This window comes from Woeseia sp. D3-10 (assembly GCF_055809415.1).
The window spans coordinates 2,968,812-3,430,184 of record NZ_JBVVTW010000007.1; the positions used below are offsets into that span (position 1 = coordinate 2,968,812).

Consider the following 461,373-nt stretch of genomic DNA (forward strand, 5'->3'; position numbering starts at 1 on the left):
CGTCGGCCCCCATCTGCCGGGGGTGCCGGTTGCCGTTAAAGGCGATGTAACGGCGTATCCATTTCAGATAGGATTCTTCAGTCCGGTAGCTATAGTGGTGGACCCGAAGCGTGTCTCGAACAGCATCCAGCAGCATCCGTGCCATCGCAATTTCTTCATCCCTTTTATATGCAACATATCAATCCGTACCTGTAAGCTAATCAGAAACTTGCACAGCCTCTCCACCCGACAAATTGAGTTTTTCATGCATTTACACAACGCATTTTTACTCACTACTTATAGTTAGGCCGCAGCAGAAGAATCGAAGGATCCGAAAGTCCGCTATGCACTCAGCAGCAGTCGTCGAAGGTTCTAGATTCAGACTGGTCACAGGTGTTCATGTAGATGATCGAAGATTCAAATCAACTCGGCACCTTCTTGGCGTCGAAAGCAACCGACTATGATATGCGGCTCGGCTTTGACACGCACTTTGACGCCAGTAATTGGGTATTGTCGTGGTGGCGTGGTGCGGTGCTGCATCGGCTAGATTTTCAACCGTTGGAAAACGACCAACTAACCGTCACCTATTACAAAGAAAATTACCCTTTTTTGCCGCGCTTCCTGCGATGGGCTCATGATTCAATTCCCTACTTTCCCTTTCTCGCCAGAATCGAAATGGAGTACCGTGGAATCTGCGGCATTCCCAATACCAGAGGCGCGGATCGAAGGCCTTGTTTCCGGCTGCAAAGTGGAAAAGAATGGGTAACCATTTTCTGTTCTTGGATAATAGGAGTCCGACACCATGCGGAAACTCTGTCATATGAACGGCCATATTGTGAGGACAGAAACGTTCGGCTCGCCGCACGGTGCGGCCTAACAATGCGCTGCACCCGTCACTTGACCCATCCCGCCTTGCGCTGCCGCTCCAGGCGGTCTGCGTCAAGCGCGGGTGAGCTTAGTCGTTAGGCCGCAGCATCAACCCTTGCGTAAGATCATGTCATACGCGTTCACAAGAATGGTTTCCGAATTATTCCTATGACTATCGTCAAAGCTAAACATGCCGCACGCTGTCCCAAGTGCGGCTCGTCTAGAGTGCTAAAGGCACGTCTTGGGTACGCCGTAGAACGTATTAGACCCCGGTGTGAATCTTGTGGCTTTACATTGCTTAGGACGGACGGGAAAATTGCTCTGGAGAGCTTGGGTACTTTTATGGTGCTAGTCTCGCTCGCCCTCATCGCGAGCAATGCGCTTCCGGAATACGTACTGTGGCTCGTCGGTGCTGCAGTGTCGGGCGGACTCCTGTTGTTGTATTCTTATAGTCTTCCGGACTCTAACAATATCGATGAGTCTGGTGTACACGCGGTCGGCTCGAAGTTCATCGGATATAGTCACTATCTATGTATCTTGTTTGTCCTGGTAATTCTGGTTTCCTAAACCGATGGCTCACGGTGCCAAGGGAGTAAACGTTGCGATATATCGCGCATAGCATTCGGTTTGCTTCTCTACACGGTGCAGCCTAACAATGCGCTGCACCCGTCACTTGACTCAGTCCGCCTTGCGCTGTCGCTCCAGGCGAACTGCGTCAAGTGCGGGTGAGCTTAGTCGTTAGGCCGCAGCAGAAGCAATATCGTTTCCGAGTATCAGCTATGTATCCGAAAGTACGTGTTCCCTAGAGCTAGGTTTGGTCGGTTGTTGCTGGCAACTTTCGGTAGTCTAAGCAGCTATTCCGCTCAACTCTAATGACAAATCAATTGAGCATTTCGGCGTTCAAATTACGAGGAAGGCTTCTTGTCGAGATTCCACCAGAGCGCTATCGTCTGTCTCGTGGAAAGAACACTCCGCCCTTGCCCGGAGACATAGTAGGACTAGATCAAGGCTTCACAGATACAGACGGTCAACCTATGACTTTAGTCTATGGATTCGATAGCGCTGGAAAGGGGGCATACGAGGCTGAGCTCTACGATTCGGAGTTCGAATCAACTGTCAGCGATTAGTTCAAGGGCAGTAGGTTTCTGTCCAAATTGAGGCGCATAGTTTGCTGAAAACCTTAATTATCAAACGGCCATTTTTCTTAAGCAGCTGTTCGGCTCATCGCACGGTGCGGCCTAACAATGCGCTGCACCCGTCACTTGACCCAGCCCGCCTTGCGCTGCCGCTCCAGGCGGTCTGCGTCAAGCGCCGGTGAGCTTAGTCGTTAGGCGGCACGAGACATGGCAGCGCATGAGTTCTGGGAAGTGGCTCGACGTCGCCGCAATCATTTCTTCTTGACATGGGTAGGCTGGCTCGTTGTAGGTTTCCCGCTTTGGGGCCTTTGGTCATTGATCCTGCCGTCAGAGAATCCGATGGTTGCCGGTACTGCTGCATTACTTACTTGGGGAGTCTTCTGGTGGTGGGTACAGTCGCGACTTACCAACTTGGCGTGCTACTCGTGTGGTCGGCGCGCGTTCAGTCACCCCTATTTCTTCATGCGGCATGCCAAATGCCAATATTGTGGAGTCTCTTTCAGCAAGGATCTGGAGTAGTCGTGACATTGCAGGCATTCTTCAGCAACCCGATGGAGGAGCGCTGTGCCGTCTAACATTGCGCTGCACCCGTCACTTGACTCAGCCCGCCTTGCGCTGTCGCTCCAGGCGACCTGCGTCAAGTGCGTGTGAGCTTAGTCGTTAGGCCGCAGCAGAAACTATGTCGCATCCGAGTGTCTGCTATGTACCCGAAAGTTAACGTTCGCTAGGATTAGTTTTGGTCTGCTGCTATTGACCCTTTTCAGCCGGTCGCAATTTCTCATCGGATACGAGATTCCGAGTCCGCGATCCACAGTAAACCTTAGTTAGGAATCGCATGGGGCCATCCTGTCCACAGTGCAAGAAGTCAAATTTTTCATACCGCGAATTGCTTTCGGTCCATCCGTATCCGGTTGAGTTCAGCCCGGCTCAAATTACTTGTCCTTCTTGTGGTGAGGCATTACGTGTCACCGCGAAGTCTCGACTGGTGGCTATAACTCTATTTCTGGTTTTCGCGATAGTCCCAGTCTTTCTGCTCGCTAGGGCGGGACTCGATCTTTCGAAGTGGCAGATTATTCCCTTCGTATTGGCTTTCTTGGCGATCTACAACTTAGCGGTCTGGCCGCACATTGTCCGCCTGAAGCCGTGGACTGAATGGCAATACTGGCTTCCAAAGAGTCGTTTGGTTGGATATGCACTGTATCTGTTGCTGCCGATTGCAACAATCGCATTGCTAATATACTTGGCAGCCCGATTTGGGCTGGGGATGTGAGCTGCTTTGACCGTCCAGTTTTGGCCGATAGAGGACCCACAGAATACTGAAAATCTTGTTTTCAAGCGACCGCTCTACGCGATGGCAGCCATTGGGCTCATCGCACGGTGCGGCCTAACAATGCGCTGCACCCGTCACTTGACTCAGCCCGCCTTGCGCTGCCGCTCCAGGCGGCCTGCGTCAAGTGCGTGTGAGCTTAGACGTTAGGCTGCAGTCAGCTTAATGCAAGTGTATAAACGTAGTCATGGCTCAATACGGATGGTTCTATTTAGTCGGTTTGGCTGCAATCGTACTGTTCTGGGTACTTTTCGTCGCTCCCGCCGAACGCGCGCATGCCAAGCGCCGCCTTAAGCTCGTTCAGAAGCGAATTCTGAAGAAAGAGGACGAGGCGAAGAAGCGAAAAGAAGTAGAAGAGAAAGTTGACAAGCAACGAGTAGCGCGTCGCACGTTTCGAAAACGGATGCATAAAACGAGGCCGCGATGATTGACCAGATCAGAAATCGGACAAGCTGCAGCCTAACATTGCGCTGCACCCGTCACTTGACTCAGCCCGCCTTGCGCTGCCGCTCCAGGCGGTCTGCGTCAAGCGCGGGTGAGCTTAGACGTTAGGCAGCACTTGAGTGAAGCCGCAAGATTATCCAATCACACATTTCGACTTCATGTCGCACCTACTAAACGCATTTGAAGAGATGCCCGCCCAGCTTCTTGAGCACAACTATCATTACGAGAACTTTGGCTCTTGGAGCTTTGACGTGCGGTATTCTGGAAACGTGATTAGAATCGACTACGATGGGAAAGAACAAAGTTTGGCTGCTCGCTATTCGAGAGACCGAAAGTTCCCTTATAAGTTCGGGCAGCCTGTAGTAGTTGAGTTGTCTGAAGAAGGTGGAGTCTTGACTGAAGCGACAATCAACACAATATGCACCTGCATTCGGAATCCAGCTCAGAGTTGGCCAGAAGGTGCAGCCTAACAAGCGACTGTGTTGTCCCGTCAAGTATTAATTCATGCCGGGCTCCAGTTTTTGTCATCCCGTAGCATGGCATTTAGCGCTGTAACGATTTTTCGGATGCAGGCGGTGAGTGCCACTTTCTTGTGTTTTCCGTTGGCCACGAGACGTTCGTAAAACGTCTTGATGTCCGGGTTAAATCGGATGGCGGACATGGCACTGAGAAACAGCACAGTGCGCGATGAACTTCTGCCACCGCGGATGCGGCGCCTGCCGCGCATTCGACCGCTGTCGTGGTTGTACGGTGCAACACCGGTCAATGCAGCGATCTGGCGTCGACTCAGGTTCCCCAGTTCAGGCATGTCGCCGAGCAACGTGTAGGCCACGGTCTTGCCGATACCCGGCATGCTCATGAGTCGGTCTCGTTTGTGGCGCCATTCAGTGTGTGCATCGACGGCCTGGTCGAGTTGTTGATCGAGCGACTTTAGCTGTTCATCGATTGCGTGAATGAGCTGATCGATACTGTCCTGCAGGACCGCTGGCATGATCTGCCGACGGTTCTTTTCCATTGTCCGCATCTCGATGAGTTGCCGGCGTCGTACCATCAGGTCCTTGATTATCAGTGTTTCTGCGTCAACCGGCGGGTTGATTGCGGGCTTTAAGTCGGCGCCGAAGCGGGCGATCAGTTGCGCATCAATGGCATCGGTCTTGGCCAGCTGGCCGATGGCGGCGGCGTAGCGCCGTACCCGCAGTGGCGAGACCACGACCACGGGCAAGTCTAGAGCCAGGGCCGCTCGAACAAACGGTTGTTCCAGGCGTCCTGTAGCCTCGACCACGATGCGCTGAACGTTGAAGCGCCTAAGCTTTGCGAGTAGCTGCTGAATGGCCAGCTCGTCGTTGCCACATTGAAATGCCCTTTGTCGTTCAAGCAGATACACATCAAGCTGTTGCTTGCCGACATCGATCCCTACGTTTACTGCCTTGTTTCGTTTGGTCATCGTTGCTCACCCTTGCTACATTCGGGCTCTTGAGGCCCATTCGACTGTCCGAGCTGGTTGATGAAACGATGTACCGCTGCACGCTTGTTAACGGTCTCAGTGCTAGCTGGATCCTGCGCTGCATCGAGCTGGTACACCGATAAGCCAAACAGGCTTATGGGTCTCAACTTATCCCGGTGAGTACCCGGAAGGGAACATACAATGCGCTGCACCCGTCACTTGACCCAGCCCGCCTTGCGCTGCCGCTTCAGGCGGTCTGCGTCAAGTGCGTGTGAGCTTAGACGTTAGGCCGCTCTAGATTCCGTCATGCCGCTGACACTTACGCGCTCACTGCTAGTAATTTTCTTTCCAGGCTGTATCGCTATTCTCCCGTGGCTAGTAATTGCAGTGACACAATGGCCATTGGTTTCATATATTTATAAGGACTTTACGGCGCCAATATCTGGCTTCGTCATCGGCGCAGCGATCGTCTTTGGCGTAGTCATTGAGTCTGTAAGCTCAAGAATCGAGGTCGCATGGGATAAGGCACATGAGAAGGATTTCGAGATTCTTGAGAACTGGTATCTGTACTTGTCAACGTGTTCGAATCCGGAGCCGGTCGGGTTTAGGTATATAAGCCGCCTAGTTACTAGTCTTTACTTTGAGCTATCTATGCACATTGCGTCAGTACCCTTTTTCATTGGCAGCGCACTGCTCGCTTATCTTTCGTCCGTTTCGCTCGCGTGGTTGTGGGTGCTGGGTCTAGTGTCTTTGGCGCTTCTTGTTCCAATTCTCTTCAGGCGCGATGCTAGATTGACCCATTCAGTTCTCTGCAAAACCAGGAGAGAGATAAATCAACGAATGCGCAAAGCAGCCTAACAATGCGCTGCACCCGTCACTTGACCCAGCCCGCCTTGCGCTGTCGCTCCAGACGACCTGCGTCAAGTGCGTGTGAGCTTAGTCGTTAGGCATCACTGAAATGTCGTACCAGTGCACAGTCTGCGGCAAGACTCATGAGGGCTTACCCGACATAGGGTACCAATGGCCCGACTCGTATTTCGGCATTCCCGAACCGGAGCGTGGCGAGAGAGTTGGCGGTACGACTGACGTGTGCTCAATCGACGACGAGGAGTTTTTTATCCGTGGCATTCTGCTGATACCCGTGCTTGGTCAGAGCGAGTCATTCGGGCTCGGTATCTGGATATCTCAAAGTCAAAAGAACTATGACACCTATCTAGCAAACTTCGATACAGGCGAGATCGGGCCATTTTCCGGTTGGTTTAGTAATAAATTGCCATTCTATGCGGAGAGTACGTGGGCATTGAAGACAATGGCGCATTTTCAAGGGAACGGGCAGAGGCCTCGCATAGAGTTGGAGCCGTGTGATCACCCGCTGTACCGTGACATTTGTGACGGAATCACCTTGGAGAGAGCGTGGCGTTTCGTGCACTGGAACGATGGAGCAGGTGATGCCTAACATTGCGCTGCACCCGCCACTTGACTCAGCCCGCCTTGCGCTGTCGCTCCAGGCGACCTGCGTCAAGTGCGTGTGAGCTTAGACGTTAGGCTGCTTTTTGGTCCTTGCGTAGACGTGTTGCTTTCAAGCCCCTCATCAAATAACAGCTGAGTCCTGTACTAGTGAATAAAGATGGGCATATTGACTACTCGCAGTATTCTCGTGCAGAGCTTCTAGATGTGCTGCAGAATATCGATTCGGTTGGTTTCCCGCAGAACCACAGAAATTTGTTAGCTGCGATTGAATCGTTGCCGCGGATCGAATCAGAAAATAGTATGTCGAACGACATTCCGCAGAAGCGAATTATTCCGGTAGGGAAGTACGGGTTAATCGAGATTCCGCTCGCCGCACGCGTTGTTCCGGTCGTCCGGCTAGCAATGTTGATGCTAGCTGGCTACTTCATATATTCCGTCTATGAGATGGCTTCCCTTGGTGAGGCTATTGATAAGGGAGATGTCCTAGTGAAAGAGCAAGACTTTGGCTACTACACGGATTTGGGCAGAGACTCTATATACGGTTTGTTCTTTCTCTGGATGGCCACGTTGGGCGTTCGAGCCAAAGAGTCTGGAGAAGGTGATGGTTCCAAATCTTGACAACAGTGCGCTGAAAAGAATGTTCGTTTTAGTATGTCAACGGCATGGTGATACGAGACGCAGCCTAACATTGCGCTGCACCCGTCACTTGACTCAGCCCGCCTTGCGCTGTCGCTCCAGGCGACCTGCATCAAGTGCGGGTGAGCTTAGACGTTAGGGCATCGAATGCATGGCTGATCGAGTTCCCTGCAACGCATGTGGTGCTCTTGTGCTGCAAAGTACATTCGACCGTACCGACGGCCTTTGCATGCCGTGCTCCAAGCTAGTTTCGAATCCTCCAAAGCTTCCACCTTCGCCGCTAGCTCATAGGCTGGCGGCTGCGTTACTCGCACTGAATGCAGTGACGACAGCCTTGCTGATTTTTCGCGCCGGCGAAATACAGAGCGGCGTCATTTCGGTAATCATCGACGCCGGCCTTGCGGTCCTGTTGCTACAATTGAATGACGGGGCTAGGCTTTTGACTCAAATTCGAGCGATGCTCGGTCTGGTGTTCGTGGTGGGTTCAAATCTTCTCTTGGCTGACCCGAAATCGGTCTGGTATCCGATCGCAGTACAATGCATATTTACAGTAGGTCTAATGATTCTCTTATACAGCGAGACAACTCGCTGGAAGCTAATTCTAGGTTCAGTCTGTCTCTCTATTATCGGCGTAATTTACAGTTTGACGATTTGGGTCGTTTGGGTTGGAGGAGTCAATGCCTAACAAGCGACTGTGTTGTCCCGTCAAGTATTAATTCATGCCGGGCTCCAGTTTTTGTCATCCCGTAGCATGGCATTTAGCGCTGTAACGATTTTTCGGATGCAGGCGGTGAGTGCCACTTTCTTGTGTTTTCCGTTGGCCACGAGACGTTCGTAAAACGTCTTGATGTCCGGGTTAAATCGGATGGCGGACATGGCACTGAGAAACAGCACAGTGCGCGATGAACTTCTGCCACCGCGGATGCGGCGCCTGCCGCGCATTCGACCGCTGTCGTGGTTGTACGGTGCAACACCGGTCAATGCAGCGATCTGGCGTCGACTCAGGTTCCCCAGTTCAGGCATGTCGCCGAGCAACGTGTAGGCCACGGTCTTGCCGATACCCGGCATGCTCATGAGTCGGTCTCGTTTGTGGCGCCATTCAGTGTGTGCATCGACGGCCTGGTCGAGTTGTTGATCGAGCAACTTTAGCTGTTCATCGATTGCGTGAATGAGCTGATCGATACTGTCCTGCAAGACCGCTGGCATGATCTGCCGACGGTTCTTTTCCATTGTCCGCATCTCGATGAGTTGCCGGCGTCGTACCATCAGGTCCTTGATTATCAGTGTTTCTGCGTCAACCGGCGGGTTGATTGCGGGCTTTAAGTCGGCGCCGAAGCGGGCGATCAGTTGCGCATCAATGGCATCGGTCTTGGCCAGCTGGCCGATGGCGGCGGCGTAGCGCCGTACCCGCAGTGGCGAGACCACGACCACGGGCAAGTCTAGAGCCAGGGCCGCTCGAACAAACGGTTGTTCCAGGCGTCCTGTAGCCTCGACCACGATGCGCTGAACGTTGAAGCGCCTAAGCTTTGCGAGTAGCTGCTGAATGGCCAGCTCGTCGTTGCCACATTGAAATGCCCTTTGTCGTTCAAGCAGATACACATCAAGCTGTTGCTTGCCGACATCGATCCCTACGTTTACTGCCTTGTTTCGTTTGGTCATCGTTGCTCACCCTTGCTACATTCGGGCTCTTGAGGCCCATTCGACTGTCCGAGCTGGTTGATGAAACGATGTACCGCTGCACGCTTGTTAACGGTCTCAGTGCTAGCTGGAACCTGCGCTGCATCGAGCTGGTACACCGATAAGCCCAACAGGCTTATGGGCCTCAACTTATCCCGTAGAGCACCCAGAACGAAACATACAATGCGCTGCACCCGTCACTTGAGATCGGCTGGTCGCTAATGATCCAAGTCGGAACGCACATGAGCTAGACAAGGCTTCTTGCCGGGCGGCGGACTTCACCCATTCGACGCAATGCAGTTATGTAGAATAACAAGCCACTTCAAACACTCGATTAGGGATGACAATGCAAGAAGCAAAAGAGATTCTGCAACTACTTATCTCCTGGCCGACTGCTGTAGTAATAGGCGTTTTGGCCTTGAAAGGTCCAATACGACAATTAGTGGCAAGGCTAATAAGGTCGGAATCTGGTAGAGCAAAAGTCGGTCCAATTGAGATTGAACTTGGAAAGCTTGCTGAAGAAGGTCAGCAGGCCATTCAAACATTGAACAAACTAAATTTGGTCATGGGTGAATCAAGACTGCTCGAACTGGAGATAACAGAGGCGAATTTTGGTGCGGTATTCTCGGACGAGCATCGAAAGCGAATGAACCAGCATATTGAAGAGCTAAAAGGATTGATAGGTGAAGCCGAAAGCGGAGCCAACTAGCTTGGACTTGGTTATTACATTCACCAGGGTTGCAACGGTTGCTTTGATTGCAAAACGTGCCGCTCGTATTTCAACGCGGTGCAGCCTAACATTGCGCTGGACCCGCCACTTGACCCATCCCGCCTTGCGCTGCTGCTCCGGGCGACCTGCGTCAAGTGCGATTGAGCTTAGTCGCTAGGCGACTCTGGAGTTCGCATGAAATGCCGACAGTATTTTTTCTTCGTACTGACATTTCTATCCGGAACGGCCGCGTATGGCGGTGCGTGGGGTGTTGGTTCATTTGAGAACGATGACGCTTTAGATTGGGTGTACGAACTCGAGGAATCATCTGGATTCTCCGCACTGTCGGCTGCTTTACGCCCGGTGGCAACTGACAAGGGCTACATCGATGCGCCAAGTGGCTCCTATGCAATTGCTGCTGCAGAAGCTTTGGCAACTCTGATTGGCGAAGCACCGGATGGCTTGCCCGAAGAAGTTCTGGACTGGGTAAAAAGGCAGGACCAAAGACCTAGCGGGGAGCTACTGGCCGAAGCACGAAAGGCCTTGAAGATGGTTTTGGACGAGAATAGATCGGAGCTGGCTCAGCTGTGGGGTGACGACAGTCATTACTATAAAATGTGGCGGACGTATCTAGAGTCGTTGTCGGAAAGATTGAAGTGAAGTCGCCTAACTATGCGCTGCACCCGTCACTTGATTCAGCCCGCCTTGCCTACCGGTTCAGGTAATAGACGTCGGTAGTGCAGAGCGTCACAGAGATCGTGGGCGGGCAGATTAGCGAGACCTGATCCATGCAGGTCGAAAGCGGATTGGGGGGACGACGAATGAGTGAGTTTGTCGAGTATTTGGCAGAGGTGTTTCAGGACTTCGGGGCCATTCGGTCACGTCGAATGTTCGGCGGGTATGGCATATACCACGACAATCTGATGTTCGGTCTCGTCGCTGACGATGTCCTTTACCTCAAGGTCGATGTGCAATCGGTAACGCAATTCGACGACATGGGCCTAAAGCCTTTCGAGTATATGAAAAATGGCAAGGCCATGAAGATGTCGTACTACATGGCACCGGAGGCCATATTCGATGACCCCGACGTAGCGAAAGAGTGGGCGCAGCTCGCGTTCGACGCTGCTTTGCGTTCCAGTAGGTCTGCCAAGCAGCCAAAGACATCAGCCTAGTGCTGCAGGGCAACCTGCAGAGCGATACAGTTGTGTGTTGTCGAGATGCCGCTCTACGCAAGCGCAGCGGTTAGCTTCGGCGCCGCCTGGCTGTGCATGGCGTCCGTGAACTAAACCAGGCCATCTCTCGCTGCTGATCCAGGCGATCCTCACCAGGTGCGTGTGAGTTTAGTCGTTTGGTCGCCGTTGAAACCCTGTAGCATCTGAGTGTCTGCTATCTACTTGAAAGCGGGCGCTCGCTTGGATTGGGTTTGGTTGGCTGCTATAGCTCCAGATCAGTTATTCGAGATTAACCAGGAAACAAGCAATTCGGTGACTGTTATGAAAGAAATAGTTTTGACAAGACAGCCGGTCGAGCTCTTCAAGATCCTCAAGTTCGAGGGAATGGTCAGTACCGGGGGCGAGGCGAAACTGCTAATTGCCGATGGCCAGGTAAAGGTCAACGGAACCAAAGAACTTCGTAAGCGAAAGCAGATAGTTGCCGATGACGTCATTGAGTTCGGCGGTGAGGAATTTGTCGTTCACCTGCACGCTAACGATTAAATGCGTCACCCCGGTAGTTGAACGACTACACAGAGCTTTCATGTTCGATTGCAGGGGGCTATCGGCCCGGTATTCTGCAAATTCGATTGGCCACTCTTACCGAATTGCATCTGTCGCGTGAAGCTGTCTGGAAAGACGCCTGCTGACCCTATGCGCAGCCAAGGTGTCAGGTCCATTTTCTGCAGTTCCCCATGCAGTGTCCGCGCTTCAGTGTTGCTACCGGATCCGGTCCCGGGCAGCAGGTCTTTGCCGGGCCACCGTCACGAAAGTGTCTGCTCCTGCTCCATGGCGGGTGGGATAATTCGAGCCGAACCGCGTCAGGTTTCTTTACATATTCTTCGTCTCTCTGGCTGGGCGCACGCACAGATACTTTGAATTAAGGGTAATACGAAGCAGGCATAAAAATTGCACTCGTTTGCATTCACATTTCGATTAACGCATCAGGCAAATTGTATGAGCCGTACAAGAAAAACAATGATCGCCGTAACCGCTGTGCTCTTGTCACCACTAGCCGCGAACGCACTACCAATTGTTGACCAGGAGAATTTCTCAACCGACGCTAGAGCTACGTTTATTGTCAGCAACAACACTAACTTTGGGCGGGCGCAGACTTTTACCGTAGGGTTGGCAGGCCTCTTCGACAGCATTGATGTACAACTAAGCGCTTTCAGTACTCTGACGGAGGCAAGGATTCTCGCGACATCGGGTGGCGTTCCCATCGGTGGCCCGGGTGGATCCACAGTGCTCGCCAGCAGTTCTCTGATCAGTAGTGTTGGTGACCTGTTTTCGGTCGACTTCAGCGCTTTCGGACTGGCTGTGAACGTGGGTGACGTTCTTGCAATCGAGTTGATAGGGGATGCCGCTTGGATTGGATCCGCGAGCAACCCGTATGCAGGAGGAGGAGATAACTACTTCAACGCCAATTTTGGCGCCCCCCAATTGGACTGCCAACGGAATCGCTGATACCAATTTCCGAACTTACGTCGATGTTCCTACGGGCGTGCCCGAACCCGGGACTCTGGCCCTGCTCGGCATTGGTCTTCTTGGTATGAGCGTTGCAAGGCGAAAGAAGAGTTCCACAATCTGAGAACTGCGTTTCAAAAAACCCCGCCTGGTGCGGGGTTTTTTTTTGCCCATTACCAGGTCCGCGTCTCTGCAGGTTCACGCAATGCTCCTGCTGGCTGGCTACTATAATAGTGACCGTTTTTGGTGTTCGCTGTCGCTATACTGCAGCCACAGCCACTTAGGGGACAGCGACTATGCGAATTCGCACTCTTTTGCTCATTGCAGGGCTAAACATCTTTGCGTTACCAGTGGCTGCCAGTGGTGAATCAGGGGACCGTGCGGCAATACTTGCTGTGATGGATAAAGTCTTTGCCGCGGTGCATTCCGGCAATGCCGGTGACTGGAGGGCCATTCAACTGGCGGAAGGCACAACGCTGTCGTTCCGGCCCGGCCCGGAAGATCGGCCTGACGAACTGGAGATGCGCATTTCCAATAATGAAAAGTTCATCGCAGATCTGGTGCCGGATGGTCTTGAGTACCTTGAGCGATGGACCGGTGAGCCGACGGTCCTGATTCGTGGGCCCGATTGCCGTGATCTGGGGGGAGTACGAATTCTGGGTTGATGGAGCGTTTTCCCATTGCGGCGTCGATTCGGTTGATCTGGTCAAGGTCGATGGCGAGTGGAAGGTTGCGAACTTCATGTGGACGGTGGAGACGGAAGGTTGCCCCACCGTACCAATTCGCTGAACTTGGGGTGCATTGGGACGCACTCGCCGAGTATTCACGAGCCAGAATCGAAGAATCGTCGATCCTTCACCACCGGTTACTACACTGTGTTATCCGGGTGTCTGCTGTGTATCGGCAAGCGGACGTTTGCGCAGATTGGGTTTTTCAGCAGCTAGTGTTTTTTGGCAGTCGGTTTCCTAAAGATTGGATTCAATATGAAAGAGCTACAACGTATCCCCTGGAAGCGCATTGGCGTTGAAGCGGCCGCAATTGTTGCAAGCATCCTGGTCGCCTTCGCTTTGGATGCATGGTGGGCGTATGAACAGCTTGCAGACGAAATAGCGGAAGACCTCGCCATTGTTGAGTACGAATTGACGGAAAACATTCGGCTGGTAGAGCTCGCTGTCGATACGATGCAACGGGTCGTGGCGGCCAACAACACTCTCGTGACAGCCTTGCAAGGGCACGAGCAGGCAACGAACATAGATATCCCCAGTACCACAGTGTTCTGGGCAATTTTTATCAACCCAACACTCGATCCTTCGCTTGGGGCTACTGATGCCTGGATTGCTGCCGGACGTCTCGGAAGTATCGAGAGTCCGATCCTGAGGCAGCGGCTGGCCAGTGTGCGTGGCAAGTTCGAGGATGTTATCGAGGAGCAGCGAACCGCCCGTGATATTGGCATTCTTCAGATTTACCCGCTTCTTCAGGATAGCGTTGGTGACATCAGTCCGATAAATCAGTTGTATGCCACCGGGTTTCATTCGCGGCAGGGCAAGACCGTCGCGGAGCTGCCGGACTCGGGAACTCTGCCGTTCCCCCAATTCAGATGCGCTCCGCTTCACGCTGCAGACCAGAATGATCTGGTACGACGCATCGATTCAGGAGTCCCTGGATTTTCTGGTCGAGCTGGGTGAAATTCAGACTCTGTTACGCACCGAGATTGAGGGAAAGGGCGGCGACATTGTTGAGGCGGACAGAGGATAGCCAACGCTGGAATCGCCGAGTCTTGTCGCCTCGAGGTTCAGAGCTTAGCCCGCACTTCCCTGATTGATGGCCTCTATTTTGGGTAGGTGATATCCAGGGCTATTGACAGTGCCCCCGTGAATGCTTTGCATCCAAAACCGTAATGGCGTGCATCTCTCAACAAACGCGACCAAATCTGGGGGGGATGATGAACAATAAGGTACGTCTAGGCCTGGTGATTTCGGGTATTGCTGTCTTGCTCCTTGGGAATACGCACCGCTTGTTGCCAGCTGAGTCCGACCCTTGCCCAGCAAGACATGACCCACGCTGGTCATGTCAGCGAATTGCCGATGTTTCACTGCATCGGCCACACCGAATACGAGTGGGAATCGGGCAAGGATGGTCTGGAAGCGGTTAGCGCATGGGATCACATTCACCCATGGATGGATTTCGATTGGCACATCGCTCAGGGCTTCAGCGCTGAACATGCCGCTCGCCTATTGAGCAAGCGAGATAGTCCGACCTCGGTAGAGTGACAATGCAGTGTTGAGACCTTTCGTCGGTTGTCTGGCCGACAAGAGATATTCGCGGGGCTGTTGTTTGCGACGCGCAAAACGAAGCCGGGGCGAGAGCATCCACCGCAATCGGTAAACAACTGAAAGCGCGTTGATGATCGTGCGTCAAATCAATGTAGAGACCCGCTGAAGGCCTCTTTGTGACCAGACGAGCGCGCACGTGGCTGAAACTCTTTTTGGCTTTGCAGCAGATTCTTGCGCATATTGAAGTAGGGCGCGTCGCAGCGGACGGCCGAACAATGCGCTGCAGCGGTTACTTGATGCATACTGCTCTGTCATTGCCGCCCAAAGCAGAATGCATCAAGTGCGTGATAGTCGAGGCCATACGTACAACTGTTGACAGTAATTCGGGCATCCACCCTCACGTTGAATGGTCAGAAACTGATGAAGTTGATAATTCGTAATCTTGCTCGTGGCACTACCGAAGAAGAGTTGAAGACTCTTTTTCAGGGATACGGTGTCGTGCAGTCCTGTAACCTGGTATTAGACAAAGCGTCGGGGGTGTCCAAGGGGTTTGCTTTTGTAGAGATGCCGAAAGTCGGGGATGCCAAAGCAGCAATGAAGAATCTGAATAACACGGCTGTTGACGGCAACAAGATTCGCGTCAAGAAGGCCGAGCCCAAAGCAGAATAGTATGCGCATTCCACACGGGCTACCTCACCCTCACTCTTGTGACCAGGAACACTCGTCGTAGTGTCAGTGCAGCGTAAGCCATGACCAGTGATCAGATAAACAATCCCTTGCATGGCCTGACCCTTGCGACGGTTGTAACCCAATTGGTAGAGCATTACGGGTGGGATGGTCTGGCGCAGAGAATAGACGTCAAGTGTTTCAAGAATTACCCATCACTCAAATCATCATTGAAGTTTCTGCGTAAGACGCAGTGGGCCAGAGACAAGGTCGAAGACTTGTATATTTCGACAATCGCGACACAGTCGTCCGGGAAAAACATCGGATAGCCAAAGCTTGGTAGTCGGTTCGCGCGTAATTTCGGGTATGCGAAACCCGCGATCGGGTTGTGCGCCAAATATTGAGTGACGGACGTTTATCGTCAGGCAATCAGTTGTACGAACGAGCCCGTAAGAAGCCGGAACGCTCTACTAAACGTAGACCGATGAACCGAGAAAGACTCGTGCTCAGTTTGCAATAATATGGTTTTCTCCGGACGCTTCGAGCTTGCGCGCACAGAGTACTGCAGCGAATGACGTCTTAATTAATGCTCATCCAGGCTTCGTCAGAATCGCCGCTACGTTCGAGTTGGTCCATTCCCGAAACAAGCGCAAACGAACGAGCCACCGGGGCAGCGGGCCAATTGGCGTCAGCGAGAACTGCGTGACGTTAAAACCCGAGTCTTCCACCAAGCGCACGAATTTCTTAACCGTCATCTGATTCAGGGCGACACCTTGCCATTTTTCCGGAGCATTGGGTCGATAGAGTTGCCTTACTCTAAGAATCGTTTTCTCGGAGAAAATGCAATGAGCCCACGGCATCCGAATCATGAACATATGATGGACGCCAAATGCATGCCACCAGCTTGGTCCAAACGTCACGAAGAACTGGCCGCCCGGTCGCAGAGCCCGGAACACGCTACGCAGAATTTCGTCAGGTTCATCGAAGTGCTCGAACGCATTCTGGCTTAGTGCGACATCAGCCCAGTTGTCGCCGTAGGCTGCTAACGGTTCGGTTGTGAAGCGAATGCCTTCGCTCAGATGCTTGTCGTTCGCGTGAGTTCTTGCGACCTGTACATATTGTTCCGTCCTGTCGAAGCCAACGGCGAGCTTGCTGCCGGCTTCCGCCGTGCCGATAACTTGCGCGCCAAATCCGCAGCCTATATCGAACATAATCTGGCCTTTAATTGCACGTTCGTATTCGTCAGCAAATACGCTCCGCAACAAGTTGAGCGGGTTCGGATCGGGAGGCGGTACGTCGGCTTCGTAGCGGTCTCTCGGCTCGAAAGGCATAGGGGGCGGGGGGTAGCAGCAAAGTTTCAAGAACAGCAGTTCTCGCCAGTTGAGCTCGGATGTTGAACGTGCGCAAGGTGGGTTGGAAACTGCCATAGCTACTCCCCTTATTCTTATTTTTATTTTTGCCCAATCAAAATAGTCTCAGTTGTAACGACATGTCAAGTGAATCGTTGCTGCCATCAGCGGAATGACAGCTGGCTCAGGCACGGGGCTACTATTGGCCTGTTGCCCGTTTCCACCGAATGTTGCCAGCAAGAACTATCGGAAATATCGGGTTCGCTACAGTGCTCTCCGATATGTGAGCAAAACAAGCTGTACCAATCCCGCTTAGCGAAGGAGGGCGGAAATCAGGTCGACGTCCTTATTCGATTTAGCGCTTTACATTCATGAGAGAAGTAGTAGGTTCCTAAGTTTGTCTTAGTGGCGGAGCGTGCTCCGTACGTGTTTCAGAGTGTTGTTCGGGGAGAGGATATAGTGAAGAGATTATTTGCACGTGTGCTATTCATCGTTTTGTTTGCACTGCCAGGCTTGGTGCTGGGGCAGAATACCGATGGTAGCGTTTCGGGCGTTGTCGTAGACCGCTCGAATTCTCCGCAGGCCAATGCCACGGTAACTATCGAGAACACGGCTAACGGCTATCGACGCAGTGTTGGCGCTTCCAGTGACGGTCGCTTTCGCATAACTCGGCTGCCGGTAGGTGACTACCGGTTGACGGCTGCCAAAGATGGATTCGGCGATGCCGTTATCGAAGAAATTTCAGTCGGCATTGCCAGTGCGACCACCGTCGATCTCGTCCTGACCGGCGGCACAATCGACAACATTGTCGTCACCGCCTCCATGGTTACAGGTCTCGATATGGCATCGACGGAATCGGCATTGAATATCGATTTCGCCGAACTGCAACGCATTCCGATCGGACGCACTGCAGGGTCAGTCGCATTGCTGGCGCCGGGTGTCACTACCGGCGTACCGTTCGGAGGTATCTCATTCGGTGGTTCGTCAGTCGGTGAGAACTCGGTATTCATTAACGGTCTGAACGTCAGCGACGTCGAAACTGGCGTCGGCTATTCCGACGTTCCGTTTTCCATGTTCAAGGAATTTCAGGTTAAGACCGGCGGTTACTCTGTGGAGTTCGGGCGTACGACCGGTGGTGTAATCAACGCTGTCCTGAAATCGGGTGGCAATGAGTTCCGCTACGGTGCTGATTTCTATATGACGCCCGACGCTTTTCGTGCGGACGGTAAAGACTTTTTCGATCGCGACGGCAATCGCCTGATCAATCGTACCGACGATGACTTGAGTTCCACAAGTGCAAGCTTTTATGCGAGTGGCCCGATCATCCGCGACAAACTCTTCTTTTATGCATTGTATGAACCGCGCCTTGTTGAATCGAAATCGGGCAATACTGCGGGCAATTCGATCAGCGATTCCAAAGACGATACAGCGACCTGGGGTGGCAAGCTCGACTGGCTCATCACCGACAATCACTCGCTGGAGTTCTTCGGCTTCTCCGATGACCGCGCAGACGTGGCTGATCGCTATGACGAAGGTTCACTGATCGAAACTCAGACTACCGATCTTGGTGGTACCAACTGGGCATTGACCTACACTGGCTTCTTCGGCGACAACCTCGTGTTGAAGGTGCTGTATGGCGAGAATGAGCGCAATTACGATGGCCGTACCAATACCTCCTCCGAATGCAATCGCGTCTACGACGATCGCGCCGGCGTGGATCAGCACATTGGTTGCACGACCCAGCTTCGAGACGACAAACGGGTGAATTCGCGCGATGCCATGCGAATCGATGCAGAGTACCAGTTCAGCGACAACCACCTGTTGCGGTTCGGTGTCGATCGCGAGTTGCGTACAACAAACATGCGACGCGCTTCTGTTGGTCCGCTGCAAGCAAACTTCACGCTCGACAATACGACGCCGGGCGATAGTTTGAATAACGTAACGGTACCTGCCGGGGTCACCGAGTATGTGCTGGAGCGTCGCGAGATTCGTGGCGGCATTTTCGAGGCCAGAACATCAGCGGCTTATCTGGAAGATATCTGGGACGTAACCGACGATGTAACGGCAACCATTGGCTTGCGTTGGGACCAGTTCGAAACGGATGACGCGGCTGGTGATTCGTTTATTAAAGTCGACGATATGATCTCACCGCGCTTTGGTGTGGCATGGGACATAGGTGGGCAGGGCACTTCCAAACTGTTTGCCAATGTCGGCCGATACTACTTCCCCATTGCAAACGGCCTGGCCGCGCGCGAGGGCGGTGGCACCATAGATACCCGTAACTACTACGCATTGAATGGTCTGGATACCAACACAACCTCCAACGGCCTGACCAACTACACACCTATCTACGGACAGCAGATCGGTACTGTGGTTGAGTTCGGCAGCGGTGAAGGATTGGGTTCCGAACAGCGTTTCAAAGTCGATCAGGACCTCGATGCCAGCCATCAGGACGAGATCATCATTGGCTATGAGCGCATGCTGACCGATACTTGGAGCCTTGGTGTTCGCGGCATCCACCGGCGTTTCAAGAATGCCATTGAGGATATGTACGTTAACGTTGATGTGCCGGGTTGCGGCACGATCGACCGCTGGGTCTTCGGCAATGTTGGCCAGCCGCTCACGGTGGACAACGAGTGCGACAACGGTTCGGTGGAAACCGTTACGGTTGACCTTGGACAGGCACAGCAGTTCGGCTATGACCTCGACGGTGATGGCAATCCTGATCCTATTGGCAGTGCTACGCCAACTCGTCGTTACAACGCGGTTGAGTTCGTGTTTAACCGGGAGTGGGACGGCGTTTATTCAACCCGTCTGTCGTATACCTGGGCGCACAGCTACGGCAACTACGAAGGTGGCGTGAACTCGGATACCGGCAACGACATTCCTGGCTGGACGGAATCGGGTGATGACGTGATGTTCATTAACTCGAACTGGGGCGATCTGCCGAATGATCAGCGGCACTCAATCAAGGCGTTTGGCGCTTTCGCATTGACGGACAAGCTGACTATCGGCACCAACCTGTCGTTGACGTCGGGTCGACCGATTAACGCTCGAGGCCACGGCAATCCATTCAATTCGCAAACCCGCAAGGAAATGAACTACGTTTGTGTCGAAAACTGTATCGATCCGAACGATGGTCTGTGGACCTCGCAGGACCGTGAGTTCGAGTACCTGCCAAAAGGTAAGTACGGGCGTACACCGTGGATATTCGATGTCGATGTCAGTGCGACCTACACAACGGATTTCAATGGTCACACAGCGCAGTTTGGCCTGGATGTTTTCAATCTGTTCGACAGTCAGGAGACGACACGAGTCTACGAGATCATCACCGATGGCGTTGTTGATCCCGATCCAACCTTCCTGGCGACACGCAATGCACAGTTGCCGCGCGCCATTCGCTTGCGAGCTTCGATCGACTTCTGATCGATCACTGGCTGGTAGTGCATACACAGGCCCCGGCATTTGCGTGTCGGGGCCTGTGTTCTTTCGGGAGGCGTGAAAGCTTGTCGCGTTGATTCAGGGTACGTACGTTGTTCCGCTGTGCCGCCGCTTCGTGCCTGCGTCAACATTGCGCACGGCCCCCGTCAGAAGAGCGAAAGTGTGTACGTTTGGCCGCAGTGGTGGTGATGGCAGACTGGACTTCTATGTACTCGAATAGGCACTTTCATTAGAATTTCATGGCGCTGGTTGTTGCATACGACCACCGACCGACCAGCAAACGTCCAACAGCGATCTTGTGCAACCCATTCCTGGCTACTCTCGCGAGAAAGGCGGGCCGAATGCAGCAAGAAGATAAACAACAGAACTACGCAGTGGCCGAAGCGCTGTTTGAAGAACAGAACTTCACCGCGGCAGTTATTGCAGGGGCCGTGGCAATGCTGCTTGCCGCCGCCGCTTATGGCATTGTCACTTCGAAATGGGGCTTTTCTTCCGGCTTCGCGGCGGCAGGCATCGGGATCGTGGTCGGTATTGCCATGCAGTACCTTGGCCGCGGCATTCATCTTAAGTTCGCTGTGGTTGCCTCGGCATACACGATTGCCGGCTGCGTACTTGGCAATGTGTTTCGGGCCATTCTTAGTTCGGGTGCCTCGCCGTTAAAGGTGCTCGCGGGCAATGGCTTGTCAACGTACGTTGAGCGGTCCTTCTCCTATTTCTCGTTGGTCGACCTGGTCTTCTGGTTTGTTGCGGTGTGGTTCGCGGTTTTTCTGGTCAAAAGGCCGCTGTCGCGCGCGGACCAATTAGCCATCGGGATGCACGAACAGAAAAGCTGAAGTTCGGCTCAGTCACCAATTAATTCGACGCTACGTTCGCCGATAACGATCACAACTGCCCCAACGCGTTGCTCTGACTCGACGCGCCGGTGCGCGTCGCTGGCTTGTTCCATGGGATAGACCCGGTCCACGATAGGCTTTATTCGTCCGTCTTCGATCATTTCCTTGAGGGCGAGCAAGCCTGCCTTTGTTTCCCCGGCAAATTGGAATCGGGCTGTCTTGTTCGTAAACCACGTTGTGACCATCGTGCGAAGCATGACCGACAAGCGTGGATTACCTGCCAGGTAACGTCCGTTCCGATTGAGTATCTTGATAATCGCGGCATAGGAGCTACCCGCTACCATGTCGAAAATCACGTCATACGTTCGCCCTAATGCCGTGAAGTCTTCTTTCGTATAGTCGATGAAATGGTCCGCACCCATACGTCTTACCAGGGGTTCTTTGTTCGGGCTGTCCACAGCGGTGACTTTTGCGCCCATAGACTTCGCAATTTGAATGGCGTGAGCTCCGATACTGCCGCCTGCGCCGTTAATCAACACCGTATCGCCCGGCTGAACTTCTGCGAGTCGCATGAAATGCAGTGCATTCAGGCCGCCCAGCGGAACCGCAGCGGCCTCCGTAAAACTCATGTTCCCGGGTTTGGCAACGATCGCGTAGCCGGCGGGAAGAGCGACGTATTCGCCATAGGCACCCAGGCGGAGAGCGGCTGTGCCGAAAACCTGTTCTCCTTTGGAGAACTGACTGACGTTCTTGCCGAGTGATTCGACTTCCCCTGAAAAATAGGCGCCCAGAATCTGTCGCTTTGGTTTTCTAATACCGAAGGCGATCCGCAGTGGTAACCAGAACCACTTCACGGCGAACTTAAAACTGCGCATCTCGACGTCGGCTTTAGTCGCTTCCGTGGCCTCTATCCGAATCAGAATTTCATCATCTTTCGGAACCGGTTTTGCCACCTCTTGCAGTTGCAGGACGTCGGCCGAACCGTATTCTGAGTAGGTAATGGCTCTCATGGGGTAGCTACCAATGTTATGAGTAAATTCAACGACTAAGCTTATCAGTTTGCGTGTTAACCGGCCGCCTTGAATCTCCGCTAAGGCCGGCGGCACGGACCTGCTAAAATGCTTGTCTTACGATCTGGTGTGGGCTCTTTGAGCGGTGTCTGCGAGGGGTTCGTAGCTCTATGCAACGAATAGTCGTGATTACTTCAGTTTTACTGCTTGCTGCGTCCGCGGCTTTCGCGCAAAGCGACGAGGAGGTAGTTGAAGCGCTTCGGACCTCGATAACAGAAGCTCTGCTTGAGCAGTTGCCTGATGTACTCCCGAAGTCCTTTCGGGACAGCGGGTTGTCTCCGACTGACAGAGAGCGAATCGTCCTGCAGTTGGTCAACGACAGCGCCGCTTGCTTTACGGAAACGCTGGTCGCCTATGCCGCCTTTCATGACAAGCCTCTTTCAGATTTCATTACCGACGTTGATGACGGAGCTATTCGCTTTGAGGGCGATTTGGCCAGCGATTATGAACAGATGCTGGGTGGGTGCCTGCTGGAGGCGAATCAGGCTGCAGGTATTATCAACGAACAGTGACCGCATCGTTCTCTGTCCTACACCCATGATCAGTGGTCTCTTGCCAGAATGTTGATGGAGAGATTATTCAGCTGGGAACGATGAACGTGGCCGCGACCGTATTCCTGAGTGTCGCGCATTTGGTTTAATTTGTCGGGGAGTTCTACCTCTGATGGACGTTACACCACTTTTGATTGGAATTGGTCTTGGCGGCGCAATAGCAATTTTCGCCCGGCAATCGCGCTTCGAGCAGGATCGAAGTTTTTACCCGACGGTGTTGATAGTAATCGCCAGTTACTACGTCCTGTTTGCTGTTATGTCTGGTGCGAACGTTGTTGTTGAGCTTATCGTCGCATTTGTTTTCGCATCGGTGGCAGTAGCGGCAGCAACGCGCTGGGCCGTAGTGGCGGGTTGGGGAATTTTTCTGCACGGCGTGTTTGATTTCACGCGCGGTGGCTTTCTCGGTGACGGCGGAGCACCGCTTTGGTGGCCGGAATTTTGTGGCGGCATCGATGTAGCTTTGGGTGTGTGGTTGCTGCTTTCGTCACGTTACAGCGGGCGTATCCGGCGGGAGTTATCGGGCGCTTAGCAGATCGTTGCGTTGCTCTGTCAGAGGCTGCCAGAGGTCACCGTATATCTGGCAGCAAGCAGTGCCGCGAAATTCGAGAGTGTCGTTTACGGTGTTGATGGAGTTCGCTGGTACTGCTGTCGATGCGAGTCTGATCAATGATTTCAGAGTTTACAAATTACATAAGAGGACAGGCAATGGTATATACCGCACTTGTATTCGGAGTACTAGGCGTCGTTGCGTTCGTCAGGTTGGAGCGACTGATAAAGACACTGAAAGCACAGGGCATTCTGCACCCGGACTACAAAGAAGAGTAGCGTTTTCAATCTGGCCTGACTTATGCTGCCGACCCGGGCGGTGCGCGACAGTTGGGTACCCGCTAAGGCGTTAGGTCTCTCTGGTTAACGTTCAGTGTTTGTATAGCGTCATTGAACGACGTACTCACGTTGAAGACCTGGAGAAAGCAATTACGGATGTGGATGCTCGCATATCCATGCTGACCGCGACTCGCGACAAACTTCTTGCTATCGAGAGCCGGGCCGCGGACGACGTTGACTCGTCAATTAAAGTCGCAGCCGAACTTAGTCGGGTTCAATCGGAGCTGGAGCGACTTCTTGGTCAGAGCGCGGCTGATCATCAGCGCGTAACGAAGCACATACTGACTGTCCGCTTGGTGACGGCGGAGAGCAGTTCCTTTTTTGCGCCGGCGATGGAGGCCATTTCGCAGTTCGGTAACAATTTGTCTGCAGGGATTGGGGACACTGTAACGGCGGTTGCCTACCTGCTCCTGTGGTCCTTGGTGTTGTTCTTGTTTATCGTTCGCCGAATTTGGTGTCGGGGCAAGAGCAAGTAGAGTCCGGGAACACTGCACCCGGTGCCCGTTCAGTTGCCATTGCAAAACCGGTCCTAGCAGGCGTCGCAGGCGGGCAACGATTCAGAGTCCTAACAAGCCACGAACAATGGATCAGGCGCTAGATAGGGCCTCTGCCCAGAACCCCGATTGGCGACGGAGCAATAACACTTACGCGTGCTTTGAGAGAAAGCTCGACACCCGACTGAGGCCTTCTCTCAGAATCTCCGGGTCGTTGGCAAAACCGATGCGAACATGGCCTTCCATATCAAAGGCTGAGCCGGGCGTGAACATGACCCCGGTTTCCCTGACCAGAGTGACGCAAAAATCTCTCGAGCTCATGGGCAAGTCGTATTTGACCAGGGCCGTTGTGCCGGATTGTGGCTTCACCCAGGACAGCAGTGGTTCGTTCTGCAGCCAATCCTCCAGCAGTGCGAGGTTGCCTCGGGTGATGGACTGGCTTCGTGCCAGTATTTTGTCGCGATGTTCAAGTGCCAGTGCGGCGAAATGGTCATCGATAATGCCCACCGAGATGGTGTCGTAATCGCGGTGTATCGACACGGCCTCGATCACTTCGCGCGGCGCGGCAATCCAGCCCAAGCGCAGGCCGGCAAGGGCGTAGGCTTTCGACATGCCTGCCGTGCTGATACCTTTTTCGTAGATGTCGGCGATGGCGGCAGTCATGCCCGAGCCTTGCTGGTCAGTACCGCGATAGACCTCGTCGCACAGAATCCAGGCGCCCGCGTCTCGCGCGATGGCCGCGATCTCGGTCAGCATCGACTGGTCCATCAGGGCGCCGGTCGGGTTGTTGGGATTGTTGATCGCAATCAACCGCGTGTCGGAGGTGACCAGCGCGCGCAACGCGTCAAGATCGGAGAGGAAGTTGTTTTCTTCGCGGAGTTTCAGTGTCTGCACTTCAGCGCCGATGCTGGCCGGTATCGAATAGTGCTGCTGATAAGTCGGTACGACGGCGACTACCTTGTCACCCGCAGCCACCAGTGCCTTGTGAACCAGCATGTTGGCCCCGATGGTGCCGTGGGTGACGACCACGTTCTCGGTTTTTTGACTGTCGTAAAGCGAGCAGATCGCTTTGCGCAAACGAGCAGATCCTTCGATGTCGCCGTAGCCCAACCTGATTGGCAGCAACTCGGAGAGATCAGCTTCACTCTTACCTGCCAGTTTCAGCAGTTCGCCCATGGTGAGACTGTCGACACAGGTTTCAGCAAGGTTCCAGTCGCACTTGGTTTCCCATTCGTTCATCCAGATTTCGACGGCAAAAGGTTCGATATGCATAACTCAGATACTCTTGTAGGTTTTGCTGCATGGCGGATGGCAATAACACTGTTGTCCAGCCTTGGGCCGACTAAGCGGAGCCACTTGCGTAATGCGACGCGCGCGCCTCCAACAGAGTCGGCCGGCTCGCTGCAGGGGTTCACTCATTCCGCCAGGTCGTCTGACGCCCAGTGTCGCACAGACCGTGCTGCTCACTCACTACCACTGTGCTACCCGTCGGATTTGAACTCACATCTCACCGAAGCAAACCTGCCACGCGATCATTGCAGGGGTGAAGCTGCGCTCGTGCAACCGTACAATGCTGTCAGCGGCGAAAGGACGGGTGAGCGGCAACGGGTCTCCGGTGATAGCGTTGGCGCATACAGGGAACGTACCCCGTGACGCTGACGCCCTAACAGGAATCGAGAATGAAAATTGCAGAAATCTGGCGGTACCCGGTTAAATCCATGCAAGGCGAACCGTTGGAGCAGGCCGAGGTCGGCCCCGGCGGAATTCAGGGCGACCGGCGGTGGGCCGTGGTTGATGCGGAGTCCGGTGTTTCGCTGAGCGCGAAGCGGTACCCGCTGCTGCTCACGTGCCGGGCATGGACCGGCGACGACGCTGTAGCGATCGTGCTTCCGGATGGTCGTGAATTCTTGGCCGGTTCAGACGAAGTTGCGACTGAACTCTCTGAGCTACTGGGACGGCAAGTCACTACGCGTTCAGCCGGCGCCAACGAAACAATACAACATGAATTTCCGACCTCTCCTACGGATGGTGAGGGCGAACCATTCCTGTACGAACCAGGACTGGGAGCATTCTTTGACAGTGTGCCGCTGCAATTGCTGACCACGGCGACGCTGAGCAAGTTGCAGGAACTGCTTCCTGATTCCAGAATTCACGCTGCGCGTTTCCGGCCCAATTTTCTGGTCGAAACCGATGAGATTGGCTTCATTGAAAATGAATGGGTGGAGAATGACGTGGCGCTCGATGGACTGGAGTGTCAGGTGTACGACGACACCCGGCGTTGCATTATGGTTGCCATGAGCCAATGCGACCTGCCGCGCGACATGAGCGTTGTACGGACGATTCTGAAGAACAACGAAGGCCGGGCCGGGGTCGCGCTGAGAACGAAAAATTTCGCAACGGTTCGCAGGGGAGCGGCTGTTGCCGTCCATGGATAGTTAGCAGCAGGTCGGCGCGCTGTTCAAGACGAGCGCAAGGAAAGGCGATGGCATCGCGAATTCAAGAAACCGGGGCAATGATTTTCGCCGATGGAGTTAGCAACGTGAATCGTTGCGCAAGTCGCGTCCTTGCCGGTGCGTGCCGGCTATTCTCTTTCGTTTTCTGTGCCGCCGTTCCGGCCAGCGCGTCAGCGTCTGATTTTGGTGATTTGCCCTCGGTGCTGCCGGTATTCTGGGTTGGTCTATGCGTATCGCTGGTCGTCGCCATCATCAAGGCGCAGGTACCCGCAACGGAGCAACGTGCGGCCAGGTTTAGCATTGGCCGGTTGCTGGGAGTATTCGTATTCGGCGCATTCGTCAGTTTCCTGATTTTGATTGTATTGTTCATGACAACCTTTCATTGACGTCGGGCACCCGGCTGATCAATGTTGCAGTTAAGCAGTTAAGCAGTTAAGCAGTTAAGCAGTTAAGCGGTTAAGCGGTTAAGCGGTTAAGCGGTTAAGCGGTTAAGCGGTTAAGCAGTTATAGCCTCTTGCCGCAGTGTGAATCGGCCGCACCTCAGAGTGCTGGCTATCTGTCGGAAGTGAGGACGACCTCACCGCTCCAGCCTTGATCGGGGACGACCCCATTGTTCGAAGAGGACGTGCTGTGGCTTGGGTAATTCTGGTTATTGCGGGAATGTTCGAGGTCGCCTGGGCGATCGGTTTGAAATACACGGAGGGTTTCAGCCGGCTGTGGCCGAGCGTTTGGACTGTACTGGCTATGGCCATCAGCCTCTGGATGCTCGGTATGGCCATGAAGTCTTTGCCGGTTGGCACCGCCTATAGTGTTTGGGTAGGTGTTGGTGCGATAGGTACGGTGTTGCTCGGTATCGTGTTGTTTGACGAGCCGACCAACGCAGCGCGGCTGGTCAGTGTTGGCCTGATTTTCGTGGGCATCGTCGGGCTCAAACTTGCTACGCCTGTCTGATGCGCTAATGTGCAGTGCGGTGTCCCGGCCGCAAACGGGTACCTGCAGGTAGCAATTACAACAACAAAAGAGTGGAAGAGGACTCCTATGAGTAACAATACTGATATCGCCAAGCGCGTTTACGCGGCGTTTGCAACAGGCGATATACCGACTGTTCTGGGCGTAATGGCCCAGGATATACACTGGGCGGAAGCGGCGGGCGGGCCCTACGGTGGTGTCTCCATCGGACCGGATGCTGTACTTGAAAATGTGTTTAAACGTCTCGGTACGGAATGGGCGGGTTTTTCAGCCGTACCTCGCGATTTCGTCGGCGACGGCGACACCGTCGTTGTGATCGGCGATTACAGCGCCACGTACAAGGCGACCGGCAAGAGCTTCAAGGCGCCTTATGCTCATGTCTGGAAGTTTGCAGATGGCAAGGCAGTGTCGTTCGAACAGTTCACCGACACCGCAGTGCATTTGCAGCCCATGCAGGCCTAGTCAGTTTGCCGTGGCGTCTGCAGGCACAAAGTCGTCTCGCACCGCCACTGCCGCGCGCAGTGTGAGGGGCTTGCCCGGACCGAAGTGGTGCCGGGCAATTTCCCCACGAACGCGACTCATCGTCTACTACGGCATCGCGATGGCGAGCGGCGCAATGCTGCTCGACTGGCTTGAAGTGCAGTTCCTGACCCGCCGCTACCCGGTCCAAATTTACGTGCTTATTCTGTGCCTGCTGTTCACCGCTATGGGCGTATGGCTCGGACATCGGCTGACCCGGGCCCGGCCGACCACGTCCAATGCCGTCAATACGGAAGCCCTGAACTACCTCGGCATCAGTCGTCGCGAGCAGGACGTGCTGGCCTTGCTGGCCGAAGGTCGCTCCAATCAGGAAATTGCCGATACCTTGTTCGTCTCCGTAAACACCGTGAAGACGCACTTGCAGAATCTTTATCAGAAGCTTGATGTCGCCCGGCGCGGGCAGGCAGTGGAAAAGGCTCGCTCGCTGAAGCTCGTCGGGTAAATAGCGCCTGAGGCGGTTTGCGGGCGTCATTTCGGGTGATTTATGCCAAATCACCCTTACGGGTGAGGGTCAGGTGGCCGATTTCGGGCAGGCTTCAGGCGTCGAATCAGGAGGAGGTGTGGTATGGCCAGACTGATCTGGATTTACGGGGCAATTGCGGGGCTGGTGGTCATCGTTATCAGCACGCTCAGTTACGAGCTCGGCGTAGCGTCCGCCTGGCTCGGGTACCTGGTCATGCTGATCGCCTTCAGCGTGATCTTCGTCGCAGTGAAGCAACACCGGGATCAGTCGCTCGGCGGGGTCATACGGCGTCGCACCGCGTTCTTCGTTGGTCTCGGTATTACCGCGGTAGCCAGCGTCGTGTACGTAGCGGTTTGGGAGGCCTATCTCGCATTCACCGACTACGTGTTCATCGATGACTACATCGCGGCAATACTGGATGCCAAGCGGGCGGCCGGGGCATCGTCAGCTGAACTCGCTGCGGCTGTCGCTGAAACCGATGCAATGCGTGCGCTGTATGCCGATCCCTGGCAGCGTCTGGCAATCACCTTTATCGAGATTTTTCCCGTTGGTGTGCTGATGAGCCTGATCGCTGCATTTGCAGTCAAAGACAACGCGGCGCTGCTGGCGAACTAGCCTGTGCGCTAACTCGTAAACTTTTTCTTCGGATCTACGGAGGTGATGCCATGCAACTGGGAAATTTTTGTATCTGTCTGAGTGTTAAAGACCTGCAGGCCTCAAAGGACTTCTACCTCAAGCTGGGATTCAGCGTACGCGGTGGTCATGAAGAGCAAGGCTGGTTGGTGTTGCGCAATGGGGACAGCACCATCGGGCTGTTTCAGGGCATGTTTGAGAAAAACATCCTTACCTTTAACCCTGGTTGGGACGCGAATGCCCAGCCTCTGGATGAATTCACCGACGTACGCACTTTGCAGAAATCGCTCAAAGCAAAGGGTGTCGAGCTTGCCAGTGAAGCGGACGAGAACGGTAGTGGGCCAGCGAGCTTCACCTTGCTCGATCCGGACGACAATCCGATCCTTATCGATCAACACATCTGATCCCGTGCAGCCGTTTCGTTGGCAGCGCGTTTCAGCGGGCTGCATGCAGCCCTTTGTACGCCCTGTTTTCTGGCGTCGTCAGTGTGATACGGGCCTCCTGCCATTGTTAGCAGTAGAATGTCAGCGGAGACTGACCAGGGGATAACAATGAAAGCAGACACACTCGCCGCGCTAATCTGGCGCTTTATCGGTATCGCTCTTATTGCAACAGCGCTGCCCGGCGTCCTTCTTCTGACCACCGGTGTGGTTGCGAGCATGGGCAGTGGTGGGCAATCGTCCGGCCTGTTCGCGCAAGGCGCAATGGCGATGTCGTTGCTTAACACTTTGTTGATCGTCGTAGGTTTGATCGTGATCAGTTCCAGCAAGAACCTCGGCATATTGACGGCGCGCGGGCTGTAATGCGTACCGGCGGCTGTCACTGCGGAGCGGTGCGATTCGAATTCGATACGACGCCACGCGACGTCGGCTATTGCCATTGTTCTCATTGCCGCCGGTTGACAGGTTCCGCGTTTGCGGCCTATTGCGAAGTGCCGGATGCCAATCTGAAAACTACGTCCGGCGTTGATAGCCTCGTGCGTTACCCGGCAACCGCCAAACTCGATAAACACTTTTGCGCGGCTTGCGGTGTTACGCTCTTCACCCGACATCGAAGTTTCGGCGGCAGCAGTTACGTCGCGCTCGGGGTACTGGATGACGATACCGGGATCACACCCGCTTATCATCAGTTCGTCGGATCGAAAGCGAAGTGGTATGAGATTGCCGATGCATTGCCACAGTTTGCCGAATGGGACGACGACCCCAGGAACCCGTCGTCACCGGCAGAGTGATACTCCCGCTCACGGTTCGTTGTCATCATTGCGGATCATACAATATTGGATAACCACACTATGAATGTCAGCCGAGCTCTCGATAACTCCGATAGCACACTCTTTCTGTCGGTGTTGCTGCTTACCAGCTTCTTGTTGTCAGCCTGTTCGAAACCGGTGTTCACGTTTCGTGGCTATGCGGCAGATGCAACGTGCAGCGACATCGTGCGAGCTGAGCAGCAGGCTGGTGCAGAGGTGGTTGGGCAGCGCGAGCAAGACATGGAGGCGTTGGGCATGCTCAATGTCACTGAGCTACGCGGTTCGGTGTTCGAGTTGCCCATGTTTATCGAGGTCGCATGCGATGAGAACGATGTGGCGCTGGGTGTTTGGTATCTCGCGGCCGTCAATAATCAAGACGAGCAGGCGTCTGCCTTCGAGCGACTTTCGACCAATCTGGAAGCGCAGTTCGGTGCGCCGGTACAAAGTGGTGCTGTTGGCTCACGCTCGAGTCGATTTCATTGCGATGAACACGGACTCGTAAGCCTCTACGAAGGCGAGGACGAGCACATGGAGGAAGGCGGTGAGGTATCGGTGTTTGTCGATCTGCGAGCTGATTTGTGTTGAGCGCGCTGCGGGCTGTTCGTTGGTTAAAAAATAATATTATTCAATATCTTACCTAGGACTCTGATTGCTCCGGAAGTTGTGGTCAGAGCGTTGATGCAACGGGGAAGCGCATGCCTCCAGGTACGACGACACTTTACCGACCGGTGGGTCCGCAGGAGCTCGCCAATTTCAACGCGCACATCATTAGCAAAATCACGATCGTCGACTCGTACGAATAGGCAGGCGTTAACAGGAGTATCATCGACATCATGGATATTGCCGAACTCAACGGATTGCTCGACTTTCTGCGTGGCACGGAGAAACTCAAGAACACGATACGGCATTGTTATACCTCGGAAGGGCGACTCGAGAGTGTCGCTGAGCACAGCTGGCGTTTGTGCATGATGGCGATGCTGGTTGAAGAACACTTTCCCGAGGTCAATTTTTCCCGGCTCGTTAAGATTTGCCTGATTCACGATCTGGGCGAAGCGATCAGCGGTGACATTCCAGCGCCGGAACAGGCTGGTCTACCCGACAAGTCTGCCGCTGAGCGACTTGATCTGTTGCAGCTGCTCGAACCGCTGCCAAGTCGTCTGCGAGAAGAAATCACCGGGTTGTGGGATGAGTACGAACGCGCTGAAACGGCCGAAGCGCGGCTGGCCAAGGGGCTCGACAAACTGGAGACAATACTCCAGCACATTCAGGGCAAGAACCCGGATGACTTCGATTACCGGTTCAATCTGCACTACGGCAAGTGCTACACAGAGGACAATCCACTTACAGCGGCGTTGCGCAGTATGCTCGATGTGGAGACGGAGCAGCGGGCGCTGGCGGCGGAAGCGCGATTGTCGAAATAGTTGCTGTAACTGGCGCTGTATCGAGTTGAACGCTGGTTAACCGGCTGATCACGTCCCCGGTAACCCCGGATTGGCCAGTCGCGGAATTCCGGTGACACTTACAGCGATTCTGCCGGACGACGCTACCGCGAGATTGCCCGTATCCCGGCACTGTCCTAGGATGCGCCGAGGTTACCGTTTTCACCTGAGTGCAATTGAATGATTCCGATGGAAGTACTTAGCGCGTTCTTCGTTGTCAGCGTGTTGCTGGCGCTCGCGCCCGGGCCGGACAACATATTTGTTCTTACTCAGTCGGCCCTTGGTGGGGCCCGTGCCGGTCTGATTGTAACGGCCGGCCTGTGTACCGGGTTGATCGTGCATACAACCGCAGTCGCGCTGGGTATTGCGGTGATTTTTCAAACATCTGCCGTTGCCTTCACGGCGTTGAAAGTAGCCGGTGCCCTGTACCTACTCTATCTTGCCTGGCAGGCGTTCAGAGCCGGCGCGAGTGCGCTAACGCTCAAAGAGCAGCCGGCACTTACGTTGCGACAGTTGTATGCGCGTGGGATTGTGATGAACGTGACGAATCCTAAAGTGTCGATTTTTTTCCTGGCTTTTTTGTCTGCAATTCGTCAACCCGGAGCGCGGTTCCGTGATTGCGCAGATTTTCACGCTGGGCGCTGTATTCGCTGTCGCTACGGTGCTCGTGTTCGGTGCCGTTGCTGTATTTGCGGGCTCCGTCGGCGAGGTGCTTCGTCGATCAGGCAGCGCGCAACGCATAATGAACCGGGTTGCCGGCACTGTGTTCGCGGGCCTGGCGATCAAGCTGTTGGTGACTGAGCAATGACCGGCGTTTCGGGCAGCTAGGCCGCGACATGGCAGGTTACTCCGCGACACCGCTGACTAAGAAACTGGGAATCCGCGAAGGATTTCGCGTTCGGCTGAAAAACGAGCCCGACAACTACCGGCAGCTCGTTGCGCCGCTACCAGACGGCGTGACGCTGTCGTCCCGTCTGCGTAGCAACGTTGATCTTTGCCATTTTTTTACTCGTGAGGCACGCGAGTTGCGTAGAGCGCTACCGGCATTGATTGCGGTTATCCGACAAGACGCCTGTATCTGGGTGTCGTGGCCGAAACGTGCATCGGGCGTTGCGACCGACATTACCGAGGATACGATCCGCGAAGTCGCGTTGCCGCTGGGCCTGGTCGATATTAAGGTTTGTGCGGTGGACGAAGTCTGGTCAGGTCTCAAGCTGGTCATCCGCAAGGAGTTGCGCACAGCGTCGTGATACTGACATGTGCGCAAACAGCACGGCGCAGTTCGGCTACACTGCGTGGCTCCTGTCCGGTGAGCCACTATCCCGGACGAAACAAGACAGGAAGACATGAACATAGAGATACGGGATGCGACGATTGAGGACAGTGATGCAATGCTCGCGCTACTGCCACGACTCGCCGCGTTTGACATACCCACGCACCGCCAGGCGGAACATCTGTGGGCTGGCGATGCCGCCTTATTGCGCAAATGGTTAGCCGGCGACGCACCGCAATGCCTGGTACAGGTTGCGGTCGCCACCGGTCGGGTTGTGGGAATGACTTTGACCACATTGCGGCCAGACATGCTGAGCCACGAGCCAAGCGCGCACCTTGAGGTTATCGTCGTTGCGGCCGATGCAGAGGGTAGCGGTACGGGTAAAGCTCTGCTGACGGAAGCCGAGCAGAACGCGCGGCTACACGGTGCGGCTGCGATGACGCTGCACGTGATAGAAAGTAACAGCCGCGCCCGTGCTGTTTACGAACATTGTGGCTACGCTCCGGAACTGCTCCGTTACATAAAGGCATTGTAAATGGACAACCAGCCGACAGATTCAAGGTCTGTGCAATGAGCGCTGAGTTCGCAGGACGAAAGATCCTGGTCACTGGTGCATCGCGTGGGATTGGCCGCGCAATTGCTCAGGCGGTTGCAGCGCGCGGCGCAACTGTCGCGCTGAATTACCGCGGCAACAAGGCAGCAGCCGAGGAAGCACTCGCGTCGCTCAATGGTAGTGGTCATTGCCTGATCAAGGCCGACGTGGCAACCACTGACGGTTCTCTCAGGGTTATCGAGCAGGCGATCAGTGGCTTGTCGGGCCTCGACACGGTCGTCAACAATGCCGGTATTTTTGAGGCGCACCCGCCGTTAAAGACGGCGCTGGTCGACTGGATGGCTGCATGGCAACGAACGCTGGCAACCAACCTCATCGGGCCCGCCAATGTGTGCTGGGCGGCTGCGCGGTATATGGCCGCCAATGGCGGCGGCCGTATTATCAACGTGTCGTCGCGCGGCGCGTTTCGGGGGGAACCTGATGCGCCGGCCTACGGCGCCAGCAAAGCCGCGTTGAACTCGCTCACACAATCGCTGGCGATCGCTTTGGCGCCGCAGAAAATTTACGTTTCTGCTGTTGCACCTGGCTTCGTTGAGACCGATATGGCGACGGCGTCGTTGCAAGGTGCATCAGGCGATGCCATTCGCGCGCAGAGCCCGCTGGGCCGGGTTGCGCAACCCAACGAGATTGCAGCTGCCGTGTTATTTTTGGCATCTGCCGGCGCGGAGTTTTCCACTGGCGCGATTATTGACGTCAACGGTGCTTCCTATTTACGGAGCTGAAGATGCAATGAACGAGGTTGTCGACAAATCCACGCCGATATTATTGCTGCCGTTCGTGCTGGTATGGCGATTGCTCGGATTCGTCATTACCGTGTGCACCCGCATTGTCGCGGCATTGCTTGGCCTGATCCTGATGGTGACGGGCGTGGCACTGACAATGAGCGTGATCGGTGCGGTCGTGGGCTTGCCATTAAGCGTGTTCGGTTTGCTGCTGTTGATACGCGCACTTTTTTAATCGATAGACAGGTCGGGGGGAACATGGATTGGACGTTGGTGTACGGTTTCCTGATTGCGATGGCGCTTTTTGTTGCCGTCTGGTTCGTGTTCGTCGTGCCGTCCGAACGGCGAGACCATGCACGCAAGTTGGAGATTTTGCAGAAACGAATCGCAGAGCGGGAACAGCGCAAACAAGCGGCAGATGAACAAACCTCGTCGAGCGGTACGTAATCACGAGCCGGAGGTTCATGGCCTCAGGTACTGCGGGCTCGTTGACGAGTCGCAAGTCGATGGTTAGCGAGTCCGCCCGGATTGTCGGCGAAACCGAACGACTCCTGTTGCGAGAAGTGAGCAATAGTGATGCCGGTCTCATCCGTTCTGTTTTAAACGACCCGGACTTCGTCCGCTATGTCGGCGATCGTGGTGTCCGTACCGCGGCGGATGCACAGTCCTACATTGCGAAGCGAATCGTGCCCGGGTACAGGGAATACGGCTACGGCATGTACCGCGTCGACCGCAAGCCTGACGGTACCGCGGTGGGTATTTGCGGTCTGGTTCGCCGCCCGGGACTGGATGCGCCCGATCTTGGCTTCGCTGTCCTGCCAGCGTTTCGGCGGCAGGGGATTGCGGCGGAAGCGGCGGCGCTGATCTTGGAGCAAGCGCGGCATCGCGCCGATATTGGTCGCGTTCTTGCGATCGCGAGCCCGGACAATGTGCCCTCAAATGCCTTGCTATTACGGCTTGGTCTGCAATTTGAACGGCTGGTGACCTTGGCAGACGACAGGGTGCCGCTGAATCTCTACGTCAGCACCTTCAAATAACACTACCTCGCGATCGGCTGGATTCCAAAAGGGCATTGGGTGTGACCTCTGAAGCTAGTAAGCTTCAGCGTCCAAACCGGGAACAAACCATGATAGAGACTGCGTTCGTCGCGTTTGCGACGTTTTTTGCGACCGTAGGGCCGCCCGATGTCATGGCCGTTTTCGCGGCCCTGACCGCTGACGCATCGCCGCGGATGCGCCGCCGCATCGCCCTGCGCGCAACTTTAATCGCGACCGGCATATTGGTGTTCTTCACGCTGGCGGGAGAGTTCCTGCTGTCCACGCTGGGCATTTCGCTGCCAGCATTGAGGATTGCCGGTGGCATTCTTCTGCTGTTGATCGGTATCGAAATGGTGTTCGCAATTTCTTCCGGCGCTACCTCCACGACGGCCGAAGAGAACGAGGAAGCGACTGTTCGCCAGGACATCACGGTATTCCCATTGGCCACACCGTTGATTGCAGGGCCAGGTGCGATGGGCGCCGCCATTCTGCTTATGTCCGATGCTCAAGGCGACCTGCTGTTGCAGGCGGCGGTTGTTGTTGCGCTGCTGGCAGTTTTACTGGTGACATTAATCGGCATGTTGCTGGCAACGCAGTTTCAGCGGTTTCTGGGCGTGACCGGCATGCAGGTTATTACCCGTATTTTGGGTGTGCTGCTTACGGCGCTGGCCGTGCAGTTTGTACTCGATGGCCTGGCGCAAAGCGGCTTGTTTTAGGAATTGCAAAACACCAAGAGACGGTAACGATGTCTGATCTGACCTGGAAAGAGTTTGAACGTGTGGAACTGCGTGCAGGCACTATCGTAGCGGCGGAAGTGTTTCCCGAGGCCCGCAAGCCCGCTTACAAGCTCACTGTGGATTTCGGGGAGGAGATTGGCGTCCGCCGCTCGTCGGCTCAGATCACCGATCACTATTCAGTTGACGAGCTGGTCGGTAAGCAGGTGATGGGCGTAGTGAACTTTCCCCGCAAACAGATAGGTCCGTTTATGTCGGAATGTCTGGTTACCGGGTTCATTCAGGCTGACGGTAGCGTAATACTCGCCGTTCCCGACCGACACTGCCCAAACGGGGTGCGGTTGGCCTGATAAGGGATTACATTCGTTATGGGGTCAGATATGCAAAACCTTTTTTCCAGTTTCGTGGTTGTCGATCCAAAGTTGTCGGCCACCGTGCTGCCGGTCAATGAAACATTCTGGCAGGATCTTGATAAACGCTACGGTACGTTCGCGGGCCACTCGCTGATTTCTGCGTACTGCTTTACCACGGACTGGCCAACCTGGGAGAGGCATCCGGAAGGTGATGAAATTGTCTGCCTGCTCTCTGGAAGCGCCGATTTGCTGTTGCATGAGACAGCCGGAGAGCGCTGTGTTTCGCTGGCAGAGGTGGGCGCATTCGTGGTGGTGCCGAAAGGAACCTGGCACACCGCAAAAGTGTCAGAACAAGCAACGATGTTGTTTGTCACGCCCGGCGAAGGTACTGAGAACCGGCAACTGCCGGGCGACTGAGTCAGTCATGAGGAGCAACGGCCATGCCGCGGTTTAATGCAACGGTACACTGGCGCCGCGGCGACCAGCCTTTTCTGGATAATCGTTACAGCCGCGCTCACGAATGGGCTTTCGATGGCGGGGCAGTAGTGCCGGCCTCGGCGTCTCCACATATCGTGCCGTTGCCGATGTCGGTCGCCGAGAACGTAGACCCGGAGGAAGCGTACGTGGCATCACTGGCAAGTTGTCACATGTTGTTTTTCCTCTCACTCGCCGTACAACGCGGCGTTGTTGTTGACAACTACAGTGATCGGGCGGTGGGAAAAATGAGCAAGAACGAGCAAGGCCGCATGATGGTCAGCGAAGTTGTTCTCTATCCGGAGGCGACATACAGCGGTGTAGCCCCTGCACCGGATTTGATTGCGACATTGCACGAGGAAGCGCACGAACAATGCTTTATTGCCAATTCAGTGCGTACGGAAGTACTTGTAGAGCCGGTGTCATAGTTGTGAATGACCGGGCGCGGGTAAGGTGGTGAACGGATTTGTTAAGAAGCAGTGTCATTTCATGAGCGAAGACATTACCGACTGGACTGCTCTACGCGAGTTTAAAGCGGTCGATCTGACGGCTTCATTTGTGTTGTCCTGGCAATTGGAGGGCGACGCGTTGTTGCTGGAAATCGATGTATGCCTGGCACCCGAACACCCGTTTTATGAATCGCCGCGTCCTTCCGAAGATTCTTGTATTCGACCGGGAGTACTCGAATTCCCGTATTGCGTACGCCTTGTTGCTGAGAACCGAACGGCCGAGAAGGGCGCAATCGGCGGTTTGGCGAGTTGCTTGGCGCACGGCCGAATTCAGGGGCTGCGGCGAATTGGCGACGGCATCTATGAATTGCAGGGACTGTTTGGCGACGTGACGATCCATGCCGAACGACCTATTCTGCGCCTCAAGTCTTTGGCGGCCTGATAACGAACTCAGGAAACAACCATGAACAGAGAAAATACAATCGATTACATCGAAATCCCTGCGCGCGACCCGGCTGTAGCCCGGGCATTTTTCGAAGAATTGTTTGGCTGGACATTCGAAGATTACGGGCCGGACTACTGTTCATTCAACGATGGCCGACTCGCAGGCGGTTTTTATCGCGCTGACAACCAGGCCGCCGTTGCGGCCGGCAGTGTTCTGGTCGTTTTTTACAACGACGATCTTGAGGCTGCCGTGCGACGCGTGACAGCGGCTGGTGGCCGCATCAGCAAAAAGATATTTTCTTTTCCCGGCGGTCGCCGGTTTCATTTTCAGGATCCGTGTGACAACGAGTATGCGCTCTGGTCTGAGCAATAACGGCTCGTCCTGATTGATTTTCGCGGCAGCGAGCTTGCCACGAATGTGGTGGTCGTGAGTTTGGCAGGCCTTTGCCGTCGTACTGTGGCAGTCATCGTTGACGCAGAGGCGTTACTACGGCATCTGGACAGCTGGTATATACTCGAAACTCACGATCCTGCCTGCACGGTGGGTCACCAAGAGAGCCTGCGAGAACGTGGGTTTATCTCCGACCAGACCAATACGTCGCCGCGCTATATCCTTTTTGAAGATCGGTGCCGACAAGGAGCCTCGACCAATGCACGAAGAAATTACCCATCCTTTCGTTCAGCACAAACTTGCGTTGATACGCGACAAAGATACCGGCCACAAAAAATTTCGCGAACTGGCTACCGAAATCACGATGTTCCTTTGCTATGAAGCGCTGAAGGAAATCAAAGTAAAAAGAGTCACCGTACAGACACCGATTGCGGAAGCTGCCTGTAAAGTAATTTCAGAGGACCTGGTAGTCGTTCCAATTCTGCGGGCCGGCGTGGGCATGCTGGAAGGCATTCTTGATTTGGCACCAACCGCGCGTATCGGTTTTCTTGGAATGTACCGCGACGAAGATACCAAGCAGCCGGTCGCGTATTACCAAAAACTGCCCGAGCAGACAAAAGACGGCTTGTGCATAGTCATTGACCCCATGCTGGCTACCGGCGGATCAACCGCGGCGGCGATAGATATTCTGAAAGAGGCGGGTGCCAGAAAGATCGTCGTGGTGTGTATCGTTACCTGTCCCGAGGGTTTGCAGACCGTGGAAGCTGCACACCCGGATGTGACAATTTACACGGCGAGCGTTGATGAGCGTCTGGATGATCACAAGTACATCGTGCCCGGGCTTGGTGACGCCGGTGATCGTTTGTTCGGAACGCGTTAGAGACGCATCGATTCTGTGTTGCTAGCGGACGGGGGCAGGTCGCTGATCCAGAAACCACGCGATCTGCACACAGCGTTGCTGAATTCCTGAATGCCATAGACGATTCGCAACGAAGGGCCGACTGCAAGGCGGTTGCGGCAATGATGCGCCGGGCAACTGGCGAAAAAACGGCAATGTGGGGAGCGAGTATCGTTGGCTTCGGTAGCTACGATTATCAATACGCGAGTTGTCGTGCCGGTCGTTGGTTCTTGTGTGGGTTCTCGCCACGAAAACACGCATTGACGATTTACATCATGCCGGGCTTCAAAACGTACGATGCTCGGTTGAAAAAACTGCGCATACACAAGATCGGTAAATAATGCCTTTACATTACATCGTTAGTGGATGTTGATTCAGCCTATCTGGAAGCGTTGATCGCCGAGTCCGTAAGGCACATGCAACACAAGTACGGCCACTAGACCCTTGCGTTGCGCGCTAATTTTGCTCGGCGGCGCCCCATAATTGCGCGTTATGGCATCATTCTTTTTTCGGTATTCGGGGTGTCGATGAGACCAGAGGAGGAGCGTCATGCGCAGCACAATAAACAAGACGATCGTACTGCCGGCACCGGCTGACGAGCTGTTTCGGATGTACCTTGATGCCGATACGCATGCCGCTTTCACCGGTGCACCGGCCAAGGTGAGCGACGTGGCGGGCGCACCGTTCGAAGCCTTTGGCGGCTTGTTGAAAGGGACAATGCTTAGCGTTCTCAAGCCACGTCTGATCGTACAATCGTGGCGTTCGGTAAACTTTGCCGAGGACGCGCCGGACTCAACATTGGTACTGGCATTTTCTGACGAGAATGGGGAAGGCCGCATAGACCTGGTGCATATCGACGTGCCGGAAAACGACTACCAGGGCGTTACCGGTGGATGGGATTCCCGCTATTTCGAACCGTGGTTGTCGTACTTACAGAACCGTTGAGACAGGTCGGTCTTCTCGCGGATCGCTGTAAGCACTGGAAAAGCCGGGTTAAAGCGCAAACGATGGCTTCGCAATTATTTGCACTATTCAGGTTCAGGCGTACCATAGCTCGAACTCATTTCTGTGCACTATCGTTGGCATTCCGGTTGGCGATTTTCGTATCGCAGATTTGTGAGTCCACCGCCGGTTAAGTCCGGTGTTCATCAAGCCAAGTTACTTGGCAGTTACAAGAGTTAAAGAACGATATGTCAGAGCAAGTTGAAGGAACCGTAAAGTGGTTCAACGATGAAAAGGGTTTTGGCTTTATTGAGCGTGAAGGTGGCAAAGATGTTTTTGTCCATTACAGCGCCATTGCTGGTGACGGCCGGAAGACCCTTCATGAAGGGCAGCGCGTGTCGATGCAAGTAACTCAAGGCCAGAAAGGCCCTCAGGCAGAGAACGTCACACCGCTATAGCACGCCGTACTCTCTGGTTGCAGAGAGTACGCCTCTCCGGCGGTTGTCCAAACGCTGACGATTGAATATCCGTACGAGTACTCGTGCGGGATTGTCAGCGCGCTGAAAAGCCTGAAGCACGGCAGCAGAGCCGCGCTTCGGGCTTTTTTTGTTTTGGATTTCGGCAAACGGTCAACCTGGCTGCTATGGTTAATGCGGTCGCAATACGCGAACTCAATAATCAAAACGAATTGTCGCAGTGGCACTGATCAGCTTAGCGACCGCAAACTCGCACAGGCTCACGGGAAGTCGCTGCAATAGCAACAGTGGATTAACCACGAGGGGGATTGGTATGAGCAGTGAACTCATGAGTCTGACTTGGGTGGCAACAATGACGGCAGTCTTGTGGATACCCTACATACTTAACATGATCGCCGTCCGCGGGCTGATCGATGCTGTGGGCTACCCTGTTGAACCCAAGCCATTGTCTGGCTGGGCACAAAAAATGAAAGCGGCACATGCCAATGCCGTCGAGAATCTGGTTGTATTCGCTGCATTGGTTCTGGTTGCGAATGCCGCAGGAGTCAGCAACGACACTACGGTTCTTGCTTGTCAGGTGTATTTCTATGCACGGCTGGTGCACGTGCTCGCTTACACGTTTTCTGTTCCTTGGGTACGCACGCTGGCATTTGCGGTTGGCTTTATTTGTCAGTTGGCGATCGCGTTGCAGTTACTGTAGGCGCTGCAAGGCGTTAGACGTTGCATGCCCTACGTCGTTTGCTAATTGCGACTAATTAAGTGTCTACGTCTTGCGGCCACGTGAGTCACGCCAGGCTTGCTGTTTTTCTTCGAGCTCCGACCAGCGTTCGATGAGTTGTTCCAGTGTTGCCTGACTTCCGGCGAGCTCGTCGAGTACCGGCTGTGCGGCATCGTGACCGGCAGCATAAAAATCCGCTGCGGCAATTTTTTGCTGCAACGCTTCAAGCTGTTTCTCAAGTTGCTCGATCTTCTCAGGCAATGCTTCCAGTTCACGTTGCTCGTGGTACTTCAGTTTCTCCACGTTCGTCGCGGCTTGCGCTTCACGTTTTTCGTCGCGGCGCTCCGCTGCCTTCTGAGCGGGGTTTTCCATTTCGGCCAGCGCCTGACCTTGCCGCAGCCAGTCGCTGTATCCGCCGACGTGTTCCCTGACGACGCCGTTCTTTTCGAAAACAATTGTGCTGGTAACGACATTGTCCAGAAACTGCCGGTCGTGACTGACTACCAGCAGCGTGCCGGAAAACTGAGTCAGCTTGTCTTCGAGAACTTCGAGCGTTTCCATGTCGAGGTCGTTGGTCGGCTCATCAAGAACCAGGAGATTTGCCGGACGCGTAAACAATTTGGCAAGTATTACGCGGTTGCGTTCGCCACCGGACAAAGCCTTGACCGGGGTAAGCGCGCGTTTCGGGCTGAACAGGAAGCCTTTCAAATAGCCAATGATGTGCCGGTCTTTGCCGCCCAGGTTTATGTACGTACGACCTTCGCCAACATTCTCTGCGACCGACTTTTCCTCTTCGAGTGATTCGCGTAGCTGGTCGAAGTAGCCGATGATCAGATTGGTGCCGTGTTTGATCGTGCCAGTCTGAGGTTCAAGCCTGCCCAGCAGCAAGCGCAGCAAGGTGGTCTTGCCGACGCCGTTGTTTCCCAGGATGCCGATTCGGTCGCCACGCATAATCTGCACGGAAAAATCTTCCAGTAGTACTTGCTCATCGTAGCGGTAGCTTAAGTTGCGGGCCCGAATGACCTTGCGACCGGAGCCGTCGGCTTCTTCGATGTGCATGCGCGCGTTGTCGTCCAAAGTCAGACGTTTCTCACGTTCATTGCGCATGGCGACCAATGCACGCGCACGTCCTTCGTTTCTGGTGCGGCGCGCCTTAATGCCTTGCCGAATCCAGATTTCTTCCTGCTGCAGTTTCTTGTCAAAACGCGCATTCTCGGTCGCCTCATCTTCCAGCGCTTTTTCTTTTCGACGCTGGAAGTTCGCAAAATCACCCGGCCAGCTGGTTAGCCGGGTGCGATCAATCTCGACGATTCGAGTGGCGAGTTTTTGCAAAAACGCACGGTCATGGGTGATGAACAAAACGGCACCCTGAAAGCCGAGAATGACATGCTCAAGCCATTCGATGGTGACAATGTCGAGGTGGTTGGTTGGCTCGTCGAGTAGCAGGAGGTCGGGTTTGCGGACCAGCGCGCGCGCCAGCGCAACGCGCCGACGCCAGCCGCCGGAAAGCTCGTTCATGCGTTTGTGAGCAGGCAGGTTGAGTTCGCTGATCGTACTTTCAACCCGCTGTTCGATTTGCCAGCCTCCCAAAGCATCGATCTGACGGTGCAGCGCCTCGAGCTCCTGCATTTCGGCATCGGTGCTGACGTTGGCAGCGCGCCGACTGTAATCGTCCAGTAACGTCTGTGCACCTCCTAACCCTGAGCGCACCATGTCGCTCACACTCATGTCGCCGGCTTCCGGCAGTGCCTGCGCCAGCTGGCTGATCACCAGGTTGTCGGTGTAGATGACGTCGCCGCGATCGGGCTCGATCTCCCCGCTGATCAGTTTGAGGGTGGTCGACTTGCCCGCGCCGTTGCGGCCTATCAAACAGACACGTTCGCCCGTTTCAATGGCGAAACTGGCGGCGTCCAGTATTCTCTGGTCACCAAAATCTAGGGAAACGTCTTCGAATCGAATGAGGGACATGCTTTTGCGGTTACTTACCCGTGTGGTGGCCGATGCACGGGTGGCAGCGGGATTGAACAATCGTGGCAGGCACCGTACTGTTTGTCAGCAGTCTGCCGGGCCAGGCTGTGCAAGAGGATACAGGTGAGAGCTATGGACGAACAACGCATAATCGAAATTGAGACCAAACTTGCCTATCAAGAGGTGATGTTGGGAGAGCTTAACCAGGTGCTAACCGATCAACAGTCACAATTGACCCGCCTCGAACGGCTGTCAGAACGACTGGTCGAACGGTTTCAGTCAATGGCAGCGAACGGTGAAGGTGGCGAAGACGCGGGTGACGAACGGCCACCGCATTACTGATATTCCTTAAGAGGCTATGTTATGGATCGTTCGCAGTTTCCTGACCTGATTCAGTCTTTGCCAGAGTTCGACGGCCCGTTCGACGCCTACAGACTTGCGGCGGATCATTGCGAGGTGCTGTTTGCGTCGTACCCGGCCGGTACGATCATTGCGGAGCATACTCATGCGTCCCGGAATGTCGGTGTAATTACAGCAGGCGAGTTGATCCTCACGCGAAACGGGCTGGAAGAACGTTACGGGACCGGCGAGTGGTATCAGCTGGAACCGGAAGAGCGGCATGCTGCGCGTTTCGAAGAACCGACGTCGGAAATAGAATTCTGGTTCGACGCGTGAGTTTTCTGACGCGGAGCCGCCCACAGGAGCAGGCTGTATGAACGACGTAAGCAACCCCCGGAGCAAGAGCACGTTGTTGTGGGCTGCAGTATTTATGGCGGTCCTGGCTTGGTCGGCTGTTAAACCGCACGATTATCCGACCTGGTTATTGGAAGTGATGCCGGCAGTCATCGGTGCGGCGGTCTTGCTCGTGACCCGCAAGCGGTTTCGGTTAACGCCGTTAACCTACGTCTTGATACTCGTGCACTGTGTCATCCTCATTGTTGGTGGTCACTACACTTACGCCGAGGTTCCGTTGTTCGACTGGATTCAGGAAGCGTTTGATCAATCTCGCAATAACTACGACAAACTTGGGCATTTTGCGCAGGGATTCGTGCCGGCCATGGTTGCGCGCGAAGTTGTTGTCGTGAAGGGTGTCTTCAATTCCGTTTCATGGCGTAATTTTTTCGTCGTATGCTTTTGTCTCGCCGTAAGTGCATTTTACGAACTGATTGAATGGTGGGTGGCACTAATGTCCGAAGAAGCCGCAGAGTCTTTTCTTGGGACACAGGGTTACATGTGGGATACACAATCGGATATGGCATTCGCATTGACTGGCGCTGTTCTGGCTCTGATCTTCCTGGGGCGTATACAGGACCGGCAGCTCAAGGCTTTATGAATGTCGCGCTGTATGTTGTGGTGGCTCTTGGCATGATCGGATCATCGACCAGCACGGCGGGTGCTGATAATGATCGGAGCAAAGAGTGCGTTGTGCTGTTGCACGGCATGGCCCGCACCGAGCGTTCGATGTTGCCAATGCAAGAGGCGCTGACAGGCGCTGGTTATGCTGTCGCCAATATCCGTTATCCCTCCCGCGAGCATCCCATTGCCGTACTGGCACCCATGGCTGTTGATGAAGGGATAGCGGAGTGTCGACGCTTGCAAAACCACGGGCCTATACATTTCGTAACGCACTCTTTGGGCGGCATACTTTTGCGCTACTACACGAACGGCCGGCACATTGATGATATCGGCAGAGTGGTTATGCTCGGTCCGCCAAACAACGGCAGTGCGGCGGCCGACAAGTGGCGCTCAGTACCTGGGTTCGATTTCATCAACGGACCAGCTGGCTCCGAGCTGGAAAAGGGCGACGAGAGCGTGCCACTCAAACTTGGCCAGCCGACATTTGAATTCGCTGTCATTGCCGGTGATCGCTCTATTGATCCGATTACCCATGCCATGCTCGACAAACCCAACGATGGCCGCGTCACCGTTGACGAAACGCGGTTGGCAGGGATGAGTGATTTTCGCCAGGTGCACGCCAGTCATGCGTTCATGATGCGTGACAGTGAAGTCATTGAGTTGACGATCGCGTTTCTCGCGAACGGACGTTTCCCGGTCAGCGATCCATGAGTGCGCGCTCGCCGCGCCGTTGCGCCTTTTTGACGATGGACGATACTGAAGGCTGGTCTATCGATGCCGATCTTGCGATTCCCCCATTGCAGGCGCGAGGCTGGCAAGTCGACGTATTGCCATGGCGCAGTCAGCGCGACGACTGGGCCGAGTTTGATGGCGTCTACGTTGGTACGCCGTGGGACTACCCGGAAGACCCACAAACGTTCCTTGATGCGCTGCAGCGCATCGAGGCATCCGGCACTGTTCTGGCTAACCCTCTATCCCTGTTGCGCTGGAATCTGGCCAAGACCTATTTGCGCGAACTCGAATCGCGCGGCGTCGCTATCGTCCCTACAGAGTGGTTGGATTCGCTGAATGGGCCGGTGCTGGCGGGCTTGCACGACAAGCTCGATAGCGAGCGGATCGTCATCAAGCCGGTTATCAGCACGAATGCGACTAACACGTTCTTGCTGGATCGCGTTATCAGTTCCGCCGTTCGCGCGACACTGCTGGCGACCTTTGCCGGGCTTCCGTGCATGGCACAGCCGTTTGTCGCCGCAATCCAATCGGAAGGCGAATACTCGTTGTTTTATATCGGCGGCGAGATGAGTCACGCGATCCGCAAAGTGCCGAAACCGGCGGATTTCCGCGTGCAGGAAGAGCATGGCGCGCAGATACTGGCAGTCGATGTCGAGCCTGCTTTGCAGCTTACGGCTGACAGACTTGTGCAGCTCATAGAGCCCATGCCCTTGTATGCTCGTGCCGATTTTGTTCGCGCGGCTGACGGCCGCTTTCTGTTGATGGAGCTCGAATTAATAGAGCCATCGTTATACCTTCGAATGGCGGATGCTGCACCAGAGCGGTTTGCCGTGGCGTTTGACCATTACGTGCAATCCAGGAGTGAAAAATGAAGACTGTCTGTCGATTTCTGCTCGGTGCTGTCGCCACAGCAATGTTGTTCATTGCCGCTGTCGCGAACGCGGCGGACGCTGGCATTGTTCGGGTTCTGATGCAAACCAGCGAAGGCGCTATTGAGATCGAACTGTACGCTGATCGCGCACCGCTGACCGTGGCCAATTTTCTAGCGTACGTTGATGGTGGCCACTACAACGGTGCGAGTTTTTACAGAACGGTGACGTTCGAGAATGACAAGGGTAAACCCTGGATTGAAGTCATACAGGGCGGCATCGGCGACGCGGTACCGGCGTTCGCACCGATCGCTCACGAGTCGACAGCGAAGACGGGTCTGACTCACGAGGATGGTACGTTGTCGATGGCGCGAGGCGATGTGGGTACGGCGGCCGCCGAGTTTTTCATTTGCTTAGGGGCGCAGCCGGGGCTGGATCACGGCGCCATGCGTAACCCTGACGGACAGGGATTTGCTGCGTTTGGCCGGGTCACCCGCGGCATGGACACGGTGCGTCGCATCCACAAGAGTGACGCTAGCGCGCCGTCCGAGTCCCCGTATACCGAAGGACAGTTGCTGTCGGCGCCGGTGCAGATTACCTCCGCCGTTCGGCTCAAAGACGACGACTGACCGTTAGCGGCGTTTTCCGGCGGGCTTTTTTTCCGTCACGCCGCTGAGTAAAGGGCGCAAATAATCACCGGTGAATGAAGCCTTGTTGGCGGCAACCTGTTCGGGTGTGCCAAACGCGATTATCTCGCCGCCGCCATCACCGCCTTCGGGGCCCAGATCGATGACCCAGTCGGCGGTCTTCACGACGTCGAGATTGTGTTCAATGACGACAATCGTGTTGCCGCGATCGCGCAATCGGTGCAGCACCGCCAACAGCTGTTCGATGTCATAGAAGTGCAGGCCGGTGGTCGGCTCGTCGAGAATATACAGCGTGCTGCCGGTATCACGTTTCGATAGTTCTTTGGCCAGCTTGATGCGCTGCGCTTCGCCGCCTGACAGGGTTGTCGCGTTCTGTCCGAGGCGAATGTAAGAGAGGCCAACATCCAGCAGGGTCTGTAGCTTCTTGGCCACGACCGGAACATTGCGGAAGAACTCCAGCGCATCTTCGACCGTCATGTCCAGTACTTCGTGAATGTTGCGGCCCTTGTAACGTATCTCCAGCGTCTCGCGGTTGTAACGCTGGCCCCGGCAAACGTCGCAGGCTACGTAGACATCCGGCAAGAAGTGCATTTCAACTTTGATAACGCCGTCGCCCTGACAGGCTTCGCAGCGCCCGCCCTTCACGTTAAAGCTGAAACGACCCGGCATATAGCCGCGAGAACGCGCTTCCTGGGTGCCGGCAAAGAGTTCACGTATCGGTGTGAACAGGCCGCTGTAGGTCGCCGGGTTCGAGCGCGGGGTGCGGCCTATTGGCGATTGCGAGATGTCGATGACGCGATCAATATTGTCGAGGCCGTGTACGGCGTCGTGCGCCGCCGGGTTCTTGTTGACCCGATTGAGGTCTCCGGCGACGGCTTTGTACAGCGTGTCGTTGATCAGTGTTGACTTGCCGGACCCTGAGACACCGGTGATGCAGGTCATCAAACCGATGGGAAAGGAAGCACTGACGTTCTTGAGGTTATTGCCGCGTGCGCCTTCGATTCGAATTTCGCGTTTCGGATCGGCCTTGTGCCGCTTCTCAGGCATTGCGATTACACGGCGACCCGACAGGTATTGACCGGTCAACGAGCGTTCGTTGTGTTTGACCTCATCAGGCGTGCCCATAGCCACAACCTGGCCACCGTGCACGCCGGCGCCGGGACCAAGATCGACAACGTAATCGGCGGCGAGTATGGCTTCTTCGTCATGCTCTACAACGATTACAGTATTGCCGATGTCACGCAGGTGTATCAGGGTGCCGAGCAACCGCTGATTGTCACGCTGGTGAAGACCAATGGAGGGCTCGTCGAGTATGTACATGACACCGACCAGGCCGGAACCGATCTGGCTCGCCAAGCGTATGCGTTGTGCTTCACCGCCCGATAAGGTGTCGGCACTGCGATTAAGCGACAGGTAGTCGAGGCCGACGTCGCTGAGAAAGCCCAGACGTGCGCCGATCTCTTTGACGACTTTATCGGCAATGGTTTGTCGCCACCCGTCGAGTTTGAGTTGCGCAAAGAATTCACGCGCGTGGCCAACTGACAAGTCGGAAATTTCCGGCAGCGAACGGTCTGTTATAAAGACGTTGCGCGCGGCCTGATTCAGGCGCGTGCCCTTGCACTCGGGGCAGGGCTGGCTGTTTAGGAAGCGACTCAATTCCTCGCGCACGGCGGATGATTCAGTTTCTTTGTAGCGGCGCTCAAGGTTTGGGATCACACCTTCAAAGCGGTGCTTCTGCCGTATCTGCATGCCACGGGTGTTCTCGTAATGGAACTCGATTTTCTCTTTGCCACTGCCCTGCAGAACAATAGCCTGCAGTTTGTCATCGAGTTCCGAAAACGGCGTTTCTATGTCGAACTTGTAGTGATCGGCGATGCTCTTGATCATCTGGAAGTAATACGTTGTCTTTCGGTCCCAGCCGCGAATCGCGCCGCCGGCGAGCGACAGATCAGAGTTGACGACGACCCGTTCAGGATCAAAGAACTGTTTGACGCCGAGTCCGTCACAGGTGGGGCAGGCGCCGTTGGGGTTGTTGAAGGAGAACAACCGTGGCTCAAGTTCGGTGAGGCTGTAGCCGCACACATTGCAGGCGAATCGATCTGAGAACACGAGTTCGTCGCGCTCAGGTTCCTGCATAAACACGATGCGTGCGGTGCCGTCTGCCAGTTTCAATGCGGTTTCAAACGATTCAGCCAATCGTTGTTTCAGGTCCGCCTTTACTTTGAAGCGATCAATGACAGCGTCGATGTTGTGCTTGCGACGCAGATCCAGCTTCGGCGGTTCGTCGAGCTCGTAGACTTCGCCGTTGATGCGCGCGCGGATGAAGCCCTGGGCCTGCAGATCGCGCATCAGTTGCAGATGTTCGCCCTTGCGATTCGCCACGACCGGTGCGAGCAGCATCAGGCGCGTGCCTTCCGGCAACGCAAGTACCTGGTCGACCATCTGGCTGACGGTCTGTGCTTCCAGCGTAACGCCGTGATCCGGGCAGCGCGGTGTGCCGGCCCGCGCGTACAAGAGGCGCAGGTAGTCGTAGATTTCCGTTACCGTGCCGACCGTTGAGCGCGGATTGTGTGAGGTCGATTTCTGCTCGATGGAAATGGCAGGTGACAAGCCGTCGATGTGATCGACATCGGGTTTTTCCATCATCGACAGGAATTGCCGGGCGTAGGCGGACAGCGATTCCACGTAACGCCGCTGACCCTCTGCATAGATCGTGTCAAAGGCGAGTGACGATTTGCCAGAGCCGGACAGGCCGGTGATGACGATCAGCTTGTCGCGCGGCAGGCTCAGGTCAAGATTCTTGAGGTTATGCGTACGAGCGCCGCGGATATTGATGGATTTCATTACTGGGTATTCAACTTGTGGCTGGCGTGCGGGTGAGACATCGCGAAACAACCTGCTAATATACGCCGCTGCCTGACGCAGGCGCAAAGCGACGGCCTAAACATGTACTGATCCTGGCGTACATTGTTTCGCTGACAACCGTGCACTGCAGTCATTCAACTTGTGCCTAATCAGCCGTTTACCGTCAAACCAGGTTCGCATGTCAGAAACACAATCAGGATTCTTCGGCGCGATGCTGCCCACCGAGCGCCGCGCGATCGGCGTGATCGCGTCCATCGCCATGTTGCGCATGTTCGGCCTGTTCGCCTTGTTGCCGGTGTTGGCCGTCTATGCGTCACAGCTAGAGGGCGCAACCCCGCTGCTGATCGGGCTTGCCGTTGGTGGTTACGGATTGACTCAGGCGTTGCTGCAGGTGCCGTTCGGCGCAGTGTCGGACCGGGTCGGCCGCATCCCCGTGATTGTTTTTGGCCTGCTGCTGTTTGCGGCAGGCAGCGTGCTTGCCGCTGAGAGCACGACGATCTGGGGCGTCATCACGGGTCGGCTGTTGCAGGGAGCTGGCGCGATTTCCGCCACCCTGACGGCATTGCTCGCGGACGCGAGCCGCGAACAAGTTCGGACCCGAACAATGGCGGTACTCGGTATCAGCATCGGCAGCTCATTCCTGCTGGCGCTGATATTCGGTCCGGTGATTGCCGCGGCCGGCGGCGTGCGTTCATTGTTCTGGATGGCGGCCCTGCTCGCTGTTCTGGCCGGACTGCTGTTAATCCTGCTGCCGCGGAATCTGGGCCGCACCCGACACCGCGGTCGCTTGCCGTTGACGGCGGCGATGCGTGCGCCACTGTTGCAACTCGACCTGTTTGTCTTTCTTCTGCACACGATGCTGACGGCCACGTTCGTCGCATTGCCGTTTGTGCTGAGCGATCGTCTCGGTATTGAGCTCGCCAGCCACTGGTACATCTACGTGGGCGCGTTGCTGTTATCGCTGGCCGGTACAGTCCCGTTGATTATCAGCGACGAACGTCGCGGCAAGCGCAGTACCTTGCTGATCGCGGTGAGCTTGCTGATAGCCGGTCAATTGTCATTGTTCCTGCCAGGTGGCAATCAATGGCTGGTGATGCTGGCGCTGGCGGTCTTTTTCGCCGGTTTTAATTTTCTCGAGGCGGCCTTGCCCGCAAGGCTGTCGATACTGGCGGACGGCGAGCTCCGAGGCGCATCCCTCGGGCTGTTTTCAAGCTGCCAGTTCAGCGGCGCATTCGCCGGTGGATTGCTGGGCGGCCTGCTGCTGAGCGGCGGCGATGTCGGTCGCGTCTTCCTGGCTTGTGCTGCGCTGGCCGGTCTGTGGTTGTTGGTGCTGGGTTTATCGGAACAGCGCACGAAAGCCGTCGAAACGACCTGAAATCGGACTGGCAATTGGAGTCCCAGGCTCTACAATAGGCAGCCCGCACAATACTCCAAGTGACTGCATCGGCGGTCGCTTCGATACCGTCAAAGACCAATAACAGGAACCGCTATGGCCCGTGGAATCAATAAAGTCATCATCGTTGGAAACGTCGGGCAGGATCCGGAAACCCGCTACATGCCGAGCGGCTCGGCGGTCACCAATCTGACGATTGCGACCAACGAATCGTGGAAAGACAAGCAGAGCGGCGAACAAAAAGAGCGCACCGAGTGGCACCGGGTAGCGATGTTTGGCCGCTTGGCTGAGATCGCCGCCGAATACCTGAAGAAGGGCTCGCAGGTCTACGTAGAAGGCAAATTGCGTACTCGCAAATGGCAGGACAAGTCGGGCAACGATCGCTACACGACCGAAGTGATTGCCGACGAAATGCAAATGCTCGGTGGCGGTCGTTCCGGTGGTGGCGCGCCCGCATCAGGCGGCTCTGCCCCGTCAGGTCCGGCACCCGGCCCATCAGTTGACGACTTCGACGACGATATCCCGTTCTAACAACGGCTGTTCCGTCGTCATAATCCCGCCACCCGGGACGGGGTCATGCGCCTTAGCGCCACCTGATGCTGTAGCGATACGCCGGCTGAGTCGGTACTGCACACGGAGCGCATCGTGCGCAGTACACGGGTGTCGCCCGGCGGCGGTTGGCTCGATGTACACGTCCAGACACCGCCTTGGATATGCGGGTCCCGGGATAGCAAGGGGCTGTATGCGAAGGCGCGGGCCGGTATCATCAGCGAATTCACCGGCATCAGCGACCCGTATGAGGTGCCCGAGACGCCCGAAGTGCGCATCGATACCAGCGAGATCACACCGGATCTGGCTGCGCACCGAATCCTCGTCAAGCTCGAGGGTCTCGGCTACATACGATAGGTTGCTGATCACTTAATATAATTAAATCAGTGACATAGGCATATCGTGAGCGCAAAGCTATACATCAAAACCTACGGCTGCCAGATGAACGAGTACGACTCGGAGAAGATGGCTGACGTGTTGCGTGCCTCGCACGGCTACGAGTTGACAGCAACGCCGGAAGAAGCGGACCTATTGCTCGTCAATACCTGCTCGATACGCGAAAAGGCGCAGGAGAAGGTGTTTTCCGAGCTTGGACGCTGGCGCTCACTGAAAGAAAAGCGGCCGGACATGCTGATCGGCGTGGCCGGCTGCGTGGCGAGCCAGGAAGGCGAGGGCATCACCCGGCGCGCGCCGTTTGTAGACATGGTGTTTGGACCACAGACCTTGCATCGGCTGCCGCAAATGGTCGACAAGGTGCGTGCCGCGGGTTTGCCGGTGGTCGATGTCAGTTTTCCCGAAATCGAAAAATTTGACCGCTTGCCGGAGCCGCGAGCGGAGGGTCCGACGGCGTTTGTCTCCGTCATGGAAGGCTGCAGCAAATATTGCACGTTCTGCGTCGTGCCGTACACGCGCGGCGAAGAAATCAGCCGGCCGCTGGACGATGTAATCGTCGAGATAGTCGCTCTGGCCGGACAAGGTGTGCGTGAGATCAACTTGCTGGGCCAGAATGTCAACGCATTCCAGGGACCGATGCACGACGGTCAGATCGCGGATCTGGCAACGCTGATCTACTATGTCGCTGCTGTTGACGGTATCGATCGTATTCGCTTTACCACCTCGCACCCGGTCGAATTCACGGACAGCCTGATACAGGCGTACGCCGAAGTGCCGGAACTGGCGAACTATTTGCACCTGCCGGTACAAAGTGGCGCGGATCGCGTTTTGATGCGCATGAAGCGCGGCCATACCGCCATCGAGTACAAACAGAAAATTCGCAAGTTGCGCGAGGTTCGTCCTGACATATCAATCTCATCGGATTTCATTGTCGGCTTTCCCGGTGAGACAGACGCGGATTTCGAACAGACCATGCAACTGATCACTGATATCGGTTTTGATCAGTCCTTTAGCTTTATCTACAGCGCGCGGCCTGGCACGCCTGCCGGGACATTTGCTGACGACACGCCAATGGCTGTCAAGAAGCAGCGCTTGAAAACATTGCAGTCGCAAATCATCGAGCAGGCACAAGTTATCAGTGCCGGCATGGTCGGAACAACACAGCGCGTACTGGTTGAAAAGCCATCCAAAAAGGATCCGCAGCAAATGTGCGGGCGCACTGAAAACATGCGCTGGGTGAACTTCGACGCGCCGGCGTCGACGATCGGCCAGTTTATCGATGTGATTATTACTGAAGCCATGCCGAATTCACTGCGTGGACGCGTGGCGCCGCGACAAGCGGCGGCCTGAAATTCGCGGGTTAATCAGGTATTCCATAGGGCGCATGATCGCGGTAGGCTAAACCTCAGGCATCCAACCGCTTTGAGGGCGAATTTCTAACCATTGAACGCTGTACCCATATCCCGGGATATCGTCCTGGAACCCGCCGACAACAGCCGTCTTGCAAATCTCTGCGGACAGTTCGACGAACACTTGCGGCAAATTGAGCGCCGCCTCAACGTTGATATTTCCAGCCGTGGCAATCTTTTCCGGGTGACCGGCAATGAAGATGCCGCGCAGATTGGCAGCAATGTCATCAAGTCTCTGTTCAAACTGACGGGTAGCGAACACCTCGACCCGGAACGCGTCCACATGTGCCTGCAGGAATCCGTTATGAATGAATCGAATGTCGCCGAGCTGGATTCGGAGACCGGAAGCAAAGAGGCGGCGCGCTACGAAATTCAAACGCGGCGCAAACTAATACGCGCGCGCGGCCTTAACCAGCGTGCTTACCTGAAGAACATTCACGACCACGATCTGGCTTTCGGTATCGGCCCTGCGGGTACCGGGAAGACGTACCTCGCCATTGCTGGAGCTATAGATGCGCTGGAGAACGAACTGGTCCGGCGCATCATTCTGGTCAGGCCGGCCGTTGAAGCCGGTGAGAGGCTGGGTTTCCTGCCGGGCGACATGTCGCAAAAAGTTGATCCGTACCTGCGCCCGATGTACGACGCACTCTATGACATGCTGGGGCCCGAGCAGGTTGCACGACTCATTGAACGCAACATTATTGAGGTCGCACCATTGGCCTTCATGCGCGGCCGCTCGCTGAACGAAGCTTTCGTTATTCTGGATGAGGCGCAAAACACCAGCGTCGCGCAGATGAAAATGTTTTTGACACGTATTGGCTTTGGATCGCGCGCGGTCGTGACGGGCGACGTCACACAGATAGATCTACCGTCGGGCCAGACATCGGGTCTGAAGAACGCAATCGAAATACTTGCGAACGTTAAAGGTATAGGTTTCACCTACTTTACGCCGGGCGACGTCGTGCGCCACGAGCTGGTACAGCGAATCGTTGAGGCTTATGAAGCCGTCGGTCATGGTCAGGAAGGTGGTTCCTGAGCGCGTCGCTACAGGTGTACTTGCAGATTGCCAGCGGCGGCGACGACCTGCCCGACGAAGTATTCGTACAGCGTTGGTTGCAGGCGACCCTTGATCATGTCGGTTACGCGGATGAACGAGGCTGTGAAATTGCCGTGCGACTTGTTGATGTTGATGAAGGCCGTGGTTTGAATCATCGCTATCGGCAGCGGGACTACGCCACCAATGTGCTGTCATTTGCCGGCAGCGACGATGCATTGCTGCCCGAGGACGAACCGGTCGCACTGGGAGATCTGGTGCTGTGCCCCCCGGTGGTGCTTCGGGAGGCGGCAGAGCAAAACAAGCGGCCTGCTGATCACTGGGCTCATCTGCTCGTGCACGGTGCATTGCATCTGCTCGGCTATGATCATGAAGCGGCCGATGACGCGACGGCGATGGAAAAAATCGAGATCGGCGTTCTGGCGAGCGCCGGCATTCAGGACCCCTATCACGAACAGGCCCGCGTCTGAGAGATCAGGTGCTACAATGTCCGGCCGCCAACGCGGCATAACTTCGCAGGAAAGACAGACCAGCTCAATGAGTGACAAACCTCCCAGTACCAGCGGCACAGGCAGCGCCGGCATAATTACGCGTGTAATGCGTGCCATCAAAGGTGAGCCCTGGAGCCGCGAAGAAATACAGGATCTCTTGCAGCAGGCGGAAAGCGTCTTCGATCCCGAGGAGCAGAACATGCTCGCCGGCGTATTGGAGGTGGCTGAAACCCAGGTGCGTGAAGTAATGATTCCGCGCTCGCAAATGGTGGTTATCGAGCGCGATCAAGGCGTCGATGAGATGCTGAAAACTATCATTAATTCCGGTCATTCCCGCTTTCCCGTGATTGGCGAAGACCGCGACGAAGTCATCGGCGTTTTGCTTGCAAAAGACTTGTTGCGCTACTTCGCCAAACCTAACGGCGAGTTGCGGATCGATGACTATTTGCGACCGCTGTCGGTTATCCCGGAATCGAAACGGCTCAATGCGTTGCTCAAAGAGTTTCGCGACAGTCACAACCACATGGCTATTGTGGTTGATGAATATGGCGGCGTATCCGGTCTGCTGACGATTGAAGACGTTCTTGAAGAAATCGTCGGCGAGATCGATGACGAACATGATCCCGAAGAAGCGGACCCTATTCTTGAAGATACCGAGCGGGACGGACGTCCTTGCTGGTCAGTACAGGCATTGACCCGCATCGAAGATTTCAATGACTTCTTCGGCTGCAATCTCGATGACGAACTGTACGACACGATAGGCGGTCTCGTGATGCACGAGCTCGGTCGTCTGCCGCGCCGCGGTGAGACGTTGCAGTTTGGCAATTTCGAGTTTCGGGTTGTCAAAGCGGACCGTCGACGAATTGATTCCGTTCAGGTGCAGCGGGCAGCGAACGACGACGCCTGATGGCTGTCACCGGCGGTGAACGGTTACAGCAGATTCTGGCGCGTAAGGTCGCATTGCGGCTGGCGTTATTCGTAAGCGGTGCTGCCCTGCCGCTGGCGTTCGCGCCGTTCGGCTATTGGTTTCTTGCGCCGCTGCTATTGCTGCCGATGTTACTGGTCGGCCTGCACATGCCGCCACGGATCGCGGCCCAGCTCGGCTTCTGTTTCGGCGCCGGTCTGTTCCTGACCGGTACCTACTGGATCTACATTTCGATACACGACTTCGGCAATGCGCCGTTGTGGCTGGCTGTCACGCTGATGCTCGGGGTTGTGGCCATCATGGCGGCCTGGTTCGCGTTGTGCGGCTGGCTGCTGGCCTGGCTGGTTGACGGGCGACCATGGCGGCTGCTGGTCGTGGGTCCGTCTGTGTGGGTGTTGGTGGAATGGCTGCGCGGTTGGGTTTTTTCCGGCTTTCCCTGGCTCACGTTGGGCTACAGCCAGATTGATTCGCCGCTAACGGCCTGGTTGCCGGTTGTCGGCGTGTATGGCGTGTCGATGCTGCTGGTTGCCAGCAGTTGCGGCCTGCTCCTGCTCCGTACGCCACAGGTGCGTTGGTGGGCGGGGGGCGTGATGTTGGCGCCGTGGCTGCTTGGCGGCGGCTTGTCCGCGTACAACTGGACCGAACCGGCTGCTGAGCCACTCACCGTCACCATGGTTCAGGGCGGTGTGGGGCAGGATCGCAAATGGCTGCCGGAACAATTTCAGCCAACCCTGCGGCTTTACCGGGATGCGCTGCTCGCGGCCAGCGAGAGCGATATTGTGATCTGGCCGGAAGTGGCGGTGCCATCGATCAACGACCGTGTGCAGCCCTACCTGGACCTGTTACAGAGTGACTTGCAGCCCGATCAAAGCCTGTTGTTCGGCATTCTGGAACGCGAACTGGACGGCGACGACGAGCACATCTACAACAGCGTGCTGTTGCTCGATGGCTCAACCGAGCAGGCGTACCGAAAACGCCACCTCGTGCCGTTTGGTGAGTACTTTCCGGTGCCGGCGTTTATCCGCGAATGGATGCGCATGATGAGCCTGCCGAACAGCGATCTCAGCGCTGGTGTAGCGGAGCAAGCCTTGCTGCGGACGGCGGGCGACCAATTGATCGCTGTGGCGATTTGCTACGAAGATGCCTACGGCGCTGAGCAGCTCTACGCGTTTCCGGATGCCAGCCTGATCGTCAATGTCAGCAACGATGCCTGGTTTGGCGATTCCATAGCGCCGCATCAGCATCTGCAGATTGCCCGGGTCCGGGGTGCGGAAGTCGGGCGCTATGTAATGCGCGCGACCAACAACGGCCTTACCGCACTGATCGCGCCGGATGGAGCAGTTGTCGATACGGCACCCCAGTTCGAGTTTGCCAGCATGACCGTGCCTGTCACGCCCATGCGGGGGATGACCCCGTATGCCCGAACCGGCAACTGGCCTGTAACCGGTCTGGCGGTACTGATCGTCGGCATTAGCGTGCGACAACGGCGGCTGCGCCGCCGTCACTGAGTACCATGAGCCCGTCACGGGCTGCGCACAGCCGCGATTCCAAGTAAGCTTGCCGATTCCCCGGATCAGGCAGTTCAGACTGCCTCCAGCACGATTGAGATCAATGAGTAACGACGCAAGATATACGCCCGATGAAGTAGAGCAGCGTGCCCGCGACTATTGGGACAGCGAACGCTGTTTCGAAGTGGACGAAGACCCGGACAAGCAAAAGTTCTACTGCCTGACGATGTTCCCGTACCCGAGTGGCCAGCTGCACATGGGCCATGTCCGGGTGTTCACGATCAGTGACGTCATTGCGCGGTATCAACGCATGCAGGGCAAACATGTCCTGCAGCCGATGGGCTGGGATGCGTTCGGCATGCCGGCGGAAAACGCGGCCATCAAGCGCGGTGTACCGCCGGCCGAATGGACCTACAAGAATATCGACTACATGCGCGGTCAGCTCAAACGTCTGGGTTACGGCTACGACTGGAGCCGCGAAGTAACCACCTGCCGGCCGGAATACTATCGCTGGGAGCAGTGGTTGTTCACACGCTTGTTCAAGAAAGGCCTGGTCTACCGCAAAAACTCAATCGTTAACTGGGACCCGGTTGACCAGACCGTGTTAGCGAACGAGCAAGTCATCGATGGCCGCGGCTGGCGTTCCGATGCGCTGGTAGAGCGCCGTGAAATTCCGCAATGGTTCATGAAGATCACGGCCTACGCGGACGAACTGCTCGACAACCTCGATTCAATGGACGGCTGGCCCGATTCCGTCAAGACGATGCAGCGCAACTGGATCGGTCGTTCGGAAGGCATGGAACTGTCTTTCGATGTCGATGGTGAAGACGAGCCACTGACTGTGTTCACGACCCGCCCGGATACGCTGATGGGCGTTACCTATATGGCGGTCGCTGCCGAACACCCGATTGCGCAAAAAGCAGCGGCCGGCAATGCCGACATCGCGCGCTTCATCGAAGAATGCAAAACCATGCAGGCCGCCGAGGCTGCGATGGAGACGATGGAGAAAAAGGGCATGCCATTGGGTGTGTTCGCTACGCACCCAATCAGTGGCGAAAAAGTGCCGCTCTGGGTCGCTAACTTCGTGCTGATGAGTTACGGCACCGGCGCGGTAATGGCAGTGCCGGGGCACGACGAACGCGACTGGGAGTTTGCCAGTAAGCACGGCTTGCCGATCGTGCAGGTCGTCAAGCCAGAAGATGGCAGTGACATCGATATTGGCGAGGCTGCCTGGACGGGGCGCGGCGAGCTCGTCAACTCAGGTGAGTTCGACGGCCTGAATTTTGACCAGGCGTTCGCAGCAATTGCGTCACGTTTCGAAGCTGAAGGTCGCGGCAAGCGAACGGTTAACTACCGGCTGCGCGACTGGGGTGTGTCGCGACAGCGTTACTGGGGTACACCAATCCCCATTATTTACTGCGATGACTGCGGTGCCGTGCCCGTGCCGGAGAAAGACCTGCCGGTTGTATTGCCCGAAGACGTCAAAGTCACTGGCGTGGGTTCACCGTTGCGCGATATGCCCGGGTTTGTGAACGTGGATTGCCCCGAGTGTGGCAAGGCGGCGCGGCGTGAAACCGACACGTTTGATACGTTTGTGGAATCCTCCTGGTATTTTTCCCGCTACGCCTCGCCGGATAGCAAAGATGCGATGCTCGACAAACGGGAAAGTTACTGGATGCCCGTAGACCAATACACGGGTGGCATAGAACACGCGATTCTGCATTTGTTGTATGCGCGCTTCTTCCAGAAGTTGATGCGTGATGAAGGCTTGTCGGCTGCCGACGAACCATTCACCAATCTCCTGACACAGGGCATGGTGCTGAAGGACGGCGCCAAAATGTCCAAGGCCAAGGGCAATACGGTTGATCCGCAGGAACTGATTGAACGCTACGGTGCTGACACGGTGCGGTTGTTCATGATGTCTACGGCACCGCCTGAACTGGCGCTGGAATGGTCGGACGACGGTGTGCAGGGCGCATACCGCTTTCTCAAGCGCTTCTGGCACGCGGTTCAAGCTCATAGCGACGGGGGCAGCATGCCTGCTCTCGACAAGTCGGGCCTCGATGGCCAGCAAAAAGAGCTGCGCCTGAAGACCCACCAGACCATCGCAAAGGTCAGTGACGATACGGGTCGACGTTACAAGTTCAATACAGCGGTGGCGGCTGTGATGGAATTGCTGAACGCAATCAATCGCTTCGACGATCAAAGCCCGGCCGGTCGCGCAGTGATTCAGGAAGCATTGGAATCCTGCGTGCTGCTGCTGGCACCAATCGTTCCGCATATTTGTCACGAACTGTGGAAGCAACTCGGGCACAACAGTGCTTTGGTTGATGAGTCATGGCCCGATGTGGATGAGTCGGCGTTGCAGCAGGACATGGTCGAAATTGTCGTGCAGGTAAACGGAAAATTACGCGGTCGAATTTCGGTTGCAGCCGATGCTGGGAAAGATGCGATTGCCGAACTCGCGCTTGCCGACGAAAACGTCAAACGCTTCGTTGCGGACAAGACGATACGCAAAACTATCGTCGTGCCGGGACGGTTGGTGAACGTTGTTGTTTAGAACCGCACTATTGGCGTGCTCGCTGCTTGCGCTGAGCGCCTGCGGTTTTCAGCTGCGCTCGTCGCCCACAGTGCCGGCACAGATGAGCAGTACCTATATCGAGACCGCTGATACCTACAGTCTGTTTTATCGCAAGTTACGTCGTGAACTGCAAAGCGTGGGCGTGCGGGTTGTTGACAACAAAGAAGACGCAAGTGCTGTATTTTCTATCCTGAGCGACGAAACGGATCAACGCGTTTTGTCAGTGTCTGCACGCAATGTGCCCCGTGAGTACGAAGTGTATTACTCGGTTTACTATGCGGTGCAGGCTGGCAACGCTGTCCTGATGGAGCCGCAGTTGCAGACCGCAACCCGGGACTACACCTACGACGAAACCCGCGTGCTGGGCAAGTCTCGCGAGGAAGATCTGTTACGCGATGCCATTGCCAATGATCTGGTGCGCATCGTGCTGATCCAGCTATCCGCCCTTTGAACTGACGCCTGGCCGTGAGTGACTCTGTTGAATGCGCGCACGCAGCAGACGGCAAATTGCCGATGTTGTGCATCGCTCACTTGCCGCACACGGCAGTGCCTGCACTGGCTGAGCGCTTCGGACTTCGCGTTGCATTTGTTGCCGATAATCAGCCGATTACCGGTAGTTTTTGGGGTGAGCCGGAGGCCGGTGTCGTAGGCACAACGCTGTATGTTCGTGGCGATACGCCGCTGCACTCGGCACTGCACGAGCTGAGTCATCTGGTTTGCATGAGTGCCTCGCGACGAGCCGTGCTGATCCGGGATGCGGGTGGTGACGACGACGAAGAATCGGCGGTTTGTTATCTGCAAATATTGCTGGCCGACGAGATTGATGGAGCAGGGCGTGAACGTTTGATGAAGGACATGAATAGCTGGGGCTACAGCTTCCGGCTGGGTAGCACGGAACTCTGGTTCCACGATGATGCGCACGACGCGGCGCGCTGGCTGCAAGCACACGGCGTGCTCGACAAAGACCACAATTTGCTGTGGCGTCTACGGAATGATTGAGGGCGCAATCGTGGTTAGCAACACTGGTAGAAACGGCGGCATCTGACTATAGTGAGCAGCCCCTCAAACGAACAGGTAGCGGTCATTATGGTGCTGTTGCGTTACCTCTCGTATTTCTTCGGCGTTGCGTTGTGCACCTGGCTGCTGACGCAACTCGAGATCATGTCGCCCGGCGGTCTTCGCCTGCAAACGTTCACGCACGTGGACGATGCCCTGGGTACCAGCGAGTATTCGCCGATTGAAATGTTGCAGCCGGGCATACTGGTAATCTGTGGATTGCTGTACGCGTGGGTAGCCCAATATTGTCCGTCAATACGGCCAGTCGCTCTGACCTTCGGCGGTATGGCCGCCGTCTTTTTCGTTCGCGAGTTGGATTTTTTCCTCGACCGAAATGTTGCTGATAACTTCTGGCAGGCAGTGGCTGCGGTCATCTCGGCTCTGATCATCGTCTATGCGTGGCGACATGCCCGGCGGTTTCGCGTCGCCTGGCTGCGAATGTGGCCGTCGCCGGGTTTGACGCTATTGTTTGCCGGCGCGCTGGTGCACTTCGCGTTTGCCCCGTTCGTGGGCCATGAACCGCTGTGGCAGGCAGTGCTGGGCACTGACTACCAGCGGATCGTCAAACTCGCAGCGGAAGAGTTCATTGAATTGATCGGTTATTTCTTGTGGCTGATCGGCACCGCGGAATTCTGGTTCCAGGCCCGCGCGATCGCTGTGCGCGAGCCGCAACCGGCGGCCGTGCGCCGCCGCGACGGCCGTCGCCACGATGGTGAAGGCCGCTACTGAGGTTCAGAGTATCGTTGGATTGGGCGCATCGCCGTAGACTTCTTCCGGGTCGAACACTTTTTCGGTATCGGTAAACTGCAGCGCGACATTGTCGTTGTCTGCGGCCACTTCGTCACCAACCGGCACGCGCCTGTAAAAGCACGAACGGTAGCCAACATGGCAGCTCGCGCCACCGGCTACGTTCACACGTAACCAGATACAGTCCTGATCGTCGTCAATCAGCAATTCAGCCACTTTCTGTGTCAGGCCACTGGTTGCACCCTTGTGCCACAAAACCTGACGACTGCGGCTGTAGTAATGCGCCTCGCCTGTGCGGATGGTCAGCATCAGCGCTTCAGCATTCATGTACCCCTGCATGAGCAATTCGCCGCTGTCGGCATCCGTGGTCACTGCCGTGATCAGGCCGCGATCGTCGAACTTCGGCGCGAGGTCGGTACCTTCCTCGACTTGTTCGATACTGCTGCGTCCCGCGAAGGCGATGGGTCGATAAGACATTGTTACTCCTGAATATGCGTCTGTCCGGGTGGCGCCGGGCGGGTGATTATACGGTATTCGCACCAATCCGCGACCCTGCGGCGGCGATGGCGAACCCGGTGCAGCCGCGGCCAGATGATGTTGTTATCATTGCCGTCCGCCAATGGCAGCGCACAGCATTGATTACAAAGGACCACCGACCCGCATGACCCTTCAATTGCACGATACCCTGCAGGGCAAGAAAGTTCCGTTCACGCCGCTCGAGCCGGGCAAGGTAACGATGTACCTGTGTGGGCCGACGGTCTACAACTACGCGCACATCGGTAACGCGCGGCCGGCCGTCGTGTTCGACCTGCTGGCACGCTTGCTGCGGCGGAGTTACGCGCTGACCTTCGCGCGCAACATTACCGACGTTGATGACAAAATCAATGCAGCCGCGAGTGAAGCTGGCAAGCCGATCAGTGCCATAACCGAACGCTACATCAAGGCCTACAACGACGACATGGGCGCGCTCGGCGTGCAAGCGCCGGATATAGAGCCGCGGGCGACGGAGCATATCGGCGAGATGGTGGCGATGATCGAAACACTGATTGCCGCCGGCAACGCCTATGTTGCGGACGGTCATGTCTTGTTCGACGTGGGAACCTGCGAGAACTACGGACAGCTGTCACGGCGTGATCTGCGTGAAATGATTGCGGGTGCCCGGGTCGAGGTAGCGCCGTACAAGCGTGCCGCCCACGACTTTGTATTGTGGAAACCGTCAACGGCGGATTTGCCCGGCTGGGATTCGCCGTGGGGCAAGGGTCGGCCGGGTTGGCACATCGAATGCTCGGCGATGTCGGAAAAACACCTTGGTCGCACGATCGATATCCACGGCGGCGGGCAGGATCTTGTCTTCCCGCACCACGAAAACGAATTGGCACAGAGCACCTGCGCACACAACGGCGAGCCGTTCGCGCGCTATTGGTTGCACAACGGGTTCCTGAGTCTCGACAGTACCAAGATGTCGAAATCGCTCGGCAACGTGCTGCTCGTGCACAACATGATCGAGACTATTCCTGGCGAGGTCATTCGGCTGGCATTGCTCAGTGCACACTACCGGCAGCCGCTGGACTGGTCAGACGACACAGTCGCCGGCGCGCGCCGTATGCTGGATCGCCTGTACGGCGCGTTGCGCGGTATCGAGGTGCCAGCCGAGCAACGCGCATCGGCCGAGCCTGCAGCCGAGGTTATAGCCGCGCTGGAGGACGACCTCAATACGCCTAAAGCGTTTGCCGAAATGTTTAACATCGCTCGCACCCTGAACAAAACAACTGGCAATGAAGACCGGACGGCGTTGGCCGCACAGTTGTACGCGTGCGGTGAGTTGACCGGGATAATCAATGCGGATCCGGAAGCATGGTTTGCTGGTGATGACGCCGGCGAATTGTCGGCGGCTGACATAGAAGGCTTGTTGCGGCAACGCGATGAGGCTCGGGCGGCGCGGGATTTCGCGGCGGCTGATGGTATCCGCGACAAATTGACGGCGGCCGGCATCAGTATAGAAGACGGTGCCGGCGCAACCCGCTGGCGCCGGAGTGATTGAAGCCAATGAATGAAGTTCAGACGGCACAGCAGGAAGTCATCGACGAGTTCGGCTTTTTCGACAACTGGATGGATCGTTATCAATACCTGATCGATCTCGGCAAGCGATTACCGGATCTTGCGGCGGAAGAAAAAACCGACGCGAACAAGATTCGTGGCTGTCAGTCGCAAGTGTGGTTTGTCGCAGAGGAGCATGCCGGGCGCATGCGCTTTCGTGCGATCAGCGATGCCGCCATCGTTTCCGGCCTGATCGCCTTGTTGTTACGCATATACAGCGATAAGCTGGCCACAGAAATTTTGCAATCGTCGGCTGACTTCGTGCAGGCGCTGGGACTTGAGCAACACCTGAGCCCTACCCGCAGCAATGGTCTTGCCGCTATGCTGACCGCCATTCGTCATTACGCGCAGGACGCCGTAGCGGCGACATGAGCGCGGGCCGCGTCAGCCGACTACTCAGTCTCCAGTTGCTGGGACTGGTGTGGTTGTACCGTGTTGTTGTATCACCCCTCCTCGGCGCCAATTGTCGCTATCAACCCACGTGTTCTGAATACGCCCGTGTTGCATTGCAACGTCACGGTGCGTTTCGGGGGAGCCTGCTGGTTCTGCGTCGCATAGGCCGTTGTCACCCGTGGGGTGGTTCGGGTTATGACCCCGTTCCCGACGACAGCCGCACCGATCGGGAGTCGCAATGAATCCCGCCCGACTGCTGCGCGCCTTGCTGGAGCCGGCCAGCTCGGTACCGTTGTTGCTGACGATGTTGTTGTTCTGGGCGCTGGGCTGTTTCGGCATCGCGTTAATTCAGCTTTTTGACTCCAGCGAGGCGGGTACGTTTCTGCTCGGCTTGCTCGGTGCGCTTTTTATCGCTGGCATCCTGCTGCCAGCGCTGTTGCGGTACCTGCTGGCGTTGATCGAGGAGCGCGCCCTGCATCGGTCTATACCAGTCGTTGCGACGGAACACTTTCTGCTGTTCAGCCAACCGCGCCGGCTGTTTGCTGCGCTGCTGATTATTGGCTGGCTGTCCCTGTTCCTGGCAGTAGACCGGATCTCGCCGCTGGCTGCCTGGTGGTTGGTGGTGCCGTTGGTGGCGGTATTGCTGCCACTGCAGTTTTCGCTGCTGGCGCTCACTGATTCTCCTGTGCAAAGCGTGAACCCCGTGGCACTCGTCAGGTTATTGCATCGTCTGCTACCGGATTGCTTGTGGCTGGCGCCGTTACTGCTGATCGCTGTGCTCAGTCTGCGTTCGTTTGTCGCCCTGGACGATGGCGGTTACTGGAACCTGTTGCTCGCGTTGTACTGGCTGCTGGTGGTGGCGAACGTTTGTGGTTTGTTGTTAGCACAGATCGACATTGCTGCTGAAACGGACATTGCGGTGCCATTGCCGACGACTCCGGCTCGTCAGGCGGCGCTTGATCAGAAGCAGCAGCAAAAAGTACTGGGCCATGCTTACGGGCTGCTTAGTCGCGGCAATCTCGACGGCGGCTTCGCACACTTGCAGGAGTTCGCGGACTCGTCTTATGAGCCGTTGTTGGTGGAGCTCGCGTTCTTCAACACGATGCTCGGTTGGAGTCTGCCGGATGTGCCGTTGCACTACGCACGGGAATTGTTGCCGCGCTTGCTGGACGCAGGGCAGCACGCTATCGCGCTGAAGGTAACGGTGCAGTGCCTGCACCGGAATGCCCGGTTTCGGCCGCGGCCGGAAGACTTGCCAAGGTTGCTGGCGGTAGCCGCACAAGCGGGGCACGAGGACGTGCAACGGGCACTACAGAGCTGACGGACTCAGTTCTTCGCCAGGGCGATGTCAATGCGGGTTGGCGTGCGGCGCAACAGCCGACTGTTTTGCCAATGAACCGTTGCCAGCAGCAAGGAACCGGTAACCGTGAACACGCGGTCGGCCATCGCGCCCCATTGGTCGTGCGCTACGGTGGCACCCACCAGCAGCAGAATCAGGCCAATGACGCCCGCGGCGACCAATGCACGGTTGCCGTGCCGGCGGTATCCGATGACAATGGCCGTCGTGCTGACCGGCAGTGCGATGGCGAGCATCGGCGTGTGCCAGTGGCTCTCGGCAAACTCAGCCACGAACGGCATCAACGCAATAAACAGCGGCAACGCCAGGCAGTGCAACAGGCACAGGCCGGACAGGACCACAGCGATGCGGTCGAGGTCGGCAGGTCGGCTTTGCGGTTGGGCGGGCTGCGGCATGGCTGCGGTGATCATTTGGCGCCGGCTTGTCGCCAGCTGGTCAAGTAAAATGGTATAACATAACAATATAGGCCGCAAGCGGCCGAAATGGACATTATGGACAAGAAACTGCTGTCAATCCTTTGCTGCCCGGTGACTCACCGTGAACTGGCGCTGGCCCGGGCGGACTTGCTGAAAGCGGTGAATACCCGCATTCAGGACGGTTCGCTCAAGAACCGGGACGGCGCGCTCGTTACAGGGCCGTTGAAGGAGGCCCTCGTCACTGACGACGGCAAAACCCTATACCCGATTCAGGACGGTATCCCCGTGCTGCTGGAAAACGAAGCCGTGGCCCTTGAGCAGTATGACCTTGCCTGAATGGCGTCGTGACTGGTTGGCGTGCTCATTGCCGGGTATCATCTGGCGTGAATTTTCCTTGCGCTGTCTTGTGTGAAAATACCGGCGAACCAGCTTAAGTCCCAGCTTCAAAAATCCCTGTTGCCCTGCTATCTGGTTACCGGTGACGAGCCTTTGCTCGTGCAGGAAGCATTGGACAACATACGCGCGAGCGCACGTGCCGCGGGCTACACGACCCGTGATCTGTACGTTGCAACGCCGGGCTTTGACTGGAAGGAACTGGGCGCGGCGGGCGGCAACCTGTCCCTGTTCTCGGAAAAGCGCATTGTCGAGCTGCGCCTGCCGACCGGAAAGCCCGGTCGCGAAGGGTCGCAGGTCATTGCCACTCTGACTGAGCAACTGGCCGATGATTTGTTGTTGATCGTCAGCGGGCCAAAGCTTGATCGCAATGCGACGTCTGCGAAGTGGGTCAAAGCGCTGATGGGCGCGGGCGGCCATGTGGCTGTCTGGCCAGTGGACCGCCGCGAATTGCCAGCATGGATCAGTGCACGAATGAAAACGGTTGGCCTGCAACCGGAGCGCGATGCGGTCCGGCTAATCGCTGACCGGGTAGAGGGCAACCTGCTTGCGGCGCAACAAGAAGTTGAGAAACTTCGCCTGTTGCTGGGTGAAGGCGCGGTCACTGCCGAACAGGTGCAGCGTGCTGTCGCTGACAGCAGTCGCTACGACGTGTACAAGCTGGTTGATGCTGCGGTCTCAGGTGATGTGCAACGTGCATTGCGCATACTCGGTGGCGTGCGCGCAGAGGGCGTCGAGGCGGTCATCGTTATGTGGGCGCTGACCCGCGAAGTGCGAGCACTCGCACGCATTGCGGACAGTGTCGCGGGTGGCACTGAACTGGGACAGGCCATGCAGAAAAGTGGTGTTTGGCAGAACCGCCAGGGACTGGTTCGTGCCTGCATCAGCCGGCACTCGCGGTCTGTGTTTTATCGGCTGATGCAGGCGTTACGCAACGCTGACGCGTCAGCCAAGGGTCAGCGCTCAGGGGATCCCTGGCAGCAGGCGATCGAAATTGTGTTGGTGCTTGCTGGCGATCGAGTGCGTGCGGCGTGATTAACATTTGTAACGACTGGCAGGGAGGGGCACGTTGAGCCCGATGGGAGTTTTTGGCGGGACCTTTGACCCGATACATTTCGGTCACTTGCGTACCGCGTTTGAGATGTTGCAGGCACTCCGCTTTGATGAGGTGCGCTTCATGCCGTGCGGCAATCCGCCACACCGCGGTCAGCCGTTCGCTGATGCTGAGCTGCGTCTTGCCATGGTGCGGGCCGCGACTGAAGGTCAGGCCGGTTTTGTGGTTGATGATCGAGAACTGTTGCGCGATGGCCCGTCCTATTCGGTGGACACGCTCTCGGCGTTGCGAGCGGAGTTTCCGTTGCGGCCGCTGGCCTTGATTATCGGTATGGATGCGTTTTTGAACCTGACCAAGTGGTATCAATGGCGGGAGATCCTGCAGTTGGCGCATATCGTTGTTGCGCACCGGCCGGGCTGGCGCGCGCCGGACATGGGCCCGCTGGGCTCGCTGCTGGCGGATCGCGGTACTCACAGAATCGGTGACCTGCACCAGGCGCGCTCGGGTCACATCTACATACACGATGTCACACAACTCGAAATATCTTCGACGGAAATTCGCGAGTTGATAGCGGCAGGCCGGGATCCTCGGTTTCTGATGCCAGACGCTGTGCGTGCAGTCATTGAACAAAGCGGTTGTTACCGCAAACCAGATACAGACGAAGTACAGTAATTGACGGGATGGAACACGATGGACTACGGCAAGTCAGATGAATAGCAAGAAACTCAGTGAACTCGTAATAGCCGCGCTTGAAGAGGTTAAGGCGAATGACATAGTCGTCCTCGATGTACGCAAGATGACATCGGTGACTGATTACATGGTGGTCGCGAGCGGTACCTCCAACCGGCACATCAAAGCGCTGGCTGACAACGTGGCTGATCGGTCGCGCGAAGCAGGCCATCGACCGATGGGAGTCGAAGGCGAAGAAGGTGGCGAGTGGGTCTTGCTGGACCTGAATGACATCCTTGTGCATGTCATGCTGCCGCGTGTCCGCGAATTCATTAACATCGAGAAGCTCTGGTCGCTGAGCCCCCGCTCCGATTCGGTAGCCAAAGACGCCTGAGTGTCCGTGCTACGGGGCGGCTTGCAGGCCGGTCAATCCACTCGGCAGCGTTGCCAGTTTCGTAAGCCCGGCGCGCCAAAGCGTTCAGGTGGCGGGCGTCTGCTGTACTCATCCTGTCAACCTGCGTTCGCCACTTGGCTGAGCGTTTGGCTCATGGAACCTGATGCATGCATATTCGACTGATCGCGGTAGGTGATCGCCAGCCGGCCTGGGTCGATACCGCGTTCAAAGATTATGCGGGCCGATTACCGCGTCATTGGAAATTTACGTTGCAGACGATAGCGACAAGTCGCCGTCGCAAACACGGCGACAGCGCGGGTGCACGCAGCGAAGAGTGTGAAAAAATCCTGGGAAAAATTGCCAGCGGCGAACGTGTCGTGATGCTGGATGAACGCGGTACACAACTTAGCAGCACTGAGCTGGCGTCCTCCATCAATGACTGGCAATCGGATGGTCGTGATGTCTGCTTCGTCATCGGCGGTCCCGATGGCCTAGACGAACACTGCATGGCGCGCGCCGACTTCAGCTGGTCGCTATCACGACTGACATTGCCGCACGGTCTTGCAAGAGTCGTGTGCGCCGAACAACTCTATCGGGCGTGCACTGTGTTGGATAACCATCCTTATCACCGCGCCTGACGCCGATATCACCATGACGACATTAGCACTGCATCTTGCGTCGGCGTCGCCACGACGCCGTGAAATACTTGCTTCGCTGGGTTTGCAGTTCACTTACTCGGGCGAAGATCTGGACGAGCAGGAACAACCGGGTGAACCAGCCGAAGAGCTGGTCGTGCGGTTGGCAGGCGACAAGGCGAGCGCCGCATTGCGATCGCGACCTGAGTCAGTTGTGCTGGGTGCAGACACTGTCGTCGTTCTGGATGGCACGGTGTTTGGCAAGCCGCGCGACAAAAGCGAAGCGGTAGCTATGCTGATGGCCTTATCCGGCCGCACACACGAGGTCATGACCGGTGTCGCCCTGTTATCGCGGCAGCATCGACAAATCGCTTTGAGTTGCAGCCAGGTTCGCTTTCGCGACATAGGCCGGACGGAAGCGGAAGCCTATTGGCGAACGGGCGAACCACGGGATAAGGCCGGTGGCTACGCCGTGCAGGGTTTAGCGGCGGTATTCATTGCTGAATTGCGCGGCAGTTACAGCGGTGTGATGGGATTGCCGGTATTTGAGACGGCAGCAATGTTACGCTCGACCGGCATGGAAGTACTTAACCAATAAACAGGGAGTTGGCGCTTTGACCGACGAGGCACCGAAGGAAGAAATTCTCATAAATGTGACGCCGCGCGAAGTGCGGGCCGCCTTGCTCGAGAACGGTATTCTGCAGGAGGTGTATATCGAGCGCGACACCCGGCGTGGCCTGATCAGCAATATCTACAAAGGCCGCGTGTCACGAGTATTGCCCGGTATGCAGGCGGCGTTCGTCGATATCGGGCTTGAGCGTACGGCCTTTCTGCATGCCTCCGATATTGCGAAAAAGGCATTGGCAGATGGCGAGCAAGCGGAGCAGTCGGCTCTGGATATTCGCGAACTGGTTCGGGAAGGCGCCGAAGTTCTGGTTCAGGTCGTAAAAGATCCACTGGGCAACAAAGGGGCGCGGTTATCGACGTTCATTACGTTGCCGTCACGATTTCTGGTGTTGCTGCCCGGCGGCAGCGGCGTTGGAATTTCGACCCGAATCGAAGATGACAACGAACGGTCCCGGCTACGCAGCCTGATCGAAAAGTTACAAGGCGACGATCCTAAAGTCGGGATCATTGCACGCACGGCGGCTGAAGGTGCCAGTGAGGAATCACTGAGCGCCGATCTCGATTTTCTGCAAAAACTCTGGACCAGCGTCCAGCAAAAGGGTCGTGAAAGCAAAGTGCGCAGCCTGGTGCACGAAGACCTGCAATTGCCTATGCGAGTTCTGCGCGATCTCGTCAGTACGGATGTAGAGAGAATTCTGATCGACTCCGAACCGGATTTTCTCGAGCTGCAGGAGTTCACACGCAGTTTTCTTCCGGAGGTCGAACCCCGCCTCGAACTGTACAAACGGCGTCGACCCATATTCGATCTGCACGGCACCGAAGATGAGATTCGCAAAGCACTGGATCGCAGTATTCCACTGAAATCGGGTGGCTACGTGATCTTCGATCAGACCGAAGCGATGACGACGGTTGACGTCAATACGGGTGGCTACGTGGGTCATCGCAATCTGGAAGAAACGATCTTCCGCACCAACCTGGAGGCAGCGGTGGCAATTGCCCGGCAACTGCGGCTACGTAACCTGGGCGGTATAATCATCATAGATTTCATAGACATGGAAGTGGCCGATCACCGCAACCGGGTGCTGGAAGCACTGGAAGAGGCAATGGCGAGCGATCACGCGCGTCACCAGATGACGCCGGTGTCGCCGCTCGGCCTGGTCGAGATGACCCGCAAACGAACGCGCGAGAGTTTGCAGCATATACTGTGCGAGGAGTGTCCAAGTTGCAGCGGTCGGGGATTCGTAAAAACGGCTGACACTGTGTGTTTCGACATTTTCCGGGAAATCATCCGCCAGCATCGACAATTCACGTTTGATGAAATTCTCGTGCTGGCACATCAGGACGTGATCGAATTATTGCTGGATGAAGAAGCGGGTGGCCTCGCGGAGATTGAACGTCAGACCGGCAAGTCTGTCCGACTTCAACCCGAATCGCTGTACCTGCAGGACCAGTTTGATGTTGTGCTTATCTAGGCGGATGCCGATCGTTCCATGAAGCAATTATTCAGTCGACTGCTGAAAGTTCTGGCGTACCTCGCCGCGGCGGTCGTCATTCTGCTGGCCGTGGCGGTTGGCCTGTTCAGGCTGTTTTTGCCACGGTTGCCGGAATACCAGGACGAAATAAAAAGCTGGGCGAACGCCGCTATCGGCATGCAGGTCGAGTTCAGCGGTATGAACGCGCGCTGGCGTTTCAGTGGGCCGGAACTGAATTTCTACAATGCTGAGTTGTTGTTGCCCGGAGAAGAGGGTGGCAGGTTCGCTGCTGACGAAGTCAGTATAGGCGTGGAGTTAATGCGGCTTGTACGTGACCGACGTCTTGTAGTCGACCGGGTGCTCGTGCGTGATTCGTCCGTGGACGTGCACAAAGACGAAGACGGCAAATGGCGCGTACAGAATATTGCGTTGGACACTCTGGCGTCGCGCTTTGCCAGCGAACGCAGCGACGGTAACGTCACCATAATCGCTGAAGATTTTGACGTCAGTTACACGCACCCGGGCAACGGGCAAACCGTCAATTTCATCGTCGGCAGTTTGCGCATGACGAGAATGCCGGAACGTATTGATATCGATACGGTGCTGGAATTGCCGGCCAATCTGGGAAATCGTTTGAGTGCCCGCATCAGCGGTTACACCAGCGTTGCTGATGCGCCCATGATCTGGAACTACAGCGTTGATACGCGGGGCCTCAATCTGGCTGGATGGTCGCCGTTTCTGCCCGTCACCGCGCCAACAGTAAGCAGTGGCACAGCCGACGTCAGTTTCTCTGTGGAGCAGGTGGACGATACGCCCCGCAATGCGGTTATCGATTTCGATATTCGGGATATGCAATCAGCCGGGACGGCCGTGCCGCTGGGTGGAGCGGGTCGGCTCGAGTACCAGCGTGATGACGCCGGCTGGATGCTGGTGGCGAATGACTTTCAATTGCGCAGCGAGCGAGGCAGCTGGCCCGCCACGTCATTCAATGTGCAAGGTGGCAATGACATCGACGGTACGCTGAGTTCATTGTCAGCAGGAGCGAGTTATCTCAATCTCGACGACCTTGCCGAGTTGCTGCCCTGGGCGCCTGAATCCTATGCGGCCCGGTTTCGTCAGTACAACCCGAGTGGCGAGATAGCCAATCTGACGCTGAGCCTCGCGGATATACACGCAGAGTCGTTGCGCTACGACGTGGCTCTGGAATTAAGCAATGGCAGTATTCTGGCAACCGAACGATGGCCGGGAATGAGTGGCTTTACCGGTAGCCTGCGGGCGAACCGCTCCGGTGGGCGACTGGAAATTAATTCCTCAGATATGCAGCTTGATCTCTCTCGCTGGCTGCAGAACAAGGTTGCCCTCAACAATGCCGAGGGTACTGTGATCTGGCGCCGTAACAGCCGCGGGATCATCGTGCTGTCGGACAGTATTCAATTGCGTAACGCCGACATATCCAGTCGCAGCAGCGTGCAACTGAGCTTACCTGCCGATGGCAGTTCGCCGGTGCTCGACCTGGAGAGTCGCTGGAGCATTACGGACCTTGGGGCGGCACGCCGTTACTTGCCTGCCGGTCTTATAGAGCCGGGTCTGTACCGCTGGCTAAGCAGCGCGCTGGTCGCCGGCAACGTGCCGATTGGCACGACCCGGTTCAGCGGCGCTCTCGACAAATTTCCGTTCGACAACGGCGAAGGTATTTTTAGAGTTGACGCTGAGCTTAAGGACGCCACTCTGCGCTATTCCGACTTGTGGCCCGATGCCGAGATCGAAAGCCTCAACCTGGTCGTTGATCGGACGCGACTGTATTCGGAAAACAATACGGCCGTGAACGCAGGCAATTCCGTCGTGGATGCACGTATCGAGATCGCGGACTTGCGTGATCCGGTACTGACTATCGATGCGGTATCGACAGGTACTTTGGGTTCCATACGACAGTTCGCACAACGCAGTCCCATCTCAAGAATCTTTGGCGGTCATTTGCAGCGAGTCAGTGTCTCTGGAGATGCGTCATTTACGCTCAATTTGAGCTACCCGATTCTCCGCCGCGACGACTACACATTTACAACCCGGGTGCGCAGCAGTGACGGGACACTGCGCATTGGTGGTTTCGAACCTCCCGTAACCGGGCTCAACGGCGTGGTTAGTATTTCCCGGGATGACATTGCAGCTGAATCCCTGTTCGGACATTTTCTTGGCGAACCGATCACGATCGATTTGCAGAAAGCGGGTGACGATCTGCCGGGCTACAGTGTCGTGGCAGAAGTCGACGGCCGTGCAACCAGCAGTGGCTTGAGTGCCGCATTCGGAGAGGCGCTGGCGCGGGTTATAGACGGCACGACCAACTATCACGGCAGTATTCGATTTCCACGTTCCGACAGCGATGTCCCCAGCCCGTTGCAAATTGACGTGAGGTCGGATCTTGATGGCATGTCGATAGAATTGCCGGCGCCGCTGATGAAGAAACGAAATGTCGCGCGCGCACTGTCGTTCTCCATCGACTTTCTGACCGCAACTCGCATTGAGTCAGCCGGTAGTCTTGGCGACGATTTGCAATGGACGCTCGCCTTTATCAGGAATGAGATGGGTTGGGATTTCAACCGTGGTGTTCTGGCGGCCGGAGGTGTCGAAGCGGGTGAGGCGGAGACGCGCGGTCTGCACATCATTGGTTCGACGCCGGAGTTCAGGCTGCACGACTGGCTTGCGATCGGTCGTGATGCCGCCGGCGGGACGGGCATTGCTGATCGAATCCGAGCGGCCAACGTGGAAGTGGAGGCGCTGCACGTTCTGGGTCAGCAGTTTGCCAAACACCGGATTGAACTGGATCGCAGCGGTACGGACTGGATAGTCAAGATCGACGGTCCGCAAGCTGTCGGTACGGTCAACATTCCCTACAGTTTCTCCTCGGACCGCGTACTCACGCTGGATATGCAGCGCCTGATAATGCCAGGGGGCGAAGGTGACGATGCTGAAGCCGGGATTGCGACGGATCCGCGGGCGGTTCCGGCGTTATCGATACGCGCAGAGGAGTTTGCGTTTGGTGATCGCTACCTCGGTAAAATCGACGCTGAGTTCGTGCGCACGTCGGACGGACTGACCGCCGAACGAATACACACCGAGGATCCGAGTTTCGTCATAGACGGTTCAGCGGGCTGGGTGGTCGATACCAGCGAGCCCAGTGGGCAACGTACCTGGGTGCGCGCAACAATGAAGAGCACGGACATTGCCGCGACCATGCAGCGTCTGAACTCACAGCCGGGTATCGACGGTGATGACATGGAAATCGCGTTTGACGTCAGCTGGAGCGGCGGGCCTCGTCAGGACTTCGTCAGCGGCCTCGACGGCGCGGTAACAGTACGACTCGGCACAGGGCGACTGGACGAGGTTGAGCCCGGTGCAGGCCGTATGTTCGGCCTGATGAGTGTAGTCGCTTTGCCGCGTCGCCTTGCACTGGATTTTCGCGATGTGCTGGACAAGGGGTTTCTGTTTGATGAAATCACCGGCACGTTCAATCTAGATGAAGGCGATGCGTTCACCTGCGATCTGTCGTTGAAAGGCCCTGCCGCCGATATCGGCATCGTCGGACGTGCTGGCCTTTTTGAACAGGACTACACACAGGCTGCAATCGTCAGCGCGAATGTTGGCAACACACTGCCGGTGGTGGGCGCCGTTGTCGCCGGGCCGCAGGTTGCCGCGGCGTTGTTGATTTTCTCGCAAATCTTCAAGAAGCCGTTGCAGGAAATGGGGCAGGTCTACTACGCCATAGACGGTAGCTGGGCCGAGCCGGAAGTGGACTCAACGAATGCCGCGCGATTCGCCGAAGCGAGCAAGCTGGCCGCCTGTCTGCCGAATGGCCGCCAATAACAGCGTTGAAACGCAGCGGGTCGCGGCAGTGCAGCTGTGCAGTGGCGACGACGTGGCAACGAATCTCGGTACATGCGATCGCTTGTTGGCTGAAGCGGCGCAAGCAGGTTGCACGATGGCCTTCCTGCCGGAAAATTTTGCGTTCTTCGGCCAGCACGATCAGGACAAGCTGGCGATTGCCGAGGTCGAGGGTGGCGGGCCCATTCAGGCTTTTCTGAGCGGTGCTGCCAAGCGCTACGGCATGGCGCTGGTCGCAGGCAGCCTGCCGCTGGTCAGCGACGAGGGCCGCTGTTTTGGTGCCAGTATGCTGCTGGATGCCAGTGGCGCGATCCGCGCGGTCTATCGGAAAATGCACCTGTTCGATGTCGATATCGCTACGGGCGATGAACACTACCGGGAGTCCGCCTACTGTACGCCGGGCGATGACGTTGTTACGGTGCCGCACGCGGCCGGCATTGTTGGCCTGAGTATTTGCTACGATTTGCGGTTTCCCGAGCTGTACCGGCAAATGGCAGCTTCCGGGGCCAGTTTGTTCAGCATTCCGGCAGCGTTCACTGAAACGACCGGCAAGGCGCACTGGGAATTGCTGCTGCGGGCCCGGGCGGTCGAGAATCTTGCCTGGGTTGTCGCGGCTGCGCAGTATGGGCAACACCCGAACGGTCGTCGTACCTGGGGGCACTCGATGATCATCGACCCGTGGGGCCGTATCGTTGCAATGCAGGAAAGCGGTGATGGCATCATTGTCGCTGATCTGGACATTGAATTAACTGAAAGGCTGCGCCGGGACTTCCCGGTGCTCAACCATCGCCGCTTGTAGGGCGACTCACAGACACTGGGTAACAAACTGAAACCATGACTGACCACGCACTGGATACTGTAACTGGCAACCTGCTGGCGCCCGCCGGACTGGATGAACGGCACCTTGAGAACGCGCTTGGCCTGATCAATGGTGGCGATGTCGACGCCGCCGATCTGTACTTTCAGGTGAGCCGTCAGGAAAACTGGTCGCTGGAAGACAGCATCATTCGGGAAGGCAGTTTTAGCGTCGATCGTGGTGTTGGTGTGCGTGCGGTCAGCGGCGAGAAAACCGGCTTTGCGTATTCGGATGAGTTGATGTTGCCTGCGTTGCAGCACGCCGCAAAAGCCGCCCGCGCGATTTCCCGTCAGGGGCAATCCAGATCCGTACAGATCAGACCGGCTGTTCGCTATTCGGCGCTTTACTCTGCTGTTGATCCGATCACGAGCGTGAGCGATGCGGAGAAAACCGCCTTGCTGACCCGGATTGACCAGGAAACCCGCAAACTGGACTCGCGCATAGTGCAGGTTATGGTCAGTCTCGGCAGTAGTCAGGACATGGTCCTGGTCGCGGCGGCCGATGGCACCCTGGCGGCCGATGTCCGTCCGCTGGTACGGCTGAATGTCAGCGTCATCATGGAAGAGAACGGGCGTCGTGAGCAGGGATACTCCGGCGGTGGTGCGCGTAACGGTCTGGAATACTTTTTCAGCGACGAAGACCTGCCGATGTCTTTGGCGCGTGAGGCCGTACGCCAGGCCGCGATTCAACTTGAAGCCGTGCCAGCGCCGGCAGGCACGATGCCTGTGGTGCTTGGTGCCGGTTGGCCGGGCATTCTGCTGCACGAGGCCGTCGGCCATGGGCTGGAGGGCGATTTCAATCGCAAGGGCACGTCCGCATTCAGCGGTCGTGTGGGCGAACGAGTTGCCGCCGAGAACGTCACGATCGTGGATGACGGAACCCTGCCGGGACGACGCGGTTCGCTGGCCGTCGACGATGAAGGTACGCCGGGAAAATACAACGTGCTGATTGAAAATGGCATCTTGCGTGGCTACATGCAGGACCGACTCAATGCACGGCTGATGGGCGTCGAAGCCACTGGCAACGGACGCCGCGAATCGTTCGCGCACATTCCCATGCCACGCATGACCAATACCTACATGCTTGCAGGCCGTCACGACCCGGAAGAGATTATTGGCTCCGTGCAGAAAGGCATTTACGCACCCAACTTTGCAGGCGGCCAGGTGGATATCACCTCCGGCAAGTTCGTGTTCTCGGCGAGCGAGGCCTACCTCATCGAAAACGGCAAAATCGGCAAGCCGGTCAAGGGCGCTATGCTCATTGGCGACGGCCCGGATGTCCTGCAAAAAATATCCATGGTTGGCAATGATCTGACGCTGGATCGCGGTGTCGGCACGTGCGGCAAAGACGGGCAGTCTGTGCCGGTTGGCGTCGGTCAGCCTACTTTGAAAATTAACGAGATCACGGTGGGTGGCACCGGCTAACGCGAACCTTGATCCTGTGCGCTCGATGGATATTACATAAGCCGCAATTTAGTCAGTTCAGCGAGCAGTCTTTGTGAATCGTTTCACTGCAGGCAGCGGCGCTGGTCGCTAAAGTCTGTTCAGCAATTCAGCCAGCGAGGACAGTACATTGGACAGCACTATTACCGAACACGATCTTGATGCAACAGCGAAGTCTTTCGTGCAAAGCCTGCGTAGCGATGCGATGGAGATTGAAAGTGACCTGTCTGTCGACGGACTGTCCGATTCTCTGATGTCGCGCGTTTTCGGATTCTTCATGTTTCGCGGCAAATAAGTTCACCGGCGCCCTGAATTCGCGCCGAAATATTTGAAAAATCAAAAGGATAATGCCGGATCGCGGCATACATGCTGCGGTCTGAGCCGCGCTTGACCGGTATCCCGCAGTGGCTGGACTACGCCTGCTGCGCAAGCCACAATCCCGTATGACTATTTAAGCGGGTCCTGGTATGTGGGTATCGAAACCAATCTATGAAAGTCTGCCTTATTTCTACTTGCTGGTAGGCGCGATATCACTGGCAGCGTCAATGTACCTGAACCACTGGTACTGGCCGACAATCTGTTTTTCCGTTGGCTTGTTTTGCCTGGTTGCAGGCCTGGTTGTGTTATTGAAGCGGCGTGACAGTCGCGAACACGACAGGCGAGCCAAGAACGATCACGAAATCTGACGGTAGCAGTCAGGCAGTGCTGTCATTGGCAGCGCGTTCTTCATCTTCCATATCGTCTTCGTCGAACTCTTCTTCGGTCGCTTCTTCTTCCAGCTCATCGCTGAGTTCGTCGTCAATTTCATCATCGACAATGTCATCCAGATCGTCGTCGAGTTCCTCGTCCTCATCGTCCTGGAGGTCGCGGAATACGAGATCGTGAATGCCAAGTGAGACAACGTCTCCATCCTGAAGGAAATGTTTTTTGACGCGCCGGTTGCCGATGAAAATTCCGTTCGTGCTGTTCAGGTCCTCGACGATGCAGCCATCATCGTTACAAACAATTTGTGCATGATGGCGGCTGACAAATTTACTCTTGATGTAAATTTCGTTGTCCGGCGCACGGCCGATAACTACTCGGCCCGACTTCAGATTGTATTCGGACACGAGGTGACCATCCGTGCGAATCTGCACGGAGCACATCGGTGTTGAGTGTCGCGTTACCAGTTGTGGCAGATTGGCTGAACGGTCGTCATCCTCGCTTACTTCTTTCCAGCCGAGTTCCTCAGCCGCCGCCACGATATCTGCATCGGTAAGCGTCGTCTTCTGTTCTGCATAGGCGCAAAGCAAGGCTGTGTCGCACAAGGTGTTGATGAGCCGCGGTACACCGCCTGTGTAGCGGTGTATGCATGCATAGCAATCCTCGCTGAACAAATCGTGCTTGTCGTGCCCGGCGACTTCGAGTCTGTGCTCAATGTATTCATGCATTTCCCGAAGGTCGAGTGGACCTATGTGGAAGCGCAGGCGGACTCGCTGAATGAGCTGCTTGAGTCGCGGTGATTCCAGTTTCTGACGCAGTTCGGGCTGGCCTGCGAGAATAATGCGCAGAACTTTTTCCTTGTGCGTTTCGATGCCGGATAGCATGCGAATTTCTTCAAGTACTTTTTTACTCAGATTCTGCGCTTCGTCAACGATCAAGACGACCTTCTTGCCGTTTGAATACTGTTCGATCAAAAACATGTTGAGCATGTCGAGCAGCTCAACCTTGCGCTTGTTGAACGGCTCAAAGCCGAACTCCGCGAGTACGGCCTGCAGAAACTGGGTAGGCGTGAGCTGGGTCTGAGAAACGACCGCGTAGACGATGTCGTCGGCCAGCTCGGTCAGGAAGGCCTGCAGGAGGGTGGTCTTGCCCGAACCGATTTCACCGGTAATGACCACGAATCCATCGGCCAACCAGATTGTGGATTCCATGTACGCCTTGGCCCGAGCATGCTGCTTGCTCCAGTAGACGAATTCAGGATCCGGGGTCAGCCGAAACGGTTGCTCGTTAAGTTTAAAATGTTCCAGATAGGACATTGGCAAAGCGTCTTACGACAAATTAGTTGTTAGAGATCAGTTCCCTGAGTGTACCCGGATTGTAGCCCATCGACACCGCGGGCTCCGTGAGCCAGTTCCCGACCAGCGCCGTGAGCCAGTTCGCGGATCGGGCGCTGCGGTTATCCAGCCAGCATTGCTTCCAGTTTTTGCAGTCGTTGATCACGCACCTCGGCATCGTTGTCGGTCAGCGTGATATGCCCCAGTTTACGTCCACTGCGCGGTTCTTTGCCGTAATCGTGGACATGCATGCCTGCATCGATCAGCGTATCCGGGCTGTTTGGCATTGCACCTATCAGGTTCACCATGCCCACATGAGTCCCGGCGGACGTTGCGCCGAGCGGCATACCCGAAATCGCACGGATGTGATTCTCGAACTGGCTGGTGGCGGCGCCTTCGATGGTCCAGTGCCCGGAGTTGTGTACGCGTGGTGCAAACTCGTTAGCCAGTAGTTCATTGTTGACTACGAAAAACTCCAGCGCCATAACGCCGACGTAGTCAAGGTGGGTCATCAGTTTTTCCAGATGCCGGTTGCCGAGTTCCTGCATCTCAGAGGGCCCGACTGGCGCTCGCGAGCAGCGCAAAATGCCATTGCGATGCTGATTTTCTGTCAGCGGATAAGTCGCGACATTGCCGTCCAGGCTGCGTACGCCGATCGCGGACACTTCGCGATCAAAGTTAACCCACTGCTCGGCAATCAGTGGCTTGTTAGGCAAAGTACGCAGCGCGTCTTCAACGTCGTCTGCGGACTTCAGCAGGTACTGGCCCTTGCCGTCATAGCCCAGTCGGCGGGTTTTCAGCACCAGCGGCAGGCCGATGTCGCGGATGGCATTGCGCAGATCCTGTTCGCTGTCGACAGTGCGGTATAGCGGCAGAGGAATATCGAGCGCAGCAAACAGCTGCTTTTCGTTCAGGCGGTCCTGAGCTTCATCGAGAGCTGCCACCGGCGGGTAAATTGCGATTTTCTCGTTCAGTTCGGACAAAGCGGCAACCGACACATTCTCAAATTCGTACGTAATGACCGATGCTGAAGCGGCGAGTTCCGCGAGCCCTTTGTTGTCGTCAAACTGAGCGCGAATGACGTTGCCTACACTGGCGGCGGGCGGTTGCTCCGCCGGGTCGAGGAACACGCATTCCACGCCGAGCTCGCGGGCTGCCATACCGAGCATGAGGCCGAGTTGTCCGGCGCCGATAATGCCTACTCGGACCATGGTTCAGTCCCCGGCGCGCGGATCGTCGTCCGCGAGTACCTTTTCAGTTTGCCGGGCGCGGAAATTGTCGAGCGCACTCGCGACCTGCGTATCTTCTATCGCCAGTATCGCCGCCGCGAACAAGGCCGCATTGGTCGCGCCGGCTTTGCCGATCGCCATGCTCGCAACGGGAATTCCGCCGGGCATTTGTGCGATGGATAGCAGGGAGTCCATGCCGCTTAATGCCTTTGACTGGACTGGAACGCCGATAACCGGCAGGCGTGTTTTGGCCGCCGTCATGCCGGGCAGGTGCGCTGCACCGCCGGCTCCGGCGATAATTATTTGCAGTCCACGACGTTGCGCATTCTCAGCGTATTCGAACAAGAGGTCCGGCGTGCGATGGGCCGATACGACCTTTACTTCGTGGTCGATACCCAGTTGCTCCAGCACTTTGACTGAATGACGCATGGTCTCCCAGTCTGATTGCGAGCCCATGATGATGCCGATTTTTGCGTTCATATAAATTCTTGTTGGCTGAAGTGACGACTGACAAGACAGGCTGCCGGCCAAAAAATTAATCCGCGATTCTAACAGTCACTTTTCTGTATTGCTGCCGCAATATCGACGTGAATCTGCCGGAATATTTGCCGACTGAGTTGTCGACGTGCCGCTTCGGGCATCCCCGGACGGAGGTCGTGCACCAGTCGGGACAGTTCCGGGTGCTCGCCGTTGTACGTTGTATTGAATTCCTGCAGTGCCGGAGCGCCTTCGCTCACCAGCCGGTCGCGCCAGCGCTCGGCCCGGTGAAAAAGCTGTCGTTCGAGATTCTGGCCTTGTTCAAGGGCATCGACTGCCGCCTGCAATTGTTCAGTATCAGTGCTACGCATTACTTTCGCCAGATACATTCGCTGCCGGCGCTGAGCGGAGTTCGAGCGGATGCTCTTGCTGTGCGTGATGAGATCGCGAAGGTCATCGTCCATCGGCATCTTGGCAAGTTGTTGCTCGGTCAATTCGAGCAAACGTTCGCCGAGCGACTGGACGTTTTTGGCGTCGCGTTTTTTCGCGCTTTTACTGGGCTTTGAGTTCATCAACGGCTAAGCTGTCGCCGCTTAAAAAAGCGGATGGCGATGACGCGCTGCTCCGGCTGCTCGCCGGCCAGCGATGATCGCGCATACTAGCATGCCGCAGAATTGGAAGGTGCGGTCACGAACCCGCCTGCCCTGGGAGTCATCAGTACCATGAGTGAGACGATAGAACGGATCGCGCCGGACACGACCAATCTCGAGCAGGTTGTACGAATACTGCTTGACGAAGCCAGTCTGCGTGGCGTGGATCAGGCGGAGGCGGCAGCCAGCCACGATGTAGGCCTGAGTGTGACGGCGCGGCTGGGCGACGTCGAAAATCTTGAGTACACCAATGACCGTGGCGTTGGCGTGACGGTCTACATGAACGCCTGCAAGGGCAGTGCGAGTACCTCGGATTTTTCTGAAGCGGCTTTGCGCGAGGCCGTTGCCAAAGCCTGTTCTTTCGCATCGAGCACAGCGGCTGACAAACATTCCGGACTGGCCGACGCGCACCTGATGGCAGAGAACCCTGCCGATCTCAAGCTCGTGTACCCGTGGGACCTGAATGCCGATGAGGCGATACGGATCGCTATTGAATGTGAGACGGCGGCTCGCGACTATGACGCCCGTATCGTGAACTCCGAAGGGGCAACGGTCGGTTCTTCGAACGGTGCTCGCGCCTACGGCAATTCGCACGGCTTTCTTGCCAGTGTGCGCAAGACGAGTCACAGCCTGAGTTGCGTTGTTGTAGGGAAGGAAGACGGCGACATGCAACGTGACTACTGGTTCAGCAGTTCCCGCAACGCAGCCGAACTTGAAGCGCCGACAACAGTAGGTACGGTTGCGGCGGAACGCACGGTGGGTCGGCTGGGAGCGCGCAAAATTGCCACGACGCGAGCGCCGGTATTGTTCGCGCCGGAACTGGCGCGTGGCTTTATCGGGCACGCGATTGGTGCGATCAGCGGCGGCGCACAGTACCGCCAGGCATCGTTCCTGCTGAAGGCCAGTGGCGAAAAGATATTCCCGGAGTTCATGCAGATTCAGGAGCGACCGCACATCGAAGGCGCATTGGCCAGTGCGGCCTTCGATGCTGAAGGCGTGGCAACTCGTGATCGCGACATCGTCGCCGACGGCGTGTTGCAGGGCTATGTGCTTGGGTCGTATTCCGCGCGACGGCTGGGACTTGAGACAACGGCCAATGCCGGCGGAGTGCACAACCTGCTGGTGCCAGGCAACGCGGGCAACAAGGCCGAGTTGATCAAATCCATGAAGCGCGGTTTGTTGGTGACGGAGCTGATTGGGCAGGGCGTCAACGGTGTAACCGGCGACTACTCTCGCGGTGCCGTTGGCTACTGGATCGAAAATGGCGAGATCGTACACCCGGTACACGAGGTGACGATTGCCGGCAATCTACGCGACCTGTATCAGCGCATACTGGCCATAGGCAACGATCAGGATTTGCGCGGCGGCATTCGTTGCGGCTCGTTGCTGGTCGACGATATGACAATTGCCGGCGCCTGAGCGGCAACGCTCAGTCGTCAGTGACAGCTTCGTCCAGCAGATCCGCGAGGGTCTTGTCGCCGAGGGTGTCGGCCACGGCTGTTTCGATAGCAGCGCCCAGCCTGTCGATTTGCTTGCTCCAGTTGGGGTCGCGATAAGAACCGGTCACGCCGCCTGAACGAACGACATTGACGATGTCGTGCAAGCTGATGCGCCCCAGATCCCGGCCCGGGATCAGGCATTCATTTTCCGTTGTCAGCAACAGGCCTGCTCGCTCGAGCCGCGTAACCGTGGGCGCAAGTGCCAACGTCGGAATCTTAAGTTCGCTGCCTATGTCATCCAGCGACACGTTGTGGCCCGGGTCGCGAAAGGCACGGCCCACGAACAACATGATGCTCAGCACCAGTCGTTCCCGTACCGAGTTCGAGAGGCGAGGTTCACGTCGGCCCAGCCGCAAGAACGCCGGCTTCTGCACATAGAATGCAATCTGGGCACCGATCAGGAGTACGAGCCAGTTGAGGTACAGCCACATCAACGCCATGACGGCCACGGCGAAGCCGCGGTAGACGTTCGGAATGCGCGCTGCCTCGACGACGAACGAGGTGAAGAAGGCGCCCATGCTGACCCACAGAAATCCGCCGGCCAGGCCACCGAGTAATGCCGCACTGAGTCGTACTTTGGTGTTCGGCATGAACTTGTAGAGGAACGTAAACACCGCACTGATCAGCAGGTAAGGCGTCAGCTTGCCAAAGGCGATGACGAGCGGGCTGAGTGGCGCGCTGTTCAGTACGTATTGAGTCAGGTCGTTGCTTTGTATTGACGCCAGAATGCCGATCGCCACTACGACGGCAACCGGCCCGATCAGCAGTACGATGGTGTACTCGGTGAAGCGACGAGCAAAGCTGCGTGGCTTGCTCACGTACCAGACGTAGTTAAAACTTTCTTCGACCTTTTGCACCATGGAAATGGCGGTGTAGATAAAGAATGCGAGACTGATGCCGCCGAGCAATCCGCCCTTGACGTTGTCAACGAGCGCCATCACTTCGCTGCCGATTCGTTCGCCTTGTTCGCCAAGCGGCATCAGGAAGTCGTAGAGCAGCGGTTCCAGTTGCTCATGGATGCCGAAGCCTTTCAATACGGAGAAGCTGAACGCAATGAGCGGCACTATCGACAGCAACGTTGTGTAGACAAGGCTCATGGAGCGCAATGTCAGCTGACCGTAAATAATGTCTCGCGTGAGCCCATAGAGAAAACGCAACAGGGTTGCTGCGAGTCGACCGGCACGACCGGCCGATTGCAGGTGATTGCCCCAGACAAGTTTTTCTATGTGATCGTTGATTACTGGAAGCACTGTAGCTCCTCAATGGTCCATTGCGACAACATGGTACTGTGTCGCGCGTCCTGTGTGTAACTGGAGTCTGCGGTTCTCATCATGTCTGTACGCTATCCCGAACGCATTGTATGCCTCACCGAGGAAACCACCGAGACGCTGTATTTGCTCGGCGAGGACCGGCGCATAGTCGGAATATCCGGTTTCACGGTTCGCCCTCCGCAGGCACGGCGCGAAAAGCCCCGCGTCTCGGCATTCACCAGCGCAAAGATTGACAGGATTATTGATCTGGCGCCGGACCTCGTCCTCGGTTTTTCGGATCTGCAGGCCGATATCGCGGCTGACTTGATTCGGCGTGGGATTGCCGTGCACGTGTTCAATCACCGCTCCGTCGAGGAGATACTGACGATGGTGGCCGTCGTTGGTGGCTTGGTAGGGCAGCAGGCGAAGGCGTTAAGCCTGTGTGCCACATTGCGTTCCAATCTGGCGGCCGCACAACAACGCGCAGAGTCCATGCCGGTCCGGCCGCGGGTGTACTTCGAGGAATGGGATGAGCCACAGATCAGCGGCATCCGCTGGGTTTCAGAGTTGCTGGCAATAGCCGGTGGCGACGATTGCTTTCCTGAGCTGGCCAAAGAGTCGCTGGGCAAGAACAGAATTATCGCCGACCCGCTGGAGGTAGTGCGGCGACAACCGGACATCATCATTGCGTCCTGGTGTGGCAAAAAATTCAGGGCGGAACGCGTTGTTGAGCGGCCGGGGTGGGCGGAGGTGCCGGCAGTTCGTGACGGCGAGTTGCACGAAATAAAGTCCGCGCTGATTCTGCAACCCGGGCCAGCGGCGCTAAGCGACGGTCTGGCCGAGATGAGTCGTATCGTGCAGGCCTGGAGCGCTGGACGCGCTACGCCGGCCTAGTCCGTTCCGGTCAGGCGCTCCAGCACTTCGTGGTACTTCGCCGCCGTGCGTGCCAACACTTCCGCGGGTAATGACGGGCCGGGTGCGGTCTTGTCCCAACTCAGCGTATCCAGATAATCACGCACGAATTGCTTGTCGTAACTCGGTGGGCTGATGCCGGTGCGGTATTCGCTTTGTGGCCAGAACCGGGACGAGTCTGGCGTCAGTGCTTCGTCGATCAGGTACAACTTGCCGTCATCATCGAGACCGAACTCGAACTTGGTGTCGGCAACGATAATGCCGCGACTGGCGGCGTATTCGCTGGCGCGCAGGTATATGTCGATCGTTACCGCGCGTACGCGCTCAGCGAGCTCTCGCCCGATCAGATCGCAACAGGTATCGAAAGAAATGTTTTCGTCGTGGTCGCCAACTGCCGCCTTGGTGGCCGGTGTAAACAGCGGCTCGGGTAGTTTCGCGGCCTGTTGCAGACCGGCCGGTAGCGTGATTCCGCAGAGTGCGCCGGTGTCGCAATAGTCGCGCCACCCGGAGCCGATCAGGTAGCCGCGAACAACCGCCTCGATGGGTAATGGCTGGAGACGCTTAACAACGATGGTACGGCCTTCCAGTGGTTCGCGTATGGCCGGATCGCTGATGACATCGGCAACGGTCAATGAAGTAAGGTGGTTCGGCACAGCGGCCGTCATGCGCTCGAACCAGAAGTTCGAAAGTTGCGTTAGTACATAACCTTTTCCAGGCACCGGATCCGGCAAGACCACGTCATAGGCGGACAAGCGGTCGGTTGTGACGATCATCAGGTGGTCATTATCAACGGCGTAAATATCGCGCACCTTACCTCGGGCAAGGCGAGTTAATGATGGGACCTCGGATTCGAACAGGGCTTCGGTTGGCGATGGCATGAATTTTCCGCAGTGGCGGTAACTGATCTGGGCGCATGATGGCGCGTCGCGAATGCAGGGGCAAGCGGCACTTGTAGGAATCGCAGCGGTCGGACGTTAGCATTGGCCGTTGCAACTTGAAGAGGCTGCTTACGTAAATGCCGTATTTGGGCAAAGTGATTGGTACCGTTGTCGGTTTGGCGACCGGGCGTGTGTGGCTGGCGCTGGCAGGTTTGTTCCTGGGCCATCAGTTTGACCGTGGATTTGCCACGAAATTTGCGCGGACAGCGGGCGACGGGGCAAATCTGGGTCGCTTGCCAGCCGCCTTCGTGCGGCCGTTGTTTCAAACCATGGGTCATCTGGCCAAATCAGACGGGCGGGTGAGCGAGGCAGAAATTCGTGCTGCGCGTGCGCTGATGCACCGCCTGGGACTCAACGCCGGGCAGGTCCGTGAGGCAATCGTCTGGTTTCAATCTGGCAAGGCAGGTTCTTTTCCGTTAAAGGCCACTATTCAGGAAATGCGCCGCACGAGTGGACGGGCGGCCGAGCTGCGGCGTTTGTTCGTGCATCTGCTGATGGAGACGTCGTTGTCGAAGGGCGGGTTGCACCAGCGTGAGCGCGCGTTGTTGTGGGTCGTCTGCACGGAGCTTGATATCGGTCGCGTGGAGCTTGCCCAGCTCGAAGCGATGCTGCGTGCCCAACGCGGTTTTCGCCAGTCGCCGCAAGGCAATGCAGATGCCGAGCGATTGGCTAAAGCCTACGCGACACTCGGTGTATCGCAGAATGCCAGCAACGACGAGATCAAGACCGCGTATCGACGCCTCATCAATCGCAATCACCCGGACAAGCTGTCTGGCTCGAACGTGGGGAAAGTTGAAATGGACGGTGCGCAAAAACGCACACGAGACATTCGCAGCGCGTATGAAATGCTGAAGGCTCGACGTACGATTCGCTGAACGACACCGTATTTGAAAACATCTGGCGTGAAACGGTGGACGCCATTGGGTAAAGTGCCCAAACCTTGCTACCCGCACATCAAGGAACTCACGTGGAACCGTTAATCGCGCCATCTATTCTGTCCGCTGACTTTGCCCGGCTTGGCGATGATGTCCAGGCCGTGCTCGATGCCGGCGCTGACGTCGTGCATTTCGATGTGATGGACAACCACTACGTACCCAATCTCACAATCGGTCCCATGGTTTGTGAGGCGCTGCGCAACTACGGCATTACCGCGCCTATCGACGTGCACCTGATGGTCGAGCCGGTCGATCGACTGATTCCGGATTTCGCGCAGGCGGGCGCTGACTTCATCAGTTTTCACCCGGAGGCAAGCAAACACGTGCACCGCACGCTGGGCCTCATTCGTGAGCAGGGATGTAAAGCGGGCCTGGTGTTCAATCCGGCAACGCCGTTATCGTGGCTTGAACACGTCATCGACGACATCGATCTGGTCCTGATCATGTCGGTGAACCCCGGCTTTGGCGGTCAGGCGTTTATTGAGTCTTCGCTCGACAAGGTGCGCAGTGCGCGGCAATTGATCGACGCCAGCGGCAATGATATCCGGCTGGAAATGGACGGTGGTGTAAAAACCGGCAACATTGGCGATTGCGCGCGTGCCGGAGCCGACATGTTCGTTGCCGGTTCGGCCATTTTTGGTAGCGATGATTACGCCGCCACCATCGCGGCAATGAGAGCGGAAATTGCTAAGAAATAATCAGGGCGGCTGAGCGCCGCCCCCGATGATCAGCGGTTGGGTCGTGCGCCGTAAACGACGATGGTCTTGCCGCTTGCGGTAACCAGTCCCTGTTCTTCAAGTACCTTTAGTACCCGGCCAGCCATTTCCCGTGAACAGCCGACCAGCCGGCTGAGTTCCTGGCGGCTGACTTTGATCTGCATGCCATCAGGATGGGTCATCGCATCGGGCTCGTTGCACAAGTCCATAATCGCGTGCGCTACCCGACCTGTAACGTCGACAAAGGCCAGATCGCCCAGTTTGCGGTTGGTGCGATCAAGGCGCGTTGCCAGCTGCGTGGCAAGTTCAAAAACCAGGCCGGGGCTCTCGCTGGCGATCTGGCGGAAACGAGGGTAGGTCATCTCGGCAATTTCGCATTCGGTTCGGGTGCGCACCCAGGCGCTGCGAGTCGGCTGTTCGTAGAACAGGCCCATTTCGCCGAAGAACTGCCCTTTGTTCAGGTAAGCGAGGACCATTTCGTTGCCGTCCTCATCTTCGATCATGACTTCGACAGAGCCATCGACGATGTAGTAAAGAACGTCCGGCAGATCACCCGCGTGGATCATGACGGTCTTTGAGGGCACTGTTCTTACGCGGCAATAACTCAGGAAGCGGTTAATCGCCGGCACATCGCTCAGGTTCTTCGCAGTTGTTTGCATCAGTTTGATCCTCGGCGCGATGCGCCTCTCCCCATGTCAATTTAGCCGACTGCCAAGAGCAAGCTAAGTCTGTGTTTTATTAATTCTATTTTGCGTTGGGATTATATTTAACTAAATACTCATAGACCAGCAGCATTACAGCCGATATGCGGTTCGCTTCATGATTTTGGCCGTGAATTGCATCATTCGACGCACTGGCGGCGGTAAATCGGCCGCTCCACGTTGTTTTGCCTCGGCGCCGTGTTCAATCTCCTCATCGCGCATTTGTTGCACGATCGCGCGGCTACGCAGGTCCGCTGCCGGCAGTTGCTCCAGGTGATTGCCAAGATGTTCGGCAACCTGCCGTTCGGTTTCGGCAACAAAACCCAATGACCAGCGATCGCCCAGTACGCCACTGGCTGCACCAATCGCGAACGCACCGGCATACCACAACGGGCTAAGCCGGCTGACCGATGCATCGAGTTCGCCTATGCGTTCTTCGCACCAGTGCAGATGGTCACGCTCTTCATTGGCGGCCTGGCGCATGTGGGTGGCCACTTCCGGATCGCGTGCAACGGCGGCATGCCCTTGGTACAGGGCTTGTGCGGCAACCTCGCCTGCGTGATTGACCCTCATGAGGCCGGCGGCATGACGCCGTTCGGCAGGGGAGAGGTCCGCATCTGCGATTTGCTGTGCAGGGTTGGCGCGTGCGGGTCCCGCACTCTTGACCGTGATGGTTCTGAGTGCGTTGTCCACACCGGACAGGAGTTGATCGATCGGAGACATTTGGCGCTTGTTCATGCCGACATTATAACCATGCATTGCCCATTGGCACTGAGTTCACGCATTTTTCGGCAACTGTGACAATCGGTTACAGAGGGTACCGGAGACCGTAGCGCGCCAGTATACTGCCGGCCCTTTTGCTACAGCAGCCAAGCGAACTGCGACCCGGTTATCGGCATTGTCGTTGCCCGCGCGGCCCATGAAATGTATGAAAATTAGGAGCACTGATATGAAATGGCAACTTATCGCCCTGTTGTCAGGTTTGACCGCACTGTCGACCACCACCCTCGCGCAGAGTGGCCCGGCCGCGGAAGAAGAAAGTCCGTGGAGTGGCAAAGCTGCACTGGGCTACCTGGCAACGAGCGGCAACACGGACAGCTCTAGCCTCAATTCGCAGTTTGAAGTGGGCTACGAACACGGCAATTGGCAGCACCTGCTGGATGCCACTGCCATTAAGGCCGACGAGAACAATGAGTCCACGGCCGAGGCTTATAAAATCGGCTGGAAGTCCGAGTTCAACATGTCCGAGCACGACTTCTTGTTCGGGCGACTGACCTGGCGGAAAGATCTGTTCAGTGGCTATGACCAGCAGTTCTCGCAGACGGTGGGTTACGGCCGGCGGCTCATCGAAACCGAAAAGCATCACCTGAGCGCTGAAATCGGTTTTGGTGCGCGACAGTCAGATCTGAGTGATGGCACGTCGGAGGAGGGCTTCATTGGTCGAGGCGGATTGCTCTACCGCTGGCAGCTGACTGACACCTCACAGTTTACTCAGGAGCTGAGTGTTGAAACGGGTGATACCAATACCTACACCGAGTCCATCACGGCGCTCCGTACCCGCTTGTTAGGCGAATTTGCCCTGGTGGCGTCGTACACAATCAAGAACAACAGTGATGTGCCGGTCGGTACTGAGAAGACCGATACCTACACGGCGCTGTCGATCGAATACGCATTCTGATCCATCAGCGTTAGCCCGGAGTTCCAGCCTGGTCCGGCAAGCTAATTTAAGTCACTGATATTTAAAGGTGTTCTGATTGGCCCTGTCGGCCGGCTGGGAACCGTGCGATTCGTCATAAGGGTTTGCATTGCCGAACCACCTACAGTAGAATTTCGCGCCTTTCGCCGGGGCCGTGTGGCAAGTGCCTCCCTGCCCGGGCGTAGCGTCTGAAACACTGCGTTTCGGATGCCCGATTTCCCAACTGGATATTGATAAATGAAGACGTTCTCCGCCAAGCCGGAAGAAGTACGCCGCGACTGGTACGTTGTCGATGCGACTGGCAAAACCCTGGGTCGATTGTCAACGGAAATTGCAAGCCGCCTGCGCGGCAAGCACAAGCCGGAATACACGCCGCACGTAGATACCGGCGACTACATTGTTGTCGTCAACGCCGAGAAAATTCGGGTTACCGGTAACAAGCTGAAGGACAAGATGTACCACCGTCACACGGGGTACATTGGTAACCTGAAATCCGTGCCGCTTGAGAAGCTTCTTAGCGAAGCGCCCGAGCGCGCGTTGCAGTTCGCCGTGAAAGGCATGCTGCCGCGCAATCCGCTCGGTCGTAAAATGTTCTCGAAGCTGCGCGTTTTTGCCGGCCCGGAACATGGTCATGAGGCTCAGCAGCCGATCCAACTGGACATTAACGCCTGAGGCGCTCGCGCATCGGCACAGAGGCAACAAGAATGAGTGATACACAGTTTTACGGTACCGGACGACGCAAAACCTCGACGGCGCGCGTTTATTTGACGCCTGGCAAGGGCGCCATCACGGTGAACAATCGCCCGCTGGACACCTTTTTCGGTCGTCAGACGGCACGCATGATTGTCCGCCAGCCGTTGGACCTGATGAAGTTGAACGACGCGTTCGACATCAATGTCAGTGTTACCGGCGGTGGTACCACCGGTCAGGCCGGCGCAATTCGCCATGGTCTGACACGTGCGTTGATGGAATACGACGCGTCATTACGCCCCGAACTTCGCCGTGCCGGTTTCGTTACCCGTGACGCGCGTGCAGTAGAGCGTAAGAAAGTCGGCCTGCGCAAAGCTCGTCGCGCTACCCAGTTCTCGAAGCGCTAATTGCTTCGGCAGCGCAGCAGCTTCGGCGCTGCGGTGTTACCCGAGTCAGATCACGGGTTCGGCGGAACAGTCCGGCGAACCCGTGGATGGAATTGGGGGATCGTCTAACGGTAGGACTGCGGACTCTGACTCCGCCAATCAAGGTTCGAATCCTTGTCCCCCAGCCAGCTATAAAAAAAAGGGCCCACTTTGTGGGCCCTTTTTTTTATAGCTCGGAGCGGCGATCTGGCTGGCAGATTATTCGGTAATTTTGCCTGGTCATGTCCTGAGAGTGGGGCTGAGAATTTTAGCCCCGCCAGTGCGTCACTCGTACCGTCTTCGCCTGGCAAGCCCGCCGCTGGATCAGCCGCGTATTGTTCTTACTCCCTGCTCACTTGATATCAGCAATACGTCCGCGGCGCGTTGCGCGAAAATACCCACTGACACCACGCCCGGAATCTGATTAATACGGGTTTCAAGTTCTGGCGGGTTTGTAATCTTCAGGTTGTGGACGTCCAGTATGTGATTGCCGTTATCGGTTACAAAGTTCTCGCGCCAGATTGGCTGGCCACGCATCTTGACGATCTTGCGGGCCACGAAGGCCTGAGCCATCGGCAAGACTTCGATAGGTAACGGGAAGCCGCCCAGCATTCCGACCAGTTTGCTGTCGTCGATAATGCAAACGAACTTACGGGAAGCTGCAGCCAGAATCTTTTCCCGAGTCAGGGCGCCGCCGCCGCCTTTGATGAGCTGGCGATGCTTGGTCGCTTCGTCCGCGCCATCGATGTACAAATCGATGTCGCCCACATCGTTCAGTGTGGAAACCTCAAAGCCCAGTTCCTCGAGCTTCTTCGTTGTAGCGGCCGAGCTGGAAACAAACGCTTCCACCCGTGAACTCAATGAAGGCAGAAAGTCGATCAGGCAGTTTACGGTCGAGCCCGTACCCACGCCGAGCACGATGCCGGTTTCGATGTACTCGAGAGCGGCTTTCGCAACGCTCATTTTCTTTGCGGTTTGATCCATCGGCTGACCGTCAATGTCGCAAGCCCTGTCCGGTGATAACTCGATGGCTTGCGGTACTAGTTAGTGTATTGGCGGAGGAGCTTATCCCATCGATTTGAATTTGGCTATGAAGCAGGTCTCGATTTGCTGGGGCAGAAACGAAATATGCCCGCAAAAGCGGGCATATTCCTTGGTCTGGAAGAAGACCATTGGCTTACCGTTTCAGCTCAGGCCATACCGCGCCTCTTGCAAAACAGCAGCCGTTCTTTCCAGCTACTTACTTCTTCTTGGAAGCCTTTTTACGGGTCTTCCGAGTCGCTTTCTTCTTGGTCGCTTTTTTCTTGGCGGCCTTTTTCTTCACTTTACGCTTAGCTTTCTTCTTAGCGACTTTTTTCTTAGCTTTCTTTTTAGCTTTCTTCTTGGCCGTTTTTTTCTTAGCGGCTTTCTTCTTGGTCTTCTTCTTAGTTTTCCGTTTAGCTACTTTCTTCTTAGCTTTTTTCTTGGTCTTGCGCTTGGCGACTTTTTTCTTCGTCTTGCGCTTAGCTACTTTCTTTTTAGCTTTCTTCTTCGTCTTACGCTTGGCGACTTTTTTCTTAGCCGTCTTACGCTTGGCGACTTTCTTCTTCGCTACTTTTCTCTTCGCGACTTTCTTCTTCGTTACTTTGCGCTTCGTAGCGGTCTTCCGCTTTGAAGTTTTTTTGCTTGACTTCTTTTTGGTAGCCATCATTTTCTCCGTGTCGGGTACCCGGGGCTGAGTATATACAACAAAAGTAAAAAATCCAGCAAGTTAAGTGAACCCGGTCACACTGTGCGACGAAGCGATTGCAGCTGGTTTGACGAGTGATTTGCGCAAGTCACCGCCGTTGCATTCCGACAATTTGAAATTCCTGAATTTGAAAATGCATTCATCGCAACTTCGGCGTCGTTGGTGATACGTGTCGCATCGCTTGATCGGACGTCGCACTGCTATCGATTGATTGCGCTCGTATTCGCTTTGTACTTGTTATCAGTACCGACGACAGCACGATTTCTCTAGCCCGCAAGTGCCAGCGTGCAGCAATTACGTGAGAAAAAAATTCTATAAAACTAATGACTTGGAGGATTCAATGCCATTGGTGTGAGTGACCGAGTTACAAGTGGAGTGTTGGACCGATTGGTAGTCGCAGTGCCGCGACACGGTGCTTGAGCGCTATCTTGTCGCTGTTACGACACGCCGACTATCGATGCACATTGAACGCGCAATTGGATTGTTGCGAAAGCGTTTGACGGTGCAGTGCCGTTGTCTGGACGCTAGTTAGAAGAGTCCATCAGTATTGGGTGATGACCAATTCGCGGCTCAACGGCACGTTACATTTTTTTCGATTGTTAATCTTTGTAACAGGAAATTTTGCGCGGGTTTGCGCAATTGACTGCATTTTGAGTCGGTCGAAGCAGAATGTAAGGAGGCGCCTCCCGCCTGTGCCGTTACCGGTCGTCGCTCTCGAACCGGAGCAACAGGTGGGGCCAGCCGTGACAGCACCAGGCTATCCACATGTAGTGGGTTTGCACACATGCTGCCGACAGTGCACGACCCCGATGTAAATAGTTAGGGTCGAGGGGTTTCCAGAACGGTATCGAACACCGCAGGAGACGCCAATTCTGTTCGTTGTCGATTATCAGTACGCTATAGCTTATAGCTCTAGTTGCTGATTACCGCTAAGTGCCGATTCTACACGATCGGCGATGAGCTTGATTCGTTGACTGAAGTCGCCGTCGAGATCCTTGTCGCGGGCTCTTGCATGCAGCAACTCATTTGCCATGTTGAGAGCCGCCATTACTGCAATCCTGTCGAGTCCGACTACCTTGCCACTGTCGCGAATTTCACGCATTTTCGAATTCAGAATTTCGGCAGAGTCCAGCAAGTCAGTACGCTCACTGGCCGGGCATGCCACCTGGTATTCCTTTTCAAGAATTCGGACACTGACTTGGGCGTACATTTCACTCATTGATCTGGCTCCGGTACTCGGTGGTTTGTTGCTGACGGCGCGCTGCAGTCTCTTTGACAGCGTCGGCAAGCAGTTGTTGCGTGTGCAGGTCTGGCGGCTCGCCTGATTGCCTAGCCGCTTTGCTCCATCGCTTTCAGGCGGCCAATCATCGCCTCTACACGCGCTCGAACCTGTTCGTTCTTCTGTAACAGGGTAGCCCGTTCAGCCGTCAGCGCATCCTGACGTTGCTTCAGCGTGCGGTTCTCGTCTTGCAGCGTGTCGCAGACTTTGACCAATGCATCCACGCGCTGTTCCAGCCGTTTCAGCTCGTTCTCAAACTTTGCCGTTGTATTCTCAGTCATGGCGGCAATATAGAGCCGCCCGGTTACAGAATCAATCTTGTCAGCGGGAACGCCCGGTTTCGCGTGGCGGGCCATGGCATTCCGTGGGATCATGCGTGCGCAGCGGACTACACACAGACGATCTGACAGCATTATGGAACAAGCGATAGATTTTGACGAACTCGAAGCCGCGCTGCGGCGTTGCGGTTCAACCTGGGAAGTGGCGCAGGCGCACGGCTTGCTCTGCAGCCGGCTTGCAACTGAAGGGGCGCCAGCGGGTCAGGCCTGGCTGGAGCAGGTCCTGGAAGGCGTCGATGCGGGGAACGCCGCGCGCGCGGAATGCGAAGCGATGTTGATTGCTGTGCACGGTTCGAGTTACCGGCAGCTCTCTGAGCGACAATCGGCGTTCAACCTGATGTTGCCCGACGAGTACGCCTCGGCGTCTGCGCGAGCTGAGGCGCTGGGCCACTGGTGCGAGGGATACCTGCACGGACTGGTTTCAGGACAGCGCAACGACAAGGTTCGGGAGCGACTTTCCGTTGAGCCGTTGGCGGACCTTATTAAGGACATGCTGCAGATCACGCGCGCGGCGGCCGACGACGAGGGCGCGGATGACGAAACGGAAGCTGCTTACGTCGAGTTGGTTGAGTACGTGCGGGTTGCAGCACAACTTGCCTTCGAGGAGCTTGCCGATGTACGGGACGGAAAACGCGTCACTGGCAAGAGCCCGGACGCACTTCACTAAAACGCCGGGTTCCTCCGGCCAGATTTTTGGTCAATGAACAGCAACGAATTTGCCAAGCGACGCAAGCAACTGATACGCATGGTCGGCGAGGACGGCATTGCGCTGCTGCCCAGCGCGCCGGCCAAGACGCGTAGCAGGGATGTTGAGTACCGATACCGGCAGGACAGCGACTTTCATTACCTGACAGGTTTTGACGAACCCGAATCGGTGGCAGTACTTGCACCGGGCCGGGCCAGTGGCGAATACATTGTGTTCTGCCGCGAGCGCAACATCGACAAAGAACGCTGGGACGGCTACCGCGCGGGGCCGGAAGGGGCTGTCAGTCACTACGGCGCCGACGACGCCTTCCCCATTGACGATATCGACGACATATTGCCCGGCATTATCGAATCCCGTAGCCGCGTCTATTATGCGATGGGTGCGTACTCCGATTTCGACGCCAGAGTTGCCGACTGGATCAAGTCTCTGCGTTCCCGGGGATCATCGGGAGCACATGCACCGCACGAGTTCGTGGCACTCGACCACCTGTTGCATGACATGCGCCTCTATAAGAGTCGCGCGGAGATCTCTTCCATGCGTCGCTCAGCGAAAGTGGCCGGCGCCGCACACCGTCGGGCGATGCAGCAGGTACGACCGGGTATGTTCGAGTACGAGCTGGAAGCCGAATTTATCCACGAGTTCCGTCGTGCGAATGCCCGTTATTCCTACAGCCCGATTGTTGGTGGTGGCGCCAACGCCTGCATTCTTCACTATGTAGAGAACAGCGAGCCGCTGGTAGACGGCGACCTCGTGCTGATTGATGCTGGCTGTGAGCTGGACTACTACGCGTCCGACATTACCCGCACGCTTCCCGTTAACGGCCGATACTCGCCTGAGCAGCGGGCGGTTTACGACATCGTTTACGAGGCGCAACAGGCGGCGATCGAAAAAACCTGCATCGGCAATCAGTGGAACGATCCGCACGATGCTGCTGTGCGGGTCATTACCCGAGGGCTCAAGAAACTCGGGCTGCTCGATGGAACGCTGGCGCGCTTGTTGCGTGACGGAGCGTACCGCGAGTTCTTCATGCACCGGACCGGCCACTGGATCGGCCTGGACGTGCATGACGTCGGTGACTACAAGGTCGGTGATGAGTGGCGCTTGCTGGAGTCCGGGATGGTGACCACTGTTGAGCCCGGCATCTACATTTCTGCATCCAGCGGCGCAGCGCGGCGCTGGCAAAACATCGGTGTCCGGATTGAAGATGACGTTGCGGTCACAAAGAAGGGCCCGGATGTGCTCAGCAAGTCATTGCCGGGCGATGCCGATATAATAGAAAAGCTGATGGGCGCCGCATGAAAGCCGACGAATACGACATCGTCATCGCCGGCGGTGGCATGATCGGCATCAGTCTGGCGCTGGCACTCGCGCCACTGGGTCAGCGTATTGCGGTTGTTGAAGCCATCGAGCGGTCCGCGCCGCTGCAGCCCAGTTTTGACGATCGTTCCACGGCTTTGTCGCGCAGCAGTCAGCGCACCTTTGAAGCGCTCGGTCTCTGGCCGGCAATACGCGCGGCATCCACAGCCATTCAGCAGATACACGTTTCCGATCGCGGCCGCTTCGGCTTTTCTCATATAGACGCCGCTGAACAGAACGTCGAAGCCCTTGGGTACGTCGTGATTAACCGGGTGCTGGGAACGGTGCTGAACGACGCTCTGCTGGCAGCCGACAACGTGGATGTTATTTGCCCGGCCCGCATCAGCAGTGTGCAAACGTCCACTGCGTCTGTGACGGTTAACGCAGACTCCAAAGACGATTCCCGGTCACTGGAATGCCGTTTGCTGGTCGCCGCCGACGGTGCCCACTCCGGTGTCCGCGAAATGCTGGGCATTGGTGCGCAACACCATGACTACGGCCAGCATGCGGTCATCGGCAACTTGCAGACGGAAAAGCCACACCGAAACGTTGCCTACGAACGCTTTACCAACGACGGACCGATCGCCATTCTGCCGACGAATGATGACAGGGTGACTTTCGTCTGGACCCTGCAGCCGGAGCGGGCGGACAGTGTGCTGTCACTCAGTGACGACGACTTTACGCTGCAACTACAAGAGGCTTTTGGCTTCCGCCTTGGGCGGTTCTCTACGATGGGGCAAGCGCGCCCGGTATCCGTTGTCCTTAAGCAAAGCGAACAGCCTGGTTGCCGGTCGCGGAGTTCTCGTCGGCAATGCAGCGCACGGTTTGCATCCGGTGGCGGCACAGGGATTCAATCTGGGGCTGCGTGACGTGGGCGTCTCTGGCGGATTGCATAGCTGATGCGCTGGCCGAAGGTGCAGCGGATCCGGGCAACCCTGCTGTGCTCGAGCGTTATGCTGATTGGCGACGTGCGGACCAGAAAAAGCTGGTTCATTTTACGGACGGACTGGTCAGATTGTTCGGCAGTCGCCGGCGGTCACTGCGGTTGCTGCGCAATGTCGGCATGCTCGGCTTTGATCTGGTACCGGGCGTGCGTCGCCTGTTCGCCCGGCACACGATGGGCCTTGCCGGTGAGTTGCCGCGATTGTCACGTGGGGTGCCATTGAAGTGAACAACACCCATGACATCGTCATTGCCGGTGCCGGCGTGGTTGGCCTCGCAATTGCGGCGTTGCTGGCACGCTCGCAACACAATGAGCGTTTGCGAATTACGCTGGTTGATGCCGGGCAGCCTGCGGCGCTGGCCGCCGATGATCCGATTGGTCTGCGCGTGTCGGCGTTGTCGGTTGGCTCGCTGGGCCTGCTGCAAACCGTTGGTGTGACCGCCGACAAGATGGCGGGGCGCGCGTGTCCGTATCGGGATATGCGCGTCTGGGATAAATCCGGTAGTCCTGAGGGAGCCGCCGCTCTGCATTTTTCCGCCGCTGAGTTCGCGCTTCCGGAGCTGGGCTATATTGTTGAGGACCTGCTGATACGGCAGTGCCTGCAACAATTGCTCGCTGGTTCCGGCGTCGACATGCGCTATGGCGCGCGGATCGAAGCCGTTGTGCCCAATGATCGTGGCCATGCAATCGTGTTCGACGACGGCACCGAATTGTCTGCCGATCTGCTGGTCGGCGCTGATGGCGGTGGATCGGCAGTCCGCCGCTTCAGCGGCATAGAGGTTACGGGCTGGCAATACCCGCAGGCCGCGCTGGTCACGAACGTGCGCTGTGAGCGACCGCATCAATTCACTGCCTGGCAACGATTCATGAGTGACGGCCCGATTGCGTTGCTGCCATTGCTCGACAGCCGCGTATCCATCGTCTGGTCAACTGAACCTGACAGAGCGCGAGAGCTATCCGTGACCGATCCCGCGTCGCTCTCACGGCAGCTCACGGACGCGAGCGACGGCGTGCTCGGCGAACTTCGAGTTGACGCACCGTGCGGGTCGTTTCCGCTGCGGGCCCAACACGCCAAAGAGTACGTCAGGCGCGGTCTGGTGTTGACGGGCGACGCGGCACATAGCGTGCATCCGCTGGCGGGGCAGGGGGCCAATCTTGGATTGGCGGATGCGGCCATGCTTGCTAACGTCATTTCGACCGCGCTGGGTGATGGCGAGTACCCAGGAGATTTGCCCGTTCTGCGGCGCTACGAGCGTGCGCGTCGCGGTGCCAATGGCACGATGCTGCGTTTCATCGACGGTATCAGCCGTCTTTTCCGCAGCGATGCCGGCTTGCTCGCTGCTGCTCGTGCGGGCGGCATGCAAGCCTTCAATCGGAGTCCGGTGATGAAGCGGCAGGCGATGAGTGTTGCTCTGGGTCTCGATACGCTGCAATCAGGCGAGCAGCGGTAAAGCCTGTAAAATTGCCCGTACCTCGCGGGCGCAATACCGTTAGAATTGCGCCTCACACCGCTGGCCCGGCGTTACCGCCGTTGATTACAGACATAACAGCCACTCGCGGCGAGAATAATTCAGGGAGTGTCACGATTTTGTTAGGTACCAGGCAGGCCCACGAAACGGGGATACAACCGTGACCCGTCGTTACGTCATCGTTCTTGCAGCGTTGCTCACTCTGATAGGTTCAGCCACGTTCTTGTACAAGTGGCAGGTGCTGGGCTTTCCGTTAAGCGACGATCAGGAAACGCCAACCTGGATCGTCGAGACCTCGATTAACTTCGACAGCGGGCCAGGGTCGATCAAGGTCAATCTGCAAATTCCGACGCTGACGCCCGGCTTTGGTCGACTGGACGAATACGCGGTGTCCAAGAATTACGGTTTCGGCGTTAACTACGTTGGCACCGGGCGCGAAGCACAGTGGACGGTGCGTCGTGCGCGCGGGCCGCAAACGCTTTATTACCGAATCGTTGTCTTCGAAGATCCGGATGCGAACCAGTCGGACATTACGCCGCCCTTTCCCTTACCTCCGGTCATAAACGAACCGCTCAAGACAGCGGTCGAAGTCGTTGTGGATATTGTTCGTGAACATTCTGCGGACGTCCCCTCGTTTACCTCCGAGCTCTTGCGTCTGGCGAACGACCCATCGCCAAACCCGAACATCGAACTGCTATTGGCCGATGCCAATTCAAGAGATGATTTCGTGCAACGCATGACCACCGTATTGGCGGCCGCCAGAATTCCGGCGCGAATGATTCGCGGCATCGAACTGGCCGATCAACAGCGCGAAGCGGAGCTGATTCCGTGGCTGGAAATTCATGACGGTGACCGCTGGCGGCATTTTAATCCGGTCAACGGTGAAGAGATGCTGCCGGGGCGATACCTGATCTGGTGGCGCGGCAGTGAGCCGCTGGTCAACATTGAAGGCGGCAATAACGTTGAAGCCAGTTTCGCGGTGCAGAAGTATTACCTCGATACGATGGATATCGCAAAGAAGCAGGCGGCGTCGGGTAAGTCGGTCTTGGTGGATTTCTCTTTGCTGAGCCTGCCTATCAAGGCGCAGGCGGTTTACAGCGTGATACTCATGATTCCGCTCGGTGCGCTGATCGTTGTGTTGATGCGCAACGTTGTTGGTGTGGATACCTTTGGCACGTTCATGCCAGTGCTGATTGCGCTGTCTTTTCGCGAGACTCAATTGGTACGCGGCATCGTCCTGTTTACCCTGCTGGTCGCGTTGGGGCTGAGTATTCGGTTCTTGCTGGAGCGACTACGGTTGCTCCTTGTTCCGCGCCTGTCGGCGGTGCTCACCATCGTGGTCTTGCTTATGCTGTTTATCAGCATCCTCTCGCACAAGCTGGGCATGGAAACCGGCTTGTCCGTGGCACTGTTCCCCATGGTGATCATCGCGATGACCATCGAGCGCATGTCGGTCGTCTGGGAAGAACGCGGACCGGGCGATGCGATGCGCAGTGCCTTGGGAAGTTTAAGCGTGGCGATCGTCGCCTACCTTTGCATGGGCTTCGATTGGCTTGAGCATGCCATTTTCACGTTCCCCGAATTGCTGTTGGTAGTCCTTGCCGTTCTGGTCCTGCTTGGCCGTTACACCGGTTACAGGATGACCGAACTCAAGCGCTTCCGGGTTCTTGGTGAGCCGCACTAATCATGTTTGGTATCGCCAAGCGACTTGCGGCTGCCGGCGTGCTCGGACTTAACGAGCGCAATGCCGAGTTGATCATGCGTCTCAATCCGCGGCATCTGTACCCGCGGGTGGATGACAAGGCACTGACCAAGAAGCTGGCGCTCGAAGCCGGCATGGCAGTGCCGGACTTGTATGGCTTGATCAGCAACCAGGGCGAAGTGCGAAATTTTGCATCTATCGTCGCAGAGCACGACAGCTTTGTGATCAAACCGGCCAACGGCAGTGGCGGTGACGGCATTGTCGTTATTGCCGGCCGCAGCAAGCGAAAGCGCGACAGCTTTAGGCTTGGCAACGGCATGCTGGTCAGCGAGGACGACCTGAAGCATCACATCTCCAATATCGTCGGTGGCCAGTACAGCCTCACCGGCAATCCGGATACGGCGATGATTGAGTATTGCGTGCAGTTCGATCCCTTGTTCGGCGATGTGAGTTTTCAGGGTGTGCCGGATATTCGCGTCATTGTCTACCGCGGCTATCCGGTTATGTCGATGGTGCGCCTGCCCACCCGGGTATCCGACGGTAAAGCGAACCTGCACCAGGGCGCTGTTGGTGCCGGTGTCGATATTGCGACCGGCAAGACCTTGCACGGAGTGCTGCAGAACAGCGTCGTGGAAGAGCATCCCGATACCGGTTCTGTCATTGCTTCACTGCAAATACCGGGTTGGGATTTTATTCTGGAGTCATCGGCGCGCGGTATGGAAGTCAGCGGTCTTGGCTACCTGGGCGTTGATATAGTCATTGACCGCAATCGCGGGCCGCTAATGCTCGAAATGAATGCCCGACCCGGCCTGAATATCCAGATTGCAAACCGGGCAGGGCTTTCGCACCGCATCAAGCGTATTGAAGAATTGTACGACGCCAATGATGACCCGGTTAAGCGTGCACAAATATCCCGCCGGGAATTCGCCGCACCGGCGGTGGCTTTTCGGTCGTCTGCACAAGCCTGAGTTCAGTCTTCGCCATTGAATTGCGCCAGTACCTGTTGTTCCGTCAGCCTCGGGTGTTGGCCTGCGAACGCGTAGCCGGGCGGTTGGTGGTCGACGAAAATTTCTGAGGCCATTGTGAACGCGGCGGCATTGTCGAAGGCTCCGACACACAGATGATAGGCCCCGGCTGGTTTCAGAAAGTAGAACAGATTGCTGCCGCATCGCTGGCAGAAGCCGCGCTCTGCCCAGTCTGAGGATGCGTAGCGTTGCAGGTTTTCCTCGCCACTAAAGGTAACCGATTCCGCGTCGGCAGCGAACAGCGGGCCGCCGGACCAACGTCGGCACATCGCGCAGTGACAGGCGTGAAAATCAGTCGCCACGTTTTTTGCATCGAACTGCACGGCGCCGCACAGGCATTGGCCGTGCTGTGTTGAATGGTCAGGTTTGCTCAAGGTGTGCTCCTTATTGCTGGTCAGCCAACCAGCGGTCCATACGTGTTTCGAGCAGGTCCAGCGGCAATGCGCCGCCGCCCAGCAAGGTGTCGTGGAAGTCGCGTATATCAAAGCGGTCGCCAAGCCGTTGTTCCGCACGTGCCCGCAGTTCCAGAATCTTGAGCTGTCCGATCTTGTAGGCGAGCGCCTGGCCGGGCCAGGCAATATAGCGATCTATTTCGTTGATGATGTCGAGCTCGGTCTTGGCCGCATTGTCTTTGAAGAAATCGATGGCCTGTTGCCGGCTCCAGCCTTTGTAGTGAATACCCGTATCGACCACCAGACGCACGGCGCGCCACATTTCGTAAGTCAGTGCGCCAAAGTGTGAGTACGGATCCTCGTACAGGCCAAGGTCGTAACCGAGACTCTCGCTGTACAGCCCCCAGCCTTCGGTGAACGCGGTGAAGCCCGAGTAACGCCGGAACTCCGGCATGTCTCCGAGTTCCATTTGCAGGGCGATCTGCAAGTGATGTCCCGGCACCGCCTCGTGCACGCTCAGGACTTCGATCTCGTACTTTGGGCGTACCTCAGGCTTGTACAGATTGACGTAGTAGTAGCCGGCACGACTGCCATCAGCCGCGGGCTGGCTGTAATAGGCTGTCGTGGTGTCGGGTGCGATGTTCTCGGGAATAGGGCGCAAGCCATAGGGCATGCGTGGCAAGCGGCCAAACAGATTGACGAGTTCCGGGTCTATTCGCTTGCAGACCGCCAGGTAGGCATCGAACAGCTCTTCGGGCGTTTCGTAGTAGAAACGCGGATCGGTGCGCAGAAAGCTCAGGAACTCGGCGAAGCTGCCTTCGAACTCCAGTTCGTCAATGATCAATTGCATCTCGCCGCGAATGCGTTTGACCTCGCTGAGGCCGAGACGATGAATGTCGTCAGGCGTCATGTTCGTGGTGGTGAAGCTGCGGGTTCGGTACTCGTAGAACGCTTTGCCGTCAGGCAGCTCAGATGCACCAATACTGTCGCGCGCGGCGGGCAGGTAGCGGTTCTCGAAATAACGGTAGAGTTCCCGGTAAGCGGGAACAATGTCCTGTTCGATGACTTGTCGTGCCTGTTGGCGAATACGCGCCTGTTCGTCGGCTGTCAGGCTGTCGGGCAGGTTTTGAAAAGCAGTGTAGAAGGGGCTTAGTTCAGGGTCTTCCTGCAGCTGCTGTGCAATCTGCGCGGGGATGCGTTGCATCAATATTTTCGGTGGCATGTAACCGGTCCGGCGACCTTCTTCCTGTAGCTCCATTGTTTGTTCAATGTAGTGGGGAATCTTTGCCATTCGCGCTAGCCAGTCGTCAAAGTCAGCCGCCGTTTGCAGTCGCAAGCCTTCGGCCGTTGATTCCAGCGATTGCACGCCACCTCGCTGATTGATCGGCATCAGGTAGTCGCGGTAAGGGTAGCTGTCCAGATCGTCCTGCAGCTCGCGTCGAAACAAGTCGTAGTTGAGTTGATCGGCTGCGCTCAGTTGCAGCGAATCGATGGCGCGCAGGCGGCTGAGAAAATCCTGCTGTTGAGTGCGTCGTCGCGCGTAGGCGTCGAGACTGCGGTCTGGCCATTCGCGGTTATAGCGTCGGTCGCCAAGCTGCGATGCGGCGACCGGGTTCTCGGCCAGCCTCCATTCCCAGGCGTCATTCAGTAGTGCATTGAAATCGCTGCCCGGCTCAGCGACGACGCCAGACGCTACGAATAACAACAGGTAACCGGCGCGGCGTAATGGGTTCACAGGACTTCTCCGCTGATTCGATGGTCTCATTGTTGCCGCACAACGCTCGGCTGGCAACCGGGCGACCAGTTGGCTATGATGCGGCCACTAATCGATAGGGCACGTGGAAGAGACCCCGCACATCGGGGCGCCGAAGGCGCAACTAGCTCGGAAACGCTCAGGCAAAGGGACTGCGTGCTCTGATTAGCTCTGGAGAGAGGCCGGACAGCGGTCCACCGAAGGGGTACGTGGGCTTGCTGCCTGCAAGATCTCTCAGGTCATCGGACAGAGGGGCCATTGATGCCCGCCGTACGGCGGATTGTCGATGGCCCTTTTTTTTTCGCCGACGACTTAGGGCCACGCAGGGCCGCACTGGAGCACAGCATGGGGCTGAAAACGCCACTCTATACACAGCACGTCGAGCTCGGCGCGCGGATTGTTGATTTCGGCGGCTGGGATATGCCGCTGCACTACGGATCGCAGATCGAAGAGCATCATGCCGTGCGCTCAGCCGCGGGCATGTTCGATGTCTCGCACATGACCATCGTGGATATCAGCGGCCCGGAAGCGAAGCCGTTTCTGCGCAAACTACTGGCCAATGACGTCGCGCGCCTGACGGTATCCGGCAAAGCGCTGTACAGCTGCATGCTTAATGAGCAGGGCGGCGTAGTCGATGACCTCATCGTCTATTACCTCAACGACGAGCACTATCGCGTCGTGGTCAACGCCGGAACCCGGGCACAGGATCTGGCGTGGATCGCCGCGCAGGTTGTCGAATTCGATGTCACGGTTACAGAGCAACCGGATGCCGCGATGATTGCCGTGCAGGGGCCGGAGGTGCGCGAACAGGCGTCCTGCCTGCTGGACGAATCGGTGCGCGAGCAGGCACTGGCCCTCAAACCGTTTCATGCGCTTGCAGCCGGTGATTTCTTCATCGCGCGCACTGGCTATACCGGCGAAGATGGCTGGGAAATTGTCTTACCGGCAGAGCGTGCCGGCGAATTCTGGCAACAGCTGCTGGAGAGTGGCGTGCGGCCTTGTGGTCTGGGTGCACGCGATACCCTGCGACTCGAGGCAGGCATGAATTTGTACGGCACGGATATGGATCTGAGCACATCGCCGCTGGCATCCGGGCTGGCCTGGACCATTGCCTGGGAGCCAGCTGATCGCCAGTTCACTGGCCGTAGCGCATTGGAGCAGCAGCGGGCGGCCGGACCCACGCCGCGTTTTTGTGGACTGTTGCTGGAAGATCGCGGCGTGTTGCGCAACCACTTGCGCGTCGTAGTTGCCGGCGGTGCAGAAGGCGAAATCACCAGCGGCGGTTTTTCACCCACGCTGAACCGATCCATCGCGATGGCGCGGCTTCCCGCCGGTGATTATGATCGTGCGCAGGTGGAGATTCGCGGCAAGTTGCTCGCTGTACGCGTCGTTAAACCGCCGTTCGTTCGCAACGGCAAAGTCTGTATCGAATTGTAGGCGCGCCGCACGGCGTGTGCTGCGTAACAAAAGCTAATCAAAGAGGATTAATCAAATGAACGAACTGCCCGGGGATCTGCGTTTCACGGCGGAACATGAGTGGCTGCGTCAGGAAGAAGATGGCAGTGTCACGATCGGCATTACTGATCACGCGCAATCGGCGCTGGGGGATCTGGTCTACGTTGAATTGCCGGAAGTGGATCAGGAGCTTGAAAGCGGCAATGAAATGGCGGTCGTTGAGTCTGTGAAAGCAGCATCGGATGTTTACGCGCCGATGTCCGGTGTGGTGCTGGCTGTCAACGAACAGCTGGCTGACGACCCGGAAAAAATTAACGCCGATCCATACGGCGATGGCTGGATCGTACGCGTGCAGCCCGGGGATGACAGTGTCGAGACGATGAGTCCAAATGAATACCAGGAGTTTCTGGACGCGCTTGAAGACTAGTATCGGCCGTTGATGAGTTACTGCTAAGCACTACCGGAGCCTGTTCCCGCCATGCCCTTTATTCCGCACACTGACGATGAAGTGCAGCACATGCTGCAGACGATTGGCGCAAGCCGAATCGCTGACCTGTTCGATGAGATTCCGAAGGAACTGTTGATTGACGATCTGCACGGTGTGCCCGATGCACTGTCGGAAATGGAGATCACCCGCTTGATGCGTGAACGTGCCGCGCGCGACGGTTCACCGCAGTGCTTTATCGGCGCTGGCGCGTACGAGCACCATATCCCGAGTGTCGTCTGGGATATCGCCACGCGCGGTGAGTTTTACTCGGCGTATACGCCGTATCAGGCCGAGGCAAGCCAGGGCACGTTGCAGACGATCTACGAATTTCAATCGATGATCACCTCGCTAACCGGGCTGTACGCCAGTAATGCCTCGTTGTACGACGGCGCGTCGGCTTTGGCCGAAGCGGCGTTGATGGCCGTGCGCAGCAATCGCCGGAACAAATCGCGACGCGTACTGCTCGCGTCGGGGGTCAACCGAACCTATCGCAGGGTTGCCGAGGCAATTGCTGGCAGCCAGGGCCTGACCTTCGATGAAATGTCGCTTGAGCGGACGACGGGCCTCAGCGATCTCAACGCATTGCTGACAGAGGGCGATGCACCGGTCGCTGTGGTCATTCAGCAACCGACGTTCTTCGGCACGCTGGAAGACATTGACCAGATCACCGACTGGGCACACGCGCAGGGCGCGGTAGTCATTGCCGTGGTCAATCCGACGTCGCTGGCTCTGCTCAGAGCGCCAGCGCAATGGGGTGAGCAGGGTGCGGACATCGCCTGTGGCGAGGGTCAGCCACTGGGTGTGCCACTGTCGTCCGGTGGCCCCTATTTCGGCTTCATGGCTTGTACCGAAAAACTGGTGCGCCAGATGCCGGGCCGTATCGTCGGTCGTACCTCGGACCTGGAAGGCAAGCCAGGGTTTACGCTGACCTTGCAGGCGCGCGAACAACACATCCGGCGTTCCAAGGCGACCTCCAATATCTGTACGAACCAGGGCTTAATGGTCACCGCAGCCACGATCTACATGTCGCTGCTGGGGCACGGCGGTCTGCAACAGGTTGCGTTACGTTCTGAAGAACGAACCCGGGCGCTGGTGCAGCGACTTACTGCAATCGATGGCGTTACTGCAGCGTTCACTGGCGCTCACTTTCACGAGGCGGTGCTGCAGCTGCCACGACCGGTTGCACCAGTGCTCGACAGTCTGGCGGCGGACGGAATACTGGGTGGTTACGACTTGTCGCGCGAATACCCCGAGCTTGGCAACGCCTTGCTGGTATGCGCGACGGAAACCAAAACGGATGCGGACCTCGACGCGTATGCCGCTGCTCTCGGCAAACACCTGGCCAACGACTGACACTGGCGGAGATACGACTTATGCAAAACATTATTTTCAACGGAAGCCAGTACAAGATTTCAGGTTCGCTACCGACGGTAGGCAGTCGGGCGCCGGATGTGTCACTGGTCAGTACCGACTTACGCGACATGTCACTGGCCGACTGGATGGGCAAGCGCAAGGTGTTGAATATTTTTCCGAGCATTGACACGCCGATTTGCGCGAAGTCGGTTGTCGCCTTCGACAAGCTGGCCGAAGAGCATGACGACGTCGCCATGCTGATGATCTCCTATGACCTGCCGTTTGCGCACAAGCGCTTCATGACCGACCAGGGGTTGCAGCGGGTGATCGGCCTGTCAGCGATACGGCATGCGGGATTCGGCGACAACTATGGCGTCCTGATTACCGACGGACCGCTGGCGGGCATGTTCGCGCGCGCTGTTGTCGTGCTCGACGAAAACAACACGGTCGTGCACAGCGAGCTGGTGGAAGACATCAGCAACGAACCGGATTACGCAGCGGCGCTGTCCGCGCTGGGCATCGAGGCCAACATGGACCTCGTGTGCGACTGAGCAAAGGTAGACAAACAAATGACCGAAGCACTGATATTCGAAAAGTCCCGTAGTGGTCGCCGCGCTTACGCGCAGGCGCCAAACGACGCTGCAGCAAGTTCGATTCCGACAAATTTGCTACGTACTGACCAGCCTTGCCTGCCCGAGGTTTCAGAGTTGCAGGTCGTGCGGCATTTTACCCGCCTGTCGCAGTTGAATTTCTCCATCGACACGCACTTCTATCCGCTGGGTTCGTGCACGATGAAATACAACCCGCGTGCCTGCAACACACTGGCACTGTTGCCTGGGTTCGCCGGGCGTCACCCGCTGGGGCCGGAAAGTCATGGCCAGGGTTTTCTGGAGAGCATGTTCGAACTGCAGGAAATGCTTAAAGCAGTGACGGGAATGCAAGGCGTGTCACTGACGCCGATGGCAGGCGCACAGGGTGAACTCGCGGGTGTTGCCATGATTCGCGCTTACCACATGGCGCGCGGTGATACCGAGCGTACCGAAATCATTGTGCCCGACGCGGCGCACGGCACTAACCCGGCAACGGCGACGATGTGCGGTTGCACAGTGCGCGAGCTGCCGACCGACGCGGACGGCGATATCGACCTCGACGCATTGATGGCGGCCGTTGGCCCGAAGACCGCTGGCATCATGCTGACCAATCCATCCACCGTTGGCGTGTTCGAGCGGCGCATTGTGCAGGTGGCGAAGATCGTCCACGATGCAGGCGGCCTGCTGTACTACGACGGTGCGAACCTGAATGCGATATTGGGCAAGGTGCGGCCGGGCGATATGGGCTTCGATGTCATTCACATGAACCTGCACAAAACCTTCTCGACACCACACGGAGGCGGTGGCCCGGGCTCAGGTGCGGTTGGCGTCGGCAAGCGCCTGCTGCCGTTCATGCCGCTACCGGTCGTTGGCCGCGACGGTGATAACTACCGCTGGCTGCGTGAAGCTGACCTGCCACAAAGTATCGGTCGGCTGTCTGGCTTTATGGGCAATGCCGGGGTGTTGTTGCGGGCCTACGTGTACATGCGCATGGTCGGTCGCGATGGCATGCGTCGCATTGCCGAGTTTGCGACCTTGAACGCCAACTACCTGCAAGCGCGCCTGCGCGATGCCGGTTTCAGGTTGGCGTTTCCGAAGCGCAGGGCGAGCCATGAATTCATCATCACATTGAAAGGTGAAGCCAAGAGCTTGCAGTTAACGGCTATGGATATGGCCAAGGCGTTGCTGGATCACGGCTTTCACGCACCCACGACCTACTTCCCATTGTTGGTGCCGGAATGCCTGTTGATTGAGCCAACAGAGACCGAGAGCCAGGAAGCACTTGATCGCTTTGTCGATGCGATGATCGCCATTGTGGACGAGGCACGGCTCGAACCGGGTAAACATAAGAACGCTCCGTTCACCATGCCGGTGCGCCGGCTCGATGACGTCAAGGCGGCCCGCCAGCTTGATCTCGCGTGGCGGCAGGACTGAACGCGCCAAAAACTTGGCCGCGGCTTTGCGGCATAATCACCGATTGCGTGTAAGGTTCGGGGAACCGAGGCCCCGTTCGGCAGTCCAGACTAAGGTCTGCCGGAACTCACAACGACTATGGGAATTTATGCTGAAGCAACGCGTTATGGTAATTGCAGCACTGCTCGTGCTGTCAGGGACGGCTCAGGCCGAAGAAGCGGCTTGGGTCAGCACTCTGGAGCGTATTTCCTCCGGCGTAGTGTCGATACGGGTGGACAGCACCCGGGCCTTCGATACTGAGTGGAATTCATCGTCGCAGGCCACCGGCTTTGTCGTTGATGCCAAGAACGGCCTGATCCTGACCAATCGCCACGTGGTAACGCCAGGGCCCGTTGTTGCCGAGGCGGTGTTTCTCAACAACGAAGAAGTGCGACTGACGCCGATCTACCGCGATCCCGTGCACGACTTCGGTTTCTTCAGTTACGACCCGGCCGACCTCAAATACATAGAGCCTGTCGAGCTGCCATTGGTGCCCGGTGCGGCCGGCATAGGCCGCGAGATTCGCGTGGTCGGCAATGACGCCGGTGAGCAGTTGTCGATTCTCGCCGGAACGATAGCCCGACTGGATCGTCGCGCGCCGGAATACGGCCGCGGCAAGTACAACGACTTCAATACGTTCTATTTTCAAGCGGCCTCGGGTACCTCCGGCGGTTCATCCGGTTCGCCGGTGATCAATATCGAGGGCGAGGTCGTTGCACTGAACGCAGGCGCCAATAACTCGGCGGCAAGCAGCTTCTTCCTGCCACTGGATCGCATTGAGCGTGTGATGCATTTGTTGCAACAGGGCAAGCCGGTGACCCGTGGCACTCTGCAAACCACGTTCGTCCGCCAGACCTACGACGAGTTGGGACGGCTCGGCCTGCAGGCTGAGACAGAGGCGTTGGTTCGGGCGCACGACCCGGAACAGACCGGCATGTTGACCGTGCAGCAAGTGATTCCCGGTGCGCCCGCTGACGGCCATCTGGAGCCGGGTGATATCTTGCTGCGGATCGACGGGCAACTCATTACCGAATTCGTTCCGCTGGCCGCGGTGCTTGATGACAAAGTCGACGGCGATGTTTCCATAGAACTTGAACGCGGCGGCCGCAAGGTTGTTGAAACCTTGCCGGTAACCGATCTGCACAGCATTACCCCGGATGAGTTCCTCGAGTTCGGCGATGCGGTCGTAAACGATTTGTCGTACCAGCAGGCGCGCCATTACAACCGGACCATCGACGGTGTTTATGTCGCTAATCCGGGTTACGTGCTGGCCCGTGCCGCCATTCCCCGTGGTGCAATCGTCACCGAAGTCGGCGGCAAGGAAGTGGCCAGTATTGACGAGCTTGAGGCCATTCTTGACGGACTCGGTGACCGTGATCGAACCACGGTACGTTTCAAGACGATCGACGACCCACAGAACAGCACGGTGCGCTCAATTGAAATGGACCGGACCTGGTTTCCGGCGCGCCGCTGTGCGCGCAACGATACCACCGGCTTGTGGCCTTGCCGCGATTTGAATCCGGGCCCGGCCAAGTCAGCGCCGGTCGCGGGTAGTACTCGTTTTACGCCACAGGGTGATGCTCGTGTGGATGCTGTTGCACCGTCGCTGGTAGTTGTTAATTTTGATTTGCCGTACACGGTGTCCGGTGTCGCCGACCGGCACTATTACGGTACCGGCTTGATCGTGGACGTCGAACGCGGACTCGTGGTTGTAGACCGCAATACCGTACCTGTTGCCATGGGCGACGTGGGCATAACCTTTGCGGGCTCGCTGGAAGTTCGCGGCAAAGTTGAATTCATTCATCCCCTGCACAATTTGGCAGTGGTTTCTTACGACCCCGAACTGATCGGTGACACGCCGGTGCGTGCGGCCAAATTTGATACCGCAAAACTGAAGTCGGGCGAGAAAGTGTGGGTCGTCGGACTAAAGAGCAATCACCAACTGGCCCATCAGGAAAGCACGGTGGCGTCGGTTGATCCGCTGATATTGCCGTTATCCCGGACCATGCGTTTCAGAGACAGCAATATTGAAGGCATTTCGCTGGTCACAGCGCCCGGCGATTTTGACGGCGTCATTGTGAACAAGCGTGGCGCGGTTACCGCCCTGTATTCGAGTTTCTCGTATCAGAGTGGTGCTGAGTCAGGGCAGTTCAATCGTGGTGTTGAGAGCTCGTTGATCATCGAGTTGCTGGACGTCGTGCGAAATGAGCGGCCAATTTATTCGCTGGAAACGGAAGTGTCCTATTCGCCTTTGTTTGCTGCCCGGAAAATGGGGCTGGACGAGGACTGGCTGGACAGGCTCGAAAAACACGATCCGCAGGGGCGACATGCATTGAGCGTGCAGCGCATCGTGGCGGGTTCGCCGACGTCGGCATTGCTGCATAACGGCGATATGATCCTCGCCATCGACGGCAAGACCGTAACGTCCTTTCGAGAGCTGGAAATGGCAACCCAGAAGCCGCAGGTTGTAGTAACGGTGTGGCGCGATGGCAGTGCCTTGGAATTGAACATCGAAACGGTGGCACTCAACGGCGACGGCGTGCAACGCGCCGTCTCCTGGGCGGGAGCTTTGCTACAGGATCCGCATCGCGCAATGGCAGCTCAACGCGGTATCGAACCGCTGGGTGTTTACGTGGCGTTTTTCAGCTACGGTTCGCCGGCGACGCGTTACGGGCTCTGGGCGGGTCGTCGCATCGTGGCTATAGACGATACCGACACGCCTGATTTGCAGTCCTTCGTCAATGCGGTTGCAGGCAAACAGGACCAAACTTCCGTACGGCTCAAAACTGTTACCTGGAACGGTGCCGTCGAAGTCATCACCCTCAAGCTCGACAACCAGTACTGGCCTGCTTATGAAATTCGCCGCACGCCGAACGGTTGGCAGCGCGCCGATATCGGTTAACGAGATGCTGAGCAGGCTGCAGCGAGTTGTCCTCGTTACTGGCTGCTCGCTGCTGCTGGCCGTTGCTGTGCAGGCGCAGTCGCTTTACAAGTACCGCGGGCCGGACGGTGAATGGGTTTTCACTGATCGCGAGCCGCTGGCAGCGACCGAAGTGGAAGTCCGTGAGCTGCCGGGCAGCGAGCGTGGCAAGGCGGTCTCCTTGCAGCAGTTGCTCGTCAACGGCCGCCAGCAGCTGATCGCGGATAATCCGCTGCTAGTGCCGGTGCAGCTCATGCTGTCGCGCGTCGGTGTTGCCGATGAAGCCAAAGAGTGGATATTGCCGCCGCAGAGTCGCACGGTGCTTGAGTCGGATATCGGTGCTGCCGAAGTCGGCGACGGTGGCTACCGTTACGTGTGGTTACCCGGCGATCCAGCGGCACAGCACAGACCTGAACAAGCGTATCGCGCGCCGTTTCCTGCGGCAGTGAGTCACCGTATATCCCAGGCTTATCCGGTGGCTCGCACGCACACGACGCCTGACAGTGCCTACGCGGTTGATATCGCGATGCCGATAGGCAGCGACGTGCACGCGGCGCGTGGCGGGACGGTCATAGACGTGACTTCGAACAACTACCGGAGCAGCGATTCGCTGGAGAGCGCGGACGGGGCTGCCGCTAACGTTGTGCGTATCGTGCATGACGACGGTACTTTTGCGGTCTACGCACACCTCAACTGGAATTCGATCAGGGTACGCCCGGGCGAGCGTGTTACGAGAGGACAATACATCGCCGATGCAGGCAATACGGGATTCTCGACCGGACCGCATCTGCACTTCGCGGTTATCCGCAATGCGGGCCTGAAGATGGTGTCGGTACCGATAGAGTTTGCTATCGCGGGTGGCAACAGCGTCGTGCCCAAAGCGGGCATGACGCTGACGGCCTACTGATCGTGCAGGAGCTCAGGTGCCGCGTAACGCTGTGACCAGCGCCTCCCAGTTGTCCACCGGTAGCGAGCACTGCGTGCCTTTGCAGCGGTAGGCCAGGGTCTTGCCGGGTACCGCTTTCCGTTCTGCCAACGCACCGGGCAGGCCGCTGACATCATCGGCAATCGCGTACACCTGTCGGCGCGGGGCAAAGACTCTGGCGGCAGAATCGCGCCATTCCGCGATCGTCTCAGTGGAGCCGCGAATAACCACGATCTCCGGGTGAGTCAAATAATCCTCCAGCGCACTGAGCAAACTGACATGGCCTTGCGCATGCTGGTCCAGCGCGGGCCATGCGTACATCAGGGTTTTCTCGGCAGCATCCAGGTAGCGCGTTTCGCCGAGCAGAAAGCCGAGTCGCTGCAACGCATACGCGGCAATGCCCGCACCGGCTGGCAGCGCCTCGTCAGCTATCGGTTTTGGTCGGTGCATCAGTTGTTCATGATCGTTGGCCGTGAACCAGAACCCGCCCTTGTCAGGATCGTAAAAGTGTTCCAGCAACAAGTCGGCGAGTTGCACGGCAAACTCCAGGTCAGCGCTGCGCCAGTCGCTTTGCAAGGATTCGAGTAACGCATCCAGCATAAACGCGTGGTCATCGAGATAGGCAGGGAAGCGAGCGCGCTCGTCTTTGTAGCTGGCGAGCAGGCGGCCATCGATCAACAACTTCTCGTGTACAAAATCGCTGGCCGCTTGAGCAGCAGAGGTGAGGTCGGGCCTTTGCAAAGCGCGGCCTGCAATAGCGAGTCCACGAATCGCGAGCGCGTTCCAGGCGGTCAGTTGTTTTTCATCGCGCGCCGGTGCGATGCGTTTCTGCCGATGTGCCAGCAAGGTCTCACGCGCTGCACGCAGGGATTCTTCCAGCTCGATTGCCGTGCAATTCAGCTCGCCAGCCAACTCACCACGGTCTTCCTGCACGGTCAGGTGCCAGCGACCTTCAAAGTTCGCGTCTTTGTCGAATCCGTAGTAGCGAGCGAACGCGGTGTATTGCTCTTCAGGCAACAGCGCCTTAACCTCGTCCGGAGTCCAGACGTAGTACAGGCCTTCTTCTCCTTCGGAGTCGGCATCGAGGCTGGCGTAGAAGCCGCCGTTTGGCGCGCGCATGCGCCGCAGCAGCCAGTCGGCTGTTTCGTTGGCAATGTCTCGAAACTCCGTTTCACCGGTAGCCAAGGCGGTTTGCGCGTAAACGGCGAGCAGGGGGCCGTTGTCGTACAGCATTTTTTCGAAATGCGGAATTTGCCAATAGCGATCCACGGAGTAACGGCAGAATCCACCGCCAAGGTGGTCGCGCAGTCCGCCGTCGGCCATGCGCTTCAGCGTCAGAGATACGAGGAACAAGGCATCGACATCCGGCTCGGCCGCGTGCGCGCTGGCGCGCCAGTCACGCAGTAGTCGCTCGAGTATCGCCGGGTGCGGAAATTTCGGAGCGCCACCCAGCCCGCCGTAATCGCGATCAAACTGGGTTTCAAATTTCTCCCGGGCACTGGCCAGTGGTGCGGCATTCAAGGCACTGCTGCTGGCTACGCCGGCAGGTTCAAGTTGCAAAAGGATGTCGTCCAGCTGTGCACTTTGTTTCGCCAGGTCGTCACGCTGCTCAGAGAAGTAAGTCGCTACGTGTTGCAGGAGATCGCCGAACGCAGGCATGCCGTAACGCGCCTCCTTGGGGAAGTAGGTGCCGCCGAAGAAGGGCCGTTGATCGTGTGGATTGATGAACATCGTCAACGGCCAGCCGCCGGCGCGCTGGGTCAACAGGTGGTGAGCCGTCTGGTAGATGCGATCAAGGTCTGGTCGTTCCTCGCGATCGACCTTGACGTTGACGTAGAGAGAATTCATCAGCCGGGCCGTAGCCTCGTCTTCGAAGGATTCGTGCGCCATCACGTGACACCAGTGGCAGGCCGAATAACCTATCGACAGCAATATCGGGCAGTCGCGCTCACGGGCCGCGGCCAGAGCTTCTTCGCCCCACGGGAACCAGTCCACGGGATTGTCTGCATGTTGCAGCAGGTAGGGGCTGGTTTCCTGGATCAGTCGATTACGGGATTCTGTGCTGTTCATACGGCGACTTTGCGTGGCTGACGGGGAAGGCGCCACTATACCGGAAACCCTCCAGTCCGCTGGACTCGCGACGGGCGTTTAGGCAAGCTGCGATCCATGCTGAATTTTCCCGAGATTGACCCGATCATTTTCTCGATCGGTTTCGTCAAAGTGCGCTGGTACGGTCTCATGTACGTGCTCGGCTTCCTGTTTGCGTGGTGGCTGGCTCGGCGTCGTGCCGCGAAACCGTGGGCGCCGATTCGTGTGGAGCAGGTTGACGATCTGATCTTCTACGCCATGCTCGGCGTCATACTGGGCGGCCGGCTCGGCTATTGCCTTGTCTACGGCTGGGACAATCTGCTGAGCGACCCTCTGTACGTCTTCAAGATCACCGAAGGCGGTATGTCGTTTCACGGCGGACTGGCCGGCGTAATGACGGCAATGTGGTTGTACGGTCGCAAGCTCGGGCGCCGCTTCTGGGAAATGACCGATTTCGCCGCGCCGCTCGCGCCATTGGGTCTCGGTTTCGGTCGCCTCGGCAACTTCATCAATGGCGAGTTGTGGGGCAAGCCGACTGACGTGCCGTGGAGTTTCAACGTCAACGGCCAGTCATTGCATCCGTCACAACTCTACGAAGCGATACTGGAAGGCTTCGTGCTGTTCATTATCGTCTGGTTGTTCTCAGCCAGGCAGCGGCCCTATCGCGCTGTGTCCGGTTTGTTCCTGATCGGCTACGGTGTTTTCCGCTTCTATATCGAGTTTTACCGCGTGCCGGATGCGCACCTTGAGTACCTCGCGCTGGGCTGGGTTACGATGGGGCAGATTCTCAGCCTGCCGATGATCATTCTTGGCGCGGTACTAATGTGGCTGGCCGCGCGCGAACCAGACCGGACAACGTGACCGACTGATATGCAACAGTATTTGGCAATGATGCGCGACGTGCGCGACAACGGCACCGCAAAAGGAGACCGCACAGGCACCGGCACGCTAAGCCGCTTCGGTTTGCAGATGCGGTTTGATCTCGCGGCTGGCTTTCCACTCGTGACGACCAAGAAGCTCCATTTGCGGTCTATCATCCACGAACTCCTGTGGTTTCTGAGCGGGGACTCGAACATCCGCTATCTGCAGGACAACGGTGTCTCTATCTGGAACGAGTGGGCCGACGAGAATGGCGAACTTGGGCCGGTGTACGGCGTGCAGTGGCGCAGCTGGCCGACACCGGACGGGCGCAAGATTGATCAGATCAGCGAGATCATCAGGATGCTGCGGGAGACTCCGGATTCGCGCCGCATTTTGGTGAATGCCTGGAACGTTGCGGAAATTGAAAACATGGCGTTGCCGCCGTGTCATTGCCTGTTCCAGTTCTATGTCGCGGATGGAAAGTTGTCTTGCCAGCTCTATCAACGCAGCGCGGACATATTCCTTGGCGTACCGTTTAACATTGCGTCGTACGCGTTGTTGACGCACATGGTGGCGCAACAGGCGGATCTCGCCGTGGGCGATTTTGTCTGGACGGGCGGCGACTGTCACCTGTATTCGAATCACCTCGAACAAACCGATGAGCAGTTAAGCCGTGAGCCGCTGCCGTTGCCTCGACTGGCGATCAAACGGCGGCCATCGAGTATCTTCGACTACCGTTTCGACGATTTCGAAATTCTCAACTACCAGTCGCATCCGCACATAAAAGCATCGGTTGCTGTTTAGGAATGTTGATTTCGATCATCGTTGCCGCTGCCGAGAATAACGTCATCGGCCAGCAAGGCGAACTGCCCTGGCATTTACCTGAAGACCTTAAGCGCTTTCGCGCCATCACCATGGGTAAACCGATCGTGATGGGTCGCTTGACGCACGAGTCGATTGGCAAGGCTCTGCCGGGGCGTCGCAATATTGTGATTAGCCGCCAGCCCGGTTACTCGGCGGCGGGCTGCGAGGTTGTCGCGTCGCCGCAGGCGGCGCTGGCCGCGGCAGCAGGCGAAGAGGAGGTCATGATTATCGGTGGTGGTCGTATATACGAACAAATGCTGCCGATGACCGATCGAATTTACCTGACCCGGGTTCGTTTCGGAACCGCAGGGCGATGCCTTTTTTCCCGCCTTGAACGAGAGCGAGTGGCAGCTGGTGGAAAGTGAAGAATTTCCCGCAGGACCGACCCGTCAACTGGGGTTTAGCGTCGATATACTGCAACGAGTTACCGATTGACCGATAGTTCGTCCAGTGCCGGCAGCGTGCCGCGAATTTTCTCTTCGGCCGCCGCCAGGTCCACTTCCTCGACGCTGTTCACGCCTGCCGCAATCTCCTGCAACAACCGCTGTTGCATTGCGCCACGTTGTTGCGCGACAGCGTAGGGGATCTCAGGATGAAACATAACCATTGAATACCGCGGAATAAAACGACCGGGCATGCGTCGTTCGAACTCGAATGCCAGTTGTTTGTGCAGCACGAACTTGGGGTCACGAACGCGGTCGCGCATTTCAATGTAGTTATCGAGTGCCATGTCAGCGATCGCTTCGGCATTGGGCTGCTGCTCCGCCGCAAATGCAGCGAAAGCAGTCGACCAGACCCCGTTGCTGTTCTGCACATGTGCGCCTAGCAGCGCACAATCTTCGAACGCGAGATTCATGCCCTGGCCGTGAAACGGAACGATCGCATGTGCAGCATCGCCAATCAGTAACAGCTCGCCATCGTTCCAGCGCTGACAACGCACGGTACCGAGAATGCCGACCGGGTTGTTGGCGAATTCAGTCTGCAGTTGCGGCAGTTGCGGCAGAATGTCCGCAAAGTGTTCTTCGAAAAAGGCCGTTATGTCACTGGCCGATTGCAATGCTTCGAAAGAGACATCGCCGTTCTTTGGCATAAACAGTGTGAGCGTGAAGTCGCCGCCGGGGTTGGGCAGGGCGATCAGCATGAACCCACCGCGGGGCCAGATGTGCAGTGCCCTGGGATCGATGCGAAAGCCTCCGTCGCTGGCGGCAGGTAGCGTCAGTTCTTTGTAACCGTGGGGAAGCAATTGCTCGTCAGGAGCGATCGTGGCGTCGCCATTGAACGCGCGGCGAACGACTGAGCCCGCGCCGTCTGCGGCTATCAATGGACCGCCACTCAATGTGTACGGTGTGCCATCGCTGCTGCGTTCTAACAGCAATTCCTGGCTGGCCGGGTCGAACGATTTGGCGCCGTAGCCGAAATTAACAGTCACGCCGTGCTCTTGCTCAGCGCAATTCAGCAGGATGCGATTCAGTTCGGCGCGCGAGACGGAATAGATTTGTTCGTGTTCGCGTGAACCGTAAGGTTGTAGCTCCGTTGCACCGTCCGGGTTGTGAATCAATGCGGCCGCGCATTGGCACCAGTAACTCTTTGACGGGTGCGAACACACCGGCATGTTGCAATGCGCGAATTCCGCGGGCGGCCAGTGCCAGGTTGATCGAGCGGCCAGCGACCGTCTTGCTGAGCCGGGGGTCCGCCTGCCGTTCCCAGAGCACGACGTTCTGTCCACGCCGCGCGAGCATTCGATGGCAAGCAGGCTGCCACACAATCCGGCGCCGAGTATGTTGACGGTATCGTTGCTGCATTCCCCGACTGCCTGACTCAATCGTTCCGCAAATTCATAGACGTCAGCAAAGCTGTTGTACAACGGAGCCGGTGCGACCCGAATAACATCCGGTTCACGCCAGTCGGTGATGACGTTCATCGATTGCATATGCTCGTACACAGCGCGTGCGTTCAGTTGCGGATCACGCACTTGCAATGACATCTGGCAGCCGCGGGCATCGGCCGGAGTGATTGATGTTATGCGATCGCCAAACTTCGCCCGCAGGAGGTACTCCAGGTAGGCAGTCTGGCGCGCCGATTTTTGGCGCAGATTCGCAATGCCGGCTTCCTCAAAAATGGACAGTGATGCGACGACCGGCGCCAGCGACAATATTGGTGGATTGCTGAGCTGCCAGAGTTCGGCGGTGGCGGCGGGTTCAAAGGTCGGGCCCATACGAAAGCGGGATTCTTCACGGTTACCCCACCAGCCTTGCAAGGTATTCGAGGCATCGCCTCCCAGATGCTTTTCGTGCACGAAGGCACCGGCCACCGCACCCGGCCCGCCGTTCAGGTATTTGTAGCTGCACCACGCTGCAAAGTCCGGGGCCCAGTCATGGCAAGGCGAGCGGTACATTGCCGACGGCGTGCGCAAGATCCAGCCCCACCCGGCTTCCCGCCGCGCGTCCCAGCCTGACAGATTGCGCCCATGTCCAGCATCTGGCCGCTGTAGTACTGCACACCGGGCAACAGCATCAACGCCAGTTCAGAACCGTGTTGCTCGATCAGTTGTTCCAGATCTTCCAGCCACAGGCGCTGATCCTTGCGCGGCGTCCACAGCAGCAAGTCGCTGGCGGGGTCGTTGCCGTGAAAGCGCAGCTGGGATTCAGCGGCGAACCGGTCTGAGGGAAAAGCCGTTGATTCGATCAGGATTTCACGGCGACGGCCCTCGGGGCGATAAAAGCTCGCCATGAGCAAGTGCAGGTTTACCGTTAAGGTATTCATCGCGACGACTTCTTCAGCCCGGGCCCCGGTGAGCTCCGCAAAGCCGGCAGTGGGCATGGCGATGATAGGACAACCACGGTCGGCGCGCGTCGAAGTGACCTTCAACGCCGAGTGCAGCCCAGTCTGCCAGTTCTTCTTCTACGTACTGCGCGGCCCGCGCTGACTGCAGGCCTAATGAATCGCCGCAGAGATACAGCGCGCGATGACCGTTCTTGTCGGCCGGAAACCGAAACTCATTGCGAAACTGGCGTAAAGCATCGTTACTGTCGAGCGTATCGGCGCAAGCGCGATCCTCGCTGAAATTGTTGGTAGTCACGGCGTCTCGAATTGTGAGCGGGAGAGATTGAGCCAGCGCAATGCTGAATCGGCGAGCAACCAGTTGCGGGTGGTTGCATCGAGCGGCATCGATTCAATCAGTTCGCCCGGCTGGTGTTCGCCAAGCGGAAACGGGTAGTCGCTGCCGAGGGCAATGCTGTCGGCACCCATCAGGTCGATCATGTATTGCAGCATGGCCGGCTCGTGGACGAGGGAGTCTACGTAGAAGCGACCAAGGTATTCACGCGGATTGCGTTCGTTGTTGGTGGCGACGATGTCGGGTCGTACGTTGAAGCCGTGTTCCAGGCGCCCGATCAGGCCGGGAAACGCACCGCCGCCGTGCGCGAAAAGGCTACCCGCAAATTCGGCAATTTCTCGAACACACCGCCGAAAATAAGTGAGCAGATCGACAGCGCGGTTTCTGCGGGCATACCAACAAGCCACGGCATCCAGTACAAACCCATGCGGTCGCGGCCAAGCATTCGCCAGGGATGCACGAACACGGCAGCGCCCAGGTCAGCGGCGGCCTCGAGGATCGGGAAAATGCGATCGTCGTCGAGGTTCCAGCCATTCACGTGCGAACCGATCTGAATTCCAGCCAGCCCCGACTTCATACAGCGTTCAATTTCCGCAATGGCGAGATCGGCGTCCTGCATCGGTACCGTACCGAGGCCAATGAAGCGGCGAGGGTATTCAGCCACGAGGCCTGCGATGTGGTCGTTAAGAATTTTGCTGAGGTCGAGTGCATCGTGCGGCTTCGCCCAATAGCTGAACATGACCGGCACCGTAGAAAGCACCTGCACATCCACTTTGTGTGCTTCGCAGTCGCTGATGCGCGTGTGCGGGTCCCAGCAGTTGGCTTCAATATCACGAAAATGTTTGCCGTCGACCATCATTCGCGCACAGCCGGGGCCGTGGTGTTCGAGTTGCACGAAGCCGCCGTAGCCGTAGCGCTCGCGCAGGTTGGGCCAGTTCTCCGGCAGTATGTGCGTATGAATATCGATCTTGAGCATGAGGGGCTCTAGCGCTCCGGAACCGGCATCACGGTGCCACAACGTTCGCAGCTGCGGTGCTCAACAGAGCTGTAAAAGCGCTCAAACAGCGGCGGTAATTGGCCGACGATGTCACTGATATAGACAAACTCTTCATACAGTTTGTGATTGCAGTTTTCGCAGAACCACATGAAACCGTCCAGTTCGTCGGGCAGGCGTTTGCGCTCGATGACGAGTCCGACCGTGTTGGCAAAACGCTGCGGTGAGTGCGGCACGCGCGGCGGCAACAGCAATATCTCGCCTTCGCCGATAGTGATATCCACGCGCTCGCCATCCTGAATGGTTTGCAGCAGCATTTCACCTTCGAGCTGATAGAAAAACTCGGGCCCTTCATCAAAGTGAAAGTCTTTTCGGGAGTTTGGGCCGCCAACGACCATGACGATGAAGTCATTTTCTTCAAAGACCTGGTTGATTGCAGACCGGCGGCTGCAAGAGATGACGATGCTCGTCTATCCATTGCTGAAAATTAAAGGCAAAGAGTGAGCGCATCGGCAGGCTCCGGAGTCAGTCGCGGAATGCGGCAATACATTTCATTTCTATTGCGATAGGGCCCGGTAATCGACTTACCTCGACCGTAGTGCGGGTTGGCCCATCGCTGCCAAAATAAGTCGCATAGATATTGTTGTAGGCGGCGAAGTCGCGGCGTATGTCGGTCAGAAATACGGTAACGTCGACCAGGTCGGACCAGCTTGCACCGGCATCTTCGAGTACGCTGCGCACATTGGCACAAACCGCGTGAACTTGCGATTCAATGTCGTAGTCGACGACTTCGCCGTTGGCATCGAGTACGACACCAGCCACTGGTCCGCCTTGCGGCGGTCGTGGTCCGATGCCCGACAGGTACAGCAGAGAGCCACAACGGCGCGCGTGCGGATAGGCGCCCAGCGGAACGGGTGCGCGAGCCGATTTAATATTGTTCGACATACGGTCTCCTGTTCGGTCAACGATATGACGTGCAATGCAATGCGCAGTGTACGCTGCGCGGGATGCTCGCAACACCGGCACTAACTCTAGCGGCAGCGAACTTTAATGACTTCGGCAGACTGGTCGAGCCTCACGGCCGTCAGTTGTCGGCCCCAGACGCAGCCCGTATCGACAGAGATCAGCTTCTTCTCGACCATTAGACCGAGTGCTGACCAATGGCCGAAGACGATACGGGAATCGGTCCAGCGAGCCTTCGGCGCCTGGAACCAGGGAACCAGGCCTTTGCCGCCAGTGGTGGGCAGGCCTTTGTGGGTGAAGTTGAGGCGGCCGCCCGGCGATACCATGCGCATGCGGGTCAGGCTGTTGACGATGAAGCGTAGCCGGTCAGCGCCTTCCAGATTACCTGACCATTTGTCAGGCAAGTCGCCGTACATTTTTTTAAGGAAGCGGACGTAATCATCCTGGCGTAACGCGCTTTCGACTTCGGCCGCGCGTTTCATGGTTTTCTTGATGGTCCATTGCGGTGGAACACCGGCGTGGACCATCAAAGTATTCAGTTCGGGACTGTAATGCGCGAGCGGCTTGAAGCGCAGCCAGTCGAGCAGTTCGTCGCAATCGTCGGCGGCGAGGATTTTCCACATGGAGTCAAAGCGGTTGTTGGTTACCGCGATATCGTTCGCCATTGCCAGCAGGTGCAGATCGTGATTGCCGAGTACCAGCGTCACCGCATCGCCCAGCGACTTCACATAGCGCAGAGTCTTTAACGATTTGGGACCGCGGTTGACGAGGTCGCCGGTCAGCCAGATGCGGTCAGTGACCGGGTCAAAGTCAATCTTGTCGAGGAGCCTGCGGAACGGATCAAAGCATCCCTGCAGGTCACCAATTGCGTAGACCGCCAACGAACGTCCTCTTGAAGTCTGTTCTAGTGCAATACGCCTGGCACGGCCAGCGTAAAGGGTGGAATCGGGGCGTAGAAATCGGTGCCGTTGTCTGCCTTCATGCGATAGCGGCCCTGCATTGCGCCGACCGGTGTTTCGAGCACGGCGCCGCTGGAGTAGCGGAATGATTCGCCCGGGTTGAGATGCGGTTGCTCGCCAACAACGCCGTCGCCATTGACCTCCTGCACCTTGCCGTTTGCATCCGTGATTACCCAATGGCGACTGAGCAGCCGTGCAGCAACTTCGCCTTTGTTTGCGATGGTAATGGTATAGGCAAAAACATAACGGCCGATATCGGGCTCGGATTGCTCATCGACGTAGTCAGTTGCTACTTCGATGCTGATTTCACAAGATTCATTGTTGCTGATCATGGTTGCAGCGCAGTCTGTCCCGAATGTGGCGCTATTCTACATGACTACCGGGTCAGGGGTGCGACGGGTACGACGTTTGATTCGGCGATCTATCACGCCGTCGCGCGCGGCACTTACGCTGAGGCGAGAGCGTTTGCGAGCTCGATCCAGGCGGATACCGGGATCTGTTCCGGCCGTGCGCCGGGGTCGATACCCACGGCCTGCAATTCGGCTTCGCTTGCCTGCTGGCGCAGCGAGTTTCGTATCGTCTTGCGCCGCTGGCTGAACGCCTGGGCAACGAGTGCAGCGAGGGTCTTATGATCTTTGAGGTCAAACGTTCCGTCCGGCAAAGGCGCAAGCCGGACTATCGCCGACATGACCTTCGGCGGTGGCTCAAACGCCGTTGGCGGGACATCGAACAGGTGCAAAACCTGTAACGCGCAGCCGAGCATGACGGTCAAACGTCCGAAATCCCGTCCGCCGGGTTCCGCTGCCATGCGGTCCACGACTTCTTTCTGCAGCATGAAGTGCATGTCTTGAATGTGCGTTCGACATTCAAGCAAATGAAAAAGCAACGGCGTGGAAATGTTGTACGGCAGGTTGCCAACTATGCGCAGATTGTTTCCCAGCGAAGCAAAGTCGAATTTCAGCGCGTCCGCTTCGTGCACGGTCACGCGGTCGCTGTCGGCATAGCGTTGTCGTAACAGTTTCGCGAGGTCACGATCGAACTCCACAACGTGCAGGTGACCTGCAAGCCGTGCGATGGGAGTCGTAATAGCGCCTTCGCCGGGCCCGATTTCTACAACGATGTCGTCTTGCATCGGTGTAACGGCAGAGACGATATCGCCGATGACTCCGGGGTCGTGCAGAAAATGCTGGCCGAAACGTTTTTTGTGACGGTGCATGCTCAACGGGTCATGTGCAGCGCAAGTTCAACGGCCGCGACTATGCTGCCGAGGTCAGCGCGTCCGCTGCCGGCCAGATCAAGCGCGGTGCCGTGATCGACGGAGGTGCGCACAATCGGCAAGCCGAGCGTTACGTTCACCGCGTGGCCAAAGCCGGCGTACTTGAGTACGGGGAGGCCCTGATCATGGAACATTGCCAGAACTGCGTCGGCATGGCCGCCGGCGGGTGTGAACGCTGTGTCGGCAGGCAATGGTCCGCGAATGTTCATGCCGTCCGCCTTGCAGCGTTCGACGACCGGGAGTATGACGTCGCGGTCCTCGTGGCCGAGGTGACCGCCTTCACCGGCGTGCGGGTTCAAACCGCAGACGACGATTTCCGGGTTCGCAATCTGAAAGCGGGTTTGCAGATCTGCATGCAATACGCGAATTACGGCGAGCAGACGTTCCCCGGTTATGTAGGTGGGTACCTGCGACAGCGGCATATGGGTGCTGGCCAGCGCAACTCGCAATTTGTCCGCGACGAGCAACATCACCGGCATTGGCGTGCCAGTGAGTTCTGCCAGATATTCAGTGTGACCGCTGAACGGAATGCCAGCATCATTGATCACGCTCTTCTGCAGCGGTCCGGTCACGAGCCCGGAGTAGCGGCCACTTTGACAGCCCTCGACAGCCGTGCGCAGGCCGTCCAGCAAGGTTTGCGCATTGACGGGGTCGGGTGTGCCGCAGACGGCCGGGTTGGGTAACGGTTGCGGTAATACTGTCAGGCTGGAGGCGCTTGCGTCAGACGATTCACCGGCAATTACGATGTTTAACGGCAATTGCAGCATTCGCGCGCGTTCTGCAAGCAACGCCGGATCGGCGATGACGACCAGTTTCGATGCGAACGGTGTCTGTGCAAGCGCGACGCAAAGGTCCGGGCCGATGCCGGCAGGTTCGCCTGCCGTGACCGCAAGAGGGGCATCAGTCATTGTTCAGTACTCGGCTGTACAGTGCGCACGACCTCGCGCACTGCAGAAGTCAGATGCGGGTATCGACGTAAGCTTCATCGCGAATGCGTCGCAGCCATAGCTCCGACTCATTGGCGAGTTTGCTGTTACGGACGCGTTGTACGCAGTTACTTTCTTTCAAGTCTTCCGTGTTGTCGTAAGTGCGTTTGCCGATTACTTCGAGTATGTGCCAGCCAAACCGGGTGCGGAACGGTTCGGTGATTTCACCGATCTCTGCATTTTGCGCCGCCTGTTCGAACTCGGGAACAAACGTGCCCGGACCTTTCCAGCCCATGTCGCCGCCGTCCGCGGCCGAGCCAGGGTCGTCAGACATCAGTTTGGCCAGTTCCTCGAAATTTTCGCCATTGCGAATGCGCTCTGCCGCGTCTTCGAGTCGCTGTTTAGCGGTCTGATCGTCGATCAGTTCATTGGTGGATATCAGAATATGGCGAATCTGCATTTGCTCGATTTCACTTTTTTGAATCGCGCTGCGCAGTTCATTGATTTTGACCAGGTGATAACCACTGATTGCACGAATCGGTGTTCAGAGTATTCGCCAGCGCCGAGATCACCTACGACATCCGAAAACAGGGTTGGCAATTGGTCACCTTTGCGCCAGCCCAGCAGTCCACCCTCCAGACCGGTCTCGCTGTCCGAATAACGCACGGCCATTTCACCGAAGTCAGCGCCGTTCTGCAGAGCTTCATAGACTTCCTCTGCCTTGTCTTTGGCAACCGAGAATTGTTCGGCGGTTGCGGCTTCCGGTACGGAGATCAAAATGTGCGAGAGGTTGTACTCGGAGTTACCGACAACGTTGTTTTCCAGATCTGCTACACACTGTTGAATCTCGCGTGGTGCGACCGTAATACGACCGATGACATCGATTTGCCGCAGTTGTTCCAGCGTGAGTTGCTTGCGGATATCGCGGCGGTACGCGGCATAGTCGATACCGTCTGCGGCCATCACCTCGGGCAAGCGCTCGAACGGAATGCCATTTTGTTCGGCAAGTTGGGCCAGTGTGCCGTTCACCATCTGGTCTGAAATCTGTACACCGAAGCGGCTGGCACGTTGCAACTGAATCTGCTCGAGTACCAGGCGTTCCAGCACCTGCTCCTGCAATATGTCATCCGGCGGCAGAGTCAGTTGTTCCGCTGCGGCGCGCTGCCGTATAGCGGCGGTTTGCTGCTGCAATTCGCTCTTCAGTACCACGCCTTCATTCACAACGGCAGCGATGCCATCCAGCATTTCGCCGGACTCTGAGAGCGGCTCCGCCGCACCAGCGGTTGCGCCGGACAGCAAGATCAGGGATGCAGTTAAGCAATTGAATTTCAACATAAAAATAGTCTTAGCAGGATGTTTTTAGAAGCGCTCGTAAGGGGCTTGTCAGCGCAGGTCTGGCTCGTAGCCAAGAATACCACGTTCGAGTAGCTTGTCCGCGGCCGTGCCTAAACTGGTCATGCCTTTCAGTACCAGTTGCAGACCAATGGAAGAATCCTGGGTTCCGTCGCGAGTGGAAATATGCCGTCGCGAGACCAGCCTGAGGCCCCAGCAACAGCTCTCGAATTCGAGACCGTAGAATTGTTCCAGCGCTTTGTCGTCGCGCAGCGAGTAATGGTACAGCGGCCGACGAAACGCCAGCGCTCCGACAGAGGCCACGACCAGGAAATATCGCCCTGTTCGAGAGAGTCACGGCGAAAGCGGTAGGAGAGATTGACAATGCGGTCACTGGCTGGCCGGTACTGAAGCCGCGCTTCGGATTGTGTCGTTGCGTCCTGACCCTTGCCCCACTGGTGACCGACGTCAAAATTCAGGCTGTCATGCAGCAGGAAGCGCATCTCGGCGATGTAGTCCGACGAGGCGGTGGCGTCGATCGTCTGGTTAGGCAGTCGTACGCCTTGCGAGCTGAGAAACCGGGCCTGACCTATGGTGGCGGAAATCAGTTCCTTGCCACTGCTCGTATTCAGTATTCGCGACGTCACGCCGATGCTGAGCTGGTCCGTGTCGGCCACGCGATCGGCGCCGAGAAACCGGTTGGGCCGGTAGAGCTGCACCAGGTTCAGGTCGGGCGTGATTGTGTCGAATACGGCAAGTGATCCTGATCACGGTAGGGGATATGCACGTACAGCATGCGTGGTTCCAGTGTCTGGATCAGATTGCCGCCGCTCTTTACCTGCCGCTCCAGAATAATGCCGGTATCGATACTGGCAATTGGCAATGTTCGGTTCGCGTTGTTGGGTTGACCGGGCTCCGTGTTGTCGAGTTCGTAGCTGGTGTGTCGCACCGCGAGCGACGGGTTTACAAACCACCCCGAACGTTCGACCGGCCACTCGACCTGCGGCGTTGCATCGAGTCGCCAGCCGGTTACACCAACATCACGATCAAAGTAAACGAGCTCACTGTCCAGGCTGTAACGAAAGCCAAGTGGCTGATCTGGCCACAAGCCTTGCACGCGCATTTGCGGCAAGCGCTGATAAGGTTCGTCATCGGCGGCGATAGCGTCGTCGATCGTCTGGTAGTCCTGCACGCGGCCGAGGAAGGACCAGTTCTCGCCGTAATAATCAAAACTGAATGATCGGTTGAGGTGAGTAATGCTTGAAGCGCTCAAGCTACCGCCGAGGTCCTCGAAGAATTGGCTGTCGGAGGTTTGCCGGAAGTCGATGCGGTTGCGCCAGCCGTTCGCGAACCGGGACCTGTTCTGGTAGGAGAGCAGATGCCGACTGTCATTGAACAGGGCGTCGTCAGCGAGGTATTCAACTTGCAGCATGCCTTCATGACGTTCGGTCAGATACCGAAATTCATTGCCCAACTGCACGCCACGGTCGGTCAACAATCGCGGCGTCAATGTTGCATCGTAATTATTGGAAATATTCCAATACCAGGGCAGGCTGATCTCATTACCACTTCGTCCCGCACTGCCTATTTCCGGTGTTAACAAACCCGTCTTGCGTGCATCGCCGAGCGGAAACGACAACCACGGTGTGTACAGAATCGGGATCCCCTGGAATCGCAACTTGACGTCACGCGCTGTGCCGACGCCGGTGCTGGAATCCAAATCAATGTCAGCTGCCTGCAACAGCCAGTCGTTGGAGCCCGGTGGACAGGTCGTGTAACTGACCTCATCCAGACTCAGGGTGCCGTCCTGACTGATAGCGATTTTGTCTGCCGCACCCCTGGAGCCACTCAGGCCCAGCTGAAATTCGGCACCGTTGAATATGATCTGGCCGCCGGCGTAGGAAAACACGGCCGAGTCACTGCTGATTCGGGTGGTCGGGTCGAGGTACTCAACGTTGCCATCGAGCAGCAATGCCAGACTGTCAGGGTCGTATACCGCGGTGTCCGCCCCGGCACTGCGATTGCCGTTGGTGATGCGCATGCCGCCGCTCATGGACGCCTGCGGCCGATCGCCGAAGGTGGCGTCGATCTCGCCCGCTTCAATAACGAGTGTTTCTTCGTCCAGCACCGGGCCCTCGGCAGCTTGCAATGCCTGCCGCCCGTCAGTGGGCACGTTGCAGGCAGGTGCTTGCTGAGCAATGCCCGTGACAGGCATCAGCAGCAGGGCTACAGCGGAGAGTGGTGAATATTTCAACAAGAGTCGGCAGCTTTCGTATGCGTGGCCAGTCGCGCTAATCGCGAACCGGGACAATATGTTACGCATAAAATATGTCAACCGGTATGGCGATTTGATACCTTCGCTCTGGCTTTCCCGCCTGCGCCATGCGAGAACAGCGGAAGTTTGAAGCCGCCAAATTGAGGTCATAGTGTTGCCCGAGGAAACAGATACACGCCGAGAAGAGCTGTTGCGCTGGCTGCAGCACGACGCCGGAATTGCAGTCGATCGGCTAACTTCGGCATCCGCTGACGCGAGTTTTCGTCGGTATTTTAGGGTTCGCAGTGGCGACCAATGCTTTATCGCGATGGATGCGCCACCCGAGCTGGAAGACAGCGAACCGTTCGTACGCATTGCGGCATGGCTTGCCGATATAGGCCTGAACAGCCCGCGAGTGCTGGCTCAAAATCTTGAGAACGGCTTTCTGCTGCTGACGGATTTGGGCGACAGGCAATTCCTGCACACGCTGACCAGTGCACCGCACCGCGCCGCGGATCTCTATCAAGATGCGATGCGTGCGCTGGATACACTGCAGGATCAGGGCGTCAGTTATCAGGCTCGCTTGCCGGTGTTCAATTCGGCTTTGCTGGGCGACGAGATGGCGCTGTTTCGCGACTGGCTGTGCACTACCCATTTGCAATTGACTCTTACTGCCATCGATGAAGATTGCTGGAATGACACCTGTAATTTTCTGATCGAGTCCGCGCTTGCGCAGCCGCGCGTGTTCGTGCATCGCGACTATCACTCGCGCAATCTGATGCATTGCGAGGATGGCAATCCGGGGGTGCTCGATTTTCAGGATGCGGTAAATGGCCCGTTGACCTACGACCTCGTGTCACTGCTGAAAGATTGCTACGTACGTCGGCCGGTCGCTGAAGTTGAAAAGCACGCTGTTTTATTTTACGGCCTGGTGCGCGATCGTTTGCCGACAGCGTTTGATGAGGTGGCGTTCATGCGTGCCTTCGAATTAATGGGTGTGCAAAGACACCTGAAAGCGGCGGGCATCTTCGCCCGGCTCCATCACCGTGACCAGAAACCCGCTTATCTTGCGGATATCCCGTTGACCCTTGCCTACATTACTGAGGTGGCTGGCCGATACGCGGAGCTGGGTTTTCTGCACGAACTCGTGCGTGACCGTTGTCTGCCGGCCTTGCAGGTTGCCGCTTGAGAGCGATGCTGTTGGCTGCCGGGCGCGGCGAACGCTTGCGACCTCTAACCGATACGTTGCCGAAAGCACTCGTCGAAGTGAATGGCGAGAGCCTGTTGGAGCGGCACTTGCGGCAGTTGTCAGTCGCGGGTGTCAGCAACGTCGTGATTAACACCGGCTGGCTCGGTGCACGCAATTGTTGAACGTATTGGCAGTGGTCGACGGTACGGATTGCAGGTGGCATACAGTCCTGAGTACGAGCGTTTGCTGGAAACCGGCGGTGGCGTCTACCGCGCGTTGCCGTTGCTGGGCGCTGACCCGTTTTGGGTCGTCAATGCGGATATCGTTTGCGACCGGCCTTTTGCAGTGCCGGTACTGCCGGACGATGTCGATGCTCACGTAATACTGGTACCGAACCCTGACTATCGCGTTAACGGCGACTTTACTCTCGAAGCGGGCTGTGTGCGCAATGGCTCCGACCGGCCTTATACCTTCAGCGGCATCGCCTGTTATCGACCACGATTCTTTGCTGGCTGCACGCCAGGTCGATTCGGGCTTGCGCCGATGCTGCAGCAAGCCGCAGATACAGGTCGCCTGAGCGGCGAAGTCTACGAGGGCTTGTGGGCGGACGTTGGTACGCCGGAACGCCTGGCGACGCTGAACAAACGACTTCAGGCGGCTGGCAGTGACGACGCGTAATTCAGTGGCCGGTCGCCAAATACCGAGCTCGGCCAGCAAATGTTGCAACATGCGCGATTCCAGTTCCGCATATGGGGTGGTGACGCCTAGTTCACGCAAATTGACCAGCTCGAGACCCTGATAGCCGCAGGGATTCGATCCGTGAAAACGGCTCGAGATCGGCGTCGACATTGAGTGCCATGCCGTGATAACTGGCTCCGCGGCGTATCCGCAAGCCGACACTAGCCAGTTTTTTGACCGACGTAAAACGCCAGGGGCGTTCGCGCGGCATTCGGCATCGATGGCAAAGTCGGCGGCAAGGCGGATGACGGCGCGTTCCAAAGCGGTGACCAGCGGGCGAACACCGATGCCGGCGCGCCGGATATCCAGCAGTGGGTAGATCATCATCTGGCCGGGTCCGTGGTAGGTCACCTGGCCGCCCCGATCAATTTGCACCACCGGAATATCACCGGGTGCCAACAGGCGTTCGCGGCTGGCATTCAGGCCGAGCGTGAAAACCGGCGGGTGTTCCGTGAACCAGATTTCGTCGGGTGTAGCGGCAGTGCGAATGTTGGTCAACGTCTGCATGGCACGCCACAACGGTTCATAAGCTTGTTGTCCCAGTGACCGGATGGTCATGGTCTGGGCATTTTTCGAGTTGGCGACCGCGCTCACAGCGCTACAAGGACGTCATCGTGAGCGCTGAGATCGACGTATATTGCGTCGAGTTGCGCCTGACTTTCCGCGTCAATGGTTATCGTTACCGAAACAAAGCGACCGTTGCGGCTCGGTGAGGTGCGAATGGCATCGTCACCGACCGGACCGGCATGCTGTTCGACAATTCGTCGCGCGGTAGCCTGGAAGTCGTCATTGTCCCGGCCCATCATTTTGATGGGAAATTCGCAGGGAAACTCCAGCAGTGATGGGTTCTCGTCTGTCGCTTCGGTGCCTGCCTTATTCGAACCACAGCTGCACGCTGTCGCTCGCACGTTGCCAGATTGAACCAGTCGGGTTTTCTTCCAGTGCCCGTAATGGTTCCGTCATCAGAGGCCGTGCCGTTCAGACTGATTTGCAACTCAGCGACCGGCTGGCCCTGCGCTATTGGTGCGACGAGCAAGCTGGGAATATTCAGAACCGATTCCAGTTTGTCGTAGCTGCCGCGCGGTACTGTGATGTAGAGGTCTTCGGATACGCCGAGTTTCGAGAACTCATTTGCCGATTTCCAAACGCGGGCCGAGGTGACTTCAGTACCTGCTTCGTACAGCAAGCGGGTTTCGAAGAAGCGGAAGCCGTAGTTCAACAATGCCTGGCTGCCATCGACCCGGGCTTTCGCGCTGGCGGTGCCCATTACGGCTGCGACGATGCGCATACCGTCACGCACAGCTGAGGACACCAGACAATAACCGGCATCATCAGTGTGTCCGGTCTTCATGCCGTCGACACTCTCGTCACGCCACAACAGCGAGTTGCGATTACTTTGCGTGATGTCGTTGAACGTGAATTCCCGCACAGAGTACCAGCGGTAATATTCAGGAAATTCGCGAACCACGGCGCGTGCCAGCGTGGCCATGTCGCGCGCTGTCGTATAGTGACCTTCATCTGGCAAGCCAGTGGCATTCTTGAACTGCGTACCGCGCATCTTGAGCTGGGCTGCGTAGCGGTTCATAACTTCGGCGAAGACGGCTTCAGTACCCGCAACGTGTTCGGCCAGTGCGACACTTGCGTCGTTGCCCGATTGGACGATCATGCCGAGCAGGAGGTCTTCAACCGAGACCCGCTTGCCGACCTCAATGAACATGCGCGAACCCTGCGTTCGCCAGGCTTTTTCGCTGACAGTGACCTGATCGTCGAGGCGCAACTGGTTTTCCTGCAGAGCGCGGAATACCGCGTAGCCGGTCATCAGCTTGGTAAGACTCGCGGGTGCAAGCCGCTCGTCCGGGTTCAGCGACGCAATGACACTGCCGGTTTCGCTGTCGACGACGTGGTAACTCTTGGCGCCTATGACGGGCGGCGAGGGCACCGGTAGCTCTGCCGCACTCAGTGGAAGGGCAATAAGCAGGGAGAGGCTGAGCAGAATCTTGGAGAGAACGGGCATAGTATCGGTCGCGGATAGCTAAAAGCCGCTTATTGTAACGTCACTTGCTCGCTTGGGACACGGCTGTGTGAGGTTCGTTCATTCCGTGACGATGTGCGAGTCCGAAATTCCCAGGCGTTGCAGTTGAGCGACCACGGAATCGTAGTGGTCAACGCCATCAATCGGGCCGATCCGAACCCGGTACAGTGCCGGGTCACCGGCCTCATCGCGATGTACAAAGGCGTTGGCGATACCCTGACCGTTCAGCATTCGGTAGCGTCGCTCGGCATTGCCGCGCTCGCCAAAGGCACCGACCTGCACGTAGACCTTGCTCGCGTTGTTGGTTGCCGGCCGCTCAGCAGCTTCGGTGGAAGCGCTCAGTTGTCGTGCTGGTGCGTCAAAACTGATTGCGGTCACTTCGACGAGGCTGGTGCCGTCGTTCACCATGTCCAGGCGTCGCGCTGCTGCGTACGACAGGTCGATGATCCGGTTATCGACGAACGGGCCACGGTCATTGACCCGGACGACCACCGTCTTGTTGTTCTTAAGGTTCCGAACTTTGACGTAGGTTGGCAGCGGCAACGACTTGTGGGCCGCCGTCAGCTGATGCATGTCGTAGGGCTCCTGGCTGGAGGTCAGTCGTCCGTGAAACTTGCTGCCGTACCACGAAGCAACACCGCGCTCTTTGTAACCGTGGCTGCTGGCCAGAACCTGATACGGTTGGCCGTAGACCTCGTAGATCGGGCCATTGCCGTAACGGCTTGCGGGTTCCGCACGGGGCACAGGGTCGCTGGGCAGCGTCCGCGGGATATTTGACCCGGCGCGGGGACCGCTGTCGGTGTCAGGCCGAGCGTCAGGTCGAACGGCACACGCGCTCAGCGCACTGAGCAGCAGCAACGCCCCGAGCTTACGCCAGTCAGTCATCGGTATTGTGCACTTCAAGTGCAATTTCCTGTCCCAGCTGGTGTACCGCGAGTGCGTACATCACGCTGCGGTTGTAACGGGTAATGACGAAGAAGTTGTGGAAACCGACCCAATACTCGTCACCGTTGTCGCCGTCCAGTTTCAGCAGTGCGCTGCTCGCCGCATCGTCCAGTGTCGTTGCAAATTGCACGCCGTTCTTTTTAAGGGAGGCGACCGTGTCCGTGGTTTTCAGGGAATTGTCGGGCTCGGCGCCGTTCCAGGTATCGGCCAATGTTGCACGGGCTACGACGTCTTCCTGCGGCTGCCATTTATGCCGTACAAAGTAATTTGCGACGCTGCCAATGACGTCCGTCCAGTTTGACCAGATATCGCGTTTGCCATCGTCACTGGCATCAACGGCGTACTCGCGAAAACTGCTGGGCATGAACTGCGGGGCGCCCATGGCACCTGCATAAGAGCCGGTCGCGTCGTTGACATCCATACCTTCTTCGCGCACCAGCAACAGAAACTGTTGCAGTTCGCGGCGGAAGAATTTTGCACGGGGAGGGTAATCGAACGCCAGCGTGGAGAGCGAGTCCACCACCCGGTAATTGCCGGTGATGCGGCCGTAAAAGGTTTCCACACCGATAATGCCAACCAGTATTTCTATCGATACACCGGTATCCGCGCTAATGCGCTGCAAAGTGGTTTCGTGCTCGCGCCAGAAATCGGCGCCTGCCTGTATACGTTTCGGGGTCATGAAGATCTTGCGGTAGTCACCCCAGGTGAACGTACGTTCCGCCGGGCGACTGATGGCTTCGATGATCGCGCTCTTTGACTCTGCACCGGCGAGGACCTTGATCAGTGTCGTCCGGTCGTAGTCATACTCCGTAACCATCTCGTCGATAAACTCGCGCACATCAGCGCGTTCGGTATCTATGGCTAGAACGGCTGCAGGTGCAGAGGCAAGTAGCGCGGCGACGATGAATCGTGTTGCAGTGTTGATGAGTAATACCTCAGTGCGGAAGCAATTTTCGGTGCGTGTGAATGGACATGAGAATACCGAATCCGGCCATTAGCGTCACCATGGACGTACCGCCGAAGCTGACCAGCGGTAGCGGTACCCCAACAACCGGCACCAGTCCTGTAACCATCGCTGTATTCACAAAAACGTAGACGAAGAACGTCAGGCTGATGCTGCCTGCAAGCAGCCGGGAATAGGAGTCGCGTGCTTGCATGGCAATGTACATGCCGCGGCCGATTACAAACATGTACAAGCCAAGCAACGTGAGTACGCCCAGCAGTCCCAGCTCTTCGCCCATGACGGCGAAGATAAAGTCAGTGTCGCGTTCAGGAAGAAATTCGAGCTGAGCCTGACTGCCATTGGTCCAACCCTTGCCGAACAGGCCGCCCGAACCGATCGCGATCTTGGACTGAATGATGTTGTAGCCGGCACCGAGCGGATCCGAGTCGGGGTTTAGCAGCGTAAGGACGCGTTGCCGCTGATAGTCCTGCATGAAGTTCCACAGCACCATCGCGCCCGGTATGGATAACAGTCCGAGCATGAACATTAACCGTATCGACATGCCGGCGAGTACCAGTACGAGAAAACCTGATGCGGCGATCAGTAACGCCGTACCGAGGTCTGGTTGTTTGGCAATCATAAACGCGGGCAGCACGATCATCGCGCCGACCACCAGCAAGTGGCCCACGCGTGGCGGCAGCGTACGTTGATGCAGGTAAGCTGCGGCCATCATGGGCACCGCGAGCTTCATGATCTCGGAAGGTTGAAAACGGATGCCAATATCCAGCCAGCGTTGCGCGCCCTGGCCGACTTCGCCGCGAATCAGCACCATCGTCAGCAGCAGCAGCCCCATTACATAGCCCCAGAACGACCAGCGCCGCAACAGGTCCGGCGGCAACTGCGCAACCAGGAACAGCGCACACAGCGCAACACTGAGACGCACGCATTGCGAGATCCAGAGGTCCATGTTCGTGCCGACGGCGCTGTATAGAACAACCAGGCCGAAGCCACAGATCAGCAGCAGGCCACCAAGCAGTGGGCCATCGATATGCAAACTGCGCAGCAGGCGCGCCATATCGCCAAGCGGGGCCGCCTTGCGTTCAATCAGCCGTTGAGTGTCACTGAATCGCATCAGTGCTGTATCCGAGGTATTGATCCATGAGCTGTCTGGCAACAGGCGCGGCGACGCGCGAACCACTGCTGCCGTTCTCGATCACGATCGCGACCGCGATTTTCTGGGTCGTCCAGTGGAGCAAACGAAACGAACAGGGCGTGATCCCGCAATCGTTCGGCGATAGTTTCTTCATCGTATTCATCTTCCTGCGCGACCGTGAACACCTGCGCTGTTCCGCTCTTACCGGCCATCGAGTAGGTCGCGCCACGGCCGGCAGCACGCGCAGTGCCTTTCGGGCCCTGCAGAACGTCGTGCATCGCATCGATGACGCTGTCCCAATAAAACTCGTTGTCGATGTCCACAGCGGCTTCGAGCACCGGGTCGACAGCTGTACGGTCGCCCGTCAATGGATTTTCAACAGCGGTGACCAGATGCGGTCGAAAACGCTGGCCGCGCATGGCCAGTGCGGCAGTTGCATTGGCGAGCTGTATGGGCGTTGCCAGCATGTAGCCCTGACCAATTGATGCAATGACTGTTTCGCCGGGGAACCAGACCTGATCGGCCCGCGTGCTGAACGCACCGCGCTTCCATTCCCGCGACGGCACGAGCCCTGGCAGTTCACCGACCATGTCCAGGCCGCTGGCACTGCCGAGGCCGAAGGCGGTCAGATAGTCGTGCATGACGTCGATGCCGATGTCCCGACTGATTTCATAGAAGTACACATCGCAGGACTGGGAGATCGCGCCGTGCAGATCCAGTTCGCCGTGGCCTTCCGGTCGCCAGTCGCGGTAGCGGTGAGTACTGCCCGGCAGCGTGTAGTAGCCGCGGCACATGGTTCGCCGGGTCAGGTTGGTGGCGCCGGTGGCGAGGGCTGCCAGCGCGAGTATCGGTTTGATCGTTGAACCCGGCGGGTAATTACCGCGAACAGCGCGGTTGAACAGGGGCTGATTCGGGTCGGTCTGCAAGGTCCGGAATTCCGTTGGCGACATGCCCAGAGCGAACGCGTTCGGGTCAAACGCCGGCGCACTAACGAGCGCCAGGATTTCGCCATTGCGTGGATCGATAGCCACGATAGAGCCGCGTTGACCTTCGAGCGCACGACTCGCCAGTTGTTGCAGTTCGAGATCGATGCTGAGGTGCAGGTTTATGCCCGGCGTAGGTGCTTCGCCTTCGACCAGCGCCTGCGACAATTCGCGTGAATCGGCCGGGACTTGGCGCCCGCGCGCGTTGGTCACGATTTGCCGGTGGCCGGGCTGGCCGTGCAGGCGGTCTTCATTAAAGTACTCGACCCCTGATTTGCCGGTGTGCGCCGTGCCGGCGTACGCTGCTGCATCCAGTCGATTCAGGTCGCTGGTGGAAATGGCGCTGACGTAACCCAGAGCATGCGCGACGCTGGTGCCGTGCGGGTAATGCCTGACCAGGCGCGGCCTGAAATCCACGCCCGGAAATCGCGGGCGTTGCACGGCAAAGTTGGAAATTTCCTCTTCCGTCAACCGAAAACGCAAGGTGACCGGCTTAAAGCGCGGGCCGCGGCGGCTCAGGTTTTTGAAGCGCGGAATGTCTTCCGCATCGATCAGGCCAAGGTCAGCCAGCTTTTGCAGGGTAACGTCGAGGTCGCGTACCTGTTCGGGTATCAGTTCGAGCTGATACGCAGGGAGGTTTTCGGCCAGCACATTGCCGTTGCGGTCAAAGATCAGGCCGCGCGTTGGCGGTATCGCTTCAAAGCGAATCCGGTTGCCATGCGATTGTTCGGCAAAGTGCTCGTGATCAACTATCTGCAGTTGCACCAGCCGGCTGATGACCGTGCCCAGCAAGATCGTGCCGATAACGGCTGATAGCACCACCCGGCCGGCAAACATGCGCCGTTCCGAATGGTGGTCCTTGATGGGTGAGATCAGGTCCATGGTGTCAGTCTGCTAAGGGGAGCGGCGGCGATAATTCACCGTGCCAAACAACAAGTAGACCAGCGGCCACAGCAAGGTTCCCGATACCGCCGGGCCCCAGAAGCGCACGCTGTCGGTGCTGATGCCGGCGACGCCGTTAATCCAGAACAGAATGAATTGGTACAGACCGATGAGCGCTGCGACCGTGATGGTTAATTGCGACAGTGGGAATACCCGCAGTTGCAGATGAAAACGCACGGTCAGGAACACAACGGCTGATAAGGCCAGCGCATGCTGTCCGAGCAGAGTGCCCTGGGCGACATCCAGCACCAGACCGGTGATCCAGGCGCTGCCCACGCCGAAATTGCGCGGCAATGCCATTGTCCAATATATAAGTATCAACAGTACCCAGTCCGGGCGAAACGGTTCGAAGGACTCGGGCAGCGGGGCGATAGCGAACATCATCGCGACGATGATCGAGATCAATACCGGGACGCGTCTGACAGATTGCCGCTCAGTCATCGTTTTCTGCTTCCCCTGCAGTTTCTTCCGCGTCCGTATCCGGGTCCGACTCCACTTCCACTTCCACTTCTGGCTCGGCTGCCTCTTCCTCAGTTGCGGCCGATGACCAGATCAGCATGATTTCGCGAACCTGGTTCAATGCCGCTGTGGGTGTCGCCGACACCTGGGCAAACGGTTCCTGTGGAATACGTTCCACCTTGACGACAGTGGCGACGGGATAGCCGGCGGGAAACGCGCCGCCCAGGCCTGAGGTGACCAACAAGTCGCCGACTTCAATGTCGGCGTTGTTCGGCAGGTACTGGAGATCGAGTCGATCGTACTCGCCCGTGCCGAACGCAATGGTTCGTAACCCGGTGCGATTGACCTCGACGGGCAACGCATGGTCGGGATCGCTAATCAGCAGCGCTTGCGACGATAACAGTCCGGTCTCGATGACCTGGCCCACAACGCCGCCGGAATCGATTAATGCCTGGCCGTCGTAAACATCGTCACGTTGACCCTTGTCGATCACGACAGAGTGCCGGTAAGGATTGCTGCTGACCGACATTATCTCGGCAACGCGCACCCGATCCGTCATTCGCGGTGTTGCTTCAAGCATCGCCCGCAGACGGGCATTCTCGGCCTCGAGTGCGGCATAGCGTTGCAGGCGCGCGTGGGTCAACAGGCGCTCCGCAGTCAGGCGGCTGTTTTCAAGCAGCAGTTCATTGCGATTGGCGGTCGTGTTTTGCAGCCAGTTCCAGCTGGAAACCGGCGCATCAACGATCACCCTGAGCGGGTACACCGCCGCGCTGATCGCTTTGCGAACCGTGTCGAGGTGATGCTGGCGCTGATCGACGATCATCAGCAGGATGCTCAGACCGGCGAGCAGCAACCAGCGCAGGCCCAGAGCCGGCGTTCGGCTGGATCGATGTTGATTGTCGGAGCGGGCGGAAACCATCAGCGTGGTCCGCGCAGGGTCAGTCGCCGGGCTGCAGGGTTAGGCGCTGCACGGCGGGCGGGGCGCAGCAGTACATGCACCTATTCAAGGCCGAAAACGGCCGGTCCCTGCTCATCGATGAGTTCGATCACCCGGCCGCCGCCTCTGGCGACGCAGGTGAGCGGGTCATCAGCAATAATGACGGGCAATCCGGTTTCTTCCATGAGCAACTTGTCCAGTTCGCGCAACATTGCGCCACCGCCAGTCAGTACGATGCCGCGTTCCGCGACATCCGCACCCAGTTCCGGTGGCGTCTGTTCCAGTGCTTCCTTGACGGCGCCAACGATGCCTTGCAAGGGTTCTTGCAACGCTTCGAGTATCTCGTTGCTGTTTAGCGTAAAGCTGCGCGGAACGCCCTCTGACAGATTGCGACCTTTGACCGATATCTCCAGTACTTCCTGGCCCGGGAAGGCCGAGCCGATTTCGTGTTTGATGCGCTCAGCGGTCGCCTCACCAATAAGGATGCCGTAGTTGCGGCGTACATAATTGGTGATGGCTTCGTCGAAGCGATCGCCGCCGATACGTACTGATGCAGCGTATACGATGCCGTTAAGGGAAATAACCGCCACTTCCGAGGTGCCGCCACCAATGTCGAGAACCATGGAACCGCGCGCTTCGTGGACCGGCATGCCAGCGCCTATCGCCGCTGCCATGGGCTCGGGGATCAGGTGGACCTTGCGGGCCCCGGCACCTTCGGCGGATTCACGAATGGCGCGTCGTTCGACCTGGGTAGAGCCGTAGGGGACGCAAATAAGCACCCGCGGGCTGGGCCGGAAATAACGTGTTCCATGCGCCTTGCGGATAAAATGCTGCAGCATTTTCTCGGTTACGGTGAAGTCGGCAATTACGCCGTCTTTCAGTGGCCGGATGGCTGTTATGTTGCCAGGCGTGCGGCCCAGCATATTCTTGGCTTCCATGCCCACCGCCTCGACAACCCGGCCACCACGGCCGCTGTCTTCGCGTATGGCAACCACGGACGGTTCATCGAGCACGATGCCGTGTCCGCGAGAGTAAATGAGCGTGTTGGCGGTCCCGAGGTCGATCGACAGATCGTTCGAGAAATAACCTAAAATGTTCTTGAGCATGCTGGGGGAAGGTTCCGCGTCAGAGATTAACTTTGTAATCTAACAATGCGCAGGACATTGAGCAAGACGGCGTGTATCATTGCGACCGCCCGAATTCAGCACTACTGCCGCAAGGCAATCCTGAGGTTCACCGTTGTCACTCAGTAAAGATCAGGTTCAGCACATCGCGATGTTGGCAAGGCTGCGACTGGCCGAAAGCGAAGTAGACGATGTGGCCGACAAACTGTCCCGGATCGTCAGTTTCGTCGATCAGCTAGGCGCCGCCGATACCGGCAACGTCTCCCCTATGGCGCACCCTTTGAACCAGAGTCAGCGTTTGCGCGCTGATGTGGTGACAGAGCCGGATGCGCGTGAGCAAATCCAGGCGAATGCACCCGCCGTGCAGGACGGTCTGTACCTCGTTCCGAAAGTAATCGAATAGTCATGACGACCGATACCAACGCACTGCATGCGCTGACGCTCACCGAGCTCGCGCAGGGTCTCAAAGCTCACGACTTCACGTCGCGGGCAGTGACCGAAACATTGCTGGGACGCATTGCTGAAACCGGCGCCGCACTCAATGCTTTCATCACCGTTACGGAAGACGAAGCACTGGCCGCGGCCGATGCAGCGGATCAGCTGCTGGCAAACGGCAAAGGCGGTCTGCTAACGGGCGTCCCTCTCGTTCATAAAGATATTTTTTGCACACGCGGTGTTCGCACGACCTGCGGTTCACGCATGCTCGACAATTTTGTCTCGCCGTACGATGCAACCGTTGTTGAACGTTTGGCGGCAGCAGGTGTTGTGTCGCTCGGCAAAACGAACATGGACGAGTTCGCGATGGGCTCGTCAAATGAAACCAGTTACTTCGGTCCGGTTTTAAATCCGTGGGATCATACGCGTTCACCGGGCGGCTCATCGGGTGGTTCGGCGGCAGCCGTTGCGGCTCGATTAATACCGGCGGCAACGGGTACCGATACCGGTGGTTCCATTCGGCAACCGGCCGCGCTTACTGGCACGATCGGACTGAAGCCTACCTACGGTCGCGTGTCGCGTTACGGCATGATTGCCTTTGCATCCAGTCTTGATCAGGCAGGCGTTATTACCCGTTCTGCAGCGGATGCAGCAGCATTGCTGCAGGTTATGGCGGGTTTCGATGAGCGCGGATTCCACCTCCGTGGATGAACCTGTGCCGGACTACACAGCAGCACTCGATCAATCCTTGAAAGGCCTGCGCATTGGCATTGTTCGCCAGCACTTCGATGCCGGACTTGACGCCGATAACGCGCAACTGGTCAAAGCTGCCATCGCCGTCTTGGAAGCGGGCGGAGCAACGGTCAAGGAAGTGGATCTGCCCAATCTGGATTTGTCGGTACCGACTTACTACGTCGTTGCGCCAGCGGAATGTTCGTCGAACATGTCGCGTTTCGATGGCGTGCGTTTCGGTCACCGGGCCGAGAATGCGAAAGACTTACTGGATCTCTATTGCCGCAGTCGCGGTGAAGGTTTCGGCGCTGAAGTACAACGTCGAATCTTGACCGGTACCTATGTGTTGTCAGCCGGTTACTATGACGCTTACTACTTGCAGGCGCAGAAAGTTCGTCAGCTCATCGCCGAAGATTTTCGCAAAGCGTTTGCGGATGTTGATGTCATTGCCGGTCCGACTTCACCGACACCGGCGTTCGCGCTTGGCGATAAGTCTGACGATCCGATCACGATGTACCTCAATGATATTTACACGATAGGCGCGAACCTTGCGGGCTTGCCGGCGATATCTGTGCCTTGCGGACTGGTTGACGGTTTGCCTGTTGGCTTGCATCTCGTCGGGCCGCATTTTGCTGAAGAAAAATTGCTGAATTGCGCGCACCGGTACGCTACTGAAACGAACTGGCACACGCTATGTCCGGAGGCCTACCGATGAGTGCGGCCTGGGAAGTGGTCATTGGGCTTGAAGTACACACGCAGCTCGCGACCAAGAGCAAAATATTTTCGGGTGCGGCCACCGAGTATGGTGCTGCGCCGAATACTCAGGCGTGCCTCGTGGATCTGGGCTACCCGGGCGTGTTGCCTGTGTTGAATGCGGACGTGGTACGCATGGCCTGCAAATTTGGTCTTGCTGTCGGGTCCGAAATAGCGCCACGTTCTGTATTTGCGCGCAAAAACTACTTTTACCCGGATTTGCCAAAAGGCTACCAGATCAGTCAGTTCGAGCTGCCGATCGTGGTTGGTGGCGAGCTGACGATTCGTGACGACGACGGCAACGAGAAGCGTATCGGCATTACCCGTGCCCACCTCGAGGAGGATGCGGGCAAATCCATCCACGTGGGTCTGGATGCCAATTCAGGTATCGATTTAAACCGCGCGGGCACGCCTTTACTGGAAATAGTTTCAGAACCGGATATGCGTTCCGCGCGCGAAGCGGTCGCCTATATGCGCAAAATCCACTCGATCGTTCGTTACCTCGAAATATCCGATGGCAACATGCAGGAAGGTTCGTTCCGCTGCGATGCGAACGTCTCAGTCCGGCCTCGTGGGCAAACGACGCTGGGTACACGAACCGAACTCAAGAACCTGAACTCGTTTCGCTTCGTCGAGAAGGCTATTAATTTCGAAGTGGCACGCCAGATCGAATTGATTGAGGATGGCGGGCAAGTCGTGCAGGAGACGCGGCTGTACGATTCCGATCGCGACGAAACCCGGCCGATGCGCAGCAAGGAAGAGGCTAATGATTACCGCTACTTCCCCGACCCGGATCTGCTGCCCGTTGAAATAGACGACTCCTTTATAAGTGCTGTCCGGGACTCATTGCCGGAATTGCCGAACGCCAAGTTACAACGCTTCGTTGACGAATATGGCATCAAAGTCGCAGATGCCGAGGTTCTGACGCAGAGTCGGGCACTGGCAGATTATTTTGAGAAAGTGACCGAGGCTGCTGGTGGTAATGCGCAGCAGGCCGCCAACTGGGTTACCGGTGAACTGACCGCAGCACTGAATCGCGACGGGCTGGAGATTAACGAGCAAAGCCTGACACCCGAGCAACTTGGCGGGCTGTTGCGGCGCATTGATGACGGCACGATCTCCGGAAAAATTGCCAAGGAAGTTTTCGAGGCGATGTGGAGTGGTGAAGGTAATGCCGATGACATCATTGCCGCACGTGGCCTCAAGCAAATTACAGACACGTCTGCGATCGACACAATCGTTGATGCCGTTATCGAGGCCAATCCTCAGCAGGTTGCAGACTATCGCGCCGGTAAGGAAAAAATCATCGGCTTCCTGGTCGGCCAGGTGATGAGAAGAGTCACGCGGCAAGGCCAACCCCGGTCAGGTCAACGAGTCGTTGAAACGCAAACTCGCTGATTCGTGATTGCGGTTATTGCGCGCTATGTCTGCTAACGACACTGTCATTCCTTTTTTGTTCGAGTCGCTGCCGGTTCGTGGTGCGTTGGTGCAGCTGACTTCGTCATGGCAGCGGATGCAGGACGGACGCACCTACCCCGGGCCTGTCGGCGAAGTGCTCGGTCACGCCGCGGCCGCCAGTGCATTGATCGCACAAAGCCTGAAGTCCGACAGCAATATCACCCTGCAGATCAGCGGTAATGGAGCGCTGTCCATGCTGGTCATGCAGTGCAGTAGCAAGCTCGAGATGCGCGGTATGGCGCACGCCGATCTCGCTGGCGCTGAGCTGTCCTACGCTGAGATGGTGGCCAAAGCGCAGTGCGCGATCACCGTGGACGGCAGTTCGATAGAGCGACCGTATCAGGGCATCGTAGACGTCAGCGGCGAGTCGCTTGCCGCCAGCCTGGAAACGTACTACCAACGTTCCGCGCAGATTCCCAGTCACCTTTCCTTGCTTGCCGAACCGTCGGTTGCCGGCGGCTTGTTGCTGCAGCAAATGCCGGGCAACGGTGAGCTCGGCGAAGACGATTGGCGGCGGCTCGGCATGCTGGCTGCAACGCTGCGGCCAGAAGATGTTCGTGACGGCATAGCTGCAGACCTTCTGGGTCGGCTGTTCGCGGGTGACGATCTGCGCGTCTTTGCCGCTCGCGATGTCGTGTTTCGTTGCCGTTGTAGCCGCGAACGTACCGAGGATGTATTGCGCATGCTGGGTGAGCAGGAAGCGACGGAAACGGTCCGGACAGAAGGGGTGGTCGACGTGACTTGCGAATATTGCGGCCGCAACCGTCGCTTTGACGAGATCGACATCAAGCGGCTGTTCGCGCCAGCCGGTCCATCCTCGGGTCGTTTGCACTAACCAGCCCGTGTGCCGTCCGCGGCCGCGTCTCAATTGTCGTTTCCGGGCGTCCGTCCCTTTTCCCGTCAAAAGTCCCTGTGCTACACTGCGCCACCGTTATATAAAGATATCCTTATATATTTATTATGTTAGCTTCCACGCAACAGCTGCTGGTCCGGTTGAAAGTCGTCGCGGACCCGATTCGCCTGCGGCTGCTGGCCCTGTGCCGGCAGGGCGAATGCAGCGTGTCCGAACTGACCGAGGTGCTGGGCCTGAGCCAGCCGCGGGTGTCGCAACACCTGAAGCAGCTCTGTGACGCGGAACTGGTGGAGCGTTTTCGCGACGGCCAACGTGTCTACTACCGATTGCCAACCCGGACCGCAATGGCGGCACAGCATCGCCAATTGTTGCGTTTGTTGCCGGATGACGAGCCGTTGTTTGCCGCCGATGCGGTGCAGTTGCGGCGTTTGCGCAATGCCGAGCGGCAGCCTGCCGATGCCACAGAGACCGTCGATGCAACGGTCGACCGGGCCCTGCATCGCGCCATCATGGATCTCACGGTCGCAGCGCCAATAGGTGATTTGCTGGATATCGGCTGCGGCCGCGGCGGATTGCTGAAGCTGCTCTCGAGCCGCTCCAATCGTGCGGTCGGTGTCGACATAGACGCCACTGCCCGCGACCTGGCCCGCAATGAATTACTGCTGGCTGGGCTCAGCAACTGCAGTCTGCGCTTTGGCGACATGTACCGATTGCCGTTCACCGACAACGAATTCGACACGATCATTCTGGACGACGTGCTGGCAGGTGCTGAGCGCCCGCTTGACGTGCTGCATGAAGCCGCGCGACTCCTGCGTTCCGGCGGACGACTGTTGTTACTACAGGCAGTAGCCGGGCGTAACGCCCCGCAATTGCAAAAACAACTGGCGCAATGGTGTGCAGCGACCGGCTTGCGACTCGCACCCGGTCGGCTGGTACCACAAAAAACACCGAGCTGGATACTGGCCGTCGCCTGTCCCGCCGAAACCGACATCAACGAAACGGCAGCGGCTTAACCGCCATTGCCCAACCAGAGCAGACTATGACCAACCCTGATTCCAGCAAGCAACCGCGCGTGTCCTTCGAGTTTTTCCCGCCGAACACGGAGAAAATGGAAGAGACCCTGTGGGCATCCATCGAACGGCTGTCCGTCTTGTCCCCGCACTTTGTGTCGGTGACTTACGGCGCTGACGGCTCAACGCGGGAGCGTACTCACGCGGCCGTAGCGAGGATCATGAAAGAAACCGCGTTGACAGCGGCGCCGCACCTGACCTGTATCGGTGCGAGTCGCGATGCCATTGACGATATTGCACGCGAGTACTGGGACATGGGCGTTCGGCACCTGGTTGCGTTGCGCGGTGACACGCCCAAGGATTGCAAGAGCTATGAGCCGCGTGCCGATGGTTACGCGTATGCCGCAGATCTGGTTGCTGGCCTGAAACGCGTTGCCGATTTTGACATTTCAGTTGCGGCCTACCCGGAAGTGCACCCGGAAGCACCGAGCCCGGATTTCGATCTGGACAATCTGAAACGCAAACTCGATGCGGGTGCGACGCGAGCTATTACCCAGTTCTTTTTCGACGTTGACAGCTATTTGCGGTTTCGGGATCGCTGCGCCGCTGCTGGCGTTGATTCGCAGCTCGGTGCCTGGAATATTGCCCATAACCCGTTTCCCGCAGTTGCAACGCTTTGCCACCGCCTGCGGTGCAAAAGTACCCGACTGGCTGCACGAACGCTTCGACGGTCTTGAAGACGATGCCGAAACCCGGCAAATGATCGCGGCCAGTGTCGCTATCGAACAAGTTCGCATGCTGCGCGCGCAAGATATCAATGAATTTCACTTTTACACACTGAATCGTTCGGAGCTGACGTTCGCTATTTGTCACGCTCTTGGCGTCCGGCCACAACAAGTTGCGGCCTGAAGGAAATGACCATGACCAGAGATGAACGAATTGACGCGTTGAAGAGCAGCCTGGCGCAACGCATCCTGCTGCTCGATGGCGCAATGGGTACGATGATTCAGCGGCAACGGCTGGAGGAAGACGATTTTCGCGGTGAGCGGTTTCGTGACTGGCACCGTGATCTGAAAGGTAACAACGACTTGTTGTCGATTACCCGGCCAGACGTGATTCGTGAAATTCATCGGCAATTCCTCGATGCCGGCGCAGACATCATCGAGACCAATACGTTTAATTCAAATTCGCCTTCCATGGCGGACTACGGCATGGAGTCGCTGGTTGCCGAACTGAATCTTGCGGCCGCAAGACTCGCTCGCACCTGCGCAGATGAAGTGGCTGCCAAAGACGGCGTTCCGCGCTTCGTGGCCGGCGTGCTCGGACCCACAAACCGGACAGCGTCGTTGTCGCCAGATGTCAATGATCCGGGTTTCCGCAACATTCGCTTTGCCGAACTGGCGGAGACCTACCAGATCGCAACCACCGCATTGATTGAGGGTGGTGCCGATTTCATCATGATCGAAACTATTTTCGATACGCTCAATGCCAAAGCAGCCATATTCGGTGTGCGCCGTACCTTCGAAGCTACCGGTATCACCTTGCCGGTCATGATCTCGGGAACCATAACGGATGCATCCGGCCGTACCTTGTCCGGCCAGACGACCGAAGCGTTCTGGAATTCCGTGCGGCACGCTGAACCGTTCATGATTGGATTGAACTGCGCGCTCGGCGCGAGCGACATGCGGCCCTACGTTGCTGAGTTATCCCGCATTGCCGAGACCGGCGTCAGCGCACACCCGAACGCGGGTTTGCCCAACGAATTTGGTGAGTATGACGAAACGGCTGAAGAGATGGCCGAAGTGGTTCGTGAGTTTGTGGAGTCCGGTCTGGTTAACCTTGTTGGCGGTTGCTGCGGAACGACCCCGGAACACATTGCGGCCTTACGCAATGCTATCGACGGCGCCGCGCCACGCGTGATTCCTGAATTACCCGTTCGATGCCGTCTTGCCGGCCTCGAACCACTGACCATCGGCCCGGATGACCTGTTCCTGAACGTCGGTGAACGCACCAATGTAACCGGGTCTGCGCATTTCCGGCGCCTGATTGAAGCCGATGACTACGCAACGGCAGTGGATGTTGCCCGCCAGCAGGTCGATAGCGGCGCGCAGATCATCGATATCAATATGGACGAAGGCATGCTCGATTCGGAGCAGGCGATGGTGACCTTTCTGAACCTGATCGCGGGTGAACCGGATGTGTCGCGCGTTCCTATAATGATCGACTCATCGAAGTGGTCGGTGATCGAAGCCGGGTTACGTTGCGTGCAAGGCAAGAGCGTTGTGAACTCGATCAGCCTCAAGGAAGGCGAAGAAGCGTTCATTCAGCAGGCGAAATTGGTTCGCGACTACGGTGCTGCGGTCATCGTCATGGCGTTCGACGAGGATGGGCAGGCCGACAGCGTCGATCGCAAGGTCGAGATATGCGCCCGTAGCTATAAGGTACTGATCGAAAAGGTGGGTTTCGATCCTGCCGATATCATTTTCGATCCAAACATCTTCGCGGTGGCGACCGGTATCGACGAACACAACAGCTACGGCAAAGACTTCATCGACGCAACGCGGCGTATCAAAGCGGAGCTGCCGCACGCACTTGTTAGTGGCGGCGTAAGCAACGTGTCATTCTCGTTTCGCGGCAACAATGTGGTTCGCGAAGCTATTCACTCCGTGTTTCTGTACTACGCCATTAAGGCCGGTATGGACATGGGCATAGTGAATGCCGGGCAACTCGCGATCTACGAAGACCTGCCGGCCAATCTGCGCACCGCCGTGGAAGACGTCATTCTTAATCGCGACCCAGGGGCTACGGAGCGTTTGCTTGAGCTGGCCGAGGAGTACCGCGGTCAGGCCTCCGGCGTGAAACGCGATACGCTGGATTTGAGTTGGCGCGAGCTGCCGGTCGACAAGCGTCTTGAGCACGCCTTGGTCAAGGGGCTGGACCAGTACGTCATCGAAGACACCGAGGAAGCGCGACTGGCGGCCGTGCGACCGCTGGACGTCATCGAAGGTCCGCTGATGTCGGGCATGAACGTCGTCGGCGATCTGTTTGGTGATGGCAAGATGTTCCTGCCGCAGGTTGTGAAGTCGGCGCGGGTCATGAAGAAGGCCGTCAGCCATCTTATTCCGTTTATTGAGCTGGAGAAGGGCGGTGTCCGCGAGACCAATGGCAAGATCGTTATGGCGACGGTTAAAGGCGACGTGCACGACATTGGCAAGAACATCGTTGGCGTTGTTCTGCAGTGCAATAACTTCGAGGTGATCGATCTTGGCGTTATGGTGTCGTGTGAAAAAATCCTGGAGACGGCGCGCCGTGAGGGCGCGCAGATTATCGGTTTGTCAGGTCTGATCACGCCATCGCTCGATGAGATGGTCAACGTTGCACGAGAAATGCAGCGGCAGAAATTTGAATTACCGCTGTTGATTGGCGGCGCAACGACGTCACCGGCGCACACCGCTGTGAAGATCGAGCCGAACTACGAAGGACCGGTCATCTACGTCAAAGATGCATCGCGCTCGGTAGGTGTTGCACAGGCATTGATCGAACCCGGCAGCCGTGAGGCTCTCGCGCGCAAGGTTCGCGAAGAGAACGCTAAGCGCCGTGAACGGCATGCGGGTAATCAACGCCAGGCACCGGCCTTGTCGCTTAATCGCGCGAGAGAAAACCGGCATCGTTGTGATTGGCAGGCCTACAAGCCGCCGGCGCCTTCGTTCACCGGTCGCCGTGTACTTCGCGATATCGACCTGTCGGTGATTCGCGAGTACATCGACTGGATGCCGTTCTTCAATGCCTGGGAATTCCGTGGCAAGTTTCCGGATATTCTTCAGGATGCAGTCGTCGGCGAAGCGGCAAGTTCCTTGTACGCAGATGCAACGGCAATGCTCGATCGGATAGTCGATGAAAAATGGCTGGAAGCGCGCGCGGTATTCGGCTTCTTCCCGGCGAACTCGGTGGATTGCGACGACGTGCGCGTGTACACCGACGATCGTAAGGAAGAACTGATGCGCCTTTGTCACATTCGCCAGCAAAAAACGAAGCCCAGAGGCAAAACGAATGATTGCCTCGCCGACTACGTTGCACCGGATGACAGTGGCCTGGAAGATCATATCGGCGCATTTGCGGTTACCGCTGGCATTGGCATCGACGAACACGTCAAACGCTTTGAAGCTGAGCACGATGACTATTCAAGCATCATTCTCAAAGCACTCGCAGACCGCCTGGCAGAGGCGCTCGCGGAATACCTTCACGAGCAAGTGCGTCGCGAACACTGGGGCTATGCACACGATGAGGCGTTGTCAAACACCGACCTGATCGATGAAAAATACCGCGGTATTCGTCCGGCACCGGGTTATCCCGCATGCCCGGATCACACGGAGAAAGCGAAGCTTTGGGAGCTGCTGAACGCTGAGGAAGAGATTGATCTGAAGCTGACCGAGTCGTTCGCGATGTACCCGACCGCGGCCGTTAGTGGTTTCTACTTCTCGCACCCGGATGCTCGTTACTTTGCGGTCGGCAAAATCGGGCTGGATCAGGTGGAATCCATCGCGGCCCGCAAGGGCTGGCCGGTGGCCGACGTGGAACGCTGGTTGTCGGCCAATCTCGGCTACATACCGTCAGTGGCGGACGCCGACGCGGCATGATTGTGCGCCCCGCCGCACACGCGGCGGGGCGCGACAGAGCTCGGTTCAGTCGTCGATTCGGACTTCCGTAATCGTGATTGCTTCGAGTGGTACGTCCTGGTGCCCGGCACGGGTACCTGTGTCCTGGGCAGCAATGGCATCCACGACGTCCATACCGTCAGTTACTTTCGCGAACACGGCATAGCCAAAGTCGCGGCCACCGTGATCCAGAAATTCGTTGTGACGTAAATTGATGAAGAACTGCGACGTAGCGCTGTCAACGGCCGCGGTACGTGCCATTGCCAGAGTGCCACGCAGGTTTTTCTCGCCGTTGTCTGCTTCGTTCTTGATAGCGTCGTGCGTTGGCTTGCGTTGCAGGTCTGCCGTCATGCCGCCGCCCTGAATCATGAAGTTCGGAATGACCCGGTGAAAAATCGTGTCGGTAAAAAAGCCGTCTTCAACATAACGCCGGAAGTTCGCGCAACTGACAGGCGCTGTTTCTTCGAACAGCTCGACGACGATGTCGCCGTGATTCGTAGCAATAGTGATCATTAGCTCTTTGTGGGTAAAGAAATGGGAGTTCTGTGTATCACAGTTGACAGCCGCTTGTCGTGCCGACAACTATGCGCGCCGTCTTGCGCCGGTCACTCGCGGCAGGCCGCTCAGGTCTCTTGCGCAATGGACATCCGACCAGCCTGCCGCCTGCAGGATGGTAGCGACGGCGTCAGCTTGTTCAAACCCGTGTTCGAGTAACAGAACGCCATCTTCCGCAATAACGTCCAATGCCGTTACGGCGATGATACGTATGTCGTCCAGACCGTCCGGGCCGGACACCAGCGCGGACTGCGGCTCACAGTGAAGAGCCGCCAATGCCGGATCGCCACTCGCGATATACGGCGGGTTCGAGACAATCAGGTCGAAACGGCGTCCCGCCACCGGCTCGATCCATGCACCCTGCAGAAATTCGATATTGGCGATATCCAGTTGTCGGGCGTTCTGCTGGGCGATCGCGAGTGCATCAGCACTGATGTCTGTTGCGGTCACAAAGCTAAGCGGGCGCTCGCGGGCGATCGCCAGCGCAATGGCCCCACTGCCAGTGCCCAGATCCAGTACGTTCATTGCGGCACGGCGGGAAACGTGACCTACGGCCTGTTCGACCAGCACCTCGGTATCCGGCCGCGGAACCAGCGTGGCCGGGCTCACCATCAGGTTCATCGACCAGAATTCTTTCTCGCCACTGATATAGGCCATCGGTTCGCCGTCGATACGTCGGGCGAGCATTGCGTTGAAGCGGTTTATTGATTCGTCATCCAGTTCTTCATCGGCGTGCGCAAAGACATAGCTGCGCGGCATGTCAATCGCCCGCGCAAGCAACAGTTCGGCGTCGAGCCGTGGACTCTCACTGATCGGTTCGAGACGGGTGGTCGCCGCTCTGAGCAATGCATCGATGCGCATAGCGTCGGTCACCGGGCTGGCTCCCGGCGACGGCCTTCAAGTACTATTGCGGGCACTGTCGGTCCTGTGAATGATTCAATGAACGTTTACTCCAATATTCTCGACATGGTCGGCAAGACGCCGATGCTGGAAATATCACGACTCGATACCGGTCCCTGTCGTTTATTCCTCAAGCTTGAACTCATGAACCCCGCTGGCTCCATCAAGGATCGCATCGGGATGTCGATGATAGATCAAGCCGAGCAACGAGGGGACATCAAGCCGGGCGATACCATCGTCGAGGCGACCGCGGGCAACACCGGCCTCGGTCTTGCACTGGTTGCACGGCAAAAAGGCTATCAGCTGATTCTGGTGCTGCCGGACAAGATGAGCCAGGAGAAAATATTCAACTTGCGCGCCATGGGTGCGGAAGTGGTATTGACGCGTTCGGACGTTGCCAAAGGCCATCCTGAGTACTATCAGGATCTCGGCCAGCGTATTGCGAAAGAGAAGGGCGCTTACTTTATCAACCAGTTCGCGAACCCGGATAACCCGCTGGCGCACGAACAAACCACGGCGCCGGAAATTCTTGAGCAAATGGGCGGCGACCTGGATGCCATCGTTGTTGGCGTTGGTTCCAGCGGTACGGTCACCGGTATAGGCCGCTACCTCGCCGAGCACGCGCCGAACGTCGACATCATTCTGGCTGATCCCGTCGGCTCCATACTTGCGGACTACATCAACAAGGGCGAGTTGCACGAGAAAAACGCCGGCTGGCTGGTCGAGGGTATTGGCGAGGACTTTATCCCTTCGATCGCTGATTTCAGCCAGGTCAAAAAAGCCTACAGCATCAGCGATGAAGAATCGTTCAGCGCGGCGCGCGAGCTGCTGCAGAAAGAAGGGCTGCTCGCGGGCTCGTCCACGGGCACGTTGCTTAGCGCCGCATTGCGTTATTGCCGCGAACAAACCGAGCCGAAGCGCGTAGTCAGCTTCGCTTGCGATACCGGTAACAAATATTTGTCAAAACTGTTCAACGACTTCTGGATGGAGGATCAGGGTTTTATCAAGCGGCCGCACTACGGCGACCTGCGGGACCTGGTTGGGCGACCGCACGGCGAGCGCGCGACGATTACGGTCGGTGCCGATGATGTCTTGATGACCGCACACAATCGCTTGCGCAACGCCGGTTTCTCGCAGTTGCCAGTAATGGAAGACGGCAAGCTGGTCGGCGTCTTGACCGAAGACGACATCATTCGTTACGTATTTGGCAAGCCGGATTTGATGAACAGCAAAGTTCGCGACGCGATGCAGACGGCCTACATCCAGGTTGGTAAAGACAGCAGCATCAATAATCTTGTCGCAATGCTGCACGTCCAGCCGTGCGCGGCGGTAGTCGATGACAATGAATTCTACGGACTGATCACCCGCGCGGACGTGTTGAATTACCTGCGTCTGCAGGTCTGATTGCCTTTCGTTACGAAGTCAGTCGCCGAGTGCCGCCAGCTGCTCGGCCTGGTATTCGTTGATCAGCGGGTCTATGACCTGGTCCAGATCGCCTTCGAGCACTTCCGCCAGTTTGTACAACGTCAGGTTGATGCGGTGATCCGTCACCCGACCTTGCGGATAGTTGTAGGTGCGAATTCGCTCGGAACGGTCGCCACTGCCAACTAACAGCTTGCGTTGCTCTGCTTGCGCCGACTGTTGTTCCTGCTGCTCGGCGTCCAGCAACTTAGCCTGCAGCAGTGACATCGCGCGCGCCTTGTTCTTGTGTTGTGAGCGTTCATCCTGGCACTCAACAACGATACCGCTTGGCAAGTGGGTGACGCGCACGGCGGAGTCGGTCTTGTTAACGTGCTGACCACCCGCGCCGGAGGCGCGATAGGTGTCGATGCGTAAATCGGCCGGGTTGATATCGACTTCTTCAATTTCATCGGGCTCTGGCAATACTGCAACCGTGCAAGCAGAGGTGTGAATCCGGCCTTGCGATTCGGTGGCGGGCACGCGTTGCACGCGGTGCGCACCGGATTCAAATTTCAGACGGGCGTAAATGCCACTGCCGGAAATTCGACAGATGATTTCCTTGTAACCGCCGTGTTCACCGTCCCGTGCACTGATAATTTCGAGAGGCCAGCGCTGCACTTCGGCAAACTTCGAGTACATGCGAAACAGGTCGCCAGCGAAAATTGCTGCCTCGTCACCGCCGGTACCGGCGCGTATTTCGAGGTACACGTTGCTGTCGTCATGCGGGTCGGGCGGGATCAGGGATTTTTGCAGTTCGAGAATCAGCTCAGCGCGGCGTTCGTTAAGAGTGTCGACTTCGTCTTCGCCCATTTCGCGAACGTCCGGATCGCTGTCGCGGCTCATTTCCTCAGCGCCGGCAAGATCGGCTTCGACGCGCTCAAAATCCCGGAACAAGGCAATAATGGGCTCCAGTCGTGAGTACTCGCGTGACAGGTCGCGAAAACGGTTTTGGTTCGCGATCGTGTCGGGATCGGACAGCAGTCCCGACAGTTCCTCGAAACGATCCCGCGTGCTTTCCAGATTATTACGTATCGACGCTTTCACAGGGCGTACTCAGTCCTCGTCACTATTGAGATCGAACAACGTGCGGGCAGCCGCAATAAACGTTTCGTCCGCATCCTCACCGGCTTCGCGCAATCGCACACTCGGTGCGTGCAACATTTTCTTCATCAGTGCCGCCGTTGCGTACTCGACAACTTCGTGACTGTCCGCACCTTGTTGTAACCGTCGGCGGGCTTGCGCCAGTACGTCCTGGCGCAAGGCGTCACCCTGTTCGCGCAGTGCGGTAATCAGTGGGGCGATCTGCATGCCGCGCTCGATCTCGAGGTAACGACGTGTCTCATCCTGAAGAATACGCTCTGCATCCTGTGCGGCGGCGGCACGATTTCCCTGACCTTCGACAATAACCTTGTCCAGATCATCAACGCTGTACAGGTATACATCATCGAGATCACCGATCGCCGGCTCCATATCACGCGGTACGGCGATATCCACTGCAAATACGGGTCGTCGCTTGCGGGCCCGGATTGCGGCTTGCATGTCTTTGACAGTCACTATGGGTTCCGGGCTGGCAGTACTGCTGATCAGGATGTCGGCTTCGGGCAGAGTTCCTTCGAGCTCGGACAAGGGCAGGGCGTAGCCGGAAAACTCGCTCGCCAGATCCTTTGCCCTGCTTATGTTGCGATTGGCAACGAATAAACGACCGATGCCCTTGCTGTGCAGGTGCTGGGCAACGAGACGTATGGTCTGGCCGGCACCGATTAACAGCGCCGTGTGCTGCGAAAAGCCGGAGAAAAACTGGTTGGCGAGATTAACCGCAGCGTAGGCGACGGACACCGGGCTCGCGCCGATACTCGTGTCCGTGCGCACTTTCTTGGCCACGGAAAAGGTGTGGCGGAAAACGCGTCCGAGTGATTTACCAATCGTGCCGGTGCTTTCAGCCTGACGGTAAGCATCTTTCAGCTGGCCCAGGATCTGCGGTTCGCCCAATATCATTGATTCGAGGCCGCAAGCGACCCGGAACAAGTGCACGATTGCTTCGTCGCCGTCGAGCGTGAACAGTGAGGCAATCGCCTCAGGCCCCATATTCTGGTCATTGCGCAGCCACTCGCCGGCCAGCGCCAGGCCGTGGTCGTTGGCTTCCAGGTAGAATTCGGTGCGATTGCAGGTGGACATGACCATGGCTTCGTCCACACCATCGAGCGTCAGCAGCGCGCGCAGCGCCCGTCCCGCCTGGCTTTCGGCGTAGACAACCTGCTCACGAATTTCCACAGGCGCCGTGTTATGGTTCAGGCCGAGAATTTTGAGGGGCATTAAGTTTGGCGGGTGATCGGGTCAATAACAGACCGTATGATAAGCGAACTGATGACGCAGTTCCTTGTCTGTGTTCTCCAACGTTGAACAATTTAGCTGAACGGGTCCCGGTAACTGGGCTCTGATCACGGGAAAATCATCAAACGCACTATGCAACGAAGCCTGATTCGCGTACCGCGCCTGCCGTTCTCACTGCTGGCGTTACTCATTCTGGGACTGGCAGGACCAGTCAATGCTGATAAGGGCGACGATGCCGCCAGCGACTATCTGCGCGCGGCAGAACTGGCTTTGCAGCAGCACCAGTACAAGACAGCCTCGGTAGAGTATCGGCGCGCGGCGATTGCCAGCGGTGACCCGGCGATTGCGCGACAAGCAACTCGTGTCGCGTTTACCTACGGTTTTGACGAGGATGCACTGGAGGCGGCCGAACGCTGGCTGGAGCTCGATGACGAGAGCGATGAGGCGCTGTTGTACGTCGCTCAATTGCAGTTGCGTACCGGCAGTTTGCGCACTTCGCGGCGCAGTTTCGAGGCTTTGTTGAAGCGCGGCGACCAGCCAGAGGACGAGCGTTTGCTGGCGTTGGTACCGTTGTTGTCGCGGGAAGACCCCGAGACGGCTTTCGAGCTGATGGACCGGCTGGCCAAACCCTACCGCGATTCCGCAGCGGCCAACTATGCGGTTGGCGTTATGGCACTGCAGGCCGGTGACCATGAATCGGCGCTGGAACGGGCGCAGAAAGCGCTGGACATCCAGCCGGACTGGATCAAACCAAGACTGCTCTACGCCCGCTCCTTATTGCTTGCGGGCAAGGCGGACGAGGCTGTGGCCTATGCCGCCCGTATCGTGGGTGACGATCCTTATCCGGATCCGGAAGCGCGTATTGAGCTCGCCATTATGTACATGGCAGCAAAACGCGATGACGACGCCCTCAGCCAGGTCAACCAGGTATTGCTGGAACAACCTTCCCGCACCGACGCGTTGCGGCTCATGGCTATCATTAATTTCCGGCAGGAAAACCTTGATGCAGCACGGGATGATTTCGAGGATCTGCTGAGCAGTGGCCAGTACACCACGGATGCACTCTATTACCTGGCACGCATTGCCGATTACCACGGCGAAGTGGATCGCGCGCTGTCGCTCTATACGCAGGTCAATGCCGGCCAGAATGCGGTGATTTCGCAGCGTCGCGCCAGCGGCATCATTGCGCGCAAGTCTGGGCTGGAAACCGCTCTCGATCATTTGCAACGTTTCGGTGAAATGAATCCGAACTACGCGATCGACATGACGCTTGCCAAAGCACAGCTGTTGTCGTCCGAAAAACAATTCGAACGCGCGCTGGCAATTTTCGACCGGGTGGTGTCGTACCGGCCGGACAGCGAATCGGCCGTACTTGGGCGTGGCGAAGTACTGCTGCAACTGGGACGCGCGGACGAGGCTGTCAAATCCTACCGGCGTGCGGCGCGCAAATGGCCGGATAACGCTAACGTACTGAACGCGTTGGGTTATACGCTGACCTACCACGGCGACAATTACCGCGAAGCCGAAAAGCTGATCAAGAAAGCGCTGAAACTGCAGCCGGACAGCGCCGCTATCATCGATAGCTACGGTTGGGTTTTGTATCGCCTGGGTAAGTATGAGGAAGCGCTGGTCGAGCTCGAAAAAGCGTGGGCGCTGTACAAAGACCCAGAAGTGGCCGCTCATCTGGCCGAGGTGCTCTGGAAACTGGAGCGCAATGCCGAAGCGCTGACGGTACTGGAGGAGGCCGAAGCGCTGGATTCCGAGCATCCGATGTTGCAAGAGGTTCGCAAGCTCCTTGTTCCTCACAGCGATTAAACGCGCCTCGGCCTCGCTGGCCGTTGGTTTGTTGTGTTCTGCCTGTGTAACTCAACCCAGCAGCACGTTGCCGGAGCTCGACAGCTGGCAAACCCGGCAGCAGGTACTGGGCTCACTGCGTAATTGGGGCTTCAGCGGGCGTATTGCCGTGAGTGACGGCAACGACGGCTTCAACGGCAGCCTGCAATGGCAACAACGCAGGGACTATTTCGACGCCCGCGTGAGCGGACCGCTTGGCGCTGGTGCCGTGAGAATTGCAGGTGATGCGCGCCGTATTGAGGTAACTGACAGCGACGATGTGGTTACCGAGCTGGCGGACGCAGAACGTGACCTGCAATCCATCTACGGCTGGCAGATTCCGCTGGCGAGCCTGCGCTATTGGGCGCTCGGCATTCCGGACCCGAACAGCGCGGCGCAAACCCAGCTCTCCGCTGATGGCACGCTTGAAGAGTTGCAACAGGCCGGTTGGACCGTGTCGATTGGTCAGTACCGGGATGGGGCAGGTCAGCTCATGCCGCGCCGGATTACCGCGGTTCGTGATGCCACGCGCGTCCGGCTGGTGATCGATCGCTGGACGTTTTACTGACCGAACACGCCGAATTTGCGCATATCGTCGCGGCAATGGTTGCTACAGCTCTACTTTCTATTGGTCGCGGTGTTCGCCGGGCGCGCTGTAGTCACTTTGAAATGCGTCGTATTCGTCGACTTGCGTTGATCGTCCGTTGACACCTGCGGTAGCGCGTTTCACAATTGCGCGCGACGGAATAGCCGGGCTAGGCGCTGCATCGTGGCAGTCGGTCGGCAACACTGCTGGGGTGTAGCCAAGTGGTAAGGCAACGGGTTTTGATCCCGTCATGCGCAGGTTCGAATCCTGCCACCCCAGCCATTTTCCGCGCGGGGTCTCCCGTGGCGGCCATAGACTGACAACACGATAGGGGCAAGGAACTTGGATCCGGTTTCAATGGCGATCTTCACAGGGAACGCACACCCCGCTCTGGCAAACGATATCGCCCGGGTTCTGCACGTCCCTTTGGCGAAGGCGCACGTTGGCCGCTTCAGTGACGGCGAAATCAACGTCGAAATTCTGGAGAACATTCGCGGTCGCGAAACGTTCATCATCCAGCCTACGTGTCCGCCTACTGCGGAAAATCTGATTGAATTGCTGGTGATGGTGGATGCCTGCCGGCGCGCTTCCGCGTCCCGTATTACGGCGGTGGTCCCGTACTTCGGTTATTCCCGGCAGGATCGTCGGCCTCGTGCCTCGCGCGTGCCGATCACGGCGAAGCTGGTTGCAAAAATGATGGGCACGGCCGGTATCGACAGGGTACTGACAGTTGACTTGCACGCGGACCAGATACAGGGTTTTTTCGACATATCTGTCGACAATGTCTACGCATCGCCCGTTTTGCTGGGCGATGTCTGGAAACAAAAGTACGACAACATGGTTGTGGTCTCACCGGATGTTGGTGGCGTGGTGCGGGCGCGGGCGCTGGCCAAGCGCCTGGATGATGCCGACCTTGTGATCATCGACAAGCGTCGCTCCAAAGCGAACCAGTCCGAAGTGATGAACATCATCGGTGACGTGAAGGACAAGGTTTGCGTCCTTATCGATGACATGATCGACACCGCTGGCACCTTGTGCAATGCGGGCAGTGCGCTGAAACGGCACGGCGCACGCCGGGTCGTTGCCTACATTACCCACGCTGTGCTGTCCGGACCGGCGGTATCGCGCATCAGCAACTCCGAAATCGATGAAATTGTCGTTACTGACACCATTCCGCTGAACGCGGAAGCCACTGCCTGCCCGAAGATCCGCCAGCTGTCGACCGCGGAGTTACTTGCCGAGACCATGCGTCGCATCAACGACGAGGAATCGGTCAGCTCCCTGTACGTCGACTAAGCCCTGATTTTCACGGCTTTTCTTGCTGCTCACGGCCGGCTTGGGCTATGATTCGCGCCCCTGCCTGGACTGGTCGCGGTCCTGGCATCATCTGATTTCAGAAATGAGATCAAAAACAATTAGTTATGGAGAATTCCTATGAGTCAGGATTTTGACCTGATTGCGGAGTTTCGCCTCGACCAGGGCAAAGGTGCGAGCCGCCGCCTGAGACACGAAGGCAAAGTTCCCGCAATTATCTACGGCGGTGGCCGTCCCCCGCGCGCGCTGATGTTTGATCACAACAAAGTGTTGCGGCAGATGGAGAGTGAATCATTTTACTCCAGCGTTCTGACTGTCAAAGTTGGCGACAAGAGCCAGGCCGCTATCGTCAAAGACGTGCAGCGTCACCCGTCGAAGCCGAAGGTTCTGCACCTCGACTTGCAACGTATCGTGGAAGACGAAGAGATTCGTATGAGCGTACCGCTGCACTTCGTCGGCGAAGACAAAGCACCGGGCATCAAGGCTGGTGGTAACGTTTCCAAGCTGATGACCGAAGTTGAAGTGACCTGTCTGCCGAAGTATCTGCCAGAATATTTTGAGATTGATATTTCCGGTATGAACGTCGACGAGATGTTGCACCTTACCGATATCAAAGTGCCTGAGGGCGTATCGATTGTTGAGCTGTCGCACGGCGACGATCACGATCAACCCATCGTGTCGATACACGTCATCAAGGCGGCTGCTGTTGAAGACGACGCGGAAGGCGAAGAAATTTCTGCGGAAGTGCCGACGGTTGGTGGCGCGAAGGACGAAGAGAACGACGACTAAGTCTGTGCCGCAAGCGACACGGAAAAAGGCCGCCCGAATGCGGCCTTTTTCTTGCCTGCTCTGCATCGGCTACCATAGGGCGATTGACCTTAGAGTTGAGGCTACGAATACAGCACGCGCATGAGTACACAGGTTTCCATTATCGCCGGTCTCGGCAACCCGGAAGAGCGTTACGCACGTACCTTGCATAATGCCGGCTTCTGGTTCGTTGATGAACTGGCGCGGTCCATGGGCGAGTCGTTTCGTGCAGAGAAGCGGTTTGACGCCGAGGTGTGCAAAATTCGCATCAAGGGTGAAGAGATCTGGCTGGTCAAGCCGCAAAGTTACATGAACCTTAGTGGCGGACCTGTCAGGGGCATGCTGGATTACTACCGTCTCGAGGTTACCGATCTGTTGGTGGCGCATGACGAAATAGATCTGCCACCGGGCACAGTGCGACTCAAGAAGGGCGGTGGGCACGGCGGCCACAATGGTCTGCGCGATATCATTCGCCATTGCGGCGCGGACTTCATGCGTCTGCGGCTTGGCGTTGGGCATCCCGGTGACAAGAGTCAGGTAACCAATTACGTGCTGAAACGTGCCGGCGCGGATATCGAGCAGGCGATCACGGACAACATTGAACAGGCAGTGGCGGTCTTACCTTTGCTGGTCGAGTCTGGAATGAACGCTGCTATGAAAAAACTTCACACCAAAACGGATAAAGAAAACACCTAATGGCAATTAAATGCGGCATCGTCGGCTTGCCGAACGTTGGAAAATCCACTTTGTTTAATGCTCTGACCGCGGCGGAAATTGCGGCTGAGAATTACCCGTTTTGCACAATCGAACCGAACGTCGGTATTGTGCCCGTGCCTGACCCGCGGCTTGCTGTATTGGCGGGTATCGTCAATCCGGAACGTATTCTGCCGACGACCATGGAATTCGTCGATATTGCCGGTCTGGTCGCTGGCGCTTCAACGGGCGAAGGCTTGGGCAACAAATTTCTTGCGAACATTCGCGAAACCAACGCAATTGCGCACGTGGTTCGGTGTTTCGAGAACGATGACGTTACCCACGTTGCCGGCAAGATCGATCCGCTGGATGACGTCGAGACGATCAACACGGAACTGGCACTCGCTGATCTCGAGTCAGTGGAGAAGCAGTTGTACAAAGCTGAGAAAAACGCCAAGACCAACGACAAGGCCGCGGTCACTTACCGGGACTTGTTGCGCAAAGTAAAGGCGCATCTCGATGAAGGTTTGCCATTGCGTACGCTGGATCTGGATGCCAATGAGCGTCTTGGTTTGCGCGACCTGCACCTGATAACCGCGAAGCCTGTCATGTACATCGCCAACGTTGACGAAAGTGGCTTCGAGAACAATGCGCATCTGGATGCTGTGCGCGAGATGGCCAGTAAAGAAGGTGCAGAGGTCGTCGCCATTTGTGCGGCGATCGAGGCAGAGATCGCGCAACTCGACGACGCGGACAAGACCGATTTTCTATCGGACCTTGGCCTCGAAGAACCCGGTCTTGATCGGGTTATTCGTTGTGGTTACCAATTGTTAGGCCTGCAGACGTTCTTTACGGCAGGCAAGAAAGAAGTTCGCGCCTGGACGACTCGTGTTGGCGCAACGGCGCCAAACGCGGCTGGCGAAATCCACACGGATTTCGAAAAAGGCTTTATCAGGGCGGAAGTCATGGCTTATGACGATTTCGTCGCCGGTAAAGGTGAGCAGGGCGCGAAAGAAGCCGGCAAGCTGCGGCTCGAAGGCAAGGAATATATTGTGAAGGAAGGCGACATCATGCACTTCCGCTTCAACGTCTGAGCTCGCTGAAGACGGCAGTACAGTAGTTGCTGTTTTCGCCTGATCCGGACGCAGACCCGGAACGAGAACTTAGCCCGGAACAGTAGCGGTTCGAGCTACCCGTTGCGAACGTCGCGGTTCATGTTGTTTCGTGGCGCAACGGCACAATGCACGCGTCGCGCCGGCCGCTATGCCTGATTGTCGTGACCGACGCGCGGAAACTTCAGGTGGAAGATAATCCCGACCGCGCGTACGGCAAAGCCGGCGACCACGCCGATACATAACGCAACGGTATCCGGCGTGCCAATGCGTAGTGAGACGATGTAGGCGATAGACGCGACGAAAGCGGCGGTTGCATACACTTCACCGGACAACACCAGCGGAATCTCATTACAGATGATGTCGCGAATCATGCCGCCGATGACCGCTGTTGTGACGCCCATCATGATGGCGATGAACACGGTGACGCCCGCATTCAGCGCGATTTCGGTGCCCAGTACCGCGAACAGGGCGAGACCGGCAGCATCCATCCAGGTGAGCAGGGTCAGGCGAAAGCCAGGCCGGTCGGCGAAGAAATACACGCCCAGCGCGGCAAGGACGGCAACCGCCACGTAGCTGTTGTTCTCGATCCAGAACACCGGGAAGCGGCCCAGTACGATATCCCGCAGCGTGCCGCCGCCCACCGCTGGCATTAGTGCGAGCACGGAAAAGCCGAAGATATCCATTTTGGCTCGCGAGGCTGCCAGCGCACCGCTGATGGCGAATACGGCAGTGCCGATCATTTCGAGCACGAAGAGAGGGTCGATGGTCATGCAGCTGCCGGGTCTGGGATTTGAGCACGGATTATAAGCATCCTTCGCCCCGGGCCGCAGTGCTTGACACCGCTGGGAGGGAAAAGGACAATTTGCGCCCCTCGCGGACTGTCCGTCGGGGAAAACCGGTTTCGGTGATGTAGCTCAGTTGGTTAGAGCGGTGGACTCATAACCCGCAGGTCGGTGGTTCAAATCCACCCATCACCACCAAAAACAAAAAGGGCCCCTCAATAGGGGCCCTTTTCGTTTTCGCTGGTGCCGGGGGATTTTCCACCGAAGGGTCCATTGGAGCTGCAGGCATCTGACTAAAGATCAATCCGCACCGGGCTGCATCGTGGTTCCAGTATCTGCGGGCGGATTGGGTTCAAATCCACCCATCACCACCAATAACAAAAAGGGCCCCTCAATGGGGCGGGGTATAGATATATCCCTTAGAAAAAGAAACCCTCCACCTCTGCAAGCAACACGCAGGGGTGAGAGGGCTTTTCTTTATCCGGAATTGAAAATTAGTTGGCGGCGGCCTGGACGGCGGCTTTTCCTAGAAGCGGTCATTCGACCAGCAGATTTTTCGAACGACTGAGTGGACAATCAGATCCAGTCATATCCGCATCAGTGGATTTCGAGCATTTCGCATGATTCATCGATTAGCATAGTATCAATGGCTAAGAGACTTACTCTGAATGACTGGTAATGGCTCGAAAGTAGCCGTTCACTTGACGTCGATTCGCAGGTAAAAAAATTGGCGCAGCTCGCCAAGTCGGAGATTATCATCGCAACCATTCACCTAGTTGAAGGTCCAGTTGGGGCCGGCAAATCGACTTTTGCGGCCGAGCTATCGCTTCTCCATAAGGCACCACACCTCGATCTCGATGAGTGGATGGCGACGTTGTTTTCTCCAGACAGACCAAGCGAGGGATTCATGGAATGGTACGCCGACAGAAAATACCGGTGTATCCAGCAAATCTGGGAAGTCGCGTGCGAGCTGATAAATAATGGGACTAGTGTCATTCTGGAGTTGGGCCTCATCCAATTATCTGATCGTGAGGACTTCTACCGTCGAGTTGACGGTACGGATTATGAGTTGCAGGTGTATTTAGTAAGTACACCGCTGGAGCAGAGGCGTCGGCGGGTGCGTGAACGAAACACACGGAAAAGCGCTACTTATAAAATGCAGGTCTCCGATGAAGTTTTCGACCTCGCGAATAGTTACTGGCAGGAACCGACTGAGACCGAATGTAGGGAACGGAAAATAGAAATCATCGCTACATACTAGAATGACCGTTAATGGCCGTAAACCGACTGTCACGGCGCGACAAACGAGCGGCCGCTATCGGTGAAAGCAGACGGTCAGATTACTGGATTTCGGAATCGTACATCCGGGTGGCCGGTAAGCACTCGAAAGCAGCCGTCCAGGTGGTAAACTGCTGAGGGGCTGCTGCTGACCCAAAGCCGCCGTTCGCAAGTGAAAGGAAAGCTGGCATGACTATTGATACATGGCTCCTATACGTTGGCACTGTTTTGATTTTTATGAGTACGCCAGGTCCCAGTCATCTCTTGATGCTGTCTGTGAGCATGTCGAATGGTTTTGAGCGTTCACTTGCGACAGCAGCAGGTGATTTATCCGCAAATGCAATTCAGATATTGCTTGCCGGACTAGGGTTGGCCGCCGTTGTAACCGCCTCACGCTATGGATTTACCATTATCAAATGGGCAGGTGTCTCGTACTTGATTTGGGTTGGTGTACGGCAGATTGTAGCCTCCTTCAACGGAAAAAATGGCGCGCTAGACGTGCCAATCATTACGCTTCGCCAATTGTGGTTCCGCGGTTTCGTAACGTCGGCGGCAAATCCAAAGGCAGTGGTGTTTTTCGCAGCACTGTTTCCTCAGTTTTTGAACACACAACTTTCGCTTGTCCCGCAAATAGCAATTCTTGGCTCGACTTATATTGTAATTGATGGATGTTTTCTCGCTTCGTATGGGAAAGGTGCTAGTTGGATAGCGCTGAAATTGCGCAGTCATCATAAAGTATGGGTAGAACGAGTAGCGGGAGCTAGTCTAGTAGTTGCGGCAATTCTACTGGGGTTAAGAGCCAACGAGCGAACGTGATTGGGTGACCGCTAGTGGCCGGAAGCCGCCTGCCAATCGCCCGAAAAATCTGCCGTGAGAATGGCCGTTCTTAGGAAAAGCCGCCGTCCAGGCCGCCGCCGACTGATTTTCCGTTCCGGATAAAGAAAAGCCCTCTCACCCCTGCGTGTTGCTTGCAGAGGTGGAGGGTTTCTTTTTCTAAGGGATATATCTATACCCCGCCCCTCAATGGGGCCCTTTTCGTTTTCGCTGATGCCGGGAGATTTTCCAAAGTACAGAATGTGGCTACCTCTGTGTTCGTCCCGGTCAGACAGTGCTCGCGTTAGTCCAGGCTCTTGACCGGTATTGCAATCGTCATGACGCTGTCACCGGCTTTAATCGGCGGCCCTGCCAGGCCGTAAATTGCATACCCGGAAATTGGTGCCTTGACGACTTCGACCACGTCGCCTGTGTAGCTCCTGATCTCGCCAAGAACGTCGCCTTTGTTGACTGGACCTGCGCGTCGCGTTGGGCTCCACAGGCCGCTGTGCTCTACGGCAACGGATTGTGTGCCGTCCATGTATCGCGGCTTGAAAGAACGTGCCGCCGCGCGGTTCGATAGCACCCCTAAAAAGGCCAGCGCGTTCTTCAATCCATCAACAATAAGGTCGACGTCGGCGGCATCGCGGTTTCCGTTCTCGCCAACCTCGACAAGCACCGTCGGAAGTCCTTGTGCAACCGCTTGTCGATTAAGCGAGCGCCCTCGGTCGACCTGCTCTTGAGTGTCCATGCTGTAGCGAACAATATTGGGAAACCCCATTGCTTCGGCAACACCCAATGCTGTTTCGTACTTGCTGGATAATGGGCCACCATAAACCCCGATGAATGCTTCGAGCCACTCAGCCCCATCGCCACTATGAACATCAAATACGAAATCAGCCTCGGGAATAATGACTGACGAAAGAAGATGCGCTATGCGCTCTGTTTGTGTTCCATCAGCCGAGCCCGGAAAGGAGCGATTGAGATTCTTGCGGTCGAACGGATTGACGTAAGGCGACCGGTTCTCAAAGGCAGACACGTGTGCAGCACGCACGATTAGCAGTGTTCCCTGTATTTCTGAGGGCGAAATCCCGCGAGCCAACCGGTCCGCCGCAAGTATGGGCGCGAACTCAAAGCCGTGTACTCCTGCAATCACGAGGACCGTTGGCCCGTCCTGTTCACCGGCAATAACCGATAGAGGAATAAAAGTCGCCGGATCTGACTCACCGGCCGGCACCTCAAGGCTGAAATCCTTGCGTTCCCCGCGATCGACAGAGACCTCCGCCAGCTGAAAATTGTCCTGCGGGTATACGTATCCACTGAACGCCAGCAAAGCGAGAGCGACCGGTGCTATTTTCCAACATGTATTCATCGTGTTCATTCTGATGGCAAATACTGGGGTAAATCGACGACCCGACTTTGATCGAACGGGGCGCCGCCGAAAAGTCCGAGGTAGTAGAACGTGCGGAGTTCGGCGTGGAAGGCGCGCATATTGTCTTCATAGGCAAGTACCGAGCGCATGTCCGTTCCAGCCAGCCCCTGCAGCAGTCGTTCAAGCAGTGCGGGTGGCGTCGCTATCGAAAAAAGCCCAGCCAGTCGATCACGTTCGGCTCGTCCGCTTGTGTAGGCCCTGGAGAGGTGTTCAGCACTTTGATCACCTACCTGCTGAAAAGCGTAGTACCAACCCCAGTCAAAACCTTCACCTGCATACGCATAATCCACCCACTCAGGATGACGTTCCACGAAGGGTCTCATAGTGTCTGCGACGGGCAAGTCCCAAGCATCGTTTACCGCCTCGCGCTGAGTTGCAAGAATTTCCGCACCGGTGGGAATCGGCACCGTCCGATCAATAACTACTCGGCCACCGGCGGGTAGCAACGTGCCTAGCAATATCCAAACGCCGATAAGACTGGCAAGTATCACAGGTGCGGATAGCTTCCTGCTTGCGAACCACAGGCATAGCAGTGTCCAGAAGGCAATGTAAGCGATGAGCATAGCAACAGCGCTGATGAGAGTTGAAAAGGTTGTTCCACTTACAGCGCCCGCAATAAGCAGCGGACCAACAACGGCAACTACAATACCCGCTGATCTAAGAAAAGCTCTCCGCCACCACAATGATCCGTTGCCGCCGGACGTTGCTACGAGCAAGTTGAATCGTCCTGCACTACGTTCACTCGCCTGCAGGTCGTGCAGAACGAAGATGAGAACCAGCGGCAGCACGAAGGCTGCAAAAAAGGCGAAATCGAAGCGGCCAATCAGTGCAAGTTCCGGATTGGCCGAGTCGTGCTCGTAGATCTGCCCCTCCAGAGCAAGCATACGTAGCCTGTGTTTCCATGAGGATGTATCCCGTTGCCCCATCGCTGCGAAGGCGAAGTCCGAAGGCGGCTCATAGGTTAAATGGAAGCTATAGTAGGCTGCACTGCCCCAATCACTCTGTTTGCTAAATTCAGCTGTTCGGTCTTGCAGGTCGGCATCAACAAGAAATGCAATGCTCTCGCGCTGTTGTCGAACTTCGGCTAATCCTGACCAAACAGAGAATGATGAGCAACAAAGAACCACCAGTATCCAGACAATAAATGCGCGATCGCGCACCAAGAACCAAGTCTCGCGTTTGAGCGAATTTGAACTACTCAAGGTTTCAACCTCCCGCCGGTCCAGAACAGCAGGACCGATAACACGCCCAGCCAGGCGGCGAGCATCAAGATAGACGAACCGGCATTCGACAGTCGTACCGACGCACTGGCAGGTTCGAAATGAAACTCATCAATCACCTGCCAATTGGATGCGTCGACACGCGCCCGCTTCGACGATTCCTCATCGCGACTGCGATTGATATCATCAATATAAGAGAGCTCTTCAGCATGTGCTCGGTTCAGGCCCTGCACGAACCCGATCCTTATGTCTTCGGCCTGCCGGAGGAAGCGGTGATAATGATCAAGGTCGGTGCCGGCCAGCGTTCGTGACGCAACCGCAATGGCCAGCGCAGGGGTCAGCCAGCCGTGCCCGCTTACCAAATTGGCCTGACGCATCTCCGCAGCCATACGCCGTTCGGCATAGGCGTTCATGGTCTCGGTCAGCTTCGCCTCAGCCATCTGCGCGAGAATGCCGCGAATATTAACGTCCAGATCTTCGACCCGTTCTACACCGTGCTCATCGAGGAGGCTTGCATGCAACTTATCGTAGACGGAGTCATCAACATCGTGCCCGTCACTGAGGTCCCGATCTTCGGTCAGCATTGTCAATTCGGTTTCGATCTTGCCTGCAAGAGGTTCGGCATGAGAGGTGATGTTGACAGCGACAGCTGGTAGCACAATCGTCAGAGCGAGCCAAAACGCCGCAAGACTTGCGATGACGGACGAGCGCTTGTGCACCACCGCGGAGACGAACAACGTCAACCCGACCCAGACCAGTAAATAAACAAGATAGATGCCAACCAGTGAGATGGCCGTAATAGGGCTTTCGCCACCGCTTAGAGAGAGTAGGGCGCTAACGATGAGCGGTAGCAGCAACAGCAAAACGAATAGCAACAGCGCGAGTGTTTTGCCCGCGAAGAGTGCGCGACCGCTCAACCCCTGTGCAAGCAGGGGCCCGAGCGCCCCGGCTTCCCGTTCCCGAATAACTGCGCCATGCCCGAGCACGATTATCAGCAGAGGTGCGAAAACCTGATACATCAGCGCCGGCGTTAACCACGACAGTCCGCCGAGATCAGCACTGCTTCCGTTCTCAGAAAACGTGGCGGAATTCTGGCGGTGGCCTTCGAGGAACATGGCTTGTCCCGTGACCGAGTCCAGCCCGGGATCGAACATCGCCAGCGGCATAGGCGACCGAAAGACATAGTGTCCATAGTGAACCATGCGGTGCGGGTGACGATCTGGCTGGGAGAGAAAGGTTTGCTCTGAATTGGCCTGATGGAGTGCGCGTTCGTGTGACTCTGCCTGCATACGCAGTGTCGAAAGCGAACTTACAGAAATCAGGATGACGATGAATAGTGCCATTACGGTAAGCGCGAGATTCGAACGCAGCCAGTGGCGCCACTCTTCCGTTGCGATGGCTAGCGCGGCATTCATGCTGCTTGCTCATTCTTGGCTTTTCGGTCCGAAAAAGCACGATGAACGGTTTCGGTCTCGATCCGGCCACCTTCGGGAGCCGAGAATTTACCTACGAGTTTGCCACCTCGAAGCAAGCCAATGCGGTCAGCGACCTGACAAGCACCGTAGACATCATGCGTCACCATCAAGATCGTCTTACCGGAATTGGCAAGGTCGCGCACGAGGTCATGAAACTCATCAATGGCACTGGGATCCAGCCCCGAGGTTGGCTCGTCAAGCAGGAGGATGTCGGTATTCCTGAGTATGGCCAACGCAATGGCTACTTTCTGCCGCATACCTTTCGAGTAACTTCTGAGATTGCGTGGTCTCGATGTCGGGTCCAGTGACACTCGATCGAGCGCAGCCTCGGTCGCGACCTTGTCATTCGGGACGCGCGCGAGTTGCAGAAAATAGCGAAGGTTCTCATAGGCATTCAGATGCTCGTAAAGAGACGCCGATTCGGGGAGATAAGCAATAGCTTCGCGCGCCGCCCTTGGGTCTGTACTAACATCCACTTCGTTGACAGAAACACTGCCGCCGGCAGTTGGTAGCAAGCCGAGGAAACTCAACAACGTAGTTGACTTGCCCGCACCATTGCCGCCGAGAAGCGCGTACACTTCGTTTCTGTTAACACTAAAGGAAACGCCGCTCAGGACCTCCTTGTCCGAACGGATGACCCGGAGCTGATTAGCTCGCAAACTGACAGAGTTATTTGTTTTCACTAGTGAAGCCTCATTTAGAACCGGTAATTTGCCGACAAGCGGAAACTGCGCGGTGCGCCTGGTTGTACCCAAACATCAGCATAGGAGTTGGTGTAATACTCTTCGTCGAACAAGTTGTTTACTTCCAACGTGAGCCCAAGCGAATCAGAAAAATCGTAGTTTGCGGCGGCCCTGACTGTCGTATAACTTGGCAGCGTAAAAGCCGGATCACCAAATTCTCCACTTCTGTCGCCTACATAAATCAGGCTTCCAATCAGGGTCAGTTCATTGCCTGCCAATAGAGTTTGTTTGGCGAGTTGCAAGCTAAACTGGTTTTCAGGGATATTCAGTAGATCTGAGCCCGCAGGAATGAAGGCGTAAGAAATGACATCCGTATAGTCATTCTTGGTTTCAGCATCTACGTAGGCATACGATAGCCATAGACTAAGTGTGTCGGTCAGGTTTCCTGCAAGGTCAAGCTCAAGTCCCTGGCTACCTGCTTTGCCAATTGCTGTGGGATTGAAATCGGCATCAAACGTCGCGATGTTAGAGTGCTGAAGATCAAAAATCGCAAATGTTCCTGTCAACGCGCCATCATTTAGAGCAAATTTCACACCGATTTCCGTTGATTCCGACAGGTTGGGGTCCAAACCGTTTTCATCAGTTGCGCTGGAAAGCGGGCGGAAACTTTCTCCGTATGCCGCATAAATCGATAGTGTGTCTGTCGCCTGGTAGACCACACCTATTTGCGGGCTTACCTGAGCTTCCGAATAATCAGAAGTACTGTCTGCCCTGCGATCGTTCAGCGATTGTCGGTAGTCATCAAATCGGGCGCCAAGTCGAATATCGAGTTTGTCGGTCAGACTTACCTGATCCTGAATGTACAAGCCGACAGACTTCTGAGTTTCAACCCGGTCGATTTGCGAAACGAGATCAAGACCAGACAGGGGGGAGTTTCCGTAGACCGGGTTAAAAATGTTGATGCTCTGATCGCTTGTTCTGTCTCGAAAAGCAACCTGGTCATTTTCAAATTCATCAGTATCTACACCGACAATTACACGATGCGTTATTTCTCCAGTATCGAAGCTTCCACTCAACTCCGCCCGAAACACCTGATACGTCGCATCGTAGTAACGGTCGCGGCTGAAACGAGCAAAGTTGCCGTCAACATCGGGGGCGCTAAATCCATTCTCTGAGGCAAGCCCTTCCAGCGACGTATCACGAAAGTTGAAACCAACAAGGGCGCTCCAGTCGTCGTTGAAATCGTGTTGGAACTCCACCTGATGCCCCAGCACATCCGTTTTGGTCGGGCCATATTCGGGTTCACCCAGGAAACGGTCTTCCGGGATAAGGCCTAGCACGTCGTTAATAGCAATAACGCCGCGATCGAACGGTGTTTCCTGAGCGCTGTATTCCAGTTCATAGATTAGTTGGCTCTCATCACTGAGTCGCCAGGCAAGCGATGGACTGAATCCGAGCTTTTGCGTTTCCACCGTATCCCTGTAGCTCTTAGCGTCCTCGTAGGAGCCTACAATGCGAATTGCGACGTCATCGGACAGGGGGGTGGTGTAGTCGAAATCAGTGCGATAGGTAGAAAAACTGCCTGCGGAGAGACTGAGTTCTCCTGCGGTTTCAAACGTCGGTCGTTTGGTCACCAGGTTCACGGTACCGCCAGGTTCACCTCGTCCAAACAAAGCAGCGCGCGGACCTTTTAGTACTTCGATAGACTCAATACCGGACAGATCCCTGGAACCGCCAAAACCGCGCCCGGCGTTAAATCCATTCACCAGGTAATTGCTCGGCAGATTCTCGTCGCCTACAAACCCACGAATTGCAAAGCTGTTCCAAAGACCACCAAAGTTATTCTGCCGGGCTACGGAAGCCGACAAATCCAAAGCCTGGACGAGGTCGACAGAACCGGAATCGCGTAAGGTCTGAGCATCGATCCTCAACTCGGCCTGCGGCGTTTCGAACGGATCAAAATCCCCCTGATAGGCCTGCCGTGTGCCGATTACTGTGACGTTGTCCAGCTGTTCGCTGTCTGTACCAACAGATTGCGCTGTAGCAGGGGTGATCCAAAATACGATAGTTGACGCACCCACTAACAGTGGCGTGCGAAGGTTACTTTTCATGCGAGTCTCCTAACAGACTCGACACAGCCTGGTAGCTTGAGCGGCACGACCTATCAATGCTTTCTACATTGGGGAAATCGCGCAACTGAGCCACGCAAGCAATAATGTGTCGTGGAATTTGTTGCCGGGATTTTGATTGAGGCCCTGACTGCCATACGACGCGCTGCGCCGGGCATAGGGCAATTGGCGAAATTCAGGCGTTGTGAGGAGGGCCGGTGGCCGGCGGAGTCAGATGGACTCGTTGTGAAAAGTGGCGGGTAGCAGGGGCTGGACTGGTGGTAGCGTCTCGCCAAACGGGCGTCGGTGAGGACAGTGAAGGAGTAACGACGATGTCATCGTCATTTATTGCGCCGATTGCGCACACCACTCCGTCATGGCTGTGCGGGCTGGTTCCGTACTCGGCTGCGTGCACGGCAATAGACAGCTGCGCGATGACGAACAGCGCGAGTATCAAATAGCGTCGTTGTGCAGCAAGTTTGAACATCGCAGCAGGCTAACAGCGTTGCATCGTGAGGGCAACATTGCTGATGATCGTTGTGTGTAGCTGAGTTAGAGCCCAGGCCAGCGGGAAAAGCGTGTATTGCGTTCCTTGCTGGATCGTCGCGGCGACCTTACGAACTTTGATGCGCAGGCGTGGCTAAGTCGCCCGCAAGTCGGTCTCCGCGCATGCAATTCCAACGGCATTAACGCGTTGGTGCGAGCCGAAGACAACGTGAGAGTTCCTAAATCAGTTAGTTCGCCACGATTCTGGTGCCAGGGGAATTTTCCAAGGACAAATTTCTGGTAGCCTGCCGTTCGTTGCTTCTCTTGGAATAGACCGGGGGGGGCTGACGTGACGGAGAACTTGCTCGATGTCATGGATGGTCCGGGCAAGCGCTCCAGACCGTAGGTTGAGTTTCGACCGGGCAAAATGTCTCGCTCTGTACGGACAGCGATACTTGCTCCCAGGTGCCCGGCGTTATCCGGCCCCCTTTTCCGGGAAGCGTAAGGCGGAGGATCATCGCGGTATCGGTATTCCATCTCGACCGGCATTCCTATAGAGTATTTGTAGTTATTTCCCGAATTTTCGGCAAATTCATGTCAATGCAACTCAACAAGCCATACCACCGTATCAGTGACGCAATACATCGCGTAGGTGTTGTGTCGGTATTGTTTGCGCTCGCATTGTTGTCGATTAACAACTCGGCGCATCAATTCAAGCATGCCGCCGGCGATGTCAGCAGTGTTTGTGCAGTCTGTCTGCAACTCGGGCGTGATGATCAGGCAGTAACCGGTTCGAGCATCGCAATCGAACGGGCAGTGCAGTTCGTTGCGGCAATGCCAATTCGCCAGACCAGCAATACGGCACCACTCCTCCCTGCTTACCAGTCCCGCGCCCCACCCTCCATCTGATCCTACGTATCGTGGCGCTAGCCACAACTCATGCTGGCGATTCGTTGTCAGCAGTTTGTCGTGTACACAGGGTTAGATCAAAAAATGAAAACCTCAATTACTGCCGGTCGTCGGCAGATTCATACGGTCGCGTACAGTGCGTCTGTATTCATGTTCTGTAGTGTGGCGGTTGGCGCGCAGGAAACCGGCACACAAGATGCTCACCACGAGATTGAAGAAATCGTAGTCAGTGTTTCGCCTATTGGGCGGACCATCAAAGAGCTGGCACAACCTACCTCCGTGCTGGAAGGTGATGCGCTTGCCGTGAAGCGCTCAGCAAGTATTGGTGAAACACTGTCGGGCGAACTTGGCGTCAGTTCCAGTTACTTTGGGCCTGTCGCATCGCGCCCGGTGATTCGTGGCCAGTACGGTGAGCGTGTGCGGGTGCTGTCAAACTCTCTGGATGCCATGGATGCATCTGCACTGAGCAGTGACCACGCGGTAGCAGTGGAAGGTATTCTCGCTGACCGGATTGAAATCGTCCGCGGCCCGGCAACCTTGCTTTACGGTAGTGGCGCCGCTGGCGGTTTGGTGAACGTGGTAGACAACCGGATCATTGAAAGACCGCTTGAGGAACCCGTATCCGGTGCAGTCGCTTTGGGCACCGATTCGGCGACCGGCAGGCGTTCCGGTGCAGCGAAGGTGGCATTCGGCAACTCGGCAGTTGCCGCTCATCTCGACTACTACAGGCTGACGACCGACGACGTAAAGATTCCGGGCTTCGCTGAATCCGCGCTGTTTCGTGCACTCGAAGAGGAAGAGCACCACGACGAGGAAGAAGAGCATGACGACGAGCATGAACATGAGGAAGAAGAGGAAGCGTACGGCGTTGTCGACAATACCGACAGCGTAACCGAGGGCGGTGCGGCCGCTATCACGTTTACCGGCGACAACGGTTTTGTGGGCGTGTCCGTCAGCATGCGAGACAGTAACTATGGGATTCCCGGCCATGCACATGCGCATGAGCACGAGGAGGATCATGACGACGAGGATGAGGACCACGACGAAGAGCACGAAGATCACGAAGAGCACGCGGAATCAGTACGCGTCGATCTCGAGCAAACGCGCGTAGACGTCAAAGGCGAGTACGGCTTGTCCGGTCCCTTCAAGAAAGTCCGTTTCCGATTGGCCAAGAACGATTACACGCACATGGAGCTGGAAGGTTCCGAGATTGGCACAATATTCAATTCGGACGGGCTCGACGCACGATTCGAAGTTCAGCATGCAATCGGTGACCGCATCGACGGTGCATTCGGCCTGCAATACAAGAACGTGGACTTTGAGGCGCTGGGCGACGAGGCGTTCGTACCCCCAACGGATACGACGCAATTCAGTCTGTTCGTATTCGAAGAATACGCGCTCAATGATAACTGGACATTGCAAGGCAGTGCCCGCGTCGAGCGTCAAACTCTGAAGTCGCCGACCGCGGCAGACTACGAAGACGATGCATACGGTGTTTCGGTCGGCGCAATCTGGTCGCTGTCTGACGCGCTGACCTTGTCAGCAAATCTCGTGCACAGTGAACGGCATCCGAATGCCACCGAGCTCTACGCTGACGGCGCGCATCTGGCAGTCGGTCGCTTTGAGCGCGGATCGGTAACGCTGGGGAACGGCCAGTTGGACAAAGAGCTGTCGACCAATCTGGATCTGACGTTGCGCGCCAACTATGACCGTTTTGACTTTACGTTCACGACATTCATCAATGACGTTGAAGACTACATCCTGCTGACAGCGACGGGCCTGGAAGACGACGAACTGCCGGTATTCCACTACGGTCAGGAAGATGTGACGATCGTCGGTTTCGAGGCGGAACTGGGCGTTGAGCTCATGGACTCGGAACGAGGCCATCTTCACAGCCGGTTCTTCAGCGACTACGCCGAAGCAGAAGAGAAAGTCTCTGGCAATTACCTGACACGCATGCCGCCACTCCGTTTCGGGGCCGGCTTGCACTACTCACGGAACGAGTTGGGTGCCGCACTGAACGTTGTCTATCATGATGACCAGAACAAGTCGGCTCGCAATGAGCTGGCGACCGAAGGTTACACGATGGTCAACGCGGAGCTGTCTTATACCTTCAGCGAGCCGGATCTGTTCCTGTTCATCCGGGGTACCAATCTGACCGATGAAGAGGCGCGGCAGAACAGCTCACCGCTGAAAGACACGTTCCCACTGCCAGGGCGTTCGTTGCAACTGGGCCTGGTTTACAACTTCTGATCGCAAGCGTTGTGCGCGGTCTGCCATCCTCGTCGCTTGATCCCGACAAGGATGGCAGGCTGTATCAGCCCGGCAATAGCCCGATTCTGCCTGCGTTGGCAACGACCCGTAACCCCGTACGCGCCGTTCGCAATCACGTGATGACAGCGCTCGGGATGAACAGTACAGCCAGAGAATCGGCCTGGGGCTGTTCAGTGCCGATTGAGGCTTAAGTTGCGTGACTCCTGCGCAGCAAGGGACTTACCAGTCTGCGCCATGCTAATGCGAGCCCTGTGTACACGAGCAGGCAAGCGGCAAGCGATGCGAGTCCTGCGATCGTCTGGCCAACAAAGCCAAACTGCTCTCCTGTGTGCAGGAATCGCAGGATGTCCCACGCCTGATCACCGGGCGAATAGTCGTCGTGCCGTTTGACCTCTTTAACACCTGCGTTCCGGGTATCCAGTGTCAGCGCATAGGCAAACGGTGGCCGTCTTCCCAGGCTTCGATCAATGTAGAATCCCGCTTCTCCCCGGGTTTCACCGATTTCCATCCAGATCGAGTACCAATCGGTGGCGCCGTTGTTTTCCGCATGCGCTTTCGCTCGTACCAGTAGCTGCTCGTTCGAGACGCCGACGGGGTTGAGATCGTCATGCAAATCGTGCTCGGTATGTGCCTCGCGTACCGGAACCGACTCGCCGAATGCGGCGTAAAGCGCTGTGTTGGCCCACGGGAAATAGAAGATCGTTCCAGACACGCAAATAACAAACAATGGTACGAGCGCCCAGAACCCGAAGACGTGGTGCCAGTTATAGTCGCGCGCTTTGGCGTTGCGGACCTTGTTGTTGAAAAACAGTTTGGTTTTGAGGATAGGCCAGCGCCACACGCGCGGCAGCCAGAGATAGACACCGCTTACAATCATGAACAGAAACAGCAGATTGCTGTATGCCGTGATGGCCCTGGCCGCGTCGAAACCGCGGGTATCGTCCAGCGCGAACCAGCGGTGCATGCGCGTCACAAAATGAAAGAACTCCGCAACGGGTGCTTCGCCTTCGCGAATGACATTGCCGGTATACGGGTCGAGCAGGAAGGGTTGCGGCCCTGCCCAGACGATTACTGCGGCACCGGGGCGATTGACGAAACGAATTTCGAAGTGATGTTCGTCGGGATGAGATGCTTCAAAGTTCGCGACTATCGCATCGACCGACAGTGGTTCAGAATTGTCCGGAACGGGCACGTCATACTGCTGTTCGGCCCATTCTGTGATTTGCCTTTCGTAGGTCAGCAGCACACCGGTTGCTGACATCATCAGTACGACGAGTCCGGCCAGCACCCCGGTACCGAGGTGCGACCAGAAGACAAATGTACGCAAGCGCATGGTCAGGTGATACCCGCGACAGGCGAGTGATCAGAAGCCAGCGCTAAGAGTTAGCCTGATATCCCGGCCGGTTTCACGCAATCCGGCAACCGTTTCCCAACCTGGAATTGCTGAGTAGTCGCCAACGCTGGAGTGATCCCGGTAGGATTTGTCGAATACATTCTGCACGGCGAATGACAGGTACCAACTATCGCTTGAGGTTGGCTGCCAACGGGCGTAAACATCGTGGACGGTATAGCCAGGTTTATTGATCGTTTGCAGATCATCAATCCAGCCGATATCCATAGCGCGGTGCAAGACCTCAATATCGTCAAGGCCTGCGACCGCGATCGTATTCCAGCCCAGCTCCAGCCGGTCCGATGCTTCGACGTTAATGCCGACTGTCAGCGTGTCGCCGCGCGCGTTACCGATGCCGTTGTATTCGTAGCCTTCCACTGTATGACCGTTGATTTCCGATGTGGTCTTGCTATAGGCGAGATCGAAACGAACACGATCCAGCTGGTAGCCAAGACCAAGTTCAAAGCCATCGGCTTCATAAGACCCAGTATTTTCGTAGTACGTGGAATCTTCGGGCGCAACGCCGCCACCGATCTGGTCACTGATGACGTCGTCGATTTCACTTTGGAAGTAGACCGCTGAGGCGAACCACTGATCGTTGCGGTAGGTAAGTCCGATTTCAGTGTTCGTCACGTTTTCCGGTCGTAACGACGGATCGATTCTCAGCCGCCCCGGACGTTTCTCGAGCGTGAAGGCATCACCGATTTCCTTGCCGCGCATGGCCTCAGCGTAGCCTATGCTGAAGGTCAGCTCGGATGTCAGGTCATAGTCCAGCCCGATGTTGCCGGACCAACCGTTTGAACCGGTTGATTCGTCATACGTCAGTTGCTCGAAATCGTAGTCGTCATAACGCATGCCGAAGCTAAGCAGTAACTTGTCGGTGGCCTGAAAGTGATCCTGGATGTAGGCCGCTGTAGCGGTTCCTTCTTCCCTGAATGAACAGGTGTTGGCATCCCATGCCCATGCGGCACAGATCGCCGCGCCATCCAGATAGGAACTGACAACTTCATCATTGCGCTGTTCGATGCCGTAAGTAACGCTGTGATTGCCCAGACGAGACGTGTTGCGAATATCAAAGCCGGTGGTCTCGATATCGGCCCCGTATCGTCCCCAACGGCCTGTGACGTTCTGGACAAAGTCTGATTGGGTTGAATAGAGCGTCGTTTCAATATTGACGGCATCACTGGCGTCGATCCGGTAATTGGCAACAACCGTTTCGCGTTCTCCGGTACCCGGATAGATTGGGTCGCCCTCGAGTGTCGGCCAGTTGGGACGTTGGCCGAATTCGCCTTCTTCGTCGCGCAATTCATAACTCAGGGAAAGGTACTGCTTGTCACCAATGGCGCCACTAAGCTTTAAGAAGCCCAGTTTTTGTTCGGCGGAGGTGGCAAGCAATTCGTTGCCGTCGCCGTCGTCCATGTTTTCGCGGTTGACGTATACGTACGATCCCAGCAGGCCCCAGTTATCAGAGAGCCGGCCGTAAGCGGTCGCGCTGTAGCGTTGCCCGTCGTTGCTAAAGACACCCACGCGTGCCAGCCCGCCGAAGTTATCGCCTTCGTCGAGCAAGTCGTTCGCATCCTTGGTCAGAAAACGGATGGAACCACCAATAGCACCGAATCCTGAGGTGGCCTCTCCGGCACCTGACTGTACCGAGACTTGTTTCAATAGCTCGGGTTCGATTTTGACCCGGCCAATATGGTGAAACAGCGTGCCGGTCTGTGGTGCGCCATCGACCGTTACGTTCAGCAGCGTGTCTTCCATGCCCCGAACGTAAATTTTCTGGGCGATTCCAAGCGAGCCACCAACTGAAACGGACGGCACATGCCGAAACAGGTCCTGCAGGTCGTTGACCTGGTAGCGCTCAATCTCAGCCGCTGTAACGTCAACATTGGTGATTCGTCCTACAACGGTAATCTGTTCGATTTCTTCGCTGTCAGTCTGGGCGGAGACGATAGGAGACGAGACGAGCAGCGCGATGGCTGTGGTGCTGGACAGGAATCGGAGCGAAATGGCCTGTAGATTCATTCAATTTACCTTGATTTTTCCGGCAGTTATTTTGCGAATGATTCTTATTTGCATTCAAGCAAATGTCAATAGGGCAAAGCGGGAAATTCCGTCGTGGCCATCAGAACCCGCAATTCGTTGGCGATCTATTGCTGTTTGAGTAGCTCCGGAACTGTTGTCGTGTGCAACGCAGAGGGCTGACGGCATGCACAACCGTGCACACAGTGGGCACAGTAGATACTGGAAGGCGGCGCAGACACTGGTTCAGCCAGTGATCAACGGGAGCGGGCAGAGAGGCGTGCTGCTTATCTTGAGAGCGTGCCATACAGTCATTTCACCTGACTGCTGTGTCCCCTGTTGTCAGCAACTTCGAGCCAGGGCGAGAGCGTGGTGCGGTTGCGATTTCTCTCCGATCATCCTGAATCACAGGTCAGCAATCTGAGCTTTCGGCGACGCCCGCTCCGAGGTTCCTGCCCGAGGCTGTGCTTGAACGTTGGAAAATTGTCCAGACCGGGAAATCCCCGGTCGTACTGCGCCAGTCCGGCTGTTGGGGGTGATATAGGTTCGCGACTCACTTTGAGACTCGTTTCATCGCATTTGACACCACGATAAGGGTAATATGGCGCCGCCGTCTGCCGCTGGCTGTCATTCGCGAGCTATCTCATTTCGGCAGTAATCGTCGGGCATCGTGTGCCTGACATTAATGGCAAAAATCACCGTCTTTTTACCTACCGCTGAGTGACCGAGCCCTTTCGCGCTCGGCTTCGTGCGGTATTGCTAGCAAATCTACTATTGGGTTTTTTATGTTTGAGAAAATGAAACAAGATTGGCTTTCCAATATACGGGGAGACTTACTTGCCGGCACTGTCGTTGCATTGGCACTGATCCCTGAAGCCATCGCGTTTTCTATTATCGCTGGAGTTGACCCAAAAGTTGGCCTCTACGCCTCCTTCTGTATCGCCGTCATCATTTCAGTCGTGGGCGGCCGGCCGGGTATGATTTCTGCGGCCACCGGCGCTATGGCGCTGCTCATGGTCACACTGGTCAAAGATCATGGGCTGCAATACCTGCTGGCAGCGACCTTGTTAACCGGTGTCTTTCAGATTCTTGCCGGGTATCTGAAGCTGGGTAGTTTGATGCGTTTTGTTTCTCGCTCCGTTGTCACGGGCTTTGTAAACGCACTGGCCATACTTATTTTTATGGCGCAATTGCCTGAGCTGACGAACGTGACCTGGCACGTCTATGCAATGACAGCGGCAGGGCTGGCAATTATTTATCTGTTTCCGTACTTACCGGTTATCGGCAAAACCATTCCATCGCCCCTGGTATGCATTGTTGCGATAACTGTCGTGGTCGTAACGCTGGGTATTGATATTCGAACAGTGGGCGACATGGGGCAACTGCCTGATACGTTACCGATCTTCCTGTGGCCTGAAGTGCCGCTGAATTTCGAAACCCTGATGCTGATCCTGCCATATTCAATTGGTTTGGCAGTGGTTGGTTTACTGGAGTCGATGATGACGGCAACGATCGTTGACGATTTAACCGACACCACCAGTGACAAGAATCGCGAATGCAAAGGCCAGGGCATTGCAAACATTGGCGCCGGCTTGTTTGGTGGCATGGCCGGTTGCGCCATGATTGGTCAATCAATCATCAACGTTAAGTCCGGTGGGCGCGGCCGATTATCGACTTTCACGGCCGGCTTGTTCCTGATCATACTGGTCGTGTTTCTGGACGAGTGGCTCAAGCTGATACCGATGGCTGCGCTGGTTGCCGTCATGATCATGGTTTCAATAGGCACGTTCTCCTGGGGTTCGATTAAAGACCTGAAGAAAAACCCGCGTTCAAGCAGTATCGTTATGATCTCAACCGTTATCGTAGTGGTCGCAACACACAACCTGGCGATGGGTGTCTTGGTTGGCGTACTGCTCGCGACCCTGTTCTTTGCCAATAAAATCGGCCGGTTCATGGTCGTTAAATCGGATCAGTCCAATGATGAAGTGCATGTCTACGAAGTCATCGGCCAGGTGTTTTTTGCGTCCTCAGAACAATTCATCGAGTCATTCGAGTTTAAGAATGCGGTCAATAAAGTGGTAATTGACCTGACCCATGCGCACTTCTGGGACATTACGGCAGTCGCTTCGCTCGATAAGGTCGTGATCAAATTCAGACGAGACGGTGCGGAAGTGGAGGTCATCGGGATGAGTGAGGCGACAGAAACTATTGTCGATAAGTTCGGTGCCCACAACGACCCCATTGCCGTCGAAAAACTGTTGGCTGGCCATTAAGGAAAAAAACATGACAAAGATTATTACCTGTATAGATGGCTCAGCTTACTCCGACGATGTTTGCAATGCGGGAATCTGGGCGGCACAAAAACTGGACAAGACCCTCTTGTTCCTGCACGCAATCGAAAAGCGCAACACAGCTGCAGCGGAGGACTTGAGCGGCTCTATCGGCCTTGGTGCCCGCTCGGCATTGCTCAAGGAGCTGGCTGCACTCGACGAGGAGAGGGGCAAACTCGCACTTCGGGTTGGCCAGGAGTTGTTGCATCACGCTTGTGAAATCGCGCAACAGAAGGGGTGTGAACGCATTGAGAAAACCCAGCGACATGGCGGTATCGTAGAGGCGATTTGTGACCTTGAAGCAGAGGCGCGTCTGGTCGTCGTTGGCCGCTCAGGAGAAAGTCACAGCCATGACTTCAAGGCGCTCGGCTCCCACATCGAACAGATTATTCGGCAAGTTCATGCGCCGGTTCTTATTGCCAACAAGGGCTTCGCGGAACCGAGTAACTTTGTACTCGCCTATGACGGAAGAGAAACGGCGGATAAAGCGGTCCAACGGATAATCGACGGCGGCTTACTGCACAATCTGACTTGCCATCTTGTTTCTGTGAAGAACGGTAAGCCTGACTTGCTGGATAAGTTCAAGAAGACAGAGTCAATGTTGTTAGAAAGTGGTTTTGAGGTGAAGACCAGCTTGCTGGACGGCAATATTTTCAGTTCGTTAATGGATTACAAATCCAAGAATGATGTGGACATGCTGGTCATGGGAGCCTTTTCCCGATCAAAGATTGCCCAGGTTTTTCTGGGCAGCAATACGATGAAGATGTTAGAGAACACGCATTTGCCGCTGGTAATCTTGCGGTGATGTTTTTCATGCGTGTGCCGGTCTTGAATGCCGTAGCAATAGCATAATGTGACCTTTTCGGGTAGGAAACGCTTTGTCGTCACCGATGCGCAACTGCGTGCAAATTTTCGCACTGAGCCGCTGTAGCCATTCAAGAATGCGGCGCGCCATGGTGGATACATACGTCAGCACACGCATTCACACACTCCCGGACAGATCGTCGTGACTATTCCTGGGTCACGCTCGTGGCGCTATGCCACTAGTAATTGTGCAGACACGCAATAACATAGTCACCGTTGTTTGCTTCTTCGACAGACCCGAGTATAAGTTCTCGGTCTTCGGGACTGACCTTTCCGTCCGGGTCTGGTCATAACTCATTTACGCCTGCAGGATCTCTTGTTGTCGATGCAAGCTCGTTGATCTTGCTGCTGACGGCTGCTACGAGCGCGACTCTCGGGTCATTACTCAAGTAACCGGGCGCCGTCACTTCCGCGATACTGGCGCGAGTGCCTTCGTAGGTGAAAACGGCCGCGGCAACGGCATCGTGGGTTGTAACGACTCCGTCGGAACTCAATTTCAATGCATGGCTATTGCGAAAGGCAAGCATATCGCAGCCCATGGCTCTCCGGCAGTCGAGTGCCGCTGATTCTGCGGCGTGCAGGAATTCATTCTCGCGAGTTCCCTCGTAATTCAAGCTGGCGAGGGTGCGATAACTGCGTTGAACTTCGATAGCGGCACGATCGCACATGCAAGTTGGCGAACGCCGGTAGCGTCATTCTTTGCGGCAAACAGGCAGGCGTATTTGCGACGGATACTTGCGGCAACACCAGATTCGGTTGCGGGCGACTCTTGCTGACGTGGCATTTCCTACGGGTTCAGCGGTGTTCGGGTTGATGTCGAAGTGCGGGTAGTTACTGCTGGATATATCGATGCGCAGACAGTGTCCTTTCCGAAACAAATTGCTGGTGGCGAACGGTTCGATACAGATTTTGTACACTTCACCCGCCTGCATGAAGCTCTCGCGGTCCCAGCCGTCGCGATATCGCATGCGGAAAATGCCGTCAGTAATATTCATGGCATAGCCGTCGGGATAGTCATCGCTTGGCGGATAGCAATCTATGAGCTTGACGGTAAAGTCTGTGTCCGGACAGTCCGATGATACCCACAATTCGGCCTGCAGCTGGCCAGTCACAACCAGGTCTTCCTCAAGCACGGGAGTCTGAAATACCAAAACATCGGCTCTCGCGGACAATGGGCTGCCGTCCACCTGATCAGCATACGTAAATATCGATTCGCTGACGCGCTGGTCAAACGCGCCATCCAGCATAACCGGTTGGCCAGAGGTTAGTGCACCGCCGATGGTAGGTACCGGATCGGCGGGGTCGTAGCGATACTCCACGCAAACGTCGTCTTCGGTTGGTGACGCGACATTCATGCTGCCATCGTGATGCAGGTAGTACGATTCCAACTTCACTTCACGCGGTGGCCAACTTGCCGATTGACGCCAGTGTCCGCCATGCGCCATACAGCCGGAGGGTAGACGTTGACCGTTACCACCGCCCATCTGGAAATAACGAACGCCAGCAGTCAGAGCATCACCCGTATTCGGATCGTCGCGCAAGTATTGATCGAACCAGTCAAGGCGTAGCTGCCGATAGTTGTCGGCGATATTGCCGTCAAGGAGCGAGTCGCTACCAAAGTCCACATTGCCCGCATAGCTCACGGACCGACCACCGTGGGTCCACGGTCCCATCAGCAAAGATACGGGCGATTGTTTACGTGTCGACAACTCGGTGTAGTTGCGAGTACAACTTAGCACGTACGGGTCGTACCAGCTGCCGACGATTGCGATGGGAATATCGGGGAACTGGTCGTAGTAGCCTTCGGCGTACAGCCCGGGTTGTCGCCAGTAGTCGCTAAAGGTACCTGCCTGCCACTGCTCGAACAGGTACTCCTCGTATTCCGGCGCCGCAGCCAGTGGTGAGTGGCCTGAGTGCCACGGCATGTTCCGGAACCATTGGCGAATATCGGTTTCACGCAATGCCTGCTCTCGCGCCGGATCGTCCTTGGTGGCGGGGCTCAGTAAGGCATGTTTGTAAGCCCACGTGGCTTGCTTCAGTTCAAAGGCACCGCCGCGCCGGATGCCACCATGATAGGCACTGGAAAACCCGCCCGAGTCAAGAAACATGGTGGCCAGGCCGGGCGGGTTGAGACAGGCCATAGCGCTCTGTACATGCGCGCCGTAGGACACGCCCATGGTGCCAATTCTGCCGTTGCACCACGGTTGTTCGACCAGCCAGGCGAGCGTGTCATAGCCATCTTCGGCCTCATGCACGTATTTTTTGAAGTCACCCTGCGAATCATAGCGGCCGCGGCAATCCTGCATGACGACAACGTAACCCTGGTGTGCAAACCAGGTCGCAACATCCGGTCGGGTCGCCGATTCTTCAATAGTATGACTGCGCTCGGAGCGACTGACGCAGGTCTTGCCGTACGGTGTGCGTTCCATAATCACTGGCAGCGGCTGCTCCAGCGACTGACCATTCAGAGCCGGCGAATAGATATCCGTTGCCAGACAGACGCCATCGCGCATTGGCAGCATGACATTGTGCTGCACCGATACCTGTGTATAGAGCCGGTGTTCGTCTGACACGTTTAATACCCGATCTGAACCGCAATTCCAAGCAGGACGATGGCTGTGGCAATGCAGACAAGCCATAACCAGAACACAAATCGGGCCCAGTCGAGCCAACTGACTTTCGCCGTCGCGAGATAGGCAAGCAAGGTTCCGGATGTTGGCGTCAGAATGTTCGTGATTCCGTTGCCGAATAGAAATGTCAGTACGGTTGTTTGCGGCGCGACGCCAGACAGTTGCCCGAGTGGACCGAGAATCGGCATGCTTATCGCCGCTTGCCCGGACGTTGATGGAATTACGAAATCAACCAGCAGTTGAGAGACGAACATGCCAACTGCGGAGACCAGAGGACCGTGATCGCCGATCATGCGGGTTAGCCCGTGCACGATGGAGTCCAGTACCTGGCCTTCTTCGAGCGTAATTGCCACGGCTGAGGCTACGCCGATCAACATGCACGCCATCAGAATCTTCTTCATACCGCCGACAAAGGCTTCAGCGGCTTCGCTCGCACCGATACCACCGATCATGGCGAGTACCGCACTCAATGCGATGTAGTAGGCGGACAGTTCATGGTGCTGCCATTGCCATTGATTGGAACCGTAAACGAGGAACGCGACGCCGCTGGCCAGCGCCAGCAATACCAGTTTGTGACGCAATGGAAGGGTGTGCGGGTGAAACTCGGCGACCTGTGTCTGGCCCGTGTCTTCCTGTCGAATCTTCAGCAACACAAACACTATGCCGATGAACAGAAAGACGAAATAGCAGACGAGTCGAAATCCGGCACCACTGAATATTTGCAAACCGACGAGCGGTTGCGCGATGGTCAGTGGCACCGGGTTGCTAACTGAAGCGATATAGCCAGCCTTAACTGCAACTGTAACGATCGCAAGCCCGATCAGGTTCGACATACCCAATCGATTCGCCATCATGACCATCAGCGGTATCACCAGTAGGTATTCGGATGCGAGCCCGAGAAACGTGCTGCCCGCGGAGAATACGACCATCAGAATTGGCGCGAGGACGTAGAGATTGCCGCGCACGCTCGACAACAGCTTTTCGAGCCCGGCATCGATGGCACCGGTGTGGGTCAGAATACCGAACATGCCGCCGATGATCAGCACCATGAAGATCAGGCCGGCCATGCGTTGCAGACCCTGCGGAATGCTCAGCAGGGCGCCGGCGATGCTTACCGGTTTTACAGTATTGTCGGCTTCCGCCGAGTCGACTCTGAACAGGTTGGTCACGGACCGGTCTTTCTCAAGCGTCTGGTAGCTGCCGGGAACGACCAGTTTGCCGTCACGGACATAGGATCCGGAGTCGAGGATGTAGGTCAGCGCAGTGGCCAGAGCGAGTATCCCGAGCAAGACTATGACCGGGTGCGCGTGCCGTACTTTCACGTCTTTGTTCATAGTCATTTTGTGAATCGCGTACTAATAGGTCGCATTTCTTCCTCGCCGGAAACGGGTGGCAAACGGATAATCAGCATCCGGCTCTGTGGCGGAACCGGATGCTGCAGGCTTGACCGCTAGTTTATCGTCGAGGTCAGGCGCAGGTAGATAAATGTGCCCTGGGGATTGAAGCTCTGGATATCAAAGTTGATGTTGCTGTTGACCAGTGAGATTGGCGGGTCCTGATCGAACAGATTATCGATGCCGAGTGTCAGACGGGTGTCGTACTTGTTGAACTGATAACCGGCCTGAATGTCGTGGTAGAACGCGGAATCAACCTTGCCCTGATCCGAGTCCTCACGGGTGCCGTGAATGTAGCGACCGCTCCAGCTTAAGTCCCAGGCATCGCGCAGCCACTCGACCGTCGCATTGGTACGAACGCGGGCGTAGTTTTCGCGGAACAGTTGTTCGCCGGCGAGATTGTCTACGTTGAGCGAGCCGTCCGGGTTGCGAATGGTCAATACGTACTCGTCAAGGTAGGCCAGGTCGAGTTTGTAGGTGAAGCTGCCTACGCGAGTGTCAGGCATTTCATAACGGGCGCTGAAGTCCACGCCGCTGACCTGGGTGCCGCCGATGTTCACGCCACCGTCGATCACGTTGAGGATTTCGCCGTTAGCGGGATCGCGGCTAATCAGATTGCAATAGCGATCAAAGCTGGCGCACTCATTAAGTATACGTTGCGTACCGAGCGAGGTGATCGTGTCGGTGATGTCAATGTCGTACCAGTCCAGTGCAAAGTTCAGGTTCTCATTCCACGCAGGCTGGTAAACAACACCAATCGTCATGGACTCGGACTCTTCCGGTTGCAGCAGTGCGTTCGCACCAACTGTTGCGGTGACGGCGTTGGTGTTTTGTACGTAGCTGCCGTTGGCCGGCACACCTTGTGCCGTACAGTTGGCTACCACGGTCGCCGATGCGCCGGAGTTCAGCAGGTCAGAGCAAGGGTCCATGGCAGGCAGGTTGGTGGAACGTGCGCCGGCATAAAGTTCGCTGATTGACGGTGCCCGGAAACCTTCGGCAAATGTAGCACGCAGGTGTAACGAGTCAGTGGGGCGGTACGAGAGTCCCAACTTGCCATTAACAGTGTCTCCGAAACTGCTGTAATCCGAGTAACGGGCCGCGAGATCAAGTTCCAGGGCATCGAACAGGGGTACGCTAAACTCTACGTACATTTCGTCGAGTTCGTACTGACCATTGGTGCCGATACGCGGTGCACTGCTGGTTGAGCGACCGTCAGCCGGATCGAAGTTGGTCGGCGGCGCATTCACTTCACCATCGGGAGTGTCGTAAGCGCGTTCACGCCGATGTTCGAAACCCGCCGCGAAGCCTACGGGTCCCGCTGGCATCTCAAACAGATCGCCAGTGATGTTAAAGGTGAAGTCATCCTGACTCGTGCCGTTACGATCTTTGGCGTTGACACGTACGTACTCGAGCATCGCGGGCGTCATCTGACTTGCAGTACCGAAGATGTTAAACGGTACGCATCCCTGCGCGGCAGCACAGCGATCGTTGGGACCCAATGCAACGGCAAGTCTGTCCACATTGATCTGGTTGTGGGATATGAAGGTTGCATCGTTCTCAGAGTAGGTATAGCCAACATCCCAGTGCCAGTCTGCGAAGGCTTCACCTTCCAGGGCAAAGCCGACACGGAAGGTGTCGACTTCCTGCTCATTGACGCGCTGGCCCATCGCCGCCAGTACGCGATTGATTTCGAAGTTTGCGCCTGACAACTCAGCGCCAAAAGGGTTGTACGGGTGATCGGCGGGAATAATCATGCCGTCACCACCGCGGATACGCGGAGCAACTTCAGAAAACAGCTGATCCGATTTGCGCTTGTTGTACATCGCATGTGCAACAGCAGTGATCGAGTCAGTGAGGTCATAGCGGCCTTGTGCATAAAGGTTGGCGAGCTTGCGCGGACCCACCAGGTAGTTGTGGTGAAAGCCGTTGTAGAGATCGTCAGGGCTGGAGAACAGGCGGAAGTCGCTCGGATCGCTGCCGTCGGCACCGTCAATCAATGTGTAGCGCTGCGAGTCGGAAGGGCCGAGCCGGTAACGACCCTGCGCGGTTGTCGTGCTCAGAGTATTCAGCGGTACGGCTGAGAAGCTTCGGTCTTCGGTGTAAATCGGATCGCCTTCCACGAAACTGACGTTGACGAAAGATGATGAACGGTCATTGCTTGAGCCAAGGGTCAGGCTGACGTTCTTGGTCTGGCCATCACCCTCACTGGTGGCGCCGGTGTACAGCTTGACCTGCAAACCATCGACGTTCTTGCGAGTGATGATATTGACGACGCCGGAAATGGCGTCGGAGCCGTAAATGGCAGAGGCGCCGTCCTTCAAGACTTCGATTCGCTCAACGGCTGCCAGCGGAATCGTGTTGAGATCGACGAAATCACGGAAGCCGCGTGTGCCAGCTCCGCTAACCCAGCGTCGGCCATCGACGAGTACCAGCACGCGGTTACTACCGAGGTTCCGCAGGTTGATACTGCTGGTTCCGTGGGCCGTACCGGCGCTGCTGTTCTGGTTCAGACTCGCGCCCGCAATCGGCATCTCCTGCAACAGATCGCCAATGGCGGAAAGACCGCTGCGGTCGATGTCATTGGAGTCCATAACTGCGATCGGGCTGGCACTGTCAAAAGTATCGCGCCGGATGCGCGAGCCGGTTACCTGTATTTCTTCAATAGCCGGTTCTTCCTGCGCGATTGCGGCCCCCGCCGGAATCAAAGCTGCCGCCGCGACGCTGGCAGTTGCCAATAAGGCAACACAAAATCGATCGAAGAAGTCCCCACTCATCCTGCTATCCCCTATTTAAAAAGTTGGACCACGCGCGTTCTGTGATCGTGGCCGACTGTTGATTTCGGCGGAGTCTACAAAGGGGTTGCAGGCTATACAATCTGATGCAATTTGCTGATCCCGTGATAACATTCTGTCATGCCTGTTCAGCTCTCCACAACGAACCTGAAAAGCCTGATCTGCTTTCGCACGATAATTAATTCAGGTTCAGCAACGGCCGCCGCCAGCGAGCTTGGGTTGACCCAGCCCGGAGTCAGCCGATTGCTGGCCCAGCTCGAAAAACAGATCGGCTTCCATTTGTTCGAGCGCAGCAAAGGCCGCTTGATTCCGACTCAGGAGGCGTTGTTCCTGTACAAGGAAGTAGACATCGCGTTGCAAAGTATCGAACGGGTGGAGCAACTGGCGAAGAATCTGCATGACGCAGATTTCGGTGAACTCAAAATCGTTGCCCCGCCAAGTTTCGCCGAGTTATTTCTCTCGCAGGTCGTTAGCGAGTTTCTGCAGAAGCATCCGAACGTGCGTATCAGTCTCGATTCGCACAGTGCTGAATCCGCCAAGGAGATGGTCGCTTTACGTGCCGTGGATTGCGGCTTTGCCAAGATGCCGATGGACCATCCTGCGCTGGATTGCATACCTCTGGTGCGGGCGAACACGATTTGCGTCATGCCGCCAAAGCACCGACTGGCGGCGAAAATAACGCTCAGTGTTGCCAACCTCGATAACGAACCTCTGGTTATGCTGGCCAAGGGCCGGCCTTCACGGCTGTTGATCGATGACGCCTTTCGCGCGGCGGGTGTGCGCATGAATGTGCGCGTCGAGACACACACGGTCGGGTCAGCATGTGCGCTCGCCAGCAATGGTACTGGCATTGCTCTGGTCAATGAGATGTTGGCCACCGGCTATGCCGGTAGAGATCTCATCCTGCGTAAATTGAAGCCGAGTATTTTCCACGAGTACGCTTTAATACGCCCAACTGATGCGGCGATGACCCGGGTCATGCAAAAGTTTTTCGAGTACTGCCAGGCGTTTTTCAAAAAGCAGCAGGAATCGTACAAAATTCCCGCCTAGCGTCAGAATGGCTTCTGCAGGCTTCTGCAGGCTTCTGTACCCGTTCGAACATCCATGTCGTTGGCCGGATTCATGGCCCTGGAATTTAATAGGCATTTCGTATCCGGCACTCATTTGGCGGGTGATAAACCGGGCATAATTTGTCAGTCGTGCGTAAAGCCTAGTTACCTGTCATAGCACTGCAAAGTGGATCAACGCCCAGGCCGACCGCGGTCATCTGTGCGTTCAATGCAGTCTCCCCAAGAATGACGGCAAAGGCGACTTCGCTTTGCAAGACGCCGGCCGCGGACAAGAAGCCCAGCGTTTGTGATGTGGCGGCGGCACCCAGTTTCATGCCGCCCGCGGCGAGCAGGGTGTTGCCCGCGAGACAGCAGGCCAGCATGGATGGATTGTTCGCATAGGCGTCTTCGCAAGCATCCGCCCCATAGGCAAAAAAACCAACGGTCAAAACGCCGCACACGACTTTGGTGACTCCGCCTACAGTCAGCGTTTCAGCCGCCGCCTGGCCGCCGTACGTACCCATCCCCAGCGTTTGTCCGGTTTGTGCATTCACGCGCCACCAGCGCGGTTGCGTTTCGAACGCCGACATTACCAGGGTGCCGGAATGCTGCAGGTCTGCCGTCATCCTATCGCTGCTGGTGAGCGGCACTCCGTTCCGCTGTGCCCAACCATCGATTCCTGCAGCGTCGGAGATGGTTTGTGACAACGGGCTGTTCATCCATGTGTCTCCACCGCCTACGCCAGCCAGGTATTCTTCCGCCAGCGTCTCGCGCACGCCCTGACGCAGGTTGTTCTGCGGCGCAATCTCTACGGCGTCGCCCTTCAGCTGCAAGGCCATAGTGCCGTTGTGCACTATGTCCACGATCTGCAGCATGCGCGCATTCTTATCGTGGTTGGTCTCCAACCGCGTCATCACAACCAGTGGCGACTGGCGTGTAACCATTGCGGTGGCCGTGGGTTGAGGTTCGAGTAACGCGCCCATCGTTCGAATGTCTTGCCATGCAAGCTGCTCGTAATCGCGTTCGAAAGCGGAGTGTGCTGGGACTTCTTCCTTCTGCATGTCGCCCTGACTCAATGCGGCGACGTAAGGCACTCGCGTGATGAAGCTGGCGTTGGAGAGGAGCACAGAGCGCAGGTCACGCGCGCCGTTTTCGCGCCCGGTGCCCACATCAATTACGGCGCTGGTGAGCAGTTCCCGGGTTGGATCATCCGGCATCGTTTGTCGGAAATCCACGACTCTGCGTCGTTCTGTGCGGGTTTCACCGCCGGGTGCCGTGTGCGTGATTATCATGGTCACGCCGGTCAAGCGGGGGCTGGCATCGTCTGTGCCGCTGGCGCTGTTGATGCCATCCAATGCAGAACCCAGCTTGCCGGCGACTGTCGCAAATATCGCCGGCCCTGCAGCCGCATCCTCGGCCGCTGCCGTCATGCCCATCAGGGTAAAGGCCTTGGCGCCGGGAGCGAGATTGCCATTGATGACAGGAATGAAATAGCCGGCTTGCTGGCCATCCGGCGAGGGTGCCTGATTCGGGCCGATTTCAATCACGGTCTGTTGGGTGGCAAAACTGGCCACCGTGCCACGGTAGGGCTCGATGATGGACTCCGAACTGTAGGCGTTGTTACTGCGTCGTTCGATTTCCAGTTCGATAGTCAGGTAGTGGACCCATTCCTCCGGTGCTTCTGTTTTCGCATAGGCGACAGCTTTGACGGCTGGTGCAGCTTGCTCGCCGAACGCGGGATGCACGGCTTTCCATGGCTCGTTTGGCGAGTCTCTGTATTCGACCCATGCGTAGGATTTCGACAACGCAGCCAGCAACTCGTCGGCGCTGGCGGAGTTGGCTACTGGTACGCCCTGTTTTGCCATCGTCTGCAGAATGTTCTCACTGACGCTGCCGATGCGCCGTTCGAAAGTAGCGGCATTCGCTCGACTGCTCGCGTTTGAGTCTTCCTTTCTTGCTTCTTCAAGTGCGTCTGCGGGGAGAACGTCAGCGAAAGTGCGCTCGACAGTTGCCGGCTCTAGCGGGGTCTGAAAGGGTTCACGGGGTTCGAACGCAAGCCGCAGAAGTCGCTCGGCTTCCTGTTTCGTTAACGGTCCCTGCACGACTCTGGCATCGCCGCCCATCGTGTTGATCAGCGATACCAGCAACCCCGCCTGATCCCAGGCCGAACCGGCGCCTGCAGACAATGTGCCATCGGGGCCGCGCATAATTCCGTGATAAGGGTCGAACGCCACGTTGCGGGAGACGTAGTCAGCGGCAGCGTCGAGTTCGTAATCAAGCTGGTCCGCGAGCCCTTCGATTTCGTAGAGCTCGCTGGGAATGGTGTCGGCCAGCTCGCGGTATTGCTCGGCGATTCTCGCCGCTCTGTCGCGATGCTCTTTGGGCGCCATGTACTGGTCGGTTGCCGCGAGTGCCGTTGTTGCGAGCACGCAGCACAGTACTGCAGATGAGATGAACGTACTACCTGCTACTGCAAAAGAGAAAGGGTGTTTCGTATTCAGCTGGCGGTTGGTATTTGTCGAAGTTTTAAAGTTCATCTTATCCGCACCCTCCTAGGCTTCACTAATTGGTATGGCCAGTCTATATGGCGACCGGTACTGCGGATATTGTAGTGTAAACGTTACCCGGTGAAGAATACGACACTGGTATTAGATGCTTTGTCAATTGAGCCGGGCGCGTATGAGCAGTGCGCTGTTGGCATTTGGTTGTTTCACTAATTTCAGCTAGGACAACGCCAACTTCCTAGGGTTTATCAGGTTTCGTCAGCTGCGGATAGTCGATACCCAGCTGTTCCAGGTAGGTGTTATAACGCTCGGGATCATAGTAAAGCGGTTCAAGTTGGTCGCGATACTTTGCCATAATAGCCGCGTTTTTTTCGATCGGTGGCGCATCGTTCGGGCTAACGAACGACTGATAGACTTCCTCGGCCGTTTGCTCATCACGAAAGTAGGCCCACGCTTCGCTTATCAGTTCGGGCTTTTGCATGAGATCAAGCAGAGTTGCCGCCATGACTTTCGCGCCAGCTGTCGCACCTTTGTGAGCAATCGGTGTTGCCATCGCCATGGAACTCGACCAATGGTGATATTGTAAGCCGGCTACATTCGACGGGAATAGAAGCTTTACAGTTGGAAGACTCCAGGAAACGTCACCGATATCATCCGAACCACCAGGCTTAGGTTCCTCACGAGGGGTTCGGATGCCTCGGAGCTCGGTAGCTAGGCCGGTAATGCTATCGGCCTCCATAAGTTCCTGCAGTGCACGTGCAAATGTTTGATCATCCTCAGTCCATTCGGGCAAACCGACGGCCTGTATGTTCAGGTCCATCGCTTCGGCAATGGGACGGTTAAAGTGTCGTGGATATGCTGCGCCGACGATACGTCGGCTGACCGTTGTATCCGTCATCATTGCAGCACCCTCGGCAATGCGTTGCAAAGTGGCAAAGTTCTCGCGGATTTTTTCCGCCGTTATCTCGCGAACGAAATACCAGACTTTAGCTTGCGATGGCACAACGTTTGGTTGGTCACCGCCATCGACGATGACATAGTGCGATCGGCCGTACGGGTGCATGTGTTCACGGCGAAAATTCCAACCGATATTGGTTAGCTCAACGGCGTCCAGTGCGCTGCGTCCAAGCCATGGGTCGACTGCGGAGTGTGCGGCTATGCCATCAAACGTATATTCAACTGACACCAGGCCGGTGCCAGTCGTTTCTCCCCAGTCCGTGCCCATGTTGTTCGAGACGTGTGAAAACAGGACCGCGTCGATGTCCTTGAAGCGACCATCCCGAGCAAACCACGCTTTTGAACCTAGCAGCTCTTCCGCGATGCCGGGCCACAGAACTATTGTTCCAGACATGCCTTCGCGTTCCATTAGCTCCTTAACCGCAATGGCGGCGGTGATGTTGACGGCCTGACCCGAATTGTGGCCCTCGCCATGCCCGGGCGCTCCTTCGATCATCGGTTCTCGGTAAGCAACTCCTGGTAGTTGGGAAGATTTCGGAATGCCGTCGACATCCGAGCCGAGCGCGATTACAGGGCTGCCGTTGCCCCACGTTGCCCACCATGCGCTTGGGATGCCGGATATATTGGTCTCAATCGTAAAGCCGTTGTCTTCGAGGATCTCTGTCAGGTATCGCTGTGTCTCAAATTCCTGAAAGCCGAGTTCGGAGAATGAGAACAGGCTGTCAACGATTTCCTGAGTTAGTTTCGCTTTGGCGTCGATGCGCTTGGCCGCTTCGGATTTCAGTCCGTCGAGTACGGGGGGCGGCGAGGGTGCGTCATCGTTTCGAGCGGCAGTTTCCACAATGGTGGTTCGTGAGTCGGGTTTCTCTGTGGAAACAGTTATTGCAGTTTCAGTAGATTCTTGTTGATCATCCGATGAGCAGGCCGGGGCCAGTGCGACTAGAAACAGGTATAACATTACGCGTGTCATTTTTTCCCTCTATTCACTGGTTCGAAAATACCGAAACTAGCGCGATGGCATCCGTCTGGGTGTTGCAGTTCAGGTATTGTTTTATTGAATGACTTTCAGCACTTTCAACTTTTCGATACGGGTAGCACTGTACCCAAGTTCCACAAGCACGGCGTCTGTATCTTCTCCCAAAGAAGGTGCTGCTTCCGGAGAAAAGCCAGAATCTATATGCACAGGAGGCTTGACGGCACGGAGTGACGCACCGCTTTTCGTCGCGTAGTTCAGAATTCGACCCGTAGAGGTTACGAAATCATTACTCAAGGCCTCATCAACTGAAAGCAATGGAGCGGCGGGCACGTCTCTACCGAAGATCTCAATCCATTCCTCAGTTCTTTGAGTGCTTAGAGCCTCATCCAATACTTGCGTCAGTTCATCACGATTTTCAAGTCTGGCCGAAAAATCGCAGAATTTGTCATTGCTCGCGAGGTCTTGGCGGTTGATTAAGCGGCAAAGATTCAACCAGAATTTATCTTTGTTGCACATTATGTAGATCCAGCCATCTCGAGTTCGATAGAGTTGGCAAGGCGCTATGGAAAAGTGTGCAGAACGCGGCGCTCGCTCCTGATTGTGACCCGCATTCAATGCCCACATCGCGACGTAGTTCAGGTTGTGCAATGCAACGTCGTATAGGCTTACGTCCAGATCTCGACCCTTTCCGGTCGCACGAGCATCAACTATGCCGGCAAGCAGTGCCATCGCTGCCGTTACACCCGATTGCAGGTCCACAACTGAAAGGCCGAAGCGTGCGGGCGGTGCGTCAGGCTCACCGGTGAGAGAAAAGTAACCGGCCTGCGCCTGCATCACATAGTCATAGCCGGGCCAGTCGGCGCGTTCATTTGTACGTCCGTACGCAGTCAGGTGTGCGCAAACAAGTTTTGGATTGGTTGACTTGAGTTGCTCGTAATTTGTTCCCAAGCTGTCAACTACATCTCCACGAAGATTCGTAAGCAATCCGTCACAGGTTTTTGCCAGTGCACGTAGTATTTCTTGCCCTTCTTCAGAACGGAGATCGAGGGCTATGCTTTTCTTGTTGTGGTTGAGCCCCTGGAAGAACAAGCTACTTGAACTTCGTTCCTCTCCGTCAACAAAATGCGGACCAACATTCCTGGAAATATCTCCGGAGCCGGGCGTTTCTATTTTGATGATCTCGGCGCCGAGCGAGGCGAGTTGCAGGGACCCGTAAGGTCCGGCGCCATATTGCTCGATAGCGATTATCCTCATGCCTTTGAGGGGGAGTGTCATCGGTTGATGTTCCTTTTTGACTTGTCCGGATGTCCATATATACTATCGGCATTAGCGTGAATGTCAAAGAGGTTTCTGCGTTGCGAGTGCAGCTGAATACGGAGAAATGCCCAGAGTCGGGAGTAACGTCAGTTGCAGGATTCGGGCAATATATTCGCGACGAAAGGCCATTCGCCGGTCGTCGCTGGAAAACCTGAATGTGCCGATCAATATTGTTCGTGCCCGCGATAAGGCCGGAACGATTTGCGAAGGCATTGGCTGCCGGGGCAGATAAAGTATGCATCGACCTGGAGGATTCGGTGCCAGCGGACCGGAAGGAGCAAGCGAGAGCTAATCTTCAGCTGTTATCACCGGCGCAATACGCAGATGATCGGTTGTGTATTCGACTAAACGCGCTGACAACCCAAGAGGGTATTCTTGATCTTGCGTTTTTTGCCGGCTCCGCGTTACTGCCGCCCAGTATTATGCTGTCGAAAGTGTCGTCGCCAACGGAGATTACAATTGCGCAAGCCGCGATTTCTTCGGCAGTGAAGATTCTTAGTTTGATTGAGTCCACGAAGGGTTTGAGCGCGGTAGAGGATATAGTTGCACACTCGGCAACGGCGGCGTTGATATTCGGCTCAGCCGATTTCGCGGCTGAGGTTGGTTGCTCTATGTCCTGGGAGTCATTGCTGTTCGCACGAAGTCGAATGGTCATTGCCGCATCGGCAGCGGGGAAGATCGTACTAGATGGCGTGTGGCCGGATATTGAAGATGACGGCGGCTTGATCGCAGATACGCAGCGACTTGGAAGTTTAGGTTTTGCTGGGCGACTGGCCATCCATCCTAGGCAAATTGCGGGTATTCACGCAGGTCTGTTGCCGACCGTCGAGGAAGTGTCGTTTGCGCAAGATGTGGTTTCCGCTTTTGAAGGGAGGCGGGGCAATGCGATTCAGGTGCAGGGAAGGTTTGTCGATCAACCAATCTATGAATCGGCAATACTGACGCTCGAACGAGCCGGCATTAGGGGCGTCCGAGCGTTTTGAGGTTCAGTGACCTCCGTTCAGTGCGTGCAGCCTGTGGGTGGTTTGTATGGAGAAAGGTTTTCAGTGGCCAACTCTGGCATAAGGGCCGCTATTTCGTCGATACACCATTAGTATGCGGTCATACGAGAGCAGCGTCTTGCCGGCACGGTCCAGGGCTGTCGTGGTGACTGTCAGTATTCCCTGATCCGGCCTCGACCGTGAGTCTCGTTTGTCGACTATTGCGGAATGACTTGCGAAAACCTCATCCGGGTACACAAGGCGACTCATCTGCACATTTTTCCAGGCGAGGTTGGCGACGACGCGGCCAAAAGTGCGTGTGGTCGAAGCCGTAGTCGCACCGATCGTGTAGCTTTCAGTCAGCGGAATGCTCACGTCAGAAAAGTATTCCTGCGCGAACTCCGGATTGTTGAATCGCGGGTTCCAGTCCATAGAGCGCCTCGCATGTTCAGAGGCTTCCGCTGCAGCGGTGAATTTTTTTGGTCGATGATGGAAGGTCTCACCAATGCAAAAATCGTCAAAATACAGCCCCGTCTGCTCGATCAACGCGCCGGACTCGTCCTGGGCATAGGCACTGAAGCGGTCCTCCGCGAGATTGAACTCTGCCTGAATATCCCGATGAGCGGGGTACTCGCCGCGAATAAAGATAGCCACCGTGAATTCGACGACCAGGTATTCGACTCTATTCTTGTCAAATGCTTTGCATCGAACGGTTACGCGTCCGCAGGCACCGTCAGTATATTGCAGTGCGAGAACTTCGCTTTCTGAATACAGTGTCGTTCCGGCATAAAGTGGATTGGGCATGCTGATAGCGGCGATTGACACGATCCGGTCTTTCCGGGCAAAGGTCTTCCATGCCATTCCGAGACACTTTTGCAGGGTCAACGTGCTGACGCCTAGGGGGCGTTTGAACTCCGTGTTTGCGGCGTAATCCGCATCGTAATGCAGTTGCGCCGCATTGAAGGTATCCAGCGCTTCGTCTGCGATGTCCTGTTGGGAGATTGTTACGCCCGGCCAGTGCCGGAATACCTGGCCAACCTCGAATTGTTCGAAGTCGAGGCCGAATACCTCGAGGTATTCTTTGTTCCCGAGTCGCGCGTAGGCTGACAGAGTTCGATTGTTCATTGGGGAGTCTATCCGACCGAAATGGGTGTGCGAGTGGCTGCGGGGCGGGCCGCGCAGCTGCGAAATAGCGCAGCCTTAGCATAAGGCATACGGACGTATAGTCGTCCATATCTCTTTTCAATGCAACGTCGGTTTCGCGCCTTGTTACCGCTGCGTAGTTAGAGGGCCGGTTGCCCGCCTTAGTCTGGTTGGCGTTTTATCTCGAAAGTCAGTCGCGCGTGTTTGCCAGCATAGACATTGCGGACGTGCAGGAAAGGACCTTTGGTCGTGTCCAGGTAAGTACGTTGGACCAGCAGACCCGGGGATTTTCCCGCAAGTCCAAGTGCGCTGGCCTGTTTGCGATTCAGCGAAACGGGTTCGATAGTCTGGTGGATTTGCCCGGTCCTCACGCCGAACGTATTTTCAATAAGCCGGCCTACGGTTCCCGGCCCGCTGCGGGCTGTCAACTTCGACCTAATTGTTGCAAAACTCTCTGGGATAAATAATTCGACCGTCGAAACTGGCTTATTGCCGGTTTTGGTGATGTGTCGCCCATCAACATGCAGATATGGTGCGCCTTCCTTGCAGGCGAGAAGTTCGGCTACGACTCCATCCGCCACCCGGTCATTCATGCTTTCGACTTCAAGGGTCAGACTCTTTGCTGACTTGAGAAAATCACTCACAGAGTTAAAAGAAAAGCCGAACTCGCCATCAGACGGCTTCCGGCTGATTACTTCGCAGCCGATTCCGTGTCGGCTAATGACCAGGCCTTGTTTCTTGAGTTCTTGAACAGCCTGGCGTGCTGTAAAGCGGCTTACCCCATAGGTTTCACACAAGCGGACCTCGGTAGGAATAAAGTCGCCGGTCTTGTACTTGCCGGATTTGATCTTTTTGGCAATTTCATTGGCCAGAACCGCATAACGGGACTGGCCTTTGGGCCATTCAAACTCAGAGCCACTCATTACTCATTCCTGTGTAAGGTTATATGGTCGACCGGTTGTCAGACGCGAGCGCTACTTTAACCTAATTTTAAGAGGCGTTGCATACCAGCATAGTACGCGATATTGGCCGGTTGCTACCGGTGTCCCGTGGTTTATAGCCCTCTGACCCACCCGCCGGAGTGTTGCTTGACAGTCTAATCGAGCATTGATAATGTCCAGTCGTACGGTCAACCGTATCAATCGATGACCGATTTCGGCGCGCCATTTCGGTCGCGAATCAATTTTCGGTGCCTACGGGTTTGCTGGTTCCGTAGATGTCTCTTTAAGAGGATGGGGGAGTAAGATGCTTTCGCAAAAGTCATTCATGTTGCTAGTCGCAGCTGCGGCAGTAAGTCTATTGTTTTCTGACAAATCGCAAGGTGCCGAAGAGGAGAGTGACAAGCGCATGCTCGAAGAGATTGTTGTTACCGCGGCAAGGCGAGAACAAAGTCTTCAAGATGCGTCGCTGTCAATCTCAGCGCTGTCCGGAGAGTCACTGAGCCAGATTGGCGCGCAGGACCTGGATGACTATTTCGGGTTCGTTCCGAGCGTAAACTCGGCAAGTAACGTCCTCGGTGATCGTGGCGGCAAGAATATTGTAGTCCGAGGTGTTAGCAATGCCCGAATTTCATCTTCACTCGATACCGCGGCGTCATCGGCAACTACCGGCTTCCTCATAAACGATATCCCGATCACGCCGATTGATTCTGAGCTATTTGATGTCGGTCGTGTCGAGGTGCTACGCGGCCCACAGGGAACATTGTACGGTGCCGCAGCGATGGGTGGTGCTGTAAAGCTGTTCCTAAAACGTCCCGATCTGGAGGTTTTTGAGGGCTCTGTCCAGGGTACTTTGCAAACCATCAAGGGCGGTGATTTGGGTGGTGCTCTAAGCTCGATGATAAATGTGCCCATAGTTGAGGGTGTCTTTGGGGTTCGGATCGCTGCCTCCAGTCGCCAACGAGATGGCTATATCGATAGCGCGATCGTTCCGTTGGACAATACTTCAGGCCGTATTCCATCGGTGGTTAGCGATGTTATCGACATAGTCCCGATCGAGAACAGTCAAAGGCAAGTAGATAGTGCTAACGCGGCGCGAGCGACAGGAGTGAGCATTGCGGCATTGTTTACGCCAAATGACAATTTTACAGTCGAGTTCACGCAGTTGCTGCAGAAGACTGAACTTGATGACCTTAGCATAGTGAATCACCGATTCGGCGGGCAGCGCCTGCAAGAAAAATACATGCTCGAACCGAACAAGAGCGAAGCGACTCTCAGTGCGTTGAACGTCACGTATAGCTTCAATACGTTCAATATTGTCTCGAACACTGGCTTGTACAGGCGGGAGTACGACGAATCAGTCGATATGACGCCATCAATATTCAGCGCTTACAGGAATGACCTCGATTTTGTGCCGGCCGTAGTATCGCTTGATACCCAGATTGATTTGGAAACGTTGTCTCAGGAAGTTCGTATCGAATCCAATAGAGAAGCCTTCAGCAGTGGAGTTTTGAGTCAACTGGACTGGGTGCTTGGCGCCTTCTATATGAATGAAGATCGCGACATTATTGGAATGCGAGATGGTCGAGGTTGGTCCGCGGCAGCTCCGGATTTCCCGTTAGCTCTGCCGAATGACGTTCATTCCGCCGCAGTTTCCAATATCGTAGATAAGAGTAAGGCCGTCTTTGTCGACGTCAATTACAACCTCACCGATAACTTTTCGATCGGAGGTGGTATTCGCTTCTTCGACTTGTCGACCAACTATCTCGGGCAGTCGTTGAACTCCTCGAATCCAGGTGTGCCGACCGTGACGAACCGATCTTTCACCGAAGATGGTGATTCGTTCCGGTTCACCGCATCCTATCAGGTCAATGAAAACGTAAAGGCTTATGGCAACTTTGGGAACAGTTTTCGACTGGGCGGTGCAGTCGCTCCTATTAATGTGAACACCTTTCCCGAATGCGTAGCTCCGCTGCAAGAAAATGGATTGGAACCATTTGCTTCTGGACGTTTTAATTCGGATGAGGCGGAAACGCTTGAGGTGGGACTGAAAACAACGATGGCCGGCGGGCGGGCTACATTGAACGTTGCGGGCTATCACACTGAGTGGTCTGATCTGCAGTCATTGGTCAAGATGAGCGATCTTTCCGAGGTTTGTTTCGCGACGATTACCGCAAACGTGGGTAAAGCGGAGATTGATGGGTTCGAAGTAGAACTTGCTGCACTGGCATCTGATAATTTTTCTTTCCGCGGCACATTGGCGTATACCGATGCTCGAATTGTTGACCCCGGTCCTGGCGCTGTAATTGGACAGGTAGGCGACAAAATTCAGCACGTGCCTGATTGGTCGGGAAGCTTAGTTGCACGTTATGAAGTTGAGACGTCGGCATTGGGTGGCGGTACATTTTTCATGCAGGGTGATGCGCGTTACACCGGCGAACGGCAACCGGTAACTGGCAACACTAACCCGCTTGTGGTCCTTGATCCCTACACTCAGATAGGTGCACGTGTTGGCTTTGTGTTCGACGGGGACAAGCCCACAACGTTGACCCTTTGGGGCAAGAATCTGACCGATGAGGTAGTCGAGCAAACTTCCCGAACCCGGTTGGGAGTCAGCCAGGACTACGTCGATTACCGCGGATTGCCGCAGGAGTTCGGCATTACGCTTCGCAAGGATTTCTAAGTAGCGAATTTACTGATGGATGAGTATCCAAGGTGCTGCAAGGACGGCAAGCACCTTGGATACCAGTCGACTAAAGAATACTCGGGCGTCACTTGTTCGATCTGGTAATAGTGTTTTGCGTGATCCGCAGTCGCCCTGGACTCTGGAGTAAGGCATCGATACAGGCTTGACAGCCGAATATGTCTGAACCGAGGCGAGTCTATGTCCGATATAAGCACGGTGCTTACGTGGTACGTGGTTAGAGGTTGCCCTCATTGGCTTGGGTGCTCACGCGCATTGTGTTAGCTACTCTGTCGGGCTTTACTACCCCTGATAGATGAAATCCGGCCGTCTGTTCCGGATCAGCAGCTCCTTTTCTATTCAGACGTTACTTTCGCTCCGACGAACGATGACGCTCCGATAACGGGTGCTGCCTATCGCCATTGCCGGTGCTCCGACCACGCCTTCGAAAGTACCCCATAGGGAGGGTGGTTTGGTTGTTCAAGATGTTCCGTTTTGCGTGGCGGTGTTGGCAGCTACTACAGCGGCAGCGCACTGTCAGATGAGCTATCTCGAATTGTCGCGTGGAAGACCCGGCTCTCGATATGAGTGTTAGTTCTTGCGCGACAGATGCCTTAGGCGAATTGATACTATCGAACGCTATCGTAACGTGAAGAGTTCGGTGTGATCAATGAGGCTGGACTTGCCGCTACGGGCCGGCGCCAAGACTTGGTTCCTTCAGCGGCATTGCGTGTTTCGCCTCTGGCAGGGAGATCGCTGCAACGATGAAATGAATGGTCGCTGGAGTTTCGAGTCAGTAAACCTCGAGGCTCGATGCCCAATTGTCCGTCCGTAACAATGGCAGCCCACTCAACTGGTTTTCTCGAATCGCAAGTTCCGTATGCGTTTGTTCCAACCAAGTTCAAATCCTGTCACCCGGTCTCGTGCGTCACGGACAAACCGCACCAATGCCGTATTCTTACCGAGCCGGGTATCGTATATAAAGGTATCCCTGTACACGGCTCGGATCGGGATCTGAATGCCAGGACGTCGTGCTATGTTGAGCACAAGCCCATTCTCGTCTCTACGAATTATGTAAGTCGCATCAACTTCGTCGCTGTAATAGCGGCCGGGAAAATCTTCGAAGACGACATCTTCGAACGCCAAGGGGGTGACACGATTGTACGATTCAATATTTCCGTCAACGGTTTCGATCCGCAATCGGTCCCTATTCTCAAAGAGCACATGATCGCCAGCGGGAAGTGTTATGCGGCCGGACTCGTACGCGTGTAATGGCTTGCCAGCCAATTTTAACGAGCCGTCCTGGCGTGCCAGAACCAGCGGCAAGCCGGTGGCTTCACTGGCAAACAAACCCGGGTCAGTGGCGGCCTTCGCGACCAGTCTGAATTTCGTGGTCGCTATGCTCGCCGGCAGGAAAAGATCGGCTATTTTGTAGCCGAAGTAGTCGCCACCGTAGGTGTAGTCAGGATCCCCTGCATTGCAAGCTACCGCAATTGAGAGGCCTCGCTGCGGGAAGCGTGCAAGCCACGCTCGATAAGCGCCAGTTCCACCGCTGTGGGAAATTTCGCTGTAGCCGTCGTTTTGCTGTAGCCGAACGCCACGGGCGTAGCGGGAAATCTTGCCATTGTTCAGAACCGGCCGGTGTTCCAGCTCAGTGGCGACGTACTCGCCATAGAGCCTTTGACTAAGCGCGCTATTCCATTTCAACATGTCGGCGATAGTCGTTAGCAGTCCACCAGGTCCGTAGACATTTTCAAACGGCATTGTTTGCACGTAGCCGCTGTCAGTGTGCATGTAGGCAATGGACTGGCCTTTTACAACCCGCCGGAAATCATCACGCCATTGCGTGGAGGTCATTCCGGCGTTGGCAAAAATATTCTCCGCGGAAAAGTCCTGCAATGTTTGCCCACTTACGCGTTCCACGATGATTGCAGCGAGGACATACCCAGAGTTTGTGTAGCCATACTCGTCGCCAGGCCTGTAGTTAAGACTGCGTTGCCGCGCAATGATTTCCAGCGCGTCTGCATTGTTAGTTACTATGTTAGTGCGTCCCCAGCCAGCTACCTCAAATAAGAAACCCCAGTCTCTCAAGCCGCTGGTATGGGTCAACAAGTGATCAATAGTGATTGGTGTGCCGTACTGCGGCAGCTCGGGAATGTATTTGCGGACGTCATCTGTCAAGGATAGCTTGCCGTCTCTGGCCAGCAACAATACAGCTACAGCGGCAAACTGCTTGGATACCGAGCCGATTTCAAATATCGACGATACGTTATTGGGAACATTGTGCTCGAGATCCGCAGCACCGTAGGCGCGAGCGAACCGCGATACACCGTTCTCTTCGACGCCTATTGAGCAACCGGGTGTTGCAAGGGTCGCCCAGGGAGCAAAGATCGAATCTATCTTCTGGCTGTCCAGAGACTCAGAGCGCGCCGGGCTTGGCAACAAAAAGGGCAGGGTGATCAGTAACCATCGGAACATTGTGCAAGCGCTCCTTTACGGGCTCGGCCAATAATTCATTCCGCCTCGCGTGATTCTATGGTCCGGGTGGCAGTTGTAATTGGCTCGCCCGGGAATACGCCGCCCTGGAGTTGACCGTTGTCTACAACCAGTTTGCCGTCGACAATCACGTACCGAATGCCCTCTGAATAGCGATTGGGTTCCTCGAACGTCGCAACATCTCGGATTGTATCGGCGTCGAAGATTGTTATATCGGCATCCGCGCCTTGGGTAAGTCGTCCCTTGTATCGAAACGCAGGGGTGAAGCTTTGTAAGCGTTTTGCGGGCAGGTAGGTCATGCGCGCAATGGCATCGGTCAGGCCAATCGTTCCTTTCTTGCGAACGTAGTGTCCCAGTACCCGAGAGAACGTCCCCATTCCGCGCGGGTGCTGCCGGTCATCGAGAATCTTGAGGCGCATCGCATCCGATCCGATGATTGTGCCTGGCCGGCCAAGAGCTGACTCGATCCACTCCTCCTGCATGGAGTGCATGATTACGACACCGTCCGGGTATTGCTGTCGGTAGTCATCCCACATTTTTTTGCCAGTGAATCTCTTGCCTGATGGTGGCCACTCTATGTCGGGGTAAGAAATACTCCAGGTCTTCTTCCAGTCGTGGTCAAAAATGCCGGAATTGATGGACGCGGATGCGGCGGTGTACGGATACACCTCCGTTGTAACATCGAGGCCTTGCTCGCGCGCATTATCGATCATTTGCAGATAGGAATTCGTTCGGCTAAGTGCGGAACTGACGAGATGCACAATATGTAGACTCGCGCCGGTTTTACGTGTCATGGCAATCAATTCAACCATTCCAAGCGGATCCGTGGGGTCCTCGGACATACGCATATGAATGAACAATGGAACGTCGTGTTTTTTCGCAAGTTGAAAGAGGCTTTCCAGCTCGAAATTACTGACGCCCAGCGAAAGGTAGTCGAGTGGAATTCCGATGCCCATCGCACCTTCATCTAGTTCGGCTTCGACCATCGCCAGGATGCGTTCAACTTCCTGCGGCGACGCTTGGTCATGAAAGCCGCGACGGAAGTCCCCGCTCGACGTCTGAAATCGAGTATTCACTTTGACGAGAAAGCGGATGTCACGATAACCCGCGGAATAGCCATAATTGATCAGCGATTTGCCGGCCCGTTGTGCAAGTATTTCGGAGAATGGTGCGAGTTGGGTGCCGACTTCCAGTTCCAGGGCAGTGGTTACTCCATCCATTACCTGGTACGTCTGGCCGTAAATATTTTGCGCATGACTATGCAGGTCGATAAAGCCGGGTGAGACGACGAGTCCGGTTGCGTTGATTTCCGAGCTGCCGGAAATGTCGTCGCTCGTAACATTCGCGATACGGCCGGCAGTAACGCCAATATTCATGACAGCATCCAGCCCGCTCTCAGGATCAATGACTCTTCCATTCCGAATCACCAGGTCAAACTGGGCGGCCAGCGTGGTTACAGGCAACAGGAAGAACAGGCTCCCCAGCACAAGTAATTTGGTACAGAAGCCGCTATTCATGGTCATGCGCACCTGCTTAGTTGAACAATAGTTTGCCGACAGTAATTGCATTTGGAACTTCATTACGCGCGGTGCTGAATCGAGCGACTACCTGTTTATCGGTTACTACCAGAGGGACGGCAGCCACAACGACAGTGCGGGCACCAACGTAACCAGCACCAGTAAGATCGCAAGTAACGCTACGAACGGAAGGAACCCTCGCAACACGTCCGCGAGATGCAACTTCGAAATGCTCTTCATGACATAGAGGTTAAGTCCGACCGGTGGTGTAAGCGCGGCCATTTCCATGTTGACGATCACGACGATGCCGTAATGAATCGGGTTGATACCGAGTGGGCCCAGCAGTGGCAGCACGATCGGGGCGGTAATTAGGATGGTCGATATGATCTCGAGGAACATGCCCAGTGCGAACATGACGAGATTCATCGTAAGGAGAAATTGCAGTGGTGTCACGTTAGCGTCTTGCAAAAACGCGATCAGCCGGTCGGAAACGCCGGACAGTATGATCCAGTGGCTGAGCAGACTGGCCATGCCGACCAGAATCAGGATCACGGTCGAGGCCATGAAGCCATCGCCTATCCAGCCGATAATTTGGCGATTGCTGCATGACTTACTGAAGAAGCAAACAAGTACGGCGACCAATGCCGCCATCGCGGAGGCCTCGCTAAGCGTAACGATCCCCGAATAAATGCCACCCAGTGCCACGAACGGGACCAGCAGTGCAGGCACAACTTTCAGGCTGAGCTTTAGTTTTTGTCGCAGGCTGTATTCCGAGGCGGTGGAAACAAGCGGCATGCTGCGAGTGGTGAACAAGACCCAGCCGACGAATAAAGTCGCCTGAATCATCGCCGGTATCAGGCCGGCCAGAAACAGTTTCGGAATCGCAATCTCGGCAACGAGGCCATAAATAATCAGTGCAAGGCTGGGCGGGAGCAGGATGCCCAGTGTTGCCGAGGCGCCGACGAGGCCGGCATTAAAGCGCGGTGTGTAACCGTTTTGCGCCATTGCCGGCAACAGTATGGTGCCGAGCGCGAGAGCGGTTGCGGTCGATGAGCCTGAGACGGATGCGAACAGGGCGGCGGCGACAATCGCAATGATAGCAAGTCCACCCTTGAAACCGCTTACCCAGGCCTGCGCTGCGATGACCAATGCGGAGGCCATTCCGCCACGCTGCATCAGCGTTGCGGCGGTCACAAAAAACGGGATAGCGGTCAGAGTTGTTGAGTTCAGCCGGTCGGACAGAATCTGGGCGATGCCACCCAACACGTGCCCATCAGCCACCAGCAATGACGTGGCAGTAATGCCAAGGGCAAGAAACACGGCTGTGCCTGACGCCAGAATGAGCATCAATATGCTCAGCATGATAATCATGTTGAGCTCACTTCCTGTTGGTCAGCGGAAATCATCTGTTGCACGGTGGCGTACAGGCGAGAGACATACGCTGTCAGCATCAGACACATGCCAACAAACATTCCGCTGTAATAAATTACCAGTGGTGTGGCCAGGGTGCTGGCACTACGTTCGCCGGTTTCGAGTGACAACAGAACAACTTGTAATCCGCCGTATGCCATCGCGGCAGTAAAGGCGACGCCAAGCGAGGCGTGTATGGCTTGCAGTGCAACCTGTGCGCGCGCACTGAACAGGTGAACGATGAATTCCGCGCGGACGTGTGCGTCCCGCCGAGCCAGGCTACCGGCGGCCAACCACAAACCCCAGACACTGAGATAAACGACCAGCTCTTCACCCCAATCCGGGGCGATGGAGGGGAAGAAATAACGTGCGAACGTTGAGTAACAGGTAAGCAGGATAGCGACCAGGCCGATGACGCCGATTCCTGTTTGCTCAAGGCGCGATGGATTATTCATTGTTGGACACTGCATTGGGTGAATTGCTTTCGGCCATGTGCCGCCTGGCGATCGCAACAATATGTGGTGGAATACCTAATTCGCGGACGAACTCTTCATGGTGATTCTCGAGTCTGTGGCGTTCGGCGATTGCCTCTTCGTTGGTAGGGGTCACGACACTAATGCCATTGCTGATTGCAGCCTCTCTGGCCAGCTCTTGTCGCTCGCGCGCAAAGACTCTTGCCGCATCCATAGAGTCACGCCAAACATTTGTGAACACCTCGCGAGTGGCCTCGTCGAGCTTGTCCCAGAACGGTAGAGCTAGCATCGGTACGTACTGGAGAAACATGCCGCGTTCTTCGAAGCCAAAACGTATGCCGACTTCCCACAACGATCCACTTTGCAAGGTCTCAAAGGTTGTCGCCACCGCATCAATATTGCCTTGGGATAGGCCTATAGGAACATCCGACCATGGAATGGATATTGGAAACGCGTCCTGCAGATGCAGGCGCTTGATATTGCCGATGCCGCCGGGGACACGCACTTTCAACGCGGCTACGTCATTGGCATGCTGCAGTGGTTTCTCGGTGGAGAAAACATTGACGTAACCCAGATCAAGATTCGGGATCAGCACTTTAAGAGCAAGGTGCTTTTCTACCTGTTCAGCTACGGCGAGCCCAAGCTCGCCGTCCAGAACACTATGAATGACCGCGGGTGGCTGGCCGTAGAACATGGGCAGTGAGGTGATGTTGGCGGCCGGTTCGAAGCGCGCAAGATACAGCGTCGTAGGCAACGCCATTTCCATGTCGCCCCAAAGCAGTGCTTTTACGACGTCGCGGTCGTTGTAGAGTTGCCCGGAATCGTAGATCCGGATATCGAACCGACCGGGAAGTCGCTCGGCGAGGTTATCTGCGAATTGTCTGACCAGAATTGTGCGAACGTGATTCGGCCCCGTATCGATGCTGATGCGCAGCAGTGATGGTTTGGGGCCAGTAGCGGGCGCTGCGAACACCGCGCCGAAAGCAAGCAGTGCAGCGAGCGCGACTGCGGCGCAGCTTCTTCTGTGTTTGCCTAGTGCTTGCGTATTCGATGGTCTCGCGCCGCTCATTGATTTTTCTAGCATTCCATTCCATAAGAAGTCCAGACAACCGGATCATATAGAAGGCCCGGAAGAACTGCCAGCCTTCGAGGTGGGCGTATGCAAGACGGTGTTCCGGGCAGCGCCCGGAACGAGTATGTGTATGCGTGTTGGGATCGCGCGGGCGGTGATGCGAGTTCCGGAGCGGCTGACCTGTGCAGAATTGACGGTTTCGTTGAACGCCTATAGAGTCCTATGGACATCCGTACCTATCATCGGTCAGGTTTTTATGTGCGTACAGCGAACAGATCAGCGGGATTCCGGAGTGTCTGCCTCCTCAGCGGCAGGGCAACGGAATCAGTCGCTTATTGCCCGGCACGTCAAGTCATTGCAGCGCCTCTTGTTGTTGGTGCCATTGGCTACACTGCCGTGGCAGCAGCAATCGCAGGCTGAAGAGCCATCGTGGCAAACCTTCGTCGAGTCCCGAATAGCAGAAATTCAACACATTGACTCCGATAATGCGATGCACATCGGGCGTTTGGCCGAACGTGGCTTCCATGAAGTGCACAGCTCGGCGTTGCTTCAGCAGCGTCTGGCGCAAGCCGGTTTCGATGTTGAGGCCGGTGTAGCGGGTATGCCAACTGCATTTGTGGCGAGTTACGGCAGTGGTGAACCCGTCATCGGTTTTCTGGCGGAATTTGATGCTTTGCCGGGTCTGTCGCAGGCCGCGGTGCCGCACCGGCAACTCGTACCCGGCCAGGATGCCGGGCACGCCTGCGGCCATAATCTGCTCGGTACTGGTTCGGTACTGGCGGCAGTTGCGACTGCAGACTGGCTGCAAGCGGCCGGTAAAGTGGGTACGGTCAGGGTTTACGGTACCCCGGCTGAAGAAGGCGGTGGTGGCAAGGTGTACATGGTTCGTGAAGGACTGTTCGAAGATGTTACTGCGGTGATGAATTGGCACCCGGACAGCTTCAACGCCTCCATGGTCATTCCCAATTTGGCGTCAATGACGGGTGTCTTCCAGTTCAGAGGGCAGGCAGCGCACGCCGCGGTTGCGCCAGAGCTCGGCCGGTCTGCACTCGACGGTGTTGAAGCAATGAACATGATGATCAACATGATGCGTGAGCATATTGGTGAAAAAACGCGGGTTCATTACGCGATCACGAATACCAACCGCGCACCTAATGTGGTGCCGGATTTCGCGGAAGTTAAATACACGGCACGGGACCCGAACCCAAAGGAAATGAAGGCGGTTTGGGAGCGGATTAAGAAAGCAGCCAAGGGTGCTGCGTTGGGCACCGAAACGACGGTCGATTTCGAAATTGTTTCTGGTTACTACGGCTACCTGCCGAACGACGAACTGGCGGCAATCTCCTACAAGCATCTGGAACGCCTCTCGGGTATCAGCTACACACCAGAGGAGCTGTCCTTCGCAAAAGCGATGGCGGCAACGTTACCTGATCGCACGGGTGTGGCCGACGATGTGCAAATGTCCGCCGCAGCGATACGGCCTTTTGAGCCCGGCTCGACGGAGGTTTGGCCGGCCTCTTCAGACGTCGGCGATGTATCTTGGACGGTGCCAACCAACTGGGTACGTACTGCCGCGTGGATACCGGGAACCAAGGCGCACACCTGGCAGTCGGCGGCGGCCAGCAATACCACGATAGGTGTGAAGGCGATGCACCTTGCCGCCACGGTGCTGGCACTGACGGCGGTTGAGCTGTTTCTGTCCCCGGCATCTGTCGAACGCATCCAGGCGGAGTTTGAGGGTAGGACGGGCAAGGACTTTACCTACCTTCCCTTTATCGGTGATCGGCAGCCACCGCTGGACACTGCCGTCGAATCATCCCTCCGGAACTAAAAGCGTATGAAAATGAAATCTGCAGCACTGTTTATGTCTCTCTTTACCGCCGTCTGCACGCTCGTATCCTGCGGTTCCGAGCCGAACTCCTACGACATAATCGTTGTGGGAGGCACGGTATACGACGGCAGCGGTGACGCACCTCAGACAACGGATATTGGCGTATCGGGTGATCGCATCGCTGCTATCGGCGATCTGACCGGCGCTGCTGCCAGTACTCGTATCGAAGCGGCGGGACTCACCGTAGTGCCGGGCTTCATTGACATTCACAGCCATGCCGCGAGTGACAGCATGGGACAATCAGGAATCTTTAATTTTCCCGACGCGAAGAACCTGATCCTTCAAGGGGTGACGACCGTTATTGGTGGTCAAGACGGCAACTCACCCCTACCGTTGACAGACACTTTCGAAGCGCTTGAGGCAACGCCTGCAGCGGTCAACTTTGGTACCTTTGTTGGACATAGCGCGGTTCGTGGCGCCGTTGTCGGTAACGATGATCGCCCACCAAGTGCCGCTGAGTTAGAGCAGATGGGCAAGCTCGTAGACGAGGCCATGGAACAGGGCGCGTTCGGCCTTTCATCCGGACTTATTTACGCGCCTGGCAAGTTCGCTACCACAGATGAAGTGGTTTCACTCGCGCGTATCACCGCGAATCACGGTGGTATTTATATTAGCCATATGCGCGACGAGGGCCTCGGTGTTCTTGATAGCGTGCAGGAAACGATTCACATCGGTGAGGAGGCTGGGCTGCCGGCCCAGATTACTCATCACAAGATCGTGGGTGCACCGATGTGGGGAAGTTCAACGAAGACATTGGCACTGGTGGATGAGGCGCGGGCGCGCGGTGTCGATATCAGTATTGACCAATACCCCTATACGGCATCGTCCACCAGTCTCTATATTCTCTTCCCCCGTTGGGCACTCGATGGCGGCATTGATCAACTCCGCGAACGTTTCAGAGATGCAGAGGAACGTGCAAAAATTCGTGCGGCGATTGTGCGCAGTATTGAAGTTGATCGTGGTGGTAATGATCCTGCCAACATCACCCTGGCCAATTGTCCATTCGATACGTCCCTTAATGGTCGAAATGTTGCCGAAGTTCTGAGAATGCAGGAACGATCAGTTAGCTTCGAGGCAGCCGCAGAGCTCATTATGGACCTGGTCGATGCTGGCAATTGCGCGGCTGTCTACCATGCTATGGACGAACAGGATGTACGCCGCATCATGCAGCACCCGGTAACGATGATTGCGTCGGACGGCGGCATCGAAGCGCCGGGCTCAAATTCGCCGCACCCCCGAAACTATGGCACATTCGCACGCGTTCTTGGTTACTACGTACGGGAGGAATCCGTTCTGACCTTGGCCGAGGCCGTGCATAAAATGACAACATTGCCAGCAGACCGCCTCGGACTCGCGGAACGTGGCCGCATCGAAGTAGGCGCGATCGCCGATATCGCTGTCTTTGACGATAAGGCTATCGCGGAAACCACTACATTTGCCGAGCCGCACCAGTACGCAATTGGCATGAACTCGGTTTTAGTCAATGGCATTGTTGTACTTCAAAACGGCACGGCAACGGGTGCTCGTCCCGGCCGCGTACTGCGTATGCACAGCGCCAATGGAGGCGAATAGTGGGTCGCGTGTAATTCCCAAATGAACAACTCAGTCGGTCCACTGGAAAAAATGTTGGGTCCGACCGCCCTGATTGAATCATCAGATGGCGGGCACTTTTGTGGCGAATCTAATCAACATCAGTACGCCGCTGAAAACGCATATCATAGACCCGCGAACCATAAACACTAAGTTCAACCGGGTTCGAATTGTCGTTTTTGTAGAATCGCACGAAGCCAAGGCCGTCAGCCTCGAAGCCGTCTTCGTATACAGCCTTCAGTATGAATTCGCTGTCCGGCCTGCGTCGTGCAAGCAATTGCCCGTTCTGCAACGCGATGGTCAACGTCGTTTCCGCGTCGGCGCTGTAGTACTCACCCTCGAGTGCCTGCAATGCGTTCGCGGTCGGCGTTGCGCTATCGACCGGTTCGTATTGTCGCAACGCGTAAGTGTCCAGGAACCTTGTGTACCGTGGTCGCTTGCCGCTACTCGTATCGAATACCAGGTGCTCGTCGCCATAAACAATCGCGAATTCTGTGCCGGAAATGGCCCGTAGTTTCGGACCCTTGTTTAGGCGCAGTTGTCCGTCCTCTACCGACAGTCGTACCGGCTCACCGGTAAACGTGTCGCGGTACAAACCGGACAAGGCGGCCAATTGCCGGCGGCTGACCGCGGCGCTTTTCTGCGCCGATTGCGAATCGTCGGAGTCAGCGACACCCAGGTACACCGAGGCGATTTTTCTACCGAGGTCGCCGGGGTTGGCATTACCAGCGTTGCACAACATGGCAATGGACAGTGCACCGTCCGCGTAGCTTCCCAGAAACGCGCGATAACCGGAGGTTGCGCCGGTGTGCGTCACCGACGGCACACCGTAAAACGGACTGATACTGACGCCGGACGCGTAATTGATTTGTCGGCCGTTCGCCAGCCGGCCTTGAGTGTACATGCGCTCGACAAACCCCGGTTCGCCCAGGCGCTCATTGGCCAACGCGCGATTCCAGATAAGCAGGTCGCCAATGGTAGTCAGAAGCCCGCCATTACCGTAAACGTGCTCGATCGGTCGATCGATAACAAAACTGCCGTCGTCCTTCGTGTCGTACGCGGCACTCCGCCCGGCAACAATGCGCCGGTAGTTGTCACGCCACTGGGTGTTATCCATGCCCAATGGTTCGAAGATGCGACGCTTGCTGAACTCGGCAAAAGACATGCCGCTGACGCGAGCAACGATAATCGCGAGCAGATTGTAGCCGGTGTTGCTGTACGAATACTCCGTACCGGGCATGAAATTGAGTTGGCTCTGACGGCTGACGATGTCGAGCACGTGCGCATGGGTGTGCGAGCGCTCGTAGCGCCCCCAGCCCGAGAGGTAGGCGACGCTGCCCCAGTCGCGCAGTCCGCTGGTGTGGTTCAGCATGTGCCGCAGCGTGATCGTCTCGGCGTAGACGGGAACTTCCGGCACGTACTCGCGTACATCGTCATCGAGCGACAGTTTGCCGTCCATTGCGAGCAACTGAATCGCGGCGGCGGTGAACTGTTTGGAGACTGAGCCAGCTTCGAAGATGGTATCTGGAGTTATCGGGATGTTGTGCTCAAGCTCCGACATCCCGTAGCTGCGACTCAGAACCCGTCGTTGGTCGACTTCGACGCCTATGGCACAACCGGGACTTTGCACGGAATTCCATTCGGCAAATATCTCGTCGATACGTTCTGCGGCATCGGGCGATGCGGGCGTCGCGAGCGTCAGAGGCGACAACAGGAAGAGCAAGGTAATTCTGTACAGATAGAGAAGCGTAACTCGAGACAATTGCATTGCGATTTCCTTGGCTGAAGTTGCGTTGTTCTATTTCTTCTTCGGCTATCGCAAATTCGGCATGAGGCAATGCTTCGGAGCGATCAAGGCCAGCAATCAGCCGTGATAATGCGGGTCTGTCACGAGCAAATCAACGGGCATTCATACAATTGCCCAACAACGAAAACGGACCGACTCAATGGCGCCACCACGTTCTCGGGATCATTCCGGGTCGCAGTCGGCATCGCTACGGCAGGGCTAGACCTTTCTGCAGATGACTACGAGCGGAGGTACGTGTCACTTGTCACGTAAGTAGTCCAGATATTCTTCCAGAGCACTCAAATCATTTTCCGCCTCAGTTCTCTTGCGAGTAACTCTGCGCCAAGGCGATAGCACTTTCCGTGATTGGCGATAATCATCGGTTGCTGGTGTAATTACGCGTGATCAGGTCATTGGACGCGATTTCATGGTGTCGCCGAAAGGCCGAGACTAACTGTGCGGTTCCTTTTCCGGATACGCGGGCATCGAGCAAATACAGACATCGGTCACTAGGGGGTTAGCATGTCGTATCGTTCTTCTACTCAATCAGTTTTTCGCGCTGTCTTGTTCGCCATGGCGCTGTTGTCTTGCATGGCCACAAACGCTCATATGTCAACGAAGACGATGGCCGAAACAAGCGCGCACGAGTTTCGCTTCGAAGACAGACCCGGTCAGATCGCGATAGCGGATGGCATCATGTACATGGGTACGTCCGGCGGAATTCTGCGCGCTGTAACCATGAGCAGTGGGCGTGAGCTTTGGCGCGCGACGGCGGGTGGACCCATATTCCATGCGCCCTACGTCGGTGACTCGCTGGTGTTGTACGGCAGCCAGGATGGGCGCTTGCGTGCGGTCGATAAAAAGAGTGGCGTGCAACGCTGGGTGTTTGCGGCGGGTGATGTTGACTGGGATGTGCGGGACATCTTCATCAACGGCACGCCCAACGTCGTCAATGGCATCGCGTATTTCAGCAGTGAAGATTTTCGTGTCTATGCCGTTGAGCTTGCAACCGGGCGTGCCGTCTGGCAACTCAAGCTAGGCGAAGAACCGCAGGCGTGGACTATCCCCATCATGGATGGAGTGGGTTACATCGGTACATGGGACGGCCATATGTACGCCTTCGATATCGACACGGGCCAACTGATGTGGCGTTCCAGCACCGATGACAAGAATCGTGCTGCGCTACCGAATCAGGTGCCTCACGTCACAGTTGTGCCTGTCCTGAGTGAAGACGCGGTGTATTTTTCGGACTGGGCGGGCAATCTGTTCGCGGTGCACCGCAAGACGGGCGAACAGCTGTGGCGTTTTGATCCGGATGCGGCGGATTCGCGGCACGTTGGGTCGCGAAATTTCATCGCACTGGTCGACGACGTTGTGTATTACTCAACTGCAGAGGATCAGCATCTCTACGGTGTTAATCGCCACACCGGCGAAGCCGTCTGGAGTACGGCGACCGACGGCATACTGTACGGGCCCATGCGGGCCAGCGAAGGTGTCGGGTTGTTGTTCGAGATCCTGAACGATGGCGCTTCGTTCCAGTTGCACGCGATTGATTTCCGCGCCAAAACCATTACCTGGAGCGCCGACGATGTTGCCGGCCCGCCGGCAACGGTGGATGGCACGGTTTATTACGGCACGACGGACAGCACGGTAGTGGGGCGGGATCTGCAGAGTGGCAAGCGCGTCTACCCGGCAACAAATTAGTCAGCCGCGTCAACCGAGCGGTTCTGGCCGAGCGTATGCATAGGCACTGCCGGGGAATCCGTTTGTTGCCATGCGATCAGCGGATACGTCGAGGCGCTCTGTTAGCACAGCCTTGAAGTGACCAGCGTTTCGATCCAGTGGCCAAGCGGACAGTTGCTTTAACTGAGCAGGTTCTCCAATGGCTTCGCACTGGCGCTGTTCGGGAACACGTCCGCTTCCACGCGCTCAGCGGGCACACCGAGGTGCTCAGTCAGCACCGCTTTGAACAGGCTGCGCAGGTCGGTGGTCGGGTAGAGATCGCGACCTTCATACAGCGCGCGTGAACTGAGGCCCGGCCAGTCCGCGATGACGCGACCACCACGGACCGAGCCGCCCGCAATCAAAGCTGCACTTGCGGTGCCATGATCCGTGCCGCGCGTTCCGTTAACCGCAACGGTGCGACCAAACTCGGTCGCCACTACGACCACGGTGTTCTTCCAGGTATCGCCGAGTTCGTTCTTCAAGGTTGCGAGGCCCGTGTCAAGGCCGCTGAAACGATTGGCCAGACTTCCTGCAACCGTTCCCTGATTCGCGTGCGTGTCCCAGCCGCCGGATTCCAGTACGGCAATTTGCGGTCCGTTCGCGGCGGACAGAAAGCGTGCCGCTTGCCGCATCGATGCATCAAATCGAACGGCATCGTTGCCGCGTTGCTGGCCCATGCTGTTGTCGTCGCCGGCGATCGCTTGCGCTTCGAGTGCCTGCTGCAAGCGCACGCTGAAAAACTCATCGTCGGCGTACAGGTCGGCGAGTCGTTGGAGGGTATCCTCATTGGCATCGGGCATAGCGGACGGCGCCCAGCTCGTGACGGATTGCGAGCCGCGCAAGACCAGCGGCGTGCTTTGTGACAAGGCGATTGCGCGTTCGTTGTCCAGCGACCCACCGAGCGATGCCAATGCGCGGTTCAGCCAGCCGTCGCGCAGATCGCCTGCCTTTAATGCGCCGTTTTCCAGCACGTCCTGGCCGTCGAAATGCGAGCGCTCGCGGTAGGGGCTGGCAACCGCGTGCAAGAGCGTTGCTTCGCCGTGGCGGTACATGTCGTGCACGGTTTTGAACGAGGGGTGCAGGCCGAACAGCTTGTCGAGTTTCAACACGCCGTCGTCCGTGCCGGGTGCCGCAAGCGCAAGCGCTCCGCGCGCGCGGGCATAGTCCTTGTCGCCGTAAGGTGGGACGAATGCGAGACCGTCCATCGCGCCACGCAGAATGACCAGCACAAAACGTGCGTCTGTTTCGGCGCGCCCGAAAATCAGTCCAGGGAGGCTGCAGGCCATAGTGGTTGCCGCCATACGCTTTAATAGTTCTCGTCGGTCCAGCATTTTCATCTCCGCTGAAAATCGGGCGATGCCAGTAACAGCGCCAGTCTTTGTGAGGCGCTTTCGGTACGCGCGAAGGTCAGGTCAGGGAGGCTGCAGACCATCTTGGTGGCGGCAACTCGTCTTGATAATTCTCGTCGGTCCGGCATTTTTATCTCCGCTGAAAATCGGGCGACGCGAGTAACAGCGCCAGTCCTTGTGAGGTGCTTTCGGCGCGGGCGACGGCGGTGCGCGTGTTGGCGCTCATGCCGACGCCCAGCGCGGCTTCTCCCAGCGCGACGGGCTGGACGCGGTCACCTGATAAAGCGGCTACGGCATTCGCCCACTCGATGCGTTTCAGCAAAGCATCGGCACCGCCCCATTCGTCGGCCGTGTCCGGCCAGCCGGCGGGTGAACCGGGTCGGTACGGCGTCTGGCCCATCAGATCGAGCGACCCGATGAGGCGGCGGCCGTCATCCGGTTCGTAGTCGAAGGCACGGTAGGCAGAGATGACGTAGTCATGCGGACTCTTGTACTTGGCGTGCACAGTCGCGTACGCCTCGGGTGCATCGACCAATGCGGCGTGCAAGGTTGGCAAGTCGCCGCCGGATTCAAGGTAAGTATCAGCCAGGCGCGTAACGAGCGCAGCCGGTGGGTCGTCGGCCACAAAGTGACGCGCAAGTTTGCCGGCGATGTGCCGGGCAGTGGATCGGTGCATTGCCAGGTCGTGCAAAACGGCAACGCCCTGCGCTTCATCCTTTTGTGCGTAGCGCTGACCGAGTACTGTTTGCGTGCCGGGTTCGTGAATGTTCTCGCGAAACTCGAACTCACCGGGACGTCCTTCGCGCAATGCGGGCCGGTCACCGCCGCCAATCGACCAGCCCGTGAGGACGCGAGCAAACGCGGTGACATCGCCCTGGGTGTAACCGCCGTCGACGCCGAGGGTGTGCAACTCGAGTATCTCGCGGGCCAGGTTTTCGTTGAGACCAAGCTCGCGGTTGTTGCGTCGGCTGTTGGCACGTTTTGCCAGGCTGGAGTTCGGCCCGATCGAGCGCTGGTTATCGAGGTTCATGATCATGGCCGGGTGGCGTTCCACGGCCAGCAGCAAATCGATAAAACGCCCACCGAGGTTCGGCCGGATAGCCTCGTTCTCGAACGCGCCAGCGAGTGCCGACAACGGCTGCTTGTTGGCCTGCACAGCGAAGTGATTGCCCCAAAAGTGCACCAGGCGTTCGTGGAAGGGCAGGTCTGTCACGGCGGCGTGGGCATAGCGGGCGGTGACCTGTGCGACGTAATGGGTGCGCACGATCCGCGTGTACTCGCGCACGATGTCAGGGGAGGGTGCATCGTCGTCTCTATCACGTATGGATTTGCGCACGTCACGCAGCTGATTGAAGTCGGCAAGAATTTTCGGCGTCGTTGGCAGGTCTGCAAGTACCGATGCCGGACGTGATGGTCCCGCGAGCTGGTCCTTGAGCCAGCGTTCGTGCTTCCCGTCGATGCGGGCGAGATCTCCGGGTCTCGCGCCGAGACCGAAGCGGTTTGCGGCTATGACGGTATCGGTATGCATAGGTACTCCGGACGTGGGGCAGTGCGACACTGCCGCGTCTGATGATAGTTGCAGTAGGAGTAACGCAGCTAATCAGGATCGGTTGACAGGCTGGCCATGTATGATCTTGCCGGATGAACAAGATTACTCAAGCTCTCGAAACTCACGTCGTCATCGATACGGCCGGGCAAACGGCCATCGACGTGCTCCAGAACGAGACTGGCTTATCCCGGCAGCGCATAAAATCGGCGATGACCAAGGGCGCGGTCTGGCTGACCCGCGGCAGCAACACCAGCCGGCTGCGAAGAGCGACGCGCAAGCTGCGTGTGGCCGACGAGGTACACCTGTACTACGACCCGCAAGTTCTGGACGAGCAACCGCCAGAACCAACACTGGTCGCGGACGTCGGCGCGTACTCCGTCTGGAACAAACCGTACGGGCTGCGCTCGCAAGGGTCAAAGTGGGGCGATCACTGCACGGTAACGCGCTGGGCCGAACGACACCTGCAACCCGAACGCCCGGCGTTCGTCGTGCATCGCCTGGACCGTGCGGCGAACGGCCTGATTCTGGTCGCGCACACGAAGACGATAGCCGCGGCGCTGTCGGCACTGTTTCGCCAACGTAAGATTGAGAAGCGCTATCGCGTGATTGTTGCGGGGGATTTTTCAGCGCAGCCGAAACCGTTACGGGTTGATTCGCCGATTGAGGAGAAGTCTGCTGTCAGCGAGTTTTCGTTGGTGAAAGTTGCCGAGGGCCAATCCGAGCTCGACGTGCGCATCGAGACTGGACGCAAACACCAGATTCGCCGCCATCTTGCTGAGGTTGGGTTTCCGGTCATCGGTGATCGGCTGTACGGCAGTGGCGAAAGCGATGGTGAAGACCTGCAACTTACCGCTTATCTGCTGGCGTTCAAGTGTCCGGTGGTGGGTGAGCGGGTGGAGTATCGGCTGGCTGACGCTGCCGCTATTTCCTCTAAGCTGGAAATATTCCGCCGTAGTGCTGTCTTTAAGCTAGACAATTGAACGCTTCTCCCTGCGGGTCAACACAGAGAGAAGAGTTCGTTTGCCGGAGTATCAACCCCGTATCGGTAGCTACATCATCCGCAAGGCTTGCAGTGCCTGCGATTTTTGCTCAATTGCGTCACCGATACTGACGGGTGATGCTGAGTCATCCAAAAACTCAGACATGGTTGTAGCATAGCTACCGGTCCCAAGACTAAGTTCACCGGTGTACTCAATTCTACCTCGTTTGTATAGGAAAACTGATCCAGCATCACCTTCAAGTTCGATCACCCCAAAGTCTCTCTTATTGATCGGAAAACTAAGTCCTGACGCGGACGAAACTATTTCGATCGGATCGCTACCTTTTCGTGGAGGTAACCGATTTTCATGGACGTCACCTGCTACAAAGAGGACCATTTTTCCTTGTACAGCTGGCAGGAAGCGATCTTTATAGAACTCAGAAAAATGGTCCCAAGCCTGGTCACTACTCGCTGTCATAGTCGATCCAGATATAAGCATGAAAGGTCCGGGATGACTTTTCAGCTCGTTGAAAAGCCAGGCTTCCTGAGTTGCTCCAAGTAGATCACTTTTGGCAGGGTTGTTCGGGTGTTTACTTCGCCAGCTGCGGCAATCACACAGTAGGATCCGAATCTCCGGCATATCGAGAGCACGATAGATTACTTTCGTACCATCAGGCGGGTTATCTATATCGGGTATAAGCAAAGGAGGTAGTTCGGGAGCCAAAGGCCGCTTGTTCAGTTCGCGAAAATAGTGATGAAAATAGGCGGTCGAGATCTTCTTTTTGGTTTCCATGTTGTGTGAGGGATCCGCTCCATAGCAATTATTCCATGCGAAATCGTGGTCGTCCCATACGCCAATTACCTGACCGGATGGAATGGACTCGACGATTCGACGAAATGAGGCCAGCGAAAATTGCTTCCGGTATCGTGTCTCCATCTCTTCCGCAAATTGTTGGGCGCCCCAGCCTTTGGATTGATCCCCATTGGGCCAGTAATCCATGTACATATTGTCGCCACTGAGAACTAGCCAATCCGGTTGATGAGCTCTTGCCTCATCCCAGACACTTTGGCTTCGATTGTTGAGCGCGCTCATGCATGACGCGATGACTATCTTGGTCATTTCGAGTCTCCTTAGAGCAATGTGTATCGGGGTTTGCCAATAGCGCAGAGTGCATTGTCAGTGAACTGTGGTGTCACAGGTTCAGTCGGCCGTCGCCTGTACGTTTTGGGCTTTACATTCAAGTAACTAATCGGCGTGTCCTTTATGTATAGGACATATTCGGCGAATTGCGATCTAAACGGCCCGACTGGTCTGATATTCCTTGTGCGAGGCAATATAATTCAAGCTCCTTCGGGGTATTAACCCCAAATCGGACGGACTATGAATAGCTACTGGCCGGAATCGCAATACAGGAACATGTGTGCCTAGGGCGACGGGGGTTGTTTCCTGGGCCGCCACGTTGATCAGAACAACCACAATTAGGTTCATCTTTTTCCGCACTTCATGCGGATGGGGTTCCGGCTACTGTGGGTGTCCTTATTGAGTTCCTTCTTAAGTTACACAGGGCAACGCATCCAGCTCTTCTCGCATCTCCTCCGCTGTTGGGCGTAGCTGCGCCAGTCCCTTGAGCTTCGTCGTTGGCCTAGGCAATAGAGCATCGACTAGGCAATGTGTACCGGTGAGTTCGCGGACATTGGCCTCCAGCAGGAGAAGAGAACCGCCCTGGAGATCACACCCCAGCGAGACGGTGGAGTTGCTGTACCAGGCAGGCAGTGTGTCCTGGAGTGAATCGGGTAAAACATTGGGTAACGCGCTCAGCAAGCCGAGCACGATGATGAGGCGGTAAACAATGGCCCGCGATCGCAGTGAGTACATTGCGAATCCTCGAAGTGACGATGTAACAAGGAGCGGCCGCGTGCAGTGACGCAGACCGAAAGTCAGGGTCGTGGATTACGAGAGGGGAGGTGGCCGTAAGCGGGCGAGTCGGAAATTAGGCGCAGCGGGTAGGCGCGCCCGGTTGATTTAGAGAACAACCGGTGCCCCATAAGAATGAACACCTCGTCAACGACATTCACGGCTAGAGCAAACTATTTCCAAGTTGTCGATTAAGCTCGATGTCCGCACGACCGATAGCTTGTACCGGGTCTTCAATCGACGTGGATCATCTGATAGCGTATTTGTCCGCCGAGCCGTTGGTTTTCATTGGACACTATTGGATAGATTCTGATTCAAAGCTGTTTTCACCAAAGGGCACGTGACTAATAGTGTTCCAGATCTAAGTGCCTCTGAAAACAAGGGGCATGAATGGAATTGCCGCACGTTTTATTCAGAAACGGCAGTGACAGTCCGTCCAAAGGAGTATCGACTAGATGAATATGTTTGTAGATCTTAAGTCTCTGATTGAAACCTATAAGGAAAGTCGGGAGCGAGTGATGAGTAGTGCAAGACTACCTGATGTTGACCGTGCCTCGAGCTGTGGTAGACCGCCCTTTGCACTTGATGACGGAATTAACTATTACGCAGTGATTGACGGTGAAGGTAAGGTATCCCCGTTGCCGTTCGGATATCAGATTGTTGATGACTACATCGACATGGATGATGTAGAACTTCTTTTCAGTACTCCATTGTTAAGTGATGCCAGCGACAATATTCAAGTGATTAGATATGTTCCCTTAATCACGGATTTTGAAATGCCGGGAGAGAGGGCGTTTTGCCTGGAATCAATTGAAGATTCCGAAGCTTGGAATACAGTGGAGAAATCTGCTATCAAATTTCAGCGTATGATGAACGACAAGGCGGCGGAATTTTTCAAACAGAGTTTGTCAAATGTGCTCGTGACACTTTACGATCGCCACGATGAACTTGAGTCGGTAGATCATGCGATTGAAGAGCTCTTTGCGGATCCATCGGTGCCAAACGCGTTTTTTATTCATGGTTATCAGCGTGTGCTCGATCAACTCCGAGAAGATACGAACACTAATGAGAACGAGTAAGAAATGAATCTTCGCGACGCCACGATATTGTCGCGGCATTCTGCCTTGGGAAGAATCCTTACTACGCGATAAATCCAGGGCCTGTCGGTGGCATTGATTTAGAGCTCAGCAAAAGCGGCGAAACAGCAACCGTCCAATGCAAGCACTGGCGCAACAAAAAAGTAGGTGTGAATACTGTTCGCGAGCATTTGGGGGTGCTTATTGCGAACAAAGCGAACCGCGGGTATGTGGTGACAACCTAAGAGTTTACGAGCGAGGCGGACAAGGTTGCACGTCAGAGCGGCGTTTTTCTGGCCGATGGAAAAACGCTCAGAAAACCTATTCGAAAAGGTGAGCCAAAACCAACAATAGGGCAGGTAATCTCGTCCAATACCAATGTGAGCTGCCATCGATGCTCGTCGCACATGGGTCGGCGACACGCTAGACGTTGCGCGCATGCAGGAACAACGTCTTGGGGGTGTAGTCGGTTTCCTCGATGTCGTGGAACGCGGAATGGGGCATGACTCGTATCCACTAAACTGATGTGACTACCAAGTCTTCACCTGTTCATGAGATTCTGATACGCACCCTGAGACATCCCGTACTCGAACAATTGGAAGCAGCAGCGCGACTACTCGCATGCAGGCTAGGTGAGTGAACTCAAGCGAATCGTGTTGATAGTCCCATAGGGATTTGTCATAAGCAGGTGAGCTGACGTGCAAATCACTACGTAGCCGCGGAATATGAGTATTTACAGTACGATACGTCGCAATTGGTAAAACAGTCCTATTGAAGTATGCTGGAGCTCGTTAGAACCCTAGAATAAGAACAAGAATCGGTACCTAGCCTCCATGACTTTAGAGCAGCATGTACGCGGGAAATAGGCAGCTTGCATATCCGAGCATTCTGGACAGTGCTTGAATTCAAGGGCGCCGATATCTCCGCTAGCTCGGGCATTGTTATGCATTTGTTCTTGTTCATCAGCGTTTACTATTTTAGGCCCAATTTATTATACCGACGCGCGGCTGCTGATGACGTCAAAGCGGCTAGGCAAATTGATGCGGCCTTCACACCTCGCAATGGGAGAGTATGCATGCTATCGCCCTTCTCTATGTATCACGCATCATACGTATGACTGCGATCAAGGGCTGGATTCAGGAATTTCTTCAAGCTGAAGGGCGAAATTTGGCGGCTCCTGACGGTCGCCCGCTCTATGCCTACAAAATTGAAAGCGCGGAGTTCAGTCGATTGGGCAAGACCCTTGCTTCATGCATAGCCACTAGCGGTTCGAAATACGCATTCGCGCCACTGCATGAAAGGTTATTCGTTCTCTATGCCGCCGAGTGGTGGCGACGTAAATACAGTGGAGGTTCATGGAAGTGGAAAGATGTGTTCGAATCTATCGGCTGGCCGGACCTAGCAGCATTTGAGCGGCAGCAACTAACAGCCAAGGGGTTAAAGTTCTGGGGGAGGGATATATACGTACGTGAGTCCGGTAGCAATGCCTACTTACTATCTCTTGTCACAGAAGGCGGGTTTCCCGTCCGCCTAGTAGAGCGTACCCAGACACATCTCAGTCGCTACTTGAAAGCAATTCTCAGAGACTATGCGAAGTATCGAAATACGACATTAGATATAGAACGAATAGCTGAAAGTCATGATCACCGCTTGCCTTCGGCGTTTCGAAAGCCAGCAGTTTTTAGGCTGGCAGCGGACACGATACGGGCGGTATTCGAGCTTTCGAGCCTAATCGGTGATTCGGCGGATCCGTTCGCTGCGCTTGAGTCTGCAAGTCCAGATTGGAAGGCGCGACTACCGCTGTCGCTCGAGTCTGCTGGTGCGAGGTCATTGGTCAATGGTCTCCTAAGTAATGCGAAGAACTCTCAGAACAAAATTAACAGTCGGATAAGTCTCCAACGACGATTCATACTCTCGGATGATAATAGCTGGATACACGAGGCGACTTTAGAACTACCGCAGGCGTTAACTCTCATGTTTGTAGCGGAACAGCTGGGACTGCCAGAATCCGCAATCCCGAGGCGTATGGAATTGGCTGCGTACACCGAGGGCTCGTTCAATAAAGTGGCCACCATCACTCGTGAGTCTGAGGAGTGTCTGGTATATCCGCATAGTGCGCGTGGTTTGCGATTCACTATAAAGCCAGGCAGTGACCTAACGTGCGTCGTACTTGACTCGTCGAGTGGGCGGCTGGGCGAGCTACCTGTCATCGGAGGATACGGAGTTAATGAAGAGCTTCCTGTCGTATGTTACCGAGACGACGATTCGATTGTCGTTCTAGGTCAAGGCAGCATGAAGACTCGACTCGACCGAGTGCTGGTCTGCATTCCACCTGAATTCAAGAATACGTTAGTTGCTGGTTTGGCTGTGCTGGATATGTCTATAGCAGATCTTCACGAGGGCTGTAGTTGGGTGGAACTCGATGAATCGACGCGATTTCGATCCGAGAAGGGTCTTGAATGCATCGTCACGCTGGGCGCCGCATCGGACAGTTCCGCTGGATGTGTGCTGCGAGGTCAACGAGCACTTATTCATGAATATGGGCCTAGACCGTGCTTTATTGGTGTCCCTAATGTATTCGAGGTTTTTGAAGATCAGATCGTAAGGGTGGATTCCACTTCGGTGCAGTGGCGGCCGACAAAAAAGAGCCACGAGTGGAAGACCGTTTCTGGGAGTCCACCTTGCGGTACGGTAAGAATGCGGGCGTTCAATGGTGACAGCTGCATTTTCTCAACTACGTGTACAGTCCTTCCCGAATCTTTCGCAACAAAAATTGTAGGCGGAACTTCGAGCACGGAAGGCGAGCTAATAGTCAAAGGCGGTGGCGACTGTGATCTCATTCTGGATCCGCACCCTGAAATTAACGGTTCAGTGCAACAAATCGGCGAGGATCAGATTCTAAAGCTCGCAAGCCAACGCCCTTACGCTGGCAAATTCACTCTCAACATGCTTTGGCGAGAAGGTTTCGAATGCAAAATTCTCGTTCCATTTCCAGGTGGCGGGGCCAATTTCGTTGGCGTTGACGGTAGTGCTCTTGAGGACGAGTATCTTCCAGTCAGCGCCTTGGCAACAACATCGGCCATTGCAGTAACGCATGGAAAGAACAGGCAGTGCATCGTTCATGGGGCATTATTAGCGCGAGATATACCAGAGAAAATCACCCGATCTACTCTCGACTTCCATAAAGTTATGGCCGAAGTCTCCGATGGATACTACGAACTAAAACTCATCGAAGTCTACAATTTCGTGAAAGATCTCTTCAGCTATAGCGCCGACCTCGATGCACTTGTCAAATTATGCGTGATAATAAATTCGCAGGTTACTGCGGCGATACGTGTTTCACAGTTTGATTCCCAACTTTCGTTCGACCAATCAAGGAAGATTATTTCGTTACTAGACGCGGCCCAGCGCCCAATTATATCGGACGCTAATATTGGACTAGTCAGCCTTGGCGGCGATGATCTACCTGATCTTCAGGCAATAGACGTATTGTCCGGTGGAGGTGTCGAGTGGTCTGTTAGCGATGAGGACTGTGAGCAGTACGCGTGCTTAGCGACCGTAAGAGGACCAACGGCAAAGAATATTAGGCCATGCGTAGTTCCTGGAGGAAACAATCAGCAAGAAGCTTGCGGCAGCTCTCTGAGTGACGTATGCCTGATCGCTGACACTAGCGAGCGCATTCGTGCGATAGGCTCGTTTTTTGACAGGCTCGCAGGCGACCCGAGTTCAGATTCATGGGGAGATTTGCTCCATGCTGTGGAGCGATTTTCAGATGTGCACCCTGACTCCATCGATATCTACTCCAGTATTATCGACAAACCGAAGATACTGGCAGGACTTTTCGTTCGATCCAGCGCAAAGCACTTTTCTAGTCTCCTGGATCTACAGCACTATTTGCCCTTCCGATGGTGGCAAGTACCGGTTGATGATTTCAGGTCGGCGCTCAAGGAATATTGCACTTTTATTGAACACAACTACAAAGACTACGCTAAAGACTTGCTACAAGGTGTCATTGAGCGGTTCGATCAACTATCCAAAGACACAGTTTTATTTCACCCGATTCGCGCTGAAGTGCTATTTGGTAGCTCTGAAATTCTGTTAGAAACAGACATAGAGCGACTATTCAAAGACGAGCTCGACACGAAACTCCGCAATTTATTGATCTCCACTCATGGCGACTCTCAATGGCCGAACGGTATCACCAGGCAGAACTGGCAATGCCTGCTCAACCCGAATATTCCGTGGCTTAAAGATGGTGGTGTGCATTATCGCCAGACTTATCTGGATGCTGTCATAGCGCAGGCATACAGCGTAGCGAGTGGAATCTATCTTCCACGTGAGTATCGCGCTATCGTCGATGCGGTTCGGCGGTTTGACGAAGATTCATTCGCAAAAATGTTTGAAGTAGCGGTTCCGCTGTTTAGTGCTTATAGAAGACTCGCAAGCGGATAGAGGAATATATACGCATGCATTTCCACCAGGTCTTAGATCAACTAAATCGCCGCGCTTACCGCGCGCTGATTAGTCAGCTAGCATTTCGCAATGATGCGCTAAACTCATACTTGACCCGACGTCTATCTGCGGATGTTGGAAATGATGGTTCGCTACTAGCTGAGCCAGTATTTGAGGCAACGTTCGGCTATGAGTCATCTGGCAGAACATTGCAGTCGCTGTCCGGCGAGCTCTTAAGTCCTAAGCTATTGCACGCGCTCGCTAATGCGCCCAAAGAATACCGCGATTCCTATTCATTCAAACTCACGGTTAAGCCGTATAAGCACCAGCTGGAGGCGTGGGAAACCCTCCTAGCTGACGATTGGAAGTCAATTCTGGTGTCAAGTGGAACAGGATCTGGCAAAACCGAATGTTTCCTAATACCGATACTGAACGAGCTAGCTAATGAGCAAGAATCGATAAATGGCCCGGTCCAAGGTGTGCGAGCTCTTTTTCTTTACCCACTGAATGCCTTAATAAAGAGTCAGCGTGACCGACTTGCAGCGTGGACTGCTCCCTTCGGCGGCGACATCACATTCTGCCTGTACAACGGCGAAACAAAATATACTGTCCCAGAAAAGCTCGAGCAGACCGAGCCGCAACAAGTCAAATCAAGAAAGAGACTTAGAGCGGAACCACCGTCGATCTTGGTAACCAATGCCACCATGCTCGAGTATATGTTGGTCCGGAAGGACGATCAGCCAATTCTAGATGCGTCACAGGGGCAGCTTCGGTGGATAGTTCTTGATGAAGCGCATACTTACGTTGGATCTCAAGCTGCGGAGCTTGCGCTACTCCTCCGTCGCGTAATGATTGCATTTGGCGTTTCCAAGGAACAAATTCGATTAGTAGCAACTTCAGCGACAATTGGCGAAGACACGACGGAAGGCAATCAAAAACTTCAAAAGTTTCTTGCGGATGTGGCGGGCGTTAGTGTTTCGCAGGTGTCTGTAATCAGAGGTAAAAGGCATATTCCTCCGATTCCGAACATTGTTCCAGAGGAACTGACAAGCACAATCGACTCTAGTCGGCTGGATTGGGATACGGCGATTAGGAGCAGAACGACACTCGCAATTCGTCAAGAAATTTCGAAAGAACCACGTTCGATCAGTGAATTAAACGAGTCGATAGGTGGATTGTCCAAAAGCATGACGTCAGCCGAAATGCTGAAACTTCTAGATGCAATAGCTGATTGTCGAGATAAGAATCAACGGTCATTCCTTCCGTTACGTGCTCATGTTTTCCAAAAAACGTTTCCTGGAATATGGGCATGTTGCAATTCTGATTGCAGCGGTCGAAGTGACGAACTCAAGTCCGACGAGTGGGCATTTGGGGCGGTGTACTTTCACCAGCAGGAGTACTGCTCATCTTGTGATGCACCAGTTTTTGAGCTGACCAATTGCGGCAGTTGTGGCACGGAATTTTTAAGAGCTAGCTACAATCCAGTTGGCACTGAGCCTACGTTACGGCAGGGAAAGTCGGATTCTAACATCGATGAATTTCAGTTGGATCAGGAATTTGACGAAGATGACGACGGAGAATCAGGCGTGCGCATCAATCAGTGGCGCCTACTGACGGCGAGTCGTAGCTCTGCGACCGACGACGTTTGCAAGAATTCCCATCTGATCACTGAGGCAGGGAACGGCGATGTGCCGGTTCATATGCTAAGCCCTAACGCAGACAGCGGCAGAGAGGTGCTTCAGTGCAATCACTGTGGCGACCGGGAGAATGGGCGGAAAGTTCTATTCCGACCGAAGCGCTTGGGCGCCCCATTTTTTCTTGGCGATATCATTCCGACCGTCCTTGAACACTGTCCGCCTGGGAAGGGATTGATGGCTCATGGACCGAGTGAGGGACGGCAACTTATCACGTTCACCGATTCACGCCAGGGCACTGCACGCATAGCGGCAAGGCTTCAACAAGACACTGATCGAAACTACGTCCGAAGCATCGTCTACCATGCCGTCGCCCCCGTTCATGGTCAGGAGCATCAACTGGTCGATGTCAACGAGGTTAGGGAGCTAGAAGAGAAATATGAGCAGATTAAGAACGATGCCATCCTTGAACCCATTATCTCCCTAAAACTCGAAGGTCTAAAACAAAAAGCTGCAGTAGCAGGCGAGCGTGAAATCGTTGTCCCAAGCTATTCGTGGGAACAGATAAAATCGCTTCTGACAAAGGATCTAAGCGTAAGTGGCGTAATGCGCAAAAATTTTGGGCAAGTCGGATCGTTTGCGCTAAGTAAGGAGGAATTCGCAGATTACTGCCTCTATCGTGAATTCGCACGACGTCCAAAGCGCGTGGCCCAAAGTGAAGTGCTGGGTCTATCTCAATTGAAGTACACAAACATTGAGAATATTAGTCGTTTGCCGGATAGCTGGGGCGCTCACGGCGGTTCGCTCGAAGAATGGAAAACGTTTCTTGCACTTATTTTTGATCAGTACTTGAGGGCGAACTCGATCATCGATATTCCGGAGAAGTACCAGCGCTGGATGGGAGCGAGAGTTTACTTCAAGTTTGTAAAAGCGCCAGGGGATGACCGTCCATCAACCTCAAAGATCCGCCCGTGGCCACAATGTAGGCCGGGGAGGTTGGCACGTAGTCGGATAGTGGATCTTGTTTTGCATCAGTTCTTGTTGTCACCCGATAGCAAGGAGGATTGTCTGAGAATGGAGCACATTCTCCGGGATGCCTGGGAAGCTGCAAAATCTTCGTTAATTCAATCGTCCAGTGGTTGGCAACTAGATTTGGCAGGAATGAGTGAATTGCAAGGGGTCAGGGATGCCTGGTTCTGTCCATACACGAGGCGAGTTGTATCTCGAGTCCTCTTCGGATACTCCCCATATACGCAGATTAGCGGTGGCATGGCCATTGAAAAAGCAGAGCGAATTCAGATGCCTATTCTGCCGGCTAGATACTGGCAAGAGATGCCTGCCAAATTCGAATCAGCAGATGATTGGCTTGAGTCGGACGCAGCCGTCGAAGCTTTGAGGCAAAAATTCGTATGGCCGAATAGAAGTGATCGAGCTGCAGCGAAAGAAAACTGGTTCGCTATTGGCGAACATTCCGCGCAGCAGAGTAGCTCGCGACTAGATCAATTGGAGGGCGACTTCCGCGCTGGCAAGGTCAACGTCCTTAGTTGCTCAACCACTATGGAAATGGGGGTCGATATTGGCGGCATGGTTGCAATCGTCATGAACAACGTGCCGCCTAGCCAAGCTAACTACTTGCAACGGGCGGGCCGAGCTGGTCGTCGTCAAGAGTCAAGGGCGCTGAGTGTAACGTTGTGCAAGGCTACCGCACATGGAATGGAAGTATTCCGTAACCCAAAGTGGCCATTCGATACTAGCGCCTTGGTTGTGCCATCGGTGCCGTTGGATAGTAAGCCCATCGTGATGCGCCATGTAAATGCTCTGCTGCTGTCGATATGGCTGGCTCAGTTTAACGAGGATATCCCAAAGCTAAACTGCGGGTGGTTTTTCGAATCAGGGGCGCTTGCGCACCAGGCGCGATATGAAGAGTTTTCAGTCTGGGCAGAAACAATAGCAATTGACTCAAACAGCCATGCACTCAATGCGCTCAAAGCGCTTCTGGGCGGCACTGTACTTGGCTCAGCGCCAGCAAAAGAACTAGCAACGATTAGTGTCGCAATGTTAACGACCATTGCAACGAAGTGGCTATCCGAAACATCGATACTCATTCACCAACGAGAATCATTTGCGCAGAACGAAAGCGACCCCGAAAAATCACCGGTAATTAGAGCAATCGATCGTCAGTTAAAACGTGCGCGCGAGGAGTATCTGCTTTCTGACCTCACGACTGCTGGTTATCTGCCGGGGCATGGGTTCCCGTCAGGGATTGTCCCAATGCTAACAACCACCAAGAAAGATTTCCGAAAAGCAATCTCAAGCGATGGCGGTCACCGACAGGATCGCCTGACAATAAAAAGAGGGTCTCCAACGCGAGAACGGTCAGTAGCGATTCGGGAGTTTGCACCCGGCGCCGATATCGTGCTCGATGGTGCTGTCTACCGATCGTCAGGAGTAACTCTCAACTGGCACATTCCCGCAAACGCGGAAGGCCCGCCCGAACATTTGCCTATTAAATGGAGTTGGTTTTGCAAAGAATGTGGTGCGGGCGGTACGTCAATACTAATGCCGACTTTGTGTGCCTGCTGTTTGGAGAAAAACCTGCAATTGCATCAAATTGTCGAACCGAATGGATTCGCCGTAGATTTGTCGTATGAGGCACACAACGACGTTAATAGCCCTACCTACATTCCATTTAGCCCGCCACGAATTAATATCGCCGCCGAGGTGCCGCGACGATTCGCGAATGCGACCCTTGGAGCTTTCAGATACTCCGACTTCGGTAGTGTTCTGACTTATAACGCCGGCCCATCCAGCTGCGGCTATTCATTGTGTCTCTACTGTGGACGAGCTGAGCCACAGGTTGAAGAGGGGAAAGTTCCAGAATCGCTTACTTCGCCGCCGCATTATCGTCTTCGCGGCGGTCGTGCGTCAGAATCCGAGGAACACTGTCCAGGCAATGATAGCGACTGGTCAATTAAGTCGGATCTGTGGTTGGCGGGCGAGGAGGTCACATCTGTTCTTGAGTTGCGGATGTGTGATCCAGTTTCCCAAAAACCAATTCGGTCCGAATCAATGGCCTGGTCAATTGCCTATGCCCTTCGACATGGGCTAGCTCAACGAATTGGAATTGGCTCTCGAGAGATCGGTGTTGCTGTACAGCAGATAAATGATCGAGAGTACGGACTAATAAATGCTATCTACTTGTACGACACTGCCGCATCAGGGGCCGGCTACGTGGCTCAGTTGCCGGAGAACCTGAAGTTTGTGGTTGATTCCGGAATCAAGCTCCTTGATTGTCCCGAAGACTGTGACAGCGCGTGTAACTCCTGCCTGCTTGATTGGGACAGCCAACACCAGTTCGACATTTTGGATCGCACTGTTGCAAAGGAGTTTCTAGAAACATGGTCCAAACACTGCAGCCTTCCCGCGACCCTCAGCAATTTAGGCGATAACTCTAAGGCAGAACTAAAAGGCATTGCAAATGCCATCCGCTCGCATATTTCAACGAATCCGATTGAGGAGTTATTCATATTTCTCTCTCACGATGACGACTGGGACCTGATGAATTTCGATTTCTTGACGGACATAAAATCGTGGTCCACTAAGCCGGTTACAGTAACGGTAGTAACGCCAGTAAATTCATTGAAACAGGTTGAATTAAGCCAGCTACGGTTAGCGTCCGCATTGTCAGACCTTACAGGTGGGAATATTCGGTTCGTCGAAACTGGCGTAGAAAATGAACTGGGCGAGGCCATTCGAATGCTAGCCATTGCAAAGGGCAAGACAAGCCGCTGGTGGGCAGCCAAAGATCCAAGTCTGACACCGGGCGAGACCTGGGGCGAATCCGACGGTGTCCTATTTTCTTTCGATCGTTCAATCGACTTGCCGGTCGAAAGTGTTGATATAGATGCCCTATTGGAATCGAGCCGCTCAACGAATAAAGGAGCAATGCCAGTCGCGATTTCGAATCAATGTGACGGTATTCTCACCGAATTCGGGCAGCGCTTCTGGATACATTTGGAAGAAAATACTGGCATAGTCCTGGCCGACGATGAGGAAATCTCCGAGATTGCTTACCGAGATAGATATCTCCGAACCCCCCTGCACGTTGCGCTACTAAGTCAAATGGTTGTCGGGCTAAAAGCGATGTTTGCCCCAGACATCGCGTTATCTATTGAAACAGCACAGCTCGACAAACCGTGGAACTCAGTGCCTAGGGCGTTCAGCCATAATTGGACCGATCAAGTCGCAAGGGATCAGGTCCTTCGTGAGTTGCTCGAGCGCGTAACTGGTAGGCACGTGGCAGTCAAATGCAGACCAAAGAAGGAAGTGGCTCATAGTCGATTACTGAGCATCAAAACGACTTCTGAGAAATCAATTCAAATTTATCTCGACGAAGGAGTGGGTTGCTGGAGAAGTGGGGGTTTTCAGAACTTTGATTTCGGTACCTCAGTTTCGGCACAGGTTGACCAAATTACTCGTGCCAAAATGCCAGTAGTAATGGCCAACGCAGAGCTAGGTACTCGAGTCTTCATACTAAAGGAATTCCACTAATTAGCAGTTCCCGTTTCGTGAGATCGGGCAAAAGTCCCTTTTTTCATTTTACTATCACACAGCATTAGGAAGCAGACGATGCAAGCCCAGAACCGAAACGTTAAGGACTGGTACGGGATGGTTAGCCGCGGCGAAATCAAGCTACCACGGTTTCAACGTTTCGAGGCATGGGACCGGCATAGAATTGGTAGCTTGTTACAAACAGTGATTAACAACCTTCCGCTGGGCATAACGCTTGTTCTGCAGGTGAACCCGAATGAAGAGAAGTTCGTGTCACGCTTCTTGGAAACAGCTCCAGAAGACGGTCCACGCACGTATGAGCACCTTCTTGACGGCCAACAGAGACTGACAGCGCTGTGGCGGGCATTTCACAACAACTACGAATGGGAAACCTATTATATTTATCTAGAGGAGTTCGACGACTACGAGGGAGATGAAAAGCGAGATGACATGACGATTTTCTGTCGCGGTCGGTACGAGAAGGCAAATGGTCAGAGGTATCCACTGTGGTGTGACGATCCAGGCCAATGTCTTAAGCGCGGTTATATTCCAACGGATCTTTTAAAGCCAGAGGATATCCAAAGCCAAATTGATACTTGGTTGGCCAAAGCAACCGAGGCGAGAAAGCCAGAGGACGATATTAAGGAGCTCGAGAAATTCCTCGAGTTTCGCAAGACGGTAAGCGATCGAATAAGAGATCTCCGTGCTGTAGTCGCCAATTACAATCTGCCATATCTATCGCTGCCAGCATCCACAGACAAGAGCGTTGCATTGGACGTCTTCATTAATATGAATACCAACAGCAAGCCACTCTCCCAATACGATGTAATTGTCGCGGAAGTTGAAAGCGTTCTCGGTCAGTCGCTGCATGACATGCAAGCCGAGTTGGAAGGGCGGCATCCGCAAGTAGCACGCTATGCAGATCTGAGTGATTTGATTCTAACCACGTCTGCACTTTTGCAAGGCCAACTGCCGAATCAGCGTGGGGCCTGGGATATGGACAAACGAAGGCTGGTCGAAAACTGGCGGGTAATGGAACGAGGCTTGAGTCGTATGGCCGATTTTCTGCGTGAAGAAGGGATATACGACCATCGCCGATTGCCGACCAATGCAGTTCTGGCTGTGATCGCAGCCCTCTATTCGGACATTCCCGAGTCTGGTGATAAGCGCGGACAGGATGAACTTCTGCTGAAACGATACGTATGGCACGCGTTTTTCAGTGATCGCTATGAAAATGCTGCGGCAACTTATGCGTTCGCCGACTTCAACGTGTTGAGGGCGTTGATAAGGGGGGAGAAAAGCTCAAGTGGCAAAACGATTTCGGCAAACGATGTCCCAATATTCGCCGATCATGAATTGGCAACAATCGATGAACTACTAAATGCCGACTGGCCCAAACGGGCTTCGATACGCGGCCGGGCTGTCTTCGCAGTGGAATGTCGACTTGGCGCAATGGATTTTTCCACCGGCGAGCGGCTCGACCCTTCGAACATTCAGCAACGTCATTATCATCATATTTATCCGGACTCTCTATTGAAAGAGGCAGAGATAAATAGCTACCTGGCATTGAATTGCGCATTGATATCGGACACAACGAACATGTCGATCGGCCGCAAAGATCCAGTGAAGTATCTGACGGATAGGTATCAGTGGACATCCGAGGAGATCGTTCAAGAGCGACTCCACTCTCACCTAATTCCAGTGCAGGAATTGGCGAACGGAGGATACGAAGGACTGTCGGAGCAGGATAAAGCGCAAAAGCTAAAACGGGACTTCAGTGCGTTCTTAAGACGACGAGCGGAATTAGTTGCGAAAGCGGTTGAGTTGTTATTGGAGGGGCGCCAGTTAAGCGCATCTGTTCTGTTCAAATAAAAGACACACTTGTGCGCCAATTCTCACTTGTAGCTTTGCTATGTAGGCATCTAATCCCAATGTTGGTAGTATTTGCCAGTATTCCGACCGCGAATATAGATCGGGAACAAAACCAAAAGAATCAGCCCGAGAGGGGAGCTGGCGGGGACATACTTCCAGTCATGTAGGTTTACCAGCTGATGTGATGCAGTGACTGAATCTAGTTGCGAGCTTACAGTTTCTTTTCGTGGCCAAAATTCGAACAACAGAACGGCTGCACCAATTTGATGGAAACGCAATTTTATCCAGGGGCCCGTGTCGAGATACGCGACGCGGAATGGCGCGTACGCCGTGTTGATCATAGTTCCGATGGTGGCTACGTTCTAACCTGCGAGGGCTTGTCCGAATTGGTTCGCGGTCGTGAGGCACTGTTCCTGAGCAAGCTGGAAGCTGTTCGCGAGCTGGATCCAAGAGAAACCGACCTTGCCGAAGACACATCCCGCAACTTCGGTGCAAGTCTTCTCTATATCGACTCGATGCTTAGAAAAACTGCGCCATCCGACGAGCGCATTCATCTCGGTCACCTCGCAGCAATGGATAGGCTCGATTTCCAGCTACAGCCTACCTTACAAGCACTAAAGCAGCCTCGGCAGCGCATTCTGATCGCCGACGCCGTCGGCCTTGGCAAAACACTTGAAGCTGGCATGCTCGTTAGCGAGCTAATAGCGCGTGGCCGCGGCAAGCGCGTTCTCGTACTGGCTGTGAAGTCTATGCTTACGCAGTTTCAACAAGAGTTATGGAACCGCTTCACGATTCCTCTGGTGCGGCTGGATTCCGTAGGGCTCCAACGCGTGCGCAACCGCATTCCAGCTAACCACAATCCGTTTCATTACTTCGACCGATCGATAATCTCGATCGACACGCTCAAGCAAAACATCGAGTATCGCCACCACCTCGAGCAAGCCTATTGGGACATTATCATTATCGACGAGGCGCACAACGTCGCCGAGCGCGGTAGTAACTCCCAGCGCTCGCGCCTCGCCAAGCTTTTGTCAACACGCTCGGATACGCTGATCATGCTGTCGGCTACACCGCATGACGGCAAGCCGGAAAGTTTTGCAAGCTTGGTCAACATGCTGGATCCCACCGCGATTGCCAACCCACGCGACTATGCCCAAGAGGACTACCGTGACAAAGGCTTGGTGATTAGACGATTCAAGAAGGACGTCAAGCGCGAACTGTTTGGCAACTTCCCTGAGCGTGAGATTGCTGTCGCCAAAGCCCCTGCAAGCGATATAGAAGAGGAGGTCTACGAACGGCTAATGGACGTTTCTTTTCACTCGCTCGATGGTCGCGGCCAAGGTGCCGGCCAACTCTTCCGTACAACGCTGGAGAAGTCGTTGTTTTCCAGCCCGGCAGCATGCTTGTCGACCGTGCGCAATCGCATGACTCGATTGGAGAAGCGAATCAAGCAGGTGCGGGACGGCGAGCTACAGACGGAATTGATCGAGGACCTCGACACCCTGCAGGGGCTCGAGCTAGCTCTTACGGCAGTAACGCGAGAAAGCTTCAGTAAATATCAGCTATTGCTCGAGCAGCTATCGAGTGACGAGTTTGGTTGGAATCCGAAGAATTCTGACGATCGCTTAGTAATCTTCACAGAAAGTCTCCGAACTCTGGAGTTTCTCCAAGAAAACCTACCGAAAGACATGAAGTTGAAGAATAACCAGGCAGCGATTCTTCGTGGCGACATGAGAGACAAGGAGCTGATGGAAGTCGTCGAAGATTTCGGCCGCGGCGAGAGTCCTATCCGACTATTGATCTGCTCGGATGTCGCTTCAGAAGGCATTAACTTGCATCACATGAGTCATCGCCTCGTACACTTCGACGTGCCTTGGTCGCTGATGGTGTTTCAGCAACGCAATGGACGCATTGATCGTTACGGGCAAAAGCATGAGCCGAAAATTCGGTATTTGATGACCGAAAGCAAGCACCCGAAAGTCCGCGGTGACCAACGCATCCTGGAGGTGTTAATCGAAAAAGACTCGCAGGCTGGAAAAAATATTGGAGACCCGTCGGAATTTCTCGGGCTCTATGATCAGGATGCTGAAGAAGAGAAAGTGGCCGAGGCTATCGAGAATGACGATTCCAGTGATGCCTGGGCCGTGTTCGAAGCATTGATGGAGACCCAGATTAATGCGAGCGAAAATCCGCTGGACAAATTCATTCCGGAAAACGGTGTCGCAGAACCAGCTGAGAGCATTAGCCGCCTATCACGAGTTTTCCCTGACGGACTCGCTTACGCCAAAGCAGCGCTGGTCTGGTTCGCCGAAAAAGGTGAGCGTTTGAGCGGCAAGGTGGAAGGCAAGGTACTAAGCTTGGATGCGCCGGATGATCTTCGTCAACGCCTGGCTTACTTACCCAGAGAGATTCGGCCTGAAAGTGATCATTTCGTACTAACCACGGACAAGAGCATTGTTGACAGCGCGGTTCGCGAGTCGCGACAGCAGGAAGAGTCAGCGTGGCCGTCGATTCATTATCTTTGGCCGTTGCATCCGGTGATGGAATGGCTGTCAGATCGCGTGTTGAATGCATTCGGCCGACATACAGCGCCCGTACTTCGACTTCCAGGGAAACTAGAAAAGGATGAGCACATTGTCCTCATCTACGGTGGCTTCCCGAATCGGCGGGGGCACGTTTTGGTGCAATCATGGATCGGCGCCTGCTTGAAAGGAGAGTTGGTAACCGACTTGCTCGATTGGCACCAAGTTCAAAAGCGGTTGGATCTAAAGCCAGGCGCATTGCCAAACCCCGCTCGGGAAGGAAGCCGTGAGGAGCTTCAGGCGCTACTTCCGGCTGCCGTCATTGCCGCCCAAGAAAGGCTAAAAATGACGCGCGATGATTTCGAAACGGCGCGTGCAAGCAAATTAAAGGCGCAACGCGATTCGCTCGATGCGCTGAAGTCCAAGCATCAACAACAGCTAACGCTTGAGCTTGACCAATCACGGCAGCCCGACACCATCAAGAAGCGACGCCGCGAAGAGCGCTTGAATGAGATCGATCGAATTTTCCGCGATAACAGTGACTGGCTGGATAACACGCAAATACTTGAGGACGAGCCATTTATCCAGGTTGCGGCAGTCTTCACGGGGGCCAGCGACTGATGGTGGCTACTGATGTTGAGGCAGGGCAGCAGTTTATAAGGAACATAGTTGTTCCAGCTGACGTCGTGGCTGGCTTAGGCATTGCCGAACGGTCCTTCCTGGCGTCTTGTCTCGCTGTATTCGATGAAGCCAAAATACTTGCGCATGTCGATAAACTTGGCCGGGCGTCTGTCGAAAGACTCAGCAAGATTTCGCCAGTTGAATTACCCAAAATCTGGTCAAAAGTCGAGAATGCCCAAGACAGGTGGTTGTCTTCCTCATTGTCTGACGCGCAGTTGCGCCTACTGGTCTGGATCCAGTTGCGCGATGCTTTCGGCTTGCAACCAAAGTTGGCAGCCTCTCTGTACGGCTGCGGTTTACTGGCAGATGATCTCGTCGGTGCCTTGCTCGCCAGTTCGCGGCCAAAGGCAGGGCGCGAGTTCAAGCTGGGCCCAATTCGCATTGGCGGTGCCCGAGATAAGAATACGGCGCCAGCGACCTTTAACGATGTTGTTCGCACTGTACTTCAGGAGTTCTCGGAGCAAGCGGCAAGTATCGATATTGACCAGCTTGATTCCGAAACGCGAAACGCTGCTTTGTCGGGTGCACGAAAGGCATTCGCCAGCATGTCGGAGGAGGCTCGTTCGCGTTTGATGAATGAGCTTGGGGTTGAGTCAGTAAACGATGAAGCAATACTGAAGGCAGTACTCGCAGGCGGCGGTCTCACGGCTGTTAGCGGCGGGGTAGCGGCGAGCGGATTCTCGGCGTATATCCTGGCTGCGCAAGCGTCCGCGATTATCCCTCTCGTTGGCGGACAGACGCTGGTATCCCTATTAGCGGTCGTAGCCAATCCTGTGTTCGCGGCTCTCGCTTTCGGTGGCATCGCCTGGAAATTGGTAGGCTCCGCGTCCGACAAAAACCGAATCGCCATTGCTACGCGTTTCATTGCGCTCCTGGCTCTAATGGGTTCTGGCGCGCGAAACCCAGGTATTGCGGCTTTCTTGCGGGCGACTTCTGCAGCCCGAGGCCTGAACGCCGAGCCGGGCGCAAGGAGTCGTCGAGCCGACGCGTACCGCGAAGAATGGGCATTGGTCGATCAAGCTTTTCCCCAATTGGCGACGGAATACACTCAACCGGATTCCGTCTGGTCCCGTCCGGTTGTTTTCGCTGCGGACAACCAACGAGAAACATCGTCTAGTGGTGAAGGCGGCATGGGTCTGGCTACCGCACTGACCCTTGGTGATGTTCTGTACCAAATGGCCGCACTGGATCCAACGGTTATCAAGGCGGCAGACTTTTCCTACATCAAAGACATCGACGGGCCAGTGGATTTCGCTCAGCTGGTTGCTGGCTTTCCTGCTGAAGGCAGTGCGCTTGTCGGTACTTTGGCACGACTGAAGGGCTACGTTGCAGAACAGGCTGTCGCCGCGGAACTCATAAACGCAGGTCACGCCGTTTCACTACCGGAATCGGCAAGTGAGCCGGGCTGGGATTTGCTCGTAGATGGGCAGCGAATGCAAGTGAAGTTTCACGATTCGGCGAGCGGCATTTCAGAACATTTTTCCAAGTACGACTATCCGGTCATTGCTAACAGTGAGCTGGCCGGACATGTGCCCTCTGAACTAGCGGATCACGTTTTCTTTATTGATGGGCTGAGCAATGAGGTCGTAACGACGGTCACCGAGCGCACGGCCGAGATCGCGCAAGATTTGCAGACCCCGAATAGCCTGTTTCTTGGCTATGCCATCAGCGCGTGCCGTGCCGGATACGCCCTCTACGACGGACACATTACATTGGCACAGGCTACTGAACAGGTATTGCGTGAAGGCACTGTGCGCTCTGGGCTGGCTGTCGTTGGTCACTTCGTCGGGGGAGGCGCCGGGTTGCTCTTGTTCGGTCCGGCCGGCGCGATAATTCTCGGCTATGCCGGCCCGGTGTTTGCCCAGGGTTTCACCGGTCGAGCAGCCCAAGCGGCGGAACATGCGATGACCAGTGATGAATCCCGTCGGTGGGAGGCGGCGTGCCACGAGGCAATCGATGCCTGGCACGAGACGTTGCAAAAGTCTTTGGATCATAAACGCAGCCAGTACGAGCAAAAGATAACCGCATTGCCTCACGGCGATGTTGCTCATCACGTCCGCGGCCGGATCCAGGATCAACTACTGCACGTCAACGAGTGCGAAGCGCGCCTGATGCGCATCGGATCTCAATCACTACCGGATGTAGAGCAGCGTCTCCTGGAAACGGGTCGCTGGCTGGGTATTGCCGCGGTGCACCCTGCCACGTATCAGCCAGAGTTGCGCCGAGTCTCTAATTTGATAACAGAAAGACCTCGTCTTGTTGATAAGGCTAAGGTCGCTTCAGCAGTGGCGATTGAAAAACTGCGCGGACATCTGCGCAGCATCCGCCCTGACGTAACAGTTGATTCGACAGTCAAGCGAAATCAGGACTAACACGTTATCCAACAGGAACGAGCCAAAAAGTGAACCTCCACGGCATCATCAATGAAAATGAGTTTTACTCAGACCACTACCTGGCGGAGATATTTTCTGGCGACATCCGTGGTGTGCTGGAGGACTGGCAGACTCGCGAAACTGCGGAACGTGAAAGTTCAAGAACTAGCAAGACCTACCGTGGTTATCGCACGCCACCGAATGAGCTCAGCCGACAGGCGCGCGACATCTTGCAGCGTATTGAGGAAGTCGAAAAGCAGCGTCGCCCGGACGAACGGCTGGAGCTCATTCGCAGCTTGAACCAACGATTGCTAAACGTCTTTGATCTGCCTTGCCAGCCCGAGCAGCGCGCACTGGAAGAAGATACAGTGCTACCGCTGCTTGGCGAACTGCGATCGGCGCAGGGCGATCCGGTCTTGTGGATACTGGAATCGATACCGGCTATTGGTGACGAGCCTGACCAGGGCCCCCTGAGCCTGCCAGTTCTCCCTGAGCAATTGCAGGGTCTTGCCGAAACTACCGGGCAAAAAGAGCCAGCCGACTGGCAAAAGCTACTAAGCCGCCAAGTATTCAGCCAGCCTCATCCGCCACGCTGGGTCCTATTGGTCAATCCACGCCAGTGGATACTGCTGGATCGTTCGAAATTTGCCCAACACCGGCTGCTGCGCTTTGACTGGGTGGACCTGTTCAGTCGGCGCGAACTGGATTCGCTCAAAGCTGCCAGCGTGTTATTGCACCGGGACTCTCTTCAAGACAGCCAGGGCCAGGCGCTACTGGACACTCTCGATGAAAACGCACACAAGCACGCCTACGCCGTTTCCGAGGACCTTAAATACGCACTGCGCGAGTGTATAGAGCTGCTTGGCAACGAAGCGGCGCAGCAACTAGAAACCCGTGCCCGCCAACAAAGCAAGAGCATCTACTCCGGTCGTGAGGCGTTGGACCCCGCTGAACTCAGTCTCGAGTGCTTGCGTTACATGTACCGGCTGTTATTTCTTTTCTATATCGAATCCCGTCCGGAGCTGGGCTACGCACCGGTCACAAGCGAGACCTACCTAAAAGGTTACTCGCTAGAGCACTTGCGCGAGATGGAGCTGGTGCCCTTGACCAGTGAAGCAGAGCGCAATGGCCGCTACTTGCACGATAGCCTGAGTACGCTGTTCCGCCTTGTCAACGAGGGCTACACCACTAATCAGGATCTGCTGGCCGGCGAGACCCGCCAGACCGGACGCGATGCGTTTGAGCTATATGCATTGAAGAGCCACCTGTTCGATCCCGAGCGAACCCGCAACATTGATCGTGTGGTGTTCCCCAATCACTTGCTGCAGCAGGTCGTCCGACTGATGTCCTTGTCACGCCCGGCCAAAGGGCGCAAACGCCGCGGCCGCATTTCCTATGCACAGCTAGGAATCAACCAACTTGGTGCTGTGTACGAGGCGCTGCTGAGTTATCGGGGATTCTTCGCCACCTCAGATCTTTACGAGGTCAAGCCCGCCAAGGAAAACTGGGATCCACTCAAGACTGGCTACTTTGTGTCCGCCGAAGCGCTCGCACAATACAAGGAGGAAGAAAAGGTCTATGTCAAAGATGAGGCCGGACACAAAAAATTGCGCATGTACCCAAAAGGCAGTTTCATCTATCGCCTCGCTGGCCGCGACCGGCAAAAATCCGCGTCCTACTACACGCCGGAAGTCCTTACCCGCAGCCTGGTCAAGTATTCGTTAAAGGAGCTCTATAAGGAGCAGCTTGAATCCCTGCCGGATGACGAGGCGCGCGCCGCGAAAATACTGGAGCTCACAGTATGTGAGCCCGCTATGGGCAGCGCTGCATTTCTTAATGAGGCCATCAATCAACTATCCGACAAGTACCTTGAGCTGGTTCAGTCGGCGAGAGGCGAGCGTATTCCTCAACACGACTACGCTCGGGAAAAACAAAAGGTAAAAATGTACCTCGCTGACAACAACGTGTTTGGCGTGGACCTGAACCCTGTCGCGGTCGAGTTGGCCGAGGTCTCACTTTGGCTGAACGCGCTAAGTGCCGATCGCTTTGTGCCTTGGTTCGGTCTGCAGCTGCACCACGGTAACTCGCTGATTGGTGCCCGTCGCGAATATTTCACGAAGGGGCAACTCACCCACACGAAAGACGGTAGCTGGCTGAACTCCGCCCCAGAGCGCTTGCCACTCGGGCAGGAGCGTAAAGAAGGACAAATCTGGCACTTCCTGCTGCCCGACAGCGGCATGGCCCACTACAACGACAAAGAAGTGAAGGCGGTCTACCCGCAGCAGATCAAGCTTATCAACACTTGGCGCAAGAACTTCACCAAGGCATTCGATAAGGAAGATATTTCGCGTCTTGAGAAGTTGAGTGCGCGCGTATCAGAACTATGGGATGAACATGCCCGCAGCCAGGCGGACCTGCGCCGTCGTACCACGGATCCCTACGCTATCCTCGGCCACGAATCTACGGGTGCGGCAACGAGCCTTTCGTTCAAGGATACGGCGTTAGATCAAGAGCTGCTTGCCAGTAAACTGGAAAATGCTAGTGCGTACCGTCGTCTTAAACTGGCAATGGACTATTGGTGCGCGCTGTGGTTTTGGCCAATCGCCGACGGAGCGGAGCTGCCGGAACGGGACGAATGGCTGAGTGATTTGGAAAATTTGCTATTGGGTGACGTCGTAGCGACCGAACGGGTCGGGCAAACCGTCAGCCTGTTCGCAGAAACCAATCCGGAGGAAGGGAAACGCTTTGTCAACAAGTATGGGGTCGTCAATTTTAGAACGTTGTTCAAGGCATTTCCACGACTGCGGAAAGCTAACTCGATTGCCCGGCAACGACGTTTTTTCCACTGGGAGCTAGCATTTGCCGATATCTTTAAAACGTACGGCGGGTTCGATCTTATTCTTGGGAACCCGCCCTGGATCAAGGTTGAATGGAACAGTGGTGACGTATTGGGTGATTACGAACCACGTTTCATCTTGCGTAAGCAATCCGCGACTCAGCTAGCGAAACTACGCGAGGAAACGTTCGAGCGAATTCCGGAATTGAAGCGAGGTTGGACTGAGGAATTTGAGGAGTCTGAGGGAACGCAAAATTATCTGAATGCTACAGCCAATTATTCAGAGCTGCGTGGAACCCAGACTAATCTGTATAAGTGTTTTCTTCCTCGAGCGTGGGCTAATTCGTCAGACTTCGGCGTTAGCGGTTTTCTCCATCCGGAAGGCGTCTATGATGATCCGAAGGGCGGGTTACTGCGACGGCAAATCTATCCCCGCCTGCGCTATCACTTTCAGTTTCACAATGAGTTAGATCTCTTCGCCGAGGTTCATCACGCAACAATCTATAGCTCCAACATCTATGGGCCGATCAAGAGCGAAGTGAGCTTTAGTGCTATTGCTAACCTCTTTATTCCCTCAACGATCGATATTTCATATGAACATGACGGCTCTGGGGAAACTCCAGGAATTAAAGAACAGGTTACCGCAAATAGTGGAAATGTTCGCTACGTATGGTGTACCAGCGGCCACCGAGACAGGGTCATCAACATTACCGAACGCGAGCTGGCTCTGTTCGCAAAGCTCTACGACGAACCGGGAACCGATCCTCTTGAAGCCCGCCTGCCCGCACTGCATGCCCGACAGCTTATCGGTGTGTTAGAGAAGTTTGCAGCACAACCGAAGCGACTTGGCGATTTGAAGGGGGAGTATCTGTCACTTGAAATGTGGCATGAGACTAATGCGCAGAAAGAAGGCACGATCAAGCGCGAAACCCGATTTCCGAAATCAGCGGAAGAGTGGGTGCTTTCAGGGCCACATTTCTTCGTCGGTAGTCCGTTCTACAAAACACCACGCGCCGCGTGCACCCAGAATAGTCATTACGATGTACTGGACCTCGCAAGCCTTCCAGACGACTATCTTCCGCGAACAAATTACTTCCCTGCCTGTGATCATGATACTTACCTTGCTAGATCTCCGACTGTGCCGTGGGTAGGCGAGGGCGCAACAATGCAACGGCGAGTAACCGAGCACTACCGTTGGGTGAATCGACGTATGTTTGGCGGTTCAGCGGAACGATCCTTGATTGGTTGCATCGTCCCGCCGAGTGTGGCGCACATCCATCCGGTCTTGTCGACTACGTTTCGTGATCCGCGCGTCTTGTTAGGGTTCGCGGCGGGGTGTTTTTCCATTGTTTCAGACTTTTTTCTCAGAACAACTGGGAAATCTGATGTTTATGAGTCGACCTTGCGAAATCTACCGTATTTCTTACGTGGCGAAATGGAGGCACGCGTACTTGCATTAGTTTGCCTAACTTCTCACTACGCAGATCTTTGGCAAAGCTGCTGGACGCCCAATTTTAGGAATGAAGGATGGTCAATTGAGCCCGACCGAAAGGATGATCAATGCGAATGTTTCTTCGATTACAAATTTTCAGAAACCACGAAATCATGGGACCGTCGATGGGGGCTTCGGATTGATCTTCTGCGCCGCCAAGCGCTCTTAGAGATCGATGTGTTGGTTGCTCAGGCACTCGGGTTAATTCTTGAAGAGCTTCTTACGGTATATCGTGTGCAGTTTCCGGTTATGCGCCAATATGAGGCCGAAACTTATTACGACCAAAAAGGCCGCATAGTCTTTACGCCAAGCAAGGGGCTCACCGGCGTAGGCCTTCCGCGCAAGGCTCGAAAAGCGGATTTGAAAGACGGTATCCGCTACGACATTACGACGAAAGATCGAGATGAACAGGGTATTGCGCTCGGCTGGGAAGATATACGTTCACTCGAAGAAGGAGTGGTTACCAAGACCTTCATGGACGACACACTGCCGGGCGGCCCCGTCGAAGGCACCGTCGAGTACCACGCGCCCTTTTTTAAACCGGATCGTGAGCAAGATTACGCCACGGCCTGGGAATTCTTCGAGAATAACAAATAGATAGGAAGCACACATGATGTCACCTGCGTCACTCGTTGAGTCCTTCTTAGGTTGGATGTCTAGCCATTCGGTAACCAATGCATTCTTGGTGGGAATTTTCCTCGTGTTTGTCTACGCGCTGCGCTGCATGAAGCAGGGAAAGCATGAAGGGTTAGTTCACTACGCACCAAACTTGCTGACCACGCTCGGCATTCTCGGCACCTTTATTGGTATTGTAATGGGCTTGCTCGATTTCGATGTTGACAATATCAATGGGAGTATTGGGCCGCTGCTAGGAGGCCTTAAGACGGCATTCATTACCAGCCTCGTCGGCATGTCCATGGCAATCATATTCAAAGTGATTGATAGCGGCGGTTTTCTTCGTCCGGTCAGTCAGGCGGAAACGCCTGAGGTAGTAGGGCCAGAGCATATCTTCGCCGAGCTGAAGGGGCAGCGTGCAGCGATGGACCGGTTGGTGAATTCAATCGTCGGCGATGAGGACGGTACATTGATCAGCCAGGTGCGCCTACTGCGTAGTGACCGCCGTGACGATGCAAATGAGATGAAGGCTCTGCAGAAGGAGCAAGCTGGGTATCAACAAGCTTTGGCCGAGGCATCTAAGCTTCACGACGATCGGTTCCTGGAGTTCCGGGCGGGTCTCTGGCAGAAGCTCGATGAGTTCGCCGAAATGATGTCGAAGTCCGCCACCGAGCAGGTCATCGAGGCATTGCGTGAAGTCATTTCGGACTTTAACCGCAATCTAACAGAGCAGTTTGGCGAAAATTTCCAAGCGCTGAATGCAGCCGTAGAAAAACTAGTTGAATGGCAAGAGAACTACCGTGTACAGCTGCAGCAGATGGGTGAGCAGTATGCGCAGGGCGTTCAGGCTATCACTCAGACGGAATCTTCAGTTGCACACATCAGCGAAGAGTCGAAGCAGATCCCGGTTGCCATGGGCGAGTTGAAAACGGTACTGAATACCACGCAGCACCAGCTCGGCGAACTCGAGAGGCACCTGGTGACCTTCCGCGATATGCGGGACAAGGCGGTAGAAGCTGTGCCGGAAATCAAGCAACAAATGGATGCCATGGTCAAAGACGTTTCTTCAGCAGTAAAAGGTGCCGGCGAACAAATCATGACGAGTGGGCAGCAGGTTCACCAATCTCTGGTGGAAGGGGCCCAGGAGTTTACTGATCGTGTTCAACAGACCAATGCAGCGATGATGAATGCGTCGACTGACCTGGCCAACCACAGTGAACAGATTCGGTCGCAGTTGCAGGATACGTTCAAGGATGTGAATGAACACGCACGCAACATGATTAAGTCACTTGTAGAGTCGAACGATATGGTTGCTGGCAATATCCTCGATAGCCAGACCAAGGTGGAAGACGCGCTAAAGCAAATGCAGAACCGACTCGAAAGCGTGATGGAGGATATTTATCGGGCACAAACCAATGCCATGCAGAGGTCGTTCACTGCTGTTGAGGACGAACTACGGAGCACTGCGGTACGTACTGGCGAAGTTGTTACCGGCCAACTTGAAGCTATGGACAAGGCTATGCAAGACGAGCTGATCCGCGTCATGTCCGAGTTAGGCGGGCACTTAGCGTCGATTACAAGGCGGTTTACTGAAGACTATCAGGGGCTCACCAATCAGATGGCTCAGGTGGTTGGCCAGGTGCGGCGTGTGGCGGAGCCTCCGTCGGAACGCTATGGAGCCGATAGCTAATGCCGCATGTGAGCAAGATATTCGGGCCAACCAAATCGGGCGGTGAAGGCGAGGGGGCTCATTGGTTGTCGGTATCCGACCTCATGGCCGGCCTGATGATGGTGTTCCTATTTATTGCAATTGCATTGATGCAGGACGCGTTCAAGGAACGTGATCGGGTGACAGAGATTGCGGTTGCCTACCAGGAAAATCAGGTGGCCATATACGATGCGCTAGAAAGTGAGTTCGAGGATGACCTCCCTAAGTGGGATGCCTCCATCGATCGAGATACGCTCGCTTTTGAGTTTCATGCGCCGGATGTTTTGTTCGAACGCGGTGAGACTGAGTTGCGGCAACCCTTTCGACTGATATTGGATGATTTTTTCCCGCGCTATCTTGAGGTTCTTCGTGGATTCAAGGGATCCGTAAACGAGATACGGATCGAGGGCCACACCAGCAGTCTTTGGAGAGGTGCGGCGTCCGATTCGTTGGCCTATTTCAACAATATGGCCCTTTCGCAGGGGCGAACTCGTTCGGTGTTGAACTACGTGTACGGGCTGACCAAGGATAATGAGGATCGCCTCTGGGTGAAGTCTGCATTCGCGGCCGTTGGATTTTCATCATCTCGTCCGGTGCCGAGTCCGACCGGCGAAGAAGATGTTGAACGCTCACGTCGAGTAACATTTCGCGTTATTACCAATGCTGAAACCCAGATTCGCAAGATTCTGGAGGACGCGTAGCCTTGCGTCTGGATCTAACATTCCGAGATTTAGAGGATGCGGTGCGCCGTATGGGAGCGACATCTGTGCCTTTTCAGGCTACAAGCCGTGCCGCACCAATTGATCCCATCGATATTAAACTCGAGAGCGGCATCGAGCTGCCCGACCTAACCGAGGTTGAAACTGACAATGGCTTGCTCAGCTACAAAGGCCGGCAAATCCTGCTTTACATCCAGGACCACGCAGGAAACGTGCAACAGGCACTGATGGACGGAGAGAAGGGCAAAAAATTTCACATCGCTGATTGCCAGACGCTGGACAACATGCGGGAAAAAGGTCGTTTTGACCGTTACGTTGTAACCAATCGACTGGACGGGGTTTTCGTTATCAGTGGATACGACTACGAATCACGGGAACCGATCGAGGGCGAAACGAACCTCTGGGTGTGCAAGAACTGCCTGAAGCTTCTCAATTACAGAGGAGCAAACGCAAGCAGCCAGCGAAAACACCGCGTTGCGAGTGAATTCGACATTGGCGAGTTTTTCCTTACTTACAGTTCATTCTTCACACAAGTTCCACGGCGTAAGGCTGGCAACACTGCTGAGGAGGCGTATTCCAAGGACTGGCCGCAGGTGTCGGCGCGGGTCAAAGTCGAAATGAACATGACTTGCGAGCAATGCGGTGTAGCTTTGCAGAACTACAAGCACTTGTTGCACGTGCACCACCTCAATGGCGTAAAGGGAGACAACCGTAGGGAGAACTTGAAAGCGCTTTGCGTTTCTTGTCACCGCCTGCAGCCAGATCATGGGCAAATGCATGTGCCGCATAAGGATACGCAAACCATTAACCGTTTACGTCGGGACCAAGGTTTACTCCGCAAGTCCAGTTGGGACGAGGCATTGGAGTATTGCGATCCAGCCGTTCGCGGTTTGCTTGAGGGTTTTCGCGAAGCGGGCGGACAGCCGCCGGAAGTTGGGCTTGATATTGCTGACAGAGCGGGGGCAACCATCGGAACCTTGGAGCTGGCATGGCCGGCGGCCAAAGTAGGCTTGGCTATCGGCCAGGAAGACTGGGATGCGGTAGGAAACGCTGGTTGGGCGTTGTGGGAGATGGTTGAAGCTTTGAGTGATCTGCCAAGCTTTGTTGCCGCTACGCGGCGGAGGCGACGCTGATGCTTCCAGGTGTAGCTTCGATCGAACTGCGGCAGGCTATCCATGATTTTCTTCGTGCCGCTTTCCCAGTCGCAACTCCGTATTTTCAATCGGGACAAAATCAGCAGGCTTTGGTCGATGGGATCATTAACCGGCCAGGAGAACTCTTCAAAGGACCGTATTTAGATATCAAGCTGCCGTATCGGACAGCCGGTCGAAATGCGATACCGTTCCGCCATATCGAGCTGCCGTTTGATCCGTACCATCATCAACTCAAAGCGTTTCAGCGATTGACTGGAGAGGGCCGGAAATCGACCATCGTCGCAACGGGCACCGGCTCGGGCAAGACGGAGTGTTTCATGTTACCGGTGCTGGAAGACTGTCTTGAGCGTCGCGTGCCGGGTATCAAGACAATCATCGTATACCCAATGAATGCGTTGGCGACCGACCAGGCCCGGCGTTTCGCGGCGGAAGTCGCCAAGTTAGAAACCCGCCTAACGGTCGGGCTCTATGTCGGTGGCGAGCAAGTCAATGCCGCAACGACGATGGGGCCGAACAGCGTGATTACCTGCCAAAAGACAATGCGTCGCAATCCGCCGGATATCTTGCTAACAAACTACAAGATGTTGGACTTCTTGCTGATCCGGCCGAAAGACCGGGACATCTGGAAGCACAACGATGCGGGCATGCTGCGCTACCTGATTGTCGATGAGCTGCACACGTTCGACGGAGCGCAGGGCACAGACCTTGCGTGCCTGGTGCGCAGACTGCGACACCGTCTTCAAGCCGGTACAGAGCTGGCCTGTGTGGGCACGTCGGCGACAATGGGCCCGGAGTCCGCCGACGAGCTTTTGGAGTATGCAGGTCGAATCTTCGCGACTGATTTCGAGCAGGACGCGATAATTACTGAGGACAGGCTGTCCGCGGAGGAGTTTCTGCTGGGGTCAACGCAGGAAGAGCATCGCGAGGGTCAGGAAGCGATTGAATTTCATAGTTGGCCAGACCGCGACGTCAGGGGCCTGGAACCGGCGAGCTATAAGACCCAAGGTGACTACTTATTCCACCAGGCATACATTTGGTTTCCGGAACTGAGCGGGGACCGCGCGGCGGAGCTGCCCCCGCTCAATGCAACTGACTCTGCGAGACGGCGCGAAGCCAATTTGAGTCTTGCCGAGTTGTTACCGAAATTGCAGGCCTATCATGCGCTGATACGTGCGGCTGAGTCTCTAGTTGATCTAGGCGAGTTGGCTGCAGATTGGGCACAGCATCTACAGATGCCGTTGCCGAAAGCGGAGTTAGTCCTGATTAGCTTGTTGTCGCTAATTTCTGCTGCCAGACAGGCAAAAAAGGCGCCGGTCGAGTCAGATGCTGATTTGTCGCCATTGCTGCAAGTCCGTTTGCAACTATGGTTGCGCGAGTTGCGTCGCATGGTTTGTTCCGTGCCCGGAGACGACAGCGCACCTGAACTTAGGTTCTCGGATGACCTGAAAGACCCCAAAAATCCATTGCACCTACCGTTACTACATTGTCGGGAATGCCATTTGGCCGGTTGGGGAGCGGTGGCACAGAAGGGAGACAGTGAGCTCGACTGTGAACTGCAGTCTTTTTATCAACACTGGTTTGACGAGTCGCCGCAGGCGCGTCTCTTGGTGCCGCTTGCCCCTGATGAAGATGAACCCGGATTGGCAATGAAGTTCTGCACAAGTTGCCGACGAATGCAGTCTATCTCGAGTGAGCTCGACTGCAGTGCCTGTGGGTCGCCTGCTACCCGTAAAGTCTGGATGCCACCAATGTCGCGGACTTCCCGGCGCAATAGTCAAAGCCGGCTAGTTGGGCATCACGACTGTCCACAGTGTGATTCGCGGAATTCGCTGGCCGTTGTGGGCTATCGGGCCGCCACATTGGCTAGTGTCCTGAGCGGCCGCCTATTCACCACACCGTACAACGATGACTTCAAGCTAATTGCGTTCTCGGATTCGGTTCAGGATGCTGCGCATCGTGCAGGCTTTATCAGCGCAAACACCTGGCGCAATGTTGTGCGTCACGCAATGGCGAGTTGGCTAAATGGTCAGAATGGCCGGATTTCTTTGCAGGAAATGCGTGATCTCTTGCCGCAGCACTGGCGACATCGTCTCGGGAATGATGCTCGTTTCTGTGGGTTGTTCATCGCCCCCAACATGCAATGGCTGGCGAGCTACTACGCGCTTAAAGAGACTGGCAAATTGCCTGCGAGGTCCGACCTTGCCGACATGGTGTCGAAGCGACTGGCCTGGGAGTGCATTGCTGAGTTTGGGCGGCGTGGCAACTTCGGTCGCTCTCTAGAGAGGAGTGGGGTTGTCGCTGTTGGGGTCGACAGTGAACGGTTACGGCATGACCTGGCTACGTTTGTCGATAAGTTACGGGACGAGATCGAAGGGCTACGTGATCTGACAATTGATGCGTGTATGTACTTCGTGCTTGGTTGGTTTCAACACTTGCGATCAATTGGCGCGATTTACGACCCGGCGCTTAATGGTTACCTGGATGGAAAGGGCAACGAATTCATTCTGAACAAGCGCATTCCCTGGATGCCAAACTATGGCCGGTCAATACGACCTCCTGCCGCTATGTCGATGCAGCGCCTGAGCAGCAACTTCGAATCGCTATTGCAAAGCAAAGGCGACAGCTGGACTGAGCGGTGGTTGAAGAAGACGCTTGGTCGGGAAAATGTACTTGCTTCGGCCGAAGCGCCGCAAATTTTCACACTCTTGACGCGTTGCCTTACTCGGGCCGGCTGGCTGGTAGATCGAGAGATAGCAGATTCGGCAATCTGGATGTTGAATGCGGAACGCTTGTTACTGGATACACAAACCGCGGAGCTGCGCTGCTCTGATTGCCGACATTCCACCTATATCCCCGCCGAGGACGCCGGCGACTACCACGGCATGACCTGCTTGCGTGCGGGTTGCTTTGGAAGTTATCAGGACGCCGTGCGGGCACCGCGCTATCACGAATATGCAACAGCGGATCCACGGCGGCTAGTACCGGCAGAACACACCGGTCTATTGCCTCGAGACCAACGTGAGGCTGTCGAGGAATCGTTCATCAATGGTAGTGAACCCTGGGATATCAATATCTTGTCGGCAACACCGACCCTTGAGATGGGCATTGATATCGGAGCCTTGTCGTCGGTTCTTCTTTGTTCAGTGCCGCCCGCACAGGCAAATTACCTTCAACGGATCGGTCGTGCGGGCCGAAAGGACGGCAACGCGTTGTCGATTACTATCGCCAATGGCCGCAATCACGACCTTTACTTTTATAACGAGCCCATTGAGATGATGGCCGGCGCCATAGATACGCCCGGCGTCTTTCTCAAGGCCATGGCCGTCTTGTCACGGCAATTACTGGCGTTTGGTTTCGATAAATGGACTAACTCTGGAATAGCAGAATCCGCAATGCCTGGGCAGATGCGCAAGGTACTGGATGCGGTAGAGCACCAGCATCAAGACCAGTTTCCGTACACGCTAATCGGCTTTATCCATGCCAATCACTCATGGTTCATTGAGGAGTTCTTCTCACTTTTCCCCGATCTGGATGAGGATGCGCGCGACTATCTAAGGGAATACGTCCGCAATGACAACGATGGGGGCTTGTCCTATCGCCTGATTCTACGTTTGCAGGAGGTCGTCGACGAACGGAAGTCCTTGCTGAGGCGGACCAAGGAGCTCAAAAAGGAGCAGCAGCGATTGCAAACAATTCCGCAAGATGAATCCACTGCCGCTCTACTTGAGGACCTAGACCAAGAGCGCAGTGCATTGTTGTCGTTGTTGTACAGCATGAATACGCAATTGATGCTGAATTTCTTCACGGATGAAGGGTTGTTGCCAAACTATGCGTTTCCGGAGGAAGGGGTCACGTTACGTTCCGTCATACTGCGCTACAAATCAAAAGAGCAACGTGAAGACGGGGATTCTGCGTATGAGAAGTCGACTTACGTGTTTCAACGGCCAGCGCAGTCAGCTCTGAGTGAGCTTGCTCCCGAAAATCATTTCCTTGCGGTTAGTCACCGACTGCAAATAGACCAGGTTGACCTAAGCCTCTCGAAAGTCGAGCACTGGCGGTTTTGTGATCGTTGCCAATACAGCGCACGAGTTGATGTAGATGATCCGCACAGTGCCTGTCCCCGTTGCGGGAGCCCGCAGTGGACTGATGCAGGCCAGCGCCATGCCGTACTGCGCCTGCGGCAGGTGTACTCGACGGTCAACGATCGCGATAGTCGGATCGGGGATGAATCGGAGCAACGCGAGGCAAGTTTCTTCAATCGGCAGATGTTGGTCGATATTCCTCCAGATGCGGGAGCTGGCGGGTTTCGACTTAAAGGCGATGACCTTCCATTCGGCTTTGAATTTGTTCCGAAAGTCTTATTTCGCGAAGTGAATTTTGGCCTGCCCGATGGTGATGCTCATGTATTTTCGGTAGCAGGCAATGAGGTATCGAGAAAGGGTTTCCGAGTCTGCAAGCACTGCGGGAAAGTACAGAAGAAGCGGCCTCGAATTAATGAGGTTATGCACGGGTTCACTTGTAAGTTACGCAAAGACCCCACTTCTGAGGAGCCATCAGACTACCTCAACAGTTTGTACCTCTACCGAGAACTTACATCCGAGGCAATTCGAATCCTGCTGCCGCTTAGCGACGTGGCTTATTCAGACGAGGCACTTAACTCCTTCATTGCCGCGTTGAACCTGGGTCTGCAAGAGTACTTTCGCGGCGATGTGCAGCACTTGGAAATTACCGATATGCGCGAGCCCGCAAATGGCGCTTCATCGGAGCGGGTCTATTTGCTGATCTACGATCGCATTCCCGGCGGAACTGGGTATCTGAAAGAACTAATGCTGAAGCCATCCAAGTTGTTCCGCGTGCTGGAGCTTGCTCACAAAACGCTTACGGCTTGTGCTTGCGCGACGGACGAAGGAAAGGACGGTTGTTATAGCTGCATATTGCGCTATAGGGACAGCCGAAACATGGATACGATAACCCGCAAGGGTGCGATTGAGCTGTTGGGGCGAATTCTAGACAGGCAGGACGACCTTGAGCAGGTTCAGTCATTGTCCGAAATTAACACGAACGTGCTGATTGAGAGCCAACTTGAGCAGAACTTCATCGATGCGCTTGGCCGGCTTCCTAGAGCGCAGATGGCGAAGCACCTCGTTAATGGCAAGGCGGGACACTTGCTGACGCTAGATGCGGGTGATGGTGTATCAATTGCATGGTTGGTCGAACATCAGGTCATGGTTGGCCCCAGCGACGGCATCGCCCGACAAACAGAGATCGACGTCGTCTTGCGCCCGGCACGTGAAGATGATCGTAAGAAGTATCGACCAATTGCTGTGTACACCGACGGCTATGCATTCCACAGAGACATTGTTGACGAGGACGCTTGTAAGCGTCTGGCGTTATTGCGAAGCGGCCAATACTGGGTCTACACCTTGACGTGGCAGGACGTTCCGACGACGGGCAAGCCTGCGCCGCCAGTGGTTGGCGATGTTATGTCACTGACGCCCGCAGTTCCACAACTTGAGCGTGTCTTTGACGATCTCGCCAGCGCTGGCGGATGGCTCTCAGGCCGGTTGCACAAGAGCCAGAGTGCCCGCGGGGGAATGGAATGGCTGGCAGACTTACTGCGTAAACCCAAAAGTGCCGACGAGGCACTTCAGCAGAGGGCCGCGTGGCGTGCGTTCACCGCACTTCAACCGCAGGCCGCAGAAAACCTTGAACTAAAGGCTCAAGTACTTAACGAGGTACGCGAAGCAGCCCCCGAGTACGTGATTGACGCGATGGGTCTGGAAAATGAGCGAGCTGTTCCGGGGGGGCTGTTGAAATCACTGGAGACCGCGGTTGAGGGGCAAATGTTGGCAGTTTGCTTGGAGGCACCGGGTGGTTCGGTCGACCGGTTAGCCGAGCAGTTGGCCATACTTATTTGTCTCGATGATCGGGATCTAGCGGATAGTAAGGAAGGCCGTGATCGTTGGAGGGCATTCTGGCATGCAGCTAACCAGCTTCAATTCTTGCCACGGTTCTTGTTGGCAACCAACAACTCACTGGAGAGCGGATTAACAGCGCAGGTATGTCGGTTCGCCGATGATATAAGCAAGACCCAGAGTGAGAAGGTTGCGACGCCTGGCGAATCTGCATGGAGCATTTCGGTGAGGGACAGCGTCCTGAGTTCGGACTTTTTGAATGCGCTAGGCGAGCTCGGCCTGCCGGAACCTGAGGTGGGCTTGGATATAGAGGGACCAGACGGTGACATCGTTGTTAGTGGTGATGTGGCGGAACTGGTTTGGCGGACGCAAAAAGTCGTGATAGCCAATGACGCGATAGTTGAGTCTCTCGAGGGTTGGACGATACTCCATGCTAGTGATGAGACAGTGTCAATAATGAAGCAGTTGATTGATCAAGGTGCCTTCAAATGACCAAAGTACGAGTGGCCATTTCACAAGACTTCTTCACCGCATTTGCGAAAGTTCCGCGACAGCAGCAGAGGAAGATCAATGCGTTCGTGTCCAAGTTTCGGGCGAGTCCGACGGCACCGGGAATTAACTACGAGACGATAAACTCGGCGGCGAATCCGCGATTCCGGTCGGTGAGAATCGATCAGGACTACCGGGGAATTGTGTTGGCACCGGACGAGGGCAACATTTTCGTTTTGCTGTGGGTGGACAAGCACGATGATGCTTACGACTGGGCTCGGAAGCATCGCTGCCAGATTCATCCGGAAACTGGCAGCTTGCAACTGTATGAAGTGGTGCGCGGCGAGGCAGCGGCAAAAGCGGTTCCGGAAAAGGACGGTCAGAAAGCTGTAGCGCCACTATTTACGCTGCGAGACAGGGAATTACTTCGACTCGGAGTCCCTGACGAGCGGCTATCGTCTGTGAAGGCATTGCGCACTGTCGAGGAGCTTGAAGCTATCCAGGATTCGCTTCCAATAGAAGTCTTCGAGGCGCTCTATTTCATCGCAGATGGTGTTCACATCGACGAAGTGATGCAGGAGTATGGAAAGCCTGACGGGCCGGTAGTCAATGCTGACGATATAGCTGCGGCACTAGCGCGGCCTCAGTCGAAGCGTCGATTCCATGTGGTAGAGGACGAACTGGAGTTGCAGCAGATGCTGGAAGCTCCTCTTGAGCAATGGCGGGTATTTCTTCATCCAACGCAGAGAAAGCTGGTTGAACGTGACTGGAACGGGCCGGTGCGAGTTCTGGGTGGCGCTGGCACTGGGAAGACGGTCGTTGCAATGCACAGAGCTCGGTGGCTGGTGAAAGAGGTATTGGGTGACGATGAGAAGTTGCTATTTACAACATTCACCAAGAATCTGGCAATGGATATAGAAGCGAATCTTCGCAAGATTTGCTCTGCGCAGGAAATGAAAAAGATTGACGTTGTCCATATCGACGCCTGGGTTCATCGTCATTTGAAGAAGCTTTGTCGAGCTGAGCGAATCGTCTATTTTTCTCAAGATGTTTACGAAAAGTGCTGGAGAAAGGCTTTGCAACTTGCCGACTCTGAGCTCTCCATGCCCGACTCGTTCTACGAAGAGGAGTGGTTGCAGGTGGTTCTTCCTCAGCGAGTCCTAACGAAGGCGGATTACTTCCGTGCTAGCCGGGTAGGTCGAGGGGTTCCGCTATCTCGCAAGAATAGGGCGAAATTGTGGCCGGTGTTTGAGGAAGCACGATTTCAGCTACACAAGGCTGCTTTATTGACCCTGGAAGATGCGGTTTTCGCAATTCTCGATGAGATTGATGCGGGACACTCTGAGTTGCCCTATCAAGCCGCAGTTGTTGACGAGGCACAGGACTTTGGCTCCGAGACGATGAAGCTTGTAAGGGCCCTAGTGCCGGAGGGGAAGAACGATCTCTTCGTCGTTGGCGACGGGCATCAGAGAATCTACGGGCGGAAAGCCTCTCTTGCCAGCTGCGGAGTGAATATTCGAGGACGTGGTCGAAAACTTCGAATCAACTACCGTACTACAGAGGAGATTCGACGGTTTTCAACGGCGATCCTTGAAGGCGTGCCGATTGATGATTTGGACGGCGAGGCCGATGGTATGGCGGGCTATCGATCTCTAATTAAGGGAGAGCGTCCGGTCAGCAAGGGGTTCCCGGACAAGACAGCGGAAGCCAATTGGGTGGCCAATGAAATCGCGCGCCTTATCGAGAGCGGACTGGACTCCCAAAGCGTTTGCGTAGTCGCTCGAACTAAGACTTACCTTAAAGCGACTGGGGCAGCACTTGTCGAGCTGAATATCCCATGTCGCGAAGTAAGTAAGAGTACTGCGGACAACAGCCAACTAGAAGGGGTCCGCTTCGCCAATATGCATCGTATCAAGGGCCTTGAATTTCGTGTCGTGTTCATTGTGGGTGTGGCCGGTCACGTTCTGCCGCTGGCACAGGTGATGGCAAACACCGAAGATTCGACGGTGTTGCGAGCTCGTGAAATCAACGAGCGTGCGTTGTTCCACGTCGCAGGTACTCGTGCGATAGAGGGCTTGTACGTAACTTGGTATGGCGAGAAAAGCACGTTCCTTGGCGATGACTTGAATGAGTAAGGTCGGTGGTACTGACGAGGCAGCGTGTCCGGCTTTGCAATACCTGCGTCGGGTGGAATTGGAAGGGGCTGTTATTCGGTTTTGCCCTTGCGCAGTCGTATTATCGATCAGGTGCCGGCTGACGAGTAGGTTGCGACGGTTCGCGAACGTACGCTTGCCGTTAGATTGCTTTCAATTGCAGCAAGAGAATTATGACTCAAGTTTCAGTCAGAGACGAGATCATGCGTATGTTTTGGATCTATTGAAGATATTGGCATGATAAAAGCTGGAACCCACTGGGAAATCTATCGCCAGATTGCACCGTTTTTTGGGCGAACGGTGCCGGCTTCGTTTATTCAGCGTACTCATGAAATTATTCCCGCGGTGCAGCGGATTCACAGTTTGATTGAGGGGATATTCAAGCCCGCCGGTTCTTCCTATGCCTTGACCATCGCCAGTATGCTCAAGAACCCTTACGCGGATCAACTTGAGTTTAAACAAGATCGTACGTGGTCCTTTTCCTATTCACCTAAATCTGGCTCGCTCGATAGTGCAGCGAATAAGTCTCTATTTACCTGTATGAACGACAGGGAGCCCGTCCTAGTAATAAAACAACTTTCGGACAAAACGCACGCCCAAGGGGCCCGGTACAAAATACTTGGCCTCGGATATATTGAAGAGTTCGACAAGCAGAACAGGCTCTTTAGAATTGCAGAAATGACCATTGATGTATTTCAAGAGCGTGTCGATCCCGCATTGACACTGAGCGATGACTTGATCGACACCGCACTGCAACTAGAGGCGCTTGAAGCTTGGTCTCCGTTTGCGGCTGAAGACCGTGCTTTATACAAAGTTTCGAGAATAAAGCGAGATGCAGCTTTTCGAAGGATTGTACTCGAGAACTATGCCAACACTTGTGCAATCTCGCGCTCAGGTTTCGCTCTGGGAGACACCATAGAAGCGCAGGCCGCGCACATAATTTCCAAGGAAGTCAATGGAACCGATGATCCGCGCAACGGTGTAGCGATGAGTCACACTGTACATTGGGCTTTCGACAAAGGAATCTTCACGATTTCAGATCAATACGAAATCATTGTTCATCCTGAGGCCGGCTCAGCAACGCACCGAAATTTCAGCTTGCTTGACCTGGGTGGCCAACAAATATGCTTGCCAAAAGATGAGTCGTGTCTACCGCATTCCGAGGCATTGCTGTGGCACAGAGAAGAGGTTTTTGGAAGATTTCTCGGTCCGTAACAATGTATCGATAGCGAGTATTTGAATTGGGGAAGAATGACTACCGGTAGCATATGAGTGAGAGCGCGAAATATGGTGGAAATAAAGCGGCAGAAAGAACTAGTTACCGGGCACCTTGAGAAGGTGTCTGGCGATGTATTTGATCAGTATCCATCCGTAATTAGGGAGCTCATCCGCGGCAAGTCAGGCGTCTATGCTCTCTACAGGAACAATACGCTCTACTATGTTGGACTAGCGAAGAATCTGATGGGTCGGCCAAAACTCACATGCGTGATAGGCATCAGAAAAAGTGGAGTCGGTTCAGTGTCTATCTGACAGTTTATGATGGTCACATGAAAGAGCTTGAGTATCTGATGCTTTGGGTTCTGAAACCGCGTGGAAATAGGCAGAGCGTAAAGTTCATGGCATCTGATAACCTCCGCCAGCAGTTGAATCGCTCGATCAAAGTGCATGATGCAGATCGCCGCGCGCGCCTTTTGGGCGGTGGCCAAACTCGTTCACGAATTCGCGCAAGAGCGCAGACAGACGCGAGAAAAAATATTCTGGCAGGACCTCTTGATCGTGCAAAGACATTGCGTGGTTGGCACAATGGCTGGGAGTATACGGCGCGCCTACTAAGGAATGGCCGCATACGTTTTGATAGGGAGATCTATGACACACCAAGCGCTGCAGGGACTGCGACGAGAGGGTCCAGGACGAATGGGTGGTAATTTTGGCACTTCCGAAAGGAAATGGAGTGGATTCCGTTAAAGAGTTTAAAGCGGTGAACGGATTGTGGCGCATGGGATTCCTTTACGTGCTGCATAAACTTACGATGATCAACCAATAACATGCCTTTATGTTTCGCAATCAATCTGAATCACCGAACCAGACCGAAGCAGATTGCGCAGTCAACTGTTGATGCAATCGTCAAGCTAGGCGCTGACGTATTGGTGTTCAACGAGTATGTGCACCAAAACCCGGCAGACTCACTACCAAGCATGCTAGCAATAGCCGGGTTTACTTATTACTCGGTGTCGGCCAGTGAGGAATATCGGCCGGGGCGTTGGCACAATCAGATCTTGATTGCCTCGAATAGGCCTATTCTGAAAAGTGTCACTCCAGAGGACGGGCCGGATAGTATGTGCCGAACAAATACGCTCACTGTTCAAACACACGGACTGCAGATCACTGGTCTGCGCGTACCGGCTTATACCTCTGCTTTCGACTGGTATCGGTACTGGGAGTGGATGAATGAGGGAGTCAAAGGCGATCTCGCAATCGGAGACTTTAATGCAGATCCTAGTCGCAATCGGAAATGGGATCGTGTTCTGGATACGTTGGTTCGACGCGGGGGCTGGTCAAGGGCCGAGGTCGTTGGCAACTGGAGTTACCGAGGCAATAATGACTCAACCTCCCGGGTGGACCATGTGATTTCACGCGGAGATGCCATCGTTGATAACGCACGCTATGTCCGCGAACCATTCGTGCCAGATATCACCGATCATGCTGCCGTGCTTGCTGAGGTGAGTGTGAAGGAGAATACCGCGTAAAGGCTATATGCTTGCGCTTGACGCGAACTATGGGCCAGAAGAATATGACAAGAAACTTGGGCAAAATCTGAATGACGACTGGTCGCTTCGAGGTTATTCCTGGTAGGCACTGTACTTAGAACCTCTGCAACTTTAAAGTTCGCGTCAAGCGGTGCGGTAGCTTCAATAAGCTGCATGTCGTAAAGATCTCTGAGGATTTTTTCTTTGAGGGAAGAATTATTGATCGGCGAGATTTGAAGAACGGCGCAGGCAATTTCGCGTTAGTAAGATTCGACGATCGGAAGTCGGGCGACGAATGAGGGCAGGTAATTGATGGCGGCGCTAACGATTAGGGTGTTCTTAATTAAGGGCGACCCCGACGGAATTCGAACAGCAGAAATCTCAAGCTGGTCAGGTAAGGCCGTGGCAGGCCCGAGGTCAGATCTTGCGTCTTTGCTTGCCCGTCCAGAGTTGGATGGCCCTGGGCTCTACATATTAGCCGGTGAGGACCCAGAGTCAGACCATAGGGCGCTTTATATCGGCGAAGCCGAGTCAGTCAAGAAGCGACTCCCCAGTCATTCTTCTAAAGACTACTGGTCCCAGGTGTGCGTGTTTACGGTGAAAGACGACAGTCTTACCAAGGCGCATGTTAAGTACCTTGAGGGCCGACTCATTGAACTGGCACGCGGAGCCAATATGGCGTGCATCATGAATTCGCAGTCGAGCAGTTCCCGACTTCCCGAAGCGGACGCGGCAGAGATGGATGTCTATTTTCAAAAGATGCTCCAGTTGCTCCCGATTCTGGGGTTCGATGAGTTCAAAAAGTTTGGTGGTGTGCAAGTTGACTCACCGGAGCTCTTCTGCGAGATAAAAGGTCTTGTTGCAAGAGGGAGAAGAACATCCAGCGGATTCGTTGTTTACAAAGGTTCGCAAGCAGTTTTGAAAGTCCGCGCTTCTGGTAAGAATTCGGCCATTCGTCGAGATCGGCTTCTTGACAGCGGCGTGCTCCGCCAGGCTGATGGCTTCCTTGAGTTTACGCGTGACTGTGAATGCTCCAGCCCTTCTTGGGCTGGGTCAGTAGTACGCGGCGGTAGCACGAACGGCCTGACGAGCTGGAAAACGAGCGACGGGAAATCTCTGAAAGAGCTGGAAGAGATAGCGCAAATGTAAAGTAAGCTCGGGGTCAGTTACACAGCTTGAACGTCAATCATTCACGCCAGTGAGTACCGGCAATGATCAGCAATAATCCAAATAAGAAGCGGGCATCGCGTGTTGCAGAGAGAATCAATAAGCGACTTGGCGCCGATTGACTTTAACGTCGGTGATAATGGGCGGCGAGATGACGATTACGATCACAACGCAGGAAGTGCACACCTGGAAAAAGCGAATGCAACGGGCCGGGCTCAAGGGCTCGACATATTTTTGCCAAGAAGGCGGTAAAGTATGGGTTTCAGCTTCCGTTGACGATAAGCCGATCTGCCGGTCCATCTTAGGTACTCCAAGCAAAGACATCGGATTAACTAGCTATATTTGTTGGGACGACGTTAGCGCTACAGACTTGGTTGAAATCCTCCATCAAATAGAAATTCCCTAAAGGTGACTAATCCATCGAAGGCGGCCCACCTCTCAAAATCCCGCCTGATCTCCGCCTGGCAATGCCCCAAGCGCCTGCACCTCGAGCAGTACCACCCGGAGCTGGGCGAAACCTCATCCGGAAGGGAGGCCCTCTTCGCCACCGGCAACCAGGTCGGTGCGATTGCCCAGGATTTGTACGGCAACAACTACTCAATCGAAATCCCCTACGACAAAGGCCTGACCGCTGCACTCCAGCAAACCACCCAGCTCCTCACCTCCAATTTCCACCACCCACTCTTCGAAGCCACACTCCATCACGACGGCGTTCTCGTTCGCGTCGATGTCCTTCTCCCGGATGGCGATCACTGGCGTGCTATCGAGATCAAAGCCAGTGCCTCCGTCAAAGACGTGCACATCATCGATTGCGCCATCCAGTATTGGGTCCTGCGTGGTCAGGGTGTTGAGCTTTCATCCATCTCCATCGGTCATATCAACAATCAGTTCGTCTACCAGGGTGACGGCAACTACGACGGCCTCATCACCGAAGTCGACGTCACCGAACGCGTCCTCGAACGATTGCACGAGGTACCGGATCTAATCGCAAAGGCGAGGGCAGCGCTCAGTGGCGGTGTGCCCGACGTTGCCGTGGGTGCTCATTGCAGCAGTCCCTACGACTGTCAGTTTCAGTCACATTGCTGGCCGATGGATACCGAGTATCCGCTGACCGGCTTGCGTGGCGGCAAGGACAAACTGGGCGCATTGGTCGCGGCCGGCTACCGGGATATTCGGGACCTGGGTCCGGCGACCGACGAACTCAGCAGTGTTCAGAAGCGTATCTACCGCGTGACCTGCACGGGCGAGGCGGAAGTGCGCGGCGGTGCCCGCAAGGCCATCGCGGCCCTTGGCTTTCCGCGTTACTACCTCGACTTCGAGACCATCGCACCCGCCGTGCCGATCTGGGCGGGTACCCGGCCTTACGCCGCCGCGGCCGTGCAGTGGTCTTGTCACATCGAGGAAGCCGATGGCGTTATTCGGCACGAGGAGTTTCTTGATCTCTCCGGCGAGCCGCCGATGCGGCCCTTGGCCGAGAGTTTGATCTCGTGCCTCGGCACGGACGGGCCGGTCCTGATGTACACGAGTTACGAGCGGACGGTAATCAACGGGCTGGCGAGATTGTTTCCCTATCTGGCTGATGAGTTGCGTGCGATTGCAGACCGGCTCGTTGACTTGTACCCCATCGTCAAGAACCACTACTACCACCCGAAGATGCTGGGGTCGTGGTCGATCAAGGCAGTGTTACCGGCAATGGTGCCGGGGATGAGTTACGCCGGGCTCGAAGGGATCAACGAAGGCATGGGCGCGGCAGATGGCTTTCTTGAGGCAATCAATCCCGCGACGGACTGTGCGAGGAAGCAGGAGCTTCAAGAGCAGCTATTGCGGTACTGTCGGTTTGATACGGAGGCGATGGTAGAGATTGTGCGGTTTTTCGAAAAAAGTTGGGACAGTGACTGATTTCGATCGGCGACCAGAGTTATAGCGGCCGCAGCGTACGAAACTGGTCACTGTCCCCGATCTATTAAGCTGCCGCTGACTTCTTGCTAGCAACCTTTACAGGTGCCGCCTTCTTTCTGCGGACGGGTGCCGTTTTCTTGGTCGCTGTTTTCTTGGCGACTTTCTTCTTAGCTACCTTTTTCTTAGTAACTTTCTTTTTGGCCACTTTTTTCTTTGCTTTCTTTTTCGCTGCCGGTTTTGCGCTAAATTTCTTGCTGATTTTTTTCAGCGCGCGATCAATGTGCAGCGCATGCGATAAATGATCGCGGGCGCTTGCCAGGTCGGTTCTTACCGGCTCGAGGTCTTTACGCAGTTGCGCGGCATCCGCTCGCGCAGTAGCCAGCACTTCTTTGAGGTTGCTCATTTGCTTCTTCAGGTCTTTATTCGCTTTGGCCGCGGACGTCTTTGCGAGGCGTTCAGCCTTCTTTTTCAGGTCGGCACGTGCTTTCTGAGCGCGCTTATTGGCCCGCGCCAAATCTTTGCTCAGCGACTTGCGACGGCGGTCGAGCTCTTTGGTTGCGCGCTGCGCCATCGTTAAGAATTGTTTCTTGGTTTGCGCCAGGTTCTTTTCTATTTCGTTAAGTTCTTTTGTCATGGTGGAATCCATAGATAATGCGAAGTTGCATTGCAAAACAATATCATGGATGTCAGTTCAAATATATTTCGAACGACTGTACGAAGTACTAAGCAGATTGAAAAGTCGCATGCGGCGTTCACTGGTGTCGTGCCCTACGTTGCCGTTAGTGCCCGTTGCAGATGTACACGAGTGTGCAGTGGAAGGTGATCAACGGGCTGGCCAGTTTGTTTCCGGCTTTGGACTAAGCATTGCATGTGGTTTTAGTGTCGTGCGGAGCGAGCCGGCAGACGCAACGTGCTGATCCTTGTTTTCTTACTTCCCGATGTTGGTCGATACTTCCCTGCAAAGATCGCCGCTGCAGCTAATTTCCTGCAAAGAACCGCGGATCATTTTCATGATCACCAATGTCACCCAGATACCGATGAGCATAGCCACGAAAGCCGGCAGGGCATGCGGTGACATACCCGGAATCGCGTTCAGCAGGAGAACGTCGTTGCCGCCTGGCACAGAGGCCGCGCCCAAACCCATCAAGAGCCCTCCGGCAAAATAGCCCAGCCATGCAGACCGTGGCCGCCAGGAAAGCAAAAATCGGCCGCTGAACAGGGAAGCGACGAGTACGCCCAGCAACAGCGCGGCGAACAGTCCCCAAAGTAGCGCGATGGACGGGACGGCAGCGCTGGCGGGTGTGGCAAGTTCGGTAATACTGCGGCGCAGCGTGTGCGTGTACGACCAGGTGCCGAGGAAAGCGTACAGGATGCCATTGCTGACTCCGATCACAGCCGCAGCCGTGGACAAACGCAGTTGTGGCGCAAGCCAGCGCTCTCGCCAAGCCATGTGCCTCGTCGTTCGTATCAGCCTTACGCTTTCCCAAAGCATCCACAGCGTCACGATGATGCCCAGTACCGTCGCGGCGCTGTCGCTCAAGCTGAGCAACGGCTCGGCCGGAGAGTGCAACAGTCCCTCGATGCGCATGCTGCTCAATGCATAAAGCCACATACCCGCGGCGATACCGGCAAGCGTTCCGGCCATGCCGAGGTTGCCGTTGCCGAGGCGTGTCAGTGTGGATATCGCGCAGCCGCCATTAAAGACGGCACCAATCCCGAACAGAATTCCGCCTAAAAGGCTGCTCCAGACGAGCGCATAAGTTTGCGCAGCCAGCGGTGCCGATGTCCGCGACCACGAGATCCAGACCGTTATGCCGATAACCCAGGCGATGGTCTTCACGAAGCTGCCCAGCATGTAGGCGCGGCGGGTCGTGAGGATTTCTGCGACCGCTTTTACCGTGCACATACTCGCGCGGTTGGCGAAATAGCCCACCAAACCGGCGAGCGTCAGAAAGACTATCCAGCTTGGGTAGTTCATTGCCTATCGATGCAGCGGACTCGGACGTCCGTTGCGGCCGGCGGTGCATCCGGCGTTGCGCGCATTACTTATTCTTCGTCATCGAGCACTTCGCGCAGCGTTTTACGAATTTCGGCCGCCCAATACATGGCGAGATAGGACGCACGTGTTCTGTGACCCGATGCCTCGGCTGTGTCCGGCGGCTCGATTGATGGGAGGTTGTACAGGTTGAAACGAACCTTCATATTGCGATCAACGATGAGCACACCCGGGGTACCCCATACGTTGTACAGACCGGCAGTTTCCTCAGCGTTCGGTATCAGGGTGAAATCATAGCCGGCCTTTTGGAGGAGCGTAGCCGGGTCACCCTCATCGTCCCGAAAGTTCATAGCCAGTACCTTCATGCGCTCGCCATTCTCAAAGCGCATGCTTTGCAGGTGCGGCATCAATGCTTCGCAATAAGGACACCACGACGCCCAGAAAAACAGAACCACCGGCTGTTCCGCAACGGCTTCGCTGAGCGTGATGGATTCACCCTCGGCAGAAACCAAGGTCCAGTCCGCTGCTGTATCGCCAACAACGGGTTCCGCGGCTGCGGCGAAACTGCTGGCTGCCAGCACCAGGATGAGTGAAATCGCGGCGAGTGTTATGCGCATCGTTGGAGTGTCCCTTTAGATTCCGGAATGGCTTTGTACCCTACAAGACCTGTTGAGAGGTCACATTATTACGGCTGGGCGTCGTCTCTGGGTGCTGCTATTGACCTGTCGTTCGTCCAAACCCCATGCATGCGACCCTTTCGGAGGCCGACATCCGTGAGGTGTGTTGCGGACCACCGAGAGGTGTCCTGATCGGTCGAAGAATGCGATACCTAGAAGAGCAGTTGTTGCGGTATTGCCGGTTTGATAGGCAGGCGTAGGTGGGAATTGTGAGGAACTTCAGTGATCCGTCCGAATTCGACAATATCTGGCCGAAACGGTTAAGTCCGCACCATGCGCATTGGGTCTGGAGAGAAAGGGGCAGATCCTTACTTTTGAGTCGGTGCAAATGCCTAGGGTGTTCGCGCGCGCCCGGAATATTGAGTCGATTTTGACGAATTGGACACAGCAAACGGGTGGAGCCGCTAGTAGCTTACGGTTTGCAGCACCATTCGTCCTTGATCTCATATAGGCGCAATTAGATGAATGAGACTTTGATAGTGATCATCTGCATCGCGGTCTTTCTGGTAGTAGTTATGGCTACGAAGAAGGGCCGGCGATCACAGTTTCCTGACTACACACTCAAGCGATCATTGCTAACGAAAGCAGAACGATCGTTCTACGGCGTACTCTCAAAAGCAGTGGGCAATGATTACGATTTATTTGCCAAAGTGAGAGTGGCTGATGTCGTCGGGCCCAAGAAAGGGCTGTCGAAAAGTGCCTGGTTCTCCGCGTTCAATCGGATTTCCGCCAAGCACTTCGACTTCGTCCTGTGCGACCCGGGTGACTTAGGCGTCAAGATCGTCATTGAACTCAATGACAGCTCGCATCGTCGTAACGACCGAGTGCGGCGCGATGAGTTTGTCAGGCATGTATGCAGCAGTGCGTCTCTTCGGCTCATTGAGATTGACGTAAAGGCAGGCTATGCAGTTGACCGAATTCGCTCAATTATTGCCGGACAAATTGGTAATAGTGATGGCACTGCCATTAACTATGAGCGAGCTGACGGCCGACGAGAGCCAACGATTTCGTAGTGTCCGCGTAGTGAATTTCCTTCGACCTGGTAGAAACTGCAATCGTCGCGGAACCGAGAAAGGGCCTTCCCTGCGTCCGAGAGAGATATTGCTTACTCCACCGGCTTGCTCTGATCCAGCAAATCTGCGCCGCCTTCCTGCTCGCGTTCTTCGGAGATCATCTTTTCCATGTGCTCATCAGGGCGGGTATCCAGTGCCGCTTCGGAGGCGGCGGGTTTAGCCACTCTCGACGATTCGGATATTTTCATTCTTGAGGTGGAATCCAGGCCAATCGCCGACGCTGAGTCATCGAACCGCACCCGGTAGATAGGCTCAGGCAATGTAAAGCCCTTGGCTTCCAGTGCATCTTTCGCCGCGCGTATCGCCAGGCTACGGCCGCGGCCGAAGTCGGTTTCTTTTTGATCCAGCCATGCGCCGAACCAGATGACGATATTGGAGTCGCCCACTGATTCAATTTTGGCGGACGGGCTGGGTTCTTTCAGAACAAAATCCAGTTCTTCGATCGCGGCGACGCCGGTGTTGATCGCTGCCAGCGGATCGTCGTTTGCGTCAACACCAAGCTCGAAGGTAAAGCGGCGTTCGGGGTTGCGCGTGTAATTAAGGATCACCGCCTTAAAAACGTCAGAGTTGGGGATGCGCAGGTGATTGCCATCCGTGGTCATCAGGATAGTGGCGCGAGAGGTCAGGCGTACAACGATACCTTCGTGTTGATTCACCACGACGTGATCGCCGGCGCGAAATGGTTGGCGCAAGCTGAGCATGATGCTGGAGATGTAATTTTCCAGCGTGTCGCGCACCGCAAAACCAATGGCAAGACCGATCACACCGGCGCCACCGAGTATCGTGCCGATCAAAGCGGACGCGCCCATCAGGTCAAGCGCAATAACCAGCCCGATCACGAATGCGATGATACGCACGGCCTGCGCCATCAAGTCGCCGAGGAAAGGGTTTGGTGCAATCCGGTACCAGAGCGATTGCCAGCGTGCGAGGCGATGACCGAGCCAGGCCACTACAACCAGAATCGTCAAGGCTATGGCCAGCAGTGGCAAGGCGCGTTGGAAATCGCGCGCACTCTGTTTCAGGTCGTTTACAACCGGTGTGAGGTTGTCTTCAATATCCAGGGTGCGTGCAATGTCATCTTCGAGTGTGACTACACCTGCTACGCGTTCGGCCAGTTCCACTGCTCGACGGGCTTGTGCCTCGTTGGCCGTTTGGCCGCCTAAAGTGACAACACCTTCCTGAACTTCGACAGAGACTTCTTCCAGCGAGTCAATCTGCGAGTAGATTTTCTCAATGCGTTGCTGGATAGCATCGTCGCGAGTTTCCGTCGCATCGACATCAATGACGCGTTGCTCGACCTCTGGCTGGGTTTCTGCGCTTTGTTGCGCTGACGCAGAAAGTGCCCAGACGCCAATGAGGCTGGCGATCATCAGTCTGTGCGCGAATCGAACGGGCATATTGCAAACTCCGACAGCGAGTGGGTACGAATCGTCCTCAGTCTACCTTGCTGCGCGATCGTGCGTCACGGATAGCGCGGGATGGCCGAAGTTGGTGCGACAGAACGATGTGGTGCGCGGAGCAGCGCAATATGGACCCATACCTGGCCATATCGGGCAGGAGCCGCAACGCTTGTTCGCCCAGCGAAGGGTTAATTCGCAACACCAGTCCACGATTGGCATTATTATGGCCAGACCGTTGACCCCTGAAATTTGAATTGAGCAATAAACCCGATATGAGCGAATCAACGACCAGCGCCCTGACCATCAATGAACAGTTTCGCTCCTTTGTAGAGAATGATCTGTTACCTGCGACCGGCATACCGGCTGATGATTTCTGGAGTGGCTTGCAGGTACTCATCGACGATCTCACCCCCATTAACCGACAGCTGCTTGCTGATCGTGATGCCATACAAGAAAAAATCGACGCCTGGCATTCTGCTCGCGCGGGCCAGGAGTGGAATGCGGATGAGTATCGCGCGTTTCTCGAAGAGATCGCTTACCTGCAGCCGCAAGGCAAAGCATTCGAAATCGACACGCAGAATGTTGATCCGGAGATCGCGAGCATCGCGGGACCGCAGCTGGTTGTGCCGGTCAGCAACGCGCGCTTTGCGCTGAACGCGGCAAACGCGCGCTGGGGCAGTTTGTACGATGCGCTCTATGGCACGGACGTGATTCCATCCGACAACGGCCGCGAGGCCGGTCGTGGCTACAACCCGCAACGCGGCGCTGCCGTCATTCGCTACGCCGAGGAGTTTCTCGACCGTACCGTGCCGCTTGCCGAGGGTAGCCATACCGACGTCGTCACTTACCTGCCGGTCGATGCCGAATCGGGCTCTGATCTGACCATTACGCTTGAGAACGGCAACGAAACCCGGCTCGCCGACCCGCTGCAGTACGTTGGCCATTTCTTCAGTGACGATGAACAACGGCTGTTACTGCGCAACAATGGCCTGCACCTTGAAATCCACATCGACCGATCGAACCCGGTGGGGAGTCAGTCGCCATCCGGTGTGTGTGACATCGTCATGGAGTCTGCGCTCACGACCATTCAGGATTGCGAAGATTCAGTCGCGGCCGTTGACGCCGCCGACAAGATTGCCGTGTACCGAAACTGGCTGGGCTTAATGAACGGCACGCTCACCTCTACTTTCAAGAAAGGCGATACAGACGTCGTTCGCGAGCTGGAGCCGGATCGTGATTATCTCGGCGCGGATGGCAACCCCGTCATACTGCCAGGCCGCAGCCTGATGCTGGTTCGCAATGTCGGTCATCTGATGACCACCGATGCCGTGCTCGACAGCAACGGCGACGAAGTGTTCGAAGGCATGCTCGATGCCGTCATCACCACCGCATGCGCTATTGTCGATCTGCAGCAAAGCGGCAAGCACCGGAACAGCCGCACCGGCAGCGTCTACATCGTCAAACCCAAGATGCACGGACCGGCCGAAGCCGCGTTCGCCAATACCTTGTTTGATCGCGTCGAAGACCTGCTTGGCCTTGAGCGCCACACCGTCAAAATTGGTGTGATGGACGAAGAGCGACGCACGACCGTGAACCTTGCCGAATGCATACGCGCCGTTCGTCATCGAATCGTATTTATCAATACTGGCTTTCTTGATCGTACTGGCGATGAAATTCACACCAGCATGCTGGCCGGGCCAGTCCTGCGCAAAGACGCAATCAAACTGGAACCGTGGATACAGGCGTACGAAGACTGGAACGTGGACATCGGCATTCGTTGCGGTTTTCCAGGTCGTGCGCAGATCGGCAAAGGCATGTGGCCGAAGCCGGACGAAATGAAGCAAATGGTCGACACGAAAGCGGCCCACCCGAAGGCCGGCGCGAATTGCGCGTGGGTACCTTCACCGACGGCGGCCACTTTGCACGCGATGCATTATCACGACGTTGATGTTGCCGCGCGCCAACGCGAGCTGGCGAAGCGTCCGCTCGCAAGTATCGAAGACATATTGCAACCGCCGCTCGGCTCACCCGCCACGTTAAGCGCGGAAGATATTCAGGCGGAGCTGGACAACAACGCGCAGGGCATCCTCGGTTACGTGGTGCGCTGGATAGACATGGGCGTGGGTTGCTCCAAGGTGCCGGACATTAATGATGTCGGCCTGATGGAAGATCGCGCCACCTTGCGGATATCGAGCCAGCACATTGCCAACTGGCTTTTGCACGGCGTTTGCGACCGGCCACAAGTCATGGAGACGATGAAGCGGATGGCGGTGGTTGTGGATGAGCAGAACGCAAGCGATCCGGCCTACCGGCCGATGGCCGCGGATTTCGACGCGAGTATTGCGTTCAAAGCCGCTTGCGACCTGGTGTTCAAAGGCGCAGAACAGCCAAACGGCTACACCGAGCCGCTGCTACACCGCCACCGACGAGCGTACAAGCAACGCTAGGATCCGCATAGGTCGTTGTGGCCAGGGTCGGCCGCCTGCTCAGCCTTTCCTGCGGTTCTCCTGATCGCGTCGGAAACTGCCGGACGACTGGCCTTGCCGGGCGGATTTCAACCACTCCGCTTGTTTCAACCAGTACTCATAGGCGTTGAAGCCCAGAGCGTCACTCTGCTTGTTGGCATGATCAACCGTGCACACATTGTTGCGCTTGTCGTTAGACATGCGTCGGGCCCTCGCTGATTGTTTGCTATTACTCTGAATAGCGACAGGCAGCAGCAAATTCCCTCACAGCAATGGCGTGCGCTGGCGCGGCTGCAGTCCTGGCGACCGGGAGGGGTAGAGCGGGGCAGGAAATGTTTGCTTATAACGTGCGGGAAGTCAGGGTCGCGACGCCGGGTCTGGCGTCGCTCCCTGGGAATTTCGCAGCGGTCAGAACTGGCGAAATTCTCAAATCAAGTACACCAATAGTGCGATAAGTGGTCAGCAGGGATCAGCTATGGCGCTTTTGGCCAACCGTGTTCAGGGTGGACTCCATGCTGATTGCCGATTTTTGCATGGACGCGTGGTTTTCATTGCAGCAGAAGCCGCCCGACAACAGCCAAAAAATCAGCATTGCGAGCAAGCTGCCGCCGAATGCGCCGCCCGCTGAATACAGCGCAATGCGCCGTCCTTGTGGTGGCAGGTCTTGTTGAGCCATTGGGGTCCCCTTAAATAACGTTGTTAGTCTGTGGAGCCACAGCAAACTGCAGATGTGGCGTACTTAAAGTGTAACCTGTCCCAATGTTATTGCCAGTGCAGTTTCTCACCAATCGAATTGCGTATGTGTTCCGTAAGTCTTTACTATCGGTTCATTGGCAGGGCAATCGTTTCGGGCAGCTTGATGAGTAAAGACAGTGCGGTAACGCTACTTTTGGGTGCATGGCAGAGCGGTGACCCCGACGCACTGGAAAAACTCACGCCCATGGTTTACGAAGAACTGCGGCGTTTGGCGCGCCGGTATATGAGCAGTGAACGCTCGGACCACACCTTGCAGGCGACAGCGCTGGTCAACGAAGCGTTCATGAGACTCGCGGGAAGCGATGTGGAGTGGGCGAATCGCGCGCATTTTTTCGCAATTGCTGCGCGCATGATGCGCCGCATACTGATCGACCATGCCAAGGCCAATCGTAGCGGCAAGCGTGGCGGCGGCGCATTGAAAGTCGAACTCAGTGAAGAGCACGGCGCGTCGCAACAGGACGCACTCAATATTCTCGAGGTTGACCGTCTGCTCAATCGCATGGCCGAGCTGGATGCGCGCAAAGCGGATGTGCTGGCGTTGCATTATTTCGGCGGCCTGACCTACGAAGAGATCAGCGCGTCCCTGGATATTTCTGCCGCCACGGTTGATCGCGATCTGCGGCTCGGCAAAGCCTGGTTGCACCATGAGCTTGAAAACAGTTGATCTGACGCCGGCGCGCTGGGCGCGCGTCGAAGAACTGTTCGATGCGGCAGCCGAGTTGCCGGAATCGGAACGGGACGCGTACCTGCAAAAAGCGTGTCAGGGAGATCCCGAGCTGCGCGCGTACATCAAGTCACTACTGAAGACCGACCTCGCTCAGGTAACCGTCATTGAAGACTCCATACGCGGCGCTTTGGGCGAGGCGATGGAAGGTTTGGGCGAACGTGATCACGGCGCGGGCGAGCGCGTTGGCGCCTATCGAATTGAACGTACGATCGGTGCGGGGGGCATGGGCGTTGTTTACCTGGCCGAACGTGATGACCAGCAGTTCGAGCAACAGGTTGCCATCAAGCTCGTTCGACAGCGTCTGCTGGACCCGGAAATCGAACGTCGTCTTGTAGCCGAACGACAGATACTCGCCGATCTCGATCACCCGAACATTGCCCGTTTGTTTGACGGCGGCACGATGCCGGACGGCACACCGTACCTGGTGATGGAGTACATCGACGGTGTGCCGATAGACGATTTCTGCGATCAAAACTGCCTGGACATTCCGGCCCGGCTGCGCCTGTTTCGCACGGTGTGCACGGCCATTCACTACGCGCACCAGAATCTGGTCGTCCATCGCGACATCAAACCCAGCAACATTCTGGTGACGCCGGAAGGCGTGCCCAAGCTGCTCGATTTCGGTATCGCGCGGTTGCTGGACGCGAGCGGTGATGCAACGGCCGGCATAACTCGCGAAGGCGCGGTGATACTGACGCCGGAAAACGCGGCTCCGGAGCAGGTGCGCGGTGAGCCGATTACCACGGCTACCGATACATATGCATTGGGCGTATTGCTGTATCGCCTGTTGACCGGTTGCCCGCCCTATCAGGTCAGCATGAGTCGCCCAACCGAGATACCGGCAATCATCTGCGACGTCGAGCCGATGGCACCCAGCCAGAAAGTGCGGCAGCTCACGCGGCCATTGCCGAGTGGCAACTTGCCGCCTGACGCGCGCGCGATCCTGGCATCGCGCGGCGCATCTGCGGAGCGGCTGGCGCGTCGCTTGCAGGGCGATGTCGACAACATTGTCCTCATGGCATTGCGCAAAGAGCCGCAACGGCGCTACCGAACGGTCAACGAGTTTGCCGGCGATATCGAACGCCACTTGTCCTCACACCCGGTGCTGGCACGTGCGGACACCTGGCACTACCGGACCTCGCGGTTTGTACGCCGTCACGTGGCCGCCGTGTCGATGGCGGCAACGCTCAGCGTGCTGCTGGTGATGTTTGCGGTAATAACGAGTGTGCAGAACAAACGTATCGCCGAACAACGCGATACGGCACTGGAAATCTCCGCGTTTCTCGAAGACATATTTCGCGAACCGGACCCGGGCAATGCGCGCGGTGCCAGTATCACCGCTCGTGAGATTCTTGAAAAAGGCGCGGGCCGTATCGCCAGCCAGCTCGGCGACCGTCCGGCCATTCAAGCGACATTAATGAGCACTATCGGCCGTGTGTACTACAATTTGGGCGAGTACGACCAGTCGGTGGAACTATTGCAGGAGTCATTGCGAATTCGTCGTGATGTACTGAACGATCAGGAAGGGGAAGTTGCTGTGACCAAAAATGAACTCGCTGCCACCTTGATGGAAAAGGCGGAATTCGGCGAAGCATTGCGTTTGCTAAACGAGGCGATAGACGAAAACCGGCAACGCAAAGGCGCGCGCAATGCCGATCTTGCCAGCAACTATTTTCACCTGGCAGAGGTTTACCAAGCGACGGGTGAGAGCGAGCAGGCTGAAAAGTACGCGCGCGACAGTATCGACATGTTCACGTCGTTGGGCGGTCAGCACGCCATGGAAGTCGCTGAAGGGAAAAACCTTCTGGCCAGAATCCTGCAGCGTCGCAACGAACTGGATGAAGCCGACGTGCTGCTACGCGACGCCATAGATCTGGTCGAACGAACGTCCGGCAGCGACCACCCTCTGTTGGCGTACTATTCCCAGAACTACGCAGTGCTCCTGCAAACTAAAGGTGAGCTCGATAAAGCAGAAGCCACCTACTACGAAGCGATCGCAATCACCCGCAAGATTCTTGGGGACGATCACAGCCTGCTGGGTGGTTCGCTGGTCATGCTCGGTCGTTTGTTGCATACACGTGAAGAATTTGACGAAGCAGAGATCGCGTTTCGCGATGCCATGCGCGTACACCGCAACGCACACGGTGAAACTCACCCGTTCGTGGGCTACGACAAAGTCAGTCTGGGCATGTTGTTGCATGACATGGGCAAACTGGACGAGGCGGAAGAGCAGATCCGGGAGGCGCTCGGTATTTATGAACAGTCTCTGGGTGCTGAACACCAGTACATAGCTTCCGCATTGACAGCCCTCTGCGCCGTCATGAATGACGCGGGACGCGCCAAAGAAGGGCGCGAGTTGATCGAACGCGCGTTGACGATTCGCCGCAAAGACTACGACGACAAACACCCGTTGCTTGCCTCGACCCTCAGTGTGGCAGGTCGAAACCTGGCATTGCTTGGTGACAACGATGCTGCGGAACCTCTGCTGCGCGACAGTCTCAACGTGTTGCAGGAGCAGGACGGCGTTGACAGCCAACGGGTACGTCGCATTCGCTCATGGTTGCGTGAACTCTACGGCGCCATGGGTCAGCCGGAACAGGCAGAACGCTACAGGGAATCACCGGTTGCGGCGGCGAAGCCTGAGTAACAAGCGGACATCAATACAGCCCTGTGTGGGTCTTGGCACAGAATCGGTGCTTACTGTTTGATGGTCCGTTGCGGATGACGCGCGCGCTGGCCTGACCGTTCGTATTCCCGCTGCATACCGCCATGTGGTGACGACTACTCAATTGCTGTTGTACGTAGCCTGTGCAGAATGTGACGGCTGAATAGCGTTAGCTGCGCGGCCTATTGGTACCTCGATGCCACGTGCTGGTTGCCAGTTCGCGTGCTCAATGGAATACGAGCTGCCGTTTGTTGACGACAGCTCGTGATTGTCGGACGCCTAACGAATCAGCAACACTTTCTGGTTAACAGGGTAAAGCCACTCCACGCCACGCGCGGTTACGACGGCATTGTCTTCCAGCGGAATGCGCAGTTTCTTACCGCCCCATTCAGGGATCGCGGTATAGGCGAACAACTCGATCGAGAACAGATTGGTCTCTTTGATTCCGTAAGTTAGCCGTTCCGGGTTGAACCAGGCGATAGACGGGCCGATCCCGTGGCCGAGATTGCCTACGGAGTGACAACCAATGATGACGTCGATGTCGGCAGGGTCATCGGTTGGGGTATTGGCAGTAGCCATGACGGTAAAGCCGGCCTCGGTCATGCGTTTGTTCAGGAGTTCCAGCGTCTCACCCGCCGTGCGCCCGGCCTTGATGTTGTTCTTCAGCAAGTCGCGTACTGCGCGACCGTTGTCAAAGGCTTTCTGCATGCTCTCGGGTAAGTGCGTTTCGCCTTCTTTCAGCACGTAAGCATGGCGTTTCATGTCCGTGTAAAAATTAAGGTAGCCAACACCCCAGTCTATTGCCAGAAAATCGCCGCGTTGAATAACGTGATCGTTGGACAAAGCCACAAAGCCATCCGGGCCGGTGATGTACACGGACGGCATGCCGAACGACGTGCCGAGATTGTTTTTGAATTGCTGCTCGTGCATCCACCAGGCAACGTCGGCGAGCGTTGTTTTTCCCGGCGTAATCACTTCGTTGGAAAACGCACGCTCCGCTATTTCACGGGATTTCTCACCGGCCCAGGCGAAAGCCGCTATTTCAGTCGCCACACGTCGTGAGCGGAAATCCGATGCCAGTTTCTGTGAGGATACAAATCGCTCGCTGTATCTCGAGCCCAGCGTGTCCGAGAGTTTCAGGAAGGCGGTGTGGGTTAGTCCGTCTGCGGCGCCGATGTGCTCCGAGTAGTTCAAAGCAATGCGTTTCGGATCACGATCGGCCACAAATTTTTCGAGATCGTTGGCGTTGCCGAAGATGTCATAGGCGCCGTTCTCTTCGACGAGGTAAGTCTCAACGCCGAGGACGGCGCGCTCGATGCGGTCGCCGCCACGGTCGGTGAAAATGTAATAGCCCCAGCTGCCGGTGTAGCCCTTGCCGAAGTCTTCGGTCAGTGGATCTTCATAACCTTCGCGATTGACGGTGATCCACATGTCGACCTGGTTTTCGCGCATGACTTCCGGCAATACGAGGTCAAATTTCTCCTGGCGAATCTGGTTCATCAGTTCCCAGCGGGTCTCTGCCTCTCCGGCCAACACGGTACTGAACAGGGTGCTGGCGAGCAGAGCAGTCAGCGAAATCGTATAACGTAAGTTCATGGTTATCCTCGTATTTATCAGTTCTGACAGCGCTTCCGGGCAGCCGGCGAGCCACCCGTGTTGAGCCTGTGCTGGCGATCAGTTGTGCATACTTCCGGCAAGGGGGAGTGTGTATGATATCGGCCAGCAAGCACAGTATTCACCGAGAAATCAGGAGATGTTCATGCGCTTTCGCAGCAAGCAGGTCCACGCTGGAGTTACCCCCGACCCGACCACCGGCGCGATACTCACGCCAATCTATCAATCGACGACCTTTGTTCAGGAATCGGTCGATACCTATCTCGCGAAAGGCTACTCCTATTCACGCTCCGGCAATCCGACCGTACGCGCGCTGGAGAAAAAACTCGCCGTGCTGGAAGGCGGAGCGGACGCAACTTGCTTCACGACAGGCATGTCAGCGGTGCACGGCACGATGCTCGCGTTTCTCAGCGCGGGCGACCACGCGATTATTTCCGATGTTGCTTACGGCGGCACTTACCGTTTGTGCACCAAGGTGCTGAACCGTTTCGGTATAGATTTCACGTTCGCGGATACGGCCGACCCGGCCGCTGTAAAAGCCGCTGTGCGCAAGAACACGAAGTTGTTCCTGACTGAAACGCCGGCCAACCCGACGATGAAGCTCTCCGACATCGCGGCCATTTCCGAGATCGCACAAGCGGCCAAGGCCGTGCACGTCGTGGACAATACCTTCCTGACGCCGTGTTACCAGCAAGCGCTGGAGCTGGGTGCGGACCTGTCGCTGCACAGCACGACGAAATATTTTGATGGTCACAATGCAACGGTTGGTGGCGCTGTTATCGCCAAGACCAAAGAACTCGACGAAAAGCTGCGCTTTATCCAGAACAGCACCGGTTCGATCATGTCGCCGCAGGTCGCGTGGTTGACCTTGCAAGGCTGCAAGACCTTGTCCGTGCGTTTGGATCAGCAATCGGCGAACGCAATGGCGATTGCCCGCTACCTCGAAAAGCACGACAAAGTGCAGCAGGTCGCGTACCCGGGTCTGGAATCGTTTAGCCAGCACGAACTGGCAAAGAAGCAGGCGAGCGGCTTTGGCGCGATGATGTGGTTCGAAGTGAAAGGCGGTGTCAAAGCCGGCAAGCAGCTGATGGACAACATCGAGCTGTGGACGCTGGCCGAGAATCTCGGTTCAGTGGAGTCGCTGATTACCCATCCGGTCACAATGACGCACGCTGCGGTTGAGAAAAAAGAGCGCGAACGCGTCGGCATCATCGACGGTCTGGTGCGCTTGTCTGTCGGGCTTGAAGATCAGGAAGATTTGATTGAAGCGCTGGAGAAAGCGCTCGCCGCGATCAAGGTTTAGTCACCCGCATCAGTGACAGGCCGAACTCAGGTGGCTGGTTTGTCAGCCACCTCGTTTTGCGCCTCTTCTTCGTACACGTGCGACATTGTTCGTGCGGCAACCAGCGACTCGCTGAAGTCAATATGCTCGGCATCCGGTGGCGCCGTACGTTGCGTCGTACGGAAGCCGATGTAGATGGCGACCAGTATGTGCACAACGGCCGTGTGCAGGTACAAAGCGGTACTACTGGCATAGGTCATCGCGACACTGGCAATCAGTGGGCCGACTATGGCGCCGAGTCCATAAACCAGCAGTAGTCCGCTCGAAACCATCACGTACTCACTCGGTTCGGCATGATCGTTGGTGTTGGCCACGGCAATGGCATATTGCGGGAACGCGGCAGCACCCCACGCGAAACCCAGAATCGCGAAGGTGGTCATGGACGTTCCATCACCACCGATGACGATGAGCAGAGCAATGAGGCTCGAGAATATTGCACAGGCAATCATCATCGGGCGTCGGCCCACCCGGTCGGACAACCAGCCGACCGGCCACTGCGAAACCGCTCCACCTATAACGCTCGCCGACATGAACCACGCAGCCATGGAGAGGTCATCCGATACCGCGACTGCAACAGCCGGAGCCAATGACCAGAACGCACCGTTGGCGAGACCGCTGCAAAAGCAGGTGACGGTACCGGCGGGTGAAATAAAGAACAGGCGGCGCAAATCCACCTTCGCGCTGTGCGGTTGCTGAGGGCCGGGTGCCGTGGATAAGACGACCGGAACGACGGCTACGGAAATAAGCACTGCGACGATACCAAACAGGTACAGCTCGAGCGGGTCGTACATCAGCATCATCATCTGGCCGATGGCAAACACGCTCATGGTGATCATCACGTAGGTGGAGAACACCATGCCGCGGTTCTCGTTGGTTGAGACCTCGTTCAACCAGCTTTCGATAACGATGTACAACACCGCAAAACAAAAGCCGGTCAGTGAGCGCAACGCCGTCCAGGTGATGGGTTCCAGTATCAGGCCGTGTAACAGCGGTGCGGCTGAGGCGATGGCGGTCATCGCCGCGAACACCCGAACGTGGCCTACTTTTGCGACGAGGTCGCCGCCTTTGAGGCAGCCGAAGGTGAAGCCCAGAAAATAAGCGCCACCCATCACGCCGATAGACAGCGCGCTGAAAGATTCCAGCGAAGCGCGCACCGGCAGCAAGGTGCCTTGCAAGCCCTGGCCGGTGAGTAGCAATGCGACTCCCAGCAACAAGGCGGCAACGGGCATGAGCGCGCTTTTCACGTTAGATAAACCTCACGAGCAGAAAACCCCGCCGAATCAGACGCGGCGCAGGCTGTGGCAAAGATACAGTGCGACTGTAAACAGCAACATGGCGACGGCCTGATGCGCCGCACCGAGTAAGATCGGAACCATGAGCAGTAAGGTTGAAATGCCGAGCACGACTTGCAGTATTGCGGTGTGCAGCAGGGCGTTGATGCCAACGGCTATCCGTCGGGGCAGGTCGGCGCGGCGCATTCGCCACCAATACAGGCAGACCATGGTGAAGGTGGTGATCGCAAGGACGCGGTGGTCAAACTGGACTGTTGCGATGTTGTCGAAGAAATTTCGCCAGCCCGGCTCCAGTGCGAACAGGCCGGGCGGTATCCAGTAGTCGCCCATCATCGGGAACGTGTTGTAAATCTTGCCAGCGCGCAGGCCAGCGACGAAGCCGCCGGAGATAATCGTAACCAGTATCAGCATCGTTAACGCGAGGGTGCGACCGAATAATGGATGTACGCTGCGCCCTTCGGCGGGGTACAGCCGGCTGAGTGCCACCCACAGCATGAAGCCGTAAATCATGAACGCCGCGACGAGGTGCGCGGTCAGGCGGTACTGACTGACCGCGGGGTTGTCGACCAGGCCGCTCTTGACCATGTACCAGCCGAGCACGCCCTGCAGCCCGCCGAGCACGAACATCAGGGTGTATTTGGGTGTTTCGCTACGGCGGATATAACCACGCGCGGCGAAGTACAGAAACGGCAGCAGGAAGGCGAGGCCGATGATGCGGCCGAGCAGGCGGTGTAAGTATTCGAGCCAGAAAATACCTTTAAAATCATGCACATTCATGTGCGAATTGCTCTTCAGGTACTGCGGTGATTCCTGATAGCGAGCAAATTCCTGATCCCAGGCGGCGTCTGTCAGCGGTGGCAGCCAGCCGGTTGCCGGACGCCAGTCAACCATCGACAAGCCGGATTCAGTCAACCGGGTGAAGCCGCCGAGCACGACCATGGCGAACACCAGCGCACAGCAGATCAGCAGCCAGCGTGCGACCCGTTGATTACGTACCTGTTCAATTGAGAGAGTGTTCATTCGCTGGTCCGGCAGTCCCTGCATTTATCGCGCGCAATGTTAGCAGGCTTTCGCAGCGCTTGAATCCCTGCGGGCAAAAGTTGCGGACCTCGCTATAGGTGTCTGTAAGATATGCGGCCTGAAATCGCGTTCATCGGGGATAGCATGCGACTGCAACAATGCTACAAAACTGACGACTTTCGACGGCTGGCGAAAAAACGTCTGCCCGCGCCGATTTTTCACTATATCGATGGCGGCGCTGACGACGAAGTCACGTTGGGCCGCAATACCAGCGCCTTCGATGACGTGGATCTCGTGCCGAATGTGCTGACCGGCATTGGTAAAGTCGATATGTCAGTTGAAGTGCTCGGGCGAAAGCTCGATATGCCGCTATTCATGTCGCCCACGGCCATGCAGCGCCTCTTTCATCACGAAGGCGAAACGGCACTGGCGCGCACAGCGGACGAGCTCGGCACGATGTTTGGTGTTTCAACGCTCGGTACGCGCAGCATTGAAGACCTGGGTGCGATGAGTGCTGCGCCGAAGCTGTTTCAGATATACGTACACAATGATCCGGGGCTCACTACCAGCATGATCGAACGTTGCCGTGTAGCGAAATTCGATGCGCTGGCGTTGACCGTGGACACCATCGTCTCCGGGAACCGGGAGCGCGATTACCTCACCGGCATGACGTCGCCGCCGAAACTGACACCGCGCAGTTTGCTGAGCTACATGGTGCACCCAAACTGGACGTTGAACTACCTGGCGCGCGAAAAGTTTGACCTGCCGAACATATCGGCAAGCGTCGATGCCGGATCGAAAGTGCCGGTATCCGTAATGGAATACCTGAACAAAGAACTGAAACGCACGATCAGCTGGGACGACGCGGCTAAGATGATCGCCGAGTGGGGCGGTCCTTTCGCGATTAAAGGTGTGATGTCCGTGGACGACGCTCGCCGTGCGGTCGACATCGGCGCGAGTGCCATCATGATCTCGAATCACGGTGGCCGGCAGCTCGACGGATCGCGCTCACCGTTTGATCAATTGCCTGCAATTGTTGATGCCGTAGGCGGCGATATCGAAATTATTGTCGACGGCGGCATCCGCCGTGGCACGCACGTTTTGAAGGCGCTGGCGATGGGCGCGACGGCCTGTTCCGGCGGCCGCCTGTACCTGTACGCGCTCGCAGCGGCAGGCACCCAGGGCGTGCTGCGGGCAATGAGCCTGTTGCAGAGCGAGATTGAACGCGGCATGTTGCTGATGGGTTGCAAGTCCATTGCCGACTTGCGACGAAACATGCTGGCGGTACGCAAGAAATAATTACAAATCGCGGCTGCGAAGCAACGTAAAGCCGCTTGCTGCATCCATAGCTTAAGGGGATCAACGTGGCGCAGGTCAAGAGCGGACAATGGTGGGGTGGTCTGGCATTAGCTGTACTGGTGGCGTTTGCTGCCGGCTACGCGGCCGTCTGGGCGGGCGAATCTGTGCTGGGCTTCGCAAAGAGCCCGATCAGCGACATCATGATGGCGATCATCATCGGCATGGTCATCGCCAATACCGTGACCTTGCCGGAAGGCATCCGCGATGGCTTGCGGTTTTGTGCCAGCACCATCCTTCGCCTTGGGATCATGTTGCTGGGCATTCGCCTCAGTCTGCTCGGTGCCGGGCGCTTCACGATCGTGGCATTGCCCTTCGTCATCGTTGCGATTGGCATCGGGTTGATCACTGTTCGTTTCCTCGGGCAACGGCTCGGCCTTTCGCGGCAGCTCAGCGGGCTGATTGCGGTCGGCACCAGTATTTGCGGTGCCACGGCAATAGTCGCGACAGCACCTTTGATTCGCGCGCGCGAAGCGGAAGTCAGCTACGCCATCGCCTGTATCACCGTGTTTGGTCTGGTAGCGATGTTTTGTTACCCGTACGTCGGCCACTGGTTGTTTGCCGATCAGCCGGCGATGGCGGGATTGTTCCTCGGCACGTCAATCCATGAAACGGCGCAAGTGGCTGGCGCCGGGATGATGTATGAGGCGCAATACCAGTCACCGGTTGCACTCGATATCGCTACCGTGACAAAGCTGGTACGCAATCTGTGCATGATTGCGGTTATTCCGCTTGTGGGCTTTCTGTACGCCAGCGAAGGCAAAGCGGCCAGCGACAAGCAGGTGTCGATGTGGTCGATGGTGCCGTGGTTCATTATTGGTTTTGCCGTGATGTCCGCGCTACGCACCGTCGGCGATCTGGGTGAGCGGCCGTTCGGTTTTCTTTCACCCGAGGTTTGGTCCGGCGCCGTCAGTTTTACCCGCAGCGCTGCCGAGCATTTTCTCCTGATCGCGATGGCAGCCGTCGGCCTGACGTCGATGTTCTCGGGCTTGCGTGAGATTGGTCCGCGACCGTTTCTGCTTGGCATGCTGGCAGCGGCGCTCATCGGTGCGGTGAGTCTGCTCATGATCGCGACGTTTGCGCCGACGCTGTTCCGTTTGCTGGGCGTTTAAGGCGACGGCGCGGTACTCCGCCAACAGCGCGGGTTGCACCGAACTGGCGCCGATCCGGCGGACGTGACTTTATTTTCGCAAAAAATCAGCTATGCAAGCCCTAAATTGACGCGGGTCGCCCATATGCGGATGAAAATTTGCCATAGGGGGCGCGTTTGGCGCCGAATATGAGTAATATGACCGCTGCCCTGACAGCTTGCTGTCTCGGCTTTGTTCCGGCCGGGGGGCCGGGAAATTACGTATTGAGGTAATCATGTCAGGTGAAAGAGTGACCGGAACCGTAAAATGGTTCAACGATGACAAGGGGTTTGGGTTCATTGAGCGTGAGGGGGGGCAAGACGTATTCGTCCATCACAGCGCTATCCAGATGGAGGGATTCAAGTCACTGAAAGAAGGCCAGAAGGTCTCAATGGAAGTGACCCAGGGGCAGAAAGGACCGCAAGCGGAAAACGTCATGGCCGAATAGCAGGAAGCCAGGCCGAAAAGGTCCAGCTTCCGCGCGACATTCCGCACGTCCGATAGCCCCGCAGTTCGAATACCGGTCGTCGTACCGGATTCGCATTCCTGGTGGTCAATCGGGAATCGACGTTCCCAGGCAAACTTTAATGCACTGAGTTTGTGCATAGCTTCGCCTGCCGTCGATCGATAGTTGCAGGTCTGCGACACACCGAAAGCGCTCCTGCGCCTGCGTGGGTCGCAGACCATTGCGGCGTCGTGCGCGCCCAATTATCCCGGCTTTCCATTTCTGGTGGCCGCGAACGCCCGTGCCCGGGGCGAGATTACAAACCAGTACCGCCGTGCTTTGCGCGCCGCGGCCAATGTCCCTGTGCCATCATTGCTAGGGTCCCGGCAGCTGTTGCAGTGGCCCGATGGCCGGTTCCCAATGACGATGGTTCAGGATGATGTGATCAATGGCGAAACAGAACAGCAGCTATTTCGATAAGCAGACTCTGCAGTTTCTGGAGGAGCTTTCGCGCAATAACACGCGTGACTGGTTCAACGAGAACAAGTCGCGTTACGAATCAGACGTGCTCGACAAGTCGCTGGCTTTCATACAGGCCATGCAAGCGCCACTCGAGAAGATCTCGCCGTATTTTCAGGCGGTGCCCAAGCGCATGGGCGGTTCCTTGATGCGGGTCTACCGGGATACGCGCTTCGGCAAGGACAAAACGCCGTACAAAACCAATATCGGCATACAGTTTCGGCACGAACTGGCCAAAGACGTGCATGCACCTGGCTTCTATCTTCACATTGATCCGCAACGGGTGTTCGTCGGTGCCGGTATGTGGCGGCCGGCGGCCCCGGCTCTCGCGAAGATCCGTGCACGCATCGATGACAAAGCGGACGAGTGGCTAAGCGCTCGCGACAAGCCCGCGTTCAGGCGGCAATATGAGCTCAGCGGCGAAAGCCTTGTGCGGCCGCCGCGCGGCTACTCCAGCGATCATCCATTGCTTACGGATCTGCGCCGGAAAGACTTCATTGCCATAAGCGAGTTGTCTCACGAAGACATACTCGAGCCGGATTTCCTACGGCAGGTTACGGTATTGTTCAGGACGGCCGCTCCGTTCATGACCTTCCTGTGCAAGTCGATGGACTTGCGATACTAGCAATCAACGCCCGATCGCACCGTCAGCCTAGTCGACCACGGTCACGCATCGGCTGTGATCTCGCTGATAGCGGGTGCTAGAATTCACGCGCCGCACTGGGTCTGCAATCAGGACACTGTCTGTAATCCAAAGTAACAGAAGGAACGCCATGTCTGCCTTCAGTAACCCGGCCTTTGATGACCACGAACAAGTGACCTTTTGCCGCGACGCGGCAACGGGCTTGAGTGCAATAATCGCGATCCACTCAACGGCCCTTGGACCTGCAGCTGGCGGTTGCCGCTTGTGGAACTACGCCTCCGATACCGATGCGCTGTATGACGTTTTGCGGCTCTCTCGCGGCATGAGCTACAAGAACGCCCTGGCCGATCTGCGTTTCGGCGGTGGCAAAGCGGTCATACTCAAGACCGAGGATTTTGCGGGTACTGACGCGCTCTATGAGAGGTTCGGCGATTTTGTCGACTCTTTTCAGGGCAGCTATGTGACGGCCGAAGATGTCGGCATGAGCGTCGCCGTGATGGAAAAGATTGCCCGGCGTACCCGTTTCGTTTCCGGCCTGCCGAAAAAAGCCGGTCATGCTGGCGGCGACCCGTCGCCGAAAACAGCCTTTGGTATTTTCAAGGGGATCGAGGCGGCAGTTAAGTTCAAGCTGGGTAACGACACACTGCGTGGCTTGACCGTGGCCGTTCAGGGCGTCGGTAATGTCGGTCACTTTCTATGTGCGCACCTCGCCGAGGCCGGTGCGAAACTGGTCGTGGCAGATATCGACCCGGCGCGGATCAACCGGGTTGTTGATGAATTTGGCGCGAAGCCGGCAGCGTTGGATCAGATTCTGTTTCAGGACGTGGATGTCATTGCGCCCTGTGCGCTCGGTGCGGTGTTAAACGAGCAGAGCATTCCTGGCATCAAGAGCAGCATCGTCGCCGGTGGCGCGAACAATCAATTACAGACCGATGCTGACGGTCGCCGACTGATGGACGCGGACATTCTGTACGCGCCCGACTACGTGATCAACGGCGGTGGCATTATCAATGTGGCCAGTGAGTTCTACGGCGACGTAGACGAAGACGAAGTCATGAACCGGGTCGCGGCGATCGGGCCGAGGTTGACCGGTATTTTTCAGGAAGCACAGGATTCCGGTTTGCCGACCAATGAAATCGCGGATACCCAGGCACGACGAAAGATTGCCGAAGCAAAGACGCAGAGGGATCAAAATCCGCAATAACGTCATTACCGCCGCTTGCAGACAGCCACTGCCAATACTCGACGAGTAGCGAGTACTGGTCGCCGGTTCAAAGGCGGGCCCTGGCCGCGCCTCAGGCAATCGCTTTCTTAAGTTCCAGAAACAGGTCTTTCGGATCCGGACGGTCCGTAATGTGCCGCGATTGCGTGACGTAACTGATCACCCCGTCAGCCCTGACAATCAGCGACGTTGGCCAGACTGTGTCAGTGCCGTATTGCTGGCGGTGTTTGCCCGGCACGCCAGCCGTGTGCACAAGGCCAAGTTGCCGGGCGACCGCGAGATCGGGGTCTAGCCAAAACTCGAACTGTACGCCGAATATGTCCGCGACATGGCGGGTGGTGCTGAGCGGTTCCGGCGTGATGAAAATCAAACGGGCGTCGAGTTCGTTAATTTGCTTGTAGTACGCGGTGAGGCCTTCGACCTGGCGCGTACAAAACGGGCACCAGTTGCCACGTACGAACAATATAACCGCTGGCTTACCCGCCAGATCGCCGGTGCTGACGGTTTGCCCATTCTCGTCGACCGCGTTGAATGCGGGTAACGATTGTCCGGGTTGCAGCGCCAGTGGCGACGGCTTGCCGCGCAGGTTCGTGTGCAAGAACCAGCCTGCAGCAATAACTGCCAATAGCAGAAATACAGCGATGTAGATAATCAAAACGCTTCCTTTTCGTGGAGGGAGCAGAACCCGCAGGCTACCGCACCGCTATGGTAGGCACCACCGGCCCGGCAGCTGCTTCTGCCGTCGGTCACGCACGATGAGTGAATACACTTTGAGGTCGCTTGCCCGAAACGGGTCTTGCCAGTAACGCGAAATGTGGTGCCGCGAATGGCTGATTTCAAGCCTTAGCGTAATCGACGAGTGTCTGCTCGCATGAATAATTCGGGCCGCCAATGCATAATGCGGCCCTCATTCAGCTGGTCGGAGGCAGGTATGAGGGGCGTATTGTGGGAGCCGCGGAATTCGGATAGCGCGATGCAGCAGTTTATGCGGCAACACGAGTGCAATGACTATCAGGCGTTGCATGCGTGGTCGGTGCGCGATCCAGCGGCCTTCTGGGCGTCCCTGGCCAGCTACAGCAACGTCAATTTTCACAATGTTGCGGATGCAGTCCTCGAACAATCCGGCGATATGTTGTCGGCGCGCTGGTTTCCGGGCGCGACGCTCAACTACGCCGAACATTTGCTGCGTCACAGCGGTAAACAAGCTGCACTGATTTTTCGCGGCGAACGGGGCGAGCGGCAGGAAATCAGTTTCGACGAACTGCGGTCCAGAGTGGCGGCGGTGGCAACCGGTCTTAAAGATGTCGGCGTTACCCGAGGAGACCGCGTTGCGGGCTATCTGCCGAATTGCCCTGAAGCGATTATTGCGATGCTGGCCGCGAGCAGCATGGGCGCGATCTGGTCGTCGTGCTCCCCGGATTTCGGTGCCAACGGCGTCGTCGATCGTTTCGGGCAGATTGCACCGAAAGTAATGTTCTGTGCCGATGGCTATATGTATAACGGCAAGACGTACGATTCGCTCGCAACGGCGCAGCAGGTATTGGACCGGGTCGACAGTATCGAAGTTGCTGTCGTTGTTTCATTTACCCATCGCGAATGGCAGCTGGGTGACCACCCAGCGCTCCGTCACTGGGACGATTTTGCAGCACGCTCCGAGCCGCTGGAGTTTGTGCCGCTGCCGTTCGCGCATCCGCTGTTTATCATGTACTCGTCAGGTACCACCGGCGCGCCCAAATGTATCGTGCACGGCCACGGTGGAACCCTGCTGCAACACCTGAAAGAACATGTGTTGCATGGCGACCTTGATGCCAATGACCGACTTTTCTACTTCACTACCTGCGGCTGGATGATGTGGAACTGGTTGGCAAGCGGACTCGCAACCGGTGCCACGCTGGTCTTGTTTGATGGTGCGCCGTTCGCCAATGAGGGCCGCATACTGTGGCAGATTGTCGCCGAGGAAAAAGTCACGGTGTTTGGCACCAGCGCGAAATACCTGGCCGCCCAGGAAAAGGCAGGCGTGCTGCCGGGCGCTGAATTCGATTTGCAGCACGTGCGCAGCGTGCTGTCGACAGGCTCGCCGCTGGCGCCGGCCAGTTTCGACTACGTTTATGAGTCAGTAAGTGCCGATGTCCAGCTGGCGTCCATAGCGGGTGGCACCGACATCATCAGCTGCTTTGTCCTTGGCAACCCCGTGCTGCCTGTGCGCCGCGGCGAAATACAGTGCGCCGGTCTGGGCATGGACGTGGATATCTTCGATGACAACGGCCAGTCGATACGCGAACAGAATGGCGAGCTGGTGTGCAAACAGGCTTTCCCATCGGTGCCGGTTGGTTTCTGGAACGATACGGATGGCTCGCGTTATCGGGCGGCGTACTTCGAACGCTACCCCGGCATCTGGGCGCAAGGCGACTTCGCGGAGATGACCACTGACGGAGGCGTCGTCATTCACGGTCGTTCGGATGCGGTACTGAATCCCGGTGGCGTGCGCATAGGCACGGCGGAGATTTATCGGCAGGTCGAGAAACTCGAGGAGGTCCTTGAGTGTATAGCGATAGGGCAGGACTGGGATGACGATGTACGGGTGATACTCTTCGTTGTATTGCGTGCGGACGTGACTCTGACCGATGATCTGCAACAGAAAATTCGCACGACTATTCGCGCCAACACAACGCCACGCCACGTGCCGGCGAAGATTGTCGCGGTGCCTGCAATTCCACGAACGATCAGCGGCAAGATCGTTGAACTGGCGGTGCGTTCCGTTGTGCACAACAAACCGGTTCGCAACACCGATGCGCTCGCGAACCCGGAAGCGCTCGAACATTTTCGCGATCTCGCTGAGCTGAAGGATTGATGATGACTGACGATCGAATAGGCGTAACAGTGTCCGAAGGGGTGGTCATTCCGGACTGGATAGATGTGAACGGTCACATGAACGTTGCCTATTACGTTCTGATCTTTGATCGGGCAGTCGATGACCTCTGGGCCCGACTGGGAATAACTGACGAGTACATTGCGACGACCCGCGGTTCAACATTCGCGGTAGAAAACCACGTCACCTGGCAACGCGAGTTGAAAGAAGGTGAACGCTATGTCGTGACCAGCCAGTTGCTCGCCTACGATGAAAAGCGCATTCACCAGTTGCAACGGATGTATCACGCCGACGAAGGCTTTCTCGCGGCAACCGGTGAATGGATGAACCTGCACGTCAACCTGGACACCCGGCGTGTGAGCCCGTGGCCGGAAAAAACACTGCGGGAACTGGCGGCACTGGTGTCCGAGCAGGGCGACTTGCCGCTCCCTGCGGAGGCAGGCAAGACCATGCACGTCAAGCGACCGATATTCGCCAACCAGGAACTGATCAATGGCTAGCTACCTGCTCGCGATCGACCAAGGCACCAGCAGCAGCCGTACGGTTGTCTTTGACGGTCAGGCGAACGTACTGAGCAGCGCGCAAAAGGAGTTTCGGCAGTACTACCCTCAGTCGGGCTGGGTCGAACACGATGCCGAGGAGATATGGCAGTCCGTGCAGGCGGTGTCGCGCGACGCGCTGGCCAAGAGTCAAATTGCGGCGACAGACATTGCAGCGCTCGGCATTACCAATCAACGTGAATCCACCGTTGTCTGGGATCGTGAAAGCGGCAAACCGGTGTACAAGGCAATCGTCTGGCAGGACCGGCGCACGGCGCCGCAATGTGCCGATATGCGCCATGACGGCGCCGAGCCGATGGTGATTGCCAAGACCGGTCTGCGTCTTGATCCGTACTTCTCCGGTACCAAGCTCACCTGGATACTCGACAATGTGCCCGGCGCTCGCCAGCAGGCGGAAGCCGGCAAACTTGCTTTCGGTACGATTGATTGTTTCCTGCTTTGGCGACTGACGAACGGTCGCGTTCATGCAACGGATGCGAGCAACGCATCACGTACATTGCTGTTCAATATTCATACTCAACAGTGGGACGAGGAACTGCTCAAACTGCTGCGCATTCCGGCCTCGCTGTTACCCGAGGTTAAAGACTGCGCCGACGATTTCGGCATGACGGATGCTGCGGCATTTGGCATGGAAGTACCGGTGCGCGCGATGGCGGGTGATCAGCAGGCGGCACTGATTGGGCAGGCCGGGTTCAGCGATGGCATGGTCAAGAGCACTTACGGGACCGGCTGTTTCGTTATAACCAATACGGGCGACAAAGCGGTCGCCTCGCAGAACCGGCTGCTTACGACGGTCGCCTGGCGCTTGCAGGGAAAAGTAACGTACGCCCTCGAAGGCAGTATTTTCGTCGCGGGCTCGGCAATGCAATGGTTACGGGATGAACTGGGCATCATCGAGTCTGCCGCCGACAGTGAGGCGATCGCGAACCGTTGCAGCATCGTTGAGAGTGTTCATGTTGTACCGGCTTTCGCCGGTCTGGGCGCGCCTTACTGGGACGCCGATGCACGCGGGGCTATTCTGGGTCTGTCGCGAGGTAGCACAAAAGATGAAATCGTAACGGCGACCGTACAGGCCGTTGCTTACCAGACACGCGATCTGATGCGGGCGATGGCCGAGGACGGCATTGATCCGGCCGGCATACGCGTGGATGGCGGAATGGCCGAGAATGATTGGTTCCTGCAATTCCTGGCCGATGTTATCGGCATCAATGTAGAACGCCCGCAGAACGTGGAGTCCACCGTACTCGGTGCCGCGTTGCTCGCTGGTTTGTCGTGCGGACTCTATTCGTCGCTGGACGAAGTCGCGGCACTGTGGAAAAGCGATGCGGTGTTCGCCGTCAACATGGACGAGCAACGACGCGACGAATTGTATGCGGGTTGGCTAGACGCGGTTGCCCGGGTGCGCACTATTGACTGATACATCCGTGGGCGTGCTCGTGCAGGGCGCCAGGCGCTCGGCAAACTGATTCGTTGCTGCCTGCCAGCTCTTCGCTCTTGCCTGTCGCAGACACGCCTCGCCATCGAGCAATAGCGCATGCTCGCCAGCGCGACCAAGGTCTTCGTCCAGAACGCCCGTAACCCCGTCATCGACCACGTCCACGGGACCGGTAACAGGGAAGGCTGCCACGGGTAATCCGCAGGCCATGGCTTCCAGCATCACGAGACCGAACGTGTCGGTTCGACTGGGGAATACGAAGACATCGGCGCCGGCAAGGCAGGACGCCAGTTCGTCACCAAAACGATAGCCGACGAAATGGCAATCGGGATACAAGGCCTCGAGCCGCTTTTTGTCCGGCCCATCACCAACGATGACTTTGCTGCCCGGCAGTTTTAGGTTAAGGAACGCTTCGATGTTTTTCTCAACCGATACCCGGCCGACATTGATCCAGATAGGCCGCGGGAGTCCGAAGTCGTGCGGCGCGTCGGGTTTGAATACCTCGGTATCGACACCCCGTGACCAGACGTGAACGCGTTCGAAGCCGCGCTCGATAAGCTGCCTTTGCACAGTCGGGGTGGGCACCAGGATCGCCTGCGAGTAACGATGATGGCGTCGTAGCCACGCATAGGTCCAGCGGACCGGAATCGGTACGCGCGCGCGCACGTATTCAGGAAACTGCGTGTGGTAGGAACTGGTGTAGGGCAGTCCGTTCGACAGGCAGTAGCGCCGCGCCGCCATGCCGAGAGGGCCTTCTGTTGCTATATGAATGCACTCCGGCGCAAAGGCACTTAGTTCGCGCGCAACGCTGCGGCGCGGGAACAGTGAAAGGCGAATCTCCGGGTAGCTCGGGCACGGTACCGTGCGCCGACCCTCCGGCGTCACCATGAGAACGTCATGTCCCATTTTGATCAGCTCGTCACGAGTTCGGGTCAATGTCGTTACTACGCCGTTGACTTGTGGCTGCCAGGCGTCGGTTGCAATGGCTATACGCATGCCGCGGCATATTCCGCGAGAATTGTGAATGCCGGGTTACGTGTTGATGAACGTGACGTTACCTGACTGGCGTTCACGAAAAATTCATAAGGCCGTCATTGCTGTGTCGCGAAAAAAGGAAAAACTGCGGGCTGTTTCTGGTACGAGGAAAGGCCATGTCAGCCTTGCTGCAAAACATTGATCGTTTAGAAATAGATTTGTGCGTGCGCGTGAATCGCCTGTGTCGACATTCCGCAATTCAAAACGTATTTGCCGTGGTCAGCAAACTCGGGGACGGTTATTTCTGGTTCGCACTGGCGACTGTGTTTGTGCTGGCCCAATCAGACAATGTCGGAGTGTTCTTATTAAGGGCGTTGCTAACAGCCGCGGTTGGCCTTGTCATCTACCGGAGTCTCAAGAACCGCCTAGTTCGCGAGCGACCCTACATAGCGCATGCCGGGATCGCCTGCGGTACGGCACCGCTGGATCGCTACAGTTTTCCTTCCGGGCATACTTTGCACGCCGTCAGCTTCAGTATTTTGTTTTGCGACTATGAGCCGGCGGTTGCGATCGTGGTTGTGCCGTTTGCTTTGCTGGTCGCTGCTTCGCGGATTGTCCTCGGACTGCATTACCCAACAGACGTATTGGCCGGAGCGGTTATCGGCGCACTGTTGGCCGTAGTTGCTATTGGTTTCTAAACGGGCGAAGCCTGAAGCAGGTCGGGCAACAGGACAGTCGCCCAGACAGCGATCAACAGGCCAACGCTCAGCAGTACAGCGGCTGAGCCCATGTCTTTGGCGCGGCCGGACAGGGCGTGATGCTCATGGCCAACGCGATCCACGACTGCCTCCACAGCCGAGTTAAGCAATTCAACGATCAGTAACAAAATCAGCGGAGCAATCAGCAACAGCGTTTCCAGCGGACTTTCGCCCAACCAAACAGCGATCGGGCAAAGGACGGCAGCCAATGCCAGCTCCTGCCGGAAGGCCGCTTCGTGGCGCCAGGCCTGTTGCAGACCCAGTGCCGAAAAATGAGCAGCGTGAATAATCCGGCGCAAGCCGGTGTGACCGGGTTTTGCCATGCGGGTTTCCAGTTCAGAGTGTGGGCCGGATGGCCCGGGATCGATCTGCGGGGGTTAAAAGGAGGTCGGTTCGTGTTTGGATTCCGACAGCCAGTAACCGATCGTGGCGAGGTTGGCGTCGTACGACGCGTTGTCATCCCAGCAACGTGACAACAGTTGTGCCTGTTGTTCAGCCAGGGCGTCACAGTTCAAACCTTGAGTCTGGAATGTCGTTCCAGGGTCAGGCAGCCAGCGCTTTATCATCGTCTTTCTCCAGAGTGTGTAATGAGCCGGACCGCCAGCTCAGCAACTGCAGTTTGCCGTTCATGTCCTCGGCGACCGCCGTGCGGTGTTCAACCCAGTCGCCATCGTTGGCGTAACGGACGCCATCGAGTATGCGCAGAGCAGGCTTGTGGATATGGCCGCAAACGATGCCATCGGCGCCGCGTGCGCGAGCGTAACGCGCAGCAGTTTGTTCAAAGCGTTCTATGTACTGATTGGCCGCCTTGAGTCGCAACTTGATGCGGGACGCGATAGGCGCATAGTCGCGTCCCAGTTTGCCGCGAATTTGATTGATTTTTGCATCAGCATCGACCAGCCAGCGATAGGCGGCGGCACCAAATTGTTCCAGGCTGGTGCCGGCACGGGTCTGCGAATCAAGGCAATCGCCGTGTACGGTTAGCAAGCGCTCGTTGGCTGCCGTCGTGTGCATCGCTTCCAGCGCAATTCGAACGCCGCAAATCGTTTGCCCGGCCAGCTCACGAAACTGAAAATCGTGATTGCCCGGAATATAGATGACTTCCGTGCCGCTGCGCGCCAGGTGCAAGAACTGAGTGACCAGTTGCCAGTGGTGTTCGGGAAAGACCGGCTTTTGCTTCAGCCTTTCAAGATCGATGATGTCACCGGTCAGGTAGATCCGCTCGGCCCTGACATTGAGCAGGAATTTGGCGAGATCCGCGGAACGGCAGGCGGGCGTACCAAGGTGAATGTCGGAAAGCCACAGGGTTCGCAGGCTACAGGTCATTTCCGGCGCCCTCGGTCAAATAGTTGCTAAGCATGAGCGGCACGTTAAAGGTCGTTGTTGACCAAAGGCTTACAGAACGATGACGGTCTTGTGTCAGTGGACTTGTGGTTGAACTCCGATTCACAGGTATATCGGTTACACTGCAATTTTGGATGGGGCGGGCAAAATGCTAACGGTCTCTCGCGAAGAACTAGATGGCTATATCGGTAAGGATCTGCCGCCGTCGGATTGGCTGAAGATTGATCAACAACAAATCAATGCCTTCGCCGATGCCACTCTGGATCATCAATTCATTCACGTGGATCCGCAGAAGGCGGCCTTGACCCCTTTCGGCACAACCATCGCCCATGGGTATCTGACCTTGTCGTTGATTTCCTATTTCCTGGGTGAATGCGGAATTGCACCTCTTGATGTGCAGATGGCGGTCAATTACGGCACAGATAAGGTCCGCTTCCTCGAGCCTGTTAAAGTGAACGGCGAAATACGCTGTGTCGCCCGCTTGCTCGCCGTCCGCGAGAAGAAACCGGGGCACGTGTTAATGACCACACGTATGACAATAGAAATCAAAGGATCAGAAACGCCGGCTTTGATGGCCGATATTCTTTCCTTGTTTATATGCGGTAAAAATTAAAGCGAAAAAGGAACAGCCAGTGACCATTCGATTCGACGAGCAGGTAGTAATTGTGACCGGTGCCGGCAACGGGCTGGGCCGCTGTCACGCTCTGGAGTTTGCCCGGCGTGGCGCGCGCGTAGTTGTAAACGACCTGGGAGGTTCGCGGGATGGAAGCGGTGGTTCGAGCGACGCGGCGCGGGCAGTCGTAACGGAGATTGAGGCAGCCGGTGGTTCTGCAATGTCCAATGGTGCGAACGTCGCAAACTACGCGGAAGTCGACGCGATGGTCAGAGATGTTGTTTCTCGATGGGGTCGAATAGATGTGTTGGTAAACAACGCCGGCATCCTGCGCGACAAGACGTTCGCAAAGATGGACCTCGAAAATTTCAACATGGTTATGGACGTGCACGTAGGCGGTTCGGTGAACTGCACCAAAGCTGTTTGGGAGCAGATGCGGAAACAACAGTACGGCCGCATTGTGATGACGTCATCGTCCAGCGGTATTTACGGCAATTTCGGCCAGACCAACTACGGCACCGCCAAGATGGGGCTCGTAGGTTTCATGAATTCGCTGGCTATTGAAGGGCTGAAGTACGGCATTCATGTCAATGCACTTGCGCCGATTGCCGCGACACGAATGACTGAAGACCTCATGCCTCCGGACGTGCTCGCGCTGTTGCAGCCTGAATCGGTTACGCCTGCCGTGGTCTTCATGGCCAGTAAGGATGCACCGACACGGCAGATCATCGCTGCCGGTGCCGGTGTGTTTTCGCGCGTGGTTGTTCAGGAAACGCCAGGGGTGTTTCTTCCCGATGATCAACGCGATGCCGATCACGTGGCAGCCGCATGGGCGCAGATTGCGGACACTGAAGGCCAGGTGGAGCTCAAAGCCGGTGGCGAGCAAACAATGAAGTTTCTTTCAAAAGCGGCTGCGGCCCTTGGTATTAAACTGGACGGCTAGAAATTCGACGTCCCCTGATCCGGAGAATGCTGTGAAAGAAGCTGTCATCGTTTCAACTGCCCGTACAGGCATAGGTCGTGCTTATCGCGGCGTTTTTAATAATACCGACGGGCCGACACTCGCGTCCCATGCAATACGCGAGGCGCTTGCGCGTGCAGGCATCGAAGGCGAACTGGTCGATGACGTGATACTGGGCTGTGCGATGCAGCAGGGCACGACCGGTCTGAACGTGGCGCGACAGGCCAGTCTGACCGCCGGGCTGCCAACGAGTGTGGCTGGCATGACCATCGATCGGCAGTGCTCGTCCGGCATGATGGCGATTGCGACCGCAGCGAAGCAGATTCTGGATGACGGTATGCACGCGGTTATAGGCGGCGGCGTTGAATCGATCAGCCTGGTGCAGAACGAGCACTACAATCAGCACCGCATCAAAGACCCGAACACGCTGGCAGCCGCGCCGGATATTTACATGAGCATGCTGGAAACCGCCGAGGTGGTTGCGAAACGTTACGGTATCTCGCGTGACCGGCAAGACGAATACGCGTTGCAGAGCCAGCAGCGAACAGCGGCCGCGCAGGAGGCGGGCCTGTTTGACGACGAGATAGTGCCGGTTACGACGACGATGGGCACGATGGACAAAGAAACCAAGGAAATTTCGTTTAACGAGGTCACGCTGGAGCGCGATGAAGGCAATCGCCCGCAAACGACGCTGGAGGCTTTGCAGGGCTTGAAGCCTGTCTTCGAGGGTGGCGTTATTACTGCCGGCAACGCGAGCCAGTTGTCAGACGGCGCGTCGGCGGCGGTGGTGATGGACAGCCGGATGGCAGAGAAGCGCGGCCTTGAACCGCTGGGCATTTACCGCGGCATGTCAGTCGCCGGCACCAATCCGGACGAGATGGGCATAGGCCCTGTGTTTGCTGTGCCCAAATTGCTGAAGAGCGCCGGGCTCACGATGGACGACATCGGTTTGTGGGAGCTTAACGAAGCGTTTGCGGTTCAGGTGCTTTATTGCCGTGACAAGCTCGGCATTCCCGATGAACTCCTCAACGTAAACGGCGGGGCAATATCGATTGGACATCCTTACGGGATGTCCGGTGCGAGGATGGTCGGCCACGCCTTGATCGAAGGTAAACGACGGAAGGCGAAATTCGTTGTCTGCACCATGTGCATCGGTGGTGGCATGGGCGCCGCAGGTTTGTTCGAGATTGTGTAGTTGGGGGCGACGCGGTATTTTCTCTCTTTGCATTGCAGGGATTGACTGACTCTTGTTTCGCGCTCGCCAGAAGCTCGGCAAATACCGGATACTTGGACGCATCGCCAGCGGCCCGCTGGCGGATGTCTATCGGGCGTTTGACACTATTCACAAATGCCGCGTTGCCCTGAAGATCCCAAAGAAAGATCATCACGGAACATCACACGAGGACTTCCTGCACGAAGTCCAGGTCGCTACCCGACTGAAGCACCCGAATATTCTCGCGGTACAAAATGCCAGTTACATTGACGAGCACTTTGTTATCGCAATGGACTTGGGGGAAGAGTCCCTTGGCGACCGCCTGGAGCGGCGTATATCCACAGCGCGCGCGTTGGACCTGGCTGAGCAGGCACTGGTCTCGGTCGCGCATGCTCATGAACACAACATTATTCACTGCGACATCAAGCCGGAGAACTACATACTGTTCGCCGACAACACGTTGAAGCTTGCCGATTTCGGCTTTGCAAAAATCAGCGTGCGCACTCTGAAAGCATCGGGCTCCGGGACTATCGATTACATTGCACCTGAGCAGGCGATGGGTCGACCGAAGTTTCAATCGGACGTGTTTTCGGTCGGGCTGGTCCTGTACCGAATGTTCAGTGGCAAGCTGCCGGAATGGCCGTACGAATGGCCATTGCTGGGTCACGACAAGCTGAAAGCGCGGTTCCGACCGGAGTTTGCCGAGTTCTTGAAAAAAGCGTTGCGCATTGATCCGGCGGAACGCTATGCCGATGCCATAGAGATGTACGAGGCTTTCGACAAGCTGCAGACGCGCGCGCGGCGGCAGCGCAAGGCCAGCCCGAAATCGTCATCAAAGCAGGGGACGTCGTGGCGGCAGATTCGCTGGCGCGAGTTTCAGCGCCGCTATCGCAAGACGCTGGAGACCACTCACCAGTGTCGGCGTTGCGAAGGTCCGGTCGCGGAAAGCATGCAAGCGTGTCCCTGGTGTGGTTTCGATAACCCGGCGCGCGGCTGCACAACGCGTATGCCCGCTCACTGTCCGCGCTGCGAGCGCGGCGTAAAACTGGATTGGGATTATTGCGCGTGGTGCTACGGTCCGGGTTTCGAAACAGAAACCAACCGGCACTATCCCGATAAGCGCTACACAGCGCGATGCGGGAACACGCGATGCCGGGAACCGCTGATGCCGTTCATGCGCTACTGCCCCTGGTGCCGCACGAAAGTTAAACGGCCCTGGAAAATAGAAGGCAGCAAGGCTACCTGCAGTGCCTGCCACTCGGGAATTTGCGACGACTTCTGGAACTTCTGTGCCTGGTGCAGAGAACCGGTAGGCAGTGAATAGTTTTGCTACGGGCGTGATCCCATGGAACGGCTGACAATGAAATGACAATTTTGGATGGCGCGCGAACGGCGGACCAGCGCTCACTATCGATTGCCGGTGGTGAACTGATAGCGTACACCTGCGTTGCGCCGGACAAAGAGACGGAGAACGAAGATACGGTTGCCGCTATTGAGTACGGACCTGCCGCAGCGGTGCTGGTTGTGGCCGACGGTGCGGGCGGTTTACCGGCGGGCAAGCGAGCATCAGAAATGGCCGTGGCCGAACTGCGACGTTCACTGCAGCAGGCACAGGAAGACACTATGCTGATGCGAACCGCGATCCTTAACGGCATCGAGGCGGCGAACCGGGCTGTGCTCGACCTGGGCAACGGCGCGGCTACGACCTTGACGGTCGTTGGCATCGAAGGGCGTGATGTCCGCGCCTATCAAATCGGGGATTCCGAAGCGCTCGTCGTCGGGCAACGTGGCAGGGTCAGGCTGCAAACGATGGCGCACTCACCAACCGGTTTTGCCGTTGAGGCAGGCTTTCTCGATCAGCGTGCAGCGCTGCACCACGCCGAACGGCACCTGGTATCCAATTTTCTGGGAACGACTGACATGCGTATCGACATGGGGGCGGCGGTGGCGCTGCAGTCACGGGATACGGTGTTATTGGCAAGCGATGGTTTGACCGACAATATTCACCTGCACGAGACGATCGAGATTATTCGCAAGGGATCGCTGGAGAGTGCTGTCGAGCAACTGACGCGACTGGCGGGCCGTCGCATGTCAGCCGGGTCGGGCAATCAGCCCAGCAAGCCGGATGATCTGTCGCTGATCCTGTTTCGCAAACCGGGCAAAGCGAAGAAACCGCAGTAGTTAAACCGGCGCGGCGTCCGGCAGCCAGAGTACGATACGCAGACCTGCGTCTTCGGTGTTTTGTGCGCGTATGCTGCCGTGATGCAATTCGATTGCGCGAGCCGCAATTGCGAGGCCGAGCCCGCTGCCGTTGCGTGACTGTTGTTGTGCATCGCGCGTTCGGTAGAACGGCTTGAACAGATTGTCGATTTCCTGTTCGGCGACTCCCTGGCCTTCGTCATCCACCGTGATCTGGTAGCCGTTGTCTTTCTCGTCCAGCTGAACCCGGACGGTACCGCCGCTTGGACTGTGCGCGACGGCATTACGCAATACGTTTTCAACAGCGCTCATCAACGCATCGCGAAACACCGGAATCGTCGCTGTTGCTGAACTGTGCAGTTCGACCTGCACGCCGTTGCCGCCGTCCGCGCGACATTCGTAGTTCACGTTCTCGACGACTTCTGCCAACAGCTCCGCCAGCGATTCCGGCAACGCACGCTCGGCATCGGCCGAATCGAGTTTTGCGTAGCTCAGAATCTGCCCGATCAATTGATCGAGTCGTTCGGTTTCGTGGTCAATGCGTTCGAACTCCGGCAGTTCACCGGCTTGCCGTCGGGCGAGTTCCAATGCCACCCGCAGTCGTGCGAGTGGTGACCGGAGTTCGTGCGAAATATTGCTGGATAATTCGGTTTGTTGCGCGGCGGCCTGTTCGAGTTTCTCCGCCATACGGTCGAAATCGTTGGCGAGCAGTCCAAGTTCGTCCCGACGTTGATTGAGTGAGCCTGATACGCGGGTGCTCAAGTCGCCGTCGGCAATGGCGCGTGTAGCTTTGCGCAAACGTTGCACCGGCTGGCTCTGGGTTCGCGCGAGCAGGAACGAAACCGCGGCGCTGGAGAGCAGCGCGACTATCAAGAACGCGGGTATGCCTTGCTCCTGCAACCAGCCTTTGTAGGGTGAGCGTGACGGCCACGCAATGAGTGTCAGAATGTTGCCGTCGGGTGCTACCAGTTGTGGCAATTGACGGGCAGGACGGACATTGCCTGGTGGGCTGTTCGTCGACCGTGAATCGGCGTCAGGCATTCTTTCACGCTGTAACATGTGCCGTATATGGCGGGGTACGTGACGTTGCAGCAGGTCACTGCCATTGGCATCAACAATGTACAAAATGACACCGCCTCGCTGCGGGCGACCTTCCATCCAGCGCAACAATCCCTCGCGGCCTTCGTGCGCCAGTACATCGCCAGCTTCCAGCACGGTATCGCTGTCCGAGAAGTTCTCAATCGTGTCCCGCATGCGTTCGGCATAGTAGTAACCGGCAAGCGCTGCGATGCTGATCGTTATGCCAATGATCAGCCAGAACGAGAGGAAAATGCGGACGAGTAAGCTACGCATGGGGCTGCCTAAGTGCCGGGAATCAGCACATAGCCGATGCCACGCTGGTTCTGAATGGTCACGGACTCATTGCCTGCGTTTTCCAGCTTGCCACGCAGGTTACTGATGTGAGTGTCGATACTCCGGTCGTATGGCAATAAACGGCGGCCGAGCGCACGTTCGCTCAGTGCTTCTTTGCTGACGACATTGCCGGGCGTTTCGAGCAAGCAACTCAGAATTTCAAACTCCGTGCCAGTCAGGCGCATTGCCTCACCGTTAACCGATGCCTTGCGGGTGCGAGGGTCCAGCCTTATACCGCCGAACAGGCGTTCCGCATTGTTGCCGGAGGGCAGTTGTGCGCGGCGCAATATGGCTTTGATGCGAGCGCTTAGTTCGCGTGGATTGAATGGCTTGGGCAGGTAGTCATCAGCGCCGATTTCCAAGCCGACGATGCGGTCTACGTCATCGCCTCGCGCTGTCAGCATGATCACTGGCACTTCGCTGTCCTGGCGGAGTTTGCGGAGTACGTCGAGACCGCTGATACCCGGCAACATGACATCGAGTATGAGGAGGTCGAATTTCTCAGTACGCAGTAGCTCGAGGCCGTCTTCGCCGTTGTCGCAGGTAGTGAGTTTGAGTCTGTCCGGACGCAGAAAGTCGCTCAGCATGGTTGCAAGCTGTCGGTCGTCGTCAATCAGCAGCACACTGGCGTCGCTGGAGTCAGTGGTCATGGTGTGGCCCGTTGAACCGTTGGAATCTCATCGTCGGTGAAACGGCAGCGGGGCGCAACGTCCAACCGTTTCGTTTGACATTTCTTTGCAGTGCATTGCGCGTTGCTGACGGAACCTGACGCAGTTCTCACTATGCTTCATCCACAGGCTACGACATCAGCGTTGTGCCGATAGTGGAATTGAGGAGTGCACATGAAACGACAATTGACGACATTGGTAGCGGCGGCAGCTTTCGCGGTTCTGGCGAACGGCTCTGTCATGGCACAGACGGACGATACGTCGCCGACGCGTCACGCTGAGGGTGACCACCATGGTGGTGACCGCGCCAGAATGCACCGCGGCAAAAAGGGCGATCGCGCAGGTGATCCGCAGCATATGGTAAAGCGGCTGCAAAGAGTTCTCGACCTGACCGACCTGCAAAAGCAAGCGATCGACAATTCGTTGCTGGCCGCGAAACCGGAAGCAGAAGCATTAAGGGCTGCATCACGTGCCAATAAGAAGGCACTGCGCGAACTTTCTCCGGATGCCGCGGATTACGACACCCAGTTGCAGACCTTATCCGCTGAGCGCGGTCAACTGGAAGCGGACAGAGCCAGGCTGCACGGGCGTATTCGCGCAGAGATTGATGCGCAACTGACTGACGAGCAGCGGCAGCGATTGGACGAGATCAAAAGCGAACGAAAAGAGCGCGGCAGCAAACGACGTGCCGACCGTTCTTCCGCGAAAAGCTAGGTTCCCCCGCCAGCCGGCCGCACAGCGCCCTGATCCTCCCCCCTCAGGCGTTGTGCGGCCGGACCCGGCATGAGCGGGCTGTCCGGCCCAGGCTCATTTCAAATCAATAACTTAAAGTAGTTCCGACACGCTTGCAGACCGCGCGACTCCGTCCCGGTATCGGCGTTGATCTGTTGTTGCGAGTGCCGCACAGGCGTATTAAGGTCTGAAACACTTGCTGGCGGTCGTTCGCGACGGAACTAACCGCAGCCTGTTGCAATCCAACCAACGATAACGACGGTGCGAGCGGGCTCCAAACCGCCTCCGCTTGCTACACATGGACCACGCAGTGAGGCCACATTTCACATGAGCGCGATCAAACAACATCGAATTACATCCCTGCGCGGCGCGACGGTGCTGCTCAGTGCGTCAGTCTTATTGCTGGCCGGCGGCTGTGCTGTGTCGGTCGGTGGCGGCATGGGTGGTGCCAGCGGCGGTTCCAGCGGTGGCTCGTCGGGCGGTGGTATGCCTGGCGGCTCTTCCGGTGGTTCCTCCGGCGGCTCCTCAGGTGGAGGTATGCCAGGCGGATCCTCCGGCGGCTCGTCAGGAGGGATGTCCGGTGGCTCCTCAGGGGGCAGCATGCCCGGTGGTTCATCCGGCGGTGGTATGTCCGGCGGTTCCTCCGGGGGCAGTATGCCGGGCGGCTCATCCGGTGGCGGTATGTCAGGCGGTTCCTCCGGCGGTTCGGCGGGTGGAGGCATGTCTGGCGGCGCTGCGGGTGGCGGCGGTGGAGCGGGCGGTGGCAGCGTCAATGGTTTGGGCGGACAGATGCCCGGTGGCATGCCAGGCACAGCCGGTGGCGCTGGCAGTGGCGACTGCAACACGAATGAAGTGCCGGGCGGCGTCGGTGGCATGGAACAATCCTCCGATTGCAACGGCGCGGGCGACGTGGGCCAGTTTCCGGGCGAGACCGCCGCACAGCGCAAAGCTCGGCTGGAAGGTGAGCTGGAAGACTCGGTGGGTGGCTTCGACGAAGTGCTCGCTGAGGAACAGCGTGAAATTTCCACTGTCAGTCGGGATACAGAAGGCTTCGGCGGTGCTGGTGGCGGCGGTGGTGGTCGGGTAGGTCTTGGCCGTCAGGAGGGCATGCGCGGCACGGGTGATAACGGTGCGGGTAGTCAGGCAGGTGCCGGTGCGGCCGGTGGTGGCGGCAGCACGCCGAGTGTGGCGGGCATGAGCGAGGACGAGATCAAGAGTCGCACACCGGCAGACATTCCCGATCTGGTGAGCGAAGACATTGTCGCCAAACAATTGCGCGAGGCCGCGCTCGCGGAAGAGGATCCGGAACTGCGTGAGCGGCTATGGGAAGAGTATCGACGATATAATCGGCTTTAAGACCGGACGCACGATATGGTACGGACGACCATCACATGACGGAACGTTACACCTTTTTACCCGCATTACTCATTGTCGCGACCTTATTCCTGACAACGGCCTGCACAGTCTCGGAAGTCATTACCGCCGAACACACTGACCTCGAAGTGGCGAAGCAGGAAATTGCCGAGAACCTGCTGCTGGATGTCGGTGTCATCAATTTCAGCGAAGGCATACCGAAGAACAATGACCCGGAGAAAACCGGTGTCTACGAAGAAATCCGGCGCGCGGAAGCGCGCTACCTGCCGTATCACATCAAGACCACCTTGCAGGGCACGGGCTACTGGGGTGCGGTGCGCGTTATCCCTTCGCGGTACGTTTTTACCGATGTAACCCTCACCGGCGAGATCGAACGCTCAGACGGCGAATACATCGAACTGCGAGTACGGGTTGAGGATGCCACCGGCCGGCACTGGTTTGAACGCAGCTACGACATGCAGACCGGCATTCGCTCCTACGATCAGGGCCGCGATCGAACTCAGGACCCGTACCAAAAGGTGTTCAACGATATTGCGAATGATATGCGCGCGTTCGCATTGACCCTGAGCAATGCGGACATACAGCGAATCCGGCAAATCTCCGAGATGCAGTTCTTCGCCGATATGGCACCGGATACCTACGGCAATTACGTAACTACTGACGATTCCGGCATGAGCAGCCTGCTGCGGTTGCCAGCGGAAAACGACCCGATGATTGACCGGCTGCGGCAGATTCGCGAGCGTGATCGATTGGTTATCGATACGCTGAACGAACACTATGCCAATTTTTATTACGGCGTGGCGTTGCCGTACGAGGGTTGGCGCAAGAAAGCCCGCGAGAATTCAATCAACATACGGCAGGTGAAGCGCTCGGCAACGATGCGCGCCTTATTGGGCGTGGTCGTGGTGGCGGGTTCTCTGCAGATGGATACGGACAGCTCGAGTCGGTCACGACGTCGTGCGAAGACGGTTACTCAGGCCGTCGGTATTAACCGCGGTATAGAGACGATCATCAGCGCCTGGAACCTGCGCCAGTCTGCTGACATGTACAGAGAAGACATTCGCGAGTTGTCGGAGTCGTTCATCGCGGAAGCGGCGCCGCTGACTGTACAGGTAGAAGGTGAATCCCGTCGCCTGACCGGCACGGCGGAAGCGCAATACGAGAGTTGGCGCAAGTTGCTGAAAGACATCTACCAGTTGGAAACCGGCTTCCCTGATGACTTAGACGTCGGTGTGCCCGCCAGGTCCGCGCAAATCCGCGATTGAGTACCGACGACTAATGCGGGCACTGACTGAAGGCACTTGTCTGTCCAGCCGATACACGCTGATGCGCCGTATCGCCAGCGGCGGTATGGCGGACGTCTGGCTGGTACAGGATGCCCGCAACGAGCAACCGATCGCCCTCAAAATCCTGCACGAAAAATTCGCTGCGAATACCGCGTACCGCGATGCGTTCCAGCGCGAATGGCAGCTCGCGAGTCGCCTGATGCATGCGCACATCGTGCGTGTCTTCGATTACCACGATGACGACGAGCGTCCGTACTTCGCTCTGCAATACCTGGATGGCCAATCAATATCCGCGTTGCATGGACGTCCGTTAGAACACATTCTGGGACCGGCGGGATTGATTGCTGATGCACTTCGATATGCGCATGGCAAGGACATCGTCCACTCCGATATTACCGGCGCTAACATCGTGCTGGATGGCAAAGGTGCGCCGTACTTGCTGGACTTCGGCGCTGCCCGAACAGACGGCACAACGATCAGCAACGGCGGAACGCCCGCGGCGTTGAGTCCTCAGCAACGTGCTGGCGAGCCCGCTCATCCTGCTGATGACATCTATGCATTTGCGGTCTTGTTGAATGAACTTGTCTGTGGAGCACCGCCGGTTAATGGTGAGCCTGCAGCAACCGACAGCTTTGGTGGAAAACTGCCTGCCGGGTTACGTGACCTGCTGACTCGAATGTTGGCACCGGAACGCGCGGCACGCCCCGATGCCGAAGCGGTCGCCGAGGCGCTGAACAAAGCGGGCTTCCCGCCAGGCGTAACACCACTTGCTGTGGCTAATACCGGTGCAATCGCGTCCGAGGAAATCGAAGTACGTTCTGTGCATCGACGCGCCGTGTCGCAATCCGCGACAGCACAGAATGCGTCGACGAAATCGGGTGGTGTGCCGGTCAGTGCGGTTGCCATCGGCCTCGGTTTGCTCTTGGTGGCGTTTCTCGCGGTGATGTTCGTTTTGCCGCCAGCCGATAAATCGCCTGTGTCTCAAACGCCGTCGGAACAAACGGTGGCTGAGGAAGCCGTTGAATCGGTAGCGGACACTGCCGGTGATTCCGTGGAGGAAGAAGTTGCAGCGTTCAGCGAGAACGCGCGGCAGAGTGACGGCAGTAGCAGCGCCGCGATCAAGGCAGCAACCGACGATGCGCTGGGTGATCTGCTCTCGCAACTGGAACGTTTGCGCTATCGCGGCATTGACCGTTGGGGCGGTCAGGATTTTCTCGATGTACTGGGCCGTTACGCGGCCGGTGACGAAGCGTATCTGGCCAAGAACTATCAGTCAGCAGGTGACCACTACCGCGCGGCCTCGACGATGCTGGAGCCGTTCTTCGACAGAATTTCCGACGTATTCAATGAAACGATGCAGGCGGCTCGTGAAGCTTTTGCCGCGCAGGATCACCGCGAGGCGATACGGCTCTATGATCTTGCCGTTGCAATAACGCCGGGCAATGCCGAAGCAGAATTGGGTCTGAAGCGTGCGCAAAACATTGAGAACGTTTTGCAGCTGATGGACAGTGGCAGGTCATTTGAGAAAAACCTCGAGTACGATGCGGCGTTGCAGGCTTTCACGAATGCACTGGATATCGATCCGCAATGGCAGCCGGCGCAAGAGGCATTGGTACGGGTGCGCGCGGCGCTGGAACAATTGGCATTCGAATCCCGGATGACTGAAGGATTTATGGCACTGGCCGGCGAAAACTACGACAGCGCGCGGGTTGCGTTTGAAGCCGCGAGAGCCATGCGTCCCGACTCGCGGCAACCGGTCGACGGATTGTTGCAAGTGGATCAGGAAGTTCGATTGCTACGGATACAAAGCCTGGAGTCCGCAGCAATGGAGCAGGAGCAGGCAGAGCAGTGGGAAGCAGCGATAGACAGTTATCAGGAGGCGTTGTCGGTTGACGGCGATCTGCAGTTTGCGAAAGAAGGCTTGCGACGCGCAACTCAACGAGCTGGATTGCATAAACGTCTCGATGGCTATATCAGTGAGCCGGACTCGCTGAGTTCGCCGGACACGATGCAAGCGGCTACTGGCCTGTTACTAGAATTGTCGCGCATTACCCCGTCAGGGCCGCGCCTTGAAGATCAGAAAGCGACGCTGGCGCGCTTACTGAAGCGGGCCGCTACGCCGTTGCCCGTTCAGCTGCGTTCCGATAACCAGACCGAAGTATCGATATTCCGCGTAGGACGACTGGGCACCTTTGACGACCGGCAACTGGAATTGCGTCCTGGATCGTATGTCGCACTGGGAAGTCGGGCAGGGTACCGTGACGTGCGACTGGAGTTTCGGGTCGCACCGGAAATCGAGATGAAACCGATCATCGTGCAATGTGAGGAACGAATTTGAGTCTTGAGACGGTGATCATCGACACGGCCGCGGGCGTGCAGAAACTTGGCGCCGAGTCCCTGCCGATCCGTATCGGCACCGGGACGGATTGCGAGCTGCGTTTGCCAGGCCCCGGTAGCGCGGTTGTCGCAACGTTGGACCAGCTCGACGGCAAAGCTTTCTTGCAGCCGGGCGTACGCGGCAGCGACATGCAGATTAATGGCGAGCCGTTGCTCGCTTCCCGATCACTGCGCGATGGCGATGCCATTCTGTACTACGGTACACGGCTACTTGTGTCCGTTACGGACGGTACCCTAGAACTCGCCGTTCGGCTGGAAGACAGCGCCTACGTGACCCGGCCGCCATCGATGCCCGGCACCGGCACCGAAGGCATTGAAGAAACCATTGCGCCTTCCGCTTTCCGTCGCGCCGCTGAAGTGCGGCCGGCGACAGCACCGCGAAAACGCTACACGTGGCAGTCGGCGGTTGCGGTAGGCATTGCATTACTGGTGGGCATTTCCTATTTGCTGTTTTCATCGCGGTCCATCCAGTTTGACGTATACCCCGGAGCGCCTGATCGCCTGGAGGTGACCGGTGGCTGGTTTCAGTTGCCGCTGGCGGACCGTTTGTTGCTGCGTGAAGGCAAGTACACCGTGCATGTCGAGAAAGCGGGTTACTACGATGTGAACCAGAGTCTCGATGTTGATGAGTCGCCGAGCCGAACGGTGACCATAGAGATGCGGAAGTTGCCGGGCCAGCTGCAGGTCACGACCGATCCCGATGTCGATGCGATGGTCACAGTGAATCGTACGATGCTCGGTCGCGCGCCGTACGGCCCGCTGGAACTCGAGCCAGGTAAGCACCTGGTCACCGTTCGTGCTGACAACTATTTGCCCTTCGATTATGAACTGAGCGTGCCGGGTCTCGGCATTTTCCAGTTACTGGATGTGCAACTGGTGCCAGCCTGGGCAGACGTTTCCATAACTTCGGATCCGAGCGGGGCGGCCGTGTTGCGCGGCGAAGAAAAACTCGGCGAAACACCGCTTTCCCTCAGGCTGAACGAAGGCAGTCACGACCTGACCGTCGTCAAGGAAGGCTTCAGCGCATGGGACGGTGTGGTCGACGCCGTTGCCAACGTGGCGCAAGACTTGCCGGTGATTCGTCTCGCGCCCGCGAACGCGCAATTGCAGGTCAATTCGATCCCGCTCGGCGCAAACGTGTCCGTGGACGGGCGTTATCGTGGCCAGTCGCCCCTGCGGTTGGCGTTGTCGCCGGACGTGGACTACGAAATCGAGTTGTCGAAAGCGGGCTATGGATCGACGGTCCGCAGCGTGCGCCTGCAAGCCGCGGCGACTCAGGCAATTACAGTAGACCTGACGGCACGCGCCGGTGAGGTGACGATCAACGCATTGCCAGAAGATGCCGTTGTCTATTTGAACGGCCAGCCGCGCGGCAGTGGTTCGGTGACCTTGCAATTGCCCTCGGCGCCGCAGCAGCTCGAAGTTCGCAAAGACGGCTACGAAACGTTCAGTCGCAGCGTTACGCCACGGCCCGGTTATCCGCAGACCATACAGGTTCGCCTGTTGTCGGACGAAGAAGTTCGCATGCGCAGCATCGCGACCACGGTCAGCACGTCGCAAGGCCAGGTAATGCGGCGGGTCGAGCCAGGCTCATTTTCGATGGGTGCCTCGCGGAGCCAGCAAGGCCGGCGTGCGAACGAGGTCATTGTGCCGGTGACGCTGACCACACCGTTTTACCTCGGTACCAAAGAAGTGACCAATTCAGAATTCCTGCGTTTTCGCAGCACGCACGATTCTGGCGGTGACGTCCATGCGTCTTTGGCTGGCAACAATAATCCGGTCACTAACGTTAGCTGGGCAGATGCGGTCGAATACTGCAACTGGCTGAGCCGACAAGAAGGCCTGACGCCGGTTTACGAGAAGCGCTTCGAGAAATGGGAAGTGGTAACGCCATTGCCTGACGGCTACCGGCTGCCAACGGAAGCGGAATGGACCTGGGCGATTCGCTATCAGGGGCGCTCCGAAGCACCAGTTTTCCCGTGGGGCAACCGCCTGCCACCGCGTCGGGACAGCGGCAACTACGCTGATCAGGCCGCCCGTGAACTGGTGCCCAGCGTGTTGCCGGGGTTCAATGACGGTTTTGCATCGACGGCGCCTGTGGGCAGTTTCCCTGCCAATGCACTTGGAATTTACGACGGCGGCGGCAATGTTGCTGAGTGGGTACAGGATTACTATGCTGTGCCGACGCCCGGGCAAACAACGGCCATCGAGGACCCGCTGGGACCGAAACGCGGCGCGCAACGAGTCATTCGGGGTTCGAGCTGGCGGCATGCCGGAATTACAGAATTACGCCTGAGCTACCGTGAATTTGGCACGGCGGGTCGGGTGGATGTCGGTTTCCGGCTGGCGAGAAGCGCGTTGTAACAAACACGGGATTTTTGCTCTTCATTGCGGTCCAACTGTGCAAGACCTCTCTTCAGGCACCCAAAATGAAACAACTGACGCTGATATTACTTTGTGGCCTGCTTGCAGCGACCTTTGCGGTAGCACAGGAAAGCACGCCGCCGCCGGCTGCGGAAGCGACAGCTGACGAGGTCGCGGAAGCGGCTGACGCTGGCGACGATGAAGCGGACGAGGTTGATGATGCCGACCTCGACCTGCAAACGTATGAAGAAGATGACGACGACTTTGTCCCGACCGAAGAAATTCCGGCGGACGAACCAATTCCGTTTCCGACCAACATTTGATTTGAGGTCGGTCGCCGCAACCAGGAACTGCATGGCATGAAAAAGAAGAATATTCCCGTTGAGTTCGTTTACCAGCTGTTTGCACTGATTATCGCCATTATTGTCGTGCATGCGTTCTACGTGGCCGTCGTGCGACCGAATGCCGCCGAAGTGGTCGCACAGCAGGCACTGGAAGCGCAGGCCAACCCGGACTACGTTCGCGAGCGGTCAACCTGGGTACTGATTAAGGATCTTGAGCAGGAGTCGTGTTTCATTCTGATGTTCTGGGCCCTGGCAATTATGGGCTTCAAGGCGCGCTTGCTGCTGCAGGAAAGAAACCTGCTGGATACGGATCTGGTATCTATCGCCGAGGGCATGCGAATTCTGCCAGAAGACACCCGTGAGTTTTCACGCCAGGTGCAGGCGCTGCCTGAGCATCAACAAAAACTGATGTTGCCGCGAGCGTTGCTGAATGCGCTGCAGCGGTTCAGCTCAACCCGCAATATTCAGGATGTCGCGAGCAGCACGCACACCCAGTTTGAGTCGGAAGCCGAACAACTGGAGTCCGAGTTATCCATGATCCGCTATATTTCCTGGGCGATTCCTTCTATCGGCTTTATCGGCACGGTGCGCGGCATTGGTGAAGCGCTGGCGCAAGCGGACAAGGCCGTGCAGGGCGATATTGCCGGCGTTACCCAGAGTTTGGGCGTTGCATTCAACTCAACGTTCATTGCGTTGTTGATCAGTATTTTTCTCATGTTCCTGGTTCATCAGTTGCAGTTGTTGCAGGAGCGACTTGTTTTCGACAGTGAGAACTATGCGAACAACAAGTTGATTCGACACATGAAGTCGGACTGATTGTATGCGTGAGTTGATCGCCATCAGTGACTACCGGTCTCTCGCAATGCAGGCAGTTCGTGTTGCCCGGAGTGGCTCCTTATGACGCGCGCCGCGCTGCACCTGAACGACGCCGGCATTACCTTGCTGACGGCCGAGCGTGTGTTGTACCGCCAGCCGGGTTTTGCGTTACTGGCGGACGATCAGCTCACGACCGGTTCAGAGGCCTTTGCCCGGGCCCGCATTAACCCGCGACATGTGCAGCATCGTTACTGGCTTGAGCTTGCGACCGCGACATTGAAGGAGCAGCGTTTTGCACACCTGACGGCGGCAGATCTCGCGAGCCGGCAACTGGAACAAATGTGGGCAGCGGTGGGCGGTGGTATCAATGAGCTGGTTATCGCCGCGCCGGCGTACCTGACGTCGCCGCAACTCGGGCTCGTCCTCGGTATCGCGGCTGACATAGGCATGCCGGTCGTGGCCATGGTGGACGCGGCGGTTGCAGCCACCCGGCGCGAATACCGGAATGCCGTGCCGGTGCACGTGGATTGCGGCTTGCATGCCACTACGCTGACCCGGCTTGGTCAGGCTGACGGTGCGCTCGTTGAGTCGAGTGAAGTCATTGAATCCTGCGGCAGTTACGCACTGTACGATGCCTGGCTGACGACGATTGCTGAGGCCTTCGTCCGCCAGTCACGGTTCGATCCATTGCACACCGCAGATACTGAACAACTGCTGCTTGATCAATTGGGTGACTGGCTGGGTCTTGCCGGGCGTGCGGATACCGTTTCGATGAGCCTCCGCAGTGGCGGCATTACCCACAGTGCCGAAATCGAGTCGCTAAGTTTGATTGGCGCCGCTGCACCCTGGTTCCAGCAAATAGCCAATCGCTTGCGGGCGATGTATCGCGCCGACGAAGTACCGGCGATTCAGATCACATCGCGGGTTGCAAGCTTGCCGGGACTCGCGGACCTGCTGCTCGCCAGGGTCGGCGGCGAAATTTACGCGCTGGAAAGCGGCGCGACTGCGCGCGGTGCTCTGGCTCGCTGCCGCAGCAGTGTGCGCGAAGGCGGCAGTGTCAGCTTGCTGCGGCAACTGCCATGGGACCAGTCAGCCATCGACATTCGGGCAACGGAGACCAGCGCAAGCAGAAGCGGTATGCCGACACATTTGCTGTTCGGGGACATCGCCTGGCACATCGACGAGCAGAGCCTTGTACTGGGCTCGCAGCCGGATGCGACAACGCGGTTCATTGAACTCGACAGCGATATGCCGGGTTTGTCTCGCCGGCATTGCGAAGTGCGCAGGGAAGACGGCCAATGTGTTGTCGAGGATCACAGCCGCTACGGCAGTTTCTTGAATGGCCACCGGATCAACGGCTCTGCCATCCTGCAGGTGGGTGACTCCCTCCGGGTGGGCACACCCGGTTTCGAATTTCGATTGATCACGACGGACGAACAACATGGCGCGTAAACGCCGCGAAAGTCAGATCATTGGTATGTCGTTTCTCGACATCATGAGCTGTGGTTTCGGCGCTGTTGTGCTGTTTTTCATGATTATCAATTCTCAGGTGCGGCGTGACACGGATTCGCCTCCCGAAGAAATGACCGGCGAAACCACGCGCCTGGAGTTTGAAATTCTCGAAGCGCGCAAGAACCTTGTGCTCGCCAAGAACACGATGGAAGAACTCGACGATGAACGGGCGCGGGCAACCAGTCGCATCGCGCAAATTACCGCGCTCATTGAAAAGCTGAAGATTGAACTGGCGCAACACGATCAGGAAACGCTGGCCAAAGTCGAGCGGGTGGAGAAACTGCAGTCGGATATCGAACGGTTGGAGGAAGAACGCAAACGCTTGCTGGCGGCCGAAGAGGCGCGTGAATCCGGTAGCAAAGTGCGTTCGTTCACCGGCGAAGGTGATCGCCAGTACCTGACCGGTTTGAAGGTGGGCGGCGATCGAATCCTGGTGCTGGTGGACAGTTCTGCGAGCATGCTGGACCGACGCATCATCAACATCATCCGGCGCCGCAATATGTCGGAGGACGCGAAACTGCGCTCCCTGAAGTGGCGCCAAGCCGTATCGTCCGTTGACTGGTTGTCTGCGCAGTTCCCGCCGACCAGCAAGTTTCAGATCTACACTTTCAATACAGGTGCCCAGCCGGTGCTTAAAGGCAGTGACGGTGTCTGGCTCGACGTCGGCGATGGCAAGCAACTCGACGAGGCCATCAGGGTATTGCGCCGCACGGTGCCGGAGAACGGGACGAACATGCTCGACGCCTACAAGGTGATCAACAGTCTCAACCCGAAACCGGACAATGTCATTCTGCTGGTCGACGGCTTGCCGACCATGAATACCGCAGAGACCGATCGGGGCATGGTAACGGGGCAGGAGCGCCTGAAGTTTCACTATGAGGCGGAGCGTGAAATACCGCGGGGTATACCGGTTAATGTATTGCTGTACCCGATGGAGGGTGATTACAACGCGGCTGTCGCGTACTGGTTGTTGGCCTACCGCACGGGCGGTTCATTCATGAGCGTTAGCAAGGACTGGCCGTAGGTGCCGCTATGAGACGACGTCGTAACGTAGAAGGATTCAGCCTGTCATTCCTTGACTGCATTTCGTGCGGGTTTGGCGCGATTCTGCTGTTGCTGGTGTTGAGCAAGATTTACGAACCGTCGGTCATTGAGAAATCGGAAGAAGACCTCGACGCTCTAATCGCCTTACTGGAAGCCGAATTGTTCGAGATTCGTGGCGACTCCGCTGTGCTGAATCGGGAACTGGTTTCGCGGCGCGAGGAAACCACCGAAACCCGCATGACACTGGCGCAGTTGCAGCGGGAACTCGACAAAATTCAGGGTCAGTACGCGTTGATCTCGGAGGATGCGCCGGCGCTGGACGTTGACGAGGGCGAGCTGGAGGCGGCGCGGCAACGGTTAACCGCGGAAATGCGTCGGTTGCGGCCTAATTTCCGCCGCGCGCCGGACGATTCTATCGGCGGCATTCCGGTCGACAGTGAATACATTATTTTCGTTATCGATACATCCGGCAGCATGCAGGCCAAATGGGATTGGGCGGAGGAAAAGCTCGGCGAAGTGCTGGATGTCTATCCGACTGTAAAAGGACTGCAGATCATGAATGACAATGGTCGTTTCATGTTCGAGCAACACGGTCGCGCCTGGCTACCGGACACGCCGCAATTGCGGCAGGCGATCAAGAGTACGATGCGGCAATGGGCCCCGTTTTCCGACAGCGACCCGTCCGACGGCATTGCCTACGCCATTCAGACGTTTTGGGCACCCGACAAGAAAATCAGTATTTACGTATTCGGCGACGAATTTCAGGGACAGTCGATGGAGTCCGTGTTGCGCGATATTGACAGGATCAATGTCGAGGACGAGGAGGGCAATCGCCTTGTTCGTATCCATGCCGTTGGCTTCCCGTACTCCTTCAGCGGCAGCACCATTCCGCAAAGCTCGCAACGTTTTGCGGGCCTCATGCGCCTGCTCTGCGAACGTAATGGCGGTACTTTCGTCGCACTGACCAATCGTTAGTTCGGCAAGGTCGATTCCTGACGCCACAGTTCGCCACTATTGATCGTCAGGCTGCCATTTCCCTGACGCCTCCGCGGCCACCCGGCGCGGTGTAATTGCTTCCGACGACGGCCACACCGGTGGCCGACACTTTCGGAGAATCACATCATGACTCGTACATTACTCGTAGTAGGCACCGCCCTGGCTTTGATTGGCAGCACTGCAAACGCGGCACCCAGCCCCAAGGAAGAACGCATTGGCGTCGGCTTAGGTTTCACAGTGGGCGCCGCGGCCGGCGGCCCGGTAGGTGCCATTATTGGCGCTGCCATAGGCGCGAAATTTGGCGACAACTATCACAACAAGAATGAAGAAATAGGCGAACTGCAGAGTTCTCTGGACCGTTCCAGCACACGGGTTCACGAACTCGAAAGCACAGTCGCGAATCTTAACCGCGACATCAGCGTCATCGACAGCGATCTGCGCCGCTTGCAGTCTCAGGCACGCCCGGAGCTGTTATCGTTGTTGCAAGCCGGCATTGAGATGGACCTCCTGTTCCGCACGGATGAGCATGTCCTTGTGGATGGAACCCGAAGCCGTGTAGCCCAGCTGGCGGCGACGCTCGCGAGCATGCCGGATGTTCAGGTGCAGCTGGATGGCTTTGCCGATGAACGGGGCGATGAAGCCTACAATCGCGACTTGTCCGCGCGCCGTGCTGACTCGATTCGAGACCTGCTGGTCGCAAACGGGGTGGCAGAAAGTCGGATCAAAATTTCGGCACATGGCGAAGCCCCTGCCAACGACACCAACCCCGATAGTTATGCGTTTGATCGCAAAGTCGGACTCACCCTGTTTATCGCCGATTCGCCGGCTTTCGCCGCCAATCCTCAGGATTGAGTGCTGACTCCAGGCGCAAGAACGGATGCCTGCCGTACTTCGCTGTCAGCACTGCCTTTCCCCGCCTGACTCAACCTCGAGTCGCAATTGGCCGGCCTGCGAAGGCCGGCCCTTTTTTATTCCTGAACAGCGGTGCAATGTGGCTTGGCAGGTCTTATAGTAGGTCGCTGGAAATTTCTGGGGTACGTGGTCGAGTGGTGGAATTAACCGAGCGTCGTTGCGAGCCGTGTGAGGGAGGCGTTGAACCGTTGACGCATTCTCAGGCAACCGAATTGCTGGTGTTGTTGAACGACGGCTGGAGCCTGAGTGACGACGGCAAGTCGATAAGCCGCGAGTTTCGCTTTCCGGTGTTTGGTCGCACGATTGCCTTTGTCAATGCAGTGGCCTGGGTTGCCACTGTCGAAGGGCATCACCCGGAATTACTGGTCAAGTATGGGAGCTGCGATGTTCGTTATACAACAACGGCAATCGACGGTTTGTCTGATAACGATTTTATTTGTGCCGCAAAAGTCGATCGCATAGCGGCAGAGCAATAGGAACGCCCAATGATCACGATTGCCGAAATTGAAGCCGCTGCAGATCGCCTGCAGGGGGTTGCTGTAGAAACGCCCTTAATCAGCTCGCCGGAGCTTGATGAGTTGACGGGTGGCAGGGTCCTGCTGAAGGCCGAGTGCCTGCAGCGTACCGGCTCGTTCAAGATTCGTGGCGCCTATAACCTCATGTCGCAACTGGATGCTGCACAAAGAGCGTCCGGTGTCGTGGCGTACTCGTCGGGCAATCATGCACAAGGTGTGGCGGCTGCGGGCACCATGCTGGGTATCAAGACAGCTATCGTCATGCCCGATGACGCGCCGGCGGCGAAGATTCTCAATACCCGCAAGCTCGGCGGCGAGACGGTGCTCTACGATCGCTACACCGGGGACCGGGAACAGATTGCCCAGGATTTGGCTGCCGAACGCGGTGCGGTGCTTGTACCGTCGTATGACCATCTCAACATCATTGCGGGTCAGGGCACTATCGGCCTTGAGTTCATGCAGCAATGCGGCGATTTTCCGCCTGACCAGGTGCTCGTTGGTTGCAGTGGCGGTGGCATGGTGGCTGGCATCGCGCTTGCGGTACATGCCAGCGCGCCGACGGCGGCTGTGTACGCGGTTGAACCGGCCGATCTTGACGATACGGCGCGTTCGCTGGCTGCCGGTGAGCGGGTCCGGAACGACCCCAATGCGCGCAGTATTTGTGATGCATTACTTGCGGCCACACCGGGTAAATTTACGTTCGACATCAATCGTTCCGAGCTGGCGGGCGCACTCGGTGTCAGCGATGACGAGGTTCGCGCTGCAATGCGCTTTGCATTCAGCTATTTGAAGCTCGTGCTGGAGCCGGGCGGCGCAGCAGCGCTGGCCGCGTTACTGGCTGGACGTGTGGACTGCCGCGGCAAAACGACCGTCGTGGTATTGAGCGGTGGCAATGTCGATACGGCGTTGTTCGCGGAGATTCAACGCGCGGCCTGACACTCGCGTTGCTTAGCGCTGCTGTTGGTACAGTTCAGTCACGTTGCGTGCGCTGCGGATCTGGCGGTCGAGGTCGGAGCTGCGGCCACGGTTTCGCCAGTTTTGCAGCCACTGCGTAATTTTCTCGACTTGCTCAATATCCTGCGCAGTTCGCCGCGGTGGCAGTTCGCACACGCCCAGGCCTTCTTCGGCCGCGCGCACAAAATTCTGACTGTCGCGCATGACGCCGATGACCGGAATGCCCAGCGAATCCAGAAAACGCATCAAGCTCGCATAGCTCTTGGTATTGCGCCGCGTTCGGTTGGCGATGACGCCGAGCTTGCCGTCGCGCCGGTCGACTTTCGCTATAAGTAACAGGTCGGCGATGCAACGCGCTGCGGCATGAATATCAATGGCGGAGGGCAGTACCGGAACGAGAATACTGGTGGCGTCACGAGTGAGGTTGCAGAGGTCGTTGTGGGCAACACCCGCGGGCGAATCGACCAGCAACGTCGTGGTTTCATGCGGAACTCGCAACTGCCAGCTACGAGTTGCCCCCATGCTCTGCTTGTAGGCGGCGATGCCGTAGATGGGAGGACGGTCGGCGGGTCGTTTTTCCAGCCAGCGCATGGTTGAGCCCTGCGGATCGAAATCCATGATGGCAGGCGTGCTGTCGTCAGCCGCAAACCGACTGGCAATGTTCGTTACTAACGTCGTCTTGCCACAACCGCCCTTAGGGTTGAGTACCACAATCTTATTGAGGTTACTGCGGTTGGGCGTTGTCAGCATGAGGTACATCTCAGGTCGCTAGGATTGGCTATAGATTGAGCGTTGCAGCACGAGGCGTCCTTGCGCTGTATCACACTATTGTCAGATCACTAGTGCAATCAGCGCCTTACCGCTTTTTCCTGGAGTGTTATCTGTTGTAGAAGAACCTTGGCCGTGCGTCGTTTGGCCCGGCCGCGCGACCTGAACGGTTCGCGGTCACTGGCAGAAAGGCTGCTCAGTCAGGTGAGGTTGCTGACGGACAGGGTCCCGGCAACAGGGGCGCTGCATGTTCGCGACCCGCGGCAAGTCGAGGTATGCGGCAAGCGCGATCTCGGCTCTCAGGCGCATGCCGCCATACTGTTCGCTCCGGACTGCTCGGGCAATAACCCTCAGGGCAGCGGGTTTCTCAGTTTCAAAACGAAGCGGTCTGTGTTGCCGCGCAGTCCCTCGGCAAAGACACCCTGGCTATGATCGTCGGCGGCATTGGCCAAGACGTCACTGTCGCCTTCGACGACAAATCCTGCCGCGACTGCGGCTTCTATAGCGCGTGCTTTTTCAATGCGGTGCAATGCCACGTTGTCCGCGCTGCCGACACCCACGTGATCAATGATGCCGAACACGCCGCCGGGCCTCAGTATGCCGCGGATTGTCGTCAGAATCGCGACGGCGGCTTCCGGACCGGCACTGTTGTAGATGTCGTGAAAGTTGAGCGCGGTTATTGCTGCATCAAACTGGCCGTCCGCAGCGCTGAGGTCTTTGAGTTCCTTGTTCAGCCTGCTGACGTTGGGTAAGCGATCGCCCGTGAGTCGTTCGCGGAGGGCGGTCTCGTTTACACCGTCTCGCATTTTCAGTACCGCATCCGGGTTCTGCGCAACGACCCGACCCTGCGGCCCGACGCTGATGGCGAGGACTTCTGTGTAGTAGCCGCCGGCTGCAATCAGGTCAATGACGGCCATGCCCGGTTCGATGCCGAGAAACTCAATGACGTCGGCGGGCTTACGACCGGCATCCCGGTCGCGGTCCGCCTGGGGCCGGGAGCTGGCAGCCAGTCGCTCACGCAAGCCGGGCGCTGCCGCGGGTTTCGTGACCTCGCTGCTGCCGGAGTTTGCAGGTTCTGCGTCATTGCCGCTGGGGCTGCAAGCGACGGCCAGTGTCGAAGTTAGTAACAATGCCAGCATCTGAAATTTTGCGGCCATGATAATGCTCCGTTTGCGCGAGGTTTGGCGTGCCTGTTGAGGATACTCGGTGGCCGGTAGCGCAACAACCGGGCTCGCTGGTCTAGTCTTTGCCCGGGTATTGCTCCCACTGCGACAATCCGTCACCTCCGCACGACCATTTGACCCGGGAATCCTGAAAAATGCGGCCGGTGACGGTGAGGTCAGGGTCGTTGTCCAGACTGCCGGCGCTGATAACCGCGATATTCGCCTGGGCCGATACCCGCGGCAGCGGGCTGCCACACTCGCTGCAGAATACCGTGTGAAATCGTTCGGCTTCCGGTACGCGGTAGCGTCGCAGGAGATTTTCGCCACGGGCCCATGACTGCTGACTGTAGCGGACAATGATGTTGCTCGCGTGGCCGGTTCCGCTCGCCTTGCGACAGCGTCCGCAGTGGCAATGGAAAAAGGCCTGGACTTCGCCGTGTATGTCGTAGGCAACCTTGCCGCACAGGCAGCTGCCAGAGAAAGTTTGTGCGCTCATGTAGTGCTCCGTCGCGTTAGTTGCTGGAAGCCGATACTATCCCAGTCAGCCACTTCGCGCGTTGCGGGAGTGGCTGGCCACATACCAGGGGGAGTCAATGACAGACGTCGCCAAATCGGCAACAGTGCGTGAGCAGGGGACATTATTGCGCCCTGATTTCATCTGGTCGCTGATGTTGTTCGCCGTGGCCGCTGCGATCATCACCGTGCTGGGTTTGCAGCAGGGTCTGCTTACCGGACCTTACGGCTGGGGTACGGGTGGCTTCTTTCTCCTGTTTGGCCTGTTCACGATTACGATGGGATTTCCGCATCCCGGATTTGGTCATGTGTCGTTTGATCGGGTGGCGCAGGTAGCGAGCCTGTTGCTGCTCGGCCCGCTTGATGCGGCCTGGATTAACGGTCTGGCGTCGTTTCTCTGGCCTTGGCACCGCTTGTGGAAGGGCGTATCGGTCAAGGATGTCATCACCGCCTCGTTACACAACGCGGGCCTGATGTCGCTGCTGATCCTCGCCTGCGGTACCTTGTACGTTGAGCTCGGTGGCGTCGTGCCGCTCTACCAATTGGATGGTGCGACGGCAGGACTATTGCTGCTGTTATTGCTTAGCATGCAGTTGGCCAACGATGCTGGCATGTTGTTGCTGATTTACCTGCGGCATCTCGATCCTACGCGCTTGCTGAACGTATTCTCATCTGCAGTCGAGATTGTTTCCGGCGTTATCGCGGTGGTGGTCGTGACGGTGTTTGTGCGTCTCGACCTTACTGTGCTGGCTTTGCTGTTGTTTGTGCTGGGTCTCGGCATGCTCGTGCTTAAGCGGTTCGCCATTATGCGCGACCGCCTGGAGAAAATTGTTGACGAGCGAACGGAAGAGCTGCGTCTCAAGTCTATCGAGCTCGAGCGTCAGGCGACTCACGATACGCTGACAGGGCTTTTTAATCGCCGCTTTGCTGACGATTACTTGCAGAGAGAGATGGAAGCATCCCGGCGTACCGACCGGGAACTGACTATCGCGCTGGCCGACATCGATCATTTCAAGAGCATCAACGACAACTATTCTCACGCGATCGGCGATGAGGTCTTACGCCGGGTATCCCGGTTGCTGGTGAATCGTTGTCGAAAGACCGATATCGTCGCGCGCTACGGTGGCGAGGAATTTCTGCTGTGCTTTCCGGATACGAACATTGAATTCGCAACCCAGATTTGCGGACAGATTCGGGCGGCCATAGAGAAGATGGATTGGTCGGTGATGCAGGGCGAGGTGCCCGATGACTTCCAGATCACAATCAGTTTCGGTGTCGCCCCAGTCGGCAGCGATACCCGTCGCACGGCCGTATTGGGCATTGCCGATATGCACCTATACAAAGCCAAGAGCGAAGGCCGAAATCGCGTCATAGCGTAGCCTGATCAGCCGCGCCTTAGATAGACCATCGTGTTCAAATTACGACACTAATTGCCCAGCGATCCGCTTGATTGCGCGATTTTGTTGCTCCAGGGCAACGTCCGTGACGAAAATTCGCGGTGTTCGTGACTGAAGCATTTACAACGCAATCACAATCGGCAATATTGCCAGCACGAGGATCGGAGCGAGATCTGCTTCTGACCACGAAGGCGGGACCATGCACACCCCGCGTACGATAAGAAATACGGCATAAGGGGAATGAAATGCAATTTGACGATTCGCGCAGTTTTTGCGTGCGTCTGCTGAGCGCAGGAGTATTTTGTTTTGCGCTATTTGCTACGCCCGCGACGTTCGCGCAGGAAGCGGACAGCGATCAGGCCGACAACGACGACGTTATTGACGAAGTCACTGTTACCGGCTCGCGCTTGAAACGCAGCACCTACAGCAGCATTGCGCCGCTGCAAGTCATTACCAGTCAGGTATCCCGTGAAGTCGGGCTCATCAATGCCGCGGATATCCTGCAGGAATCGTCCGCCGCAACGGGCCAGCAGATTGACCTGACATTTAGCGGCTTCGTTATAGACGAAGGTCCGGGTACCAATCCGGTCAGTCTCCGGGGGTTGGGTTCCGCCCGAACACTGGTACTTGTTAACGGCCGACGCCTTGCGCCGGCCGGTGTTGAAGGGGCGCCGTTTGCGGCTGACCTTAATCTCGTGCCCGGCTCGCTCGTTCAGCAATACGACCTGTTGCTGGATGGTGCTTCATCCGTGTACGGCTCAGATGCTGTCGCCGGCGTGGTGAACATCATCATGCGCAAGGACTTCGACGGTCTTGAACTTGAGTATTTCACGACCGTGCCCGAGCAGAACGAAGGCTTGAGCCACAATATGACCGCGATCTGGGGCAAGAATTTCGATCGCGGTTTCATCGGTATTGGCTTCGAAGCGGAAACAGCCGAGGTTGTGACTGCCGCCGACAGAAGCTGGACCAATCAGTGCGACCGACACTACGAGATGACCACCACCGGTGAATTCCGAACCGTGGGCCTTGCGGATCAGATTGCTCTTGGCATGCGACCCAATGCGTGCAAGCGCGCGGCACTGGCTGGGCGTATCGTGCCCGATCCTTTCGGTAACTACGGCGGTTGGGGCAGTATTTACTGGACGCCAGGCGCCGGTAACTCCGGCCTTGCAGACTGGTCGGAATCATCGTCCTTTAGCGTCGCTGTTGATGCTGATGGCGATGGTATGGTTGACATCGATTTCGCCGACTATGCACTGGAATCCAGGGAACTGAACCGGACGCTGTACCCCGACTTCGATTCTCTCAGCGCGATGGCCTACGGTGAGTACACGCTTGAAGGTGAGGCGAACATCACACCGTATTTCGAGGCGATGTATAACGAGCGCAAAGTCTTTTTCGATTCCGGCCGTTTTCAGCTGTTCCCGCAGGTCGGTGCCAGCAATCCATACAACCCGTGTAATCCCAACGGTTTGACCGGTGTTGATTGCGGTCTGGCGTTTGATTCGCTGATGAACAACCCTAATTTCGCCGCCGACTTTACGGACTACTACGGCGTGCCACCCGGCGCATTCGGACTTGGCTTGGAAGGCCCGTCCGGTCCGGTCGGCGTGTTGCCGATTGCCAGTGTCCTTGGTGATCGTACCGGTAACGACAACAAAGTTGAGCAGACGCGACTGGTGGTTGGTGTTCGCGGCGATATCCCAGCCATGAATTTTGGCTCAGTGGCGAACTGGACGTTCGATCTGACCGGCGTCTGGTCGAAATCAGACGGCGTATCCAGCCGGCTCGGTGTGCGCGGTGATCGGCTTGCAACATCACTGGCAACCTCACAGATCGTCGCCGGAACCAGCAATGTCGTCTGCGGCGTGGACAACAACAGCGACGGCGTACCCGATGGCGTTTTGGCTGATGGCACACCGTGCGTACCTGTCAACATGTTCGCACCGTCGTTGTACAACGGCATTGTCGGCGACTTTGGCACACCGGAAGAACGTGCATTCCTGTTCGACAGTCGCGACTTTGACACGGTATACAAACAGGCGATTTATTCGGCGTTTGTTACCGGCGAAATTCTGGAACTGCCAGCAGGCCCGGTATCGATGGGTCTTGGTATTGAACACCGCATCGACGAGATTCAGTCCATTCCTGATGATGTGGCGAGTCAGGGACTCTTCTTTGGTTTCTTCGCCGATCAGGGTGCTGTAGGCCAGAAAGACACCAGCGAAGCTTATGCGGAGTTTGAAATCCCGCTGCTGGTGGACATGCCTTTGGCCAGTGAGTTGACCACCAACCTGTCGGCGCGCTGGACGGAAGACGAGTTCTACGGCAGTGCATGGACGTACTCAGGCAAGCTGGGTTACCGGCCGGTACCGTCGTTGTTGTTGCGGGCCACCTACGGAACCTCATACCGCGCACCCAATCTGCGCGAGAACTTCCTGCTGGGACAGACTGGCTTCCTGTCGGTTGGCGATCCTTGCGTTGTTCCGGATGCCGCTTACGATCCGTTGAGTGGCTACGATCCAACGTTGGACAATCGTGACCCGAACATCATTCAAAACTGCATCGATATCGGTGGTGTGGACCCAACCTCGCTCGGCTCAAACATCAACGCTGCTTACAGTGTAGAGCGTTCCTCGGGTGGCGCGGTTGATTTGCTCGAAGAAACTTCGGACTCGGTCTCTCTTGGGTTCGCTTTCGAACAGCCCTGGTTTAACCAGTTCAACCTGACGATTGGCTCGACCTTCTACAGCATTAAATTGACGGACTCGATTGTTGAGCCTTCAGCTCAGTTCATTGTCAATGATTGCTATGGCAGCCCGACGTCGGTCAGAAGCGCGTTCTGTAGTCGAATTCGCCGCGGTGCCGATGGCTTGCTGGACTTCATCGATGCCGGCTTCATCAATCGCGATTCGGAAAAAGTTGAGGGCGTGGACGTGAACGTCGCCTTTGACATGACCGTGCAGATGTTCGGTCGCCCGGTTGATTTTGGCGTCGACGTCATGCTGAACCGTTCGCTGGCACTTGAAGAAACCTTCATTGACGATAACGGCAATGTCGATTTCGATTCTGATCAGGGCGAGTTCGGCTTCCCGGACTGGAATGGCAGCATGACGCTGCGCGCGGACTTTGCCGACTGGCGCGCGACCTGGCAGACCCGTTACATCGGTTCAGTTCACCAGGATGCAGCGTTTGTTGATGACTACGGCAATGCGAACGCGGGCACGGCAGACACCTGTCGTGGCACGGCTGACGGTGATGTTGATTGCCGTGACGTAGGTTTTGCGAACAACTACTTCACGCACAACGCGTCGATTTACTACTACGGTGATGTCTGGACGTTTGGCGGTGGTATTCGCAATGTCTTCGACCAGGAACCACCGATGGTGGACGGCGACGAAGTGCTGGCTATCAACAACACGCCGATTGGCTATGGCTACGACATCAATGGCCGTACGTTCTACTTCAATGTGGCTGCTACCTTTGATCTCGGTCTTTGACCTCAGCGGGCGCCATTGATTCGAGGCAATTAAAGGGCCCGCGGTAATTCGCCGCGGGCTTTTTTTTGCTGCAGGTAATTGCAAACTGAGAGTAGTGCAAATGACTGAGACCAGACTGTTCAGATTATCCTTGCTCCTTGTTGTTTTCGGCATGTCCAGCGCGAATGCAGCGGTGGAACCCTATCCATTGGAGTATTTTGCGCTGCGTGCTGTAGTCAGCAATGTTGAGCTGTCGCCAAACGGTGAGCGCCTTGCGTTGTTGAAAATTCCAACCCGGGACGGCAATCCGGTCATCGAGGTCTACGATGCCAAAGACTTGTCCAAGGAGCCGTTTCGGGTCAATGCGGACCCAATGGAAATTACCCGATTCTTTTGGGTCAGTGATTCCAACATTGCGTTCGTCGCACGGCAGAAAATACGGGACAAGATCGAAGGCTTTAACCAGGGTGTGTACGAGTTTCGATTGGCCAATTTCGATGTTGATGCCAGAGATATTGAGACCTTTGACGAATTGAATGGCACGATTTCGCACTTGTTGCCGAAAGAGCCAGACAAAATCATCGTGTCTTTCAATCCGGGCGCGGAGCAGGATTCAAAACTGAAAGAGGCATTCAGGCCGCGTGCGTACTACGAGTTCGATTTAAAACGCGGGACCAAGAAGTTGCTGATACGCGGCAAAATTGATCTTGCGCAGATCGAGTTTGACGGCGACGGCAACCCCTACACGGCGCGCGGCTTCGATATCGGTTCGGGCGAGTTCATCTGGTACTTTCGCCGACCGGGTGAGACCAAGTGGTCCGAAATGTACCGCATGGATGAGGACAGCTTCGAAGATTTTATCGTTGAAGGAATGGACGACGCCAAGGCGGGTAACTTCCTGGTTACAGCTCACAACGGGAATGACAAATCCGGACTGTGGTCGTTTAACCCGGATACACAGGAATTCGAGGAACTTATCTACCGGCGCAACGATGTCAATGTTGCTGGTGTGCGATTTCACAGCAACAGCTGGACGCAACCCGATACGATTGCCGGCGTTGTCTACGGTACTGATAAATACCGTGTCGAGTACTTTGACGAACTCGAAGGTGCGACGATCGCACAGCTTGAGCGCTTGGTTCCGCACGCACACGAGGTACGTATTACCAGCCGTTCGCGTGACGGCAACAGCATGACGGTTTACAACGAAGGACCGCGTGATCCTGGCACGTATTATCTGATCAAGGACGCAAAGATCAGCACGGTGGGCAGCAAGCAGCCTTTGCTCGAGTCAGAGAATCTCGCCGATGTGCGTTACATTTCTTACCCTTCACGCGACGGGCTGACCATTCACGCCTACCTGACGGTGCCCAACGGTGAGCCGCCTTTCCCTCTGGTGGTCATGCCGCACGGCGGGCCGTTCGTATCCGAAGTTGTAGGCTACGACGAATGGGGCCAGATGCTCGCCAACAATGGCTACATGGTCTTGCAGCCGCAATACCGTGGCTCGACCAACTACGGTCTTAAACATTTCCTCGCAGCATTTGTCGACGGTAGCGAGGCTGGTTTTGGTATGCAGGATGACAAAGACGACGGCGCGCTGTACCTGGCCAAAGAAGGCCTGGCCGATGCAGACAGGATGGCCATGTACGGTTGGTCTTACGGTGGGTACGCCGCTTTGGTTGCCGCTTCGCGGACGCCGCAGATCTATCAATGTGTGATGGCCGGCGCTGCGGTGGCAGACATGACAATGCAGCTGAACTATTACCGCGACGAATTGCGGGGCGCAGGCAGAATTTCGCAACTGAGTTATCGCGAGGGTGCGATCAATCCTATCGACGAAACGGACAAGATCAATGTGCCGATGTTACTGGTGCACGGTGACGTTGATCAGCGCGTACCACCAGCGCATATGCGTCGTTACCTGAAGAAGCTGGGCGATCTTGAGAAGGACTATCGCTACGTGTGGCTTGAAGGTGCTGATCATTTCTACAACACCTTGTTCTTCGATCACAAGATTACGCTCTATCAGAACCTCACCGGCTACCTCAAAAACGAATGCGGGCCCGGTGGGCTGTAAACACAAACGCCGTTGCTGGTATGCCAGCAACGGCGTTCGTTATTTGCACAATGAGTGTAGCCAGGCGTGTGACTCAGAACATTTCGCTGGGGCCTAGCTCCGTGTCCGTCTGTTCTGAGCGGCTCTCGATGAAATCGCCGGTGATCATTTGGGCGTAGCTGAGCCCTGGGCCAACCATCGGGTATACGCCGGCATCAGGGTCAATGATGACTTCGAGGAAGGCAGGACCGTCAAAGTCAATAAACGCGCGAATGTAGTCCGGTAAATCTTCCTTGCGTTCAAGCCGGCGAGCGAATTGAAATCCGTCTGCTTCAGCAGTTTTTACGAAGTCTTTGCGGTGCAAGGACTTGTCGCTGGCAGACATGCGGCCTTTGTAATAAAGCTTTTGCCACTGTCGAACCATGCCGTCGCCGAAATTATTGAGGACGACCACTTTTACCGGCAGGCGATAGGTGGTTGCCGTCTCCAGTTCGCCTATGTTCATCCGAATACTTGCATCGCCGTCGATATCGATAACGAGCTTGTCACGCTGCGCGAACTGAGCGCCAATGGCGGCCGGCAAGCCGAAGCCCATGGTGCCCATGCTGCCTGAGGTCAGCCAGAGTCGTGGTTCGCGGAAATCAAAATACTGCGCAGCCCACATCTGATGCTGGCCAACGCCAGTCGCGATGATGGCTTCGCCACCCGTGATGCGATTGATTTCTTCGATAACGGCGTAAGGCTGAATCAGCGCGCTCTGCCGGTCGTAATTCAATTTATAGCGGGATTTCAGATCTGCCACTTCGCCGTGCCAGTTTGAATAATCCTTGCTGAAGCCGACGCGCTTGCCGTAAGCAACGACATCGTTGAGGTCACGTTCGAGTACCCCCACGTGATACCAGCTAACGCTCTTAACCTTGCCAATTTCGGACACGTCAACATCGAAATGCGCGATATGCCGGGCTTTTGGTGCGAAGCGGGCAGGGTCGCCGGCGACCCGGTCATCAAACCGCGCGCCGATAGCAATAAGCATGTCGCAGTCTTCGACGGCGTAGTTGGCACTGGCGACACCATGCATGCCGAGCATGTGTAACGACAATGGGTGCGTGGTATCGCTTGCACCGATGCCCATGAGCGTCGTAACCACGGGAATGCCGAATTCGCTGGCCAGCTGGCGCATGGCGACGCTGGCATTGGCGTTGATGACACCGCCGCCCGCGTAAATTAGCGGTCGATCGGCCTTTTCCAGCATCGCGAACAGGCGTCGGCATGCTTCGTCGTTGAGTCGATTGTCGGTGACACTCTGCAAACGGTTCCGGTAGCCGGTTAATTCGAGTACGCCAACGCCTTGAAATTGTCCTTCCCAGTTCTGAACATCTTTCGGAATATCAACAACTACCGGGCCGGGCCGTCCGGTGCGTGCCAGTTCAAAGGCGGTGCGGACTGTGGCTTCGAGTCGCTCCGCGTCTGTGACCAGGAAGACGTGCTTTGCGACCGCGCCCATGATTGCCGCGACCGGCGCTTCCTGGAAAGCGTCCGTCCCGATGGCATTGGTCGGCACCTGGCCGCAAATAACCACTATTGGCACTGAATCGGCCATGCAATCGCGAACGGGTGTGACTGTATTGGTGGCACCTGGCCCTGAGGTCACCATTACGACCCCGACCTTGCCACTGGCGCGCGCGTAGCCCGCTGCCATGAAGCCGGCGCCCTGTTCATTAGCAGGGACGATCAGTGGGATTGCGGCAGTGCCGGCAGAGTCTTTGTGCAGGTCGTTATAGCGAAACACCGCATCATAGGTCGGCAATATCGCCCCACCTGAATAACCGAATATCGTATCGACGCCTTCATCAGCAAGGACCTGCACGACAATATCAGCACCCGTCATGCTGGTACCGGCGAGTGGGTGGTGGGTATTACGCGGTGCGGTTTGTCCGGTGCTCATTAGGTGCCACAAGATCAATGTAACTTTCGGATTTCTCGCGAGTGTTTACTAATTTCTGGTGCATTGCAATACTGGCACCGCTGGCAGGAAATGTGCGCTGAGTGGTGCGTTACCCGATTCAGCGAAATTGAACTTATCACCGGATACAACAGCATGCGTCACGTTATATCAGTATTACTGCAGAACGAAGTCGGTGCGCTTACACGCATGACAGGTCTATTTTCCACGCGCGGTTTTAACATCGACTCGCTGAACGTCGCGCCGACTCAGGACGAATCCGTCTCCAGAGTGACCCTGGTAATCAATGGTTCGGATGCCGCGGTCGCACAGTTGAATACCCAGCTGGCCAAGCTGGTCGATGTTGTCAATATCCACGATATGACGCTCGGCAAGCACTTCGAACGCGAACTGGCCATCGTGAAATTGAAACTACCGGACGGAGACTTGCCGAAGGTGCATGCACTGGCAGAGAAATTCGGCGCCGAATTGCTGGATGATTCAGTGAACAGCTGCACGCTGCAATTGACCGGAAACCAGAAGGAAGTGGATTCCTTTGTTGGTGAAGCGGCACAGATCGGCAGCTTGTCCGCTGTTGCGCGCAGCGGCAGTGTTGCTGTCTCCAAAGGCGAAGTTACGTTGTCGACCTACTCCCGGCAACACCGCCTTACAGGCTAGGCGACCGATGACTGACAACGGCATTGCCGGCCTGCAGCGTGTCGTCGTGAAAATCGGCTCTGCGCTGTTGATCGATGAACGCGGGGCATTGGATCGTCATTGGTTGCAGACGTTGCTGGATGATGTGGCGAACTTTTCGGCGAATGGCAAACAGGTGTTGCTGGTGTCGTCCGGGTCGGTCGCTCTGGGCTGCAGCACGCTGGGCTTGAATCGGCGCCGCGCGCGTCTGGAGGAGCTGCAGGCAGCCGCGGCAGTAGGCCAAATTCGGCTGGCACAGGCATACCAGGAATTGCTGGCGCAACGCGGCATCGCGGTCGCACAAATTCTGTTAACGCCGGACGATACCGAGGTCAGGCGCCGGTTCCTGAACGCGCGGGGTACGCTGAATAAGCTACTCGAACTCGGTGCAATTCCGGTCATCAATGAGAATGACACGGTGGCCACGGACGAATTGCGCTATGGCGACAACGATCGACTTGCGGCCCGTGTCGCGCAGATGGTCATGGCCGACGGCTTGATACTGCTGTCGGACGTGGACGGATTGTACGATGCGAACCCGCGTTCAGATGACAATGCCCAACACATCGCGGAAGTCGCGGAAGTTGATGACGAGGTCATGGCGCTGGCCAGTGGCAGTGGCAGCAGCCATGGCAGCGGCGGTATGACGACCAAATTGATGGCGGCGAGAATTGCCACGCGTGCTGGCTGTACGACCTGGATTGGCAACGGCACGATCCAGAACCCGTTGCGGGCATTGGCCGAGGGTGCAACCACAACCCGCTTCGTCGCGACCGGCACGCCAGCGGCGGCGCGCAAGCAATGGCTCGCAGGAATGCTGGAGTTGCGCGGTGAGCTGCATCTCGATGCGGGCGCCAGTGCGGCACTACTTGCCGGCAAGAGTCTGCTGCCCGTTGGTGTCGCGTCGGTAACGGGCAGTTTTCGCCGCGGCGATGCAATCAGCCTGATTAGCAATTCAGGTCGTGAACTCGGCCGCGGCCTTGCGACCTACGCGAGTGAAGAGGTAGCAGAAATACGGGGTTGCCGATCGCAGGATATTGAGAACCGCCTGGGCTATCGCGGCCCGGCTGTGGTCGTGCACCGGGATGACCTGGTGTTGTTTGATTAAGCATGCTGGTCATTGGCGACGTTGACTACAAACAGTTGGAAATGAATACAAATGAATACTGAGATTCCTGAGAGAGCACTGGCAGCGACGATGGATGCCCTGGGTGCGGCGGCCCGCAAGGGCGGGCAGCGTCTGGCGCAGGCGAGCGCAGCGGCAAGAAACAAGGCATTGGTGAGTGCTGCGGGCTTAGTGCGCGAGCGTAAGGCAGTTATCGCAGCGGCGAACGCGCAAGACATGCAAGCTGCCCGGCAGCGCGGCCTGAGCGGTGCGATGCTGGACAGATTGATGCTGGATGACGCTCGTATCGAAAGCATGGCCTGCGGACTCGAATCCATTGCCGAACTGCCGGATCCGCTGGGCAACGTCCTTGCGGAATGGGAGCGGCCGAACGGTTTACGAATACAGCGGGTTGCGGTACCGCTCGGTGTCATCGGCATTATTTACGAGAGTCGGCCGAACGTCACAGCAGATGCTGCCGGCCTGTGCCTGAAATCAGGCAACGCCGTGATCCTGCGCGGTGGCTCGGAAAGTTTCGCCTCAAGTCGCGCCATTTTCTCCTGCATGACCGATGGTATGACGGCGGCGGAACTGGACAGCAGTGCGCTGCAGATGGTGCCGACGAGAGATCGTGCGGCCGTCGGTCACCTGTTGTCTTCGATGGCACAGTACGTAGACGTTATCGTTCCGCGTGGCGGCAAGAGCCTGATTGCGCGAGTGCAGCAGGATGCACGGGTGCCGGTCATTGGTCATCTTGAAGGTTTATGCCACGTGTACTTGCACGAGTCGGCGGACAGTGCGATGGCCGCCAACATCGTTTTGAACGCGAAGATGCGGCGAACGGGCATTTGCGGTGCGGCAGAAACCGTGTTGATCGATCGCAGCGCGGCGAACCGATTGTTGCCGAAAGTAATGGAGTTACTGATTGGCGCCGGTTGTGAGGTTCGCGGCGATGCGGATGTCTGTCAGCTCGATAACAGGGCGACGCCGGTGACGGAAGCAGATTGGACCACCGAGTACCTCGACGCGATCATTTCGATACGCATTGTCGATGACATTCGCGCGGCCTCGGCACACATAGGCGACTACGGTTCGGGCCACACTGAATGCATCGTCGCGGAAGACGTTGACGCCGTGCAGGAATTCTTCGCGTCCGTTGACAGTGCGATTCTATTGCACAATGCGTCCACTCAGTTTGCGGACGGCGGTGAATTCGGTATGGGTGCCGAAATCGGTATTGCCACAGGGCGGATACACGCACGCGGTCCGGTGGGTGCGGCGCAGCTGACAAGCTACAAATACCTCGTGCATGGCGCAGGACAGCTGCGGCCGTAATGACGAATGCGGCGGCAAAGTTTGATGCGATCATCATCGGTGGTGGTATCAATGGTGCCGGTATTGCGCGAGACGCCGCGTTGCGTGGTCTCAATGTGTTGTTGCTCGAAGCCGCGGATTTCGGAGGCGGTACCAGCAGCTGGTCAAGTCGTCTGATACACGGTGGTTTGCGCTACCTGGAATACGGCGAGATTCCCCTGGTATACGAGTCTCTGCACGAGCGGCGGTATCTACGCCGGATAGCGAGTCATCTGGTAAGTCCGCTTAAGCTCATTATCCCGTTGTACCGCAGTGGCACGCGCCCGCCATGGCTGGTTCGCCTCGGTATGATTGCCTACGACACCTTGTCTATCGGCAAGTCGTTGCCCCGCCACCGGATGTTGTCCAGAGAGAAGTTGCTGGAGCTAGTTCCTTCGGTTAATCCGCAAGGATTGCGCGCTGGCGCAAGTTACTACGACGCTCAGATCACCTACGCAGAACGTTTGGTCATTGAAAACATTGTTGCCGCTGCCGAGGCGGGAGCTGACGTTCGAAATTATCATGCCGTTAGCGGTATCGACTTCGCCAGTGATGGCGAGCACTCGGTCACTTTCACTGCTGCAGATGGTGTAGCGCAGCGTGCATGTGCGCGTTGCATCGTGAATGCCGCAGGGCCGTGGGTTGACCGGGTGCTGGCCGGTACGCAGGCGAGTCAAACGCGTTTAATGGGTGGCACCAAAGGCAGCCACATTATTACTTCGGCGTTTGCTGGCGCGCCAGCCGATGCGTTCTACGTTGAAGCGGCGAGTGATGGCCGCCCCGTGTTCATAATTCCCTGGAACGGTCAGTACCTCATAGGCACGACGGATATCCGATTCGACGGTGATCCCCGTGATGCTTCGGCAAGTGGTGCCGAAGTGGACTATTTGTTGGCGACTACCAATGAGGTTTTTCCTCGCGCGCAACTGACCCGGGCCGACATCAATTATTCGTACGCCGGCGTGCGTCCTTTGCCTTATGTGGAGAAGGGGCCCGAGTCCGCTATAACCCGTCGCCATATCATTCATAGCCATGACGGCGTTGCACGCGGATTGTTGTCTATCATCGGCGGCAAGCTGACGACCTATCGAAATCTCGCCGAGCAGGTGGTCGATAGCATCGAACGCAGTCTGAAAGGCGCATCCACCCGCTGTGTAACGGCAAGCACGACACTCCCGGGTGGTGGTGACACGTCGGCAGCGCAAGCCGAGTTGGCGAACATTGCAGGCCTGCCCGAATCGTTGCGTCATCGTTTGCTCGGTTTGTACGGTTCCCGGGTCGCTCGTCTCGCTCAACTGTGCGCGGAGTCACCGGAACTGAGCACCGGCATGGACTCGCGTTACATTGCCGCTGAGGTGGTTATGGCCGTTCGAGACGAATTTGCACGTAACCTTGTCGATGTCATGCACCGCCGGCTTATGCTCGGGTTGGCGGCTGATCAAGGCCGTGCGGTTGCTGAGGGTGTGGCAGCAATTGCCGCGGCAGAGCTCGGTTGGGACGCAGTGCAAACCCGGCAGCAGCTGGCTCAATTGGCCGACTACAATCGGCGCTTGCAGCCGGATACAGGCAGTAACGACTAGGCTGCGGATCAGTCGCTGCCGGCAGGCAACGGTCCAGTTATCAGGAATCCCGCTGTGAGTCAGCCAACGCTGGCGAGCCCATGACGCCGGGTTGTTCGGGCCGCCCGCGGTTCCTCCGGTGGTCGCTCGCGACACCGTAATGGCGGGGCAAGCAGTCCCGCTCAGCTGCACGCAGTGTGAAGCCAGCGGATTCTCTATAATGCAGCAATGAAATTCGCGGGATTATTCAGAATCTTTAATATGTTCAAATATTTACGACATTCAGCTTGCGTGTTCCTGGCGCTCTTACAGCCCCTGGGATTGCCCGGCGCGCAGGCAGCTGATACGCCGGCTGAGCGCCAGTCCGAACCCGGTGAGCGGCCACGCATAGGACTCGTATTGGGTGGCGGCGGCGCGCGAGGGGCCGCTCACATTGGCGTGCTGCGTGAACTCGAACGACTTCGTATTCCGATAGATGCGGTAGCCGGAACCAGTATGGGCGCTATCGTCGGTGGCCTGTACGCGGCCGGGAAATCACCGGCGGATCTTGAAGAGATCGTTTCGTCACTGGACTGGAGCGGGTCGTTCAATGACCGGACCGCGCGCCGCGATCTGCAATTTCGCCGCAAGCAGGACGATTCGGCGTACCCGATTCAGTTTGAACTGGGCGTTCGCGACGGCAGTCTGCGATTGCCGCGAGGCCTGATTCAGGGGCAAAAGCTGGGCCACATATTGCGCGAACTGACGCTGGCGACGGCCTCGATTGATAGCTTCGATGATTTGCCGATCCCGTTTCGGGCCGTGGCGTCCGATATTGCGACCGGGGAAGCTTATGAAATGTCGTCGGGCGATTTATCGCGGGCGATGCGAGCCAGTATGTCGGCACCCGGGATTTTTTCACCGGTCGTCGTCGACGGCCGTACGCTGGTCGACGGCGGGCTGGTGGGCAATGTGCCCGTCGATACGATTCACGCTATGGACGTTGATATTGTGATCGCTGTCGACGTCGAATTTCCGTTGTACTCGCCTGATCAACTGGACTCCGCTCTGGGTATCACAGCGCAAATGTTGACGATTTTGATCCGCAAGGAAACGCTACGACAGCTTGAAAGCCTCGATGACGACGACATTCTGATCCGGCCGGAGCTGGGAGAGTTCGGTTCCAGCAATTTCGCTGAAATTACCGAGGCGATTGAGCCGGGCGCTATTGCGACGCGCAAGTTGCAAGACAAGTTGATGCCGTATGCGCTGGACGAAACAGCATGGCAACAACACTTGGCGGCCCGCGCGCTGGATGCAGGGCCAACTCCAGAGCTCGATTTCGTACGGGTGGTGAACGGCTCACCGTTGTCCGCACGCGTTCTGGAGTCCCGTCTCAATACGCGTCCGGGCGATCAGCTGGATACCCAGCAACTGGCTGACGATGCAGCGAATTTGTACGGTCTGGATTTGTACGAATCCGTTGACTATCGAATCGTGCGCGAAGGCGACGAGACCGGCGTTGAATTCGACGCGCAACCCAAATCCTGGGGACCCAACTATCTTAACTTTGGAATCCAGCTTGAGGATGACTTTGAAGGTACTACGGCGTTCAATTTGTCAGCTCGGTTGACCCGCGCCGGCGTCAACAGGCTGGGCGCCGAGTGGCGTACGGATATCCAGGTTGGCACCGAGCCACTGCTTGTTTCCGAGTTCTATCAACCACTCAGTTTCGACGCGCGGTATTTCATTGCGCCGCGTATCGAATTGCATCAGGAAAATTTCCGTACGTTTTCGGGCGATGATCGCATTGCTCGCTACCGGGTTTCCGATTCGCAGTTTGGCATCGACATCGGCCGCGAGTTGGGGCGCTGGGGTGAATTTCGCATCGGCGCGTTTCGCGGTGCGGGCGAAGCCCGCCTGAAAGTTGGCGACCCGGCCTTGCCCAATATCGATTTCGAGACGGGTGGCTTCTTCGCCAATTTCGCCGTGGATACGCTGGATAACGCACAGATTCCATTGCACGGCTCGCGGGTGAACCTGCGTTGGGAGATGTCGCGCCCTGGATTGGGTGCCGACAACGAGATTGACACGGTTATGACCGAACTCATGACCGTAAACACCTGGGGCCGGCATACTGTGTCGTTGGGGTTGGACTTCAGTACGACCATTCAATCGGCCAACGAAGTACAGAATTACTTTCCCCTGGGCGGTTTTCTGCGCATGTCCGGCCTCGCGCGAGGAGAAATCAGTGGCCCCCATGCCGGACTTGCGCGCCTTGTCTGGTATCGCCGATCAGGTGAAACGGGCGGGGGGTTGGTAGACTTTCCGCTCTATATTGGCGCGTCGGTGGAGGCAGGCAATGTCTGGCAACAGCGCTCGGATATCAGTACAGGGGCTCTGTTGATGAGTGGCAGCCTGTTCATTGGCCTCGATACTTATTTCGGCCCCTTGTACATCGGCGCGGGTATGACCGAACGCGGTAAATCCAATTTCTACCTGTCGCTGGGTGCTCCGCCTCGCTAGTACGATGGCCTGTTGCCAGCGCCGGTCAGCGAATGATTTTTTCCAGCACCTGGGTGGGCGTATCGGTGCGCCGATAATACAAATGGCGTTGCGCAATATCATTGTAAGCACGGTCACGCTCTGCTTCTGTTGCATACCAGCGAACGCGCTGCCAATCGTCGCCCAGTAACCTTTGGAACGTATCGCCAGCCGGCAACGAAATACGGATACCGTATTTTTTTTCAATACCGGCTTTTCCCGGCTCGACGAGGTTGTGTTGGTGGACGTAGTTCACGAGCGATTACCTGATAAGAAACAGCAACGGCGATTATATAGACGACCGCCGCAGACAACCACGATCAATTGTTGTGTTCGCGATCCCCGGCGCCCTCGCGATCTGCCCAGCCCAGCAGTCGTCGGGTAACGAACAGGTAGACACGCTTGCCGCTCGCTCGCCAGACTTTGGCTGGCAGTGAGGGATTGGCAAGGATCGCGCGTTCGCGGTTGGTCAGCTTGTGCGGCAGATAAGTACGCTTGTGCTTCAGCATGTGACGCAGGTCCTCGCGCGCCAGCAGCCTAAACAGGCGACCACGCTTCGCCGCGTACCACGCGAGCTGGAAGTCGATCAGTGCCGGCTGGCCATCCGGGGTCACCAGCCAGTTCGGTTCTTTCGCAAGATCGTTGTGTACAACACCAAGGTTGTGCAGGCGACGAAGCAACCGCAGGGCATTGCGAAAATAATCGGGATCGGCGGGGCGCGCGATCTGCATTGGGTCGCCGGCAATGTAGCTGCGCAGAAGTACGTTGCCTTCGCACCGCAACAGTTCCGGGACGCCGCTGAGACCATCAATGGCCGCTAGGCTGCGAGCTTCTCGGGCCATCAGCCGACGCGCCACCCAGCGACTCCACATTGGCGCGCCGTTGACGTCACGAACAATGCGCGGACCGCTGTCCGGGTACTGCAGACGGACTTCTCCAAACAGGTCTTTTTTCAACAGCTTGTCGTCTTGGCGGGGCATCATTTATTCTGTCAGGACAGCCACTTCGACGGCGAATGTGCCAAACTGCGAAGAATACACTACGGCGGCGCAAGACCAGACAGATGACCGAAATGCCGGAAAATCCCAAAGCGAGTTCGAGTAGCAACGACGTCGATTTCTTCAACGTCGGGCCGCCGCTGCACCCGGTACGCGGCGGTTACGTTCGCCGGCCGGCTGACGATGCTTTGTACGCCGCAATTACGGCAGGCCGCTATGCCCATGTTTTGGCGCCAGCGCGTAGTGGCAAGTCGAGCCTCATCGCCGCAACAGCCGCAAGGCTGCGAAATCATGGCTACAAAGTGGCGGTGCTTGATCTCGCGCAAATTGCTGAACGCGATGGCGGCAGCGACGCAGGGCGCTGGTACTACAGTATCGCGTACCGTCTGCTGCGCCAGTTGCGGCTGAAGGTCGACTTGCAGGACTGGTGGCAGGACAAGGCAATACTCAGCAATCGGCAGCGGCTTGTGGAGTTTTATATCGAAGTTGTGCTGCAGAACATCCGCGAGACAGTGGTCGTGTTTGTTGATGAACTGCAGAAGCTTGAGAACCTGCCGTTTGGTGAACACCTGTTGCCGAGTATTCGCGCTGCACACAATGCGCGCGCGACCGATCCGGACTTTCAGCGCCTCAGTTTTGTCATATGCGGCGAGTGCGATACCGAAGCGTTGGCGGGAGACCCGGCGCTTTCACCGTTCAGCGTTTCCAGGCCCATCGAACTCGATGATTTTTCACGCACTGACATTGAGTTGTTTGCGACGGAGTTAAACCTCCCGGCTCTTCAGGCACGCACTGGTCTCGATCGGATCTGGCACTGGACTAACGGTCAACCGTATTTGACACAGAAGCTGTGCCGCGCTCTCGCTCGCGATACGGTTAGCGGAGATGTTGAAGAGCACGTGGACCGGATCGTCTATCAGCAGCTCGCGGGTCGCGCCGCGCTGCACAACGAACCGCACATGAATCACATTCACCGCCGGGTAGTGCGCGACCGGCGGGATTTCGAAGCGATGTTGAATCTCTATGGCCGTCTGCGTAAGGGCCTTGAGGTGGTTTACGAGCCTTCCTCCCGGCCGCAACGTAAGTTGCTGGCAGTCGGGCTGATCATCGTAACGGATGAAGGCGCGTTGGCCGTCCGCAATCGCTTGTACGAGAGTGTGTTCACCGCCAAATGGGCCAATCGCAACCTGCCGTTGCATTGGCGCGGTCCTGCGTTGGTGACCGCGCTGATCGTGATGCTGATTGCGGTGCCATTTTGGTATACACAGTTGTTGCCTAAACCGTATATGCGGGTACTCGTATCACCGACGCTGCCCTTGGAGTCCATTGCCGATGCGTGGCAAAACCTGCGATCGTTTCCAGGGCATTCCGAAACGGCTGACCGCCTTTATCTGAACCTGCTGCACAATCGCGCTGGCATCGCCGGTGATCGTGCCGCGATAGTGCAGGTTGAAGCCTTCGCGCGTGGGATTCCGGACAATGACGCTTTCGCCGACGAGCTTGTCGCCGAGTTCTGGGATCGCGAAGTGCGACGACAGATGCGCAGTGAGAATCGGGACGCGGCTTTGCTGGCATCGCTGGATGCGTTGGTTGTTGCCACGCCGGAGCGGCGTCGGCGCGCGGCTGCTTTGCTTGGCGACGATTATCCGCACCTGGTGGCGAGTCTCGAAGGTGTCAATGCGGACCGATTGTTCTTCAACCCGCGGGACATGTTGTTGAGCTATGTGAAAGGCGCACAGGTTTCGCAGTGGTCATTGCAGAGCGGACAACTGCAGGCACGCGAGCCATGGAACATATCGTCGCTGGAAGTGACTCCGCTGGTTCGCAGAGTCGTGGTTGATCGAAACGCGCCCGTTGCCCGCATCGGCTTGTCGGTCAACATCAGTCATGCGCGGCTTGATGATATTCGCTTGAAATTGATAGCCCCATCGGGGCGTACGGTTGAGCTGGAATTCGACACGGAACGTTCGGCAGCGAATGAAGATACGGTGTTTCGTGCCGACAATTTGCTGCCGCTGATAGGCGAATCAATTGCCGGTACCTGGTCGCTGACCGTTCGCGATGAAGCGACAGGCGTTAGCGGTCACCTGATTGGCTGGAACCTCAATCTCAATTCGCAAGTCGTTGTAGAGAGCTTTGATCGTGGCCTCGATATTCCGGCGCCGGTCGAACGCGAGTCTGACAATATCTGGTTCAGCAGTGACGGCCGCTACGCCGTCGCGCGCGCATTGCATAGCGACAGTGCGCGGATGTGGGACCTTAGCAACGCGCGGCCGGCACGGACGATCTCTGTACCCGCCGATGAACGGGTCATAGGGCTTAGCGCTAATGCCAGCTACCTCGTTACCGTCGCGCAGAACAATCTGCACTTGTGGCGAATGGTGAACGGTCGCCGCGAAGCAGTTATCGAAGCGGAGGTCGGCGGGGCGCACGTTGAATTGACCGCGGATGGCAAGCACGTGTTTGTAGCCAGGCGCGGCGAGCCAGAATCCGAATTCCGACTATGGTCGCTCGAGAATCAGGAAACGGTGGCAAGTTTGCGTATCGCAGGATCACCCGCTTTGGTTGCGATTGACGCCGACGGAGAACGACTTGCGGTTGCGGACTATGATCGGGCAGTACGGGTCTGGAATTTGCGCAGCAATGAGCAACTGGCACAGCTCGATCTGCATGCACAAGCGAGTGAAATTCAAATCTCTGCACGAGGCGATGCGTTGGCGATCGTGCATGGCGAGCTAGGTGTTTCGCTGTGGCATATTGATTCTGCTGACGAACCGCTGTTAATAGAACGCGGCGTAGATCGTTGGCAATTGCGATTCTCGCCGTCGGGTTCGCGGCTTGTGGCTGGCAGTCCGAGGCGGGGATACCAGATTTTTCGCAGCAGTGATGGCGCCATGGTCGGCCCGGTCATTGATGCCGGCGTCGCCGCGGATGCTGAGCCACTGCTCGGGTTCAGCGCCGACGAAGACCTGTTGTTAACGGCCGGTCGCACCGATCGTGCGCGTTACTGGCAACTGCCGGTATCACCGACTGCAACTGACGCACCTGCGGCAACGGGGACCGACAACGGACATCGGTTGTGGCGGGACTCCGGTGATTCTCCAGCGGTAATTTCAGCCGGTGGCCAACACCTCGCTATCGCTGATCGGGAAGGTCATGTGCACGTGCTCAGCGCGGATGCAAGTGTTGAAGACATAGCACGAGCCAGTGATGAATTGAACTTCGTGGGGCATCAAGGGGCGGTGCTCGGACTGGCCTTCAACCGCGACGGTACCTTGGTAGCGAGCGCCGGTGTCGACGGTACCGTGCGAGTCTGGGATGTGAACTCCGGTTTACCTCGCCCTTACCACACGAACGCTGCGGCGGGCGGTGTGCGGCAACTGGTGTTCTCGAATTCAGGTGATCGCCTTGCGGTACTTTCTGATCGGCGTATTGCCGTACTGGGCGTTACCGACGGTGCCTTGCTGGCAGATCTGGACCTGGGTGAACTGCACACCAGCATAGCGTTCGACAACAATGATGATATTTACATCGGTGCGGAACGCGGCATCCTGCGTAGTCTGACGCGCGACCGGGTAGGCAATTGGACCCTGCGCAATGTCTGGTCTGGCACACGGCCGCTGCGACGGATTGGTGCGTCGATGCAGCGGCCGCTGCTGGTCATAGTTGATGCAGCAAACCAGGCGCTGCTGCTGGACCTGCAGAGTGGTCAGGTTGGGCCGGCACGACTGCAGCTGCCCGACGCGGTCACTGACGTGCTGTTTTCTCCCAGCAATTCGCGGGTTCTGTTCAAGACTCGTCGCTGGGTGCACCGGGCCTGGGTGAGCAGCAACGGCCTGACATGGCGTGAAGCGGCGCGAACGCCAAATGCCATAACCGGCTCGCATATCGTAATGGATCAGGTCGTGGTCAACGATACCCAGCAAGCACTCTTGGACCCACTGGGTGATCGTGTGCTGGTCCTGACCCGCGACGCCGGCTTCGCTCAAGTTGCGGAGGTTTCATTGCTGAACGAATCAGGGCCGTTGTTGTTCGGTTCGCGCGAAGACCTGCTGGCGGAGTGGCGGCAAAAACTCGGTTACGCCGAGATTGATGTTGCGCCAGTTACCCCGCTGTCACAGTGATTCCTAGCGATCATCACCACGTAAAGTTCTAACAAGCAGTTCGAGCCGTGCCGCTGTTGCTTCTCGTGCTGGTACGCCTTTGCCGACCCGCAGACTCACCGCGGAAAGCAAACTGACCGGTACCGTGCGCAGCTGGCCGCGACGCCGGCTGAACCAGCTGCCCCACAAGCCGCCCAGGGCCAACGGCACGACCGGCACGGGGCGTCGTTCCAGAATGCGTTCCATACCCGGGCGAAAGGAGTGTACGTGCCCGTCACGGGTAATTGCCCCTTCTGGAAATATGCAAACCAGATTGCCGTCAATAAGTTCCTGGTCTATACGCTCGAAACTTTCTTCAAGGAGTTCCGCATTTTCACGTGCTGACGCGATGGGAATTGCTTTGGCCGTATTGAAGACGAATCGCAACAACGGTATCTGAAAAATCTTGTACCACATGACGAACCGGACCGGCCGACGGACGCACGCGCCGATTATCAAGGCGTCAACATAGCTGACGTGATTGCACACGAGTAGTGCGGGACCTTCCCTCGGGATGTTGTCGAGACCACTGGCACGGATACGGTACAAGGTGCTGACCAATATCCAGACCAGAAACCGCATCAGGAATTCCGGCAGCAATGAATAAATGTAAATGGCCACCACAGCGTTCATAGCTGCGAGCACGAGGAAGAATTGCGGGATGCTCACACCGACATTCAGCAGTATCAGTGCGAGCAGCGCAGCGATCACCATGAACAACGAGTTGATGATGTTGTTTGCGGCAATAATGCGCGACAAATGCGTGCGTTTGGCACGGTCCTGAATCATGGCGTACAGCGGCACGCTGTAGAAGGCGCCAAACGCGCCGAGCATCACGATATCGATAAGTACCCGCCAGCTGCCCACTCGCGCAAGAAACTCGCCTACCGTACTTACTGCGGACAGTTGGGCTATGGGTTGTGCAAAATACAGGTCGATTGCAAACAGGCTCAAACCGATGGACCCAAATGGGACCAAACCCAGTTCTATACGCCTGCCAGACATGCGTTCGCACAGCAAGGAACCCACGCCAACGCCAATCGCGAATGCGACCAACAAAATAGTTGTTATTTCCTCGTTGCCGTTAAGTATCACCAGCGTGTAGGCCGGCACTTGCACCGTAACGGCAGTACCGAAAAACCAGAACCACGAGATGCCGAGTATCGATAGAAAGACACTGCGGTCTTCGCGAGCGAAAGCGACCATGCGCCAGGTTTCGGTCCAGGCGTTCCAGTTCAGCGTGTGGGCAGGATCGACCGCGCCTGTTGGCGGTATGCTGCGACTCGATACATAACCCAGCGCTGCGACGGTCAACAGGCAGGTGCCGATCAGCAGTTGACTCCCGCTATCGGTTGCGACCGATATACCACCGACGATGAGGCCGAGAATAATGGCAACATAAGTGCCGGATTCGACAAGCGCGTTGCCGCCGATCAATTCCTCGGAACGGAGTTGCTGTGGCAGATAGGCATACTTGAGCGGCCCGAACATGGTCGATTGGCAGCCCATCAGGAACAGTACGAACAGCAGCGTCTTGTAGCTGCCGTTCAGGAACGCGAATGCGGCCAACGTCATCAGGACGATTTCAACGATCTTGATGATGCGAATTAGGCGGGACTTTTCGTACTTGTCGGCGATCTGACCGGCTGATGCCGAGAAGAGAAAGAACGGCAGGATGAACAGAGCGACTGCGACATTGGCAAGCAGGCTCGCGTCCATGCCGGCAACCTGAGTCGCCTGAAACGTAACCAGGATGACCAGGCCATTGCGAAAAATATTGTCGTTGAAGGCGCCGAGGAACTGGGTCAGAAAAAACGGTGCGAAGCGACGCTGTCTTAGTAGCGCGAACTGACTGTTATTTGACAAGACTGCGTCTCTCGCGATGCCTGGGCGCGCTCGCTATAACAGCCAGCGGGATTCCCGGACCACTATGGCGGAGGCGGTCGCCCCAGCGGAAGGTGGGGTAATAAGCGGCTTGTGGAAGACGGTGCGCGTCGACCGGTTTAGCCGGAAAATCACGTGGCGCCGCAGTCGAGGGCCGGCAACTCGAGGCGGAACGGCGCTGTGCAAGGGTCCCGGTGCAATGTCAAACCTATGACGTAGCGCATATTGTCAGCGCGGACCTGATGCTATGATCCCTCAACGCTGCCGCATGTCAGTCAGTAGTAATGGAGTATTCTGGGATGAGACGGGCCGCACCGCCAAGGGCAATTTTCTTCGCAATTAACGTATGCGTCGTTTTGGCGATCAGTGCTTCCTGCACCAAGGAGCCGCCACCGCGCACGGTTGTCGAGTTTGTCGAGAATCCCCGCTTGCTGGAGGCCACAATGGTCCGCTGTGCAGAGAACAGGGCGGAATTGCGGTACGCCCCGGAGTGCGTGAATGCCCGCGAGGCGGTCAACCGAATTGCTGCGACCGAAGAAGCCGCGAGGCGATCGGAGCTGGATGCGCAATCGGTTCGCAAGCGCGAGGCACTGCGACGGGCGCAGCAAGCGGCGGCAGAAGCCAGAGAGCGCTCAGCCGAATTCGAACGCCTGCGTGAAGAAGCCGAATACCTCGGTCAGTTCGAATCGGTGGCGGAGCCCATGCCCATGCCCGGTACAACAGAGGGTGGCGAGGTCCCACCGGCCAGTGTTCCCGGTGAGCGTGAGCAACCAGCGCCGGAGGGCTTTACGACGCCTGATCCGGCGATCGACGCAGGCGTGCCGCAAACCATGCCCGACCGGGTGCTGGACGAAGATCCCGAGCCCAGTCTGGAATCGGTGCGTGAAGAACTTCAGCGCCGGCAGCAACAGGAAAATCCCCGGTAGTACTTCGCCAAGATCAAGCGATACTCGCACGGCGCAGGTAAGAGTGCGGTGAGTTAGTCGTGCAAAGCCGTCGAGCCTGAGTGCGGAACGCTAATCAGCATCCGGCCTGGCAACAGGCATGCTGCGGACGTGCAGATCGCGTTGTGGGAAGGGGATCTCAATGCTCTCGCTGGCGAACGCTTTGTAAACAGCAATATTCAGCTCGTGCAGCATACGCCCTCTGTTCACGGGTAAGTCGATCCAGCAAAGTAACTCGAAATCCAGGCTGGAGTCGCCGAACGCGCGAAATCGCACGCGCGGTGCGGGAGCGCGGCAAACTTCCTGATGTTCTTCAGCGACACGTTCGAGACACGCAATTACCACGTCTATTTCGCTTCCATAGGCGACTCCAACGGCGACACGTATCCGGTGCGCCGAATTCGGCCCGCCCGCTTCGTTGATAATCTTGTTGTTGCCGATAATCGAATTGGGAACAGTGATTTCAACGTCGTCACGGGTAAGTATGCGAGTACTGCGCAGCCCTATGTGAGTGACCTGACCGCGTTCGCCCGATTCGAGAATGATGAAGTCGCCGATTTTATACGGCGCATCGGCAATGATGGATACACCGGCGAACAGGTTTGACAAGGTGTCTTTGGCGGCGAAGCTGAGCGCAAGACCGACGATACCGGCAGATGCCAACCATGCGGTTGGGTCGATGTTCCATGCTTCCAGTATGAAGAACACCGTCAGCGCGAACAGCGCTATCTTGATGACGGTTTCGGTGAGCGACACTATGTTCGGCTGCATGATGCCTTTGCTGCCGCCGCGTGCCATCGCTGCAAGGAACAGCGTTGTCACACGCAGTATGAAGCCATACCAGATAATGATTGCTATTGATTTGAGAATGCCGAGCGTAATGTATTCGGCAGTGGTTGCCATGCCGATTCGCAACGTCGCGAGACCGAGGCCGGCCAAGACGAACGACATGAACACCGGCCGGTGAATTTGTGCGATCAGCTCATCGTCTATCTGGGTCTTCGAGCGGCTGGCGATCTGCGCAACGGTGCGAAATATGAGCACATCCGCGATTTTTCCGGCAATTATAAACGCGATTATGAGCGCCAATGCTTGCAGGTAAACGTTGGGTCCGAGCATTTCCGCCCAGCTATCGATTCTTTCGATGTATGTCTGCACAGTTTCTATCTACTTTTATTATTGGCAGAAATGTCGCGCTTGTTCATTGGCATTGCGCTACGCAGCATGCCGCGACTGTGATACTCGCTGCCTAATGCCGATCTAAGTTTCGTCCGGACCAGCAATGCCGAAGGTTCGTACGCGGGGTTCCTCGGGCGCATTGGGTGCACGCTCAGTCACGCCGGAATCCATGCCGGGTTGCGCCGGCAACTGTCGCGTCTCAGCGCTCAATACCTGGACAAAATTGTTGGCAACAGCTGGCGCCATATTGCCCGGGCTTGCGAATATCTGGTCAGGCGTCAGGCTGGCTGAGCCGTAGAACGCTGCATTTGCTTTCTTGTCGATGGTAACCCCCGAACCCTCCAGTGACACGCCGGCGAACAGGCCGCGGCTCCGGGAATACGAGTAGACTTCGGCTTCAAACTGAATGTCGGTGGCGACGCCGGTTTGCCGTCCAACAGGGCCTGCTGCAACCGACGCATCCGCGCCGAGTGTCAGCTTGCCGCTGGCAATGCCGTCGACGCCGCGTCTGGACTTGAACACGAGTATCACATCGGTGGACTGGGCGCCGATCTGCCAGCCAATGCTGCCACCGGTGATCGTGATGAAAACCGGGTTGCTCCAGGTTCCGTCGCTCTGACGTATGACCACCACACCTTTGCCGCGGCGGGCGCCGAGACCGAAGCCGATCTTGACAACGTCCGGGATTACAGCGACCGCATAGGCGCGTGCCAACAATGACGGTGGCACGCCCTGTTCCGGAATACGCAGGAACTGGTCAACAACATCGGTTGCGTCCGCAACGCGGTTTTCTTCGCGGGTCGCCGCTGTGGCAGGCAAAGCGAAGACCATTGTAAGGGTGGTGATCCACAGAATCAGGCGAGTATTCATATATCTGTCCGTCATTGATCGACTGCGTACGCGCCGCGCGTACAAGAAATTGGTGCGTCAAAGCGGCCGTAAGTTCCCGAGTATCATACTGTAATTCGGTGGGCACCTCACGGCGTGTCTATGTGGCGCTCGACATCCAGTGGCGGTAGCGGGCAGTCGAGCGACGCACACACCGTACGTAAGAGTTCCGCTTCACTGACATTCAGTTGCCGATCAGAACTAATGGCTGCCGCCAATGCCTGCACCATGCTTTGCCGAGCTGCATTATTCATGTGTTGCAGTACATCAAGACTGCGACCAGTTGCTTCCACGGGATTCGCCGGTGGCTTGTAAGGCGCATCGGCAGCCCAATCGCCGAATACATTGATGCCGGTTAGGAAGGCTTGCTTTCGATCCGCCTCAGTCAGGTTACCGGCATGCGCGACAATCGCGACGAGTTCCAGTGCGGCGGCACGAACGTCGCTGCGTGATGCCCGGTGCTTGCTGCGCGTGGCTGGCGCGAGGGCATCGCCCAGGTTCAGCTTGAGAATCCGGAACAAGCAGAACTCGTGCAGAGCAACCTGGCCGTCCAGCTCTATCAAACGTCGACTCAGGTCGAGCAGGTACTCAAGGCGCTGCACGGGCAATTGGCGGAGCGTCGGAAACGCGATTTCGAGCAATGGCAGTCGCCACTGTGCGCTGCCGGCTGCCAAATCGTCGTAATAACGCCGAATAAGTGCGGTCCGTTGCTCGCCGAGTTGCTGTTCGAGCACGTCGAATGCGTTCGGTGATGTTTCGGCGTCACGATTGATAAACAACGCCAGTGTCAGCAGCATCGCGCTGTCCGCTGAGTGCGCGGCACCGTACAACGAGTCGGGTATGGCAATTCGCAATGCACCGGCAAACAGCACGTGTTGCAACGTTGGATTGCCGATAGTGTCGGTGATTGCCGATCCGGGGCTCCCATCGCCACCTCCCGCAAAACCTGCAGTCCGTGCATCCGGGCCTTCAGCAATCGTTTGCGGTGTTACCGGCATCGTAACCGCACGCAATGATTCCGCAGAAAATTGTGGCTGCAGCGCCTGAATGCGCGCAAGCAAGGGTGGGTGAGTTGCGAATAGCGAAGAAAATTTCGCGCCATGTGCAAACAGCATATGGCTGACCTCTTCCGGGTCAGTGGCTTGCAAGTACGATTTCTGTTGGTAGCCCGCAATTTTCTTCAAGGCATCGGCGATGCCGTCTGTCTGCCGGGTGAACTGTACAGCGGACGCATCCGCAAGAAATTCGCGTTGCCGGGAAACAGCGGCCTTGACCAGCCGGGACATGAAAACCCCGACGCTGCCGATCACAACGAGGCCCAGGCCGATAATCAGGACTGCGCCGGCGCCCGAGCCGCGACCGCGACGACTGGAGACGATGCGTCCGCGGTAACTGCCACGCAGGATCAGGCGGCCGATCAGGCCAAGGACCATAATGCCAAACAGCACTCCCATCATGCGAATGTTGAGGCGCATGTCGCCGTTCAGGATGTGACTGAACTCGTGGGCGACCACACCCTGCAGTTCGTCGCGGCTGAGTATCTCGAGCGTACCGCGGGTGACCGCAATGGCAGCGTCACCGGGTGTGAAGCCGGCGGCGAATGCATTGATGCCGGCTTCTTGTTCCAGTACATAAATTTCTGGCACGGGAACGCCGGAGGCGATTGCCATTTCTTCGACGACATTGCGCAGACGCCGCCGCAGCGGATCCGAAACATCCGGCGATACGAGCGTGCCGCCGAGGTCGCGAGCGACCCTTCCGCCGCCGCTCGAGAGCCGTGCCGTCTTGTACAAAGTAGCGCCGACGATTAATAACGCCGTGCACAAGGCCGCAATGACAAGGATGACCGGGTCAGGCGCCTGCATGTTGCTGTACAGCGCAAATGCCACCAGCGCAGTGACGCCGGCTATGATCAGCAAGGTCGCCACGATGTACGCGACGATCAATCGTCGCGTACTGCGTCGGGCGCGCTCCTGGGCGTCAAAGAAGTTCATGTTGTTGCCGCACGATGATCAGGAAGCCGGACCAGTGAGGCCTGCACGTCAGGAGAACGAGACCTCTGGAACCGCGCGTTTCTCTTCGGATTCGATCTCAAGAAAACTCGCAGTCTCAAAGCGGAACATGCCCGCAATGATGCTGTTCGGGAAATTCTCGACCGCGTTGTTGTAGGCGAGAACGCTGTCGTTGAAAGCCTGGCGAGAAAACGCCACCTTGTTTTCCGTGCTGGAAAGCTCTTCCTGAAATTGCATCATGTTTTGATTGGCTTTCAGATCGGGATAAGCTTCGGCCAGCGCAAACAATCGGCCAAGGGCACTGCCGAGAGCGCCTTCGGAGGCCCCGAGTTCCTTTATGGCGGCGGCGTTCGAAGGGTCTGACTTGGCGCTTTGCAGGCTCGAAACGGCTGAATTGCGCGCATTGATAACGCCTTCAAGGGTTTCGCGCTCGTGCTTCATGTAGCCTTTGACCGCTTCCACAAGGTTGGGTATCAGGTCATGGCGACGCGTCAGCTGGACATCAATTTGCGCAAAAGCATTCTTTACCCGGTTACGCGAATTGACCAGGTTGTTGTAAATGCCTATTGCGTACAAAACTACCGCGACAACAATCGCGAGGAAGATCAGAAATGAAATCACTGTCGGGCTCCCGTGGGCGGAATATCGCCGGAAAGCATAACTCCCGGCACCGCGTAACGCTAGCCGTTGTTTTGCTTGCGTTTTCCGGTTTTTCAACTGTTGCGGGTGCCGAATGGCTGGGGGCGACGCGCGCGCAGATGGGTACCGAGGTGCGTGTGTACCTGTGGCACGAGAATAATGCACAGGCCAGCCGTGCCGCGGAAGCCGTGTTTACGGAAATCGCCCGCATAGAAGCGCTGATGAGCACCTACATGGACGATAGCGAGATTTCAGCGGTAAACCGTGACGCGGCGCAGGGCGCGGTAGCGGTCGGGGACGAATTGTACGAATTGATCGTGCGCTCCCTGGATATCTCCGTGCTGACTCGCGGTGCGTTTGATATCACGTACGACAGTGTTGGCCAGCACTACGATTTTCGCGCCGGCGAACACCCTGATGCGGACACTTTGCGCGAATCGCTGTCCCGAATTGATTACCGGCTGGTCGAAACGCGTGCGGCTGACCGAAGCATCCGGTTTCTCGCACCCGGTGTGCGTATCAACCTTGGCGGTATCGCGAAGGGCTATGCCGTGGAACGCGGAGTCGCCGTTCTGCGGCAACTGGGTATCCAGAATGCGATTGTTACCGCCGGCGGCGATTCACGGCTGCTCGGTGATCGGCGCGGTCAGCCGTGGGTAGTGGGTATCCAAAACCCGCGCGCAGAGGACGAGGTGACCTTACGTGTTCCGCTGGTGGATGAGGCGGTATCAACGTCCGGCGACTACGAGCGCTACTTCATGGAAGAGGGCAAGCGTTACCACCACATCATTTCACCGGTGACCGGTGAGCCGGCGAACGGCGTCCAAAGTGCCACGATCGTTGGCCCGGACGCGGTGATGACGGATGCCTTGTCGACCTCCGTGTTCGTCATGGGTGTCGACAGCGGCTTGCGCCTGATTGCGACCTTGCCTGACTACGAAGGCATCGTGATCGATGCTGATGGGCAAATGTTCTATTCGGATGGACTGCGTCCGCCCACAGCGGAGTAACGGCCACCTGTCGCAGTTTGGCGTCGCCCACTGTCGCATTACCGCGACGTGTTCCCCTGTCATATCAGACTGTTACGCTATGCGTGATCGCTGACGCGCGCACTCATTGTCGACCTCTCGGTTGAGTCGGCAAGGGCATTTGTGACCGTCATCACGGCCTTGTATGTGCTCTGCCTGTCACTATGCCGAATGACATCACAGGGTCAGGGGTCGCGTTATTCACACGCTCTGCAATGAGCGCGGTGTCGTCGCGATGGCAACGCCTGTCCGCAAACAGGGAAAAAGGAACTGGCAAATGAATGGACTTAAATCACTGCTGTTGGGCTGCGCGCTCTCGGTTGTTTCAGTGGCCACCCTGGCGTCGTCGTCACTTACCGGCCAGGAAGCACCGGACTTTGCATTGAAGAGTGCGAGCGGCAGCAATATGCGGCTTAGTGAGTACCGCGGCGATGTCGTGATGATTAATTTCTGGGCGACCTGGTGCGGACCATGCCGTCAGGAGATGCCGCTACTCGACGATTTGTACACCCGTTATGAACGGGTCGGGTTCAAGTTGCTGGGTGTCAATATTGATGACGATTCGCGACGTGCAATGGAAATGGTCGAAGAACTGGGTGTGAAGTTTCCGGTGCTGTTCGACGAGTCGAAAGACGTAAGCCGCCTTTACGAGGTGGAAGCCATGCCCGTAACGGTGCTCGTCGATCGCAATGGCACGGTGCGTCACGTGCATCATGGGTACAAGCCCGGATACGAGCAAAAGTACCTGACCCAAATTCGCGGCTTGCTGCGCGAGTAATTGTGTTCGGTCGCAACTAAGCAGGAGATTGCAGGTGGCTAACTATTTTCGCGCCGGTAGCATCGTGAGTGTGCTTCTTCTGGCTATGGCAACACACACGCTGCCAGCACAGGAGGCTTCGGAAACTGCCGCCGTGCAAGACGAGTTTCGCAGCATCGATCAAGACGTTCAGTCACTGAAAGACGAAGTGCTGGCACTTAATCGCGATTTGTTTTTGCTGGAAGAAGAATTGCTCTTTCCGGCCAACTCGCAAGTGGCGTTTTTTCTGTCGCTTGACGTCGGTGAATACTTCGCGCTCGACTCCGTCAATCTGAAGATCGACGGCAAAGAAGTGGCGAATTACCTCTACACCGATCGGGAAGCAGACGCTCTGGTTCGTGGCGGTGTTCAGCGCTTGCACCTCGAAAACCTCAAGGTGGGCGAGCATGAGCTGGTTGCCGTATTTACCGGCAAAGGCCCGCAAGACCGTGAGTACCGTCGCGGCGCTACCGTTGCACTCAATAAAGGCCTGGGCGCCAAGTACGTTGAAATTGCTATCACTGATCGGGTGAGCAAACAACAGCCGGAATTCGAAATCAGGGAATGGGAGTGATTTTTGATCTTTCGGCGCACTACCAGTTTTTTCGTCTTGCTCCTGTTTGTCGGGCATGCTGCTAACGCAGATCAGGCGTTGCCGCCGACGGTTATCAAGGATCCGTACTATGGCGAAGTGTTGTTCGACTTCTATCAGGAAGACTACTTTCCCGCCATCGTAAAGCTGCTCGCCGCGCAAAAAGCCGAACGCCTGCCCAACCATGATGCTGAGGCTGAACTGCTCCTCGGTGGCCTTTACCTGTCGTATGGCCAGCACCAGCGGGCCGCCGGCATCTTCGAACGTCTGCTGGCTGCGAGTGCGGACCCTTCCGTGCGCGACCGGACCTGGTTTTTCCTGGCGAGAATCTGGCATCAACGCGGTTACTTCGATGAAGCGCAAAGTGCACTGAACAATGTTCAGGATGCGTTGCCTGGCTCCATGGAGTCGGAACGTCGCATGTTGCTTGCGCAAATCCTGATCGAGAAAGGCGAACATCGGCAGGCGATTGAGCTGCTGGATCGCTGGCGCGACCGTACGGAATGGGCCAGCTACGCGAAGTTCAACCTGGGGGTTGCGCTGGTACGAGACGGTCAGGTTGAACAAGCGGCACGGATACTGGATGACCTCGGCCAGCTTGAGCCATACACAGAAGAACTCAGCGCATTGCGTGACAAGGCGAACCTCGCTCTGGGCTACGCCTACCTGCAATCGGGTGCGGCGAAAGAGGCGAAGAAACCACTGCAGCGTGTTCGCCTCAATGGCCCGTTCTCCAACAAGGCACTGCTGGGCGTCGGCTGGGCTGATGCGGAGCGCGAAGATTTCGGCCGGGCGCTGGTGCCGTGGATGGAATTGCGTGGTCGCGATCTGCTCGATCCGGCCGTGCAGGAATCCATGCTGGCAGTCCCCTATGCCATGGCGAAACTGGATTCAATCAGTCAGGCCTCCGATCATTATTTGAATGCGATAGAAGCGTTTCGCGAAGAAGACGATCGCATCAACGCAACGATTGATGCGCTGCAATCAGGCCGCTTGCTCAGCAGTTTTCTGGCTGACGATGCAGACGACACGACTGGCTGGTACTGGAGTATCACTGAATTACCCGCTGGCGCGGAGTCCCGCTATCTGTATCACCTGCTGGCGAGTGATGAGTTTCAGGAAGGTTTGAAAAACTACCGCGATCTGGATTATCTGGCCCGCAATCTCGAGCGCTGGCAAACAAGTTTGGGTGTGTTCCAGGACATGCTCGATACGCGGCAACTTGCCTACGAACAACGTTTGCCGTTGATTCAGGAAAGCCTCGGTCGGGCTGATCTGGAAGAAATGGTCGATCGCAAATTGTCGTTTGATGCGCGGCTCGACGGCATAGAACAAAACCACGATGCGCTGGCTCTGGCCAGTGATGAAGAATTTGCACTGTGGGGAGAGATTTCTGCTCTCGAGCGGACGCCTGCTTTGTCGGCCGCTATTCCTGAGGCGGAAGACGTGCGGCGCCGGGTACGTCTGCTGAAAGGTGTCCTGCAGTGGCAGTTGGATAAGGAGTTCAAAGAACGGCTGTGGCGTGCCCGTCGCGAAGTTCGTGCCAGCGGTGTCGCGCTCGTCGACGCGCAGCGTTCCCGTCGCCGGGTCGATGAGTCGATGCGCAATGAGCCGCAGATGTTTGCGGAGTTCGATGGCCGAATTGCCGCGCTGGATCCGCAGATACTCGACCTACGTCAACGAGTAGGCGCAGCCATGGATAAGCAGCGTGGTTTCCTGCAATCCATTGCAATCGGTGAGCTGCAAACACAGAAACAACGGCTGCAAACGTACACAGTGCAGGCACGATTTGCGTTGGCGGCAATTTACGATCTGTCGGCGACAGGCGCGGACGTTTTGCCATGAACAGGCTGACCTCGTGCTCTTTGACGGCGCTGATGGTTGCGTTGATTGCGGCCCCGTTGCCGACCCTGGCTGACGATGAGCCAACCATTCGAAGCCTGGGCAATCGAGCGTACCCGGTCCGTCCGGGGCGTCTGATCAATGACAGTAACAACAAGGCGCGCGATAACTATCGCGCGTTCCTGGACCTGGTGTCGGACGACCCCGAGTTGCGAGCAGAGGCCATGCGCCGGCTCGCCGATCTCGAACTTGAGTCTGTCGAGGCCGAGCAACTGGCCAGCAATGTCGATGAGCTGGGCGGGCAGGGCTACGAGAGTGCTGTGTCACTCTTCAAGTCGCTGCTTGAGGCCTACCCCGACTACCGACGCAATGACACAGTTCTGTACCAATTAGCTCGTGCTTACGAAGTCGCCGGCGAAACCGATGCGGCACTGGATACGCTTAACGAGCTGATCGGTCGTTACCCGGAAACGGCGCGTCGCGATGAGGTCGAGTTTCGGCGCGGCGAAATGCTGTTCCTGCGTAAGCGCTACGTCGAGGCAGAAAGCGCTTACCTGTTCGTGGTGGAGTATGGGGAGCCATCACGTTTTTACGAACAATCGCTCTACAAGCTTGGCTGGTCGCAGTTCAAACTGGCAACGCACGAAGAAAGCCTGGGGCCATTTTTCACTTTGTTGGACCGCAAGCTCGCGAACGTCGACATGTTGGCAAGCGGCGAGCCGCTGGGTGATCTAAAGCGTGCTGATCGGGAACTCGTTGAGGATACCTTCCGAGTTCTGAGTATCAGTTTTTCCTATATGGAAGGTGCCAAATCGATTGATGAGTATCTCGCCGGGCGTCATTACCCCGACTACAGTCACGTTGTTTACCAGAACCTTGGCGAACTTTACCTGGAAAAAGAACGCTACGTTGACGCGGCCGAGACCTACGAGGCATTCGTTGCCCGAGATGCGGAACACCCGAAAGCGCCCTTGCTTCAGGTTGCGGCAATAGAGGCCTACAAGCAGGGCGGCTTCGCGATGCTGGTGCTCGATGCAAAGCGGAATTTCGTCGAACGCTATGGCATGGATCAACCATTCTGGTTGCGTAATGATCCGGCTGACAATCAGGCTGTGGCGGCACACTTGCGGGCTAACCTGACGGATCTGGCGCAGTACTCTCATGCTGAAGCACAGCGCGACGGTAAGCAGGCCGACTACCAGGCCGCCGCTCGCTGGTACCGAAAATTTCTTGAGTACTTCCCGGATGAGCCGGACAGTGCGAACACCAACTTCCTGTTGGCTGAAATCCTGTTCGAGAGCAAAGACTACGCGGCCGCGACGGATGAATACGAACGGACTGCCTATTTCTACCCGACTCACGACCATTCCGCGGAAGCCGCCTACGCGGCCATACTGGCTTACCGTGAGCATGAGTTGACATTGCCGCCTGAGCAGCGTGATGCCTGGCATCAACGCTACCTCGATAGCGGTTTGCGTTTCGCCGATTCTTATCCTGCGCATCCTGAATCGGGTGCTGTTTTGACAACGATTGCTGAAGACCTGTTCGCGCAACGTCAGTTCGATCTGGCAACGACGGTGGGGCGTGCGGTAGTCAACAAGCAACCGCCCGTAGACGACGCGCTGGCACGAACGGCGTGGACGGTTATCGCGCATTCGCAGTTCGACCTTGGCCAGTACGCGGCCGCCGAGTCTTCGTACTACTCATTGCGGCCTTACACACCTGCGGATGATCTCGACGCGCAACAGGAAATCAAAGACCGCATCGCCTCCTCCATATACAAGCAAGGCGAAGCGGCACGGGCAGGCGGCGATCTGGAGACAGCCGTTGCTCTGTTCCGGCGCGTCGGCGAAGCAGTGCCCGATTCCGATATTCGCAAGACGGCTGAATACGATGCGGCAGCGGCATTGATCAACATGCAAGCATGGGACCGTGCGTCGTCCGTGCTTGAGGAATACCGGCGTGATTATCCGGACAGCGAATTTGCCGACGATGTAACCCAGAAGCTTGCCGTTTCCTATCTTGAATCCGGGCGTGCGACTGCCGCCGCTGCTGAGTTCGAGCGCATAGCCGAAGCACCGAACAGCGATGCAGACGTGCGCCGTGAGGCGTGGTGGCAAGCGGCTGAACTCTATAAACAAAGTGGCGAGTTGCTGGATGAAGAGCGGGTGCTGGAAGTGGTCGTGGTTCGTTACCCGTCGCCACTGAGCGAATCCATCGAAGCACGCTATCGGCTCTTGCAGATAGCAGAACAGAACAACAGCACGGCTTTGCGAACGCAACGGTTACGCGAACTGATCGCGGCGGATGCTGCGGCTGGCGCCGAGCGCTCGGACAGGAGTCGCTTGCTGGCGGCGCGGGCAACCCTTGAACTGGCGGAGCCGGCACGGCAACGATTTGCCGATGCGCGCATAACCCAGCCACTTGCCGACAGCCTTAATCGCAAGAAAGGCCTGATGGAAGAAGCGGTACAGGCGTATGGCAATGCGGCGGATTACGGCGTGGCCGAAGTTACCACAGCCGCCACGTTCAGACTGGGCGAGGTTTACCAGCAATTTGGCCGCGACCTGATGGAATCGGAGCGGCCGGCTGATCTCGACGAACTGGCGCTGGAGCAATACGACCTGTTGCTGGAGGAGCAGGCTTTTCCGTTCGAGGAACAGGCCATCGAACTCTATGAGACTAACGCGGCGCGCAGCGTCAACGGTGTTTACGACGAATGGGTGCAGAAAAGTTTTGCCGCGCTGGCGAAACTGATGCCGGGCCGGTACGCCAAACTGGAGCGCAGCGAAGATGTTGTTACCGCGTTGTACTAATCGAATGCCGGCCTTCTTGCGGACAGTTGCCGTGTTTGCCTGCTTGTGGCTGGCGTCTTGTGCCACCGGGCCCGAAGAATCCACAGCGACTGCAGAAACCGGCGCAAGCGTTGCAAGTCAGGTGCCTGCAGCAGCGCAGACGCTCTACGAACAGGCGGTTGCCGTCATGGCTGCCGGTGACGATATCGACGCGCAGCTGCGGTTCGCCGATTTTCTGCTGCGCTATCCGGATTACCCGGGTGCGCACGTCAATCTCGCGATTCTGCAGGCACGCTCGGGCGACGATCTCAAAGCCGAAGCAAGTATTCAGGCGGCGCTGGAGCTGGATGCCCGGTACGCGCCGGCATTGAATCAACTGGGCATGTTGCGACGCCGGCAAGGGCGTTTCGATGAGGCCGAAGACGCTTATCTGCGGGCGGTCGATGCACAGCCCGACTATGCGCTGGCGTACTACAACCTGGGCGTCCTGAACGAGCTGTACCTGCAACGTCTCGAGGCGGCGCTCATGCACTTTGAGCGCTATCAGAGCCTTAACGGCGAGGATGAGCAGGTCGAAAAGTGGATAGCCGATCTCAAACGGCGGCTTGAGTCCAATCAACGTACCGCAAATGTGACGGAGTGACCGGTATGAAATGTGAATTCGTCGGAATATTGCTGCTGGTGCTAGCCGGCACCCTGCACGCGCAAGAGCTTGGGGAGCAGCCGGTCAGCAATGAAGAGGCGGTTGTTGAAACGGAACCCGAGGTGACTGAAGCGGCTGAACGGGATGCACTGGAGCCTGGCGTGCCGTCGACAGTACTGGCGAACGAGGCCAGACGAACAGAGTCCGGTAGTCGGGTGATGGACCGGATCGACCTTGACCGTACCGAGATTACCGGCAATCAGGAGCTGCCCAAGGTGCTGTACATCGTGCCCTGGCAAAAATCAGATCCGGGCGATCTGATGGGCAAGCCGGTCAATACCTTGCTTGACGAGGTGCTGGCGCCGATAGATCGCGGAGAGTTTGTACGACAGGTTCGTTACTACGACGAACTTCGTGAACGGCAGGAATGAGCAATCAATCTGCCAGTTTGACTATTTGATTGAAAGAGGAGTCATCAAATGGACAGTTTGGGCGCCATAGTGCGTTTCTTTGAACAGGGTGGGGCGTTCATGTACCCGATTCTGGTCGTGTTCGGCCTTGGGCTGGCTATTGCCGTCGAGCGCTGGATGTATCTCACCGTTTCCGGCGCGAGCAATCGTGCGCTGTGGAAGAAAATTGTGCCGTTCCTTAAGGCGGGCAACTTTCAGGAAGCAGCTTCCATGACCTCGAAATCGAAAGCGGCCATTGCCTCGATTCTGACTTACGGCCTGTACCGGGTTAAGTCAGCGCGGCGCCGGGACGACGTCGAAAAGGCGATGGAAGAAAGCCTGATGGAAGTGTTGCCGCGTTTGGAAAAGCGTACGCATTACCTCGCAACGCTGGCGAACATCGCAACGCTGCTTGGTCTGCTGGGAACGATTATCGGTCTTATCCGGGCGTTTACCGCGGTATCGAATGCGAACCCGGCCGACAAGGCGGATTTATTGTCAGCCAGTATTTCGGTTGCGATGAACACGACGGCATTCGGCCTTATGGTCGCGATTCCGTTGTTGTTGGTCCACGCGTTGTTGCAGACCAAGACCAATCAGATCGTCGACAGTCTCGAAATGGCCAGCGTGAAGTTTCTGAACGCGATTACCGAGCGGCAGCTTAAGCCGGCCGGAGCAGCCGGGTGAGAGGCAGCCGCCGGGGAGGTCGTCGCCGCGATGCGGAAACGGCTGAACTGAACATTACGGCGTTCATGAACCTGATGGTCATTCTGGTTCCGTTTCTGCTGATTACGGCGGTGTTCTCGCGGCTGGCGATTCTGGAACTGAATTTGCCTGGCGCATCGAATGAGCCGGCCGACGAGCAGGAACTCGTGTTCCAGCTGGAAATCATAGTTCGTGAGAACGGCATCGAAGTGGGCGACAGAAATGTCGGCGCGCTGGGGCTATACCCGGTTGGCACCGATGGCTACGACTTCGACGCGCTGAGTACCAAGCTGACCGAACTGAAAGCGAGTTACCCTGAGAAAACCGACGCATCGATTTTGCTCGAGGCGGACATACCCTACGACACCCTGGTTCAGGTCATGGACCGGGTAAGGGTTGCCGAGAGCATCGTTGATGACTCCATCGTGCGTACGGATCTTTTTCCGGATATCTCCATCGGTGATGCGCCGACCAGCGCAGGAGGCGACTGAACATGAAAATGTCAGCACGCGCCAAGCGCATGGACCGGCGCCATTCGAAAGCTAAGAAAGGTGGCGCACTCAACCTGGTGTCGCTCATGGACATCTTTACGATTCTGGTTTTCTTCTTGCTGGTTAATTCCTCCGATGTGGAAGTATTGCCGAACGCAAAAGAAATTCAGCTACCCGAATCGATTGCAGAAGAAAAAGCCAAAGAGACGGTTGTCATTTTGATCGGCGACACGGACATCATTGTCCAGGGTACGCCGGTTGCAAAGGTTGACGACGTGATGCAGCGGAGCGGCAACAGCATCCCTGAGTTGAAAGCGGCGCTATTGCGGCAAAACGACCGGGTCTTGCGACGCACTGCTGAGAACGACGTGGCCAATCGTGAGGTGACGATCATGGGAGACAGGGACATCCCGTACCGCTTGTTGAAAAAGGTCATGGCAACGTGCACCGAATCGGACTATGGCCGAATCTCGCTTGCGGTACTGCAGAAAAGTTCTGATCAGCTCGGCGAACTCGCCGCTAATCGCTAACAGAACCGGACAGGGATAGGGCAGGAGTTCAGGATTGGATATTCCGTACTACAGAGAGTTTGAGTTGCCATGGAGCAACGACTCCGGACAGGAACGCAAGTTTCGCCGTCTGCTGCTGATCGTCATGCTGTCGCTGGCGTTCCTCGGTCTCGTGTGGCCGTTCCTGCCGACGTCGGAACCGGATCCGAACGACATTGAAGAGATACCACCGCGTATTGCGAAGCTGTTGTTGCAGGACAAACCGCCACCGCCACCACCACCGCGGGTCGAGCCTGAACCCGAGCCGGAGCCCGTGCCGCTGACGGAGCCAGAGCCGCAACAAGTAGTGGAGGCAACCCCGGAACCGGAACCGCAGCCTGTTCCTGAACCGGAACCGGTGCCCGCTCCCGTCGACCAGCAGCAACTGGCACGTGAACGAGCGCAAGCAGCTCTGTTGCCGTTTACTGAGGATCTGGCGTCCTTGCGTGACAACGATGCGCTCGAGAAAGTCGCTGATGCGCGGCCGCTGACAGCATCCGTTGGTGAAGCGGCGCGTAACGAACGCTCAATGATTACTTCCAGCGTTGGCACCTCCAGCGGAGGTATCAATACGGCAGCGATGAGCCGTAACACCGGCGGCACCGGTCTCGGTGATCGCAATACAACCCAAGTAGCGAGCCCTGTTGCCGGGCTTGGTGCTGCCGCTGGTGAAGCGCGGCGCTCGGGTTCGAGTGGCAAAGCATCGCGCAGTCGTGAAGAAATTGAACTCGTATTTGATCGCAACAAGGGCGCGATATTCGCGCTGTACAATCGCGCGTTGCGACAGGATCCATCGCTGGAAGGCAAGCTCGTGCTGCGCCTTACCATCGCACCGAGTGGCGAAGTCACATTGTGTGAGGTTGTATCGAGTGAGCTGGGTGATGAAGAGCTTGAACGCAAACTCGTACAACGAATCCGCTTGTTCCGTTTCGAAGCACGCGATGTCGAAGCTATTACCACCACCAAGCCTATCGACTTCTTCCCCGCCTGAGCCAACTCACCGGCTGCGTGGCGCTGTCCTTTGCTGTCCGGCGGGATCTAATTTTTCGCGGACTGCATAATCTGCGCACGCATTTCGTCCTGCCCGGTTTTTCGTCGGGTAGTGGTTTTGCCGAGGCAGTGTTTGTCGCGCGGGCAGTTGCTGCTACGCGGACAGATGATGCTTGCTTGCCGCGCCGCGCCGTCCGCAATCCAGCCTATGTTCAGAATCTTGCCTATGGCTTCCAGTTGTCGACGGGCAGTACTTGGGATGGTGCCGACGCCCCCGGCCTTGTTGCATGAATGCTCGATCAGGTCAGTGGTTTCAGCGGGGTCGATACCCTGTGCGATCAGGGCTGGCGCCAAATCAATGCCAGCGCACATGACGTGTGTGTTACCCGCCGCATCTTTGGCGCGTACGGATTCGCAACAATAGAGGCGCTTGTCATCACCGCTGCGCAGTACGGAAATCTGTGCTGACGGTGTATTGCCTGCCGTGTTCAACATCTTGAATACGGCCCAGTGCTGGCAAGGGTCCGACACCATGCGCATGTTGCCCCAGGGCAGCGGGATGCCATTGCCGCGGTATACCGCGCGCAAGTTGCCGGGCGGGTACGCGTCGAAGTAGTGCCAGTGTCGGTAAGGCGAAACGCTGGTCATGCGCCGCATTGTCAGGCCGGGCGACAGTTCGGCGCGCTTGCCGCTGTCGATGGAGTAACGATGGCGAGCCAGAAACTGCCGAAACGGTGTTTTCGGCGCGAGCAACGCCGCTGCAAAGTAACTGCATTCGAAATCACGCCAGGCGTACAGGATGTCCTTGGCGTCCAGTTGCGGCGATTCCGCCTCCGGGTGCCGTGCCTGAGTCCTGTCCCCCGACACTTGTGCAGCTCTTGCGCCATCACCGTCATGCAGCAGTTTGTGACCAATGTGATTCGCGAGATCGTACTTCAGGCGTTGTGGTGCTTTTTCCAGTTTACGGTTGATCCACAATACGTTCGGTGCTTCGTAGAACGAGCGCAGCAGTGTATTCATCGAATCGGCCGCGCCGCGGCGATCTCGGCTCGCCGCCCGATCGAACCAGCGAATCCGAAGCCCGGCACGCTTGCTCATGGCAAGCAGGTCGTCGAGCGTTAGCGGGAACTGTTTGCGACCTATGCTTTCGGCCGCGCGTTCGAGATCCGGAAAACGGTTCTGGCGGGTCTCCTGGTGTGCGCGAATGAGCAGGTGAGCGAACTGGGTGCCGGTTGTCCCTGTCTGTGACAGCAGTTCGGGGATGGCGATCTGCAATTGCTCGCCGCTGAACAGGAATCCGGGTTCCAGCGGCATACCGTCGATGCCGGTGGACTTGGGCGCGACAGCAATCGGTTCGGCTTCCAGGGTCTCGTCAAAAAACCAATTGACGTTTTTCTGGAAAATTGCCGCGATTGTGGCCATCAGTGCTTCGGACGGAACGCGCTTACCGTTCTCGATCATGGACAGGTAAGAAACCGATGGCGCGTTGTCTGCGTCAAATTGCACGCATCGCACGGACAGATCCTCCAGGGTCAGATTGTTGCGCTTGCGCAGGGAGCGAATTTTGGTACCGAGGAAGTGCGCTTTGCGCATCAGGCTAGTCGTCGCCACGGTCAACCACCTTGTGAAATTAACACTGTGAAATTTCTAATGTGAAATTATTGACAGAACGCTGCTTATTATACGAGCACCCAAGGGCAAATCGCCCGATCAGCAAGAAAATAAATCCAACGCAGGAGCTTTGTCATGCAGCGAATAGAACAAACCAGAGAACTGGAAGCGCTTTGGAGCAACAGCCCACGCTGGAAAAGTGTCCAGCGCGACTACAGTGCCGCTGACGTTGTGAAGCTGCGCGGCTCGGTACGAATCGAGCACACGCTGGCTCGACTGGGGGCGGAAAAGCTGTGGCGTCTGATCAACCAGTCCGAGCCGCTTTGTGCCCTGGGTGCTATGACCGGTAATCAGGCGATCCAGGAAGTACAGGCGGGTCTGAAAGCGATCTATTGCTCAGGCTGGCAGGTTGCCGGCGATGGCAACAGTGCCGGTGAAATGTACCCGGACCAAAGCCTCTATCCGGCCGACTCCGTGCCCAAGATGGTCGAGCGGATCAACAATGCACTGATGCGGACCGACGAAGTGCAGTCACTTGATGGCCAGCACGACGTCGATTGGCTTGCGCCGATCATCGCCGATGCTGAAGCCGGGTTCGGTGGCAACCTGAACGCGTTTGAGCTGATGAAGCACATGATTCGTGCCGGTGCATCGGGTGTCCATTTCGAAGATCAGTTATCCAGTGCGAAGAAATGCGGTCATATGGGCGGCAAGGTCTTGGTGCCGACACAGGAAGCGGTCGGCAAACTGGCAGCGGCACGATTGGCGGCCGACGTGCTCGGCGTGCCGACGGTACTGCTGGCGCGCACCGACGCTGACGCTGCCAATTTGATTACTTCCGATGTCGATCAGCGTGATCACGAATTCATTACCGGCGAGCGCACGGCAGAAGGCTTTTACCGAACCCGGGCCGGACTTGACCAGGCTATCGCACGAGGGCTGGCCTACGCACCGTACGCGGACCTCCTGTGGTGCGAAACCTCCAAGCCGGACCTCGAACAGGCGGCGAAGTTCGCTGATGCAATACACAGTCGCTACCCGGATCAATTGCTGGCATACAACTGTTCGCCCTCGTTCAACTGGCAAGCCAATCTTGACGAACAGACCATGCGCACATTCCGCGAAGAACTGGGCAAGATGGGCTACAAATTCCAGTTCATAACCCTGGCAGGCTGGCATGCACTGAACTCCAGCATGTTCCGCCTCAGTCGTGCTTACAAAGCCGAAGGCATGTTTGCCTACTCGCAACTGCAGCAGCGTGAATTTGCCGATGAGGCACACGGTTTTCGTGCTGCCAAGCACCAGTCATTCGTCGGCGCGGGCTATTTCGACGCGGTGCAGAACACGATCATGGCGGGGCAGTCATCGACGACGGCACTCAACGGCTCAACCGAAGAGGAGCAATTCGCCGCCTGATGAGATCGCGGTCTCGCCGCTTTCGTCAGTGCAGTCAGGGCGAGAGCGCGAGTATCAATAAGCAGCCACGGCGGGTTTCGCCCGCCGTGGCTGCTTTGTTTGTGGGCTGCGTCTCGCATATGCCGCTCGCAGACAGTTCCATGCAGACAGGTGCAATGTCAGCATGTGTAAATTAGCGACAATGCTTTGCGCGTTTGTGCTGCAAATCCCGCAACTTGTCAGCCAGCCGTACGCCTTTCTTCGCCGAGTAGCCGGCGCGCATTTCAGAGTGTATGCGTTTGATTTGTTTATCGATCTTGGTGCACTGTGCATTGTTGTAGCGGTCCTTTGAGTGGGCCGCGCTGGCCGCAAGGAACAGAAAAACAATTACCCACAACGTGCGCATCAGTATCTCCGGTTGCCAGTGACCAGTGTCAGGCACGACAATCGCGCATTGCGTTGCGGCTGGCCAGTCGCGTTTTAGGGCATAAACCCGGCATATGCGACGCGCAGGCAGGCAAGCAGTAAGGAGATTGAGAAGCAATGGATTTGAAGATGCTCGGGGTTGTGTTCATGACTGTGTTTCTGGCTGAGCTGGGTGACAAGACACAGCTCGCGACTATGTTGTTCGCAAGCCGTGACAGTGTCAGTGTGCTGACCGTTTTCGTCGGGGCATCGGTTGCGTTGATAGCCGCGACCGGCATGGCGGTGTTTGTAGGCAGTAATCTTGCCCACCTTGTGGATACGCGCTACCTGACCTACATCGCGGGCATCGGCTTCATAGCTGTCGGTGTGTGGACATTGTGGTCTGCTGCGTGAACCGGATCGAACGATGAAAGCAGCGGTCTACGACGCATTCCATGCGCCGCTGGTCGTTGGCGAACATGCCGACCCGACGCCAAAGCCCGACGGCGTTGTATTGCAGGTCATGGCCAGCGGGATTTGCCGCAGCGACTGGCACGGTTGGCAAGGGCACGACCCCGATATCCGTCTGCCGCATGTGCCGGGGCACGAGATGGCGGGCATTATCGTGGCCGTTGGCAAGCAGGTCAGGCAGTTCGCCATCGGGCAACGGGTAACGGTGCCTTTCGTCTGTGGCTGCGGCAGCTGCAGACCCTGTCAGAACGGTCAACAGCAAGTTTGCGACCGGCAATCGCAGCCCGGATTTACGCATTGGGGCTCGTACGCGGAATACGTCGCTATCGATTACGCCGATACCAATCTTGTTGCACTTGATGACAGCATGGATTTCGTTACCGCCGCCAGTCTCGGTTGCCGTTTCGCGACAGCGTACCGCGGCGTTGTCGCACAAGGTCGTATCTCGGCGGGCGATGTCCTTGCCGTTCACGGATGCGGCGGTGTAGGCCTGTCGGCAATCATGATTGCTACGGCTCTGGGTGCAAGAGTAATTGCGATAGATATCGATCCGATACGGTTGCAGCTTGCAGGTAACATCGGTGCTTCCGCTGTCGTCAATGCAGCGGAAGTGGACGACGTAGCAGCAGCCGTGATGGCGTTGAGCGACGGCGGGGCCGCCGTCTCAATGGATGCACTCGGAAGTCTTGAGACCTGTCGAAACTCAATTCTGTCGCTGCGCAAGCAGGGCCGGCATGTACAAGTGGGGTTGATGCTCGGCGAATACCGCGCGCCGCCCCTGCCGATGGACAAAGTGGTCGCGAATGAGCTGGAGATTGTGGGCAGTCATGGAATGCAAGCGCACGCTTACGGTCCAATGCTAGATATGATTCGGGACGGGCGTCTTAATCCGGCGCGGCTGGTCGCGAATCGGGTGGCGCTGCACGAGGCGGCCGACGGTTTTGCTGATGAACAGTACCTGCGCGGGCGCGGCGTTACCGTGATTGATCGATTTGCCTGACGAACAGGGATTTTCGGGGAACACTTAATGGACATTACTCTCAGGCGTATTGAAACGTCAGGCGATGCCGAGAGCCAGAGCGGGCGCGCATGAACAAGCTACCTATGTCGACGACGGCAATCTCGGTGCTGGCTGCAGTAATACTGTGGTACCTCGCCACCGTCCTGGAAGATGACAGCCGCTGGCTAGAGCCGGCACCACAAACTGACGGTACAACTAATTTTGGCCGCCAGATCGACGACAGCCCGTTGTACGGCGGTGCCGCGGCCTTGCGTTGTCAGCAAGCCGAACGACAAATGCAGACGCTGGTTGACGATTCGCGCATGTGCCAAAGCGACAATGATTGCACCATCTTTGATTACGGATACCCAATTCAGTGCCTGACGTCCGTCGCGAGTTCGTCGATAACGGCATTGCGTATGGAGTTTCGGGAGTATGAAGCCGAGTGCGAGTTCCGCGTTTATTACGATTGCCCGTCAGAGCCGTTTGAGCGTCATCCGGTTTGCCGAAACAACCGTTGTGAAGTTGAATTGCGTACGCTTGATTACCTGCGTGATGAAACCCTGCAACACCTCGGCATCGAAGACGTTCAATGATTGCCGTACTGCCAGCGCAGGAACTCATCGGTGCCAACACGGCAGTCTGACGATATGCAAAGCGCGATTTCGGTGGGCTTCTCCGCCGTATCGGCACCCGCGGCGCGACTGCTGATACTGGGAAGTCTGCCGGGCAGGCCGTCGCTCGCGGCAACGGAGTATTACGCGAATCCGCGCAATGCGTTCTGGCGCATCATGCAGGATTTGCTGCAGGTTCCGCTTGAGCTCCCGTACACGGATCGCCTTGGTCTGCTACTGCAGAACCGGGTAGCACTGTGGGATGTGCTGCAGTCGTCACGCCGCGACGGCAGCCTGGATGCCGCGATCGATCAGAGCAGCACGAGCGTCAATGATTTCAATACATTTCTGCGTGCCCATACGAGTTTGCGAATGGTGGCCCTGAACGGCAAGGCAGCTGGCAGGATGTTTCAGAGCAAGGTCTTACCCGGATTGCGGGTGGACTGTCCCGAGAGAGTCGTGTTGCCGTCGACGAGTCCGGCGTATGCTGCTATGTCTTACCCTGAGAAGCGGCGCCATTGGTCGCGAATTCTGGACGCTCTGGCGGACTGAATTTACAGCCATGGGCAGTATGTGGGGTGAACGCTGGGCAGTTATGCACGAATAATACTGGGGGTGGCAAATGATTGCGTACATAACACTGGGTACTAACGACATCGTTCGGGCCGGTGAATTCTACGATGCATTGCTCGCGCCGCTCGGCGCGAAGCGCGTGCTGGAGATGGACTCTTTCATCGCCTGGGGAAACAACCCCAAGTCGCCGAGCCTGTGTGTAACGACACCCTATGACGGTAACGCGGCGACGGTTGGCAATGGCGTGATGGTGGCGCTGCACGCCAAATCAAAAGAGCAAGTGGATGCGTGTTACGCCAAAGCGCTGAGTTTAGGCGCAACCGATGAGGGCGCACCGGGTATGCGGCTGGACGCTTACTACATCGCCTATGTTCGCGACCTTGACGGCAACAAACTTAATTTTTTCAACGTCAGCGGAAAGTGAGGCTTATTGTGTTTCGCAACCGAACCACGGTTGCGTACGTACCGTCTACAGGGCGCTATCGCCGGTTTCGCCGGTTCTGATTCTCCATACTTCGTCGAGTGTAGTGACGAATATCTTGCCGTCACCGACTTTGCCGGTCTTGGCACTGTTGATGATGGCTTCGATGAACTGCTTCCACCCGTTCGTCAGCAACAGCTACTTCGATCTTGGCTTTCGGCAGGAAATCCACAACGTACTCAGCGCCGCGGTAGAGTTCCGTGTGACCTCGTTGTCGGCCAAAGCCCTTAACCTCGCTGACTGTCATTCCTTGCACACCAGCTTCGCCAAGGGCGTTACGAACATCGTCCAGACGAAAGGGTTTTACTATAGCGGTCACGAGCTTCATGCGATGGTTCCTTGTTAACGTGGATGGCCTATTCTATACGAAGCAGGGGGCCGCTGTGTTGGCGTTCCGCCGCGGGTCTGCTTGCCTGCTTTCACCGGCCCGGTTATCGTTGCGGCATTCCATGCTCAGGATCTGCATGCCAGTGAACGCACGAAATTACACCGATATGCTGCGCGAACCGGAAGGGCTCAGGTACAACGGCCTGGCATTGCTCTACGCGGTGCTGGGTTGGTTATTGGGGCTGGCCGGTATTTTGCAGGACTCGCTATTGATTAACGCGCTGGCGACATTGTTGCTGGCGCACGCGATGATCATTGCCGCCTATCTGGTTCATGAGTGTGCGCACAATCTGGTGTTCCGTCGTATTCGCCATAACGCTGCACTGGGCAAGGCGTTGACCTGGTTGTGCGGTGCGGCATACGGTACTTACGAGGACATTCGTTACAAGCATTTTCGCCACCACGTCGACAATGACGACGTGGTGTGGTTTGACTACGAGCGATTTTTTCGCGAACACCCTGTGACATTGCGAGTAACGCGTGTACTTGAGTGGTTCTATGTGCCTGCGCATGACCTGATCATGCACGGCATTATGGTCTTCACCTCATTTATCATTCCCGAGCGTCGCGCACAGCGAAAGTACAACGTCGTTGTCATTGCGATCAGGGCAGGTTTGTTCCTGACGTTGCTCATCCTGGCGCCAAAGGCCGCTGGTTTGTACGTCATTGCTTACCTGCTCATGATGACTGTACTGCGATTCATGGATAGCTTGCAGCACGACTACCCTTACAGCCTTACATTGTTTACAAAAGGCCGGCCGCCGCGTAAGGGCAACGTCGAATGGGAGCAGGAGCATACCTACAGCAATCCGCATTCACTGCGGTTCAAACGCCTCAACTGGCTAACGCTGAACTTTGGTTTTCACAATGCACACCATGCGGATATGAACCTGCCGTGGTATCGCCTGCCGGCCAAACATCAAGAGATGTTCGGGGATTCTGTCACCGCCGTTATCCCGCTCTCCGCACAACTTAGTGTGTTTCACCGTCAACGCGTCCGACGCATCATGGACAATCACGAAGAGAATTCGCCTAGCGGCCGCGAGTGGTTGCAGGCAGCGCAACGTGCTGAAGTGTACGGTGGCAATGCCGCCTCGTTTCTCACGTCTTTTTAGGCGCTCGATGTCTAACTGCTATCCGAGTTCTGTAAGTTGACACGTAATCTTTTCGAATCGGACGATTGGCACGCGGCAATCGGACAATTGATCGCGGCGGATTCCGACGTGTCGATGGCTGCCTCACTGACCGACGCGGTCAGCGTGATTGTCAATCATGAGGGTACGTGCCTGCTGGCTTTCCACAACGATGCGCGACCAGAGGTTTTGCATCATTCCCTGGAGCCGGCTGGCGAAAAACACTATCTGAAGCGCTATCTGGATGGGCCTTACCTGCTCGATCCTTTGTACCAGCTGGCAATTCGCGAGGCCAAGCCCGAATTGTGCCGCTTCCGCGATGAGTTGCCAGATCGGTTTCGCGCCAGCGCGTACTACCGGCAGTATTGTGAACGAACACATCTGCTGGATGAAATGGACTTCTTACTGGAGATCAGCCCGCGCACGACGCTGGTTCTCGTTATAGGTCGCCGCGACCGGATGTTCACGCAGGCCGAGCTAAGACGCCTGGAGCTGATTGCGCCAACCGTGCAAGCCGCTATGAAGAGCATTTGGACATTGCGGTCGAACACGAAAAATCAGGACGGCGACAGTCTCTTTCATCGCCGGCTTACTCGCTGTTTCGATCAGTTCGGTGTGGGTGTACTAACGGATCGCGAACGCCAGATCAGCCAGTTTCTGTTGCGCGGTCATTCGTCCAAATCGATCGCACGTGAGTTGGATATCGCACCTGGCACTGTGATGGTTCATAAGCGCAACCTCTTTGCCAAGCTGGGCATCAGTTCCCAGTACGAGTTGTTCGCGCAACTGATTGATAAACTCAGTGCCGGAGATGGTGAAAGCTGAGACTGTAGTCACAGAAAGGCGACGCTACCTCCTAAATGGTATTCAGCTAAGGCCATTACAGCCGCACCATCGTTCGTCTTGCTGCAACCGCGGCCAGCTGTCGACCAACGACCTACAGGTGCTTTAGATGTTTGATTTCGATTTTGGCCTCGGCGAAGACATTGATCTGCTTCGCGATTCCGTGCGAAGTTTCGCGGCCGACCACATTGCACCACGTGCGGAAGCGATTGATGCCGAGAATCAGTTTCCCCGGGATTTGTGGCCTCAACTTGGCGAGCTGGGCTTGTTGGGCATCACGGTTAACGAAGCATACGGTGGCAGTGGGCTTGGCTATCTTGCGCACGTCGTTGCGATGGAGGAGATCAGCCGAGCGTCGGCATCGGTTGGTTTGTCCTACGGAGCGCACTCCAACCTGTGCGTGAATCAGCTTCACCGCTGGGGGACAGAAGAACAGAAACAGGAACTCCTGCCCAAATTGATTTCCGGTGAGTACGTTGGCGCACTCGCGATGAGTGAAGCGGGTGCAGGCTCTGACGTGATGGGAATGCGGACCCATGCTGTTCGAGATGGCGATACGTTCGTCTTGAACGGCAACAAAATGTGGATCACCAATGCACCGGAAGCGGACGTCATAATTGTTTATGCGCGTAGCGACAATGGTGATAATTCACCGAAACTGAGCGCCTTCCTGATTGAGAAGGGAACGCCTGGCTTTTCCACGGCGCAAAAACTCGACAAGCTGGGTATGCGTGGCAGCGATACCTCAGAGATTGTTTTGCAGGATTGCCGGGTTCCCGCAACGAGGATGCTTGGTGAAGCCGGGCGAGGCGCGGCTATTCTGATGTCAGGACTGGACTACGAACGTCTGGTTCTCGCGGCCGGGCCTCTTGGCATCATGCGCGCCTGTTTCGACCTTGTTATGCCCTATATTCACGACCGCAAACAATTCGGTGAGCCGGTTGGCACGTTTCAGCTAATGCAGGGAAAAATTGCCGACATGTACACGGCCATGAACGCGAGCCGTGCCTATGTTTACGCTGTAGCCAAAGCGTGCGACCGCGGCCAAACAACGCGCTTTGATGCGGCGGCCTGTACTCTGACCGCAGCGGAGAAAGCAACCTGGATGGCCGGTGAGACCATTCAGACACTCGGCGGAAACGGCTACATCAACGAATACCCGGCCGGGCGGCTGTGGCGCGACGCCAAACTGTACGAGATCGGTGCCGGCACCAGTGAAATTCGCCGGATGCTGATTGGCCGTGAGCTGTACGATGCCTTTTCCTGATGAGTGATTGACTGACTGCAATGCCAAAAATTATAAGCAAGATTAAGCCGGACTCAGACGCGTTTAAACAAAACGATGACGCTAATCGCGCGCTCGCCCTGACGCTGCGGGATGACCTCGCAAGAATTGCCGAAGGTGGCAGTGAGCGTGCCCGTGAGAAACACCTTGCTCGAGGCAAGTTGTTGCCACGGGATCGCATTCGCACCCTGGTCGATCGTGGTTCGCCTTTCCTGGAAGTCGCGCAACTGGCCGCGTACGGGATGTATGACAACGAAGTCCCGGCCGCCGGGATCATTGCCGGCATCGGCCAGGTCAACGACATCGACTGCATGATTGTCGCCAACGATGCAACGGTGAAAGGCGGGACGTACTACCCGCTAACGGTGCGTAAGCATCTGCGGGCGCAGGAAATCGCCGAGCAGAACGGACTGCCATGCGTGTACCTGGTGGACTCGGGCGGCGCGTTTCTGCCGAAACAGGATGAGGTGTTTCCGGATCGGGATCACTTCGGTCGTATTTTCTACAATCAGGCACGCATGTCTGCGATGGGGATACCGCAGATCGCGGCCGTGCTCGGGTCTTGCACCGCCGGTGGCGCTTACGTGCCGGCGATGTGTGATGAGGCAGTCATTGTCAGAAATCAGGGCACGATATTCCTGGGTGGACCACCGTTGGTGAAGGCCGCTACCGGAGAGGTGGTTGATGCTGAAACACTCGGTGGTGGCGATGTTCACTCACGCATCTCGGGCGTCACCGATTACCTGGCCAAAGACGATGGTGATGCGCTGGAGATCGTCCGGGAAATTGTCAGTAACCTCAATCGGCAGAAAAATACCGCAGTGAGCACGCGGGAAGCACGGGAACCGGAATACCCGGCCGAAGAGTTGTACGGCGTCGTCTCGCGGGATTTCCGCTATGCCTACGACGTGCGGGAAGTCATCGCTCGCGTCGTCGACGGCTCTGATTTCCAGGAGTTTAAAGCGCTGTACGGGCCGACCCTGGTTTGTGGTTTCGCGCACCTGTACGGCTATCCGGTTGGTATTGTTGCAAACAACGGCATCCTCTTTTCGGAGTCGGCGCAAAAGGGCGCGCATTTTATTCAGTTGTGCAATCGGCGCGGAATTCCGCTGATATTCTTGCAGAACATCACCGGCTTCATGGTCGGCCGCAAGTCTGAACACGGCGGAATTGCGAAAGACGGAGCGAAGATGGTCAATGCCGTGGCGACAGCGTCAGTGCCGAAGTTGACCGTCATTATTGGCGGTTCGTTCGGTGCGGGCAATTACGCCATGTGCGGTCGCGCCTACGGTCCACGAATGATGTGGATGTGGCCGAACGCCAGAATCTCGGTCATGGGCGGTGAGCAGGCATCAGTGGTGTTGTCGACCGTGCGTCGAGACGGTCTGGTTGCACGTAACGAGGAATGGCCTGCGGAAGAACAGCAGGCGTTTGAACAGCAGATACGCGATCAGTATGAAACCCAGGGTCATCCTTATTACGCCAGTGCTCGATTGTGGGATGACGGTGTAATCGACCCGGTAGATACTCGTGGCATTTTGGGCCAAGCGGTGGCCGCGGCGATGAACCGGCCGCGCGATCACGAATTGCCTTACGGGATTTTCCGCATGTAGTTGTGCGGGTTTTCGCCTGCCACAGCGGCAGACGCGGATCAGGTATCATGCTTGTTCCGTGGTCGGTGGTGTTGCTGCAGTGACGAATCTCAATGGCAAGACTCTGTTCATCAGTGGTGCGAGTCGTGGAATCGGTCTCGCCATCGCACTGCGCGCGGCTCAGGATGGTGCAAACATCATAGTCGCGGCCAAAACAGCGGAGCCTCATCCGCGCTTACCGGGCACGATCTACACTGCCTGTGACGAAATCATCGCCGCAGGCGGCAATGCACTGCCCGTAGTCTGCGATATTCGCGACGAGCTGCAGGTTCAGGCGGCAGTCGACGCAGGCGTTGAGCAGTTTGGCGGAATCGATATCTGCGTCAATAATGCCAGTGCCATCGCGCTGACCGATACGTTGCATACTTCGATGCGGCGATTCGATTTGCTGCATCAGGTCAATACCCGCGGCACGTACCTCGTGTCCATGACCTGTTTGCCGCATCTGTTAAAAGCCGCCAACCCACACATCCTCAATTTGTCACCGCCATTGAACATGGACGAGAAATGGTTTGCACCGCACGTTGCGTACTCGATTGCGAAATTCGGCATGAGCCTGTGCGTGCTGGGTATGGCAGGGGAGTTCCGCTCACAGGGTGTCGCTGTTAACGCGCTGTGGCCAAGAACTGCAATAGCAACTGCTGCTGTGCAAAACATGCTCGGCGGAGATAAGGTTGTACGCCGTTCACGGCTGCCGGCCATCATGGGTGACGCGGCATACCTCGTGCTTACCAAACCCAGTCTTGACTGCACTGGCAATTTTTTCATCGACGATGAAGTCCTGGAGAGTGGAGGCATCACCGATCTCAGTCGCTATGCGGTTGATCCTGCGGAGCCGTTGTTCCCGGATTTTTTTGTCGAGCCAATGTCCTGAGCGAGTGGTCAAATGAGTAAACGGCAAGAGCAATTTTCTGGCACTCGCGATGTACGCGAAGAGCACCGCATGGATGAGGAACGCCTGTCAGCTTACTTGTCGGAGAATATGGCTGGTTTTCGCGGCCCGCTCAGTGTTCGCCAGTTCAAAGGCGGGCAATCGAATCCGACGTATTTGATCGATGCGACCTCGGGTCAGTACGTATTGCGGCGCAAGCCGCCGGGTAAGCTGCTGAAATCAGCGCACGCCGTAGAACGGGAATACCGGATAATTTCTGCGCTGCACGAGATCGGATTCCCCGTACCAAAGCCCTGGGTTCTGTGCGAGGACGCATCGGTAGTCGGCACGCCATTCTTCGTAATGGACTTTGTGGCTGGACGAATTTTGTGGGAACTCGACTTACCAGGGATGCCGCGCGATGAGCGCACCGCGCTGTACGACGACATGAACCGGACCCTCGCTCGCCTGCACACTGTCGACTACCGTTCGTTGGGCCTGGAGGATTTTGGAAAGCCGGGTAATTATTTTTCGCGGCAGATCTCTCGCTGGTCGAAGCAGTACGTCGCTTCGGAAACCCAAAAGATTGCGCCGATGGACAAAATGATGGCGTGGCTGCCGGACCACATTCCCGTTGATGACGCGAGCAGCATCGTGCACGGTGATTTCCGCCTCGATAACCTGATTTTGCATCCCACGGAGCCGCGAGTGATCGCGGTGCTGGATTGGGAGTTGTCCACGATCGGCCACCCATTGGGTGACTTCACGTACCACCTGATGGCCTGGCAAATGCCGGAGATCGGGTTTGGTTCAGCAGGCTTGTGCAACAGCGATCTGGCTGCCCTCGGAATACCAACTGAGGACGATTACGTGCAGCGTTATTGCGAACGAACCGGCCGACAGGAGGGCATTGTCGATCGGGAGTTCTACGCGGCTTACAACCTGTTTCGACTGGCCGCCATATTGCAAGGTATTGCGGGTCGTGTTCGCGATGGAACCGCATCGAGTGATCACGCTGCCGCAGCCGCGCGCGCGGTTCTCCCGCTGGCAGAGCTGGGTTGGGAGTACGCCCGCAAAAGCAGTTGATTCAGACCACATATGGACCTAATTCGCCGTAGTTCGACGTCCGCGGCGCCATCGAACGCAAACACCAACAGTCTTGTTGTTGGCAGGTCGCGCGATTTGTGACCGGGTGTTATCTTGCCCCGCTGAGCGCTGACCAAAAACAACCGTGTACCGGTATACGGGTTAACTGGGGCAGCGAATTGAGTTGCCACCATGTTGGTCCAGAAACATGAGTTTTGATTTTGACGCGCTGCTGGCCGCTAGTAGCACCGATGAACCGTGCCGTTACCGTGAGACCGACGCGATCTTGTATTCGTTGGGTGTCGGTTTCGGTCAGGACAATGCCGACTACCGCGAGCAGGACTACGTGTACGAGGGGCGTGCACAGCGCACAGTGCCTTCAATGGCAGGTAATCTTCTGGCCAGAGACTTCATTGACCGGCACGGCTGGGACGGTCGCCACCTGTTTGTTGTCGAACAAAAACTGGAGCTCTACCGGCCGCTGCCGGCACGTGCTGAATTGCAGGCAGACCGGCGCGTGGTGGCGGCAATTGACCACGGCGCGGAACTGGGCATCAGCATCATGACGGAGTCTGAAGTTCGTATGAGTAAAGATGGCACCGTGTTGTTCACGGTGAGCGATACGCTCGTATCCAATGCAGTGAACGCGCCGAACAGCATTGGGCCATTGCCGCATTCTGTGCCTGAAAGGGATGCCGATTTGACCTGCGAACTGCACTGCAGTCGAAACCTGCCGTTGATCTTTCGTTTGGGAGGTGATCGCAGTGCTGTATACGCCGACAACACCGCCGCCCGAGCGCTCGGTTTTACAGCCAGTCCTGTGCAGGAGCAGTGTGTTGCAGGTCTGGCCTGCAGGGCGATTCTTTCCACCATCTGCGAATTCGACTTCACATTGGTGAGTGGCTTTGATTTGCGTTTTACGGCACCTGTTTATCCGGGCGACAAAATCACAACCGAAATGTGGCAGGAGCGAAATATTGTGTCATTTCGTTGCACGGTCAAAGACCGCGACGTCGTCGTAGTCGACAATGGAAAGTGCACGCTCGCAGTCTGAGATTTCGTCGTTGTTCTCGAGTCGCTGGCTCACTACATTGAACTGCAGTTGCATGGTATTGCGAACGCGCAAAGTGCCCAGCGCTGCCGTGAACCGCTTCAAGCCAAGCTGTTCGTGATTTAACGGCACGTCGCCAGATGCGACGATACGGTGGTCTTGCAGCTGCAGAGTCAACGGTACGGTTATCGGTACCTGCCTGGCTTTCAGGTGTACGGTAGCAGCCATCTGCATTTGCGGGAACGTGCCGGTCAATGACCCGGAGGTCAGGTGAATTCGTGGATGCTGGTCTGCATCCAGTAACGCGGAACCGAGCATATTTTTGCGAGTCGCTGCGATATCTTGTGGCGATACGGAGCCTGGCGAACTCACTGCCGGCGGCGTTGCGCTCGTCAAGTTCGTCGAGAACAAATTCGCTCACGTCCAGCTCGGCTACAAGTTGTGAATCATAGATGGGCGTTTCCATGCGCAAACAGCCGCGAATTTTCCTGTGGGTAACAACGTGGTTGTGACCCAGTTTCGATAACAGGCCGCCGCGATACACGAGAACGCGAACCCAGCTACTGGCGCTGTCGATGCCGTACAACACCGGAGAGATGGCAGCTGCGGCTGGCGAAGCGATGAGCAGGCAAGCGCAAAAGTAGGCTGTTCGGACGACGCTGCGAGCCATCACAGTGGTGCCCGTAGGAGCAGGCAGTCTGCAGTTCATGCGTGCTGCCATGACCTGTGAAGGCCAGCGCTGCTAAACTGCACGAGCGTTATCCATGGAGCCATAAGATGTCGAAGGTAGTAGAGCTAGAGAGCGATCAGGGGGTAGCGATCGTAACACTGTCGCGACCGGACAAGCTCAATGCGTTAAACATAGAAACGTTTCAGGCCCTCATTGACACCGGTAAAGCATTGGCCGCCGATCGATCTGTGCGCGCCGTGGTGCTGTGCGGCGCTGGTGAAAATTTTTGCGCAGGAATCGACACTTCCGTATTCATGGACGGTATGGTCAACGAGGCAGCGGGTTCGCGGATGGCACCTATGAACGATTCGCCCGCCAACTTTTTCCAGCGCGCGGCCACGATCTGGCGCGAACTACCCGTTCCGGTTATCGCTGCACTGCAAGGTGTTGTGTACGGTGGCGGCCTGCAGGTCGCGCTGGGCGCGGACTACCGGATCGCCGCGCCGTCCACCCGCTGTTCGGTTATGGAAGTACGTCGGGGCATCATTCCCGATATGGGCATAAGTGCAACCGCACGTGCAACGGTCCGCCTCGACCACTTGCGTGAACTGGTCTACACCGGTCGAATTGTGGAAGCCGAGGAAGCACTGGCTATCGGCTTGCTGAGCCGTCTGGACGACGATCCGTTGCAAGCGGCAAAAGCGCTGGCCGCAACAATTGCGCAAAATTCTCCCGATGCTGTACGCGCCGGAAAAGCGTTGTTGAACCGAGTGTTTGATGAAGCCCCGGAACGAGCATTACGGCGGGAAGCACTGGTGCAGGCGAAACTCATCGGTCAGGCGAACCAGGTTGAAGCCGTTAGATCAAATATGGAGAAGCGGGAACCGGCGTTCGGCCCTGCGGTCGAATTTGAAGTGAATATCGATTGACCCGCCGCACACCGCCGGTGCGTAACTGAAACGGTCGATCAGGAGTCCGTAGTGACAGGTCTTATGCGTCGACGAATTGCCATTCTGACATTTGTTCCGGGCCTTTCCGTGCTACTGCTGGCCTGTGCCGTGCTGGCTGCAATGCCGGCGGGGGCTCAGGAATACCGTCATTTTCCTGGCCTGGTGCCGGACCTCCGCACTGCGCGCATTCAGGAACGGGTGGAGACGCTCTACAACCAACGCGATTACCAACTGGCGCTGCGCAACTACGAAGAGTATCTGGCTCCGCTCGGCGACAAGTATGCGCAATACATGGTGGGGTATATGCACCTGAGTGGTCAGGGCACAACGCCCGACCCGCTACGGGCCCTCGCCTGGTACCGTCTCGCCGCTGAACGCAATGAACGCCCCTATGTGGAGGCGCGTGATGCGTTGGCCGCCACGCTGGACGCCGAGCAACTCGCTGCGGCCGACAGGGAGTTCGTCCAATTGCGCCGCCACCTTGGCGACAGGCAATTGCTGGTGAGTTTAATTCGGCGCGACGTCAGTGCGCTGCGACGCTTTGATGCCGAACCAACACAGCCGCATTCCACCGCCGGATTCTTGGGCGGCGCGCAGATCGACTACCGGGCGCTGACTCTTGAACGCTTGCGGCAACGCTCAGAGTACCTGCAACGATTGCAACCCGAGAAGAATGCGGACGACAGCGAAGACGATATCCTCGCCGTCGTAGCCCGCTATTTGAATTAGTTAGTTCGACTCTGGCGCACGCGACGTTGCGTCATTGGGCCGCAGGCCGTTGCTAAGGATCTCGGGGAACGCGGCAATAATTTCCTCGGCGATCGTACTGCTGCCATGAAACCACTTCGGTATCCAGTTGATCGCGCCCATGATCGCGTTGCCGGTCATGCGCACGTCGCAACTGGCGATGCTGCCGTCCTCTATGCCGCGACTGATGATCTGTTCGAAAGCAAGACTGTGGCGTCGTGAGATCCCCAGAATTTCGTCCCGGTGTGCCGCATCCAGTGACGGGATCTCGCTCATGATTGCGACCGGCCCGAGTTCGCCGACCATGGTTTCAACGTGATAGCGCACGTACAGCCGGGCCTGTTCATAGCCATTCGTACCATCCTGTACGGCACGCGCCAGCGCATCGGCACCGAGGTCGGCGGCGCGTCGGTAGCACTGAAACACCAGTTCTTCTTTGTTGCGGACGTAGTAGTAGAGCGCCGCGTCCGTCAGTCCGAGGTGGTGGGCAACGTTCTTCAGAGAAGTGCCGCTATAGCCCTTCTCGTTGAAGCAGCGAGCCGCTGCTTTGAGGATTCGGTCCAGTTGCGCTTCGTAGCGCGTTTCTTCTGCCGGTTGCGACATGCTGTATTTCCTGTTGCTGCAGGCGGGGCGTCCCGCCGCATGCTCCGGAGTGGTTGGCGACTGAGACTTGAGTTCTGCCGTTAGCTGCATTATTTTAATCACCATTAGAATTTATGCAATGCCAGAACTGACTGAATTTAAATAACAATTATCAACACTGCAGGTGGTTCTGCTGCCAAAAAGAGGTTCTCTCCCCATGAGTACTGCTGCCACCGATTTGCCACAGGCTTCCGGCAAGCTTGCCAGGGCACCACTCCGGTTTGTCACGGCTGCCTCGCTGTTTGACGGCCACGATGCGGCGATCAACATCATGCGCCGTTTGATTCAGGCGAAAGGCGCGGAGGTCATCCACCTCGGCCACAATCGCAGCGTTGACGACATTGTACGCGCTGCTATTCAGGAAGATGCTGACGGTATTGCGATAAGTTCGTACCAGGGCGGGCACAACGAATTTTTTCGTTACATGATTGACCGGCTGCGAGACCTCGGCGCGTCGCATATCAGGGTTTTTGGTGGTGGAGGTGGAACCATCACGCCAGAAGAGATTGACGAGCTGATGAAGTACGGTGTCGATCGCATCTATCACCCTCATGACGGCATGTCGATGGGGCTTGGCGACATGATTGACGACCTCATACAACGTACAGTCGATGGCCGTCGGGAGACAAGCCCGCCTGCCAGTATCAATCCGGACCAAATGAGCGACATTGCTTGCATGATGTCGGCCATCGAAGAAGACGTGTATGACGACTCGGGTATGGCGGCTCTGCGTCGCGAGTGGCAAATGCGTACGGGTCAGGTGCCCGTTATCGGCATTACAGGAACCGGTGGCGCAGGCAAGAGCAGTGTAACGGACGAGATTCTGAATCGATTTCTCGCGTCGTTTCCGGCTATGCGAATAGCGGTACTGGCGGTTGATCCGACTCGCCGCCGTACCGGTGGTGCTTTGCTTGGCGACCGCATTCGTATGAATTCCTTGCGCTCGGATCGCGTGTACATGCGTTCGATCGCTACCCGCCGGCAACACCTGGCGACCAGCAAGATGCTGGCTGATCACATCCTGTTTCTGAAATCACTGGGCTACGACCTCATTTTGGTTGAGACCGCGGGTATTGGTCAGAGCGACAGCGAGATAGTCGATCATGTCGATTTTTCGGTCTACGTGATGACCAGCGACTACGGCGCCGCGAGCCAGCTGGAAAAAATCGACATGCTGGATTTTGCCGATCTGATTGTGCTGAACAAATACGACAAGCGCGGTGCGGAAGATGCATTGCGTGATATCCGCAAACAATGGAAACGCAACCACGTGCGTTTTCAGGTTAGTGATGAAGAAGTACCGGTCTACCCCACCATTGCGAGTCAGTTCAGTGACCCGGGTGTCAGCTGGATGTTTGTCGAACTGTGCAGGCGACTCAGTAGCAAGCTGTCATTGGATGCTGACAAGTGGTCACCGGACGTTGACGTCGCCCTGAAAGAACCCCGCGCGATGGCGGTTATTCCTGGCGCCCGCATTCGCTATCTCGCCGAGATTGCCGAGCAGGGCAGGTCAATCAATTCATCGATAGAGACGCAGGCTGCGGCGGCAAGTGAACTGCAGCATTTGTACGAAGCGTTGAAGTTATTAAATGACGAATTGTTGCCGGAGCCGTTGGCCGCGTACCCGACCGATGCGCTGACTACCGGCGGGGACCGCTCGCTGCTGACACTACGGCAACGCTACCAGGCGCTGCTCAATGACCTGTCATCGGAAGCCCTCACATTGCTGCGCGAGTGGCCGGCGCGTCGCGATGCTGTGCGTGCCGATGAGTACAGCTACGAAGTACGTGGTCGGGAAATTCGTGGCCAGAATTACAGTGAAAGTCTTAGTCACCAAAAGATTCCGAAGATTGCGCCGCCAGATTACCGGGATTGGGGTGAGACGCTGTCATTCCTGATGCGGGAGAACCTGCCGGGTGCCTATCCCTATACCGGTGGCGTCTATCCCTATCGCCGCCTCGGTGAAGACCCGACACGTATGTTTGCCGGTGAAGGCACGCCGGAGCGTACCAATCGCCGTTTTCACTATTTGTCTCAGGGGCAGGAGGCGGCGCGTCTTTCCACGGCCTTCGATTCGGTCACCCTGTATGGCGAAGACCCGCACGAACGTCCTGATATTTTCGGCAAGGTTGGCAACTCCGGCGTTTCGATAGCCACAGTCGACGACATGAAAAAGCTGTACTCCGGTTTCAACCTGTGTGCGCCGACAACGTCGGTTTCGATGACCATCAACGGACCTGCTCCGATGATCCTCGCGTTTTTTATGAATACCGCGATTGACCAGCAGGTCGAAATCTATCTGAAGGAGAATGGCGAATGGGCAGCGGCGGAAGAAAAAATCAATCGCTGGTTCGAAGGTCGTCAGCGGCCTGAGTACGTTGGCGAGCTGCCGGCCGGGAATGACGGTCTTGGTCTGCCATTGCTCGGTATTTCCGGTGACCAGCTGGTTGCACCTGAGGTCTATGCGAGAATTCGCGAACGCACAATGAGTCAGGTTCGTGGCACGGTCCAGGCGGACATACTGAAGGAAGATCAAGCGCAGAATACCTGTATTTTCTCGACAGAATTCGCGATGAAAATGATGGGCGATGTGCAGCAGTATTTTATCGATCACAATGTTCGCAATTACTACAGTGTCTCAATCAGTGGTTATCACATTGCCGAGGCCGGCGCGAACCCGGTCAGCCAGCTCGCGTTTACCTTGTCGAACGGCTTCACCATCGTTGAGTACTATCTCGCTCGTGGTATGCAGATCGACGAGTTTGCGCCGAACCTGAGTTTCTTTTTCTCGAACGGTATGGACCCCGAGTACACCGTCATAGGTCGAGTCGCGCGCCGAATCTGGGCTCGAGCCATGCGCGAACGCTATGGCGCAAGTGCGCGCTCACAGATGCTCAAGTACCACGTGCAGACGTCGGGCCGTAGCCTGCATGCACAGGAAATCAGCTTTAACGATATACGGACCACCTTGCAGGCTCTCTATGCCTTGTTCGACAACTGCAACAGCCTGCATACCAACGCGTTCGACGAAGCCATCACAACGCCTACCGAGCACTCGGTTCGCCGCGCTGTGGCAATTCAGTTGATTATATCGCGCGAGTTGGGCCTCAATTTTTGCGAAAACCCATGGCAGGGTTCGTTCATCATTGATGAACTGACCGAGCTGGTGGAGGAAGCGGTTTACAAGGAGTTCGAGCGAATTTCAGAACGGGGTGGTGTGCTTGGCGCCATGGATACGATGTATCAGCGTGGCAAAATTCAGGATGAAAGCCTCTACTACGAAAGCAAGAAGCACGACGGCAGCTACCCCTTGATCGGCGTCAATACCTTCCTGCCAAAGAAGGGGCACGAAGACGAAGTCCACAAGCAGGAACTCATTCGGTCTTCGGATGACGAGAAGCGTGATCAGATCGCCCACGTTCGTGCCTTTCAGGAAACCCACCGTGACGCGAGCGAAGCGGCGCTGCTGCAGTTGCAGAGTGTGGCTCGCGCGCGCGGCAACGTGTTTGAGGAGTTGATGCAGACGGTCAAATCCAATTCTCTGGGCCAGATTTCTGCGGCCCTCTACGAAGTGGGCGGCGAGTACCGCCGCAATATGTAACACTTCGTTTCCGGCACCAGGCGGCAGTGGCCGACTGGTCGAAATTACGGGAGAGAGTGTCTGGTGGTCAGGGCTAAATTTAAATCGCTGTACCTTTTGCCAGCGATTGGCGTTTCCGTTTTGTTGTTTCTCGTGTCCTTAATCATGGCTTTGCGTGGCGAGGCGGACAGGTTCGCATGGGCGGGTGCCGCCATAGCGTCCCTGCCGTTGCCGCTGGTCCACGCACATTTACTGCTTGCCAAACCCGCCCGCGCGGCGGAGAACGCACCGTTAGCCTGGTTCATTTCGTGTTGTGGGGCATTTCTCGCAGCATGGGAGTGGTTGTTTGAAGGCGTCGTCGGTTGGTTGCCGTTGGTGGTCGCCGTGGGCGCGCTGATATTGCTGCTGCTCTATGTCTTCTGGTACTCGCGGTATGGCCGCATCGCCAGTGGCAAGCTGGACGTCGGCAGCAGCCTGCCTGCTTTTACGGCGATGGATATCGATGGCAAACCGGTGAGTAGCACCGATTTACACGGCAAGCCTGCGGTACTCGTGTTCTTCCGCGGCAACTGGTGTTCTTTCTGCGTTGCGCAGGTCGCGGAACTGAGCGGCTTTCAATCCGAGTTCGAGCAACTGGGTGCAAACGTTGTGCTGATCAGTCCGCAAGCGGACAGTCACAGCCGGGCGCTGGCCGAAAGCAATCCGGCACCGTTTCAGTATTGGGTGGATAAGGACAATCGCATCGCTCGAGAGCTGGATATCGCGGTACGGGATGGCGTTCCCGTTGGCTACGCGCGAGGCTATGATGCAGATACGGTCATGCCGACGGTGGTGGTGGCGAATTCGCGCGGTACTATCATCTACTCGGATCAGACTGACAATTACCGACTTCGCCCGGAACCGGATATTTTCCTGGCGATATTGCGCAGAACCGGAGCGATCGCACAATGAACGAACAGACGCCGAAGAGTTTTCTCGATAACCCCACGCTGTACGAAGGAACGTACCTGCAGTTTCTCGGTTTTCGCCTGCTTAGCTGGAAGGACGGTTTCGTTCGTCTGGAAATGCCGGTGCGTGATGATCACCGCAATTCCGTTAAATACTTGCACGGTGGCGTGATTGCCTCGCTGCTGGATATTGCAGGGGCTGTTTGCGGCAGTTTCGGCGGCTCCGGTGAATACGTTTCCGTAACGGTCAATCTCAACTGCAATTTCATGGCTCCGCACCGTGGTCGGACGGTGATTGCGGAAGGCGAGCTCATTCGGCGGACCAACACCCTGTTTTTTGCCCAGGCCAAGTTATTTGATCCCGACAACCGGACACTTTGCGCAACCGCAACGGGCACGTACAAGCCTCAACAGCGTGAACACGCGGCGCACGCAGGATGAACACGACTGACCGGTTCCGGCTCGACGGCAAGACTGCGCTGATCACCGGTGCAGGTAGCGGTCTTGGCCGACAGTTCGCCATGACGTTGGCATCGGCCGGCGCGAAAGTTGTACTGGCCGCACGACGCGCGGAGAAACTCGAGGAAACGCGCAGCCTGGTGGCTAAGACTGGCGGCGAAGCACTGTGCGTATCGCTGGATGTGACGGATGGCGAGTCGGTGCGGCAATGCTTTGCTGAGCTCGATGGCGCCGGGCAGGTTGTCGATATTCTCGTCAACAACGCGGGCATCAGTCGTACGGGTTTTCTCGCCGAACTAAGCGAGGCCGACTGGGATGCGGTGGTTGATACGAACCTCAAGGGCGTGTTTCTGGTGGCTCAAGCAACCGTTCGCCGGATGCTGGAACGCGGCCACGGCGGCAGCATTATTAATATCGCGTCGATTCTGGGCTTTCGCGTCAGCAAGACGCTGGGGTCTTATGTCGCGGCGAAGAGCGGCGTCGTGAACCTGACCAAGACCATGGCGCTTGAGTGGGCGCGGTACGGAATACGGGTTAACTCCATCGCGCCAGGCTATTTCGAAACCGAGATCAATACCGGTTTTCTGAGTTCACCGTCGGGGCAGGCGATGTTGGAGCAGGTGCCGTTGCGCCGCAGCGGAGCTTTGTCTGAACTCGACGGTCCATTGCTGTTACTGGCTTCCGACGCAGGCAGCTACATGAGCGGCAGCACGATCACCGTGGATGGCGGGCACCTCTGCAGTTCACTCTGAGCGCTTCACCGGCATAACGGCCGGCCATCCGGTCCCCTGATCCTGATCGATACCCGGGGCCTGCGGTCTGCGGCCCGGTATTCCTTTGGCCCCCCCTGCGCGCGGCTTGTTCATCGCCGGAAGCGTCGGTATACTCACTTGCTTGTTGTCAGCAAGTATTTACAAATTTGAGCAAGTTACTGATACGTAAGAACTTTGAGCGCAGCGGCAATGGCTGAATTGACGGCCAATGCGGCCGGCGGTAACCGTACACAAGCGGAGCGCAGCGCCCAGTCGGACAGCGCCATGCTGGAAGCGGCCATCGACCTGATTCTGGAGCGCGGCACTGAAAAGACCACGCTCGCGGCAATCGGTGAAAAGGCCGGCTACAGTCGCGGCCTCGCAACCTACCGATTCGGCTCGAAGGCGGGCCTTTACGACGCCGTTTGCAAGTCAATATCGCGTCGCTGGCTGACCTACCTGCGCGAGGGTGCGGGCGATCTCTCCGGTGTCGACGCCATGTGCGCGGCGTTAGATGCATTCTTCCGTTTCCTGTCAGATTGGCCGCGCGAAGCCCGGGTTCTGCATATTCTTTATTGTGGTGCGGCAAGCCCCACGTCCGAATACCGCGAGACCTCGCGGTCAATACACCAACGTCAACAGAACGATGTTGCTGACTGGGTACGTGCGGGTATCGCCGATAACAGCATTCGCAAAGGGACTGATCCGCAGAGCGTAGCCGCGCAATACATAGCCTATATATCGGGGATGACTTACTTGTGGGTTATTGATCCGGACGCGGTTGATTTTTGCAAAGCAAATGAAGACATGAAGCTGCATTTGCGCCGCTCTCTTTCGGCGACGGGGACTTAGCTGTAGACGATAGTGTCTGCAACAACGTCAATTCCTGACCGCAATTGCGAGTGGCTGCTCGGTTGCTGCGCTCAGGCCTGAAAAAAAGCTGCCAGTGGCAATGGCAGTCAGCGGTATGACAACGAGATTCAAGCAAGCCAACAGAACTTCACTCTGAAACAGGATTACAGCCATGGCAGATGCCTATATTTTTGACCATGTACGCAGCCCACGCGGTCGCGGCCGACCGAACGGTGCATTGCACGAAGTGACGCCTGTCAATTTGATGACCCAGGTTCTGACTGCATTGCGCGAGCGCAATAGCCTGGACACGTCTTACCTCGATGACGTCGTGCTGGGTTGTGTTTCGCCGGTGGGTGAACAGGGGGCTTGCATTGCGCGAACGGCGGTACTCAATGCTGATTACTCGTTGACAGTGCCCGGCAAGCAACTCAATCGCTTTTGCGCTTCAGGACTGGAGGCCGTCAATTCCGCCGCAGCACAGGTCATGGCCGGCCAGTCGGATCTCACCATCGGTGGGGGTATTGAAAGTATGTCGCGAGTGCCGATGGGTGCCGATTCAGGCGCCATGCATGCGGATCCGGCGATTGCGTACAAGACGTATTTTGCACCGCAAGGTATCGGCGCGGACCTGATAGCCAGCAAATACGGCTTCTCCCGCAATGACGTGGACAGCTATGCCGTCGAGAGCCAGCGCAGGGCAGCTCATGCCTGGGAGCAGGGCTGGTTCAGCAACTCCATTGCCACGATTCATGACCAGCTGGGCTTGCCGCTGCTGGAGCGTGACGAGCACATGCGCCCGGGTACCACCGTCGACGACCTTGGCGCATTGAAAGCGGCTTTTGAAATACTGGGTCAGCAGGCCGGTTTCGATGATGTCGCACTGCAACGTTACCCGGAAGTCGAGTCGATCGAGCATGTCCACACCGGTGGCAACTCAAGCGGTATCGTCGACGGCGCTGCAGTTGTGCTGATCGGCAATGCCGGGACGGGCAAGGCACTGGGTTTAAAACCGCGTGCACGCATACGCGGCTTCTCGTCGATTGGTACCGACCCGACCATCATGCTGACGGGGCCGGCTCCGTCTGCCGAGAAAGTGCTTGCGCGCTGTGGCATGACCACCAGCGACATTGATCTGTTTGAGTTGAACGAGGCGTTCGCGTCGGTCGTGTTGCTGTTCATGCAGCGGCTCAACATCGATCACGACAAGATCAATGTCAATGGCGGTGCCATCGCGATGGGCCACCCGCTCGGTGCCACCGGCGCCATCATACTGGGGACCGTACTGGACGAACTTGAACGGCGTGACCTCAACACGGCGTTGGTCAATTTATGTGTTGGCGGCGGTATGGGTACAGCAACCATCATCGAGCGCGTTTAGGAGATCTGGCATGACCGAAATGACAACCATAAACTGGCAACTCGATGACGACGGTGTAGCGCTGCTGACAATAGATGTTGCAGGGCGCCCGATGAATGTAATGACGCCTGAATTTCTGCAGGACATTGCGAGCGCCGCCGAACGCATAGGCAGCAATCCGGATGTCAAAGGCGCCGTAATCACCTCGGGTAAGGATGCCTTCATGGTCGGGGCTGACCTTCACGACCTTGTGAATGCGTACTCGTCGCAAGCGGACGTGCACAAGCTTTACGGCTGGTGCAGCAATTTGCAGAAAGCGCTGAGAGCCATCGAAACCTGCGGCAAACCCGTAGCCGCAGCGATCAATGGTACGGCGCTGGGTGGCGGTCTCGAAGTGGCTCTTGCCTGCCATTACCGGGTGGTAGCCGACCAGCCACGCACGAAACTGGGTCTGCCGGAGGTGCAGGTAGGTTTGTTGCCTGGTGGCGGCGGTACTCAGCGATTGCCGCGGATGATCGGTATCGAGGCGGCGCTGCAACTGATTACACAAGGCAAACACCTGTCGCCGGGTGAAGCGCATGAGGCCGGTATCGTGAATGCGGTCGTTGCTCCCGGCGAGGAAGTAGCAGCGGCCCGTCAATGGGTATTGCAGGAAGGCGTCGCTGAGCAGCCGTGGGACAAGAAGGGCTTTAAAGTGCCGGGCGGCGCGGGTCTTATGCACCCCAAAGCTGTACAAACCCTTGTGGTCGGCAGCGCGCTGATGCAGAAAATGACCAAGCACAATTACCCGGCGCCGCTCGCGATTATGTCTGCTGTCTACGAGGGTACTGTGCTGCCTATCGACAAGGCGCTGGACGTCGAGACCAAGTATTTTGTATCACTGTTAATGAGCCCCGTTTCACGCAACATGATGCGAACGTTGTTTGTTAATAAAGGTGCAGCGGACAAGCTGGTACGCCGACCTGCCGAACCGCCGCGTCGCGAGGTAAGCAAACTGGGGGTCCTTGGAGCGGGCATGATGGGTGCCGGTATTGCCCATGTGTCAGCGAAGGCCGGTATCGAGGTTGTTCTGCTCGATACCTCGGACGAGAAAGCGGACAAGGGCAAGGATTACTCAAGAAGTTTGCTCAACAAGCAGCTTGAGCGTGGCCGCACGAACAGCGAGCAAGCGGAAGCGCTGTTGAATCGGATACAGACCGGGACCGACTTCTCGCTGTTGAATGGCTGCGAACTGGTTATCGAAGCGGTATTTGAGGACCGGGATATCAAGGCTGATGTAACCAGGCGCGCCGAAGCGGTTATGGCCGAAGATGCGATTTTTGCGTCGAATACATCAACCTTGCCTATCACCGGTCTGGCGGAAGCATCGGCACGAGCGAGCCAGTTCATTGGCATTCACTTTTTCTCACCGGTGGACAAGATGCCACTGGTCGAGGTTATCGTCGGCGACAAAACTTCCGACGTTGCCATAGCTCAGGCGCTGGATTACATCCAGCAGATTCGCAAAACGCCGATCGTCGTCAATGACAGTCGTGGCTTTTACACCAGCCGTGTGTTCAGCGTGTACACGCGCGAAGGAATCGCAATGTTGGCAGAAGGCGTTAGTCCGGCACTGATTGAGAACGTCGCTCGCAATGCCGGTATGCCGGTGGGCCCGTTGGCAGTAACTGACGAGGTCTCGCTGGAGCTCAGCTATCACGTTGGCGAGCAAAGCAAAAAGGATCTCGGCGACGCTTACGTCGCTTTGCCTGCCGACGAGGTTATACGCAAGTTTGCGATCGACCTTGATCGAAAAGGCAAACGCTTCGGGAAAGGATTCTACGAATACCCGAGTGAAGGCAAGAAATACTTGTGGCCAGGTCTTGCTGAACATTTTCCATTGGCAACAATACAGCCCAGTGCAGAGGAGGTTCGTAGCCGCCTGCTCTACGCACAGGCATTGGATACCGTGCGTTGTCTGGATGAAAAGGTGGTGACTCATCCTGCCGATGCAGACATTGGTTCGGTGTTTGGCTGGGGATTCCCGCCGTGGACCGGCGGTACGATTTCCTACATAGAAACGGTCGGCCTGAAGGCATTTGTCGCCCGAGCAGATCAACTCGCGGACGTGTATGGTGTGCGTTTTTCGGTGCCAGCGAGCCTAAGGTCCATGGCCGAAAAGGGCGAGCTGTACTACCCGGGTGACGACGAAAAGACAGGCCGAAATGCCGCTTGAGGAACAGAAAATGCTAAACCTTGAAACAGTGAAATACAGCCAGAATGGCCCCGTTGCGACCATCACGATGTCACGCCCGGAGGCAATGAACTCGTTCAATACCGCCTTGCGGCTTGATCTGCATAAGGCATTCGAACATGCGGCGGCGGACGAATCTGTGCGAGCAGTGGTGTTAACCGGTGAGGGCAGGTCTTTCAGTGCTGGCGCTGACCTGAAAGCGCACAACGATTCGGACAAGAACGTTGAAGAGCTCTTGCAGAGCGAATATCGGCCGGTGTTCGAATGCATTGCGTCAATGCCGCAGCCCGTCATAGCGGCCGTCGGTGGCTCCGCGGCCGGGATAGGAATGTCCTTTGCCTTGGCATGTGACCTCATGATTATTGCAGACAATGCTTTCCTGTTATCGCCATTCACAACCATTTCACTGGTTCCCGATGGCGGACTCAATTGGCTGCTGGTAAGTCAGCTGGGTTACCGGCGTGCATTTCAGTTGAGCGTTGAGTCGGAACGAATTAATGCTCAGCGATGCGTGGAGCTGGGTCTCGCAAACCGCACAGCGCCGGCTGACAGTCTGCTGGCGACTGCGGAAGAATGGGCGCACTCGTTGGCAGCCCGTGCTCCGCTCTCGCTGGCGGCTACAAAGAGAGCAATGCGTTTGGCGGCCGCGTCGGATTGGGCCAGTACCTTCGACGTCGAAGCGCCGGCGCAGCGTGACTTGCGTGCCAGTGAGGACTGCGAAGAAGGAATTTCCGCGTTTCTCGAAAAGCGCCAGGCTGCGTTCAAAGGCAAGTAATTCTGTGGCGGCCAGTTTTTCTGCTGAGGTCTAGATTATGATTCGACGAATATTTGACGACGAACACGAAATGTTTCGGGACTCCGTACGCAGCTTCATGCAGAAGGAGATAGGCCCGCATTCGGATCGTTGGCAAGAGCAGGGTATCGTCGATCGTGAGGCATTTCAAAAGGCAGGCGAGCAAGGACTGCTGCTGATGTGGGCCGATGAGCAATACGGTGGTGCTGGAGTTGCGGACTTTCGCTACGAGCAAATTCTGATTGAAGAGAATGCACACTTTGGTGATGCCGGTTTCTTCATGACCTTACACAGCCGACTGGTCGGGCCGTACATAGGTGAACTGGCGACGGATGAACAGAAACAACGTTGGCTTCCAAAGTGTGTCTCGGGTGAACATGTACTGGCTGTTGCAATCACTGAGCCGGGTGCCGGCAGTGATGTGGCGGGCATACGTACACACGCTGAGGACCAGGGTGATCACTACCTGTTGAACGGTTCCAAGACTTACATCTCCAACGGAATCAATGCCGACCTGGTCGTCGTAGTTGCTCGCACGAATCAGGAGAAGCGGCACGGCCTCAGTCTGTTCGTTGTTGAACGGGGTATGGATGGATTCGAGCGTGGGCGCAACCTGCAGAAGATGGGTCTGAAGAGCCAGGATACGGCGGAGTTATTTTTCAATAACGTCAAGGTACCGAAACAAAACCTGCTGGGAGAATTCGACCGCGGTTTCTATCACTTGATGCATTTTCTGGCCGAGGAGCGTTTGTTGGGCGCGGTCGGCTACCTTGCCAATGCAGAGGCCGCTCTGAACGCCACCATGGACTACGTACGGGAACGCAAGGCCTTCGGCAAAACGGTCGCGGACTTTCAAAACACACGTTTCAAGCTCGCTGATATGCGAACCGGTATCGACGTTGCGCAGGCCTTCGTAGATCAGTGTGTACTTGAACACAATGCAGGCACTCTTAGTGCCGACGATGCCGCAAAAGCGAAGTTGTATACCAGTGAGCTGGAAGGTCGCGTGACCGACGACGGCGTGCAGCTACATGGTGGTGCAGGTTACATGGATGAATACCCGATTTGCCGCATGTACCTCAATGCGCGCGTGTCCAGAATCTACGCCGGAAGTTCAGAAGTTATGCGTGAAATTATTGCGCGCTCCATGGGGCTGGATCCACGCAAGAAGAAATCACGGTCTGCAGATCAGTAAAAAGTGACCTGATTCGCCGTGAATCGTTGCGATGCGACTGGCGAGACCGTAGTCTTCTGCGATCTGTTCTGCAGGAGACAATCCGATGAAAGTGGCGTTCTTGGGCCTCGGCGTAATGGGCTTCCCGATGGCGGGCTACCTGGCCAAAGCAGGCCACGATGTCTGCGTTTACAACCGCAGTCCGGAAAAGGCCCGGGCGTGGCTTGAGCAGCACCCCGGTTCCTCCGAGACAACGCCGCAGGCTGCCGCCGCAGCTGCCGATATCGTCTTTTCCTGTGTCGGCAACGATGCTGATGTTCGTAGCGTATTGCTCGGCGAAAGTGGTGCGCTTCACGGCTGCAAGCCTGGCGCAATTATTGTAGATCACACCACTGCCTCTGCTGAAGTGGCGCGCGAAGTCAGCGCAGCCGCCGCTGAGCACGGTGTCGATTTTCTCGATGCGCCACTGTCCGGTGGACAAGCCGGTGCAGAGAACGGTCAGTTAACAATCATGCTGGGCGGTGAGCCTGAGGTCTTTGAGAGGGTATTGCCGGTGATTAATTGTTACGCCAAGGCATGCACACTTATTGGTCCTACGGGATCCGGACAAATGGCGAAAATGGTTAACCAGATATGCATCGCAGGGATAGTGCAAGGATTGTCAGAAGGCCTGCATTTTGCGAAACGCGCCGGGCTGGACGTTGCCGCGGTGATAGGGGCTATTTCGAAAGGTGCCGCTCAGTCCTGGCAAATGGAGAATCGTTGGGAAACGATGAATGGTGATAAGTACGACTTCGGCTTCGCTGTCGAATGGATGCGCAAGGACCTGAAAATCGCGCTCGAGGAAGCAGAGCGTAATGGTGCGCGTCTTGAATTGACTCATTTGGTTGACAATTACTACGCCGAAGTCGAAACGCTGGGCGGTCGGCGCTGGGATACATCGAGCTTGTTGAAACGACTTGAGCCGTAAATCGTCACTGACAACGTAACGGAATCCGGACTGTTGTACTCGTGGGCATCTGCGGTATAGTGGCGGCCGTCACAGGGGTGGCCATGACGTGTCAACGTCATCAGCCTGAGATCCGTACCAGCATTCGGCTGGATAGCGGGAACCCTTAGAACCTGAACCGGGTAATTCCGGCGTAGGAAGAGGATTCCATAATGTATAGCAAGTCCCCCCAGGGGCGGCTGGTAACAGCAGCGCTTGGTTTTCTGTTTGTTCTCGTAAACTCTCTCTCTTTTGCTGAAACGCTTGACGAAATTACGGTTGTTGCCGATTTCCGTGAGCGCAAAGCGGCCGAGCTGCCGCCATCTATCAGCGTTCTGGATAGCCAAACCATCGAGCAGTCCGCTGTTCAGCATTTCGAAGAGCTGATTCAGGGCCTGCCAAACCTGAACTGGTCGGGCGACGGCCATCGAGCGCGCTACCTGCAGATACGCGGCGTTGGTGAACTCGAGCAGTACGAAGGTGCGCCGAACCCATCCGTCGGTTTTCTGATCGACGATATCGATTTTAGCGGTATGGCGACCATAGCAACGTTGTTTGACGTGCAGCAGATAGATGTACTGCGAGGCCCACAAGGCACACGCTACGGTGCGAATGCACTCGCCGGACTCGTGTACATACAGAGTGCCGAGCCAACTGACGTACGCTCGGGACGTTTGCAGTTAAGCGCAGGCGATGACGACATGTTCTCGGCTGGCGTCGCGTTCGGTGGCCCATTGGCGAGCGACAATCTGCGCTACAGGATTGCGGCACAACATCACAAGAGCAATGGCTTTCGTGACAACGCGTATCTGCAGCGCGACGATACCAACGGGCGTAGCGAATCCGCTGTTCGTGGCAAGCTGGAATGGCTGGTCAACGACGACTGGACGGTGCGCCTTAGTACGTTATTCAGTGACATCGACGATGGCTACGATGCCTTTGCCATCGACAACTCGCTGACCATGCAGTCCGATAACCCCGGTAAAGACGCGCAGCGCAGTGTTGGTGCAGCGATCCGCAGTGAATGGTCCGGTTCCGACCGGGTGAGTTTTACATCGATTACGTCGGCTGCAGATTCTGATGCGATCTATTCATTCGACAGCGACTGGGGTAACGACGATGTCTGGGCGCCCTATACCTATGACTACGAGTCATTCAGTGAGCGGCAACGCAAGACCGTCAGCCAGGAATTTCGGCTGGCATCAGGCGCGGATGGTCGCTTGTTCAACGACAGCAGCGATTGGCTGCTCGGCGTCTACGTTATGCGTCTCGACGAAAAGCTGACGACGCTGAACACAGGAGACTATGCCGATCCCTTTTTTGATTTCACGCTTGCTCTCAATGATCGCTACACCGGCCGTTTCGAGGCGGTGACTGCTGCACTGTTTGGTGAGCTTGATATCGATATCGGTGACTCCGGCATGTTGACGATAGGATTGCGTGGCGAGCGCAGGAGTACTGACTACAATGATTCGGCAGACCTGAATCTCGGTCCGTCCGAATCGATGCTTGGCGGCGAGCTTCGCTATCGGCATGACTTCACTGAGAGTACCTCCGGGTTTGTGGGGCTTTCCAATGGTTACAAGGCCGGCGGCTTCAACCTGGGAGCTGTTCCGGCTGATCGTCGTGAATTTAGTAGTGAACAATTGTGGGCGGCAGAGATTGGTATGCGCAGTCGTGTGCTGAACGATGCATTGAGTATTTCCACCGTATTGTTTTACAACAAGCGCGTTGATCAACAAGTACGGACGTCCTTTCAATTGGTCCCTAACGACCCGACGTCTTTTATTTTCTACACGGACAATGCGGCAAGTGGCCGAACTCTGGGTCTTGAAGCCGAACTGAACTTCCAGGCAAGCGAGACAGCTTGAGCTGTACCTGAATGCGGGTTTGATGCGCGCGGAATTTGACCAGTTCGAAACCCCGCAGGTTAATTTGAGTGGTCGTGACCAGGCGCACGCGCCGCGATACACACTGGCGGCTGGCGGTTTGTGGCAGCACCCATCGGGCTGGTTTGCACGACTCGATGCGACGGCAAGAGATGAGTTTTACTTTGATGTGAGTCATGATCAGAAATCAACCGCGCATGAGTTGCTCAATGTGCGGGTTGGCTTCAACGCCGAGCGTTGGTCGCTGCAGCTCTGGGCGCGCAACCTGACCGATGAATCCTACGCGGTGCGTGGTTTCTTTTTCGGCAACGAGCCGCCCGATTTTCCGGAAACACTTTACATCCGTCAGGGCGATCCTCGCCATGCAGGTATTACATTCGACATGAGGTTTTAGGTATGCGAGTAGCCGTTGATATTAGTCTGTATCCGTTGACAGAAGAGTTTATCCCGCCTATCAAAGATGTGATTGAGCGTCTGGGGTCCTACGACGATGTCGAGATCAGAATGAATCCGATGAGTACGCAACTGCGTGGGGAGTTCGACGTCGTTATGGCAGCGTTGCAGGCTGAGATAAAGACCAGTTTCGAGCAACTGCCGAAAGCCGTATTTGCGATCAAGATTCTGAACAACCCCTTGGGTGACTAGCATTACATTGCCGGACCAATTGCCGGGAGCTTGCTGGCTGAGCTGCAAGCGTTCTCGGTGCTGGAACTGATTAGTGTTGCTCTGGCGATTGCTTACTTGTTGCTGGCAATCCGCCAGAACATCTGGTGCTGGTATTGCGCGGCAATCAGTACGGCGTGCTACGTCTGGATATTTATCGATGCGCGACTCTACATGGAGTCGGCGCTCCACGTGTTCTACCTCGCCATGGCGATCTACGGCTGGTACTCCTGGCGACAAGGTGCACGATACAGTGAGCCCCTTCCAGTGGTCGTTTGGTCCCTGGGGACCCACGGCATAGCCGTTTCGTGCATTATTTTGCTGTCAGGTTTGAGCGGCTATCTCCTACAGACGTTTACCGACGCAGTGTTCCCGTATATCGACTCGCTGACGACATGGAGTGCCGTTTGGGCCACGTTCCTGGTCGCGCGCAAGGTGCTGGAGAACTGGTGGTACTGGTTGCTTATTGACGCCGCCTCCATGGTGATCTACTGGACTCGCGACCTGCACCTGACCTCGGTGTTGTTTGCGTTGTATCTGCTGCTTATTCCTTTCGGACTGTGGAGCTGGATCCGTTCCTACAACGAGACGGCCAAAGCGTGAACAATGAGCGTGCGGTGCAGGGTCTGCTCGCCTCCATTCCGGGCTGGCAGAACAAGAGCTACACCATCACGCCACTGCCGCACGGATACAACAATCGAAGTTACCGGGTTGCTACGGCTACGCAAAGCTACGTCTTGCGTGTCGTTGATCAGGTCGATGAATCGGGCATGCGCGACCACGCTGTGGAATGCCGGGTTCAACAGAGCGCGGCTCGCCTCGGCATTGCGGCGCCGGTAGAGTTTTTCAATCCAGACAGCGGCTTGTTGCTAAGTGAATTTGCCGAGGGCCGGTCGTGGCGAAGCGAGGATCTGCAGGTACCGGATAATCTCTCCCGCCTGGCTAAATTACTGAGGACCTTGCACAGTTTGCCCCCGAGCGGGGTTGAGTATGATGCGGGTATTGCCGCACGAAACTACCGTTCGCGATTGGAGCACACTACGGCTAGTTCGTCTCAGGCAGCGCTGTGCGTACGGATTGCCGAGCGCGCAATACAGACGAGCAAACTAGTGTGTTGCCATAATGACCTGGTCGCAGACAACATCGTCGACAACGGGACGCTCAAACTTATCGATTTCGAGTACGCGCGTGACAACGACCCGTACTTTGACCTTGCCAGCATCATTAACTGGCACAATCTCAGTACGGAACTGGCAGAGATACTGCTGACCGCGTATTGCGAAGCCGACGTGGCTGAGAGCAGGGCAAGGCTCAATGATCAACGCCGTCGGTTCGATGCCGTGCAATGGTTGTGGCTCTCACTACAACAGCAGCGTCACCCGAATGAGTGGCAGACACAACAGCTGACAAGGGTTGCCGAGCGACTCAGGGCCAACGCTAAATAACTACCAGTTATTACGCAGTTCCCGCAATTTCAAGAACACTTCTTTCTCGCCGGCTGCCGTGCTCATCTGCGGGAACGCTTCAAGCAGGCGTGCGACGACGGTTGGGGAATTCAGGCGGAAAAAAGTATTGATGCGCCGCTCATCGCCGATCGTTGTTGTGCTGGCATTCGCTGGGTCGTGATCAGCGCATTCATCGAGCAATGCTTTTGCGTCGAGGTTGTCCGGTTCGCGGTCCAGTGTGAAGCGGAGGTTGTTCACAAGGTAATCGTGTCCGGGATAAATAATGGTTTCGTCGGGTAGCTGGCAGAGCTGCTCATTGAACGTCTTGTACAATTCTTCGGGATGTCCACCGTTATGACAATTGCCCACGCCTGCATTAAACAAGGTATCGCCGCTGAAGAGTACAGGCGGATCTGTGCGTGACAGCAGGCAAATGTGGCTCATTGTATGTCCCGGTGTATCCAGACATTCCAGTTCAATGCTCGTACCGACCTTTATGCAATCGCCTGCGCCGACGCCTCGTGCCATTTCTGCCACGCGGCCACTGGCATTGCGATGAGCAATGATTTTGGCGCCGGTTGCAGCGGCCAGCGCCTTGTTACCGCCAATGTGGTCAGCATGCTCATGAGTATTCACGATCTGTGTAATTCGCCAGCCGTGATCGCTGGCGACGGTCAGGCACTGTTTGAAGTCCAGTGGGTCAATAGCCAGCGCATCACCGCTGTCAGGACAGGCGACAAGATAATTGAAATTGCGGAGGCTGTTGGCGGTCCAGATTTGTTCAATAATCATGCGGTCAGTTCCAGTACGGTCGAAATAGCCTTGTTATGGTAAGAGTCCGGCTTGTAGGTGCGCGATGCGTGCAGGTAAGCTGCGGCAAGGTTCAGACGGATTTAATCGCAACCAGTTTGCCCGGCCACGGTCATAGTGCAGGCGTTGATTTGCAATTGGAGAATGTAACATGAGGAAAGTGTCTATCGCTTTGCTGGCAGCCTTTGCTCTTGCTGCCTGTAATGGTGCACAAGAAGCGCCTGCTGATGCAACGGCTACCGCCAACGTTGCGGCTGCTGCCAACGACGGTGTGTTCTCCATGCCCTATCTGCAGCGAGACCTCGATAACGGGCTCCGCGTGATTATCGTTCCTACGGACTACCCGGATATCGTCACTATTCAGGTTCCCGTGCAAACAGGGTCGCGCAACGAAGTTGAACCCGGTAAGTCTGGCTTCGCACATTTTTTCGAGCACATGATGTTTCGCGGCACAGAGAAGTACCCGGCTGATGAGTACCTGAACATCTACAAGAAGGCGGGTGCCAACCAGAACGCGTATACGACTGATGACTTCACGAACTACCACGCTGTATTTACCAAGGATGATCTGGAAAAGATCATCGAGGTAGAGGCGGACCGGTTCATGAACCTGAGTTATTCCGAGGATGTGTTTCGGACCGAAGCACTCGCTGTCAAAGGCGAATACCTGAAGAACTCTTCCAATCCCATCTCACGTGCCTATGAGCGGATCCGCGACCTGTCATTCAAGACGCATACTTACAGTCACACGACCATGGGGTTCCTTGAAGACATCGAACAGATGCCAGAGCAGTTCGAGTATTCGAAGCAGTTCTTCGATCGCTGGTACCGCCCGGAGAAGACCGCAGTAATTCTGGTCGGCGATCTGGATGCGGACGCGACATTTGCGATGGTGGAGAAATACTGGGGCAAATGGGAGCAGGGCGACTACGTGGCCGACATTCCGCAGGAAGGCCCGCTGAACGGCCCGATATACGATCACATAAAATGGGACGCGCCTACACAGCCCTGGCTGTTGGTTGGCTTCCGCGGTCCAGCCTTTGAGCCGGAAAAGGTCGACATGCCGGCGATCGATGTCATCTCCTCGATCTATTTCTCAGACTCGTCCGAGTTGTACCGCAAGCTGGTTCTGGAAGAGCAATCCGTTGATCAATTGCTGACGTATTTTCCGAACCGTAAAGACCCGAACGTTTTAATGGTCTATGCACGTCTGACAGACGCGGCGCAGACCGCAGCGGTCGAGAAAGCGATTCGTGAAACGCTGGCAACGGCACGCAGTGAGCCGGTATCCGAACGCAAACTGGCGGAAACAAAGTCCAGGTTGAAGTACGGCTTCACTGCAAACCTCGATAACTCGGGTGCAATTGGCAGTACTCTGGCCTCGTTCGTGCAATTCGAGCGGACGCCGGAAACCATCAGTACGCTGTATCGCAGCTACGATGCGTTAACGCCGGAGGCCATACTTGAGGTGGCGAATCGTTACTTTGTTGACGATGGTCGGGTCATCGTAACTTTGTCGAATGACGAGGAGATTGGCGGCATAGACGGTATGGCGTCGATAGACAAGCTGGTTCGGCCGGTCGCGGCGGCGCCGGCTGAGCAGCTTGCGGATAGTAAGCCTGCCTTGACGAGCAGGGATGCTGTGAGCACCGACATTGCCGTGCCGGTTGAAATCGTTGCACAGCCGTCTGCTGGGTCGCCACTTATCGACGTCTCGATACTGGTGCATTCCGGCGCTGCGATGGATCCGCCGGGCAAGAAGGGCCTGGCTGCTTTGACGGCCGCGATGCTTACGGATGCTGGTTCGGAAGAGTTCAGTATTCAGGATATTAATGCGGCCATGTACCCGATTGCCTCCGGTTTCAGTGCCCAGGTTGATAAGGAGATGACCCGCTTGTCGGGGCAGGTACATCGCGACAATCTCGATGTCTGGTACCGCCTTGCCAGCAGTCAGTTATTGAGCCCGGGTTGGCGCGAGCAGGATTTCAACCGTGTCCGTACCCAACTGGTCAATGCGGTCCGCACGAGCCTCGTTGGTAACAATGACGAGGAGCTGGGTAAGGAAGTGCTCTACAGCCAGATTTACGGGCCGTCTCATCCCTATGGTTCGTTGAATGAAGGGCACAGTGCCGATATCGCCGCGCTGACGTTGGACGATGTGCAGCGTTTCTATCGGCAGCACTACACGATTCGCAATATCACGCTGGGCCTGGCTGGTGGTTATCCGGAGACGTTTGCCGCTCGCCTGAGCAGCGACCTGCAGGCGTTACCGAAGGGCACCCGGCAGTCATTGCAGCTGCCGCAGCCAAAGCCACTGGCAGCCAACAAGGCAGTTATCGTTGACAAGGAAACGACGTCAGTTGCAGTTTCGTTCGGTTTTCCCATTGACCTGAAGCGGGGTGACAAGGATTGGGTTGCACTCTGGCTGGTTCGTTCGTGGCTGGGCGAACACCGAAACTCAACGGGACAGTTGTACGGTCGAATTCGCGAAACCCGCGGCATGAACTACGGTAACTACGCCTACATTGAGTATTTCCCACGCGGCATGTTCCAGTTTCAGCCGGACACCAACCTTGCCCGGCAGCAGCAGATTTTTCAGGTCTGGCTCAGACCGCTGCGCAACAACAATGACGCACAGTTCGCGACCCGTACGGCGCTGTTTGAGCTGAACACTCTAATTGAGAAGGGCATGAGCGAGCAGGACTTCGTCAATACCCGCAGCTACCTTGCCAAGTACGTCAGTCTGCTGATGGACGGCCAGTCGCGGCAACTGGGTTACGCGCTGGACAGTGGTTTCTATGGCATCGACGACTTCAGCGACTATGTTCGCAAGGAGCTCGACTCGATGACGCTGGCTGACGTCAATCGCGTCATCCGTGAAAACCTGCGCACTGACAACATGCAATACGTATTCGTCAGTCGCGATGCGGATGACCTTCGGGATCGCCTGGTTTCAGGCCGCGCATCGCCGATGACCTACGATTCAGCTCAGCCCGAAGACGTTGTCGCGGAAGACCGCATGATCGAAGCATTGCCGATCGTCTTTGACGACGACGATGTCACCGTGATCGACGCGACAAGAGTGTTCGAGTAAGCCTGTCTGTTCTCGACCCGGGTTGCGCAAAATGGCGCAATGCGGGTCGAGGCCCGGCCTCGGGAGCTGGTTCGTGACACCGGCCATATATGAACTCACGCTCGGCAAGTCATTGATTCCGTGGAGTTGGCGCCGGGTGGACCCTGTCAGCTTGTAGCAGAAATACCACAAAAAAAAGCGTCGCTTCCCAGATTGGCATCTAATCTGGCGGATTGATTGACAACGGCGCGACATTCTGCGAAGTTTTGCCGCCATCGGGCGTCGCCTTTGCACAACACTGCGAAAGACGCCGGACCGGACAACACCTTCAGGCACTACTTGGCGGGGGAAGCACGGCAAGGCCAAGCGTCATGCTCTGAGGATGGAACAGGCGGCTCCGCAAGGAGCCGCTTTTTTTTTGCCGGCTGGTAGTCGAACAGGGGCGCTTCTGCCGGAGGCACCTTGCCTTGCGTCAGGTAGCGTTCTGCAAGGCTCGCCACACTGTCTGTGGCGTCAGGGGCATATCGAGGTTCTCGACGCCGCTGGGCGCGAGCGCATCGATCACCGCATTGACCAGTGCGGGTGCGGCCCCCACGGTTCCGGCTTCACCGGCGCCTTTCACGCCGAGCGGATTGCGCGGAGAGGGCACCTCCCGATAGCGGAAGTCCACTTCCGGCACCCAGTCGCTGCGTGGCATCCCGTAGTCCATGAACGTGGCGCTCAGCAGCTGGCCGTCGTCACGATCGTAGACGGCGTGCTCCGTCAGTGCCTGGCCCAGTCCCTGAGCAACGCCACCGACTATCTGGCCTTCCAGCAGGAGCGGATTGATGACGACTCCGACATCATCTTCAACGGTGTAACGCAGGATACGAGTCACGCCTGTTGCCGGATCAATTTCCACTTCGCAGACGTGGCAGCCATTCGGGAACGTTCCCCCGTCGGGTTCGAAACGGTACTGACTCGCCAGTCCGGGCAACACGTCAGTCGGTCGTAAAGTATCGTCAAACGACGCGAGCGCTATGTCAGCCATGCGAGCTCTGTGGCGGCCGTCATGGGATTGAAAATGACCATCGCTAAAGTCGATCTGATCGATCGGCGTGTTGAACGTTGCGGCGGCCATTCGTTTGCCTGCCATAATTACGAGATCGGCGCAAACATGCAGAGCGGAACCTGCAATGGCGAGGGACCGTGAGCCGTTGGTGCCTTGTCCGGTTGGTACCAGCAGGGTATCGCCCTGCAGCAAATCTATTTGCTCAATACCAGTTCCAAGAACGGCGGCGACGATTTGCGCATAACTGGTTTCGTGCCCTTGCCCGGTCGATTGTGTGCCTGCTTTCAATTCCAGTCGCCCGTCCTGCTGAAACGCGATATGGGTTTCTTCGCTGCCGGCAGCCGAACAGATTTCGACGTAACTTGCGAATCCGATGCCGCGCAACAGACCACGATCCCGGCTTTCCTGTCGGCGCAGTTCGAAACCAGCCCATTCAGCGCGCTGCAACGCGGCGTCCATGATTTCGCAATAGCGACCGGAGTCATAACTCCGCCCGGTAGCGGTCACGTAGGGAAACTGTTCCGGCGCAATAAAATTTCGCCGCCGAATTTCATCGCGAGTAATACCGAGTTTGCGTGCCGCACGATCCATCAACCGCTCTATCAGGTAGGTAGCTTCTGGTCGGCCAGCACCGCGGTACGCGTCAACTGGAACCGTATTGCTTACGATCATGTTGATTGCGACATGGAGTGCCGGAATGTCGTAACAACCACTGGACATGCATGCGCCGAACCACGGTATTATCGGACCGGCCTGAGAGCAATATGCACCGATATTGGCATTTATCGTTGCGCGCATTGCGAGGATTTTGCCGTTGTTGTCGAGCGCGATCTCAGCATGGCTTTCGTGATCGCGCCCATGCAAATCACTCTGGAAGCTCTCGCTACGATCAGCAGTCCACTTAACAGGCCGGCCGAGCTGTTTGCTCGCGAATACCGCAACCACCGTTTCGCATTGCAGGAAGAACTTCAGGCCGAAACCACCACCGACATCCGGGCAAATTACCCGGAGTTTGTCCTTGTCCAGGTCGACGGATCGTAGAATGCGGTCGCGCACAGCATGAGCGCCCTGGCAGCCCTGGTAGACCAGCATGCTGCCATCGTCGGGATTGTAGCTGGCATTGCAGGCGCGCGGCTCCAGGACAGCAGGTGCGACCCGGTTGTTAATGACGTCGATGCTTGCCCGTTCTGCTGAGGTCTTGAATACGGCATCGACTCGCTGCAGATCACCGTAAGTCATCGTGCCGTAGTGATTGCTGTCGAGGTCGGTATGAATCGCGGAGTAGCTGCTACGCAATGCGTCCCCTGGCGTGACCACTGCGGGCAGTTCGTCGACATCAAACAGGACGCTGTCAGCCGCTGCCTGCGCGACAGCGGCACTTTCCGCGATGACGGCCACCACCGGCTCGCCAACGTAGCGAACCCGGTCTCGCGCCAGTGGCGGTTGCTTGAGCGCCTTCCGGCTGCCATCGGGCATGGCGGCACCGGTGACATCGCGAACTCCGGCCGCCAGCAAATCTTGTCCGGTGTATACCGCGAGTACGCCGGGCATCGCGCTGGCTTCGCTGGTGTCAAGCTCGGTGATTATTCCGTGCGCGAATGGAGAGCGGTAGAAACGCAGCCATGTTTGACCTTCCAGAACAATGTCGTCGGTATATAGGCCTGTGCCTGTCAGGAAGCGCTGATCTTCTTTGCGTGCAATTGCCTCGCCGGTATTGAACTTGCTCACGTCGTCCTCGAAAACAATGACCGGAACAGGTCGCATTGTGCGTCCCGCTGCTGTGGACTTCAATTGATGAGCGGCGGGCGGCGACCGTATTTGTCAATCCTCCATCCACTGTCTGGCGAGCCAGTGTCATTCTGGCCTGAGCTCGGGTGAACAGAATTCGCACAGGGCATGTGCCGGTACAGTGGCAGGCCGCAGCGCTTGAAGCATATCGTGAATATTACTCGCTGCTTTGCTAGATTGTGGGTCCCGTGACAATAACAACCATACGGCGGACTCCTAATCATGAAGCCAAAACAACGCGCCGCTTACTGGCGGGCTAACCTCAAGGTGCTGGCCGGATGCATGCTGGTCTGGTTTACCTGTTCCTTTGGGCTGGGCATTCTGCTGGTTGAGCCATTGAATCAGGTAACGATTGCCGGCTTCCCCCTCGGATTCTGGTTTGCACAACAAGGTTCGATCTACATATTCGTCGCACTGATTTTCTTCTACGCCTGGAAAATGAATCAGCTCGATCAGAAGTACGACGTGCACGAGGACTGATCGAATGGAACTGCAGACACTGACCTACCTCGTTGTCGGCGCAAGTTTTGCGCTTTATATCGGTATTGCAATCTGGTCACGCGCTACTACGACCGGCGACTTCTATATAGCCGGCAAAGGTGTTTCGCCGATTGCGAATGGCATGGCAACGGCCGCCGACTGGATGAGCGCGGCGTCGTTTATTTCAATGGCAGGGTTGATCGCCTTCTTGGGGTACGACGGTTCCGTGTACCTGATGGGCTGGACGGGTGGTTATGTGCTGCTGGCACTGTTTCTGGCTCCGTACCTGCGCAAGTTCGGCAAGTTCACGGTGCCGGAGTTCATCGCTGAGCGTTACTACTCCAAGGCAGCTCGCATTGTTGCTGTGATTTGTCTCATCTTCGTTTCATTTACCTACGTCGCCGGTCAGATGCGTGGTGTGGGTATCGTATTTTCACGCTTCCTTGAAGTAGACGTTACTGCGGGGCTGATCATCGGTATGGCCGTGGTTTTCGTCTACGCAGTTCTCGGGGGTATGAAAGGCATTACCTATACCCAGGTGGCGCAGTATTGCGTGCTTATTTTCGCGTACACGGTTCCGGCAGTGTTTATCGCATTGCAGATCACCAATAACCCGGTGCCGCAGATTGCGTTTGGCGCCGACATCGCGGGTACAGGAACCGGTTTACTTGAGAAATTAAACGACATTGTCACGTCGCTCGGTTTCAATCAGTACACGAGTGGGACCAAGAGCAAAATTGATGTCTTCTGCATAACCCTCGCACTCATGGTTGGTACGGCGGGTTTGCCGCACGTGATCGTACGCTTTTTTACGGTTCCCAAAGTGCGCGATGCGCGACGCTCAGCCGGTTTTGCTTTGCTGTTCATCGCTATTCTTTATACGACGGCACCGGCCGTTGGTGCGATGGCTCGGTACAACCTGCTCAATACCGTACAACCCGGAGCCATTGGTTCGGTAGAAGGTAATCTGGAGTACAGCGCGCGTCCCGAATGGATGAAGACCTGGCAACAAACCGGGCTGCTCAGTTTTACTGACAAAAATGGCGACGGCCGTATTCAGTATTACGATGATTCCAATGCAGACTTCGCCGCCAAGGCCAATGCCTATGGCTGGCAAGGTAATGAGCTCTCGGTCGATAATGACATCATGGTGCTCGCAAATCCCGAAATCGCGAACCTGCCTGACTGGGTGATTGCGCTGGTTGCCGCGGGAGGTATCGCTGCAGCACTGTCGACGGCGGCAGGGTTGTTGCTGGTCATTTCGGCAGCCGTGTCGCACGACCTCGTCAAGGGTATTTTCATGCCCGACATCTCTGAAAAAAGAGAGTTGCTCGCAGGCCGCATTGCGGCGGCATTTGCGATCTTGATCGCTGGTTATCTCGGCTTTGATCCACCGGGCTGGGTTGCGCAGGTGGTCGCTTTTGCATTTGGTCTCGCTGCTGCGTCGTTATTTCCGGCGATCCTGCTCGGAATTTTCTACAAGCGAGCGAATAAGGAAGGCGCGATTGCGGGGATGCTGACAGGTCTGGTGTTTACCTATGGCTACATTGAGTTCTTCAAGGGGCTGTTCCTTAAGTGGGCTGGGGCACCCTGGGGCGAGAATGTTGCGGCTAACTGGTTGTTCGGTATTTCGCCGGAGGGCATTGGCGTTATCGGCATGCTGCTTAACTTTATCGTCGCTATTGCTGTAAGCCACATGACCAGTCCGCCACCTGAGCACATTCAGCATCTGGTTGAAGACATTCGTGTGCCGCGCGCTGCATAAGCGGCGGCAGCCCCGGCGAGGTCAGGGGTAACAGGATTGTGACTGGTCATACGCACCACTCAGACAGCCGTCGGGTGCTGATTGCGCTGCTGTTGACCGGCACCTTCACGGTTGTAGAAGCTATTACGGGAGTGCTGACCGGCTCGCTGGCCTTACTGGCCGATGCGGGTCACATGCTGACCGATACGATGGCGCTCGCTCTGGCGGTGTTTGCCTTTCGTGTCGGCCGGCGGCCGGCGGACCCGCGGCGCAGTTACGGCTATCAGCGCTTTCAGATTCTCGCCGCCTTCGCCAATGCGATAACGCTCATACTTATCGTTGGCTGGATTGTTGTCGAGGCGATATCGCGTCTGATGTCGCCAGCGGAAGTGCAGGCAACCGGCATGCTGATCGTGGCGAGTGCAGGCCTGCTGATCAATATCGCTGCTTTCGCCATTTTGCACGGTGGTGACCAGCAAAACCTGAATATGCGGGGTGCCGCATTGCACGTACTCGGTGACTTGCTGGGCTCTGTTGCCGCAATTGCCGCAGCGCTGGTGATTCTCTCCACTGGCTGGATGCCAATCGATCCGTTGTTGTCGCTGCTGGTCGCGTTGCTGATATTGCGCAGTGCCTGGCATTTGTTACGCAAGAGCGCACATATTCTGCTCGAAGGTACGCCGGATTGGCTCAACGTAGAGGAAATGCAATCAGTACTGATTGCTCGCGTGCCTGCTGTACAGAGTATTCACCATGTACACGTGTGGGGACTTACCCAGGAGCAGGCAATGCTGACCATGCACGTTGTGGTGCGGGATACTGCAGCCGATTTTACGAATTGTGTTCGTGAACTTAAGGGTATTCTGGCGTCCGACTACGGCATTCAGCACTCTACGATTGAGGTAGAAGGAGGGCACTGCGCAGATCATGCGCAGGACTCATGATCAGTTGTCGCCGCGGTCTTCCGGTCGGACGATACCTATATAGGGTAGCGTTCTGTCACGCTCGGCAAAATCCAGTCCATAGCCGACAACCCACTCGTCCTCGATACTGAAGCCCGTATAGTCTATCGGCACGTCGACTTCGGCGCTTTCCGCTTTGTGCAGCAAGGTACAGGTTCGGACGGATGCCGGGCCGTGTGAGCGCATCATGCCAATCAGGTAGTCGAGGGTATGACCGGTATCAACGATATCCTCAACGATCAGAACGTGCTTCCCTTCGATGTTGCCGCGAACATCCATCAGCAGACGTACTGCGCCGCTGCGTTGGCTGCCGGACTCATAGCTGGAGACAGCGATGAACTCGATAGTGCGCGGTATGGTCAGTCGGCGGGAGAGGTCCGCGAGAAAAATGAACGAACCTTTCAGGACACCAACCAGTACCAGCGGCGTCTTGTCAGCATAGTCGTTCGATATTTCTGCGGCGAGTTCATTGACCCGGGATGCTATTTGCGTCTCGGACAGCAAGACGTCAGGTGGCAGTGTTTTCATTTCTGTCTCCGGCCGAAGGGTTGCCGACTATAGCGAAAGCCGCTGAACTTTGTGAAGATTCCATACGAGATACTGTGACGTAGTGCGATTGCGACCTGTGATGAAAGAGCCTATCGTCAAAGACAATGAGTGACTACTTCAATACCGACGGTATTAACTTCGCGCCTGGCGGGGATAAGCTGTATCTGGCCATGCAGACACTCGACGAGCCTTGGTACTGGCTGCGGAGCCCGGGCCGAACGTTGTCGTTGTTCCTGCTGTTTGTCGTTTGCCAGTCCGTAGCCACTGCTGCCGGCTATCACCTAAGTGTTAAGGGCAACGGTACTGTCATTTTCTGGCCAGCCGCTGGAGTGCTGTGCGGAATGCTGGCATGTACGCCCATGCGTACCTGGCCGCTCTGGTTGTTTGGCACGTTGTTGGGCCGGTTGATTGCGGAGTTTTTCCTGTTTGATGTCAGGCCATTGATCATTCCAGTCGCGTTCAGTGCAGCGACTGGTATTGAAGCTCTGACCTTTGCGGGGCTGATTCGCGAACCGTTGCAACAATCGTACCGGCTGAACCGCCCACTGTTTTTCCTTGCGGCATTTGTTGTCGCAATTTTTTTCTCAACGGCTATCGGAGGGCTGTTGGGTTCGACTGTGGTCGAATTGACCTTTGTTGATTCGGCTGTTCCGTTTTGGCAGAACTGGCGGATCTGGTTTGCCGCGGATTTTCTCGGCCTCATCATTCTTGTGCCGATTATCGGGTGGATCCTGATACCGCAGATTCGTGCGTACAGCCGCAAGTCCAGTGTGCTCGACTATCTGCTGCTGCTACTGATGTTGGTGGCGACTGGCTTTCTGGCCAAGTTCGTACTTGATATCGACGGCAACGCGCCCAGCGATGCGGCAATGGCACTGATGCTGCTGGCGGCTTTGATGCCGCTACTTTGGTCTGCCTGGCGTTTCGATTTTCCCGTTGCCGTTGTCGTCCAGTTTGTGGTGGTTGTGTCGGTGATCTGGCTTGCTGTCAATGGTCATGGCCCGTTCAGCTTGGTTGCGGAAAGCTCACTCGTCGCATTGTCCGAGATGCAGGTTTACGTGATCGTCATGATCCTCTCTGTATTGCTTTTTGTGTTCACTATGATTGAGCGCGATCGCTCGATGATCGAACTCAGGATGCACCGGAATGTAGGTGCGGTTCTGATTGCGTTGACTGAAAAGTTGGTGGCTGCCGATCAGGAACGCCTGGACGCAGTCATTGGCGAAGTGTTGCGTGAAATAGGACTGTTTGCGGAAGCGGATCGCTGCGTTCTGTTACAGATAGAAACAGCGCGCGGGATTAGTACGATGTCACACCGCTGGGAGAGGAATGTATCGGAGGCATCGGAACCCATGTTCAGCAATCTGGATCTGCGCCAGTTTCCCTGGCTGTTGAAGCAGATTAGAAATCGCGGCTATGTGTATATTTCCGATACCCGAGGCGTTGAAGGTGCGACGGCAGAAGAGCTACGCACCATTCGCACTCAGCTACCGAATGTTGAGTCACTGGTGCTTGTTGGTTTGTTGACGGATGGAAAACTGGTCGGAGCAGTGGGTTGCAGCTATTTTCAGAAAGGTGTGACCTGGAGCGAGGAATCGTTGTCGCTGATGTATTTGATTGGTCAGTTGTTCTCCAACGTGTTGACACGAAAAAAGGTCGAGCGCGCAATCGGGCATCATCAAGAGAAGCTGCGTTCGTTGGCGGCCGATATGGCTATCACTGAGGAGCGGGCGCGACGGCGTACGGCAATTGATTTGCATGATGGCATAGGCCAGAATCTGGCGGTTGCGCGGATGAAAGTGGGTTATCTGCTAGCCAACGAGAGCAGCGCGATCGATGAATTGTCTCAGGTACGCAGTTTGATAGACGATGCGTTGCGCGGTACGCGACATATCATCGCAGATCTCAGTCCAACAATTCTGTACGAGCTCGGACTTTTCCCCGCGCTGGAGTCACTGGCGGAACGATTCGAATTGACTAACCACATGCAGTGTACGGTTGAAGAGGCAGGCGAGCCTTGGTCACCTGACTACGATACCCGAATCGGCTTGTACCGCGCTGTCCAGGAGTTTCTGAATAATACGGCCCGCCACGCGAGGGCTGAAAATGTAGCTATCCGCCTCCTTTGGGAACCAGACCAAGTTGAGATAGAAGTGAGTGATGACGGTGTCGGCTTCGATGTCAAAGCCGTCATGGATTTTTCCCCCGCGGATTCCAGCTTTGGATTGTTTTCGGTTCGAGAAACCATAGAATTGCTCGGTGGCTCGCTGGCAGTCGAGTCAAGCCCCGGAATTGGTACGCGCATCCGGTTAGGCGTGCCTTTACGTAAATCGGAAGAGTCGTAATGACCGTACGAATCCTGATTGCAGATGATCACCAGGTGGTAAGGGATGGCCTTAAGGCATTGTTGGACAACCCACCACGCTTTCAGGTAATCGGCACTGCCTGTGATGGCCGCGAAGCATTTGCTTTGGCGAGAAAGTTGAACCCGGATGTCGTGATCATCGATATTGCTATGCCTGAACTGAACGGCATGGATGCCACCAAGCGTATGTTGGCGGAGATGCCCACGCTACGCATCATTGCGCTGTCAATGCATTCGGACAAGCGCTATATCTCTGGCATGTTGCAAGCTGGTGCACTTGGTTATGTCCGCAAAGAATCCGCGTTTGAAGAGATCGATGCAGCCGTAGAGGCTGTTAGCCAGGGCAATGTGTATCTTGGTGAAGGCGTCGCCGGCGTTGTAGTCAATGACTACCGGCAGATGATATCCAGTGGTAACACTGATGACGCAGACCCTTTGTCGGCCCGGGAGCGGGAAGTCCTGCAATTGCTCGCCGAAGGAAGAAAGACCAGCGATATTGCCGCGACCCTGCACGTAAGTAGCAAGACAATTGAGACTCATCGACGACAGATTATGTTAAAACTGGAAATAGACACCATTGCGGCGCTTACCAAGTACGCGATCCGCCAGGGCCTGATCTCTCTGGACGACTAACCGCCCCCACGTTCGGATTCTGCTCGCTCGTCTAAGGCAAAGCGACGGTCAGAATCAGCCAATCCCCGATTACCCCGGTTCCGCCGATCAGTTCTAATTGGTACTGACTCGGAAACCTGCCACAAACTGTGGCGGATCAACAGGATACCGGAACAGTACATGTCGCGGGAGAGCAGCCTAAACAGAGTGACAGTACCGATCATAGGATCGGCGTGCCTGTTTGCGGCTGTATTTTGGCTGCTGGACTCCGGTGTCGCATTCTTGTTTTCAAACAAAGACGTATTGTCGGCGCTGCTACCAAAGGGCGGGGCCTTCGTATCGCGATTCGCCTATGCCGTGTTAATCGCGACGGCTGGTTCTATTGCCTGCGCCGCGTTACTGCAACGCCGGGAAGTTGAACTGTTCGCGGTCAACAAGCTGCAGGGCAGCAGGCGCAAGTACGACGCTTTGCTCGCGGCATCATTCGATAATGTCATTACACTTGGGCGCCACGCGCGGATCCTGGACATCAGCGAATCAGCAGAAGGCTTGCTGGAAGCTAGTAGCAAGTTGATGTCCGGCCGCCGCTTTGACGAGTTTGTTAGCGCTAGTGAAGCTGACGGTGATGTCCTGATCTATGACTTGTTGAAGCGCGCCTCCCTCAATCCCGATCAAGGCATTCCAGTGCGCATCTGCAACCACGTAGGACGGACATTTCCCGCTGAGATTCGTGTCACTCCTATGCCGCCGGGAAGTGAGAGCGAATACGTCGTCGCGATACGGGAGACCACATCCTCTATTGTTGCCACAAAATCGATGCTGCATTCCGAACGACGCGTACAGGCGCTGTTCGACAATATTCTGGACGGTGTATACCGCAGTACCACCGATGGCCGCATCCTTGCGGCGAACCCGGCTCTTGTCCGTATGCTCGGTTACGATTCCACCGAAGAACTCATTGAGTGTTCGAACACCAAAGAGTTTTTCGTTGACAAAGAACAGCGGAACCGCCTGACTGCCCAGCTCGATGCGAACAACACTGCGCGGAATGTTGAAATAACTCTGCGTCGTCGTGATGGCAATACGATTTCAGTCCTGGCCAACGTGCGGGCGGTCTTCAGTGATAACAATGAAGACCTTGTTTACGAAGGCACGTTGACTGATATCAGTAATCTGCTACAGGCGCGCGAAGCACTGAAAGACAGTGAAGCGCATTTCCGATCGCTTTGTGAACATGCGCTCGACGTGGTTACAGTGATTGATGCTGATGGCCGGATTGTCTACACAAATCCGGCCAGTACGGTTCTTACCGGTGTACCCGTGCAGAATCAGATTGGCATGAAAGTGACCGGTACTGTACATCGAGATGACATCGATGCCGTCGATAGAATGATCAGCGCGGGTTTCGAACGACCGGGTACTCCGCATCGTTTTACCTGTCGGATTTTTCGCGACGATGGGTCCGAGCGACTGATAGAAGCAATAGGAACTGCCTATCTGAGTCGGCAGGGTGAGTTACGGGCCGTTATTCATTCCCGCGACATTACCGAGCGTGTGGAATCGGAGGCTGCTTTGCACGACATGCAGAAGCTGCAAGTCGTAAGTCGTCTAACCGATGGTCTAACCCACGAATTCAATAATCTGCTAACAGTCATTTCCGGGAATCTGGACATTCTGAATGACAGCATTGAAGACCCGACAAGGAAAATTCACGTGCGTTCGGCCATGAATGCGTGCCAGCAAGGCTCAGATATGCTGCGCCGTATGATGGCTTTCGCCGATCGATCGGAAACACTGCCAGAACATATCAACATAAATGGTCTGCTAATGGATATGGAGCCAGTGCTCCATCGAAGTCTGAGTGAATCAATCGATGTGTGTACCAGGTTTGCGGACGAGCTGTGGACAGTTAACGTTGACCCGGTGCAGTTAGAGGCAGCCATTCTTCACCTCGCCGTCAATGCAAAGGAAGCGATGCAAGGGCAAGGAACGCTGACGATCGTCACCAGCAATTTAAGAACGCAATTGGCTGGCGATGAGCCGACTGACAGCCCAGCTACTGATTGTATTTGTATCAGCGTTACCGACGATGGCAGTGGCATGGACAAGGATGTACTCCAGCATGCTGCCGATCCGTTTTATTCGGCCAGTCAGGGCCAGGGAAAAAATGGTCTCGGACTAAGTGTCGCCAGAAAGTTCGTCGAGACATTCGGTGGCAAGCTGACTATTTCGAGCGAGACTAACCGCGGAACCACGGTCAGCATGTTTCTCCCCAGGGTTAACGACATTGCTGCGACAGAGACAAAGACCACGAAACCACCAACTGGTGGCGAGAGCATTCTGGTTGTCGATGATAACCCGGATGTTCGAAATGTCAGTTCTGCATTGCTGCGCAGTTTTGGCTACCGGGTGCGGGAAGCCGCAAACGGTCAGGCTGCTATGCATTTGCTGCAGACAGAACAAGTGGATCTGTTGTTTACCGACCTTGCCATGCCGCGCCTGTCCGGACAGGACCTCGCGGAACTGGCCAAAAAGCAAAACCACAATCTCAAAATATTGCTTACTTCCGGCAATGAGGCCGCGATGGCCGAGGCCAATGACGGCCTCACTTCAACCTACGAATTGATTCGTAAGCCATTCAGAAAACAGCAACTCGCGGAACACGTGCGCGAGATATTGGATACCTGAGTTATGAGCAAGAGACTAAATCGATTCCTGATTGTCGATATGGCTGAAGATGCCGGGCGACAATTCTCACGTGTCGCCAAACGCCTCGGATACTCATCCCAGTCGGCGACCAGCTTGCAGACGTTTATTGCCGCTCTCGACAGCTTTGCACCGACGGTCATTCTGATCGACCTGCAATCGGTGGAAAATGGTGGTCTGGACTATCTCAAAGCGCTGCGCGACCAGAGCTCCGAGGCGCATATCGTGCTTACGAGTGATGACGCAGGCCGCCCATTGGAGACAGCCAAGCAATTGGCAGAGTTCTTAGGTCTGTCAGTGGTCGCCAACTCTCGTTCTTCAATTTTCGTGAATGTATTGCGAAACGAATTGCGGCGGGCGCGTCAATCACGAATTGAGATGACGCTGGGTGATCTGAAAGTTGCGGTCAAGAACGGTAATATCAGGCCGTACTACCAGCCGAAGGCAACATATCGATCGAGCAAGATGTGGCCAATCAATGAGGTGGAAGCACTGCCACGTTGGCACATCAGTGAGACCAACATCATTATGCCTGAGGACTTTTTCTGGCTGGCAGAAGACGCAGGATTGATGCCGGAAATTACCGACAGCTTGCTCGGTAGTGTCATCAAACAAATGGCAGAGTGGGGCGCACGAGGTCTGGATTTGCACGTTGCGGTGAAGCTGCCCGCGTCTTCGTTAACAGACCGCGAATTGCCGACCCGCTTAATGGCGATGGTAACCCGCGCCAAGGTTGACTGTGCGTCGCTCACACTCGAAGTGTCAGAAGCCAATGCGATGAATTACTCGACGGCTGCTGTCGAGGTGCTAAGCGGTCTGAAATCGATGGGTTTCAGACTTGCAATTGATGAGTTCGGCACGAGCTACACTTCGCTCGAGCAACTTTACCGACTGAAATTCGACGAATTGAAAATCGACTCTTCGCTGGTGCTTGAGAGTCGAATTAGTCGTGAAGCACGGACAATCATCGAAGCAACGGTACTGCTGGCGCAGAAGCTTGGGCTTAGCGTATGTGCGGAGGGTGTTGAATCGCAACGTACGCTGCAGTTTCTCGGCAAGATAGGCTGCAACAAAGCCCAGGGTAACTACATCAGTCGTCCGCTTCTTGCCAGCATGTTGGAGGCTCGCCTAAACGAATGGAATGTGCCGGCGAGCGTGTAGTGAGCGGTTCGCCGGCCAGTGCGAAATGACGTGCGCTGGCCGGCATTTTTTTGCCATTGTTCACTTCAGCATTCTTGCGTTTCGGGTTTAAGCCAACTCGGAGCACGCTGACTCTGCCTCCACAATTGCGTCACTACCCGGCGTAGACCGCAACTCCATCAACTGATGCTAGAGCCAGCCCCGCCATTTGAAAGTCGCGACTAAGGACACCGCGACCGTTGCCATGGTACCGAGTACGGCAAAGTATCCGTAGTGCCAGCTCAGTTCGGGCATGTGCTCGAAATTCATGCCGTACATGCCGGCCAACAGGCCCAGTGGCAAAAATATTACCGTGGCAATCGTCAGCACTCGCATTACCTGATTAAGCCGATGCGAGAGCAGGCTCAGATGGGTGTTCAACAGGTCTACGGCGAGTTCCTGATTCAACTGACAGAGACTCGCAAGCCGGTCCAGGTTTTCGTACAGGTCGTGGAACTCATGTTTGTTAAGTGCCAGAGGTAGGTCCGTGCCGGTGCTTGAAAGTTGATTGAACGCATTGCACTGATAGACGAGGTGACGGCGTAGGCGTTTCAGCGCCCGGTTGTAGCGGCTCAAACTTTCGATCACCTCATCATTGGCATTCTCGTAGACCCGGTCTTCGAGTGTTTCCAGGTGCTGTTCGAGCTCCATGACTTCCGGTGTATACACATCCACGATCGTGCGGCTGATGATATACGTCAGATGCGCGGGACCGGCATGCATCAGTTTGGCATTGTTGCGTACCCGCTCCTGTACTTTCTCGATGCTGGGGATCAGTTCGTGGTGCCGGGTTATCACGAAAGTCTTGCTAACGAACATCGCGAGGTCCGCCACTTCCGGTTCGCTGTCCTCGTAGGCGGTTAGCAAGTCCCGCAACATAATGAACAAATACTGATCGAAGACTTCGAGTTTCGGTGGGTGCCTGTCCCGGTGTGCGTCTTGCATCGCCAGTTTGGATATCTGAAATCGCTTGCTGAGTAGGTGGCGTTCGATGTCGTCGGGTGGCCCCTGAAAGTCGAGCCACAGCCAGCTGTCGGATTCTTCAGTCCAGCCCTCGATCAGCTCCAAACCACCACTCGCCAACGATTGGTCCGTCGGGTTGTACAACAATGCGCGAAGTTCTGACATCAGGGCTAATCCTCACTGTCGGCAATGGTAGCGGTCGCTTTAGCAATCTGTACCTGCAAAGGCTTGACGGCGTCAAAGTGCAGGTCGATTTGGGGGAAGGCAATTACGATGCCGTTCGCATCGAAGAGTTCAGTAATGGTGTGCCGAACTTCACTGCGGATGCTGCGCAGTCCGCGTTCGCCGCTGGTCAGGCACCAGAAGTAAGTCTCGAAAATCAACGCGCTGTCACCAAAGTCCTCAAAAATGACGGTCGGCGCAGGTTCAGGTTGCACTTCTTTTTGCGCCACTACGGCTTGCTCAATCAATTCGGCAACCCGGCGAGTCGGTGAGCCGTATGCGACGCCAACGCGTATCTTTGCGCGTATTTGCTGGTCTACCAGTGTCCAGTTGACGACGGTACGTTCCAGCATCTGGCTGTTGGGAACCAGAATGTGCACGCCGTCGACGCGTCGAATACGTGTCGACCGATTGCCGATTCTCTCCACAACGCCGGAATGCTCGTCGACCTCAATGTAGTCATCAATTCGAACTGGCCGTTCGACCATCAGAATCCAGCCGCTAATAAAATTATTGATGATGTTCTGGGCACCGAAACCCACACCGATTGCGATCGCGCCGGTAAGAAATGCGAACGCGGTAACAGGAATGTGGAGGAGACTCAGCGCGGTCAGGGCGACGCAGACGATCAGTATGTAGAACACGACTCGCTGCAAGGTCTGGATAGCATCGGGTCGCATATCGGTTTTCGCCAGGCGACGGCGTAAGAGCCGTTCAATAAACCGGCTCATGAAATAACCGACAATGATGAGCAGTGTCACTAATACCAGCGCGCCCACCGTTATCGGACTGCTGCCGAAAGGTATTAGCGGAAAGTGCCAAATGTCGATGAATTCCTGCATGGTCCCACCGTTGTCATTGCCAGCGTTTATGGTAACGGAAAACCGCTGGCGCTGGTTCAAGTCTGTTAGCATTATTACCGGTTTCGGGCATTGAGACAGTCTGTGAATAACGTTTCTGATGATCTGCTGGTCCTGGGTTGGAGAGAGTGGCTGGGTTTGCCGGCGCTTGGTATTGATCGAATCAAAGCCAAGGTGGATACGGGGGCGCGTACCTCAACGCTGCACGCGTTCGCGGTAGAGCCGTTCAACGAGGACGGGCGGGCGCAAGTGCGTTTCCGGATGCATCCGCTGCAAAAGAACACTGACCGAATCGTTGTTTGTACGGCCGATGTCGTTGACCAGCGCGTGGTTTCGGATTCCGGCGGGCATCGCGAAAAGCGCTGGGTAATTTCGACACCCATAGAAGTCGGTGATCACACTTGGCCGGCTGAGGTGACTTTGACCTCCAGGGATAACATGCTGTTTCGAATGCTGCTTGGGCGTACCGCGATTGCCGGGCGCGGGCTCGTTAACCCGGACCTGTCGTTCGCTCAAGGCAAACGATTGAGAAAGAAACAAGGATAGTTTACGCGATGGCCAAGAACTCACCCATTACCATCAATGGCACAACGATAGACCCAGGGACGAGCGGCAATGTCAGCCTGCCCATTGCAGATCTCTACACGTCGACGTCACTGAGCATGCCAGTACACGTTATCAACGGTCGGCGTACGGGCCCGGTCCTGTTCGTGTCAGCGGCAGTGCACGGCGACGAATTAAACGGCGTCGAGATTGTCCGCCGCTTGTTGCGCCGGAAAAACTTGTCATCAATCCGCGGCACACTAATTGCTGTGCCAATCGTAAACGTGCACGGCTTTCTCGATCAGTCACGATACCTGCCTGACCGCCGCGATCTGAATCGTTCGTTTCCTGGTAGCGCCAAGGGTTCTATTGCCGCGAGGCTGGCCAGTATTTTTCTTCGCGAAATAGTCATGCGCTCCGACTACGGTATTGACCTGCACACTGGCGCGATCGACCGTTCAAACCTGCCGCAGATTCGCGCCGACCTTGATGACCCGAAAACGCTGCAACTGGCGCGCGCGTTCGGTGTTCCGGTTATTATTAATTCTGACGTCAGGGAAGGTTCGTTACGCGGTTGTTCTTCGGACATGGGCAAGCCGGTACTCACCTACGAGGCGGGAGAAGCCCTGCGTTTTGACGAGTTGAGCATTCGCGGGGGTATACGCGGCATTCTGAATGTCATGCGTAACATCGGTATGCTGACCGAGCCTCGCAAGGGGCCGCAACGTGAACCGGTGATTGCGCGGTCAACGAGTTGGGCGCGCGCACCTGCCAGCGGTATCGTCGTTGGCAAGGTTGAACTGGGCGCATCCGTGCGCAAAGGTCAGCCGCTGGCTATCATCAGTGACCCGCTTGGCAGAAGAGAAGAAACAGTGGTCGCTCGCTTTGATGGTATTGTGATTGGCCGCAGTAACCTGCCGCTGGCGCATGAAGGCGATGCGCTATTCAATATTGCCGCGTTCCACAGTGTTGAGCGCGCAGAAGACCTGGTTGAACAGTTCGCCGCGCGACACGAGCGAGTACGTGAGGCCGCCGACGAGGAGTAGGACTATGAGCACGAAAATGAATATTGGCGTCCTGTCGACGAACAAGAATCTGTACTCGACTAAGCGCTTGATTGAGGCGGGCGAAGACCGTGGGCATGAAATGCGCATCATTAATCACCGCCGTTGTTACATGAACATTACTGCGCACAATCCGGGCGTGCATTACAAGGGTGAAAGCATCGAGGGGCTGAATGCAATAATTCCACGGATTGGCGCATCGATTTCTTTCTACGGAACGGCCGTAGTGCGGCAGTTCGAGATGATGGGCGTCTACTCTGTCAATGAATCGGTCGCCATTACCCGGTCGCGCGACAAGTTGCGCGCACTGCAGCTGCTGTCACGTAAGGGCATTGGCATGCCGATTACGGGCTTTGCCAATTCGCCTGACGATACGAAAGACCTGCTGGATTTTGTCGGCGGCGCTCCGGTAGTGGTCAAACTACTGGAAGGTACGCAGGGCGTGGGAGTTGTATTGGCCGAAACCCAGCAAGCGGCAGAAAGCGTTATTGAGGCTTTTCGTGGCCTTAAAGCTGAATTCATGGTGCAGGAGTTTATCAAGGAAGCCGGAGGCTCGGATATTCGCTGCTTTGTCATCGGCGACAAGGTCGTGGCTTCGATGAAACGTACCGGCAAAGACGGCGAGTTTCGCTCTAACCTGCATCGGGGCGGATCTGCTGAAGTGATCAAGATAACGCCGGAGGAGCGGTCGACAGCTGTCCGCTCGGCGCGTGTCATGGGCCTGAACGTGGCCGGTGTCGACTTGCTGAGATCGAATCACGGGCCGGTCGTGATGGAGGTTAACTCCAGTCCGGGTTTGGAGGGTATCGAGAAGGCAACGGGGAAAGACGTTGCTGGCATGATTATTTCTTTCATCGAAAAGAACGCCCGTCCCGGTAATACCAAGACCCGCGGCCGCGGCTGACATTTTTCGATCGCTGCCGCGCACACCCGGCTGCCGGTGCGGCAGGTCTTTGCGCATTTACCTGGGTGCGGTCACATGTAGGTCGGCGCTGAGTCGTTGACGGCGCGGCCGCATATCGACGGTTGTTCAGGAAGGCATAGCGGCAGCGATGTCACTGCGGCGTTACGCTGTTAACATGCGCCGGCCTGTCCGAAGTGGCTCAGAAAACCCGACTCTCAATGTCCAAGAAAAAAACCCGAAAGCGCCGCGCGAAACCCCGCCGTAAAGTTGGCTTTGTCCGTCGACACCCCTGGTGGACACTGGTTCTCGCCGTTGTCGGTGCGTCTTGCCTGTACCTGCTGTTTCTAAACTGGCAAATCACCAGCCGTTTTGAAGGGCGGCGCTGGGATTTGCCGGCACGGGTCTATGCCCGACCGCTGGAACTGTACGCCGGAATGTCGTTGTCCCCGGACGCGCTGGAACAGGAACTGTCACGATTGGGCTACCGCGCAGTGGCGACCGCGCCAACAGCACCCGGGAGCTATCAGCGTTACGGTCGGACGATAGAGGCCGTTACTCGTGAATTTCGCTTTTGGGACGAGTTGCAGCCGTCAACCCGGGTCCGTGTCAGCTTTGATGGCGGCACCGTCGAAAACCTTGTCGTCCCAAGCGGGCGGTCGCCGGTCGTGCGGCTTGATCCTTTGCTGGTTGGCAGCATTTTCCCGCAGCATGGTGAAGATCGCCTGATCGTTGCGCCGGAACAGGTTCCGGAGAGCCTGCGGCAAGCGTTGATCGCGGTTGAAGATCGACGCTTCATGCAACACCCGGGCGTTGACCCTATCGCGCTCGGCCGTGCGGTTCTGGCGAACCTGCGGGCCGGCGAAGTCACCCAGGGCGGGAGTACGCTGACCCAGCAGCTCGTAAAAAATTACTTTCTCGACAATCGACGCACGTTGACCAGAAAACTGCGCGAAGCATTGATGGCCTTGATACTGGAGTTGCACTACAGCAAAGCCGATATTCTCAATGCGTACATCAACGAAATTTACCTGGGACAGGACGGTCAGCGTGCCATTCATGGTTTTGGACTTGCCAGTCAATTCTATTTCAGCCGACCACTGGCTGAACTCGAGTTGGATCAGGTTGCATTGCTGGTGGCGCTGGTACGCGGTCCGGGTTATTACGACCCGGTGAAGTCGCCGGCACGCGCCAAAGCGCGTCGCGAGCTGGTGTTGACGCTGATGAGCGAGGCGGGCGCCATCACGCCGGACGAGGCCGCCAGCGCGGCGCAACAGCCGCTCAATACCTGGGACCGAGCCAGTGCCGGTGCGTCGTACTATCCTGCCTACCTCGCGTTGGTGCGCGAACAGCTTGCTGCGCAATACCGCCCCGAAGATCTGACCCGGCAGGGCCTGCGTATTTTCAGTGCACTGGACCCGTTGGTGCAGGCAAGCGCGGAGCGGCACCTGGCTGACGGTCTGGCAACGCTTGATCAGCGGCAGCCGGAACGGACGCTCGCGGGTGCGGCAGTGGTTGCCAGCCCGCAATCGGGTGACGTTCTGGCATTGGTCGGAGATCGCCGGGCCGGTTACGAGGGCTTTAACCGCGCACTGGCGGCAAGCCGGCCTGTGGGTTCGTTGATCAAGCCTGTTGTGTATCTGGCTGCATTGGAGTCGGGTCGATACACGCTGGCAAGCCGTATCGACGACGAGGCGATCGAGGTGACGCTCGAGAACGGTGATGTATGGACGCCGAGAAATTTCAACAAGGAAACGACCGGCGAAGTCACCTTGCTGCGGGCACTGTCTGAATCGCTCAATCTCGCGACCGTGCGGCTGGGCATGGATGTGGGCGTGGATGCTGTCGCCGATTTGCTGACACGGCTTGGCCTGGATCGGGTCGTCGCACCTTTCCCGTCGCTGCTGCTCGGTGCCGTTGAAATGACGCCAATGCAGGTTGCCCAGGTCTACAGCACTTTGGCGAACGATGGGTTTCGCAGTCCGCTACGTGCGGTCCACTCGGTGGTCAACGTCGACGGTGAGCCATTGCAACGCTACCCCATTGAGCTCGCGCAGGTTGTCGATTCCGCCAACGTATACCAGGTCAACCAGGGACTGGTTACGGCAATGCAGCGCGGTACTGGCCGCTCGGCCGAACTCGATATAACCGTGGCCGGCAAAACGGGAACCTCGGACGAATTTCGCGATAGCTGGTTTGCAGGCTATTCAGGCGATCGGCTGGCCGTCGTTTGGGTAGGCTACGATGATTATCAACCGACCACCTTGAGTGGTGCGTCTGGCGCTTTGCCGATATGGACAAAGATCATGCGCGACGTTGCAACGGTGTCTTTCGCACCGCCACAACCCGCTGATCTGGAAACGTTCCGCATCGACTACTACAGTGGTGCGGAGGTAGGCCGTAACTGCGACAGCGCTGAATCGTTGGCGTTGCCCGCAGATACGGAGCTGGCTCGCGATGGCGGCTGCAACAGCCGTTCAAGCAGTATTGGTGAAAGGACCCTGAAATGGCTCAACGACGTCTTCAATTAAATGCACTGCTGGCTGTGGCGACGGCGGTCCTGAGTGGCTGCAGCACATTGCCAGCGAATCAGGAAGTGCCGCGAACCGCCGACTACCCGGTCAGTGGTTCAGAGCACCGCGAGCGCGTTATGAATCCCGCAAGTGTTTCGCTGTTGGAACAAAGCCGGCAGCAGCAACGTTCAGGCAATCTTGCGCAAGCGGGCTCGACACTCGAACGTGCCGTACGCATAGATCCTTCGGAGCCCGCCGTGTGGCTGGCGCTGGCACAGCTTCGTTACGAAGAATCCAATTGGACACAGACTGAGCAGCTCGCTCGCAAAGCCTACTCGCTGGCCGCTGATGGCTCAGCCGAGCGCCGTGCGGCGCAGAGTCTGATCGCGGATGCACTGGATCGACAGGGCAGGTCGGAAGAGGCGCAACGTCTGCGGGAAGGATTGAGAGCAGCTCCGCAGTAGTCGCTGACGGCGGCCAAGTCTCAAAGTAGGCTACCGATTAACCGCTCGCTAATTGGCAGACAGGCGAGTTCTGCTGGCCGTATCGATGCGAACTTCGTCACGCCGGGGTCGTGGGCTGCTGCATGACCAGAGGCTGCAATGGCCAATCGTTACTGCTGCCGGTCGTGGCGTCTAGTGTTCCCAATCGTCGTCAAGTTTCTTTGCGGCGATGAACAGCAATACGGCCGCCGCGAGGTAGAACACGGTTCCGGACAGGATGGCATAGCGTAGCGATTCGGCGCCGAAGCGTTCATTGAGTATGTCGGAGATGGCGCCTATGACGAGATTGCCCAAGCCGATGCCGATCAGGTTGTTGATGAACAGAAAGATCGCCGATGCCGTGGTGCGCATGTTGGGCGTGACGAGGTGCTGGAAGGCGGACAAGACGGGCCCCAGCCAGACCAGGCTAAGTGCTGTCGGAATGAGAAACGCGAAGAACGCGAGCCCCAGGTTTTTGGACATGACTCCGACAACGAAGAACGGCACGGCGGCGATAAAGGCGACGGCGGGTATTTGCGCATAAGCGGCTTTATTGCGGGCGCCAATGCGGTCGGCAATCATGCCACCGAGCCAAATGCCGCACAGTCCGCCGACCAACAGAATCGAGCCGTAAAAATACGACGCGTAAAGCACTACGTTACCGCCGCCTGGCACCAGGGCGGCAGGCAGCCATGAGAAAAAGCCGGGTAGCGCATCGCCGAAACTGCGTACAAAAAATGACGGGAGCCAGAAGATCAGTCCATAGCCAATCATGGATGAGCAGGCGGCACCGAAAGACAACGTCCAGAAGCTGGGTTTGCTTACCAACGTTGTGAATACTGTCGCTATGCTGACCGGCGCTGTGTCCTGACCCGGTGCGTCGTATTGCCCGCGTTGCGGTTCGCGAACGGTTAGTCGGAAAAGCGGGGCCAGCAGCAAGCCGATTACTCCGACGACGATAAACGCCGTCCGCCAACCGGCAATACTGCTAAGGACGCCGCCGAGCACAATGCCAAGGGCGCCGCCGATCGGGATGCCGAACGAATACACGGCCAATGCACGCGCGCGCTGATGCTGCGGAAAATAATCGGCAATCAACGAGTACGCAGGTGCGACGCCACCGGCTTCGCCCACGCCAACGCCCAGCCGGGCGAAGAACAGATGCCAGAAGTTCTGGGCAAGTCCGCAGACTGCCGTCATGGCGCTCCAAACCGCCAAGGCAATGGTCATGATCCAGGTGCGGTTACCGCGGTCAGCGAGCCAGGCAATCGGGATGCCAAGGAAGGTGTAAAACAGCGCGAACGCAAGTCCGCCCATCAGGCTCAGTTGTGTGTCAGTGAGCGCAAGGTCCGCTTTGATGGGGATCGCGAGGATGCCAACAATTTGCCGGTCAATAAAGTTGAACGTGTACACGACCACCAGAATGAACATGACGTAAGCACGGTACGCTCGGGATTCGGTGGCAGTGTTCATGGGCAGTCCTGCGGTTGCGCGTTGGCAAAAAAAAAGCATCAAAAAAAATGCGGCAGGCAAGAGTCTGTCTTGCCTGCCGCCGGGAGCTTACACGAGCGAGAACAGGTCGTTGTCGCTATGTCTGATTCTTATCGAAAATTGTACTCGACTGTGGCGGTCCAGGTCGTCGGATTGCCATAGAACGCGGTGATGCTGCTTTCCAGTCCGAGACTCGGGAAGTAATAGCCGGCAACTTTGTACTCTTCGTCCGTGAGGTTTTTGCCATGCAGGCCCGCGCGCCAGCGACCGTCGTCATCTTCCCAGACAAAACTCAGATCCCAGAGCGTATACGCTTCCTGATCGAGCAATGGCGTTGGCGTTTCAAACTGGCTGGTGTCATCGCGGTAGGACAAGGAGGTGATGACCGCAAAGCTGCCGGGCGTGGAGAATAACGACAACGGCGTTTCATAGCTAAGCGTCGTGCTGGCAGTCACTTCCGGTGTGTTCTGGAAAACCCGTTGATCAGCGACGTCGACACCAAAGGCGTCAATAAACTCATTGAACTCGGCATTGAGATAGCCGACGGACCAGCCGATTTGAAAATAGTCGTTGAGTTGAGCGAGCCCTTCAAACTCGATGCCGGTCATGTCTGCATCGCCCGCATTCGAGGTAATGCCCACAAATGTGTCCTGAGTTCCGTCATTGTCAGTATCGAGGCCGACCGAGCCGGGTATTTGAATATCAGTGTAGTCGGCATAGATGAACGCAATACTCGTGGTGACACGGTTGTTCATCCAGCTGGATTTCAGGCCCAGCTCGAACGAGTTGACGTATTCGGGATCGAAAAGCATGAACTCGAAAATGTCCGCCTCGTCGATATCGCCATCGCCATCAATATCCGGTGCTCCAGTCGTTTGTCCGCGTGGGTCAAAGCTGCCGCCTTTGAAGCCTTCACTGTAGGTAAAATACAGGTTTTGTTCTTCATTGGGCTGCCAGCTGATCGAAGCGCGCGGCGTGAACTCGCTAAACGTTTTGCTGCCGCGGAAATTCGACGTTGTCGCGAACAGCGTAGGCACGTTGCCGCCGAAGGTCGTACCGCCGATGTACGAGCGCCGCAGTACGGTTGAATCACGTTCATCAGATGTGTATCGACCACCCAGAGAGACGCTGACCTGATCCGTCCATTGCCAGGTGAAATCGGCGAATACAGACCAGCTGTCAGTGAGCACATAACCGGACGTGTTTGCGTTCAGGCCGGGCAGGGATAGCAACTCGCCAGTGGTGCCTAATATGACGTCAAATTGCGTAGCGGCGCTGGCGTCCAAATAGAAGAAACCGAACAAGCCGCTCAATCGGTCGCCGTTGTAGATTAGTTGTATCTCTTCAGATAATTGTTCGTTGTCGTAGACTGCGGGAACATCGAGATCAACGCCGGGCAGGCTGTCGAAGTCGATCGGCGTGTAAGAGACGTCATCACGGTACGAGAGGACATTCTTTAGCGAGTAACGGTCGTTGATCGTCCATTCGGTTACCAGCGCGCCACCGAGCGATTCCACTTTCTGCGTTGGTATGCTGAGACCCGCGCGAGTATCGAATACGTCGTTCAGGACAGGCGCACCGGTCAGGTTGCCGACCGTCAGGCGGTGGCCTTGTCTTGGATCGGACTTGTCGTCGATCAAGTCGCCGGTCAGGCGGAACGAAAGATTGTCCGTTGCGTCCCATTCCACGCTGATGCGGGCGCCAAACAGGTCTTTCTGGTAATTTTCGACGCCGCTCTGAGTGAGGTTGTCGCCAAAGCCGTCGCGAGTCAGCTTGGCGATGGAGCCGCCAACGCGCAGTTGATCGGTCAGTGGTGTTGACGCAGTAAACACCGCATCAAGCTGATTGTAGGAACCTAGCGATACCCGTGCTTTGGCCGTTGGTTCGTCGTCCAGTTTTCTGGTGACGTACTTGATGGCGCCGCCGATCGTATTGCGGCCGTACAACGACCCCTGTGGGCCGCGCAGGACTTCAATGCGTTCGACGTCGTAGACGTCCAGCACGGCGGCCTGAGGCCGATTGAGATAGACATCGTCGATGTACATACCGACACCAGCCTCAAAGCCGGCGACCGGGTCTTGCTGGCCAACACCGCGAATAAAAGCGGTCAGCGTCGTGTTCGTGCCACGTGAAACTTCAAGCGTTACGTTCGGCGTCGATTTGGCGATCTCAATGATGTCGAGTACACCCATGCGATCGAGTTGCTCGCCGGTGAACGCGGTGATCGACACTGGCACGTCCTGTAGAGACTCTTCGCGACGTCGCGCGGTCACTACCACTTCTTCCAAGGTGCGGGCGCCGGTCTCCTGCGCGTTCGCTGCTGCCGGTAGCAGGGCGGGCAGGGCTAGGGCAAGAACAGTAAGCGAAAGGCGAGCGGCCTGCCGGGTAAAAGCGATAATCATCGAGAATCCCCCAATTCAACGGTTGCTGAATTGATGTTATTTCAACGTTGGTTGAATTACAAGCGAGGATGTTTCAGGTCGATTCGTTCGCTTTGCCGCACAGTGCCCGGAACCCGGCCGCGATGAACTGAGGCATGCGGGCGTTCGCAGCCGCCATGTCGGATGAGAGGCATAAGCCGCCAGAGAGGTTGTCGATGCGACCGGTTTCAGCAAAGGTCAGGGTCAGTGCACCGGACAGGAAGTGGTAGCTCCAGTAGAGGTCTTCCTCGCGACAGTCGGGGAGTGCGAGACGCAGCGCATCAAGAAAGCGTTTGACCAGGGGGTCGAAAAAGCGGGTCATGAGCTTGCCGCCCCATTCAGGCGAGTTGTTGATCTGTGCGATGAGCGCCATGTAGTCGCGCCACTCGTCCGGATTCTCGGCCAGTGCTTCCAGCATGGGCCGGGTGAACGCCTCGATGATTTCCTCGATGCTCGGCGGGTCGTTCGGGTGACGTTGTTCCACCGCCTCCAGCGCGGCAAGCCGCAACTCATTCAGCGTTTGCGCGCGCCGCAGGAGTACGGCGTCAAACAGATCGCGTTTGGATTTGAAGTGGTAATAGGCCAATGCCACGTCGGCCCCGGCTTTGGACATGATCTGGCGAACAGTAACGCCGTCAAAACCGTGTTTCGCGAACAATTGTTCCGCGGAGTCCAGAATTCGTTCGCGAGTGGCTTGAGCATTTCGTGACATGGATCAGCATCCTATGAGCATCTGACTTGCACATCAACAAGCGTTGAAATAAAGTTCAACGCTTGTTGAATAATATTGTGGGGCGTAAGCAAGGGTATGAACTGGTTTGAAGCCGCCACACCGTTACTGCCGGATATCATACGCAACAACGCGGATCACCGTGGCTCATTGCCCGCTGTGATATGTGGTGAACAGGTACTGGACTGGCGCGATTTCGACCGCGAGTTAAACCGCGTCGCCAACGCGTTGAGCGACCTCGACCTGATGCCGGGAGATCGGATAGCGCTGCTGATGAACAACAGCGTGGATATGCTGATGGTCATGCTTGGCGCGATCGGTGGCGGTTTCGTTGCGGTGCCATTGAACGTGTCAGTCAGTGACGACGGCATTTGCCGGCAGATCAATGATAGTGGCGCGAGTGCCGTTATTGCTTCAAGCGGCCATGACGAAAGAATCGACGGCATGCGCAGCCGTTTGCCACCGTCAATCCAGGATCGTTGGCTTGCGGTCCCGTCCAATCGCGCCGGTTGGAAAAATCTAAGAGTACTTTGCTCGCTGGCCAGCGACAAAAGGGCGGCCGTTACGATCGACCCGCAGCAAGCGTGCAATGTCATCTACAGTTCCGGGACGACAGGCTTGCCGAAGGGCATCGTTCACTCGCACGCGTGTCGCATGGCGTGGGCCTACGACATGGCCATCGCGCTGCGTTATCACAGCGATGCGCGAACGCTGATCTCCCTCGGCCTGTATTCGAACATTACCTGGGTCACGATGCTTGCTACGTTGTTGGCAGGCGGCACGCTGGTGCTGATGCCGACCTATGACTCGTCGTCGTGCCTGCGGCTCATCGAAGAGCAACGCATCAGTCACGCTGGAATGGTGCCGGTACAATATCAACGGATGTTAGCCGACCCGGCGTTTTCCGATTACGACTTGTCTAGTGTCCAGGCGTTCATGTGTTGCGGCTCACCATTGCGCCCGGAATTAAAGAAGCGAATCGTTGCGAGTTTTCCCGGTGAGTTCATTGAACTCTACGGACTGACTGAAGGGCTGGTTACTATTCAATCGCCGGCGGACGCCGCGAGAAATCCAACGTCCGTCGGGCGACCGTGTCCGGGGCAGATGTTGCGAATCCTGGACGCAGAAGATCGACCTGTCGGCAATGGTGAAACCGGAGAAATCGTCGGCTACGGTCGATTGCTCATGAGTGGCTATCTCAACCGTGATTCCGCGAACGCCGAAACCACCTGGACCGACGAGTCGGGACGACGCTGGTTGCGTACGGGCGATATTGGTCGCTTGGATCACGATGGCAACCTGTATCTCGTAGATCGCAAGAAAGACATGATCATTTCCGGCGGACAGAATATTTACCCTGCCGATATTGAAGCGGTTGCAGCGCAGCATCATGACGTGGTCGATGTCGCAGTTATCGGTGTGCATAGCGAACAATGGGGGGAATCGCCATTCGCTGTCGTTACCGGGCAAGGTATTGATAGTCAGGAGCTCTTGCACTGGATCAACGAGCGGGTAGGGAAGCAACAGCGCATAGCCGCCCTCGCTGTCATTGACGAACTGCCGCGAAATCCCAACGGCAAAGTTTTGAAGCGAGAGCTGCGACAGCGATTCAAGAACACACTGTCGAGCAGCACGGTCGCATGAGTCGATATAGCGAGCACCGCTTTAGCAGCGATGACGGCTTGGCTCTATACTACCGGCATTACGGCACCAGCAAGCGCTCGTTGCCGGTCATTTGTTTACCTGGAATATCCCGCAATAGCCGTGACTTCGAACCCTTGGCTGAACACTTGTCGACTCGTTATCCGGTGCTTACGCCTGATTTTCGTGGGCGCGGTTTTTCGGAGCGTGATCCGAACTGGCGCAACTACTGCCCGCTGACCTACGTTAATGACATGCGCAGCCTGTTGCGGCAAGTGGGAATAGAACGGGCCGCGTTTATCGGCACCTCGCTCGGCGGCATCGTCTCCACGGCTTTAGCCGCTGAACAACCAGCTCTTGCCGCGGGTGTAGTCCTCAACGATATAGGGCCGGAAATTGGCAGCGCTGGTCTGGAGCGCATCAAAGGGTATCTGGGGCTGGCTGAGCCGGTCATCGATTGGGCCGGGGCTGTCGCCCAGGCTCGTAGCACTTACGGCAACGCGTGGCCCGGTCTGACTGACGAAGACTGGGCGCAATTGGTCCGCCGTTCGTACCGCGAGAATTCAGAGTGTGTGCCCGAGCTGGACATGGACCCAATGATCGGTGAGGCAGCGCGTACGGTCGGGACCGGGTTGGATGATCCATGGCAGCTGTTTGATGCGCTGCATGACATTCCGACTTTGGTCTTGCAGGGTGCACTGTCGGACATACTGACTGACGATATTGTCGCATGTATGAAGCAGCACAAACCGGACCTTCAGCACATTGTGGTGCCTGATCGAGGTCACGTCCCATTGCTGGACGAAGCAGTTAGCTTAACGGCCATCGATCACTTTCTGGAGAAGCTCGCATGAAAATCGCAGTGCGTACTGTGTTCGTTGCTTTGCTCGCAAGCGGCTGCGGTCAAGCACCATCTACCGCATTGCCTGCGCTGGCTGCAGCGAACTCTACAACGGTTTCGGGCGTCTCATCCGGGGCCTACATGGCAGCACAATTTCAGGTGGCGTACTCGGCAGAGGTCGATGGCGCGGCGTTAATCGCTGGTGGACCTTGGGGTTGCGCCGGGGGCGATATTTCGCGTGCATTGGGTGCGTGCATGAATGGCGACGGAATCGCGACAGAAGTACTTGTCCAAAGAGCGCAGACAATGGCCGCAAATTCGGCCATCGATGCGATCGCCCAGCTGGGTAACGACAAGGTATTCCTGTTTCATGGCAGCGCCGATTCCGTTGTTGCTGATAGCGTTACAGCTGCTGCCGCAGATTGGTACCGGGCCGCAGCTCCGGATGCCGTGTTGCGAATGGTCACCGGGGTTCCGGTTTCGCACGGCTGGCCCACGGTCGGTACCGGTAAACCTTGTGGAGAATTTGCCACGCCGTTTGTCTATGCCTGTGATTACGATCTGGCCGGTGAGGCGTTAGACTTTTTATTGGGGCCGTTGCAGCCACCGTCGGCAAAGGCGGTCACTCTGCAGAGTTTTTCACAGGAAGAATTTGCAGGAACGGGACTGGCCGAAACTGGTTATTTTTATGCACCGAAGGCTTGTCGAAAGCAGGGCGGTTGCCGCGTTCATGTGTTTTTTCACGGTTGCGGTCAGTCGGCGGAACAGATTGGCAAGTTGCTGGCGGAACAGGGTGGCATGCTGCGTTGGGCAGACAGCAACAAGTTGATCATTTTGTTTCCACAGGTCGCGGTCAGCCGGGTTTCACCGGTCAATCCGCTGGCATGCTGGGATTGGTGGGGCTACAGCGGCACCGAATATCTGCAAAAGAACGCGTCGCAAATGCATGCCGTGCGTGCCATGGTGCAGCGCTTGCAGGCGGCAACAGCGGACTAGCTGTTAATCAATGCTGGCGAGTCCGTTGCGAATCGCGTATTTGACAAGGCCCGGAACATCGTAGATATCGAGTTTTTGCATCAACTGGCTACGGTGCGTTTCAACTGTCTTGGCACTGATCGACAAGAGTTCAGCGATGTTACGCGTACTCATACCTTCAGCAAGCAAGCGCAATATTTCTCGTTGCCGGTTGGTTAGCGAACTCAGACTCCCGCTGACGTCAATATTGTCCGCGGTAACGTCGCCTAGTGCGGGGCTAAGGTATTGACCACCAGCTGCGACGATTCGAATCGCGCGCTCCAGTTCACTGGGCGCCATGTTCTTCAGCATGTAACCAGCGGCACCGCAGTTCAGCGCGCGGCGCACGTACTCGCCGGTTGCGTGCATCGACAGTATGATCGTCTTGATGTCGGGTCGGGACTCGGTAATGCGCGCGGTGGCGTCCAGTCCGCTGATGCCTGGCATCGCGATATCCATCAGGAACATTTGTATGTCGGGGTTTTCGGCAAGGGTTATGGCTTCTTCCCCGCTACCTCCTTCCGCGATAACTTCGCAGTGATCCAGGCCCTGCAACAATGCCTTTAGGCCATCACGAACGATTTGATGGTCATCTACAAGGGCTAGCCTGGTTCTTGCCATGCTCTGCTCCGTTACAAAGGTAGCTCCGCACTAACATGCGTGCCAGTGTTCTTGCTGGATTCAATGCTCAGCGTACCGCCACATTGCTTTGCCCGCTCACGCATAAATAGCAGGCCCAAATGGTCTATTCTGGCAGTCGGCTCACTAACATGTGCGGCATTGAATCCGGAGCCATTGTCCACAACATCCATTCGCAGCATCTTATCACTTGTAGAGAGGCGTACCTCTATTACGGATGCATTGGCATGTTGCAAGGCATTGTCCACGGCTTCCTGAGCAATTCGGTATGCCACGGTGGTGGTCTGCTCGCTCAGCGCTGCAAGCTCTCCCGCACTCACCAGACGGCACTTCAGTCTCGCAGGTTTGCTCAGTTGCCGGAGGTGCGAGTCCAGCGCTGTTTGTAAGCCAAAGTCATCAAGCGCGGTTGGTCGCAACTCCAGTGACATCTGGCGGACCGAATCTGTCAGTTGATCAATCAATGCCATGCTGGAAACGACGTCAGATTCCGATCCGCTGTGGCTGGTCGCCTTGTGCAGGTTCATCTTTAACGCCGCCAGACTCTGGCCAATCTGTTCATGCAGTGCACGGGCAAGCTTGCCACGCTCCTCTTCCTGCACGGTAAGCAGCATTTCAGTCAGTTTTTGCAATGCGACTTCGGAGCTCTTCTTATCGCTGGTATCGACCAGCATGACGATGGCACCGGTCGTTTGTCCCGCCGGGTCTTGCACCGGGCCGACATACCCGCTGCACCAGCGTGCGTGTCCATCAAATCCCGTGATTTGGTATTCGAAATCCTGCCGTCGCTCAGCGGCTTGCATCGCTCGATTGACCGGCCCGTCGTCCAGGTTCATCGGCTCATCATGCGAGTCGACTATTCGAACGGAATTGACCAGGCTTCGCCAGTCGCGGACTGATGAGGGCAGGCTGTCTGTGCCCAGTAATGCGAGAGCAGCAGCGTTTACGTAATTCAGTTTCTGTGTGGTCTCGATTGAAATGACGCCGACGGGAGCGTTTCGTATCGCTTCTTCAAGCTGGAAATGCGCGTGGTCGAGTTCGGTTCGGGTTCGCTGTAGCTGGGCTGTCTTTAAAGCGACACTATCAGTCAGGCGCGCCCGCGCCGCTTGCAAATCTTGTTCTTTTCGCCAGAGCTCTTGTAACAGCTTGCGTCGATGGTCGTGTTCATAGCCCAAGGCCCCGAAGATGAGGGTTGCCAGGCAAATAGCGATGGCTACTCCGGCAGAGGTCGAAACAATGGCCGGTGGTCCGAAACCTGTTGCAGCACAGTAAATGGTGTAGCAGGCGGTGATCGCCGCCACCGCGAGGGCCACTCGCAAGCCCGACAGTGCAGCGGCGATTCCGGCAGTGCCATAAATAAACAGGAAAGGGGCGGGAACCACTATGCCCCATTGGCGGAGGCTTTCCACTGCAGCGACAGAGAGTATCGTTGTCAGCAATAACAGCGCGGGTTTCGCACGTCTGTGGTCGGGGGGGAGATAGCCAGTTTTGATAGTGCTGGCCGTGCTAAGAGGGTCGTCCATTTATCCCCTGAGAGTGCCCGTTCTGGGGGCGCATTCCCGCAGATCGTACTTGCCATCAAGGATACCTTCTGCGGCCGAGCTGTCTTATCGGGGTATCCCTTAGTTTGCTCGGATCATTCCCCGAGAGTTCGCGATAGCGCTCCGAATACGGTCGGCAAAGACCGCTTTTGGACATAGTCGACGGCGTGCTCCAGGGCATTCGTAACCTTGAGCCGTGTGTAACTGATGCAGCGTTTGGGCAAATAAGGTACCGTGCGGCGACGCACAATTAGGCCGTTTTCTGGAATCCCAACATGGCATTACTGGTCCCAATCAATCTCCTGGTTTTCGCCGGGCTCGTACTGGCCCTCGTGCAGGTGCGCAAGCTGAAATTCACGCTGTCGCAGCAAATTCTCGCTGGGCTGATTGCCGGTGTGGCGTTTGGTTTTGTATTGCAGCTTGTCTATGCGGGCAATCCGTCTGCAATTTCTGAAACGCTGGTTTGGACCAATGTTGTAGCGAGTACGTACATCAAGTTGTTGCAGATGGTCATCATGCCGTTGGTTCTGGTAATGATGATTTCCGCCGTCGTGCGCATGCGTGAGGTTGCCGCGCTTGGCAGAATCGGCGGTGTGGTTATCGGCATCTTGGTAGGCACGACCATGATCGCGGCGCTGGTTGGCATAGCTATGGCCAACCTTTTCGATCTCAGCGCGGAGGGTTTAACGGAAGGTGCACGTGAACTGGCGCGCGCTGCAGCCCTTGAATCACGACTTGAAACCGTGGAGTCACTTGGGCTGGCTGACATGCTCGTACGCTTTATCCCATCCAACATTTTTTACGACCTGACCGGCGCCCGGCCGACATCGATTATCGCCGTTGTTATTTTCGGGGTGCTGTTCGGTGTTGCAGCGTTGCAGGTAGGTCGCGAGAACGCCGAGCGCGGTGATTCAATCGCTCGCTTCGTTGAGATCGTGCAAAGCATCATTATGAAGCTTGTACGCATAATCATGGCGTTTACTCCGTACGGCATTCTGGCCCTGATGACGAAAGTCGTCGCGGGTTCGAATATTGCTGACATTCTTAATTTGCTGACTTTCGTTGTCGCGTCGTACGTCGCAATCGCAATTATGTTTTCGGTGCACGCCTTGTTGCTGGTATTGAACGGCGTGAACATTCGGCGGTATTTCCAACATGTCTGGCCGGTTCTGACCTTTGCTTTCACATCGCGGAGCTCGGCGGCCACGATTCCGTTGAACGTAGAAACGCAGACTGAGAAGCTGCGCGTGCCAACATCGATCGCCAACCTGGCAGCCACGTTCGGCGCTACTATCGGTCAGAATGGGTGTGCGGGTATTTACCCGGCGATGCTGGCTACGATGGTTGCCCCGACCATGGGCATCAACACGCTGGATCCGTCATTCATCGCCGGCTTGGTTGGTATCGTTGCCATCAGCTCGTTCGGTGTTGCAGGCGTAGGCGGAGGCGCGACATTCGCCGCGCTGATCGTATTGCCGGCCATGGGTATGCCAATTGCGCTGGTTGCGTTGCTCATCTCAATCGAACCGTTGATTGACATGGGTAGAACCGCACTCAATGTAAACGGTTCGATGACCGCAGGTGTCTTGACCAGTCGCCTGTTAAAAGACTTGCCGCAGGACAGTACGGCCGCGATCAGCGGCTCGGCCTGATCGCTGAATACTCTGCAAGAAGACAAGCTTCGGCTACGCAAGGTCCGGTCTGCACAATCTCGCGGTACACCTGCGCTGCAGAGTCTGGTTGCGGTGAGTTGTTGTCAACACAGTGTTGACTGAATCGACGTTCGTTAAAGGTTTGAATTTGGTACTGTGCGCATGACGTATTTTAGTTGCACTAAAGCCATAGTGGGTGCGCACTGTCGCGCCTTAAGTGCAGCGTAAAAACTTATAACACTATGCAATTTATTTGAAGGCCGACCTGATGCTGATTATCAAGCGCAAAGCGCAGGATATAATTACTATTTCGCCCGTTGAGGGGATGGATACTTCACTGCCTATCAGTGAGATATTCGACCATGGTCCTATCGAGATCAAGCTACTCGAAGTGGGCAGACGGCAGGTAAAGGTGGCCATCGATGCGCCGCCACTATTGCAGATTTGGCGTGGCCGCAAAGAAACTGCAGACAGTCCGGTGGACGAATCGGCAGGGCAGGCTGGCAGTGAGCCGTTGAATGAGCCGGCTGTAGACGCGGTCCCCGGCGGAATTGACTAGCCTGCTGAGTTGAGCCGCACTTTGGCACTTTCCTGCACACAGGTGTCCTGAGGCAAGAGCGACCACCGATCCATTGTGTTGATAGACATCAGCTCCGATTCGATGAAATCTATCAGTGCCCGAATCTTTGCTGGTGGTTTCAAATTCGGATAGACGGCGTAGACGCCGAAACCACGCGAATCACAAGAATCCGGCAGCACTCTCGACAACAGTCCTTGCGCGAGCTCTCCGCTCACAAAGAGTTCGGGCACGGAAATAATGCCATCGTCCATACAGGCGGCAAGTATCAACGCCAGTACGCTGTTCGATGTGGTGCTGCAATCGACAGTTATTTCGCTTGGACCATCCGCACCGTTAAGTCGCCAGATCGTGCGTTTCTTGCTGGAATTGCCGACGGCGAGGCAACGGTGTGACTTCAGGTCCTGAATGTCCCGCGGAGTGCCGTGGCTTGCCAAGTAAGCGGGCGAGGCAACCAGAATCTCTCGCGTACTGCCAATGCGGCGTGAAAGGAGACTGGAGTCATCCAGCTTTTGCGCGACGCGGATTGCAACATCAATGTTGCTGCCTATCAGATCTACATAGCGATCATCGAATTGCAGGCTTAGTGAAACCTCGGGCCATACCTGCCTGAACTTGCGCATGAGTGGCGCGATCAAGGTTGCACCGAGGCTGGTTGGAAGACTGCACGAAACATTACCGCTGGCGCGTTGGTCCGCACCGATAACAGAGGCAATCGCACGTTCCAGCGATTCGTCAACTTCCAGACTGTGTTGAAAGAATGTGCGACCAGCTTCGGTGAGGCTTACTTTGCGTGGTGTTCGGTTTAGCAACACCACGCCAAGATCAGCTTCGAGGCGAGAGATACTCTTGCTGACAGTTGAGCGGGTGACGCCCAGCAATGTAGCTGCCTCGGAGAAGCTCCTGGTGGCGGCAACCTTGGTAAATACCTGCACATCGGCAACGTTCATAACTTGTTTGGCAAACTCCAGAAAGTCTTGGTGAAGAGTCCGGCGGACAATTCAGTGCCGGACTTCCGCCAGTGCCGACAGGCCGAAACTGTAACGTCTCGGCCACACAAAGCAAGCGCGACCTGAATTCAGGCGAGATGGGTTTGCGGAGTTGGTAGTGAGACGGCAACGGGTTGTGGCGCATGCCGAAATGCCACTGCGTCCAAGTCAGCGACCATTGATGGTTATCTTGTGACTGCCGCGGCGGTCCGTTCCGCGATTCCGGGTCATAAATTGAACATAACATTGTGAGGCCCGGCAGTACTTCAGGGCTGCGATCGGTCGTCACCGGGCTGGTTGGATGGCAAGAGTAACCTGGCGACCAGACTGGCCTGCACAGACAGAATGTCTAGCCAATGCCGTGATAGTGATCAACAACGCCTTGGTGCCGAGTGGCAATGCCTTTAGTTGGTGAGTAGGTGGTCAGGGTTGCCGGATTCAACGTTGAGCACATCAATCAAAGCGGTCGCACCGGAACGGCCGGATATCGAGCGGGCTCTCATTGTCGTTCATCAATGCACTGACTATTTCGGCGGTAATACCTGCCAGCGTCAGCCCAAGGTGCTGATGGCCGAATGCGAAGATTGCTTTAGGGTGCCGCGAGCAACGCCCGATCATTGGCAAATGATCGGGCAGGGACGGTCTGCCGCCCATCCATGACGAACTGACAGACCAGTCTGCAGTTGGCAACAGGCCGTGTAGATGCCGCTGCAGTGATTTGAATCGTTTAGTGACGGCTGGTAGTTTGCTGCCGCCGAACTCGACGAAGCCGGTTATTCTCAGGCCACAGTTCATAGGGGTCATGTAGGTGTGTCGTTCGTAGCTGGCAACGGGTACCAGCAAGTCCGGGAGTTGGCCTGTTACGGTCAGGTGATAACCGCGTTCCACGTCCAGCGGAACTCGATGCCCCAATGTGCGGGCCAAATTGTGTGACTCGGCCCCGGCGGTAATCAGCAGCTTTCCGGAGTTCACGGATTGCCCGTCGGTGTGCAGAATAAACCGCCCGTCAGCTTGTGGTTCAATGTGCCGGACGTTTTCCCGGAGCAGGCGGCCACCGGCTCGTCTGAACGCGTGCGCCAAACCACGGCAGACCTCATAGGGGTTACTTATATGCGCTGTGTTCGGATAAAAAAGGCCGCCGTGAACTGACTCTGACAGGTCGGGCGCCAGCATCGACAGGCGTTCTCGATCCAGCCATTGGCTGTCAACGCCATGAGCAGCCAGCCAGCGTTGCTGATTGAGCATTGCCGACTTGTTGGCGACGTCTTCGCTGATCAGTACATGGCCTCGACGCTGTAGCAGCGTCGAACATGCGGCATCGTCGAGCAAGCTCGCAAATGCGCGAAGACTGGGCGCCAGCAAATTCTGAAGAGCAGCTACACCTGTGTCGAAACGCCGTGCAGCCAGAGCGAAGCGCGCAAGCCATGGCAGGGCGCGAAAAAAGTAACGTGGATGCACCGCTACCGGACCATTCGGCTTTAAGAGATAACGAGGCAGCTCTCGCAGCGTACGCCACGAGGCCAGCGGCTCAATGGAATCGGTCGCGATAACGCCGGCATTGCCATACGAGCAGCCATGCCCCGGTTCCTGCCTGTCGATCAGCAAGACAGACCCTCCTCGCGCCGCAATTCGAAACGCAGCGGCCAGTCCGATGACACCGGCGCCGATGACGGCAATCTCCGCTGAGGTGTTGTCAGTCACGCTGACACGGCTTCGGCTCGATTGCTCATCGCAATTCTGCAGGCGCAGTTAGGCCACAAGGGAATGGGTCAGATGCTTCGAAGATCAACGTGGATCGCGCGGTCACGTATGCGGAGCCCGAGATGGTCGGAACGACGCTTCCGTCGCGAACCTCTGCCGAGGCGCTAAACACGCCGCCACAGATGCTTTCCTGACGCCAGATTGCGCCGGGAACCAGTGTTCCATCCGCAATGAGGCAAGCCATTTTTGCACTCGTTCCCGTACCACAAGGTGAGCGGTCATAAGCGCCACCGGGGCAGAGCACAAAGTTTCGACTATCGGCACGCGCCGGATCCGAAGGCGGCCCGAAGAGCTCAATGTGGTCAATTTGCGCACCGTCCGCGCCGCGGAGCTCGCTGTCATCAAGAGCACGCCGAACCCGGCTTGTGTAGTCAGACAATTGCCGAACGTTGCTGGCATCTATTAGCAGGTCGTGATTGTGGATCAGGAAAAACCAGTTTCCGCCCCAGGCGATATCGCCTCGCACGGTGCCGATACCGTCGACTTGCAAGCTCGCGTCCTTGCGATAGCGATAGCTGGCAACGTTCTGAATACTGACCCGATGCTGGTCATGAATCGTCACCTGGACATTGCCAGCCGGGGTCTCGAAGGTGTGCAGGCCTATCTGTATGCGTTGTTCACGGAGCAAGCTGATGGCGACGCCGATTGCGCCATGGCCGCACATGCCAAGATAGCCCGCGTTGTTGAAGAAAACTACGGCCGCCGCGCTGAGCTTGTTTTGAGGTGGCAACAGGAGCGCGCCGACGAGTATGTCCGAGCCCCGCGGTTCGTTGATGACGGCCTTGCGAAAGTCGTCGTGATCCTGATGTAATTCGTGCACGGCGTCAGTGACGGCGCTGGAGCGCAGCGCCGGACCGCCGCTGACCACAAGGCGGGTGGGTTCACCTTCCGTGTGCGAGTCCACAACGACAATTTGTCGCGCAGTCATGGTCGCCGAACTTCGGAGTGGAGACAATCTGCCGTGCAGGTTCTTGGCTGGCGACGAGGAAATATCAACGCGCCTGCAGAGCAGCAGCTGCTTTCACCACTACGAACTGATTGCAGGCTTTTCATGACGGTGTTTCGCCCATGATTCACTTCCAGTCGACGTCTGTTGCCTCCCTCAGGCAGTAATGCTGGTGACGAAAATGGTGGCCACGGCAGCCGGCACGACGAACCGCATCAGCAATTGCCACAGTTTGAAGCCGAACCCGCTCCGCAGTCCAAGTTCTGATCGCATGATGTCGGCTGATACGCGCCAGCCGACAAAAATGCTGGTCAAAAATGCACCGATCGGCAACAGAACGTTGGTCATGATGTAGTCCGTTGTGTCGTAGAAGGTCTTGTCCGCAAAGCCAGGCAGAAAGTCGAGTGGGTATACGCTGGACAATTTGTTGAATGAAAACACCGCCAGCAGGCCAAGTACCCACAGCGCGAAGCCCGCAACAAGCGCTGCTTTGTTGCCGCTCAGCTTAAAACGTTCTTGAGTCGACGCCTGAATTGGCGCGAATACGCCGATACAGGAGGTCAGTGCAGCAGCTATTAATAGAAAGAAGAAAACGCTGGAAAATATTTGTCCGCCCGGCAATTCACCAAAGGCAATCGGCAACGTCTGAAAGACCAGCCCAGGGCCTGAGTCGGGTGGCAGGCCATGGGCGAAGACCAGCGGAAATATGGCAAAGCCGGCCATGAACGCGACCAGTGTATCGGCGCCGACGACGATAAAGGCATTCTGTGAAATCGTTGTTTGACGGTTAAGGCACGAGCCGTAAGTGATCATGACTGCCATGGCTATGCCGATAGAGAAGAACGCCTGCCCGAGCGCTGCCAGCATCGTGTTCGCCGTGATTCGTGAGAAGTCCGGTGTGAGCAGAAAACGTACCGCTTCGGCCATGTCACCGATAATGGCTGCGTAGATCACCATGAGTACGAGGCAGAGAAACAACCCGGGCATGAGGATATTCACTGCGCGTTCGATGCCGCCGTGAATACCCCGGGCATTGATCCATGCTGTGATAATGACAACGACTGTGTGCCAAAAGGCCAAACGCGCCGGACTTGCCAGAAGTTGATCAAAGACAGCACCGGAGCCAGCCGCATCGATGCCGACAAACGTGCCGCGAACCGCAAGCAGGAAATAGTCAATCGTCCAGCCGGCTATGACGGTGTAGGTCATTAACAGCATGAATGCGGCAATGACCGCTACCGTTCCGACCTTGGCCCACTGCGTTGAGATTCCGGCCTCACTGGCGACCGCGCTGATGCTGCCAGCAGCTGACTTGCAGCCCGCGCCGCGTCGGCCGATTGCCCATTCAGACATAACTAACGGCACGCCGATACCCAGTGCAAACAACAGGTAAACGAAAATGAACGCACTGCCGCCACTTTCGCCGACGATGTACGGAAATCGCCAAATGTTGCCGAGACCGACCGCGAAACCAACGGACGCCATGATGAAGGTGAGTCGCGATGTCCAGTTTTCCTGAACGTTCCCCGGTGCTGGTGCTGTCATACGTTCCCCCAAAGTTCTGGTATTTCGACGGATGCTTGTTGGTTTTCTGCCGAGCAAATACCTGTCAGACTATTGACTCATGTAATCAATGCTTCGTCGATGGCCGCGCAGGCATTGTCGATTGCGACGTGCAGTTCCCGTTGCAACGTTGCCGGCATGGGTAGCAGTGGCGGTCGCACGGGCCCAGCGGGCCGGCCGCGCAATGCGCAAGCGTGTTTCACGCATTGAATAAAAGCGCCCCCGTGTTCCAGACAGTGCATTAAAGGCAGTAGTGCGCGCATAATTTCGCGGCCTCGTTCAAAGTCACTTTCTGAAATACAAACCCGGTGAAAAGTGACAGCCTGCCGCGGCATAAAATTGGCGATAACCGATACCCAGCTACGTGCACCCCATGCAAAAAACTCCAGAACCAGATCCTCGGCACCGGCACTGAGTTGCAGATTGGGGTAGCGGCTTACAAGCTGGTGTAATCGTGTGATATCGCCGCTTGATTCCTTGATAGCTATGACATTGTCGATGTTGATGACATCATCGAGAAAATCATTGTTCATGGCAGTGCCGCTGCGTGCCGGGTAGTTGTAAAGGACTATCGGGAGTCCTGCCGAACGGTCTATGGCGCGTACGTGTTCCGCGAGTTCGTTGGCCGCAGGTAGCACGTACGGTGGCGCTGCAACCAGCAATGCATCGGCTCCGCAATGCTTTGCGGCGGCGCTGATCTTAATGCAATTGCGGGCATCCAGATCGTTGACGCCAGCGATCAGGCTCACGCGTCCGGCAATACGCTGTGCGGCAAATTCAAGTTGGGAAACGCGTTCCTCAGGATTCAACGAGAAAAATTCACCGGTCGAACCGCCTACAATAATGCCAGCGACACCGTGTTCGATTTGCCAGTCGATAACGTCCGCAAGAGCACCGTAATCCACTGACAGATCGTCATTGAATGGAGAAATTACGGGGGTATAGATGCCGTTGAGCTGCACAGTCATCCTTGCTCTGCGTATTCAGCGCATTATGCGACGTTGAAGCAAGAACGACAACGGCGCCGATACCTGACGACCTGTTCCGCTGAATTCGTCATCAAAAGCGGTGAAATACTGGCGCAGTCACTGAAATTCCGATACAAGACAAGACAGCTTCGACGTAAATGGCAGGAAGACCCTGATTCTGACGTCTCTATGGCTTTGACATGATGTCGCCCGGTCAGAGGCTAAGTCGGGCACGCGTTACCAACAATTTGGGGGGAGTTATGAGAACTTCAAACATCGTCGCTGGCATGCAAGGTTTGATAGTAACGACCGCGTTTCTTGCCGTCGCTGCACCAGCGCAAAATGTGCTTATTGAGGAAATCATTGTTACTGCTCAGAAACGGGAGCAGAACATCCAGGATGTTCCGGTCGCCGTTACGGCCTACAGCGGGCGGATGCTGGAAGAGGCCGGCATCAAAGATGTACGCGAACTTGCAGCGATCGCACCGGCACTAACGTCCAGCCAGAGCCAGACTTCAACAACGTCCAGTTTTTCGATTCGCGGCATCGGCACCAGCGCGCAGAACTTTGGTTTGGAATCATCGGTTGGTCTGTATATCGATGGTGCCTACCGGGCGCGGCAGAGTTCGATTATTAACAATCTGGTCGACATCGCAGCCGTCGAAGTACTGCGAGGGCCGCAAGGCACACTGTTCGGCAAGAACACGCCATCCGGTGCAATCAACATGACTACCGTAAAGGCAGGCCACGAGCGCAATGCGTTTCTGGAAGTCACCGCCGGTGATTTCGGCCTGTTGAACTTTGCCGGTGCAACCAACCTGTCATTGATCGAAGACGTACTAGCTGTACGCGCAACAGTCTTTACCGGCAGTCGCGATGGTTACGTGAGCGATTTGAACCTTGGCAGTGACACGATTAACGATCGAAATCGTGCCGGCGGTCGCCTGCAGTTGATGTTCACGCCGAATGACAAATTCGATGTTCGGGTTATCGGCGACTACGGTGAGATCAACGAAACCTGCTGCGCAACATTAACGCGGCAGGACAATATCGTCGCATTTGGCCGGGACGATGGCATGGGTGGTCCGGTCTACGGCACCGACGCATTGTTGCTGCAATTGGGCGGAACCGTCATCACCGGCGATCGCTTTGAAGACCGTGTCACCGCATTGAATCGTCTGCCGCACTCGTCGAACAATGACGCCGGTTTGTCAGTGGAGCTGAATTACCGGTTCGACAACGTGTCGTTCAAATCGATATCTGCTTATCGAGAGTTCAAGAGTTACGACAGAATCGACGCCGATTTCAGCAATGTTGATCTGTTAACGGATACCAATACTGCTGATCAGAATTCGTTTTCACAGGAGTTCCAGCTCAACGGAGTTATCGGTGAAAAGACCACCTACGTTGCTGGTGTTTACTATTTTCAGCAGGATCTGAACAGCGTTTCCAGACTGAGCATGGGCGATGCCACGTCTCCATTCCTGTCGGCCGATCCAACGCTGGCATTGGCAATTGGCGGCATCAATATGTTCTCACCGCCGTTTCCGCCGGTCGCTGAGGCGTTTCCGGCGAGCGCATATGCCAATGACGATATGCGTCAGGAACACGAGAGTTACGCGGTATTCGCCCAAGCGGATTTCGAGCTGAATGATTCGTGGGTGCTGACCGCCGGTCTGCGATATACCGACGAAGAAAAGAAAATGGTCGGTCGGTTCAGCAACGGGCCGATGGGCCCGCCGCCCGATATCACCGAGATCGGCACCGTGCTGACTCTCGTTCAGATGGGTTTACTTGACCCGTTTGATCCCGCCAATACACCGCGATTAATGGCGGCCTTCAGCCCGACGTGGGTGCCAGGATGGGGCTTGTACACGCAGCCAGCCTTGGCGCCACAAGCTGATCTGAACGAGACACTCGCAGACGATCAGGTGACAGGCACTATCAAACTGTCATGGTTCGCCAGCGACAACACGATGTTTTATGCATCGTATGGCACGGGCTTCAAGTCGGGTGGTACCAATACTGATCGTATCAACCCGGTATTCGCCCAGACATTTGGGCCGGAGACTTCTACCGCCGTTGAGCTGGGTGTGAAAGCGGATTTCCCGGCGCAGAACGTGCGCTTGAATGTAGCTCTGCACAATACGCAAGTCGAAGACCTGCAGACCAATGCCTTCAGTGGCAGCGGCTTCAACTTGCAGAACGCGGGTAACGCCGATACCTATGGTGCTGAAGTTGAGCTGTGGTGGAATCCGACCGACAGCTTCCAGGTGCAAGCCAATTACGTACATTCCATTGCAGACTTTGAGGACTTTCAGAACGGTACTTGCTGGATAGCGACACCGTTCCATACTGGCACTCCGGACCCAGGCTACGACTCAAGCGCTGGACCATTCAGTCCGACATCCAGTGTTTGTGACCGCTCAGGTGGGCGTATTCCGAGCAATCCCGAAAACAGTTTCTACCTTGCTTTGAACAAGAGTTTTGATGTGGGTAGTTCAACGTCGCTCTACGTGCGTGGTGAGTATTCGTATATTTCCGATACGATGACAGACGGTAACAACGAGCCGATGAAGCTTCGACCGTCGTTCGATAACCTGAATCTCAGGTTAGGATTGGTCTTCGACAGTATTAATTCGGAATTGTCTGTTTGGGGACGCAACATAACTGACGAGAGCTTCTACGAGACGGTATTCGACGTTCCCGTGCAAAATGGCAAGCTCAATGCCTACCCCCATGAGCCGCGAACCTGGGGTATGACCTTCCGTAAGAACTTCGAATAGAGCCCAAGCAAGGCGGGTTTCCGGTTCCACGATTGTGGAGCCTGGAAACCTGCCGGTCTCTCGTCATGCATCTCGTGCCGCGGACAGTTCAGGGTGCTCTGTCCAGACTGTCGCCGTTCTGGCCGGTATTTTTCCGCACATAGTCCTGTCAGGGGCAATTGAGCAAGGGCCCCGGGGCTTGATGTGCGTTTTTTTTCATTTCTGTGCACTGGTTGTTGGCAAGCCCAATTGGACATAAGTAGGGTTGGCAGCTGGAAGAGTGAAGATTATCGGCCTATTGGGCCAGGGAAACGTGAAGTGCATCGGATTAGAGCGGCGTTCGCCAATGGGGTGGCGCTTTTGTCAGTGTTGGCGGCTAGTGGCGCCGCGGCACAATCAATTGAAGAAATCATCGTTACAGCGACTCGTCGTCAGGCGGATATTCAGGACGTACCGATTTCCGTTTCGGCCTATACGGGTAATTTCCTCGCTGATTCCGGCATCGATACGCTGCAGGACCTTGCGGCCTATGCGCCGAACCTGACTTTCACAACAGGATCGCAGCCAACCAATGCCCGTATCGCGATCCGGGGCATAGGCTCGGTCAGTAACAACGCCATCGAACCCGCCGTTGGCGTGTTCATCGATGGTGTTTACGTTCCACGATCGGGCGCTGTCCTTGGTAATTTGCTGGATATGCAGGTTGTGGAAGTGCTGCGTGGCCCGCAAGGAACCTTGTTTGGCCGAAATACGGCGGCCGGTGCGCTAAACATGCGGAGTAACGATCCCAGTACTGCGTTCGAAGGTTACTTGCTCGCTGGATTGGGCAACTATCAGGCTTCGTCGTTGGAAGCATTGGTCAGTGGGCCATTGTCTGACTCAGTCGCGGGCCGATTTGTTGCACGACGGAGCGAGCACGAGGGAATCGCCTTCAACCAGTTTGACGATCGGCAGGTTGGCGAGCGTGAAGATTTGGGTGCGCGCGGCAAATTGCTTTTCGACATTAGTGATCGTCTCGACGTCAAATGGACTGTCGATTACAACGAGATTAAGTCCGGTGGCAGCATTCTAGAACTGGACCCAACAACAACCAACCCTCGCTTCGAAGGAGCGCAGGTTAATTTGTTCGGGGCTTCCGCACTGACTGCCGATGGGCGTGATCATATTATCAACCAGGATCATCGGGATCGCTTTGACGACGAGCAATGGGGCAGCAGTATTGATCTCAACTATCAGGTTGGTGAGTTCACTGTCCGTTCTATCACCGCATTGCGCGACTGGCAAGCGGACACTTACGAGAGTGTGTTTCGATTGCCGGCCGACATTCTGCCGCGATCAACGAGCTATGAGACGAGAACCGTTTCGCAGGAACTGCAGCTTCTTTCGCCGGCGGGACGGTTCGCTGAATACATCGTGGGGATTTTCCTTTACGACGAAGATTACTCGATCAGTCAGGCGTTCGACGCCGGCGCCGATGCCTGTTCACCGTTAGTCTTCGCCGCGGCAGGGGCGGCTGCCGCAGCGGCGTGTGCCAATGCGAGCCAGAGTCCTGCGGTTGCGTCGGAGTTTTCACAATCGTTACAAAGTGTCGCGACGTTCGCGCAAACTACGCTGCACTTTTCTGATTTTTTCGCCCTGACCGCGGGAGCCCGCTATACGTCTGACGACAAGGACGGCTCATTCGATCAGGTGCTGCCAAATCCCATCCTGGGATCGTTGTTTCGCGTGCCAGAGAGCGAGCCCAACCTGCGATCAAATGACGCTGCATGGACATGGCTCTTAACCGCTACTTTGCATCCCGCCGATAATGTCATGGTGTTCGCAACAGGATCCACGGGTTTTAAGGGAGGCGGTTTCAATTCGGAAGGCGCGTTGCTTGCGCTGGGTTCGGATGCGCGAACGTTTGAGTCTGAAGAGTCGCGCAATGTTGAGCTGGGCTTCAAGAGTACCGGATATGATCGACGTCTGATCGCAAATGTCACGCTGTACCATACTCAGGTGAAACGTTTTCAGGACCGTTCATTTGACGGCACGAGTTTCATTACCAGGAATGCGGGCTCGCGGACGCAGTCAGGCTTTGAGTCTGACCTGACCTTGCGACCAGTGGATCAGTTGACCGTGCTGTTCGGTCTCAGCTACCTCGATGCAAAGTTCGATAGTTTTGTTGCCGCTTCGCCCTTGCCTGGAAGCACAGTTGCACAGGATCTCAGCGGCGAACGCCCGCATGCAGCGCCCAAGTGGCAAGGATCGCTGGTCGCCGATTGGCGCGGCACACTGGCGACGAGTGATTTCGAGTGGTTCACACGGGGCGGTTTGCAGTACGTGGGTGAGCAGAACGTTGGCGGCAATACGAACCTCAATCCACAGACCATGGAAGACGGCTACTTACTTGCGGATCTTCGACTGGGATTCGGCAATGATCGATGGCAGGTGTCTGCCTATGTCCGCAATCTGGGCGATGAAAGGTATTGTCAGTCGAAGTTCGATCAGCCGCTCGGTGGCGCATTCGGCGCGGTTGATACTGTTGCCAATACAACCGCCCAACGCTGCGTGCTGAGTAGCCCGCGCACCTTCGGTTTGAGCTTTCGTTATGAACTCTAGGCCGAGGATGAGACTTATGACGATTCGTCGCCTGAGCGCAAACAGACGGCCGAGTGCGCGGCCAGTCGCCATTCGGCAGTAGCCGTTTCGTTCACGTCGGCTGTTGAGTAGCAGATCCGCCAGTCTCGATCGGACCCCAGCGTACGCAACGAAACCGTTACGGCATTGCTGCCCGCATTCAGTAACAAAGCCTGTAGCCGGAGTGCAGGCGATTCGTCGCTCATTAATAAGACCAGAGTCTGGCAGTGGTGCCAGTCCTTATCGTCAAGTGGCCGACCGTCCGCGGTCAGCCAGCTGATATCCGCAAAGCCGTGGACGCCCGTCTCACCGTGCCGGTACGCATCCTGTTTGAGCGTTGCCGACGACGTGCGCAATGCGATCAGCGCACGGACGTCATCCAGCAGCGAATGCTCGTTGTCAGTCCATGACAGCCAGCCGGTTTCGTTGTCCTGTGCGTAGGCGTTGTTATTGCCGTGCTGAGTATTGCCGAGTTCGTCACCCGCCAGGAGCATCGGCGTTCCGGGTGCGAGCAACAGAGTGGTCAGCATATTGAGCCGTTGTTTGCGGCGCATTTCGTTAATAGCCGGGTCGTCGGTCGGACCTTCGGTACCATAGTTCGCGCTGTAGTTATGGCGGTGCCCATCGCGGTTATTTTCACCATTCGCTTTATTGTGACGATGCTTGTAGCTCACCGTATCCAGTAACGTGAATCCATCATGGCTACTAAGAAAATTGACGCTTGCTGCTGGCCCCCGACCGCTGTGTTCGAAAATATCCGACGACCCATGCAGGCGGCGAGCAAACTCGCCGGCAAGCTTTGCATCACCGCGCCACCATTGGCGGGTTACGTCCCGGTAGCGGTCATTCCATTCCGACCAGGTAGATGGGAACTGGCCGAGCTGGTAACCACCTGGCCCCGGGTCCCATGGTTCTGCGAATAATTTGCAGTGGCTTAGCAGAGGGTCATTACTGATACGGGCCAGCAATGGGTGGGCGGGGTTAAACCCGTCCGCATGGCGAGCCAATACCGTAGCGAGATCAAAGCGAAAGCCGTCAACGCCCATTTCACCTGCCCAATAACGCAGGCTGTCCACAATCAGATCCTGCACGACGTGGGAGTCAGCGTTGATCGTATTGCCGCAACCGGTATCGTTGATGTAGTGCAGGGCAGTGTCCGGTGCCAGGCGGTAATACGCTTCGTTGTCGAGACCGCGAAAAGACAGGCTTGGTCCGAACTGGTCTCCTTCAGCCGTATGGTTGTACACGACGTCCAGTACGACCTCCAGGCCGGCATCGTGTATGGCATTGACCATTTCGACGAACTCGCCGCGTGGGTTGTCACTGGCATAGCGCGTCGCCGGCGTGAAAAAGTTTAGCGTGTTGTAGCCCCAGTAATTGCGCCGTCCCTGTTCGCTCAAAAACTGTTCATCGATGAAGTACTGCACCGGCATCAGTTCAACCGAACTGATGCCCAGGGCGCGTAGATAATTGAGAACATCTGCATTGCACAGCCCGCGCATGCGACCGCGGTCTGCTTCTGCGACTGCCGGGTGGCGCATCGTGTAGCCACGCAGGTTCAGTTCATACAGTACGGTATCGCGCCATGCGGTTTGTGGGCCACGAGATGCCGGTGCACAGGCGGCTGTGACTACCGACAAACCTACGTAGTCGCTGTTGTTCAGGCGGCTTGCTTGTCCCTCGGTCAGGTCGCTGCCGACAACATAGTCGAACAAGGAGTCGTGCCAGCGAAAATCGCCGTCGATTTGCCGGCAATAGGGGTCCAGCAACAACTTGTGCGGGTTGCAGCGCAGACCTTCAGCGGGTGCATAAGGCCCGTGTACCCGATAGCCGTAGCGTTGGCCCGCTGAGCAGCCCGGCAAGAACCCGTGCCATACCGAGTCGCTCTGGTGTGGCAGGTCATGTTGCCCGATTTGACGACCACCAGCGTCGAAGAGACATAGCTCAACACGTTCCGCCACTGCCGAATAGACCGCAAAATAGACGCCACCGTCGGCGACCGTGGCTCCCAGCGGCGGCGTCGAACCTGTGTTCATCACGGCGTCAGCGGGGTTACTGCATTCAGCCGCCAGATATCGTCGTTGTAATTACTGATCGTACGATCAGTAGAGAATGTGCCGGACGCAGCGGTGTTGCGGATACTCATTGCTGTCCAGATGTCACGCTGGCTGTACGCTGTAGCGACTTTTTCCTGTGCATCGATGAAGCTGCGGAAGTCCGCCGCTGTCATCCAGGGATCGTGCGGGTTTCTGATCGCGTGCAAGATGCTGTCGAAAACACCGGGCTCGAATCGGTTGAAATGGCCACTTTCGAGTAATGCTACAACCCGTGAGAAGTCCGGGTCGGAATCGATGATCGCCTGCGGGTCATAAGTAGCGCGTTGTTCTTCAATCTGGTCGACAGTGAGACCGAACAGAAAAAAGTTTTCATCGCCCACCGCTTCGCGGATCTCGACATTGGCGCCATCCAGCGTACCGATCGTAATGGCACCGTTCATCATGAACTTCATGTTGCCCGTGCCTGATGCCTCTTTACCTGCCGTTGAAATTTGTTCGGAGAGGTCCGCTGCAGTGCAAATGACTTCCATGGCCGAGACATTGTAGTCGGGTATGAAAACCAGACGTAATTTATCCTGCAAACGGCGGTCGGTATTGATCACCTGGGCCACGTTGTTGATCGCCTTGATGATGTTTTTAGCCATGGCATAGCCGGGTGCCGCTTTGCCGCCAATGATAATAGCGCGCGGCAGTTGCGCATCCTGGTGCCCACGTTGGTTCCGGTCGTACAAGTACACGGCGTGCAGGAGGTTCAGTAATTGCCGCTTGTACTCGTGAATGCGTTTGACCTGCACATCAAACAGCATAGTCGGGGCTATTGTCAGGCCGGTACGAGCCTCAACCAGTTTGGCAAGGCGCTGCTTGTTCTCGGCACGTACATTGCGCCAGCGCTGCTGAAAATCGGGATCGTCTGCGACCTTCGCCAGCCTCGCAAGTTGCGGCAGATCCGTCGTCCACTCAGTGCCGATCTGCGAGCTGATCAGCTCCGACAGACCAGGGTTGCAAGCGGCGAGCCAGCGCCTCGGCGTGACCCCGTTAGTCTTGTTGTTGAAACGCTCAGGCCACAGTTCGGCGAAATCGCGGAAGAGCCCCTTTTGCAGCAGGTGTGAATGCAACTGCGCGACGCCGTTGATCGAGAAACTGCCGACGATGGACAGGTAGGCCATGCGCACCATCTTGTGCGGCCCCGGCGAGATCAGCGACATGCGTTCGATACGCGCGTTGTCGCCAGGCCATTGGGCGCTGATATCCTGGATGAAACGGGCGTTAATTTCGTAGATGATATCGAGTAGCCGCGGCAATAAGGATTCAAACATTGCGACGGGCCACTGCTCGAGGGCTTCGGGCAACAAGGTGTGATTCGTGTACGCCATGGTCTGTGACGTGATGTCCCATGCTTCATTCCAGCTCAGGTAGCAATGGTCCATCAGGAGGCGCATCAGTTCCGGTACGGCGAGTGCCGGATGCGTGTCATTGAGTTGGAAACAGAGTTTCTCGGCGAAGCCGGAGTAATCGTCACCGTGACGGTGTCGCCAGTCGCGCATAACGTCTTGCAGGCTCGCGGAAACCAGGAAGTACTGCTGGCGTAGGCGAAGTTCCTGCCCGGATTCCGTGGCAGCGTTCGGGTACAACACCATGGTGATGTTTTCAGCTTCATTCTTTGCGGCAACGGCATCGGCATAATCGCCCGCATTGAACTCGTCGAGATCGAACTCATCTGTTGCTCCTGCTGACCATAGCCGGAGCGTGTTGACTACCTCATTGCGATAGCCCGGGATGGGGACGTCGTACGGAATGGCCAGTACATCGTGCGTGTTGACCCAGCGGCATCGTTGTTTACCCTCGTGATCGGCATACGTTTCACTATGGCCACCAAAGCGTACGGTTTGCGAGAGTTCGATTCTTTCGATCTCCCAGGGGAATTCGACGCGCAGCCATGGATCAGGCTCTTCGATCTGGTAACCGTTCTCAATGCGTTGGTGAAACATGCCGTACTGGTAGCGAATTCCGTAGCCGATGACCGGTAGTCGCAGCGTCGCGCAACTATCAAGAAAACACGCCGCCAGTCGCCCGAGCCCGCCATTGCCAAGTCCAGCATCGTGTTCGCGTTCGGCCACGTCTTCCAGGCTGAGTCCCAATCGGTTCAGGGCTTCAACGGCCGGTCCTTTCAGGCCGAGGCTGATCAACGAATTACCGAGCAAACGACCCATCAGGAATTCCAGCGACATGTAACAGGTACGCCGCATGTCCTCGCGCTCGACCGCGATGTTGGTCTGGTTCCAACGTTCCATCAGCCGGTCCCGGACGGCGTAGGTCAATGCCTGATAGACGTAAGGCTGTTGTTTGCTAATCGTGCGACGGCCGAGTGTCCGACCGAAGTAATGAGTCAGGTCCCTTAACAGGGCATCTGCGGACATGTCGAGTGCCGGTGCGTGCAATAATTCGATGTGATCGGCGCTAAGGCCTGTTTCTGATTCCGGCGTGTTCATTTGGGAAAGGTCCTTCATTGGGTCCTGCTGATGAAAAGTGTAGCGAGAGGTGGTAATACCAGTCGTAGCGAGTGGGTCTGGCCCTGAGCGGCATCGTCGTTGGCCGTCATAGTGCCGTCATTGCTGACGCCACTGCCGCCGTACGTTGCGGCATCCGTATTCAGGATCTCGACGTAACGGCCGGTTCCGGGCACGCCCAGATGGTAATCATGACGTACTACGGGCGTAAAGTTACTGACGCAGATCACAACGTTCCCCTGCAGGTCGCGTCGCAGCCAGGCGATAATGCTGTGGTCGCGGTCCATGCCGTCGAGCCATTCGAAGCCTTGCTGCTCGAAATCAATCTGGTGCAAGGCGGGAACTGTTCGGTAGATGCGGTTGAGGTCGCGCACCAGGCTTTGCATTCCGCGGTGCGGTGCGTGCTCCAGCAGGTGCCAGTCCAGTGACTGATCGTGATTCCACTCGGCTGACTGGGCGAACTCGTTGCCCATGAACAGCAGCTTCTTGCCAGGGTGTCCGTACATGAAACCGTAGTAAGCGCGCAGGTTCGCGAAACGCTGAAACTCATCGCCGGGCATTCGGCCAAGCAGGGAGCGCTTGCCATGGACGACTTCGTCGTGCGAAAGCGGCAGCAGGAAATTCTCGCTGAATGCGTAGACGAGTCCGAAAGTCAGTTTGTCATGGTGATAGCGTCGATGAATCGGATCTTCCTGAACATAGCGCAACGTATCGTTCATCCAGCCCATGTTCCATTTGTAGGTGAACCCCAGTCCGCCGCTGAATACAGGTCGGGATACGCCGGGCCAGGAGGTGGATTCTTCGGCCAGCGAAATTGCACCGTGCGCGTGTATAACTTCGTTGAAACGCTTCAGGAAATCGACGGCTTCCAGGTTTTCATTGCCACCGTGTTTGTTCGGCAGCCACTCACCGGGTTCGCGCGAGTAATCGAGGTACAGCATTGATGCGACAGCATCCACCCGCAAACCGTCGACATGCATTTCGTCTATCCAGTACAGGGCGCTGCCTATCAGGTAATTGACGACTTCGCGACGGCCGAAATTGAAGATCAACGTACCCCAGTCGGCATGCTCGCCCTTGCGCGGGTCGGCGTGTTCGTAAAGTGCGGTGCCGTCAAAACGTGCCAGCCCGTGTTCGTCGCGCGGGAAATGCGCAGGCACCCAGTCAACAATGACACCGATTCCCGCCTGGTGACAGCGATCAACGAAATACCGGAAATCGTCCGGCGTACCGAAACGGTATGTCGGTGCGTACAGACCGATGGGCTGGTAACCCCACGAGCCGTCAAATGGATGTTCGCTGATCGGCAACAGTTCGATATGAGTAAAGCCCATGTCGAGCACGTAGCCGATCAGTTCGTCAGCGAGTTCGTGCCACTGCAAATAGCGGTTGCCTTCGTCGGCTCGTCGTCGCCACGAGCCCGGATGTACTTCGTAAATAGATAACGGTTCGTCCAGCTCCGGCCCGGTGTGTCGTGTGCGTTGCCATTCGTCGTCTTGCCAATGGTAGTCACTGGTGTAAACCACTGCTGCATTGCCCGGCGGTGGCTCCGAACAATTGGCCAGCGGATCGCTCTTCAATGGCAATAGTTTGCCGTCACGATCCACCAGTTCGAATTTGTATAAATCGCCGTGGCCGACGCCCGGAATGAAAATTTCCCATAAGCCGTTGCCGGGATGAAAGCGCATCGGATGCCGTCGGCCATCCCAGTCATTGAAGCTGCCGACCACGCTGACGCGCGATGCGTTAGGCGCCCAAACAGCGAAGCGGGTGCCCGTCGTGCCGGCAACGGTGACGGCGCGCGCACCCAGGGTACGGTTTATTTCCAGATGGGTACCTTCACCCAGCAGGTGCAGGTCCAGTTCGCCGAGCGTCGATGGAAAGGCGTACGGGTCTTCCATGATGTACTGCTGGCCCGAGCCGAGAGTGATGCGCAATCGGTAACGGCGCAGGCGCGGAGGGAAACGGGCTTCGAACAAACCGGCAGGGTGCAATCGCTGCATCGACGCCAGAACAGTGCCGTTACGATCAAGCAGTTCGATCGAACTGGCCTGTGGTTGAAACGTGCGGACCACTCGGCCATCGGCGACGTTGTGCACGCCGAGTACCGAGAACGGATCGCCGTGCCGGCCTTCGATGATTGCCAGCATTTCTTTATTCAAGGCCGTTTCCGCAAGCACAAGTTGTCCATTGGGCATTGTCCAGGCAAGCCTGCGCAGGCGTTACCCTAGACGTGATTGCCGATTCGCGCCGCGAGACGAATTGCGTCACGAGCGGCTCGTACGGTGAAGAGCGAGCATGCGAAATCAAGAACCCGTACCTAACGTGTGAAGTGCAGGTGCTGACCGAGCATGTCGGGCGTCACCAGTGTGATGCCGCTTTTTGTAACCCGGAAACCGCGGGCACGGTCAGCGTCGGCGTCGATACCAATTTCGGTGCCTTCCGCGATGACGGCACCGCGATCGATTATCGCGCGCCGGATCCGGCAGTGCCGGCCGATTTCAGCATCCGGCAAGATTACGGAGTCATCAATCTGACTGTAGGAACGCACGCGGACGTTCGAGAACAGCACCGAGCGGCTGACTCGCGCGCCTGAGACGACGCAGCCAGCAGATACCATGGACTGGATAGCACGGCCGCGCCGATCCGGTTCATCAAAAACAAACTTGGCTGGCGGCAGCTGTTCCTGAGCCGACAGTATGGGCCAGCGATCATCATACAGATTGAGTTGTGGTGTCACGGAGATGAGTTCCATGTTGGCATCCCAGAACGCATCGAGCGTGCCGACATCCCGCCAGTACGCTTGTTGCGAGGTTTCCGGGTCGCGGAACGGGTAGGCCTGTACATGGTACTTGTTGATGATGGACGGAATGATGTCGCGCCCAAAGTCGTGGCTGGTGCCCGGCGTGTCAGCGTCCTTGATGACCTGCTCATAGAGGAAGTCAGTGTTGAAGACGTAGTTGCCCATCGAGGCGAGGCAGAGTTCTGTCTGGCCCGGGATTGGCGTTGGGTTCTCCGGCTTTTCATCGAACGCGATTACCCGGCCATCGTCGTCTACAGTCATAACCCCGAGCGCACCGGCGGCTTCAGCGATCGGTACCTCGATACAGCACACCGTCATGTCCGCCCCTTTTTCGGAGTGCGCAGCAAGCAGCGGGCCGTAGTCCATTTTGTACACGTGATCGCCTGCCAGTATCAGCACCATGCCGGGCTTATGCGTCCGGATAATGTCGAGATTTTGGTAGACGGCATCGGCCGTACCTCGATACCACTCGCCACCGATGCGTTGCGAAGCGGGCAGAATCTCGACGAACTCGCGACCGCTCGGCCGCAAGGCGGTCCAGCCATGCACAAGGTGGCGAATCAGTGAATGCGCCTTGTACTGGGTCAGTACGCCGATGCGGCGAATGCCGGAGTTGACGCAGTTGGACAGGGGGAAATCTATAATCCGTAGTTTCCCACCAAAATACAGTGACGGCTTGGCTCGCCAGGCAGTCAACTCGTAGAGTCGGGAACCTTGCCCGCCAGCCAGTATCAACGCGAGAGTGTCGCGAGTCAGGCGGCTGACGTAGCGCGCGTCGTCCAGTTGCTCCGGTGCATCCATCCCTTGCATCCCCATTCAATGTCGTCTCGTTCAGTGTAGCGCAAAACTTTGTCGGGGCGATGAGGGTGATTGCACTGTTACAGGGCGAGGCGGCTGGCCAATCGTATCTAGCAATCCGGAAGGCGCTTCGCGTAGTATTGCGGGCATGCCAGCCGCACTAAAAATCAGTGAGTTAAACAAGTCGTATGCGGGCGGTTTCCAGGCACTCAAAAACGTTTCCCTGGAGATCGATCACGGCGAGATATTTGCATTGCTCGGCCCTAACGGCGCCGGCAAAACGACGCTGATCAGCATCGTCTGCGGGATAGTCAATGCTAGCTCCGGTTCGGTGCTGGTCAACGGTCATGACATCGTTCGTGACTTCCGGGTTACCCGCTCGTTAATAGGGCTGGTTCCACAGGAGCTGTCCACGGATACGTTCGAGACGGTGCTGGCGACCGTCACCTTCAGTCGCGGATTGTTCGGGCTTGCACCTGATCCGGGTCATATCGAGAAAGTCTTGCGGTCATTGTCATTGTGGGACAGACGTGACAGCAAAATTCTGACCTTGTCAGGCGGCATGAAGCGGCGTGTATTAATAGCGAAGGCTTTGGCACACGAGCCGCGTATCCTGTTTCTGGATGAACCGACCGCTGGCGTGGATGTTGAATTGCGTCAGGACATGTGGGCGATTGTTCGGTCACTTCAGGAATCGGGGGTGACGGTCATCCTGACCACCCATTACATTGAAGAAGCCGAACAGATGGCCGATCGTGTGGGCGTTATCAACGGTGGTGAGGTAATCCTGGTGCAGGAGAAACAGCGCCTGATGCAGGAGCTCGGCAAACGTCAACTGACCCTGCAGTTGCAGGATGCGTTGACCGTTATTCCGGACAGTCTGGCCGAGTTCAACCTGGAACTTGCGGAATCGGGTGTCGAGCTTGTTTATACCTACGATACACAGGGCGAACGCACCGGGATCACTGCATTGCTTGCCGAACTCGGTCGGGCGGGAATCAAATTCAATGACCTGAGTACCTCGCAAAGTTCGCTGGAGGAAATTTTCGTCGACCTCGTGAAGAAAAGCCCATGAATTTCCGCGCGGTAAGAGCTATCTATGGATTCGAAATGGCGCGTACGCGACGTACTTTGTTTCAGAGCATTGTGTCGCCGGTTATCTCTACATCGCTGTACTTCGTCATTTTTGGCTCTGCGATCGGTTCGCGCATCGATGAGATTGACGGCGTGAGTTACGGCTCTTTCATCGTACCGGGACTGATAATGCTGTCATTGTTGACAGAGAGTGTTTCTAACGCGTCCTTCGGTATTTTCTTCCCGCGCTTCAGTGGCACAATTTACGAGCTGTTGTCGGCGCCGGTTACGTGGGTGGAGACGCTGCTCGGCTATGCCGGTGCGGCGGCGAGCAAGTCACTAATTTTGGCCGCCATTATTCTTACTACCGCGAATTTGTTCGTCGACGTGCAGATAGCGCACCCGTTCTGGATGATAACGTTTCTGGTGTTGACCGCTGTGTCGTTCAGCCTGTTCGGCTTCATTTTGGGTATTTGGGCCGACGGCTTTGAGAAATTGCAGATCGTGCCCATGTTAATCATCACGCCGCTGACATTCTTGGGTGGCAGCTTTTATTCGATTAGCATGTTACCGCCGTTCTGGCAGACCGTCACTCTATTCAATCCAGTGGTCTACCTCATCAGCGGTTTTCGCTGGAGTTTTTATGAGAACGCGGATGTCAGCGTTGCTCTCAGTTTCGGCATGACCTGCGTATTCCTGATCACCTGTATTCTCATCGTTCGCTGGATGTTCACGAGCGGTTATCGACTGCGTTCCTGACGTTGTTTGTCCAGTTCGAGCAAGGTTCTCAATAGTACATTCGTGGCGTTGGCCAGCGCGTCTGGCAATACGTAACTGGTGCTAACCTCCTGACTATTCGCTCTACCCGGTACGATGATTAATCCGACCGGCGCAAAGGCAGACAGAGCCTGTGCAGCATCAACCGCCGTGCTGCGCCGGTGGACGTAGGACAGCCCCAACTGGCTGGCTGCTTTGCCCATTGCCTCTGATACGTGCTGGTCGGTCTTTCCCGGCGGCAACTCAAATACCTGTTCCATGATGAATCGCGTGCCGGTCTCGTTGCCGATTCTGTCGGCACTCTTGCGAACGGCTATGAACATTTTATCGCTGTGCTCCAGGTCATGAGCGCGGATATCGAGTCGAAAGCTGGCATCAACGGTGGCGTTGGCGTTTGTCGTGGATGATGTTGGCGAGAGATCGAGCTGTGCCGCTGACTGGTCTGACCCTGTCTGTTGGAGGTCAACAACGGTGGTTGAGAGCCGGTTGGCAGCATCGCGTAATTGCCGATGTTGCCACGACCTTGACCTGTTTTCCGTATTGCTGACTAACCGGACATTCCAGCGTTGGATGCCCGCAAACTGCTGGACGATACCCAGCTCTTCGCTGCCTGAATGCTGCGCCGGGTCGGTTTCGACCTGCAATTCGAGGTAGGCCGCGATCATACCGTTCGCCCGATGATTGAGCCCAAGGTTGTCAGGGTCTCCGCCCAGAGCGGCGATGCCATCAGCGACGGTCGCACCATCGTGTGTTGGTGTAAGGATTTCGGTCGATGTTATGAGGTCGTAGACAGAGCGGCTACCCAACATGCGGTCCGCACTGTCAGCCCAGACGATGATTTCAAGTGGGTGATCGAGAACCGTGCCGTTGTCGTGCAACGATCGGGCAATTTCGATTGCGGCCATGATTCCCGCGAATCCGTTGCAACGGTCTGCCGCCGGTGCTTTATCGATGCTTGCTCCGATGACCAATGATGGCCAGGCATGCCTGCCTTCCAGTCGGCCAATGAGATTTCCAGCAACGTCCCTGTGGGTCATCATTCCGGCGTTCTGTAACAGTCTTGCCAACTGGCGAAGCGCATTCTGGTTTTCTGTGCTGTACGCAGGGATGGGCTGGCAGCTCGATGCGGATTGACTGGCATTCTCCAGGCGCATGAGACTGCTGGTCAGCCGATTGTTGTCGACGAGCATGGCACTTGACGCGCAGGCGGCGCTTGCTGACAGTGTCAGCAGAATGGCGCCGAAGTTGGCCGTCAAGTTGCGCGAAGGTCGTGAATGCCGCATGGACGTCATGGTCTCACAGGCCGCGGTCATGGACACCATCAAGGCAAGCGCCATCGCTGTTGCTCGGCCGATTCGAGCGCCCGGTTACCCACGAGGATGTTCGATGAGCAGCAAAGCCATACAGGATCACTATGCCGATAGCAGCAGCCATTGTTACGGCTGCGGGTACAGCAATCAGGCCGGTCATCAACTCAAGAGTTACTGGAACGGTGGGGCATCGACAGCACGTTTTAGCCCGGATGCCCGATTCGTTGCTGTGCCAGGTTATGTGTACGGCGGGCTAATCGCGTCGTTAATTGATTGTCATGGCACGGCTACTGCCGCCGCTGCCTTGTGCCAGATGCAGGGTCGCGAGCTCGGCGACGGACCTGTACCCCGGTTCGTTACCGCGGCATTGAAAGTAGACTACCTCGCGCCAACGCCGCTGGGTCCTGAACTGGAACTTGAGGCAATGGCAAGCGAAGTAAAAGAGCGCAAGGTGGTGGTCGACGTCAAACTGCGTGCAGACGGAGTGCAATGTGCGAGCGGCCAGGTCGTTGCGGTCCTGATGCCGGCGGGCATGCTGGACCGCAACGATTAACCGGTACTCAGCTTATGCCGTCAATTGTTTCATTCAAAGTCAGGCTTGGTCGCATAGCGGCGCTGACCCGCTTTCTGTCCGGGTGGTAATAGCCCCAGACATCGACCGGCTTGCCTTGTGCTGAATTGAGTTCATCCACAATTTTCGACTCGTTGGCACTTAACTGACTGGCGACCGGTGTAAAACGTGCTTTCAGTGCCATGTCCTCGTTTTGCTCGGCCAAGGCCTGTGCCCAGTAGAGCGCAAGGTAAAAATGACTGCCGCGGCTGTCCAGTTCGCCGACTTTCCGTGAAGGGGACTTGTTGTTCTGCAGGAACTTGCTGTTAGCGGTATGCAATGCACTGGCGAGGACCGCGGCGGCTTTGTTCGCCGTCTTGTCGGCGATGTCTTCGAGCGATACTGCAATGGCCAGAAACTCGCCGAGCGAATCCCAGCGCAAATGTCCTTCTTCAAGAAACTGCTGCACGTGCTTAGGCGCGGAACCGCCGGCACCCGTTTCGAACAGGCCACCGCCGGCGAGTAAGGGCACGATGGACAGCATCTTCGCGCTGGTTCCGAGTTCCAGAATCGGGAACAAATCCGTCAAATAGTCGCGCAATACGTTGCCGGTGACAGAAATAGTGTCTTTGCCTTCCTTGACCCTTTGCAATGTGTAGTGCATCGCGTCCATCGGTGACTTGATCAGGATGTCGAGGCCGGCTGTGTCGTGATTCTGCAAGTACTTGTTGACCTTCGTAATCAGTTCGCGATCGTGGGCCCGTTGGTCGTCGAGCCAGAATACGGCGGGATTACCCGTCGCCTTCGCGCGGCTGACAGCGAGTCGAACCCAGTCGCGGATCGGCAGGTCACGGGTCTGGCACATGCGCCAGATATCACCTTGTTCCACAGCGTGTTCCAACAAGGTCGCGCCCTGGTCGTCGACGACCCGCACCGTGCCATTTGCCGGTATCTCGAACGTCTTGTCGTGCGAACCGTACTCTTCGGCTTTCTGGGCCATCAGGCCGACGTTCGCGACATTGCCCATCGTGGTTGGATCGAACGCGCCATGCTCGCGGCAAAATTCGATCACCGCCTGATAAATACCGGCGTAGCTGCGGTCGGGAATCATCGCCAGAGTGTCGCCGAGCTTACCGTCCGGCCCCCACATTTTGCCGGACGAGCGGATCGCTGCCGGCATGGATGCGTCGATGATGACGTCACTGGGTACGTGCAGGTTGGTAATCCCCTTGTCGGAATCAACCATTGCGAGGGCGGGGCGGTTCGCATACAGCGCCTCAATATCTGCTTCAATAGCTTCGCGTTGTTCTGCGGGCAGTTCGGCGATGCTGCCGTACAGGTCGCCAATTCCATTGTTGGGGTCGACGCCGATTTTGCTGAACAGATCCGCGTGCTTCTCGAATACCGGCGCGTAGAAAACCGTTACCGCGTGACCAAACATGATTGGGTCCGACACTTTCATCATGGTCGCTTTCAGGTGCAGCGACAGCAGTAAGTTTTCGTCGGCGGCAAACTTAACTTGCTCGGCAAAAAACGCACGCAGTGCTGAACAACTCATTACCGCGGCATCAATTACCTCGCCGTCCTGCACGGCAGTGGATTCTTTCAGTACAGTGACTTTGTCGTCGGCTGTTACCAGTTCAATGCGCACAGTTCCGGCATTGCCAATTACCGCTGAAGCTTCGCTGCCGTAGTAGTCGCCGTTCTGCATATGTGCAACACGGGATTTCGAGTCGCTACTCCACGCGCCCATGGAATGAGGATGCCGCTTTGCGTATTCCTTGACGGCGCTGGCAACCCGGCGATCGGAATTGCCTTCGCGCAGTACAGGGTTCACTGCACTGCCCAGCACCTTGCCGTAGCGTGCTTTGATGGCCCGTTCCTGATCGTTCTTGGGTTCTTCCGGGTAGTCCGGCACGTCAAAGCCCTGTGTCTGCAGCTCGCGTATCGCGGCTGACAGCTGGGGAATGGATGCGCTGATATTGGGCAGTTTTATGATGTTGGCGTCTGGCGTCTTGGCGAGTTCGCCGAGTTCGGCCAGAGCATCTGCTTGCGTCTGTTCATGCGCGAGTCGTTCAGGAAAGTTCGCCAGAATGCGGCTGGCCAATGAAATGTCGCGGGTTTCCAGATTGACGCCCGCGGTGCCGGCGAATGCCGCAACGATAGGTAACAAAGAATACGTGGCAAGTGCCGGCGCTTCGTCGGTTTCGGTGTAGATAATCTTGGCGATGGTCATGCATGCTCCTGACGCGCAGCACCGTCACGGTGCGGCAATAGCTGAATGTCTTGTTGTTGTACCCGACCCGGAGCCTGCGTTGCCAGCCAGAATTCCGGGGGCGAGATAGCGGCGCCAAGGCACTCGGCGAACCCGGGAGTTTACGTAGGATTGGGGTTGGGGGCAAAAACCACGGTGCCCGGCTTAGTGGTCTGGTGCTACCCGGCGATTCAGAAGCGGTGGTCTAGCGGTATTTACCGGTCATCGACGCGTGCGGTATCGTCGCCGCGCCGGCCGTCGCGTTTCACCACACGGACTCATGCTCGACTTTCCGAAGTAACAACGGTCAGAATTCGCGAGCCCGCCGGGAAAAATAAGATAGCCTGCCGACAATTCGAGTTTGCTGCACTCGTGCCCGGTGTGTGCGCGGTCCGCCGGCGGATGTGCTGAGTGAGCGCCGCAGGTTTTCGAGTACTGGGTTTCAGCAGTTACCGTTGTTTCGTGCCACAGCAACGGGTAGCGACAGGCAGGAGGCAAGGGCAATCGTGCACCGACCCGTGGCAACGGCCTGGTGTGGACCACAATACGAACAACAGAATCGGCCTGCGGAGGGCCAGTCGCCATGAAAGAGAATGAACAAACCCGCTCACTGGTCTTGAGCATGTCCTGTCCTGATCGGGGCGGTATTGTTGCGGCCATTAGCGGCTTTATCGCCGACAGCGGTGGCTCCATTCTGGAGACCGCGCATTTCGTCGACCGCTGGACGAAGCGTTCTTTCATGCGAGCATCATTCTCAGGTTCGGAACTCGCGAGCCGAGAGGTGTTGTCAGAGCGTTTCGCGGTGATAGCGGAAGGCTTCGGCATGGACTGGCAGCTGCACGATGCCGAACAACGTTGCCGTGTACTTCTCGCGGTATCGAAGCAGGGACACGTTCTGAACAACCTGCTGCACCGCTGGAGTATTGGCACGCTGCCCATCGACATTGTTGGTGTGGTCTCGAACCACGATGACATGCGTTCACTTACGGAATGGCACAAGCTGCCCTACTACCACTTCCCCGTTACGCCGGATGACCGGACCCGTCAGGAACGGCAGATTCTTGACCTGTTCGAAAGTACAGGGGCTGAACTGCTCGCTCTTGCGCGCTACATGCAAATACTGTCTGCTGGCGCCTGTGAGGAGTTAGCGGGGCGAGCAATTAACATCCATCACTCGTTCTTGCCGGGATTCAAAGGTGCCAAACCGTATCACCAGGCGCATGAGCGAGGCGTTAAGATCATCGGTGCGACAGCGCATTTCGTTACCACCGATCTCGACGAAGGCCCGATAATCGAGCAGGGCGTTGAGCGGGTCGACCACACCATGGGGCCTGACGAATTGGCAAAAATAGGTCATGATCTGGAAAGCGTGGTGTTCACTCGAGCTGTCCGCTGGTTCGCTGAACACCGCATATTCCCAAGCGGGAGCCGCACTGTAGTCTTGCGGTCCTGATTCTTCGCAGGCCCATCACAATCAGTTCAGGATTGAGTTATCTCTATGATTGAATCCACAGTCGTTGATATGCGCGCGCCTTATCTTATTCTAATAGGCGATGTACGCGACCCCTTGTACGCTAAAACCGGCTTCGGCATCGTGCAATGGCGCCGGGATCTGGTTGCAGGACAACTGCGGTTTGCGGGTTGCCCGGTCGACATGGGCGTGCCTGATCTCAGTGTGCAGGACGCCAAAGCCGCAGGTGCTGCCAGCCTTGTTATTGGCGTTGCACCGGTCGGTGGCGAGATTCCGGAAAGCTGGTGGGCCGTCATTGAGGAAGCTGCGGCATCCGGACTCGACATTGTGTGTGGATTGCATATTCGACTCCGCGACTATCCTGCGGTAGTCGCGGCTGCGCAATCCTCCGGTGCCCGACTCATCGATATTCGGGTTCCGCCCCGCAAACTGCCAGTAGGGACAGGCAGAAAACGCAGTGGCAAGCGCGTGCTTATGGTCGGTACCGATTGTGCTGTTGGCAAGAAATATTCAGCGTTGGCGCTTGATCAGGCATTGCGTGCCGCGGGCGTCAATTCTACGTTTCGGGCAACTGGCCAAACAGGGATCATGATCGCGGGCAAGGGCATACCTATCGATTCGGTGGTCTCGGACTTTGTGTCCGGCGCCGCGGAGCTGCTGTCACCCGATAATGAAGCGGATCATTGGGACGTGATTGAAGGTCAGGGGTCACTCTTTCACCCTGGCTACGCGGCGGTCAGCCTGGGTCTGCTGCACGGTTCGCAACCGGACGCGATTGTCTTGTGTCACGAAGCGGGGCGAACTGATATTGATGAGTGGGATGGATTCACGTTGCCCAGCATTCCAGAATGCATCACCTTGAACCTTCTCAACGGGAAGTTAACCAACCCCTCCATACGCTGTGTCGGTGTGAGCGTTAATACGTCGTCTTTGCCTACTGGCGAACGAGAGGCCTGGCTCGCCGCCCTGAGCGCGGAAACCGGTTTGCCCTGTGTTGACCCGTTGGTCGAAGGCATGCAAGCCATTGTTAATAACATGCTTGGCACCTGAGATTGACCTATGGACATTAAACTTAAAGTTGAAGACTGGGAACTCCGCCAGCCTTTTCGGATTACCGGGGAGGAATGGCGTCATTCGACCTGCATAACGGTTAAGTTGCAGGATGGCGATCATATTGGTCGAGGTGAAGCGCAAGGCGTTTCCTATTTGGGCGAGACGGCAGATACGATAGTTGCGCAGATCAATTCTGTTGCCGACGACGTACGTGCAGGCATGAGTCGGGATGAGCTGCAATCGCGATTGCCCAGTGGCGGCGCGAGAAATGCAATTGATTGCGCGCTCTGGGACCTCGAGGCCAAGTCCCGCGGAGAGACGATCTGGACTCTGACGGGCATTAAACCGAAACCGGTAACAACAGTCTTCACCATAGGTATTGAGGAAACAGCAGAGGCGATGGCAGCCAAGGCGGCCGGTGCAGCACAGTACCCGGTGTTGAAGGTCAAGCTCGACAACCAGCAACCGTACGAACGGCTGGCGGCGATTCGCGCGGCAAGGCCCGATGCCCGTATCGTTGTGGATGCCAATCAGGGCTGGACGTTCGAGATGCTGCGCGAGTTATTGCCGCGCTGCGTCGAGCTTGACATCGAGATGGTCGAACAACCTTTGCCGAGAGGGCAGGACGACGTACTCGAAGGCTTCGATTCGCCGGTGACACTGGCTGCCGACGAGTCCTGTCAGGATTGCAGTGAGCTTGAGACGGCGGCCAGGCGTTACGAGATGATCAACATCAAGCTCGACAAAACCGGTGGATTAACGGAAGCACTTCGGCTGGCCAGGGCGGCGCGCGAGAAAGGCTGCAAATTGATGGTCGGCAATATGCTGGGCACGTCATTGAGTATGGCGCCGTCATTCGTGGTCGCCCAGTTGTGCGATTTCGTTGACATTGACGGTCCCTTATTGATGAAAGAAGACCGCTTGCATGGCATCCGGTACAACGCCGGCGAAGTCGGCGTGTTTGATCGCGACTTGTGGGGCTAAACGGTGTTCAACCAACCTTTGCGGCATGTGCAACGGCGCAACGTGAATTGAAATTCAGCTTATAAGTCAGTTGGTTCGCTTGTTGTTTGTCTGCGCCGTCGCCGAATTGCGTCATATAAAATCCTTTATAATCAATAATATAGGTAACGATCGTCGGTGGCCGTTGGTGATCCGCGACGGTTAAGGGCGCGGCCGGCCGGCCGCGGTGCCTGTTGGCCGCAGTCTTCGTGAAACGTCATCGTCTTTGATGCCTGAGTCACGGGCGTTTCACGGCAACTATCCAGCTAATCGGCCGCATACCGTCAGTCTGGCATGACGATTGCACTTTCCTTTCTGCGCGACAACCGATGTCGCGATTGTCTAATGCTTGAAGGAGAGAGCGATGAAAAAGGTACTTGTAACGATTGGCGCACTGACTCTGGCAACGGGTATGGCCTTCGCCGGCGATGCAACCGAAACGAAGTCATTTAGCGACCTCGACACCAACAAGGATGGCGTCATCACCCAAACCGAAGCTTCAGTTGATCGCGAACTGGTTGCGTATTTCAGCAACGCGGATGCGGATCAGAACGGCTTCCTGACGCCGAGCGAGTTCGATTCGCTCAAAGATGAAATGGAAGAAGCCGAGTAAATCATTCGGCAGTAACGAAAAAGGCCCCGAATTCGGGGCCTTTTTCTTGTCTTGCTTCTACCGCTACTCGACAGGCGGGCGGCAATGCATATTTCGAATCGACGTGCATCGCATGCGTTGCTGTCGAAGCGCGTTTATAGCGCTTCGATAATGGTCGCGATGCCTTGCCCAACGCCGATACACATCGTGCACAGCGCGTAACGCCCACCGCTGGCTTTCAATTGGTAAGCGGCTGTAGTTATCAGGCGTGCGCCGGACATGCCGAGCGGGTGACCCAGCGCTATTGCGCCACCGTTAGGATTAACGTGCGCAGCGTCATCATCGAGTCCGAGCATCCGCAGCACAGCCAAAGATTGCGATGCGAACGCTTCGTTGAGTTCGATCGTGTCCATCTGCTCGATCGTCAGCCCAGCTTGTGCCAGGGCTTTTTGGCTCGCGGGTCCTGGTCCAATACCCATAATGCGGGGTTCGACGCCCGCGACAGCCGTTGTAACTACTCGTGCGAGAGGTTTGAGACCAAACTTCTTTACCGAGTCAGCGGAGGCAAGCAGCAAAGCACACGCGCCATCATTTACTCCGGAGGCATTGCCGGCGGTAACTGTGCCGTTTGCACGGAAGGGCGTGCCCAAACTGGCGAGTTTCTCAAGCGACGTTTCGCGGGGGTGTTCGTCCTGCGTGACTAACAGCGGCTCCGCTTTTCGTTGCGGGACTTCGACGGGAATGATCTCTGCGTCAAAAAAGCCCCGGGCGCGTGCGGCAGCGGTTTTTTGCTGACTGCGCATCGCGAATGCGTCCTGATCGGCGCGACTGACGTTGAATTCTTCAGCCACATTTTCGCCGGTCTCCGGCATCGAGTCGACTCCGTACTGCTTCTTCAGTAGCGGATTGACGAAGCGCCAGCCGATGGTTGTGTCATAGATTTCAGCATTGCGGCTGAATGGGCTGCTTGCTTTCGGTTGCACGAAGGGCGCTCGGGACATCGACTCCACACCGCCTGCAATCAAGAGGCCCGCTTCACCGCATTTAATTGTCCGCGCTGCCATCGCTACTGCATCCATGCCGGATCCGCAGAGGCGATTGAGCGTTACGCCGGGTACGTTTTGCGG

General features: G+C 56.3%; 388 protein-coding genes, 3 tRNA genes, 1 other RNA gene, 10 pseudogenes and 2 riboswitches (2 of these 404 running past the window's edge). Of the genes and pseudogenes, 268 read left to right on the forward strand and 134 right to left on the reverse strand.

What is annotated here, in order from left to right:
* A protein-coding gene (locus AC0L8N_RS13580) for an integron integrase (protein ID WP_473668204.1) crosses the window boundary here: on the reverse strand, positions 1 to 145 show its beginning. 857 nt of this gene lie to the left of the window's left edge; the window shows 145 of its 1,002 coding nt (coding positions 1-145); it begins with the start codon at positions 143 to 145; the stop codon falls past the left edge of the window.
* Positions 146 to 3,872: 3,727 nt separating this feature from the next.
* On the opposite strand from AC0L8N_RS13580, the gene AC0L8N_RS13585 reads away from it, so the two are divergent.
* The gene (locus AC0L8N_RS13585) at positions 3,873 to 4,223 is read left to right on the forward strand and encodes a hypothetical protein (RefSeq protein ID WP_473668205.1); all 351 of its coding nucleotides are present in this window, start codon (positions 3,873 to 3,875) and stop codon (positions 4,221 to 4,223) included.
* Positions 4,224 to 4,255: 32 nt separating this feature from the next.
* On the opposite strand, the gene AC0L8N_RS13590 is transcribed toward AC0L8N_RS13585, so the two are convergent.
* Complete coding sequence (locus AC0L8N_RS13590) at positions 4,256 to 5,197, reverse strand: IS110 family RNA-guided transposase (RefSeq protein WP_473668206.1); 942 nt, start codon at positions 5,195 to 5,197, stop codon at positions 4,256 to 4,258.
* A gap of 958 nt (positions 5,198 to 6,155) precedes the next feature.
* Between AC0L8N_RS13590 and AC0L8N_RS13595 the strand changes: the two genes are divergently transcribed.
* The 3 genes from AC0L8N_RS13595 to AC0L8N_RS13605 all read left to right on the forward strand — a co-directional run bounded on the left by AC0L8N_RS13595 (position 6,156) and on the right by AC0L8N_RS13605 (position 7,988).
* A complete protein-coding gene (locus AC0L8N_RS13595) occupies positions 6,156 to 6,653 on the forward strand; it encodes a DUF2199 domain-containing protein (RefSeq protein WP_473668207.1) in 498 nt (165 codons plus the stop codon).
* Positions 6,654 to 6,814: 161 nt separating this feature from the next.
* Positions 6,815 to 7,285: a hypothetical protein gene (locus AC0L8N_RS13600; RefSeq protein ID WP_473668208.1), complete on the forward strand. Its 471-nt coding sequence runs from the start codon at positions 6,815 to 6,817 to the stop codon at positions 7,283 to 7,285.
* A 169-nt stretch (positions 7,286 to 7,454) separates the two neighbouring features.
* A complete protein-coding gene (locus AC0L8N_RS13605) occupies positions 7,455 to 7,988 on the forward strand; it encodes a hypothetical protein (protein WP_473668209.1) in 534 nt (177 codons plus the stop codon).
* Positions 7,989 to 8,020: 32 nt separating this feature from the next.
* Here AC0L8N_RS13605 and AC0L8N_RS13610 read toward each other — a convergent pair whose 3' ends face one another.
* Positions 8,021 to 8,962: an IS110 family RNA-guided transposase gene (locus tag AC0L8N_RS13610; RefSeq protein WP_473668210.1), complete on the reverse strand. Its 942-nt coding sequence runs from the start codon at positions 8,960 to 8,962 to the stop codon at positions 8,021 to 8,023.
* 364 nt (positions 8,963 to 9,326) lie between these two features.
* Here AC0L8N_RS13610 and AC0L8N_RS13615 point away from each other — a divergent pair, with 364 nt between their 5' ends.
* The 11 genes from AC0L8N_RS13615 (at position 9,327) to AC0L8N_RS13665 (ending at position 15,635) form a co-directional block, all read left to right on the forward strand.
* On the forward strand, positions 9,327 to 9,689 hold the full coding sequence (locus tag AC0L8N_RS13615; RefSeq protein ID WP_473668211.1) for a hypothetical protein: 363 nt from the start codon (positions 9,327 to 9,329) through the stop codon (positions 9,687 to 9,689).
* Between the two features lie 195 nt (positions 9,690 to 9,884).
* Complete coding sequence (locus tag AC0L8N_RS13620; RefSeq protein ID WP_473668212.1) at positions 9,885 to 10,349, forward strand: DUF4259 domain-containing protein; 465 nt, start codon at positions 9,885 to 9,887, stop codon at positions 10,347 to 10,349.
* A gap of 161 nt (positions 10,350 to 10,510) precedes the next feature.
* Positions 10,511 to 10,861, forward strand: a complete 351-nt coding sequence (locus tag AC0L8N_RS13625) for a TfoX/Sxy family protein (protein ID WP_473668213.1) — start codon at positions 10,511 to 10,513, stop codon at positions 10,859 to 10,861.
* 321 nt (positions 10,862 to 11,182) lie between these two features.
* Entirely contained in the window at positions 11,183 to 11,404 is a 222-nt protein-coding gene (locus tag AC0L8N_RS13630) for an RNA-binding S4 domain-containing protein (RefSeq protein WP_473668214.1), read from the forward strand.
* A 453-nt stretch (positions 11,405 to 11,857) separates the two neighbouring features.
* Positions 11,858 to 12,367, forward strand: coding sequence for a hypothetical protein (locus tag AC0L8N_RS13635; protein ID WP_473670254.1), 510 nt, complete (start codon positions 11,858 to 11,860; stop codon positions 12,365 to 12,367).
* Positions 12,294 to 12,491: a PEP-CTERM sorting domain-containing protein gene (locus AC0L8N_RS13640; RefSeq protein WP_473670161.1), complete on the forward strand. Its 198-nt coding sequence runs from the start codon at positions 12,294 to 12,296 to the stop codon at positions 12,489 to 12,491. Before AC0L8N_RS13635 ends, AC0L8N_RS13640 begins: the two co-directional genes overlap by 74 nt.
* A gap of 172 nt (positions 12,492 to 12,663) precedes the next feature.
* On the forward strand, positions 12,664 to 13,032 hold the full coding sequence (locus tag AC0L8N_RS13645; protein WP_473668215.1) for a hypothetical protein: 369 nt from the start codon (positions 12,664 to 12,666) through the stop codon (positions 13,030 to 13,032).
* Between the two features lie 318 nt (positions 13,033 to 13,350).
* A complete protein-coding gene (locus AC0L8N_RS13650; RefSeq protein ID WP_473668216.1) occupies positions 13,351 to 14,052 on the forward strand; it encodes a hypothetical protein in 702 nt (233 codons plus the stop codon).
* A 366-nt stretch (positions 14,053 to 14,418) separates the two neighbouring features.
* Positions 14,419 to 14,637, forward strand: a complete 219-nt coding sequence (locus tag AC0L8N_RS13655) for a hypothetical protein (protein WP_473668217.1) — start codon at positions 14,419 to 14,421, stop codon at positions 14,635 to 14,637.
* 423 nt (positions 14,638 to 15,060) lie between these two features.
* Positions 15,061 to 15,309 (forward strand): RNA recognition motif domain-containing protein, encoded by a 249-nt coding sequence (locus AC0L8N_RS13660; protein ID WP_473668218.1) that lies wholly within the window; start codon positions 15,061 to 15,063, stop codon positions 15,307 to 15,309.
* A gap of 80 nt (positions 15,310 to 15,389) precedes the next feature.
* Positions 15,390 to 15,635, forward strand: coding sequence for a VF530 family protein (locus AC0L8N_RS13665; RefSeq protein ID WP_473668219.1), 246 nt, complete (start codon positions 15,390 to 15,392; stop codon positions 15,633 to 15,635).
* Positions 15,636 to 15,896: 261 nt separating this feature from the next.
* Here the strand turns inward: AC0L8N_RS13665 and AC0L8N_RS13670 are convergent, their stop codons facing one another.
* Positions 15,897 to 16,733, reverse strand: coding sequence for a class I SAM-dependent methyltransferase (locus AC0L8N_RS13670; RefSeq protein ID WP_473668220.1), 837 nt, complete (start codon positions 16,731 to 16,733; stop codon positions 15,897 to 15,899).
* A gap of 381 nt (positions 16,734 to 17,114) precedes the next feature.
* Here AC0L8N_RS13670 and AC0L8N_RS13675 point away from each other — a divergent pair, with 381 nt between their 5' ends.
* Positions 17,115 to 20,081: a TonB-dependent receptor gene (locus AC0L8N_RS13675; RefSeq protein ID WP_473668221.1), complete on the forward strand. Its 2,967-nt coding sequence runs from the start codon at positions 17,115 to 17,117 to the stop codon at positions 20,079 to 20,081.
* 389 nt (positions 20,082 to 20,470) lie between these two features.
* Positions 20,471 to 20,929, forward strand: a complete 459-nt coding sequence (locus tag AC0L8N_RS13680) for a hypothetical protein (RefSeq protein WP_473668222.1) — start codon at positions 20,471 to 20,473, stop codon at positions 20,927 to 20,929.
* Between the two features lie 8 nt (positions 20,930 to 20,937).
* On the opposite strand, the gene AC0L8N_RS13685 is transcribed toward AC0L8N_RS13680, so the two are convergent.
* Positions 20,938 to 21,939: an NAD(P)-dependent alcohol dehydrogenase gene (locus AC0L8N_RS13685; RefSeq protein ID WP_473668223.1), complete on the reverse strand. Its 1,002-nt coding sequence runs from the start codon at positions 21,937 to 21,939 to the stop codon at positions 20,938 to 20,940.
* Between the two features lie 185 nt (positions 21,940 to 22,124).
* Between AC0L8N_RS13685 and AC0L8N_RS13690 the strand changes: the two genes are divergently transcribed.
* The 3 genes from AC0L8N_RS13690 (at position 22,125) to AC0L8N_RS13700 (ending at position 23,911) form a co-directional block, all read left to right on the forward strand.
* The gene (locus AC0L8N_RS13690; RefSeq protein ID WP_473668224.1) at positions 22,125 to 22,511 is read left to right on the forward strand and encodes a hypothetical protein; all 387 of its coding nucleotides are present in this window, start codon (positions 22,125 to 22,127) and stop codon (positions 22,509 to 22,511) included.
* A gap of 151 nt (positions 22,512 to 22,662) precedes the next feature.
* Entirely contained in the window at positions 22,663 to 23,079 is a 417-nt protein-coding gene (locus tag AC0L8N_RS13695; RefSeq protein WP_473668225.1) for a hypothetical protein, read from the forward strand.
* 394 nt (positions 23,080 to 23,473) lie between these two features.
* The gene (locus AC0L8N_RS13700) at positions 23,474 to 23,911 is read left to right on the forward strand and encodes a DUF4349 domain-containing protein (protein ID WP_473668226.1); all 438 of its coding nucleotides are present in this window, start codon (positions 23,474 to 23,476) and stop codon (positions 23,909 to 23,911) included.
* Positions 23,912 to 24,079: 168 nt separating this feature from the next.
* Here AC0L8N_RS13700 and AC0L8N_RS13705 read toward each other — a convergent pair whose 3' ends face one another.
* Positions 24,080 to 25,201 carry an aminotransferase gene (locus AC0L8N_RS13705; protein ID WP_473668227.1) on the reverse strand — a complete coding sequence of 374 codons (1,122 nt, stop codon included), beginning with the start codon at positions 25,199 to 25,201 and terminating at the stop codon, positions 24,080 to 24,082.
* Positions 25,202 to 25,608: 407 nt separating this feature from the next.
* Here AC0L8N_RS13705 and AC0L8N_RS13710 point away from each other — a divergent pair, with 407 nt between their 5' ends.
* The 29 genes and pseudogenes from AC0L8N_RS13710 to AC0L8N_RS13850 all read left to right on the forward strand — a co-directional run bounded on the left by AC0L8N_RS13710 (position 25,609) and on the right by AC0L8N_RS13850 (position 41,181).
* A complete protein-coding gene (locus tag AC0L8N_RS13710; protein WP_473668228.1) occupies positions 25,609 to 26,364 on the forward strand; it encodes an MOSC domain-containing protein in 756 nt (251 codons plus the stop codon).
* A gap of 47 nt (positions 26,365 to 26,411) precedes the next feature.
* Positions 26,412 to 26,768: a hypothetical protein gene (locus AC0L8N_RS13715; protein WP_473668229.1), complete on the forward strand. Its 357-nt coding sequence runs from the start codon at positions 26,412 to 26,414 to the stop codon at positions 26,766 to 26,768.
* A gap of 244 nt (positions 26,769 to 27,012) precedes the next feature.
* The gene (gene sugE, locus AC0L8N_RS13720; protein ID WP_473668230.1) at positions 27,013 to 27,333 is read left to right on the forward strand and encodes a quaternary ammonium compound efflux SMR transporter SugE; all 321 of its coding nucleotides are present in this window, start codon (positions 27,013 to 27,015) and stop codon (positions 27,331 to 27,333) included.
* A gap of 87 nt (positions 27,334 to 27,420) precedes the next feature.
* Positions 27,421 to 27,813, forward strand: a complete 393-nt coding sequence (locus tag AC0L8N_RS13725; protein ID WP_473668231.1) for a nuclear transport factor 2 family protein — start codon at positions 27,421 to 27,423, stop codon at positions 27,811 to 27,813.
* A gap of 70 nt (positions 27,814 to 27,883) precedes the next feature.
* A complete protein-coding gene (locus AC0L8N_RS13730) occupies positions 27,884 to 28,333 on the forward strand; it encodes a response regulator transcription factor (RefSeq protein ID WP_473668232.1) in 450 nt (149 codons plus the stop codon).
* 123 nt (positions 28,334 to 28,456) lie between these two features.
* Positions 28,457 to 28,969: a DUF4199 domain-containing protein gene (locus tag AC0L8N_RS13735; RefSeq protein ID WP_473668233.1), complete on the forward strand. Its 513-nt coding sequence runs from the start codon at positions 28,457 to 28,459 to the stop codon at positions 28,967 to 28,969.
* Between the two features lie 50 nt (positions 28,970 to 29,019).
* Entirely contained in the window at positions 29,020 to 29,391 is a 372-nt protein-coding gene (locus AC0L8N_RS13740; RefSeq protein WP_473668234.1) for a VOC family protein, read from the forward strand.
* Positions 29,392 to 29,538: 147 nt separating this feature from the next.
* A complete protein-coding gene (locus tag AC0L8N_RS13745) occupies positions 29,539 to 29,790 on the forward strand; it encodes a hypothetical protein (protein ID WP_473668235.1) in 252 nt (83 codons plus the stop codon).
* Positions 29,790 to 30,218, forward strand: coding sequence for a GFA family protein (locus tag AC0L8N_RS13750; protein ID WP_473668236.1), 429 nt, complete (start codon positions 29,790 to 29,792; stop codon positions 30,216 to 30,218). Before AC0L8N_RS13745 ends, AC0L8N_RS13750 begins: the two co-directional genes overlap by 1 nt.
* 60 nt (positions 30,219 to 30,278) lie before the next feature.
* Positions 30,279 to 30,821 carry a hypothetical protein gene (locus tag AC0L8N_RS13755; RefSeq protein WP_473668237.1) on the forward strand — a complete coding sequence of 181 codons (543 nt, stop codon included), beginning with the start codon at positions 30,279 to 30,281 and terminating at the stop codon, positions 30,819 to 30,821.
* 248 nt (positions 30,822 to 31,069) lie between these two features.
* Positions 31,070 to 31,657, forward strand: a complete 588-nt coding sequence (locus AC0L8N_RS13760) for an HD domain-containing protein (RefSeq protein WP_473668238.1) — start codon at positions 31,070 to 31,072, stop codon at positions 31,655 to 31,657.
* 198 nt (positions 31,658 to 31,855) lie between these two features.
* Positions 31,856 to 32,483 (forward strand): annotated as a pseudogene (locus AC0L8N_RS13765) (LysE family translocator).
* A gap of 28 nt (positions 32,484 to 32,511) precedes the next feature.
* Positions 32,512 to 32,925, forward strand: coding sequence for a DUF3052 domain-containing protein (locus tag AC0L8N_RS13770; protein ID WP_473668239.1), 414 nt, complete (start codon positions 32,512 to 32,514; stop codon positions 32,923 to 32,925).
* A 96-nt stretch (positions 32,926 to 33,021) separates the two neighbouring features.
* Positions 33,022 to 33,483, forward strand: coding sequence for a GNAT family N-acetyltransferase (locus AC0L8N_RS13775; RefSeq protein ID WP_473668240.1), 462 nt, complete (start codon positions 33,022 to 33,024; stop codon positions 33,481 to 33,483).
* A gap of 35 nt (positions 33,484 to 33,518) precedes the next feature.
* Positions 33,519 to 34,283 carry an SDR family NAD(P)-dependent oxidoreductase gene (locus tag AC0L8N_RS13780; RefSeq protein ID WP_473668241.1) on the forward strand — a complete coding sequence of 255 codons (765 nt, stop codon included), beginning with the start codon at positions 33,519 to 33,521 and terminating at the stop codon, positions 34,281 to 34,283.
* Between the two features lie 7 nt (positions 34,284 to 34,290).
* A complete protein-coding gene (locus AC0L8N_RS13785; protein WP_473668242.1) occupies positions 34,291 to 34,518 on the forward strand; it encodes a hypothetical protein in 228 nt (75 codons plus the stop codon).
* A 23-nt stretch (positions 34,519 to 34,541) separates the two neighbouring features.
* On the forward strand, positions 34,542 to 34,730 hold the full coding sequence (locus AC0L8N_RS13790; RefSeq protein ID WP_473668243.1) for a hypothetical protein: 189 nt from the start codon (positions 34,542 to 34,544) through the stop codon (positions 34,728 to 34,730).
* A 17-nt stretch (positions 34,731 to 34,747) separates the two neighbouring features.
* On the forward strand, positions 34,748 to 35,320 hold the full coding sequence (locus AC0L8N_RS13795) for a GNAT family N-acetyltransferase (protein ID WP_473668245.1): 573 nt from the start codon (positions 34,748 to 34,750) through the stop codon (positions 35,318 to 35,320).
* A gap of 89 nt (positions 35,321 to 35,409) precedes the next feature.
* Entirely contained in the window at positions 35,410 to 36,036 is a 627-nt protein-coding gene (locus tag AC0L8N_RS13800; protein ID WP_473668246.1) for a MarC family protein, read from the forward strand.
* A gap of 29 nt (positions 36,037 to 36,065) precedes the next feature.
* Complete coding sequence (locus tag AC0L8N_RS13805; RefSeq protein WP_473668247.1) at positions 36,066 to 36,404, forward strand: tRNA-binding protein; 339 nt, start codon at positions 36,066 to 36,068, stop codon at positions 36,402 to 36,404.
* Positions 36,405 to 36,434: 30 nt separating this feature from the next.
* On the forward strand, positions 36,435 to 36,824 hold the full coding sequence (locus AC0L8N_RS13810) for a cupin domain-containing protein (protein ID WP_473668248.1): 390 nt from the start codon (positions 36,435 to 36,437) through the stop codon (positions 36,822 to 36,824).
* A 23-nt stretch (positions 36,825 to 36,847) separates the two neighbouring features.
* Positions 36,848 to 37,309: an OsmC family protein gene (locus tag AC0L8N_RS13815; protein WP_473668249.1), complete on the forward strand. Its 462-nt coding sequence runs from the start codon at positions 36,848 to 36,850 to the stop codon at positions 37,307 to 37,309.
* Positions 37,310 to 37,370: 61 nt separating this feature from the next.
* A complete protein-coding gene (locus AC0L8N_RS13820) occupies positions 37,371 to 37,772 on the forward strand; it encodes a hypothetical protein (protein WP_473668250.1) in 402 nt (133 codons plus the stop codon).
* A gap of 21 nt (positions 37,773 to 37,793) precedes the next feature.
* On the forward strand, positions 37,794 to 38,147 hold the full coding sequence (locus AC0L8N_RS13825) for a VOC family protein (protein WP_473668251.1): 354 nt from the start codon (positions 37,794 to 37,796) through the stop codon (positions 38,145 to 38,147).
* 277 nt (positions 38,148 to 38,424) lie between these two features.
* Positions 38,425 to 39,045 carry a uracil phosphoribosyltransferase gene (gene upp / locus AC0L8N_RS13830; RefSeq protein WP_473668252.1) on the forward strand — a complete coding sequence of 207 codons (621 nt, stop codon included), beginning with the start codon at positions 38,425 to 38,427 and terminating at the stop codon, positions 39,043 to 39,045.
* 140 nt (positions 39,046 to 39,185) lie between these two features.
* Positions 39,186 to 39,404 (forward strand): hypothetical protein, encoded by a 219-nt coding sequence (locus AC0L8N_RS13835; protein WP_473668253.1) that lies wholly within the window; start codon positions 39,186 to 39,188, stop codon positions 39,402 to 39,404.
* 208 nt (positions 39,405 to 39,612) lie between these two features.
* Positions 39,613 to 40,008 carry an SRPBCC domain-containing protein gene (locus tag AC0L8N_RS13840; protein WP_473668254.1) on the forward strand — a complete coding sequence of 132 codons (396 nt, stop codon included), beginning with the start codon at positions 39,613 to 39,615 and terminating at the stop codon, positions 40,006 to 40,008.
* A 245-nt stretch (positions 40,009 to 40,253) separates the two neighbouring features.
* A complete protein-coding gene (locus tag AC0L8N_RS13845) occupies positions 40,254 to 40,463 on the forward strand; it encodes a cold-shock protein (RefSeq protein ID WP_068616914.1) in 210 nt (69 codons plus the stop codon).
* Positions 40,464 to 40,794: 331 nt separating this feature from the next.
* Entirely contained in the window at positions 40,795 to 41,181 is a 387-nt protein-coding gene (locus AC0L8N_RS13850; protein ID WP_473668255.1) for an MAPEG family protein, read from the forward strand.
* Positions 41,182 to 41,244: 63 nt separating this feature from the next.
* On the opposite strand, the gene AC0L8N_RS13855 is transcribed toward AC0L8N_RS13850, so the two are convergent.
* Positions 41,245 to 43,167, reverse strand: a complete 1,923-nt coding sequence (locus AC0L8N_RS13855) for an ATP-binding cassette domain-containing protein (RefSeq protein ID WP_473668256.1) — start codon at positions 43,165 to 43,167, stop codon at positions 41,245 to 41,247.
* Positions 43,168 to 43,299: 132 nt separating this feature from the next.
* Between AC0L8N_RS13855 and AC0L8N_RS13860 the strand changes: the two genes are divergently transcribed.
* From AC0L8N_RS13860 to AC0L8N_RS13885, 6 genes are read left to right on the forward strand one after another with little or no spacing between them, the layout of a single operon-like run.
* Positions 43,300 to 43,509: a SlyX family protein gene (locus AC0L8N_RS13860; RefSeq protein WP_473668257.1), complete on the forward strand. Its 210-nt coding sequence runs from the start codon at positions 43,300 to 43,302 to the stop codon at positions 43,507 to 43,509.
* Between the two features lie 21 nt (positions 43,510 to 43,530).
* On the forward strand, positions 43,531 to 43,842 hold the full coding sequence (locus AC0L8N_RS13865) for a cupin domain-containing protein (RefSeq protein WP_473668258.1): 312 nt from the start codon (positions 43,531 to 43,533) through the stop codon (positions 43,840 to 43,842).
* Positions 43,843 to 43,879: 37 nt separating this feature from the next.
* Positions 43,880 to 44,500 (forward strand): DUF2238 domain-containing protein, encoded by a 621-nt coding sequence (locus AC0L8N_RS13870; protein ID WP_473668259.1) that lies wholly within the window; start codon positions 43,880 to 43,882, stop codon positions 44,498 to 44,500.
* Positions 44,501 to 44,532: 32 nt separating this feature from the next.
* Positions 44,533 to 45,234 carry an esterase/lipase family protein gene (locus AC0L8N_RS13875; RefSeq protein WP_473668260.1) on the forward strand — a complete coding sequence of 234 codons (702 nt, stop codon included), beginning with the start codon at positions 44,533 to 44,535 and terminating at the stop codon, positions 45,232 to 45,234.
* Entirely contained in the window at positions 45,231 to 46,127 is an 897-nt protein-coding gene (locus tag AC0L8N_RS13880) for an ATP-grasp domain-containing protein (RefSeq protein ID WP_473668261.1), read from the forward strand. Before AC0L8N_RS13875 ends, AC0L8N_RS13880 begins: the two co-directional genes overlap by 4 nt.
* Positions 46,124 to 46,753, forward strand: a complete 630-nt coding sequence (locus AC0L8N_RS13885; RefSeq protein ID WP_473668262.1) for a peptidylprolyl isomerase — start codon at positions 46,124 to 46,126, stop codon at positions 46,751 to 46,753. The genes AC0L8N_RS13880 and AC0L8N_RS13885 overlap by 4 nt, the downstream gene beginning before the upstream one ends.
* 3 nt (positions 46,754 to 46,756) lie before the next feature.
* Here the strand turns inward: AC0L8N_RS13885 and uvrA are convergent, their stop codons facing one another.
* Positions 46,757 to 49,615, reverse strand: coding sequence for an excinuclease ABC subunit UvrA (gene uvrA / locus AC0L8N_RS13890; RefSeq protein ID WP_473668264.1), 2,859 nt, complete (start codon positions 49,613 to 49,615; stop codon positions 46,757 to 46,759).
* Positions 49,616 to 49,814: 199 nt separating this feature from the next.
* Between uvrA and AC0L8N_RS13895 the strand changes: the two genes are divergently transcribed.
* The 12 genes from AC0L8N_RS13895 to AC0L8N_RS13950 all read left to right on the forward strand — a co-directional run bounded on the left by AC0L8N_RS13895 (position 49,815) and on the right by AC0L8N_RS13950 (position 61,724).
* Positions 49,815 to 51,011, forward strand: a complete 1,197-nt coding sequence (locus tag AC0L8N_RS13895) for an MFS transporter (protein ID WP_473668265.1) — start codon at positions 49,815 to 49,817, stop codon at positions 51,009 to 51,011.
* A 114-nt stretch (positions 51,012 to 51,125) separates the two neighbouring features.
* On the forward strand, positions 51,126 to 51,560 hold the full coding sequence (gene ssb / locus AC0L8N_RS13900; protein ID WP_473668266.1) for a single-stranded DNA-binding protein: 435 nt from the start codon (positions 51,126 to 51,128) through the stop codon (positions 51,558 to 51,560).
* A 114-nt stretch (positions 51,561 to 51,674) separates the two neighbouring features.
* Entirely contained in the window at positions 51,675 to 51,935 is a 261-nt protein-coding gene (locus tag AC0L8N_RS13905) for an adenylyl-sulfate kinase (protein ID WP_473668267.1), read from the forward strand.
* 45 nt (positions 51,936 to 51,980) lie between these two features.
* A complete protein-coding gene (miaB, locus tag AC0L8N_RS13910) occupies positions 51,981 to 53,321 on the forward strand; it encodes a tRNA (N6-isopentenyl adenosine(37)-C2)-methylthiotransferase MiaB (RefSeq protein WP_473668268.1) in 1,341 nt (446 codons plus the stop codon).
* A gap of 93 nt (positions 53,322 to 53,414) precedes the next feature.
* Positions 53,415 to 54,416: a PhoH family protein gene (locus tag AC0L8N_RS13915; protein WP_473668269.1), complete on the forward strand. Its 1,002-nt coding sequence runs from the start codon at positions 53,415 to 53,417 to the stop codon at positions 54,414 to 54,416.
* Positions 54,417 to 54,430: 14 nt separating this feature from the next.
* The gene (ybeY, locus tag AC0L8N_RS13920; RefSeq protein WP_473668270.1) at positions 54,431 to 54,904 is read left to right on the forward strand and encodes an rRNA maturation RNase YbeY; all 474 of its coding nucleotides are present in this window, start codon (positions 54,431 to 54,433) and stop codon (positions 54,902 to 54,904) included.
* 67 nt (positions 54,905 to 54,971) lie between these two features.
* Positions 54,972 to 55,832: an HlyC/CorC family transporter gene (locus AC0L8N_RS13925; RefSeq protein ID WP_473668271.1), complete on the forward strand. Its 861-nt coding sequence runs from the start codon at positions 54,972 to 54,974 to the stop codon at positions 55,830 to 55,832.
* Positions 55,832 to 57,358, forward strand: a complete 1,527-nt coding sequence (lnt, locus tag AC0L8N_RS13930; RefSeq protein WP_473668272.1) for an apolipoprotein N-acyltransferase — start codon at positions 55,832 to 55,834, stop codon at positions 57,356 to 57,358. The genes AC0L8N_RS13925 and lnt overlap by 1 nt, the downstream gene beginning before the upstream one ends.
* A 103-nt stretch (positions 57,359 to 57,461) precedes the next feature.
* Positions 57,462 to 59,918: a leucine--tRNA ligase gene (gene leuS / locus AC0L8N_RS13935; protein ID WP_473668273.1), complete on the forward strand. Its 2,457-nt coding sequence runs from the start codon at positions 57,462 to 57,464 to the stop codon at positions 59,916 to 59,918.
* Entirely contained in the window at positions 59,908 to 60,390 is a 483-nt protein-coding gene (locus AC0L8N_RS13940; protein ID WP_473668275.1) for an LPS-assembly lipoprotein LptE, read from the forward strand. Before leuS ends, AC0L8N_RS13940 begins: the two co-directional genes overlap by 11 nt.
* Before the next feature lie 62 nt (positions 60,391 to 60,452).
* Positions 60,453 to 60,938 (forward strand): hypothetical protein, encoded by a 486-nt coding sequence (locus tag AC0L8N_RS13945; protein WP_473670163.1) that lies wholly within the window; start codon positions 60,453 to 60,455, stop codon positions 60,936 to 60,938.
* A gap of 51 nt (positions 60,939 to 60,989) precedes the next feature.
* Positions 60,990 to 61,724, forward strand: coding sequence for a hypothetical protein (locus AC0L8N_RS13950; RefSeq protein ID WP_473668276.1), 735 nt, complete (start codon positions 60,990 to 60,992; stop codon positions 61,722 to 61,724).
* A gap of 3 nt (positions 61,725 to 61,727) precedes the next feature.
* Here AC0L8N_RS13950 and hisI read toward each other — a convergent pair whose 3' ends face one another.
* The gene (gene hisI / locus AC0L8N_RS13955) at positions 61,728 to 62,219 is read right to left on the reverse strand and encodes a phosphoribosyl-AMP cyclohydrolase (RefSeq protein ID WP_473668277.1); all 492 of its coding nucleotides are present in this window, start codon (positions 62,217 to 62,219) and stop codon (positions 61,728 to 61,730) included.
* A 184-nt stretch (positions 62,220 to 62,403) separates the two neighbouring features.
* On the opposite strand from hisI, the gene cysS reads away from it, so the two are divergent.
* Genes cysS through AC0L8N_RS13975 form a run of 4 tightly spaced genes read left to right on the forward strand, consistent with a single transcriptional unit; the run spans position 62,404 to position 65,553 of the window.
* Positions 62,404 to 63,783, forward strand: a complete 1,380-nt coding sequence (gene cysS / locus AC0L8N_RS13960; protein WP_473668278.1) for a cysteine--tRNA ligase — start codon at positions 62,404 to 62,406, stop codon at positions 63,781 to 63,783.
* Between the two features lie 5 nt (positions 63,784 to 63,788).
* Positions 63,789 to 64,211 carry a SufE family protein gene (locus AC0L8N_RS13965; RefSeq protein ID WP_473668279.1) on the forward strand — a complete coding sequence of 141 codons (423 nt, stop codon included), beginning with the start codon at positions 63,789 to 63,791 and terminating at the stop codon, positions 64,209 to 64,211.
* Positions 64,208 to 64,474, forward strand: a complete 267-nt coding sequence (yidD, locus tag AC0L8N_RS13970) for a membrane protein insertion efficiency factor YidD (protein ID WP_473668280.1) — start codon at positions 64,208 to 64,210, stop codon at positions 64,472 to 64,474. Before AC0L8N_RS13965 ends, yidD begins: the two co-directional genes overlap by 4 nt.
* The gene (locus AC0L8N_RS13975) at positions 64,471 to 65,553 is read left to right on the forward strand and encodes a hypothetical protein (protein ID WP_473668281.1); all 1,083 of its coding nucleotides are present in this window, start codon (positions 64,471 to 64,473) and stop codon (positions 65,551 to 65,553) included. Before yidD ends, AC0L8N_RS13975 begins: the two co-directional genes overlap by 4 nt.
* A gap of 5 nt (positions 65,554 to 65,558) precedes the next feature.
* Here AC0L8N_RS13975 and AC0L8N_RS13980 read toward each other — a convergent pair whose 3' ends face one another.
* Positions 65,559 to 65,999 (reverse strand): MerC domain-containing protein, encoded by a 441-nt coding sequence (locus tag AC0L8N_RS13980; RefSeq protein WP_473668282.1) that lies wholly within the window; start codon positions 65,997 to 65,999, stop codon positions 65,559 to 65,561.
* 81 nt (positions 66,000 to 66,080) lie between these two features.
* On the opposite strand from AC0L8N_RS13980, the gene AC0L8N_RS13985 reads away from it, so the two are divergent.
* From AC0L8N_RS13985 to AC0L8N_RS14040, 12 genes are all read left to right on the forward strand, one after another.
* The gene (locus AC0L8N_RS13985) at positions 66,081 to 66,341 is read left to right on the forward strand and encodes a Trm112 family protein (RefSeq protein ID WP_473668283.1); all 261 of its coding nucleotides are present in this window, start codon (positions 66,081 to 66,083) and stop codon (positions 66,339 to 66,341) included.
* Between the two features lie 120 nt (positions 66,342 to 66,461).
* Complete coding sequence (gene holA / locus AC0L8N_RS13990) at positions 66,462 to 67,433, forward strand: DNA polymerase III subunit delta (RefSeq protein WP_473668284.1); 972 nt, start codon at positions 66,462 to 66,464, stop codon at positions 67,431 to 67,433.
* A gap of 43 nt (positions 67,434 to 67,476) precedes the next feature.
* Positions 67,477 to 68,124, forward strand: a complete 648-nt coding sequence (nadD, locus tag AC0L8N_RS13995) for a nicotinate-nucleotide adenylyltransferase (protein ID WP_473670165.1) — start codon at positions 67,477 to 67,479, stop codon at positions 68,122 to 68,124.
* 37 nt (positions 68,125 to 68,161) lie between these two features.
* Positions 68,162 to 68,515 carry a ribosome silencing factor gene (gene rsfS / locus AC0L8N_RS14000; protein ID WP_473668285.1) on the forward strand — a complete coding sequence of 118 codons (354 nt, stop codon included), beginning with the start codon at positions 68,162 to 68,164 and terminating at the stop codon, positions 68,513 to 68,515.
* Between the two features lie 167 nt (positions 68,516 to 68,682).
* Positions 68,683 to 69,153, forward strand: coding sequence for a 23S rRNA (pseudouridine(1915)-N(3))-methyltransferase RlmH (gene rlmH, locus AC0L8N_RS14005; RefSeq protein ID WP_473668286.1), 471 nt, complete (start codon positions 68,683 to 68,685; stop codon positions 69,151 to 69,153).
* 13 nt (positions 69,154 to 69,166) lie between these two features.
* A complete protein-coding gene (locus AC0L8N_RS14010) occupies positions 69,167 to 69,748 on the forward strand; it encodes a Maf family protein (RefSeq protein WP_473668287.1) in 582 nt (193 codons plus the stop codon).
* Between the two features lie 16 nt (positions 69,749 to 69,764).
* Positions 69,765 to 71,249 (forward strand): ribonuclease G, encoded by a 1,485-nt coding sequence (gene rng / locus AC0L8N_RS14015; protein WP_473668288.1) that lies wholly within the window; start codon positions 69,765 to 69,767, stop codon positions 71,247 to 71,249.
* 18 nt (positions 71,250 to 71,267) lie between these two features.
* Positions 71,268 to 75,107 (forward strand): YhdP family protein, encoded by a 3,840-nt coding sequence (locus AC0L8N_RS14020; RefSeq protein WP_473668289.1) that lies wholly within the window; start codon positions 71,268 to 71,270, stop codon positions 75,105 to 75,107.
* The gene (locus tag AC0L8N_RS14025) at positions 75,094 to 75,924 is read left to right on the forward strand and encodes a carbon-nitrogen hydrolase family protein (protein WP_473668290.1); all 831 of its coding nucleotides are present in this window, start codon (positions 75,094 to 75,096) and stop codon (positions 75,922 to 75,924) included. Before AC0L8N_RS14020 ends, AC0L8N_RS14025 begins: the two co-directional genes overlap by 14 nt.
* Before the next feature lie 35 nt (positions 75,925 to 75,959).
* The gene (gene tldD, locus AC0L8N_RS14030; RefSeq protein WP_473668291.1) at positions 75,960 to 77,405 is read left to right on the forward strand and encodes a metalloprotease TldD; all 1,446 of its coding nucleotides are present in this window, start codon (positions 75,960 to 75,962) and stop codon (positions 77,403 to 77,405) included.
* A 148-nt stretch (positions 77,406 to 77,553) separates the two neighbouring features.
* Positions 77,554 to 77,718 carry a hypothetical protein gene (locus AC0L8N_RS14035; RefSeq protein WP_156762820.1) on the forward strand — a complete coding sequence of 55 codons (165 nt, stop codon included), beginning with the start codon at positions 77,554 to 77,556 and terminating at the stop codon, positions 77,716 to 77,718.
* 172 nt (positions 77,719 to 77,890) lie between these two features.
* Positions 77,891 to 78,109: a hypothetical protein gene (locus AC0L8N_RS14040; RefSeq protein ID WP_473668292.1), complete on the forward strand. Its 219-nt coding sequence runs from the start codon at positions 77,891 to 77,893 to the stop codon at positions 78,107 to 78,109.
* A gap of 9 nt (positions 78,110 to 78,118) precedes the next feature.
* Here AC0L8N_RS14040 and AC0L8N_RS14045 read toward each other — a convergent pair whose 3' ends face one another.
* From AC0L8N_RS14045 to yjgA, 4 genes are all read right to left on the reverse strand, one after another.
* Positions 78,119 to 79,441, reverse strand: coding sequence for an AAA family ATPase (locus tag AC0L8N_RS14045; RefSeq protein WP_473668293.1), 1,323 nt, complete (start codon positions 79,439 to 79,441; stop codon positions 78,119 to 78,121).
* Between the two features lie 140 nt (positions 79,442 to 79,581).
* A complete protein-coding gene (locus AC0L8N_RS14050) occupies positions 79,582 to 80,670 on the reverse strand; it encodes a 5-(carboxyamino)imidazole ribonucleotide synthase (protein ID WP_473668294.1) in 1,089 nt (362 codons plus the stop codon).
* Positions 80,671 to 80,673: 3 nt separating this feature from the next.
* On the reverse strand, positions 80,674 to 81,168 hold the full coding sequence (purE, locus tag AC0L8N_RS14055; RefSeq protein ID WP_473668295.1) for a 5-(carboxyamino)imidazole ribonucleotide mutase: 495 nt from the start codon (positions 81,166 to 81,168) through the stop codon (positions 80,674 to 80,676).
* A gap of 68 nt (positions 81,169 to 81,236) precedes the next feature.
* The gene (yjgA, locus tag AC0L8N_RS14060) at positions 81,237 to 81,737 is read right to left on the reverse strand and encodes a ribosome biogenesis factor YjgA (RefSeq protein ID WP_473668296.1); all 501 of its coding nucleotides are present in this window, start codon (positions 81,735 to 81,737) and stop codon (positions 81,237 to 81,239) included.
* A gap of 150 nt (positions 81,738 to 81,887) precedes the next feature.
* Here yjgA and pmbA point away from each other — a divergent pair, with 150 nt between their 5' ends.
* The gene (gene pmbA, locus AC0L8N_RS14065) at positions 81,888 to 83,234 is read left to right on the forward strand and encodes a metalloprotease PmbA (RefSeq protein ID WP_473668297.1); all 1,347 of its coding nucleotides are present in this window, start codon (positions 81,888 to 81,890) and stop codon (positions 83,232 to 83,234) included.
* Between the two features lie 10 nt (positions 83,235 to 83,244).
* On the opposite strand, the gene AC0L8N_RS14070 is transcribed toward pmbA, so the two are convergent.
* A complete protein-coding gene (locus tag AC0L8N_RS14070; protein ID WP_473668299.1) occupies positions 83,245 to 84,564 on the reverse strand; it encodes a YhjD/YihY/BrkB family envelope integrity protein in 1,320 nt (439 codons plus the stop codon).
* Between the two features lie 81 nt (positions 84,565 to 84,645).
* On the opposite strand from AC0L8N_RS14070, the gene AC0L8N_RS14075 reads away from it, so the two are divergent.
* Positions 84,646 to 85,458 carry a cobalamin-binding protein gene (locus AC0L8N_RS14075; RefSeq protein ID WP_473668300.1) on the forward strand — a complete coding sequence of 271 codons (813 nt, stop codon included), beginning with the start codon at positions 84,646 to 84,648 and terminating at the stop codon, positions 85,456 to 85,458.
* On the opposite strand, the gene AC0L8N_RS14080 is transcribed toward AC0L8N_RS14075, so the two are convergent.
* Positions 85,455 to 86,354, reverse strand: a complete 900-nt coding sequence (locus AC0L8N_RS14080) for a phosphoribosylaminoimidazolesuccinocarboxamide synthase (RefSeq protein ID WP_473668301.1) — start codon at positions 86,352 to 86,354, stop codon at positions 85,455 to 85,457. The genes AC0L8N_RS14075 and AC0L8N_RS14080 overlap by 4 nt on opposite strands.
* 137 nt (positions 86,355 to 86,491) lie before the next feature.
* On the opposite strand from AC0L8N_RS14080, the gene djlA reads away from it, so the two are divergent.
* Positions 86,492 to 87,289 (forward strand): co-chaperone DjlA, encoded by a 798-nt coding sequence (djlA, locus tag AC0L8N_RS14085; RefSeq protein WP_473668303.1) that lies wholly within the window; start codon positions 86,492 to 86,494, stop codon positions 87,287 to 87,289.
* 92 nt (positions 87,290 to 87,381) lie between these two features.
* Positions 87,382 to 88,047: a ribulose-phosphate 3-epimerase gene (gene rpe, locus AC0L8N_RS14090; protein WP_473668304.1), complete on the forward strand. Its 666-nt coding sequence runs from the start codon at positions 87,382 to 87,384 to the stop codon at positions 88,045 to 88,047.
* Positions 88,048 to 88,076: 29 nt separating this feature from the next.
* On the opposite strand, the gene crp is transcribed toward rpe, so the two are convergent.
* Positions 88,077 to 88,724 (reverse strand): cAMP-activated global transcriptional regulator CRP, encoded by a 648-nt coding sequence (gene crp, locus AC0L8N_RS14095; RefSeq protein WP_068616822.1) that lies wholly within the window; start codon positions 88,722 to 88,724, stop codon positions 88,077 to 88,079.
* Positions 88,725 to 88,859: 135 nt separating this feature from the next.
* Positions 88,860 to 89,504 (reverse strand): 2-polyprenyl-3-methyl-6-methoxy-1,4-benzoquinone monooxygenase, encoded by a 645-nt coding sequence (gene coq7 / locus AC0L8N_RS14100; protein WP_473668305.1) that lies wholly within the window; start codon positions 89,502 to 89,504, stop codon positions 88,860 to 88,862.
* Positions 89,505 to 89,715: 211 nt separating this feature from the next.
* Here coq7 and AC0L8N_RS14105 point away from each other — a divergent pair, with 211 nt between their 5' ends.
* From AC0L8N_RS14105 to AC0L8N_RS14120, 4 genes are all read left to right on the forward strand, one after another.
* The gene (locus AC0L8N_RS14105; RefSeq protein WP_473668306.1) at positions 89,716 to 90,444 is read left to right on the forward strand and encodes a DUF481 domain-containing protein; all 729 of its coding nucleotides are present in this window, start codon (positions 89,716 to 89,718) and stop codon (positions 90,442 to 90,444) included.
* A 255-nt stretch (positions 90,445 to 90,699) separates the two neighbouring features.
* On the forward strand, positions 90,700 to 91,134 hold the full coding sequence (rplM, locus tag AC0L8N_RS14110) for a 50S ribosomal protein L13 (RefSeq protein WP_473668307.1): 435 nt from the start codon (positions 90,700 to 90,702) through the stop codon (positions 91,132 to 91,134).
* A gap of 32 nt (positions 91,135 to 91,166) precedes the next feature.
* Positions 91,167 to 91,559, forward strand: a complete 393-nt coding sequence (gene rpsI / locus AC0L8N_RS14115; protein ID WP_068616816.1) for a 30S ribosomal protein S9 — start codon at positions 91,167 to 91,169, stop codon at positions 91,557 to 91,559.
* Between the two features lie 93 nt (positions 91,560 to 91,652).
* Positions 91,653 to 91,726: transfer RNA gene (locus AC0L8N_RS14120), tRNA-Gln, on the forward strand.
* 175 nt (positions 91,727 to 91,901) lie between these two features.
* Here the strand turns inward: AC0L8N_RS14120 and rpiA are convergent.
* The 5 genes from rpiA to AC0L8N_RS14145 form a co-directional block, all read right to left on the reverse strand.
* Positions 91,902 to 92,561: a ribose-5-phosphate isomerase RpiA gene (gene rpiA / locus AC0L8N_RS14125; RefSeq protein WP_473668308.1), complete on the reverse strand. Its 660-nt coding sequence runs from the start codon at positions 92,559 to 92,561 to the stop codon at positions 91,902 to 91,904.
* A 256-nt stretch (positions 92,562 to 92,817) separates the two neighbouring features.
* Positions 92,818 to 93,264 (reverse strand): hypothetical protein, encoded by a 447-nt coding sequence (locus tag AC0L8N_RS14130; protein WP_473668309.1) that lies wholly within the window; start codon positions 93,262 to 93,264, stop codon positions 92,818 to 92,820.
* A 721-nt stretch (positions 93,265 to 93,985) separates the two neighbouring features.
* Positions 93,986 to 94,172: non-coding RNA, 6S RNA (ssrS, locus tag AC0L8N_RS14135), on the reverse strand.
* Positions 94,173 to 94,210: 38 nt separating this feature from the next.
* Positions 94,211 to 94,525: a cell division protein ZapA gene (locus tag AC0L8N_RS14140; RefSeq protein WP_473668310.1), complete on the reverse strand. Its 315-nt coding sequence runs from the start codon at positions 94,523 to 94,525 to the stop codon at positions 94,211 to 94,213.
* Positions 94,526 to 94,635: 110 nt separating this feature from the next.
* On the reverse strand, positions 94,636 to 94,959 hold the full coding sequence (locus AC0L8N_RS14145) for a TIGR02449 family protein (RefSeq protein WP_473668311.1): 324 nt from the start codon (positions 94,957 to 94,959) through the stop codon (positions 94,636 to 94,638).
* A gap of 40 nt (positions 94,960 to 94,999) precedes the next feature.
* Between AC0L8N_RS14145 and AC0L8N_RS14150 the strand changes: the two genes are divergently transcribed.
* The 8 genes and pseudogenes from AC0L8N_RS14150 to AC0L8N_RS14185 all read left to right on the forward strand — a co-directional run bounded on the left by AC0L8N_RS14150 (position 95,000) and on the right by AC0L8N_RS14185 (position 102,067).
* Complete coding sequence (locus tag AC0L8N_RS14150) at positions 95,000 to 95,590, forward strand: UPF0149 family protein (protein ID WP_473668312.1); 591 nt, start codon at positions 95,000 to 95,002, stop codon at positions 95,588 to 95,590.
* A gap of 33 nt (positions 95,591 to 95,623) precedes the next feature.
* Positions 95,624 to 96,928 carry an aminopeptidase P N-terminal domain-containing protein gene (locus tag AC0L8N_RS14155; RefSeq protein WP_473668313.1) on the forward strand — a complete coding sequence of 435 codons (1,305 nt, stop codon included), beginning with the start codon at positions 95,624 to 95,626 and terminating at the stop codon, positions 96,926 to 96,928.
* Positions 96,929 to 96,966: 38 nt separating this feature from the next.
* Positions 96,967 to 97,704 (forward strand): annotated as a pseudogene (locus AC0L8N_RS14160) (FAD-dependent monooxygenase); the annotation flags it as partial.
* Complete coding sequence (locus AC0L8N_RS14165; protein WP_473668315.1) at positions 97,652 to 97,885, forward strand: FAD-dependent monooxygenase; 234 nt, start codon at positions 97,652 to 97,654, stop codon at positions 97,883 to 97,885. The pseudogene AC0L8N_RS14160 and the gene AC0L8N_RS14165, both read left to right, overlap by 53 nt.
* The gene (locus AC0L8N_RS14170) at positions 97,851 to 98,156 is read left to right on the forward strand and encodes a hypothetical protein (protein ID WP_473668317.1); all 306 of its coding nucleotides are present in this window, start codon (positions 97,851 to 97,853) and stop codon (positions 98,154 to 98,156) included. Before AC0L8N_RS14165 ends, AC0L8N_RS14170 begins: the two co-directional genes overlap by 35 nt.
* Entirely contained in the window at positions 98,153 to 99,379 is a 1,227-nt protein-coding gene (locus AC0L8N_RS14175; RefSeq protein WP_473668319.1) for a UbiH/UbiF/VisC/COQ6 family ubiquinone biosynthesis hydroxylase, read from the forward strand. Before AC0L8N_RS14170 ends, AC0L8N_RS14175 begins: the two co-directional genes overlap by 4 nt.
* A 178-nt stretch (positions 99,380 to 99,557) precedes the next feature.
* The gene (locus tag AC0L8N_RS14180) at positions 99,558 to 101,081 is read left to right on the forward strand and encodes an inactive transglutaminase family protein (RefSeq protein WP_473668321.1); all 1,524 of its coding nucleotides are present in this window, start codon (positions 99,558 to 99,560) and stop codon (positions 101,079 to 101,081) included.
* Between the two features lie 2 nt (positions 101,082 to 101,083).
* Positions 101,084 to 102,067: an alpha-L-glutamate ligase-like protein gene (locus AC0L8N_RS14185; RefSeq protein ID WP_473668323.1), complete on the forward strand. Its 984-nt coding sequence runs from the start codon at positions 101,084 to 101,086 to the stop codon at positions 102,065 to 102,067.
* A gap of 2 nt (positions 102,068 to 102,069) precedes the next feature.
* Here the strand turns inward: AC0L8N_RS14185 and AC0L8N_RS14190 are convergent, their stop codons facing one another.
* On the reverse strand, positions 102,070 to 102,498 hold the full coding sequence (locus AC0L8N_RS14190; RefSeq protein ID WP_473668325.1) for a GFA family protein: 429 nt from the start codon (positions 102,496 to 102,498) through the stop codon (positions 102,070 to 102,072).
* A 10-nt stretch (positions 102,499 to 102,508) separates the two neighbouring features.
* Positions 102,509 to 104,251: a DUF885 domain-containing protein gene (locus AC0L8N_RS14195; RefSeq protein ID WP_473668327.1), complete on the reverse strand. Its 1,743-nt coding sequence runs from the start codon at positions 104,249 to 104,251 to the stop codon at positions 102,509 to 102,511.
* 94 nt (positions 104,252 to 104,345) lie between these two features.
* Positions 104,346 to 104,434: riboswitch (glycine riboswitch) on the forward strand.
* Between the two features lie 180 nt (positions 104,435 to 104,614).
* On the opposite strand from AC0L8N_RS14195, the gene gcvT reads away from it, so the two are divergent.
* The 7 genes from gcvT (at position 104,615) to AC0L8N_RS14230 (ending at position 113,433) form a co-directional block, all read left to right on the forward strand.
* Positions 104,615 to 105,706 (forward strand): glycine cleavage system aminomethyltransferase GcvT, encoded by a 1,092-nt coding sequence (gene gcvT / locus AC0L8N_RS14200; protein ID WP_473668329.1) that lies wholly within the window; start codon positions 104,615 to 104,617, stop codon positions 105,704 to 105,706.
* 55 nt (positions 105,707 to 105,761) lie between these two features.
* The gene (gene gcvH / locus AC0L8N_RS14205; RefSeq protein WP_473668331.1) at positions 105,762 to 106,151 is read left to right on the forward strand and encodes a glycine cleavage system protein GcvH; all 390 of its coding nucleotides are present in this window, start codon (positions 105,762 to 105,764) and stop codon (positions 106,149 to 106,151) included.
* Between the two features lie 51 nt (positions 106,152 to 106,202).
* The gene (gcvPA, locus tag AC0L8N_RS14210; protein WP_473668333.1) at positions 106,203 to 107,564 is read left to right on the forward strand and encodes an aminomethyl-transferring glycine dehydrogenase subunit GcvPA; all 1,362 of its coding nucleotides are present in this window, start codon (positions 106,203 to 106,205) and stop codon (positions 107,562 to 107,564) included.
* A gap of 20 nt (positions 107,565 to 107,584) precedes the next feature.
* Entirely contained in the window at positions 107,585 to 108,115 is a 531-nt protein-coding gene (gene tpx, locus AC0L8N_RS14215; RefSeq protein WP_473668335.1) for a thiol peroxidase, read from the forward strand.
* 18 nt (positions 108,116 to 108,133) lie between these two features.
* Positions 108,134 to 109,588 (forward strand): aminomethyl-transferring glycine dehydrogenase subunit GcvPB, encoded by a 1,455-nt coding sequence (gene gcvPB / locus AC0L8N_RS14220; protein ID WP_473668337.1) that lies wholly within the window; start codon positions 108,134 to 108,136, stop codon positions 109,586 to 109,588.
* 127 nt (positions 109,589 to 109,715) lie between these two features.
* Positions 109,716 to 112,508 (forward strand): trypsin-like peptidase domain-containing protein, encoded by a 2,793-nt coding sequence (locus AC0L8N_RS14225; protein ID WP_473668339.1) that lies wholly within the window; start codon positions 109,716 to 109,718, stop codon positions 112,506 to 112,508.
* Positions 112,459 to 113,433: a M23 family metallopeptidase gene (locus AC0L8N_RS14230; protein ID WP_473668341.1), complete on the forward strand. Its 975-nt coding sequence runs from the start codon at positions 112,459 to 112,461 to the stop codon at positions 113,431 to 113,433. The genes AC0L8N_RS14225 and AC0L8N_RS14230 overlap by 50 nt, the downstream gene beginning before the upstream one ends.
* A 12-nt stretch (positions 113,434 to 113,445) precedes the next feature.
* Here the strand turns inward: AC0L8N_RS14230 and AC0L8N_RS14235 are convergent, their stop codons facing one another.
* Positions 113,446 to 115,521, reverse strand: a complete 2,076-nt coding sequence (locus AC0L8N_RS14235) for a thioredoxin domain-containing protein (protein WP_473668342.1) — start codon at positions 115,519 to 115,521, stop codon at positions 113,446 to 113,448.
* 96 nt (positions 115,522 to 115,617) lie between these two features.
* Between AC0L8N_RS14235 and lgt the strand changes: the two genes are divergently transcribed.
* From lgt to AC0L8N_RS14250, 3 genes are read left to right on the forward strand one after another with little or no spacing between them, the layout of a single operon-like run.
* Entirely contained in the window at positions 115,618 to 116,400 is a 783-nt protein-coding gene (gene lgt / locus AC0L8N_RS14240) for a prolipoprotein diacylglyceryl transferase (protein ID WP_473668344.1), read from the forward strand.
* Positions 116,401 to 116,409: 9 nt separating this feature from the next.
* A complete protein-coding gene (locus AC0L8N_RS14245) occupies positions 116,410 to 117,204 on the forward strand; it encodes a thymidylate synthase (RefSeq protein WP_473668346.1) in 795 nt (264 codons plus the stop codon).
* A gap of 2 nt (positions 117,205 to 117,206) precedes the next feature.
* Positions 117,207 to 117,629 (forward strand): dihydrofolate reductase, encoded by a 423-nt coding sequence (locus AC0L8N_RS14250; protein WP_473668348.1) that lies wholly within the window; start codon positions 117,207 to 117,209, stop codon positions 117,627 to 117,629.
* 59 nt (positions 117,630 to 117,688) lie between these two features.
* Here the strand turns inward: AC0L8N_RS14250 and AC0L8N_RS14255 are convergent, their stop codons facing one another.
* The 13 genes and pseudogenes from AC0L8N_RS14255 to AC0L8N_RS14315 form a co-directional block, all read right to left on the reverse strand.
* The gene (locus AC0L8N_RS14255; protein ID WP_473670167.1) at positions 117,689 to 118,876 is read right to left on the reverse strand and encodes an FAD-dependent oxidoreductase; all 1,188 of its coding nucleotides are present in this window, start codon (positions 118,874 to 118,876) and stop codon (positions 117,689 to 117,691) included.
* Positions 118,877 to 119,083: 207 nt separating this feature from the next.
* Positions 119,084 to 120,343 (reverse strand): annotated as a pseudogene (gene kynU / locus AC0L8N_RS14260) (kynureninase); the annotation flags it as partial.
* Positions 120,340 to 121,355: pseudogene (locus tag AC0L8N_RS14265) on the reverse strand (amidohydrolase family protein). The pseudogenes kynU and AC0L8N_RS14265, both read right to left, overlap by 4 nt.
* A gap of 8 nt (positions 121,356 to 121,363) precedes the next feature.
* Positions 121,364 to 121,883 (reverse strand): annotated as a pseudogene (locus AC0L8N_RS14270) (3-hydroxyanthranilate 3,4-dioxygenase).
* Between the two features lie 15 nt (positions 121,884 to 121,898).
* Entirely contained in the window at positions 121,899 to 122,318 is a 420-nt protein-coding gene (locus AC0L8N_RS14275) for a RidA family protein (RefSeq protein ID WP_473668349.1), read from the reverse strand.
* 86 nt (positions 122,319 to 122,404) lie between these two features.
* Complete coding sequence (locus AC0L8N_RS14280; RefSeq protein ID WP_473668351.1) at positions 122,405 to 123,217, reverse strand: symmetrical bis(5'-nucleosyl)-tetraphosphatase; 813 nt, start codon at positions 123,215 to 123,217, stop codon at positions 122,405 to 122,407.
* Positions 123,218 to 123,240: 23 nt separating this feature from the next.
* Entirely contained in the window at positions 123,241 to 123,627 is a 387-nt protein-coding gene (gene apaG / locus AC0L8N_RS14285) for a Co2+/Mg2+ efflux protein ApaG (RefSeq protein ID WP_473668353.1), read from the reverse strand.
* 113 nt (positions 123,628 to 123,740) lie between these two features.
* Positions 123,741 to 124,511 carry a 16S rRNA (adenine(1518)-N(6)/adenine(1519)-N(6))-dimethyltransferase RsmA gene (gene rsmA / locus AC0L8N_RS14290; protein ID WP_473668355.1) on the reverse strand — a complete coding sequence of 257 codons (771 nt, stop codon included), beginning with the start codon at positions 124,509 to 124,511 and terminating at the stop codon, positions 123,741 to 123,743.
* 2 nt (positions 124,512 to 124,513) lie between these two features.
* On the reverse strand, positions 124,514 to 125,479 hold the full coding sequence (pdxA, locus tag AC0L8N_RS14295) for a 4-hydroxythreonine-4-phosphate dehydrogenase PdxA (RefSeq protein ID WP_473668357.1): 966 nt from the start codon (positions 125,477 to 125,479) through the stop codon (positions 124,514 to 124,516).
* Between the two features lie 49 nt (positions 125,480 to 125,528).
* Positions 125,529 to 125,957 carry a peptidylprolyl isomerase gene (locus tag AC0L8N_RS14300; protein ID WP_473668359.1) on the reverse strand — a complete coding sequence of 143 codons (429 nt, stop codon included), beginning with the start codon at positions 125,955 to 125,957 and terminating at the stop codon, positions 125,529 to 125,531.
* On the reverse strand, positions 125,936 to 126,832 hold the full coding sequence (locus tag AC0L8N_RS14305; RefSeq protein WP_473668361.1) for a peptidylprolyl isomerase: 897 nt from the start codon (positions 126,830 to 126,832) through the stop codon (positions 125,936 to 125,938). Before AC0L8N_RS14305 ends, AC0L8N_RS14300 begins: the two co-directional genes overlap by 22 nt.
* Positions 126,833 to 126,880: 48 nt before the next feature.
* On the reverse strand, positions 126,881 to 127,153 hold the full coding sequence (locus AC0L8N_RS14310; RefSeq protein ID WP_473670256.1) for a hypothetical protein: 273 nt from the start codon (positions 127,151 to 127,153) through the stop codon (positions 126,881 to 126,883).
* 38 nt (positions 127,154 to 127,191) lie between these two features.
* Positions 127,192 to 129,254 (reverse strand): annotated as a pseudogene (locus AC0L8N_RS14315) (LPS-assembly protein LptD); the annotation flags it as partial.
* 4 nt (positions 129,255 to 129,258) lie between these two features.
* On the opposite strand from AC0L8N_RS14315, the gene AC0L8N_RS14320 reads away from it, so the two are divergent.
* Both AC0L8N_RS14320 and AC0L8N_RS14325 read left to right on the forward strand, forming a co-directional pair.
* Positions 129,259 to 130,272 carry an aminoglycoside phosphotransferase family protein gene (locus AC0L8N_RS14320; RefSeq protein WP_473668363.1) on the forward strand — a complete coding sequence of 338 codons (1,014 nt, stop codon included), beginning with the start codon at positions 129,259 to 129,261 and terminating at the stop codon, positions 130,270 to 130,272.
* A 5-nt stretch (positions 130,273 to 130,277) separates the two neighbouring features.
* Positions 130,278 to 130,454 carry a nucleotidyltransferase family protein gene (locus AC0L8N_RS14325; RefSeq protein ID WP_473670169.1) on the forward strand — a complete coding sequence of 59 codons (177 nt, stop codon included), beginning with the start codon at positions 130,278 to 130,280 and terminating at the stop codon, positions 130,452 to 130,454.
* Here AC0L8N_RS14325 and lipB read toward each other — a convergent pair.
* The 10 genes from lipB to AC0L8N_RS14375 all read right to left on the reverse strand — a co-directional run bounded on the left by lipB (position 130,420) and on the right by AC0L8N_RS14375 (position 140,510).
* Complete coding sequence (gene lipB / locus AC0L8N_RS14330) at positions 130,420 to 131,568, reverse strand: lipoyl(octanoyl) transferase LipB (RefSeq protein ID WP_473668365.1); 1,149 nt, start codon at positions 131,566 to 131,568, stop codon at positions 130,420 to 130,422. The genes AC0L8N_RS14325 and lipB overlap by 35 nt on opposite strands.
* Before the next feature lie 32 nt (positions 131,569 to 131,600).
* A complete protein-coding gene (locus AC0L8N_RS14335) occupies positions 131,601 to 131,816 on the reverse strand; it encodes a YbeD family protein (RefSeq protein ID WP_473668367.1) in 216 nt (71 codons plus the stop codon).
* Positions 131,813 to 133,024, reverse strand: a complete 1,212-nt coding sequence (locus AC0L8N_RS14340) for a serine hydrolase (RefSeq protein WP_473668369.1) — start codon at positions 133,022 to 133,024, stop codon at positions 131,813 to 131,815. Before AC0L8N_RS14340 ends, AC0L8N_RS14335 begins: the two co-directional genes overlap by 4 nt.
* 78 nt (positions 133,025 to 133,102) lie before the next feature.
* Entirely contained in the window at positions 133,103 to 133,927 is an 825-nt protein-coding gene (locus AC0L8N_RS14345; protein ID WP_473668371.1) for a septal ring lytic transglycosylase RlpA family protein, read from the reverse strand.
* Complete coding sequence (gene mltB, locus AC0L8N_RS14350; RefSeq protein ID WP_473668372.1) at positions 133,920 to 134,825, reverse strand: lytic murein transglycosylase B; 906 nt, start codon at positions 134,823 to 134,825, stop codon at positions 133,920 to 133,922. Before mltB ends, AC0L8N_RS14345 begins: the two co-directional genes overlap by 8 nt.
* Before the next feature lie 97 nt (positions 134,826 to 134,922).
* Positions 134,923 to 136,005: a rod shape-determining protein RodA gene (gene rodA, locus AC0L8N_RS14355; protein WP_473670171.1), complete on the reverse strand. Its 1,083-nt coding sequence runs from the start codon at positions 136,003 to 136,005 to the stop codon at positions 134,923 to 134,925.
* 56 nt (positions 136,006 to 136,061) lie between these two features.
* A complete protein-coding gene (mrdA, locus tag AC0L8N_RS14360; protein WP_473668375.1) occupies positions 136,062 to 137,948 on the reverse strand; it encodes a penicillin-binding protein 2 in 1,887 nt (628 codons plus the stop codon).
* A gap of 12 nt (positions 137,949 to 137,960) precedes the next feature.
* Positions 137,961 to 138,449 (reverse strand): rod shape-determining protein MreD, encoded by a 489-nt coding sequence (gene mreD / locus AC0L8N_RS14365; protein WP_473668378.1) that lies wholly within the window; start codon positions 138,447 to 138,449, stop codon positions 137,961 to 137,963.
* On the reverse strand, positions 138,442 to 139,386 hold the full coding sequence (gene mreC / locus AC0L8N_RS14370; protein ID WP_473668380.1) for a rod shape-determining protein MreC: 945 nt from the start codon (positions 139,384 to 139,386) through the stop codon (positions 138,442 to 138,444). The genes mreD and mreC overlap by 8 nt, the downstream gene beginning before the upstream one ends.
* Positions 139,387 to 139,466: 80 nt before the next feature.
* Complete coding sequence (locus AC0L8N_RS14375; RefSeq protein WP_068616727.1) at positions 139,467 to 140,510, reverse strand: rod shape-determining protein; 1,044 nt, start codon at positions 140,508 to 140,510, stop codon at positions 139,467 to 139,469.
* A 133-nt stretch (positions 140,511 to 140,643) separates the two neighbouring features.
* Here AC0L8N_RS14375 and gatC point away from each other — a divergent pair, with 133 nt between their 5' ends.
* From gatC to metH, 7 genes and pseudogenes are all read left to right on the forward strand, one after another.
* Entirely contained in the window at positions 140,644 to 140,931 is a 288-nt protein-coding gene (gene gatC, locus AC0L8N_RS14380) for an Asp-tRNA(Asn)/Glu-tRNA(Gln) amidotransferase subunit GatC (RefSeq protein WP_473668382.1), read from the forward strand.
* 23 nt (positions 140,932 to 140,954) lie between these two features.
* A pseudogene (gene gatA / locus AC0L8N_RS14385) lies at positions 140,955 to 142,410 on the forward strand (Asp-tRNA(Asn)/Glu-tRNA(Gln) amidotransferase subunit GatA).
* A pseudogene (gene gatB, locus AC0L8N_RS14390) lies at positions 142,407 to 143,853 on the forward strand (Asp-tRNA(Asn)/Glu-tRNA(Gln) amidotransferase subunit GatB). Before gatA ends, gatB begins: the two co-directional pseudogenes overlap by 4 nt.
* 18 nt (positions 143,854 to 143,871) lie before the next feature.
* Entirely contained in the window at positions 143,872 to 144,741 is an 870-nt protein-coding gene (gene hslO, locus AC0L8N_RS14395; RefSeq protein WP_473668383.1) for an Hsp33 family molecular chaperone HslO, read from the forward strand.
* A 125-nt stretch (positions 144,742 to 144,866) separates the two neighbouring features.
* The gene (locus tag AC0L8N_RS14400) at positions 144,867 to 145,772 is read left to right on the forward strand and encodes a metalloregulator ArsR/SmtB family transcription factor (RefSeq protein WP_473668385.1); all 906 of its coding nucleotides are present in this window, start codon (positions 144,867 to 144,869) and stop codon (positions 145,770 to 145,772) included.
* A gap of 26 nt (positions 145,773 to 145,798) precedes the next feature.
* Positions 145,799 to 146,678: pseudogene (gene metF / locus AC0L8N_RS14405) on the forward strand (methylenetetrahydrofolate reductase).
* A gap of 11 nt (positions 146,679 to 146,689) precedes the next feature.
* The gene (gene metH, locus AC0L8N_RS14410; RefSeq protein WP_473668387.1) at positions 146,690 to 150,406 is read left to right on the forward strand and encodes a methionine synthase; all 3,717 of its coding nucleotides are present in this window, start codon (positions 146,690 to 146,692) and stop codon (positions 150,404 to 150,406) included.
* Positions 150,407 to 150,451: 45 nt separating this feature from the next.
* Here the strand turns inward: metH and AC0L8N_RS14415 are convergent, their stop codons facing one another.
* Entirely contained in the window at positions 150,452 to 150,937 is a 486-nt protein-coding gene (locus AC0L8N_RS14415; protein ID WP_473670173.1) for a peptidylprolyl isomerase, read from the reverse strand.
* Between the two features lie 69 nt (positions 150,938 to 151,006).
* Positions 151,007 to 151,852 (reverse strand): peptide chain release factor N(5)-glutamine methyltransferase, encoded by an 846-nt coding sequence (prmC, locus tag AC0L8N_RS14420; RefSeq protein WP_473668389.1) that lies wholly within the window; start codon positions 151,850 to 151,852, stop codon positions 151,007 to 151,009.
* A gap of 66 nt (positions 151,853 to 151,918) precedes the next feature.
* Between prmC and AC0L8N_RS14425 the strand changes: the two genes are divergently transcribed.
* Positions 151,919 to 153,283 carry a pyridoxal-phosphate dependent enzyme gene (locus tag AC0L8N_RS14425; protein WP_473668391.1) on the forward strand — a complete coding sequence of 455 codons (1,365 nt, stop codon included), beginning with the start codon at positions 151,919 to 151,921 and terminating at the stop codon, positions 153,281 to 153,283.
* Between the two features lie 18 nt (positions 153,284 to 153,301).
* Here the strand turns inward: AC0L8N_RS14425 and prfA are convergent, their stop codons facing one another.
* Positions 153,302 to 154,384 (reverse strand): peptide chain release factor 1, encoded by a 1,083-nt coding sequence (gene prfA / locus AC0L8N_RS14430; RefSeq protein WP_473668393.1) that lies wholly within the window; start codon positions 154,382 to 154,384, stop codon positions 153,302 to 153,304.
* Between the two features lie 9 nt (positions 154,385 to 154,393).
* On the reverse strand, positions 154,394 to 155,653 hold the full coding sequence (gene hemA / locus AC0L8N_RS14435) for a glutamyl-tRNA reductase (protein WP_473668394.1): 1,260 nt from the start codon (positions 155,651 to 155,653) through the stop codon (positions 154,394 to 154,396).
* Between the two features lie 150 nt (positions 155,654 to 155,803).
* Here hemA and AC0L8N_RS14440 point away from each other — a divergent pair, with 150 nt between their 5' ends.
* From AC0L8N_RS14440 to ychF, 7 genes are all read left to right on the forward strand, one after another.
* Entirely contained in the window at positions 155,804 to 157,486 is a 1,683-nt protein-coding gene (locus AC0L8N_RS14440) for a tetratricopeptide repeat protein (RefSeq protein ID WP_473668396.1), read from the forward strand.
* Complete coding sequence (gene lolB / locus AC0L8N_RS14445) at positions 157,467 to 158,072, forward strand: lipoprotein insertase outer membrane protein LolB (RefSeq protein ID WP_473668398.1); 606 nt, start codon at positions 157,467 to 157,469, stop codon at positions 158,070 to 158,072. Before AC0L8N_RS14440 ends, lolB begins: the two co-directional genes overlap by 20 nt.
* Positions 158,073 to 158,297: 225 nt before the next feature.
* A tRNA-Gln gene (locus tag AC0L8N_RS14450) sits at positions 158,298 to 158,372 on the forward strand.
* Between the two features lie 75 nt (positions 158,373 to 158,447).
* Positions 158,448 to 159,386: a ribose-phosphate diphosphokinase gene (locus AC0L8N_RS14455; RefSeq protein ID WP_473668400.1), complete on the forward strand. Its 939-nt coding sequence runs from the start codon at positions 158,448 to 158,450 to the stop codon at positions 159,384 to 159,386.
* Between the two features lie 138 nt (positions 159,387 to 159,524).
* Positions 159,525 to 160,193, forward strand: a complete 669-nt coding sequence (locus tag AC0L8N_RS14460; protein ID WP_473668402.1) for a 50S ribosomal protein L25/general stress protein Ctc — start codon at positions 159,525 to 159,527, stop codon at positions 160,191 to 160,193.
* 120 nt (positions 160,194 to 160,313) lie between these two features.
* A complete protein-coding gene (gene pth, locus AC0L8N_RS14465; RefSeq protein ID WP_473668404.1) occupies positions 160,314 to 160,907 on the forward strand; it encodes an aminoacyl-tRNA hydrolase in 594 nt (197 codons plus the stop codon).
* Positions 160,907 to 161,998, forward strand: a complete 1,092-nt coding sequence (gene ychF / locus AC0L8N_RS14470; RefSeq protein WP_473668406.1) for a redox-regulated ATPase YchF — start codon at positions 160,907 to 160,909, stop codon at positions 161,996 to 161,998. Before pth ends, ychF begins: the two co-directional genes overlap by 1 nt.
* A gap of 167 nt (positions 161,999 to 162,165) precedes the next feature.
* Here ychF and AC0L8N_RS14475 read toward each other — a convergent pair whose 3' ends face one another.
* Positions 162,166 to 162,789 carry a trimeric intracellular cation channel family protein gene (locus AC0L8N_RS14475; protein WP_473668408.1) on the reverse strand — a complete coding sequence of 208 codons (624 nt, stop codon included), beginning with the start codon at positions 162,787 to 162,789 and terminating at the stop codon, positions 162,166 to 162,168.
* A gap of 133 nt (positions 162,790 to 162,922) precedes the next feature.
* Here AC0L8N_RS14475 and AC0L8N_RS14480 point away from each other — a divergent pair.
* From AC0L8N_RS14480 to AC0L8N_RS14490, 3 genes are all read left to right on the forward strand, one after another.
* A tRNA-Met gene (locus AC0L8N_RS14480) sits at positions 162,923 to 162,999 on the forward strand.
* Between the two features lie 529 nt (positions 163,000 to 163,528).
* Positions 163,529 to 164,062 carry a P-loop nucleotide/nucleoside kinase family protein gene (locus tag AC0L8N_RS14485; protein ID WP_473668409.1) on the forward strand — a complete coding sequence of 178 codons (534 nt, stop codon included), beginning with the start codon at positions 163,529 to 163,531 and terminating at the stop codon, positions 164,060 to 164,062.
* 206 nt (positions 164,063 to 164,268) lie between these two features.
* Positions 164,269 to 164,895 (forward strand): LysE family translocator, encoded by a 627-nt coding sequence (locus AC0L8N_RS14490; protein WP_473668411.1) that lies wholly within the window; start codon positions 164,269 to 164,271, stop codon positions 164,893 to 164,895.
* A 301-nt stretch (positions 164,896 to 165,196) separates the two neighbouring features.
* On the opposite strand, the gene AC0L8N_RS14495 is transcribed toward AC0L8N_RS14490, so the two are convergent.
* Genes AC0L8N_RS14495 through AC0L8N_RS14515 form a run of 5 tightly spaced genes read right to left on the reverse strand, consistent with a single transcriptional unit; the run spans position 165,197 to position 171,813 of the window.
* Positions 165,197 to 166,264, reverse strand: a complete 1,068-nt coding sequence (locus tag AC0L8N_RS14495) for a M14 family metallopeptidase (RefSeq protein ID WP_473668413.1) — start codon at positions 166,262 to 166,264, stop codon at positions 165,197 to 165,199.
* Between the two features lie 5 nt (positions 166,265 to 166,269).
* Positions 166,270 to 167,526, reverse strand: a complete 1,257-nt coding sequence (locus AC0L8N_RS14500) for a DUF3526 domain-containing protein (protein ID WP_473668414.1) — start codon at positions 167,524 to 167,526, stop codon at positions 166,270 to 166,272.
* A complete protein-coding gene (locus AC0L8N_RS14505) occupies positions 167,523 to 168,959 on the reverse strand; it encodes a DUF3526 domain-containing protein (protein WP_473668416.1) in 1,437 nt (478 codons plus the stop codon). The genes AC0L8N_RS14500 and AC0L8N_RS14505 overlap by 4 nt, the downstream gene beginning before the upstream one ends.
* Positions 168,956 to 169,702, reverse strand: a complete 747-nt coding sequence (locus tag AC0L8N_RS14510; RefSeq protein ID WP_473668417.1) for an ABC transporter ATP-binding protein — start codon at positions 169,700 to 169,702, stop codon at positions 168,956 to 168,958. The genes AC0L8N_RS14505 and AC0L8N_RS14510 overlap by 4 nt, the downstream gene beginning before the upstream one ends.
* 14 nt (positions 169,703 to 169,716) lie before the next feature.
* Positions 169,717 to 171,813, reverse strand: a complete 2,097-nt coding sequence (locus AC0L8N_RS14515) for a TonB-dependent siderophore receptor (protein ID WP_473668419.1) — start codon at positions 171,811 to 171,813, stop codon at positions 169,717 to 169,719.
* 329 nt (positions 171,814 to 172,142) lie between these two features.
* On the opposite strand from AC0L8N_RS14515, the gene AC0L8N_RS14520 reads away from it, so the two are divergent.
* From AC0L8N_RS14520 to AC0L8N_RS14530, 3 genes are all read left to right on the forward strand, one after another.
* The gene (locus AC0L8N_RS14520) at positions 172,143 to 172,271 is read left to right on the forward strand and encodes a hypothetical protein (RefSeq protein WP_473668421.1); all 129 of its coding nucleotides are present in this window, start codon (positions 172,143 to 172,145) and stop codon (positions 172,269 to 172,271) included.
* A gap of 619 nt (positions 172,272 to 172,890) precedes the next feature.
* A complete protein-coding gene (locus AC0L8N_RS14525; RefSeq protein WP_473668422.1) occupies positions 172,891 to 173,205 on the forward strand; it encodes a hypothetical protein in 315 nt (104 codons plus the stop codon).
* 84 nt (positions 173,206 to 173,289) lie between these two features.
* The gene (locus AC0L8N_RS14530) at positions 173,290 to 175,458 is read left to right on the forward strand and encodes a TonB-dependent receptor (RefSeq protein ID WP_473668424.1); all 2,169 of its coding nucleotides are present in this window, start codon (positions 173,290 to 173,292) and stop codon (positions 175,456 to 175,458) included.
* Between the two features lie 208 nt (positions 175,459 to 175,666).
* On the opposite strand, the gene AC0L8N_RS14535 is transcribed toward AC0L8N_RS14530, so the two are convergent.
* Positions 175,667 to 176,812, reverse strand: coding sequence for a PepSY-associated TM helix domain-containing protein (locus tag AC0L8N_RS14535; protein WP_473668426.1), 1,146 nt, complete (start codon positions 176,810 to 176,812; stop codon positions 175,667 to 175,669).
* Positions 176,813 to 176,842: 30 nt separating this feature from the next.
* Positions 176,843 to 178,894, reverse strand: coding sequence for a TonB-dependent receptor domain-containing protein (locus AC0L8N_RS14540; RefSeq protein WP_473668428.1), 2,052 nt, complete (start codon positions 178,892 to 178,894; stop codon positions 176,843 to 176,845).
* A gap of 782 nt (positions 178,895 to 179,676) precedes the next feature.
* On the opposite strand from AC0L8N_RS14540, the gene AC0L8N_RS14545 reads away from it, so the two are divergent.
* Both AC0L8N_RS14545 and AC0L8N_RS14550 read left to right on the forward strand, forming a co-directional pair.
* Positions 179,677 to 181,164, forward strand: a complete 1,488-nt coding sequence (locus AC0L8N_RS14545) for a SulP family inorganic anion transporter (protein WP_473668430.1) — start codon at positions 179,677 to 179,679, stop codon at positions 181,162 to 181,164.
* A gap of 10 nt (positions 181,165 to 181,174) precedes the next feature.
* Positions 181,175 to 182,026, forward strand: a complete 852-nt coding sequence (locus AC0L8N_RS14550; RefSeq protein WP_473668432.1) for a universal stress protein — start codon at positions 181,175 to 181,177, stop codon at positions 182,024 to 182,026.
* Between the two features lie 346 nt (positions 182,027 to 182,372).
* On the opposite strand, the gene AC0L8N_RS14555 is transcribed toward AC0L8N_RS14550, so the two are convergent.
* From AC0L8N_RS14555 to AC0L8N_RS14570, 4 genes are all read right to left on the reverse strand, one after another.
* Positions 182,373 to 182,753: a CapA family protein gene (locus AC0L8N_RS14555; RefSeq protein ID WP_473668434.1), complete on the reverse strand. Its 381-nt coding sequence runs from the start codon at positions 182,751 to 182,753 to the stop codon at positions 182,373 to 182,375.
* A 24-nt stretch (positions 182,754 to 182,777) separates the two neighbouring features.
* Positions 182,778 to 184,658, reverse strand: coding sequence for a CocE/NonD family hydrolase (locus tag AC0L8N_RS14560; RefSeq protein ID WP_473668436.1), 1,881 nt, complete (start codon positions 184,656 to 184,658; stop codon positions 182,778 to 182,780).
* A 2-nt stretch (positions 184,659 to 184,660) separates the two neighbouring features.
* Positions 184,661 to 186,055: a YfcC family protein gene (locus AC0L8N_RS14565; protein ID WP_473668438.1), complete on the reverse strand. Its 1,395-nt coding sequence runs from the start codon at positions 186,053 to 186,055 to the stop codon at positions 184,661 to 184,663.
* 110 nt (positions 186,056 to 186,165) lie between these two features.
* Complete coding sequence (locus AC0L8N_RS14570; RefSeq protein WP_473668440.1) at positions 186,166 to 188,883, reverse strand: TonB-dependent receptor; 2,718 nt, start codon at positions 188,881 to 188,883, stop codon at positions 186,166 to 186,168.
* A gap of 138 nt (positions 188,884 to 189,021) precedes the next feature.
* Here AC0L8N_RS14570 and AC0L8N_RS14575 point away from each other — a divergent pair, with 138 nt between their 5' ends.
* Positions 189,022 to 189,951 carry a LysR family transcriptional regulator gene (locus AC0L8N_RS14575; protein WP_473668442.1) on the forward strand — a complete coding sequence of 310 codons (930 nt, stop codon included), beginning with the start codon at positions 189,022 to 189,024 and terminating at the stop codon, positions 189,949 to 189,951.
* Between the two features lie 160 nt (positions 189,952 to 190,111).
* Here the strand turns inward: AC0L8N_RS14575 and AC0L8N_RS14580 are convergent, their stop codons facing one another.
* The 3 genes from AC0L8N_RS14580 to AC0L8N_RS14590 all read right to left on the reverse strand — a co-directional run bounded on the left by AC0L8N_RS14580 (position 190,112) and on the right by AC0L8N_RS14590 (position 195,662).
* Entirely contained in the window at positions 190,112 to 192,487 is a 2,376-nt protein-coding gene (locus AC0L8N_RS14580) for a transglutaminase domain-containing protein (protein WP_473668444.1), read from the reverse strand.
* 205 nt (positions 192,488 to 192,692) lie between these two features.
* Positions 192,693 to 194,252, reverse strand: a complete 1,560-nt coding sequence (locus AC0L8N_RS14585) for an amidohydrolase (RefSeq protein ID WP_473668446.1) — start codon at positions 194,250 to 194,252, stop codon at positions 192,693 to 192,695.
* A gap of 210 nt (positions 194,253 to 194,462) precedes the next feature.
* Positions 194,463 to 195,662 carry a CaiB/BaiF CoA transferase family protein gene (locus AC0L8N_RS14590; RefSeq protein ID WP_473668448.1) on the reverse strand — a complete coding sequence of 400 codons (1,200 nt, stop codon included), beginning with the start codon at positions 195,660 to 195,662 and terminating at the stop codon, positions 194,463 to 194,465.
* 197 nt (positions 195,663 to 195,859) lie between these two features.
* On the opposite strand from AC0L8N_RS14590, the gene AC0L8N_RS14595 reads away from it, so the two are divergent.
* Positions 195,860 to 196,687 carry an HpcH/HpaI aldolase/citrate lyase family protein gene (locus AC0L8N_RS14595; protein WP_473668450.1) on the forward strand — a complete coding sequence of 276 codons (828 nt, stop codon included), beginning with the start codon at positions 195,860 to 195,862 and terminating at the stop codon, positions 196,685 to 196,687.
* A 60-nt stretch (positions 196,688 to 196,747) separates the two neighbouring features.
* Here AC0L8N_RS14595 and AC0L8N_RS14600 read toward each other — a convergent pair whose 3' ends face one another.
* Both AC0L8N_RS14600 and AC0L8N_RS14605 read right to left on the reverse strand, forming a co-directional pair.
* On the reverse strand, positions 196,748 to 197,809 hold the full coding sequence (locus tag AC0L8N_RS14600; protein ID WP_473668451.1) for a hotdog family protein: 1,062 nt from the start codon (positions 197,807 to 197,809) through the stop codon (positions 196,748 to 196,750).
* Between the two features lie 179 nt (positions 197,810 to 197,988).
* Complete coding sequence (locus AC0L8N_RS14605; RefSeq protein WP_473668453.1) at positions 197,989 to 198,750, reverse strand: GntR family transcriptional regulator; 762 nt, start codon at positions 198,748 to 198,750, stop codon at positions 197,989 to 197,991.
* Between the two features lie 376 nt (positions 198,751 to 199,126).
* Here AC0L8N_RS14605 and AC0L8N_RS14610 point away from each other — a divergent pair, with 376 nt between their 5' ends.
* Positions 199,127 to 201,448, forward strand: a complete 2,322-nt coding sequence (locus tag AC0L8N_RS14610; protein ID WP_473668455.1) for a TonB-dependent receptor — start codon at positions 199,127 to 199,129, stop codon at positions 201,446 to 201,448.
* 849 nt (positions 201,449 to 202,297) lie between these two features.
* Here AC0L8N_RS14610 and AC0L8N_RS14615 read toward each other — a convergent pair.
* The 5 genes from AC0L8N_RS14615 to dctP all read right to left on the reverse strand — a co-directional run bounded on the left by AC0L8N_RS14615 (position 202,298) and on the right by dctP (position 208,413).
* A complete protein-coding gene (locus AC0L8N_RS14615) occupies positions 202,298 to 203,926 on the reverse strand; it encodes a serine hydrolase domain-containing protein (RefSeq protein WP_473668457.1) in 1,629 nt (542 codons plus the stop codon).
* Between the two features lie 35 nt (positions 203,927 to 203,961).
* Complete coding sequence (locus AC0L8N_RS14620; RefSeq protein WP_473668459.1) at positions 203,962 to 205,467, reverse strand: amidohydrolase family protein; 1,506 nt, start codon at positions 205,465 to 205,467, stop codon at positions 203,962 to 203,964.
* Positions 205,468 to 205,566: 99 nt separating this feature from the next.
* Positions 205,567 to 206,832 carry a TRAP transporter large permease gene (locus AC0L8N_RS14625; protein ID WP_473668461.1) on the reverse strand — a complete coding sequence of 422 codons (1,266 nt, stop codon included), beginning with the start codon at positions 206,830 to 206,832 and terminating at the stop codon, positions 205,567 to 205,569.
* Positions 206,829 to 207,326: a TRAP transporter small permease gene (locus tag AC0L8N_RS14630; protein ID WP_473668463.1), complete on the reverse strand. Its 498-nt coding sequence runs from the start codon at positions 207,324 to 207,326 to the stop codon at positions 206,829 to 206,831. The genes AC0L8N_RS14625 and AC0L8N_RS14630 overlap by 4 nt, the downstream gene beginning before the upstream one ends.
* Entirely contained in the window at positions 207,319 to 208,413 is a 1,095-nt protein-coding gene (dctP, locus tag AC0L8N_RS14635; RefSeq protein ID WP_473668465.1) for a TRAP transporter substrate-binding protein DctP, read from the reverse strand. Before dctP ends, AC0L8N_RS14630 begins: the two co-directional genes overlap by 8 nt.
* Positions 208,414 to 208,708: 295 nt before the next feature.
* Between dctP and AC0L8N_RS14640 the strand changes: the two genes are divergently transcribed.
* On the forward strand, positions 208,709 to 210,247 hold the full coding sequence (locus AC0L8N_RS14640) for an amidohydrolase (protein WP_473668467.1): 1,539 nt from the start codon (positions 208,709 to 208,711) through the stop codon (positions 210,245 to 210,247).
* A gap of 12 nt (positions 210,248 to 210,259) precedes the next feature.
* On the forward strand, positions 210,260 to 211,879 hold the full coding sequence (locus tag AC0L8N_RS14645; RefSeq protein WP_473668469.1) for an N-acyl-D-amino-acid deacylase family protein: 1,620 nt from the start codon (positions 210,260 to 210,262) through the stop codon (positions 211,877 to 211,879).
* 109 nt (positions 211,880 to 211,988) lie between these two features.
* On the opposite strand, the gene AC0L8N_RS14650 is transcribed toward AC0L8N_RS14645, so the two are convergent.
* Entirely contained in the window at positions 211,989 to 213,665 is a 1,677-nt protein-coding gene (locus AC0L8N_RS14650) for a serine hydrolase domain-containing protein (RefSeq protein ID WP_473668471.1), read from the reverse strand.
* Positions 213,666 to 214,292: 627 nt separating this feature from the next.
* On the opposite strand from AC0L8N_RS14650, the gene AC0L8N_RS14655 reads away from it, so the two are divergent.
* Complete coding sequence (locus tag AC0L8N_RS14655) at positions 214,293 to 215,387, forward strand: outer membrane protein assembly factor BamB family protein (protein WP_473668473.1); 1,095 nt, start codon at positions 214,293 to 214,295, stop codon at positions 215,385 to 215,387.
* Positions 215,388 to 215,545: 158 nt separating this feature from the next.
* Here the strand turns inward: AC0L8N_RS14655 and AC0L8N_RS14660 are convergent, their stop codons facing one another.
* Together AC0L8N_RS14660 and AC0L8N_RS14665 are read right to left on the reverse strand one after the other, a co-directional pair.
* Positions 215,546 to 216,739 (reverse strand): DUF1501 domain-containing protein, encoded by a 1,194-nt coding sequence (locus AC0L8N_RS14660; protein WP_473668475.1) that lies wholly within the window; start codon positions 216,737 to 216,739, stop codon positions 215,546 to 215,548.
* 148 nt (positions 216,740 to 216,887) lie between these two features.
* Complete coding sequence (locus AC0L8N_RS14665) at positions 216,888 to 218,285, reverse strand: DUF1800 domain-containing protein (RefSeq protein WP_473668477.1); 1,398 nt, start codon at positions 218,283 to 218,285, stop codon at positions 216,888 to 216,890.
* A 113-nt stretch (positions 218,286 to 218,398) separates the two neighbouring features.
* On the opposite strand from AC0L8N_RS14665, the gene AC0L8N_RS14670 reads away from it, so the two are divergent.
* Positions 218,399 to 219,286, forward strand: coding sequence for an RluA family pseudouridine synthase (locus tag AC0L8N_RS14670; RefSeq protein WP_473668479.1), 888 nt, complete (start codon positions 218,399 to 218,401; stop codon positions 219,284 to 219,286).
* A 69-nt stretch (positions 219,287 to 219,355) separates the two neighbouring features.
* Here the strand turns inward: AC0L8N_RS14670 and AC0L8N_RS14675 are convergent, their stop codons facing one another.
* Together AC0L8N_RS14675 and AC0L8N_RS14680 are read right to left on the reverse strand one after the other, a co-directional pair.
* Positions 219,356 to 220,405 carry an alkaline phosphatase D family protein gene (locus AC0L8N_RS14675; protein WP_473668481.1) on the reverse strand — a complete coding sequence of 350 codons (1,050 nt, stop codon included), beginning with the start codon at positions 220,403 to 220,405 and terminating at the stop codon, positions 219,356 to 219,358.
* A gap of 432 nt (positions 220,406 to 220,837) precedes the next feature.
* Complete coding sequence (locus AC0L8N_RS14680) at positions 220,838 to 221,161, reverse strand: hypothetical protein (protein ID WP_473668483.1); 324 nt, start codon at positions 221,159 to 221,161, stop codon at positions 220,838 to 220,840.
* A 494-nt stretch (positions 221,162 to 221,655) separates the two neighbouring features.
* Between AC0L8N_RS14680 and AC0L8N_RS14685 the strand changes: the two genes are divergently transcribed.
* From AC0L8N_RS14685 to AC0L8N_RS14765, 17 genes are all read left to right on the forward strand, one after another.
* Entirely contained in the window at positions 221,656 to 222,279 is a 624-nt protein-coding gene (locus AC0L8N_RS14685) for a hypothetical protein (RefSeq protein WP_473668485.1), read from the forward strand.
* Positions 222,280 to 222,347: 68 nt separating this feature from the next.
* The gene (locus AC0L8N_RS14690) at positions 222,348 to 222,521 is read left to right on the forward strand and encodes a restriction endonuclease (protein WP_473670175.1); all 174 of its coding nucleotides are present in this window, start codon (positions 222,348 to 222,350) and stop codon (positions 222,519 to 222,521) included.
* Positions 222,522 to 223,389: 868 nt separating this feature from the next.
* Complete coding sequence (locus AC0L8N_RS14695; protein WP_473668487.1) at positions 223,390 to 226,728, forward strand: STY4851/ECs_5259 family protein; 3,339 nt, start codon at positions 223,390 to 223,392, stop codon at positions 226,726 to 226,728.
* Positions 226,729 to 226,742: 14 nt separating this feature from the next.
* Entirely contained in the window at positions 226,743 to 232,913 is a 6,171-nt protein-coding gene (locus tag AC0L8N_RS14700; RefSeq protein ID WP_473668489.1) for a DEAD/DEAH box helicase, read from the forward strand.
* 78 nt (positions 232,914 to 232,991) lie between these two features.
* Positions 232,992 to 234,785 (forward strand): GmrSD restriction endonuclease domain-containing protein, encoded by a 1,794-nt coding sequence (locus AC0L8N_RS14705; RefSeq protein ID WP_473668491.1) that lies wholly within the window; start codon positions 232,992 to 232,994, stop codon positions 234,783 to 234,785.
* 266 nt (positions 234,786 to 235,051) lie between these two features.
* The gene (locus tag AC0L8N_RS14710) at positions 235,052 to 237,928 is read left to right on the forward strand and encodes an SNF2-related protein (RefSeq protein WP_473668493.1); all 2,877 of its coding nucleotides are present in this window, start codon (positions 235,052 to 235,054) and stop codon (positions 237,926 to 237,928) included.
* Positions 237,928 to 240,360 carry a hypothetical protein gene (locus AC0L8N_RS14715; RefSeq protein ID WP_473668495.1) on the forward strand — a complete coding sequence of 811 codons (2,433 nt, stop codon included), beginning with the start codon at positions 237,928 to 237,930 and terminating at the stop codon, positions 240,358 to 240,360. The genes AC0L8N_RS14710 and AC0L8N_RS14715 overlap by 1 nt, the downstream gene beginning before the upstream one ends.
* A gap of 29 nt (positions 240,361 to 240,389) precedes the next feature.
* Positions 240,390 to 245,285 (forward strand): Eco57I restriction-modification methylase domain-containing protein, encoded by a 4,896-nt coding sequence (locus AC0L8N_RS14720; protein WP_473668496.1) that lies wholly within the window; start codon positions 240,390 to 240,392, stop codon positions 245,283 to 245,285.
* A 13-nt stretch (positions 245,286 to 245,298) separates the two neighbouring features.
* Complete coding sequence (locus AC0L8N_RS14725) at positions 245,299 to 246,993, forward strand: MotA/TolQ/ExbB proton channel family protein (RefSeq protein ID WP_473668498.1); 1,695 nt, start codon at positions 245,299 to 245,301, stop codon at positions 246,991 to 246,993.
* 8 nt (positions 246,994 to 247,001) lie between these two features.
* Positions 247,002 to 247,712 (forward strand): OmpA/MotB family protein, encoded by a 711-nt coding sequence (locus AC0L8N_RS14730; protein WP_473668500.1) that lies wholly within the window; start codon positions 247,002 to 247,004, stop codon positions 247,710 to 247,712.
* Positions 247,713 to 247,762: 50 nt separating this feature from the next.
* A complete protein-coding gene (locus AC0L8N_RS14735; protein WP_473668502.1) occupies positions 247,763 to 248,863 on the forward strand; it encodes an HNH endonuclease in 1,101 nt (366 codons plus the stop codon).
* Positions 248,863 to 255,291 carry a DEAD/DEAH box helicase gene (locus AC0L8N_RS14740; RefSeq protein WP_473668504.1) on the forward strand — a complete coding sequence of 2,143 codons (6,429 nt, stop codon included), beginning with the start codon at positions 248,863 to 248,865 and terminating at the stop codon, positions 255,289 to 255,291. Before AC0L8N_RS14735 ends, AC0L8N_RS14740 begins: the two co-directional genes overlap by 1 nt.
* Positions 255,288 to 257,423 carry a UvrD-helicase domain-containing protein gene (locus AC0L8N_RS14745; RefSeq protein ID WP_473668506.1) on the forward strand — a complete coding sequence of 712 codons (2,136 nt, stop codon included), beginning with the start codon at positions 255,288 to 255,290 and terminating at the stop codon, positions 257,421 to 257,423. The genes AC0L8N_RS14740 and AC0L8N_RS14745 overlap by 4 nt, the downstream gene beginning before the upstream one ends.
* 255 nt (positions 257,424 to 257,678) lie before the next feature.
* On the forward strand, positions 257,679 to 258,656 hold the full coding sequence (locus AC0L8N_RS14750; RefSeq protein ID WP_473668508.1) for an HNH endonuclease: 978 nt from the start codon (positions 257,679 to 257,681) through the stop codon (positions 258,654 to 258,656).
* A gap of 830 nt (positions 258,657 to 259,486) precedes the next feature.
* Positions 259,487 to 260,188 (forward strand): endonuclease/exonuclease/phosphatase family protein, encoded by a 702-nt coding sequence (locus AC0L8N_RS14755; protein WP_473668510.1) that lies wholly within the window; start codon positions 259,487 to 259,489, stop codon positions 260,186 to 260,188.
* Between the two features lie 312 nt (positions 260,189 to 260,500).
* Entirely contained in the window at positions 260,501 to 261,337 is an 837-nt protein-coding gene (locus AC0L8N_RS14760) for a GIY-YIG nuclease family protein (RefSeq protein ID WP_473668512.1), read from the forward strand.
* A 426-nt stretch (positions 261,338 to 261,763) separates the two neighbouring features.
* Positions 261,764 to 263,254: a DUF2779 domain-containing protein gene (locus AC0L8N_RS14765; protein ID WP_473668514.1), complete on the forward strand. Its 1,491-nt coding sequence runs from the start codon at positions 261,764 to 261,766 to the stop codon at positions 263,252 to 263,254.
* Positions 263,255 to 263,318: 64 nt separating this feature from the next.
* Here AC0L8N_RS14765 and AC0L8N_RS14770 read toward each other — a convergent pair whose 3' ends face one another.
* From AC0L8N_RS14770 to AC0L8N_RS14780, 3 genes are all read right to left on the reverse strand, one after another.
* Positions 263,319 to 263,888 (reverse strand): hypothetical protein, encoded by a 570-nt coding sequence (locus AC0L8N_RS14770; RefSeq protein WP_473670258.1) that lies wholly within the window; start codon positions 263,886 to 263,888, stop codon positions 263,319 to 263,321.
* Positions 263,889 to 264,182: 294 nt separating this feature from the next.
* Positions 264,183 to 265,232, reverse strand: coding sequence for a YeeE/YedE thiosulfate transporter family protein (locus AC0L8N_RS14775; RefSeq protein WP_473668516.1), 1,050 nt, complete (start codon positions 265,230 to 265,232; stop codon positions 264,183 to 264,185).
* A 68-nt stretch (positions 265,233 to 265,300) separates the two neighbouring features.
* Positions 265,301 to 265,867 carry a TlpA family protein disulfide reductase gene (locus AC0L8N_RS14780; RefSeq protein WP_473668518.1) on the reverse strand — a complete coding sequence of 189 codons (567 nt, stop codon included), beginning with the start codon at positions 265,865 to 265,867 and terminating at the stop codon, positions 265,301 to 265,303.
* Between the two features lie 521 nt (positions 265,868 to 266,388).
* On the opposite strand from AC0L8N_RS14780, the gene AC0L8N_RS14785 reads away from it, so the two are divergent.
* Positions 266,389 to 266,940, forward strand: a complete 552-nt coding sequence (locus tag AC0L8N_RS14785) for a DUF2726 domain-containing protein (protein WP_473668520.1) — start codon at positions 266,389 to 266,391, stop codon at positions 266,938 to 266,940.
* A gap of 92 nt (positions 266,941 to 267,032) precedes the next feature.
* Here the strand turns inward: AC0L8N_RS14785 and AC0L8N_RS14790 are convergent, their stop codons facing one another.
* A complete protein-coding gene (locus AC0L8N_RS14790) occupies positions 267,033 to 268,397 on the reverse strand; it encodes a mechanosensitive ion channel domain-containing protein (protein ID WP_473668522.1) in 1,365 nt (454 codons plus the stop codon).
* 275 nt (positions 268,398 to 268,672) lie between these two features.
* Between AC0L8N_RS14790 and AC0L8N_RS14795 the strand changes: the two genes are divergently transcribed.
* On the forward strand, positions 268,673 to 270,847 hold the full coding sequence (locus tag AC0L8N_RS14795) for a malate synthase G (RefSeq protein ID WP_473670177.1): 2,175 nt from the start codon (positions 268,673 to 268,675) through the stop codon (positions 270,845 to 270,847).
* Positions 270,848 to 270,886: 39 nt separating this feature from the next.
* On the opposite strand, the gene AC0L8N_RS14800 is transcribed toward AC0L8N_RS14795, so the two are convergent.
* On the reverse strand, positions 270,887 to 271,066 hold the full coding sequence (locus AC0L8N_RS14800) for a hypothetical protein (RefSeq protein WP_473668524.1): 180 nt from the start codon (positions 271,064 to 271,066) through the stop codon (positions 270,887 to 270,889).
* Between the two features lie 268 nt (positions 271,067 to 271,334).
* Entirely contained in the window at positions 271,335 to 271,541 is a 207-nt protein-coding gene (locus AC0L8N_RS14805; RefSeq protein ID WP_473668526.1) for a hypothetical protein, read from the reverse strand.
* A gap of 183 nt (positions 271,542 to 271,724) precedes the next feature.
* Here AC0L8N_RS14805 and AC0L8N_RS14810 point away from each other — a divergent pair, with 183 nt between their 5' ends.
* A complete protein-coding gene (locus AC0L8N_RS14810; protein WP_473668528.1) occupies positions 271,725 to 272,285 on the forward strand; it encodes a sigma-70 family RNA polymerase sigma factor in 561 nt (186 codons plus the stop codon).
* On the forward strand, positions 272,266 to 274,995 hold the full coding sequence (locus AC0L8N_RS14815; protein ID WP_473668530.1) for a tetratricopeptide repeat protein: 2,730 nt from the start codon (positions 272,266 to 272,268) through the stop codon (positions 274,993 to 274,995). The genes AC0L8N_RS14810 and AC0L8N_RS14815 overlap by 20 nt, the downstream gene beginning before the upstream one ends.
* Positions 274,996 to 275,292: 297 nt before the next feature.
* Here AC0L8N_RS14815 and AC0L8N_RS14820 read toward each other — a convergent pair whose 3' ends face one another.
* Entirely contained in the window at positions 275,293 to 276,609 is a 1,317-nt protein-coding gene (locus AC0L8N_RS14820) for a M24 family metallopeptidase (protein WP_473668532.1), read from the reverse strand.
* A gap of 163 nt (positions 276,610 to 276,772) precedes the next feature.
* Here AC0L8N_RS14820 and AC0L8N_RS14825 point away from each other — a divergent pair, with 163 nt between their 5' ends.
* Positions 276,773 to 277,930, forward strand: coding sequence for a trans-sulfuration enzyme family protein (locus tag AC0L8N_RS14825; protein WP_473668534.1), 1,158 nt, complete (start codon positions 276,773 to 276,775; stop codon positions 277,928 to 277,930).
* Between the two features lie 26 nt (positions 277,931 to 277,956).
* Here AC0L8N_RS14825 and AC0L8N_RS14830 read toward each other — a convergent pair whose 3' ends face one another.
* The gene (locus tag AC0L8N_RS14830; protein WP_473668536.1) at positions 277,957 to 279,213 is read right to left on the reverse strand and encodes an MFS transporter; all 1,257 of its coding nucleotides are present in this window, start codon (positions 279,211 to 279,213) and stop codon (positions 277,957 to 277,959) included.
* A gap of 36 nt (positions 279,214 to 279,249) precedes the next feature.
* Complete coding sequence (locus AC0L8N_RS14835; protein ID WP_473668538.1) at positions 279,250 to 280,281, reverse strand: COX15/CtaA family protein; 1,032 nt, start codon at positions 280,279 to 280,281, stop codon at positions 279,250 to 279,252.
* A gap of 144 nt (positions 280,282 to 280,425) precedes the next feature.
* Between AC0L8N_RS14835 and AC0L8N_RS14840 the strand changes: the two genes are divergently transcribed.
* The 5 genes from AC0L8N_RS14840 to AC0L8N_RS14860 all read left to right on the forward strand — a co-directional run bounded on the left by AC0L8N_RS14840 (position 280,426) and on the right by AC0L8N_RS14860 (position 285,578).
* Positions 280,426 to 281,580 (forward strand): alpha-hydroxy acid oxidase, encoded by a 1,155-nt coding sequence (locus tag AC0L8N_RS14840; RefSeq protein ID WP_473668540.1) that lies wholly within the window; start codon positions 280,426 to 280,428, stop codon positions 281,578 to 281,580.
* A gap of 65 nt (positions 281,581 to 281,645) precedes the next feature.
* Positions 281,646 to 282,749, forward strand: coding sequence for a YeiH family protein (locus tag AC0L8N_RS14845; protein ID WP_473668541.1), 1,104 nt, complete (start codon positions 281,646 to 281,648; stop codon positions 282,747 to 282,749).
* Positions 282,750 to 283,002: 253 nt separating this feature from the next.
* Complete coding sequence (locus AC0L8N_RS14850) at positions 283,003 to 283,215, forward strand: cold-shock protein (RefSeq protein ID WP_473668543.1); 213 nt, start codon at positions 283,003 to 283,005, stop codon at positions 283,213 to 283,215.
* Positions 283,216 to 283,660: 445 nt separating this feature from the next.
* A complete protein-coding gene (locus AC0L8N_RS14855) occupies positions 283,661 to 284,356 on the forward strand; it encodes a DUF2461 domain-containing protein (protein ID WP_473668545.1) in 696 nt (231 codons plus the stop codon).
* Positions 284,357 to 284,504: 148 nt separating this feature from the next.
* Positions 284,505 to 285,578, forward strand: coding sequence for a Leu/Phe/Val dehydrogenase (locus AC0L8N_RS14860; RefSeq protein WP_473668547.1), 1,074 nt, complete (start codon positions 284,505 to 284,507; stop codon positions 285,576 to 285,578).
* Positions 285,579 to 285,669: 91 nt separating this feature from the next.
* On the opposite strand, the gene AC0L8N_RS14865 is transcribed toward AC0L8N_RS14860, so the two are convergent.
* A complete protein-coding gene (locus AC0L8N_RS14865) occupies positions 285,670 to 286,251 on the reverse strand; it encodes a peroxiredoxin family protein (RefSeq protein WP_473668549.1) in 582 nt (193 codons plus the stop codon).
* A 276-nt stretch (positions 286,252 to 286,527) separates the two neighbouring features.
* Between AC0L8N_RS14865 and AC0L8N_RS14870 the strand changes: the two genes are divergently transcribed.
* From AC0L8N_RS14870 to glpK, 3 genes are read left to right on the forward strand one after another with little or no spacing between them, the layout of a single operon-like run.
* Positions 286,528 to 288,447, forward strand: coding sequence for an acetoacetate--CoA ligase (locus tag AC0L8N_RS14870; RefSeq protein ID WP_473668551.1), 1,920 nt, complete (start codon positions 286,528 to 286,530; stop codon positions 288,445 to 288,447).
* Between the two features lie 2 nt (positions 288,448 to 288,449).
* The gene (locus AC0L8N_RS14875; protein ID WP_473668553.1) at positions 288,450 to 288,965 is read left to right on the forward strand and encodes a thioesterase family protein; all 516 of its coding nucleotides are present in this window, start codon (positions 288,450 to 288,452) and stop codon (positions 288,963 to 288,965) included.
* The gene (glpK, locus tag AC0L8N_RS14880) at positions 288,958 to 290,442 is read left to right on the forward strand and encodes a glycerol kinase GlpK (protein ID WP_473668555.1); all 1,485 of its coding nucleotides are present in this window, start codon (positions 288,958 to 288,960) and stop codon (positions 290,440 to 290,442) included. The genes AC0L8N_RS14875 and glpK overlap by 8 nt, the downstream gene beginning before the upstream one ends.
* On the opposite strand, the gene AC0L8N_RS14885 is transcribed toward glpK, so the two are convergent.
* Entirely contained in the window at positions 290,407 to 291,456 is a 1,050-nt protein-coding gene (locus AC0L8N_RS14885) for a glycosyltransferase family 4 protein (protein WP_473668557.1), read from the reverse strand. The genes glpK and AC0L8N_RS14885 overlap by 36 nt on opposite strands.
* A gap of 155 nt (positions 291,457 to 291,611) precedes the next feature.
* Between AC0L8N_RS14885 and AC0L8N_RS14890 the strand changes: the two genes are divergently transcribed.
* Complete coding sequence (locus AC0L8N_RS14890; RefSeq protein ID WP_473668559.1) at positions 291,612 to 292,133, forward strand: phosphatase PAP2 family protein; 522 nt, start codon at positions 291,612 to 291,614, stop codon at positions 292,131 to 292,133.
* On the opposite strand, the gene AC0L8N_RS14895 is transcribed toward AC0L8N_RS14890, so the two are convergent.
* The 3 genes from AC0L8N_RS14895 to AC0L8N_RS14905 are packed head-to-tail and all read right to left on the reverse strand — an operon-like array spanning position 292,130 to position 293,519.
* A complete protein-coding gene (locus AC0L8N_RS14895) occupies positions 292,130 to 292,516 on the reverse strand; it encodes a diacylglycerol kinase (RefSeq protein WP_473668561.1) in 387 nt (128 codons plus the stop codon). The two genes, AC0L8N_RS14890 and AC0L8N_RS14895, sit on opposite strands and share 4 nt — an antisense overlap.
* Before the next feature lie 54 nt (positions 292,517 to 292,570).
* Positions 292,571 to 292,759 carry a hypothetical protein gene (locus AC0L8N_RS14900; protein ID WP_473668562.1) on the reverse strand — a complete coding sequence of 63 codons (189 nt, stop codon included), beginning with the start codon at positions 292,757 to 292,759 and terminating at the stop codon, positions 292,571 to 292,573.
* Complete coding sequence (locus AC0L8N_RS14905; protein WP_473668564.1) at positions 292,737 to 293,519, reverse strand: UDP-2,3-diacylglucosamine diphosphatase; 783 nt, start codon at positions 293,517 to 293,519, stop codon at positions 292,737 to 292,739. The genes AC0L8N_RS14900 and AC0L8N_RS14905 overlap by 23 nt, the downstream gene beginning before the upstream one ends.
* Before the next feature lie 166 nt (positions 293,520 to 293,685).
* Here AC0L8N_RS14905 and AC0L8N_RS14910 point away from each other — a divergent pair, with 166 nt between their 5' ends.
* Genes AC0L8N_RS14910 through AC0L8N_RS14930 form a run of 5 tightly spaced genes read left to right on the forward strand, consistent with a single transcriptional unit; the run spans position 293,686 to position 298,505 of the window.
* Positions 293,686 to 294,150 (forward strand): MaoC family dehydratase, encoded by a 465-nt coding sequence (locus AC0L8N_RS14910; RefSeq protein ID WP_473668566.1) that lies wholly within the window; start codon positions 293,686 to 293,688, stop codon positions 294,148 to 294,150.
* Between the two features lie 19 nt (positions 294,151 to 294,169).
* Positions 294,170 to 295,093 carry an SDR family NAD(P)-dependent oxidoreductase gene (locus tag AC0L8N_RS14915; protein WP_473668568.1) on the forward strand — a complete coding sequence of 308 codons (924 nt, stop codon included), beginning with the start codon at positions 294,170 to 294,172 and terminating at the stop codon, positions 295,091 to 295,093.
* Positions 295,094 to 295,124: 31 nt separating this feature from the next.
* On the forward strand, positions 295,125 to 296,306 hold the full coding sequence (locus AC0L8N_RS14920) for an acetyl-CoA C-acyltransferase (RefSeq protein WP_473668570.1): 1,182 nt from the start codon (positions 295,125 to 295,127) through the stop codon (positions 296,304 to 296,306).
* A 52-nt stretch (positions 296,307 to 296,358) separates the two neighbouring features.
* Positions 296,359 to 297,648, forward strand: coding sequence for a protein kinase domain-containing protein (locus tag AC0L8N_RS14925; protein ID WP_473668572.1), 1,290 nt, complete (start codon positions 296,359 to 296,361; stop codon positions 297,646 to 297,648).
* Positions 297,649 to 297,689: 41 nt separating this feature from the next.
* Positions 297,690 to 298,505: a PP2C family protein-serine/threonine phosphatase gene (locus AC0L8N_RS14930; RefSeq protein WP_473668574.1), complete on the forward strand. Its 816-nt coding sequence runs from the start codon at positions 297,690 to 297,692 to the stop codon at positions 298,503 to 298,505.
* On the opposite strand, the gene AC0L8N_RS14935 is transcribed toward AC0L8N_RS14930, so the two are convergent.
* Both AC0L8N_RS14935 and AC0L8N_RS14940 read right to left on the reverse strand, forming a co-directional pair.
* Positions 298,506 to 299,876, reverse strand: a complete 1,371-nt coding sequence (locus tag AC0L8N_RS14935) for an ATP-binding protein (protein ID WP_473668576.1) — start codon at positions 299,874 to 299,876, stop codon at positions 298,506 to 298,508.
* A gap of 8 nt (positions 299,877 to 299,884) precedes the next feature.
* Entirely contained in the window at positions 299,885 to 300,586 is a 702-nt protein-coding gene (locus AC0L8N_RS14940; RefSeq protein ID WP_473668578.1) for a response regulator transcription factor, read from the reverse strand.
* 192 nt (positions 300,587 to 300,778) lie between these two features.
* On the opposite strand from AC0L8N_RS14940, the gene AC0L8N_RS14945 reads away from it, so the two are divergent.
* From AC0L8N_RS14945 to AC0L8N_RS15005, 13 genes are all read left to right on the forward strand, one after another.
* A complete protein-coding gene (locus AC0L8N_RS14945) occupies positions 300,779 to 301,318 on the forward strand; it encodes a Spy/CpxP family protein refolding chaperone (protein WP_473668580.1) in 540 nt (179 codons plus the stop codon).
* 345 nt (positions 301,319 to 301,663) lie between these two features.
* Positions 301,664 to 302,692, forward strand: coding sequence for a hypothetical protein (locus AC0L8N_RS14950; RefSeq protein ID WP_473668582.1), 1,029 nt, complete (start codon positions 301,664 to 301,666; stop codon positions 302,690 to 302,692).
* 35 nt (positions 302,693 to 302,727) lie between these two features.
* Positions 302,728 to 303,975, forward strand: coding sequence for a hypothetical protein (locus AC0L8N_RS14955; RefSeq protein ID WP_473668584.1), 1,248 nt, complete (start codon positions 302,728 to 302,730; stop codon positions 303,973 to 303,975).
* A 13-nt stretch (positions 303,976 to 303,988) separates the two neighbouring features.
* On the forward strand, positions 303,989 to 306,334 hold the full coding sequence (locus AC0L8N_RS14960) for a protein kinase domain-containing protein (RefSeq protein ID WP_473668586.1): 2,346 nt from the start codon (positions 303,989 to 303,991) through the stop codon (positions 306,332 to 306,334).
* Positions 306,331 to 308,757: a PEGA domain-containing protein gene (locus AC0L8N_RS14965; RefSeq protein ID WP_473668588.1), complete on the forward strand. Its 2,427-nt coding sequence runs from the start codon at positions 306,331 to 306,333 to the stop codon at positions 308,755 to 308,757. Before AC0L8N_RS14960 ends, AC0L8N_RS14965 begins: the two co-directional genes overlap by 4 nt.
* 65 nt (positions 308,758 to 308,822) lie before the next feature.
* On the forward strand, positions 308,823 to 309,080 hold the full coding sequence (locus tag AC0L8N_RS14970) for a hypothetical protein (protein ID WP_473668590.1): 258 nt from the start codon (positions 308,823 to 308,825) through the stop codon (positions 309,078 to 309,080).
* A gap of 36 nt (positions 309,081 to 309,116) precedes the next feature.
* Entirely contained in the window at positions 309,117 to 309,917 is an 801-nt protein-coding gene (locus AC0L8N_RS14975; protein WP_473668592.1) for a MotA/TolQ/ExbB proton channel family protein, read from the forward strand.
* Between the two features lie 81 nt (positions 309,918 to 309,998).
* Complete coding sequence (locus AC0L8N_RS14980; protein ID WP_473668594.1) at positions 309,999 to 311,369, forward strand: FHA domain-containing protein; 1,371 nt, start codon at positions 309,999 to 310,001, stop codon at positions 311,367 to 311,369.
* Positions 311,359 to 312,453, forward strand: coding sequence for a VWA domain-containing protein (locus AC0L8N_RS14985; protein WP_473668596.1), 1,095 nt, complete (start codon positions 311,359 to 311,361; stop codon positions 312,451 to 312,453). The genes AC0L8N_RS14980 and AC0L8N_RS14985 overlap by 11 nt, the downstream gene beginning before the upstream one ends.
* A gap of 8 nt (positions 312,454 to 312,461) precedes the next feature.
* Positions 312,462 to 313,448 (forward strand): VWA domain-containing protein, encoded by a 987-nt coding sequence (locus AC0L8N_RS14990; RefSeq protein ID WP_473668598.1) that lies wholly within the window; start codon positions 312,462 to 312,464, stop codon positions 313,446 to 313,448.
* Between the two features lie 147 nt (positions 313,449 to 313,595).
* Complete coding sequence (locus AC0L8N_RS14995; RefSeq protein WP_473668600.1) at positions 313,596 to 314,321, forward strand: OmpA family protein; 726 nt, start codon at positions 313,596 to 313,598, stop codon at positions 314,319 to 314,321.
* 248 nt (positions 314,322 to 314,569) lie between these two features.
* Complete coding sequence (locus AC0L8N_RS15000; protein WP_473668602.1) at positions 314,570 to 314,857, forward strand: 4a-hydroxytetrahydrobiopterin dehydratase; 288 nt, start codon at positions 314,570 to 314,572, stop codon at positions 314,855 to 314,857.
* 9 nt (positions 314,858 to 314,866) lie between these two features.
* Positions 314,867 to 315,832 carry a threonine ammonia-lyase gene (locus tag AC0L8N_RS15005; RefSeq protein ID WP_473668604.1) on the forward strand — a complete coding sequence of 322 codons (966 nt, stop codon included), beginning with the start codon at positions 314,867 to 314,869 and terminating at the stop codon, positions 315,830 to 315,832.
* Positions 315,833 to 315,844: 12 nt separating this feature from the next.
* On the opposite strand, the gene AC0L8N_RS15010 is transcribed toward AC0L8N_RS15005, so the two are convergent.
* The 3 genes from AC0L8N_RS15010 to AC0L8N_RS15020 form a co-directional block, all read right to left on the reverse strand.
* On the reverse strand, positions 315,845 to 316,600 hold the full coding sequence (locus tag AC0L8N_RS15010; protein WP_473668606.1) for a nucleotide-binding protein: 756 nt from the start codon (positions 316,598 to 316,600) through the stop codon (positions 315,845 to 315,847).
* A gap of 368 nt (positions 316,601 to 316,968) precedes the next feature.
* Positions 316,969 to 317,775 carry a class I SAM-dependent methyltransferase gene (locus AC0L8N_RS15015; RefSeq protein WP_473668608.1) on the reverse strand — a complete coding sequence of 269 codons (807 nt, stop codon included), beginning with the start codon at positions 317,773 to 317,775 and terminating at the stop codon, positions 316,969 to 316,971.
* Positions 317,776 to 317,857: 82 nt separating this feature from the next.
* Complete coding sequence (locus AC0L8N_RS15020; RefSeq protein WP_473668610.1) at positions 317,858 to 318,277, reverse strand: GFA family protein; 420 nt, start codon at positions 318,275 to 318,277, stop codon at positions 317,858 to 317,860.
* Positions 318,278 to 318,374: 97 nt separating this feature from the next.
* On the opposite strand from AC0L8N_RS15020, the gene AC0L8N_RS15025 reads away from it, so the two are divergent.
* From AC0L8N_RS15025 to AC0L8N_RS15035, 3 genes are all read left to right on the forward strand, one after another.
* Positions 318,375 to 319,673 carry a GGDEF domain-containing protein gene (locus tag AC0L8N_RS15025; protein ID WP_473668612.1) on the forward strand — a complete coding sequence of 433 codons (1,299 nt, stop codon included), beginning with the start codon at positions 318,375 to 318,377 and terminating at the stop codon, positions 319,671 to 319,673.
* A gap of 263 nt (positions 319,674 to 319,936) precedes the next feature.
* The gene (locus AC0L8N_RS15030) at positions 319,937 to 323,194 is read left to right on the forward strand and encodes a TonB-dependent receptor domain-containing protein (RefSeq protein ID WP_473668614.1); all 3,258 of its coding nucleotides are present in this window, start codon (positions 319,937 to 319,939) and stop codon (positions 323,192 to 323,194) included.
* Between the two features lie 100 nt (positions 323,195 to 323,294).
* Complete coding sequence (locus AC0L8N_RS15035; RefSeq protein WP_473668616.1) at positions 323,295 to 325,253, forward strand: alpha/beta hydrolase family protein; 1,959 nt, start codon at positions 323,295 to 323,297, stop codon at positions 325,251 to 325,253.
* A 73-nt stretch (positions 325,254 to 325,326) separates the two neighbouring features.
* On the opposite strand, the gene ilvB is transcribed toward AC0L8N_RS15035, so the two are convergent.
* On the reverse strand, positions 325,327 to 327,177 hold the full coding sequence (ilvB, locus tag AC0L8N_RS15040) for a biosynthetic-type acetolactate synthase large subunit (protein WP_473668618.1): 1,851 nt from the start codon (positions 327,175 to 327,177) through the stop codon (positions 325,327 to 325,329).
* 153 nt (positions 327,178 to 327,330) lie between these two features.
* Between ilvB and ilvN the strand changes: the two genes are divergently transcribed.
* From ilvN to AC0L8N_RS15065, 5 genes are all read left to right on the forward strand, one after another.
* On the forward strand, positions 327,331 to 327,852 hold the full coding sequence (gene ilvN / locus AC0L8N_RS15045; protein WP_473668620.1) for an acetolactate synthase small subunit: 522 nt from the start codon (positions 327,331 to 327,333) through the stop codon (positions 327,850 to 327,852).
* A gap of 7 nt (positions 327,853 to 327,859) precedes the next feature.
* Positions 327,860 to 328,978, forward strand: coding sequence for a glutamate 5-kinase (gene proB / locus AC0L8N_RS15050; protein WP_473668622.1), 1,119 nt, complete (start codon positions 327,860 to 327,862; stop codon positions 328,976 to 328,978).
* Between the two features lie 51 nt (positions 328,979 to 329,029).
* Positions 329,030 to 330,310: a glutamate-5-semialdehyde dehydrogenase gene (locus AC0L8N_RS15055; protein WP_473668624.1), complete on the forward strand. Its 1,281-nt coding sequence runs from the start codon at positions 329,030 to 329,032 to the stop codon at positions 330,308 to 330,310.
* Entirely contained in the window at positions 330,310 to 331,908 is a 1,599-nt protein-coding gene (gene glpD, locus AC0L8N_RS15060) for a glycerol-3-phosphate dehydrogenase (RefSeq protein WP_473668626.1), read from the forward strand. The genes AC0L8N_RS15055 and glpD overlap by 1 nt, the downstream gene beginning before the upstream one ends.
* A gap of 240 nt (positions 331,909 to 332,148) precedes the next feature.
* The gene (locus tag AC0L8N_RS15065) at positions 332,149 to 334,392 is read left to right on the forward strand and encodes a patatin-like phospholipase family protein (RefSeq protein ID WP_473668628.1); all 2,244 of its coding nucleotides are present in this window, start codon (positions 332,149 to 332,151) and stop codon (positions 334,390 to 334,392) included.
* 25 nt (positions 334,393 to 334,417) lie between these two features.
* On the opposite strand, the gene AC0L8N_RS15070 is transcribed toward AC0L8N_RS15065, so the two are convergent.
* Both AC0L8N_RS15070 and AC0L8N_RS15075 read right to left on the reverse strand, forming a co-directional pair.
* Positions 334,418 to 334,666, reverse strand: a complete 249-nt coding sequence (locus tag AC0L8N_RS15070) for a hypothetical protein (protein WP_473668630.1) — start codon at positions 334,664 to 334,666, stop codon at positions 334,418 to 334,420.
* A gap of 64 nt (positions 334,667 to 334,730) precedes the next feature.
* The gene (locus tag AC0L8N_RS15075; RefSeq protein WP_473668632.1) at positions 334,731 to 335,393 is read right to left on the reverse strand and encodes an RIO1 family regulatory kinase/ATPase domain-containing protein; all 663 of its coding nucleotides are present in this window, start codon (positions 335,391 to 335,393) and stop codon (positions 334,731 to 334,733) included.
* 80 nt (positions 335,394 to 335,473) lie between these two features.
* Here AC0L8N_RS15075 and AC0L8N_RS15080 point away from each other — a divergent pair, with 80 nt between their 5' ends.
* On the forward strand, positions 335,474 to 339,532 hold the full coding sequence (locus AC0L8N_RS15080; RefSeq protein WP_473668634.1) for an AAA-like domain-containing protein: 4,059 nt from the start codon (positions 335,474 to 335,476) through the stop codon (positions 339,530 to 339,532).
* A 3-nt stretch (positions 339,533 to 339,535) separates the two neighbouring features.
* Here the strand turns inward: AC0L8N_RS15080 and AC0L8N_RS15085 are convergent, their stop codons facing one another.
* A complete protein-coding gene (locus tag AC0L8N_RS15085; RefSeq protein ID WP_473668636.1) occupies positions 339,536 to 341,416 on the reverse strand; it encodes an MFS transporter in 1,881 nt (626 codons plus the stop codon).
* Positions 341,417 to 341,733: 317 nt separating this feature from the next.
* Here AC0L8N_RS15085 and AC0L8N_RS15090 point away from each other — a divergent pair, with 317 nt between their 5' ends.
* Positions 341,734 to 342,360: an EexN family lipoprotein gene (locus tag AC0L8N_RS15090; RefSeq protein WP_473668638.1), complete on the forward strand. Its 627-nt coding sequence runs from the start codon at positions 341,734 to 341,736 to the stop codon at positions 342,358 to 342,360.
* Positions 342,361 to 342,450: 90 nt separating this feature from the next.
* Here the strand turns inward: AC0L8N_RS15090 and AC0L8N_RS15095 are convergent, their stop codons facing one another.
* The 4 genes from AC0L8N_RS15095 to AC0L8N_RS15110 form a co-directional block, all read right to left on the reverse strand.
* The gene (locus AC0L8N_RS15095; protein WP_473668640.1) at positions 342,451 to 343,536 is read right to left on the reverse strand and encodes a mechanosensitive ion channel family protein; all 1,086 of its coding nucleotides are present in this window, start codon (positions 343,534 to 343,536) and stop codon (positions 342,451 to 342,453) included.
* A 102-nt stretch (positions 343,537 to 343,638) separates the two neighbouring features.
* Entirely contained in the window at positions 343,639 to 344,427 is a 789-nt protein-coding gene (locus AC0L8N_RS15100; protein ID WP_473668642.1) for a lipid-binding SYLF domain-containing protein, read from the reverse strand.
* A 107-nt stretch (positions 344,428 to 344,534) separates the two neighbouring features.
* The gene (locus AC0L8N_RS15105) at positions 344,535 to 346,439 is read right to left on the reverse strand and encodes a M48 family metallopeptidase (RefSeq protein WP_473668644.1); all 1,905 of its coding nucleotides are present in this window, start codon (positions 346,437 to 346,439) and stop codon (positions 344,535 to 344,537) included.
* Positions 346,440 to 346,487: 48 nt separating this feature from the next.
* Positions 346,488 to 347,075: a LemA family protein gene (locus AC0L8N_RS15110; protein WP_473670179.1), complete on the reverse strand. Its 588-nt coding sequence runs from the start codon at positions 347,073 to 347,075 to the stop codon at positions 346,488 to 346,490.
* Here AC0L8N_RS15110 and AC0L8N_RS15115 point away from each other — a divergent pair.
* The 11 genes from AC0L8N_RS15115 to AC0L8N_RS15165 all read left to right on the forward strand — a co-directional run bounded on the left by AC0L8N_RS15115 (position 347,069) and on the right by AC0L8N_RS15165 (position 357,976).
* Positions 347,069 to 348,106, forward strand: a complete 1,038-nt coding sequence (locus AC0L8N_RS15115; RefSeq protein ID WP_473668646.1) for an FAD:protein FMN transferase — start codon at positions 347,069 to 347,071, stop codon at positions 348,104 to 348,106. The two genes, AC0L8N_RS15110 and AC0L8N_RS15115, sit on opposite strands and share 7 nt — an antisense overlap.
* A gap of 295 nt (positions 348,107 to 348,401) precedes the next feature.
* Positions 348,402 to 348,902, forward strand: coding sequence for a TlpA family protein disulfide reductase (locus AC0L8N_RS15120; protein WP_473668648.1), 501 nt, complete (start codon positions 348,402 to 348,404; stop codon positions 348,900 to 348,902).
* A gap of 34 nt (positions 348,903 to 348,936) precedes the next feature.
* Positions 348,937 to 349,494 (forward strand): AraC family transcriptional regulator, encoded by a 558-nt coding sequence (locus tag AC0L8N_RS15125; RefSeq protein WP_473668650.1) that lies wholly within the window; start codon positions 348,937 to 348,939, stop codon positions 349,492 to 349,494.
* A 3-nt stretch (positions 349,495 to 349,497) separates the two neighbouring features.
* On the forward strand, positions 349,498 to 351,357 hold the full coding sequence (locus tag AC0L8N_RS15130) for a tetratricopeptide repeat protein (protein ID WP_473668652.1): 1,860 nt from the start codon (positions 349,498 to 349,500) through the stop codon (positions 351,355 to 351,357).
* Positions 351,354 to 354,170, forward strand: coding sequence for a tetratricopeptide repeat protein (locus tag AC0L8N_RS15135; protein ID WP_473668654.1), 2,817 nt, complete (start codon positions 351,354 to 351,356; stop codon positions 354,168 to 354,170). The genes AC0L8N_RS15130 and AC0L8N_RS15135 overlap by 4 nt, the downstream gene beginning before the upstream one ends.
* A gap of 31 nt (positions 354,171 to 354,201) precedes the next feature.
* Positions 354,202 to 354,792: a tetratricopeptide repeat protein gene (locus AC0L8N_RS15140; protein ID WP_473668656.1), complete on the forward strand. Its 591-nt coding sequence runs from the start codon at positions 354,202 to 354,204 to the stop codon at positions 354,790 to 354,792.
* Between the two features lie 5 nt (positions 354,793 to 354,797).
* Positions 354,798 to 355,223, forward strand: coding sequence for a hypothetical protein (locus AC0L8N_RS15145; RefSeq protein ID WP_473668658.1), 426 nt, complete (start codon positions 354,798 to 354,800; stop codon positions 355,221 to 355,223).
* Positions 355,224 to 355,271: 48 nt separating this feature from the next.
* A complete protein-coding gene (locus tag AC0L8N_RS15150) occupies positions 355,272 to 355,928 on the forward strand; it encodes a MotA/TolQ/ExbB proton channel family protein (RefSeq protein WP_473668660.1) in 657 nt (218 codons plus the stop codon).
* Positions 355,925 to 356,437, forward strand: coding sequence for an ExbD/TolR family protein (locus tag AC0L8N_RS15155; RefSeq protein WP_473668662.1), 513 nt, complete (start codon positions 355,925 to 355,927; stop codon positions 356,435 to 356,437). Before AC0L8N_RS15150 ends, AC0L8N_RS15155 begins: the two co-directional genes overlap by 4 nt.
* A 2-nt stretch (positions 356,438 to 356,439) precedes the next feature.
* Positions 356,440 to 356,967: an ExbD/TolR family protein gene (locus AC0L8N_RS15160; RefSeq protein ID WP_473668664.1), complete on the forward strand. Its 528-nt coding sequence runs from the start codon at positions 356,440 to 356,442 to the stop codon at positions 356,965 to 356,967.
* Positions 356,968 to 357,001: 34 nt separating this feature from the next.
* Positions 357,002 to 357,976, forward strand: a complete 975-nt coding sequence (locus AC0L8N_RS15165; protein ID WP_473668666.1) for a TonB family protein — start codon at positions 357,002 to 357,004, stop codon at positions 357,974 to 357,976.
* Between the two features lie 47 nt (positions 357,977 to 358,023).
* Here AC0L8N_RS15165 and AC0L8N_RS15170 read toward each other — a convergent pair whose 3' ends face one another.
* Positions 358,024 to 359,568 carry a DUF3612 domain-containing protein gene (locus AC0L8N_RS15170; RefSeq protein WP_473670181.1) on the reverse strand — a complete coding sequence of 515 codons (1,545 nt, stop codon included), beginning with the start codon at positions 359,566 to 359,568 and terminating at the stop codon, positions 358,024 to 358,026.
* 153 nt (positions 359,569 to 359,721) lie between these two features.
* On the opposite strand from AC0L8N_RS15170, the gene aceA reads away from it, so the two are divergent.
* Positions 359,722 to 361,002 carry an isocitrate lyase gene (gene aceA / locus AC0L8N_RS15175; protein WP_473668668.1) on the forward strand — a complete coding sequence of 427 codons (1,281 nt, stop codon included), beginning with the start codon at positions 359,722 to 359,724 and terminating at the stop codon, positions 361,000 to 361,002.
* A 172-nt stretch (positions 361,003 to 361,174) separates the two neighbouring features.
* Here the strand turns inward: aceA and AC0L8N_RS15180 are convergent, their stop codons facing one another.
* Positions 361,175 to 361,423 carry a hypothetical protein gene (locus AC0L8N_RS15180; RefSeq protein ID WP_473668670.1) on the reverse strand — a complete coding sequence of 83 codons (249 nt, stop codon included), beginning with the start codon at positions 361,421 to 361,423 and terminating at the stop codon, positions 361,175 to 361,177.
* 101 nt (positions 361,424 to 361,524) lie between these two features.
* On the opposite strand from AC0L8N_RS15180, the gene AC0L8N_RS15185 reads away from it, so the two are divergent.
* The 5 genes from AC0L8N_RS15185 to AC0L8N_RS15205 all read left to right on the forward strand — a co-directional run bounded on the left by AC0L8N_RS15185 (position 361,525) and on the right by AC0L8N_RS15205 (position 364,468).
* A complete protein-coding gene (locus tag AC0L8N_RS15185; RefSeq protein WP_473668672.1) occupies positions 361,525 to 361,800 on the forward strand; it encodes a TMEM165/GDT1 family protein in 276 nt (91 codons plus the stop codon).
* A gap of 13 nt (positions 361,801 to 361,813) precedes the next feature.
* Entirely contained in the window at positions 361,814 to 362,857 is a 1,044-nt protein-coding gene (locus AC0L8N_RS15190) for a zinc-dependent alcohol dehydrogenase family protein (RefSeq protein ID WP_473668674.1), read from the forward strand.
* Between the two features lie 89 nt (positions 362,858 to 362,946).
* Positions 362,947 to 363,453: a hypothetical protein gene (locus AC0L8N_RS15195; protein ID WP_473668676.1), complete on the forward strand. Its 507-nt coding sequence runs from the start codon at positions 362,947 to 362,949 to the stop codon at positions 363,451 to 363,453.
* Positions 363,454 to 363,483: 30 nt separating this feature from the next.
* Positions 363,484 to 364,023, forward strand: a complete 540-nt coding sequence (locus AC0L8N_RS15200; RefSeq protein WP_473668678.1) for a DNA-deoxyinosine glycosylase — start codon at positions 363,484 to 363,486, stop codon at positions 364,021 to 364,023.
* A 70-nt stretch (positions 364,024 to 364,093) separates the two neighbouring features.
* Positions 364,094 to 364,468 (forward strand): VOC family protein, encoded by a 375-nt coding sequence (locus AC0L8N_RS15205; protein ID WP_473668680.1) that lies wholly within the window; start codon positions 364,094 to 364,096, stop codon positions 364,466 to 364,468.
* A gap of 45 nt (positions 364,469 to 364,513) precedes the next feature.
* Here the strand turns inward: AC0L8N_RS15205 and AC0L8N_RS15210 are convergent.
* A pseudogene (locus AC0L8N_RS15210) lies at positions 364,514 to 364,853 on the reverse strand (P-II family nitrogen regulator).
* Between the two features lie 142 nt (positions 364,854 to 364,995).
* Here AC0L8N_RS15210 and AC0L8N_RS15215 point away from each other — a divergent pair.
* The 7 genes from AC0L8N_RS15215 (at position 364,996) to AC0L8N_RS15245 (ending at position 372,836) form a co-directional block, all read left to right on the forward strand.
* Positions 364,996 to 366,027 carry a fatty acid desaturase gene (locus AC0L8N_RS15215; RefSeq protein WP_473668682.1) on the forward strand — a complete coding sequence of 344 codons (1,032 nt, stop codon included), beginning with the start codon at positions 364,996 to 364,998 and terminating at the stop codon, positions 366,025 to 366,027.
* Positions 366,028 to 366,063: 36 nt separating this feature from the next.
* Positions 366,064 to 366,870 carry a helix-turn-helix transcriptional regulator gene (locus tag AC0L8N_RS15220; RefSeq protein WP_473668684.1) on the forward strand — a complete coding sequence of 269 codons (807 nt, stop codon included), beginning with the start codon at positions 366,064 to 366,066 and terminating at the stop codon, positions 366,868 to 366,870.
* A 127-nt stretch (positions 366,871 to 366,997) separates the two neighbouring features.
* The gene (locus AC0L8N_RS15225; RefSeq protein ID WP_473668686.1) at positions 366,998 to 368,155 is read left to right on the forward strand and encodes an isovaleryl-CoA dehydrogenase; all 1,158 of its coding nucleotides are present in this window, start codon (positions 366,998 to 367,000) and stop codon (positions 368,153 to 368,155) included.
* A gap of 20 nt (positions 368,156 to 368,175) precedes the next feature.
* Positions 368,176 to 369,786, forward strand: a complete 1,611-nt coding sequence (locus AC0L8N_RS15230) for a carboxyl transferase domain-containing protein (protein ID WP_473668688.1) — start codon at positions 368,176 to 368,178, stop codon at positions 369,784 to 369,786.
* A 79-nt stretch (positions 369,787 to 369,865) separates the two neighbouring features.
* Positions 369,866 to 370,699, forward strand: coding sequence for an SDR family oxidoreductase (locus AC0L8N_RS15235; RefSeq protein ID WP_473668690.1), 834 nt, complete (start codon positions 369,866 to 369,868; stop codon positions 370,697 to 370,699).
* A gap of 12 nt (positions 370,700 to 370,711) precedes the next feature.
* Complete coding sequence (locus AC0L8N_RS15240; protein ID WP_473668692.1) at positions 370,712 to 371,782, forward strand: phosphotransferase family protein; 1,071 nt, start codon at positions 370,712 to 370,714, stop codon at positions 371,780 to 371,782.
* A gap of 208 nt (positions 371,783 to 371,990) precedes the next feature.
* Positions 371,991 to 372,836 (forward strand): MaoC/PaaZ C-terminal domain-containing protein, encoded by an 846-nt coding sequence (locus AC0L8N_RS15245; protein ID WP_473668694.1) that lies wholly within the window; start codon positions 371,991 to 371,993, stop codon positions 372,834 to 372,836.
* Here the strand turns inward: AC0L8N_RS15245 and AC0L8N_RS15250 are convergent.
* Positions 372,765 to 373,229 carry a YceI family protein gene (locus AC0L8N_RS15250; protein WP_473668696.1) on the reverse strand — a complete coding sequence of 155 codons (465 nt, stop codon included), beginning with the start codon at positions 373,227 to 373,229 and terminating at the stop codon, positions 372,765 to 372,767. The genes AC0L8N_RS15245 and AC0L8N_RS15250 overlap by 72 nt on opposite strands.
* A 381-nt stretch (positions 373,230 to 373,610) precedes the next feature.
* On the opposite strand from AC0L8N_RS15250, the gene AC0L8N_RS15255 reads away from it, so the two are divergent.
* Together AC0L8N_RS15255 and AC0L8N_RS15260 are read left to right on the forward strand one after the other, a co-directional pair.
* Positions 373,611 to 374,432, forward strand: coding sequence for a crotonase/enoyl-CoA hydratase family protein (locus AC0L8N_RS15255; protein WP_473668698.1), 822 nt, complete (start codon positions 373,611 to 373,613; stop codon positions 374,430 to 374,432).
* Between the two features lie 51 nt (positions 374,433 to 374,483).
* Positions 374,484 to 375,182, forward strand: a complete 699-nt coding sequence (locus AC0L8N_RS15260) for a hypothetical protein (protein WP_473668700.1) — start codon at positions 374,484 to 374,486, stop codon at positions 375,180 to 375,182.
* On the opposite strand, the gene AC0L8N_RS15265 is transcribed toward AC0L8N_RS15260, so the two are convergent.
* A complete protein-coding gene (locus AC0L8N_RS15265) occupies positions 375,183 to 375,803 on the reverse strand; it encodes a TetR/AcrR family transcriptional regulator (RefSeq protein WP_473668702.1) in 621 nt (206 codons plus the stop codon).
* Positions 375,804 to 375,999: 196 nt separating this feature from the next.
* On the opposite strand from AC0L8N_RS15265, the gene AC0L8N_RS15270 reads away from it, so the two are divergent.
* The 15 genes from AC0L8N_RS15270 to AC0L8N_RS15340 all read left to right on the forward strand — a co-directional run bounded on the left by AC0L8N_RS15270 (position 376,000) and on the right by AC0L8N_RS15340 (position 392,977).
* On the forward strand, positions 376,000 to 379,443 hold the full coding sequence (locus tag AC0L8N_RS15270; RefSeq protein WP_473668704.1) for a methylmalonyl-CoA mutase family protein: 3,444 nt from the start codon (positions 376,000 to 376,002) through the stop codon (positions 379,441 to 379,443).
* A gap of 63 nt (positions 379,444 to 379,506) precedes the next feature.
* On the forward strand, positions 379,507 to 380,373 hold the full coding sequence (locus AC0L8N_RS15275) for a peroxiredoxin family protein (protein WP_473668706.1): 867 nt from the start codon (positions 379,507 to 379,509) through the stop codon (positions 380,371 to 380,373).
* Positions 380,370 to 380,810: a PaaI family thioesterase gene (locus AC0L8N_RS15280; RefSeq protein WP_473668708.1), complete on the forward strand. Its 441-nt coding sequence runs from the start codon at positions 380,370 to 380,372 to the stop codon at positions 380,808 to 380,810. The genes AC0L8N_RS15275 and AC0L8N_RS15280 overlap by 4 nt, the downstream gene beginning before the upstream one ends.
* Positions 380,807 to 381,580: an SDR family NAD(P)-dependent oxidoreductase gene (locus AC0L8N_RS15285; protein ID WP_473668710.1), complete on the forward strand. Its 774-nt coding sequence runs from the start codon at positions 380,807 to 380,809 to the stop codon at positions 381,578 to 381,580. The genes AC0L8N_RS15280 and AC0L8N_RS15285 overlap by 4 nt, the downstream gene beginning before the upstream one ends.
* A gap of 195 nt (positions 381,581 to 381,775) precedes the next feature.
* Positions 381,776 to 382,432: a TetR/AcrR family transcriptional regulator gene (locus tag AC0L8N_RS15290; RefSeq protein ID WP_473668712.1), complete on the forward strand. Its 657-nt coding sequence runs from the start codon at positions 381,776 to 381,778 to the stop codon at positions 382,430 to 382,432.
* A 172-nt stretch (positions 382,433 to 382,604) separates the two neighbouring features.
* Positions 382,605 to 383,813: an acetyl-CoA C-acetyltransferase gene (locus AC0L8N_RS15295; RefSeq protein WP_473668714.1), complete on the forward strand. Its 1,209-nt coding sequence runs from the start codon at positions 382,605 to 382,607 to the stop codon at positions 383,811 to 383,813.
* A gap of 19 nt (positions 383,814 to 383,832) precedes the next feature.
* Positions 383,833 to 386,007, forward strand: a complete 2,175-nt coding sequence (locus AC0L8N_RS15300) for a 3-hydroxyacyl-CoA dehydrogenase NAD-binding domain-containing protein (RefSeq protein ID WP_473670183.1) — start codon at positions 383,833 to 383,835, stop codon at positions 386,005 to 386,007.
* A gap of 10 nt (positions 386,008 to 386,017) precedes the next feature.
* Positions 386,018 to 386,800 (forward strand): enoyl-CoA hydratase/isomerase family protein, encoded by a 783-nt coding sequence (locus AC0L8N_RS15305; RefSeq protein ID WP_473668716.1) that lies wholly within the window; start codon positions 386,018 to 386,020, stop codon positions 386,798 to 386,800.
* Positions 386,801 to 386,837: 37 nt separating this feature from the next.
* Complete coding sequence (locus AC0L8N_RS15310) at positions 386,838 to 388,013, forward strand: acyl-CoA dehydrogenase family protein (protein WP_473668718.1); 1,176 nt, start codon at positions 386,838 to 386,840, stop codon at positions 388,011 to 388,013.
* Between the two features lie 85 nt (positions 388,014 to 388,098).
* On the forward strand, positions 388,099 to 388,962 hold the full coding sequence (locus AC0L8N_RS15315) for an NAD(P)-dependent oxidoreductase (RefSeq protein WP_473668720.1): 864 nt from the start codon (positions 388,099 to 388,101) through the stop codon (positions 388,960 to 388,962).
* Positions 388,963 to 389,025: 63 nt separating this feature from the next.
* Positions 389,026 to 389,158, forward strand: a riboswitch (TPP riboswitch).
* Positions 389,154 to 390,851 (forward strand): TonB-dependent receptor, encoded by a 1,698-nt coding sequence (locus AC0L8N_RS15320; protein WP_473668722.1) that lies wholly within the window; start codon positions 389,154 to 389,156, stop codon positions 390,849 to 390,851. (Overlaps the previous riboswitch by 5 nt.)
* Positions 390,852 to 390,873: 22 nt before the next feature.
* Complete coding sequence (locus AC0L8N_RS15325; RefSeq protein WP_473668724.1) at positions 390,874 to 391,263, forward strand: hypothetical protein; 390 nt, start codon at positions 390,874 to 390,876, stop codon at positions 391,261 to 391,263.
* A gap of 2 nt (positions 391,264 to 391,265) precedes the next feature.
* On the forward strand, positions 391,266 to 391,514 hold the full coding sequence (locus AC0L8N_RS15330) for a YkoF family thiamine/hydroxymethylpyrimidine-binding protein (RefSeq protein ID WP_473668726.1): 249 nt from the start codon (positions 391,266 to 391,268) through the stop codon (positions 391,512 to 391,514).
* A gap of 57 nt (positions 391,515 to 391,571) precedes the next feature.
* Positions 391,572 to 392,135, forward strand: a complete 564-nt coding sequence (gene pnuC, locus AC0L8N_RS15335; protein ID WP_473668728.1) for a nicotinamide riboside transporter PnuC — start codon at positions 391,572 to 391,574, stop codon at positions 392,133 to 392,135.
* Positions 392,132 to 392,977 carry a phosphotransferase gene (locus AC0L8N_RS15340; protein ID WP_473668730.1) on the forward strand — a complete coding sequence of 282 codons (846 nt, stop codon included), beginning with the start codon at positions 392,132 to 392,134 and terminating at the stop codon, positions 392,975 to 392,977. The genes pnuC and AC0L8N_RS15340 overlap by 4 nt, the downstream gene beginning before the upstream one ends.
* Here the strand turns inward: AC0L8N_RS15340 and AC0L8N_RS15345 are convergent, their stop codons facing one another.
* Entirely contained in the window at positions 392,978 to 393,769 is a 792-nt protein-coding gene (locus tag AC0L8N_RS15345) for a hydroxyacylglutathione hydrolase (RefSeq protein ID WP_473668732.1), read from the reverse strand.
* Between the two features lie 169 nt (positions 393,770 to 393,938).
* Between AC0L8N_RS15345 and AC0L8N_RS15350 the strand changes: the two genes are divergently transcribed.
* Positions 393,939 to 396,881, forward strand: coding sequence for a M16 family metallopeptidase (locus AC0L8N_RS15350; protein WP_473668734.1), 2,943 nt, complete (start codon positions 393,939 to 393,941; stop codon positions 396,879 to 396,881).
* A gap of 451 nt (positions 396,882 to 397,332) precedes the next feature.
* Here AC0L8N_RS15350 and AC0L8N_RS15355 read toward each other — a convergent pair whose 3' ends face one another.
* Complete coding sequence (locus AC0L8N_RS15355; protein WP_473668736.1) at positions 397,333 to 399,675, reverse strand: xanthine dehydrogenase family protein molybdopterin-binding subunit; 2,343 nt, start codon at positions 399,673 to 399,675, stop codon at positions 397,333 to 397,335.
* Positions 399,676 to 399,921: 246 nt separating this feature from the next.
* On the opposite strand from AC0L8N_RS15355, the gene AC0L8N_RS15360 reads away from it, so the two are divergent.
* The 3 genes from AC0L8N_RS15360 to AC0L8N_RS15370 are packed head-to-tail and all read left to right on the forward strand — an operon-like array spanning position 399,922 to position 402,867.
* The gene (locus AC0L8N_RS15360) at positions 399,922 to 400,179 is read left to right on the forward strand and encodes a DUF4212 domain-containing protein (RefSeq protein WP_473668738.1); all 258 of its coding nucleotides are present in this window, start codon (positions 399,922 to 399,924) and stop codon (positions 400,177 to 400,179) included.
* Between the two features lie 4 nt (positions 400,180 to 400,183).
* Complete coding sequence (locus AC0L8N_RS15365; protein WP_473668740.1) at positions 400,184 to 401,944, forward strand: sodium:solute symporter family protein; 1,761 nt, start codon at positions 400,184 to 400,186, stop codon at positions 401,942 to 401,944.
* Between the two features lie 38 nt (positions 401,945 to 401,982).
* The gene (locus AC0L8N_RS15370; RefSeq protein ID WP_473668742.1) at positions 401,983 to 402,867 is read left to right on the forward strand and encodes a cation diffusion facilitator family transporter; all 885 of its coding nucleotides are present in this window, start codon (positions 401,983 to 401,985) and stop codon (positions 402,865 to 402,867) included.
* Here the strand turns inward: AC0L8N_RS15370 and hpt are convergent, their stop codons facing one another.
* Positions 402,868 to 403,413, reverse strand: a complete 546-nt coding sequence (gene hpt, locus AC0L8N_RS15375; RefSeq protein WP_473668744.1) for a hypoxanthine phosphoribosyltransferase — start codon at positions 403,411 to 403,413, stop codon at positions 402,868 to 402,870.
* A 125-nt stretch (positions 403,414 to 403,538) separates the two neighbouring features.
* On the opposite strand from hpt, the gene AC0L8N_RS15380 reads away from it, so the two are divergent.
* The 4 genes from AC0L8N_RS15380 (at position 403,539) to AC0L8N_RS15395 (ending at position 410,278) form a co-directional block, all read left to right on the forward strand.
* Positions 403,539 to 405,779 (forward strand): sensor histidine kinase, encoded by a 2,241-nt coding sequence (locus AC0L8N_RS15380; RefSeq protein ID WP_473668746.1) that lies wholly within the window; start codon positions 403,539 to 403,541, stop codon positions 405,777 to 405,779.
* A complete protein-coding gene (locus tag AC0L8N_RS15385) occupies positions 405,779 to 406,432 on the forward strand; it encodes a response regulator (RefSeq protein WP_473668748.1) in 654 nt (217 codons plus the stop codon). Before AC0L8N_RS15380 ends, AC0L8N_RS15385 begins: the two co-directional genes overlap by 1 nt.
* Positions 406,433 to 406,618: 186 nt before the next feature.
* Positions 406,619 to 409,099: a PAS domain S-box protein gene (locus tag AC0L8N_RS15390; protein WP_473668750.1), complete on the forward strand. Its 2,481-nt coding sequence runs from the start codon at positions 406,619 to 406,621 to the stop codon at positions 409,097 to 409,099.
* 3 nt (positions 409,100 to 409,102) lie between these two features.
* Positions 409,103 to 410,278, forward strand: a complete 1,176-nt coding sequence (locus AC0L8N_RS15395) for an EAL domain-containing protein (RefSeq protein WP_473668752.1) — start codon at positions 409,103 to 409,105, stop codon at positions 410,276 to 410,278.
* A 168-nt stretch (positions 410,279 to 410,446) separates the two neighbouring features.
* Here the strand turns inward: AC0L8N_RS15395 and corA are convergent, their stop codons facing one another.
* The gene (corA, locus tag AC0L8N_RS15400; protein ID WP_473668754.1) at positions 410,447 to 411,424 is read right to left on the reverse strand and encodes a magnesium/cobalt transporter CorA; all 978 of its coding nucleotides are present in this window, start codon (positions 411,422 to 411,424) and stop codon (positions 410,447 to 410,449) included.
* A gap of 5 nt (positions 411,425 to 411,429) precedes the next feature.
* Complete coding sequence (locus tag AC0L8N_RS15405) at positions 411,430 to 412,395, reverse strand: mechanosensitive ion channel family protein (protein ID WP_473668756.1); 966 nt, start codon at positions 412,393 to 412,395, stop codon at positions 411,430 to 411,432.
* A 30-nt stretch (positions 412,396 to 412,425) separates the two neighbouring features.
* On the opposite strand from AC0L8N_RS15405, the gene AC0L8N_RS15410 reads away from it, so the two are divergent.
* From AC0L8N_RS15410 to AC0L8N_RS15430, 5 genes are all read left to right on the forward strand, one after another.
* Positions 412,426 to 412,887, forward strand: a complete 462-nt coding sequence (locus AC0L8N_RS15410) for an ATP-dependent zinc protease family protein (RefSeq protein WP_473668758.1) — start codon at positions 412,426 to 412,428, stop codon at positions 412,885 to 412,887.
* Positions 412,888 to 412,895: 8 nt separating this feature from the next.
* The gene (locus AC0L8N_RS15415) at positions 412,896 to 413,930 is read left to right on the forward strand and encodes a succinylglutamate desuccinylase/aspartoacylase family protein (protein WP_473668760.1); all 1,035 of its coding nucleotides are present in this window, start codon (positions 412,896 to 412,898) and stop codon (positions 413,928 to 413,930) included.
* 16 nt (positions 413,931 to 413,946) lie between these two features.
* Positions 413,947 to 414,852 carry a 30S ribosomal protein S6--L-glutamate ligase gene (rimK, locus tag AC0L8N_RS15420; RefSeq protein WP_473670185.1) on the forward strand — a complete coding sequence of 302 codons (906 nt, stop codon included), beginning with the start codon at positions 413,947 to 413,949 and terminating at the stop codon, positions 414,850 to 414,852.
* A 218-nt stretch (positions 414,853 to 415,070) separates the two neighbouring features.
* On the forward strand, positions 415,071 to 417,380 hold the full coding sequence (mrcB, locus tag AC0L8N_RS15425; RefSeq protein WP_473668762.1) for a penicillin-binding protein 1B: 2,310 nt from the start codon (positions 415,071 to 415,073) through the stop codon (positions 417,378 to 417,380).
* Positions 417,356 to 417,826: a tetratricopeptide repeat protein gene (locus AC0L8N_RS15430; RefSeq protein ID WP_473668764.1), complete on the forward strand. Its 471-nt coding sequence runs from the start codon at positions 417,356 to 417,358 to the stop codon at positions 417,824 to 417,826. The genes mrcB and AC0L8N_RS15430 overlap by 25 nt, the downstream gene beginning before the upstream one ends.
* Before the next feature lie 171 nt (positions 417,827 to 417,997).
* On the opposite strand, the gene AC0L8N_RS15435 is transcribed toward AC0L8N_RS15430, so the two are convergent.
* The 3 genes from AC0L8N_RS15435 to AC0L8N_RS15445 all read right to left on the reverse strand — a co-directional run bounded on the left by AC0L8N_RS15435 (position 417,998) and on the right by AC0L8N_RS15445 (position 422,467).
* Complete coding sequence (locus tag AC0L8N_RS15435) at positions 417,998 to 419,317, reverse strand: spinster family MFS transporter (protein WP_473668766.1); 1,320 nt, start codon at positions 419,315 to 419,317, stop codon at positions 417,998 to 418,000.
* A gap of 128 nt (positions 419,318 to 419,445) precedes the next feature.
* The gene (locus AC0L8N_RS15440) at positions 419,446 to 421,737 is read right to left on the reverse strand and encodes a TonB-dependent receptor (protein ID WP_473668768.1); all 2,292 of its coding nucleotides are present in this window, start codon (positions 421,735 to 421,737) and stop codon (positions 419,446 to 419,448) included.
* Between the two features lie 73 nt (positions 421,738 to 421,810).
* Positions 421,811 to 422,467, reverse strand: a complete 657-nt coding sequence (locus AC0L8N_RS15445) for a TetR/AcrR family transcriptional regulator (RefSeq protein ID WP_473668770.1) — start codon at positions 422,465 to 422,467, stop codon at positions 421,811 to 421,813.
* A gap of 96 nt (positions 422,468 to 422,563) precedes the next feature.
* Here AC0L8N_RS15445 and AC0L8N_RS15450 point away from each other — a divergent pair, with 96 nt between their 5' ends.
* The 3 genes from AC0L8N_RS15450 to AC0L8N_RS15460 are packed head-to-tail and all read left to right on the forward strand — an operon-like array spanning position 422,564 to position 425,963.
* Positions 422,564 to 424,129: a class I adenylate-forming enzyme family protein gene (locus AC0L8N_RS15450; protein ID WP_473668772.1), complete on the forward strand. Its 1,566-nt coding sequence runs from the start codon at positions 422,564 to 422,566 to the stop codon at positions 424,127 to 424,129.
* Complete coding sequence (locus AC0L8N_RS15455) at positions 424,126 to 424,980, forward strand: alpha/beta fold hydrolase (protein ID WP_473668774.1); 855 nt, start codon at positions 424,126 to 424,128, stop codon at positions 424,978 to 424,980. The genes AC0L8N_RS15450 and AC0L8N_RS15455 overlap by 4 nt, the downstream gene beginning before the upstream one ends.
* Entirely contained in the window at positions 424,977 to 425,963 is a 987-nt protein-coding gene (locus tag AC0L8N_RS15460) for an extracellular catalytic domain type 2 short-chain-length polyhydroxyalkanoate depolymerase (RefSeq protein ID WP_473668776.1), read from the forward strand. The genes AC0L8N_RS15455 and AC0L8N_RS15460 overlap by 4 nt, the downstream gene beginning before the upstream one ends.
* A 3-nt stretch (positions 425,964 to 425,966) precedes the next feature.
* Here the strand turns inward: AC0L8N_RS15460 and AC0L8N_RS15465 are convergent, their stop codons facing one another.
* Both AC0L8N_RS15465 and AC0L8N_RS15470 read right to left on the reverse strand, forming a co-directional pair.
* The gene (locus tag AC0L8N_RS15465) at positions 425,967 to 426,602 is read right to left on the reverse strand and encodes a response regulator (protein WP_473668778.1); all 636 of its coding nucleotides are present in this window, start codon (positions 426,600 to 426,602) and stop codon (positions 425,967 to 425,969) included.
* Between the two features lie 11 nt (positions 426,603 to 426,613).
* Complete coding sequence (locus AC0L8N_RS15470) at positions 426,614 to 428,140, reverse strand: PAS domain-containing sensor histidine kinase (protein WP_473668780.1); 1,527 nt, start codon at positions 428,138 to 428,140, stop codon at positions 426,614 to 426,616.
* A gap of 293 nt (positions 428,141 to 428,433) precedes the next feature.
* Here AC0L8N_RS15470 and AC0L8N_RS15475 point away from each other — a divergent pair, with 293 nt between their 5' ends.
* Together AC0L8N_RS15475 and AC0L8N_RS15480 are read left to right on the forward strand one after the other, a co-directional pair.
* On the forward strand, positions 428,434 to 429,810 hold the full coding sequence (locus AC0L8N_RS15475; RefSeq protein ID WP_473668782.1) for an L-cystine transporter: 1,377 nt from the start codon (positions 428,434 to 428,436) through the stop codon (positions 429,808 to 429,810).
* 268 nt (positions 429,811 to 430,078) lie between these two features.
* On the forward strand, positions 430,079 to 430,369 hold the full coding sequence (locus tag AC0L8N_RS15480) for a carbon storage regulator (protein ID WP_473668784.1): 291 nt from the start codon (positions 430,079 to 430,081) through the stop codon (positions 430,367 to 430,369).
* Here AC0L8N_RS15480 and AC0L8N_RS15485 read toward each other — a convergent pair.
* The 5 genes from AC0L8N_RS15485 to AC0L8N_RS15505 form a co-directional block, all read right to left on the reverse strand.
* The gene (locus AC0L8N_RS15485; protein WP_473668786.1) at positions 430,366 to 431,337 is read right to left on the reverse strand and encodes a LysR family transcriptional regulator; all 972 of its coding nucleotides are present in this window, start codon (positions 431,335 to 431,337) and stop codon (positions 430,366 to 430,368) included. The genes AC0L8N_RS15480 and AC0L8N_RS15485 overlap by 4 nt on opposite strands.
* Positions 431,338 to 431,829: 492 nt before the next feature.
* Complete coding sequence (locus tag AC0L8N_RS15490; protein WP_473668788.1) at positions 431,830 to 433,077, reverse strand: NAD(P)/FAD-dependent oxidoreductase; 1,248 nt, start codon at positions 433,075 to 433,077, stop codon at positions 431,830 to 431,832.
* Between the two features lie 25 nt (positions 433,078 to 433,102).
* Positions 433,103 to 434,065 (reverse strand): proline racemase family protein, encoded by a 963-nt coding sequence (locus AC0L8N_RS15495; RefSeq protein WP_473668790.1) that lies wholly within the window; start codon positions 434,063 to 434,065, stop codon positions 433,103 to 433,105.
* Between the two features lie 174 nt (positions 434,066 to 434,239).
* On the reverse strand, positions 434,240 to 435,628 hold the full coding sequence (locus AC0L8N_RS15500) for a sodium-dependent transporter (protein ID WP_473668792.1): 1,389 nt from the start codon (positions 435,626 to 435,628) through the stop codon (positions 434,240 to 434,242).
* A gap of 77 nt (positions 435,629 to 435,705) precedes the next feature.
* On the reverse strand, positions 435,706 to 436,614 hold the full coding sequence (locus AC0L8N_RS15505; protein WP_473668794.1) for a dihydrodipicolinate synthase family protein: 909 nt from the start codon (positions 436,612 to 436,614) through the stop codon (positions 435,706 to 435,708).
* Positions 436,615 to 436,874: 260 nt separating this feature from the next.
* Between AC0L8N_RS15505 and AC0L8N_RS15510 the strand changes: the two genes are divergently transcribed.
* Both AC0L8N_RS15510 and AC0L8N_RS15515 read left to right on the forward strand, forming a co-directional pair.
* The gene (locus AC0L8N_RS15510) at positions 436,875 to 439,400 is read left to right on the forward strand and encodes a TonB-dependent receptor (protein WP_473668796.1); all 2,526 of its coding nucleotides are present in this window, start codon (positions 436,875 to 436,877) and stop codon (positions 439,398 to 439,400) included.
* Between the two features lie 297 nt (positions 439,401 to 439,697).
* Entirely contained in the window at positions 439,698 to 441,980 is a 2,283-nt protein-coding gene (locus tag AC0L8N_RS15515; RefSeq protein ID WP_473668798.1) for a TonB-dependent receptor, read from the forward strand.
* 14 nt (positions 441,981 to 441,994) lie between these two features.
* Here the strand turns inward: AC0L8N_RS15515 and glgX are convergent, their stop codons facing one another.
* The 4 genes from glgX to glgC form a co-directional block, all read right to left on the reverse strand.
* Complete coding sequence (gene glgX / locus AC0L8N_RS15520) at positions 441,995 to 444,034, reverse strand: glycogen debranching protein GlgX (RefSeq protein ID WP_473668800.1); 2,040 nt, start codon at positions 444,032 to 444,034, stop codon at positions 441,995 to 441,997.
* The gene (locus AC0L8N_RS15525; RefSeq protein WP_473670187.1) at positions 444,034 to 446,544 is read right to left on the reverse strand and encodes a glycogen/starch/alpha-glucan phosphorylase; all 2,511 of its coding nucleotides are present in this window, start codon (positions 446,542 to 446,544) and stop codon (positions 444,034 to 444,036) included. The genes glgX and AC0L8N_RS15525 overlap by 1 nt, the downstream gene beginning before the upstream one ends.
* A gap of 14 nt (positions 446,545 to 446,558) precedes the next feature.
* Entirely contained in the window at positions 446,559 to 448,760 is a 2,202-nt protein-coding gene (gene glgB, locus AC0L8N_RS15530) for a 1,4-alpha-glucan branching protein GlgB (protein WP_473668802.1), read from the reverse strand.
* 122 nt (positions 448,761 to 448,882) lie between these two features.
* On the reverse strand, positions 448,883 to 450,148 hold the full coding sequence (gene glgC, locus AC0L8N_RS15535; protein ID WP_473670189.1) for a glucose-1-phosphate adenylyltransferase: 1,266 nt from the start codon (positions 450,146 to 450,148) through the stop codon (positions 448,883 to 448,885).
* A 163-nt stretch (positions 450,149 to 450,311) separates the two neighbouring features.
* On the opposite strand from glgC, the gene AC0L8N_RS15540 reads away from it, so the two are divergent.
* The gene (locus AC0L8N_RS15540) at positions 450,312 to 451,238 is read left to right on the forward strand and encodes an ABC transporter ATP-binding protein (protein WP_473668803.1); all 927 of its coding nucleotides are present in this window, start codon (positions 450,312 to 450,314) and stop codon (positions 451,236 to 451,238) included.
* Entirely contained in the window at positions 451,235 to 451,996 is a 762-nt protein-coding gene (locus tag AC0L8N_RS15545) for an ABC transporter permease (protein ID WP_473668805.1), read from the forward strand. The genes AC0L8N_RS15540 and AC0L8N_RS15545 overlap by 4 nt, the downstream gene beginning before the upstream one ends.
* Here AC0L8N_RS15545 and AC0L8N_RS15550 read toward each other — a convergent pair.
* A complete protein-coding gene (locus tag AC0L8N_RS15550; protein WP_473668807.1) occupies positions 451,978 to 453,351 on the reverse strand; it encodes a M20/M25/M40 family metallo-hydrolase in 1,374 nt (457 codons plus the stop codon). The two genes, AC0L8N_RS15545 and AC0L8N_RS15550, sit on opposite strands and share 19 nt — an antisense overlap.
* 49 nt (positions 453,352 to 453,400) lie before the next feature.
* On the opposite strand from AC0L8N_RS15550, the gene AC0L8N_RS15555 reads away from it, so the two are divergent.
* Positions 453,401 to 453,877 (forward strand): PaaI family thioesterase, encoded by a 477-nt coding sequence (locus AC0L8N_RS15555; protein ID WP_473668809.1) that lies wholly within the window; start codon positions 453,401 to 453,403, stop codon positions 453,875 to 453,877.
* 7 nt (positions 453,878 to 453,884) lie between these two features.
* Here AC0L8N_RS15555 and AC0L8N_RS15560 read toward each other — a convergent pair whose 3' ends face one another.
* Positions 453,885 to 456,110, reverse strand: a complete 2,226-nt coding sequence (locus tag AC0L8N_RS15560; protein ID WP_473668811.1) for an NADP-dependent isocitrate dehydrogenase — start codon at positions 456,108 to 456,110, stop codon at positions 453,885 to 453,887.
* 601 nt (positions 456,111 to 456,711) lie between these two features.
* On the opposite strand from AC0L8N_RS15560, the gene purU reads away from it, so the two are divergent.
* The 4 genes from purU to AC0L8N_RS15580 all read left to right on the forward strand — a co-directional run bounded on the left by purU (position 456,712) and on the right by AC0L8N_RS15580 (position 460,267).
* Positions 456,712 to 457,581 (forward strand): formyltetrahydrofolate deformylase, encoded by an 870-nt coding sequence (gene purU / locus AC0L8N_RS15565; protein WP_473668813.1) that lies wholly within the window; start codon positions 456,712 to 456,714, stop codon positions 457,579 to 457,581.
* A 45-nt stretch (positions 457,582 to 457,626) separates the two neighbouring features.
* Positions 457,627 to 458,649: an N-acetyltransferase DgcN family protein gene (locus AC0L8N_RS15570; RefSeq protein ID WP_473668815.1), complete on the forward strand. Its 1,023-nt coding sequence runs from the start codon at positions 457,627 to 457,629 to the stop codon at positions 458,647 to 458,649.
* A gap of 9 nt (positions 458,650 to 458,658) precedes the next feature.
* Complete coding sequence (dgcA, locus tag AC0L8N_RS15575) at positions 458,659 to 459,636, forward strand: N-acetyl-D-Glu racemase DgcA (RefSeq protein WP_473668817.1); 978 nt, start codon at positions 458,659 to 458,661, stop codon at positions 459,634 to 459,636.
* Between the two features lie 382 nt (positions 459,637 to 460,018).
* Positions 460,019 to 460,267 (forward strand): EF-hand domain-containing protein, encoded by a 249-nt coding sequence (locus AC0L8N_RS15580; RefSeq protein ID WP_473668819.1) that lies wholly within the window; start codon positions 460,019 to 460,021, stop codon positions 460,265 to 460,267.
* 134 nt (positions 460,268 to 460,401) lie between these two features.
* Here AC0L8N_RS15580 and pcaF read toward each other — a convergent pair whose 3' ends face one another.
* Positions 460,402 to 461,373: the 3' portion of a 3-oxoadipyl-CoA thiolase gene (gene pcaF / locus AC0L8N_RS15585; RefSeq protein ID WP_473668821.1), read on the reverse strand. 231 nt of this gene lie beyond the right edge of the window; only the last 972 of its 1,203 coding nucleotides appear in the window; its start codon lies beyond the right edge, outside the window; it ends in the stop codon at positions 460,402 to 460,404.

Excerpts from the sequence above, each read along its gene's own strand:
- AC0L8N_RS13590 (WP_473668206.1), bottom strand. The coding sequence starts at position 5,197 with ATGACCAAACGAAACAAGGCAGTAAACGTAGGGATCGATGTCGGCAAG.
- AC0L8N_RS13595 (WP_473668207.1), top strand. The coding sequence starts at position 6,156 with ATGTCGTACCAGTGCACAGTCTGCGGCAAGACTCATGAGGGCTTACCC.
- AC0L8N_RS13605 (WP_473668209.1), top strand. The coding sequence starts at position 7,455 with ATGGCTGATCGAGTTCCCTGCAACGCATGTGGTGCTCTTGTGCTGCAA.
- AC0L8N_RS13610 (WP_473668210.1), bottom strand. The coding sequence starts at position 8,962 with ATGACCAAACGAAACAAGGCAGTAAACGTAGGGATCGATGTCGGCAAG.
- AC0L8N_RS13615 (WP_473668211.1), top strand. The coding sequence starts at position 9,327 with ATGCAAGAAGCAAAAGAGATTCTGCAACTACTTATCTCCTGGCCGACT.
- AC0L8N_RS13620 (WP_473668212.1), top strand. The coding sequence starts at position 9,885 with ATGAAATGCCGACAGTATTTTTTCTTCGTACTGACATTTCTATCCGGA.
- AC0L8N_RS13625 (WP_473668213.1), top strand. The coding sequence starts at position 10,511 with ATGAGTGAGTTTGTCGAGTATTTGGCAGAGGTGTTTCAGGACTTCGGG.
- AC0L8N_RS13630 (WP_473668214.1), top strand. The coding sequence starts at position 11,183 with ATGAAAGAAATAGTTTTGACAAGACAGCCGGTCGAGCTCTTCAAGATC.
- AC0L8N_RS13635 (WP_473670254.1), top strand. The coding sequence starts at position 11,858 with ATGAGCCGTACAAGAAAAACAATGATCGCCGTAACCGCTGTGCTCTTG.
- AC0L8N_RS13640 (WP_473670161.1), top strand. The coding sequence starts at position 12,294 with ATGCAGGAGGAGGAGATAACTACTTCAACGCCAATTTTGGCGCCCCCC.
- AC0L8N_RS13645 (WP_473668215.1), top strand. The coding sequence starts at position 12,664 with ATGCGAATTCGCACTCTTTTGCTCATTGCAGGGCTAAACATCTTTGCG.
- AC0L8N_RS13650 (WP_473668216.1), top strand. The coding sequence starts at position 13,351 with ATGAAAGAGCTACAACGTATCCCCTGGAAGCGCATTGGCGTTGAAGCG.
- AC0L8N_RS13655 (WP_473668217.1), top strand. The coding sequence starts at position 14,419 with ATGACCCACGCTGGTCATGTCAGCGAATTGCCGATGTTTCACTGCATC.
- AC0L8N_RS13660 (WP_473668218.1), top strand. The coding sequence starts at position 15,061 with ATGAAGTTGATAATTCGTAATCTTGCTCGTGGCACTACCGAAGAAGAG.
- AC0L8N_RS13665 (WP_473668219.1), top strand. The coding sequence starts at position 15,390 with ATGACCAGTGATCAGATAAACAATCCCTTGCATGGCCTGACCCTTGCG.
- AC0L8N_RS13670 (WP_473668220.1), bottom strand. The coding sequence starts at position 16,733 with ATGGCAGTTTCCAACCCACCTTGCGCACGTTCAACATCCGAGCTCAAC.
- AC0L8N_RS13685 (WP_473668223.1), bottom strand. The coding sequence starts at position 21,939 with ATGAGAGCCATTACCTACTCAGAATACGGTTCGGCCGACGTCCTGCAA.
- AC0L8N_RS13695 (WP_473668225.1), top strand. The coding sequence starts at position 22,663 with ATGGACGTTACACCACTTTTGATTGGAATTGGTCTTGGCGGCGCAATA.
- AC0L8N_RS13705 (WP_473668227.1), bottom strand. The coding sequence starts at position 25,201 with ATGCATATCGAACCTTTTGCCGTCGAAATCTGGATGAACGAATGGGAA.
- AC0L8N_RS13710 (WP_473668228.1), top strand. The coding sequence starts at position 25,609 with ATGAAAATTGCAGAAATCTGGCGGTACCCGGTTAAATCCATGCAAGGC.
- AC0L8N_RS13715 (WP_473668229.1), top strand. The coding sequence starts at position 26,412 with ATGGCATCGCGAATTCAAGAAACCGGGGCAATGATTTTCGCCGATGGA.
- AC0L8N_RS13725 (WP_473668231.1), top strand. The coding sequence starts at position 27,421 with ATGAGTAACAATACTGATATCGCCAAGCGCGTTTACGCGGCGTTTGCA.
- AC0L8N_RS13735 (WP_473668233.1), top strand. The coding sequence starts at position 28,457 with ATGGCCAGACTGATCTGGATTTACGGGGCAATTGCGGGGCTGGTGGTC.
- AC0L8N_RS13740 (WP_473668234.1), top strand. The coding sequence starts at position 29,020 with ATGCAACTGGGAAATTTTTGTATCTGTCTGAGTGTTAAAGACCTGCAG.
- AC0L8N_RS13745 (WP_473668235.1), top strand. The coding sequence starts at position 29,539 with ATGAAAGCAGACACACTCGCCGCGCTAATCTGGCGCTTTATCGGTATC.
- AC0L8N_RS13750 (WP_473668236.1), top strand. The coding sequence starts at position 29,790 with ATGCGTACCGGCGGCTGTCACTGCGGAGCGGTGCGATTCGAATTCGAT.
- AC0L8N_RS13755 (WP_473668237.1), top strand. The coding sequence starts at position 30,279 with ATGAATGTCAGCCGAGCTCTCGATAACTCCGATAGCACACTCTTTCTG.
- AC0L8N_RS13760 (WP_473668238.1), top strand. The coding sequence starts at position 31,070 with ATGGATATTGCCGAACTCAACGGATTGCTCGACTTTCTGCGTGGCACG.
- AC0L8N_RS13770 (WP_473668239.1), top strand. The coding sequence starts at position 32,512 with ATGGCAGGTTACTCCGCGACACCGCTGACTAAGAAACTGGGAATCCGC.
- AC0L8N_RS13775 (WP_473668240.1), top strand. The coding sequence starts at position 33,022 with ATGAACATAGAGATACGGGATGCGACGATTGAGGACAGTGATGCAATG.
- AC0L8N_RS13780 (WP_473668241.1), top strand. The coding sequence starts at position 33,519 with ATGAGCGCTGAGTTCGCAGGACGAAAGATCCTGGTCACTGGTGCATCG.
- AC0L8N_RS13785 (WP_473668242.1), top strand. The coding sequence starts at position 34,291 with ATGAACGAGGTTGTCGACAAATCCACGCCGATATTATTGCTGCCGTTC.
- AC0L8N_RS13790 (WP_473668243.1), top strand. The coding sequence starts at position 34,542 with ATGGATTGGACGTTGGTGTACGGTTTCCTGATTGCGATGGCGCTTTTT.
- AC0L8N_RS13795 (WP_473668245.1), top strand. The coding sequence starts at position 34,748 with ATGGCCTCAGGTACTGCGGGCTCGTTGACGAGTCGCAAGTCGATGGTT.
- AC0L8N_RS13800 (WP_473668246.1), top strand. The coding sequence starts at position 35,410 with ATGATAGAGACTGCGTTCGTCGCGTTTGCGACGTTTTTTGCGACCGTA.
- AC0L8N_RS13805 (WP_473668247.1), top strand. The coding sequence starts at position 36,066 with ATGTCTGATCTGACCTGGAAAGAGTTTGAACGTGTGGAACTGCGTGCA.
- AC0L8N_RS13810 (WP_473668248.1), top strand. The coding sequence starts at position 36,435 with ATGCAAAACCTTTTTTCCAGTTTCGTGGTTGTCGATCCAAAGTTGTCG.
- AC0L8N_RS13815 (WP_473668249.1), top strand. The coding sequence starts at position 36,848 with ATGCCGCGGTTTAATGCAACGGTACACTGGCGCCGCGGCGACCAGCCT.
- AC0L8N_RS13820 (WP_473668250.1), top strand. The coding sequence starts at position 37,371 with ATGAGCGAAGACATTACCGACTGGACTGCTCTACGCGAGTTTAAAGCG.
- AC0L8N_RS13825 (WP_473668251.1), top strand. The coding sequence starts at position 37,794 with ATGAACAGAGAAAATACAATCGATTACATCGAAATCCCTGCGCGCGAC.
- upp (WP_473668252.1), top strand. The coding sequence starts at position 38,425 with ATGCACGAAGAAATTACCCATCCTTTCGTTCAGCACAAACTTGCGTTG.
- AC0L8N_RS13835 (WP_473668253.1), top strand. The coding sequence starts at position 39,186 with ATGATGCGCCGGGCAACTGGCGAAAAAACGGCAATGTGGGGAGCGAGT.
- AC0L8N_RS13840 (WP_473668254.1), top strand. The coding sequence starts at position 39,613 with ATGCGCAGCACAATAAACAAGACGATCGTACTGCCGGCACCGGCTGAC.
- AC0L8N_RS13845 (WP_068616914.1), top strand. The coding sequence starts at position 40,254 with ATGTCAGAGCAAGTTGAAGGAACCGTAAAGTGGTTCAACGATGAAAAG.
- AC0L8N_RS13850 (WP_473668255.1), top strand. The coding sequence starts at position 40,795 with ATGAGCAGTGAACTCATGAGTCTGACTTGGGTGGCAACAATGACGGCA.
- AC0L8N_RS13855 (WP_473668256.1), bottom strand. The coding sequence starts at position 43,167 with ATGTCCCTCATTCGATTCGAAGACGTTTCCCTAGATTTTGGTGACCAG.
- AC0L8N_RS13860 (WP_473668257.1), top strand. The coding sequence starts at position 43,300 with ATGGACGAACAACGCATAATCGAAATTGAGACCAAACTTGCCTATCAA.
- AC0L8N_RS13865 (WP_473668258.1), top strand. The coding sequence starts at position 43,531 with ATGGATCGTTCGCAGTTTCCTGACCTGATTCAGTCTTTGCCAGAGTTC.
- AC0L8N_RS13870 (WP_473668259.1), top strand. The coding sequence starts at position 43,880 with ATGAACGACGTAAGCAACCCCCGGAGCAAGAGCACGTTGTTGTGGGCT.
- AC0L8N_RS13875 (WP_473668260.1), top strand. The coding sequence starts at position 44,533 with ATGATCGGATCATCGACCAGCACGGCGGGTGCTGATAATGATCGGAGC.
- AC0L8N_RS13880 (WP_473668261.1), top strand. The coding sequence starts at position 45,231 with ATGAGTGCGCGCTCGCCGCGCCGTTGCGCCTTTTTGACGATGGACGAT.
- AC0L8N_RS13885 (WP_473668262.1), top strand. The coding sequence starts at position 46,124 with ATGAAGACTGTCTGTCGATTTCTGCTCGGTGCTGTCGCCACAGCAATG.
- uvrA (WP_473668264.1), bottom strand. The coding sequence starts at position 49,615 with ATGAAATCCATCAATATCCGCGGCGCTCGTACGCATAACCTCAAGAAT.
- AC0L8N_RS13895 (WP_473668265.1), top strand. The coding sequence starts at position 49,815 with ATGTCAGAAACACAATCAGGATTCTTCGGCGCGATGCTGCCCACCGAG.
- ssb (WP_473668266.1), top strand. The coding sequence starts at position 51,126 with ATGGCCCGTGGAATCAATAAAGTCATCATCGTTGGAAACGTCGGGCAG.
- AC0L8N_RS13925 (WP_473668271.1), top strand. The coding sequence starts at position 54,972 with ATGAGTGACAAACCTCCCAGTACCAGCGGCACAGGCAGCGCCGGCATA.
- lnt (WP_473668272.1), top strand. The coding sequence starts at position 55,832 with ATGGCTGTCACCGGCGGTGAACGGTTACAGCAGATTCTGGCGCGTAAG.
- leuS (WP_473668273.1), top strand. The coding sequence starts at position 57,462 with ATGAGTAACGACGCAAGATATACGCCCGATGAAGTAGAGCAGCGTGCC.
- AC0L8N_RS13945 (WP_473670163.1), top strand. The coding sequence starts at position 60,453 with ATGTTGTGCATCGCTCACTTGCCGCACACGGCAGTGCCTGCACTGGCT.
- hisI (WP_473668277.1), bottom strand. The coding sequence starts at position 62,219 with ATGTCTTATCGACCCATCGCCTTCGCGGGACGCAGCAGTATCGAACAA.
- cysS (WP_473668278.1), top strand. The coding sequence starts at position 62,404 with ATGACCCTTCAATTGCACGATACCCTGCAGGGCAAGAAAGTTCCGTTC.
- AC0L8N_RS13965 (WP_473668279.1), top strand. The coding sequence starts at position 63,789 with ATGAATGAAGTTCAGACGGCACAGCAGGAAGTCATCGACGAGTTCGGC.
- yidD (WP_473668280.1), top strand. The coding sequence starts at position 64,208 with ATGAGCGCGGGCCGCGTCAGCCGACTACTCAGTCTCCAGTTGCTGGGA.
- AC0L8N_RS13975 (WP_473668281.1), top strand. The coding sequence starts at position 64,471 with ATGAATCCCGCCCGACTGCTGCGCGCCTTGCTGGAGCCGGCCAGCTCG.
- AC0L8N_RS13980 (WP_473668282.1), bottom strand. The coding sequence starts at position 65,999 with ATGATCACCGCAGCCATGCCGCAGCCCGCCCAACCGCAAAGCCGACCT.
- AC0L8N_RS13985 (WP_473668283.1), top strand. The coding sequence starts at position 66,081 with ATGGACAAGAAACTGCTGTCAATCCTTTGCTGCCCGGTGACTCACCGT.
- nadD (WP_473670165.1), top strand. The coding sequence starts at position 67,477 with ATGGGAGTTTTTGGCGGGACCTTTGACCCGATACATTTCGGTCACTTG.
- rsfS (WP_473668285.1), top strand. The coding sequence starts at position 68,162 with ATGAATAGCAAGAAACTCAGTGAACTCGTAATAGCCGCGCTTGAAGAG.
- rlmH (WP_473668286.1), top strand. The coding sequence starts at position 68,683 with ATGCATATTCGACTGATCGCGGTAGGTGATCGCCAGCCGGCCTGGGTC.
- AC0L8N_RS14010 (WP_473668287.1), top strand. The coding sequence starts at position 69,167 with ATGACGACATTAGCACTGCATCTTGCGTCGGCGTCGCCACGACGCCGT.
- AC0L8N_RS14020 (WP_473668289.1), top strand. The coding sequence starts at position 71,268 with ATGAAGCAATTATTCAGTCGACTGCTGAAAGTTCTGGCGTACCTCGCC.
- AC0L8N_RS14025 (WP_473668290.1), top strand. The coding sequence starts at position 75,094 with ATGGCCGCCAATAACAGCGTTGAAACGCAGCGGGTCGCGGCAGTGCAG.
- tldD (WP_473668291.1), top strand. The coding sequence starts at position 75,960 with ATGACTGACCACGCACTGGATACTGTAACTGGCAACCTGCTGGCGCCC.
- AC0L8N_RS14040 (WP_473668292.1), top strand. The coding sequence starts at position 77,891 with ATGTGGGTATCGAAACCAATCTATGAAAGTCTGCCTTATTTCTACTTG.
- AC0L8N_RS14045 (WP_473668293.1), bottom strand. The coding sequence starts at position 79,441 with ATGTCCTATCTGGAACATTTTAAACTTAACGAGCAACCGTTTCGGCTG.
- AC0L8N_RS14050 (WP_473668294.1), bottom strand. The coding sequence starts at position 80,670 with ATGGTCCGAGTAGGCATTATCGGCGCCGGACAACTCGGCCTCATGCTC.
- purE (WP_473668295.1), bottom strand. The coding sequence starts at position 81,168 with ATGAACGCAAAAATCGGCATCATCATGGGCTCGCAATCAGACTGGGAG.
- yjgA (WP_473668296.1), bottom strand. The coding sequence starts at position 81,737 with ATGAACTCAAAGCCCAGTAAAAGCGCGAAAAAACGCGACGCCAAAAAC.
- pmbA (WP_473668297.1), top strand. The coding sequence starts at position 81,888 with ATGAGTGAGACGATAGAACGGATCGCGCCGGACACGACCAATCTCGAG.
- AC0L8N_RS14075 (WP_473668300.1), top strand. The coding sequence starts at position 84,646 with ATGTCTGTACGCTATCCCGAACGCATTGTATGCCTCACCGAGGAAACC.
- AC0L8N_RS14080 (WP_473668301.1), bottom strand. The coding sequence starts at position 86,354 with ATGCCATCGCCAACCGAAGCCCTGTTCGAATCCGAGGTCCCATCATTA.
- djlA (WP_473668303.1), top strand. The coding sequence starts at position 86,492 with ATGCCGTATTTGGGCAAAGTGATTGGTACCGTTGTCGGTTTGGCGACC.
- crp (WP_068616822.1), bottom strand. The coding sequence starts at position 88,724 with ATGCAAACAACTGCGAAGAACCTGAGCGATGTGCCGGCGATTAACCGC.
- coq7 (WP_473668305.1), bottom strand. The coding sequence starts at position 89,504 with ATGAACAAGCGCCAAATGTCTCCGATCGATCAACTCCTGTCCGGTGTG.
- AC0L8N_RS14105 (WP_473668306.1), top strand. The coding sequence starts at position 89,716 with ATGAAATGGCAACTTATCGCCCTGTTGTCAGGTTTGACCGCACTGTCG.
- rplM (WP_473668307.1), top strand. The coding sequence starts at position 90,700 with ATGAAGACGTTCTCCGCCAAGCCGGAAGAAGTACGCCGCGACTGGTAC.
- rpsI (WP_068616816.1), top strand. The coding sequence starts at position 91,167 with ATGAGTGATACACAGTTTTACGGTACCGGACGACGCAAAACCTCGACG.
- rpiA (WP_473668308.1), bottom strand. The coding sequence starts at position 92,561 with ATGGATCAAACCGCAAAGAAAATGAGCGTTGCGAAAGCCGCTCTCGAG.
- AC0L8N_RS14130 (WP_473668309.1), bottom strand. The coding sequence starts at position 93,264 with ATGGCTACCAAAAAGAAGTCAAGCAAAAAAACTTCAAAGCGGAAGACC.
- AC0L8N_RS14140 (WP_473668310.1), bottom strand. The coding sequence starts at position 94,525 with ATGAGTGAAATGTACGCCCAAGTCAGTGTCCGAATTCTTGAAAAGGAA.
- AC0L8N_RS14145 (WP_473668311.1), bottom strand. The coding sequence starts at position 94,959 with ATGATCCCACGGAATGCCATGGCCCGCCACGCGAAACCGGGCGTTCCC.
- AC0L8N_RS14150 (WP_473668312.1), top strand. The coding sequence starts at position 95,000 with ATGGAACAAGCGATAGATTTTGACGAACTCGAAGCCGCGCTGCGGCGT.
- AC0L8N_RS14155 (WP_473668313.1), top strand. The coding sequence starts at position 95,624 with ATGAACAGCAACGAATTTGCCAAGCGACGCAAGCAACTGATACGCATG.
- AC0L8N_RS14185 (WP_473668323.1), top strand. The coding sequence starts at position 101,084 with ATGTTTGGTATCGCCAAGCGACTTGCGGCTGCCGGCGTGCTCGGACTT.
- gcvT (WP_473668329.1), top strand. The coding sequence starts at position 104,615 with ATGGGGCTGAAAACGCCACTCTATACACAGCACGTCGAGCTCGGCGCG.
- gcvH (WP_473668331.1), top strand. The coding sequence starts at position 105,762 with ATGAACGAACTGCCCGGGGATCTGCGTTTCACGGCGGAACATGAGTGG.
- gcvPA (WP_473668333.1), top strand. The coding sequence starts at position 106,203 with ATGCCCTTTATTCCGCACACTGACGATGAAGTGCAGCACATGCTGCAG.
- tpx (WP_473668335.1), top strand. The coding sequence starts at position 107,585 with ATGCAAAACATTATTTTCAACGGAAGCCAGTACAAGATTTCAGGTTCG.
- gcvPB (WP_473668337.1), top strand. The coding sequence starts at position 108,134 with ATGACCGAAGCACTGATATTCGAAAAGTCCCGTAGTGGTCGCCGCGCT.
- AC0L8N_RS14225 (WP_473668339.1), top strand. The coding sequence starts at position 109,716 with ATGCTGAAGCAACGCGTTATGGTAATTGCAGCACTGCTCGTGCTGTCA.
- AC0L8N_RS14230 (WP_473668341.1), top strand. The coding sequence starts at position 112,459 with ATGAAATTCGCCGCACGCCGAACGGTTGGCAGCGCGCCGATATCGGTT.
- AC0L8N_RS14235 (WP_473668342.1), bottom strand. The coding sequence starts at position 115,521 with ATGAACAGCACAGAATCCCGTAATCGACTGATCCAGGAAACCAGCCCC.
- lgt (WP_473668344.1), top strand. The coding sequence starts at position 115,618 with ATGCTGAATTTTCCCGAGATTGACCCGATCATTTTCTCGATCGGTTTC.
- AC0L8N_RS14245 (WP_473668346.1), top strand. The coding sequence starts at position 116,410 with ATGCAACAGTATTTGGCAATGATGCGCGACGTGCGCGACAACGGCACC.
- AC0L8N_RS14250 (WP_473668348.1), top strand. The coding sequence starts at position 117,207 with ATGTTGATTTCGATCATCGTTGCCGCTGCCGAGAATAACGTCATCGGC.
- AC0L8N_RS14255 (WP_473670167.1), bottom strand. The coding sequence starts at position 118,876 with ATGCCGGTGTGTTCGCACCCGTCAAAGAGTTACTGGTGCCAATGCGCG.
- AC0L8N_RS14275 (WP_473668349.1), bottom strand. The coding sequence starts at position 122,318 with ATGTCGAACAATATTAAATCGGCTCGCGCACCCGTTCCGCTGGGCGCC.
- apaG (WP_473668353.1), bottom strand. The coding sequence starts at position 123,627 with ATGATCAGCAACAATGAATCTTGTGAAATCAGCATCGAAGTAGCAACT.
- rsmA (WP_473668355.1), bottom strand. The coding sequence starts at position 124,511 with ATGCACCGTCACAAAAAACGTTTCGGCCAGCATTTTCTGCACGACCCC.
- pdxA (WP_473668357.1), bottom strand. The coding sequence starts at position 125,479 with ATGACTGATGCCCCTCTTGCGGTCACGGCAGGCGAACCTGCCGGCATC.
- AC0L8N_RS14300 (WP_473668359.1), bottom strand. The coding sequence starts at position 125,957 with ATGCAGATTCGCCATATTCTGATATCCACCAATGAACTGATCGACGAT.
- AC0L8N_RS14305 (WP_473668361.1), bottom strand. The coding sequence starts at position 126,832 with ATGTTGAAATTCAATTGCTTAACTGCATCCCTGATCTTGCTGTCCGGC.
- AC0L8N_RS14325 (WP_473670169.1), top strand. The coding sequence starts at position 130,278 with ATGCTGTTGGCTGCCGGGCGCGGCGAACGCTTGCGACCTCTAACCGAT.
- lipB (WP_473668365.1), bottom strand. The coding sequence starts at position 131,568 with ATGACCATCCGGTCACTGGGACAACAAGCTTATGAACCGTTGTGGCGT.
- AC0L8N_RS14335 (WP_473668367.1), bottom strand. The coding sequence starts at position 131,816 with ATGATGGGCCGGGACAATGACGACTTCCAGGCTACCGCGCGACGAATT.
- AC0L8N_RS14340 (WP_473668369.1), bottom strand. The coding sequence starts at position 133,024 with ATGCCCGTTCTCTCCAAGATTCTGCTCAGCCTCTCCCTGCTTATTGCC.
- AC0L8N_RS14345 (WP_473668371.1), bottom strand. The coding sequence starts at position 133,927 with ATGACTGACTGGCGTAAGCTCGGGGCGTTGCTGCTGCTCAGTGCGCTG.
- rodA (WP_473670171.1), bottom strand. The coding sequence starts at position 136,005 with ATGGCGCGCCTGCTGCGCAGTTTGCATATCGATGGCCCACTGCTTGGT.
- mrdA (WP_473668375.1), bottom strand. The coding sequence starts at position 137,948 with ATGGACCTGATCTCACCCATCAAGGACCACCATTCGGAACGGCGCATG.
- mreD (WP_473668378.1), bottom strand. The coding sequence starts at position 138,449 with ATGACTGAGCGGCAATCTGTCAGACGCGTCCCGGTATTGATCTCGATC.
- mreC (WP_473668380.1), bottom strand. The coding sequence starts at position 139,386 with ATGGTTTCCGCCCGCTCCGACAATCAACATCGATCCAGCCGAACGCCG.
- AC0L8N_RS14375 (WP_068616727.1), bottom strand. The coding sequence starts at position 140,510 with ATGCTCAAGAACATTTTAGGTTATTTCTCGAACGATCTGTCGATCGAC.
- hslO (WP_473668383.1), top strand. The coding sequence starts at position 143,872 with ATGTCTGCTAACGACACTGTCATTCCTTTTTTGTTCGAGTCGCTGCCG.
- AC0L8N_RS14400 (WP_473668385.1), top strand. The coding sequence starts at position 144,867 with ATGTTAGCTTCCACGCAACAGCTGCTGGTCCGGTTGAAAGTCGTCGCG.
- metH (WP_473668387.1), top strand. The coding sequence starts at position 146,690 with ATGACCAGAGATGAACGAATTGACGCGTTGAAGAGCAGCCTGGCGCAA.
- AC0L8N_RS14415 (WP_473670173.1), bottom strand. The coding sequence starts at position 150,937 with ATGATCACTATTGCTACGAATCACGGCGACATCGTCGTCGAGCTGTTC.
- AC0L8N_RS14425 (WP_473668391.1), top strand. The coding sequence starts at position 151,919 with ATGAACGTTTACTCCAATATTCTCGACATGGTCGGCAAGACGCCGATG.
- hemA (WP_473668394.1), bottom strand. The coding sequence starts at position 155,653 with ATGCCCCTCAAAATTCTCGGCCTGAACCATAACACGGCGCCTGTGGAA.
- AC0L8N_RS14440 (WP_473668396.1), top strand. The coding sequence starts at position 155,804 with ATGCAACGAAGCCTGATTCGCGTACCGCGCCTGCCGTTCTCACTGCTG.
- AC0L8N_RS14455 (WP_473668400.1), top strand. The coding sequence starts at position 158,448 with ATGGCGATCTTCACAGGGAACGCACACCCCGCTCTGGCAAACGATATC.
- AC0L8N_RS14460 (WP_473668402.1), top strand. The coding sequence starts at position 159,525 with ATGAGTCAGGATTTTGACCTGATTGCGGAGTTTCGCCTCGACCAGGGC.
- pth (WP_473668404.1), top strand. The coding sequence starts at position 160,314 with ATGAGTACACAGGTTTCCATTATCGCCGGTCTCGGCAACCCGGAAGAG.
- ychF (WP_473668406.1), top strand. The coding sequence starts at position 160,907 with ATGGCAATTAAATGCGGCATCGTCGGCTTGCCGAACGTTGGAAAATCC.
- AC0L8N_RS14475 (WP_473668408.1), bottom strand. The coding sequence starts at position 162,789 with ATGACCATCGACCCTCTCTTCGTGCTCGAAATGATCGGCACTGCCGTA.
- AC0L8N_RS14490 (WP_473668411.1), top strand. The coding sequence starts at position 164,269 with ATGACTATTGATACATGGCTCCTATACGTTGGCACTGTTTTGATTTTT.
- AC0L8N_RS14495 (WP_473668413.1), bottom strand. The coding sequence starts at position 166,264 with ATGAATACATGTTGGAAAATAGCACCGGTCGCTCTCGCTTTGCTGGCG.
- AC0L8N_RS14505 (WP_473668416.1), bottom strand. The coding sequence starts at position 168,959 with ATGAATGCCGCGCTAGCCATCGCAACGGAAGAGTGGCGCCACTGGCTG.
- AC0L8N_RS14515 (WP_473668419.1), bottom strand. The coding sequence starts at position 171,813 with ATGAAAAGTAACCTTCGCACGCCACTGTTAGTGGGTGCGTCAACTATC.
- AC0L8N_RS14520 (WP_473668421.1), top strand. The coding sequence starts at position 172,143 with ATGTCATCGTCATTTATTGCGCCGATTGCGCACACCACTCCGTCATGG.
- AC0L8N_RS14525 (WP_473668422.1), top strand. The coding sequence starts at position 172,891 with ATGTCAATGCAACTCAACAAGCCATACCACCGTATCAGTGACGCAATA.
- AC0L8N_RS14530 (WP_473668424.1), top strand. The coding sequence starts at position 173,290 with ATGAAAACCTCAATTACTGCCGGTCGTCGGCAGATTCATACGGTCGCG.
- AC0L8N_RS14535 (WP_473668426.1), bottom strand. The coding sequence starts at position 176,812 with ATGCGCTTGCGTACATTTGTCTTCTGGTCGCACCTCGGTACCGGGGTG.
- AC0L8N_RS14540 (WP_473668428.1), bottom strand. The coding sequence starts at position 178,894 with ATGAATCTACAGGCCATTTCGCTCCGATTCCTGTCCAGCACCACAGCC.
- AC0L8N_RS14545 (WP_473668430.1), top strand. The coding sequence starts at position 179,677 with ATGTTTGAGAAAATGAAACAAGATTGGCTTTCCAATATACGGGGAGAC.
- AC0L8N_RS14550 (WP_473668432.1), top strand. The coding sequence starts at position 181,175 with ATGACAAAGATTATTACCTGTATAGATGGCTCAGCTTACTCCGACGAT.
- AC0L8N_RS14555 (WP_473668434.1), bottom strand. The coding sequence starts at position 182,753 with ATGTGCGATCGTGCCGCTATCGAAGTTCAACGCAGTTATCGCACCCTC.
- AC0L8N_RS14565 (WP_473668438.1), bottom strand. The coding sequence starts at position 186,055 with ATGACTATGAACAAAGACGTGAAAGTACGGCACGCGCACCCGGTCATA.
- AC0L8N_RS14570 (WP_473668440.1), bottom strand. The coding sequence starts at position 188,883 with ATGAGTGGGGACTTCTTCGATCGATTTTGTGTTGCCTTATTGGCAACT.
- AC0L8N_RS14575 (WP_473668442.1), top strand. The coding sequence starts at position 189,022 with ATGCCTGTTCAGCTCTCCACAACGAACCTGAAAAGCCTGATCTGCTTT.
- AC0L8N_RS14580 (WP_473668444.1), bottom strand. The coding sequence starts at position 192,487 with ATGAACTTTAAAACTTCGACAAATACCAACCGCCAGCTGAATACGAAA.
- AC0L8N_RS14590 (WP_473668448.1), bottom strand. The coding sequence starts at position 195,662 with ATGACACTCCCCCTCAAAGGCATGAGGATAATCGCTATCGAGCAATAT.
- AC0L8N_RS14595 (WP_473668450.1), top strand. The coding sequence starts at position 195,860 with ATGTGCCGATCAATATTGTTCGTGCCCGCGATAAGGCCGGAACGATTT.
- AC0L8N_RS14600 (WP_473668451.1), bottom strand. The coding sequence starts at position 197,809 with ATGAACAATCGAACTCTGTCAGCCTACGCGCGACTCGGGAACAAAGAA.
- AC0L8N_RS14605 (WP_473668453.1), bottom strand. The coding sequence starts at position 198,750 with ATGAGTGGCTCTGAGTTTGAATGGCCCAAAGGCCAGTCCCGTTATGCG.
- AC0L8N_RS14615 (WP_473668457.1), bottom strand. The coding sequence starts at position 203,926 with ATGTTCCGATGGTTACTGATCACCCTGCCCTTTTTGTTGCCAAGCCCG.
- AC0L8N_RS14620 (WP_473668459.1), bottom strand. The coding sequence starts at position 205,467 with ATGACCATGAATAGCGGCTTCTGTACCAAATTACTTGTGCTGGGGAGC.
- AC0L8N_RS14625 (WP_473668461.1), bottom strand. The coding sequence starts at position 206,832 with ATGATTATCATGCTGAGCATATTGATGCTCATTCTGGCGTCAGGCACA.
- AC0L8N_RS14630 (WP_473668463.1), bottom strand. The coding sequence starts at position 207,326 with ATGAATAATCCATCGCGCCTTGAGCAAACAGGAATCGGCGTCATCGGC.
- dctP (WP_473668465.1), bottom strand. The coding sequence starts at position 208,413 with ATGAGCGGCGCGAGACCATCGAATACGCAAGCACTAGGCAAACACAGA.
- AC0L8N_RS14645 (WP_473668469.1), top strand. The coding sequence starts at position 210,260 with ATGAAATCTGCAGCACTGTTTATGTCTCTCTTTACCGCCGTCTGCACG.
- AC0L8N_RS14650 (WP_473668471.1), bottom strand. The coding sequence starts at position 213,665 with ATGCAATTGTCTCGAGTTACGCTTCTCTATCTGTACAGAATTACCTTG.
- AC0L8N_RS14655 (WP_473668473.1), top strand. The coding sequence starts at position 214,293 with ATGTCAACGAAGACGATGGCCGAAACAAGCGCGCACGAGTTTCGCTTC.
- AC0L8N_RS14660 (WP_473668475.1), bottom strand. The coding sequence starts at position 216,739 with ATGCTGGACCGACGAGAACTATTAAAGCGTATGGCGGCAACCACTATG.
- AC0L8N_RS14665 (WP_473668477.1), bottom strand. The coding sequence starts at position 218,285 with ATGCATACCGATACCGTCATAGCCGCAAACCGCTTCGGTCTCGGCGCG.
- AC0L8N_RS14670 (WP_473668479.1), top strand. The coding sequence starts at position 218,399 with ATGAACAAGATTACTCAAGCTCTCGAAACTCACGTCGTCATCGATACG.
- AC0L8N_RS14675 (WP_473668481.1), bottom strand. The coding sequence starts at position 220,405 with ATGACCAAGATAGTCATCGCGTCATGCATGAGCGCGCTCAACAATCGA.
- AC0L8N_RS14680 (WP_473668483.1), bottom strand. The coding sequence starts at position 221,161 with ATGTACTCACTGCGATCGCGGGCCATTGTTTACCGCCTCATCATCGTG.
- AC0L8N_RS14685 (WP_473668485.1), top strand. The coding sequence starts at position 221,656 with ATGAATATGTTTGTAGATCTTAAGTCTCTGATTGAAACCTATAAGGAA.
- AC0L8N_RS14695 (WP_473668487.1), top strand. The coding sequence starts at position 223,390 with ATGACTGCGATCAAGGGCTGGATTCAGGAATTTCTTCAAGCTGAAGGG.
- AC0L8N_RS14700 (WP_473668489.1), top strand. The coding sequence starts at position 226,743 with ATGCATTTCCACCAGGTCTTAGATCAACTAAATCGCCGCGCTTACCGC.
- AC0L8N_RS14705 (WP_473668491.1), top strand. The coding sequence starts at position 232,992 with ATGCAAGCCCAGAACCGAAACGTTAAGGACTGGTACGGGATGGTTAGC.
- AC0L8N_RS14710 (WP_473668493.1), top strand. The coding sequence starts at position 235,052 with ATGGAAACGCAATTTTATCCAGGGGCCCGTGTCGAGATACGCGACGCG.
- AC0L8N_RS14715 (WP_473668495.1), top strand. The coding sequence starts at position 237,928 with ATGGTGGCTACTGATGTTGAGGCAGGGCAGCAGTTTATAAGGAACATA.
- AC0L8N_RS14725 (WP_473668498.1), top strand. The coding sequence starts at position 245,299 with ATGATGTCACCTGCGTCACTCGTTGAGTCCTTCTTAGGTTGGATGTCT.
- AC0L8N_RS14735 (WP_473668502.1), top strand. The coding sequence starts at position 247,763 with ATGGGAGCGACATCTGTGCCTTTTCAGGCTACAAGCCGTGCCGCACCA.
- AC0L8N_RS14740 (WP_473668504.1), top strand. The coding sequence starts at position 248,863 with ATGCTTCCAGGTGTAGCTTCGATCGAACTGCGGCAGGCTATCCATGAT.
- AC0L8N_RS14745 (WP_473668506.1), top strand. The coding sequence starts at position 255,288 with ATGACCAAAGTACGAGTGGCCATTTCACAAGACTTCTTCACCGCATTT.
- AC0L8N_RS14750 (WP_473668508.1), top strand. The coding sequence starts at position 257,679 with ATGATAAAAGCTGGAACCCACTGGGAAATCTATCGCCAGATTGCACCG.
- AC0L8N_RS14755 (WP_473668510.1), top strand. The coding sequence starts at position 259,487 with ATGCCTTTATGTTTCGCAATCAATCTGAATCACCGAACCAGACCGAAG.
- AC0L8N_RS14760 (WP_473668512.1), top strand. The coding sequence starts at position 260,501 with ATGGCGGCGCTAACGATTAGGGTGTTCTTAATTAAGGGCGACCCCGAC.
- AC0L8N_RS14770 (WP_473670258.1), bottom strand. The coding sequence starts at position 263,888 with ATGACAAAAGAACTTAACGAAATAGAAAAGAACCTGGCGCAAACCAAG.
- AC0L8N_RS14775 (WP_473668516.1), bottom strand. The coding sequence starts at position 265,232 with ATGAACTACCCAAGCTGGATAGTCTTTCTGACGCTCGCCGGTTTGGTG.
- AC0L8N_RS14780 (WP_473668518.1), bottom strand. The coding sequence starts at position 265,867 with ATGCGCATAACACTCGCCGCGATTTCACTCATCCTGGTGCTGGCAGCC.
- AC0L8N_RS14785 (WP_473668520.1), top strand. The coding sequence starts at position 266,389 with ATGAATGAGACTTTGATAGTGATCATCTGCATCGCGGTCTTTCTGGTA.
- AC0L8N_RS14790 (WP_473668522.1), bottom strand. The coding sequence starts at position 268,397 with ATGCCCGTTCGATTCGCGCACAGACTGATGATCGCCAGCCTCATTGGC.
- AC0L8N_RS14795 (WP_473670177.1), top strand. The coding sequence starts at position 268,673 with ATGAGCGAATCAACGACCAGCGCCCTGACCATCAATGAACAGTTTCGC.
- AC0L8N_RS14800 (WP_473668524.1), bottom strand. The coding sequence starts at position 271,066 with ATGTCTAACGACAAGCGCAACAATGTGTGCACGGTTGATCATGCCAAC.
- AC0L8N_RS14805 (WP_473668526.1), bottom strand. The coding sequence starts at position 271,541 with ATGGCTCAACAAGACCTGCCACCACAAGGACGGCGCATTGCGCTGTAT.
- AC0L8N_RS14810 (WP_473668528.1), top strand. The coding sequence starts at position 271,725 with ATGAGTAAAGACAGTGCGGTAACGCTACTTTTGGGTGCATGGCAGAGC.
- AC0L8N_RS14815 (WP_473668530.1), top strand. The coding sequence starts at position 272,266 with ATGAGCTTGAAAACAGTTGATCTGACGCCGGCGCGCTGGGCGCGCGTC.
- AC0L8N_RS14820 (WP_473668532.1), bottom strand. The coding sequence starts at position 276,609 with ATGAACTTACGTTATACGATTTCGCTGACTGCTCTGCTCGCCAGCACC.
- AC0L8N_RS14825 (WP_473668534.1), top strand. The coding sequence starts at position 276,773 with ATGCGCTTTCGCAGCAAGCAGGTCCACGCTGGAGTTACCCCCGACCCG.
- AC0L8N_RS14835 (WP_473668538.1), bottom strand. The coding sequence starts at position 280,281 with ATGAACACTCTCTCAATTGAACAGGTACGTAATCAACGGGTCGCACGC.
- AC0L8N_RS14840 (WP_473668540.1), top strand. The coding sequence starts at position 280,426 with ATGCGACTGCAACAATGCTACAAAACTGACGACTTTCGACGGCTGGCG.
- AC0L8N_RS14850 (WP_473668543.1), top strand. The coding sequence starts at position 283,003 with ATGTCAGGTGAAAGAGTGACCGGAACCGTAAAATGGTTCAACGATGAC.
- AC0L8N_RS14855 (WP_473668545.1), top strand. The coding sequence starts at position 283,661 with ATGGCGAAACAGAACAGCAGCTATTTCGATAAGCAGACTCTGCAGTTT.
- AC0L8N_RS14860 (WP_473668547.1), top strand. The coding sequence starts at position 284,505 with ATGTCTGCCTTCAGTAACCCGGCCTTTGATGACCACGAACAAGTGACC.
- AC0L8N_RS14870 (WP_473668551.1), top strand. The coding sequence starts at position 286,528 with ATGAGGGGCGTATTGTGGGAGCCGCGGAATTCGGATAGCGCGATGCAG.
- AC0L8N_RS14875 (WP_473668553.1), top strand. The coding sequence starts at position 288,450 with ATGACTGACGATCGAATAGGCGTAACAGTGTCCGAAGGGGTGGTCATT.
- glpK (WP_473668555.1), top strand. The coding sequence starts at position 288,958 with ATGGCTAGCTACCTGCTCGCGATCGACCAAGGCACCAGCAGCAGCCGT.
- AC0L8N_RS14885 (WP_473668557.1), bottom strand. The coding sequence starts at position 291,456 with ATGCGTATAGCCATTGCAACCGACGCCTGGCAGCCACAAGTCAACGGC.
- AC0L8N_RS14890 (WP_473668559.1), top strand. The coding sequence starts at position 291,612 with ATGTCAGCCTTGCTGCAAAACATTGATCGTTTAGAAATAGATTTGTGC.
- AC0L8N_RS14895 (WP_473668561.1), bottom strand. The coding sequence starts at position 292,516 with ATGGCAAAACCCGGTCACACCGGCTTGCGCCGGATTATTCACGCTGCT.
- AC0L8N_RS14900 (WP_473668562.1), bottom strand. The coding sequence starts at position 292,759 with ATGATAAAGCGCTGGCTGCCTGACCCTGGAACGACATTCCAGACTCAA.
- AC0L8N_RS14905 (WP_473668564.1), bottom strand. The coding sequence starts at position 293,519 with ATGACCTGTAGCCTGCGAACCCTGTGGCTTTCCGACATTCACCTTGGT.
- AC0L8N_RS14910 (WP_473668566.1), top strand. The coding sequence starts at position 293,686 with ATGCTAACGGTCTCTCGCGAAGAACTAGATGGCTATATCGGTAAGGAT.
- AC0L8N_RS14930 (WP_473668574.1), top strand. The coding sequence starts at position 297,690 with ATGACAATTTTGGATGGCGCGCGAACGGCGGACCAGCGCTCACTATCG.
- AC0L8N_RS14935 (WP_473668576.1), bottom strand. The coding sequence starts at position 299,876 with ATGCGTAGCTTACTCGTCCGCATTTTCCTCTCGTTCTGGCTGATCATT.
- AC0L8N_RS14940 (WP_473668578.1), bottom strand. The coding sequence starts at position 300,586 with ATGACCACTGACTCCAGCGACGCCAGTGTGCTGCTGATTGACGACGAC.
- AC0L8N_RS14945 (WP_473668580.1), top strand. The coding sequence starts at position 300,779 with ATGAAACGACAATTGACGACATTGGTAGCGGCGGCAGCTTTCGCGGTT.
- AC0L8N_RS14950 (WP_473668582.1), top strand. The coding sequence starts at position 301,664 with ATGAGCGCGATCAAACAACATCGAATTACATCCCTGCGCGGCGCGACG.
- AC0L8N_RS14955 (WP_473668584.1), top strand. The coding sequence starts at position 302,728 with ATGACGGAACGTTACACCTTTTTACCCGCATTACTCATTGTCGCGACC.
- AC0L8N_RS14960 (WP_473668586.1), top strand. The coding sequence starts at position 303,989 with ATGCGGGCACTGACTGAAGGCACTTGTCTGTCCAGCCGATACACGCTG.
- AC0L8N_RS14970 (WP_473668590.1), top strand. The coding sequence starts at position 308,823 with ATGAAACAACTGACGCTGATATTACTTTGTGGCCTGCTTGCAGCGACC.
- AC0L8N_RS14975 (WP_473668592.1), top strand. The coding sequence starts at position 309,117 with ATGAAAAAGAAGAATATTCCCGTTGAGTTCGTTTACCAGCTGTTTGCA.
- AC0L8N_RS14980 (WP_473668594.1), top strand. The coding sequence starts at position 309,999 with ATGACGCGCGCCGCGCTGCACCTGAACGACGCCGGCATTACCTTGCTG.
- AC0L8N_RS14985 (WP_473668596.1), top strand. The coding sequence starts at position 311,359 with ATGGCGCGTAAACGCCGCGAAAGTCAGATCATTGGTATGTCGTTTCTC.
- AC0L8N_RS14990 (WP_473668598.1), top strand. The coding sequence starts at position 312,462 with ATGAGACGACGTCGTAACGTAGAAGGATTCAGCCTGTCATTCCTTGAC.
- AC0L8N_RS14995 (WP_473668600.1), top strand. The coding sequence starts at position 313,596 with ATGACTCGTACATTACTCGTAGTAGGCACCGCCCTGGCTTTGATTGGC.
- AC0L8N_RS15005 (WP_473668604.1), top strand. The coding sequence starts at position 314,867 with ATGATCACGATTGCCGAAATTGAAGCCGCTGCAGATCGCCTGCAGGGG.
- AC0L8N_RS15010 (WP_473668606.1), bottom strand. The coding sequence starts at position 316,600 with ATGCTGACAACGCCCAACCGCAGTAACCTCAATAAGATTGTGGTACTC.
- AC0L8N_RS15015 (WP_473668608.1), bottom strand. The coding sequence starts at position 317,775 with ATGGCCGCAAAATTTCAGATGCTGGCATTGTTACTAACTTCGACACTG.
- AC0L8N_RS15020 (WP_473668610.1), bottom strand. The coding sequence starts at position 318,277 with ATGAGCGCACAAACTTTCTCTGGCAGCTGCCTGTGCGGCAAGGTTGCC.
- AC0L8N_RS15025 (WP_473668612.1), top strand. The coding sequence starts at position 318,375 with ATGACAGACGTCGCCAAATCGGCAACAGTGCGTGAGCAGGGGACATTA.
- AC0L8N_RS15030 (WP_473668614.1), top strand. The coding sequence starts at position 319,937 with ATGCAATTTGACGATTCGCGCAGTTTTTGCGTGCGTCTGCTGAGCGCA.
- AC0L8N_RS15035 (WP_473668616.1), top strand. The coding sequence starts at position 323,295 with ATGACTGAGACCAGACTGTTCAGATTATCCTTGCTCCTTGTTGTTTTC.
- ilvB (WP_473668618.1), bottom strand. The coding sequence starts at position 327,177 with ATGAGCACCGGACAAACCGCACCGCGTAATACCCACCACCCACTCGCC.
- ilvN (WP_473668620.1), top strand. The coding sequence starts at position 327,331 with ATGCGTCACGTTATATCAGTATTACTGCAGAACGAAGTCGGTGCGCTT.
- proB (WP_473668622.1), top strand. The coding sequence starts at position 327,860 with ATGACTGACAACGGCATTGCCGGCCTGCAGCGTGTCGTCGTGAAAATC.
- AC0L8N_RS15055 (WP_473668624.1), top strand. The coding sequence starts at position 329,030 with ATGAATACTGAGATTCCTGAGAGAGCACTGGCAGCGACGATGGATGCC.
- glpD (WP_473668626.1), top strand. The coding sequence starts at position 330,310 with ATGACGAATGCGGCGGCAAAGTTTGATGCGATCATCATCGGTGGTGGT.
- AC0L8N_RS15065 (WP_473668628.1), top strand. The coding sequence starts at position 332,149 with ATGTTCAAATATTTACGACATTCAGCTTGCGTGTTCCTGGCGCTCTTA.
- AC0L8N_RS15075 (WP_473668632.1), bottom strand. The coding sequence starts at position 335,393 with ATGATGCCCCGCCAAGACGACAAGCTGTTGAAAAAAGACCTGTTTGGA.
- AC0L8N_RS15080 (WP_473668634.1), top strand. The coding sequence starts at position 335,474 with ATGACCGAAATGCCGGAAAATCCCAAAGCGAGTTCGAGTAGCAACGAC.
- AC0L8N_RS15090 (WP_473668638.1), top strand. The coding sequence starts at position 341,734 with ATGAGACGGGCCGCACCGCCAAGGGCAATTTTCTTCGCAATTAACGTA.
- AC0L8N_RS15100 (WP_473668642.1), bottom strand. The coding sequence starts at position 344,427 with ATGAATACTCGCCTGATTCTGTGGATCACCACCCTTACAATGGTCTTC.
- AC0L8N_RS15105 (WP_473668644.1), bottom strand. The coding sequence starts at position 346,439 with ATGAACTTCTTTGACGCCCAGGAGCGCGCCCGACGCAGTACGCGACGA.
- AC0L8N_RS15115 (WP_473668646.1), top strand. The coding sequence starts at position 347,069 with ATGAAATCACTGTCGGGCTCCCGTGGGCGGAATATCGCCGGAAAGCAT.
- AC0L8N_RS15120 (WP_473668648.1), top strand. The coding sequence starts at position 348,402 with ATGAATGGACTTAAATCACTGCTGTTGGGCTGCGCGCTCTCGGTTGTT.
- AC0L8N_RS15135 (WP_473668654.1), top strand. The coding sequence starts at position 351,354 with ATGAACAGGCTGACCTCGTGCTCTTTGACGGCGCTGATGGTTGCGTTG.
- AC0L8N_RS15145 (WP_473668658.1), top strand. The coding sequence starts at position 354,798 with ATGAAATGTGAATTCGTCGGAATATTGCTGCTGGTGCTAGCCGGCACC.
- AC0L8N_RS15150 (WP_473668660.1), top strand. The coding sequence starts at position 355,272 with ATGGACAGTTTGGGCGCCATAGTGCGTTTCTTTGAACAGGGTGGGGCG.
- AC0L8N_RS15160 (WP_473668664.1), top strand. The coding sequence starts at position 356,440 with ATGAAAATGTCAGCACGCGCCAAGCGCATGGACCGGCGCCATTCGAAA.
- AC0L8N_RS15170 (WP_473670181.1), bottom strand. The coding sequence starts at position 359,568 with ATGCGCAAAGCGCACTTCCTCGGTACCAAAATTCGCTCCCTGCGCAAG.
- aceA (WP_473668668.1), top strand. The coding sequence starts at position 359,722 with ATGCAGCGAATAGAACAAACCAGAGAACTGGAAGCGCTTTGGAGCAAC.
- AC0L8N_RS15185 (WP_473668672.1), top strand. The coding sequence starts at position 361,525 with ATGGATTTGAAGATGCTCGGGGTTGTGTTCATGACTGTGTTTCTGGCT.
- AC0L8N_RS15190 (WP_473668674.1), top strand. The coding sequence starts at position 361,814 with ATGAAAGCAGCGGTCTACGACGCATTCCATGCGCCGCTGGTCGTTGGC.
- AC0L8N_RS15195 (WP_473668676.1), top strand. The coding sequence starts at position 362,947 with ATGAACAAGCTACCTATGTCGACGACGGCAATCTCGGTGCTGGCTGCA.
- AC0L8N_RS15205 (WP_473668680.1), top strand. The coding sequence starts at position 364,094 with ATGATTGCGTACATAACACTGGGTACTAACGACATCGTTCGGGCCGGT.
- AC0L8N_RS15225 (WP_473668686.1), top strand. The coding sequence starts at position 366,998 with ATGTTTGATTTCGATTTTGGCCTCGGCGAAGACATTGATCTGCTTCGC.
- AC0L8N_RS15230 (WP_473668688.1), top strand. The coding sequence starts at position 368,176 with ATGCCAAAAATTATAAGCAAGATTAAGCCGGACTCAGACGCGTTTAAA.
- AC0L8N_RS15240 (WP_473668692.1), top strand. The coding sequence starts at position 370,712 with ATGAGTAAACGGCAAGAGCAATTTTCTGGCACTCGCGATGTACGCGAA.
- AC0L8N_RS15245 (WP_473668694.1), top strand. The coding sequence starts at position 371,991 with ATGAGTTTTGATTTTGACGCGCTGCTGGCCGCTAGTAGCACCGATGAA.
- AC0L8N_RS15255 (WP_473668698.1), top strand. The coding sequence starts at position 373,611 with ATGTCGAAGGTAGTAGAGCTAGAGAGCGATCAGGGGGTAGCGATCGTA.
- AC0L8N_RS15265 (WP_473668702.1), bottom strand. The coding sequence starts at position 375,803 with ATGTCGCAACCGGCAGAAGAAACGCGCTACGAAGCGCAACTGGACCGA.
- AC0L8N_RS15270 (WP_473668704.1), top strand. The coding sequence starts at position 376,000 with ATGAGTACTGCTGCCACCGATTTGCCACAGGCTTCCGGCAAGCTTGCC.
- AC0L8N_RS15280 (WP_473668708.1), top strand. The coding sequence starts at position 380,370 with ATGAACGAACAGACGCCGAAGAGTTTTCTCGATAACCCCACGCTGTAC.
- AC0L8N_RS15285 (WP_473668710.1), top strand. The coding sequence starts at position 380,807 with ATGAACACGACTGACCGGTTCCGGCTCGACGGCAAGACTGCGCTGATC.
- AC0L8N_RS15295 (WP_473668714.1), top strand. The coding sequence starts at position 382,605 with ATGGCAGATGCCTATATTTTTGACCATGTACGCAGCCCACGCGGTCGC.
- AC0L8N_RS15300 (WP_473670183.1), top strand. The coding sequence starts at position 383,833 with ATGACAACCATAAACTGGCAACTCGATGACGACGGTGTAGCGCTGCTG.
- AC0L8N_RS15305 (WP_473668716.1), top strand. The coding sequence starts at position 386,018 with ATGCTAAACCTTGAAACAGTGAAATACAGCCAGAATGGCCCCGTTGCG.
- AC0L8N_RS15310 (WP_473668718.1), top strand. The coding sequence starts at position 386,838 with ATGATTCGACGAATATTTGACGACGAACACGAAATGTTTCGGGACTCC.
- AC0L8N_RS15315 (WP_473668720.1), top strand. The coding sequence starts at position 388,099 with ATGAAAGTGGCGTTCTTGGGCCTCGGCGTAATGGGCTTCCCGATGGCG.
- AC0L8N_RS15320 (WP_473668722.1), top strand. The coding sequence starts at position 389,154 with ATGTATAGCAAGTCCCCCCAGGGGCGGCTGGTAACAGCAGCGCTTGGT.
- AC0L8N_RS15325 (WP_473668724.1), top strand. The coding sequence starts at position 390,874 with ATGCGCGCGGAATTTGACCAGTTCGAAACCCCGCAGGTTAATTTGAGT.
- AC0L8N_RS15330 (WP_473668726.1), top strand. The coding sequence starts at position 391,266 with ATGCGAGTAGCCGTTGATATTAGTCTGTATCCGTTGACAGAAGAGTTT.
- AC0L8N_RS15345 (WP_473668732.1), bottom strand. The coding sequence starts at position 393,769 with ATGATTATTGAACAAATCTGGACCGCCAACAGCCTCCGCAATTTCAAT.
- AC0L8N_RS15350 (WP_473668734.1), top strand. The coding sequence starts at position 393,939 with ATGAGGAAAGTGTCTATCGCTTTGCTGGCAGCCTTTGCTCTTGCTGCC.
- AC0L8N_RS15355 (WP_473668736.1), bottom strand. The coding sequence starts at position 399,675 with ATGCGACCTGTTCCGGTCATTGTTTTCGAGGACGACGTGAGCAAGTTC.
- AC0L8N_RS15360 (WP_473668738.1), top strand. The coding sequence starts at position 399,922 with ATGAAGCCAAAACAACGCGCCGCTTACTGGCGGGCTAACCTCAAGGTG.
- AC0L8N_RS15365 (WP_473668740.1), top strand. The coding sequence starts at position 400,184 with ATGGAACTGCAGACACTGACCTACCTCGTTGTCGGCGCAAGTTTTGCG.
- hpt (WP_473668744.1), bottom strand. The coding sequence starts at position 403,413 with ATGAAAACACTGCCACCTGACGTCTTGCTGTCCGAGACGCAAATAGCA.
- AC0L8N_RS15380 (WP_473668746.1), top strand. The coding sequence starts at position 403,539 with ATGAGTGACTACTTCAATACCGACGGTATTAACTTCGCGCCTGGCGGG.
- AC0L8N_RS15385 (WP_473668748.1), top strand. The coding sequence starts at position 405,779 with ATGACCGTACGAATCCTGATTGCAGATGATCACCAGGTGGTAAGGGAT.
- AC0L8N_RS15395 (WP_473668752.1), top strand. The coding sequence starts at position 409,103 with ATGAGCAAGAGACTAAATCGATTCCTGATTGTCGATATGGCTGAAGAT.
- corA (WP_473668754.1), bottom strand. The coding sequence starts at position 411,424 with ATGTCAGAACTTCGCGCATTGTTGTACAACCCGACGGACCAATCGTTG.
- AC0L8N_RS15405 (WP_473668756.1), bottom strand. The coding sequence starts at position 412,395 with ATGCTAACAGACTTGAACCAGCGCCAGCGGTTTTCCGTTACCATAAAC.
- AC0L8N_RS15415 (WP_473668760.1), top strand. The coding sequence starts at position 412,896 with ATGGCCAAGAACTCACCCATTACCATCAATGGCACAACGATAGACCCA.
- rimK (WP_473670185.1), top strand. The coding sequence starts at position 413,947 with ATGAATATTGGCGTCCTGTCGACGAACAAGAATCTGTACTCGACTAAG.
- mrcB (WP_473668762.1), top strand. The coding sequence starts at position 415,071 with ATGTCCAAGAAAAAAACCCGAAAGCGCCGCGCGAAACCCCGCCGTAAA.
- AC0L8N_RS15430 (WP_473668764.1), top strand. The coding sequence starts at position 417,356 with ATGGCTCAACGACGTCTTCAATTAAATGCACTGCTGGCTGTGGCGACG.
- AC0L8N_RS15435 (WP_473668766.1), bottom strand. The coding sequence starts at position 419,317 with ATGAACACTGCCACCGAATCCCGAGCGTACCGTGCTTACGTCATGTTC.
- AC0L8N_RS15440 (WP_473668768.1), bottom strand. The coding sequence starts at position 421,737 with ATGATTATCGCTTTTACCCGGCAGGCCGCTCGCCTTTCGCTTACTGTT.
- AC0L8N_RS15445 (WP_473668770.1), bottom strand. The coding sequence starts at position 422,467 with ATGTCACGAAATGCTCAAGCCACTCGCGAACGAATTCTGGACTCCGCG.
- AC0L8N_RS15450 (WP_473668772.1), top strand. The coding sequence starts at position 422,564 with ATGAACTGGTTTGAAGCCGCCACACCGTTACTGCCGGATATCATACGC.
- AC0L8N_RS15455 (WP_473668774.1), top strand. The coding sequence starts at position 424,126 with ATGAGTCGATATAGCGAGCACCGCTTTAGCAGCGATGACGGCTTGGCT.
- AC0L8N_RS15460 (WP_473668776.1), top strand. The coding sequence starts at position 424,977 with ATGAAAATCGCAGTGCGTACTGTGTTCGTTGCTTTGCTCGCAAGCGGC.
- AC0L8N_RS15465 (WP_473668778.1), bottom strand. The coding sequence starts at position 426,602 with ATGGCAAGAACCAGGCTAGCCCTTGTAGATGACCATCAAATCGTTCGT.
- AC0L8N_RS15470 (WP_473668780.1), bottom strand. The coding sequence starts at position 428,140 with ATGGACGACCCTCTTAGCACGGCCAGCACTATCAAAACTGGCTATCTC.
- AC0L8N_RS15475 (WP_473668782.1), top strand. The coding sequence starts at position 428,434 with ATGGCATTACTGGTCCCAATCAATCTCCTGGTTTTCGCCGGGCTCGTA.
- AC0L8N_RS15480 (WP_473668784.1), top strand. The coding sequence starts at position 430,079 with ATGCTGATTATCAAGCGCAAAGCGCAGGATATAATTACTATTTCGCCC.
- AC0L8N_RS15485 (WP_473668786.1), bottom strand. The coding sequence starts at position 431,337 with ATGAACGTTGCCGATGTGCAGGTATTTACCAAGGTTGCCGCCACCAGG.
- AC0L8N_RS15495 (WP_473668790.1), bottom strand. The coding sequence starts at position 434,065 with ATGACTGCGCGACAAATTGTCGTTGTGGACTCGCACACGGAAGGTGAA.
- AC0L8N_RS15500 (WP_473668792.1), bottom strand. The coding sequence starts at position 435,628 with ATGACAGCACCAGCACCGGGGAACGTTCAGGAAAACTGGACATCGCGA.
- AC0L8N_RS15505 (WP_473668794.1), bottom strand. The coding sequence starts at position 436,614 with ATGACTGTGCAGCTCAACGGCATCTATACCCCCGTAATTTCTCCATTC.
- AC0L8N_RS15510 (WP_473668796.1), top strand. The coding sequence starts at position 436,875 with ATGAGAACTTCAAACATCGTCGCTGGCATGCAAGGTTTGATAGTAACG.
- glgX (WP_473668800.1), bottom strand. The coding sequence starts at position 444,034 with ATGAACACAGGTTCGACGCCGCCGCTGGGAGCCACGGTCGCCGACGGT.
- AC0L8N_RS15525 (WP_473670187.1), bottom strand. The coding sequence starts at position 446,544 with ATGAACACGCCGGAATCAGAAACAGGCCTTAGCGCCGATCACATCGAA.
- glgB (WP_473668802.1), bottom strand. The coding sequence starts at position 448,760 with ATGCCCAATGGACAACTTGTGCTTGCGGAAACGGCCTTGAATAAAGAA.
- AC0L8N_RS15540 (WP_473668803.1), top strand. The coding sequence starts at position 450,312 with ATGCCAGCCGCACTAAAAATCAGTGAGTTAAACAAGTCGTATGCGGGC.
- AC0L8N_RS15545 (WP_473668805.1), top strand. The coding sequence starts at position 451,235 with ATGAATTTCCGCGCGGTAAGAGCTATCTATGGATTCGAAATGGCGCGT.
- AC0L8N_RS15550 (WP_473668807.1), bottom strand. The coding sequence starts at position 453,351 with ATGGCGCTTGCCTTGATGGTGTCCATGACCGCGGCCTGTGAGACCATG.
- AC0L8N_RS15555 (WP_473668809.1), top strand. The coding sequence starts at position 453,401 with ATGAGCAGCAAAGCCATACAGGATCACTATGCCGATAGCAGCAGCCAT.
- AC0L8N_RS15560 (WP_473668811.1), bottom strand. The coding sequence starts at position 456,110 with ATGACCATCGCCAAGATTATCTACACCGAAACCGACGAAGCGCCGGCA.
- purU (WP_473668813.1), top strand. The coding sequence starts at position 456,712 with ATGAAAGAGAATGAACAAACCCGCTCACTGGTCTTGAGCATGTCCTGT.
- AC0L8N_RS15570 (WP_473668815.1), top strand. The coding sequence starts at position 457,627 with ATGATTGAATCCACAGTCGTTGATATGCGCGCGCCTTATCTTATTCTA.
- dgcA (WP_473668817.1), top strand. The coding sequence starts at position 458,659 with ATGGACATTAAACTTAAAGTTGAAGACTGGGAACTCCGCCAGCCTTTT.
- AC0L8N_RS15580 (WP_473668819.1), top strand. The coding sequence starts at position 460,019 with ATGAAAAAGGTACTTGTAACGATTGGCGCACTGACTCTGGCAACGGGT.